General features: G+C 56.7%; 408 protein-coding genes, 9 tRNA genes, 1 other RNA gene and 3 pseudogenes (2 of these 421 only partly in view). 284 read left to right on the top strand and 137 right to left on the bottom strand.

All coding sequences use genetic code 11. The features are described 5' to 3' along the window. From ccmC to ccmI, 7 genes are all read left to right on the top strand, one after another. Positions 1 to 653, top strand: the 3' portion of a protein-coding gene (ccmC, locus tag ACGK9W_RS09010) for a heme ABC transporter permease CcmC (protein ID WP_008173103.1). It extends 91 nt beyond the left edge of the window; the window shows 653 of its 744 coding nt (coding positions 92-744); its start codon lies off the left edge, out of view; it ends in the stop codon at positions 651 to 653. A gap of 3 nt (positions 654 to 656) precedes the next feature. Continuing rightward, positions 657 to 896, top strand: coding sequence for a heme exporter protein CcmD (gene ccmD / locus ACGK9W_RS09005; RefSeq protein WP_053112452.1), 240 nt, complete (start codon positions 657 to 659; stop codon positions 894 to 896). 14 nt (positions 897 to 910) lie between these two features. Further along, complete coding sequence (gene ccmE, locus ACGK9W_RS09000) at positions 911 to 1,381, top strand: cytochrome c maturation protein CcmE (RefSeq protein WP_104270017.1); 471 nt, start codon at positions 911 to 913, stop codon at positions 1,379 to 1,381. Between the two features lie 37 nt (positions 1,382 to 1,418). After that, positions 1,419 to 3,425 (top strand): heme lyase CcmF/NrfE family subunit, encoded by a 2,007-nt coding sequence (locus ACGK9W_RS08995; RefSeq protein ID WP_008173106.1) that lies wholly within the window; start codon positions 1,419 to 1,421, stop codon positions 3,423 to 3,425. Then, a complete protein-coding gene (locus ACGK9W_RS08990; protein ID WP_008173107.1) occupies positions 3,422 to 3,958 on the top strand; it encodes a DsbE family thiol:disulfide interchange protein in 537 nt (178 codons plus the stop codon). Before ACGK9W_RS08995 ends, ACGK9W_RS08990 begins: the two co-directional genes overlap by 4 nt. Next, positions 3,958 to 4,431: a cytochrome c-type biogenesis protein gene (locus ACGK9W_RS08985; RefSeq protein WP_008173108.1), complete on the top strand. Its 474-nt coding sequence runs from the start codon at positions 3,958 to 3,960 to the stop codon at positions 4,429 to 4,431. Before ACGK9W_RS08990 ends, ACGK9W_RS08985 begins: the two co-directional genes overlap by 1 nt. Before the next feature lie 68 nt (positions 4,432 to 4,499). Next, positions 4,500 to 5,768: a c-type cytochrome biogenesis protein CcmI gene (gene ccmI, locus ACGK9W_RS08980; RefSeq protein ID WP_405420456.1), complete on the top strand. Its 1,269-nt coding sequence runs from the start codon at positions 4,500 to 4,502 to the stop codon at positions 5,766 to 5,768. Positions 5,769 to 5,771: 3 nt separating this feature from the next. Here ccmI and ACGK9W_RS08975 read toward each other — a convergent pair whose 3' ends face one another. Genes ACGK9W_RS08975 through ACGK9W_RS08950 form a run of 6 tightly spaced genes read right to left on the bottom strand, consistent with a single transcriptional unit; the run spans position 5,772 to position 12,742 of the window. Then, on the bottom strand, positions 5,772 to 7,514 hold the full coding sequence (locus tag ACGK9W_RS08975; RefSeq protein ID WP_008173110.1) for a BatD family protein: 1,743 nt from the start codon (positions 7,512 to 7,514) through the stop codon (positions 5,772 to 5,774). Then, positions 7,508 to 9,319: a VWA domain-containing protein gene (locus tag ACGK9W_RS08970; protein ID WP_405420452.1), complete on the bottom strand. Its 1,812-nt coding sequence runs from the start codon at positions 9,317 to 9,319 to the stop codon at positions 7,508 to 7,510. The genes ACGK9W_RS08975 and ACGK9W_RS08970 overlap by 7 nt, the downstream gene beginning before the upstream one ends. Next, on the bottom strand, positions 9,309 to 10,340 hold the full coding sequence (locus ACGK9W_RS08965) for a vWA domain-containing protein (protein WP_405420449.1): 1,032 nt from the start codon (positions 10,338 to 10,340) through the stop codon (positions 9,309 to 9,311). The genes ACGK9W_RS08970 and ACGK9W_RS08965 overlap by 11 nt, the downstream gene beginning before the upstream one ends. After that, positions 10,334 to 10,804: a DUF4381 domain-containing protein gene (locus ACGK9W_RS08960; RefSeq protein WP_008173120.1), complete on the bottom strand. Its 471-nt coding sequence runs from the start codon at positions 10,802 to 10,804 to the stop codon at positions 10,334 to 10,336. Before ACGK9W_RS08960 ends, ACGK9W_RS08965 begins: the two co-directional genes overlap by 7 nt. Further along, a complete protein-coding gene (locus ACGK9W_RS08955; protein ID WP_008173122.1) occupies positions 10,801 to 11,742 on the bottom strand; it encodes a DUF58 domain-containing protein in 942 nt (313 codons plus the stop codon). Before ACGK9W_RS08955 ends, ACGK9W_RS08960 begins: the two co-directional genes overlap by 4 nt. Positions 11,743 to 11,779: 37 nt before the next feature. After that, positions 11,780 to 12,742, bottom strand: coding sequence for a MoxR family ATPase (locus ACGK9W_RS08950; protein ID WP_008173123.1), 963 nt, complete (start codon positions 12,740 to 12,742; stop codon positions 11,780 to 11,782). A 163-nt stretch (positions 12,743 to 12,905) separates the two neighbouring features. Between ACGK9W_RS08950 and ACGK9W_RS08945 the strand changes: the two genes are divergently transcribed. From ACGK9W_RS08945 to ACGK9W_RS08925, 5 genes are all read left to right on the top strand, one after another. Continuing rightward, entirely contained in the window at positions 12,906 to 17,792 is a 4,887-nt protein-coding gene (locus tag ACGK9W_RS08945) for an NAD-glutamate dehydrogenase (RefSeq protein ID WP_405420446.1), read from the top strand. Between the two features lie 65 nt (positions 17,793 to 17,857). Continuing rightward, entirely contained in the window at positions 17,858 to 18,541 is a 684-nt protein-coding gene (gene can / locus ACGK9W_RS08940) for a carbonate dehydratase (protein ID WP_008173125.1), read from the top strand. A gap of 120 nt (positions 18,542 to 18,661) precedes the next feature. After that, a complete protein-coding gene (locus ACGK9W_RS08935; RefSeq protein WP_008173126.1) occupies positions 18,662 to 18,835 on the top strand; it encodes a hypothetical protein in 174 nt (57 codons plus the stop codon). A 124-nt stretch (positions 18,836 to 18,959) separates the two neighbouring features. Beyond that, positions 18,960 to 20,006 carry a class I SAM-dependent methyltransferase gene (locus tag ACGK9W_RS08930; protein ID WP_008173127.1) on the top strand — a complete coding sequence of 349 codons (1,047 nt, stop codon included), beginning with the start codon at positions 18,960 to 18,962 and terminating at the stop codon, positions 20,004 to 20,006. A gap of 165 nt (positions 20,007 to 20,171) precedes the next feature. Then, the gene (locus ACGK9W_RS08925) at positions 20,172 to 21,320 is read left to right on the top strand and encodes a class I SAM-dependent methyltransferase (RefSeq protein WP_273072126.1); all 1,149 of its coding nucleotides are present in this window, start codon (positions 20,172 to 20,174) and stop codon (positions 21,318 to 21,320) included. Between the two features lie 13 nt (positions 21,321 to 21,333). Here the strand turns inward: ACGK9W_RS08925 and ACGK9W_RS08920 are convergent, their stop codons facing one another. Then, positions 21,334 to 21,954 carry a riboflavin synthase gene (locus ACGK9W_RS08920; RefSeq protein ID WP_008173129.1) on the bottom strand — a complete coding sequence of 207 codons (621 nt, stop codon included), beginning with the start codon at positions 21,952 to 21,954 and terminating at the stop codon, positions 21,334 to 21,336. Between the two features lie 174 nt (positions 21,955 to 22,128). On the opposite strand from ACGK9W_RS08920, the gene ACGK9W_RS08915 reads away from it, so the two are divergent. The 5 genes from ACGK9W_RS08915 to ACGK9W_RS08895 all read left to right on the top strand — a co-directional run bounded on the left by ACGK9W_RS08915 (position 22,129) and on the right by ACGK9W_RS08895 (position 26,344). Then, entirely contained in the window at positions 22,129 to 23,022 is an 894-nt protein-coding gene (locus ACGK9W_RS08915; protein ID WP_273017784.1) for a hypothetical protein, read from the top strand. Between the two features lie 60 nt (positions 23,023 to 23,082). After that, positions 23,083 to 23,760 (top strand): TetR/AcrR family transcriptional regulator, encoded by a 678-nt coding sequence (locus ACGK9W_RS08910; RefSeq protein ID WP_273017752.1) that lies wholly within the window; start codon positions 23,083 to 23,085, stop codon positions 23,758 to 23,760. Between the two features lie 86 nt (positions 23,761 to 23,846). After that, entirely contained in the window at positions 23,847 to 24,311 is a 465-nt protein-coding gene (locus tag ACGK9W_RS08905; RefSeq protein WP_405421017.1) for a L,D-transpeptidase family protein, read from the top strand. Between the two features lie 24 nt (positions 24,312 to 24,335). Beyond that, a complete protein-coding gene (locus ACGK9W_RS08900; protein WP_273017754.1) occupies positions 24,336 to 25,559 on the top strand; it encodes a mechanosensitive ion channel family protein in 1,224 nt (407 codons plus the stop codon). Then, positions 25,556 to 26,344 carry an S-methyl-5'-thioinosine phosphorylase gene (locus ACGK9W_RS08895; RefSeq protein ID WP_273017755.1) on the top strand — a complete coding sequence of 263 codons (789 nt, stop codon included), beginning with the start codon at positions 25,556 to 25,558 and terminating at the stop codon, positions 26,342 to 26,344. Before ACGK9W_RS08900 ends, ACGK9W_RS08895 begins: the two co-directional genes overlap by 4 nt. On the opposite strand, the gene ACGK9W_RS08890 is transcribed toward ACGK9W_RS08895, so the two are convergent. Then, entirely contained in the window at positions 26,319 to 27,146 is an 828-nt protein-coding gene (locus ACGK9W_RS08890) for a CsiV family protein (protein ID WP_008175078.1), read from the bottom strand. The genes ACGK9W_RS08895 and ACGK9W_RS08890 overlap by 26 nt on opposite strands. 29 nt (positions 27,147 to 27,175) lie before the next feature. Next, positions 27,176 to 30,709, bottom strand: a complete 3,534-nt coding sequence (gene mfd, locus ACGK9W_RS08885) for a transcription-repair coupling factor (protein ID WP_008175076.1) — start codon at positions 30,707 to 30,709, stop codon at positions 27,176 to 27,178. Between the two features lie 235 nt (positions 30,710 to 30,944). Between mfd and ACGK9W_RS08880 the strand changes: the two genes are divergently transcribed. From ACGK9W_RS08880 to sthA, 10 genes are all read left to right on the top strand, one after another. After that, positions 30,945 to 32,399 carry a glyceraldehyde-3-phosphate dehydrogenase gene (locus ACGK9W_RS08880; RefSeq protein WP_405421015.1) on the top strand — a complete coding sequence of 485 codons (1,455 nt, stop codon included), beginning with the start codon at positions 30,945 to 30,947 and terminating at the stop codon, positions 32,397 to 32,399. A gap of 269 nt (positions 32,400 to 32,668) precedes the next feature. Further along, entirely contained in the window at positions 32,669 to 34,015 is a 1,347-nt protein-coding gene (locus tag ACGK9W_RS08875; protein WP_008175071.1) for a Na(+)-translocating NADH-quinone reductase subunit A, read from the top strand. Between the two features lie 4 nt (positions 34,016 to 34,019). Further along, positions 34,020 to 35,228 carry an NADH:ubiquinone reductase (Na(+)-transporting) subunit B gene (locus tag ACGK9W_RS08870; protein ID WP_008175069.1) on the top strand — a complete coding sequence of 403 codons (1,209 nt, stop codon included), beginning with the start codon at positions 34,020 to 34,022 and terminating at the stop codon, positions 35,226 to 35,228. Then, the gene (locus ACGK9W_RS08865) at positions 35,221 to 36,024 is read left to right on the top strand and encodes a Na(+)-translocating NADH-quinone reductase subunit C (protein WP_053112423.1); all 804 of its coding nucleotides are present in this window, start codon (positions 35,221 to 35,223) and stop codon (positions 36,022 to 36,024) included. Before ACGK9W_RS08870 ends, ACGK9W_RS08865 begins: the two co-directional genes overlap by 8 nt. Positions 36,025 to 36,026: 2 nt before the next feature. After that, the gene (locus ACGK9W_RS08860) at positions 36,027 to 36,692 is read left to right on the top strand and encodes an NADH:ubiquinone reductase (Na(+)-transporting) subunit D (RefSeq protein ID WP_008175066.1); all 666 of its coding nucleotides are present in this window, start codon (positions 36,027 to 36,029) and stop codon (positions 36,690 to 36,692) included. Continuing rightward, positions 36,692 to 37,300, top strand: a complete 609-nt coding sequence (gene nqrE / locus ACGK9W_RS08855) for an NADH:ubiquinone reductase (Na(+)-transporting) subunit E (RefSeq protein WP_008175064.1) — start codon at positions 36,692 to 36,694, stop codon at positions 37,298 to 37,300. Before ACGK9W_RS08860 ends, nqrE begins: the two co-directional genes overlap by 1 nt. 37 nt (positions 37,301 to 37,337) lie before the next feature. Beyond that, complete coding sequence (gene nqrF, locus ACGK9W_RS08850) at positions 37,338 to 38,564, top strand: NADH:ubiquinone reductase (Na(+)-transporting) subunit F (RefSeq protein WP_014577567.1); 1,227 nt, start codon at positions 37,338 to 37,340, stop codon at positions 38,562 to 38,564. Between the two features lie 9 nt (positions 38,565 to 38,573). Beyond that, on the top strand, positions 38,574 to 39,623 hold the full coding sequence (locus tag ACGK9W_RS08845) for an FAD:protein FMN transferase (protein ID WP_008175059.1): 1,050 nt from the start codon (positions 38,574 to 38,576) through the stop codon (positions 39,621 to 39,623). A 12-nt stretch (positions 39,624 to 39,635) separates the two neighbouring features. Beyond that, positions 39,636 to 39,884 (top strand): (Na+)-NQR maturation NqrM, encoded by a 249-nt coding sequence (gene nqrM / locus ACGK9W_RS08840; protein ID WP_008175057.1) that lies wholly within the window; start codon positions 39,636 to 39,638, stop codon positions 39,882 to 39,884. A gap of 58 nt (positions 39,885 to 39,942) precedes the next feature. After that, positions 39,943 to 41,334 (top strand): Si-specific NAD(P)(+) transhydrogenase, encoded by a 1,392-nt coding sequence (sthA, locus tag ACGK9W_RS08835; RefSeq protein WP_405420434.1) that lies wholly within the window; start codon positions 39,943 to 39,945, stop codon positions 41,332 to 41,334. 69 nt (positions 41,335 to 41,403) lie between these two features. Here the strand turns inward: sthA and ACGK9W_RS08830 are convergent, their stop codons facing one another. The 6 genes from ACGK9W_RS08830 to ACGK9W_RS08805 form a co-directional block, all read right to left on the bottom strand. After that, complete coding sequence (locus tag ACGK9W_RS08830; protein WP_405420431.1) at positions 41,404 to 42,198, bottom strand: glycerophosphodiester phosphodiesterase; 795 nt, start codon at positions 42,196 to 42,198, stop codon at positions 41,404 to 41,406. Then, entirely contained in the window at positions 42,195 to 43,322 is a 1,128-nt protein-coding gene (locus tag ACGK9W_RS08825; RefSeq protein ID WP_008175051.1) for a 3-deoxy-7-phosphoheptulonate synthase, read from the bottom strand. The genes ACGK9W_RS08830 and ACGK9W_RS08825 overlap by 4 nt, the downstream gene beginning before the upstream one ends. A gap of 11 nt (positions 43,323 to 43,333) precedes the next feature. Further along, positions 43,334 to 43,783: a TerB family tellurite resistance protein gene (locus ACGK9W_RS08820; protein WP_008175048.1), complete on the bottom strand. Its 450-nt coding sequence runs from the start codon at positions 43,781 to 43,783 to the stop codon at positions 43,334 to 43,336. A gap of 42 nt (positions 43,784 to 43,825) precedes the next feature. After that, positions 43,826 to 44,791, bottom strand: coding sequence for a transaldolase (gene tal, locus ACGK9W_RS08815; protein ID WP_405420427.1), 966 nt, complete (start codon positions 44,789 to 44,791; stop codon positions 43,826 to 43,828). 127 nt (positions 44,792 to 44,918) lie between these two features. Then, positions 44,919 to 45,953, bottom strand: coding sequence for a tRNA dihydrouridine(20/20a) synthase DusA (gene dusA / locus ACGK9W_RS08810; protein ID WP_008175046.1), 1,035 nt, complete (start codon positions 45,951 to 45,953; stop codon positions 44,919 to 44,921). A 122-nt stretch (positions 45,954 to 46,075) separates the two neighbouring features. Next, positions 46,076 to 46,507, bottom strand: a complete 432-nt coding sequence (locus tag ACGK9W_RS08805) for a BLUF domain-containing protein (RefSeq protein WP_008175045.1) — start codon at positions 46,505 to 46,507, stop codon at positions 46,076 to 46,078. A 110-nt stretch (positions 46,508 to 46,617) separates the two neighbouring features. Between ACGK9W_RS08805 and ACGK9W_RS08800 the strand changes: the two genes are divergently transcribed. Continuing rightward, positions 46,618 to 47,532: an AEC family transporter gene (locus tag ACGK9W_RS08800; RefSeq protein WP_405420422.1), complete on the top strand. Its 915-nt coding sequence runs from the start codon at positions 46,618 to 46,620 to the stop codon at positions 47,530 to 47,532. On the opposite strand, the gene ACGK9W_RS08795 is transcribed toward ACGK9W_RS08800, so the two are convergent. Continuing rightward, positions 47,509 to 48,507 carry a zinc ABC transporter substrate-binding protein gene (locus ACGK9W_RS08795; protein ID WP_405420419.1) on the bottom strand — a complete coding sequence of 333 codons (999 nt, stop codon included), beginning with the start codon at positions 48,505 to 48,507 and terminating at the stop codon, positions 47,509 to 47,511. The genes ACGK9W_RS08800 and ACGK9W_RS08795 overlap by 24 nt on opposite strands. A gap of 187 nt (positions 48,508 to 48,694) precedes the next feature. Here ACGK9W_RS08795 and gltX point away from each other — a divergent pair, with 187 nt between their 5' ends. The 3 genes from gltX to ACGK9W_RS08780 all read left to right on the top strand — a co-directional run bounded on the left by gltX (position 48,695) and on the right by ACGK9W_RS08780 (position 50,451). Further along, complete coding sequence (gltX, locus tag ACGK9W_RS08790; RefSeq protein WP_405420417.1) at positions 48,695 to 50,179, top strand: glutamate--tRNA ligase; 1,485 nt, start codon at positions 48,695 to 48,697, stop codon at positions 50,177 to 50,179. Positions 50,180 to 50,292: 113 nt separating this feature from the next. After that, positions 50,293 to 50,368: transfer RNA gene (locus ACGK9W_RS08785), tRNA-Ala, on the top strand. A 7-nt stretch (positions 50,369 to 50,375) separates the two neighbouring features. Further along, positions 50,376 to 50,451, top strand: a tRNA-Glu gene (locus ACGK9W_RS08780). A gap of 129 nt (positions 50,452 to 50,580) precedes the next feature. Here the strand turns inward: ACGK9W_RS08780 and ACGK9W_RS08775 are convergent. Further along, a complete protein-coding gene (locus ACGK9W_RS08775) occupies positions 50,581 to 51,432 on the bottom strand; it encodes a 6-carboxytetrahydropterin synthase (protein ID WP_092029916.1) in 852 nt (283 codons plus the stop codon). Positions 51,433 to 51,505: 73 nt separating this feature from the next. Between ACGK9W_RS08775 and ACGK9W_RS08770 the strand changes: the two genes are divergently transcribed. Beyond that, positions 51,506 to 52,210, top strand: coding sequence for an NTP transferase domain-containing protein (locus ACGK9W_RS08770; protein ID WP_405420413.1), 705 nt, complete (start codon positions 51,506 to 51,508; stop codon positions 52,208 to 52,210). Here ACGK9W_RS08770 and ACGK9W_RS08765 read toward each other — a convergent pair. From ACGK9W_RS08765 to ACGK9W_RS08755, 3 genes are all read right to left on the bottom strand, one after another. Further along, positions 52,170 to 53,264 carry a response regulator gene (locus ACGK9W_RS08765; protein WP_008175032.1) on the bottom strand — a complete coding sequence of 365 codons (1,095 nt, stop codon included), beginning with the start codon at positions 53,262 to 53,264 and terminating at the stop codon, positions 52,170 to 52,172. The genes ACGK9W_RS08770 and ACGK9W_RS08765 overlap by 41 nt on opposite strands. Positions 53,265 to 53,316: 52 nt before the next feature. Beyond that, entirely contained in the window at positions 53,317 to 54,630 is a 1,314-nt protein-coding gene (locus ACGK9W_RS08760; protein ID WP_008175029.1) for an MORN repeat-containing protein, read from the bottom strand. 115 nt (positions 54,631 to 54,745) lie between these two features. After that, positions 54,746 to 55,207 carry a hypothetical protein gene (locus ACGK9W_RS08755; protein ID WP_008175027.1) on the bottom strand — a complete coding sequence of 154 codons (462 nt, stop codon included), beginning with the start codon at positions 55,205 to 55,207 and terminating at the stop codon, positions 54,746 to 54,748. A gap of 99 nt (positions 55,208 to 55,306) precedes the next feature. On the opposite strand from ACGK9W_RS08755, the gene ACGK9W_RS08750 reads away from it, so the two are divergent. Beyond that, positions 55,307 to 58,231: an insulinase family protein gene (locus ACGK9W_RS08750; RefSeq protein ID WP_008175025.1), complete on the top strand. Its 2,925-nt coding sequence runs from the start codon at positions 55,307 to 55,309 to the stop codon at positions 58,229 to 58,231. A 101-nt stretch (positions 58,232 to 58,332) separates the two neighbouring features. Here the strand turns inward: ACGK9W_RS08750 and ACGK9W_RS08745 are convergent, their stop codons facing one another. Continuing rightward, positions 58,333 to 59,148: a pyruvate, water dikinase regulatory protein gene (locus tag ACGK9W_RS08745; protein WP_008174940.1), complete on the bottom strand. Its 816-nt coding sequence runs from the start codon at positions 59,146 to 59,148 to the stop codon at positions 58,333 to 58,335. 215 nt (positions 59,149 to 59,363) lie between these two features. On the opposite strand from ACGK9W_RS08745, the gene ppsA reads away from it, so the two are divergent. Together ppsA and rraA are read left to right on the top strand one after the other, a co-directional pair. After that, the gene (ppsA, locus tag ACGK9W_RS08740) at positions 59,364 to 61,700 is read left to right on the top strand and encodes a phosphoenolpyruvate synthase (protein WP_405421012.1); all 2,337 of its coding nucleotides are present in this window, start codon (positions 59,364 to 59,366) and stop codon (positions 61,698 to 61,700) included. A gap of 30 nt (positions 61,701 to 61,730) precedes the next feature. Next, positions 61,731 to 62,210 (top strand): ribonuclease E activity regulator RraA, encoded by a 480-nt coding sequence (gene rraA, locus ACGK9W_RS08735; protein ID WP_008174943.1) that lies wholly within the window; start codon positions 61,731 to 61,733, stop codon positions 62,208 to 62,210. Positions 62,211 to 62,261: 51 nt separating this feature from the next. Here the strand turns inward: rraA and ACGK9W_RS08730 are convergent, their stop codons facing one another. From ACGK9W_RS08730 to ACGK9W_RS08720, 3 genes are all read right to left on the bottom strand, one after another. Further along, on the bottom strand, positions 62,262 to 62,552 hold the full coding sequence (locus ACGK9W_RS08730; RefSeq protein ID WP_008174945.1) for a PilZ domain-containing protein: 291 nt from the start codon (positions 62,550 to 62,552) through the stop codon (positions 62,262 to 62,264). Positions 62,553 to 62,556: 4 nt separating this feature from the next. Continuing rightward, positions 62,557 to 63,228, bottom strand: a complete 672-nt coding sequence (locus ACGK9W_RS08725) for a TIGR04211 family SH3 domain-containing protein (protein WP_039882073.1) — start codon at positions 63,226 to 63,228, stop codon at positions 62,557 to 62,559. 125 nt (positions 63,229 to 63,353) lie between these two features. Next, positions 63,354 to 63,653, bottom strand: coding sequence for a YciI family protein (locus ACGK9W_RS08720; RefSeq protein WP_008174948.1), 300 nt, complete (start codon positions 63,651 to 63,653; stop codon positions 63,354 to 63,356). 131 nt (positions 63,654 to 63,784) lie between these two features. Between ACGK9W_RS08720 and ACGK9W_RS08715 the strand changes: the two genes are divergently transcribed. Then, positions 63,785 to 64,663 carry a PHP domain-containing protein gene (locus ACGK9W_RS08715; protein ID WP_039882074.1) on the top strand — a complete coding sequence of 293 codons (879 nt, stop codon included), beginning with the start codon at positions 63,785 to 63,787 and terminating at the stop codon, positions 64,661 to 64,663. On the opposite strand, the gene ACGK9W_RS08710 is transcribed toward ACGK9W_RS08715, so the two are convergent. Next, a complete protein-coding gene (locus ACGK9W_RS08710) occupies positions 64,660 to 65,202 on the bottom strand; it encodes a YecA family protein (protein WP_008174953.1) in 543 nt (180 codons plus the stop codon). The two genes, ACGK9W_RS08715 and ACGK9W_RS08710, sit on opposite strands and share 4 nt — an antisense overlap. 3 nt (positions 65,203 to 65,205) lie before the next feature. Further along, entirely contained in the window at positions 65,206 to 68,373 is a 3,168-nt protein-coding gene (rne, locus tag ACGK9W_RS08705) for a ribonuclease E (RefSeq protein ID WP_405420405.1), read from the bottom strand. Positions 68,374 to 68,968: 595 nt separating this feature from the next. Here rne and rluC point away from each other — a divergent pair. From rluC to ACGK9W_RS08690, 3 genes are read left to right on the top strand one after another with little or no spacing between them, the layout of a single operon-like run. Beyond that, positions 68,969 to 70,027: a 23S rRNA pseudouridine(955/2504/2580) synthase RluC gene (rluC, locus tag ACGK9W_RS08700; protein WP_008174956.1), complete on the top strand. Its 1,059-nt coding sequence runs from the start codon at positions 68,969 to 68,971 to the stop codon at positions 70,025 to 70,027. Next, positions 70,024 to 70,671 carry an HAD family hydrolase gene (locus ACGK9W_RS08695; protein ID WP_008174958.1) on the top strand — a complete coding sequence of 216 codons (648 nt, stop codon included), beginning with the start codon at positions 70,024 to 70,026 and terminating at the stop codon, positions 70,669 to 70,671. Before rluC ends, ACGK9W_RS08695 begins: the two co-directional genes overlap by 4 nt. A 39-nt stretch (positions 70,672 to 70,710) precedes the next feature. Next, positions 70,711 to 71,754 (top strand): S49 family peptidase, encoded by a 1,044-nt coding sequence (locus ACGK9W_RS08690; protein ID WP_008174961.1) that lies wholly within the window; start codon positions 70,711 to 70,713, stop codon positions 71,752 to 71,754. A gap of 4 nt (positions 71,755 to 71,758) precedes the next feature. On the opposite strand, the gene ACGK9W_RS08685 is transcribed toward ACGK9W_RS08690, so the two are convergent. Then, positions 71,759 to 72,367 carry a Maf family protein gene (locus ACGK9W_RS08685; protein WP_405420402.1) on the bottom strand — a complete coding sequence of 203 codons (609 nt, stop codon included), beginning with the start codon at positions 72,365 to 72,367 and terminating at the stop codon, positions 71,759 to 71,761. A 138-nt stretch (positions 72,368 to 72,505) separates the two neighbouring features. On the opposite strand from ACGK9W_RS08685, the gene ACGK9W_RS08680 reads away from it, so the two are divergent. The 16 genes from ACGK9W_RS08680 to ACGK9W_RS08605 all read left to right on the top strand — a co-directional run bounded on the left by ACGK9W_RS08680 (position 72,506) and on the right by ACGK9W_RS08605 (position 88,317). Continuing rightward, positions 72,506 to 73,060, top strand: a complete 555-nt coding sequence (locus ACGK9W_RS08680; RefSeq protein ID WP_008174965.1) for a YceD family protein — start codon at positions 72,506 to 72,508, stop codon at positions 73,058 to 73,060. Between the two features lie 100 nt (positions 73,061 to 73,160). Next, entirely contained in the window at positions 73,161 to 73,340 is a 180-nt protein-coding gene (rpmF, locus tag ACGK9W_RS08675; protein WP_008174968.1) for a 50S ribosomal protein L32, read from the top strand. 43 nt (positions 73,341 to 73,383) lie between these two features. Then, a complete protein-coding gene (plsX, locus tag ACGK9W_RS08670; protein WP_405421009.1) occupies positions 73,384 to 74,385 on the top strand; it encodes a phosphate acyltransferase PlsX in 1,002 nt (333 codons plus the stop codon). Positions 74,386 to 74,497: 112 nt separating this feature from the next. Beyond that, entirely contained in the window at positions 74,498 to 75,436 is a 939-nt protein-coding gene (fabD, locus tag ACGK9W_RS08665; protein WP_039882075.1) for an ACP S-malonyltransferase, read from the top strand. An 18-nt stretch (positions 75,437 to 75,454) separates the two neighbouring features. Then, positions 75,455 to 76,198 carry a 3-oxoacyl-ACP reductase FabG gene (fabG, locus tag ACGK9W_RS08660; protein ID WP_008174974.1) on the top strand — a complete coding sequence of 248 codons (744 nt, stop codon included), beginning with the start codon at positions 75,455 to 75,457 and terminating at the stop codon, positions 76,196 to 76,198. 133 nt (positions 76,199 to 76,331) lie between these two features. Further along, entirely contained in the window at positions 76,332 to 76,565 is a 234-nt protein-coding gene (acpP, locus tag ACGK9W_RS08655) for an acyl carrier protein (RefSeq protein WP_008174976.1), read from the top strand. Positions 76,566 to 76,695: 130 nt separating this feature from the next. Then, complete coding sequence (gene fabF, locus ACGK9W_RS08650; RefSeq protein ID WP_008174978.1) at positions 76,696 to 77,943, top strand: beta-ketoacyl-ACP synthase II; 1,248 nt, start codon at positions 76,696 to 76,698, stop codon at positions 77,941 to 77,943. Positions 77,944 to 77,951: 8 nt separating this feature from the next. Then, positions 77,952 to 78,770, top strand: coding sequence for an aminotransferase class IV (locus ACGK9W_RS08645; RefSeq protein WP_008174980.1), 819 nt, complete (start codon positions 77,952 to 77,954; stop codon positions 78,768 to 78,770). Between the two features lie 5 nt (positions 78,771 to 78,775). Further along, entirely contained in the window at positions 78,776 to 79,819 is a 1,044-nt protein-coding gene (gene mltG / locus ACGK9W_RS08640) for an endolytic transglycosylase MltG (protein WP_008174981.1), read from the top strand. Then, positions 79,816 to 80,457: a dTMP kinase gene (gene tmk / locus ACGK9W_RS08635; RefSeq protein WP_039882076.1), complete on the top strand. Its 642-nt coding sequence runs from the start codon at positions 79,816 to 79,818 to the stop codon at positions 80,455 to 80,457. The genes mltG and tmk overlap by 4 nt, the downstream gene beginning before the upstream one ends. 101 nt (positions 80,458 to 80,558) lie before the next feature. After that, positions 80,559 to 81,338 (top strand): AraC family transcriptional regulator, encoded by a 780-nt coding sequence (locus ACGK9W_RS08630; protein ID WP_008174983.1) that lies wholly within the window; start codon positions 80,559 to 80,561, stop codon positions 81,336 to 81,338. 300 nt (positions 81,339 to 81,638) lie between these two features. Next, positions 81,639 to 83,129 (top strand): sodium/proline symporter PutP, encoded by a 1,491-nt coding sequence (putP, locus tag ACGK9W_RS08625; protein WP_008174984.1) that lies wholly within the window; start codon positions 81,639 to 81,641, stop codon positions 83,127 to 83,129. A gap of 251 nt (positions 83,130 to 83,380) precedes the next feature. Beyond that, entirely contained in the window at positions 83,381 to 84,388 is a 1,008-nt protein-coding gene (locus ACGK9W_RS08620) for a TAXI family TRAP transporter solute-binding subunit (protein WP_008174985.1), read from the top strand. A 2-nt stretch (positions 84,389 to 84,390) separates the two neighbouring features. Next, the gene (locus ACGK9W_RS08615; RefSeq protein WP_008174987.1) at positions 84,391 to 86,538 is read left to right on the top strand and encodes a TRAP transporter permease; all 2,148 of its coding nucleotides are present in this window, start codon (positions 84,391 to 84,393) and stop codon (positions 86,536 to 86,538) included. A gap of 13 nt (positions 86,539 to 86,551) precedes the next feature. Then, positions 86,552 to 87,298, top strand: a complete 747-nt coding sequence (locus ACGK9W_RS08610; RefSeq protein WP_008174989.1) for a sulfite exporter TauE/SafE family protein — start codon at positions 86,552 to 86,554, stop codon at positions 87,296 to 87,298. 26 nt (positions 87,299 to 87,324) lie between these two features. After that, the gene (locus tag ACGK9W_RS08605; protein ID WP_008174991.1) at positions 87,325 to 88,317 is read left to right on the top strand and encodes a zinc-dependent alcohol dehydrogenase family protein; all 993 of its coding nucleotides are present in this window, start codon (positions 87,325 to 87,327) and stop codon (positions 88,315 to 88,317) included. 74 nt (positions 88,318 to 88,391) lie between these two features. On the opposite strand, the gene ACGK9W_RS08600 is transcribed toward ACGK9W_RS08605, so the two are convergent. Next, the gene (locus ACGK9W_RS08600) at positions 88,392 to 90,986 is read right to left on the bottom strand and encodes a bifunctional aconitate hydratase 2/2-methylisocitrate dehydratase (RefSeq protein ID WP_008174993.1); all 2,595 of its coding nucleotides are present in this window, start codon (positions 90,984 to 90,986) and stop codon (positions 88,392 to 88,394) included. Positions 90,987 to 91,242: 256 nt separating this feature from the next. On the opposite strand from ACGK9W_RS08600, the gene ACGK9W_RS08595 reads away from it, so the two are divergent. Further along, positions 91,243 to 91,851 (top strand): tRNA-(ms[2]io[6]A)-hydroxylase, encoded by a 609-nt coding sequence (locus tag ACGK9W_RS08595; RefSeq protein WP_008174995.1) that lies wholly within the window; start codon positions 91,243 to 91,245, stop codon positions 91,849 to 91,851. Here the strand turns inward: ACGK9W_RS08595 and ACGK9W_RS08590 are convergent. Continuing rightward, the gene (locus tag ACGK9W_RS08590) at positions 91,843 to 92,727 is read right to left on the bottom strand and encodes a LysR family transcriptional regulator (protein WP_008174997.1); all 885 of its coding nucleotides are present in this window, start codon (positions 92,725 to 92,727) and stop codon (positions 91,843 to 91,845) included. The two genes, ACGK9W_RS08595 and ACGK9W_RS08590, sit on opposite strands and share 9 nt — an antisense overlap. A 145-nt stretch (positions 92,728 to 92,872) precedes the next feature. On the opposite strand from ACGK9W_RS08590, the gene ACGK9W_RS08585 reads away from it, so the two are divergent. From ACGK9W_RS08585 to ACGK9W_RS08550, 8 genes are all read left to right on the top strand, one after another. After that, a complete protein-coding gene (locus ACGK9W_RS08585; protein ID WP_008174999.1) occupies positions 92,873 to 93,643 on the top strand; it encodes a ferredoxin--NADP reductase in 771 nt (256 codons plus the stop codon). A gap of 114 nt (positions 93,644 to 93,757) precedes the next feature. Next, a complete protein-coding gene (locus ACGK9W_RS08580) occupies positions 93,758 to 95,338 on the top strand; it encodes a PQQ-dependent sugar dehydrogenase (RefSeq protein ID WP_008175002.1) in 1,581 nt (526 codons plus the stop codon). A gap of 68 nt (positions 95,339 to 95,406) precedes the next feature. Next, positions 95,407 to 95,799 (top strand): thioesterase family protein, encoded by a 393-nt coding sequence (locus ACGK9W_RS08575; protein ID WP_008175004.1) that lies wholly within the window; start codon positions 95,407 to 95,409, stop codon positions 95,797 to 95,799. A 33-nt stretch (positions 95,800 to 95,832) separates the two neighbouring features. Then, the gene (locus ACGK9W_RS08570) at positions 95,833 to 96,720 is read left to right on the top strand and encodes a hypothetical protein (protein ID WP_008175005.1); all 888 of its coding nucleotides are present in this window, start codon (positions 95,833 to 95,835) and stop codon (positions 96,718 to 96,720) included. A 261-nt stretch (positions 96,721 to 96,981) separates the two neighbouring features. After that, positions 96,982 to 98,007, top strand: a complete 1,026-nt coding sequence (locus ACGK9W_RS08565; protein ID WP_008175006.1) for an amino acid ABC transporter substrate-binding protein — start codon at positions 96,982 to 96,984, stop codon at positions 98,005 to 98,007. A 90-nt stretch (positions 98,008 to 98,097) separates the two neighbouring features. Beyond that, complete coding sequence (locus ACGK9W_RS08560; RefSeq protein WP_008175007.1) at positions 98,098 to 99,285, top strand: amino acid ABC transporter permease; 1,188 nt, start codon at positions 98,098 to 98,100, stop codon at positions 99,283 to 99,285. Further along, complete coding sequence (locus tag ACGK9W_RS08555) at positions 99,285 to 100,370, top strand: amino acid ABC transporter permease (protein ID WP_273070930.1); 1,086 nt, start codon at positions 99,285 to 99,287, stop codon at positions 100,368 to 100,370. The genes ACGK9W_RS08560 and ACGK9W_RS08555 overlap by 1 nt, the downstream gene beginning before the upstream one ends. 38 nt (positions 100,371 to 100,408) lie before the next feature. Next, positions 100,409 to 101,179, top strand: coding sequence for an amino acid ABC transporter ATP-binding protein (locus tag ACGK9W_RS08550; RefSeq protein ID WP_014577526.1), 771 nt, complete (start codon positions 100,409 to 100,411; stop codon positions 101,177 to 101,179). A 38-nt stretch (positions 101,180 to 101,217) separates the two neighbouring features. On the opposite strand, the gene ACGK9W_RS08545 is transcribed toward ACGK9W_RS08550, so the two are convergent. Both ACGK9W_RS08545 and ACGK9W_RS08540 read right to left on the bottom strand, forming a co-directional pair. Next, positions 101,218 to 101,943, bottom strand: a complete 726-nt coding sequence (locus ACGK9W_RS08545) for a UDP-2,3-diacylglucosamine diphosphatase (RefSeq protein ID WP_405420385.1) — start codon at positions 101,941 to 101,943, stop codon at positions 101,218 to 101,220. After that, a complete protein-coding gene (locus ACGK9W_RS08540) occupies positions 101,940 to 102,440 on the bottom strand; it encodes a peptidylprolyl isomerase (protein WP_008175011.1) in 501 nt (166 codons plus the stop codon). Before ACGK9W_RS08540 ends, ACGK9W_RS08545 begins: the two co-directional genes overlap by 4 nt. A 138-nt stretch (positions 102,441 to 102,578) precedes the next feature. On the opposite strand from ACGK9W_RS08540, the gene ACGK9W_RS08535 reads away from it, so the two are divergent. The 3 genes from ACGK9W_RS08535 (at position 102,579) to ACGK9W_RS08525 (ending at position 107,974) form a co-directional block, all read left to right on the top strand. Next, complete coding sequence (locus ACGK9W_RS08535) at positions 102,579 to 104,258, top strand: glutamine--tRNA ligase/YqeY domain fusion protein (RefSeq protein WP_104270042.1); 1,680 nt, start codon at positions 102,579 to 102,581, stop codon at positions 104,256 to 104,258. Beyond that, positions 104,255 to 105,643, top strand: coding sequence for a cysteine--tRNA ligase (cysS, locus tag ACGK9W_RS08530; protein ID WP_008175013.1), 1,389 nt, complete (start codon positions 104,255 to 104,257; stop codon positions 105,641 to 105,643). Before ACGK9W_RS08535 ends, cysS begins: the two co-directional genes overlap by 4 nt. Before the next feature lie 150 nt (positions 105,644 to 105,793). After that, a complete protein-coding gene (locus ACGK9W_RS08525) occupies positions 105,794 to 107,974 on the top strand; it encodes a malate synthase G (protein WP_405420380.1) in 2,181 nt (726 codons plus the stop codon). An 85-nt stretch (positions 107,975 to 108,059) separates the two neighbouring features. On the opposite strand, the gene folD is transcribed toward ACGK9W_RS08525, so the two are convergent. After that, positions 108,060 to 108,917 carry a bifunctional methylenetetrahydrofolate dehydrogenase/methenyltetrahydrofolate cyclohydrolase FolD gene (gene folD, locus ACGK9W_RS08520; RefSeq protein WP_008174575.1) on the bottom strand — a complete coding sequence of 286 codons (858 nt, stop codon included), beginning with the start codon at positions 108,915 to 108,917 and terminating at the stop codon, positions 108,060 to 108,062. Between the two features lie 233 nt (positions 108,918 to 109,150). Here folD and ACGK9W_RS08515 point away from each other — a divergent pair. From ACGK9W_RS08515 to ACGK9W_RS08500, 4 genes are all read left to right on the top strand, one after another. Then, positions 109,151 to 109,227: transfer RNA gene (locus ACGK9W_RS08515), tRNA-Pro, on the top strand. 33 nt (positions 109,228 to 109,260) lie between these two features. Continuing rightward, a tRNA-Arg gene (locus ACGK9W_RS08510) sits at positions 109,261 to 109,337 on the top strand. An 80-nt stretch (positions 109,338 to 109,417) separates the two neighbouring features. Beyond that, positions 109,418 to 109,493 (top strand) — tRNA-His (locus ACGK9W_RS08505). A 120-nt stretch (positions 109,494 to 109,613) separates the two neighbouring features. Then, positions 109,614 to 109,698 (top strand) — tRNA-Leu (locus ACGK9W_RS08500). 107 nt (positions 109,699 to 109,805) lie between these two features. On the opposite strand, the gene ACGK9W_RS08495 is transcribed toward ACGK9W_RS08500, so the two are convergent. The 6 genes from ACGK9W_RS08495 to ACGK9W_RS08470 form a co-directional block, all read right to left on the bottom strand. Then, complete coding sequence (locus ACGK9W_RS08495) at positions 109,806 to 111,392, bottom strand: gamma-glutamyltransferase family protein (protein WP_008174578.1); 1,587 nt, start codon at positions 111,390 to 111,392, stop codon at positions 109,806 to 109,808. A 64-nt stretch (positions 111,393 to 111,456) separates the two neighbouring features. Beyond that, a complete protein-coding gene (locus tag ACGK9W_RS08490) occupies positions 111,457 to 112,293 on the bottom strand; it encodes a sulfite exporter TauE/SafE family protein (protein WP_008174581.1) in 837 nt (278 codons plus the stop codon). A gap of 24 nt (positions 112,294 to 112,317) precedes the next feature. Beyond that, entirely contained in the window at positions 112,318 to 113,643 is a 1,326-nt protein-coding gene (locus ACGK9W_RS08485) for a TRAP transporter large permease subunit (protein ID WP_008174583.1), read from the bottom strand. Continuing rightward, positions 113,643 to 114,182, bottom strand: a complete 540-nt coding sequence (locus tag ACGK9W_RS08480) for a TRAP transporter small permease subunit (RefSeq protein WP_008174585.1) — start codon at positions 114,180 to 114,182, stop codon at positions 113,643 to 113,645. The genes ACGK9W_RS08485 and ACGK9W_RS08480 overlap by 1 nt, the downstream gene beginning before the upstream one ends. Before the next feature lie 14 nt (positions 114,183 to 114,196). Then, complete coding sequence (locus ACGK9W_RS08475) at positions 114,197 to 115,576, bottom strand: TRAP transporter substrate-binding protein (protein WP_227497848.1); 1,380 nt, start codon at positions 115,574 to 115,576, stop codon at positions 114,197 to 114,199. Positions 115,577 to 115,665: 89 nt separating this feature from the next. Continuing rightward, entirely contained in the window at positions 115,666 to 116,112 is a 447-nt protein-coding gene (locus ACGK9W_RS08470; RefSeq protein WP_008174591.1) for an Lrp/AsnC family transcriptional regulator, read from the bottom strand. Between the two features lie 248 nt (positions 116,113 to 116,360). Between ACGK9W_RS08470 and tig the strand changes: the two genes are divergently transcribed. The 6 genes from tig (at position 116,361) to ACGK9W_RS08440 (ending at position 124,927) form a co-directional block, all read left to right on the top strand. Further along, positions 116,361 to 117,665 carry a trigger factor gene (gene tig, locus ACGK9W_RS08465; RefSeq protein WP_008174593.1) on the top strand — a complete coding sequence of 435 codons (1,305 nt, stop codon included), beginning with the start codon at positions 116,361 to 116,363 and terminating at the stop codon, positions 117,663 to 117,665. Between the two features lie 174 nt (positions 117,666 to 117,839). Beyond that, a complete protein-coding gene (gene clpP / locus ACGK9W_RS08460; protein WP_039882061.1) occupies positions 117,840 to 118,475 on the top strand; it encodes an ATP-dependent Clp endopeptidase proteolytic subunit ClpP in 636 nt (211 codons plus the stop codon). Between the two features lie 76 nt (positions 118,476 to 118,551). Then, complete coding sequence (clpX, locus tag ACGK9W_RS08455; protein WP_008174598.1) at positions 118,552 to 119,835, top strand: ATP-dependent Clp protease ATP-binding subunit ClpX; 1,284 nt, start codon at positions 118,552 to 118,554, stop codon at positions 119,833 to 119,835. A 162-nt stretch (positions 119,836 to 119,997) separates the two neighbouring features. Continuing rightward, positions 119,998 to 122,415 carry an endopeptidase La gene (gene lon / locus ACGK9W_RS08450; RefSeq protein WP_008174599.1) on the top strand — a complete coding sequence of 806 codons (2,418 nt, stop codon included), beginning with the start codon at positions 119,998 to 120,000 and terminating at the stop codon, positions 122,413 to 122,415. A gap of 238 nt (positions 122,416 to 122,653) precedes the next feature. Continuing rightward, positions 122,654 to 122,926 (top strand): HU family DNA-binding protein, encoded by a 273-nt coding sequence (locus ACGK9W_RS08445; protein WP_008174603.1) that lies wholly within the window; start codon positions 122,654 to 122,656, stop codon positions 122,924 to 122,926. Positions 122,927 to 123,082: 156 nt separating this feature from the next. Beyond that, entirely contained in the window at positions 123,083 to 124,927 is a 1,845-nt protein-coding gene (locus ACGK9W_RS08440; protein WP_288365372.1) for a SurA N-terminal domain-containing protein, read from the top strand. 112 nt (positions 124,928 to 125,039) lie between these two features. Here the strand turns inward: ACGK9W_RS08440 and ACGK9W_RS08435 are convergent, their stop codons facing one another. Next, on the bottom strand, positions 125,040 to 125,912 hold the full coding sequence (locus tag ACGK9W_RS08435) for a MurR/RpiR family transcriptional regulator (RefSeq protein WP_008174607.1): 873 nt from the start codon (positions 125,910 to 125,912) through the stop codon (positions 125,040 to 125,042). A 211-nt stretch (positions 125,913 to 126,123) separates the two neighbouring features. Between ACGK9W_RS08435 and zwf the strand changes: the two genes are divergently transcribed. Genes zwf through ACGK9W_RS08420 form a run of 3 tightly spaced genes read left to right on the top strand, consistent with a single transcriptional unit; the run spans position 126,124 to position 128,982 of the window. Continuing rightward, complete coding sequence (gene zwf / locus ACGK9W_RS08430) at positions 126,124 to 127,599, top strand: glucose-6-phosphate dehydrogenase (protein ID WP_008174609.1); 1,476 nt, start codon at positions 126,124 to 126,126, stop codon at positions 127,597 to 127,599. Continuing rightward, positions 127,592 to 128,305, top strand: a complete 714-nt coding sequence (gene pgl / locus ACGK9W_RS08425) for a 6-phosphogluconolactonase (RefSeq protein ID WP_405421005.1) — start codon at positions 127,592 to 127,594, stop codon at positions 128,303 to 128,305. The genes zwf and pgl overlap by 8 nt, the downstream gene beginning before the upstream one ends. A gap of 17 nt (positions 128,306 to 128,322) precedes the next feature. Then, positions 128,323 to 128,982 carry a bifunctional 4-hydroxy-2-oxoglutarate aldolase/2-dehydro-3-deoxy-phosphogluconate aldolase gene (locus ACGK9W_RS08420; RefSeq protein WP_008174613.1) on the top strand — a complete coding sequence of 220 codons (660 nt, stop codon included), beginning with the start codon at positions 128,323 to 128,325 and terminating at the stop codon, positions 128,980 to 128,982. A 423-nt stretch (positions 128,983 to 129,405) separates the two neighbouring features. Here the strand turns inward: ACGK9W_RS08420 and pyk are convergent, their stop codons facing one another. Both pyk and gap read right to left on the bottom strand, forming a co-directional pair. Continuing rightward, positions 129,406 to 130,854 (bottom strand): pyruvate kinase, encoded by a 1,449-nt coding sequence (gene pyk, locus ACGK9W_RS08415; protein WP_405420365.1) that lies wholly within the window; start codon positions 130,852 to 130,854, stop codon positions 129,406 to 129,408. Between the two features lie 68 nt (positions 130,855 to 130,922). Continuing rightward, positions 130,923 to 131,927, bottom strand: a complete 1,005-nt coding sequence (gene gap / locus ACGK9W_RS08410) for a type I glyceraldehyde-3-phosphate dehydrogenase (protein ID WP_405420362.1) — start codon at positions 131,925 to 131,927, stop codon at positions 130,923 to 130,925. Between the two features lie 169 nt (positions 131,928 to 132,096). Here gap and edd point away from each other — a divergent pair, with 169 nt between their 5' ends. Both edd and glk read left to right on the top strand, forming a co-directional pair. After that, positions 132,097 to 133,917: a phosphogluconate dehydratase gene (gene edd / locus ACGK9W_RS08405; protein WP_405420359.1), complete on the top strand. Its 1,821-nt coding sequence runs from the start codon at positions 132,097 to 132,099 to the stop codon at positions 133,915 to 133,917. Beyond that, a complete protein-coding gene (glk, locus tag ACGK9W_RS08400) occupies positions 133,914 to 134,879 on the top strand; it encodes a glucokinase (RefSeq protein WP_273045434.1) in 966 nt (321 codons plus the stop codon). Before edd ends, glk begins: the two co-directional genes overlap by 4 nt. A 21-nt stretch (positions 134,880 to 134,900) precedes the next feature. Here the strand turns inward: glk and ACGK9W_RS08395 are convergent, their stop codons facing one another. Then, positions 134,901 to 135,641 carry a nitroreductase family protein gene (locus tag ACGK9W_RS08395; protein WP_338354652.1) on the bottom strand — a complete coding sequence of 247 codons (741 nt, stop codon included), beginning with the start codon at positions 135,639 to 135,641 and terminating at the stop codon, positions 134,901 to 134,903. A gap of 92 nt (positions 135,642 to 135,733) precedes the next feature. On the opposite strand from ACGK9W_RS08395, the gene ACGK9W_RS08390 reads away from it, so the two are divergent. Further along, complete coding sequence (locus ACGK9W_RS08390; RefSeq protein WP_008174627.1) at positions 135,734 to 136,342, top strand: uracil-DNA glycosylase family protein; 609 nt, start codon at positions 135,734 to 135,736, stop codon at positions 136,340 to 136,342. Positions 136,343 to 136,352: 10 nt separating this feature from the next. On the opposite strand, the gene glpD is transcribed toward ACGK9W_RS08390, so the two are convergent. The 3 genes from glpD to ACGK9W_RS08375 form a co-directional block, all read right to left on the bottom strand. After that, positions 136,353 to 137,882 carry a glycerol-3-phosphate dehydrogenase gene (gene glpD / locus ACGK9W_RS08385; RefSeq protein ID WP_008174629.1) on the bottom strand — a complete coding sequence of 510 codons (1,530 nt, stop codon included), beginning with the start codon at positions 137,880 to 137,882 and terminating at the stop codon, positions 136,353 to 136,355. Between the two features lie 181 nt (positions 137,883 to 138,063). Continuing rightward, positions 138,064 to 138,822: a DeoR/GlpR family transcriptional regulator gene (locus ACGK9W_RS08380; RefSeq protein WP_008174631.1), complete on the bottom strand. Its 759-nt coding sequence runs from the start codon at positions 138,820 to 138,822 to the stop codon at positions 138,064 to 138,066. Between the two features lie 232 nt (positions 138,823 to 139,054). Continuing rightward, a complete protein-coding gene (locus ACGK9W_RS08375; RefSeq protein WP_405420352.1) occupies positions 139,055 to 140,356 on the bottom strand; it encodes an IS1380 family transposase in 1,302 nt (433 codons plus the stop codon). Between the two features lie 234 nt (positions 140,357 to 140,590). Between ACGK9W_RS08375 and glpK the strand changes: the two genes are divergently transcribed. After that, positions 140,591 to 142,063: a glycerol kinase GlpK gene (gene glpK, locus ACGK9W_RS08370; RefSeq protein ID WP_008174634.1), complete on the top strand. Its 1,473-nt coding sequence runs from the start codon at positions 140,591 to 140,593 to the stop codon at positions 142,061 to 142,063. Positions 142,064 to 142,088: 25 nt separating this feature from the next. Here glpK and ACGK9W_RS08365 read toward each other — a convergent pair whose 3' ends face one another. Continuing rightward, positions 142,089 to 143,969: a sigma-54-dependent Fis family transcriptional regulator gene (locus tag ACGK9W_RS08365; RefSeq protein WP_405420349.1), complete on the bottom strand. Its 1,881-nt coding sequence runs from the start codon at positions 143,967 to 143,969 to the stop codon at positions 142,089 to 142,091. A gap of 332 nt (positions 143,970 to 144,301) precedes the next feature. Here ACGK9W_RS08365 and ACGK9W_RS08360 point away from each other — a divergent pair, with 332 nt between their 5' ends. The 6 genes from ACGK9W_RS08360 to ACGK9W_RS08335 all read left to right on the top strand — a co-directional run bounded on the left by ACGK9W_RS08360 (position 144,302) and on the right by ACGK9W_RS08335 (position 150,436). Then, a complete protein-coding gene (locus ACGK9W_RS08360) occupies positions 144,302 to 145,396 on the top strand; it encodes an ABC transporter ATP-binding protein (RefSeq protein ID WP_104270050.1) in 1,095 nt (364 codons plus the stop codon). Then, a complete protein-coding gene (locus ACGK9W_RS08355) occupies positions 145,396 to 146,496 on the top strand; it encodes an ABC transporter ATP-binding protein (RefSeq protein ID WP_008174640.1) in 1,101 nt (366 codons plus the stop codon). Before ACGK9W_RS08360 ends, ACGK9W_RS08355 begins: the two co-directional genes overlap by 1 nt. Then, complete coding sequence (locus ACGK9W_RS08350) at positions 146,496 to 147,362, top strand: carbohydrate ABC transporter permease (protein WP_008174642.1); 867 nt, start codon at positions 146,496 to 146,498, stop codon at positions 147,360 to 147,362. The genes ACGK9W_RS08355 and ACGK9W_RS08350 overlap by 1 nt, the downstream gene beginning before the upstream one ends. A gap of 10 nt (positions 147,363 to 147,372) precedes the next feature. Continuing rightward, positions 147,373 to 148,179, top strand: a complete 807-nt coding sequence (locus ACGK9W_RS08345) for a carbohydrate ABC transporter permease (RefSeq protein WP_008174643.1) — start codon at positions 147,373 to 147,375, stop codon at positions 148,177 to 148,179. Between the two features lie 11 nt (positions 148,180 to 148,190). Further along, positions 148,191 to 148,466, top strand: a complete 276-nt coding sequence (locus ACGK9W_RS08340; RefSeq protein WP_008174646.1) for a DUF2160 domain-containing protein — start codon at positions 148,191 to 148,193, stop codon at positions 148,464 to 148,466. Positions 148,467 to 148,693: 227 nt separating this feature from the next. Next, positions 148,694 to 150,436, top strand: coding sequence for an ABC transporter substrate-binding protein (locus tag ACGK9W_RS08335; RefSeq protein ID WP_008174648.1), 1,743 nt, complete (start codon positions 148,694 to 148,696; stop codon positions 150,434 to 150,436). Positions 150,437 to 150,545: 109 nt separating this feature from the next. Here the strand turns inward: ACGK9W_RS08335 and ACGK9W_RS08330 are convergent, their stop codons facing one another. Continuing rightward, entirely contained in the window at positions 150,546 to 151,796 is a 1,251-nt protein-coding gene (locus tag ACGK9W_RS08330) for a substrate-binding protein (RefSeq protein ID WP_405420342.1), read from the bottom strand. A 401-nt stretch (positions 151,797 to 152,197) separates the two neighbouring features. Between ACGK9W_RS08330 and ACGK9W_RS08325 the strand changes: the two genes are divergently transcribed. Then, entirely contained in the window at positions 152,198 to 153,088 is an 891-nt protein-coding gene (locus ACGK9W_RS08325; protein WP_405420339.1) for an FAD:protein FMN transferase, read from the top strand. A 19-nt stretch (positions 153,089 to 153,107) separates the two neighbouring features. On the opposite strand, the gene ACGK9W_RS08320 is transcribed toward ACGK9W_RS08325, so the two are convergent. The 3 genes from ACGK9W_RS08320 to ACGK9W_RS08310 form a co-directional block, all read right to left on the bottom strand. Beyond that, positions 153,108 to 154,487, bottom strand: a complete 1,380-nt coding sequence (locus ACGK9W_RS08320; RefSeq protein ID WP_405420336.1) for a hypothetical protein — start codon at positions 154,485 to 154,487, stop codon at positions 153,108 to 153,110. Positions 154,488 to 154,667: 180 nt separating this feature from the next. Beyond that, positions 154,668 to 157,163, bottom strand: coding sequence for a LamG domain-containing protein (locus ACGK9W_RS08315; RefSeq protein ID WP_405420333.1), 2,496 nt, complete (start codon positions 157,161 to 157,163; stop codon positions 154,668 to 154,670). Positions 157,164 to 157,170: 7 nt separating this feature from the next. Next, positions 157,171 to 158,406 (bottom strand): hypothetical protein, encoded by a 1,236-nt coding sequence (locus tag ACGK9W_RS08310; protein WP_405420330.1) that lies wholly within the window; start codon positions 158,404 to 158,406, stop codon positions 157,171 to 157,173. Positions 158,407 to 158,576: 170 nt separating this feature from the next. Here ACGK9W_RS08310 and ACGK9W_RS08305 point away from each other — a divergent pair, with 170 nt between their 5' ends. The 15 genes from ACGK9W_RS08305 (at position 158,577) to ACGK9W_RS08235 (ending at position 173,761) form a co-directional block, all read left to right on the top strand. Continuing rightward, positions 158,577 to 161,267, top strand: coding sequence for a hypothetical protein (locus ACGK9W_RS08305; protein WP_405420328.1), 2,691 nt, complete (start codon positions 158,577 to 158,579; stop codon positions 161,265 to 161,267). 22 nt (positions 161,268 to 161,289) lie between these two features. Continuing rightward, positions 161,290 to 162,042, top strand: a complete 753-nt coding sequence (locus ACGK9W_RS08300; protein WP_014577485.1) for an SH3 domain-containing protein — start codon at positions 161,290 to 161,292, stop codon at positions 162,040 to 162,042. Further along, positions 162,012 to 162,656, top strand: a complete 645-nt coding sequence (locus tag ACGK9W_RS08295; RefSeq protein WP_008174661.1) for an outer membrane beta-barrel domain-containing protein — start codon at positions 162,012 to 162,014, stop codon at positions 162,654 to 162,656. The genes ACGK9W_RS08300 and ACGK9W_RS08295 overlap by 31 nt, the downstream gene beginning before the upstream one ends. An 11-nt stretch (positions 162,657 to 162,667) precedes the next feature. Beyond that, positions 162,668 to 163,171, top strand: a complete 504-nt coding sequence (locus ACGK9W_RS08290; protein ID WP_014577483.1) for a TlpA disulfide reductase family protein — start codon at positions 162,668 to 162,670, stop codon at positions 163,169 to 163,171. A gap of 18 nt (positions 163,172 to 163,189) precedes the next feature. After that, complete coding sequence (locus ACGK9W_RS08285; RefSeq protein ID WP_039882064.1) at positions 163,190 to 163,426, top strand: DUF4266 domain-containing protein; 237 nt, start codon at positions 163,190 to 163,192, stop codon at positions 163,424 to 163,426. Between the two features lie 43 nt (positions 163,427 to 163,469). Beyond that, complete coding sequence (locus tag ACGK9W_RS08280; RefSeq protein WP_049784481.1) at positions 163,470 to 164,573, top strand: DUF3570 domain-containing protein; 1,104 nt, start codon at positions 163,470 to 163,472, stop codon at positions 164,571 to 164,573. Between the two features lie 19 nt (positions 164,574 to 164,592). Continuing rightward, positions 164,593 to 165,144: an AraC family transcriptional regulator gene (locus ACGK9W_RS08275; protein ID WP_092029852.1), complete on the top strand. Its 552-nt coding sequence runs from the start codon at positions 164,593 to 164,595 to the stop codon at positions 165,142 to 165,144. Positions 165,145 to 165,152: 8 nt separating this feature from the next. Next, a complete protein-coding gene (locus tag ACGK9W_RS08270) occupies positions 165,153 to 167,096 on the top strand; it encodes a hypothetical protein (protein ID WP_405420323.1) in 1,944 nt (647 codons plus the stop codon). Next, entirely contained in the window at positions 167,089 to 169,974 is a 2,886-nt protein-coding gene (locus tag ACGK9W_RS08265) for a tetratricopeptide repeat protein (protein WP_405420320.1), read from the top strand. Before ACGK9W_RS08270 ends, ACGK9W_RS08265 begins: the two co-directional genes overlap by 8 nt. Next, on the top strand, positions 169,961 to 170,530 hold the full coding sequence (locus ACGK9W_RS08260) for a tetratricopeptide repeat protein (protein WP_405420318.1): 570 nt from the start codon (positions 169,961 to 169,963) through the stop codon (positions 170,528 to 170,530). Before ACGK9W_RS08265 ends, ACGK9W_RS08260 begins: the two co-directional genes overlap by 14 nt. A gap of 15 nt (positions 170,531 to 170,545) precedes the next feature. Continuing rightward, entirely contained in the window at positions 170,546 to 170,851 is a 306-nt protein-coding gene (locus ACGK9W_RS08255) for a hypothetical protein (RefSeq protein ID WP_405420316.1), read from the top strand. Between the two features lie 139 nt (positions 170,852 to 170,990). Continuing rightward, positions 170,991 to 171,698: a MotA/TolQ/ExbB proton channel family protein gene (locus ACGK9W_RS08250; RefSeq protein ID WP_405420313.1), complete on the top strand. Its 708-nt coding sequence runs from the start codon at positions 170,991 to 170,993 to the stop codon at positions 171,696 to 171,698. 25 nt (positions 171,699 to 171,723) lie between these two features. Beyond that, positions 171,724 to 172,236, top strand: a complete 513-nt coding sequence (locus tag ACGK9W_RS08245; protein ID WP_405420310.1) for an ExbD/TolR family protein — start codon at positions 171,724 to 171,726, stop codon at positions 172,234 to 172,236. Beyond that, a complete protein-coding gene (locus ACGK9W_RS08240) occupies positions 172,233 to 172,733 on the top strand; it encodes a biopolymer transporter ExbD (protein WP_405420307.1) in 501 nt (166 codons plus the stop codon). Before ACGK9W_RS08245 ends, ACGK9W_RS08240 begins: the two co-directional genes overlap by 4 nt. Before the next feature lie 5 nt (positions 172,734 to 172,738). Then, complete coding sequence (locus tag ACGK9W_RS08235; RefSeq protein ID WP_405420304.1) at positions 172,739 to 173,761, top strand: AgmX/PglI C-terminal domain-containing protein; 1,023 nt, start codon at positions 172,739 to 172,741, stop codon at positions 173,759 to 173,761. A 24-nt stretch (positions 173,762 to 173,785) separates the two neighbouring features. On the opposite strand, the gene ACGK9W_RS08230 is transcribed toward ACGK9W_RS08235, so the two are convergent. The 4 genes from ACGK9W_RS08230 to ACGK9W_RS08215 all read right to left on the bottom strand — a co-directional run bounded on the left by ACGK9W_RS08230 (position 173,786) and on the right by ACGK9W_RS08215 (position 178,349). Next, positions 173,786 to 175,150 (bottom strand): sodium:solute symporter family transporter, encoded by a 1,365-nt coding sequence (locus tag ACGK9W_RS08230; RefSeq protein ID WP_405420302.1) that lies wholly within the window; start codon positions 175,148 to 175,150, stop codon positions 173,786 to 173,788. Between the two features lie 63 nt (positions 175,151 to 175,213). Further along, positions 175,214 to 176,140 carry a diguanylate cyclase domain-containing protein gene (locus ACGK9W_RS08225; protein ID WP_405420299.1) on the bottom strand — a complete coding sequence of 309 codons (927 nt, stop codon included), beginning with the start codon at positions 176,138 to 176,140 and terminating at the stop codon, positions 175,214 to 175,216. 64 nt (positions 176,141 to 176,204) lie between these two features. After that, positions 176,205 to 178,007 (bottom strand): PHA/PHB synthase family protein, encoded by a 1,803-nt coding sequence (locus tag ACGK9W_RS08220; protein WP_405420296.1) that lies wholly within the window; start codon positions 178,005 to 178,007, stop codon positions 176,205 to 176,207. A gap of 9 nt (positions 178,008 to 178,016) precedes the next feature. Beyond that, positions 178,017 to 178,349, bottom strand: a complete 333-nt coding sequence (locus ACGK9W_RS08215) for a phasin family protein (protein ID WP_064228968.1) — start codon at positions 178,347 to 178,349, stop codon at positions 178,017 to 178,019. A 144-nt stretch (positions 178,350 to 178,493) separates the two neighbouring features. Between ACGK9W_RS08215 and ACGK9W_RS08210 the strand changes: the two genes are divergently transcribed. The 11 genes and pseudogenes from ACGK9W_RS08210 (at position 178,494) to ACGK9W_RS08160 (ending at position 191,692) form a co-directional block, all read left to right on the top strand. Beyond that, the gene (locus ACGK9W_RS08210; protein ID WP_273044262.1) at positions 178,494 to 178,814 is read left to right on the top strand and encodes a TraR/DksA family transcriptional regulator; all 321 of its coding nucleotides are present in this window, start codon (positions 178,494 to 178,496) and stop codon (positions 178,812 to 178,814) included. Positions 178,815 to 178,822: 8 nt separating this feature from the next. After that, complete coding sequence (locus tag ACGK9W_RS08205; protein WP_405420291.1) at positions 178,823 to 179,554, top strand: ABC transporter ATP-binding protein; 732 nt, start codon at positions 178,823 to 178,825, stop codon at positions 179,552 to 179,554. 20 nt (positions 179,555 to 179,574) lie between these two features. Next, positions 179,575 to 181,956, top strand: coding sequence for an ABC transporter permease (locus tag ACGK9W_RS08200; RefSeq protein ID WP_405420290.1), 2,382 nt, complete (start codon positions 179,575 to 179,577; stop codon positions 181,954 to 181,956). 32 nt (positions 181,957 to 181,988) lie between these two features. Next, positions 181,989 to 183,194: an efflux RND transporter periplasmic adaptor subunit gene (locus ACGK9W_RS08195; RefSeq protein ID WP_405420287.1), complete on the top strand. Its 1,206-nt coding sequence runs from the start codon at positions 181,989 to 181,991 to the stop codon at positions 183,192 to 183,194. A 98-nt stretch (positions 183,195 to 183,292) separates the two neighbouring features. Next, the gene (locus ACGK9W_RS08190; protein WP_405420284.1) at positions 183,293 to 185,041 is read left to right on the top strand and encodes an amidohydrolase family protein; all 1,749 of its coding nucleotides are present in this window, start codon (positions 183,293 to 183,295) and stop codon (positions 185,039 to 185,041) included. Between the two features lie 20 nt (positions 185,042 to 185,061). Next, positions 185,062 to 185,667: a DUF2238 domain-containing protein gene (locus ACGK9W_RS08185; RefSeq protein ID WP_008174699.1), complete on the top strand. Its 606-nt coding sequence runs from the start codon at positions 185,062 to 185,064 to the stop codon at positions 185,665 to 185,667. Between the two features lie 51 nt (positions 185,668 to 185,718). Then, positions 185,719 to 186,832, top strand: a pseudogene (locus tag ACGK9W_RS08180) (SLC13 family permease). Positions 186,833 to 187,035: 203 nt separating this feature from the next. Beyond that, positions 187,036 to 187,836 (top strand): C39 family peptidase, encoded by an 801-nt coding sequence (locus tag ACGK9W_RS08175; protein ID WP_405420281.1) that lies wholly within the window; start codon positions 187,036 to 187,038, stop codon positions 187,834 to 187,836. 53 nt (positions 187,837 to 187,889) lie between these two features. Further along, the gene (locus ACGK9W_RS08170; protein WP_273017578.1) at positions 187,890 to 188,900 is read left to right on the top strand and encodes a transporter; all 1,011 of its coding nucleotides are present in this window, start codon (positions 187,890 to 187,892) and stop codon (positions 188,898 to 188,900) included. A 38-nt stretch (positions 188,901 to 188,938) separates the two neighbouring features. Further along, positions 188,939 to 190,564, top strand: a complete 1,626-nt coding sequence (locus tag ACGK9W_RS08165; RefSeq protein WP_405420279.1) for an OmpP1/FadL family transporter — start codon at positions 188,939 to 188,941, stop codon at positions 190,562 to 190,564. A 63-nt stretch (positions 190,565 to 190,627) separates the two neighbouring features. Continuing rightward, the gene (locus ACGK9W_RS08160; protein WP_092029834.1) at positions 190,628 to 191,692 is read left to right on the top strand and encodes a MalM family protein; all 1,065 of its coding nucleotides are present in this window, start codon (positions 190,628 to 190,630) and stop codon (positions 191,690 to 191,692) included. Between the two features lie 4 nt (positions 191,693 to 191,696). Here the strand turns inward: ACGK9W_RS08160 and ACGK9W_RS08155 are convergent, their stop codons facing one another. From ACGK9W_RS08155 to ACGK9W_RS08145, 3 genes are read right to left on the bottom strand one after another with little or no spacing between them, the layout of a single operon-like run. Beyond that, positions 191,697 to 192,728, bottom strand: a complete 1,032-nt coding sequence (locus tag ACGK9W_RS08155) for a polysaccharide deacetylase family protein (RefSeq protein ID WP_273017221.1) — start codon at positions 192,726 to 192,728, stop codon at positions 191,697 to 191,699. 45 nt (positions 192,729 to 192,773) lie between these two features. Next, positions 192,774 to 193,439, bottom strand: coding sequence for a DNA-J related domain-containing protein (locus ACGK9W_RS08150; RefSeq protein WP_405421001.1), 666 nt, complete (start codon positions 193,437 to 193,439; stop codon positions 192,774 to 192,776). 28 nt (positions 193,440 to 193,467) lie between these two features. Further along, the gene (locus ACGK9W_RS08145; protein WP_405420275.1) at positions 193,468 to 194,112 is read right to left on the bottom strand and encodes a TetR/AcrR family transcriptional regulator; all 645 of its coding nucleotides are present in this window, start codon (positions 194,110 to 194,112) and stop codon (positions 193,468 to 193,470) included. Positions 194,113 to 194,184: 72 nt separating this feature from the next. Here ACGK9W_RS08145 and ttcA point away from each other — a divergent pair, with 72 nt between their 5' ends. Further along, a complete protein-coding gene (ttcA, locus tag ACGK9W_RS08140) occupies positions 194,185 to 195,099 on the top strand; it encodes a tRNA 2-thiocytidine(32) synthetase TtcA (RefSeq protein WP_092029827.1) in 915 nt (304 codons plus the stop codon). A gap of 4 nt (positions 195,100 to 195,103) precedes the next feature. Here the strand turns inward: ttcA and ACGK9W_RS08135 are convergent, their stop codons facing one another. The 9 genes from ACGK9W_RS08135 to ccoN form a co-directional block, all read right to left on the bottom strand. Next, the gene (locus tag ACGK9W_RS08135) at positions 195,104 to 195,793 is read right to left on the bottom strand and encodes a sulfite exporter TauE/SafE family protein (RefSeq protein WP_092029825.1); all 690 of its coding nucleotides are present in this window, start codon (positions 195,791 to 195,793) and stop codon (positions 195,104 to 195,106) included. Beyond that, positions 195,790 to 196,038, bottom strand: a complete 249-nt coding sequence (gene ccoS, locus ACGK9W_RS08130) for a cbb3-type cytochrome oxidase assembly protein CcoS (RefSeq protein WP_008174722.1) — start codon at positions 196,036 to 196,038, stop codon at positions 195,790 to 195,792. The genes ACGK9W_RS08135 and ccoS overlap by 4 nt, the downstream gene beginning before the upstream one ends. Positions 196,039 to 196,087: 49 nt before the next feature. Continuing rightward, a complete protein-coding gene (locus ACGK9W_RS08125; protein WP_405420270.1) occupies positions 196,088 to 198,535 on the bottom strand; it encodes a heavy metal translocating P-type ATPase in 2,448 nt (815 codons plus the stop codon). Then, entirely contained in the window at positions 198,532 to 199,047 is a 516-nt protein-coding gene (locus ACGK9W_RS08120; RefSeq protein WP_008174725.1) for a FixH family protein, read from the bottom strand. The genes ACGK9W_RS08125 and ACGK9W_RS08120 overlap by 4 nt, the downstream gene beginning before the upstream one ends. 44 nt (positions 199,048 to 199,091) lie before the next feature. Further along, on the bottom strand, positions 199,092 to 200,522 hold the full coding sequence (gene ccoG / locus ACGK9W_RS08115) for a cytochrome c oxidase accessory protein CcoG (RefSeq protein WP_092029823.1): 1,431 nt from the start codon (positions 200,520 to 200,522) through the stop codon (positions 199,092 to 199,094). A 127-nt stretch (positions 200,523 to 200,649) separates the two neighbouring features. Beyond that, the gene (ccoP, locus tag ACGK9W_RS08110; RefSeq protein WP_405420265.1) at positions 200,650 to 201,540 is read right to left on the bottom strand and encodes a cytochrome-c oxidase, cbb3-type subunit III; all 891 of its coding nucleotides are present in this window, start codon (positions 201,538 to 201,540) and stop codon (positions 200,650 to 200,652) included. Then, complete coding sequence (locus tag ACGK9W_RS08105; RefSeq protein ID WP_008174730.1) at positions 201,537 to 201,722, bottom strand: CcoQ/FixQ family Cbb3-type cytochrome c oxidase assembly chaperone; 186 nt, start codon at positions 201,720 to 201,722, stop codon at positions 201,537 to 201,539. Before ACGK9W_RS08105 ends, ccoP begins: the two co-directional genes overlap by 4 nt. Positions 201,723 to 201,725: 3 nt before the next feature. Continuing rightward, the gene (gene ccoO, locus ACGK9W_RS08100) at positions 201,726 to 202,334 is read right to left on the bottom strand and encodes a cytochrome-c oxidase, cbb3-type subunit II (protein ID WP_092029819.1); all 609 of its coding nucleotides are present in this window, start codon (positions 202,332 to 202,334) and stop codon (positions 201,726 to 201,728) included. Between the two features lie 15 nt (positions 202,335 to 202,349). Next, positions 202,350 to 203,780 (bottom strand): cytochrome-c oxidase, cbb3-type subunit I, encoded by a 1,431-nt coding sequence (gene ccoN, locus ACGK9W_RS08095; RefSeq protein WP_008174734.1) that lies wholly within the window; start codon positions 203,778 to 203,780, stop codon positions 202,350 to 202,352. A gap of 220 nt (positions 203,781 to 204,000) precedes the next feature. Here ccoN and ACGK9W_RS08090 point away from each other — a divergent pair, with 220 nt between their 5' ends. Then, complete coding sequence (locus ACGK9W_RS08090) at positions 204,001 to 204,648, top strand: alpha/beta family hydrolase (RefSeq protein WP_008174736.1); 648 nt, start codon at positions 204,001 to 204,003, stop codon at positions 204,646 to 204,648. Between the two features lie 3 nt (positions 204,649 to 204,651). On the opposite strand, the gene ACGK9W_RS08085 is transcribed toward ACGK9W_RS08090, so the two are convergent. Further along, entirely contained in the window at positions 204,652 to 206,493 is a 1,842-nt protein-coding gene (locus tag ACGK9W_RS08085) for a diguanylate cyclase (protein ID WP_288365399.1), read from the bottom strand. 113 nt (positions 206,494 to 206,606) lie between these two features. On the opposite strand from ACGK9W_RS08085, the gene rlmM reads away from it, so the two are divergent. After that, a complete protein-coding gene (rlmM, locus tag ACGK9W_RS08080) occupies positions 206,607 to 207,683 on the top strand; it encodes a 23S rRNA (cytidine(2498)-2'-O)-methyltransferase RlmM (RefSeq protein ID WP_008174740.1) in 1,077 nt (358 codons plus the stop codon). On the opposite strand, the gene ACGK9W_RS08075 is transcribed toward rlmM, so the two are convergent. Then, positions 207,680 to 207,970: an antibiotic biosynthesis monooxygenase gene (locus ACGK9W_RS08075; RefSeq protein WP_008174741.1), complete on the bottom strand. Its 291-nt coding sequence runs from the start codon at positions 207,968 to 207,970 to the stop codon at positions 207,680 to 207,682. The two genes, rlmM and ACGK9W_RS08075, sit on opposite strands and share 4 nt — an antisense overlap. 86 nt (positions 207,971 to 208,056) lie before the next feature. Between ACGK9W_RS08075 and tusA the strand changes: the two genes are divergently transcribed. Further along, a complete protein-coding gene (gene tusA / locus ACGK9W_RS08070; protein WP_008174742.1) occupies positions 208,057 to 208,296 on the top strand; it encodes a sulfurtransferase TusA in 240 nt (79 codons plus the stop codon). 8 nt (positions 208,297 to 208,304) lie between these two features. Here tusA and dsbD read toward each other — a convergent pair whose 3' ends face one another. Beyond that, the gene (gene dsbD, locus ACGK9W_RS08065; RefSeq protein ID WP_405420256.1) at positions 208,305 to 210,173 is read right to left on the bottom strand and encodes a protein-disulfide reductase DsbD; all 1,869 of its coding nucleotides are present in this window, start codon (positions 210,171 to 210,173) and stop codon (positions 208,305 to 208,307) included. A 187-nt stretch (positions 210,174 to 210,360) separates the two neighbouring features. On the opposite strand from dsbD, the gene ACGK9W_RS08060 reads away from it, so the two are divergent. From ACGK9W_RS08060 to pdxB, 3 genes are read left to right on the top strand one after another with little or no spacing between them, the layout of a single operon-like run. After that, a complete protein-coding gene (locus tag ACGK9W_RS08060; RefSeq protein ID WP_405420254.1) occupies positions 210,361 to 210,951 on the top strand; it encodes an elongation factor P hydroxylase in 591 nt (196 codons plus the stop codon). Further along, the gene (locus tag ACGK9W_RS08055) at positions 210,948 to 212,231 is read left to right on the top strand and encodes a DEAD/DEAH box helicase (RefSeq protein ID WP_405420252.1); all 1,284 of its coding nucleotides are present in this window, start codon (positions 210,948 to 210,950) and stop codon (positions 212,229 to 212,231) included. The genes ACGK9W_RS08060 and ACGK9W_RS08055 overlap by 4 nt, the downstream gene beginning before the upstream one ends. Positions 212,232 to 212,248: 17 nt before the next feature. After that, positions 212,249 to 213,400, top strand: a complete 1,152-nt coding sequence (gene pdxB, locus ACGK9W_RS08050) for a 4-phosphoerythronate dehydrogenase PdxB (protein WP_405420250.1) — start codon at positions 212,249 to 212,251, stop codon at positions 213,398 to 213,400. Positions 213,401 to 213,456: 56 nt separating this feature from the next. Here the strand turns inward: pdxB and htpX are convergent, their stop codons facing one another. The 3 genes from htpX to ACGK9W_RS08035 form a co-directional block, all read right to left on the bottom strand. Continuing rightward, positions 213,457 to 214,338, bottom strand: coding sequence for a protease HtpX (gene htpX / locus ACGK9W_RS08045; RefSeq protein WP_008174747.1), 882 nt, complete (start codon positions 214,336 to 214,338; stop codon positions 213,457 to 213,459). Positions 214,339 to 214,433: 95 nt separating this feature from the next. Further along, entirely contained in the window at positions 214,434 to 214,904 is a 471-nt protein-coding gene (locus ACGK9W_RS08040) for a hypothetical protein (RefSeq protein WP_288365402.1), read from the bottom strand. A gap of 11 nt (positions 214,905 to 214,915) precedes the next feature. Continuing rightward, complete coding sequence (locus ACGK9W_RS08035; RefSeq protein ID WP_405420243.1) at positions 214,916 to 216,130, bottom strand: pyridoxal phosphate-dependent aminotransferase; 1,215 nt, start codon at positions 216,128 to 216,130, stop codon at positions 214,916 to 214,918. A gap of 252 nt (positions 216,131 to 216,382) precedes the next feature. Between ACGK9W_RS08035 and ACGK9W_RS08030 the strand changes: the two genes are divergently transcribed. Further along, entirely contained in the window at positions 216,383 to 216,874 is a 492-nt protein-coding gene (locus ACGK9W_RS08030) for a glutathione peroxidase (protein WP_008174750.1), read from the top strand. On the opposite strand, the gene ACGK9W_RS08025 is transcribed toward ACGK9W_RS08030, so the two are convergent. Both ACGK9W_RS08025 and ACGK9W_RS08020 read right to left on the bottom strand, forming a co-directional pair. Continuing rightward, positions 216,863 to 219,211 (bottom strand): response regulator, encoded by a 2,349-nt coding sequence (locus ACGK9W_RS08025; protein ID WP_405420240.1) that lies wholly within the window; start codon positions 219,209 to 219,211, stop codon positions 216,863 to 216,865. The two genes, ACGK9W_RS08030 and ACGK9W_RS08025, sit on opposite strands and share 12 nt — an antisense overlap. 53 nt (positions 219,212 to 219,264) lie before the next feature. Next, on the bottom strand, positions 219,265 to 220,032 hold the full coding sequence (locus ACGK9W_RS08020) for a hypothetical protein (RefSeq protein ID WP_008174752.1): 768 nt from the start codon (positions 220,030 to 220,032) through the stop codon (positions 219,265 to 219,267). A gap of 235 nt (positions 220,033 to 220,267) precedes the next feature. On the opposite strand from ACGK9W_RS08020, the gene ACGK9W_RS08015 reads away from it, so the two are divergent. Next, positions 220,268 to 221,278: a LysR family transcriptional regulator gene (locus ACGK9W_RS08015; protein ID WP_039882066.1), complete on the top strand. Its 1,011-nt coding sequence runs from the start codon at positions 220,268 to 220,270 to the stop codon at positions 221,276 to 221,278. Here the strand turns inward: ACGK9W_RS08015 and ACGK9W_RS08010 are convergent. The 8 genes from ACGK9W_RS08010 to ACGK9W_RS07975 all read right to left on the bottom strand — a co-directional run bounded on the left by ACGK9W_RS08010 (position 221,267) and on the right by ACGK9W_RS07975 (position 228,316). After that, positions 221,267 to 222,232 carry a GNAT family N-acetyltransferase gene (locus ACGK9W_RS08010; protein ID WP_008174754.1) on the bottom strand — a complete coding sequence of 322 codons (966 nt, stop codon included), beginning with the start codon at positions 222,230 to 222,232 and terminating at the stop codon, positions 221,267 to 221,269. The two genes, ACGK9W_RS08015 and ACGK9W_RS08010, sit on opposite strands and share 12 nt — an antisense overlap. Positions 222,233 to 222,237: 5 nt before the next feature. After that, positions 222,238 to 223,389, bottom strand: coding sequence for a cupin domain-containing protein (locus tag ACGK9W_RS08005; protein WP_008174755.1), 1,152 nt, complete (start codon positions 223,387 to 223,389; stop codon positions 222,238 to 222,240). Positions 223,390 to 223,406: 17 nt separating this feature from the next. After that, a complete protein-coding gene (gene purB, locus ACGK9W_RS08000; protein ID WP_008174758.1) occupies positions 223,407 to 224,774 on the bottom strand; it encodes an adenylosuccinate lyase in 1,368 nt (455 codons plus the stop codon). 87 nt (positions 224,775 to 224,861) lie between these two features. After that, complete coding sequence (gene hflD / locus ACGK9W_RS07995) at positions 224,862 to 225,506, bottom strand: high frequency lysogenization protein HflD (RefSeq protein ID WP_008174761.1); 645 nt, start codon at positions 225,504 to 225,506, stop codon at positions 224,862 to 224,864. Beyond that, positions 225,503 to 226,690, bottom strand: a complete 1,188-nt coding sequence (mnmA, locus tag ACGK9W_RS07990) for a tRNA 2-thiouridine(34) synthase MnmA (RefSeq protein ID WP_053112227.1) — start codon at positions 226,688 to 226,690, stop codon at positions 225,503 to 225,505. Before mnmA ends, hflD begins: the two co-directional genes overlap by 4 nt. 36 nt (positions 226,691 to 226,726) lie before the next feature. After that, positions 226,727 to 227,191 (bottom strand): NUDIX hydrolase, encoded by a 465-nt coding sequence (locus tag ACGK9W_RS07985; RefSeq protein ID WP_008169205.1) that lies wholly within the window; start codon positions 227,189 to 227,191, stop codon positions 226,727 to 226,729. Continuing rightward, entirely contained in the window at positions 227,188 to 227,820 is a 633-nt protein-coding gene (locus ACGK9W_RS07980) for a pseudouridine synthase (RefSeq protein ID WP_008169204.1), read from the bottom strand. Before ACGK9W_RS07980 ends, ACGK9W_RS07985 begins: the two co-directional genes overlap by 4 nt. 184 nt (positions 227,821 to 228,004) lie before the next feature. Next, positions 228,005 to 228,316: a cold shock domain-containing protein gene (locus ACGK9W_RS07975; protein ID WP_014577425.1), complete on the bottom strand. Its 312-nt coding sequence runs from the start codon at positions 228,314 to 228,316 to the stop codon at positions 228,005 to 228,007. Positions 228,317 to 228,622: 306 nt separating this feature from the next. Here ACGK9W_RS07975 and clpS point away from each other — a divergent pair, with 306 nt between their 5' ends. Beyond that, positions 228,623 to 228,982, top strand: a complete 360-nt coding sequence (gene clpS, locus ACGK9W_RS07970) for an ATP-dependent Clp protease adapter ClpS (RefSeq protein ID WP_008169202.1) — start codon at positions 228,623 to 228,625, stop codon at positions 228,980 to 228,982. Between the two features lie 18 nt (positions 228,983 to 229,000). Next, entirely contained in the window at positions 229,001 to 231,271 is a 2,271-nt protein-coding gene (gene clpA / locus ACGK9W_RS07965; RefSeq protein WP_053112223.1) for an ATP-dependent Clp protease ATP-binding subunit ClpA, read from the top strand. A gap of 105 nt (positions 231,272 to 231,376) precedes the next feature. Here the strand turns inward: clpA and infA are convergent, their stop codons facing one another. The 9 genes from infA to ACGK9W_RS07920 form a co-directional block, all read right to left on the bottom strand. After that, positions 231,377 to 231,595 (bottom strand): translation initiation factor IF-1, encoded by a 219-nt coding sequence (infA, locus tag ACGK9W_RS07960; RefSeq protein ID WP_008169200.1) that lies wholly within the window; start codon positions 231,593 to 231,595, stop codon positions 231,377 to 231,379. An 80-nt stretch (positions 231,596 to 231,675) separates the two neighbouring features. Continuing rightward, on the bottom strand, positions 231,676 to 232,389 hold the full coding sequence (locus tag ACGK9W_RS07955; RefSeq protein ID WP_008169199.1) for an arginyltransferase: 714 nt from the start codon (positions 232,387 to 232,389) through the stop codon (positions 231,676 to 231,678). After that, complete coding sequence (aat, locus tag ACGK9W_RS07950) at positions 232,390 to 233,103, bottom strand: leucyl/phenylalanyl-tRNA--protein transferase (RefSeq protein WP_008169197.1); 714 nt, start codon at positions 233,101 to 233,103, stop codon at positions 232,390 to 232,392. Positions 233,104 to 233,303: 200 nt separating this feature from the next. Next, positions 233,304 to 234,257 (bottom strand): thioredoxin-disulfide reductase, encoded by a 954-nt coding sequence (trxB, locus tag ACGK9W_RS07945; RefSeq protein WP_008169196.1) that lies wholly within the window; start codon positions 234,255 to 234,257, stop codon positions 233,304 to 233,306. A 142-nt stretch (positions 234,258 to 234,399) separates the two neighbouring features. Next, positions 234,400 to 235,311 carry a MoxR family ATPase gene (locus tag ACGK9W_RS07940; protein ID WP_008169195.1) on the bottom strand — a complete coding sequence of 304 codons (912 nt, stop codon included), beginning with the start codon at positions 235,309 to 235,311 and terminating at the stop codon, positions 234,400 to 234,402. A 7-nt stretch (positions 235,312 to 235,318) separates the two neighbouring features. Then, positions 235,319 to 236,242, bottom strand: a complete 924-nt coding sequence (locus ACGK9W_RS07935; protein WP_405420229.1) for a carbon-nitrogen hydrolase — start codon at positions 236,240 to 236,242, stop codon at positions 235,319 to 235,321. Continuing rightward, complete coding sequence (locus ACGK9W_RS07930) at positions 236,242 to 237,240, bottom strand: agmatine/peptidylarginine deiminase (RefSeq protein WP_405420998.1); 999 nt, start codon at positions 237,238 to 237,240, stop codon at positions 236,242 to 236,244. Before ACGK9W_RS07930 ends, ACGK9W_RS07935 begins: the two co-directional genes overlap by 1 nt. A gap of 152 nt (positions 237,241 to 237,392) precedes the next feature. Next, positions 237,393 to 237,695, bottom strand: a complete 303-nt coding sequence (locus tag ACGK9W_RS07925) for a hypothetical protein (RefSeq protein WP_008169190.1) — start codon at positions 237,693 to 237,695, stop codon at positions 237,393 to 237,395. A 95-nt stretch (positions 237,696 to 237,790) separates the two neighbouring features. Continuing rightward, entirely contained in the window at positions 237,791 to 238,378 is a 588-nt protein-coding gene (locus ACGK9W_RS07920) for a PilZ domain-containing protein (protein ID WP_405420226.1), read from the bottom strand. A gap of 123 nt (positions 238,379 to 238,501) precedes the next feature. Between ACGK9W_RS07920 and ACGK9W_RS07915 the strand changes: the two genes are divergently transcribed. Beyond that, positions 238,502 to 239,743: a lipoprotein-releasing ABC transporter permease subunit gene (locus ACGK9W_RS07915; protein WP_008169188.1), complete on the top strand. Its 1,242-nt coding sequence runs from the start codon at positions 238,502 to 238,504 to the stop codon at positions 239,741 to 239,743. Positions 239,744 to 239,756: 13 nt separating this feature from the next. Then, positions 239,757 to 240,446, top strand: coding sequence for an ABC transporter ATP-binding protein (locus ACGK9W_RS07910; RefSeq protein WP_008169187.1), 690 nt, complete (start codon positions 239,757 to 239,759; stop codon positions 240,444 to 240,446). Here the strand turns inward: ACGK9W_RS07910 and ACGK9W_RS07905 are convergent. Then, positions 240,434 to 240,979, bottom strand: coding sequence for a DUF2062 domain-containing protein (locus ACGK9W_RS07905; RefSeq protein ID WP_008169186.1), 546 nt, complete (start codon positions 240,977 to 240,979; stop codon positions 240,434 to 240,436). The genes ACGK9W_RS07910 and ACGK9W_RS07905 overlap by 13 nt on opposite strands. A 105-nt stretch (positions 240,980 to 241,084) precedes the next feature. Between ACGK9W_RS07905 and ACGK9W_RS07900 the strand changes: the two genes are divergently transcribed. The 9 genes from ACGK9W_RS07900 to murB all read left to right on the top strand — a co-directional run bounded on the left by ACGK9W_RS07900 (position 241,085) and on the right by murB (position 249,985). Further along, on the top strand, positions 241,085 to 243,493 hold the full coding sequence (locus ACGK9W_RS07900) for a DNA internalization-related competence protein ComEC/Rec2 (protein ID WP_405420996.1): 2,409 nt from the start codon (positions 241,085 to 241,087) through the stop codon (positions 243,491 to 243,493). A gap of 72 nt (positions 243,494 to 243,565) precedes the next feature. Next, positions 243,566 to 244,192 carry a MotA/TolQ/ExbB proton channel family protein gene (locus ACGK9W_RS07895; protein ID WP_008169179.1) on the top strand — a complete coding sequence of 209 codons (627 nt, stop codon included), beginning with the start codon at positions 243,566 to 243,568 and terminating at the stop codon, positions 244,190 to 244,192. 5 nt (positions 244,193 to 244,197) lie between these two features. Next, a complete protein-coding gene (locus ACGK9W_RS07890) occupies positions 244,198 to 244,623 on the top strand; it encodes a biopolymer transporter ExbD (protein WP_008169176.1) in 426 nt (141 codons plus the stop codon). Then, positions 244,620 to 246,398: a lipid A export permease/ATP-binding protein MsbA gene (msbA, locus tag ACGK9W_RS07885; RefSeq protein WP_405420219.1), complete on the top strand. Its 1,779-nt coding sequence runs from the start codon at positions 244,620 to 244,622 to the stop codon at positions 246,396 to 246,398. Before ACGK9W_RS07890 ends, msbA begins: the two co-directional genes overlap by 4 nt. Continuing rightward, positions 246,395 to 247,441, top strand: a complete 1,047-nt coding sequence (gene lpxK, locus ACGK9W_RS07880; RefSeq protein ID WP_273083596.1) for a tetraacyldisaccharide 4'-kinase — start codon at positions 246,395 to 246,397, stop codon at positions 247,439 to 247,441. Before msbA ends, lpxK begins: the two co-directional genes overlap by 4 nt. A 19-nt stretch (positions 247,442 to 247,460) precedes the next feature. Further along, positions 247,461 to 247,649, top strand: a complete 189-nt coding sequence (locus ACGK9W_RS07875; RefSeq protein ID WP_008169170.1) for a Trm112 family protein — start codon at positions 247,461 to 247,463, stop codon at positions 247,647 to 247,649. Positions 247,650 to 247,675: 26 nt separating this feature from the next. After that, positions 247,676 to 248,470, top strand: a complete 795-nt coding sequence (gene kdsB / locus ACGK9W_RS07870) for a 3-deoxy-manno-octulosonate cytidylyltransferase (RefSeq protein WP_405420215.1) — start codon at positions 247,676 to 247,678, stop codon at positions 248,468 to 248,470. Continuing rightward, positions 248,463 to 248,942 (top strand): low molecular weight protein-tyrosine-phosphatase, encoded by a 480-nt coding sequence (locus ACGK9W_RS07865; protein ID WP_405420213.1) that lies wholly within the window; start codon positions 248,463 to 248,465, stop codon positions 248,940 to 248,942. Before kdsB ends, ACGK9W_RS07865 begins: the two co-directional genes overlap by 8 nt. Beyond that, the gene (murB, locus tag ACGK9W_RS07860) at positions 248,939 to 249,985 is read left to right on the top strand and encodes a UDP-N-acetylmuramate dehydrogenase (protein ID WP_008169164.1); all 1,047 of its coding nucleotides are present in this window, start codon (positions 248,939 to 248,941) and stop codon (positions 249,983 to 249,985) included. The genes ACGK9W_RS07865 and murB overlap by 4 nt, the downstream gene beginning before the upstream one ends. 55 nt (positions 249,986 to 250,040) lie before the next feature. Here murB and ACGK9W_RS07855 read toward each other — a convergent pair whose 3' ends face one another. Then, entirely contained in the window at positions 250,041 to 251,774 is a 1,734-nt protein-coding gene (locus ACGK9W_RS07855) for a proline--tRNA ligase (protein WP_405420210.1), read from the bottom strand. Between the two features lie 127 nt (positions 251,775 to 251,901). On the opposite strand from ACGK9W_RS07855, the gene ACGK9W_RS07850 reads away from it, so the two are divergent. Then, the gene (locus ACGK9W_RS07850; RefSeq protein WP_041646252.1) at positions 251,902 to 252,516 is read left to right on the top strand and encodes a TetR/AcrR family transcriptional regulator; all 615 of its coding nucleotides are present in this window, start codon (positions 251,902 to 251,904) and stop codon (positions 252,514 to 252,516) included. 1 nt (position 252,517) lies between these two features. Here the strand turns inward: ACGK9W_RS07850 and ACGK9W_RS07845 are convergent, their stop codons facing one another. Next, a complete protein-coding gene (locus ACGK9W_RS07845) occupies positions 252,518 to 253,015 on the bottom strand; it encodes an Lrp/AsnC family transcriptional regulator (protein WP_008169158.1) in 498 nt (165 codons plus the stop codon). A gap of 145 nt (positions 253,016 to 253,160) precedes the next feature. Between ACGK9W_RS07845 and leuA the strand changes: the two genes are divergently transcribed. Next, positions 253,161 to 254,855, top strand: coding sequence for a 2-isopropylmalate synthase (gene leuA, locus ACGK9W_RS07840; protein WP_273073201.1), 1,695 nt, complete (start codon positions 253,161 to 253,163; stop codon positions 254,853 to 254,855). Positions 254,856 to 254,947: 92 nt separating this feature from the next. Here the strand turns inward: leuA and ACGK9W_RS07835 are convergent, their stop codons facing one another. The 3 genes from ACGK9W_RS07835 to xseA form a co-directional block, all read right to left on the bottom strand. Then, a complete protein-coding gene (locus ACGK9W_RS07835) occupies positions 254,948 to 255,157 on the bottom strand; it encodes a cold-shock protein (protein ID WP_008169155.1) in 210 nt (69 codons plus the stop codon). A 316-nt stretch (positions 255,158 to 255,473) separates the two neighbouring features. Continuing rightward, positions 255,474 to 257,348 (bottom strand): propionyl-CoA synthetase, encoded by a 1,875-nt coding sequence (locus ACGK9W_RS07830; protein WP_405420205.1) that lies wholly within the window; start codon positions 257,346 to 257,348, stop codon positions 255,474 to 255,476. A 103-nt stretch (positions 257,349 to 257,451) separates the two neighbouring features. Then, positions 257,452 to 258,840, bottom strand: coding sequence for an exodeoxyribonuclease VII large subunit (gene xseA / locus ACGK9W_RS07825; RefSeq protein WP_405420202.1), 1,389 nt, complete (start codon positions 258,838 to 258,840; stop codon positions 257,452 to 257,454). Between the two features lie 192 nt (positions 258,841 to 259,032). Here xseA and guaB point away from each other — a divergent pair, with 192 nt between their 5' ends. The 6 genes from guaB to ACGK9W_RS07795 all read left to right on the top strand — a co-directional run bounded on the left by guaB (position 259,033) and on the right by ACGK9W_RS07795 (position 265,497). Continuing rightward, positions 259,033 to 260,496 (top strand): IMP dehydrogenase, encoded by a 1,464-nt coding sequence (gene guaB / locus ACGK9W_RS07820; RefSeq protein ID WP_008169151.1) that lies wholly within the window; start codon positions 259,033 to 259,035, stop codon positions 260,494 to 260,496. Between the two features lie 62 nt (positions 260,497 to 260,558). Further along, positions 260,559 to 262,136, top strand: a complete 1,578-nt coding sequence (guaA, locus tag ACGK9W_RS07815) for a glutamine-hydrolyzing GMP synthase (RefSeq protein ID WP_273072746.1) — start codon at positions 260,559 to 260,561, stop codon at positions 262,134 to 262,136. Positions 262,137 to 262,156: 20 nt separating this feature from the next. Continuing rightward, positions 262,157 to 262,660 (top strand): tRNA adenosine(34) deaminase TadA, encoded by a 504-nt coding sequence (tadA, locus tag ACGK9W_RS07810; protein ID WP_014577399.1) that lies wholly within the window; start codon positions 262,157 to 262,159, stop codon positions 262,658 to 262,660. Positions 262,661 to 262,669: 9 nt separating this feature from the next. Beyond that, positions 262,670 to 263,665: a UDP-glucose 4-epimerase GalE gene (gene galE / locus ACGK9W_RS07805; protein WP_092029772.1), complete on the top strand. Its 996-nt coding sequence runs from the start codon at positions 262,670 to 262,672 to the stop codon at positions 263,663 to 263,665. Positions 263,666 to 263,695: 30 nt separating this feature from the next. After that, on the top strand, positions 263,696 to 265,039 hold the full coding sequence (locus tag ACGK9W_RS07800; RefSeq protein ID WP_273083611.1) for a UDP-glucose/GDP-mannose dehydrogenase family protein: 1,344 nt from the start codon (positions 263,696 to 263,698) through the stop codon (positions 265,037 to 265,039). Between the two features lie 23 nt (positions 265,040 to 265,062). Then, positions 265,063 to 265,497 (top strand): HIT domain-containing protein, encoded by a 435-nt coding sequence (locus ACGK9W_RS07795; protein WP_405420196.1) that lies wholly within the window; start codon positions 265,063 to 265,065, stop codon positions 265,495 to 265,497. Between the two features lie 13 nt (positions 265,498 to 265,510). Here ACGK9W_RS07795 and fabR read toward each other — a convergent pair whose 3' ends face one another. Beyond that, entirely contained in the window at positions 265,511 to 266,128 is a 618-nt protein-coding gene (gene fabR, locus ACGK9W_RS07790) for an HTH-type transcriptional repressor FabR (protein ID WP_008169141.1), read from the bottom strand. 208 nt (positions 266,129 to 266,336) lie between these two features. Here fabR and aspS point away from each other — a divergent pair, with 208 nt between their 5' ends. The 15 genes from aspS to nadA all read left to right on the top strand — a co-directional run bounded on the left by aspS (position 266,337) and on the right by nadA (position 278,278). Continuing rightward, positions 266,337 to 268,145: an aspartate--tRNA ligase gene (gene aspS / locus ACGK9W_RS07785; RefSeq protein ID WP_405420193.1), complete on the top strand. Its 1,809-nt coding sequence runs from the start codon at positions 266,337 to 266,339 to the stop codon at positions 268,143 to 268,145. 25 nt (positions 268,146 to 268,170) lie between these two features. Next, the gene (locus tag ACGK9W_RS07780) at positions 268,171 to 268,914 is read left to right on the top strand and encodes a YebC/PmpR family DNA-binding transcriptional regulator (RefSeq protein WP_405420190.1); all 744 of its coding nucleotides are present in this window, start codon (positions 268,171 to 268,173) and stop codon (positions 268,912 to 268,914) included. Positions 268,915 to 268,932: 18 nt separating this feature from the next. Beyond that, positions 268,933 to 269,460: a crossover junction endodeoxyribonuclease RuvC gene (ruvC, locus tag ACGK9W_RS07775; RefSeq protein WP_014577393.1), complete on the top strand. Its 528-nt coding sequence runs from the start codon at positions 268,933 to 268,935 to the stop codon at positions 269,458 to 269,460. Positions 269,461 to 269,490: 30 nt separating this feature from the next. Then, positions 269,491 to 270,120 (top strand): Holliday junction branch migration protein RuvA, encoded by a 630-nt coding sequence (gene ruvA / locus ACGK9W_RS07770; RefSeq protein WP_288367866.1) that lies wholly within the window; start codon positions 269,491 to 269,493, stop codon positions 270,118 to 270,120. A 132-nt stretch (positions 270,121 to 270,252) separates the two neighbouring features. Continuing rightward, entirely contained in the window at positions 270,253 to 271,284 is a 1,032-nt protein-coding gene (ruvB, locus tag ACGK9W_RS07765) for a Holliday junction branch migration DNA helicase RuvB (protein ID WP_288367865.1), read from the top strand. Next, positions 271,277 to 271,738 carry a YbgC/FadM family acyl-CoA thioesterase gene (locus tag ACGK9W_RS07760; RefSeq protein ID WP_008169129.1) on the top strand — a complete coding sequence of 154 codons (462 nt, stop codon included), beginning with the start codon at positions 271,277 to 271,279 and terminating at the stop codon, positions 271,736 to 271,738. Before ruvB ends, ACGK9W_RS07760 begins: the two co-directional genes overlap by 8 nt. A gap of 66 nt (positions 271,739 to 271,804) precedes the next feature. Next, a complete protein-coding gene (tolQ, locus tag ACGK9W_RS07755) occupies positions 271,805 to 272,431 on the top strand; it encodes a protein TolQ (RefSeq protein ID WP_254775350.1) in 627 nt (208 codons plus the stop codon). A 46-nt stretch (positions 272,432 to 272,477) separates the two neighbouring features. Next, a complete protein-coding gene (gene tolR / locus ACGK9W_RS07750; protein WP_014577388.1) occupies positions 272,478 to 272,924 on the top strand; it encodes a protein TolR in 447 nt (148 codons plus the stop codon). A 79-nt stretch (positions 272,925 to 273,003) separates the two neighbouring features. Continuing rightward, positions 273,004 to 273,987 carry a cell envelope integrity protein TolA gene (tolA, locus tag ACGK9W_RS07745; protein WP_405420992.1) on the top strand — a complete coding sequence of 328 codons (984 nt, stop codon included), beginning with the start codon at positions 273,004 to 273,006 and terminating at the stop codon, positions 273,985 to 273,987. Between the two features lie 16 nt (positions 273,988 to 274,003). Next, positions 274,004 to 275,317, top strand: coding sequence for a Tol-Pal system beta propeller repeat protein TolB (tolB, locus tag ACGK9W_RS07740; RefSeq protein ID WP_014577386.1), 1,314 nt, complete (start codon positions 274,004 to 274,006; stop codon positions 275,315 to 275,317). Positions 275,318 to 275,384: 67 nt separating this feature from the next. Next, positions 275,385 to 275,957, top strand: coding sequence for a peptidoglycan-associated lipoprotein Pal (gene pal / locus ACGK9W_RS07735; RefSeq protein WP_008169120.1), 573 nt, complete (start codon positions 275,385 to 275,387; stop codon positions 275,955 to 275,957). A 16-nt stretch (positions 275,958 to 275,973) separates the two neighbouring features. Continuing rightward, positions 275,974 to 276,720 (top strand): tol-pal system protein YbgF, encoded by a 747-nt coding sequence (gene ybgF / locus ACGK9W_RS07730; protein WP_008169119.1) that lies wholly within the window; start codon positions 275,974 to 275,976, stop codon positions 276,718 to 276,720. Between the two features lie 85 nt (positions 276,721 to 276,805). Then, positions 276,806 to 276,881 (top strand) — tRNA-Lys (locus ACGK9W_RS07725). Positions 276,882 to 276,949: 68 nt separating this feature from the next. Next, positions 276,950 to 277,025, top strand: a tRNA-Lys gene (locus tag ACGK9W_RS07720). A 191-nt stretch (positions 277,026 to 277,216) separates the two neighbouring features. Continuing rightward, on the top strand, positions 277,217 to 278,278 hold the full coding sequence (gene nadA / locus ACGK9W_RS07715) for a quinolinate synthase NadA (RefSeq protein WP_014577384.1): 1,062 nt from the start codon (positions 277,217 to 277,219) through the stop codon (positions 278,276 to 278,278). On the opposite strand, the gene ACGK9W_RS07710 is transcribed toward nadA, so the two are convergent. Further along, entirely contained in the window at positions 278,279 to 279,712 is a 1,434-nt protein-coding gene (locus ACGK9W_RS07710; protein WP_338354972.1) for a M48 family metalloprotease, read from the bottom strand. It lies immediately after the preceding gene. Positions 279,713 to 279,915: 203 nt separating this feature from the next. On the opposite strand from ACGK9W_RS07710, the gene ACGK9W_RS07705 reads away from it, so the two are divergent. Together ACGK9W_RS07705 and ACGK9W_RS07700 are read left to right on the top strand one after the other, a co-directional pair. Continuing rightward, complete coding sequence (locus ACGK9W_RS07705) at positions 279,916 to 280,143, top strand: sulfurtransferase TusA family protein (protein WP_008169116.1); 228 nt, start codon at positions 279,916 to 279,918, stop codon at positions 280,141 to 280,143. Between the two features lie 16 nt (positions 280,144 to 280,159). Continuing rightward, positions 280,160 to 281,239, top strand: a complete 1,080-nt coding sequence (locus ACGK9W_RS07700) for an AI-2E family transporter (RefSeq protein ID WP_405420180.1) — start codon at positions 280,160 to 280,162, stop codon at positions 281,237 to 281,239. Between the two features lie 7 nt (positions 281,240 to 281,246). Here the strand turns inward: ACGK9W_RS07700 and ACGK9W_RS07695 are convergent, their stop codons facing one another. After that, positions 281,247 to 281,714: a peroxiredoxin gene (locus ACGK9W_RS07695; protein ID WP_405420177.1), complete on the bottom strand. Its 468-nt coding sequence runs from the start codon at positions 281,712 to 281,714 to the stop codon at positions 281,247 to 281,249. A gap of 74 nt (positions 281,715 to 281,788) precedes the next feature. On the opposite strand from ACGK9W_RS07695, the gene dapA reads away from it, so the two are divergent. From dapA to ACGK9W_RS07670, 5 genes are read left to right on the top strand one after another with little or no spacing between them, the layout of a single operon-like run. Further along, positions 281,789 to 282,667: a 4-hydroxy-tetrahydrodipicolinate synthase gene (gene dapA / locus ACGK9W_RS07690; protein WP_405420174.1), complete on the top strand. Its 879-nt coding sequence runs from the start codon at positions 281,789 to 281,791 to the stop codon at positions 282,665 to 282,667. A gap of 35 nt (positions 282,668 to 282,702) precedes the next feature. Then, positions 282,703 to 283,800 carry an outer membrane protein assembly factor BamC gene (bamC, locus tag ACGK9W_RS07685; RefSeq protein WP_405420171.1) on the top strand — a complete coding sequence of 366 codons (1,098 nt, stop codon included), beginning with the start codon at positions 282,703 to 282,705 and terminating at the stop codon, positions 283,798 to 283,800. Between the two features lie 45 nt (positions 283,801 to 283,845). Then, entirely contained in the window at positions 283,846 to 284,559 is a 714-nt protein-coding gene (purC, locus tag ACGK9W_RS07680) for a phosphoribosylaminoimidazolesuccinocarboxamide synthase (RefSeq protein WP_405420168.1), read from the top strand. Between the two features lie 32 nt (positions 284,560 to 284,591). Then, entirely contained in the window at positions 284,592 to 285,329 is a 738-nt protein-coding gene (locus tag ACGK9W_RS07675) for a TIGR04219 family outer membrane beta-barrel protein (RefSeq protein WP_405420165.1), read from the top strand. 28 nt (positions 285,330 to 285,357) lie between these two features. Further along, entirely contained in the window at positions 285,358 to 286,365 is a 1,008-nt protein-coding gene (locus ACGK9W_RS07670; RefSeq protein ID WP_405420162.1) for an NAD-dependent epimerase, read from the top strand. A gap of 81 nt (positions 286,366 to 286,446) precedes the next feature. On the opposite strand, the gene ACGK9W_RS07665 is transcribed toward ACGK9W_RS07670, so the two are convergent. The 4 genes from ACGK9W_RS07665 to ACGK9W_RS07650 form a co-directional block, all read right to left on the bottom strand. Then, the gene (locus ACGK9W_RS07665; RefSeq protein ID WP_405420159.1) at positions 286,447 to 287,088 is read right to left on the bottom strand and encodes an RES family NAD+ phosphorylase; all 642 of its coding nucleotides are present in this window, start codon (positions 287,086 to 287,088) and stop codon (positions 286,447 to 286,449) included. Positions 287,089 to 287,115: 27 nt separating this feature from the next. Next, entirely contained in the window at positions 287,116 to 287,562 is a 447-nt protein-coding gene (locus tag ACGK9W_RS07660) for an antitoxin Xre-like helix-turn-helix domain-containing protein (protein ID WP_405420157.1), read from the bottom strand. A gap of 253 nt (positions 287,563 to 287,815) precedes the next feature. Further along, a tRNA-Val gene (locus ACGK9W_RS07655) sits at positions 287,816 to 287,892 on the bottom strand. 55 nt (positions 287,893 to 287,947) lie between these two features. Beyond that, on the bottom strand, positions 287,948 to 288,898 hold the full coding sequence (locus ACGK9W_RS07650; protein WP_405420154.1) for a DMT family transporter: 951 nt from the start codon (positions 288,896 to 288,898) through the stop codon (positions 287,948 to 287,950). A gap of 138 nt (positions 288,899 to 289,036) precedes the next feature. On the opposite strand from ACGK9W_RS07650, the gene ACGK9W_RS07645 reads away from it, so the two are divergent. From ACGK9W_RS07645 to ACGK9W_RS07635, 3 genes are read left to right on the top strand one after another with little or no spacing between them, the layout of a single operon-like run. Continuing rightward, complete coding sequence (locus ACGK9W_RS07645; RefSeq protein ID WP_405420152.1) at positions 289,037 to 289,282, top strand: MerR family DNA-binding transcriptional regulator; 246 nt, start codon at positions 289,037 to 289,039, stop codon at positions 289,280 to 289,282. Positions 289,283 to 289,291: 9 nt separating this feature from the next. After that, entirely contained in the window at positions 289,292 to 289,618 is a 327-nt protein-coding gene (locus ACGK9W_RS07640) for a recombinase family protein (protein ID WP_405420989.1), read from the top strand. A 30-nt stretch (positions 289,619 to 289,648) separates the two neighbouring features. Further along, the gene (locus ACGK9W_RS07635) at positions 289,649 to 290,824 is read left to right on the top strand and encodes an RNA-guided endonuclease InsQ/TnpB family protein (RefSeq protein WP_405420149.1); all 1,176 of its coding nucleotides are present in this window, start codon (positions 289,649 to 289,651) and stop codon (positions 290,822 to 290,824) included. A gap of 141 nt (positions 290,825 to 290,965) precedes the next feature. Here ACGK9W_RS07635 and ACGK9W_RS07630 read toward each other — a convergent pair whose 3' ends face one another. From ACGK9W_RS07630 to ACGK9W_RS07615, 4 genes are all read right to left on the bottom strand, one after another. Then, positions 290,966 to 292,054 (bottom strand): hypothetical protein, encoded by a 1,089-nt coding sequence (locus tag ACGK9W_RS07630; protein ID WP_405420146.1) that lies wholly within the window; start codon positions 292,052 to 292,054, stop codon positions 290,966 to 290,968. A gap of 102 nt (positions 292,055 to 292,156) precedes the next feature. Then, positions 292,157 to 293,227 (bottom strand): hypothetical protein, encoded by a 1,071-nt coding sequence (locus ACGK9W_RS07625; protein WP_405420143.1) that lies wholly within the window; start codon positions 293,225 to 293,227, stop codon positions 292,157 to 292,159. Positions 293,228 to 293,371: 144 nt separating this feature from the next. Beyond that, the gene (locus tag ACGK9W_RS07620) at positions 293,372 to 293,989 is read right to left on the bottom strand and encodes a YceI family protein (RefSeq protein WP_405420140.1); all 618 of its coding nucleotides are present in this window, start codon (positions 293,987 to 293,989) and stop codon (positions 293,372 to 293,374) included. Next, a complete protein-coding gene (locus ACGK9W_RS07615; protein WP_405420137.1) occupies positions 293,976 to 294,710 on the bottom strand; it encodes a CDP-alcohol phosphatidyltransferase family protein in 735 nt (244 codons plus the stop codon). The genes ACGK9W_RS07620 and ACGK9W_RS07615 overlap by 14 nt, the downstream gene beginning before the upstream one ends. Positions 294,711 to 294,942: 232 nt before the next feature. On the opposite strand from ACGK9W_RS07615, the gene ACGK9W_RS07610 reads away from it, so the two are divergent. Genes ACGK9W_RS07610 through ACGK9W_RS07595 form a run of 4 tightly spaced genes read left to right on the top strand, consistent with a single transcriptional unit; the run spans position 294,943 to position 299,231 of the window. Continuing rightward, positions 294,943 to 295,950, top strand: coding sequence for a zinc-binding alcohol dehydrogenase (locus tag ACGK9W_RS07610; RefSeq protein WP_405420986.1), 1,008 nt, complete (start codon positions 294,943 to 294,945; stop codon positions 295,948 to 295,950). 29 nt (positions 295,951 to 295,979) lie between these two features. Then, the gene (locus tag ACGK9W_RS07605) at positions 295,980 to 296,378 is read left to right on the top strand and encodes a 6-carboxytetrahydropterin synthase (RefSeq protein WP_053112153.1); all 399 of its coding nucleotides are present in this window, start codon (positions 295,980 to 295,982) and stop codon (positions 296,376 to 296,378) included. Further along, positions 296,365 to 298,305 (top strand): glycosyltransferase, encoded by a 1,941-nt coding sequence (locus tag ACGK9W_RS07600; protein WP_053112151.1) that lies wholly within the window; start codon positions 296,365 to 296,367, stop codon positions 298,303 to 298,305. The genes ACGK9W_RS07605 and ACGK9W_RS07600 overlap by 14 nt, the downstream gene beginning before the upstream one ends. Then, a complete protein-coding gene (locus tag ACGK9W_RS07595; protein ID WP_405420133.1) occupies positions 298,302 to 299,231 on the top strand; it encodes a lysylphosphatidylglycerol synthase transmembrane domain-containing protein in 930 nt (309 codons plus the stop codon). The genes ACGK9W_RS07600 and ACGK9W_RS07595 overlap by 4 nt, the downstream gene beginning before the upstream one ends. Positions 299,232 to 299,292: 61 nt before the next feature. Here the strand turns inward: ACGK9W_RS07595 and ACGK9W_RS07590 are convergent, their stop codons facing one another. After that, entirely contained in the window at positions 299,293 to 300,162 is an 870-nt protein-coding gene (locus ACGK9W_RS07590) for a RibD family protein (RefSeq protein ID WP_405420130.1), read from the bottom strand. A 141-nt stretch (positions 300,163 to 300,303) separates the two neighbouring features. On the opposite strand from ACGK9W_RS07590, the gene ACGK9W_RS07585 reads away from it, so the two are divergent. After that, on the top strand, positions 300,304 to 300,540 hold the full coding sequence (locus ACGK9W_RS07585; RefSeq protein ID WP_053112146.1) for a hypothetical protein: 237 nt from the start codon (positions 300,304 to 300,306) through the stop codon (positions 300,538 to 300,540). A gap of 16 nt (positions 300,541 to 300,556) precedes the next feature. Here ACGK9W_RS07585 and galU read toward each other — a convergent pair whose 3' ends face one another. Then, positions 300,557 to 301,393: a UTP--glucose-1-phosphate uridylyltransferase GalU gene (gene galU, locus ACGK9W_RS07580; protein ID WP_405420127.1), complete on the bottom strand. Its 837-nt coding sequence runs from the start codon at positions 301,391 to 301,393 to the stop codon at positions 300,557 to 300,559. 264 nt (positions 301,394 to 301,657) lie between these two features. Here galU and ACGK9W_RS07575 point away from each other — a divergent pair, with 264 nt between their 5' ends. The 11 genes and pseudogenes from ACGK9W_RS07575 to prpD all read left to right on the top strand — a co-directional run bounded on the left by ACGK9W_RS07575 (position 301,658) and on the right by prpD (position 314,131). Next, complete coding sequence (locus ACGK9W_RS07575) at positions 301,658 to 302,770, top strand: ShlB/FhaC/HecB family hemolysin secretion/activation protein (RefSeq protein ID WP_405420124.1); 1,113 nt, start codon at positions 301,658 to 301,660, stop codon at positions 302,768 to 302,770. A 103-nt stretch (positions 302,771 to 302,873) separates the two neighbouring features. Continuing rightward, complete coding sequence (locus tag ACGK9W_RS07570) at positions 302,874 to 304,460, top strand: glucan biosynthesis protein (protein ID WP_405420121.1); 1,587 nt, start codon at positions 302,874 to 302,876, stop codon at positions 304,458 to 304,460. 111 nt (positions 304,461 to 304,571) lie between these two features. Next, the gene (locus ACGK9W_RS07565) at positions 304,572 to 305,252 is read left to right on the top strand and encodes a GntR family transcriptional regulator (protein ID WP_008171945.1); all 681 of its coding nucleotides are present in this window, start codon (positions 304,572 to 304,574) and stop codon (positions 305,250 to 305,252) included. 17 nt (positions 305,253 to 305,269) lie between these two features. After that, entirely contained in the window at positions 305,270 to 306,157 is an 888-nt protein-coding gene (gene prpB / locus ACGK9W_RS07560) for a methylisocitrate lyase (protein ID WP_405420118.1), read from the top strand. Positions 306,158 to 306,345: 188 nt separating this feature from the next. Then, entirely contained in the window at positions 306,346 to 307,476 is a 1,131-nt protein-coding gene (prpC, locus tag ACGK9W_RS07555; protein WP_273073056.1) for a 2-methylcitrate synthase, read from the top strand. Between the two features lie 144 nt (positions 307,477 to 307,620). Further along, a complete protein-coding gene (gene acnD, locus ACGK9W_RS07550) occupies positions 307,621 to 310,233 on the top strand; it encodes a Fe/S-dependent 2-methylisocitrate dehydratase AcnD (RefSeq protein WP_405420113.1) in 2,613 nt (870 codons plus the stop codon). Beyond that, complete coding sequence (prpF, locus tag ACGK9W_RS07545) at positions 310,230 to 311,408, top strand: 2-methylaconitate cis-trans isomerase PrpF (protein WP_405420110.1); 1,179 nt, start codon at positions 310,230 to 310,232, stop codon at positions 311,406 to 311,408. Before acnD ends, prpF begins: the two co-directional genes overlap by 4 nt. Before the next feature lie 148 nt (positions 311,409 to 311,556). Further along, a complete protein-coding gene (locus ACGK9W_RS07540) occupies positions 311,557 to 311,814 on the top strand; it encodes a type II toxin-antitoxin system RelE/ParE family toxin (protein ID WP_008171934.1) in 258 nt (85 codons plus the stop codon). Beyond that, positions 311,811 to 312,188, top strand: a complete 378-nt coding sequence (locus ACGK9W_RS07535; RefSeq protein ID WP_092029733.1) for a helix-turn-helix domain-containing protein — start codon at positions 311,811 to 311,813, stop codon at positions 312,186 to 312,188. The genes ACGK9W_RS07540 and ACGK9W_RS07535 overlap by 4 nt, the downstream gene beginning before the upstream one ends. Positions 312,189 to 312,193: 5 nt before the next feature. Continuing rightward, positions 312,194 to 312,612 (top strand): annotated as a pseudogene (locus tag ACGK9W_RS07530) (PrpF domain-containing protein); the annotation flags it as partial. Between the two features lie 34 nt (positions 312,613 to 312,646). Then, positions 312,647 to 314,131 carry a 2-methylcitrate dehydratase gene (prpD, locus tag ACGK9W_RS07525; protein ID WP_405420105.1) on the top strand — a complete coding sequence of 495 codons (1,485 nt, stop codon included), beginning with the start codon at positions 312,647 to 312,649 and terminating at the stop codon, positions 314,129 to 314,131. Positions 314,132 to 314,152: 21 nt separating this feature from the next. On the opposite strand, the gene ACGK9W_RS07520 is transcribed toward prpD, so the two are convergent. The 8 genes and pseudogenes from ACGK9W_RS07520 to ACGK9W_RS07485 form a co-directional block, all read right to left on the bottom strand. After that, positions 314,153 to 315,919, bottom strand: a complete 1,767-nt coding sequence (locus tag ACGK9W_RS07520; RefSeq protein WP_405420102.1) for an SLC13 family permease — start codon at positions 315,917 to 315,919, stop codon at positions 314,153 to 314,155. Between the two features lie 4 nt (positions 315,920 to 315,923). After that, entirely contained in the window at positions 315,924 to 316,529 is a 606-nt protein-coding gene (cysC, locus tag ACGK9W_RS07515) for an adenylyl-sulfate kinase (RefSeq protein ID WP_405420101.1), read from the bottom strand. 62 nt (positions 316,530 to 316,591) lie between these two features. After that, positions 316,592 to 317,962, bottom strand: a pseudogene (cysN, locus tag ACGK9W_RS07510) (sulfate adenylyltransferase subunit CysN); the annotation flags it as partial. Positions 317,963 to 317,971: 9 nt separating this feature from the next. Continuing rightward, positions 317,972 to 318,877: a sulfate adenylyltransferase subunit CysD gene (gene cysD, locus ACGK9W_RS07505; protein WP_405420983.1), complete on the bottom strand. Its 906-nt coding sequence runs from the start codon at positions 318,875 to 318,877 to the stop codon at positions 317,972 to 317,974. Positions 318,878 to 318,965: 88 nt separating this feature from the next. Continuing rightward, entirely contained in the window at positions 318,966 to 319,928 is a 963-nt protein-coding gene (locus ACGK9W_RS07500; protein WP_405420098.1) for a DHH family phosphoesterase, read from the bottom strand. 608 nt (positions 319,929 to 320,536) lie between these two features. Continuing rightward, a complete protein-coding gene (locus ACGK9W_RS07495; RefSeq protein WP_405420096.1) occupies positions 320,537 to 322,072 on the bottom strand; it encodes a PA14 domain-containing protein in 1,536 nt (511 codons plus the stop codon). 161 nt (positions 322,073 to 322,233) lie between these two features. Next, positions 322,234 to 323,559: an IS1182 family transposase gene (locus ACGK9W_RS07490; protein WP_053112091.1), complete on the bottom strand. Its 1,326-nt coding sequence runs from the start codon at positions 323,557 to 323,559 to the stop codon at positions 322,234 to 322,236. Continuing rightward, positions 323,483 to 324,097 carry a PA14 domain-containing protein gene (locus ACGK9W_RS07485; protein WP_405420093.1) on the bottom strand — a complete coding sequence of 205 codons (615 nt, stop codon included), beginning with the start codon at positions 324,095 to 324,097 and terminating at the stop codon, positions 323,483 to 323,485. The genes ACGK9W_RS07490 and ACGK9W_RS07485 overlap by 77 nt, the downstream gene beginning before the upstream one ends. A 284-nt stretch (positions 324,098 to 324,381) precedes the next feature. On the opposite strand from ACGK9W_RS07485, the gene ACGK9W_RS07480 reads away from it, so the two are divergent. The 10 genes from ACGK9W_RS07480 (at position 324,382) to ACGK9W_RS07435 (ending at position 336,034) form a co-directional block, all read left to right on the top strand. Beyond that, complete coding sequence (locus ACGK9W_RS07480; protein ID WP_405420091.1) at positions 324,382 to 325,794, top strand: TIGR03013 family XrtA/PEP-CTERM system glycosyltransferase; 1,413 nt, start codon at positions 324,382 to 324,384, stop codon at positions 325,792 to 325,794. Positions 325,795 to 325,826: 32 nt separating this feature from the next. Next, positions 325,827 to 326,477: an XrtA/PEP-CTERM system exopolysaccharide export protein gene (locus tag ACGK9W_RS07475; protein ID WP_405420088.1), complete on the top strand. Its 651-nt coding sequence runs from the start codon at positions 325,827 to 325,829 to the stop codon at positions 326,475 to 326,477. A 23-nt stretch (positions 326,478 to 326,500) separates the two neighbouring features. After that, a complete protein-coding gene (locus tag ACGK9W_RS07470) occupies positions 326,501 to 328,036 on the top strand; it encodes an XrtA system polysaccharide chain length determinant (protein WP_405420086.1) in 1,536 nt (511 codons plus the stop codon). Next, complete coding sequence (locus ACGK9W_RS07465; protein ID WP_405420083.1) at positions 328,023 to 328,928, top strand: polysaccharide biosynthesis protein; 906 nt, start codon at positions 328,023 to 328,025, stop codon at positions 328,926 to 328,928. Before ACGK9W_RS07470 ends, ACGK9W_RS07465 begins: the two co-directional genes overlap by 14 nt. Next, a complete protein-coding gene (locus ACGK9W_RS07460) occupies positions 328,921 to 330,201 on the top strand; it encodes a hypothetical protein (RefSeq protein WP_405420080.1) in 1,281 nt (426 codons plus the stop codon). The genes ACGK9W_RS07465 and ACGK9W_RS07460 overlap by 8 nt, the downstream gene beginning before the upstream one ends. A 14-nt stretch (positions 330,202 to 330,215) precedes the next feature. Continuing rightward, positions 330,216 to 331,094 (top strand): XrtA system polysaccharide deacetylase, encoded by an 879-nt coding sequence (locus tag ACGK9W_RS07455; RefSeq protein WP_405420077.1) that lies wholly within the window; start codon positions 330,216 to 330,218, stop codon positions 331,092 to 331,094. Positions 331,095 to 331,115: 21 nt separating this feature from the next. Further along, positions 331,116 to 332,696, top strand: coding sequence for a hypothetical protein (locus tag ACGK9W_RS07450; RefSeq protein WP_405420074.1), 1,581 nt, complete (start codon positions 331,116 to 331,118; stop codon positions 332,694 to 332,696). Between the two features lie 90 nt (positions 332,697 to 332,786). Beyond that, the gene (locus tag ACGK9W_RS07445; protein WP_405420071.1) at positions 332,787 to 333,944 is read left to right on the top strand and encodes a glycosyltransferase family 2 protein; all 1,158 of its coding nucleotides are present in this window, start codon (positions 332,787 to 332,789) and stop codon (positions 333,942 to 333,944) included. A gap of 6 nt (positions 333,945 to 333,950) precedes the next feature. Continuing rightward, positions 333,951 to 335,048, top strand: a complete 1,098-nt coding sequence (locus ACGK9W_RS07440) for a glycosyltransferase (RefSeq protein WP_405420069.1) — start codon at positions 333,951 to 333,953, stop codon at positions 335,046 to 335,048. Then, positions 335,045 to 336,034: a glycosyltransferase gene (locus ACGK9W_RS07435; RefSeq protein ID WP_405420067.1), complete on the top strand. Its 990-nt coding sequence runs from the start codon at positions 335,045 to 335,047 to the stop codon at positions 336,032 to 336,034. The genes ACGK9W_RS07440 and ACGK9W_RS07435 overlap by 4 nt, the downstream gene beginning before the upstream one ends. 24 nt (positions 336,035 to 336,058) lie before the next feature. Here ACGK9W_RS07435 and ACGK9W_RS07430 read toward each other — a convergent pair whose 3' ends face one another. Beyond that, a complete protein-coding gene (locus ACGK9W_RS07430; RefSeq protein ID WP_405420064.1) occupies positions 336,059 to 337,219 on the bottom strand; it encodes a hypothetical protein in 1,161 nt (386 codons plus the stop codon). Positions 337,220 to 337,499: 280 nt separating this feature from the next. Here ACGK9W_RS07430 and ACGK9W_RS07425 point away from each other — a divergent pair, with 280 nt between their 5' ends. Next, complete coding sequence (locus ACGK9W_RS07425) at positions 337,500 to 338,360, top strand: hypothetical protein (RefSeq protein ID WP_405420062.1); 861 nt, start codon at positions 337,500 to 337,502, stop codon at positions 338,358 to 338,360. A 112-nt stretch (positions 338,361 to 338,472) separates the two neighbouring features. Then, positions 338,473 to 339,315, top strand: a complete 843-nt coding sequence (locus ACGK9W_RS07420) for a Stf0 family sulfotransferase (protein ID WP_405420059.1) — start codon at positions 338,473 to 338,475, stop codon at positions 339,313 to 339,315. A 341-nt stretch (positions 339,316 to 339,656) separates the two neighbouring features. On the opposite strand, the gene ACGK9W_RS07415 is transcribed toward ACGK9W_RS07420, so the two are convergent. Beyond that, positions 339,657 to 340,727: a hypothetical protein gene (locus ACGK9W_RS07415; RefSeq protein ID WP_405420056.1), complete on the bottom strand. Its 1,071-nt coding sequence runs from the start codon at positions 340,725 to 340,727 to the stop codon at positions 339,657 to 339,659. Positions 340,728 to 341,099: 372 nt separating this feature from the next. Between ACGK9W_RS07415 and ACGK9W_RS07410 the strand changes: the two genes are divergently transcribed. After that, positions 341,100 to 342,911 carry an ABC transporter ATP-binding protein gene (locus tag ACGK9W_RS07410; RefSeq protein WP_405420052.1) on the top strand — a complete coding sequence of 604 codons (1,812 nt, stop codon included), beginning with the start codon at positions 341,100 to 341,102 and terminating at the stop codon, positions 342,909 to 342,911. Here the strand turns inward: ACGK9W_RS07410 and ACGK9W_RS07405 are convergent, their stop codons facing one another. Beyond that, a complete protein-coding gene (locus ACGK9W_RS07405) occupies positions 342,912 to 343,862 on the bottom strand; it encodes a glycosyltransferase (protein WP_405420049.1) in 951 nt (316 codons plus the stop codon). Between the two features lie 170 nt (positions 343,863 to 344,032). Between ACGK9W_RS07405 and ACGK9W_RS07400 the strand changes: the two genes are divergently transcribed. From ACGK9W_RS07400 to xrt, 18 genes are all read left to right on the top strand, one after another. After that, positions 344,033 to 344,911, top strand: coding sequence for a glycosyltransferase family 2 protein (locus ACGK9W_RS07400; protein ID WP_405420046.1), 879 nt, complete (start codon positions 344,033 to 344,035; stop codon positions 344,909 to 344,911). Continuing rightward, positions 344,911 to 346,032, top strand: a complete 1,122-nt coding sequence (locus ACGK9W_RS07395) for a glycosyltransferase (protein WP_405420043.1) — start codon at positions 344,911 to 344,913, stop codon at positions 346,030 to 346,032. Before ACGK9W_RS07400 ends, ACGK9W_RS07395 begins: the two co-directional genes overlap by 1 nt. Further along, positions 346,029 to 347,039 (top strand): polysaccharide deacetylase family protein, encoded by a 1,011-nt coding sequence (locus tag ACGK9W_RS07390; protein ID WP_405420041.1) that lies wholly within the window; start codon positions 346,029 to 346,031, stop codon positions 347,037 to 347,039. The genes ACGK9W_RS07395 and ACGK9W_RS07390 overlap by 4 nt, the downstream gene beginning before the upstream one ends. A gap of 113 nt (positions 347,040 to 347,152) precedes the next feature. Next, entirely contained in the window at positions 347,153 to 348,421 is a 1,269-nt protein-coding gene (locus ACGK9W_RS07385; protein WP_405420038.1) for an O-antigen ligase family protein, read from the top strand. Between the two features lie 137 nt (positions 348,422 to 348,558). Then, a complete protein-coding gene (locus ACGK9W_RS07380; RefSeq protein WP_405420035.1) occupies positions 348,559 to 349,629 on the top strand; it encodes a glycosyltransferase family 4 protein in 1,071 nt (356 codons plus the stop codon). Further along, positions 349,626 to 350,522 carry a glycosyltransferase family 2 protein gene (locus ACGK9W_RS07375; protein WP_405420033.1) on the top strand — a complete coding sequence of 299 codons (897 nt, stop codon included), beginning with the start codon at positions 349,626 to 349,628 and terminating at the stop codon, positions 350,520 to 350,522. Before ACGK9W_RS07380 ends, ACGK9W_RS07375 begins: the two co-directional genes overlap by 4 nt. A gap of 87 nt (positions 350,523 to 350,609) precedes the next feature. Then, positions 350,610 to 352,532: an asparagine synthase (glutamine-hydrolyzing) gene (gene asnB / locus ACGK9W_RS07370; protein ID WP_405420030.1), complete on the top strand. Its 1,923-nt coding sequence runs from the start codon at positions 350,610 to 350,612 to the stop codon at positions 352,530 to 352,532. Between the two features lie 30 nt (positions 352,533 to 352,562). Further along, positions 352,563 to 352,958, top strand: coding sequence for a GtrA family protein (locus ACGK9W_RS07365; RefSeq protein WP_405420027.1), 396 nt, complete (start codon positions 352,563 to 352,565; stop codon positions 352,956 to 352,958). An 18-nt stretch (positions 352,959 to 352,976) separates the two neighbouring features. Further along, the gene (locus ACGK9W_RS07360) at positions 352,977 to 353,978 is read left to right on the top strand and encodes a glycosyltransferase family 2 protein (RefSeq protein WP_405420024.1); all 1,002 of its coding nucleotides are present in this window, start codon (positions 352,977 to 352,979) and stop codon (positions 353,976 to 353,978) included. Beyond that, positions 353,971 to 355,464: a hypothetical protein gene (locus ACGK9W_RS07355; RefSeq protein WP_405420021.1), complete on the top strand. Its 1,494-nt coding sequence runs from the start codon at positions 353,971 to 353,973 to the stop codon at positions 355,462 to 355,464. Before ACGK9W_RS07360 ends, ACGK9W_RS07355 begins: the two co-directional genes overlap by 8 nt. Before the next feature lie 29 nt (positions 355,465 to 355,493). After that, on the top strand, positions 355,494 to 356,549 hold the full coding sequence (locus ACGK9W_RS07350) for a polysaccharide deacetylase family protein (protein WP_405420018.1): 1,056 nt from the start codon (positions 355,494 to 355,496) through the stop codon (positions 356,547 to 356,549). Positions 356,550 to 356,584: 35 nt separating this feature from the next. After that, entirely contained in the window at positions 356,585 to 357,703 is a 1,119-nt protein-coding gene (locus ACGK9W_RS07345; protein ID WP_405420015.1) for a hypothetical protein, read from the top strand. 211 nt (positions 357,704 to 357,914) lie between these two features. After that, on the top strand, positions 357,915 to 358,835 hold the full coding sequence (locus tag ACGK9W_RS07340) for a hypothetical protein (protein ID WP_405420012.1): 921 nt from the start codon (positions 357,915 to 357,917) through the stop codon (positions 358,833 to 358,835). A gap of 38 nt (positions 358,836 to 358,873) precedes the next feature. After that, positions 358,874 to 359,755, top strand: coding sequence for a glycosyltransferase family 2 protein (locus tag ACGK9W_RS07335; protein ID WP_405420009.1), 882 nt, complete (start codon positions 358,874 to 358,876; stop codon positions 359,753 to 359,755). After that, on the top strand, positions 359,719 to 360,630 hold the full coding sequence (locus tag ACGK9W_RS07330; protein ID WP_405420007.1) for a glycosyltransferase: 912 nt from the start codon (positions 359,719 to 359,721) through the stop codon (positions 360,628 to 360,630). Before ACGK9W_RS07335 ends, ACGK9W_RS07330 begins: the two co-directional genes overlap by 37 nt. Then, positions 360,627 to 361,691, top strand: a complete 1,065-nt coding sequence (locus ACGK9W_RS07325) for a hypothetical protein (RefSeq protein WP_405420004.1) — start codon at positions 360,627 to 360,629, stop codon at positions 361,689 to 361,691. Before ACGK9W_RS07330 ends, ACGK9W_RS07325 begins: the two co-directional genes overlap by 4 nt. Next, complete coding sequence (locus ACGK9W_RS07320) at positions 361,688 to 362,821, top strand: GNAT family N-acetyltransferase (RefSeq protein WP_405420001.1); 1,134 nt, start codon at positions 361,688 to 361,690, stop codon at positions 362,819 to 362,821. The genes ACGK9W_RS07325 and ACGK9W_RS07320 overlap by 4 nt, the downstream gene beginning before the upstream one ends. 143 nt (positions 362,822 to 362,964) lie before the next feature. Further along, a complete protein-coding gene (gene xrt, locus ACGK9W_RS07315; RefSeq protein ID WP_405419998.1) occupies positions 362,965 to 364,512 on the top strand; it encodes an exosortase in 1,548 nt (515 codons plus the stop codon). Here the strand turns inward: xrt and ACGK9W_RS07310 are convergent. From ACGK9W_RS07310 to prsK, 5 genes are all read right to left on the bottom strand, one after another. Next, a complete protein-coding gene (locus ACGK9W_RS07310) occupies positions 364,498 to 365,211 on the bottom strand; it encodes a glycosyltransferase (protein WP_405419995.1) in 714 nt (237 codons plus the stop codon). The two genes, xrt and ACGK9W_RS07310, sit on opposite strands and share 15 nt — an antisense overlap. 441 nt (positions 365,212 to 365,652) lie before the next feature. Beyond that, positions 365,653 to 366,273, bottom strand: coding sequence for a PEP-CTERM sorting domain-containing protein (locus ACGK9W_RS07305; protein WP_405419992.1), 621 nt, complete (start codon positions 366,271 to 366,273; stop codon positions 365,653 to 365,655). Positions 366,274 to 366,601: 328 nt separating this feature from the next. Beyond that, a complete protein-coding gene (locus ACGK9W_RS07300; RefSeq protein WP_405419989.1) occupies positions 366,602 to 369,289 on the bottom strand; it encodes a tetratricopeptide repeat protein in 2,688 nt (895 codons plus the stop codon). Positions 369,290 to 369,356: 67 nt separating this feature from the next. Beyond that, the gene (prsR, locus tag ACGK9W_RS07295) at positions 369,357 to 370,664 is read right to left on the bottom strand and encodes a PEP-CTERM-box response regulator transcription factor (protein WP_405420982.1); all 1,308 of its coding nucleotides are present in this window, start codon (positions 370,662 to 370,664) and stop codon (positions 369,357 to 369,359) included. A 153-nt stretch (positions 370,665 to 370,817) separates the two neighbouring features. Beyond that, a complete protein-coding gene (gene prsK, locus ACGK9W_RS07290) occupies positions 370,818 to 372,953 on the bottom strand; it encodes an XrtA/PEP-CTERM system histidine kinase PrsK (RefSeq protein WP_405419986.1) in 2,136 nt (711 codons plus the stop codon). Between the two features lie 264 nt (positions 372,954 to 373,217). Between prsK and ACGK9W_RS07285 the strand changes: the two genes are divergently transcribed. Continuing rightward, the gene (locus ACGK9W_RS07285) at positions 373,218 to 373,982 is read left to right on the top strand and encodes a PEP-CTERM sorting domain-containing protein (RefSeq protein ID WP_405419984.1); all 765 of its coding nucleotides are present in this window, start codon (positions 373,218 to 373,220) and stop codon (positions 373,980 to 373,982) included. A 70-nt stretch (positions 373,983 to 374,052) separates the two neighbouring features. On the opposite strand, the gene ACGK9W_RS07280 is transcribed toward ACGK9W_RS07285, so the two are convergent. Genes ACGK9W_RS07280 through ACGK9W_RS07270 form a run of 3 tightly spaced genes read right to left on the bottom strand, consistent with a single transcriptional unit; the run spans position 374,053 to position 376,735 of the window. Continuing rightward, complete coding sequence (locus ACGK9W_RS07280) at positions 374,053 to 375,000, bottom strand: SDR family oxidoreductase (protein ID WP_405419981.1); 948 nt, start codon at positions 374,998 to 375,000, stop codon at positions 374,053 to 374,055. Next, positions 375,000 to 375,815 (bottom strand): lysophospholipid acyltransferase family protein, encoded by an 816-nt coding sequence (locus ACGK9W_RS07275; RefSeq protein ID WP_405419978.1) that lies wholly within the window; start codon positions 375,813 to 375,815, stop codon positions 375,000 to 375,002. Before ACGK9W_RS07275 ends, ACGK9W_RS07280 begins: the two co-directional genes overlap by 1 nt. Next, positions 375,812 to 376,735, bottom strand: coding sequence for a D-hexose-6-phosphate mutarotase (locus tag ACGK9W_RS07270; RefSeq protein WP_092032385.1), 924 nt, complete (start codon positions 376,733 to 376,735; stop codon positions 375,812 to 375,814). Before ACGK9W_RS07270 ends, ACGK9W_RS07275 begins: the two co-directional genes overlap by 4 nt. 132 nt (positions 376,736 to 376,867) lie before the next feature. Here ACGK9W_RS07270 and ACGK9W_RS07265 point away from each other — a divergent pair, with 132 nt between their 5' ends. The 21 genes from ACGK9W_RS07265 (at position 376,868) to ACGK9W_RS07165 (ending at position 395,870) form a co-directional block, all read left to right on the top strand. Next, entirely contained in the window at positions 376,868 to 377,623 is a 756-nt protein-coding gene (locus ACGK9W_RS07265; protein ID WP_405419975.1) for a 2OG-Fe(II) oxygenase, read from the top strand. A 101-nt stretch (positions 377,624 to 377,724) separates the two neighbouring features. Beyond that, positions 377,725 to 377,821, top strand: an RNA gene (ffs, locus tag ACGK9W_RS07260) — signal recognition particle sRNA small type. Between the two features lie 151 nt (positions 377,822 to 377,972). Then, positions 377,973 to 379,835 carry a DNA polymerase III subunit gamma/tau gene (gene dnaX, locus ACGK9W_RS07255; protein WP_405419973.1) on the top strand — a complete coding sequence of 621 codons (1,863 nt, stop codon included), beginning with the start codon at positions 377,973 to 377,975 and terminating at the stop codon, positions 379,833 to 379,835. A 3-nt stretch (positions 379,836 to 379,838) separates the two neighbouring features. Then, the gene (locus tag ACGK9W_RS07250) at positions 379,839 to 380,162 is read left to right on the top strand and encodes a YbaB/EbfC family nucleoid-associated protein (RefSeq protein ID WP_288365443.1); all 324 of its coding nucleotides are present in this window, start codon (positions 379,839 to 379,841) and stop codon (positions 380,160 to 380,162) included. A 31-nt stretch (positions 380,163 to 380,193) separates the two neighbouring features. Beyond that, positions 380,194 to 380,796 carry a recombination mediator RecR gene (recR, locus tag ACGK9W_RS07245; protein WP_008171846.1) on the top strand — a complete coding sequence of 201 codons (603 nt, stop codon included), beginning with the start codon at positions 380,194 to 380,196 and terminating at the stop codon, positions 380,794 to 380,796. Positions 380,797 to 380,827: 31 nt separating this feature from the next. Continuing rightward, positions 380,828 to 381,985: a ribonuclease D gene (locus tag ACGK9W_RS07240; RefSeq protein ID WP_405419969.1), complete on the top strand. Its 1,158-nt coding sequence runs from the start codon at positions 380,828 to 380,830 to the stop codon at positions 381,983 to 381,985. Beyond that, positions 381,982 to 382,275, top strand: coding sequence for a YcgL domain-containing protein (locus tag ACGK9W_RS07235; protein WP_405419967.1), 294 nt, complete (start codon positions 381,982 to 381,984; stop codon positions 382,273 to 382,275). The genes ACGK9W_RS07240 and ACGK9W_RS07235 overlap by 4 nt, the downstream gene beginning before the upstream one ends. Beyond that, the gene (locus ACGK9W_RS07230; protein WP_405419964.1) at positions 382,272 to 382,718 is read left to right on the top strand and encodes a YcgN family cysteine cluster protein; all 447 of its coding nucleotides are present in this window, start codon (positions 382,272 to 382,274) and stop codon (positions 382,716 to 382,718) included. Before ACGK9W_RS07235 ends, ACGK9W_RS07230 begins: the two co-directional genes overlap by 4 nt. After that, on the top strand, positions 382,718 to 383,062 hold the full coding sequence (locus ACGK9W_RS07225; RefSeq protein WP_405419961.1) for a hypothetical protein: 345 nt from the start codon (positions 382,718 to 382,720) through the stop codon (positions 383,060 to 383,062). The genes ACGK9W_RS07230 and ACGK9W_RS07225 overlap by 1 nt, the downstream gene beginning before the upstream one ends. 43 nt (positions 383,063 to 383,105) lie before the next feature. Then, positions 383,106 to 385,211, top strand: coding sequence for a VWA domain-containing protein (locus ACGK9W_RS07220; RefSeq protein ID WP_405419958.1), 2,106 nt, complete (start codon positions 383,106 to 383,108; stop codon positions 385,209 to 385,211). A 17-nt stretch (positions 385,212 to 385,228) separates the two neighbouring features. Continuing rightward, on the top strand, positions 385,229 to 386,071 hold the full coding sequence (locus ACGK9W_RS07215; RefSeq protein WP_088557155.1) for a MoxR family ATPase: 843 nt from the start codon (positions 385,229 to 385,231) through the stop codon (positions 386,069 to 386,071). 34 nt (positions 386,072 to 386,105) lie between these two features. After that, the gene (locus tag ACGK9W_RS07210; RefSeq protein WP_405419953.1) at positions 386,106 to 387,284 is read left to right on the top strand and encodes a vWA domain-containing protein; all 1,179 of its coding nucleotides are present in this window, start codon (positions 386,106 to 386,108) and stop codon (positions 387,282 to 387,284) included. A 345-nt stretch (positions 387,285 to 387,629) separates the two neighbouring features. After that, a complete protein-coding gene (locus ACGK9W_RS07205; protein WP_338354904.1) occupies positions 387,630 to 388,178 on the top strand; it encodes an AraC family transcriptional regulator in 549 nt (182 codons plus the stop codon). Positions 388,179 to 388,184: 6 nt separating this feature from the next. Next, entirely contained in the window at positions 388,185 to 389,591 is a 1,407-nt protein-coding gene (locus ACGK9W_RS07200) for a hypothetical protein (RefSeq protein WP_405419950.1), read from the top strand. After that, complete coding sequence (locus ACGK9W_RS07195; RefSeq protein WP_405419947.1) at positions 389,588 to 392,395, top strand: tetratricopeptide repeat protein; 2,808 nt, start codon at positions 389,588 to 389,590, stop codon at positions 392,393 to 392,395. Before ACGK9W_RS07200 ends, ACGK9W_RS07195 begins: the two co-directional genes overlap by 4 nt. After that, positions 392,385 to 392,870: a tetratricopeptide repeat protein gene (locus ACGK9W_RS07190; RefSeq protein ID WP_405419944.1), complete on the top strand. Its 486-nt coding sequence runs from the start codon at positions 392,385 to 392,387 to the stop codon at positions 392,868 to 392,870. Before ACGK9W_RS07195 ends, ACGK9W_RS07190 begins: the two co-directional genes overlap by 11 nt. Continuing rightward, positions 392,871 to 393,218, top strand: a complete 348-nt coding sequence (locus ACGK9W_RS07185) for a hypothetical protein (protein ID WP_405419941.1) — start codon at positions 392,871 to 392,873, stop codon at positions 393,216 to 393,218. 16 nt (positions 393,219 to 393,234) lie between these two features. Next, a complete protein-coding gene (locus ACGK9W_RS07180) occupies positions 393,235 to 393,861 on the top strand; it encodes a MotA/TolQ/ExbB proton channel family protein (RefSeq protein ID WP_053115389.1) in 627 nt (208 codons plus the stop codon). Further along, on the top strand, positions 393,858 to 394,388 hold the full coding sequence (locus ACGK9W_RS07175; protein ID WP_405419937.1) for an ExbD/TolR family protein: 531 nt from the start codon (positions 393,858 to 393,860) through the stop codon (positions 394,386 to 394,388). Before ACGK9W_RS07180 ends, ACGK9W_RS07175 begins: the two co-directional genes overlap by 4 nt. After that, positions 394,385 to 394,873, top strand: a complete 489-nt coding sequence (locus tag ACGK9W_RS07170) for a biopolymer transporter ExbD (RefSeq protein WP_405419934.1) — start codon at positions 394,385 to 394,387, stop codon at positions 394,871 to 394,873. Before ACGK9W_RS07175 ends, ACGK9W_RS07170 begins: the two co-directional genes overlap by 4 nt. Further along, positions 394,866 to 395,870, top strand: a complete 1,005-nt coding sequence (locus ACGK9W_RS07165) for an AgmX/PglI C-terminal domain-containing protein (RefSeq protein ID WP_405419931.1) — start codon at positions 394,866 to 394,868, stop codon at positions 395,868 to 395,870. Before ACGK9W_RS07170 ends, ACGK9W_RS07165 begins: the two co-directional genes overlap by 8 nt. Positions 395,871 to 395,915: 45 nt before the next feature. On the opposite strand, the gene ACGK9W_RS07160 is transcribed toward ACGK9W_RS07165, so the two are convergent. After that, positions 395,916 to 396,401, bottom strand: coding sequence for a MaoC/PaaZ C-terminal domain-containing protein (locus tag ACGK9W_RS07160; RefSeq protein ID WP_008171821.1), 486 nt, complete (start codon positions 396,399 to 396,401; stop codon positions 395,916 to 395,918). A gap of 188 nt (positions 396,402 to 396,589) precedes the next feature. Here ACGK9W_RS07160 and ACGK9W_RS07155 point away from each other — a divergent pair, with 188 nt between their 5' ends. The 3 genes from ACGK9W_RS07155 (at position 396,590) to ACGK9W_RS07145 (ending at position 403,455) form a co-directional block, all read left to right on the top strand. Continuing rightward, complete coding sequence (locus ACGK9W_RS07155; protein ID WP_088557165.1) at positions 396,590 to 398,266, top strand: long-chain fatty acid--CoA ligase; 1,677 nt, start codon at positions 396,590 to 396,592, stop codon at positions 398,264 to 398,266. A 54-nt stretch (positions 398,267 to 398,320) separates the two neighbouring features. Further along, entirely contained in the window at positions 398,321 to 402,184 is a 3,864-nt protein-coding gene (gene hrpA, locus ACGK9W_RS07150; protein WP_008171817.1) for an ATP-dependent RNA helicase HrpA, read from the top strand. Between the two features lie 149 nt (positions 402,185 to 402,333). Beyond that, a complete protein-coding gene (locus ACGK9W_RS07145; protein ID WP_008171815.1) occupies positions 402,334 to 403,455 on the top strand; it encodes a beta-ketoacyl-ACP synthase III in 1,122 nt (373 codons plus the stop codon). Positions 403,456 to 403,467: 12 nt separating this feature from the next. On the opposite strand, the gene ACGK9W_RS07140 is transcribed toward ACGK9W_RS07145, so the two are convergent. Continuing rightward, the gene (locus ACGK9W_RS07140) at positions 403,468 to 403,875 is read right to left on the bottom strand and encodes a thioesterase family protein (RefSeq protein ID WP_008171813.1); all 408 of its coding nucleotides are present in this window, start codon (positions 403,873 to 403,875) and stop codon (positions 403,468 to 403,470) included. A gap of 91 nt (positions 403,876 to 403,966) precedes the next feature. On the opposite strand from ACGK9W_RS07140, the gene ACGK9W_RS07135 reads away from it, so the two are divergent. From ACGK9W_RS07135 to dinG, 5 genes are read left to right on the top strand one after another with little or no spacing between them, the layout of a single operon-like run. Then, positions 403,967 to 404,755, top strand: coding sequence for a VacJ family lipoprotein (locus tag ACGK9W_RS07135; RefSeq protein WP_008171811.1), 789 nt, complete (start codon positions 403,967 to 403,969; stop codon positions 404,753 to 404,755). Positions 404,756 to 404,782: 27 nt separating this feature from the next. Continuing rightward, positions 404,783 to 406,270 (top strand): DUF3336 domain-containing protein, encoded by a 1,488-nt coding sequence (locus ACGK9W_RS07130; protein ID WP_008171809.1) that lies wholly within the window; start codon positions 404,783 to 404,785, stop codon positions 406,268 to 406,270. A 1-nt stretch (position 406,271) separates the two neighbouring features. After that, complete coding sequence (locus tag ACGK9W_RS07125; RefSeq protein ID WP_008171807.1) at positions 406,272 to 407,990, top strand: ExeA family protein; 1,719 nt, start codon at positions 406,272 to 406,274, stop codon at positions 407,988 to 407,990. 2 nt (positions 407,991 to 407,992) lie between these two features. After that, positions 407,993 to 408,727 (top strand): general secretion pathway protein GspB, encoded by a 735-nt coding sequence (locus ACGK9W_RS07120; RefSeq protein ID WP_008171805.1) that lies wholly within the window; start codon positions 407,993 to 407,995, stop codon positions 408,725 to 408,727. Beyond that, positions 408,727 to 410,931 carry an ATP-dependent DNA helicase DinG gene (dinG, locus tag ACGK9W_RS07115; RefSeq protein ID WP_008171804.1) on the top strand — a complete coding sequence of 735 codons (2,205 nt, stop codon included), beginning with the start codon at positions 408,727 to 408,729 and terminating at the stop codon, positions 410,929 to 410,931. The genes ACGK9W_RS07120 and dinG overlap by 1 nt, the downstream gene beginning before the upstream one ends. Before the next feature lie 265 nt (positions 410,932 to 411,196). Here dinG and ACGK9W_RS07110 read toward each other — a convergent pair whose 3' ends face one another. Further along, on the bottom strand, positions 411,197 to 413,917 hold the full coding sequence (locus tag ACGK9W_RS07110; RefSeq protein ID WP_405419922.1) for a LuxR C-terminal-related transcriptional regulator: 2,721 nt from the start codon (positions 413,915 to 413,917) through the stop codon (positions 411,197 to 411,199). 246 nt (positions 413,918 to 414,163) lie between these two features. Here ACGK9W_RS07110 and cysB point away from each other — a divergent pair, with 246 nt between their 5' ends. Continuing rightward, on the top strand, positions 414,164 to 415,141 hold the full coding sequence (gene cysB, locus ACGK9W_RS07105) for an HTH-type transcriptional regulator CysB (RefSeq protein ID WP_008171800.1): 978 nt from the start codon (positions 414,164 to 414,166) through the stop codon (positions 415,139 to 415,141). 27 nt (positions 415,142 to 415,168) lie between these two features. Here cysB and ACGK9W_RS07100 read toward each other — a convergent pair whose 3' ends face one another. Beyond that, positions 415,169 to 415,891 (bottom strand): phosphoadenylyl-sulfate reductase, encoded by a 723-nt coding sequence (locus tag ACGK9W_RS07100; RefSeq protein ID WP_405419918.1) that lies wholly within the window; start codon positions 415,889 to 415,891, stop codon positions 415,169 to 415,171. 232 nt (positions 415,892 to 416,123) lie between these two features. Here ACGK9W_RS07100 and thrH point away from each other — a divergent pair, with 232 nt between their 5' ends. Beyond that, the gene (gene thrH, locus ACGK9W_RS07095) at positions 416,124 to 416,738 is read left to right on the top strand and encodes a bifunctional phosphoserine phosphatase/homoserine phosphotransferase ThrH (RefSeq protein ID WP_008171796.1); all 615 of its coding nucleotides are present in this window, start codon (positions 416,124 to 416,126) and stop codon (positions 416,736 to 416,738) included. Between the two features lie 65 nt (positions 416,739 to 416,803). Here the strand turns inward: thrH and pabB are convergent, their stop codons facing one another. Then, entirely contained in the window at positions 416,804 to 418,144 is a 1,341-nt protein-coding gene (gene pabB / locus ACGK9W_RS07090) for an aminodeoxychorismate synthase component I (RefSeq protein ID WP_008171793.1), read from the bottom strand. A gap of 234 nt (positions 418,145 to 418,378) precedes the next feature. On the opposite strand from pabB, the gene ACGK9W_RS07085 reads away from it, so the two are divergent. Together ACGK9W_RS07085 and ACGK9W_RS07080 are read left to right on the top strand one after the other, a co-directional pair. Beyond that, a complete protein-coding gene (locus ACGK9W_RS07085; protein ID WP_008171791.1) occupies positions 418,379 to 418,969 on the top strand; it encodes a hypothetical protein in 591 nt (196 codons plus the stop codon). Positions 418,970 to 419,125: 156 nt separating this feature from the next. Further along, entirely contained in the window at positions 419,126 to 420,094 is a 969-nt protein-coding gene (locus ACGK9W_RS07080; protein ID WP_008171789.1) for a DUF6160 family protein, read from the top strand. Between the two features lie 137 nt (positions 420,095 to 420,231). Here the strand turns inward: ACGK9W_RS07080 and ACGK9W_RS07075 are convergent, their stop codons facing one another. Beyond that, on the bottom strand, positions 420,232 to 420,849 hold the full coding sequence (locus ACGK9W_RS07075) for a hypothetical protein (protein WP_008171787.1): 618 nt from the start codon (positions 420,847 to 420,849) through the stop codon (positions 420,232 to 420,234). A gap of 189 nt (positions 420,850 to 421,038) precedes the next feature. Here ACGK9W_RS07075 and ACGK9W_RS07070 point away from each other — a divergent pair, with 189 nt between their 5' ends. The 10 genes from ACGK9W_RS07070 (at position 421,039) to ACGK9W_RS07025 (ending at position 432,173) form a co-directional block, all read left to right on the top strand. Next, positions 421,039 to 422,073 (top strand): DUF58 domain-containing protein, encoded by a 1,035-nt coding sequence (locus ACGK9W_RS07070; RefSeq protein WP_008171785.1) that lies wholly within the window; start codon positions 421,039 to 421,041, stop codon positions 422,071 to 422,073. A 5-nt stretch (positions 422,074 to 422,078) separates the two neighbouring features. Next, entirely contained in the window at positions 422,079 to 424,160 is a 2,082-nt protein-coding gene (locus tag ACGK9W_RS07065; protein WP_053115590.1) for a DUF3488 and transglutaminase-like domain-containing protein, read from the top strand. Then, positions 424,153 to 425,184, top strand: coding sequence for a DNA polymerase III subunit delta' (locus ACGK9W_RS07060; protein WP_405419913.1), 1,032 nt, complete (start codon positions 424,153 to 424,155; stop codon positions 425,182 to 425,184). Before ACGK9W_RS07065 ends, ACGK9W_RS07060 begins: the two co-directional genes overlap by 8 nt. 117 nt (positions 425,185 to 425,301) lie before the next feature. Beyond that, positions 425,302 to 425,652 carry a PilZ domain-containing protein gene (locus ACGK9W_RS07055; RefSeq protein ID WP_008171779.1) on the top strand — a complete coding sequence of 117 codons (351 nt, stop codon included), beginning with the start codon at positions 425,302 to 425,304 and terminating at the stop codon, positions 425,650 to 425,652. Positions 425,653 to 425,680: 28 nt separating this feature from the next. After that, a complete protein-coding gene (locus ACGK9W_RS07050) occupies positions 425,681 to 426,616 on the top strand; it encodes an alpha/beta fold hydrolase (RefSeq protein ID WP_288365679.1) in 936 nt (311 codons plus the stop codon). Beyond that, the gene (locus ACGK9W_RS07045; RefSeq protein ID WP_104271217.1) at positions 426,609 to 427,523 is read left to right on the top strand and encodes a DUF4892 domain-containing protein; all 915 of its coding nucleotides are present in this window, start codon (positions 426,609 to 426,611) and stop codon (positions 427,521 to 427,523) included. Before ACGK9W_RS07050 ends, ACGK9W_RS07045 begins: the two co-directional genes overlap by 8 nt. A 5-nt stretch (positions 427,524 to 427,528) precedes the next feature. Next, positions 427,529 to 428,743 carry a patatin-like phospholipase family protein gene (locus tag ACGK9W_RS07040; protein ID WP_053115589.1) on the top strand — a complete coding sequence of 405 codons (1,215 nt, stop codon included), beginning with the start codon at positions 427,529 to 427,531 and terminating at the stop codon, positions 428,741 to 428,743. A gap of 88 nt (positions 428,744 to 428,831) precedes the next feature. Further along, positions 428,832 to 429,734: a 50S ribosomal protein L3 N(5)-glutamine methyltransferase gene (prmB, locus tag ACGK9W_RS07035; RefSeq protein WP_053115374.1), complete on the top strand. Its 903-nt coding sequence runs from the start codon at positions 428,832 to 428,834 to the stop codon at positions 429,732 to 429,734. A 37-nt stretch (positions 429,735 to 429,771) separates the two neighbouring features. Beyond that, positions 429,772 to 430,866: a chorismate synthase gene (gene aroC, locus ACGK9W_RS07030; protein WP_008171766.1), complete on the top strand. Its 1,095-nt coding sequence runs from the start codon at positions 429,772 to 429,774 to the stop codon at positions 430,864 to 430,866. 143 nt (positions 430,867 to 431,009) lie between these two features. After that, positions 431,010 to 432,173, top strand: coding sequence for an MFS transporter (locus ACGK9W_RS07025; RefSeq protein ID WP_008171764.1), 1,164 nt, complete (start codon positions 431,010 to 431,012; stop codon positions 432,171 to 432,173). A gap of 3 nt (positions 432,174 to 432,176) precedes the next feature. Here the strand turns inward: ACGK9W_RS07025 and ACGK9W_RS07020 are convergent, their stop codons facing one another. Beyond that, positions 432,177 to 433,049 (bottom strand): LysR family transcriptional regulator, encoded by an 873-nt coding sequence (locus ACGK9W_RS07020; RefSeq protein ID WP_008171762.1) that lies wholly within the window; start codon positions 433,047 to 433,049, stop codon positions 432,177 to 432,179. Positions 433,050 to 433,473: 424 nt separating this feature from the next. Here ACGK9W_RS07020 and leuC point away from each other — a divergent pair, with 424 nt between their 5' ends. The 20 genes from leuC to cobA all read left to right on the top strand — a co-directional run bounded on the left by leuC (position 433,474) and on the right by cobA (position 458,542). Further along, positions 433,474 to 434,892 (top strand): 3-isopropylmalate dehydratase large subunit, encoded by a 1,419-nt coding sequence (gene leuC, locus ACGK9W_RS07015; protein WP_053115373.1) that lies wholly within the window; start codon positions 433,474 to 433,476, stop codon positions 434,890 to 434,892. A 16-nt stretch (positions 434,893 to 434,908) separates the two neighbouring features. Continuing rightward, the gene (leuD, locus tag ACGK9W_RS07010) at positions 434,909 to 435,556 is read left to right on the top strand and encodes a 3-isopropylmalate dehydratase small subunit (RefSeq protein ID WP_014577190.1); all 648 of its coding nucleotides are present in this window, start codon (positions 434,909 to 434,911) and stop codon (positions 435,554 to 435,556) included. 60 nt (positions 435,557 to 435,616) lie between these two features. Next, on the top strand, positions 435,617 to 436,690 hold the full coding sequence (leuB, locus tag ACGK9W_RS07005) for a 3-isopropylmalate dehydrogenase (RefSeq protein ID WP_405419903.1): 1,074 nt from the start codon (positions 435,617 to 435,619) through the stop codon (positions 436,688 to 436,690). 131 nt (positions 436,691 to 436,821) lie between these two features. Next, positions 436,822 to 437,937 carry an aspartate-semialdehyde dehydrogenase gene (gene asd / locus ACGK9W_RS07000; protein WP_041645233.1) on the top strand — a complete coding sequence of 372 codons (1,116 nt, stop codon included), beginning with the start codon at positions 436,822 to 436,824 and terminating at the stop codon, positions 437,935 to 437,937. Between the two features lie 314 nt (positions 437,938 to 438,251). After that, on the top strand, positions 438,252 to 441,500 hold the full coding sequence (locus tag ACGK9W_RS06995; protein WP_405419900.1) for a FimV/HubP family polar landmark protein: 3,249 nt from the start codon (positions 438,252 to 438,254) through the stop codon (positions 441,498 to 441,500). 107 nt (positions 441,501 to 441,607) lie between these two features. After that, positions 441,608 to 442,516, top strand: coding sequence for a tRNA pseudouridine(38-40) synthase TruA (gene truA / locus ACGK9W_RS06990; RefSeq protein ID WP_405419897.1), 909 nt, complete (start codon positions 441,608 to 441,610; stop codon positions 442,514 to 442,516). Further along, on the top strand, positions 442,513 to 443,142 hold the full coding sequence (locus tag ACGK9W_RS06985; RefSeq protein ID WP_405419894.1) for a phosphoribosylanthranilate isomerase: 630 nt from the start codon (positions 442,513 to 442,515) through the stop codon (positions 443,140 to 443,142). The genes truA and ACGK9W_RS06985 overlap by 4 nt, the downstream gene beginning before the upstream one ends. Further along, the gene (gene trpB / locus ACGK9W_RS06980; RefSeq protein ID WP_373274847.1) at positions 443,135 to 444,343 is read left to right on the top strand and encodes a tryptophan synthase subunit beta; all 1,209 of its coding nucleotides are present in this window, start codon (positions 443,135 to 443,137) and stop codon (positions 444,341 to 444,343) included. The genes ACGK9W_RS06985 and trpB overlap by 8 nt, the downstream gene beginning before the upstream one ends. Before the next feature lie 19 nt (positions 444,344 to 444,362). Beyond that, positions 444,363 to 445,175 carry a tryptophan synthase subunit alpha gene (trpA, locus tag ACGK9W_RS06975; RefSeq protein ID WP_008171746.1) on the top strand — a complete coding sequence of 271 codons (813 nt, stop codon included), beginning with the start codon at positions 444,363 to 444,365 and terminating at the stop codon, positions 445,173 to 445,175. Between the two features lie 46 nt (positions 445,176 to 445,221). Next, positions 445,222 to 446,148, top strand: coding sequence for an acetyl-CoA carboxylase, carboxyltransferase subunit beta (gene accD, locus ACGK9W_RS06970; RefSeq protein WP_008171745.1), 927 nt, complete (start codon positions 445,222 to 445,224; stop codon positions 446,146 to 446,148). After that, complete coding sequence (gene folC / locus ACGK9W_RS06965) at positions 446,132 to 447,454, top strand: bifunctional tetrahydrofolate synthase/dihydrofolate synthase (protein ID WP_405419890.1); 1,323 nt, start codon at positions 446,132 to 446,134, stop codon at positions 447,452 to 447,454. Before accD ends, folC begins: the two co-directional genes overlap by 17 nt. Positions 447,455 to 447,577: 123 nt before the next feature. After that, complete coding sequence (locus ACGK9W_RS06960; RefSeq protein ID WP_008171743.1) at positions 447,578 to 448,249, top strand: SPOR domain-containing protein; 672 nt, start codon at positions 447,578 to 447,580, stop codon at positions 448,247 to 448,249. 91 nt (positions 448,250 to 448,340) lie between these two features. Next, positions 448,341 to 448,910, top strand: a complete 570-nt coding sequence (locus tag ACGK9W_RS06955) for a CvpA family protein (protein ID WP_008171742.1) — start codon at positions 448,341 to 448,343, stop codon at positions 448,908 to 448,910. 34 nt (positions 448,911 to 448,944) lie between these two features. After that, a complete protein-coding gene (purF, locus tag ACGK9W_RS06950) occupies positions 448,945 to 450,471 on the top strand; it encodes an amidophosphoribosyltransferase (protein WP_092032484.1) in 1,527 nt (508 codons plus the stop codon). A gap of 26 nt (positions 450,472 to 450,497) precedes the next feature. After that, the gene (locus ACGK9W_RS06945; protein ID WP_008171739.1) at positions 450,498 to 451,739 is read left to right on the top strand and encodes an O-succinylhomoserine sulfhydrylase; all 1,242 of its coding nucleotides are present in this window, start codon (positions 450,498 to 450,500) and stop codon (positions 451,737 to 451,739) included. 6 nt (positions 451,740 to 451,745) lie between these two features. Beyond that, the gene (locus ACGK9W_RS06940) at positions 451,746 to 454,328 is read left to right on the top strand and encodes a DNA translocase FtsK (RefSeq protein WP_008171737.1); all 2,583 of its coding nucleotides are present in this window, start codon (positions 451,746 to 451,748) and stop codon (positions 454,326 to 454,328) included. A gap of 12 nt (positions 454,329 to 454,340) precedes the next feature. Further along, on the top strand, positions 454,341 to 454,988 hold the full coding sequence (gene lolA, locus ACGK9W_RS06935; RefSeq protein WP_008171735.1) for an outer membrane lipoprotein chaperone LolA: 648 nt from the start codon (positions 454,341 to 454,343) through the stop codon (positions 454,986 to 454,988). Continuing rightward, positions 454,988 to 456,325, top strand: a complete 1,338-nt coding sequence (locus ACGK9W_RS06930) for a replication-associated recombination protein A (protein WP_008171733.1) — start codon at positions 454,988 to 454,990, stop codon at positions 456,323 to 456,325. Before lolA ends, ACGK9W_RS06930 begins: the two co-directional genes overlap by 1 nt. 88 nt (positions 456,326 to 456,413) lie before the next feature. After that, positions 456,414 to 457,688, top strand: coding sequence for a serine--tRNA ligase (gene serS, locus ACGK9W_RS06925; RefSeq protein ID WP_008171730.1), 1,275 nt, complete (start codon positions 456,414 to 456,416; stop codon positions 457,686 to 457,688). Further along, a complete protein-coding gene (gene cobA, locus ACGK9W_RS06920; protein ID WP_008171728.1) occupies positions 457,685 to 458,542 on the top strand; it encodes a uroporphyrinogen-III C-methyltransferase in 858 nt (285 codons plus the stop codon). The genes serS and cobA overlap by 4 nt, the downstream gene beginning before the upstream one ends. Before the next feature lie 27 nt (positions 458,543 to 458,569). Here cobA and ACGK9W_RS06915 read toward each other — a convergent pair whose 3' ends face one another. Then, positions 458,570 to 459,646 (bottom strand): 3-deoxy-7-phosphoheptulonate synthase, encoded by a 1,077-nt coding sequence (locus tag ACGK9W_RS06915; RefSeq protein ID WP_405419883.1) that lies wholly within the window; start codon positions 459,644 to 459,646, stop codon positions 458,570 to 458,572. Positions 459,647 to 459,821: 175 nt separating this feature from the next. Here ACGK9W_RS06915 and ACGK9W_RS06910 point away from each other — a divergent pair, with 175 nt between their 5' ends. Next, positions 459,822 to 461,373: the 5' portion of a DUF1631 family protein gene (locus tag ACGK9W_RS06910; RefSeq protein ID WP_405419880.1), read on the top strand. It continues 272 nt past the right edge of the window; 1,552 of the gene's 1,824 nt are visible here — the first part of the coding sequence; it begins with the start codon at positions 459,822 to 459,824; its stop codon lies off the right edge, out of view.

Here is a 461,373-nt window from a genome sequence, read left to right as displayed (position 1 = left end):
TGCTGTTGATGGCAGGCATTGTCTGGGGGCTGGCCTATGCTCCCAAGGATTACCTGCAAGGCAACAGCTACCGCATTATTTTCATCCACGTCCCTACGGCCTTTCTCGCCCAGTCGGTCTACGTGATGATGGCGGTGGCGGCTGTCGTCACTCTGGTCTGGCGCATGAAGCTGGCGGATGTATTCGTCAAGTCGGTCGCACCGGTGGGGCTGGTACTGACCTTTCTTTCCCTGTTTACCGGAGCGGTCTGGGGTAAGCCCACCTGGGGTACCTGGTGGGTCTGGGATGCCCGGCTGACCTCGATGCTGATTCTTCTGTTCCTGTACGGTGGTGTCATTGCCCTGGACAGGGCAATCAACGACGAAAAATCCGCGGCGCGGGCTGTATCGGTGCTGGTTCTGGTCGGGGTGGTGAATATACCGATTATCCAGTACTCCGTTGAATGGTGGAATACGTTACATCAGCCGTCGACGTTCAAACTGACTGAAAAGCCGTCCATGCCGGCGGAAATGTGGGTACCGCTGCTCCTTTCGGTACTCGGGCTGTACCTGCTGTTCGGCTGGCTGGCCTGTTTGCGTATGCAGACCGAGATTCTTCTGCGCGAGCAGAGAACGCGCTGGGTTAAAGATTATGTGTTGGCCGGGAGGGGCTGAAGCATGGCATTTGAATCCTTTTCGGCATTTATGGTGATGGAAGGTCACGGGCCCTATGTCTGGGCCTGTTACGCCGTATTTTTCCTGCTGATGATCGGCCTTATGGTATGGTCTCTGCGTCGCCGCAACGCCGCTATTGAGGCCTGCCGTCGCGGTTATGAGTTTCAGGCAGGCCGGCAGGACCCGCAGGCTGCGTCAGCTTCGGCAGCGTCCTTCACCCGCGTCAAGGTTTCCCAAGACTGAAAGGCAGATATCTGATGCATCCAATCCGAAAAAAGCGACTGACTATTGTCCTGTTCCTGCTGGTGGGGCTGGCCATCGCTGTGGGTCTGACCACCTATGCGCTGCGACAGAACATCAATCTGTTCTACGACCCCACCCAGATTTCCGCCGGCGAAGCGCCGGTGGATGTCAGAATCCGGGCCGGTGGTATGGTCGAGGAGGGCTCGGTTCTGCGTGATCCGGACAGCCTGATGGTTGAGTTCAAGGTGACCGACTTCAACGCGTCTGTGCCGGTTCAGTACACCGGTATCCTTCCGGATCTGTTTGCCGAGGGGCAGGGTGTGGTTGCCATGGGCAGGCTGAATGAAAGTGGCCGCTTTGTGGCCGATCAAGTGCTGGCCAAGCACGATGAAAACTATATGCCGCCGGAAGTCGCGGATGCGCTGGAGAAGGCCTCGAAGGGTCGGCATGCAGCCAGTGGCAGTGCGGAAACCGTGTCCTACTAACCGATTTATCTAACAGCCTGGTTTCTGGAGGCCTTTAATGTATCCCGAACTCGGACAGCTTGCACTGATTCTCGCACTGTTGTTGGCAGTGCTTCTATCTGTAGTCCCTTTGGCCGGTTCTTTGACCGGCAGAAACAATCTTCAGGCGTTCGCCAGGCCGCTGGCGTCCGGCGTGTTTGTCTTCGTGGGGCTTGCTTTTGCCGTCTTGACCCATGCCTTCGTGACTGACGACTTTTCGGTGGCCTATGTGGCCAATAACAGTAACAGCCTGTTGCCCTGGTATTACAAGTTCAGCGCTGTTTGGGGCGGTCACGAGGGCTCGCTGCTACTCTGGATACTGATGCTGGCGGGCTGGACGTTGGCGGTCGCTATTTTCAGCCGTCGCCTGCCGGCGGTGATGATCTCCCAGGTGCTCTCGGTGCTGGGCATGGTCTGCGTCGGCTTCCTACTGTTTATCGTGATTACCTCCAATCCGTTCGACCGTTTGTTGCCCAATGTGCCCGCCGATGGCGCAGATCTGAACCCCTTGCTCCAGGATTTCGGGCTGATCGTGCATCCGCCGATGCTCTACATGGGCTATGTCGGCTTTGCCGTTGCTTTCGCTTTTGCCATTGCTGCGCTGATCAATGGCCGCCTCGATGCCGCCTGGGCCCGTTGGTCGCGCCCCTGGACCACGGTTGCCTGGGCCTTTCTCTCTCTGGGTATCGCCCTCGGGAGCTGGTGGGCCTACTACGAGCTGGGCTGGGGCGGCTGGTGGTTCTGGGATCCGGTCGAAAATGCATCGTTGCTGCCCTGGTTGTCGGGGACTGCACTCATGCACTCGCTGGCCGTTACCGAGAAGCGCGGCGTGTTCAAGAGCTGGACCGTACTGCTTGCCATTGTCACCTTTTCACTAAGTCTGCTGGGCGCTTTCCTGGTCCGTTCCGGCGTGCTCACCTCTGTGCATTCTTTTGCGGCGGACCCGGAGCGGGGCACCTTCCTGCTGGGCCTGCTGGCAGTAACGGTGATCGCAAGCCTGGCGCTCTATGCGTTCCGGGCGCCGGTGGTTCACGTCCGGTCGCGCTACGGCTCGTTTTCCCGAGAGGTTTTCCTGCTTCTTAACAACGTACTGTTGGTTTCCGCCACGATTCTGGTGGCGGTCGGCACACTGTATCCGCTGGTTCTTGATTATCTGGAACTGGGCAAACTGTCGATCGGTGAACCGTTCTTCAATCTGACGTTCAGCCCACTGGCCGTCGCAACGGGCCTGTTGCTGGGCGCTGGTATCTTCTCCCGCTGGAAGAAAACCGATGGTGGCTGGCTGGCGCGCAAACTGCTGTGGCCCTTGGCAATCAGCATCGTTGCCACCACGGCGGTCCTGATCGGCTATGGTGGGTTCAAGCCCTGGGCTTTCCTCGGCGTGTTTTCTGCCATGTGGGTAACCGTTGCTACTTTCTGGGATCTCTGGGAAAAATCATCGTCCCGAAAAGGCCGTCTGCACGGCCTCAAGCGGCAGTCCCGCAGCTATTACGGCATGGTGCTCGGGCATCTGGGCCTGGCCATTACCATGGCGGGGGCTACGGTGGTTTCCAACTACGGCATTGAGCGTGATGTTCGCATGGTGCCGGGCGATGTCGCGACCGTCGGCGATTATCATTTTGTATTCAGGGATATCGGCGCGCGCCAGGGCGCTAACTTTACGGCTCAATATGGCACCTTCGATGTCATGTTGGATGGCGAGCGTGTTTCCGTGCTTCATCCCGAGAAGCGCCAATACTCCGTGGGGATGAGCGTCATGACCGAGGCCGATATCGACGCCGGTCTGTTCCGGGACATCTACGTGGCCACTGGTGAGCGCATCACCGACGAGGCTTGGGCCATCCGGCTGCAATACAAGCCGCTTGTTCGCTGGCTCTGGCTGGGCTCGCTGTTTATGGCAGCCGGCGGCTTCCTGGCTATCGCTGATCGCCGCTACCGCATCCGGGAGGGAGCTGACACGAAGGTGCAGACCGATACTGTCGCGCCTGAGCCAGGTTCTGCGACGTCCGCTGGAGTTACCTCATGAAGCGGTTCCTGCTCTTTCTGCCACTGCTGATTGCCCTTGTTGTTGGTGTCGTGCTGTTCGCGGGTATCGGCAAGGATCCGACCAAACTGGAATCGGCTCTGGTTGGCAAACCGGTGCCAGAGTTCAGTCTGAAAGATTTGCACAACGCTGATGTCGTGCTCGATCAGAGCCTGTTTCGTGGCCAGGTCACTCTGCTGAATGTCTGGGGCACTTGGTGCCCCGCCTGCAAGGACGAGCACGACGACCTGATGTGGCTGGCCGAAGAGAAAGGCGTCAACATCATTGGTCTCAACTACAAGGACAACCGCGAGGATGCGCTGTTGTGGCTTGACCGTTTGGGCGACCCTTACCGGAAAATCATCTATGACCCCCGGGGCACACTCGGGTTTGATCTGGGGGTATACGGCGCGCCGGAAACCTTCGTGATTGATGCCGAAGGCGTGGTTCGCTATCGCCATGTGGGTGTGGTCAATAAGGCGGTCTGGGAACAAACGCTGCTGCCTGTGTTCAATGACGCTCAGGGGAATGGCTGATGGTCCGGATCGTTTATTTGATGTTGGTGCTTCTGCTTTCCGGTGCCGCTGCAGCCGAGGTGGCCGACGTATACGATTTTTCGGATCGGGCTCAGGAGCAGCGTTACCAAAACCTGATCGCGGAATTACGCTGCCCGAAATGCCAGAACCAGAACATCGCCGATTCCAACGCGCCTATCTCCAAGGATATGCGCGATGCGGTCTACCGGATGATGAAAGACGGCGCCAGCAACGAGGAGATCGTTGAGTCCTTGGTAGGCCGATTCGGTGAGTTTGTCCGCTACAAGCCGGAATTCGATAGCCGGACCTTTTTACTCTGGGCGACCCCGGCCATTACTGTGCTGGGTGGGCTTCTCGTGGTGGCCGGTGTGGTCATCCGCTCCCGGCGGGCCGGGCCGGAAAGCCCAGCGCTGAGTGCCGAAGAAAAAGCCCGGGTCGACAAAATGCTGGCAGACCGGGACAGATGGTCCTGACGCTGGCTTTACCCGGAATGCCCTGGTCGCCACCTCATTCTTAATTCTGAACCTGTGATTGAAACTCCATGACTGACACTTTCTGGATTGCTGCAACGGTACTGATCATTCTTGCCCTTATGTTTGTGATGTACCCGGTCTTTTTCCATCAGCTGGGTGCGAGAAAACAGACGGATCTGAAAAACCAGAACCTGATGGCCTACCGCTCCCGGATGAAGGAACTCGATAGCGAATACGAGGCCGGTATTCTGGATGACGAGAATTACCGCCAGCTCAAGGGAGAGCTCGCCGGCAGCATGCTGGACGATGTGCCGGAACAGGAACAGGCGCGGCCTGTAATCCGTGGCCGAAAAAGTGCCATGGCAGTGGCGCTGGTGGCGATTCTTCTGATCCCGGCGGCTACCGTTTACCTATATGAGCGTTGGGGGGCGATGGACCGGGTTGAGCAGTTCATCACCATGGAGGAGATGGGCGCCACCGACGGATTCAGACAGGCCCAGATGATTGAACTGTCAGGACAGCTCCGGGACCGGCTGGAAGCCAGCCCGGATAATCCGGATGGCTGGGCAATGCTGGGGCGCACCTACATGCGACTGGAGCGCTATGATGATGCGGCCTGGGCGTTCAGGCAACTGGCCAACAATGTCAGTGACGATGAGCGGGCAGAAGCCGTCGCTTATGGTCTTTCTGCCCAGGCGCTGTTCTTCGGTAGCCAGGGTGCCATGACGGAAGAGGTCACCGCGGCCATTGAACAGGCTCGTGACCTGAACCCGGATGAAGTCAATGCCCTGGGATTGCTGGGTATCAATGCCTTCAGCCAGGAGAATTACCGGGAAGCCATCGAGTTCTGGGAGCGAATACAAACCGTTGCACCGGACCACCCGCAGATCGCGTCCATACAGGAAGGGATTCGTGAAGCCTACACCCGTCTGGGTGAGGAACCGCCGGCGCGGGTGGCCGAACCTGAAGCATCCGGTGTCGGGGTTACTGTTCGAGTGACGCTCGCCGAGGACTTGCAGGACCAGGTGCCGGCGGATACCACGCTGTTTCTTTTTGCGCGTCAGGCCAATGTCCGGCAGGGGCCTCCGCTGGCCGTTGCGCGGCTGACAGCAGACCAGTTGCCGGTGGAAATTCGCCTGGACGACCGGTATGCGATGTCACCCCAGGCCACCATTTCCAGTGTTGACCAGGTCGTCGTGACGGCCCATCTCAGTCGTTCCGGCAGTGTCAACGCACAGGCGGGTGACTGGCAGGGCAGCACCGACACGCCCGTGGCGGTAAACGAAAGCCAGGACGCGCCGGTAGCGGTTGTGATCGATCAGCAACTGATCGATTAATCTTCAGGACAGGCCTTTTGGGTAGAGCGGAGGCAGGTCCGCGCTGGTTTGCGACCGCCTGTGCTTCCGGAGCTGCTCAAGAGCCCTTGCCAATGGCCGACCATCCCAGGTGTCGTTCTCGTGGCCGGGCGCAAAGAGCCTGGCCTGGAGCCGTCTGAGTTCCGTTGCCAGTGTCTCGTCGCCAAAATGATCGACAACGTCGGCCGCCGAACGGAAGCCGTGGCCGGGGGCGTGCAGGTTTGCCCATTCCACCAGAAGTTCCGGTGTTACTGCTCTGCCATCCCTCACGGCCTTGATCAGACGGTCGAAGGCAGCATCTTCATGCCTGTCGTCGGTCGAGATCGGCGTGACTGTCTGGCTTTTGCGTGACCACCACCATGCCAACAGGGTGCCGGCCCAGAGAAGCCCCAACACCAGGCTGAGCCACTGCCAGAGCCCGGTTTCGGCCGAGGCGGTTTCAACCGATGCTTCAGTGGCGGCAACGTCCGGTTCCGGGGCCGACTCTACATCAGCGTCTTGCGGCGGTTCGCCGGCGGCAACGGCATTCGGGTCTTTTACGGTCAGTGTTTTCTCCGGTATCACGGCAACACGTTCGCGGTCCGCTTCCGTGTCCCACCAGTGAATGCGAATGGCAGGCAGGGTCATCTGCCCAGCCTCAACAGGCACCAGAGCTACGGACTGGTTCAGTGAGGATGTGAGGCCAGCGGGTGTGGTTTCGGTCTGACGTTCCGGCTCTTCGGGATAACTTCTCAACCCGTCTGGTACGGCATCAGGCAAGGGCGGCAGGGCCTCCGCGGGCAGTCCCGCTGCCGTCAGCCGGATTTCGCGGGTAATGTTTTCGCCGGTGGCGACTTCCAGAGACGGCGGAAGCCCGGACTCTTCAAGCGCTACGCCGGTTGCCGGTAACCACGTTTTACCACTGAATTGTGGTGGTACATCCTTGACCGGCACCTCAAACAGCTCCTCGCTGTCCCGCAGAAAACGGAGGCTACCGGAAGCGTCTCTGGCCTGGCCCTCGAAACGTACTGGAGGAAGGTTGAGGGTCCCCGCTCGCTGGGGGAATAGCGCATACCGGCGTTCCACAACACGGTATCTCACACCGTTGCGATAGCGGGAGAATTCCTGCTGCCGGCCCAGGGATTCAATGATGACATGGGGATGGGTCGGCTCGGACAGCTCTCCACGAATAAGGTTGCCCCGGAAGAAAAGCCGAACGGTCAGAATCAACTGCTCCTGCACATACACTTCATCTTTGTCGGCAGACAGCTCGATAAAGCTGTCGCGGCCGGGTGCGGCCTGATCCGGGGGTGAGCCATCCACCACTTCCACCGTTACCGGCTCTGACACTGCCCCTTTAAAAGTGAGCGCCGGGATGGTCAGCTTGCCGGTGGTTTTGGGTGCGAGCTGGTAGGTCCAGGTAATCTCGCCCACCATCTGGTTGTTCACGGTGCGGATACTGTATTGCTGGTTCTGGGCCAGAATCTCGAAATCCGGTTCCACTTTCTCGATATCCGGCTTGGGCAGGTTGGACATGTCGAAGTCAAACAGGTTGCCCAGGTTGATATCGATCTCCATGCTGCCCTTCACGGTCAGTGTGAGGACCTCACCCTCGTAAAGGCGGGTCCGGTCGGGCTCGACCGTCAGTTGCTGTGACTGTGTCTGTGCCTGGGCCGGCAGCCAGATTACTGTTAAGAGTGCCGTCAGCAGAAAAAGACAGACGGCGGGTGTAATCAGCCGTTTTACCATGGTGTATCGCCCTCATCGGATGGAGTCTGGCGTTGTTCATACTGCTGCAGGAACTTGCGCTGCAGTAAGCCGCCCGGATTGTCCGGCACCCGTCTGAGCCATTGTTCCTGGCTCTGGGTCAGCGGCGTTTCAGAAATAGGGGCGGGTGCCTGCGCCTGGCCTGACGGTGATTCCCCGTCGCCGGAGGCCTGCTCGGGATTGCCTTCCTCACCGGGCTCCTGCTGATTCTGCTCATCGGCCTGATTGTTTGGCTGATCCTGGTCGCCGGGCGAGGACTGGCTGTTTTCAGGGTTTTGCTGTTGATTACTCCCTGAGCGGCCGGAATTCTCGCTCTCACTGTTTCCGTCCTGATTCTGACGGTTTTGTTGCTGGTCGCCTTCGTTTCCCTCGTTGCCGGAGGAGTCCGAGGAATCCTGCGGGCTGCCGTCCTGGCTCTGGTTCTGCTGATTCAGAAGTTCCTCGACAATCCTCCGGTTGTGTCGGGCATCCGCCATGTCCGGCGCTTTTTCCAGGGCCGCATCGTAGGCGGCCAGAGCCTCCTCCAGTTTGCCGGCACGGGCCAGTGCGTTGCCCCGGTTATAACTGGCACGCGGGCCCTGTGACCGGGCAAACGCCTGGGCAGCGCTATCGAACTGGCCGGAACGATACAGTGCGGAACCCCGCCATTCCGGGTCGTCCAGCCGTCGGGCGGCTGTTTCCGGGCTCTTCTCAATCAGCTCAGGGGCTCTCTGATCCTCCCGTTGCCAGAGTTCATCCCAGCTTATGGCGGCAGCCGGCTGTGGCCAGACCGGCAACAGGATCAGGGCGAGGGCACTGAAGGCACCGCGGCGCCAGCCAAGCAAAACCATGGGAAGGGCGAGCCAGAGCAGCCAATAGCCGTCATCCTGCCAGCGACTGACCGTGAGGCCGTCTTCTGATGCCTGCCAGTCGTCACTGTCCTTCGGGCTCAGGTTCAGGGATTGAACATCGGTATCATCCAGGGTCAGTTCATGGCTCTGGCCACCGGTGCTGCGAGCGAGGTCCGACAGCGCTTCCGGGTTGGCCCGACTGATAACAATGTCGCCGTTTTCACGGATAAATCCGCGCCGGGCCAGGGGTATGGGGCCACCCTCCTCGGTTCCGACAACGAGAGTATTGAGCACGTAACCGGTACCAGACAGGGTGTCCCGGATCGTCCCGGTGTAACGATCGTTGATGTCGTCAGTGATCATCAGGATCCGGCCCTCGCCTGGGGCGCCCTGCTGGAGTAATTCCTTTGCCCGGGCAACTGCGAGGTCTGCCCGATTGCCTGTGGCTGGCATGATGACCGGGTCCAGCACATTGAGCATCCCCTCGATTGTGCGACCGTCATCCGTTAATGGTGTGACCACGTGGGCGTCGCCGGAAAACACGAGCAGGCCGGTCAGGCTGCCTTCCCGGAGCTCGAGAATATCCCGGATTTTCCGTTTGGCCCGGGTCAGGCGATCAGGCTCCACGTCCGTGGCCAGCATGGACAGGGAGAGGTCCAGTGCAATCACAAGACTGTCGCCGGGTTGTTTCAGTGGAGTAGGTGCCTCCCGCCAGGCGGGCCCTGCCAGCGCCAGGGACAGAATGACCAGGGCAGCGGTGGCCGGAGCCAGAGGCGATTTTGCCGCTTTTCCCGAGCTGCCATCATGGCGAATCAGCGGCGATAGCAAGCGGGCCGGAATCAGTCGTGACCAGCCGCTGTCGCCCAGACGCAACTGTCGAAAGGCCAGGTACATGAACGGAACCAGCAGCATCAGCAAGAGCCAGAACGGGCGCAGGAAATGAAAGTCAGCCCACATGCGTATCATCCTCCTTCGCGTTCCGGCGGGAGTCAGCAACAAGCTCCCGGCCATAGCGAACCAGGAACAGGGCCAGCCACAGGAGAATGGCGAGCCCGGCGGGCCAGACATAGAGTTCGGTCACCGGCCGATAGAACTTGCCCTCCAGCTCGATAGGTTCCAATTGATCGATGCTCTCGTAGATGAGTTCCAGCTCCGGCAGGCTCCGTGCCCGGAAATACTCCCCGCCGGTCTGCTGGGCCATGCGGGTTAGCAGGTTTTCGTCCAGATCCCTGGATGGGTTGACCCGGCGCGAACCCAGCAGCCCACGCTGGACCATGGACTCGGCGCCAATACCAATGGTGTACAGGCGAATGCTGGCGGCCGCGGCGATTTCGGTAGCTTTGTCTGGGGTGATTTCGCCCGCAGTATTGGCGCCATCAGTCAGCAGGACCACAACGCGCTGATCCTGGGGCCGGTTTCTCAGGCGTTTCGTTGCCAGGCCCACGGCGTCGCCAATGGCCGTGGCGCGCCCGGCCATGCCAAGGCCCGCCTCACGCATCAGGGTTCTGACCGTCTCCAGATCGAAGGTGAGCGGCGCCTGTACGTAGGGCTCGGTGCCGAACAGGATCAGACCTAACCGGTCACCCTGGCGGCGGGAGATAAAGTCATCAAGCACGCGCTTGACCGCCTGCAATCGATTAATACTCCGGCCCTGAAGGACCATATCCTGTTCATCCATGCTGGGGGAGATGTCGACGACCAGCATGAGATCCCGGCCGGAAACGGGCATCTGGACCTGCTCGCCCACATGCTGCGGCCGTGCCAGAGCAACCACCAGAAGCGTCCACATCAGGAACAGCAACAGTTGCTGCCAGAGCGGTACGGCATTGCCACGACGACTGACACCGGGCAGGTCCGACAGCCAGTGGCCAACCGGCAACACGGGCGCGTCGACCGATTGCGCTCCGGGCTTGCGCCATTTGAGAATCAGGGGCAAGAGCACCAGAACCAGAGCCCAGGGCCAGGCGAGATTCAGCATTTCTGACCTCCCAGCCACAAACGGGCGAACGCCAGGGCGTCGGCCGGCTTGGTTGAAACCTCAGGTCGCCAGGCACTGTGAACCAGCGCTTCGGCGACCGGTCTGGACGCAACCCGGTCCTTCGGGGCGGTCTTTAACAGGAATTCCACCCAGGCATCGCCGGTCAGCGCTTCCGGGTGCTGTTCCGGGTAGCGCTCGCGGGCGGCCTGCTTCAGCAGGGTGTTCAGTTGTGTGAACCACGCGGGGGTCGTGGCTGCTGATCGTTCCAGTCTGGCGAGTTCGGCCCGAGCGGAGCGGAACCACCGGTTTCTTTGTCTCCGCCGGATAAACAGCCAGACCAGGGCAGCAAGCACAGCAATGAGCAAAATGGCCAATACCCACCAACCTGGCGCCGGAGGCCAGAGGCCCCCTGTTTCAGGCAGGTGAATGTCCCGAAGCTGGCTGAGTGGATCCTGCGGGTTCATCCTATGCGGCCTCCGGGTCCCAGCAGCAATTTGAGGGTCGCTGCGGGGTCATTCGCCGTGGACACTTCTGCCATGGTAACGCCGGAGGTACGGAAACACTCTGCCAGCCGGTGTTCATGGTTGGTGACTTTCTCGTGCCAGGCCTTCTGGAACCGGAGGTTTCCGGCATCGAACCACACCGGTCCGTCCGGGCCGGCCACCGCAAAGCGTCCGCTTTTCGGCAACTCTTTTTCCAATGGATCCACGATCCTCAGGGCGCTAACGCCGTTATGGCGGGCGAGCGCGCCGAGCAGGGTGCCCGTCTCCTCTGAGATATCCAGGAAATCGCTGATCACGAAAATCCGGCTACCGGTATGGGCCACCCTGCGAGCCTCGGTCAGTGCCATGTCCAGGCGGCTCTGGCCGGACGGCTCGTTTTGTTCCGGCCCTCGATTATCCCTTCTTTGCAGTTCATCGAGAGTATCCAGCAGTCGCAGCACTGATTTCTTCCGCCGCGCCGGGCGAAGCACTCTCAGGGCCTCGTCGTTAAAGACAATGCCACCTACCTGATCGCCCGACCAGAGTGCCAGCCAGGCCAGAATGGAGGCGATCTGTGCGCAACGAACCTGCTTGAAGGCGCCGGTACTGGCAAAAAACAGGCTTGGGCCGAGATCGCAAAGAAGAAGAACGGGCCGTTCCCGTTCCTCCTCATAAAGCTTGGTATGGGGCTCCTGACGCCGCGCCGTTACCCGCCAGTCGATGCTACGGATGTCGTCCCCGGGCTGGTACAACCGTACCTCGGCAAACGCCATGCCCCGGCCGCGTTGCGGCGAGCGCTGCAAGCCGGCCTGACGCGTCCGAACCGGGCGGGCAGAGGGCAGTTTCAGTGCCCGTGCGTCTGCCTGCAGGCGGATCAGATCCGGTAGGCCGATGTGCGTTATTGCGTCGGTGTTGCCCATGCCTGACGGCTCCCGTGTCTTGCTTCCGTCGATGGCTTCAGGCGCTCACCGGAACACGTTCGATCAGCCGTTCGATAACCGTGTCAGCGGTCATGCCTTCGGCCTCTGCTTCGAACGTGAGGAGGATGCGGTGTCGTAGCACATCGAAGGCCATGGCTCGGACATCGTCGGGTGTTACGTAATCCCGGCCGTCTAGCCAGGCCAACGCCCGGGCGCAGCGGTCCAGGGCGATGGTGCCACGGGGGCTGGCGCCGAAGGCTGTCCACCGGGCCAGTTCCGGGTCCAGTGCCGCCGGGTCGCGGGTTGCCAGCACCAGGGCCAACAAATATTGCTCTACGGGTTCCGCCATGTAGATGTTCGCGACTTCCGCGCGGGCATCAAACACCTGGTCTGGCGTCAGGCGAAGGTCCGTTTTCGGAAGGCCGTGACGATAATCGTTACGGGCCAGTTGCAGGATGGCCTTCTCCGCTTCCGCCGACGGGTAGTGGATAACCACGTGCATCAGAAAGCGGTCCAGCTGGGCTTCGGGCAGCGGGTAGGTACCTTCCTGCTCAATGGGATTCTGGGTGGCCATCACCAGGAACAGCCGGTCCAGCGGAAACGTGCGCATCCCGACGCTGATCTGGCGTTCACCCATGGCCTCGAGAAGGGCAGACTGCACCTTGGCAGGCGCACGGTTGATTTCATCCGCAAGCACCAGGTTGTGGAAGATGGGGCCGCGCTGGAATTCGAACTGCCCGGTTTCCGGGCGGTAGATTTCACTGCCCATAACGTCTGAGGGCAGCAGGTCTGGCGTAAACTGGATTCTGTGAAAGTCGCCTTCCAGATGGTCGGCAAGCGCCTTGATCGCCGTGGTTTTTGCCAGCCCCGGGGCGCCTTCTACAAGCAGGTGGCCGTCGGCAAGAAGCGCGATCAGCAGACGATCCACCAGTTTTTCCTGCCCGATTATCCGTTTGGCTAACTGTTCCCGTAACTCACCGAACGTATGCTGTAGCGACATTGGAAATGACTGCTCTCTGTATCTGAGGATTTTCCGGAGAAACCCGTATCGTGCGTAGGTAGTTGCCGAAGTTTTGGCGTCTGGCCGGCAAAAATCAAGGGTTTGACTATGCTTATGTGACGATACGCCGATTACGTTTATTTCACACTAACTGAGGTCGACCATGAATGCGCTGACAGTGGCCAGCAAGGATCAATTCTTTGAACAGTTGGCTGACGCTTTCGCTAAGAAGATTTCCAAAACCGAAGCCAAGAAAATCAGCGAATTTGCCAAGCAGCATTATGCTCATATTCCCCTTGAAGAGTTGGTCAGTCGACGATTTGCGGATACCTACGGCGCCGTTCTGGCCGCCTGGCAGTTTCTGCAGAAGCGGTCTGCCGAGGAAACTCCGGTTGCTGTTTTCAACCCCGACCTGGAGAGTGACGGTTGGCAATCGACCCACACCGTTGTTTTTATCCTGCATCCGAACATTCCGTTTCTGATCGATTCCCTGCGCATTGCGATCAACCACCGGGAGATCGGTACCCATTCTATCCAGCACTCGATCCTGCAGGTGAACCGCGACCAGAATGGCAAACTCGAGAAGCTGCACACGTCTAAAAAGAAAGCCTCCGGTTCGGACTACGAGGCGTTCATTGTCCTCGAGATTGATCGGCACAGTAATCCCGAGGATCTCCGTGATCTGGAAGATACCCTGCAGAACGTGCTTCATGAGGTGCGGATCGCTGTCAGCGACTTCCCGGTAGTTACCGAGAAAGTGAACGAGATTCTCGGTGAGCTGGACAACACCACGGCGGGCATTAACGAGGAGCAGAAAGAAGAGGCCAGGGCGTTTCTGGAATGGCTCGCCCGGGACCATTTTACGTTCCTTGGCTACGATGAGTACGACTTTGCCAAGGACAAGAGTGGCATGGTGGTGCGTCGGGTAGAGAATTCCGAACTGGGTATCCTCCGGGTCAATAACGAGCGCCCGGACCGGGTTCGCCTGAACGAACTGCCGCAGCGCACGCGCCACGAGATGACCCGAAGCGATGATATTTTCATCTTCGCCAAATCGGCCCAGCGCTCGCGGGTGCATCGGCCCGCCTACCCGGACTACATCGCAGTCAAGAAATTCAACAGCAAAGGCGAGGTGGTCGGTGAACGGCGGTTCCTGGGCCTTTACACCGCCCGTGTCTATAACGAACGGCCGGACGAGATTCCCCTGCTGCGCCGTAAATTTCAGAGCGTGATGAAACGGTCCGGTTTTCTGCGTGACGACTACGCCGGTAAAGAACTCGAGCAGATCCTGACAGTGTATCCCCGGGACGAACTGTTCCAGATCGAGCAGGACGAGCTGCTCAAGGTGGCCAAAAGTATCCTGTACATCCAGGAGCGTCGCCGGATCGAATTGTTCCTGAGGGAAGACGTTTATGGCCAGTTCGTGACCTGCCTGGCGTTTTTTCCGAGGGACATCTACAACACCGAACTACGGCTGAAAGTCGAGCAGGTGCTGGTTGACCGGTTGGGAGCGGAAGACGTCGAGTTTGTCACCCACTTTTCCGAGTCGGTCCTTGCGCGGGTCCAGTTCACCATCCGGGTACCCCAGGTCGAGAACCGCCAACTGCCCACGGAGGAGATCCGGGAAAAGGTTATCGAGCTTGCCCAGTCCTGGCGTGATGGGTTGTCTGAAGCCCTGAGTGAGGCCTGGGGCGAAGAGCAGGGCAATGAGCTCTATCGCTTGTGGGCGGGCGGTTTTCCGGCCAGCTACACCGATATGTTCTCGCCAAGGCGAGCGGCGATCGATCTGGAGCATATCGCTTCATCGGCGAACAATCATGACCTTGCCATGAGCTTCTACCGGGCTCTGGAAGAAGACGAGAGCACGCTGCATTTCAAGCTTTTCTACCCGGACGAACCGTTGCCGCTTTCCGATGTGATGCCGATCTTCGACAACCTCGGCTTCCGGGTTATCGGCGAACACCCCTTCGAGGTCATCGACCGGCACAACAAAACGGTGTGGATTCACGACTTCACGCTCCAGGCTCACCAGGGGACTGTTGTCGATATTCATCGTATCCGTCCGATCTTTGAGGAGCTGTTCCGCCGGGTGTGGTACGGAGAAGCGGAAAACGACGCCTTCAACCGGATGCTGCTCTCTTCCTACATGAGCTGGCGGGAAATCGCGCTGTTGCGGACCTACGCCCGGTATATGCGCCAGATACGCTTTTCCAACAGTCAGACCTTTATCTCCAACACGCTGGTGAACCACGTTGAACTGACCCGCCTGCTGCTGGAATTTTTCGAAATACGTTTCAATCCGGAGCGTTACCAGAGCCCCGGGAAGAGTGAGGCAGCCCAGCAGAAGCTGGAGATCGAATTCAATGCCGGCCTCGAAGACGTTGAGAATCTGAGTGAAGACCGGGTGCTTCGACTCTACCTGGAGCTCATGCAGGCGACCCTGCGTACCAACTACTATCAAACAGACGAGGCTGGCGGCCCCAAGCCCTACATCAGCGTGAAGTTCGATCCTGCCCGGATCCCGGACATGCCCCTTCCGATGCCGATGTTCGAGATTTTCGTGTACTCGCCGCGCGTCGAAGGCGTACACCTGCGGGGTGGCAAGGTCGCCCGCGGCGGCTTGCGCTGGTCAGACCGGTTTGAGGATTACCGCACCGAGATTCTGGGGCTGGTCAAGGCCCAGCAGGTCAAGAATGCGGTTATCGTGCCGGTCGGCGCCAAAGGTGGCTTTGTGGCCAAGCGCCTGCCGGATCCGTCGGACAGGGAGGCTTTCCAGGCCGAGGGCATCGAAGCCTATAAGACATTTATCCGGGGGTTGCTGGATATCACCGACAATCTGGTGGATGCCGGCATTGCGCCGCCGGAACGGGTGATCCGTCATGACGACGACGACCATTACCTGGTTGTGGCGGCTGACAAGGGTACGGCAACCTTCTCGGACATCGCCAATGGTCTGGCCTCGGAATACGGTTTCTGGATGGGCGATGCCTTCGCCTCCGGCGGAAGCAATGGTTACGACCACAAGAAAATGGGCATCACGGCCCGGGGTGCCTGGGTCTCTGTAGAGCGGCATTTCCGGGAAATGGGCATCAACCCCGGGCTGGACGAGTTCACCGCCATCGGCATTGGCGACATGGGTGGTGATGTCTTCGGCAATGGCATGTTGTGCTCAGAGAAGACCAAGCTGGTCGCTGCTTTCAACCACGTGCATATCTTTGTCGACCCTTCACCGGATCCGGAGAAGAGCTACAAGGAACGGATGCGTCTGTTCGGACTTCCGCGATCCGCCTGGACCGATTACGACAGCAAGCTGATTTCCAAGGGAGGCGGGGTTTTCAGCCGGAATTCAAAATCTATCCCGGTCAGCCCGGAAATGAAGAAACTGCTGGGTATCAAATCGGATCGGGTGCCACCAAACATGCTGATCTCGCACATCCTCAAGGCCCAGGTCGACCTGCTCTGGGTCGGTGGCATTGGCACCTATGTGAAGGCCGCCAGTGAATCCCACAGTGATGTGGGCGACAAGGCCAACGACGGTCTGCGGATCAACGGTTCGGATCTTCGCTGCAAGGTGGTCGGTGAGGGCGGCAACCTTGGGCTTACCCAGCTCGGTCGCATTGAATTTGCGCTCAAGGGCGGACGCCTGAACACGGACTTTATCGACAACTCCGGCGGTGTGGATTGTTCTGACCACGAGGTCAACATGAAGATCCTGCTCAACCGGGCCGTTGCCATGGGTGATCTCACTAACAAGCAGCGCAACATCATGCTTGAGGAGATGACCGATGACGTCGCGGAGTTGGTGCTCAAGAACAACTACCGGCAGACCCAGGCCATCAGTATTGCCAGCGAGGATGCAGCGACCCGGCTGGAAGAGTATCGCCGGCTGATGAATACCTTTGAGAGCGAGGGCAAGCTCAACCGTGCCCTGGAGTTCCTGCCCGATGACGAGACCCTGTCCGAGCGCAAGCTGGACAAGAAAGGGCTGACCCGGCCGGAACTGTCGGTTCTCATTTCCTATGTGAAGGGCGACCTGAAGCAGACCTTGATCGACAGCACCCTGCCTGACGATCCCCTGCTGGCCGGTGAAATGTACAAGGTGTTTCCCAGGGATCTGACCCAGAAATTCTCGAAGGAGCTGGGAGAGCATCAGCTGCGGCGTGAAATCATCGCGACACAGATTGCCAATGACATGGTCAACCACATGGGGATTACCTTTGTGGAGCGTTTGAACCAGTCTACTGGGGCCGATGCCGCCTCTATTGCTCTGGCCTGGATTATCGCCCGTGACGTGTTCCGCATTGATAACTGGTGGGACAGGATTGAAGCCCTGGATTTCCATGTCTCAGCCCAGCTACAGATGGAGCTGATGCAGGACCTGATGCGCCTGATGCGCCGTTCGGTGCGCTGGCTGTTACGCAACCGTCGGGCGGAGCTGAGCATTCAGCACCACATGGAGCGCTTTGCCGACAGCGTCTGGGCGATTACAGCGGGGCTGCCCGAGTATCTTGGTGATCAGGCGAAAACCACCTGGGAGAAACGGCATCAGGCTCTGGTGGATGCCGGGCTGCCATCAGAGCTGGCGTCCGTGGTTTCGGGTACCGGCCACCTGTACTCGTCTCTGGGTATCATCGAGGCCCACGAAGCCTCTGGCATGCCACTGAAGACGGTGGCCAATCTCTACTATGAGCTGGGTGACCGCCTGGATCTGAACTGGTTCGCGAGCGCCATTGCATCGCTGCAGCCCGGCTCACACTGGCAGGCCCTGGCCCGGGAAAGTTTCCGGGAAGATCTCGACTGGCAGCAGCGGGCGCTAACCACCGGTGTCTTGAAGCTGGCAGACAAGCCGGAAGACGTGCCGGCCTGCGTGGAGGCGTGGCTGTCCCGCCATCAGCAGATGATCGACCGCTGGAAATCCATGCTTTCCGAGCTCAAGGGTGTGCGGGAGCCGGAGTACGCCATGTTCTCTGTGGCCCTGCGTGAGTTGCTGGATCTGGCCCAGAGCACCATGCATCAGCCTCATGCGGAGGTGGAAGTGCAGACCAACTGAGTATTGCTTTGGGATGCGTATTCCCGTTCAATCGCCGGACGGGAATCATCAAACGGAGTGGGATAATGGGTCAGCTTGACCATCTTCTGGAAAAAAACCGGGCCTGGGCAGACGGTATCAAGGCCCAGGATCCGCAGTTTTTTACCCGCCTGTCGAATCAGCAGGCACCGGAATACCTGTGGATTGGTTGCGCAGACAGCCGCGTGCCCGCCAACCAGATCGTCGATCTTCTGCCGGGGGAGCTTTTTGTTCACCGGAACGTGGCCAACGTGGTTGTCCACACGGATTTTAACTGTCTGTCGGTACTGCAGTTCGCCATCGAAGTATTGAAGGTCAAACATGTCCTGGTGGTTGGCCACTATGGCTGTGGCGGCGTCAGGGCGGCATTGCTCAATGAAGGATTTGGACTGATCAGCAACTGGCTTCGACACGTTCAGGATGTCCGTGACCGGCATCAGCAAGTACTCGATGCCCTGCCGGGCGTTCAGGATCGGGTCGACCGTCTGTGCGAACTCAACGTGGTTGAGCAGGTGGGGCATGTTTGCCAGAACAGCATTGTTCAGGAAGCCTGGCGGCGGGGTCAGCCGCTCACGGTTCATGGCTTTGTCTACGATGTCTCGGATGGGGTTCTGCGGGATATGGGGTTGTCGGTAGCCTGCGAGGAAGATCGTGAGCGGGTACGGCAGAACAGCATCGATGAGCTGGTTCAGAGGCCGGTACGCTCTGGACGCCAGAAAATCATGCAGTGAAGAATGTAAAATTGCGTCAAAAATTCGTGAAGGGCGTCACTTCCTGACCCTCGGCGTCATCACAGTTGGTCACCTCCTGCTTTGCTAGAGTAGATACTGCAGTAAGCGAGGAGTGTGACCATGAAAGAATTGATGCAAAAAGCCCTGACAGTTCTGAACCAGAGGAAAGATGCCACGGCCAGCGCGGAGTCACGGGGTCGGGGGCGGAAATCGTCTGATGCCGGTCAGGCTGAGGACTGGGGTATGTCACCGGAGGACGCCCTGAGGGTTGGAACGGTTGCCCGTTACAAGTGATTGAAGATTTGATGGTATTTCCTCTCTGAAGGCCCTCCGGTCTCCGTCTTTCAAGGGAGACGCGAGGGCTCATTCCGGTTAGCATATCCCGTCTTTGAACTACCCACTCGGGATAAGCCCATCAATGTCATTGCCCAATTCCCATGAAGTCCTGTTGCGAAACCGCCACCTTGTGCAGGGGAGGCTGGCCCTTTTGGGCGTATCCGCTGGTGAGCTGCTGACGGATTTGCCCGCTGGCGGTATGGCAATGAGTGAGCATGCCGGTGTGTGTGCCTCACTCAGCGGGCGCGACGGCTGGCAGATCTGTTTTGGCTACGACGATCCTGCTCTGGCTGCCGATACCTTTGACACACTCGTGGTTTTTCTTCCCAAGGCCCGGGCGGAGCTTGACCTGCGTCTTGCCCTGGCACGCTGGCTGGCAGCACCCCGCGCTCGACTGGTGCTGGTAGGTGAGAAGAAAGAAGGCATTGCCGGGGCCGTGAAACAACTCAAGGCCGTGGCGCCGCAGGCTACCAAGACCGATAGCGCCCGGCATTGCCAGGTCTGGTGTGCTGAGAATATCGAACCTCTTCCAGAATTCTCGCTTCGGGAGTGGATGACCTGGACCGGGATTGACTGCCAGTCGGTTCACCTGGATGTTGCCGGACTGCCCGGTATTTTCAGTCTTGGTGAGCTGGACGACGGTACCCGCTTGCTGATGGAAACGCTGGACAGGGCGCCTCTGCGGTCTGGCCCGGTTCTGGATTTTGCCTGTGGTGCGGGTGTCCTCGGTGCCTGGCTCCATCGCTGGCAAGAGCGGCAGGACCTTCCCCGGCTGACGATCGACGGGATTGATGTTCAGTCCCAGGCCGTTATCTGTGCAAGGGCCACCTATGAGCGCAATGGCGTTTCCGGGCGGATCATGGCTTCGGACGGCCTTCCGGGCATCGAGGGTTCATGGCCCGTTATTCTCAGTAATCCACCCTTTCACTCTGGTGTCAGAACAGACCTGTCGATGACTGAGCGTTTTCTTCGGGAGGTAGTGCGCCATCTGGCGCCGGGTGGTGAGGTGCGCCTGGTGGCGAACAGTTTTCTGCCCTACGAGCCATTGATGAAGCGCTGTATCGGCCCGGTTGAACGATTGCGGGAGAATCAGCGTTTTACCGTTTATCGCGCTTTTCGACGTTCCTGAACGAAAAAAGCCCCTGGGGTGAGGGGCAAGAGGTTCGCGTCCAGAACAACGGAGCCAACCGGAAAAGGGATGTTCAGCGTGAACACCTTCCACGTTAGGGTTAATTTCTAGAATAAACAGCCTAGAATGGCGCTTTTGTGACAAAAGGCCTCCAGCATGCCCGAAATGACAACCGCCCAACTTGATTTCTCCGGAGGCTCACTGATTCTTGCCCGGCCAGGCACTGGTGATCCGACGCTGAGGGCATGGGATGCGGCGGACGAGCTTCTGCTTGAGGAAGCCATTTGCGCGGCGGCAGCCCTGGGTGAGCCCCGTGTTCTGGTGGTGGATGATCAGTTCGGGGCTCTTTCACTGGGGCTGGCAGCGCTCTCTCCGACCGTGGTGGCCGACAGTGCTGTGTTGCCCGCTGCCCTGGCACATAATGCTTCTTTGAATCCGGAAGTCACGCCACCTGAATCTGTTTTCAGCTGGATTAATGCGCCCGAGGGCCCGTTTGACCTGGTGGTATTGAGAATACCCCGCCAGGCCGACTATCTGGCCTGGTTGCTGCGCTGGCTCAATCGCGTGATGGCGGATTCCGGCGTGTTGCTGGCAGGCGGCATGATCAAGCATCTACCGGCAAGAAGCGTTGATGTGTTCGCCGAAGCTGTACGGACAGAGCAGGTGCTGCCGGCGCGAAAGAAAGCGCGGGTGATTCGATGTAACAGGGGCGCTGCGACTCTCGCGGATTGGTCAGCGACCTGGAAAGGTTACCGATTGGGCGACCGAAAAGGTGATGTGGGCATAGAGGCATTGCCGGCGGTGTTTGCCCGGGAAAAGCTGGATATCGGCACCCGCCTGATGTTGCCACATGTGGTCAACGAGGTGTCGACGGCCAGGGCTGGCGATTCGGTGCTTGATCTGGCCTGCGGTAACGGCGTATTGGGCCTGGCGGCGCTGTCGGAGCGACGGGATCTGCAGTTGGTTTTCAGCGATGTTTCAAGCCAGGCCGTGCTCAGTGCCCGTCGTAATGTTGAAAAAGCCTTTCCGGATGCCAAAGCCGCTTTCTCCCATCGCGATGGTATTGAGTCCGATCCGGGAGCCTTTGATCTGATACTACTGAACCCGCCGTTCCACGAGGGTGGTGTGGTCGGTGATCACATCGCACTTCGGTTATTCGAGCAGGCGTCGCAACACCTGAGGCCGGGCGGTCGCCTGCTCCTGGTAGGAAATCGACACCTTGGCTATCACCGAAGCCTGCGCCGGTACTTTTCGTCAGTGGAGCAGCTGGACGCCAGCCCCAAGTTCGTGGTGTTTCGGGCTGGCAACCGCTGAATAACCTGTCAGATTACAATGTTGGCGCCGGGCGGTCATACCCGAGCCGGGCCAGGGTATCCACGATGGTCTGGGTCTGGCTGTCTATTTCAATATTCACCCGCTGGCCCTCTTCACAGGACCCAAAGGTTGTGGCCCGCAGCGTCTCCGGGATCAGATGGATGTTGAACCGGTTGCCCCGTACCTCGCCAATAGTCAGGCTGGCGCCATTGATGGCGATGTAGCCTTTGGGGAAGATGTAGCGGGCCCATTCCTCGGGCACCTCAAACCATAGCGTGACGTTGTTTTCCGTACGCCGTATTTCGACAATGTTGGCCGCCGTATGTATATGGCCAGAAAGCAGGTGGCCACCAATTTCATCCCCAATGCGGGCGGCGCGCTCGAAATTCACCTGGTCCCCGGTAGTCAGCTCACCCAGCGTGGTAAGTCTCAGGGTTTCCTGCATGGCATCGAAATAGAGCACGCTGTCTTCCTGGCGTGTGACGGTCAGGCAGGTTCCGTTGATTGCCACCGAGGCGCCGATGGAAACGCCATCTGCCTTTTCTGCGGGGAGGCGAATGGCAAAAGTGCTGAGCCCGGGCTCTGCGGTGACGTCTTCAATGGTTGCAATGCCCTGGACAATGCCTGTGAACATAAGCCTGACCTCATTCAATGTGGTATGGGGCGCCTTTCCGGCAGGTGCGCCAAGGATAGCGAGCGGGCTGACTGATGCCAAGGCCCGACTGATGTCGGTATACCGGGGTAAACATTCAAGTATCCTGCATCATGGTCGATACCCTTCATAACCCCTGAATTCGGACAATCTGCCATGGCTGAAAATCAGAGTAAGGCCGCCACCCGGGCAAACAGTCCGGCGCAGGCCCCCGTGCTGCGCCCTGGTCGGGCGGCCGATCCTGTGCCCGTCCCCGTGGCCCCTGGCGACCAGACTCCGGCGACGGTTCCAGCCAATCCGGCGGCGGAATCGGCACCGACCGGTCAGGCGCCAGAGACCAGTTCCGAATCCGAACCATCGGCTGATAGGGGAGAGTCCCGGGACACCGACAGTGGCAAGCCGGAAAGGGTGCTGGCGGAATCCCGCCAGCGCAAGCTCAGGCTGATGCTGCGCCAGTGCGACCGGGTCCTGTTAATGGATTTCGACTTGCTGGCGATGAACGGCTGGCCGGACAACTACACGATGGCCGAGGCGCGCCGGAGTCGGGACCTGTGGCTGTTCAGTGCGTTGATTGCGGCGGCTGTCTTTCTGAGCGGATTAACCGGGTTTGTGCCAGCCTGGATAGCTGGTGGTGGCTTCGGCGCCTTTGTCATCATTCTGTTGTTGGGAGTGCCTGCCGTACGCAGAATCTACACCACCAAACCCTCCTACCTTGATCTGATAATAACTCGCCAGCGGATGCTCCGTGAGGCAAGGCAACACGTCGCCCACCTGGAGGGGTCGGATGGCCTTATCTGGCAATGTGCGCGGATGGCGGATTTTAACCCGGCGCTGAAAAATACCCGGTTCAGTCACCTTCTGAGGTTGTCAGAGAGTCGCAGTCTGTCCCGGCAATTGACCCGCCGAGAGCACGTGCGTCTTTATCTGATTTGTCTGCTGGAAGCAGAGAAGGCGTACAGCCGCGTCCAGAAAGCATTTTTCGAGGGTAACCAGGAAGCCCTTGACCGGGGCTGGGAGGAAGTAGCGGCAGAGCCTGAGCCCAGAACTTGACACAAGTGCACTTCAAACGTATGTTTCAAACAGACGTTTGCTAGAGGCATTGATAACAAAATGGCGCAGTCTGATACCGTTGACCGGATTCTCGATGCAGCCGAAGAGCTGTTCGCCGACCGGGGTTTCTCGGAAACCTCGCTCAGGATGATTACCAGTAAGGCTAAAGTAAATCTGGCCGCTGTCAATTACCACTTTGGCTCAAAGAACGCCCTGATCCATGCCGTATTTGCGCGCTTTCTGACGCCGTTTTCCGCGACACTGGAAAACGCCTTCGACGAGCTCGAAGAGCGGTGTGACGGCAAACCGCCAACGCTGAATCAAACGCTATGGGCACTTACGGAAAGCGCGGTGCGCATGCCCCAGCGTAACGAGAAGGGTATCTCCATCTTCATGCGCCTGCTCGGGCTTGCCTACACCCAGTCCCAGGGGCATTTGCGCAAGTTCCTGGAACAGGAATACAGCGAGCCTTTCAGCCGTTTCATGCGGCTGCTCAAGGAGGCGACCCCGCAGCTATCCTCTGTTGACCGTTACTGGCGCATCCAGTTCATGCTCGGGGCAACGGCGTTCACCATGTCCAGCAGCGATGCCCTGAGGGACATCCTGCAGAACAAGCTGGGTGTGGAAACCACGATCCAAGAAATTGCTGCCCGCCTGGTTCCCTTCCTGGCTGCCGGGATGCAGGCGGAAGACGCCATGCTGATTCCGCCGGTCGGCAGCAAGGTCTCGGTTGCCTGAGTTCCTCTCTCTCGGTTAGGCTTCCCCTCTGAACCTCCGAGGGAGCCTGGCCGGTTTTGACGCATCCCGCATCCGTCCGCATCGACATTGATCTGCCCCTTCAGCGCCTCCGGCTTGAAACCGGAGGCGGTGAGCTTATTGCATCCTATCCGGTTTCCACTGCGCTGAATGGCGCGGGTGAGAGCGATGGCAGTGGCTGTACGCCCCGGGGAGAGCATTATATCCGGGCCTGTATTGGCGCCGGACTTCCGGCCGGAACTGTCTTCCGGGCCCGGCGCCCCACCGGCGAAATCTACAGCGCCGAACTTGCCCGGCGGCACCCTGACCGCGACTGGATCCTGAGTCGGATTCTCTGGTTGTGTGGCCGCGAATGGGGCAAAAACAGGGGGCCGGGTGTCGATACTTTCCGCCGCTTCATATACATTCACGGCACGCCGGACAGCGAGCCTATGGGAATACCGCTGTCCCACGGCTGTGTGCGGATGCGCAATGAAGACATTGTTGATCTTTTTGATCGCGTTGTGCCGGGAACGGTCGTTTCCATTCGATAAACCTTTCGAGACCAGAGGGATCCGATGATCGGGGATGTTATGGCCATGGTGAGTGGCTGGATCGAGAATTTCGGGCTGCTGTCTGAAGCCTGGCGTGTCGGGATTGTCGTATTTGCGCTGGTGTTCGCAACGGCCGCGGTGGCGTACATCGCAAGCCACATTATCGTTGCTATCGAGCGCAAGTTCAGCCAGACCAAAAACCTGTGGGACGATGCCTTGTTGCACGCCGCCCGCAAACCGGTCGTGGCCTTTGTCTGGTTGCAAGGCGTCTACTGGGCTGCAGAAGTGGCTCATCGCTACTCGGAAGCGGAGATCTTCAAGGTCAACGATTCGCTTCTGCAGCTCGGGTTTGTCTTCGTTCTGGTATGGGCGGTCCTGAGGCTGATCAAGGAAGCCGAGGGGATTCTGGTATCGCCGCTGAAAATGAAACAGCCCATGGACTACACCACCGTCAACGCGGTGAGCAAGTTGTCCCGGGCGGTGGTTATCATTACCGCGGTGCTGATTGCGATGCAGTCCATGGGCTACAGCATTTCCGGGGTCCTGGCCTTCGGCGGCGTGGGTGGTATTGCAGTCGGCTTCGCCGCGAAGGACCTGTTGGCCAACTTTTTCGGCGGTTTTATTATCCATCTCGACCGACCGTTCAAGGTTGGGGACTGGGTGCGGTCCCCGGACCGAAACATTGAGGGTACGGTTGAGCACATCGGCTGGCGTCTGACCACCATCCGTACCTTCGACAAACGTCCGCTTTATGTGCCCAATGCTGCGTTTACCACCATCGCAGTGGAAAACCCCTCACGCATGACCAACCGCAGGATCTACGAGACGATTGGCATCCGGTATGCCGATGTCGGGCAGATGGCAACCATCGTCGACGACATCAAGGCCATGCTGCAGCAGCATGAGGACATCGACAGCGATCAGACCCTGATTGTGAACTTCCTGGCGTTCAACGCGTCGTCTCTGGATATCATGGTGTACACCTTCACCAAGACCACCCAGTGGGTGCAGTTCCACGAGGTGAAGCAGGATGTATTGCTGAAAATCAGCGACATTATCGAGGGTTACGGTGCCGAAGTGGCCTTCCCGACCCGAACTCTGCATCTTCCGGACGGCGTCCGGCTATCCGGATCGCAGTCCGCGGGAGCCTCGGACAAGAGCGAGGCGGATTCTTCCGGCAAGAGCGCCGAGACATTGCAGAACCGTCAGACAACCGGAGATTTGGAAGACTCAGGAGATTCAGAATGACGTCACCGGAGAAAATGCACCCTGTTGGCATCATTGGCGGCACCGGCCTCACCACTCTGTCAGGCCTTGAGATTACCGGTGAGAAGCCGGTCAGGACATCCTGGGGCGTTCCATCCGCGCCCCTCGTTGAGGGCCACTTGGGGGATCAGCCGGTCATCTTCCTGTCGCGCCATGGTAACCCCCATCGTATTCCACCCCACCAGGTGAACTATCGGGCCAATTTGCGGGCCCTCTACGAAGCCGGGGTCCGAACGGTGATCGGGGTTAACGCTGTGGGTGGGATTCACCCGGATATGGGGCCTGCCCATGTGGTTATTCCCGACCAGATTATTGACTACACCTGGGGGCGTGCCAGCACCTTTTACGAGGGCGATCTGGACTCGGTAACCCACATTGATTTCACCTGGCCCTACGACGAGAGCGCGCGGCAGATCCTGATTGATGCCGCCGGAGCAGAAAACGTCCCGTTTTCCGGTTTCGGAGTGTATGGCGCAACCCAGGGCCCGAGGCTGGAAACCGCGGCTGAAATCATCCGGATGGAGCGGGACGGCTGCGACCTGGTAGGAATGACCGGTATGCCGGAAGCCGCGCTGGCGGCGGAACTTGGAATGCGTTACGTCTGTCTGGGTTTGGTGGTGAACTGGGCGGCTGGAAAATCCGACCATATCATCACCATGGAAGAAATTGAGGCGGCCATCGAGCAGGGAATGTCCGGGGTCAAGCGGATCCTCGAAGTCTCGATGGCTGGCCTTGGGGTGCTTACTCCGTTGCCTCAATCTTCTTGAAAAACACCAGCACGCCGATCGTGGGGGAATCGAGGAAGTGGATTTCCTCACTGCGCATCCGGCGGGTTTCCCGAATCCAGGTCAACAATTCCAGGGGCGCGGGTTCAGCCAGAACAGGTAGTTGCTGACCGGCTGTTTCTCCGGTTGCTGCTGACATTGGGGCGGAGTCACTTGCTCCGGATGCGTCCGGAGCGGGGGGTGTTTCTTCAGAGAGCTCGGTCGCAGCCTCTACAGGCGGCTCCGATGTCTCTTCTGCCAGTTGCCAGTGGTTCAGATGCACATTGACGTGCAAATAGCGTTGCCGGTCGATGGTGATGTGTCCCTCAACCTCCCGGGTGCGAGCCTCATTCAGCCAGTCACCTGCTTCAACCCGCAAGGGTGTCCCCTCGTAATCTGGTGGAAACGCCTCGTACCAACCGGCAGCCACAAGCACACGGTAACGGCCACTGCGTTCGAGTCTGGCGGCGGCACTGGCAAGATGGAGATCCTTTCGGGGCGCCAATTCCAGTGTGGTTTCCGTGGTGCCATTCTCCAGCGATGACCAGAGAACCTCTTCGGTCTCAAGGGGCGGCTCTACCGAGCGATCAGACATCCGTTCGTTCACAGCTTCCGGCTCTACGATCCGCTCAAGAATGACAAACTCCGCCCGGTAGTAGTCATCCGGAACCGGCGTGCCGGGCTCAAGAGGCAAGGTTGCCCTGTCAAGCTGCTGTGCGGCGCCTGTTAGAGAAAAGCTCAGAAGCAGAGCTGCCAGGATGGCCCGGGTCGGGTATCGGCACCAGCGAATTCCATCAATTTGCAAGGGTCGTACTCCACTTGTTGGTCGGCCGTTCATGAGCCGGACGCGTCATTTTTTGCTGGCTCCAGCTCGCCAAGCATCCGGGAAATGCCGTCGAGTTTACCACCGGTTGTGGCATCCTTCAGCCGAAAACGGAAGCTGTTGGCGCCTTCGAGCCGGTACTGGTCAGGTGCGGATTGCACTTTTTTAACCAGAACCAGCGGATCCACCGGTGTCGAGCTGCCAAACTCGATCCGCGCCCACTCCTTGCCGGCATCGACTTTCACGATGCCCAGGGCTTCTGCACGCAATCGAAGCTCGGTCTGGCGGATCAGGTTTTTGGCCGGATCCGGTAATAATCCGAACCGATCGATCATTTCAACCTGAAGTTCTTTTAATGCTTCCGGGCTGTCCACGCTGGCAATCCGTTTGTAGAGCATCAGGCGGTTATGGACATCCGGCAGATAATCCTCGGGGATCAGAGCCGGGATTCTCAGGTTCATTTCGGTGCCGTGGCTAAGTGGCAGGTCGGCATTCGGGGTTCGGCCCTCGCGAATGGCCTTGACGGCCTCGTCCAGCAGCTGCATGTAAAGGGTGAAGCCGATGCTTTCGATCTGCCCGCTCTGTTCTTCCCCCAATAACTCCCCGGCACCGCGGATTTCCAGGTCGTGAGTGGCCAGCATGAAGCCGGCACCCAGGTCCTGCGCCTCCGAAATCGCATCCAGACGCTTTTTGGCGTCCGCCGTGATGGATTTCGGCGGTGGCGTGAGCAGGTAGGCATAGGCCTGGTGGTGCGAACGGCCGACCCGGCCCCGAAGCTGATGCAGTTGCGCCAGGCCGAACTTGTCTGCCCGCTCGATAATAATGGTGTTGGCGCTGGGAACGTCGATGCCGGTCTCAATGATGGTTGTGCACACCAGCACGTTGAAGCGTTTGTGGTAGAAGTCGGACATGATCTTTTCCAGATCACGCTCTCTCATCTGCCCGTGGGCGACGCCCACCCGCGCTTCCGGAATCAGCGAACGTAGATCCTCTGCCGTCTTCTCGATGGTGGCCACGTCGTTGTGGAGGAAGTAGACCTGACCGCCCCGGAGAATCTCCCGCAGTATGGCTTCCTTGACCATGGCGTTGTCTTTCTGGCGCACAAAAGTTTTCACCGAGAGCCGCCGGGCCGGAGGAGTGGCGATAATCGAGAGATCCCGCAGATGCCCCATGGCCATGTTCAGCGTCCGCGGAATCGGGGTGGCGGTCAGGTTGAGCATGTCCACTTCGGCCCGCAGTGCTTTTAGTCTTTCCTTCTGCTGAACGCCAAAGCGATGCTCTTCGTCGATGATAACCAGGCCAAGATTCTTGAATTTGATGTCGCCCTGTAGCAGTTTGTGGGTGCCGATGACGATGTCGGCCCGGCCGTTCTCCACCGCCTCCAACGCCTTGCTGGTCTGGCCAGCCGTGCGGAACCGGCTGAGCAGCTCGACCTGCACAGGGGTATCCGAGAAACGGTCCCGGAAGGATTCATAATGCTGCTGGGCGAGCAGGGTAGTGGGGACCAGAACCGCCACCTGCTTGCCCGACCAAGTAGCCAGGAACGCCGCGCGCATGGCAACCTCGGTTTTCCCGAAACCGACATCGCCACACACCAGGCGATCCATGGGCTGCTCGCTGGTCATGTCCTCGAACACCGACTGGATAGCAACCTGCTGGTCTGGTGTCTCCTCGAACGGAAAGCCGGCAGCAAAGGCACGATAGGCTTCCTTGGGATCCTCGAAGCTGAAGCCTTTGCGCGCCTCCCGGCGGGCGTACACATCCAGCAGCTCGGCGGCAGTGTCCCGGATCTTCTCAAGGGCTTTCTGTTTCGCTGTGCTCCAGCGGTCCGTCCCGAGTTTGTGCAGCGGCGCGTGTTCGGTGTCATTGCCGGCATAGCGGGAAATCAGGTGCAGGCTGGAGACCGGAACATACAGCTTTGAGCCCCCGGCGTACTCAAGCATCAGGAATTCGCTCGCTTCGCCCTCTACGGTGATGGTCTCCAGGCCCAGGTAACGGCCAACACCGTGGTCGATATGAACCACCGGCGCACCAATCCGCAATTCGGACAGATCCCGGAAGCCGGCATCGTCCGTTTCCGTAGGCTTCTCGCGGCGCCGCCGCTGTAGTACCCGCTCGCCGAACAGGGCGGTCTCGGTGATCAGGGCAACGGAATGCTCGGGCAGAACCAGGCCTTGCTCCATCGGGGCAATGGTGATGGCGACCGAGCTTTCCTTATCGTCGAGAAAAGCCTGCCAGCCGGACAGGGTTTTCAATTCAACACCCTGTTCGCCAAGATTCTCCATCAGCGCCTCGCGCCGACCGGACGATTCGGCGCATATCAGCACGTGGCCGTCGAACTCTCCCAGAAACCGCTTGAGGCGACCGGCAGGGTCTGCGGCCCGACCGTCCATGGCGATATCCGGCAAGGTTGTCGTGGGGCAGTTAACTGATCCCGCGGCATCCTTTGTCTCCGCGGAGACGGTTACCCTCGGGAAGGCCTTCAGTTGTCCGAACAGCTCTTCCTGCTGCAGGAAGAGGAGCTTGGGCGGCAGAATCGGCCGCAGGCGATCGTGACGACGATCTTCGTACCGGTTGCGGGTTTCACTGTCAAAGTGGCTGACCGCATCGTTCAGTCCGTCCGCAGTAAAAACGTGAGTGGCGCCTGGCAGATAGTCAAACAGGGTTGCCGTCTCGTCGAAGAACAGCGGCAGGTAGTACTCAATGCCCGGCGGGGTAATGCCGTGAGTCACGTCCTGGTAGATGGGGGTGTCTTTGTCGGCATCCGGGAACTGCTCGAACCAGCGGCTGCGGAATCCGGAGCGCGCCTCTTTGTGCCAGGGGAATTCAAAGGCGGGCAGCAGTTCGATGCGTTCGATCCGGTCGATTGAGCGCTGAGTCTCGGGGTCGAAAGTCCGGAGCGTTTCGATCTCATCATCGAATAGGTCAATCCGATAGGGCTGGCTGGCGCCCATGGGGAAAATGTCCAGTATGGCGCCCCGGACCGCGTATTCGCCGTGCTCGTAGACGTTCTCGGCATGCCGGTAGCCTGCCGCCTCAAGCTGCATTCGCCAGCTCTTGATATCCAGGGACTGTCCCACTTCCAGAAGCAGGGTGTTGCCCTGGAGGTAATTTACTGGCGGCAGCCTGTGCATCAGCGTGCGTGCAGGAACCACGAGAACCCCATGGCTGGTTGCGGGCAGGCGGTGCAGGGTCCGGATTCGCCGGGAAATAATGTCCTGGTGGGGCGAAAACAGATCGTAGGGCAGGGTTTCCCAGTCGGGCAGCGACAGCAGTTCCAGCCCGTCGTCGCTGACCGCCGGGCCGTCTTCTTCCGGGGGTAGCCCCAGGAAGAAGCGCATGGCCTGCTCAAGCCGGATGGCATCGGCGGTGCTGCGGGTAATGACCAGGGTCAGACCCTTGTGCGCGCGCGCACTTTCGCAGATGGCCAGCGCCTCACTGCTGCCGTGCAGTTGACCCCATGTTCGGTGATCGGCCGGCCGAGACGGAAATTCGGGGGCAATCAGGGGGAGGGGTGACGGGCGTGTGCTGGCACCTTGGCTCATGGGCGGTCAGGTTCTCCTGCTGTGGATGTCCGGGAGCGGTGAGGCGCGTATTCTAACGCTCGCGCCCCTCACTGTCATGGCGCCGGCGCCATGGTCGGCGTTTGCGTTATTAGCCGGCGCGACCTATACGAAGGTCATGGCCCGCCGTATTTGCGGTCGACCGGATTAAATTGGATAATGTGCGCCCCAATTTCCAAGTGCCAATTGCAGAGGTCCAAGCGTGAGTCACGAACAGATCAATCAGCACCTGTCCAACTGGACAGAAAGAGAATCCACCGCGGAAGCCATGATTCCGCTGATCGGCCGCCTCTACCGCAAAAACAATGTGGTTACTTCTGTATACGGCCGCGCCATCATCAACCAGTCGGTTATCGATATCATCCGTGCCCACCGATTTGTGCGCCAGGTTGAAGACAGCGAGCTTTCTGTTCACGACACCCTGCCGATCCTCCAGGCCATGGACAAACTTGAACTCGGTCGTGCCCACGTGGATATCGGCAAGCTGGCGGTCAAGTTCAAAGAGGAAGGCGGCGACCTGACCGAATTCCTGAAGCGTGAAATCGGCCCGGTTGTGGGGCAGTACGCTGCCCAGTCCGAGGAAGATGCCAACAATGACACCAAAGACGTCGTTCTGTACGGTTTTGGCCGGATTGGTCGTCTGCTGGCTCGTATCCTGATCGAGAAGGCCGGGGGTGGCAACAACCTGCGTCTGCGTGCGATTGTGGTTCGCCAGGGCGGTGCGGAAAATGATCTCGAGAAGCGCGCCAGTCTGCTTCGCCGTGATTCCGTGCACGGTCCGTTCGATGGCACCATTGCCGTTGATGAGAAGGAATCCGCCCTGATTGCCAACGGCAACTATATCAAGGTTATCTACTCTGATGGGCCGGACAAGGTGGATTACACGGATTACGGCATCAACAACGCCATCGTGATCGACAACACCGGTAAGTGGCGTGATGAAGCCGGTCTTGGCCTGCACCTGAAATCAAAAGGCGTCAGCCGCGTTATCCTGACGGCGCCGGGTAAGGGCGATATCAAGAACATCGTTTATGGTATCAACAACGACTGGATTACTGACGAAGACAGGATCCTGTCAGCCGCCTCCTGTACCACCAATGCCATCACACCGGTATTGAAGGCGATTGAAGACGAATACGGCATCGAAGATGGTCACGTGGAGACGGTGCACTCCTACACCAACGACCAGAACCTGATCGATAACTACCACAAGGGCAGCCGCCGCGGGCGCAGCGCCGCCCTGAACATGGTAATTACCGAGACGGGGGCCGCCAAGGCTGTCTCCAAGGCGCTGCCGGTTCTGAAGGGCAAGCTGACCGGTAATGCGATCCGGGTGCCAACGCCGAACGTGTCCATGGCGATCCTGAATCTCAACCTCAAGAAAGACGTTGATGTGGAAGGTGTTAACGAATACCTGCGGGATATGGCGCTGCACTCGGAGCTGCAGAAGCAGATCGACTTCGTGAACTCTCCGGAAGTGGTTTCCACCGACTTTGTCGGTTCCCGCCATGCCGGCATCGTTGATGCCCAGGCAACCATCACCAGTGGCAAGCGTCTGATCCTGTATGTTTGGTACGACAACGAGTTCGGCTACAGCGCGCAGGTGATTCGTGTGGTCAACCAGATGGCCGGCGTAAATTACCCGATCTTCCCCAAACGTGCGAGAGACTGAGCGAATCGCGCCGATCTGGTGAAGTAATGGTGTTCAGAACCCCGATAGCGATTGCTGTCGGGGTTTTTTGTTTTTACGGTCAGCTAAACGACTGGTTTGGCTGTCGACGCACAACCGGTTCCGGTTTCTGGTGGAAATAGGGTTCCTTAATCTCTATAATTGGCGCGATTTTGGGTACGTCTGGCACTCCGTTTCTCATGGTTTTTCTGGGCCGCAGGTGTCGGGCGTTACGAATCCATTGAAAAGTTTCTGATGATTGGATGAGGCTAATGATCAAGATCAAAAAAGGCCTGGATCTTCCCATCAGCGGCGCTCCCGAACAGACCATTACAGACGGCAAACCCGTTCGCCACGTTGCGTTGATCGGTTTTGACTATATCGGCATGAAGCCGACGATGGCTGTGAAAGAGGGGGACCGTGTCAAGCGCGGTACGCTGCTGTTCACGGACAAGAAGACCGAGGGCGTTCGTTATACTTCACCCGCCGCGGGCGTTGTGAAAGAGATCAACCGTGGTGAGCGTCGGGTATTCCAGTCGATCGTTATCGAAGTCGATGGCGATGAGGCTGAGACCTTTGCGCGCTACAGCGAAGCGGATCTTGCCGGCCTGGAACGCCAGCAGGTAGTCGATAATCTGGTGGAATCCGGGCTCTGGACTGCGTTCAAGACGCGTCCGTACAGCAAGGTTCCGGAGATTGATTCCGCTCCCCACTCAATTTTCGTGTCGGTCATGGATACCAACCCGCTGGCAGCGGACCCGACGGTCATCATTGGCGAAAACAGCCAGGCGTTCGAGAAAGGCCTTGAGATCCTTACCAAACTGACCACCGGCAAGGTGTTTGTCACTGGCAAGCCAGGATCCAACGTCGCTGTTCCCAGGTCCGACGCCGTTGAGGTGCACCAGTTCGATGGCAAGCATCCGGCCGGCAACGTGGGAACCCATATCCATCACCTGGATCCGGTTTCTGGCAGCAAGACGGTCTGGAGTATCAATTATCAGGACGTTATCGACATTGCCAAGCTGTTTGAATCCGGTGAAGTCCCTGTTGAGCGTGTCGTGGCGATCGGTGGCCCCAAGGCCCTGAAACCCCGTCTCGTGCGTACTCGTCTGGGTGCCAGTCTTGAGGAGCTTCTCGACGGTGAAGTTGCCACAGATTGCGAGATCCGGGCGATTTCCGGCTCCGTGTTCGGCGGTCGCCGTGGCGATGGTCCCTGCGCCTATCTTGGCCGGTTTGCCAATCAGGTGTCCGTGCTTGAGGAAGGTAACAAGCGCGAGTTCATGGGCTGGCTGTCGCCGGGTGCGAACAAGTTCTCCGTCATGAATATTTACCTGTCCAAGCTGGTCGGTGGCAAACGGTTCGATATGACCACCACCACCAATGGCAGCGAGCGGGCGATGGTGCCGGTGGGTGTTTACGAAAAGATCATGCCGCTGGACATTCTGCCCACGCAGTTGCTGCGTTCCCTGATTGTCGGCGACACAGAGATGGCACAGAAGCTTGGCGCACTGGAGTTGGATGAAGAAGATCTGGCGCTGTGCACCTTTGTGTGCCCCGGCAAATATGAATATGGTCCGATTCTCCGCGAGAACCTGACCCGAATCGAGATCGAGGGCTAATACGATGGCTATCAGACAGTTTCTCGATGGAATCGAGCATCACTTTGAAAAGGGTGGCAAGTACGAGCGCTGGTATGCGCTTTACGAGGCGGTGGATACTATTTTCTACTCGCCGGCGAGTGTCACCTCCACCACCGCCCATGTGCGTGACGGGATTGACCTCAAGCGCATCATGATCACGGTTTGGTTGTGCACCTTCCCGGCAATGTTCTTCGGAATGTGGAACATCGGCTACCAGGCCAACAGTTTCCTGGCGTCCAACCCGGATGCCATGATTGCTGACGGCGGCCTGCGGACTGCCTTTATCCAGGCACTTGCCATCACCGGTTCCGGTGCGGGCGTATGGGACAACTTCGTTTACGGCATGGCGTACTTCGTGCCCATTTACTTCGTGACCTTCGTGGTCGGTGGTTTCTGGGAAGTGCTGTTTGCCACCGTGCGCCGTCACGAAGTGAACGAGGGTTTCTTTGTCACATCGGTCCTGTTTGCACTGATCTGCCCGCCCACCATTCCTCTCTGGCAGGTGGCCCTGGGCATCACCTTCGGCGTCGTGATCGGCAAGGAAGTGTTCGGCGGTACCGGCAAGAACTTCCTGAACCCGGCCCTGACCGGTCGTGCCTTCCTGTACTTCGCCTATCCGGCGCAGATTTCCGGCGACACCGTCTGGACTGCGGTTGACGGCTTCAGTGGCGCCACGGCGCTGAGCTGGGCCGCCAGTGGTGGTCTGGAAGCTCTGGAAGCTCAAATTGGCTGGATGAGCGCCTTCATGGGCACCATTCAGGGCTCGATGGGTGAGACCTCGACACTGGCCATTCTGATTGGTGGCCTGATCCTGTTGGGGATGAAGATTGCCTCCTATCGCATCGTCGGAGGTGTGTTGATCGGTATGATCGGCATGTCGCTGCTGCTAAACATCATAGGTTCCGAGACCAATCCGATGTTCGCGGTTCCGGCGCATTGGCATCTGGTCATGGGCGGGTTTGCCTTTGGCATGATGTTCATGGCGACGGATCCGGTGTCCGCCGCGATGACTGACACGGGTCGCTGGTGTTTCGGTATTCTGGTAGGCGTGATGACTGTGCTGATCCGCGTGATCAATCCGGCGTTCCCGGAAGGCATCATGCTTGCCATCCTGTTCGCAAACCTGTTCGCGCCATTGATGGACCATTACGTGGTTCAGGCCAACATCAAACGGAGGCTTGCTCGTGGCTAAAGCTAAAGAAACCGTCTCCCGCACGCTGATCGTTGCGCTGGTGCTGAGTATCGTGTTCTCTGTCGTGGTATCCACCGCGGCGGTCATGCTCAGACCTGCCCAGGTCAAGAATCAGCATCTTGATATGACAACGAACATTCTCTCTGCCGCAGGTATGCTGGATCAAGGCGATACTGCAGAGCAGATTTTGCAGAAATTCGAGAGTTTCGATGTTCGCCTGGTGGATTTGGATACTGGTAAATTTGTAAAGCCTTCCGCCGTTGGTGTTGCTGAGCCCATGAAATATGATATGTACAAGGCTGCCTCGGACCCTCAGTTGTCTACGGATATTCCTTCCTCGGAAGACAAGGCTGGCATCAAGCGCCGGCCGAATGTTGCCAGGGTGTATACGCTGAGCGAGAACGGAGAGCTAGTGCGTGTGGTACTGCCAATTCATGGTTATGGCCTCTGGTCTACATTGTATGGCTTCATTTCGCTGGAAGGTGATTTGAACACCATTGAAGGGCTTGGCTTTTACTCCCACGCCGAAACTCCGGGCCTCGGTGGGGAGGTAGACAATCCACGCTGGAAGTCGCAGTGGGTGGGGAAGAAAGTTTATGATGGTGATCGCACTGAACCGCAGATCAAACTGGTTAAAGGTGGCGTAAACGTTGATGCAAAAAAAAGGCAGCATAAAGTGGATGCTCTGTCCGGGGCAACGTTGACCAGTCGCGGCGTTGAGCAACTGGTTAACTACTGGATGGGCGACCGCGGATACGCGCCGTTCCTGCAAAAACTTCGTGAAGGGGAGGTCTGATCATGGCAGATGCATCAGCCAAACAGGTTCTCTTCGAACCGATCTTCAGCAATAACCCGATTGCCCTGCAGATCCTGGGCATCTGTTCAGCGCTGGCGGTTACCACCAGCATGAACGTTACACTTGTTATGTGCGCGGCGGTTATTGCCGTTACCGCATTTTCCAACCTGGCCGTGTCCCTGGTACGCACCCAGATTCCGGGCAGTATCCGGATCATCGTGCAGATGACCATTATCGCCTCCCTGGTAATCGTGGTTGACCAGGTGCTCAAGGCCTATGCCTACGAGATTTCCAAGCAGCTCTCAGTGTTCGTTGGTCTGATTATCACCAACTGCATCGTTATGGGCCGCGCGGAAGGCTTTGCCATGAAGAACGGCCCCTGGCTGAGCTTCCTGGACGGCGTTGGTAACGGTCTGGGCTACTCGGTACTCCTGATCTTCGTTGCCTTCTTCCGTGAATTGCTGGGCGCCGGCTCACTGTTCGGTGTCTCCCTGATGCCGGTGGTGAACGAAGGTGGCTGGTACATTCCTAACGGCTTGTTGCTGCTGCCGCCGAGTGCGTTCTTTATTATCGGCCTGGCGATCTGGGGTCTGCGGACCTGGAAGCCGGAGCAGGTTGAAGAGCCGGACTATAAAATGTCTCGCCATGTCGCCAAGGAGGCCTTCTGATGGAGCATTATATCAGCTTGATTCTGAAGGCTGTTTTTGTTGAAAACATGGCGCTGGCCTTCTTCCTGGGGATGTGTACCTTCCTGGCCATCTCCAAGAAGATCGAGGCCGCAACCGGTCTTGGCATTGCCGTGGTGGTCGTGCTGACGGTCACCGTTCCGGTGAACAACCTTCTGTACAACAGCGTTCTGCGCGAAGGCGCCCTGGATTGGGCTGGCCTGCCGAACGTAGACCTGAGCTTTCTCGGATTGCTGACGTATATCGGGGTAATCGCGGCGATTGTTCAGATCATGGAAATGGTACTGGACAAGTATATCCCGGCGCTCTATGCCGCTCTGGGTGTGTTCCTGCCACTGATTACAGTGAACTGCGCCATTCTGGGTGCCTCGCTGTTCATGGTGGAGCGTGACTACACCTTCGGCGAGAGTGTGGTGTATGGCTTCGGCGCCGGCCTTGGCTGGGCCCTGGCGATCATTGCCCTGGCGGGTATCCGCGAGAAGCTGAAGTACAGTGACGTTCCGGAAGGCCTGCGTGGCCTGGGTATCACCTTCATTACTGTTGGTCTGATGTCCCTGGGCTTCATGTCCTTCTCCGGTATCTCACTGTAATTCACCCGGTGATTCGGTTTAACGAAAAGGCGAGACCATGAATACAGAAATTATTCTCGGCGTGGTCATGTTCACCGTTATCGTTCTGGCCCTGGTCGCAGTGATTCTTGCGGCCCGGTCCAGGCTGGTAAGCACCGGTGATGTGACCATTGAGATCAACGATGATCCAGAACACACGCTGAAGACCGAAGCCGGCGGCAAGCTGCTCGGTACTCTGGCAAACAGTGGTATTTTCCTCTCCTCTGCCTGCGGTGGCGGCGGTACCTGCGCCCAGTGCAAGTGCAAGGTTCTGGAAGGCGGCGGTGCCATGCTGCCAACAGAGAAGACCCACTTCACCAACCGTGAAGAGAAAGAAGGCTGGCGCCTGTCCTGTCAGGTTCCTGTCAAACAGGATATGAAGGTGGAAGTGCCGGAGGAGTTCTTCGGCGTGAAGAAGTGGGAATGTGAGGTTGTCTCCAACCACAACGTGGCTACCTTCATCAAAGAACTCGTACTCAAGCTGCCTGAAGGTGAGGAAGTGGACTTCCGTGCCGGCGGCTATGTTCAGCTTGAGTGCCCTCCCTACGAAATCGACTTCAAGGATTTCGACATCGAGGAAGAGTTCCACGAGGACTGGGACAAGCACAACATCTGGCGCTACAAGGCGGTCAACAAGGAAGAGACCATCCGGGCCTATTCCATGGCGAACTATCCGGAAGAAAAGGGTGTTCTCAAGTTCAATATTCGTATCGCTACGCCGCCTCCGGGCACGGACCATAACCCGGGCATCATGTCGAGCTATGTGTTCAACCTGAAGCCAGGAGACAAGGTGACAGTGATGGGACCGTTCGGTGAGTTCTTCGCCAAGAAGACTGACGCGGAAATGGTCTTCATCGGTGGCGGTGCCGGCATGGCGCCCATGCGTTCCCATATCTTCGATCAGCTCAAGCGCCTGAACTCCAAGCGCAAGATCAGCTTCTGGTATGGTGCGCGTAGTGTTCGCGAGATGTTCTACGTGGAGGATTTCGACGGGCTGCAGGAAGAGAACGACAACTTCGAGTGGCACGTAGCTCTTTCCGATGCACTGCCGGAAGATAACTGGGAAGGCCCCACAGGGTTTATCCACAACGTATTGTACGAGAACTATCTGAAGGACCATCCGGCTCCGGAAGACTGTGAGTACTACATGTGTGGGCCCCCAATCATGAACGCGTCCTGCATCAAGATGCTGAAAGATCTGGGTGTAGAGGATGAAAACATCATGCTGGATGACTTTGGAGGCTAAGCAGTTCTGATGACATTCAGCATTGTACGACCCGCCAGGGTGGCCCTGGCCAGCGCTTTTACAGCGCTGGCCTTTGCCGTTCTGGCGGGTTGTTCGTTTGAGCCAGAGGAAAAAATCTGGGAAATCTCCGGACCTGTCTTCGGCACCAGCTACCACATCAATGTCGTATTGACCGAGGATCAGGAGAGGCTTGAAACTCTGGCCAGCGGTATCGATGAGGTGCTCGAAGGGGTTGATGCGTCAATGTCGACCTGGCGCGAGGATTCGGAGCTGTCCCGTTTCAATCAACGATCCGATCAATCCGAGTGGGTTCCGGTGTCAGCGGACTTGCTCCGTGTTCTTCAGAAGGCTGAAGAGATCTCAACGATGACCGCTGGTGCCTTTGATGTGACCATCGGCCCGGTGGTAAATCTTTGGGGGTTCGGCCCCGAGGCGCGCCCGGAGCAGATTCCGTCAGAAGAATCTCTCTCCAGGGCTCTTGCCGCCACTGGCTTCGAGAAGCTCGAGCTGCGGGTCGATCCGCCCGCCGTGCGTGCGACACCACCGCAATATGTGGATCTGTCGGCTATCGCCAAGGGATACGGTGTAGATGCGGTTGCCCGTTTTCTTGAGAGCGAAGGCGTGGAGGCGTACCTGGTGGAGATTGGCGGAGAGGTTAGCGTCAATGGCCGTAAACCTGATGGCAGCACCTGGCGACTGGCCATAGAACAGCCGATGGCGGAAGGGCGCGCGGTAAACCGCGTGGTGGCGCTGGAATCACGTGCTATGGCAACATCAGGTGATTATCGTAATTATTACGAATCGGAAGGGCGTCGGTATTCCCATACAATAGATCCTGAAACGGGTGAGCCAATTGCTCACAAGCTGGCATCAGTAACCGTTATCGCGGACGATTGTATGACGGCAGATGCTCTGGCAACCGGTTTTAATGTGATGGGCTACGAGCGGGCAAATGAGCTCGCGGTAAGGGAAAATATCCCGGCCTATTTTATTGTCAGGACGGATGAAGGCTTCGAGACGCACCAGACGCCGGCCTTTTCGTCCTACGTGACTCAATGAGGGGAGGGCAACATGGGTACCTTTCTTTTGGTTCTTTTCATCGTGGTTTTGCTGGTTGCAGCCATGTCTATTGGCGTGATCCTCGGGCGCAAGCCCATCAGCGGAACCTGCGGCGGTATTGGCGCGCTTGGTATCAGCCAGTCCTGTGATATCTGCGGTGGTAATACCCAGAAGTGCGAAGAAGAAAACGAACGGTTGGCCAACGAGGGTAAAGAGCCCGAGGCTCTGGCTTACGACGCCAGCAAGGCCAGCAAGCACTGATCTGTTTTTGACAATTACAACCATCTTTTCACGACGTAGATAAGGAGTCACTGCGCGCATGGCAGAACATCATTACGACGTCGTCGTTATCGGCGCCGGTCCGTCCGGCGAAGGCGCGGCGATGAATGCGACGAAACACGGCAAACGTGTCGCGATCATCGAAGACAAGCCTACCGTTGGCGGGAACTGCACCCACTGGGGCACCATTCCTTCCAAGGCGCTGCGCCACTCCGTCAAACAGATCATTACGTTCAACACCAACCAGATGTTCCGGGATATCGGGGAGCCTCGCTGGTTCTCTTTCCCGCGAGTGCTTCAGAATGCCCAGAAGGTCATCGGCAAGCAGGTCAAGCTCCGGACGCAGTTCTACTCTCGCAATCGCGTGGATTTGATAAACGGCCGGGCCTTTTTTGTCGACCAGAACCGCATAGAAGTCCGGGGTAGCAAGTCCTCCGAGACGCTGCACTTCAAGCAGGCGATCATCGCCACCGGTTCCAGGCCCTACCTGCCACCCGATGTGGACTTCCGTCATCACCGTATCTATAACTCCGACACCATCCTGAATCTGTCTCATACCCCCAGAACCCTGATTATCTATGGCGCTGGCGTTATCGGTTCTGAATATGCCTCGATTTTTGCAGGGTTGGGCGTGAAAGTGGATTTGATCAACCCGGGTAGCCGTCTGTTGTCCTTCCTGGATGACGAGATCTCCGACGCCCTGAGTTACCACCTGCGGAATAATGGCGTTCTGGTTCGCCACAACGAGCAGTACGAGTCGGTTGTGGGCGACGACCACGGTGTGGTGTTGTCGCTTCAATCGGGCAAGAAAATCCGTGCGGATGCATTCCTGTGGTGCAATGGTCGCAGCGGGAACACCGAGAAGCTGGGCCTCGAAAATATCGGTCTGGAACCCAATGGCCGTGGGCAACTGGCCGTTGACGAGCACTATCGCACCGAAGTGGACAACATCTACGCGGCGGGCGACGTGATCGGCTGGCCAAGTCTGGCAAGCGCCGCTTATGACCAGGGCCGCTCTGCATCCTCGGATATTGTGGATGACGCATACTTCCGCTTTGTGTCGGATGTGCCGACCGGGATTTACACCATTCCGGAAATCAGTTCCGTCGGCAAAACCGAGCGTGAATTGACCGAAGCCAAGGTGCCCTACGAGGTTGGGCAGGCGTTCTTCAAGGATCTGGCCCGTGCGCAGATCACCGGAGAAGCGGTCGGCATGCTGAAAATCCTGTTTCACCGGGAGACCCGCGAGATTCTGGGTATCCACTGTTTCGGTGACCAGGCAGCAGAAATCGTCCACATCGGCCAGGCGATCATGAACCAGAAAGGAGAGGCCAACTCTCTGAACTACTTCATTAATACCACGTTCAACTACCCGACCATGGCGGAAGCCTACCGGGTTGCGGCATTGAATGGCCTGAACAGAATTTTCTAGGCTGCCTACGAAAAAGGGGCCAGATGAAATCGCTCATCTGACCCCTTTTCGTTTTTCAATCTCCTGGTTTCAGCCTGCTGACACGGCCTCCTGGTTGGCCGACACGCCCTCGTGACTCTGTGGTAACGACAGCGCCGATCTGGCCCGGTTATCGAAAAACATACGGGTGCTTGTCGGGTAATCGGTAATGATGCTGTCCACTCCCATCTCTTCCAGTTGCAACATGTCGTGAATCCGGTTCACCGTCCAGGTGGACACGTGCATGCCCTTTCGATGGGCTTTTTCAACCAGCGCTTTCGAGCAAAGCTTCCAGTTGATGCAGAGATACTCACAGCCGAGTTGGCCCGCAATGCTCAAGGGGCGCGGGAATTTGCGCTCTGCGACCAGGCCGATGCGGATGTTCTTGTTCCGCCGCCGGATCTGTTTCAGAAACCAGGTGTCGGAAGAGGTTATGGCCACCGTCTGATACAGATTGCGTCGCTGTATAACCTCTGTCAGGCGATTGCTGAGAATGTTCAGGCGCTGACGCGTGTCTTTTTTGACTTCCAGTTGCAGGTGTTCGAGGTCGTCGAACCGGTCCAGAAGGTCTTCCAGCGCGGGAATTCCCGTGGGTGTGGGCCAGGAGCTGGTGTTTCTTCGCGCATCCATGGCAGCCAGTTCGGCGGCCGTGTACTGACTGATACTGCCTTTCTGGCTGGTCGTGCGGTCAACCGAAAGATCGTGCACCAATACCGGCTTGCCGTCCTTTGACAATACGAGATCCAGTTCAAAATGCCGGATACCGTGCCGGTAAGCATGCGTAAATCCCGGAAGGGTGTTTTCGGGAGCTTCTCCCTTGGCGCCTCTGTGTCCGTAGACAATCATTCCGCTGCATCATCCTTCAGGCGTTGGTAAATGGCCTGGCGCTTCTTCCAGGTGTCGTGGCAAAGGCGTATGTCTTCGAGGTACGCCGGCAGCTCGTTCATCAGCAGGGCCTGGGGGCCGTCCACCAGGGCTCTTTCCGGCTTGGGGTGGAAATCCACGAGCACCATGTTGGCACCGGCGACGACGCCCTGGGCGGTCGCGTGCATGACATCAAGGATGCCGTCCGGAGACTGCTCGCGGCTGCCCACCGAATGGGAAGGATCCACACAGACTGGCATACGGGTAAGGCGCTTGACCGCCGGCACATGGGCGAAATCCACCATGTTCCGATGGGGCTGGCCGGCTTCGGTTTTCATGCCCCTCAGGCAGAAGATGACATTAGCGTTGCCTTCGCTGGCCAGATACTCGGCAGCGTTGAGGGATTCATTCAGGGTAATCCCGAACCCGCGTTTGAGCAGTACCGGATAGGTACTCTGGCGGCCAATGGCCTTGAGCAGCTCGAAGTTCTGGGTATTGCGGGTGCCCACCTGCAGCATTACACCGGTGGGACGGCCGAGCTTTTCGAGGCAGTTGTCGATTTCCTCAATGTGGCTCTCATGAGTGATCTCCATGGCGATCACCTTGATGCCGTGCTTACCCGCCTTTTCAAACACCCAGGGGAGGCAGCCCTTGCCGTGGCCCTGGAATGAATAGGGGTTGGTGCGCGGCTTGTAGGCGCCCATTCGTGTGCAGACTTCCCCATGGTCTTCCAGGGCCTGCATCATCATGTCGACGTGTTCGGGCACATCAACCGCGCATAGCCCGGCAAAGATGTTCAGATTGGATTGACTGAACTCGACGCCGTTGTAGTTGAAGCCGCTTTGCCGTCGATCGTCCCGGTGGCGTCCAAGAATACGGTAGTCGTCCGAAATGCGTATGGCCCGTTCGACCGCAGGCAGGGCTTCGATCTCTTCCTTGTTCAGGGGCTTGGTGTCCCCGAGAAGATAGATTTCGGTCAGCCTCTGGGTGGCGCCCTGAACCTCATGAACCCGAACCGACACGTTCGGGAGATTCTCGAGGTAGTGCATGGTCTGTCGGTATTCTTCGCTGTCCAGAGCGGTATTCGGATGAAGAATCGCTAGCATGCTGTCTCCTTTTAAGAACCGGCGTCTTGCGCCCGGTGCCGCGCCTGCATGAACTCCCGATGATTAAGATGCAGCAGGTCTGCCATGCGGCGAATAAGGTGTTCTTCGTACTTGTCGATGCGGCCATCCGCAAAGGCCACGCGCCAGATGCTTTCGAGCAGGGCCTGTTTTCCTTCCTGGTCCAGGTACTCGTTGATCTGGCCGGTAAATTCATAGAGCGACGTGGCATCGTCTGCGTGGCTAAGGGCGTCTTCCAGAATTTCCTCGGCTTCGGCCTGGGTTACCTGATGTGCTTTTACTGCGCCATCAACAATGGCCTGCAGTTCGCGCTCGTCTTCATCCTGGTCGACACGGGAAAGCTGAACCATCAATGCCGTGGCAGCCACTGCGAGCTGATGGTTATCGGGCTTCTCGCGTTCAGCTTCCGGTGCCGCAAACAATTTTTTCAGGCGCTCGATCATGATCGGACAGTCCCACTTCTGTGTTTGGTTTGAGGCGCCGCGTCAGGCCGCCCTGGCCAGCTGCCGGACCCGGTTCTCCAGTTCAATCTGGTCGGCTGTGAACCGGCGGATACCATCGGCCAGCTTCTCGGTAGCCATAGCGTCCTCGTTGGATTCCCAGCGGAACAGTTTCTCGTCGATGGTGCCAAACTGATCCGGTGAGCTGGCGGTGTCGGCGACCAGTCGACGCGGCAGATCGCCCAGGTCGTCCTGCAACTCCTGCAGCAGGGTAGGGCTTATGGTCAGGCGGTCACAGCCAGCCAGCATTTCAATTTCGCCGGTGTTCCGGAAACTGGCGCCCATCACCACCGTTTTAAAGCCGTTGGCCTTGTAGTAATTGTAGATACGGGATACCGAAAGCACCCCCGGATCCTCTGCAGCCGGGTAGCTGTCCCGGCCAGTGCTGGCCAGGTGCCAGTCCAGAATTCGACCAACAAAGGGCGAGATCAGGAATGCACCGGCCTGGGCACAGGCGGCGGCCTGAATGAAAGAAAACAGCAACGTCAGGTTGCAGTGAATGCCTTCTTTCTCCAGTTGCTCGGCCGCCCGGATGCCTTCCCAGGTAGAAGCAATCTTGATCAGTACGCGACTGGTGTCGACGCCCTGCTTGTCGTACAGCTCAACCAGGCGGCGGGCGCGCTCAAGCGTACCGGCGGTATCAAAGGACAAACGGGCATCCACCTCCGTCGAAACCACACCGGGAATCAGGTTCAGGATTTCTCGGCCGGCGAGTACGGCCAGCATATCAGTGGCCATGGTCAGCTGCTCGGCGTCTGAGCCGCCATGCCGCCGGGCTTCTGTCACAGCCTTGTCCAGCATCGGCCGGTAAGCGTCAGAAGCGGCAGCTTTGAGTAGCAGGGATGGATTAGTGGTGGCATCTTCCGGCCGCCACTTCGCAATGGCTTCGATATCGCCGGTATCCGCTACCACCGTGGTCATGGTCTTCAGTTGGTCGAGCTTGCTGGTCATTCGTCCTGTCGTCCCGGTTGATCTGTTATTGGTGCGCCCGAATCCCGGGCGCTGGCTATATGCCTACAATAACGGGCCGCTCTGACAGGAACAAGACAACAAAAGGTATGGTGGCAATTGCCTGCGATTAAGCTTCGGCAATCTCCGGCGCCGCCGGTTCACGAACCTTTTCCAGAGCGGTTTCGATCACTTCCAGGCCAGCACCGGATTTATGGGCGTTCTCGCTGATATAGCGACGGAACTGCCGACCGCCAGGTTGGCCGTGGAACAGGCCGAGAAGGTGCCTGGACATGTGAGTCAGGAATACGCCGCGCTCAAGTTCGCTCCCTATGAACGGAAGCATGGCCCGAAGTGCCTGATGCCGGGTTTCTACCGGCGCTGCCTCCCCGAAGAACTCCGGATCGACGCCTGCCAGCAGCCAGGGATTGTGGTACGCCTCCCGACCCAGCATCACGCCGTCGGTATGCCGGAGATGCTCGTGGCACTCATCGAAGGTCTTGATGCCGCCGTTGATGATGATTTCCAGGTGCGGGTATTTCGCTTTCAGCCGGTAGACCCAGTCGTATTTAAGCGGAGGGACTTCCCGGTTTTCCTTGGGGCTCAGGCCTTCAAGAATCGCGATCCGGGCGTGTACGATAAAGGTCCGGCAGCCAGCTTCCGACACTTTTTCCACGAATTCGCAGAGATCGTCCCAGGACTCCCGCCCATCAATACCGATTCGATGCTTCACGGTGACTGGCAGCTCGGTTGCTTCAATCATGGCGCGCACGCCCTCTGCCACCTTGTCCGGATGGCCCATCAGGCAGGCACCGATCATGTTGTTCTGAACACGATCGCTGGGGCAACCGACGTTCAGGTTAACCTCATCGAAGCCGTATTGCTGTGCCAGCCTGGCACAGTGGGCAAGTTCGCCGGCATCGCTGCCACCCAGCTGAAGGGCCAGTGGGTACTCGGCCTCATCGTGGCGCAGAAAGCGCGCGGTGTCGCCATGAATCAGTGCGCCGGTGGTGACCATCTCGGTGTAGAGCAGGGTATGCCGGCTAAGCTGGCGCGCCAGATAACGGTAGTGACTGGTGGTCCAGTCCATCATCGGGGCCACGCAGAAGCGGCGGGAGGGGCCGGAGTTGTGCAGCAGGGTGTCCTCAGATGGTATTCCAGACATTGCGATACCTGTTGTCGACGAAAAACGGGTGACGAAAAGAACTACGTTGAAACCAAGAGTCGTAGTTTAACAGGCATTGGTTTCCGATTTCCGTAAGGCTTTGGCGAAATCCATAACAGGCTTCAGGCTGCTCGTTTCAAATAGTTGCGGAGAAAATTGAAGTAGATTAGAGCGTCTCGAGTGGAGAACAGCTGGGGCTTGAATCCACCATAGAGTTTGTTGATGTAATTGCCCGGAACCTCGGGAAGCTTCGCCAGAGCCATTGCCCAATCGTCAAACTGGCGATGATCGATTTGCTCGTACTGAATCAGGCGAACATCCTGGTGGCGAGGATCGGCAGTGATGCCAAGGTAAAGTCTGTTGACAGCCTCTTCCTCACCTTCCAAAACCTGCATGAAATTGAACTGATCATAAGCCAGCAGGCCGGTGATGCCGTCCCGCTCGTTTCTTTTGATGGATTCCGCGAGGATGTCGTCTAAATCGGATTCCTGCAGATGCGAAGAAACGCTGCTGAAATAGATAAGCCTGCAAAGTCTGGGCTTCGATGCGTCCATAGCAAAAAACCTCCCTGAAGGAGAAGCACTCCTTCTGCTATGATCTCATGCTTGTTTAACTGTACTCCCATAAAACCCAAGTAAACAACCTTGCCCTGGAGTTTGAACGTATGCCCCTGATGGTGCAGGCTCTGCTGCCGGTATTTATCCTGATCATGCTTGGGCATGTGTTCCGCCGCATTGACTTTCCGGGCGGCGATTTCTGGCCCCAGGCGGAGCGGTTTACCTACTACGTGCTGTTTCCGGCCATGTTGGTCTTCAAGCTGGGGCAGGCCAGGTTGCCGGCTTCCGCTTATGGTGACATTGCATTGCTCATTGGCGCCATGCTGATCGCGATGACGCTGATCCTGGCGATTGCCCAATGGTTCTGGCGCTGGTCCGGCCCGGTTTTTTCTTCGGTTTACCAGGGGGCTATCCGGTTCAATTCCTACGTGGGCCTGGCGGCTGGCGGCATGCTGCTCGGCGATCAGGGCCTGTCCCTCTCGGCGATCGCAGTTGCCATCATGGTGCCGTTGCTGAATCTGCTGTGCATACTGATGTTTTCACTGGTGGCCACGGAAGGGCCGGTGAGGCTGGTGCCAGTATTCAAGGCGATTGTGACCAATCCTCTTATAGTGGGCTCGGTGATTGGCGTGGTCTGGAGTTTCTTCGAAATCGGATTTCATCCGCTGATCGGCGGCATTCTCGAGCCGCTAAGCAATCTGGCGTTGCCGATGGGTTTGATGACGGTTGGCGCCGGGCTTCAGCTCAAGGCCCTCAGAGGCGCTTCACTGCCGTTTATTGTGTCATCGGCGCTGAAGTTGGTCGGATTTCCGCTGATGACTGCGGGGCTGGCCTCGTTGCTGGGTCTTGAGGGAATGATGGTTCAGGTGGTCGTGCTGTTGTCGGCGCTCCCCACGGCCACCTCTGCCTACATTCTGGCTCGACAGCTTGGTGGCGATGCCCCCCTGATGGCGGGCATCATCAGTGGTCAGACCTTGCTGGCCATCGTCACCATACCTTTAATGCTCAGTATTCTCTGGTAGGCACTTGAGCACCGCGTCGACAATGCTGTGCTGGAAGTTGTTGTAACCTTCTGGCGTTGCCGCGATGTCAGTGGCCAGAGGGTCCCAGGTGCTGAAGGTCACGTCCAGGCTCTCGGTGATCGAGCGCCACCACTGCCGGTTGAACTGCGGTTCGGTCAGGAGGCAGGGATGGTTTGCGTTGCGCAGTTTTTCCTGCACTTCCGCGATATGCCGGGCCCCTGGCGACAGCTCCGGGTTCAGTGTCAGAACGCCCTCGAGTTTCAGTTCATAGTGTTCGGCAAATCGGGTAAAGGCGTCGTGATAGGCGAACAGGCTGATTTCGTGCGCCGGTGCAAGGCGGTCCCGGATAGTGGCATCGGTTTCTCGAACGCTGGCTTTGAACTGCTCGAAATTCTCGTTTAACGCGCCAGCGTCAACACCTTTCAGTCCTGAGAGAGCATCCCGGATCGTCCCGGCCATTTCGATGGCCAGTTCGGGATCCAGCCAGATGTGCGGGTCTTCGCCGTCTCCGTGATCATGGCCGTGTCCGTGCCCCTCGTTGTGGTGTTCTTCCTCCTTGGCCTCCTCTTCGTGGGCATGGCCATGGTGATCGTCCGCGTGGTCGTCGTGCGCGTGTTCATCGTGGTTAACTTCCCCGGGTTCGTGCTCGGCATCCATGAGCGCGACCGTTCGACCGCTGAATTCCTGCCCTGCCAGAAGGCGATTAAGGAAGGTTTCCATGTCGGGTCCGACCCAGAAAATCACGTCGGCGTTTTCCAGGGCCCGGCGCTGGGATGGCTTCATGGTGTAATTGTGGGGGCTGGAGCCGGGCGGGACGAGACTCGTTGTCTGCATGTCTTCCGTGGCGATCGAACTGACGATCAGCTCAACCGGTTTGATGGAAGTAACAATACGGGTCTCGGCCTGCAGGGCGCTGTGAAACAAAAGGGTGCCGGCTCCGAGTGCAATAGACAGTGCTTTTCCGGTAACGCGCATGATAAGTGAGATCCTGCGATGCTAATGTGTAATGTTATAATATAACAAACTCGGCCGGGGCCGGCAAAAGAAACTTCTTACTTAGTATTTCTGGTGTGCCCGTTAACTTCCTGATCATGCGAAACCTGACGATGGCCGGTATAATGCCCGCTTTATCAAACGGCCACCGATTTTTCAGGAAGGTTTCATGACTGTACGTACCCGAATTGCTCCGTCACCCACCGGTGACCCACACGTTGGTACCGCCTACGTGGCCCTGTTCAACCTGTGCTTTGCCCGTCAGCACGGCGGCCAGTTCATCCTGCGTATCGAGGATACCGACCAGGCCCGCAGTACCGCGGAATCCGAGCAGGACATTCTCAAGGCGTTGCGCTGGCTCGGTCTGAACTGGGATGAAGGCCCCGATGTAGGTGGCCCCCACGGCCCCTATCGCCAGTCCGAGCGCAAGCACTCCTACCGTCAGTACGCCGAGGATCTGGTGACGGCCGGCCACGCATTTTATTGCTTCCGCACACCGGATGAGCTGGAAGCCATTCGGGAAGAACGCAAGGCCCAGGGTCTGAACCCGGGTATCAAGGGCGATCTGGAGCTGCCTGAGGACGAAGTGAAGCGCCGCCTCGATGCAGGTGAACCATACGTGATTCGTATGAAAGTGCCCGATGAGGGCGTCTGCGAGATTGACGACATGCTTCGGGGCACCATTGAGATCGACTGGGCTCAGGTGGACTGCCAGATTCTGCTCAAGTCCGATGGCATGCCCACTTATCACCTGGCGAATGTGGTTGATGATCACCTGATGGAAATCACACACGTTCTGCGTGGTGAGGAGTGGATCAACTCTGCGCCCAAGCACAAGCTGCTGTATCAGTATTTTGGCTGGGATATGCCGGTACTGTGTCACCTTCCGCTGCTGCGCAACCCGGACAAGAGCAAACTGTCCAAACGCAAGAACCCGACCAGCATCAATTTCTATGAGCGCATGGGCTTTCTGCCGGAGGCCGTCACCAACTACCTGGGGCGCATGGGCTGGTCCATGCCCGACGAGCGGGAAAAGTTCACCCTGGATGAGATGATCGAGAACTTCGACATCCAGCGTGTCTCTCTCGGTGGCCCGGTATTCGATGTGGAGAAGCTTCGCTGGCTGAATGGCCAGTGGTTGCGCGAAGAGCTGACTGAAGAGCAGTTCATGGAGCGCATGCGCCAGTGGTGGTTTAACGAGGACGCCCTGCGTGCTCTGGTGCCTCACATAAAGGGCAGGGCAGAGGTATTCTCGGATGTGGCGCCCATGGCCCAGTTCATGTTCTCCGGCATGCTCAACCTGAAGCCGGAGGACTTTGCCCTTAACAAACTTGAAGAAGCCCAGCTCAAGCGGGTTCTGCAGTTTACGCTCTGGAAGCTTGAAGCCCAGCGCCACTGGAGCAAGGAGACCATCTTCGCGGACATCAAGGCCCTGGCCAAAGCCATGGACCTGAAGATGGGAGATTTCATGTTCTCTATTTTTGTGGCGGTTGCCGGTACACCGAATTCCTGGTCTGTGATGGACTCCATGGCGCTGCTGGGCCCGGACATGACCCGTTCAAGGCTTCGGCATGCCCTGGAAGTGATGGGTGGATTCTCCAAGAAGGAAACCAAGAAGGTGGAAAAAGAATACGCGGCTCTGGGTATTCATTAACCGCTTTGGTGAATTAATAAACGGCTTGAACAGGGATGTTCAGAAAACTGAAAAAAAGTGTGTTTCAGAGGTTGACGCCCATAGGGCGGATCCTTAATATACGCAGCCGTTGAGGGGCCATAGCTCAGCTGGGAGAGCGCAACACTGGCAGTGTTGAGGTCGGCGGTTCGATCCCGCCTGGCTCCACCAATTTCTAGTCCCCTTCGTCTAGTGGCCTAGGACTCCGCCCTTTCACGGCGGCAACAGGGGTTCGAACCCCCTAGGGGACGCCAATACGGCTTGACGGTTTAGTCCACCGGGAAGCCATCAAAAAAACCGCCTTCTGGCGGTTTTTTTGTGTCTGAATGTCGGGTCAGACAACAATGGGGTCAAATGAAATTTCCATCTGACCCCGGATTTATTCAGCGCTCGGCAATGGCACCCTTCCCAACACCCTCATAAGCCTTCACCCGGATGGTGTCTGTCGCGAACTCCACCTTGAGCTTGTCGGCCATGTGGGCGGCAATCAGCTCCACCGTGGTGTCGGTATCCAGCATGTACACGCGATCCTCTGGCAGGGTCAGTGCAAACTCGCCCTGGTTGGCCTCGTATTCGAAGGTCACATAGCGAACGCCGTCTTCGCCAACATGGCGACGCACCACATCCTCCTCGGACCCCACGTAGATATCCCGCCAGAGCTTGGCCCAGCGGCGCTCCAGATCGTAATCGCGGTGGCCGTTCCGGTCGATACGAATCGGTGATCGATGGCCGTGGGCGATGCGCTGGCAGTTGCCCAGGTGTTTCTTAAGGCCGTGGACATAGTGGTAGTAAGCACCATCGATTTCCTCTTCCCGGAGATTGATCTCCACGGAAATCACGTTGGCCGGAAGCACGGCCTTTATTTCCTGTTCCAGCAAAGAGGCCACGGCCGAGGGCACAACCCGGTCGGCGGACAACCAGACAATGGCCTCGTCCGGTGAGCGGTGAATGATCTGGCTGCCGTCCGTGAGAGCCCAGGTAAAAGTGTCTGGCTGCTCCTCACTCCAGGACAGCCCCTGGTAGCCGCGGGGAATCACCAGACGATGGTCAACACGCTCATCGATCACCCGCTTGATGGTGCGTTTTACGTTACTGAAGTCGAACACCATGCCCTGTTCGTCCAGCTCCCCGCCAAGCACCACATCCGCAATCCAGCTTTCACCCACCAGCCCACGGGTCGGGTCCAGGTAGGCAAAATCGATAACGGTCAGGTTGTCTACAAACAGATGGTTCATCAAATTTCCAGGCGGGTGTGGTTGATTGATGGCCGAATTCTAGCAAAAATCACCGAATACAGCAGTCTGGCGGTTGGCCACTGCTTCATTTCTTTTTGCTATCGGACTCATCATTTTAAACCTCGACTCGCACATTGATCAGCAATTTCCGGTACTGATACTGGCGGCCGGTGCCTCGAGCCGCCTCGGTCGGCCGAAAGCCCTCCTGCCGCTGGCTTCTGGTGACGGGACAGACACGGACTGCCGTAACCGCACATTGTTGGACGCCGCCATTGCCCAAGGCCGAATCCTCAGCCCGGAAGTTCGAGTGGTGTGTGGGGCCTGGTACCCGCTCATACGGTTTCGTTGTCGGAGGCAACCTTCTTCCTGGTTGCGGGCGCCGGATTGGCAGGAGGGCATCTCGGCATCTCTGTCAGCGGGACTTCGCAGCCTGGGGCCAGCGGTAAAGGGCGTATTTGTTCTGGTGGCGGACCAGCCGTTACTGGATCTGAACGCCCTCGAGGCCTTTGGCAAGGCGGCCCGCTGTATACCGGAACAGCCCATCGCTGCAGATTACGGTGGCCGGCCGGGTGTGCCCGCCTATTTACCCAGATGGCTCTGGCCGCTGGTGTTGGATCTGGAGGGGGATAGGGGCGCCGGGCGACTGCTCGCAGAGGTGCGTGCAACCCGGGTAGATATTCCGGGGATCCACGATGATGTGGACACCCCGGCAGACTGGCACAGGATCAGGACCCTGCTCAACCGAACAGGCCAGACAGCCAGGCAATCCCGACGCTGAAGATGCCGAGACTTATGGCAAGACCAATGGTGTAGACCCGGGACGATGCCGAGCGCTGCTGCGCAACAAAAAGGTCGATTGTGCGCTGGGCTATGTCTTCAGCGGTTTCCCTCGAGATCTCGTGGGCTTGCTGAATAGCCTCGGACTGAAGGGTTTGCCAGAACTCGGTATCAATCGTCTGCACACTCGTGATGTGATCTTTCAGCTCGGCCATATGCTCGCTCGTGAAGCCGGAATTCTTTTTCAGCTCCTTCTTGAGCACGGCAAGTTCGCTGCCAAGGTTCAGGTTGACCTCCGCGGCAACTTCGTCCCGCAGATTTTTGGTCCGTTCGTCGACCATTTCGGTGACGGCGTTCAGGCGTTCCTCAATCACCGCGTCCTGTTTGCTTCGGGATTCATCCAGAGCCCGCTTCAGGTGATCGAACTGCTCGTCAAAGAGGGAACTGAGCAGTTCGTGGAGGCGGTTGTTGATGTGAGTTTTGACTGCGGAACGGGCGATCTGCTCAATCAACTCGCTGGTCAAGGGCACCACATTGGCTTGCGGGTTGCTCCGGCTGGCTGAATCGCCCGTCTTGGGCGACAGTTCCACCGACGCATCTGCAGGTACGTTCAGCAGTTCGTCCTCTTCCGCGGCAGCCGGCTCAGATTGCAGCGGTGGCTCCGGCAAGTTTCCGCCTGTGACGTCACTGGCCAGCTGGTCCAAAACCTCTTTGAGGCCCTCCGTTTGCGGCGGTTTAGTGAGGATGTTGTAAACACCGAAGTTCCTGGCCTCCTCCATGAATGATGACGATTTTTTGGATGTGCACATGATGATGGGGATGCCGGCGGTCTCCGGGTTGCCCTTGATGGCTTTGGTCGCCTCTACGCCATTCATCCCCGGCATTAGATGGTCCATGAAGATGACATCCGGACGCCCCTGGCTGTTCAGGAAATCGAGGGCCTCCTCGGCCGAGCCAGCCATATTGACTTCCATATCGCGACTTTCCAGCAGTTTGCTCAGGGCAAATCGGGCCACCTTGGAGTCATCTACCAGCAGAGCGTTCTTGATCGCCATGTCACTACCTCAATCGTTTACTGCAAACGCGTTTGTTATCGGGCCGTTATGATTACCAGCCTTCCAGTTTCGGGCACTCTGTGGCCCGGTAGCTCTTGTCCCGATAACAGACACCGGGTTCAGTGGTTCGGGCAGTGAAAATTTCCCCTGCCGCTGTGGTCAGGCGTACCTGTCCGTAGGGCTCGCCATGACGGAATGTCGCTTCGATCGAGCTGCCGTTGGGATTCTTCAGCAAGCCCTTACCGTGGAACTTTCCTTCAATGTATTCGCCCTCGTATTTCTTGCCGCTGGCGAAGACCTCTGCCCCGGTGCCATGGAAGGCGCCGTTGGAAAATTCGCCTTCGTAATGGCGACCGTCGGGGTAGGTGAGTGTGCCGGTGCCATGAAATTCGTCGTTCCGGAAGCCGCCGACGTAGAGCATGCCATCCGCGGTGGTCAGGGAACCGTGGCCATTAAGCTGTCCGTCCTTCCAGTGGCCGGTCAGTATGTCGCCGTTTGCCAGTGTAAGCGTGCCTTTGCCGTTAAACTGGTTGTCCCGGAATTCGCCGGAATAGCGCGAGCCGTCGGCACTGCGCCATTCACCGTCGCCCTCGCGGTTGCCTGCAGACCAGCCTCCCTCGTAACGGCCACCGTCGGGATACCACGCGGTGCCCTGGCCGTGGAATTCACCATCCACGAAATGCCCCTCGTAGCGCAGTCCATCGTTGTCCTGGTAGGTGCCATCACCGGTCTTCACGCCACCGATCCAGATCCCGTCACGGAAATTCACCGTGGTCAGAGCCTCCAGTTCGCCCACCAGAGTCACCTCATTGCCGGCTTTCAGGGCAATGGAGCGGTTCCAGGGTTTGAAACCTGGCTTGGTGATGGTGACCTCGTAGCGGCCCGGGTCCAGCTCAAGATCCAGGCGGGTCGCGCCATATTCCTTGCCGTTGATGGTGACCTGATCGCCGACAACGTTTGAGCGTAGTACCAGCAGCGCCTGCGTCGGTGGCTGGGGTTCCTGCTGTTTTTCCGGTTGTTGCGGATTTGCCGGGGCGGTGTCTGTTCTCGTTGCCAATACCGATGGCGGTTCAGCTACCGCCAGAACCTCCGGGTTCTCCGGCATGGATGGCACGGTAAACGGAGTGGCTTCCACCACGGGTGGGCGCGACTCCCGGGCAGCCTGTTTGGTTCTGGCGGATGCCTCCGGAACAGGCTCTGGGGCCGGCTCGGGCTCGGTAGTAATAGAGGCAACAGCTTGATCCGTCGAGGGTGGTTCGAAGGCTTCTGTTATCTGAAGGTCATCCCGAACCGAGGCAAACCCGGCGGTTACCAGCAGCATGAGCGCCAGGGCATTGACGAACAGAAGCGGTCTGAAATCGACCATGACGGAACCTCTTGATCCTGCATTCTTGGAATTCTGTCTACCGGTTCATCTTACCCAGTGAGTGCAACGCTATGTAACAGAAAGTGACGGGGAGTTACCGAGAATGCAGGCCAAATCACACTTTATCCGGAAGCTGATCATGGTTGAGCTGCTCCCATGATCTCATGTACACGTCGGCTTCGTATTGATAAGGCGATTTGAAAGGGGTTAGCACGAAATCGAAGACGAGAAAGAAAAACCCGATAGAAGCCCACGCGATGGCCAGGGTGCTAATGGTCGTTGCCTGTACCTCCGGGTTCGAGTCGACGAAATTCTGTAACACCGGAATCAGATCCGATGCCATCGCAACCGGGTTGAAGCTGGCCATCACCAGTGGCACCCAGAAGGCGATGAAGATCGGGAAGAATCCGAATGACCAGAGCAATCGGCGGAGCAGATAAAGGGCAACTTCCCGCCAGAAGCGCTGTCTGACTTCCGGTACTTTCCGGATCCGCTCGAGGTACCGCCGACGTTCTGCCCAGTAGGCGGCTACTTCCGGGGCCTCAACGGCCTTTGATTGAGGTGCAGGTGTTGTCATGTACGGCGCGGTACCCTATAGCTTCTGGAGTGATGCATGATAAGCGATACTACGTGTTACCCTACAATTCTCCAATTGTTTAAAGACAGGATAGTTTGAATGGCTGCAGTGATCGACAACGCAACTCATCCGGCCTTTGAGAAACTTCGCAGTCACCGGATCGATACACTCAATCTCGAGGTCGAGGAGTATCGTCACAAGAAGACTGGCGCCCGCCATCTGCATCTGGCAGCCGACAACGACGAAAACGTGTTTTTCGTTGCCCTGCGTACCTTCCCGATGGATTCCACCGGGGTGGCGCATATTCTGGAACACACGGCATTGTGTGGCAGCGAGCGTTTCCCGGTTCGTGATCCGTTCTTCATGATGATTCGGCGGTCACTGAACACGTTCATGAACGCTTTCACCAGCAGCGACTGGACGGCCTATCCCTTCGCCAGCATAAACCGAAAGGATTTCGACAACCTTCTGTCGGTTTACCTGGATTGTGTATTTTTCTCCAAGCTCGATCCGCTGGATTTTGCGCAGGAAGGTCATCGCCTTGAGTTCGATAAGCCGGAAGATCCGTCCACCGACCTGGTTTATCGGGGTGTTGTCTACAACGAGATGAAAGGCGCCATGAGTTCGCCCACGTCCCAGCTGTGGCAGAACCTCAGCAGCCACCTTTTCCCGACCACGACCTATCACTACAACAGCGGTGGCGAGCCCGACCACATCGTGGATCTGAGCTACGACGACCTGCTGCAGTTCTACCGCCACCACTATCACCCCAGCAACGCGATATTTGCCACCTACGGCGATATCCCGGCTCATGAGCATCATGAGAAGTTTGAAGAGCTGGCGCTGAAACGGTTCGACCGGCTGGACATCGATCTTCCGGTTCGCGACGAGAAGCGCATGTTCGCCCCGGTCAGGGTAGAGCAGGGCTATGCGGTCAACGAAGGTGAGGGGACCGACAACAAGACTCACATCGTTGTGGGCTGGTTGCTGGGCCACAGTTTTGATTTGCAGGAGAACCTGGAGGGTCAACTGCTCTCTGCGGTACTGCTGGAAAACAGTGCCTCACCACTGATGCGAGCCCTGGAAACCACGGATCTTGGTCATGCACCTTCGCCCATGTGTGGTCTGGAAGACTCCAACCGTGAAATGACCTTTGTTTGCGGCATCGAAGGCAGCGAGCCGGACAAGCACAAGGATCTGGAAGCCCTGCTCGAGTCCACGCTGCTCAAGGTCGTGGAGGAGGGCGTCAGCCAGGAACGTCTGGAAGCCATCCTGCATCAGCTCGAACTGCACCAGCGGGAAATTGCTGGTGACCAGTTCCCGTACGGCCTGCAGCTGATCATGAGTGCCATTGCACCCATGGTGCACGGCGGTGATCCGGTTGAATTGCTGGATCTGGAGCCGGTCCTGGCAACGCTCCGGGAGAAAATCCGGGACCCGCAATACGTGCCGGATCTGATCCGCCGCAAGCTTCTTGAGAACCCGCACCGGGTCACCCTGACCCTGCGGCCGGATGAAAAGCTCGAGTCCCGCCGGCAGGAAGCCATCCGTGAAGCGCTGGCCCGTCGCAAGGCCGAGCTTACCGATGACGAGGTCCGGATGATTGTCGACCGGGCCAGGGCGCTGGAAGAACGCCAGATGCAGAAGGACGATGACTCCATTCTGCCAAAGGTGGATCTGTCAGACGTGCCTCTGCAGATGCCAGAGCCGGAAGGGCGTTATGACGGCGACATTTCGGCAACCGTTTATGCCCGTGGTACCAACGGTCTGGTTTACGAGCAGATTGTTGTCCCGGTGCCGGCGCTGACCGAAGAGGAGCTGCTTCTGGTGCCTTACTACACCACGCTGATTTCCGAAGTGGGTTGTGGTGATCTGGACTACCTGCAAATGCAGGATCGTATCTCTGCGGAGTCTGGTGGTATCGGCGCAGCGTTCAGCGCCAAAGGCCGGATTGATGACGTTCAGGCGCTGTCCGGTTACATCATCTTCAACGGCAAGGCTCTGGCCCGTAATCGCAGTGAGTTGACCCGTCTTCTACGGGATGTCTACACCAGTGCCCGCTTCGATGAGAAAGAGCGAATCCGGGAGATCATTGCGCAGATCCGGGCCCGTCGCGAGCAGGCCGTAACCGGCAGTGGCCATGCACTGGCCATGGGCGCGGCTTCACAGGGTATGAGTCCGGGTGCCTGGCTTTCTTTCCGGCTGGGTGGTCTTGCCGGTATTCGCGGCACCAAGCAGCTCGATCAGGCCCTGAAGGATCCAGAGGAATTGACGGCGCTCTGTGACAAGCTTTCTGCATTGCACGAGAAGATCGGCAAGCAGGGTCGGGAGTTCCTGGTGATTGGTGAAGAGGATCAGCTCCCGGCGATGGTTGATGATCTGAAATCCTGCTGGCGTGATGCCTCTGGAGCGGGCATTGCAGGCTGGAAAATGGAACCGGTCAATTACACTACCCGTGAGGCGTGGCTGACTTCTACCCAGGTTAACTTCTGCTCCAAGGCCTACAGCACTGTCGCTGTGGATCATCCCGATGCGGCGGCACTGACCGTGCTGGGTGGTTTCTTGCGTAACGGTTATCTGCACCGAGCCATTCGGGAGAAGGGTGGCGCTTACGGTGGCGGCGCCGGGCAGGACAGCGTGAATGGCACGTTCCGGTTCTTCTCCTACCGTGATCCGCGCCTGGAGGAAACGCTGGACGATTTCGACGCGGCCCTTGCGTGGCTTCAGGACAATGACCACGACTATCAGGAGCTTGAAGAGTCGATTCTTGGTGTAATTGGTCAACTCGACAGGCCCAGATCGCCTGCGGGCGCTGCTCGCCATGCTTTTCACAACAAGCTGTTTGGGCGAAGTCCGGAGCAGCGTGCCAGGTTCCGGGAGCGGGTGCTGTCCGTCACCCTGGATGACCTGAAGCGTGTGGCCAGAACCTGGCTGGTGCCGGAGAAAGCCAGTACGGCCGTGGTAACCAGTCCGGAAAACCGGGCCAGGGCCGAGAAGCTTGGCCTGAACATTCAGGAACTGTAAAGCCAAAACAAAAGAGGCCAGATGAAGTGTTCATCTGGCCTCTTTTTGGTCTGGCCCCTTTCTTATTCTGCCCCGATGACGCCCTCCAGCCGTCTGTACCCCTAGCGTTGGCGCTTCAGACCGGTTGTCACCATGATTCGGGTGGAGATCTCCTCAACCGAATAGGCGGTGGTATTCAGGTACGGAATCCGCTCACGCCGATACATCAACTCGATTTCCTCGATCTCGTGCATGCACTGCTTGATGGATGAGTAGCGAGAGTTTGGCTTGCGTTCGTTGCGGATGGTTGCCAGCCGCTCCGGCTCGATAGTCAGCCCGAAAATTTTCTCTTTATAGGGTTTCAGGGCTTTCGGGATCTGCTGGTCTGCCAGGTCTTCTTCGGTAATCGGATAGTTTGCCGCTTTCACGCCATACTGCAGTGCCAGATAGAGACAGGTGGGGGTTTTCCCGCTTCGGGAGGCGCCAACGAGGATCAGGTCTGCTTCGTCGTAATGCCGGGTGCGTGCGCCATCGTCATTATCCAGCGCGAAATTGACGGCATTGATCCGGCGTTCATAGCTGCCTTCATTATTGATGGCATGGGATTTACCGACGGTATAGGAAGAGGAAGACTGGAGTTCCTGTTCCAGGGGGCTGAGAAACGTACCGAAGATGTCCACCATAAAACCCTCGGCGGTGGCGATGATTTCCCGGATATCGCTGTTTACAATGGTGTCGAACACCAGCGGCCGTGCGCCGTCTGTCTCGGCCGCCTTGTTGATCCGTTTGACCATTTCCCGGGCTTTTTCTTCGTCCGCAATGTAGGGAACAGTAACCCGTTCAAACTCGATCTTTTCGAACTGGGCCAGAAGGCTGTGCCCGAGAGCCTCGGCTGTCAGGCCGGTGCCATCAGAAATGAAAAAAGCAGTGCGTTTCATGCTGTATTGTCCGGTTCCTTGGTTCTTGATTCCTGGCTCGGTGGCCTAGGTAATTTCCGCAGGTTACAGTATCATACACGCCAAGTTCGAGACTCCGCAGTGGATATTGTCTGCTTTTACCGCTTGATACCGCTGGCCCGATTTTGCTCTTAGCTTCACAGACTCAAGGGAGACATGCTTTGGAAGATTACATTATCTGGTTTGATCACCTGGGAATGTCCGATGTCGATCGGGTAGGCGGCAAGAACGCCTCACTCGGCGAAATGATCAGTAATCTCGCCAACGCAGGTGTTACCGTTCCAGGTGGCTTTGCCACAACAGCGCACGCCTATCGCGAATTCCTCGCCACTGACGGACTGAAAGAGCGGATCGACAACGCTCTCGATGCCCTGGACATCAACGACGTCAACGAACTGGCCCGGGTTGGTGCCCAGATCCGTCAATGGATCATTGAAACGCCATTTCCGGATGTCCTGGAGAACGCCTTGAAGGAATCGTTCGCCACCCTGCAGGATGGCAACGAACACATGGCGGTTGCGGTACGTTCCTCTGCAACGGCGGAAGATCTCCCGGATGCCTCCTTTGCAGGCCAGCAGGAAACCTTCCTGAACGTGGTGGGGCTGCAACAGGTGCGCACCTCGGTCAAGGAAGTGTTTGCGTCGCTGTTCAATGACCGCGCTATTTCCTACCGCGTCCACCACGGCTTTGACCACAAGATGGTCGCGCTCTCAGCTGGTATCCAGAAAATGGTGCGCAGTGAGACGGCGGCCAGTGGCGTTATGTTCACCCTCGACACAGAATCTGGCTTCCGTGACGTGGTATTTGTAACTGCCTCTTACGGTCTGGGTGAGACCGTCGTTCAGGGTGCTGTAAACCCTGATGAATTCTACGTACACAAGCCTACTCTCGAAGCCAGTCGGCCGGCCGTCCTGCGTCGCAATCTGGGCAGCAAGGCCATCAAGATGGTCTACCACACCAAGCCCGGTGAAGGTGAATTCGTTGAAACAGTGAAGGTGGAGCAGGAAGACCGCAACCGCTTCTGCATCACTGACGCCGAGGTGGAAGACCTGGCACGTCAGGCGATGATTATCGAGAAGCACTACCAGCGACCGATGGACATCGAGTGGGCGAAGGACGGCGACGACGGCAAGATCTACATCGTTCAGGCGCGCCCTGAGACGGTGAAAAGCCGTGCGTCTGCCAATGTGATGGAGCGCTACCTGCTTAAAGAAACCGGCAAGGTGCTGGTGGAAGGCCGGAGCATCGGCCACAAGATCGGCAGTGGCCCGGTGAAGATCATCACCAGCATCAAGGAAATGGACCGGGTGCAGGCCGGCGATGTGTTGGTTACCGACATGACCGACCCGGATTGGGAGCCGGTGATGAAAAGGGCTTCCGCCATTGTTACCGACCGCGGTGGTCGTACCTGCCACGCGGCCATTATTGCCCGCGAGCTGGGCATTCCGGCCGTGGTCGGATGCGGCGATGCCACGGAGTTGCTGACCGACGCACAGGAAGTGACCGTCTCCTGCGCCGAGGGCGATACCGGCATGATCTACGAGGGCTCCCTGGATTTCGAGCTGCGGGAAAATACCGTGGACTCCATGCCGAACATCCCGTTCAAGATCATGATGAACGTCGGCAACCCAGACCGGGCTTTTGATTTCCAGGCGTTGCCGAATGAAGGTGTTGGTTTGGCACGGCTTGAGTTCATTATTAACCGGATGATCGGTGTTCATCCCAAGGCACTGCTGAACTTTGATGGACTGCCCCGGGATATCAAGCAGACCGTTGAGAAACGCATCTCCGGTTACAGCTCGCCGGTGGATTTCTATGTCGACAAGCTGGTTGAGGGCATCTCTACCCTGGCAGCGGCGTTCGCGCCCAAGAAAGTGATCGTGCGGTTGTCGGACTTCAAATCCAACGAATACGCCAACCTGATCGGCGGCACTCTGTACGAGCCGGATGAAGAAAACCCGATGCTCGGTTTCCGGGGTGCATCGCGCTATATCTCCGATACCTTCCGGGACTGCTTCGAGCTGGAATGCCGTGCCCTGAAAAAGGTGCGTAACGAGATGGGGCTGACCAATGTGGAAGTGATGGTTCCGTTCGTGCGTACCGTGGGTGAAGCGGAACAGGTAGTGAGCCTGCTGGCGGAGAACGGACTCAAGCGTGGTGACAACGGTCTTCGGGTCATCATGATGTGTGAGCTGCCGGCCAATGCGCTGCTGGCGGATCAGTTCCTGGAGCACTTTGACGGCTTCTCCATCGGCTCCAACGATCTGACTCAGCTGACCCTGGGTCTGGACCGGGATTCGGGCATCATCGCGCACCTCTTCGATGAGCGGAACGATGCGGTCAAGGCGCTGCTTTCCAACGCCATTCAGGCGTGCAAGAAGGCCGGCAAATACATCGGTATCTGCGGGCAGGGGCCATCGGATCATCCGGATCTCGCCAAGTGGCTGATGGATCAGGGCATTGATACGGTGTCACTGAACCCCGATTCGGTACTGGACACCTGGTTCTTCCTGGCCGACGAAAAAATCGACTGAGTTTATTTCCAGGATAAGGAGAGCGACAACGTGACGACGATAATTACCCCGGACCTGTGTGACGAATTTCCGGAAGTGCTGGTTGTAGAGCCCGGCTTCAATAACTACGGTGGCAACAAGGCATTTGGCGGTGAGATTGTGACCGTGAAGTGTTTTGAAGATAACTCCGTGGTGAAAGAGCAGGTTGGCCAGCCAGGGAACGGTCGTGTGATGGTCGTGGATGGTGGCGCTTCAAAGCGCCATGCGCTATTGGGCGACATGCTCGCGGAGAAGGCTGCTAGCAACGGCTGGGCGGGCCTGATCATCTATGGTTGCGTGCGCGACGTGGATGAGATTGGCAACACCGCCCTGGGTGTGCAGGCCCTTGGCACCCATCCGAGAAAGAGTGAAAAGCGTGGCCTGGGCGACCTGAATGTGCCGGTCACCTTCCATGGCGTTACATTCCATCCCGGACACTACGTCTACGCCGACAACAACGGCATCATTGTTTCTGAGAAGCCTCTGGTTTGAGGCTTTTCGAGGCAGAGACAAAAACGGCGGCCAATGGCCGCCGTTTTTCGTTCAGCGAGTGACTTCGCTGATGTTCGTTCCAAGGAGGAACCCGTCTCCTTCCGGTTCGCAGCGAATGACTTCGCAGACAGTCTCCAGCGGCGGAAACTGATCACTGCTGGAGTGAAGCACCGTGTGAAGTTCCTCGCCAACGTTCACGGCCTGCTCAACGTAGAGTTGCATGCCGGTCGCGCTCAGATCACGGCAGATCCCTTTGAAGCGGTTGCCCTGGCTGTCGCTGATCTCAATCTCCGAGTTCACCTGCATACGGTGGAAATCGCGTTTCTCCGAATAATCCTTCATGGCATCAGGCCCAGTTGTCGGTTTTTCTTGTTGGTTTGAGCATTGGAATGATCAGTGCCAGCAAAACGCCACCGAGAACGAGGCCCGCGCCCAGCAACATGAAATCGTATTCCTTGCTGGCTTCCAGACGTTCGTTTTCAGCCGTGAGCACTTCAAGGTCGTTGCGAATCTTCTGGTTCTCTTCCCGCAGCTCGCGGTTTCGACGTTCCAGATTGATGGAATCGGCGGCGATACTCTTGATCCGCTGAAGCTCTTCCTGGAGCTCCTGTGAACGGTCAGAAAGCGAGGCTTCGGAGCTTTCCAGCGCGTTGCGCTCAGTGACGACGTTAGATAGCTGCTCTTTTACCTGGGCGAGTTCAGCGCGCGTTTCTTCCAACTGACGGTTGGCCGTACGCAGGCGATCTGCAGCAATGGGTGTCTCGCTCAGGTATTGACTGGAAACCCAGCCCTCGGTGCCCTTGGGAGTGCGAACGAGGGTGTATCCGGAATCGGAGGCCTCGATGACTTCCAGCGGCGTGCCACTGGGAACCGCGTTTTCAATGATGCGGAACTGGGAACCTGCGCCTGACCTCACTGGCAGGTACAACTGGTCGTCAACCCAGACAGTCTTTGCCTGGGCAACAGCAATGGAGGACACTGCGAACAACACACTGATTGCTAGACGAAAAAGCGTCACTGGTTACGTTCCCTGAAATTCTGCGGTTGAAATCTGAGTCTGATTAAAAGCGCAATTTTGTCACAGATGCCCCGCCGTGCAAGCGTGCCATCATTACAATAAACTCATGGGCCCCCAAGGCCCGCTCACGGGAGGACGGCTTTGAAAGGCTTTACCACAACCTTGTCATAAACGCCTGCCTCCACATAAGGGTCGGCATCCGCCCAGGCCTGGGCCGCTTCCAGAGAGTCAAATTCCGCGATTACCAGACTACCGGTAAAGCCGGCATCGCCGGGCTCTGGAGTATCCAGCGCCGGATGAGGGCCAGCGACAAGTAATCGGCCCTCGGCTTTCAGGGCCTGAAGCCGGTCGATGTGAGCCGGACGCGCAGACTGGCGCAACGGCAGGCTGTTCTCGACATCTTCACTGATAATGGCGTAGTACATTCAGCTCTCCGAACAGGTTTTCAAAGACAGGATAGTTGATCAGACAATCAGCGGTCGTGTCGTGCAAGGGTTGGCTGGTACACTGTTAAACCCTGGCAAGCCGCCAGTTATCTGAAGATTCAGGATATTTTGTGACTATACCGCAAGACCCGCATTTGTGCATTGATCTGCATTGCCACAGCACGGCTTCCGATGGCGCGCTATCACCGGCGGCACTGGTCGAGCGCGCTGCCGGTCGGGGGGTTACCCACCTGGCCCTTACTGACCACGACACGATCGCTGGCCTTGCCGAAGCCGAGGCGGCTGCGCAGGCGCAGGGTATCATCCTGATTCCCGGGGTTGAGCTTTCCTGCCTCTGGAAAAGCCGGACCATCCACATCGTCGGTCTGGATTTTGATCCCGGGCAGGCCGGTTTCAGGCAGGCGCTGGAGCAGCAGAACGAGAATCGCTGGGCTCGTGCCCGCATGATCGCGGACCGCCTGGGTAAGCTTGGTGTTGATGGCCTTCTCGATAAGGCCTCCGAGGCTGCCGGTGGCGACGTGCCTGGACGGCCACATTTTGCACAGGTTCTGACAGAGGCTGGCGTTGTTCGCAATGCTGCCCAGGCATTCAAGCGATATCTGGGTAACGGTAAGCCCGGTGATGTAAAAGCTTTCTGGCCGGAGCTTCCAGAAGTCGTGCGCTGGATCACCGAGGCAGGTGGCGTTGCGGTTCTTGCCCATCCCCGAAAATACCAGCTTACGGCAACCAAACTCAGGGAGCTGACCGCGGATTTCCGAAGGGCAGGGGGGCAGGCAATTGAAGTGTCCACTTCAGGTCAATCCAGTGGTGATCTGGGGTTTCTTGCAGAGCTTTGTCGGAAAGAGAAATTGCTGGCATCCCAGGGCAGTGATTTTCACTTTCCCGGCGCTCCCTGGTGTGAGCTTGGCCGCATCATGAAAATGCCAGACGGGCTTGAGCCGGTCTGGCATTCGTTCAGACAACCTGTTCCGGGTGCGGCGCCGCCTTAATCCGGCGCATGGAACAGCAGGTACAGATCCGTCAGTGAGTCCGGGATGGCGTCGGCCATCTGCCGGGATAGCTTTTCACTGTTGCGAACCTTCTGGAAGTCCTCGTCATCGAACAGTCCTGAGAGTGTCAGCATAGGCACCATCAGGTCCGCCGCTTCTTCTTCGCTGGCTGCTTCGAGCCACTCTTCTTCGTGTTCCAGAAAGGTGTCCACGAACCCGGCGCACCAGTTTTCCAGCGCGTTCATGGGGTCGCCATCCTCCGGCTCCGGCAGTTCCAGAGACTGCCCCATGTCCAGGGAGTGGGCCATGTCATTGGCCAGCTGGGTCGAGCAGCGCCTGAACACCTCGGGAATCCCGGTGTCGGGCACCTGATCGGTGCCCGTGGCGAGGCGGAAGATTTCTTCCGCGCTCAGTTCAGCCGGGCCGACGACGCTGGCGCAGACCACCCCATGGAAACCGAAGAAATCCAGGGCTTCATCGCCCCAGGGCTCGGCAAAGAGGATGTCTTCCAGCGCTTCTATGTCGGAGTTCGATAGCATCAGTTAGTTACTCCCGGCCTTTTTGGCCTCTTCCGCGGCCTTCTGGCGCTTGCGGACTTCTCTTGGATCATTGTAAGCGCGGCCCGGTGTTACAGGAACGTCGACTGCCGGGGCATCGGCAGGCGTGTCCTTGGCTGTTGCCTCCGGAGCGGAAGGCGTCTCTTCCTTCACTGGCTCTGCGGTTTTGGGCTCAACTTTTTCGGGCTCGGCTTTCTTGGGCTCGGCCTTTTCGGGGCTGGCCTGCGCTGCTTCAGGCTGCTTTGGCTCCGGTTGAGCCTCGGGAGCCTTACGCTCTGGTGCTACCTTCTCCTCCGCTGGCTTTTCAGCCTTCTCGGGTTGTGGTGCCTCCTCCGGTTCTGCCTTGGCGGCTGGCGCTTCCTTGGGCTTCGCCGGCTGCTTCTTCGCCCGCGGCGCTTGTTCGCCGTCGGCTGTGGCCCTGGACTCCGGCTTTGGCCTCGGAGCTGCCTCTTTTTTCTCGGGAGCCTGGTCAGTCACCGGCGTTGGCTCATCAGTGGCCGCGGTGCTCTTGGCAGGCTCTTTGTCTGTGGCTGCGCCTTGCGCCTGCCCGGTAACGTTTTCGCTCTTTTCCTCAGGCTTCTCAAGGGGTTCGGAGCTTTGTTCAGCCTTGGCGGGCTCGGCTTTTTCAGGTTTCGCTTCCGGCTTGCTCTCCGACGGCGCTTTGTCTGAGGATGCCTTCTCGGGCTTCTGCTCTTTCACTGGCTCTTTCTGAGCAGCTTCCGGTTTCGGTGTTTCGCTGGCCGCCGGCGCAGTCTCGGCCCTTGTTTCAGGCTTGTCAGACGCTTTGTTGACGGTTTCCTTTACCTGCTCGGTTTTCACCTCGGGCTTGGCATCGTCACGACCGTTTTCGGGCTGCGTGTCCTTCTGATGCTTCTCGCTACGAGCGGCTTTTCGATCAGCCGGAGCAGAGGCCGGTGCTTCAGACGGAGAGCCGTCGCGGTTGCGCTGGCGACGTGGCTTTCTGCGTTTCTCTTCTGAACCGGTCTTGTCCGCTGGACCGGACTTGGCTGCATTATCCTGCTGGCCCTGATCCTTCTGGTCCTTCTGCTCGCGATTATCCTTCGGGTCGCGCTGGGGCCTGTTGCGGCCGCGGCCCTGGTTGTCGCGACGGTTGTCACGACGATTTTCAGAGCCTTTGTTGTCGGCGCTCTTGTTGTCGCCTCCGCGATTATCCTGGCCTTTGTTTTCGGATGCCTGGCGATTCTGGTTGCCACGGTTCTGGTCGTCGTTGCGGTTGCGGCCGCGGCCACGGTTGTCGTCACCACGGCCCTGCTGGCCCCCCTGGCGACGTTCGTTGCCACTGCGGTTGCCACCTGCACGCTGGTCATCGCTGCGGGCCACCCGGGATTTGCGACGGTCCTGACGGCCCTGGTTGCGACGATCTTCGCGCTGGCTCTGGCTCTGCTCGCGATTCTCGACTTTCTGTTCTTCCTCGCCACTAAAGAAGCCAGCGATCTTGCGTCCCAGCCGGCGGAAGAGGCCTTCTTCCTGTTCAGTGGTTTCATCAGCCTTCGGTGCGGCCGGGGCAGGCGCGGGTGCGGGTGCGCTCGGCCGGATCGCTTTTACCGCAGCCTGCTCGCGTACCGGCTTCTCAGGGGTGGGCGCCTCGAAGATTTCTTCTTCACGCTCGCTGTACTCCTGGGCCACCTGATGGCTGGAAATGTGCTCGGGCGTTGTTTCATCCTGACGCATCCGGATGATTTCGAAATGCGGTGTCTCCATATGCGGAACCGGCACCACGACAACGCTCACTTCCTGGCGGGCTTCAATGTCGGCCAGCTGCTTGCGCTTCTCGTTGAGCAGGAAAGTGGCGACGGAAACCGGCACAACGGCTCGTACTTCGCCGGTCTTGTCCTTTGACGATTCCTCGTAGATCAGGCGCATGATGCTCAGGGCGAGGGACTCGATGCCACGAATAGTGCCCTGACCTTCACATCGGGGGCACACTTCGCTGCGTGTCTCTCCCAGGGAGGGGCGCAGGCGCTGACGGGACATTTCCAGCAGGCCGAAGCGGGAGATCTTGCCCACCTGAACCCGGGCCCGGTCGATTTCCAGGGCCTCACGCATCTTCTGTTCAACTTCCCGCTGATGCTTCGCAGGCGTCATGTCGATAAAGTCGATGACAATCAGACCGCCCATGTCACGCAGGCGCAACTGGCGGGCGATTTCCTCTGCCGCTTCCAGGTTGGTCTGGAGCGCGGTTTCCTCGATATCCTGGCCTTTCGTGGCGCGGGAAGAGTTGATGTCGATGGAAACCAGGGCCTCGGTCGGATCAATCACGATGGAGCCGCCGGAGGGCAGTTTCACTTCCCGCTGGAAGGCGGTCTCGATCTGGCCTTCGATCTGGTACCGGCTGAACAGCGGGATTTCATCCTTGTACAGCTTGATCTTGTTTTCGAAGGTGGGCATGACCGCACGAACGAAATTCAGGACGTCCTCATAGACGCCATTGGCGTCAATCAGAACCTCGCCGATGTCCTGGCGAAGGTAGTCACGAACCGCACGGATGATAACGTTGCTTTCCTGGTGAATCAGGAAGGGGGCCTTGCGCTCGCCGGCGGCCTGAGTGATGGCCTCCCAGAATTGCACCAGATAGTCCAGATCCCACTGGAGTTCTTCAGTGGTACGGCCGATGCCGGCGGTACGAACGATGATGCCCATGGATTTCGGCACCTGAACATCGTTCATCGCTTCTTTGAGCTGCGCCCGCTCATCGCCCTCTATGCGACGGGAGATGCCGCCGGCACGGGGGTTGTTGGGCATGAGTACCAGATAGCGACCTGCCAGGGAGATAAACGTGGTCAGGGCTGCGCCCTTATTGCCACGCTCTTCCTTGTCGACCTGCACGATGACTTCCTGGCCTTCGGAAACAACGTCCTTGATGTTGATTTTGCCTTCGATCTGGCCGGGCGACTTCTTGAAGTATTCCTTGGAAATTTCCTTCAACGGCAGAAAGCCGTGGCGCTCGGCGCCGAAATCCACAAACGCGGCCTCGAGACTGGGCTCGACCCGGGTAATGCGGCCCTTGTAGATATTGGCTTTCTTCTGCTCGCGGGAGCTGGATTCGATATCAAGGTCGAATAGACGCTGGCCGTCAACCAGGGCGACGCGCAACTCTTCGGGATGAGTTGCATTGATAAGCATTCTTTTCATGGAAAGAAAGAGTTCCTGTCGTTTAATTTGACAGAAAACCGGAGGGGATCGCATCAGCGAAGCAGGATGTGCGTGCCGCGGGCCCTGTTACATCAAGGGCGGACCGGCGGCCAGACGAATCAGACCCTTCTGGGGTTTGATCCTTTCGGTCTGAGACCAACGCCGACGATCCGGCTGCCTGTGGGCAGGGAGAGGTCGTGTAAGGTTCGTGTCTGTTGACGCATGTTATCCGTTTTCAGGTTCACTCAGGTGCCTGGGTCTCACGTCGTATTCGTATGCTGGACGGCCCGGCCCTGGGTGGCAGTGATTCTTCGCGATGTCGCCCGCGGTTTTCCGCGCGGTTTTTCTCTCTCCCGGGTACAGGATGCAGCCTTTCGAAGATCTGTCCTGGTCCTCCGGGAGCATTTCTCTCGCCGTTCCCGGTAGTGATTGGGTGCACGGCGTTCAAACTCTCGAATAGTGTCGGTATACTTCTGCCGCTCCGGCTTCTGACTTGAGTTGGTCAGGCCGTAGACAAACGGCAAAGCACGCCGGAATATAACAGTATTCATGCAGCCGTTCAATCCTGCAGTCACTCCAGTAGCCAAGGAACTTCATGTCTCGAAAGTCTGCGAGCAGAAAGCCAGCCCAACCGCGGCCCGAGAGGGCAAAAAAAACCAGCAGGGCCGGCAGTGAGAGTCAGGCTGTTCGTGGAGAAGTCCGTCAGGGCGTCCAGTGGGTTACCGTGGACGAAGACAACGATGGTCAGAGGGTGGACAACTTCCTTCTTGCCCAGCTTCGCGGTGTGCCCAAGAGCATTATTTATCGTGTCATCCGCAAGGGCGAGGTTCGGGTCAATAAAGGGCGGGTCAAGCCGGATTCCCGGGTGAGAACCGGTGATCAGGTGCGTATCCCACCGATCACCCGAAAGGAAAAGCCTGATCAGGTGGCGCCCGGCTCCCGGGTGCAGGGCGTGATGGAATCCGCGGTTGTTTTCGAGAACGAGCAGATGCTGGTGGTCAACAAACCGTCCGGTATCGCCGTACACGGCGGCAGCGGCCTGAGTTTCGGGTTGATCGAGGTGCTTCGTTCCGCACGCCCGGCGGCAAAGTTTCTGGAGCTCGTTCACCGTCTGGATCGGGATACGTCCGGACTGATCATGGTGGCCAAGAAGCGGTCGGCGCTTCGGTACCTGCAGGATGAGCTGCGCCAGAAACGAATCCGCAAGCATTACCATGCGCTGGTCGCCGGCGACTGGCCGGCCAGCGTTGACCGGGTGGATGTGCCTCTGCTGCGCTACGAGATGCCCAATGGCGAGCGTCGGGTGAAGGTTGACGCTGCCGGCAAGGCCTCGCTGACGACATTCCGCTGCCTCGAGCATTACGCGGGCTACAGCCTTGTCGAGGCGTCGCCAATTACCGGTCGTACGCACCAGATCCGCGTGCACAGCGCCTGGGCCGGTCATCCGATTGCGGGTGACGACAAGTATATGGATGATGTCAGCCTCAAGGCGTTCCGGTCCATTGGCGGGCAACGGCTGATGCTGCATGCGCGGGCCCTGGAGTTTACCTTGCCGGTCTCGGGTGAGGCTATGCGCCTTGAGGCGCCTTACGACGATGCATTCAATGACGTGCTCAGGAAACTTTCCGGGCGTCTTAAAGGAAACGATCAATGAACGTCAGAGTAGTAATTTTTGACTGGGACGGGACCCTGGTGGACTCGGTTGAGCATATTGCTGACAGCCTGCATCAGGCGGCAACCGAGCTGGGCTTTCCGGCCCTGGAGCGTGAGGCGTACCGGGATATTATCGGGCTTGGCATGGTCGAGGCGTTGGAGAAGCTTTATCCCGGTATCAGTCGGGAAGAAATGAACAGGATTCGCGACGGGTACGGGCGCTATTTCTTCAGCAAGGTGACAACGCCGCAAAACGTGTTTGACGGTATGGCCGATGTGGTCGCAGATCTGCGAGGATCCGGTCGCAGTTGTTCTGTGGCAACCGGCAAGAGCCGGCGCGGCCTGGACTTTGCGCTGGCTTCCAGCGGTCTTGGCGACCACTTCGAGATCACCCGTTGTGCCGATGAGACGCGCTCCAAGCCTGACCCTGCCATGCTTGAGGAGATTCTTCGTTTCTATCGCATTGAGCCCGAAGAGGCGGTGATGATTGGCGATACCCGATACGATCTTGATATGGCCCGGCGTATCGGCATGCCCTCCATCGGCGTTGAATGGGGTGTGCACAAGCGGGATGTGTTGGGTGATTATTCGCCCCATGCCATTGTTGAATCCGTGCCAGACCTCCGGCGGGTGCTGGGGCTGTAAACAGACCGAATTCATTGACGTTGCTGACAGGATGCGCACATGAGTGACTGGGAATCTGACAAGTCTGCCGATTGGGGTGACCAACCGGTGGAGCCTGAAAAAGAAAGTAAGCCGTTTTTCGGGCGAAAGTCGCCGAAGCTTCCGCCCGAGTCCGGACGTGACTGGAAGCTCATCGAAAAACTCGTCATGTCACTGCAGTCTGAGCAGCGCAAGAGCCGGCGCTGGGGTATCTTTTTCAAGTTCCTGACGTTTGGTTACCTGATTGCCTTGCTGTTTTTGATCAAGTTTCCCCTGGGCGATTCACTGGAGGGTGTAACCGGCAAGCACACGGCTCTGGTAGAAATAAACGGTCCGATCGCTGCCGACGAACTGGCCAGTGCAGACAATATTGTAGGTTCTCTGCGAACAGCCTTCGAAGAGCCAAACTCGGTAGCAGTGATTCTGCGCATCAACAGCCCGGGTGGCAGCCCGGTGCAGTCCGGGTATGTCTACGATGAGATCAAGCGCCTGCGGGAGGAATATCCCGAGAAAAAGGTCTACGCCGTGATCTCGGACATCGGCGCTTCCGGAGCCTATTACATTGCTGCGGCCGCTGATGAGATCTATGCCAACCGGGCCAGCCTTGTCGGCTCGATTGGGGTGGTGGCTGGCGGTTTCGGCTTTACCGAGGTTATGGAGAAGATCGGCGTGGATCGCCGTCTCTACACGGCCGGTGAGAACAAGGCGTTCCTTGATCCGTTTTCGCCGGAGCAGGAAGAGGAAGTCACTTTCTGGCAGAGTGTCCTGGAAAACACCCACCAACAGTTTATCGAAGCGGTCAAGCAAGGGCGTGGTGATCGCCTGGCGGATGATGAGCGCCTGTTCAGCGGGCTGGTATGGAGTGGCGAGCAGGCCGTTGAGCTTGGCCTGGCTGATGGGCTCGGCAGCGCATCACACGTTGCTCGGCAGATCATAGGTCAGGAGGAACTGGTGGACTACAGCCGTCGCAAATCACCGTTCCAGGATATTGTTGATCAGCTTGGTGTCGCCTTTGGCGAGGGTTTCGCCAGTCAACTGGTCGAGTCCCGGCTCGAGCTTCGGTAATGCCTTATGAGGCAGGCCGGTTTTCCAGCAGGGGATTCCGGCCCCATTGCCTCAGCAGAGCGTTCAGGGCAATAAGGGGGAGGCCCACCAGGCTGTTCGGGTCCCGGCCCTCAAGGGCCTCGAACAGAGTAATGCCGAGGCCTTCCATCTTGAAGCTGCCGGCGCAGTCGTAAGGTTTCTCCCGCAATAGGTAGGCCTCTATCTCCTCATCAGCCAGTTCCCGGAACCTGACGTTAAACGGCTCGCAAAGGCTGTCGATTTTGCCGGAATCGGAGTCGAGCAGCGCCAGGCCTGTAAGAAATAGTACCCTGTGACCACTGCTCTGGCGTAACTGCTCTGTCGCCATTTCGTGGTTGCCGGGCTTGCTCAGTACCGAGCCGTCGGGCAGGCAGGCGACCTGGTCCGAGCCGATGATCCAGTGGCCGGGGAACCGGTCCGCCAATTCGCGGGCCTTGCTCTCGGCCAGACGTGTCGCCAGGGCCTCGCCGGTCTCGCCTTGATAGGGTGATTCGTCGATATCCGGGCTTGCGCAGGTGAACGGCAAGCCAAGCCGCTCCAGGAGCGCTCTCCGGTACGGTGATGAAGACGCCAGTAAAAGCGGTTTTGGGGGCATTGATCGAGTCCTTTAAGTACCTGGCCAGTGCATCTGTTGTGCGATTATCGTAAATTACACCTATCTGCACTGGAACCCCCGTGAAAAAGCAACGAAGTCTTTGACAGCGGCCGGCTGCGCCCCTAAAATTGCGCGCCTATGTCAAACGCGTCCAACGCCGAGTTGCCCAAATCTGTTGATCCTTACCGGTTAGCGGAACATAACAGCACACTGGAGGGAGTGATTCCCATCAGCGGGCTTGGCCGTTTTCGGGAATCCGTTCTCGGGTTTTCGGAAGGCGCTGCGTGCCGGGTCAAACTGTCTTTTTTTATGGATGGTGAGCGTCGTCGCGTTGTTTCGGGCGAGCTGGCGGCCCCGGTTGATCTGGAGTGTCAGCGGTGCATGGGCGCCATGAGCGTGACTCTGGTCTCCGAGTTCAAGCTGGGTCTTGTTACCAGTGACGAGCAGGCGCAACAGCTGCCGAAAGAACTCGAGCCGTTTTTGACCGATGATTTTACGGCGGACCTCTGGTCGATGGTGGAAGACGAGCTGTTGCTGGTTTTGCCACCGTTTCCGCTTCACGAACGGGACCAGTGTCCTGCCCGGGAAGATTTGGAAGCCTACGAGCCTGACAGCTCCGGGGCAGAGCCGGTGAGAAAGTCGGGTGAGAATCCGTTCAGTGTCCTGGCGGATCTCAAGAAGACAAAGCATTAACCGGGCGTGGGTCGTCCCTCGGGAGACCGGCGCACATTTAACGAACAGACGTTACTTATTCAGCAATACAAGTTTACGTTAACAGGTCAGGAGCATAATCATGGCTGTACAGCAAAACCGTAAGACCCGTTCCAAGCGTGGCATGCGCCGTTCACACGACGCCCTGAGCGCCGCTGCTCTGAGCACCGATGCGACTACTGGTGAAGTTCATCGTCGTCACCACGTGTCTCCGGACGGCTTCTACCGCGGCAAGCAGGTAATCGAAGCACGCGACGAGTAATCTCGTTGCCGCTATGCACCGTCCCGAATCGGATGGCAGAACGGTGAAGCCGGTCACCATCACGATTGATGCAATGAGTGGCGACCGCGGGGCTGCCGTCGTGGTTGCCGCATCGCTGCGGGCGGTGCGTGAAAACGAAGCCTTGAGCATCGTTCTGGTGGGAATCCGGAGCGAGCTCGAGGCTTTGTTGCGTGAGGGGCACGCCCGAATCCGCATTGTTGAAGCGGCGGATGTGGTGCGCATGAACGAGCGCCCGTCGCACGCTCTTCGCCACAAGAAGAATTCGTCCATGGCCATTGCGCTGAGTCTCGTCCGGGACAACGAAGCCCAGGGTTGTGTCAGCGCCGGGAACACAGGTGCGCTGATGGCGTTCGGCCGCACCATTATCCGCATGTATCCGGGCATAGAACGCCCCGCCATTGCCAAGCTGATTCCCTCGCTGAGAGGTCGTTGCCACGTCCTGGACCTGGGTGCCAATGTCGATTCCACCGCCGAGAACCTCTATCAGTATGCCCTGATGGGCTCACTGATGGCGTCGGCTATCTGCAGCCAGGCAGAGCCGCGGGTTGCTTTGCTGAACGTGGGCGAGGAAGAGATCAAGGGAAATGAGCAGGTGCGCCTGGCCTCTCACATGCTGGCCCAGTGCGACACCATCAATTATATCGGTTATGTGGAAGGCAGCGATCTGTTCCGCGACGTGGCTGATGTGGTTGTCTGCGACGGCTTTGTCGGAAACATTGCCCTGAAAACCGGCGAGGGGGTTGCCGGGCTGTTAATAGAGCTGATGGAACAGGCCTTCACACGAAATCTCTACGGCCGACTGGTCGGCCTGCTGGCCCGTCCGATTATCGGTCGGCTTCTGCAATTGATGGATCCTTCCCGACACAACGGTGCCAGTTTGCTCGGTCTCCAGGGCGTGGTGATCAAAAGTCATGGCAACGCCAATGAGCGGGCCATGTTGTCGGCCATTCGACAGGCCGTTCGGGAAGTTGAGCTGGAAGTACCCCGCCGTATCAACGAGCGTCTCGACGATCTCATGCTTTGAGTGCCTGAGACTAAAGTCTGTCCCGGTTTGGCCACGCATTCGCGGATAATTGGCCTAACTTGTACTATTGGCTAATCTCACGTAACCACCCAATGACGATAAGATCCCGCTTATGAAATCAGCCTTTATTTTTCCAGGACAAGGGTCGCAATCGGTGGGCATGCTTTCGGCTGCCGCTGAAGCCTGGCCCATCATCGACAGAACCTTTTCCGAAGCCTCCAATGTTCTCGGCTATGACCTCTGGGATCTCTGCCAGAAGGGGCCGGCGGAGGAATTGAATAAAACCATGGTGACGCAGCCTGCGCTCCTGACGGCCAGTATTGCCCTCTGGCGGCAGTGGTTTGTTGCCGGCGGTTCTTCTCCCGATTTTCTCGCCGGTCACAGTCTGGGAGAGTACAGCGCCCTGGTGGCGGCAGAGAGCCTCGATTTTGTTGAAGCGGTCAAGCTGGTTCGCCTGCGTGGTGAGCTCATGCAGGACGCTGTGCCGGCTGGAGAAGGGAAGATGGCAGCCATCCTTGGTCTTGAGGATGATGCCGTTGTGGCAGCCTGTCAGGATGCGGCACAGGGCGATGTGGTATCTGCGGTAAACTTCAATGCCCCTGGTCAGGTGGTTATTGCTGGCTCGGCAGCCGCAGTTGAACGGGCTATTGAAGCCTGCAAGGAAAAAGGCGCGAAGAAGGCCATGCCATTGCCTGTAAGCGTGCCATCGCATTGCGCACTTATGAAAGGCGCCGCGGAGGAGCTGGCGAAAGCGTTGGAGGATGTTCGCTTTAATGATGCTGTCATCCCGGTTATACAAAATGTTAACGCTGCCGCCGAGACCGAATCCGCTACACTGAAGGCCAACCTTCTCAAGCAGCTTTATTCTCCGGTGCTCTGGACGGACTCTGTGCGTGCCCTCGTTTCCAATGATGTCGAAGTTGCAGTCGAGTGCGGCACTGGAAAAGTGTTGGCAGGGCTGGCCAAACGTATCGACCGGGCTTTGGCCGTTCACAGTATCGAAGACCCGGATTCGCTGGCGAAGGCGCTGGACGCTTTCGGTCAGTCCTGAAACGAAAGGGAGTTATTCATGTCTCTGGAAGGTAAAACCGCACTGGTCACCGGTGCTACCCGCGGTATTGGTCAGGCCATTGCCCGTGCGCTGGCCGCGCAGGGTGCCGAAGTTGTCGGAACAGCAACCAGTGAAGCCGGTGCAGAATCCATCACCAACGATCTCCAGTCGGCCGGTTACAAGGGTTACGGCATGGTCATGAACGTTGCAGACCCTGCCAGCATTGAAGCCGGTTTGAAGGAGCTGACGGAGAAATCGGGGGCTCCCCTGATTCTGGTCAACAATGCCGGCATTACCCGTGATAACCTCCTGATGCGGTTGAAAGATGATGACTGGGCCTCGGTTCTGGAAACCAATCTGTCCAGCGTCTATCGGACCAGCAAGGCCGTGCTTCGTGGCATGGCCAAGGCCAAATGGGGCCGGATTATCAATATCAGCTCCGTGGTTGCCGGTATGGGCAATGCGGGGCAGGGCAATTACTGCGCCGCCAAGGCCGGGGTTGAAGGGTTTACCCGAAGCCTGGCCAAGGAAATGTCGAACCGCGGTATCACTGCAAATTGCGTGGCTCCCGGATTTATTGACACGGATATGACAAAAAAACTGGACGACAAGCAGCGTGGGGCTATGCTGGAAATCATACCCGCGGGTCGTCTGGGTGAGCCGGAAGAAGTGGCAGCCGTGGTTGCCTTCCTGGCATCAGATGCAGCCGGATACGTGACGGGTGAAACCATCAACGTGAACGGCGGAATGTACATGGGATAAGCCCCTTTCGGGGTCTGTGCGCAACCCCTTGTCGCACAACATGTTTATCAGAATCCCTGCTTGTTTGCAGGTAGGGTTTAAACTAAACTGGCAGCACTAGAGTTGCTTGGTTGACACACAAAGTGAGGACATTATGAGTACAGTTGAAGAGCGCGTGAAGAAGATCGTTTGTGAACAGTTGGGCGTTAAAGAGTCCGAAGTTCAGAACTCATCTTCTTTTGTAGAGGATCTTGGCGCTGACTCACTGGACACCGTTGAGCTGGTTATGGCACTTGAAGAGGAGTTTGAAACCGAGATTCCTGACGAGGAAGCCGAGAAGCTGACAAGTGTTCAGGACGCGATCGACTACATCGTCGCGCACACCTGATACTCTGCATTTAAGAAAGCCAGGCAAAAAGCCGTCCTTGTGAAATAGCGAGGGACGGCTTTTTTATTGGCCGAAAATCAGGTTCAATCGGCGTTCAGATTCATTCGGACAAGATCAGGTGCAACAGGTTATGACTAAACGGCGAGTTGTCATCACAGGTATGGGCATGCTGTCGCCAGTCGGCAATAGCGTGGAGTCGTCCTGGGAAGCGATTCAGGCCGGGCGCAGCGGGATCGGTATGATCGACCGCTTTGACGCGTCTGCCTATAACACCAGAATTGGTGGGGCCATTCGGGATCTGGACATGGAGTCCTACCTGTCCCCGAAGGATGCCAGAAAGCTTGATGCCTTTATCCATTATGGCCTGATTGCTGCGCAGCAGGCAGTTGACAGCAGTGGGCTGGAGTCGTTTGAGAAGCTTGATCGGGAGCGAGTAGGTATTGCAATCGGCTCCGGGATTGGCGGCCTTGAGTACATAGAGAAGAGCGTCCTGACCATGGACAAGTCGGGGCCCCGAAAGGTTTCCCCGTTTTTCGTGCCTGCTTCTGTCATCAACATGATCTCCGGCAATGCCGCGATCCGTTTCGGATACCGTGGCCCCAACATTGCGATCGTGACAGCCTGCACTACCGGCACCCACAACATTGGTTACGCGGCCCGCACGATTGCCTATGGCGACGCCGATGTCATGCTGGCAGGTGGCTCGGAAATGGCGACGACGCGTACCGGTATGGCTGCGTTTTCGGCTGCGCGGGCTCTGTCTACCCGTAACGATGAACCGGAAAAGGCCAGCCGCCCCTGGGATAAAGACCGGGACGGCTTTGTGCTCAGCGATGGCGCCGGTGTCGTTGTGCTTGAAGAGCTTGAACACGCAAAGGAGCGGGGCGCCACCATATACGGTGAAGTTGTCGGTTTTGGTATGAGCGACGACGCCCACCACATTACAGCGCCGCCCGAAGATGGCGAGGGCGCCGCCCGATCCATGGCGAACGCAGTTCGTGATGCTGGCCTTGATCTGGAAGAAATCGACTACATCAACGCCCATGGAACCTCCACCCAGGTTGGTGACGTGGCCGAAGTGGCTGCAGTTCGTCGGGTGTTCGGCGCGCATGCCGAAAAGCTGGCCATGAGCAGCACCAAGTCCATGACAGGTCACCTGCTTGGAGCTGCTGGTGCTGTGGAAGCGATCTTCTCGGTTCTGGCCATTCGGGATGGGGTCCTGCCGCCCACCATCAATCTGGACAATCCGGATGAGGGTTGCGATCTGGACCTTGTGGCACACACGAGCCGTAAGGCGGATGTGCGGGTAGCCCTATCCAACTCCTTCGGGTTCGGTGGTACCAACGGCACCCTGATTTTCCGTCGCTACGAAGGCTGACCCCCGCCGTGTTTCGTCTTTTCTGGGCTGACGACGGTGGCTTGCCCGCCAATGACCGCGGTTTGGCCTACGGCGACGGGCTGTTTGAAACGATCCGCATGGTTGAGCAGAAAGGAGTCCTGCTTTCGCGACACCTTGAGCGCATGGTTCGTGATGCCGGTCGGTTGGGCATCGAGGTTTCGCGAAGGGATCTGGCGAACGTTTGTGTCCAGGCGGCGCAGCGCTTTGCCGGTCGATTCAGGGGGGAAGGCTGGATTCTCAAACTGACCCTGACCAGGGGCAGCGGTGGGCGGGGTTACCGGCCTGCTCCCGGGATGGAGCCAAACCTGCTGGTGTCGGCTTCACCGTTGCCTCCGATGCCGGATATTGCCGGAGAGGCCGTTGACTTCTCGAAAGTCCCCCTGTCTGTTAATCCTGTCTTGGCAGGTATCAAGTCTCTGAACCGGATCGAGCAGGTATTGGCCGCCGCTGAACTGGGGCCATCCCTTTTCGAGGTCATCATGGCTGATCACGGCGGCAATCTGGTGGAGGGTACCCGCACCAATCTTCTGCTCCGGCAAAGCGATGGCTGGGTGACACCGCCGGCATCCAGCCTTGCGGTTGCCGGCGTTCTCAGGCAATGGGTGCTTGAACGGCTGAGGCAACAGGGGGAAAGGGTGTCGGAGCGTCCGGTTGCTGTAGACGATGTCCTCGGTCCGGATTGCCATGGGCTATTTCTTCTGAATAGCGTTCTTGGGTTTGTTCCGGTTCGCACTATTGCCGGTCATGATTTGCCTGTCGATGGTGGACTTGCGACAATCTTCAATCCTCTCGAAACACTGGAATAAATCGTTTGTTCAAGAAGTTATTGCTTGCGTGTGTTTGTGCTGCTGTCCTGATCTCAGCGGGAACCGGTCTGTGGGTGTGGCAAGGCTTGAAAGGCCTTGAAAAGCCAGTCGAGTTCGAAGAGCCGCTGCTTTTTCAGGTTCCCCAGGGTGCGTCTTTCACGGAAGTGGCGGGTCGCCTTGAAGATGAAGGATTGGTCTCGGACCGGCTGTGGCTCAGGCTATATGGTCGCCTTGACCCTGGGCAGACCCGGATCAAGGCTGGCGAGTATGAATTCCTTGATGGCATGAGTCCCGTCGACATGATTGGCATCATGGTCTCCGGCGATACCAAGCACTGGTATGTGCAATTTATCGAGGGATGGACTTTTCAGGATATGAGGGCAGCACTGGCAAACGCCGAGCGATTGCAAAAGCTCACAGGCGAGTGGTCCAGTGAAAAGATCATGGCGGCTGTCGGTGCGGAAGGGGAGCATCCTGAGGGGCGGTTTTTCCCGGATACCTACGCCTTTACCAGCACCGAGTCCGATCTGGATCTTCTGAGGCGTGCCTTCAGCCGTATGGAATCAGTGCTGGCTGAGGAGTGGGCAGCACGGGAAGATGGGTTGCCCTATGAAAACCCCTATGAAGCTCTGATCATGGCCTCTATTGTGGAGCGCGAAACTGGCGCCCCGGAAGAGCGCGACCAGGTTGCAGGGGTATTTGTTCGCCGCCTCCAGAAGGGAATGCGCCTGCAAACCGATCCCACGGTTATTTATGGTATGGGCGATAGTTATCAGGGCCGTATCGGCCGTAAGGATCTGCGCACCTACACGCCCTACAACACATACAGAATCAATGGACTGCCCCCAACGCCCATCGCCCTGCCTGGCCGTGAATCCATTCACGCGACCCTGCATCCGGATGATGGAGATGCGCTCTATTTCGTTGCCCGTGGCGATGGTACCCACAAATTTTCACGCACACTGGCGGAACACCAGAAGGCTGTGCGTGAGTTTCAGCTTAACCGACGTGAGGATTACCGCTCCTCGGTTAAGCAGGGTGGAGAATGAGCATGAGAGGGCAATTCATTACGTTTGAAGGTACAGAAGGCGTTGGCAAGTCCACTCAGTTGGCGAATGCCGCCAGTACCCTCGAGAACCTCGGTGTGGATGTGTTGGTAACCCGTGAGCCTGGCGGCACCCCCATGGCCGAGCACATTCGCGAGCTGCTGCTGGCAACCCGGGATGAGGTGGTTCACGAAACCACGGAACTGCTGTTGATGTTTGCAGCCCGCGCCCAGCACTTACATACGAGAATCCTGCCGGCACTCGACGCTGGTCAGTGGGTGCTGTGCGACCGGTTCACCGATGCCACATTTGCCTATCAGGGAGGTGGGCGCGGTGTGTCGCAGGAGCGGATTGCATTGCTGGAAAACCTGGTTCAGGGTAACGTCCGTCCTGATCACGTGATATTGTTCGATGCGCCAGTGGAAACCGGAATGGCCAGAGCAAGGCGTCGGGGTGAACTGGACCGGTTTGAGCAGGAAGATCTGGAGTTTTTTCAGCGAATCAGAAATACCTACCTCGACCGTGCCAATGAGGCCCCGGATAGATATCATATTATCAACGCGGCGCGCCCACTGAATCAGGTTTCCGAGGAGGTTGTCCAGCTGCTTACCGGTTTATTGAGCCCGACTGGTCATGGCTGAGGCCAGCTTGGTAGTTTTGGAGGTTTAGCCTTCATTCGTGCACTTTTTGTAAGGTTCTGCTTTAATTGATGTACATTCTCAATTAAAGACTGGCAGTCTTGATGGTCGACGCAAAACTTCTAAAACTCCCCAGCGCAGCGCATCAGCACCGCCACGAACATCATCAGATCGTGATCGGTGTCAGAGGGGAAGCCGAACTGAGTGTCGACGGGACAGGGGCTCGTCTGGATACCTGGAGAGCCTGTTTCGTGCCCACGGAAGCCCAGCACGATTTTTGTGGCAGTCACTCCAACCATGTTCTGGTCATTAATCTTGATCCACTGACTCCCGCGTTTAACACTCCGGCCCATGCGGATTACGAGCGGATGATGCGAGTCTTTGAGAAGCCGCGCACCCTGCAAATGGACAGTCGTTTGCAGGGCTTTGTCCAGTTCACCGCTACCGAATTTGATCGCGCGCCAGAGAACGCAACGCTCCAGCAGCACCTGGCTACCAGTATTCTCTACTGCATGGCCGACAGGATAGCCGGCGGGCAGACGCAATCTCCCGATCGGAACCCCGTAAGCCCGGAAGTCGTTCGATCGTACATCCTCAATAACCTGCACCGAAAAATCACCGTTGAGGAAATGGCGGGGAAGGCCTGTCTCAGTGTCAGCCGCTTTCACGAGGTATTCAGGGATGCCGCTGGTATAACGCCCCATCAATTCCTTCTTCAGACGCGTCTGGAGCAGGCCTCTGAACTTCTTGTCTCAACGTCACTCTCGGTATCTGAAATCAGTTACAGAACCGGCTTCTCATCTCAGAGCGCTTTGACCAACGCGTTACGAAAATACAAGGGAACCACGCCGTCCAGGCTACAGGCGGGTGCTTACGCTGCCTGATTCCGTGTTCTGAGCCCTACAACCGTAGGATTGTGCAAAAGAATCGTAGGATTTCGTAAGCCTGGCGTCCGTAGTAATACTAACTTATAGCGGTTGGGAGCCTGGCTTGAATGGCTGACTGCATTGGCGTCAAGAACCCGAGATGAGGATCACGCCGCGCAGGTGAGTCACTGAACAATCCCGTTCCGATAAGGAACAATTTTCGTGTGAACAAGAAGAACAGTGCAGCGCGTTGTCGGCAGGTCAGTTCTGTGCTTCGCGAGCGAACCTGATTCCGACTCATTAAACCGGAGGAGCCCTATGGCTATTGGTGTTTGGATAAGTCTCTTTGCATATTTTGCGCTCATGATTGCCATTGGCATATTCGCGATGCGCAGATCTACCTCATCATCTGAGGATTACATGCTAGGCGGACGGGCGCTCAGTCCGAAAGTGGCCGCCCTTTCGGCGGGTGCCTCGGATATGAGTGGTTGGCTGCTTCTGGGTCTTCCCGGAGCTTTGTATGTATCTGGCCTGGGTTCCGCGTGGATCGGTATTGGCCTCTTTGTCGGTGCGTTTTTCAACTGGACGCTGGTTGCACCGCGCCTTCGGGAACAGACGGTTCACTATGGGAATGCCATTACCATTCCGTCTTTCCTTGCTAACCGCTTCCCGACTCAGGCGTTATCGCTGAGAACGGTATCCGCTATCGTTATCGTCATCTTTTTTGCGGTTTACACTGCGTCCGGTCTGGTTGCTGGCGGCAAACTGTTTGAAAGTGCGTTTTCCGGTATTTTCAACTTTGGTGGCTTGAGTGATTACGCGGTGGGTATTGTCATTACGCTGGGCGTGGTGCTGGCCTACACCGTTGTGGGTGGTTTCCTGGCAGTAAGCATGACGGACTTCGTGCAGGGCTGCATCATGATGCTGGCACTGGTGATCATGCCCGCGGTTGTGCTATTCGGAGAAGGCGGTGGCGGTTTTGGCCAGGCTGCTGAAACTCTGAACTCGGTCGATCCCACGCTTCTGTCATGGACGGAAGGCCTGACCTTCATCGGTTGGTTGTCTGCGGTTACCTGGGGCCTGGGGTATTTCGGTCAGCCTCACATTATCGTGCGCTTTATGGCCATCCGTACCCTGAAGGATGTTCCGATTGCCCGTAATATTGGCATGGGCTGGATGGGTATCTCCCTGATTGGTGCGATCTCGCTGGGTGTTTTCGGCCGGGCGTATGCCGTTCGTAACGGTATGGATATTGCGGATCCGGAAACGATCTTCATCATTCTGTCCGATCTGCTGTTCCATCCGCTGATCACCGGTTTCCTGTATGCAGCTCTGCTTGCGGCAGTTATGAGCACCATCTCGAGTCAGTTGCTGGTGTCTTCATCTTCTTTGACTGAAGATTTCTATCGACTGTTCCTGCGCAAGGAAGCAACCGATAAGGAGTGCGTCAATATTGGCCGGGTGTGTGTGGTGCTGGTTGGCCTGGTTGCCGCGGTCATTGCATCCGATCCGAATTCACAGGTTCTGGCCCTTGTCAGTAATGCCTGGGCCGGCTTCGGTGCAGCTTTTGGTCCGCTGATTATCCTGTCGCTGATGTGGCCGCGCACGAATGGTGCCGGTGCCATTGCTGGCATGGTAGTGGGTGCAGCTACGGTTATGATCTGGATTTCTCTGGGTTGGAACGGTGAGTTTATGGGTGGTCCTGGTGTTTATGAGATCATTCCTGGCTTTATTGCTGCTTTCATCGCCATTGTTGCGGTGAGTATGGCTACCGAAGACGCAAACGAGTATCAGCACATTACACGCTAGGGCGCTAGCAGCTGGGCGCCGGAACTTCAGGTTTGGCGCTTATGCGAGTCGTGCTGATGTCAACAAACCCTCGCCTCAAGGGCGGGGGTTTGTTGTATCTGACGCCGGAGGCCTGTTGGTGGAAGCTGGAATGACTTAGACCATAGGCGATGGTTCATGATTTGAGCTGGTAGATCTCTGTCCGAGCCGCTACATTAATTAAGGTCAGATTCCAGCTTGAGAAAACAATAATCGCGAAAGGACAAAGGGTTATGAGAAACAATCGATATCTGAAATCAACACTGAGCCTGCTTGCGGCGGCTATGGTTTCTTTTTCCTCGGGGGTGCACGCCGAGGGTAATTATGTAATGGGCACTGCGACTACGGGTGGCACCTACTATCCGGTTGGCGTCGCTATTTCCACGTTGGTTAAGGTAAAACTGGAACCAACGACCAATATTTCCGTGTCCGCCATCAGTTCAGCCGGATCAGGCGAAAATCTGAAGTTGATGGACGAGGGGCAGATCCAGTTCGGTATTTTGCAGGGGCTATACGGCGCCTACGCCTGGAACGGCACAGGGCCAGTACCACAGGCCTATAAAAATCTGCGCTCGGTTTCCATGCTTTGGCAGAACGTTGAGCATTTTGTGGTCCGTAACAACGTGGTTGAGACCGGTACTATTTCGGATATGACCAACCTTTACGATGAGAGCTTCTCTATTGGAGCCCGGAATTCCGGTACTGAAGGTTCCGGTCGTTTTATCCTGGGCAAGGTCGGAATTGATCTGGAGCAGGTGGACATCGCCTATCTCGGCTATGGTCCCAGCGCTGACGCCATGCAGAATGGAAACATCGATGGTATGAACATTCCGGCCGGTGTCCCCGCATCTGCGGTTACCCGTGCCTACGCCAACCTCGGTGGCGAAATAACAACACTGGACTTTACCGAGGCGCAGCTGGCCGAGGTGAACAGTGATTTTGAGCTCTGGACGCCCTACCTGATCCCGGCTGGTACCTATCCGAACCAGGACAAGGACATCAATACTATCGCCCAGCCGAACATCATGGCGGCCCGAGCGGATGTCCCGGAAGAGGACGTGTATCAAATCACCAAGACAATTTATGCCAACCTGGCGTTTCTGAATAACATTCATCCGGCAACCAAGGCCATGGCGCTGGAGAAAGCGATTGCCGGTCTGCCGATGCCGCTGCATCCCGGGGCTGCGCGTTTTTACCGTGAGCAGGGAATTGAGATTCCAGAACGGCTGATTGCGGAGTAGTTGTGGCAGACCAATCAACAGGCGGGCCTCTCAGCGAGGTCCGTGATGAAAGTGCCAGCGAAGCTGGCGAACGCCTTGATCACCGGCTCTTCGGGCCGGTGATTTTTGGCCTCGCGATTCTCACCTCACTGATACACCTCTATTTCAACACGGTTTCTACGCTGTCAGAGCTCTGGACCTCAGCTTTGCACTTTGGTCTTTTCGGACTGATCTGTGCGTTGACCACCCCCATGTTCAAGGCTCGCTCAGTGGCTGGTAAGCGGGCTGTGCTTGGCATCGATGTTTTTCTTGGTCTGGCGGCGATGGCCTGTGCCGCTTACCTGATTCTGTTCGAGAACGCGCTCTATGAGCGAGGCGTTAATTTCAGTACCGGTGACTGGATCGTCTCGATTGCAGCGGTATTGCTGATCCTTGAATTTGGCCGCAGAACAGTGGGTTGGTTTATCCCGGTACTGTGCATTCTGGCGTTATCCTATGTCGCCTGGTGGGGCCAGTATGTTGACGGCATTTTTAATTTCCCGGGGCTCACCTGGGAGACTGTGCTGTTTCGCTCCTACATTGGCGGGCAGGGTATGCTTGGGTCGATTGCCCGGATCTCCTGGACCTATGTCTTCATGTTTATTCTGTTTGGGGCCTTCCTGGTAAAGTCCGGTGCCGGAGACTTTATCATTGAGCTTGCTCGCTGCGCTGCGGGGCGCTTCGTTGGCGGCCCGGGATTCGTTGCCGTATTTTCTTCAGGACTGATGGGTTCGGTGTCTGGCTCAAGTGTCGCTAATACTGTATCTACCGGTGTGATCACGATTCCGCTGATGCGTAAGGCCGGTTTCCCTGCCCGTTTTGCTGCAGGGGTTGAGGCAGCGGCCTCGACGGGTGGTCAGCTGATGCCACCGGTGATGGGCGCGGGGGCCTTTATTATGGCCTCTTATACGCAGGTGTCCTATCTCACGATCATTTCTGTCGCCGCATTGCCGGCGCTGCTCTACTTCCTTTCGGTGGCCATGTTTGTCCGTATTGAAGCCAAACGCAGCCACGCCACCCGGCTGGAGGATGCTGAAGCGCCTACGTTGAAAGAGGTGCTGAAAGATGGCTGGCATTTTCTGATGCCCTTGGTGGTGTTGGTTGCAGCGCTGGTTTATGGATTCACGCCTACCTACGCGGCCGGAATAGCCATCCTCTCCGTGATCGTCGCCTCGTGGCTGTCGAAGCATCCCATGGGGCCTCGGGACATTCTGGACGCCCTGGTGATGGGTGCCCGCAATATCACCACAACAGCGATTCTGCTGATCACTGTGGGGCTGATAGTGATGGTGGTGTCCACTACCGGGATCGGCAATACTTTTTCAATCATGATTACTGACTGGGCCGGTGGCAGCCTGTTGATCACCATCCTGCTGGTCGCCCTGGCGTCGCTCATCCTTGGTATGGGCCTGCCGGTAACGGCAGCTTATATCGTGCTCGCCACACTCTCCGCGCCGGCTATCTACAACCTGATTGCACAGAGTCAGCTGCTGGACCTGCTTGTGAGTGGCAACCTCCCGGAGCAGGCCAAGTCCATCTTCATGCTGGTAGCACCCGATAAAATGGAGTTGCTGAATGCGCCCATGGACACGGCTACGGCGCAGCAACTGCTGGCCTCCGTTCCGGACACCTTCAGCAGTCAGCTGCTTGAGCAGGCACTGTCACCGGCAACCCTGTCGATAACCCTGGTGGCGGCGCATATGGTGATCTTCTGGTTATCCCAGGACTCCAACGTGACACCGCCGGTCTGTCTCACGGCCTTCGCCGCGGCGGCGATTGCCGGCACACCACAGATGCGGACCGGCTTTACCGCCTGGAAGTTGGCCAAGGGCCTTTACATAGTGCCGCTACTGTTCGCCTACTCACCGTTGATTACCGGGAACTTCACCGAAATGATTCAGGTGTTCTGCTTCGCGTTATTCGGCGTTTACGCCATCGTAGCGGGGCTTGAAGGATACCTTGAGCATCCGCTGAATCCAGTGGTGCGTCTGCTGATGTTCCCCATCGGTTTGTTGATGCTCTGGCCCCATGGCCAGGTGCTGCTGGATGGCGCTGGCCTGGTGATCTTTGTCTTTGCGTTCGTGTGGAGTAGCCGCCAGGGCCGCCGGATGGCCACGCCAGCAGCTGCATGACAGGACCCTGACGATGACACTGTTTGAGATCCTGGCTCTGTTAGCGCTGGGTGGCATTGCCGGCTTCATTAACGTGTTGTCCGCGGGAGGGTCCATGCTGACCCTCCCGTTGCTTATGTTCCTGGGGTTGCCGCCGCAGGTGGCCAACGGTACCAATCGGGTGGCCATTACGTTGCAGAGCATCACTGCGGTGGGCAGTTTCTACCGCATGGGGCATGGCAACCTGATGGTCAGTCTGCACCTTGCTGTGCCGGCAATTCTCGGTTCGCTCCTGGGCGCCTGGGTTGCGACCTGGGTGTCAGACGCGGTGTTCGAGGTCGTCCTGGTGTCGGCCATGATCGGTGCCTCGGTATTCATGCTGTTACCTCAGCCCTCACTGAATACCCGCCCCCTGACCACAGACCGGCTGAGTCCGGGCATCTACCTGGCGATGTTTGTGGTTGGCATGTACGGCGGGTTTATACAGGTCGGCGTTGGTGTGCTGTTCATCGTGGTGCTTTACCACATGCTGAAAATCGACCTGAGGCAGGTGAACGTGCTCAAGGTTTCCATCGTGCTGCCCTTTACCTTTGCCGCGCTGGTGGTATTCGCTATCAACGATCAGGTGCGCTGGAGTGTCGGGCTGACCCTGGCTCTTGGCAATGTCACCGGTGCCTTTATAGCAACCCGGGTAAACATGAGCAAGCAGGGCGCGCGCTGGGTCAAGGGAATAACCCTGATAATGGTGGCGGCTATTCTGGTTCGACTGATCCTGTACTGATCATGATTTGAGGAGGTATAGAAAAAATGAAAGCAATGGTCATTGAAGAGTTTGGCGGGCCGGATGTGTTCGTTGAGCGGGAAGTGGACACACCAGAGCCTGATGAAGGTCAGGTTCGCATCAGGGTGGTGGCTTCCAGTGTGAACCCGCTCGAAACCAAAATTCGTTCAGGGCTGGTGAAAACCGGCCCGGCAATGCCCGCGATCCTGAATGGTGACGTCTCGGGAGTGGTGGATAAGGTTGGCCCCGGTGTGGCCGGCTTTGCCGAAGGCGATGAAGTGTTTGGATGCGCCGGTGGCGTCGGGGGCTGGCAGGGCGCGCTGGCAGATTTCATGATCGCCGATGTTCGATTGCTGGGTAAGCGTACTCCGGCCATGGAATTGCCTCTGGCTGATTGTGCGGCATTGCCGCTGGTGTTCCTGACTGCCTGGAGCGCCCTGGTCGATCGGGCGGGGATTCAGCCCGGTGAGCATGTGCTGATTCATGCCGGCACCGGTGGCGTCGGCCACGTTGCCATCCAGATTGCCAAATACCTGGGTGCCCGGGTCGCCACCACCGTCTCAAACGAAGCGAAAGCGGAGCAGGCGCGGGCACTGGGTGCCGACGACATTATCTTTTACCGGGATGAGTCGGTAGAGGACTACAAGCAGCGCCTGACAAACGGCAAGGGCTTCAGCCTGGTGTTCGATACCGTCGGTGGTGGAAACGTGGACAAGTCCATTGAGGCCGCGGCAGTGAATGGTCGCCTGTGCTCAATCAATACCCGGTCAACCCATGATCTCAGTCAGATGCACGCCAAGAGTCTGACCCTGCACGTGATCTTCCGTTCGATTTCGCTATTACACGGGATCGGCATGGACGATCAGCCACGATTGGTGAAGGCATTGTGTGACATGCTGGAGCAGGGCAAGGTCAAACCGTTGCTGGATACTCAACGCTACAAGTTCACCCAGATCAGTGACGCGCATCGTCGTATTGAGTCGGGTGAGGCTGTCGGCAAAATCCTGCTTGAGCGATAAGCTTTTCGGGGCATAAAAAAACGCCAGCCCGAGGGCTGGCGTTTTTCGTGGAGATTACCGTAAAGGCTTGATGCTCAGGCGACATTCGCCTCAGCAGCCTTCTTGGTGTAGTTCTCCATCTGGTCGAAGTTGAGATACTTGTAGATCTCTTTCGACATGCTGTTCAGGTCCTTCGCGTACTCCATGTACTCCGCAGGGGAGGGGAGTTTGCCCAGAACCGCACCCACAGCCGCCAGTTCCGCAGACGTCAGGTACACGTTGGCACCATCGCCGAGGCGGTTCGGGAAGTTACGGGTGGAAGTGGACAGTACCGTCGACTTCGGAGCTACGCGTGCCTGGTTACCCATGCACAGGGAGCAGCCCGGCATCTCGGTGCGAACACCGGCGGTGCCGTAGGTGTTGAAGTAACCTTCTTCCATCAGCTGCGCCTGATCCATCTTGGTCGGCGGCGACATCCACAGACGCGTGCTCAGCGGGCCTTTGTGCTGCTCAAGCAGTTTGCCGGCGGCGCGGAAGTGACCGATGTTGGTCATGCAGGAGCCAATGAATACTTCGTCAACCTTGTCGCCAGCCACTTCGGACAGGAACTTGGCATCGTCCGGATCATTCGGGCAGCATACGATCGGCTCTTTGATGTCAGCCAGATCGATTTCGATGACGTGTGCATACTCGGCATCTTTGTCGGCACGCATGAGCTTCGGATCAGCCAGCCACTCTTCCATCTGCTGGGCACGACGCTCCAGGGTACGCGGATCGCCGTAACCCTCGGCAATCATCCAGCGCAACATGGTGATGTTGGAACGCAGGTACTCGGCCACGGAGTCTTCAGACAGGTTGATGGTACAACCCGCGGCGGAACGCTCGGCGGAAGCGTCAGACAACTCGAACGCCTGCTCAACGGTCAGGTGCTCAAGGCCTTCAATTTCCAGGATGCGGCCGGAGAATTCGTTGATCTTGCCTTTCTTCTCAACGGTCAGCATGCCTTGCTTGATGCCGTACAGCGGGATGGCGTGTACCAGATCGCGCAGGGTGATGCCGGGCTGCATTTCGCCCTTGAAGCGAACCAGAACGGATTCCGGCATGTCCAGAGGCATAACGCCGGTCGCCGCGGCAAACGCTACCAGACCGGAACCGGCCGGGAAGGAGATGCCCATCGGGAAACGGGTGTGGGAGTCACCACCGGTGCCCACGGTGTCCGGCAGCAGCATGCGGTTCAGCCAGGAGTGGATGATGCCGTCGCCCGGGCGCAGTGAAACACCGCCGCGGGTACGGATAAAGTCCGGCATGGTGTGCTGCATTTCCACGTCAACCGGCTTCGGGTAGGCAGCGGTGTGGCAGAAAGACTGCATAACCAGGTCAGCCTGGAAGCCAAGACACGCCAAGTCTTTGAGTTCGTCCCGGGTCATCGGACCGGTGGTGTCCTGGGAGCCTACGGTGGTCATGTGCGGCTCGCAGTAGGTGTTCGGACGAACGCCTTTGCCTTCTTCCAGGCCACAGGCCTTGCCAACCATCTTCTGGGCCAGGGTGAAGCCTTTGGTGCCGGCTTCGGGATCTTTTGGCAAGCGGAACAGGTCGGTCGCGCCCATGCCCAGTGCTGTGCGGGCCTTGGCAGTCAGGCCACGGCCGATGATCAGCGGGATACGGCCGCCGGCCTGAACTTCGTCCAGGATCACATCAGACTTGAACTTGAACTCGGAGATAGTCTCGCCGGCCTCGTTCAGGATCTTGCCGTCATACGGGCGGATCTCGATAACATCGCCCATGTTCATGTCGTCGACGGGGGCTTCGAACACCAGGGCACCGGCATCTTCCATGGTGTTGAAGAAGATGGGAGCGACCTTGTTACCGATGCAGACACCGCCGGCACGCTTGTTCGGCACGCCCGGAATGTCGTCACCGAAGAACCACAGAACGGAGTTGGTGGCCGACTTACGGGAGGAACCGGTACCGACAACATCACCTACGAAGGCTACAGGCAGGCCTTTGGACTTGATCTCGTCGATCTGGCTCATGGGACCGGTAACGCCGGGCTCTTCCGGCTTCAGGCCGTCGCGTTCCATTTTGTAGGCAGCGCGGGCATGCAGCGGGATGTCCGGACGGGACCAGGCATCCGGAGCCGGAGACAGGTCGTCGGTGTTGGTTTCGCCAGTGACCTTGAACACCACCATCTTGGTGCTCTCTGGTACCTTCTTCTTATTGGTGAACCACTCGCCGTTGGCCCAGGATTCGATAACTGCCTTGGCAACCGGATTGCCAGCGTCCATCTTTTCCTTCACGTCGTTGAAGGCGTCGAACATCAGCAGGGTGCGCTTCAGCTGCTCACCGGCCAGCTCAGCCAGCTCGGAGTCGTCCAGAAGATCAACCAGGGTCGCAATGTTATAGCCACCCTGCATCATGCCCAGCAGCTTGACTGCTGTCGGCTTGTCCAGCAGCGGAGAGGAGGCTTCGCCTTTTACGATAGCAGTCAGGAACGCGGCCTTTACGTAGGCGGCTTCGTCGACACCCGGCGGTACGCGGTTTTCCAGGAGATACACCAGGGTGTCTTCCTCGCCGGCCGGCGGGTTTTTCAGCAGATCGACCAGAGCAGCAGTCTGCTCGGCGTTCAGGGGCTTGGGAGGAATACCCAGGGCTTCACGTTCGGCAACGTGTTCACGATAGGCTTCTAACACGATATGGACCCTCATCAGTTGGAATGTCCCGCGCCGTTGGCTTCATGCCTTGGCGGGAGGTTTTGGCGGAAAGGCCGCAGGAGCCTCTGAATAATGCCTCAAATCACCGATGGGGTTTCAGGGTTTATTCAGAGACTCCTTTATCTGGCGCTGCATTCTATAGGAAACCCCTTATAAAGTTAAGTTGGACAGAGGTCGGAGGAATCTGTTAAGTGCGCTATACTCGCCGCCCGCAAATCAACAACTGTATTCAACCATGAACGACGCCCTGCAAGAGATTCACAACTTCCTGCCGTGCCGGACCCCTCAGCAATGGATCGACAATGCCCTGGCGAACCAGGACCTGATGCTGATCGATCACGCCCATTGCGAAAAGAAGGCCGCCTCCACCGCGCTCAGCCTGATGTACCGGTACGTTGACAACACCGACCTGCTGAACAAGATGTCCCGGCTGGCCCGTGAGGAGCTCCGGCATTTCGAGCAGGTGCTCGCGATTATGAAAAAGCGCGGCGTGGACTATTGCCATCTTACCCCGGCCCGATACGCGGCAGGATTAAGACAGGAAGTCCGGTCAGAAGATCCTGGCCGCCTGGTGGATGTGTTGATTGTGGGCGCCATTATCGAGGCGCGCTCCTGTGAACGGTTTGCCGCGCTCGCTCCGTTCCTGGATGAGAAGCTGGCGGATTTCTACACCAGTTTGCTGAAGTCCGAAGCCCGGCATTACCAGGACTACTTGACTCTGGCCGAGCAGGCCGCTGGTGAACCGATCGCGGCCCGTGCGGAGGATTTTCTGGCCCTGGAGCGGGCGTTGATTGAAGATCCGGATCAGGAGTTTCGCTTTCACAGCGGGCCCATCTCAGCGTAACTGCCGACAAAGCTCTATCCAGGCATCAATTCCGGCGCTACGGTATTTCTGCTTGTGCAGGATGAAATAGAACTGCCGATCAAACTGACGGTGTTCCGGTACCGTCAGTGGCACCAGACTTCCGCGCTTGAACGCGTCGGCCAGCACCACTTCCGAAAGGCAGCCAATGCCCAGGTCGGCTTCCACTGCCCGTTTTATGGCCTCGGTGTGTTCCAGCTCCAGCAGCACATTCAGATCCGGCAACAGGCCGTGCATGCCCCGCTCAAAACTCTGGCGGGTTCCTGACCCCTGCTCACGCATGATCCAGGTGGCGGTGCGCAGGTCTTCATCCGTCAGTGATGTTTTTTGGGCCAGTGGATGGGTGGGTGAACAGAACACCACCAACTCATCTCCCCGCCAGGGCAATACATCCAGTTCTGAAGACTGCAATTCCCCCTCGATCAAACCAATATCCAGCTCGAAGTCCCTCACTCGTCTTGCGATGGTGCTGGTATTGGCGACTTCGAGGGAGACTCTGGGATGGGTAGGGGTATTCATGTATTGGGCCATGACCCCCACGGCCAAATAGTTCCCGATAGTCAGGGTGGCCCCGACTTTCAGGGCGCCCACCTCCGTGTGTTTGCTGAAGGCCTGTTCCAGCTCATTGGCCTGGGCAAGGACGGCCTCCACCTTGGGGCGGTAAAGCCGCCCCAGCTCGTTTAACTGGAGCCGTTTGCCAACGCGGTCGAACAGCTGGATGTCGAACTGGTTTTCCAGTTCTTTCAGCGCACTGCTGGCTGCCGATTGCGACATGGCCAGCGATTCGGCAGCACGGGTAATGTTCTGGAAATGGGCGGCTGCCAGGAAAACTTCCAGCTGTCGAAAACTGTACTTCATAACTTTTCGCTCTTAATCGGCTCACTCGAATAAGGTTATGAGAATATCCCATTTTCCCGATAGGTTAGTGTCGGGTTAGACTTAGCGCAATCCAAAATTGAATCATTCGCCGTAAGAAAGCGTAACGAACAGGCAAGAGGTTTACATGAGCAACCTGATTAAAGAGAAAGTTACCAGCGTCCATCACTGGAACGATACCCTGTTCAGCTTTACCACAAGCCGTGATCCGGGCTTCCGTTTCAAGAACGGGCACTTTGTCATGATCGGCCTGGAGACCGAGGGTAAGCCTTTGATGCGCGCTTACAGTATCGCCAGTGCCAATTACGAGGAAGAGCTTGAGTTCTTCTCGATCAAGGTCCAGGACGGCCCACTGACCTCCCGCCTTCAGAAAATCCAGGTAGGTGACGAAATTCTGGTGAGCCGCAAGCCGACAGGGACGCTGATTCTGGACAACCTTCTGCCCGGAAAGAATCTGTGGCTGATCAGCACCGGCACCGGTTTGGCGCCCTTCATGAGCATCATCAAGGATCCGGAAGTTTACGAAGCGTTCGACAAGGTTATTCTGACCCATGGCGTGCGTTACGTCTCCGAGCTGGCTTATCAGAAGGAGATCGAAGAGCTGCCGGAGAACGAATACTTCGGCGAAATGGTCCAGGGCAAGCTGGTTTACTATCCGACTGTGACGCGGGAAGACTTCCGCAACCAGGGGAGGCTGACCGATGCCATGGAGACCGGCAAAATCACCCGTGATCTGGACCTGCCGGATTTTGACCCGGAGAATGACCGGTTCATGATCTGCGGCAGCCCAAGCATGCTGAAGGACACCTGCGCCATCCTGAACAACATGGGCTTCAAGGAAGCCCGGGGCGGCGATATGGGTCATTACGTGATTGAGCGGGCGTTCGTGGAGCAGTGAGCTCGCGGGCTGAATCCGCCTCGAAAAAAGCCGGAGCGTGATGCTCCGGCTTTTTTGTGTTTGTATCTGACAGAATGGGTCGTATAAACGGCAAAGGGCTTTGGAGGCGGAGCAATGGCAGGACGGCAGTTAACGAAGAGAAACGTCATCAGCTTTTTGGTGGCACTGGCGGTCGGGGTAATTCTTGGCACCGTAGTTCAGACCCAGCTAAATCTGTGGGCCCTTCAGGCTATGGGTGTAGCGGTTGGGCTTGAAGCTCGCATTTCTGCCACCGGGCATGATCTGGTCTCTTTTGCGCCGCTCTACCTGCTCCTCTTTGGACTCAGTTTCCTTATTTCCCAGGGCGCTGCGGCCGTCGTTTCCCGTTTCGTGGGGCGCGGACTTCGGGTGCCACTGTTCGCCCTGGCCGGGGCATCCGGGCTGTGGGTTGCACTAGTGTTGGTTAATGCCCTGGCTCCCATGCCAACCCTGATTGCGGCGACCCGAACCGGGGGAGGTCTGCTTGCCATGCTGTTAACCGCCGCATTTGCCGGAGCCCTGTTCGCCAGACTTACTGCCAGGCCTGCCACCGGGGTCAGTAGCCACGCCTCAGGAACCCTGCTGGCCATTTGCCTGGCGGTTGGCCTCGGGGCGCTGCCAGGTCCGACACAGGCCCAGTCCTTGAGCGACTACACCGTCGAGACGTTGACTTCCGGGCTGGAGCATCCCTGGTCCCTGGCGTTTCTTCCCGGTGGTGGCGCCCTTGTGACGGAGCGGGCAGGGCGGTTGCGGATGATTTCAGAGGAGTGGGAGCTCGGCCAGGCGCCGATTACCGGAGTTCCGCCGGTTTTCAATGATGCTCAGGCAGGTCTGTTCGGTGTGCTGTTGTCGCCGGACTTTGAGAATAACCAACTGGTCTTTCTCGCCTACGCTTGCGGGACGGCCTCTGCGAATCACCTGTGCGTGGCCCGTGGTCAGTTGCAGGCGGAGGCCTTGACGGAGGTTGTCGAGATATTCCGTGCCAAGCCGGCCAAGGAAGGCAGCGCCCACTACGGTGGCCGAATGGCCTGGCTTCCGGATGGTACGCTGATCGTGACGCTGGGAGACGGATTTGACTATCGGGAGCAGGCGCAGAACCTGTCCAGTCATCTGGGCAAGATCGTGAGGCTGAACCCGGATGGCAGTGTTCCCGCCGACAACCCCTTCGTTGGCAGGGAAGGCGCTCTGCCGGAAATATACAGTTACGGGCACCGGAACGTTCAGGGGCTGGTGTTTGATTCCGTCGAAAACGTCTTGATTGCTCATGAACATGGCCCCCGCGGCGGTGATGAGATAAATATTATCGAGCCGGGACACAACTATGGCTGGCCCGTGATCACGCACGGCATCGATTACACCGGCGCCATGATCACGCCCTTTGTTGAGCGGGAAGGTATGGAGCAACCGTTGTTGCACTGGACCCCTTCAATTGCCCCTTCAGGCATGACCCGCTATCGGGGTGAGCTGTTTCCGGACTGGCAGGGAAACCTCCTGGTCGGCGCCCTTGCTGATAAAAGCGTTCACCGCGTCACGCTGGAAGCTGGCCATGCAAGCGACGTAGAGAGTCTGTTCGAAGCAATGGGCGAACGGATCCGGGACGTGGCTACCGGGCCTGATGGGGCGGTGTATCTGCTCACTGACAGTGCGGATGGACGGATTCTGCGTATCCTGCCTTAGTCTCGGCTCTGGGGTCTTTAGGCCCGGCCGGTGTATAGTAGGCGGTTTTCAGAAAGAGGGAAGCCGCTATGTTTTATCTGGAACTGGAACCACGTTTCAGCGATACCGATGCCCTCGGGCATATCAGCAATACCACTCTACCGGTCTGGTTCGAGCAGGCCAGGACGCCGGTTTTCCGTATTTTTCACCCGACCCTTGAAGCCGAGACCTGGCCGCTGATCATTGCACGACTTGAGATTGATCTGATGGCACAGAGCTACTGGCATATTCCGGTCAAGATCAAAACAGGCATCGGTAAGATCGGCAATTCCTCGTTTCATGTGATTCAGGAAGCCTGGCAGGGCGACAAGCAGATTGCCCGGGGTGTTGCAGTGTTAATTCACTTTGATTACGAAATCGAGAAGGCACTGCCGATTCCGGATGACATAAAAGCCAGGCTGGCAGAACATGCGGTAGCGTGATCGCGCACAATTCTGACTTTCCCGGAGGCGCTGGTGTTTGGTAAATACCTTGTATTGATCTCTCTGATGAGTGTTTTGGTGGTAACTGGTTGTGATTCCACTAATGTGGATAACGCGCCCGAATCCGATGGCCAACAACTTACTTCACCGACTGGCCCGGATGTCGATGTCTCGCTGGCACTGACCTCCGCTCAGCTGGACTGGGTAGGCCAACAGATTTTCCGGAACGAGTGCGCAGGGCGTTTTCAGTGTCTGGTCCACTGGAACGACGGCGAGGCGTTTCCGTCATTGGGTATCGGTCACTTCATCTGGTATCCGGAGGGCGTTGAAGGGCGATTCGTGGAAAGTTTTCCGGCCCTTATGGAATACATGGAACAGCGTCAGGTCAATATTCCCGAATGGTTGAGAGCGCTCGAGCCTTTTGACGCTCCCTGGCGCGAAAAAGCAGACTTTCTGGCTGTAGACGATTCACCACGAGTAGCAGAGCTGCGAGAGTTTCTGGCGGGTACCCAGGGGATCCAGGCTGAATTCATATTCCGTCGCGCCAGGAAATCGCTTGGAAAGATTATTGAGGCAGCCCCGGATGATCAAAAGCCAGAGATCGCTGCCAGGCTGGAGTCCTTGAGCCAGACGCCCGGTGGCGTTTACGCCATCATCGACTATGTGAATTTCAAGGGCGAGGGGCTTTCGCCTACGGAGCGCTATGAGGGCCAGGGCTGGGGGCTGCTGCAGGTGCTTTTGGAAATGTCTGAATCACCAGATCAGAGCGCCCTTGTTAAATTCAGGGAAGCAGCTGACACCGTTCTGACGCGACGGGCAGCAAACGCGGAGAATCCCATCGAGCGGGAGCGCTGGCTGCCGGGGTGGCGGAAGCGCCTCGAGACCTACGCAGAGCCCCCAGTCTTCAAAATTTCGAAATAATTTTGCATAAAAACTAGTTCATTTCCCGAACCTTGTTCTACTTTTAATAGGCGCGGCCCTTGGTCTGCCTTTTTTTGGCGCATGGGGTTGGAGCGAAAGCGCCGAACTGGTGCATGAAATGGTATTACTTCGTTCCAGATTCGCCTGAAACGCACCGGTGATTGATAAAAATAATATAAATCATCGGCTTACGCCGAGTGGCTTGCAAATTGCTGATTACACTCGTCGCGATAAAACCAACTGATGTTCGGAGAAAAGACAATGAGAAAGACGAAATCGATTGCCCTGGGGATTGCTCTGGCCGTAGGTACGTTCTCGGCCACTGGTGCCATGGCAGCTACAACTCTGGAGAACGTCAAGGAGAAAGGTCACCTCCAGTGCGGCGTGACCAGCGGTTTGCCTGGCTTCTCGCAGCCTGATGAAAAAGGTAACTGGACCGGTATCGACGTGGATACCTGCCGCGCGGTTGCTGCAGCCATCTTCGGTGACGCAAACGCGGTTGAGTTTACTCCACTGACTGCAAAGGAGCGTTTCACCGCCCTGCAGTCGGGTGAAATCGACATGCTCTCCCGTAACACCACCTGGACACTGACCCGCGATGCGTCCCTGGGCCTGAACTTTGCCGGCGTGAATTATTACGATGGTCAGGGCTTTTTGATCAACAAGGGTATCGGTGTGGACGATGCCACCCAGCTGGACGGTGCCACCATCTGTATCCAGGCCGGTACTACCACCGAGCTGAACCTGTCGGATTACTTCCGCGCCAAGGGCATGGAATTCAAGCCGATCGTGTTCGACACCTCTGAGCAAACCGTTCAGGGCTTTGCGGCGGGTCGTTGCGACGTTCTGACCTCCGACCGTTCGCAGCTGGCGGCGCTCCGCTCGAAGCTGTCCGATCCGAGTTCAGCCAAGATCCTGCCGAACACCATTTCCAAGGAGCCCCTGGGCCCGGTTGTTCGCCAGGGTGACGATCAGTGGTTCAACATCGTCAAGTGGGTGCTCTCCGTGCAGATCAACGCCGAAGAGTTGGGCGTGACCAGCGCCAATGCCGACGACATGCTGAAGTCCGACAACCCGAATATCCAGCGCCTGCTGGGTACCGATGGCGACATGGGTGCCAAGCTTGGACTGCCGGATGACTTCGGTTATCAGGCCGTGAAACTGGTTGGCAACTACGGTGAAATGTATGACCGCAACGTAGGACCGGATACCCCGCTGGGACTGGATCGCGGAATCAACGCGCTCTGGACTGAAGGCGGTATCATGTATGCGCCGCCGGTCCGTTAAGACCTGAAGGCATACGGCGAAGTCTCCTGTGGGAGGCTTCGCCGTTATCTCTGATGCTGTAAACCACAGGGAAGCTCTTCAGGACAATCCATGAAAAAACAAACAATCGATACCCGACCTGCAGGGCCCAAGCCCTGGTACGACCCCCGGGTCCGCTCACTCTTCTTTCAGGCGATAGCCATTGCCCTCGTGTTCTGGGGCGGATGGATTCTCGTCGATAACACGCTTTCCAACATGGAAAGCCGTGGCATCAGCACCGGTTTCGGTTTTCTCGGTGAAACCGCCGGGTTCGGCATCATCATGAATCTGGTGCCTTATGATGCAACCATGTCTTATGGCCGAACCTTCTGGGTTGGTCTAACCAATACATTGCTTGTTTCCGCGATGGGTGTCGTTGCCGCCACCATTCTCGGTTTCATCATTGGTGTTGCGCGACTCTCGAGTAACTGGCTTGTGGCCAAAATGGCGCTGGTTTACATCGAAGTGATCCGCAACATACCGCTGCTTCTGCAGATTTTCTTCTGGTACTTTGCCGTACTCAGCAATCTTCCGTCACCACGCCAGAGTGTTGATGTCGGTGGAGCGCTGTTCCTGAACAACCGGGGCCTTTACCTGCCAGATCCAGTGACCCAGGAGGGTTTCGGAATTGTCTGGGGCGGTATTCTGCTTGCCATCGCTGCCGTCGTCGGGATTCGGATATGGGCGAAAAAACGCCAGTTGGCGACCGGACAGATCTTCCCGACCTTCAAGGTCGGCGTGGCAATTCTGGTGCTGGTACCGATAATCTCTTATCTCGTGGCCGGTCGGCCTCTTGAGTGGGATTTGCCAGCGCTCAGGGGCTTCAACTTTGGCGGGGGAATTACCATCATTCCGGAGTTGGCGGCTCTGTGGATTGCACTGTCGCTGTACACCGCCAGCTTCATCGCTGAAATCGTGCGCTCCGGTATTCTGTCGGTCAGCAAGGGACAAACCGAGGCCTCCAAGGCTTTGGGGCTGCCCAATGGTCTTACCCTCAGGTTGGTGGTGATACCGCAGGCCATGCGGGTCATCATTCCGCCGCTCACCAGTCAGTATCTGAATCTGGTGAAAAACTCCTCCCTGGCAACGGCCATCGGTTACCCGGACCTCGTGGCGGTCTTCATGGGCACCACGCTGAATCAGACGGGGCAGGCCGTCGAGGTTGTCGCCATTACCATGGCGGTATATCTGACCATCAGTCTGCTGATCTCGTTGTTCATGAATATTTACAACCGGGCTGTGGCCATTAAGGAGCGATGATGACCGAGTCAACCATGAAAGCACCCAAGAAGGCGCTCCGTCCGGTCAAGTGGATGCGGGAGAACCTGTTCTCCGGCTGGTTCAACACGGTATTGACGCTGGGTGTGGCCTATCTGCTGATGACCAGTGTAGGGCCTTTGCTCAACTGGTTTTTCCTCGACGCCAACTTTGTTGGCAGTGATCCGAGCGCCTGTACGGGAGCGGGTGCCTGCTGGCTGTTTATCAGCCAGCGTCTGAATTTCTTTATCTACGGATTCTACCCGGATGAACTGCAGTGGCGGGTCGACGTGATGTTCCTGCTGCTGGCGGTTTCCTTTGTACCCCAGTTCATCGAGCGGTTCCCCGGCCGCAAGTGGCTCGGGCTGTTCGGTATCTTTGGTTTGCCCATTGTTGGCTACTTCCTGATTCCCGGAGGCAGTTTCGGCCTGGAAGAAGTGCAGAGCTCGAAATGGGGCGGCCTGATGCTGACCCTGATCCTGGCTTACATCGGGATTATTGCGTCGTTGCCCATTGGCATATTGCTGGCGCTGGGTCGTCGCTCCGAGATGCCGATCATCCGCGGGATCTGTGTGGTCTTTATCGAGGTATGGCGGGCGGTTCCGTTGATCACGGTTCTGTTCATGGCTTCGGTGATGCTGCCGCTGTTTCTCCCGGAAGGTGTGAACTTCGAGAAACTGGCCCGGGCGCTGATTGGTATAACCCTGTGGCAGTCCGCTTACATGGCGGAAGTGATTCGCGGTGGCCTGCAGGCCATTCCCCGGGGCCAGTATGAGGCTGCCGATGCTCTGGGGCTGGGATACTGGCGCAAAATGGGGCTGGTCATCCTGCCGCAGGCTCTGAAGATGGTTATTCCGGGTATCGTGAACACCTTCATTTCCCTGTTCAAGGACACCACGCTGGTGTTGATTATCGGCCTCTTCGATATCCTCGGCACAGTCCAGTCCACGGTTACCGATCCGGCCTGGCAGAATGTTGCCATTGAGGGCTATGTATTTGTGGCGTTCTGTTTCTGGGTCTTCTGCTTCGGCATCTCCAGATACAGCCAGAACCTTGAACGAAAACTAGACACTGGTCATAAGACCTGACGGGTAATCCTATGACAGAACAAACACAAACCTCAGAAATGCAGACCCCGCCGAAGGACCAGCCGGGAAAAAAACCGGGGATTATCCGGGTTGAGGGCATGCACAAGTGGTACGGGGACTTCCATGTTCTCAAAGATCTCAACCTGACCGTTGATCAGGGCGAGAGAATTGTCATCTGTGGGCCATCCGGCTCGGGAAAATCCACCTTCATCCGTTGCATCAACCGGCTGGAGGAGCATCAGCAGGGCAAAATCATTGTTGATGGTATCGAGCTGACCGATGATGTCCGCCACATTGATACGGTTCGGCGGGAAGTCGGCATGGTGTTTCAGCACTTCAACCTCTTCCCGCACCTGACCGTCCTGGAAAACTGCTGCCTGTCGCCGATCTGGGTGCGAAAAACGCCCCGAAAGGAAGCGGAGGCATCTGCGATGGAGTACCTTGAGCGGGTCAAGATCCCGGATCAGGCTAACAAATTCCCGGGGCAGCTTTCGGGCGGCCAGCAACAGCGTGTGGCGATTGCCAGGGCCCTGTGCATGAAGCCCAAGATCATGCTGTTCGACGAGCCAACCTCGGCCTTGGATCCGGAGATGATCAAGGAAGTGCTGGACGTAATGATTGAATTGGCGGGAAGCGGTATGACCATGCTCTGCGTAACCCATGAGATGGGTTTTGCCAAGACGGTGGCGGACCGTGTGATTTTCATGGACGGTGGCGAGATTGTGGAGCAGGCACCTCCCCACGAGTTCTTTACCAACCCACAGGAAGCCAGAACTCAGAAGTTCCTCCAGCAGATACTCGCGCACTGAAACCAAGACTAAAAAAGCCGGGCATTTGCCCGGCTTTTTTACAACGGCTCCTTGAATAGCTCGGGCTCCTTGCCTGGCTCTGCCTCAAGCCACCAAACGTTCTTGTCCCAGTCTCCCAGTGCAATACGCTTTGCCGGCGACCCGTTGGCCGTCAGTTCATGAACCGCGGGGCGATGGGTGTGGCCATGGATCATTCGCTGGACACCGTGCGTTTCCAAGTCCTTGACCACTTCCTCGGGCGTTACGTCCATGATGAACTCCTCCTTGCCCTGATTTTTCGCCATGCTGATTTCCCGTAGCTGGCGGGCCATTTGCTGGCGGTCTTTCAGGGGGCGCTGGAGTATCATCTGCTGCCACTGCGGGTTACGCATGTTGGCCCGGAACTTCTGGTATTCCACATCGGCGGTGCACAGGCTGTCGCCATGCATCAGCAGGGTAGGGGTACCGTACAGATCAATCACCGTCGGATCGTCCAGCAGCGTTGCGCCGGCCCGGTCGCAGAAGTCCTGGCCGATCAGAAAGTCCCGGTTGCCGTGCATCAGGAAAATCCTGGTGCCGCTGTCCCGCAGTTTTCGAAGGGCAGTCGCAATCTGCTCCTGGAGCGGCGTGCGTTCGTCATCTCCTATCCACGCCTCAAAGAAATCACCGAGAATATACAGCTGATCAACACCACTGGCTTTCCCGTCGAGAAAGCCCAGAAATGCCTCAGTAATATCCGGGCGGGATTCCTCGAGGTGAAGATCTGAAATAAACAGCGTGGTCACGCGTCCTCCAGAACCTCGGCTTTTTCGATTACCACGTCATCGGCAGGCACATCCTGGTGGCCTGCACGCATGGTGGTGCGCACTGCTCGAATCGCGTTTACCGTGTCCATGCCGTCGGCCACTTTGCCGAACACGCAGTAGCCCCAGCCTTCCGCGTTTTTGGCGGTGTGGTCCAGGAAGCCGTTATTCTCAACGTTAATAAAGAACTGGGCTGTGGCAGAGTGCGGGTCCATGGTGCGTGCCATGGCAATGGTTCCCTGCATGTTGCTCAGTCCGTTATCGGCTTCGTTCTGAATCGAATCGCGGGTTTTACGTGGGGTCATGCCCGGCTCGAAGCCGCCGCCCTGAATCATGAAATTGCTGATCACACGGTGAAAAATCAGGCCATCGTAAAAACCGTCGCGAACGTACTGTTCAAAGTTTTTGGCGGTTTCCGGTGCCTTGTCGTAGTCCAGTTCCAGCTTGATGTCACCGTAGTTGGTTTTCAGCAGAATCATCAGGTTTTCCTGTTCAGAAAGGTTAGGTACGTTAACGGCCCCATTGTACTCAAGACTTTCCCGCTATGCATGAGTCCGGAAAGGATTTGTGAGTATAATACGCGGTTTAAGATTCACTCCCCTTTTAACAGAGATTGTATGAGCGCCGAGTCGAAGAAAGCCCACAACTTTATCCAGAGCCTGATCGAAGACGCCATCGCCAGCGGAGAGCACACCGGCAAGGTGGTCACCCGATTCCCGCCGGAGCCCAATGGCTACCTGCATATTGGTCACGCCAAATCGATCTGCCTGAACTTTGGCATCGCCGAGACCTTTTCCGGCGACTGTAACCTTCGGTTTGACGACACCAACCCGGAAAAGGAAAACCAGGAATACATCGACGCCATCAAGCAGGATGTGGAATGGCTTGGTTACGAGTGGGCCGGGGACGTGCTTTATGCCTCGGATTACTTTGATGCGCTTTATGAATTTGCCGAGGAACTGATTACCCGGGACAAGGCCTACGTGTGCGCCCTGACGGCCGATGAAATGGCCGAGTACCGGGGCAGCCTGAAAGAGCCGGGCAGAAACAGCCCCTACCGGGATCGCCCCGTGGAGGAGAGCTTGCAGATGTTCCGCGACATGCGGGACGGCAAGTATCAGAACGGCGAACTGGTGCTGCGGGCCAAGATCGATATGTCTTCTCCGAACATCAACATGCGGGATCCGATTCTTTATCGCATCCGCTACGCCGAACATCACCAGACCGGGAACAAGTGGTGCATCTACCCGATGTATGACTTCACCCATCCCATTTCGGATGCCTTGGAGGGGATTACCCACTCCCTGTGCACGCTGGAATTCGAGGACCACCGGCCGCTGTATGACTGGGTTCTGGATAACATCTCCGGCCCCTGCCACCCGCGCCAGATCGAGTTTGCGCGGCTGAATCTGAACTACACCATCACCTCCAAGCGGAAGCTCAAGCGTCTGGTGGATGAGAATGTAGTTGATGGCTGGAACGATCCGCGTATGCCAACCATTTCCGGTATGCGCCGGCGTGGCTACACGCCGGAGTCCATCCGCACCTTCTGCGACATGATCGGGGTGAACAAGGCCGGCGGCACTGTGGATGTGGGCATGCTTGAGCACGCCATTCGCGAAGACCTCAACACCCGGGCCCCGAGAGCCATGTGTGTGATGCGCCCGTTGAAAGTCACGCTGACCAATTACCCGGCGGATCAAAGCGAAACGCTCACCTTGCCAGTGCACCCGCAAAATCCGGATATGGGCGAGCGGGAAGTGCCCTGGACCCAGACTCTGTATATCGACCGGGAAGATTTCGAAATGGAGCCGCCGCGTAAATGGAAGCGGCTGGCCCCGGACCAGGCAGTACGCCTCCGTGGCGGCTATGTGATGACCTGCCGGGAAGTGATTCGTGACGACAGTGGCCAGATTGTCGAGCTCAAGTGTGAGTACGATCCCAACACCCTGGGCGTCAATCCCGAGGGCTACAAACCGAACGGCGTGATTCACTGGGTTTCGGCGAGTGACAGTGTAGAGGCAGACATCAATCTGTATGACCGCCTGTTTAACCACGAGTCGCCGGACAGTGACAAGGAAGGCGATCTGATGGATCACCTGAATCCGGAATCGCTGGTGGTTCTCAAAGGCGCGCGCGTCGAAAAGAGTCTTGTCGCGCCCCGTATGGATCTTCCATACCAGTTCGAGCGGGAAGGCTACTTCTTCTGTGATCAGGCCCATACCGAGGCTGCCGGTCGGCCGGTATTCAACCGCACTGTTACGCTCAGGGATTCCTGGGGCAAGGGGGGCAAGTGATCCGCATCTACAATACTCTGACCCAACAGAAGGAAGAGTTTCGGCCAATTGAGCCTGGCAAGGTCCGGATGTACGTCTGCGGTATGACAGTCTATGACTACTGCCACCTGGGGCATGCCCGGGTGCTGGTAGCCTTTGATGTGATTACCCGTTACCTGCGTCATCGCGGTTACGACGTGAACTATGTTCGCAATATCACCGATATTGACGACAAGATCCTGCGCCGTGCGGATGAAAACGGTGAGCCCTATGACGAACTCACGGACCGGATGATCAAAGCCATGCACGAAGACGAAGCCCGTCTCGGCGTGCTGTCACCGGATGAAGAGCCCCGAGCTACCGCGTATATCGACGAAATTATCGCGATGATCCACAAACTGATTGCCGGCGGCCACGCCTACGCAGCGGACAATGGTGACGTCTACTTTTCGGTCGATTCCTTCGATGACTACGGCAAGCTCAGCAAGAAAAAGCTGGAGGATCTTCTGGCGGGCGCGCGGGTGGATGTTCAGGAAGCCAAGCGAAGCCCTGCAGATTTCGCGTTGTGGAAAGCGGCAAAGGCAGGGGAGGTCAGCTGGCCGTCGCCCTGGGGCGATGGTCGTCCTGGCTGGCACATCGAGTGCTCTGCGATGTCCACCTGCTGTCTCGGCGACACATTCGATATTCACGGCGGTGGCCCGGATCTGTTGTTCCCGCACCATGAGAACGAGATTGCCCAGTCAGAATGTGCCACTGGCCACACTTTTGTGAACACCTGGATGCACGCGGGTGCCATCCGGGTGAACAAAGAAAAGATGTCCAAGTCCCTGGGTAACTTCTTCACCATCCGCGAGATCATGGAGAAGTACCCGGCAGAAGTGGTCCGTTACTTCCTGGTTTCCAGCCACTATCGTAGCCAGGTGGATTACTCTGAGGAAAATCTGGCTGAGGCCGGCCGAACTCTGACCCGTTTGTACCATGCGCTCAGAGGCATCGTGCCCGCCAAGGCCGCCGATGTGCCGGAATCCGAGCACGACGAGCGGTTTGCCGAGGCGATGGACGATGACTTCAACACCGCGGGTGCAATTGCCGTCCTGCACGCTGTTGCCAACGAGATCAATCAGCATCGTCGCGATGGTCGTGAAGACGATGCCAAGCAAAGTGCGGCGATTCTGGTAAGGCTTGGTGGTGTTCTGGGGCTGCTGCAGCAGGATCCCGAGGCCTTCTTCCAGGCAGACACGGGTGGTGAGCTTAGCGCCGAAGACATTGAAGCAATGATCCAGGCCAGGGCTGATGCCCGCAAGGCAAAGAATTTTGCCGAGGCCGACCGGATCCGCGACGAGCTCCTCGAGAAAGGTATTATTCTGGACGATTCCCGAGAGGGGACGACCTGGCGTAAAGCCTGAATTTCCGGGAGCTGCCGGTTGGTCAGACCAGTTTTGCGCCTGCAGGAATGATCTTGTAAGGATTTTCCCTTACAATGCGGCGCTCAAATTAGAATGCCCCCTCAAGATGAAGGGGGAGTCGGGAAACGTAACCCACTGAGGCAGACAACGATGACAGAACGCGTACAAGTCGGCGGCATTCAGGTCGCAAAGAATCTGTATGATTTCGTGAACAACGAAGCGATCCCGGGCACCGGAATCGATGCCGATAAATTCTGGGCAGAATTTGACAAGATCGTGAACGAGCTGGCGCCACGCAACCGTGAATTGCTGGCCAAGCGTGATGCTATCCAGGAAAAAATGGACAGCTGGAACCGGGATCACAAGGGCCAGAAGCTCGACATGGGCGAATACAAGTCTTTCCTGAAAGACATTGGTTACCTGGTTGACGAGCCTTCCGAGTTCAAGATCTCCACCTCCAATGTCGACCCGGAAGTGGCAACCATGGCCGGCCCTCAGCTGGTGGTGCCGATCATGAACGCCCGTTTTGCTCTGAACGCTGCGAACGCGCGTTGGGGTAGCCTGTACGATGCGCTGTACGGTACCGACGCGATTTCCGAGGAAGACGGCGCTGAAAAAGGCCGTGGCTACAATCCGGTTCGCGGTGCCAAAGTTATCGAGTGGGCCCGCAACCTGCTCGACAGCTCGGCACCGCTGGCCTCTGGCAGTCACAAAGATGCTGCCAAGTATGTAGTTGAAGGTGGCAAACTGGTCGTCAAGCTGCAGAACGGTGACTCCACGGGCCTGAAAGACGAAGCCGGCTTTGTTGGCTACACCGGTGCTGCTGATGCGCCCACCGGCGTGCTGCTGGTCAAGAACGGCATGCACTTCGAGATCCAGATTGACGCCAGCCACCCGATTGGCAAAGACGACGGTGCCCACGTCAAAGACGTGCTGATGGAGTCTGCACTGACCACCATCATGGATTGCGAAGACTCGGTAGCTGCCGTAGACGCCGACGACAAGGCACTTGCGTACCGCAACTGGCTGGGCCTGATGAAGGGCGATCTGCAGGAAACCTTCGAGAAAGGTGGCGAGCAGTTGACCCGCAAGATGAATGCGGATCGCACCTACACCGCGGCAGATGGCAGCGAGCTGAGCCTGAAAGGCCGCAGCCTGATGTTTATCCGTAACGTCGGCCACCTGATGACCAACCCGGCCATCCTGCTGAAAGACGGTAACGAAGTGCCGGAAGGTCTGATGGACGGTCTGATCACCTCACTGATCGCCATTCACGACATGAAGGGCAATGGCAAGTTCCAGAACAGCACCAAAGGCTCCATGTATATCGTGAAGCCTAAGATGCACGGGCCGGAAGAGGTTGCATTCACCAACGAATTTTTCGGTCGTGTCGAGGATGCATTGAGCCTGCCGCGCTTCAGCCTGAAGGTCGGCATCATGGACGAGGAGCGTCGCACCACAGTTAACCTGAAAGCCTGTATCCACGCCGCGAAAGAGCGGGCTGTGTTTATTAACACCGGTTTCCTGGATCGCACCGGGGATGAGATCCATACCTCCATGGAGCTGGGTCCGTTTATCCGCAAGGGTGCGATGAAGCAGGCGACCTGGATCAATGCCTACGAGCAGTGGAACGTGGACATCGGCCTGGAAACCGGTTTCCGTGGCGTTGCCCAGATTGGTAAGGGCATGTGGGCCATGCCTGACCTGATGGCCGGCATGCTGGAAGCGAAAATCGGGCATCCGAAGGCCGGTGCGAACACTGCCTGGGTTCCATCTCCCACGGCGGCCACACTGCACGCCACTCACTACCATCAGGTAAGTGTGGCTGATGTCCAGAAGCAGCTGGAAAGCCGCACCCGCGCCGCGCTGGACGATATCCTGACAGTACCGGTGATGGATGATCCCGCTTCTTTGAGCGCCGAAGACATCCAGCAGGAGCTGGACAACAACGCCCAGGGTATCCTCGGTTACGTTGTGCGCTGGATCGATCAGGGCGTTGGCTGCTCCAAGGTGCCGGACATCAACGATGTCGGCCTGATGGAAGACCGTGCGACTCTGCGTATCGCCTCCCAGCTGCTGGCCAACTGGCTGCACCATGGTATCTGCTCTGAAGATCAGATCATGGAGACCATGAAGCGTATGGCAGCGGTAGTCGACAAGCAGAACGCCGGTGATTCGGCGTACCGCCCGATGGCCGGCAACTTCGATGACAGTGTCGCCTTCCAGGCAGCGCTGGATCTGGTTCTCAAGGGCCGCGAGCAGCCTAATGGCTACACTGAGCCGCTACTGCACGCTTACCGTCTGAAGGCCAAGGCGAAATACGGACAGTAAGTCCTGTACACAAAAAACCCCGCTTCGGCGGGGTTTTTTGTGGCTGGAGGGAGCAGGGCAGCACCGTAATTCAGCGTGCCATTCCTCAGTCCTTGTGCAGCACGTTAGCCGCGTACAGGGTGTTCTGAAGCAGGGTGGCGATCGTCATGGGCCCGACACCGCCGGGAACCGGCGTGATGTAGGCGGCACGTTCAGAAGCGGCCTGGAAGTCCACGTCGCCATGCAGTTTTCCGTCTTCCATCCTGTTGATGCCCACATCAATCACCGTGGCTCCCGGTTTTACCCAATCACCCTTTATGAGTCCAGGTTTGCCAACAGCGGCCACCAGAATGTCAGCCTCGCCTACAAACTTCTGCAGATCCGGTGTGAATCGGTGGCATACGGTGGTAGTGGCTCCTTTCAGGAGCAATTCCATGCTCATGGGGCGTCCTACGATGTTCGAGGCACCCACGATCACGGCGTGCTGGCCCTTGTAGGGAGTTTTGATGCTGTCTAGCAGGGTAATGATGCCTGCAGGTGTGCATGGGCGCAGAGTGGGTTTGCGCTGCATTAAACGGCCGATGTTGTAAGGGTGGAATCCGTCGACGTCTTTGTCCGGACGAATCTTGACCAGTATCGGATCTGCATCCAGGTGGTCGGGAAGCGGAAGCTGGACCAGGATGCCGTCGACTGCCGGGTTTTCGTTCAGCTCGTCAATCAAGGACTCCAGGGCTTCCTGAGAGGTGTCTTCCGGAAGGTCATAGGACAGGGAGAGAATTCCTGCCTGGTCGCAGGCTTTCCGCTTGTTGCCTACATATACATGCGATGCGGGATCGTCCCCGACCAGCACTACGGCCAGTCCTGGAGCGCGAAGTCCTTGCTGCCTGCGGGTTTCAACGCCGGCGGCGACCTGCTGTCTTACTTCGGCGGCAATTTCTTTTCCATTGATCAGTTTGGCGGTCATGTCTCGTCTTGTCGGTTGGGCATCGGTAAATTGGAGGCCCGACATTGTCTCATGCTTCGGTCGGAACTCCAATCAGGCGCTTGGTTAGCGGGGTTCAAGGGAACTTTTCAGTCGGCCTTCTGTCATTGAATCGACGATTGTTTCAGGGAATTTGGAAATGCGTGTTGACGGAGTCGTCCGGCGCCGGTAATATGCGCGCCAACTTTGCTGAAGCACTTGTTGTTCAGTTCAAACGGGGTATAGCGCAGTCTGGTAGCGCGCCTGCTTTGGGAGCAGGATGTCGGGAGTTCGAATCTCTCTACCCCGACCATTTTTCTGGATATTCAGGTGGGCGAACGGTCCAGCGCCCGTAGCTCAGCTGGATAGAGCATCCGCCTTCTAAGCGGATGGTCGCAGGTTCGAGTCCTGCCGGGCGCGCCAATCTATTGCCGGTTTGGTTCGTGCCGGTACCGCTGGCACAGTGAAGTTAAGTTTTATGCCTGAGGGCATGTCCTGATGTGGTGGACGTAGCTCAGTTGGTAGAGCTCAGGATTGTGACTCCTGCGGTCGAGGGTTCGAACCCCTTCGTCCACCCCACTTTTTCCCTGTCATTCATTCGAAGCTCGGGAGCGGATTTCGCACTCGAACCAGACGTGTGAATGGCTGCAGTCGAGCCGCCTTTGGTGGTAGCTGCGTTGACGTTTTGGTTGGTTTTTCGCGGATGTGGCGGAACTGGTAGACGCGCCAGATTTAGGTTCTGGTACCGAGAGGTGTGGGGGTTCGATTCCCTCCATCCGCACCATTTATAAAGCCTCTCAGGCATTCCTGAGAGGCTTTTTTTTGGTCGCCGATTCTGTGGCAGCCTTTCGAGCAAATCCAAGCGCCCGAAGGCGCTTGTATATCGGAGGATCAATAGGCAGCCACGGAACCATCGCTACGTGGGTCGGCGGCACCTTCGATAATACCGTCGGTCTTGAGTACCAGGGCACCTGCATGGCCCATGGTATCGCTGAACGCCTCTCCAATCTCTTCCACGTCGTGCCCGGCTGCTTTCAGTCGCTTGATGAGTTCGGGGTCAAAGCGGTTCTCAAACTTCAGGGTTGTTGTAGTGTCTCCCCAGGTGCGGCCAAGTAGCCAGCGAGGCGCTGTTACCGCCTGCTGCAGTGGCTGATTGAACATGCCATACCGGCTGAATACCATGGCCTGGGTTTGTGGCTGTCCCTCTCCCCCCATCGTTCCGTAGCTCATAATGCGGCCATCATCGAAATGCGCCAGCGCAGGGTTCAAGGTGTGAAAGGGCTTGCGGCCGGGTTCCAGAGCCTGGAGCGCGGTTGGATCCAGTGAAAAACTGATGCCACGGTTTTGCCAGTTTACACCGGTATCCTTGAGTACCACGCCTGATCCAAACTCCCAGAAAATGCTCTGGATGAAGCTGACAGCTCGTCCTTCGGAATCAATACAGCCCATCCAGATGGTATCGCCGGGTTTGGCAGGATCAGGCCAGGGTAGTGCCTTTTGATGATCAATGTTGGCAGCCAGTGCAGCAAGTCTCTCAGGTGTCAGGTAGTCGCTGGGTGTTTCCGGCAGCCGATCAGGGTCCGTTACAACGCGATCCCTTACCCGGAATGCCTGCTTGGTGGATTCGACAAGGCCATGAATATAGTCGAATCCTTCCGCCTCACTGACGCCCAATTGGTCGAAAACCCCGAGAATCATCAGTGACGCCAGGCCCTGGGTAGGTGGTGGCAGGTTAAAAATCCGGGCGCCACGGAGTTTGGTTTGCAGCGGTTCAACCTGTAAAGCCCGGTAGGCGGCCAGATCCTCTGCCGTTATCGGGCTCCCAAGCTTTGAGAGTTCATCCCCCATAGCCTTGCCAAGCTCGCCGCGGTAAAAGTCGTCGAGGCCAACTCTGGCGAGCTGTTCCAGCGTTGAGGCTAGTGCAAGTTGCTTCATTCGGGTGCCAGCCGCTGGCACCTTGCCGCCCGGGGCGAATGCATCGAAGAAGCCCGGTGCGTCTTTCATCTGGTGGGCTTTTTCTGCAGTCAGCCTGGCCTGGCTTTCGGTGACTACAATCCCTGTTTTGGCCTGTTCAATGGCCGGGGCCAGCAATCGTGAAACCGGTAGCGCCTTGCCCCAGGACGCTGAAACTGCCAGTGCCTTCTGCCATCCGGCGATGGTGCCGGCACTGGTCAACGCTGCGAGGGGGCCGCGGGAAGGAATCTGATCATGGCCTTGATAAAAGTCGAGAGTAGCGGCTTTCGCGGCCTGCCCGCAGGCATCGATGGCGACCGGTGGTTTCCCCGGTTCGTGAATGAGCCAGAAACCATCACCACCGATAGAGTTCATATGGGGATAGACCGTGGCAATGGAAGCCGCAGCAGCCACCATCGCTTCCACGGCGTTACCGCCTTCTTTGAGGACGTCCCGACCGGCGAGAGCGGCCTGGTGGTGGGGTGCGACAAACATTCCGTTTGTTGAGTAGACGGTTTTAAGCATCTTTTATTGTCTCCGGGTGTAAGTGGCGGTCACACGCTGATTGGTTAACGACAGAGTAACGGCCTTAGCCGATGATGCCGTAGAACATTCGCAGTGACGTGATAAACAGAAATAGTGCGAAGAGCTGTTTCAGTAACTTGCCATTGATAGCGTGGGCAATTCTGGCGCCCACAGGTGCCATCAGCATGGTTGCCGGTACGATCAACGCGAGCCCGATCAGGTTCACATAGCCGAGAGTCAGCGGTGGCCGTGCCTCCACACCCATACCGTTGAAGAGAAATGCCAGTGCACCAGGTACGCTGATCACAAACCCCAGCGCGGCGCCCGTACCAACGGCATTGATCATGGGAACACGCAAGGCACTCAGGATCGGCACGCTCAAGGTGCCGCCACCGATACCCATTAGAGTGGAAATGCCCCCGATAAATACGCCGAGAGCTCCGGAGCCTGCCGGGCCGGGCAGTCCGTTGCCGATGCTGAAACCTTCTTTTTTGAACGCCATATTGAGCGCCACCAGAAGCGCCATAACGGCAAAGATGGCGGTCAGTACCTGCCCATTCAAAATGCCACTGAGAATCGCACCGATACCGACACCGATGACCACGCCGGGAATCAGTTTTTTCAGAATGCTCGGATCCAGGCTCCCCCGGTTATAGTGGGATCGGGACGATATGATGGATGTCGGAATGATCGTAGCCAGTGAGGTTCCTACCGCAACATGCATGCGCACCGCCTCGTCGATACCGAGGAAAGTGAACAGGTGATAAAGCACAGGGACAATGACGATGCCGCCACCGACGCCGAGCAATCCGGCCATCAGGCCGGCAATGATCCCGGTGACCATGAGAGAAAGAGCCAGGCCGATCAGCCAGCCGGCAGAGTAATCAGCAAAAAAATCCATGAGTATGATCCTGATTGAATGGTGCTACCAGCCGATGGCTTCCGGGAGCCAGGTGACCAGCGACGGGAATTGGAAGAGTACTACGAGTGCCAGAAGTTGCAATGCCACAAAGGGTAGCGCGCCAACATAGATATCCCGGGTCGTGATGCCCTTGGGCGCGACTCCCTTAAGGAAAAACAGGGCCCAGCCAAAGGGTGGTGTCAGGAAGGACATCTGCAGGTTCATGGCGACCATGATCGCCAGCCAGACCATGTCAGTGCCATAATTCATGAACACGGGCAGGAACATGGGCAAGGCGATGTAGGATATTTCAATCCATTCCAGGAAAAAGCCCAACACGAACAGCAATGCCATCAGGAACAGGATTGCTCCGAATTCCCCGCCTGGCAGCATTTCAAACAGCGCATGTACCATGTTTTCTCCACCAAGGCCACGGAAGGCCAGGGCAAAGGGCTGCGCGCAGAGCAGGATGAAGAACACCATTGCGGAGATCACCAGTGTTCCATGCAGGGTTTCTTTCAGGAGTGCTGGAGTCATTCGTTTGGTGGCGATGGCGATCAGCAAGGCCCCCAATGCCCCCATTGACGCCGCCTCTGTCGGCGCAGCAATACCACCTACGATCGATCCAAGCACGGCGATGACCAGGAGCAGTGGTGGCATCACATGGGCCATCAGGTCTTTGGCAAGTTGGCGCCCACTGGTCTGTGCCCGCTCTTCCTGAGGAATGGCCGGAACCATGTCTTTCTTGAAGACCCCGAGCAACAGCAGGTATGCGATGTAGATCGCCGCCAGGATGAGCCCGGGAATAAAGGCTGCAGCGAAGAGGGCGCCGACGGATTCGCCGACGATGTCTGAAAGCAGAATCAGCACGAGGCTCGGCGGAATTATCTGCCCCAGGGTTCCTGAAGCGCAGATGGTGCCACAGGAGACGCTTGGCGAGTAGCCTCTGCGCATCAGGACCGGCAGGGTCAACAGTCCGACCGTCACGACGGTAGCACCGACGATGCCGGTGGACGCGCCCATCAGTACTCCAACCAGGATAATCGCCAGGCCCATGCCGCCGTTAACACCACCCATCGCCTTCCCGATGGTTTCCAGCATGTTTTCAGCAACCTTGGACTTCTCCAGCATTACCCCCATAAATACAAACAATGGGATAGCCAGCAGGGTGTAGTTGGTTACCACGCCATAGAGGCGCGCGGGCATGAGGCTGAAAAGAGTGCTACCGAATCCCAGATAGCCGGCCACGAATCCAGAGACTGCTAGCGAAATAGCGACAGGAATACCAATAATCATCAGCCCCAGGAAGCCGACGATCATTCCGATGACTAGCCATTCGTTACCCACCATCACGCAGTCTCCGTGTTGAGTGACTCAGGAAGCTCGACTGGATCTTCCGGCTCGAAAAACTGCACCAGGCCGCGCAGCATGTCGGCAACACCCTGAATGACCAGTAAAAAGAAACCGAGGGGAATAAACGCTTTTAACAGATACCGCATGCCTAAACCGCCGGGATCCGGCGAGCCTTCGCCAAGTTGATAGGAGTGACTGACGTAGTTGAGAGCAAGCCAGGCAATGATTGCACCGATAGCTACGGTCAGCAGGGACGCCACAACGTCAACGACAGCCTGGCCTCGAACTGAAAAGCGTTCGTAGAGGAAATCGATCCTGACGTCCGCTCGATGTTTCATCGAGTAAGCCAGCCCCAGCAGGGCAATGGGGGATACCAGGTGCCATTCCAGTTCCTGCAGCGACACCGGGCCTATAGAAAACAGGTACCGCAAGATCACATTGGTCGCTACCAGCAGAACGAGGACCAGCACGCAAAACCGTGCCAGCCCTCCCATTTGTTCCACCAGCCATTCGAGACCCTTGATTGCCGTTCTCATGGCTGAACTCCAGGTTACATATTCAACAGGGGTTTTTCGCTCAGAGCTGCCCAGGATGCATGCTTATCCTTGAAGGCCATGTAGGCGTCGTATACTTTCTTGGTCTGCGCGTCTGCATTTGCCATGGTGAGCAGGGTGTCGGCAGTGACTTCCTTGAGACGGCTGACAATCGGGGCGGGCAGTGGCTTGGCGATGACACCCTCGTTCTGGACGAGATCTGTCAGCGCATCGGCATTGTTGGCTTCTGACCAGGACAGGCTTTCAAGTACGGAGGCCTGGGCCGCCATCTGAATGATCATCTGAAGGTCCTTGGGCATGCTGTCCCATACCTTTTTGTTGATCAGCAGTTCAGTGACGTTTGTGGGTTCATGCCAGCCGGTCGTGTAGTAATTCTTGGCAGCTTTGTGCAGACCCAGGCGACGATCCTGATAAGGGCCGACAAACTCGGCAGCGTCAATGACACCCCGTTCCAGAGCGGGGAAAATTTCGCCGCCCGGCAGCAAACGTACGGTAACGCCCAGTTCGCTATAGACCTTTCCAGCGAGACCCGGAATACGCATCTTCAGGCCTTCCAGGTCAGACACCGTTTCAATCGGATCGCGGAACCAGCCGGTCATCTGGACACCGGTGTTGCCCATCGGGAAAGCGACAAGTCCGTACGGCTCATAAAGCTCGTGCCACAGTTTGAGTCCGCCTCCCTGATACAGCCAGGCCATCATGCCCTGTGTATTCAGGCCGAAGGGCACGGTGGTGAAAAATTGGGCGGCAGGAATTTTGCCGGCCCAGAAATAGGCGTTTGCGGCATTCATTTCCACGGTGCCCTGCGACACGGCGTCAAAGCCTTCGAGCGCGGGGATCAGTTCGCCTGCGGCAAAGTGGGAAATATTCAGTCGCCCACCCGACATCTCTCCGACCTTCTTGCAAAAATCCATCGGACTTCCCGGACCCTGCACATAAAAGGGGGAGCCAGGCGGGTAGGCGTTGGTCATTTTCAGATTGAACGACTCTTTCGAAGCTGCTGCGTTAGCCAAAGCAGGTGCCGCAACAGCGATTCCCGCGGTGGTTGAAGCCAGGGCAGCGCCAAGGAATTTTCTCCGGTTAATGGTCATTGCAGATTCTCCGTTTTTCGGTTGCCGGTTTTGCAAGGCACGTTCATTTTTGGTTCGCTGTAACTGTCTGCAGATAGCGTACCAATTTCGGATAATCCGCAAATAATTGAAAAATAGAAGAAAAAAATGGGTTCTGGTCTGATCCGCCTTGGTGCGACGTTGGTCCAAAGTTGGGCGGTGGAGCTGCAGGAGTTGCAGGTTTAATTCTCCAAATAGCAGCGCTTCAAGTGTTTTTAAGTGCAAATGCCACCTAGTTACGCGTTCCGCCTGACATTCGTCAGCCAATCAGAACGAAACGCGTCCGTTGTCAGCTCCGCACACTTTTGGCACTTCAGCCCGAATTTAAGGCATGAATTGTCTTGCCGGCAGTGGAATCAGAGTCGTGCGCCACCACGGCGGTGTTTCACACGTTTCAAAAGGGAGCTGGAGGCCACGGACAGGATCTGGGGATTGGAGAAAAGATGGGTGGATACAAAGGCGTGGAAGGTTTCAGTGCTGTCGGTAAGGGTATGGATGTGAAGACTTTGCAAGTCGGTCATTATGTACAGGCTCACCACTTCAGGTTTCGATGCCAGGTCCTCTGCAATATCTTCTATCGCATTGGGAGCGACTTTCAGGTCAATAAAGCTTGATACCGTCTTACCGAGCTTCTCTGGATTTATGACCGCAGTGAACTGTTCGATCAGGCCAGACTCAATCATCGCCTGCACCCGATCACGGGCATGAGTCCGGGAGATATTGAGCTGGCGGGCAATATCGGCAAAGGAGGCTCTTCCGTCTTTTATAAGCAGGTTGAGCAAGGCGGTATCCAGATTGTTCAAAGTCGTTTTAATCCGCAAATAAAATTGAAATTAGTCCGTTCTTCGCAAGAATACCATTTTTCGTTTCGTGCTGTGATCTTGCTGAATCGAGAGAATGCTATGGCCTTGGCAGTTGCGATTCTCTCCGCGGGCCAAACCATGATAAACTGTCGGCCTTTAATTTTCGGTCCCTTTGCGGGATTTTCCCGGGAACGGACTTTTAGGTTTAATTTCATTCACATACCGAACCTGTAATTTGAGGATCTTCCATGCAAGTGTCTGTTGAAACGACCTCCAACATCGAGCGTCGAATGACGATTGGTGTGCCCGCCCAGGAAATCGACCAGGCGGTCCAGAAACGCCTGCAGGAAACAGCGCGTACCGTGCGCCTGAACGGTTTCCGTCCGGGTAAGGTGCCCATGAGCGTCGTCAAGCGTCGTTTCGGTGACAGCGTCCGCCAGGAAATCGTTGGCGAGGTTATGCGCGACAACTACATCAAGGCACTGCAGGAACAGGATATTAACCCGGCAGGTTGGCCGAAGTTCGAGCCAAAGACCATGGAAGAGGGCAAAGACCTTGAATTTGTCGCCATCTTCGAAGTGCTGCCGGAAATCGAGCTGGGCGATCTCAGCAAGATTTCAGTCGAGAAGCTGACTTCCGAGATCACCGACAAAGATGTCGACAACATGATCGACAACCTGCGTCGTCAGCAGGCCACCATGAAAGAAGTCAAGCGCAAGTCCAAAAACAAGGACGTGCTGACCATTGACTTCAAAGGTTTTATCGACGGTGAAGAATTCGAAGGCGGAGCCGCTGAAGGCCATCGTCTGACTCTGGGCTCCGGCCAGATGATTCCGGGCTTTGAGAAGGCCATCGTTGGTGGTAAGGCCGGCGAAGACATGGAAATTGAGGTTACCTTCCCGGAGGATTACCACAACGAAGATCTGGCGGGTAAGCCGGCCAAGTTCGAGATCAAGATTCACAAGGTTGAAGAGCCGCAGTTGCCGGAACTCGACACCGAATTCTTCAAGAAGTTCGGTATTGATGCCGAAGACGAAGCGACTTTCCGCGAAGAAGTCAAAAAGAACATGGAGCGCGAGCTCAAGCAGGCGGTTTCCAACAAGGTCAAGAACGACGTTGTTGACGGTCTGCTGGAAACCACTGAGCTGGATATTCCGGCTGCCCTGGTTGATCAGGAAATCGATCGTCTCCGTCAGGACGCCGTCCAGCGTTTCGGCGGCCAGATTGATCCGCAGCAGCTGCCCAAGGAAATTTTCCAGGAGCAGGCTGAGCGCCGCGTGAAGACTGGCCTGCTGTTCCAGGAAGTGGTCAAGAAAAACGACCTGAAAGCAGACCCGGCCAAGGTAGACGAAAAGATCCAGGAGATCGCGTCTACGTATGAACAGCCAGAAGAAGTGGTTGCACACTTCAACAGCAACCCGGAGCAGAAGTCTCAGATTGAGTCTTCAGTCCTGGAAGATGCAGTTGTTGACCACGTGCTGGAGCAGGCCCAGGTCAAAGAAAAGAAAGTCAAATATGAAGAGGCCGTTCAGGCCGGTCAGCCCCAGCGCTGATTTTGCCCGGGATCGGAGTAGAAAGCCGGTCCCGAAGGCCGACCCCTGAGAACAGCCGGCATGCCCGGCTGTTTTCATCTGGGGCCGCTGCTGGCAAAGTATGGGGTGCAACTTTATTGAAACTGCCGTGGCGCGAGTCCACGACCCATTGTCCATAAGGAGTTCAGGCGCATCATGACGCAGAAACCAATTGATGGTCCCGCAATGGTTACCAATTCCGGACTGGTACCGATTGTTATCGAGCAGACAGCTCGCGGCGAGCGGTCGTTCGACATTTATTCCCGTCTGCTCAAGGAGCGGGTGATCTTCATGGTGGGTCCGGTTGAGGACCACATGGCGAATCTGATTGTGGCCCAGCTCCTGTTCCTCGAGTCTGAAAACCCGGACAAGGATATTCACCTCTATATCAACAGCCCCGGCGGCTCGGTAACTGCAGGTATGTCTATCTACGACACCATGCAGTTTATCAAGCCGGATGTAGCCACACTTTGTGTTGGCCAGGCGGCCAGCATGGGTGCCTTCCTTTTGGCGGGCGGTGCTGCCGGGAAGCGGGCGTGTCTGCCGAACTCCCGAGTGATGATCCACCAGCCGCTGGGTGGCTATCAGGGTCAGGCAACGGATATCGAGATTCACACCCGTGAAATCCTGAAGATTCGTCATACCCTGAATTCGATCCTGGCCCATCACACCGGTCAGGATCTGGAGACTATCGCCAAGGATACGGACCGTGACAACTTCATGGATCCGGCTCAGGCGAAAGAGTATGGGCTGATCGATTCAATACTTGATAAGCGCGTACCGAATAAATAATACTGGAAGTAATCGCATCATACTTGGCCGGCGTATCAGGCAGTGACGCCGGCAAAACGAGATCAGAGGTATTTCAATGGCAGATGAAAGAAACGGCAGGGGCGACGATAACGGCAAGTTGCTCTACTGCTCGTTTTGTGGAAAGAGCCAGCATGAAGTCCGAAAGCTCATTGCAGGGCCCTCGGTGTTCATCTGCGACGAGTGTGTCGACCTGTGCAATGACATTATCCGGGAGGAAATCCAGGAGAATGCACAGGAAGAGCCGAGCGATCGCCTTCCTACACCGGCCGAGATCCGCAATACCCTTGATGAATACGTGATTGGTCAGGATCGGGCCAAGGTCGTCTTGTCGGTGGCGGTCTACAACCACTACAAGCGTTTGCGTTATGGCGAAGGCAAGGGTGATGTCGAGCTAGGCAAGAGTAACATTCTGCTGATTGGCCCAACCGGTAGTGGTAAAACTCTGCTGGCCGAGACTCTGGCGCGGATGCTGAACGTGCCCTTCACGATCGCCGACGCCACCACGCTGACTGAAGCCGGCTACGTTGGTGAGGATGTCGAGAACATCATCCAGAAGCTGCTGCAGAAATGCGATTACGATGTCGACAAGGCTCAGCGGGGCATAGTCTACATTGACGAGATCGACAAGATTTCCCGCAAGTCTGACAACCCTTCCATTACCCGGGATGTTTCCGGTGAGGGTGTTCAGCAGGCACTGTTGAAGCTGATCGAGGGTACCGTTGCATCGGTCCCGCCGCAGGGAGGTCGCAAGCATCCGCAGCAGGAATTCCTGCAGGTTGATACCGGCAATATGCTGTTTATCTGCGGTGGCGCCTTTGCCGGATTGGACAAGGTAATTCGCGAGCGTACCGAGAAGAACAGCATCGGTTTCTCTGCTTCGGTTGCCAGTCAGGACGATGCCAAGAACACCGGCGACGTTATCAAGGATGTGGAGACCGAGGACCTCGTGAAGTACGGCCTGATTCCGGAGTTTGTGGGTCGTTTGCCGGTAGTGGCAACCCTAAACGAACTTGATGAAGAAGCGCTGGTGCAGATTCTGACCGAGCCCAAGAACTCCCTGACCAAGCAGTACCAGAAGCTGTTTGATATGGAAGGGGTCGAGCTTGATTTTCGTGAAGATGCGCTTCGGGCTGTTGCCCGCAAGGCCATGGAGAGAAAGACAGGCGCCCGTGGTCTGCGTTCCATTATGGAAGCGACGCTTCTGGACACCATGTACCAGATTCCCTCTGAGCATGACGTGACCAAAGTGGTGATCGATGAGAGCGTGATCAGCGGGGACTCCGAGCCCTTCAAGATTTACGCCAGCAGTGATCACGCCAAGGCTGTGCCCGAGGATTGAGTCTAGGTTAGCGGTTGAAATGAAGAGGGGCGGCAACGCCCCTTTTCGCGTTTTTGTATCGCGATATTCCTGCCCTCTTTCGTTTAGTAAAAAGATTGCAATTTTTGCGGGCGCCCCAATGAAGGGTGATATGCTGAAAGAAATACCGTCAGAGGATTCCCAATGACCCGTATACCCGAAGATGCCGTGCAAGAGTACCCGCTGCTTCCGCTGCGTGACGTAGTGGTGTTTCCGCACATGGTGGTCCCACTGTTTGTGGGCCGAGAAAAATCCATTCAGGCTCTCGAAGCCGCGATGGAAGGAAGCAAGGAAATCCTCCTGGTAGCCCAGAAAGACGCCTCTACTGATGAGCCGGGTCCGAAGGATGTGTTCGAGATGGGCACGCTGGCAACGGTTCTGCAGATGCTTCGCCTGCCCGATGGCACCGTCAAGGTGTTGGTAGAGGGCAACGCCCGAGCCACCATCAGCGATATCTCCGAGGGTGAGTACCTGTCCGGTGGCGCTGTCCTGATGGATGAAGAAGGGCTGCCCGAGCGCGAGCAGGAGGTCCTGATAAAGACCCTGATGGACGAGTTCGAGAAGTACGTGAAACTCTCCAAAAAGGTCCCTTCCGAGGTCTCCAATGCTCTCACCGGTATTGAGGAGCTTGAACGCCTGGCCGACACCATGGCTGCTCACCTGGAAATGCGTATTCCGGAAAAGCAGGAACTGCTGGAAGCGCTGGATATCCGCAAGCGGGTGGACTTGCTGCTCGGTAAGCTGGATGGCGAAATCGACCTGATCGAGGTTGAGAAGCGCATCCGTGGCCGCGTGAAAAAGCAGATGGAGCGCAGCCAGCGCGAGTACTACCTGAACGAACAGATGAAGGCTATCCAGAAAGAGATGGGTAACCTGGGCGAAGGCAACAACGACTTCGAAGAGCTTGAGCAGAAGCTGGAAGAAGCCGGATTGCCGGAAGAGGCCCGCAAAAAGACTGAAACGGAGCTGAACAAGCTCAAGATGATGTCTCCGATGTCTGCGGAAGCGACCGTCGTCCGTGGTTATATTGACTGGATGCTGGCGATTCCCTGGAAGAAGCGCAGCCGTGTCCGTCACGACATCGAAAAAGCCCGTGAAATTCTCGATCGGGACCACTATGGCCTCGATGAAGTCAAAAAGCGTATTCTCGAATACCTTGCGGTTCAGAGCCGTGTGAAGAAGGTCAAGGGTCCTGTGCTCTGCCTGGTTGGTCCTCCCGGTGTGGGCAAGACTTCGCTCGGTCAGTCCATTGCCCGTGCGACCAACCGGAAGTACACCCGGATGGCCCTGGGCGGCGTGCGTGATGAAGCTGAAATCCGCGGCCACCGGAAGACCTACATTGGTGCGTTGCCCGGCAAGCTTCTTCAGAAGCTGTCCAAGGTGGGCGTGAAGAATCCGCTGTTCCTGTTCGATGAAATTGACAAGATGGGCATGGATCATCGTGGTGATCCGGCCTCAGCGCTGCTGGAGGTCCTCGACCCGGAACAGAATCACACCTTCAACGATCACTACCTCGAAGTGGATTACGATCTCTCCGATGTGATGTTCGTGTGTACCTCCAACTCCATGGACATTCCTCCCGCCCTGCTGGACCGGATGGAAATCATCCGTATCCCGGGTTACACGGAGGACGAGAAGGTCAATATTGCGCTGCGTTATCTGTTGCCGAAGCAGATCAAGGCCAACGGCCTGCGCAAGGATGAGCTCAAGTTGCCAGAGGACACCCTTCGCGACCTGATCCGCTACTACACCCGTGAAGCCGGTGTACGTGGCCTGGAGCGCGAGATTGCCAAGATCTGCCGCAAGGTGGTGCGTGACCATGTGGAGAGCGGAGAGAAGGTCTCTGTCACTCTCACGCAGGACATGCTCGAAGATTACTCGGGGGTCAAAAAATTCAAGTACGGCCTCGCCGAGGAAAAGAACGAGATTGGTCAGGTGACCGGTCTGGCTTGGACCCAGGTGGGTGGCGAACTGCTGCATATTGAGTGCGCCCTCACGCCTGGCAAGGGCCGGGTCGTGAAGACGGGTTCCCTGGGTGATGTCATGCAGGAGTCCATCCAGACGGCATTGACGGTGGTACGTAGCCGGGCACCCGGTCTTGGAATTGCCGATGATTTCCACGAGAAGCACGATCTGCACGTGCATGTACCGGAGGGTGCGACACCGAAAGATGGTCCCAGTGCCGGTATCGGTATGTGCACAGCGCTGGTTTCTTCTCTGACCAAGATTCCGGTTCGCGCCGACGTTGCAATGACCGGTGAAATCACTCTGCGTGGACGTGTTCTTGCCATCGGTGGGTTGAAAGAAAAGCTTCTGGCAGCGCATCGGGGTGGCATCAAGACGGTGATCATTCCGGATGAGAATGTCAGGGATCTCAAGGAGATACCTGAAAACATCAAGGAGTCGCTGGAGATTCGTCCTGTGAAGTGGATCGACGAAGTGCTGGATATTGCACTGGCCTATCCACCCGAGCCCAGGGCTGAAGATTCATCTCCGGAAACGGGTTCTGGCAAGCCGCGTGACGAAGAAGGCGACGCGTCAGAGCGCATAAATACACATTAAAGCCTTGATGAGTTGTTGACATGCCTGAGAGCCCATTGGTATAACTGTTTCGCCGTGAAGCAGCCAATACCAAGGGCTCCCGCGCAGTCAGTCCCTATTCCGAATGCCGGTATAAAGCCGAAAGGAATAAGAAAAGTGAAGAATGGAATTCTCCGACCGCTTATGCGATAGTCGAGAACGTCCGAGAAAAAACAAACCAACCTATAACATCTTCAACCTGAAATCGAAGGGGTTTAGTGTGAACAAGTCCGAACTTATCGATGCAATTGCAGAGTCCGCAGATATCTCCAAAGCCGCCGCTGGCCGTGCTCTGGACGCAATGACCAACTCAATCACCGGTGCCCTGAAAAAAGGCGATCAGGTAACTCTGATCGGTTTTGGTACCTTTTCCGTAAAAGAGCGTGCTGCTCGTACCGGTCGTAACCCGCAGACTGGTGCCGAGATCAAGATTCCGGCCTCCAAAGTGCCTGGGTTCAAAGCAGGCAAGGCCCTGAAAGACGCCGTTAAGTAACGGTTCTTTCTCCGGTGGCTTCTGTCGCAGGAAGCCACCCAAGAAGAATTCAAGGCGCATTCCACACCGGGTGCGCCTTTTTACGTTAGGTCCGCCCTTCGCCGCGCGCTGAAACGAATAAAACTGCACTACCTTGAACAGGGATCCGGGAGAAACATGCTTCAAGATATTCGGAACAATGCCCAGGGCACGATCGCCAAGGTCATCATTGGTCTTCTTATTGTGTCGCTATCCATCTGGGGGATGGACGCCATTGTCGGCGGCTTCTCCGGCGAGCCTGAGGTGGCAACCGTCAACGGCGAGGATATTACCGAGCGGGAGTTTCTCCGCGTGGTCCAGATGGAGAGCCAGCGCCGGCTATCCAGAATGGAAAACCCGGATCCCTCGATGCTTGACGAAGACCAGATTCGCACAGACGTTCTGGATTCCCTGATCCAGGAGCAGGTCCTGATCCAGGATGCCAACGCTCAGGGACTGGAGCTCAATGATGCTGATATCGATGCGTTGATTACCCAGATGCCGCAGTTCCAGGTGGATGGCCAGTTCAATCGCGACCGCTTTGTGGCCACAGTCCGTAATATGGGCATGGGCGTGGGCGAGTTTCGGGAAGCCATGCGCAAGCAATATGTGGTGAACCAGATCCGTGCGGGTATCGTTCAGAGTGGCCTGGTGGCGGATGAGAATGCCGAGCAGCTGCTCCAGATTCAGAACCAGACACGCAGTTTCCGGGTACTGGATATTCCTGCCAGCTCAGTGGCGGACGCGGTATCGGTTTCTGATGCTGACGTTGAAGCCTTTTATGAAGAAAACTCGGGTGCGTTTCAGCAGCCGGAGCGTGTAGACGCTGCCTACATCACGCTTTCGCTGGGTGCCCTTGCTGAGGGCATTGAAGTTGACGATGCGGAGCTTCAGGCCTATTACGAGCAGCAGGCTGCCGATCTGGCCAGTGAGGAGCGTCGGGCGTCCCACATCCTGATCGAAGAGGGCAGTGACGCAGACGAAACCATGGCAACGATCCAGGAGCGCCTGGCGGCCGGGGAGTCATTTGCTGACCTGGCGCGGGAGTATTCCATTGATACCGTTTCGGCCGAAGACGGCGGCGACCTGGGCTATGCCGGTCGTGGCATTTACGCCGAGCCCTTCGAGGAAGCCCTGTTTGCCCTTGAGGAAGGCGAAGTTTCCGAGCCGGTTCGGACATCGTTCGGGGTTCATCTTATTCGCCTCGAGGATGTCAGGGAGTCCGAGGTGCCGTCTCTGGATGAGATGGAAGACCAGCTCCGTCGTGAGCTGGCCCGTGAAAAGGCTCGTGAGCAGTTTGCTGAAGTCCGGGCAGAGCTTGCCGACTCCGCGTATGCCGCCGATGATCTGGCCGGCCCTGCCGAAGAGCTCGGGCTTGAGGTGCGGGAGGCCAGCGGCGTTACCCGTGACGGTGGTCAGGCGCCGTTTGACCACGCCGGTCTGGTACGGCAGTTGTTTTCCGAAGATGTCCTGGACGCGGGTTACAACACCGAGTTGATCGATGTGGGTGACAACGTGTCTGTCGTTGCCCGGGTGAATAAGTATCATGAAGCCGAGCAGCTGCCCCTGGACCAGGTTCGCGATCAGATCCGGACGACGCTGGAGCAGCGCAAGACGCGGGAAGCTCTTTCTGAAAGGGCTGACGCGATTATCGCTGACCTGGAGTCAGGTCAGAGCCCCGAGGGTATTGGTGAGTGGTCCAGCTATGAAGGGCTGGCACGGAACGCCTCCGAGGCAGGTCCCGCCATTCTCCAGCAGGTGTTTTCTTTGGCGCGCCCAGCGGATGGCGCCCGGTTTGGCAAGGCTGTGATGGCCAATTCTGCCGCGGTGATCGCGCTGGACGAGGTCACGGACGGGCAGGTCTCGGAAGATGGTACCGAACTGAACCAGCTTCGGGAATTCCTGGCATCTCTCGAAGGCCAGAGGGAATACGCCGCGTACCAGCAGTTCCTTCGAAACCGGGCGGAGGTCGAGAGACCCTGATATCCGCCTCATGAAAAAGGCGCCGAATGGCGCCCCGCGATCAACGAAAAGCCCGGTGCGAATGCCCGGGCTTTCTTGTATCTGCTGACCTCTTCTATTGTGGCACTGAGGCTCAGGTCGGTGGGAAGCGGGTGGGCTTGAGGCTTTCCTTGATCTTCTTGAGGTGCCCGAGGAAATCCGCGCCGCGTTTGAGGGTTACGCCGGTTGCAAGAATGTCGATAACGCTCAGATGAATGATCCGAGAGGACATTGGCATATAGACCTCAGTGTCCTCCGGCGCGGTGACGCCCAGCACCACCGTGCAGCTTTCCGCCAGGGGGGAATCGGGGTTGGTGATACCGATCACCGTAGCACCGTTGGCCCGCGCAAGTTGTGCGATATCCACGGTTTCCCGGGTGCGGCCCGTGTAGGAAATGAGCACGATAACATCGCCCACGTTTGCTCCGGCCGCCACCATGCGCTGCATCAGGGCGTCGTCGTAGGACATGACCGGGATATTGAAGCGGAAAAACTTGTGCTGGGCATCCATAGCCACAGCAGCAGATCCGCCCATGCCAAAGAAATTGATCTGTTTGGCCTGGATCAGGTAATCAATGGCCGTTGCCAGGGCTTTCGGGTCGAGCGCTTGCCGAGCCTTGTCCAGGCTGGCAATGGTACTGAGCATGATCTTGTCTGCGAATTCGGCAACGGTGTCGTCGGGCTCCACGTTCTGGCCGATATAGGGGGTGCCGGTAGCGATACTCTGGGCGAGGCGAATCTTGAAATCCGGGAAACCTGTTGCCGAGAAACCCCGGCAGAAACGGTTAACGGTGGGTTCGCTGACGTCGGCGGCTCTCGCCAGGGCAGCTATGCTGTAACGGGTGGCCGCGCTTGGGTCACGGAGAATGGCCTCGGCCACTTTCCGCTCGGATTTGTTAAGGGTCTCCAGCCTGGACTGGATGTCCTCAAGCAGATTGTCGTCACGGTGCGCCTGGTTCGCGGCCATCAATGGTACTCCCTGAATCATGGGCGGTCGTTGTCTTGAAAACGCGGTGATTATACCGCTTTTTTACCGGTTTTGGGGTAGTAAAAGTATCACGAAACGCAGTTTTTTCTTGGAAAAACGATTTTTGGATGTCATTATTTGGTTAAAATTACTACATTGAGTTCTGTCGTCGAGTTTTTGCGACGGACTGCCCACCAGAGAGAAGGAACCAATGGTCAACAAGATCAATACCCGTTGTGACCTGATGCTCTTCGGAGCCTTGGGTGACCTTGCCCAGCGAAAACTGTTTCCGGCGCTGTACCAGCTTGAGCGCGCCAACCTCTTGGCGGAGGGGAGCCGGGTCCTGGCCATTGCCCGCTCAGATGCCGATACCGAGACCGTGCGCCAGCAGTTGTTTGACAAGCTGAAGCAGTACGTAAAGCCGGAAGAGTTCGATGCTGGACTGGCCGAATCCTTTCTGAAGCGGGTCGATTACCAGATTCTGGATTTTAACGAACCCGATGCATTTGCTGTGCTCAACGAGTGGCGTGATGACGCCAATAATGAGCTTATTGTTTATATGGCCACCCCGCCGTCCATGTATGGCGTCATAGCCCGAAACCTGCGGGCCGCCAGTTGCTGCACCGAGAAGACGCGGGTGGTGGTCGAGAAGCCGATCGGTCACGACCTGGAGTCGTCGAAGGTGATCAACGACGAGCTTGGCGAGGTCTACAACGAGAACCAGCTGTTCCGGATTGATCATTACCTGGGTAAGGAAACGGTCCAGAACCTGATCGCTCTGCGTTTTGCCAATAACCTGTTTGCCTCCCAGTGGGACCAGAACCACATTTCCCACGTGGAGATCACGGTGGCCGAGAGCGTTGGCATCGAGGGGCGGTGGGGCTATTTCGACAAAGCTGGCCAGATTCGCGATATGATCCAGAATCACCTACTTCAGCTGCTGTGTCTGATCGCCATGGACCCGCCCTCGGACCTGTCTGCCGACAGCATCCGGGATGAGAAAGTCAAGGTTCTCAAGGCCTTGAAGCGCATTACGCCCGATATGATGGACAGTTACGTGGTGCGTGGCCAGTACACCGCCGGCACCAGTAACGGCAGGCCGGTGCCCGGCTATCTGGAGGAGGAGGGGGCAAACAAGGGCAGCGCTACTGAAACTTTCGTTGCCCTGAAAGCAGAGATCGACAACTGGCGCTGGTCGGGTGTCCCGTTTTACATTCGCACTGGTAAACGCCTACCCGAAAAGCTGTCCCAGATCATCATCCACTTCAAGCCTGCGCCGCATTACATTTTTGATCCGGACCAGAAGCACCTCGCCAACAACAAGCTGATTATCCGTCTTCAGCCTGACGAAGGCATGGCCCTGAAGATCCTCACCAAGGACCAGGGCCTGGATAAGGGCATGCGACTTCGTCAAGGCCCTCTGGAGCTCACCTTTTCTGAGACCTTTGTTACCGATCGGATTCCCGATGCCTACGAGCGTTTGCTTTGGGAGGTAATGAAGGGTAACCAGTACCTGTTCGTGCGCCGTGACGAGGTGGAGTATGCCTGGCGCTGGGTCGATCAGGTTATTCGGAACTGGAAGGATGGCGGCGAGCCGCCAAAACGTTACGCGGCGGGAACCTGGGGCCCCGTTGCTTCCATCGCCATGATTACCCGGGATGGCAGGAGCTGGTATGAAGATGTCTGATCTGCGTTTGCCCGGGGGTGTCAGCGACCGTTCAGGTGACACGGCTGATGGCGTGGCCCTGGATCTTGCCGATGCCGTGGCGGGATTTCTGGCGGCCCGCCTGAGAGAGGCGCCCAGGGCGAGCCTGGTGGTATCCGGCGGTTCCACGCCGCTGCCATTTTTCAGAGCGCTGTCCGGCAAGGATCTGGATTGGGGCAGGGTAGACGTTCTGCTGGCGGATGAGCGTTGGGTGGAAGAAAACGACGATGCCAGCAATACCCGCCTGGTTCGGGAGAACCTGCTGCAGAACAAGGCAGCCTCGGCCCGGTTCCTGTCGCTCAAACAGCCTGGTGCGACACCCTCAGAGGGGCTTGAGCGGGTGAAGGCCGAGCTGGCGGACCTTGCCCTGCCCATCGACGTGCTGATTCTTGGTATGGGCAACGACGGCCATACTGCCTCACTGTTTCCCGACGCACCCGAATTGGAAAGTGCGATGAATCCTGAATGCCAGGAAATCGTTGCGCCCGCCACGCCCGCGTCGCAGCCGCAGAAACGCATCACCTTGACCTGGCCACCCCTTAGAGATGCCCGATTCACCGCGTTGCATCTGAAGGGCGAGGACAAATTGCAGACGCTGGACCGTGCTATGTCTGAACCGGACAAGGTGCTCGAGATGCCAATCAGAGCTTTCCTGAAACCAGGCCTCCAGGTGTTCTGGAGTCCCTGAAACGCCCGACATTTGTTATGGAGAAAACCGTGAGCCAACTTTCCGATTACCATCGCGAGCGCGTCAGGGCAGTACTGCAATCCTCACCCCTGGTGCCGGTCATCGCCATTCAGGACCTCGACGACGCCGTGCCCCTTTGCCAGGCTCTCGTTGATGGCGGCATCAACGTCCTCGAAATTACCCTGCGCACTGAACACGGCCTAAAAGCCATCGAAGAAGTCCGCAAAGCCATCCCGGACGCCTGGGTAGGCGCGGGCACCGTTACCAGCATTGCCCAATACCGCCAGGTAGAGGCCGCTGGCGCCCAGTTCGTAATCACCCCGGGCGTAACCGAAGCCATCCTGGAATTCGGCCTGACCTCCGAAGCCCCGCTGTTGCCGGGCATTGCCACCATCTCGGAAATGATGATTGGCTATAACCTCGGCTACCGCGAATTCAAATTCTTCCCCGCCGAAGTCGCCGGCGGCATCCCGGCCCTCAAAGCCTTCAGCGGGCCGTTCCCGGACGTCACCTTCTGTCCCACAGGCGGCATCCGCCGAAACACCGCAGCCGACTACCTGGCCCTCGGCAACGTCCAGGCCGTTGGTGGCACCTGGTTGACCCCTGCAGATGTGGTGGCGGCCAAAGACTGGGCGCAGATTACGGAGATTGCGCGGGGGAGTCTGGCTGATCTCTGACTTCCGACTTGGTTTCCCAGACTGGAAGTTTTGGAGTGGACGCGCTTTGGGGCAGGGCTCCCGGGAAACGCTACGAGCACATCCATGTGCGCTTGGCGCTGGCCATCCTTGGCCAGCGACATTCCCGGAAACCCTGCCCCAAAGTGCTTGTCATACCTTCCGATAACGCCTGCGGTTAATCCGATCTACATCCTGCTTTCTTAATATTCGAGAAGCTGTCAGACCGAGATAACTGGAAAATTCTGAAGGAGGGAGTGGGGTTCCCCTTTCCAAAAATGTCTGTGGCCAAGGATGGCCACAGCCAAGCGCACATGGATGTGCTCGTAGCGGTTTTTGGAAAGGGGAACCCCACTGCCGCCGGCACAGACCCTCAGGCTACAAGGTCAAGCGCCAAGCGACAGAGGGCTGGAAAGAAAAAGAGAATCAGCGAATATCAGAACCAACCCGAACAATCTTCATAGTATTGGTCCCACCCTGGGCATTCACATAGTCACCCTTGGTAATCACCACCAGATCACCATCCTTGACTGCCCCGCGATTCACCAGCTCCGACACCGCCAACGCATTGGTCCGCTCGTTCGGAATCTTGGCTGAATCGAAAGGCACCGTCTGAACGCCACGGAACATAACGACCCGATGCTGGGTGGAGTGATGGCGCGAAAACGCAAAGATTGGCAGGCTCGACTTGATGCGAGACATCAACCTCGGCGTGGCACCCGTCTCGGTCATGCAGATAATGGCCGAGACACCCTCAAGGTGGTTCGCTGCGTACATGGCGGAAAGAGCGATAGCTTCATCAACTTCCTCCATGCTCTCGTGAATCCGGTGTTTGGACTGATGCATCGACGGATGCTTCTCTGCGCCCAGGCAAATGCGCACCATGGCTTCGACTGCTTCCTTGGGATAATCACCCACGGCCGTTTCCGCAGACAGCATCACTGCATCGGTATAGTCCATCACCGCGTTGGCAACGTCTGAGACTTCGGCTCGCGTTGGCATGGGGCTGGTGATCATCGACTCCATCATCTGCGTGGCCGTGATCACCGCGCGGTTGAGAACGCGGGCGCGGGAGATGATGTGCTTCTGTACGCCCACCAACTGGGCGTCGCCGATTTCAACGGCCAGATCGCCACGGGCAACCATCACGGCATCGGATGCTTCGATTACCGCGTCCAGGGCTTCGACATCGTCGGCAAGCTCTGCCCGTTCGATTTTGGCGACTAGGCCGGCGTCAGAGCCTGCTTCCTTAAGCAGGCGCCGGGCGATGTGCATATCCTCGGCGGTGCGAACAAACGAAACCGCCACGTAATCCGCGCCCAGTTTGGCGGCTGTGACGATGTCCTGCTTGTCCTTTTCCGTCAGTGCCTCAGCGGACAGGCCGCCGCCGCGCTTGTTCAGGCCCTTGTTATTCGAGAGCGGGCCTCCGATAAGCACGGTGGAAGTGATGCTGTGGTCGCTGACCGACTGCACTTCCATCTCAATGCGGCCATCGTCCAGAACCAGAATGTCTCCCGGTTCCACATCTTCGATCAGTTGCTCGTAATCGATACCGACTGTTTCTTCAGTGCCCGCTTCCTTGTCCATGGCGGCATCCAGGATAAACGTCTGGCCTGCCTTGAGGGTGACCTTGTTCTCCGAGAACCGTGCGATGCGCAACTTGGGGCCCTGCAAATCGGCCAGCAAAGCGACAAACCGGCCTTGGGCCGCTGCTGCTTCGCGAACCCGGCGAGCGCGGCCGATGTGCTCTTCGGCGCTGCCGTGGGAAAAGTTGAGTCGGGTGACATCCACACCGGCGGCGATAATGGCCGCGAGGGATTCCGGTGAATCGGTGGCCGGGCCGAGAGTGGCGACAATCTTGGTACGCCTGAGCATGGTTGGTGTCCTTTGGTTCTTCAAAATGGTCTCGAAAAGAGTAGCGGAATCAGCTGAAACGGCCAGATTTACTGGCCGGCCTCGAAGAGGGCGAGGGCATTATCCAGCATACGATTCGAGAAGCCCCATTCATTATCGTACCAGGCCATGACTTTTACGTGACGACCCAGAACGCGGGTGTGGTTGGCATCATAGATGCTGGAAAGTGCGTTGTGATTGAAGTCGATGCTAACCAGTTTCTCGATATTATAGCCAAGAACTGGATTTTGCTCGGCGGCTGCTTTGACCGCTTCGTTCACTTCGTCTGCAGTTGTTTCCCGGCTGGCAATGAAGCCGAAATCCACCAGTGATACGTTAATGGTGGGTACCCGAACCGCCAGGCCATCGAGTTTGCCCTCAAGCTCCGGAATAACCTTGCCAATGGCGGCGGCGGCGCCGGTCTTGGTTGGAATCATCGACTGGGTGGCAGAGCGTGCCCGGTAGAGATCGGAATGGTAAACGTCGCTCAGCTTCTGATCGTTGGTGTAGGAGTGGATGGTGGTCATCAGGCCACTCTCGATGCCAATGGTCTTTTGCAGGGCTTCAACAACCGGTGCCAGGCAGTTCGTGGTGCAGGACGCGTTGGAAATGATGTCGTGGTCGGCGGTCAATGTTTCGTGGTTCACACCGTAAACGATCATTGCATCCGCATCGGGGCTGGGCGCCGAGATGATGACCTTGCGGGCGCCGGCCTTCAGGTGTGCCGCTGCCTTGTCGCGTTTGGTAAAAAGGCCGGTACACTCGAAAACAACATCAACACGATGATCTTTCCAGGGCAGTTCTTCGGGATTGCGGAGAGCGGTAATGGCAATCCTGTCCCCGTTGACGGTCAGGGATTCGGCGTCGTGGCTGACGTCGGCATTAAATCGGCCATGGACGCTGTCATACTTGAGCAGATGGGCGTTGGTTTCGGCGTCGCCAAGGTCGTTAATGGCAACAACCTGTAGCTGGCTTCGGTAGTTATTTTCATACAATGCTCTGAGAACATTGCGACCGATGCGGCCAAAACCGTTAATTGCGATACGGATTGTCATTGTCTGACTCCTTGGGTGGTCGTTTTTTGTTCGTTAAACCTCAGAAATGTAGTAAATATAACAACAAAAAAAGGAGAAATGAACGATGAAACGGTGGAAATGCCAAAAAAAGGAAGTAAAATTACGTCTAAAAACGACCACTCTAATAAATTACGCAATGGAGCCCACCATGCACCCGACCGTAGATAAGGTTACCCAGAGAATCATCGAGCGCAGTCGCCCAACGCGGCAGGATTACCTGAACCGCATGAATGCCCTCAAAGCCCAGTCTCCACACCGGAGCTCTCTGTCCTGCGGCAATCTGGCCCACGGTTTCGCGGCCTGTAATCAGGGCGACAAAGACACCCTGAAATTCATGAACAAGGCCAACGTGGCCATGGTAACGGCCTATAACGATATGCTTTCGGCCCACCAACCCTACGAAAAGTTCCCGGATATTATTCGGGAGGCGGCCCGTGGAATGGGGTCGGTGGCTCAGGTGGCCGGGGGCACGCCGGCCATGTGTGACGGCGTAACCCAGGGCCAGCCGGGTATGGAGCTGAGCCTGTTCTCCCGGGACACCATTGCCATGAGTACGGCCGTGGCCCTCAGTCACAACATGTTCGATGCCACGCTGCTTTTGGGGATCTGCGACAAGATTGTGCCTGGCCTTCTGATCGGCTCGCTGAGCTTCGGCTATCTCCCTACCATTCTGGTCCCCGCAGGGCCGATGCCTTCAGGGCTCCCGAACAAGGAAAAGCAGCGGATTCGCCAGCTTTACGCCGAGGGCAAGGTTGGCAAGGAAGAATTGCTGGAGGCCGAGAGCAAGTCCTATCACAGCCCCGGCACCTGTACGTTTTACGGCACCGCCAACAGCAACCAGCTGTTGGTGGAAGTCATGGGCCTGCACATGCCGGGGTCGGCGTTTGTAAATCCCAATACGCCGCTGCGCGATCAGCTCACCCGGGCCGCGACCGAGCAGGTGATCAAACTGTCGAAGCCTCACGGCGGCGAGCTCGGCCTGGGCGACATGGTGGATGAAAAGAGCATCGTCAATGCCCTGGTGGCATTGCTGGTTACCGGTGGCTCCACCAATCACACCATCCACTGGATAGCGATTGCCCGTGCGGCGGGGATCATCATCGACTGGAACGATTATGCCGAGCTTTCCTCGGTGGTTCCGTCCATGACCCGGATCTACCCCAACGGGCAGGAAGACGTTAATGCCTTCCACGAGGCAGGCGGTACCCCGTTCCTGATCAGGGAGCTGCTGAGCGGTGGCTTCCTGCACAATGACGTGAACACCGTGGTGGGCTTTGGCCTGGAGCGATACACCGAAATGCCGGAACTGCTGGGTGAGAAGCTGGTTTGGAAGCCAGCGCCGGAAAAAAGCCTTCGCCCGGATGTGCTCAGCCCGGTTGCCGAGCCGTTTGCACCCGATGGTGGGCTGAGGGTGCTTGATGGCAACCTTGGTCGGGGCGTTATCAAGGTCTCTGCCGTTGCCCCGGAGCACCGGAAAGTTGAAGCGCCGGCCGTTGTGTTCAACGACCAGAACGAACTCAAGGCAGCCTTTGAGGCAGGAGATCTGGACAGGGATTGTATTGTGATCGTGCGTTTCCAGGGTCCCAAGAGCAATGGCATGCCAGAGCTGCACAAGCTTACCCCCTACCTTGGCGTGTTGCAGGATCGCGGATTCAAGGTTGGTCTGGTGACGGATGGCCGTATGTCCGGTGCGTCGGGCAAGGTACCTGCGGCGATCCATGTCTACCCGGAGGCGCTGGACGGTGGCCCGCTGGCCAAGGTCAAGAATGGCGACATGGTTTGTCTGGATGCCGAGAGTGGTGTTCTTGCCATCCGCGTGGATGATCAGGAGTTCGCCAGCCGGGAATCTGAAAAAGCGGACCTGAGCGGATATCATCACGGCTATGGTCGGGAGTTGTTCGGCTGGATGCGACGCGCTGCCAGCAATCCCGAGGAAGGGGCCAGCTTTTTCTGGAATCACGAGGCATGACAGCAACACACTATTCACTGGTCGGTGATATTGGTGGCACCAATGCGCGTTTTGCCCTGGTAGAGCAGGGTACCGTGCAGCCTTGTGCCATCAAGATTTTGCCCTGCGGGGAATACGCGAACCTCGATGACGCAGTGCGGGATTACCTGGCTAGGGTTGGGGTTTCGGAGGTCGATGGGGCCTGTCTGGCTGTTGCCTCACCGGTTCGCGGGACCCAGGTGCGGATGACCAACAACCACTGGCTTTTTGATACCGAAGAAGTTCGGGCACAGTTTGGCTGGGCCAGGTTCAAGGTGATCAATGATTTTACCGCCATGGCCCTCGGCGTTCCTCACGTTGCGAACGACCATCTGGTGCATGTTTGCGGCGGCCCCGGTGACAGCCGGCGCCCCCGGCTGGTGATGGGTCCGGGAACCGGGCTCGGTGTTTCAGGGCTAGTGCCCATCGAGCATGGCTGGGTGCCGTTGATGACCGAGGGTGGCCACGTGGATTTCGCGCCCACGGACGATGCCGAAATGGCTGTGCTGCGGATTCTCAAGGGCCGGTTTGGCCGGGTTTCCGTGGAACGGATCCTGTGCGGTCAGGGCCTGTTGAACCTGTATCAGGCCCATGCAGAGATTCAGGGCGTTGCGGCGCCACTGGATGCGCCGGAGAAAATCACCGCGGCTGCGGTAGAAAACACTGACAGGCTGGCCCGCCACACGCTCAGCCATTTCTGTGAAATTCTCGGTCGGGTAGCCGGCAATGGCGTTCTGACCCTGGGTGGCACAGGCGGTGTCTTCCTGTGTGGCGGAATCCTGCCCCGTTTCCTCGAGTTCTTTCTCGAAAGCCCGTTCCGAAATGGCTTTGAGGATAAAGGAAGAATGCGCCCGCTGCTGGAGTTTACACCTGTCTATGTAGTCACCGAGCCCTACACCGGCCTGCTGGGAGCTGCCGAGGCACTGGGCAATCCGGAAGTATGAGGCCGGATTGCCGTTACTGGATCAGAGGTAGTGCACCATCTGGCGCTGATCAAAACGGTACTGGCGATTATAGACGCCGTTTTCAGCCCGTCGGCCGGCTGCCAGTACCATGGTTACCAATCCTTTTCCGGGCAGATTAATAAGCTTCTTCACGCGATGCTCGTCAAAACCCTCCATGGGGCAGGAATCATACCCGTGGGCGCGGAGCGCAAGCATGAGATTCTGGGCAGCCAGGGCTGTGGATTTGGTAGCCCAGATTTTCATCTCGCAATTGGAGTAGGGCCCCCGGGGCACCGGCCTGGTAATTCCCACCGCAAGGCCTGCCGCTTTTTTGGCTAAACCCAGAATACCAAGCGGCCCCTGGTTGTAATGAATCGGGGCAACTTTGCGGTAGTATTTTTCGACGATGGGCGGCAGTTTTTCTTCTGGCCAATCCTCAAGAGCTTGCCGTGCATGAGCCCGCCAGCTATCCGGTCGGGCAACCACTACGATCAGCGCAGCGGCGGTTTTCGCTGCATTCTGGCCAAGACAGGCGTGGGCGAGTTCTGCCTTGAGCTCCGGCGTGCGGACAACGAAAAATTCCCAGGGCTGAAGGTTACTGGAATTCGGAGCCAGGGTTGCCAGATCCAGGCAATCTTCAAGCACGGCCTCAGGAATCGGCTCATCGGTGAAGCGCCTGATGGAGCGGCGCGTGCGAACAACTTTCCGGAACTCTTCGATATCGATTTCCGGCAGCGGGAGAGAGCCTGCTTTCGCATTCATGATGTGTCCTTCGAGACTTGTTGTGTCGTGATTGTGCCTCTATCGTTACGGGAAATGACGGTATATGCAATCACCCTGATAACGGAACGCTCATGACAGAGGACCTTTCCCGGCTTCCCTTCGATGACCTGGTTCGGCGCGTGCGGGCGTGTACGCTTTGCGCCGACGTTCTTCCACGCGGGCCGAGGCCTGTCATACAGATATCTGAAAGCGCCAGAATTCTCGTAGTCGGGCAGGCTCCGGGCAGGCGCGTGCATGAAACCGGGCTGCCCTTCAACGATCCCAGCGGCGATAGGCTTCGGCAATGGATGGGGGTTACCCGGGATACCTTCTATGACGAGCAGAAGCTCGCGATCCTGCCGATGGGGTTTTGCTATCCGGGTACCGGAAAATCCGGGGATCTTCCGCCGCGGCCGGAGTGCGCGCCAGCCTGGCGCAATTTACTGTTGGATCATCTGCCAGACATAGGTCTGACTCTTGTTATCGGGCAGTATGCGCACACCTGGCATCTGCCGGACTGTCGTCAGTCCGTAACGGCCAATGTTGAGCATTGGCAGAAGTATTGGCCAGAGATAGTCCCAATGCCTCACCCCAGCCCAAGAAATAACCTCTGGCTGCGTCGGAATCCATGGTTCGAAGACGAGGTTGTGCCCCAGCTGCAACAAAGAGTTGCCCTGCTTCTTGGGCCGGAGCAACAGTGACCGGAGGGGTTCAGGCGCTGTGATGGAGCGAAGTCTTGCGAGTGTCGGCACAAGCGCTTTTCATCAGGTAGCGGTCCAGTGCTTCCACATCCGCGTCGCTCGAATAAAGTCCCTGTTTAGTACGACGCCAGAGAATATCCTCCGAGGTCATCGCCCATTCGTTCTTTATCAGGTGCTCGACTTCCCGTTGATAGAGGGTTCCTGCGAAGTGTTCGCCCAGATCGTCCATTGAGTGGCAATTATGGAGAATGTCGTAACTGGTTGTGCCGTAGGTACGCACATAGCGACTGATCACCTTCTCGGAGAGCCAGGGAAAATCACGTCTGAGGGTTTCTTCCAGTGCTTCATGATTGGCAAAGTCTCCGCCCGGCAAAACACCAGTCTTGGTCCAGCGACCGCCGGCTTCCGGGAAGAACTGGCACAGCTTGTCCGTGGCGGCTTCGGCCAGTTTGCGATAGGTGGTGATCTTGCCTCCGAATACCGAAATCAGCGGCGCCTTACCTTTTTCACTATTGACCTCAAAGGAGTAGTCCCGTGACGCTTTCTGGGCATTCTCCTGTTCATCGTCCATCAGGGGCCGCACGCCAGAGTAGGACCAAATCACATCCGAAGGCTCCAGTTGCCGCTTGAAATGGGAGTTTACGATGTTCAGGAGATAGTCGGTTTCTTCAGGTGAGATCTTTGCTTTTTTCGGGTCGCCTTCATAATCGACGTCGGTGGTGCCCACCAGTGAGAATTCGTCCTCGTAGGGAATGACGAAAACGATCCGCTCGTCCTCGTTCTGAAGGATATAGGCCTCGGTGCCCTTGTTCATGCGCGGTACCACAATATGACTGCCTTTCACCATGCGAATCATCTTGGGCGCCGGCATTGAAAGAGTCTCACCGAACAGTTTGCTTACCCAGGGGCCAGAGGCATTCACAATAGCCTTCGCCGATACCGTTTTTTCGGTTTCGTTGGTCATATCACGAAGTGTGACCTCCCATTCCTTTGAGCCCTGTTCTGCCTTGACGCATTTGGTGCGGGTCAGTATCTGTGCGCCAAACTGCTGTGCTTTCTTTGCGGTCAGCACCACGAGACGGGCATCGTCTACCCAGCCGTCCGAGTATTCAAAGCCTTTGGTGATATCGGGCTTCAGAGGGTCCTTCTCATCAAATTTGATCGAGCGGGAGCCCGGAAGGATTTCCCGTTTTGCCAGATGGTCATAGAGAAACAGGCCGGTGCGAATCATCCAGGCTGGCCGCAGGTGAGGGCGGTGAGGCAGCCGGAAACGCATGGGCCACATGATGTGTGGTGAGTTGCGAAGCAGAGACTCGCGCTCGGCTAGGGCTTCCCGGACCAGGCGAAATTCATAATGTTCCAGGTACCGCAGCCCACCATGTATCAGCTTGCTGCTGCTTGATGAGGTGGCTGAGGCCAGGTCATTCATTTCGCAAAGCAGAACTTTCAGTCCCCGTCCCGCCGCATCCATGGCAATGCCCGTGCCGTTGACTCCGCCACCAACGACGATAACGTCAAACTGCTCATGCTCCATAGCCATTGTTGGTCATCTCCTGACGACTCTGAAAAGGCGCTTTGTTGCGATGCGCACTTTTCAGTGTTCAATATGCGGTATATCGCTATTATGCGAAAGGCATATATATTCGTAAAGGAAAAAATAGAAAAAAAACGAAAAACGTAGCGCGATCACCTTTTCGCAGAGGGGAACAAGCGAAAAACTATTAAACGATATGGAGCTGAGCGTTGTGTTCGTTCAGCAACTGACGGATTTCTACGGGAGGTTGCTGATCCGTAAACACATGATCGGCCTGGGAAATGTTACCGAGACGGACCATGGCATTTCGTCCGAACTTGGAGTGGTCGGCAGCAAGAAGGACCTGGTTGGAGTTGGCGATGATTGCCTGAGCGACTCGGACTTCGCGGTAATCGAAGTCGAGGAGGGAACCATCATTGTGAATACCGCTGATTCCAATGATGCCGAAGTCCATCTTGAACTGATTGATGAAGTCCATGGTAGCTTCACCGACAATTCCGCCATCACGGTTGCGCACCTCTCCGCCAGCGATGATTACATGGAAATCTTCTTTGGCCGAAAGAATGGACGCAACGTGCAGGTTGTTGGTAACTATCTGTAGGTTGTTCTTCTCAAGCAGAGCCTTAGCGATGGTCTCGGTGGTGGTGCCGATATTGATGAACATGGAGGAGTTGTCAGGGATGAGCTCCACCAACGCTTGTGCAATTCGTTCCTTGGCTTCCAGATCCATTATCTTTCGAGCCTGGTAGGCGGTGTTGACTGTGCTGGAGTCAATGCCTGCTCCGCCATGGTGTCTGCGGAGCTTTTTCTCCTTGGCGAGTTCATTCAGGTCCCGGCGGATCGTCTGGGGCGTTACCTTGAATTGGTCCACCAGCTGTTCGGTCGTGACAAAACCGTTCTGCTGGATCAGCTCCATAATAAGATCCTGTCGGCGACGCTGTGCCATGAAAGCCTCCTCCGCTTTATCATTTTTCTCATGCGAAATACTGTGCGTCCGAAAACAGTTTTAAAGCTTAGCCCGGATTTCTCATAGGTCCCCGGCAAGTCTCGCAGACTGAGCAGGTTACCGCCATTACCGCTCATTTGCGGTCGCGATTGATTAATAACTGATCAATTTCTGTTGTCCGGACACACGGCCCCCTTTCCCCCATTGAGTCGGGCCGGGGGAGCCCGGGCTTCTATCCCGGAACCAGTTGACGCACCAGGTCAGAGAGTTCGTCTTTGTAAGGATAGGCATCGCTCATCAACACCCGTATGCGCCGAGTGTTGCGAATGATGACCGCGCCCACCTTGATCAGCTTCAGCCGCAGGTTACTGGCGCTCATTCTCTCGAAGGGCGTCTTCTTCAAGTGGGCCCGTAATCGCTCGAACAACGTGTAGGCAAAGCCCGATAAGAGCAACCGCCACTGATTGGTCCACCACCGCGTGCTGGAGGTGCGATCTGCGAACAGACACAACTGCTGATCCTTGATCCGGTTTTCCATGTCACCCCGGGCACAGTATTGCTCGTAGTAGAGTTTAACGCCGTCGTCGTAACGGGAGCTGATAATGAACCTGGGGTTGGCACCCAGTTCGCCCTCCTCCAGACGCGCGATCACCCAGCGAGGGTGTTTCCAGGTTCGGGCCTGGTACTGGAACCGGTAGGTGGCGGAGACTTTTTCACCCAGTTCGTTGTGAGCCTTGCGAACCAGCATCGAGGGTACGTCTACCTCCTTGAGCAGCCGGCTGTTCTTGCTGAGGCCCACCAGATAGTCCACGTTGTTCCGGTCGCACCAGCTCAGCAATCGGGGACGGTAAAAGCCGCTGTCACCCCGGAACACGATGCGGGTATTCGTCCAGTACTGCCGGATGAACTTCACCAGCAGGGCCAGAATGGCCCAGCTGTGGCGGCTGTCGCTTCGGTTGCTGGTGCGCAGGTAGCTCACCAGCAGATGGCGACCGCAGAACACGTACAGCGGGAAGTAACAATGGTGATCGTAGTAGGCGTTAAAGAACTTGCCGGGCTGGTCGCCATGCACCGGAACGTCGGTGCCATCGAAGTCCAGCACGATTTCCTTGGGTGGGGCGTCGTGCTGCTCAATGAAGTGATGCCACATCAGTTCGTGGGCCTTGACCACGGCCTGCCGGTCCACGCGCTGCTCCATTCGGCACAGTGTTGATTTGCCCGCCAGAATGGCCTCTTCGCCAGTCGCGGTCTGAAGTGCCTGGTCAGCGCGTAACGTTTCGTGATCGTTCAGATCTTCGTACCCGGCAGCCACGCCAAAGACCCGTTGCCGGATCATGGTTTGAAGCTTGTGGCGAACCAGCACCGGATTACGGGTATCGTCCAGCACCGTAGCCAGGCGCTGAGTGAGCTGGTGTTGATTGTCGACTTCGCGAAGCAGGAGCAGGCCGGCATCGGAGGTGATATGGCCACCGGAGAAATCGGCTTCAATTTGACGGCGAGACAGTGGCGAGAAGGTCAGTTTTTCAGGTACCATTTTGGATAGCGGCTGTTGGTGCTTGGTGAACGGTGTAAGGTCCTGAAACTATAGCACTTTCAGCCGCTTTCTTTTATCCCGTCATGAGAAATCCGGGTTAGTAGTTTTCAGCGGGTTATGCAGCTTCTTTAAAAGGTTCGGCGAGTTGGACGCGCGCTTTAAGTGAAAACTACTTGGAATTTATGTTCAAAAAAGCAAAAATGCGAAAAAATAAGAAACCCAGGTCGAAATACCATGAGTCAGTACATACTTTCCATCGATCAAGGTACAACCAGTTCCCGTGCCATACTCTTTGACCTACTGGGCAACATACACGCTATCCGCCAACAAGAGTTTCCCCAACATTTCCCGGCAAGCGGCTGGGTTGAGCACAATCCGGAGGATCTCTGGTCATCGGTTCAGCAGACCTGTGACGCGGTAATGGCCGAAGAGTGTGGTGATTGCGGTAAAGTGGTTGCCGTAGGCATTACCAACCAACGCGAGACCACGGTAGTCTGGGATCGGAATACCGGAGAGCCCGTATACAACGCTATCGTCTGGCAGGACCGGCGAACCGCCTCCTACTGCGAGTCCCTGAAACGTGAAGGGCTCGAACCCTGGGTCAACAGCAAGACCGGTTTGCTGATTGATCCTTATTTCTCGGCCACCAAGATCCGTTGGATTCTGGAAAATGTCGACGGAGTGCGGGAACGAGCGGAGCGCGGTGAGCTCGCATTCGGTACCGTCGATAGCTTTTTGTTGTGGCGACTAACCGGTGGCCGAGAGCATCGCACTGATGCGACCAATGCCAGCCGTACGATGCTGTTCAACATTCACAACCAGAAATGGGATCCGGAGCTCCTGGAGCTTTTCGGCATTCCCGAATCGCTGTTGCCGGAGGTGATGGACTCTGCCGATCAGTTCGGAGAGATCACAGAGGGTGGAGCCCTTAACGGAACCTCGGTGCTCGGTATTGCTGGAGATCAACAGGCCGCTCTATTTGGTCAGACCTGCTTCGGCATTGGCATGGCGAAGAGCACCTACGGAACCGGTTGTTTCCTGATGCTCAACACTGGGGACAAAGCTTTGCAGTCGAAACACCGCTTGCTCACAACGGTGGCCTATCGGCTGAACGGTAAGCCTACCTACGCCCTGGAAGGCAGTATTTTTATCGCGGGCGCAACCATTCAATGGCTGCGAGACGGACTTCAGCTAATCCGGAATGCTTGTGAAACAGAGCCGCTCGCAGAGGGTACGCCCATGGACCACGGAGTATATCTGGTGCCAGCATTTACCGGACTCGGCGCGCCCTATTGGGATCCCAATGCAAGAGGCGCCATTTTCGGTCTTACCCGCGATACCGGTATAAAAGAGATTGTCACGGCGGGCCTGCAGTCTGTTTGCTATCAGACCAAGGATCTGCAGAAAGCCATGGAAAAAGACGGCATTCGCCCGGTCAACCTCAGAGTTGACGGTGGCATGGTGGCCAACAACTGGGTGCTCCAGTTTCTGGCTGACATTCTCGGTGCGAGGGTGGATCGCCCGTCGTTGGTTGAAACTACTGCGCTGGGCGCTGCCTACCTAGCCGGCCTGAAAGCCGGAGTCTATGGCTCTCTTGAGGAACTCTCGGATCTGTGGTGCTGTGACCGGAATTTTGAACCAGTCATGACGAAGCAGAACCGGGACAAGCTTTACGATGGCTGGATCCAGGCAGTTCAGAAGCTTTGACGATACGATGTTGCGGAAACGCGGTTTAGCGAACCCCTAATTCCCGAAGACGCTTGTATAGTGTGTTTCGGCTGATGGCCAGCTCTCTCGCTGCCTGTGACACGTTGCCAGTGCACTTGCGGTACACCTTGAGAGTTGTGGCGAGTGGATCCTCCTGTTCAACCTCAACGCCCGGGGCTCGTGGTTCCGCTATCCGTGGATCGGATTCCTCGCCTGCGGCGGTCTCGAATTCTGCAAGAAAGTCTTCCGGTAAATGCCATACCTGCACATCTTCCCCGTCAGCAATGGCGATCGCCACCCGCAACACGTTCACCAATTGGCGGATATTACCCGGCCAAGGGTGGTTCTCAAAGGCCGAAAGCACTTTAGGAGACAGCTGTTCCGATTGACCAGGGTCACGGTGTCGGGAATAGAGGTTCTGTATCAGCAGCGACCTGTCGGATCGGTTTCGGAGCGCAGGGAGTTCCACGCATAGCCCGTTGATCCGGTAGTAAAGGTCCGCCCGGAAATGGCCGCTTTCGATACGTGTGCCCAGTGGTTGGTTGGTTGCGGTAACCAGCAGAATATCAACGGGAACGCTGTCGGTAGAACCCACTGGCGTAACCAGCCGTTCCTGGAGTACCCGTAGCAGCCTGGATTGGGCCGACAGGGGCATTTCGCCAATCTCATCAAGAAACAGGATGCCTTTGTGGGCCTTTCGAATAAAGCCCAGCGAACCCTGCGCCCGGGCGCCGGTGAAGGCGCCGGCTTCGTAACCGAACAGCTCCGACTCAACCAGTTCCGGCGGAATGGCCGCGCAGTTAACCGCGACCAGTGGTTGATCCTTTCGGTGGGATGCCCGGTGAAGGGCCTTGACCAGCACTTCCTTGCCGACCCCTGTCTCGCCGGTGATAAGAACCGGGACACCCCGCTGAAGTACTTTGAGACTTTGTGTAGCGCAACGCTTTACTGCCGAATCACCGAACTCCAGGTTGTCGATACCCAGCAGCTCATCTGAATAGCAGCCCTCGTTCGACTGAGATAACCGATCGATCCGATTCGGGTTTTCGTTAACCCTTGTAGGGCGTTTGATCCTGGCGCTCAGTCGCACCTTGCTGCGAGTGGTCAGTTGCAAGGTTTCAGTTTCTGGATGCTCAAGAATTTGATGCCGGCGGCTCGTAAATAACTCATCCAGGCGGGCCTCGACGGTATTCATTCCCAGTAACTGGTCCGCTCGCTGGTTGCTTGCAATGATCTTTCCGAAATCATCGCAAACCAGGATGCCCGACCAGGGGCTGTCAAAGTTATCCGCCGTGGTGTTCAGGGTAATCTGAAAATGATCGGGGCCAAACTGACGTTTGATGAGACGATTTTCGACAGATTGTGAAAGTAGCCGAACCATGCCGAGGGTGTGGGCCTGTGGCAGGTAAGCGTCGCTGAATACGCTGAGAACCCCTGCAATCTGCCTGTGAGCATCGAAAATAGGTGCCGCAGAACCAATGATGCTCCGGTTCGTTTTCAGAAAATGTTCGTTTCGCTGAATCTGGACGGGCGCACTAACAGCAATAGAGGTGCCAATGGCGTTCGTACCGCAATTCTGTTCTTGCCAGTTCGCACCCGCCTGGAACCAGGGTTTCAGGCGGGTCTCGGTGATACGTTCATCACCCCAGCTGTTCAGTACCGTGGCATGCTGATCGGCAAGCAGAATGAGGCATCGGCTGCTGGAAAGTACGTTCCGGTAGTAGGGGAGAACCTCAGCCTCGGTCACCGAGAGCAATTCGCTGTACTGGCGGTTTATTTCCTCCAGTCGGGCAGATTCCGGCATAAGCGGTGTTGGCTCATGGTCGTGTTCAAGGCCCCAGGCAATACAACGGTTCCAAGAATCGGCAATAACGCTCCGGTAATCCGCATATTCGTTTTTTCTCATCAGTCGTCACTCAAGCATTCGTTCGTTGTTTTGGTCGACATTCGAGCAGCTTACGCGGGCAATTATGCTAAAGCTGATGCTCAATAATCTGTGCAAATGCTGTTCAGGTCAATGTTCAGTTTGAACACAATATTGCTAAACGAACATTTTGGTTTTCGAATGAGAAATTTGCATGTAGAGAAAAAGCTTTTTAAAACAACGTTATAAGCGAATCAATTTCTTTGCTTGCGCAATGTGGTATGTCCTTTGCGTAGAGAGTTCGAAATCGAATTTGCGCGGCTGATTTACGTCGGTCTCAAAGCGCGTTTCCACAAGAACAAAAAGGAAAGCCTATGTCCTTAACACTGGAGAATCTCTCCCGTGAGGTCGACGGCGTCGACTACATACGGGATGCCAACCTCACCTTCGAGGCAGGCTCTTTTAATGTTCTGCTCGGCCGGACACTGGCCGGAAAAACCTCGCTGATGCGATTGATGGCTGGGCTGGATAAGCCCGATACCGGCCGTCTGATCTACAACGGTGAGGACGTTACAGGGCTGAGCGTGCAGAGCCGCAACATATCGATGATCTATCAGCAGTTCATCAATTACCCCAATCTGACCGTCTACGAAAACATCGCCTCGCCACTTCGGCTGGCGAGGATGACTGATTCTGAAATTGACCGCCGGGTGAAAGAAACGGCGTCGATGCTTCGGATTGATCCTTTGCTGAAGCGTTACCCGTTGGAACTGTCAGGTGGTCAGCAGCAGCGAACCGCCATGGCCCGGGCCCTGGTGAAGGATGCCACCCTGGTGCTATTCGACGAGCCCCTGGTAAACCTCGATTACAAGCTACGGGAAGAGCTTCGGGCGGAACTGCGAGACCTGTTCCGCGAGCGCCAGTGCATTGCGGTGTACGCCACTACGGAGGCCAATGAAGCCCTGGCACTCGGTGGCACAACCACACTGTTACACCAGGGCCAGGTGGTTCAGAACGGGCCAGTGATGGATGTCTATCGCGCACCTGTGAACACCCTTGCTGCACAGTTGTTCAGTGAACCCCCGATGAACATGATTCGAGGCCGGGTGTCTGAAACCGAGGTGACGTTCGACGAGTACTCCCACCATGCACTTACGCAGGAGCTGTCGAAGCTGGAACCTGGCGATTACTGGTTCGGAATTCGTCCCAGCCATATTGGTCTGGTCCCCACCAGCGACGATGATCTGGAAATGTCCATGGAGGTAGAACTCAGCGAAATCAGTGGTTCTGAAACCTTCATGCATGTGGAGAACAGTCACTTTGAAATGGTGATGCAACTGATGGGAGTGCATCAGTACCACACAGGCGCACCGATCAAGGTATATCTGCCGATCAATAAATTGTTCGTCTTCGACAATAACGAACAACTGGTGCACACCCCGTCTCAGGTTTCAGGAGGGTCTGTCTGATGGCTGAAATTCAATTGAAATCACTCGCCCACAGTTATAGTGACATGCCCGAGGGACCAGACGATTACGCAATCCGTCAGCTCGACCATGTCTGGCACAAGGGTGGGGCTTACGCGCTGTTGGGCCCTTCGGGTTGCGGAAAAAGCACCATGCTGAACATTATTTCCGGTCTGGTTCAGCCTTCCGAGGGCGAGGTACTTTTCGACGGAAAGCGTGTTAATGAGTTGTCTCCGAGGGACAGGAATATCGCCCAGGTCTTCCAGTTTCCTGTCATCTACGACTCAATGACGGTCTACGACAACCTGGCGTTTCCGCTGAAGAACAACAAGGTTCCAGCCTCCAAGATCAAGGCCCGCGTTCATGAGATTGCCGAAGTCCTGGAGATCCAGGACAAGCTCTACAAAAAGGCAAAGAACCTGACCGCGGATGAAAAACAGAAGGTATCCATGGGCCGCGGCCTAGTGCGGGAAGACGTGTCGGCGATTCTGTTCGACGAGCCGCTGACGGTGATCGACCCGCAGCTCAAGTGGAAGTTGCGCCGCAAGCTCAAGCAGATTCACGAGCAGTTCGACATCACCATGGTGTATGTCACCCACGATCAGCTCGAAGCCTCCACCTTTGCCGACAAGATTGCCGTGATGTATGGCGGACAGATCGTCCAGTTTGGTACCCCAACCGAACTCTTTGAACAGCCCAACCATACCTTCGTGGGTTTTTTTATCGGAAGCCCCGGCATGAATCTTATCGAGGTGCAGCGCTGTGCCCGGGGCGTGTGCTTTGGGAACACGAATGTGTCGCTTGAGCCCTGGCAGGTTGATGTCCTGCAGCGGACCAGGTCTACCAACATCAAGATCGGAATTCGTCCGGAGTTTGTGGAAGTGTCCTCCGTCGCTTCAGACGACACCTTTGAGGCTGAGGTGATGGATGTCGAGGATCTGGGTACCTACAAGATCGTTACCGTTCAGCTTGACCACGAAAAAATGAAGGTTCGGGAGAGCGAGGACTTCGCCGCATCAATTGGCAGTCGAGTTTATCTCTCGTTCCCGAAGCAGTGGTTGAAGCTGTATATGGATGAATTCCTGGTACAGGAGCAAGACTGATGCAAAAGGTACAAAACAATAAAGCCTGGTGGCTGGTGCTGCCTGTATTTCTGCTCGTTGCCTTCTCGGCTCTCATTCCACTGATGACGGTCGTGAATTATTCGGTCCAGGATATTTTTGGTCCGGGCCAGGCGTTCTTCGTGGGTACTGAATGGTTCAAGGAAGTGCTCACCAACGAGCGCCTTCAGGATTCCCTTATTCGGCAATTTATTTTTTCCGGCGCGGTATTGCTAATCCAGATTCCGCTCGGAATCGGGGTCGCACTGATGATGCCAAAATCTGGCATAAAGGGGTCGCTCTGCCTGATTCTGCTGGCGATTCCGTTGCTGATTCCCTGGAACGTGGTTGGCACCATTTGGCAGATCTTTGCCCGTGGCGACATCGGTCTTTTCGGCTGGGGGATCAATCAGCTGGGGTTTGACTACAACTATACCGGAGACACCCTTGATGCGTGGTTGACGGTTCTGTTGATGGATGTCTGGCACTGGACTCCGCTGGTCGCCTTGCTCTGCTACTCCGGGCTGAGGGCGATTCCGGAGGCCTTCTATCAGGCGGCGGAAATTGACCGTGCCTCGAAATGGGCGGTGTTCCGGTATATCCAGCTGCCCAGGCTCAAGAGTGTTCTGATCATCGCAGTGCTGTTGCGGTTCATGGACAGCTTCATGATCTACATTGAGCCGTTTGTGCTTACCGGTGGCGGCCCGGGCAGCTCCACAACCTTCTTGAGCCAGACACTGACAACCATGGCAATCGGGCAGTTTGATCTGGGTCGCGCGGCTGCGTTCTCGCTGATCTACTTCCTCATTGTATTGCTGATTTCATGGCTCTTCTTTACCGCCATTACGCACGCCGACAAAGAAAAATAAGGAGAGTGTGATGAGACAGACACGTTCAAAAAACGTCGGGATTACGCTGTTTATTCTGCTGCTCCTGACTCCGATATACTGGTTGTTGAACATGTCGTTCAAGACCAATCAGGAAATTCTGGGCGGGCTTACCCTTTGGCCCCAGAACTTCACCCTGGATAACTATGCCGTGATCTTTACGGATCCCAGCTGGTACAACGGCTACATCAATTCGATGATCTACGTGTCCATCAACGTGGTCATCACGTTACTTGTGGCCCTGCCTGCCGCCTATGCGTTTAGTCGCTACAAGTTCCTGGGTGACAAGCATCTGTTTTTCTGGCTGCTGAGCAACCGGATGGCGCCGCCGGCGGTCTTCCTGCTGCCTTTCTTCCAGCTTTATTCATCTATCGGCCTGTTCGACACCCATATTGCGGTGGCGCTTGCTCACTGCCTGTTCAACGTGCCCCTGGCTGTCTGGATTCTGGAAGGGTTCATGTCCGGTGTCCCCCGTGAGTATGACGAGATGGCCTATATTGATGGCTACAGCTTTCCGAAATTTTTCGTGAAGGTGTTCCTGCCGATGATTCGTTCCGGGATCGGGGTGACGGCTTTCTTTGCCTTCATGTTCTCCTGGGTGGAGCTGCTGCTGGCCCGGACGCTAACGTCCGTGGATGCCCAGCCGATCGGGGCGATCATGACCCGAACGATAGGGGCGAGCGGTATCGACTGGGGTGTTCTGGCTGCCGCCGGTTCGCTAACCATCATTCCCGGCCTGCTGGTGATCTGGTTCGTTCGTAACCATGTTGCCAAAGGCTTCGCCCTCGGACGCGTGTAAGGAGACGTTTTATGATTGCCTGGATGAACTGGACTCCGACCGTCGCCATCTTCTTTGCCGTGATTGCGGGAATTCTGGCGGTAATGACGGTTTACGAAATTGTCTCCCCGTGCACCGAGAGGAAGGGGTTTCTGCCGATAGCCACCACCCGCGGGGATCGGTTGTTTATTGGATTGCTTTCGGCAGCATATATACATCTGAGCTTCCTGGCGGTCAGCGATATCACCCTTTGGGTGGCGCTCGCTGTCTCTGTGGTTTGGCTCCTGGTTTTGCTGCGTTGGGGGTGAGTATCGACAAGGGATGTTCGTATGGTGTTTTTTCGAAAATCCTGGTCCTAAAAAAGATTCAGGACTTCTTGTAATGATTTCGAAAACGAACTAATTTTGTTTGAATGATCGGAATCGATCACGATAGATTCCGGCAAAAAAGAATAGCGACCAGAAAGAGCGCTATAACTGCGGACACGAAACACGGCTGTTTCGTTCCATTCATTAAATGTCGAACGAGGTTGGATATGTTCAACAACAACAAATATCCGAGGACCCTGTTGCTCAGCGCCGCCGTTGGTGTCGCCTGCATGGGTTTGAGCCTGCATGCCAGCGCCGATCAGTACAGTGAAGCGGCTGAGAAGTGGGTCAATGAAGCGTTCAAAAACTCTACCTTGAGCAGGGAAGAGCAGCTCAAGGAAATGGAGTGGTTCATCAAAGCCGCTGAGCAGTTCCGTGGCATGGATATCAACGTGGTTTCCGAAACCATAGCGACTCACGAATATGAGTCCAATGTCCTTGCCAAGGCATTCTCCGAAATCACCGGGATCAACCTGACTCACACGCTGATTCAGGAAGGGGATGTCATCGAGAAGCTCCAGACCCAGATGCAGTCTGGAAGAAATATCTATGATGGCTACGTGAATGATTCAGATCTGATTGGTACCCATTTTCGCTATGGAAAGGTGGTGGCCGTTGAGGACATCATGAACGGTTCCGGTAAAGATCTTACCCTGCCTACCCTGGATCTTGATGATTTCATTGGGCTCGACTTTACGACTGGGCCGGATGGCAAACTCTATCAGTTGCCTTCGCAACAGTTTGCGAACCTTTATTGGTTTCGTGCCGACTGGTTTGAACGTGAAGATCTGCAAGAGCAATTCAAGGAAATTTACGGCTACGACCTGGGTGTGCCGGTTAACTGGTCTGCCTACGAGGATATTGCCGAGTTCTTCTCGGTTCACGTGAAGGAAATTGATGGTGAGCGAGTATACGGCCACATGGATTACGGCAAGAAAGATCCGTCTCTGGGCTGGCGTTTCACTGATGCCTGGTTCTCCATGGCGGGTGCTGGCGACAAGGGCCTGCCCAACGGCTTGCCGGTGGACGAATGGGGGATTCGGGTTGAAGAGTGTCACCCGGTCGGCTCCAGCGTTAGCCGTGGTGGTGCAACGAACGGGCCTGCGGCTGTCTATGCCACTACGAAATACGTGGATTGGCTGCGTGAGTACGCGCCCCCCGAAGCTCAGGGCATGACCTTTTCAGAGGCCGGTCCCGTTCCCGCACAGGGCAACGTTGCCCAGCAGATCTTCTGGTATACCGCCTTTACCGCGAGCATGATCAAGGACGGCCTGCCCGTTGTAAATGAGGATGGCACCCCCAAATGGCGGATGGCACCGTCTCCCCGTGGGCCCTACTGGGAAGAAGGTATGAAGCTGGGCTATCAGGACGTAGGTTCCTGGACTTTCCTGGACTCCACGCCTGAGAAACGTCGCCTTGCAGCTTGGCTGTACGCCCAGTTCACCGTATCCAAGACCGTCTCTCTGGAGAAAACGATTGCCGGCCTGACGCCGATTCGCGAGTCCGACATTGAATCTGAGGCGATGACTGAAATGGCGCCGAAGCTCGGCGGCTTGGTGGAGTTTTATAGGAGCCCGGCTCGTGTGCAGTGGTCACCGACCGGTACCAATGTGCCAGACTATCCGAAACTCGCCCAGCTTTGGTGGCAGTACATTGCCCAGGCGGCCAGTGGTGAAGCCACTCCTCAGGAAGCCCTCGACGGCCTCGCTCAGGCTCAGGATCGGGTCATGGAGCGCCTTGAGCGTGCCAATGTTCAACCGACCTGTGGTCCGAAGCTGAACGAACCGCGCGACCCGCAATACTGGCTGGATCAGCCCGGCGCACCCAAGCCGAAGCTGGCTAACGAGAAGCCACAGGGCAAAACCGTTGCCTACGACGAGCTGTTGAAGACCTGGGAAGAGGCGCGCTAAGGCAAGTCGCTTTTCGGAATCACAATGCCTGCCGCAATGCGATCCTCAAGTTGCGGCAGGCGGAGTCATGTTTTTCCAGACATTTTTCTCCAGTTCCCTAAGGGACTGTTTAGAGCCTGAGCGGTTTTCCAGCCTCCCGGCGCCGCTCTTCCCATTCTTCCCGGGTCTGCGCCGCCTGGTCACCCGGCATTGAATCGATGATGCTGAAATAATCGGAACTGTATTCGTCAGCAATGATTGTGTTGCGCGGTTTTACCTTAACCACATACACCGTCTGGACATTCTGGTGATCGAATTCGCGCCAGTACTGTTCGTCTTTTAGGAAAGTGTACCTGTGTCCCTCCAGGGCCCGGATCAGGCTGGCGGTATTGGTGGTACCGGCACGTTCCACCGCATCCTTGTATTGATAAATAATGCTGTAGGCCGAGGCCGCAGCGGTGGATGGTCGCATTTCATATCGGTTTGAGAAGGCTTCTACAAACTCCTTTCCTCTCGGGTAGTTCAGCTCAAAGGGTACGTTCCATACCCAGGGCGAGCCGCCGATAACGCCCTCCATAATGGTGGGACCTACCTGCCGAGCCATGCCCAGGGTCAGGTTGGGCACAACAATCTGCATTTTCTTGGTAAGGCCCATTTCGTAGGCAACATTCAGTGCTCTCACCATGTCGTCGCCGAACAGGACCATCATCAGAACCTTGGCGTTACTGGCCTCTGCCTGCTTCAGCGCCTCCCTGAAATCGGTAATCAGTGCCCGGGGGAAAGGGGTTTTCACGCCCTGATGGCGGTCAGTGTCTTCGGTTCCCGAGAACTTGCGAACAGACTCCTCCACAGACCAGCCCCAGGTGTAGTCGGCGGTAATGTAGAAGTAATCGTCTTCCGCATGATTGGTGGTCAGATACTGACTGAGCGCCTTTGCAGTCATCCAGGCGTTGTAGGGCTCACGGAACATGTATGAATGCCCTTCGGCGCCGGTGGTGGCGTTCGAGTAGGTCAGCGTGCCGAAGTAGATCCGGTTGCGATCGCGAGCAGCTTTGCCTGAGGCAATGGCAACGGCGCTGGACACACCGCCGAACACCATCTGGACGCCTTCACGGTCGATGAGTTCTGCGGTGTTCTTTGCACCTTGTGCAGGGTCACCGCGGGTATTTCTGATTACCAGCTCCAGCTGACGCCCCATCACGCCACCGGCTTTATTGATTTCATCAACCGCCAGAAAGGCGCCCAGACGTTGTTGCAGACCCTGATCCTTGTAACGACCGGTCTGCGGGTAGTTCAGGCCGATTTTAAGGGTTTCGGCATACACAGTAGTGCTCGCCAGCAACAGCAGACAAGCAGAAAAGAGTACTTTTCTGACGTTCATTCAGGTTGGCCTCCGGAATTGCAGCGCCAATGGGGAAAAGGGCTGCCAATCATTGTTTTGATTATTTGTTAAGCAACGCTAGTGTCTCTGCTGATTATGAGGCCAACAATGGGACAAAAGTGGAATTTTGGGTAACAAATTGTAGGTTAGTGATCTGCATCGTGTCTGACCTATGCTGTTCCCACGAATCGGTTCGGCTGCAGTCGAAGAAATGGATATACTTTCCGGACTTGCCTGGTGTGGGCTTTGCGGCAGCTAATGGAGTTTTGTGGGTCTTGGTAACTATAAAGCGCAGGAAATTCGGACTTGGATCGACTCTCTCGTTTCTTTTGGCGGCAATGGGGCTTGTCATCGTCCCGATGTCGGCCAGCGCCGAGTGGTATCGGTTTTCGGATACTGCAATGACCACGCCTATCGAACTGGAGTTCTGGGCGGAGGATAAAGAGCTGGCGAACCGGGTTGGCAAAGAGGTGCTGGCGGTTTTTCATCAGGTTGATGAACAGATGAGTCGCTATCGGGAAGAGTCGGAGGTCTCCAGGCTCAACCTCAATGCACCCGACGGGCCAGTAGAAGTCAGTGACGGGTTGTTCGAGGTGATTGAAAAAGCACGGGAGGTTTCTCTACTCAGCCAGGGCGCCTTCGACATCACCTTTGGCTCAGTGGGTTACCTGTATGACTTCAGGGCCGGCAAAAAGCCCACGGACGAGGAGCTTCGATCCGGCTTGCCGCGGGTGAATTTTCGGGATGTGATTCTTGATGAGGATGATCAGACGGTCGAATACCGGCAGGCAGGGATTCTGGTAGACCTCGGTGGCATCGCCAAAGGGTACGCAGTGGATCTGGGAATCGAGCGTCTGGTCAGTTTTGGCATTCGCCATGCCCGGCTGAGTGCTGGCGGCGACATGCGACTGTTAGGGGACAAGCGGGGCCGGCCCTGGTACGTGGGCATTCGGGACCCCCGTTCAGAAGGGCGCAACGCGGTGGTTTTGCCGCTCGAGGATGTGGCCGTGTCCACCTCCGGCGACTACGAGCGGTTCTTCGTGGATGAGGCGGGAGAAAGGGTTCATCACATCCTGTCGCCTGAGACCGGCAAATCGGTCCAGGGTGTCCAAAGCGTGACCATTATCGGCGAGGATGCGTTGACAACCGACGGCCTCTCCACGGCGGTTTTCGTGCTCGGGCCCAAAAAGGGACTGGAGATGATTGAGCGTTTGAAGGGTATCGATGTTGTGGTTATCGATGATCAGCGCATGATGCACGTTTCAGAGGGATTGGTTCCACCCCAGCCTTGATAGGATGGAACCAGCCAGATCAACTACCGATAGTGCCGTTAACCAAGTTTTCGAATGCGATCAGCCTATCTTGCGAATCGGAGTTGCCAAGTCCATGGCCCATGAAGCGGGAACTGAAAGCGCCTTGTTCCCCGTGCAGCGCCATGTAGTTAAGCAGCACAGTCTGGACCAGTTGATTGACGTTATTGGCGGCAGGGCTTGAGGCAGTTTCCACGGACGCGTCTGCGCGCATGTAGCCTATCTGGTTGCGAATTGCTGTTGGTCGGCCAGCTGGGTTGTACACCAGAAAAAAGGAGGCGGCGGTCTGCTGATTGTCACCGGTCCATTCGCCTTTGCCGCGGCCGTCTGCAGAATCGTCTATGCGACCGTTGCTGGAAACGGATCCATCACTGAACACGTAGAGCATCAGCGGGATTTTCTTTCTGGCGGCATACTCAAGGCAGGCGCCCATGCAACGCCCCGCCTGTTCGTCTCGTCGTTCCCCGGTGCCGCGTTCGCCGGTGTGGTAGTCGTAACCGCCCATGGTTATGGTACCAGCGCCGGCGTACCCCTCCAGAACAAGCTTCATTACCGACGCAGTCTTTTGATATTCCCGGTTGCCGTTAAATTCGGAACTGGAAAAAATCCCGGCCGGACCAACGATATCAGGGTCAGCCATAGGGTTCAGGGAGGCAGGATTTCCGAACTGGTCGGCCAGGTCTGCGCTCTTTACATACCCGCATTGCACCAGGTCCTTCACGACATCTGATGTAGTGATCTGGTCCATTTTGGCATCGCTGATACGTTGGATAGACTCCATTACAGCGACCGCATCCTGTTGATCGAGAATGCCGATAAGATCACCCACATCAACCAAACCAGTGACATCAGACGGCCGATCAATTTTGGTGGGGCGGGCTTTGGGGTCAATGAGGTTCATTGGAGCTAGCGAGTTGCCTCCAGATTCCGAACTCTGTGACCCTACAAGGGAGAGTAGAAGGCCATCAGCGCCTGCGCGATGAATTCCGTACATTGGGTTGTGGGGATTGTTGCCGGTATCATTCTCTGAGCGGGCGGCAATGATAGCGCCATTGGTCGCTGCAAGAGTGCCGGCACTGGCGCTTTGACCTATGCCTCGAAGAAAACCACTGTCTGAATGAAATGCCAGACCGAGATCTGTATTCAGGAAGGCGGGATCGTCCGGTAGCATGTCACCAGGCAGGCCAAGCTTGTTATAGCCCGCGGTGCTCAGGAAGTCCATCTGCCCGCCGTCTTGTCCCATCAGCACGTTGGAGCCGGCGATGTTCGCGCCACCGGCCAGGTCAAAGCAGATAAACGGAATCTTACCTGCACCTTTAACGGCAATGCCGCATTCTTCCTTGAGGGTTTGCAGTTCCGGTGAGAGTTCAGCCGCAGCCATTCTCGGATTACCGAAAAGACTGAAAACTGACGCGCCAAAAACAGTGGCGGAGCCGGCCATTAAACCTTGCGCTATGAATTCGCGACGCGTCTTCGGTTTGCCGTGATCATCGTGGAGGAGCGGACTGCCGTTCGCCAAGGGCTTTTTACGTGTTTTGCGTATGAACATGATCGACTTCCTCTACTGAACCAGGGTGGTGGCGCTGCCAAGCACGGCGGCGCAACTTGCCTTGACAATGGTTTCCGTGCGGTCGGGCTCACATTCGCTACCACCACAGAGGGTCAGTTTGTCTATGAGTCTTCCCAATTCTGCCTGAATCTCGAGGTCACTTGGCTGCGAATTCAGGTTGCTGCCAACGAAGCGTGATAGCAGTGCCCCGGTGATAAGACTTTCGCCGCCGTGCTCGAATGCGCTACTGGGCGGAGCGGAAAAATCAAATCCGGGAAACATATTGTTTCTGAGCTGGAAGTCTGACACGAGTGCATCGCAATACTGGATCGCCATCTGGGTAATTGCCATCTGGTGAGACGACAGGAAGCCCTGGATATTTTCAACAGTAGGTAGTTGCTGTTTCACAGTGTTGTAAGTTGCGGATACTTCCGAGTTGGTTGTGGGTACGCCTGTCATCCGGGACATGGATTCGTTAATCTCGTCAAACGTTTTGAGGCCAATCTCTGACGGTGTTTCATCAGGATAATCTGGTGTAGGCTGGGGCAGCTCTTCAGGTTCTGTCCGGGCAAAAGTATTGCTACCGAGCTTGTCGAATGTGAGGAAGAACTCATCATTTTCTGCCCCATTTTCCTGGGCAATAATCGTGGCCAGGCGGGACAGTGGCTGGCCAGTGCCGGGCTCATAAGCCTCGCTATCAAGAACGATGTTGAGATTTGCCCAGGCCTGTCCCACCCTTGCCTCCTTGCCATTGATGCCCAACCTCATGCCCTGCAGCGTTATATCTGAAGGCTCAACTGAGTCATCCAGGCTGATAAAGAACGGGCTGGCAAATCGATAGGCATGGTTGTCGAACTCACTGACTTCGAAGACGATAAAGCTTTGCGGCAAACCTATGAGGTCTGACACACCGAAAAGTAAGTAAAATTTCTGCCCGACACCCACCTCAAAGTTAGCCTGAATCTGTTCGGGTGTCAGAGCACGATTATGGATGGCAGCCATTCTTATTGTCCCTTGCCACGGAGACTGACCATCTGTCTCATTGCCAAGTACCAGCGCGAAGCTGTCATCCCATTCGGTTAACAGTCCACCGTTGTCTGGGTCGACATCGTCGGTCGGAACGCCATTAACAAATATCTGACGTCCGGTCGCTGGAGTGTAGTTCACTACAACGTGCTGAAGGGTTGCCTGCAGGAGCATGTCGGCGTCCTGGGTGGAGAACGGCGTATTTTCATCACTGGTGGTGCTGCGATGCAGTACTTCGTATCGCTGGAGCGACTGACTGAGGGTGACATTGCGAGTGGTGGATGAGCCCGAGTAGGTGATGATGCGGGCATCTTCCTGGCTTATGTTCGCCGGTGCTACCCAGGCTTCGATGCTGTATTCGCCGGAGGCGGTCAACAGTGTATGGAGTTTCTGGCTGGCCCCTGTACTGCCTTGGGCTTTGCCTGCCGGAACCGTAAAGCCTTCGCTGTTCTGTGCCATGGGGCCAAGGTCGATTCCCCAGGCGTTAACCCATTCAAAGTTTCCGCTGATGGTGAGGTTAATTTCAGGGGACACGCCGCTGGTATCGAAGGCCGTCTGGCCTTCACCGGCCTTAAATTCGTAAAGAGCAATGATGTTGTCTTCATAACGGCCGCCGGAGTTAGCTTCTAGCCCGTCCGCGCTCAGTTTCAGAGCTTTGCTGGTAACAAGTGACTCATCAACGTCCTGAAATTGAAGGTCTTGAACAAGTTCCAGTATTTTGGTCTCCATCAAGGCGGCAGATGCCGAACAATTGTCGTTCCAACAATTGTGATAGTCGAACTCAAGTCGTTCAACGAGTCTTGATGATTTCGGGTTCATGGGGTCGATGCGACTCTTCGCCTGATCATAGGCTGTTTCTATATTCGCACTGGCGATGTAGGGGGTCTGTCCACCGTCGGCATGACACTCGCTGCAATAGTCTTCCAACAGCGGGTATACCGTGGTGGAAAACAGGCCAGTGTCGCTTGGTAGGGAAACCGTGGCGCCCGGTTCTTTGAGCGCTGGGGCGCGAAGTTCCACTGTTTTGGCAGAGCCTTCTGAGCCGTCTGCCCAGTTGGAAATATAGGTGGTTAGAATGTCGACACAGGCAGAATTGCTGGTAAGCCAGCAATTATGACCACCGGCTACCTTAGTTACCATCGCTGACTGGGACGGATCCGAAAGATTGACAATGGTATTTGCCTGGGCATAAGCAAGGTTGACATCTTGCTCGTTGACGAACTTCGGTGTCTGACCATCTGAACCGTGACACGCGCCACACTTGGCCTGGGTTGCCAGATTGTCCCAGACATTGCGCTTGAAGTTGGCCACATCATCGGTTGAAGGGGGGGGGCCGTTGTAAGTAACCGTGCCGGAGTTCGGATTGGTATTCGGTAGTTGTTCAGTGGATTCCCCGCCGCAGGCCGCAAGTAGCAAGGCGATGGCGATAAGTGCGAAGGCCGATCTGAGAGAGTTCACTGGTATTCCTTTGAATGTGTTCATAGCGTCCTCACTCCCCCATGCAATACACGGCAGATTCTGCGAACACCTGCTTCAGGTTACCCTGACTGGCGAAGCCGGCTGTCATACTGCTTATTTTAGAGCTGTCTTCGCTGCTCGAGGGAGGTCGCAAGCAGACATTCTCGAACACTTTCTTGACCTGACACTCGGCAAAGGCGTCCGAATAGGCGAACTCCTTACCCAGGCTTTTGGCACCGCTGCCAGACCCCGGCAGTGACTCATCCCAACCGAGGCGTCGGTTTGCGCCCTGACGCCAGTAGTTGACCCAGCTATCATCCGGCGTCACATAGCCCTGCTCGAAAGTTGCGGAGTTTATGTGATATTTGGCTTTTACCCTGGTTCCCGTCTCAGGATCTGTTTCACCAACAGCGTTGTAGACGAGCCTGCCCCTCTCTCCGTCAGGATCGGTGTTCTGGTTGTATTCGTAGTCGTAGTAGGCAAACGCCTGGGTCATGGGATCCATGCCGGTGTGGCAGCCTACACAGTTGTTCAGGAAGACTCGGCTGTCACCCCCCGGGCTGCGGGACACGTCCTGCCGAATGCGGTCTGGCGGTAGAGTAACGTCGGCAACCTGCTCCAGGTCGTTACACATATGATTGATCAGCGTGAATCGGAACATGGCCCGGTTGGTACCTGCACTGAAGAACGCCCGCGCTGAAGCCCGCGATGTAATCACGCCGGCGGTAGCAGAGGAGGGCAAGCCGTTGTAATTTGATTGGGGCTGCCGGATTAGAAGATCTTCGTTGCTGAGGTCGATAGCTTGTGTCTCGAGCCACTCATAATGGTCGTTATCGCTTGTGGAGTAATTCGGGGCGTTCAAGGATGGGGCGCCGACGTAGAGAACGTCCTCGTGAAGAATGGTTCGGAAGTCCGCTTCGTCTCTGACGACACCGATTACTGTCGCAATGTAATCGTTCAGAGGTACGAACTTTGACATCGCCTCGTTGGTCCAGGGAGCCGCAAAGTTCTTGAGAGTCACGTTGTAAAAAGCGGGGTCATCCATTGCAATGAACGCAGCCCCTTCGGGATCGGACGGTATCAGGCTCGTCATAGAATCCAGGACGCTCTCGGAGGGTGGAACACCGGCAATGCGGTCGTGAATTCGCTTGGCCTGCTCCCTGGAACCGGCCTGAGAAAGGCCTGCCTGTCCAGACATCAGTGCGACGAGAACTGCGGTACTGCAAGCCTTGCAAAGCAGGCTTCTGATCCTGTTCCGGGCGGTCATGTCCTTTCCCTCGGTGATCGATAGCATGTGCACATTAATGCTTTTTGACAATTGTTAAAAGTTTACGGCTTGCTATATCCTTCGTTTTGAGCCGTAGGCCACGTTATTACATTGCGTTACGTAAAACCCTTGGAGCCTGCCAGCGGAACCGACTTAATTTATGTCATGGAATGTCATCCGAAACAGGGTTTCTCACGTTGGAAATTAAGTCGCCCACTCTAAACATCTCCCGCAGTACTCGCCTGGCTGTCGCACTCGGCTCGCTTGCAGCTCTGTCTGGCTGTCTTTCGAGCAGCGACAGTCAGCAGGCGGATCCGGTTGTCGTCGAGAACCCTGTGGCTTATGTCGAACGGGCTCTACTTTTTGACGAAAACACCGGGGCCCTGGTCGAGGACAACCTGGCCGACCCGAGCGCTTTCCGCCCCGGAGCGCGGCTGTTTCTGAAGGCCAGTGCCACTGCGGACGCCGAGACGCAGGATATTGCCTCCAGAGCATTCGCGGGGCCGCAATTCCTTGATGACAATGGTCAGTTGCGTTACGACGTGAAAGATCTCCACGTTTCCCACGACGGCTCCAGACTGCTGTTTGCCATGCGTGCGCCGGAAATCGAGGACGCAGACGACGAGGATCAGCCAACCTGGAATATCTGGGAATACGACGTTAGTACCGACATCCTGCGCCGGATCATCGATTCGGACGTTACCGCCGGGGCCGGGCAGGACGTTGCGCCAGCCTATCTGCCTGATGGCCGAATCGTTTTCTCGTCAACCCGTCAGCGGATTTCCAAGGCGGTGCTGCTTGATGAAGGCAAACCCCAGTATTCCGGTCTGGACGAGGAGGGTGATAGCCCCGGGTTTGTTCTGCATGTGATGGACGACGATGGTCAGAACATTGAACAGATCACCTTCAATCAGAGCCACGACCTCGACCCCATGGTGGCGGATGATGGCACCATTGTGTTCAGCCGCTGGGATAATGCCGGCCAAACCCGGAACAACGGTGTGAACCTCTACCGCGTCAACCCTGACGGCACTGGCCTGAGTTATCTTTTCGGTCGTCACTCCCACGATTCGGTTCCAGAAGCGAACGACATACAGTACCTGCAGCCACGCAAATCAGACAGCGGCAATCTGCTCGTGCAGCTAAGGCCGTTTGAATCAGATGACTACGCGTCTGTGTTGGCGGAAGTCGATGTTGACCAATTTGTTGAGGCCAATCTTCGTCTCGATGGCACCGAAGGTTTGGGCCAGCGCTCGCTTGTGCCCGGCGTGGGCCTGGATGGCCAACTATCGCTGAAAGGCAGTTATGCATCGGTTTCACCGCTGCTTGATGGTACCAACCGCTACCTGGTCAGTTGGACACCTTGCCGGCTGCGTGAAACAGCGACCGACCGGATTGTGAACTGCACGGAAGATCGCCTGCAATCCGAAGACTATCAACCCGCAGAGCCCGTCTACGGTTTGTGGCTTCTGGATATCAACAGCGAAACCCAGCGGCCGGTGGTCCCGCCGGTAGAGGGCGTTCAGTTTGATGAGGCGGTCCTGATGAAGGAACGGCCTCTGGAAGGGTTCATCCCGGAATCCCAGTTCACGGGTGATGAGGGGGCCCTCGGCGATGCCGGCTACGGCGTCCTGCACATTCGAAGCGTCTATGATATCGATGGGGTGGACACCACGCCGACTGGTATTGCTGCAATGGCTGATCCGCTGCAAACGCCGCCGGAAGATCGCCCGGCCAGATTCCTTCGACTGGAAAAGCCCGTGGCCATCCCCGATGAGAACGTCCGGGATTTCGACAACAGCGCCTTTGGCCGCAGCCGGGCTCAGCTAATGCGGGAGATACTGGGCTACGTGCCGATAGAGCCGGACGGCTCAGTGAAGGTGGCGGTGCCGGCCAATGTCGCATTCGCCATCAGCGTGCTGGATGAGCGGGGTCAGCGGATCGGTGCCAGGCATCAGAACTGGCTGACGGTGCGCCCCGGCGAGACCCTTGAATGTTCAGGGTGCCACAACCCGAACAGTCCGACACCCCATGGCAGACCGGATGCCGGTCCATCGTCCGTGTGGGGTGGGGCCGCAACCACCAGCCTTCCGTTCCCGAATACCGACCCGGCTCTGTTTGCCGACATGGGTGAAACCATGGCTCAGGTGTTTGCCCGCATCAACGAGATTCGCCGGCCGACGCCGGATGTGATCTATACCGATGAATGGTCCGGAGATGCCGTGGATCCCAAGCCTGACAGCTTTGCCTACGCCTATGCCGATCTGCAGACACCGCCGCCGATATCCGGCGTTTGTGCCACCGACTGGGCGCCGAATTGCCGGATTGTGATCAACTACGAGCAGCATATTCATCCGCTGTGGAGCGTCAATCGGGAGGTATTGGACCCGGACACCATGGCGGTCGTGGATGACTACACCTGTACCAGTTGCCATACGGACACCGATGCGGCGGACGCTCAGCAAGTGCCGGCTGGACAGCTGGATCTGGGCGATGGCCCGTCACCCGATGAACCGCTACACTTCAACGCCTACAGAGAACTGCTCTTCCCGGACAGTGAGCAGGAACTGGTGAACGGCGCCCTGATTGATGTGCTCGTGGACTCCGGGGAGGTTTTGAGGGACGAAGAAGGCAATCCCATTCTGGACGCCAACGGAGATGAACAACCCATCCTGGTAACAGTGCCGGTGCAGGCTTCAATGTCCGTCAACGGTGCCCGTGCCAGTCGTTTCTTCGACGTATTCGCCGACGACGGTTCACACAGGGATTTCCTCTCGCCCGCCGAACTGCGACTGATTGCAGAGTGGTTGGATATTGGCGGCCAGTATTTCAACAATCCGTTCGACGCTCCGGAAGACTGATCCAAGGACTGAAACTCGCACCATGCCCATCGCCATTCTTATGTTTCTTTTGTTGTTGCCGGCCCAGAGCTGGGCTGGCTGGCTGTGGGGGCAGGCTGAAGACGATGCATTGAAAGTGCAGGTGGCGGAGCCCTATGTGTCCTGGCGAACCGGACCGGCAACGGGCTATCCGGTTTTTCATACCAGCGAAAAAGGGGAATGGCTGACCATTCTCCAGCGCAAGACAAGTTGGATCAAAGTGACGGATACCCGTGGCCGGGAGGGTTGGATAGCGGTTGCGGATATTGCGCAGACGGTGGATGCCACGGGTAATCGTGTGGATCTTCAGGTGCCGGATTTTGAGGCTTTTGAAAGCCGGCGGGTGGAAGCCGGATTGATGATGGGGGAGTTTGATGGTGCCGCTGTCACGGCAGGCTACGGCGGCTTCTGGATGACCAGAAACCTGTCCGCCGAGCTTTGGGCTTCTCAGATTCTGGGCAGCGCCTCGGAGATTAGAATGGTTAATGCGAATCTGGTGCATCAGCCATTTCCTGACTGGCGGGTATCACCCTTTTTTACCCTGGGGGTCGGGCATATCTGGGTTGATCCCAAGGCCACTCTGGCTCAGCCCGAAGAACGGGATAACAGCATTGGCCATGCAGGGCTTGGCATCCGCGCCTACATCACCGATCGATATTTCATCCGTGCCGAAGTGAAGGACTACAAAGTGTTCACTACCCGGTCCACCAACGAAGAAGCGACAGAATGGAAAATCGGACTAAGCATCTTTTTCTGAAAACGCTGTGTCTCGGGGCAGGGCTATGCATAGCCACAGCAACCCAGGCCCAGGATGATCGGCCGCTGATCGAGCCGGATGTTACCCCGGTGCCGGTCACCGAGGCGCTGATTGACACCGAGAACTTTGAAATTGGCGCTTTTGTGGGCGTGCTCAATATCGAGGACTTCGAGTCGTCGCTGCTTTATGGCGGCAAGCTCACCTACCACCTCAGCGAGTCCTTCTTTTTCGAGGCCGGAGTCGGCTTCGCGGAGGGTGGAGAAACCAGTTTCGAGAAGCTGGCCGGTAACGTGGAGGTGCTTACCGACAGCGAGCGGGATTACAGCTATTACAACATCAACCTGGGTTACAACGTGCTTCCGGGCGAGGCCTTCCTCACCGAGAACTACGCATTCAACACCAATTTCTATCTGATTGCGGGTGCCGGCGCTACCGATTTTGCGGGTGACACCCGGTTTACCCTGAATGCCGGCGCGGGCTATCAGGTTCTGTTGACGGACAGCGTTGCAGTTCAGATTGGCGTAAGACAGCACTACTACCGAATAGATGTTCTTGGGGCCGAGAAAACCTCCATGAACACAGAGGTCAGCACTGGCCTGTCGGTCTTTTTCTGATTACAGGAGCAATGGTTATGAAAGCATCCATAAAATCACTGGCGGTGGCGGGCGTCCTGGCCTGTCTTAGCCCCATGGCGGGCGCCGAGGCCATCAATGTGCCAGCTCCGGATTTCACCCTGGAAAGCCGTTCCGGCGAAAACCTGAGGCTGGAGGACCATCGTGGTGAAGTGGTGATGCTGAACTTCTGGGCATCATGGTGTGGTCCCTGCCGCCAGGAAATGCCGCTGATGGATGAGCTTTACAGCCAATACAAGGATCTCGGCTTCACGATTCTGGCGGTCAATGTGGATGAGAATCGGGAAGAGGCCCATCGCTTCCTGGACAAGGTACCCGTGAATTACCCGATCCTCTACGATCCGGAGAGTTCGGTGAGCGAGCTTTATGAAGTCCAGGCTATGCCAACGACCGTGATGATCGATCGCGATGGTAATGCCCGGTATCTCCACTACGGCTATCAGCCGGGTTACGAAGACGAGTACGAACAGCAGATTCGCGAGCTGGTGCGCGAATAATTTTCGGACGGAACGTTTATGCGTAATTTGTCGATCTTCACTGCCTCTGCTCTTTTGGTCGCGACCTTCACGATCTCTGGATGCAGCTCAATCAAGCCGTGGGTAAAACCCTATGAACGGGATAATCTGGCGGATCCGGTCATGAGTCTCAGCCGCCATGGCAAGGCGGATTCCTACATGCATCACGTCTATCAGGTCCGGGAGTCTGCGCGGGGAGCAGAAGGCGGTTCTGGGGGTGGCTGTGGCTGTAACTGACGGCAAAAGGTTAGTACGCTCCGTCTGCGCTCTGTTCGTGCTGATGTTGGCCGGGCAACAGGCGATTGCGGCGACCTTGCCAGTGGATAACGTGGATGTTCTCTACCACCGCTATGACGGTGGTGGCATGGTCATCGATGGCCCCTCAGTTTTGGTGCGCAAGGGTATTGGCTCGTCGGTTTCGTTTTCCGGCCAGTACTATGTTGACTCCGTTTCGGCTGCCTCTGTGGACGTTCTGGCCACGGCGAGCCCCTACGAGGAAGAACGCAACGAGTACACCTTTGGTGTCGATTACCTGCACGATAAGTCCATTTTGAGTCTGGGTTTCACCAACAGTTCCGAAAACGATTACGAAGCCAACACCGTTTACTTCTCGCTCAGCCAGGAGTTTTTCGGGGGCATGTCCACAGTAACCATGGGCTATGCCAGCGGCTGGGATGAAGTGGGCCGGGTTGGCAACGATTCCTTCAGCGAGGAAGCTGATCGTCGGAACTATCAGCTCGGACTGAGTCAGGTCGTCACCCGCAACAGCCTGGTAGGCCTGGATCTTGAGGTGGTTACGGATGAGGGCTTCCTGCAGAACCCTTACCGACAGAACCGCTACATCGACCCGAACGATTCCACAGCGTTCCTGTACCAACCGGAGCGTTATCCGGAAACCCGAACAAGTACCTCCGTGGCCATGCGAGCGCTTTACTATCTGCCATATCGCGCCTCAATTCGCGGTGAATACCGTTATTTTTCCGATACCTGGGGCATCAACGCCCACACGGTCGAACTGGGATACGTGCACGGATTGAACCAGCACTGGACCCTTGAAGGTTCCATTCGTTACTACAGCCAGAGCGAGGCGGACTTTTACAGCGATCTTTTCCCATTCGAGAACTCCCAGACACACCTGGCCCGTGACAAGGAGCTCAGCTCCCTATCCGGGACAACCCTGGCGGTGGGCGCGGTCTACGAATGGAAGCAGACTTCGCTTCCCGGCATTGATCGCCTGCAGTTCAGCTTACTGGTGGACTGGCTGAATTTTGAATATGACAACTTCCGGGATGTCACCGCAGCAGGTGACTTTCTCCCCGGCGAAGAACCCCTATATTCCTTCGATGCCTACGTAACCCGGGCGTCGTTGATTCTTGAATACTGAGCATGCAGGAAGAACGACCATGGCCACTTGCTTGAACTCCCGATTTCCGGTGCTTTTAGCGGCATTGACCCTCGCCCTGACAGCCCCCGCATTTGCCCAGACCAATCCCGGGGCGGAGAAAGATGATACAGCCGTCGCCGAGCAGGTGGAGGCGCTCAAGAAGAAAGTGATACGCCTGAATCGTGACCTGTTTATCCTTGAGGAAGATCTGCTTTTTCCAGCCAATACCCAGGTTGCCGTGTTTCTCAGCGTTGATGCCGGGAAGTTTCTGAAGCTGGATGCGGTCAAACTGAAAGTCGACGACGAGATTGTTGCTTCCCACCTGTATACGGAGCGACAGGTGACTGCCCTTGAACGCGGCGGCATGCAGCGGCTATACGTCGGCAACCTGAAAACCGGCGTCCATGAGATGACGGCGTTTGTTGAGGGAATCGGCCCGGATAAGCGGCCTTACAAGCAGGCGGCCTCCCTGGAGTTTGAGAAGGGCACTGGAACGGCCGCTCTGGAAATCCGCGTTGAAGATCGCTCCTCCAACTACCAACCCTCCGTATCCATTGTGGAGTGGGAGTAAGCCGCGTCGTGGGATTGAAAGCAAGCCAGTCCTCAGGTCGACGCCCGTTCATTTACGCGGGTGCCCTACTGTGGCTGATGATGACCCCGGTCCATGCCGATGAGGCGCAACCCGAGCGGGCGAAGGACCTTCGTTATGGTTGGGCGCTGTACGAATACCATCAGGGTAACGCCTTCGAGGCTTTGACCCAGCTGGCCGTGGCACGCGAACGGGGCGGCATCAAGGGACACGGAGATCATCCGGCTCTCGTCGAGGGCGGGCTCATGCTGTCCTGGGGGATGACCCGAGAGGCGAGCAGGTTGTTTACGCAGCTACTCGGGGCCGATGGCGCCGGCAGCAATCTGTCGCCTGATGTTCGCAACCAGGCCTGGTTCTATCTCGGTAAGGTGTTTTACCTCGAGGGGAATCAGGCGCTCGCACGTGAGAACCTCAATCGTGTGGATGGCGAGATACTGGCCGAGGCCGACCACGATCTTTTCCGCGAATGGATTTATCTGCGCTCCCGGCTGGTCATGATGTCTGCCCGCCCTGATGATGAACCCGAACTGGCTTCGCTTCGGGAGCAGCTGGACGAAACGGACATCTGGTCCCTTTACCTCCGGTACAATTCCGCGGTCTCCGCTCTCGATGCGGCAGACGTAGCTGCCGCCGAAGAGGAACTGAAAAAGCTCATCGCCATCCTCGACCAGTCCATTGACTCCGTCGAGCCAGATGCCGAACGGGAGGGCCTGCTGGGCCGCGCTCGCCTCTCGCTTGCGGGCCTGTACCTGCGTGATAACCAGTTTGAGGCAGCTCTGGAGGTCCTGGGAGCCATGCCACTGACCGGCGTGTTCGCCGATCAGGCTCTCTTTGACTACGCCGTTGCCGCGGCGGGCCAGGGCAGGCCGGAGCGGGCACTCGATGCCCTCGATACCCTCTCGAACCGGGATCTGTTTTTGCCGTGGCGGCAGCAGGTTCCGTTTGCCCGGGCCTATGTACTTGAGCAGATGAACAGAGCGCAGCAAGCCTTACCCGCGTTCAAACAGGCAGCCGACCATTACCAGGCCCGAATCGAGGAGCTCGATGACATCCGGAATCGGCTCACTGAAGAGACTCTGATGGCCCAGCTCGATTCCAGCCGAGATAGCGACGGGATTCTCACAGATTCCTACGGACGACTGCGGGTTCAGCCGGTCGATTTCGGCTTGGCCGAAGTGCTGGCTTCGGAAACCTTCCAGCAGGCCCTTGCGGAACTGAACGAACTTTACCGGATGCAGTCCTTCGTCGCCGAGCGACAGTCACGGTTCGAGTCCTTCCGGGTCATGCTGGAAACCCGCGAACAGCAGCGTCAGGTTCGTATCGCCCAAACCCGTCGGGCGCTGGAAAACCAGCAGGCGGACCAGTGGCAGCAGTTGCACCAGGAATTCAGCGAGAAGATTTCTGAGGCACTGACGGAGGAAGATGCCGGGTTCTTCATGACCTCCGAACAGAAGGCACTGAGAGACAAGCTCGATGAGGTTGAGGAAACTCTGGCAAGCTTGCCTGACGACGCGACCACGGCCAGCCAGCGTGCGACCTATCAGAGGATGCGTGCCTACTTCGACTGGTGGATTGCGAATGACTATGGCGTGAATCGCTGGGCGGCGCAAAAACAGTTGCGGGAGCTGAATCGCGAAATGGATCGCTTTCAGGCCCAGCGGCAGCGGGTTGAAACCCTGATGGCCGACGACGCCCGCCATGCTGAACTGGCTCGACGCATCGCTGCCAGTGAACGGGAACTCGCGACCCTTGGGGAAGAGATTGCCGATGCATTGGGCAATGCCCGGCAAGCCCTCTTGAGCCAGGTAGACAGCATGCTTGTAGCCCAGCAGGAGGAGCTGAACGGGTATCTGTTGGCTTCCCGTCATGCCCAGGCGAGGCTGGCGGACCAGCTGTTCCGTGCATCACAAAATGCAGGTGCCGGGGATGAGTAACCGGATGCTTGGAAAGACCGTGAGGGGACTTGTCATCGCCGTAGCCCTTGTCATGGTCAGTGGCTGCCAGATGTTGCAGTCGATGATGCCCGCCGGCGACGAGGAAATGCCCCGGGTCCGTGAGGGCACCCTGGCAGCGCTTCCGGCAAACGAAACCCGGCAAGCCAGTGGAAGTTTAGAAGCTGGCAGCGACCCGGCGGGCGATGTTTCAATCGAGACGGTAATGGACGGCTACAAGGCACTTTTGCCACTCGTGGACGATCCCCGGAAGCAGGTCACCATCCGGCATCGGCTGGCCGATCTGGAGTTCCAGCGGGCGGAGCGGAAAATGGCCGATACCGCCGTCGATGAGCTCTCCGGTGCTATTGAAGCCTACCAGCGCCTGCTGTCGGAATATCCAGAACGCGAAGGCAATGACCAGATCTACTATCAGCTTGCCAGGGCCTGGGAGCTTCGGGGGGCGACACCTCAACAGCTGGAGGCCCTGACTACCCTGGTCCAACGTTACCCCGATTCAGAATACTGGATTGAAGCCCAGTTCCGTCGGGGAGATCTGCTGTTCATCGATGGCCGGTACCCGGAAGCCGAGCAGGCGTTCGACGAGGTGACCCTGGCCAGCCAGGAACGCATGGCCGACGCCTCGTTTCTGGTGAACGCGCATTACATGAAAGGCTGGAGCCTGTTCAAGCAGGCGCAATACCAGGAGGCCCTGTTCAGCTACGTAGAGGTGCTCGATCTGGTGATGCCTGAGGGCAAGCCGGTGGCGGATGTGGATCAGCGGAGCCAGACCCTGATCGAGGATCTGTTCAGGGTAGTGGGGCTTTCACTGTCTTACCTTGACGGCGCGGAGACCCTCCAGGCGCTGTTCCGCCAGACTGGTGGGCGTCCCTATGAAATCCTGGTCTACGACCGCTACAGCGAGCTCTTGCTCGAGAGGGAACAATACAGTGACGCCATCGATGTCTTTGAAGCCTATATAGAAGACCATCCATCCAGCCCCTGGGCGCCGCGCTACCACATCCGGATCATTGATACCCTGGAGCTGGCCGGTTTCACCCGTACCATCCCTGAACGAAAGGCCGGCTTTGTCAGCCTTTACGGACTCTACAGCGATTACTGGCAGTCAGCGGGCCCTTCGGCGATCAGCTTTATCGAACAGCAGCTGGAACAGCTGTTGCCGGAACTGGCAGACCGTCAGTACCTGTTGGCAGGGGAGGCCCCGGATAATCAGCAGGCGGACGATCACTACCGCAAGGCCGCCAGTTATTATGCCGAATTTGCGGCTACTTTCCCGGACCATCCCCGCACACCCGAGCGTCTCTTCCTCCTGGGTGAGACCTATCTGGAACTGGAAGACTGGCCGGAGGCCATTGTTGCTTTTGAGCGGGTGGCCTATGACTATCCCGGCGACCGGGTACCCGAGCGAGCAGCGGAGGCAGGCTATGCCTCGGTACTGGCCTTCCGGGAGTACGCAAAGACGTGGGGCGACGATCCCGTATCGGAGCAGATGGCGTATCAGGAGCTACAGCAGTTGAACCGACTCAGGTTTGCAAATGCCTTTCCAGGTGATTCCCGTGCACCGGCGGTGTATTACATTGCACTGCAGCGGGAGTTTGACCAGAACAACTGGGAAGAGTCGGTCAACATGGCGGCTCGTCTTGTTACCTGGCAACCGGTGCCTCTGGCCGAATTAACGACGGAAGCCCTGCTGTTGTCTGGCCACAGCCTGTCCGAACTGGGTCGACACGGGGAGGCGGAACTGGCCTACCGTGATGCCCTGGCGACAATGGCTGAAGACGATGAACGCAGAAGCGGCGTTCGTGAAAATCTGGCCGCAGCGGTCTATCGGCAGGCAGAGCAGTTAGCTGACGCCGGCAATGTGGAGGCGGCCGTCAGCGAATTCCTGCGAGTCGGCAAAGCCGTTCCCGAATCCGTTCTGCGGGCAAATGCGGAATACGATGCGGCCTCACTTCTTATCACCGCCAGTCTTTGGGATCAGGCTATCAGTGTGCTGAACGGATTCCGGAGGGCTTTCCCGACCCACGAACTGATTGATACGGTCCCGGCAAAACTTGCGTTGGCCTACCGTGAAACGGAGCAGTGGGAGCGAGCAGCCGACGAACTTCAGCAAATGGTGGCTCTGGCGACGACGCCGGAAGAGCGAAGGGAAAATCTGTTGATTGCAGCCGAGTTGTACGATCAGGCCGGCAACCGGGAAAAGGCGATCGACACCTGGCGCAGTTACGCCAACAGCCACCCCGAGCCGGCGGATGTCTACATGGAGGCGGCCAATCGGCTGTCCGAGCTCTACCAGGAAGCGGGGGATACCGAAAAACGGGATTACTGGCTGCGCAAGCAGATGGAAACGGTGGATCGAAACCCGGACGAGGCGGATGATCGCATGCGCTACCTTGCCGCGTCAGCCTCTGCAATGCTCGCCCGCGATGCCCTTGCCCGGTATGACAGCATTCGCCTGACTCTACCGCTGAACCAGAGCATGACAGCAAAGACCAATGCACTCGAAAGGGCAGTCAACGCCTACAGGAAAACCGCCAGCTACGGTCTCTCGTCGTTCGCCACCGAGGCCGGTTACCAGATCGCCCATATCTATGGACGCCTCGGTGCCGACCTGATGGATTCCGAACGGCCCACCGGATTGAGCGAGCTTGAACTGGCCCAGTACGAGCTGCTGCTGGAAGAACAGGCCTACCCGTTTGAGGACAACGCCATCGATATCCACGAGCAGAACATCCGGCGGGCTCGGGAGGGCATTTTCGATGAGTGGGTCAAGCGCAGCTATGAGGCCTTGAAAGTCCTTTTGCCGGGGCGCTACCGGAAAGAAGAAGTGACCTCGGGGGTTGTCTATGAAATCGATTAAGGCCTGTGGACTCTGTCTTTCGGTGATCGTCGCGTTGTCTGGATGCGTGACGACCCCGACGCCGCAAGAGTCTGATGTGCAAGCCGAGCAGGCTGTCCTTGAAGCCTCATTCAGCGAAGCGGTCCAGGCCATGGAGCAGGGCGACCTTGCCGAAGCCCGGACCCGTTTTGAGCAATTGGCCCGCGACTATCCGGACAAGGCCGGCCCCATGGCCAACCTCGGCATCATTGCTTTCCAGGAAGGGGATACCGATACCGCGAAACAATGGTTTGAGAGCGCGCTGGCGGTGAATCCCGAACATGTCCAGGCGTTGAATCATCTGGGCGTGATTGCCAGGAACGCCGGGGAATTTGATGAAGCAGAGCGCTATTACCGGGCTGCCCTGGCCGTGGATCCGAATTACGCACCAGCAATCCTTAATCTGGCCTTCCTGCTTGATATCTATCTGGGTAATCCTGCGGATGCGGTTGACCTCTATGAGCGTTATCAATCGGCTGCCAGTGAGCCGCACCCGAGATTGGAAGACTGGATCTTCGATGCGAAAAACAGAATCTGATGTGGAAAAGATGATATGAAACATTCCGCGCTGATCGCTCTCGCAGTTTGTGCGCTGTTGCCCACGGCGCCCATGCTTTACGCCCAGGATGCCCCGGGGGTGGTAACCATTGAAGGCACACGAATCCGTGGCGATCAGGAAGTGCCCACGGTGATGTATCTGGTGCCCTGGCAGCCACCGGAAGTGGACGAGTTGCGTGCGCCAGAAGAACGCCTGATGGTTGATCAGGGCCTTCGGCCCCTGGAGCGCTACGAGTTCCAGCGGTTTATCAGGTACCACGAAGCCTTCATCAGGCAGACCCAGGCAGCAGCCGAGGACTAGAGTGTGATGCCTGTCGCATCCTGAGTGTGTCCCTGCGCAAGATTAAACAAACCCTCACACAGACTTTCGCGAACTTACCCGCACAAGGTCAGGCCGCGCATAGACTGATCTGAAAACCGGACCATGGAGTGCCCAGAAAATGATCGATACCGCCGTTCGCTTCTTCCAGGAAGGTGGCTTTTTTATGTTTCCGATCGCCGTTGTGCTGATCATCGGACTCATTGTTGCCATCGAACGTTACGTCTACCTTTCTGCCCAGAAACTGACCAACCGTCGGGACTTCAATCGCCTGCACCAGATGATTGCCAAGCGCGATCTGAAAGGCGCCCTGAATTACACCCAGGAATCCGGTAGTGCCATGTCGACCATGATCGGCTTCGGCCTTCAGCGTCTGGCCCGCCGCCAGGGTCGCGAAGAGATCGAATACGCCATGGAAGAGGGGCTGCTGGATGTGATGCCCCGGCTGGAAAAGCGCACACAGTACCTGGCAACGCTGGCTAACATCGCCACGCTGCTGGGTCTGCTCGGTACCATTATCGGTCTGATTGCCGCGTTTACCGCAGTAGCCGCAGCGGATCCGGCCCAGAAGGCGAGCCTGTTGTCCCAGAGTATCTCGGTCGCCATGAACACCACCGCCTTCGGCCTTATGTCGGCCATTCCTATGCTGTTGATCCACTCGCTGCTGCAGACCAAAACCAATGAGATCATAGATAGCTTCGAGATGGCGGGCATCAAGGTCCTGAACATTCTCAGCGACGGTTCTGGTAACAAACCGGTCGCCCAACCACAGGCCCAGAACGCCGCTGCATCGGCACAGGTAGCGACTCCGGCCGGTAGCCCGGCCTGATAATCAGCCAGAAGGATGTCAGGCCATGAGACGGAAACATCGTCGCCTTCAAAGTGAGGCCGATCTCGACATCACGCCCTTCATGAATCTCATGATTGTGCTGGTGCCGGTACTGCTGCTGAATATGGTGTTTGCCCACACCAGCGTTCTGGAACTGAACTTCCCGACCGGTGAAAGCCTGTCCGCGGAGCAGGCCGAAGAACTACAGATCCAGGTGGTGATCTATGAAGATCGCCTGGTCGTTGCGGATAACCAGGGCGGGGTTATCAAGAATATCCCTCAGCGTGAGGGCGAGTATGATTTCGCGCTGCTCAAGGATGTCATGAAGGAAATCAAGAGTCGGGTGCCGGATAAAAAGGATGTGATTATCATGCCGTCCCGGCAGACGTCCTACCAGGCCCTGGTTTCCGTGATGGACACGGTGCGCTCCTACGAAGCCGTTGTGGCTGGCAGTGTTGTAGAGGCAGAGCTGTTCCCGGAAATCTCGCTCGGTGATGCTCCTGCCCAGGCTTCGGGATCCGCGGAGGTGAGTTCATGAAAGAATCCGCCAAAGCCCGTCGTTTGAAGCGCCATTACCGGCGTAACAAGAGCCAGGGAAAGATGAACCTGGTGTCGTTGATGGATATCTTCACCATCCTCGTGTTCTTCCTGATGGTGAACTCCTCGTCCGACGTACAGGTACTGAACCAGAACAGCACCATTAAATTGCCGGATTCCACTGCCCAGCAACCCCCGGGCGATGTGCTGGCGCTGACCGTGACGGACAGGGACATCCTGGTTAACGGTCGACTGGTGGTTAAACGCGACGCTTTTCAGACCTTTGACGGGCAGATCGAACCCTCTCTGAAACAGGAGCTTGACTACCAGGCCAGCCGTTCGTCGGCGCCTGCACCGGATGCGGGCCGCCCAATTACCATTCTTGCGGACCGGGAACTGCCTTACGAGCTGCTCAAGAAAATCATGTCCACCTGTGTGGACGCCGGTTACGCCAGCATTTCCCTGGCGGTTAACCAGCGTACGGAACAGGGAGCCTGACCATTATGGATTACCGGTACGGATTGCCCTGGAATCAGGAGCGCGGCGAGCGGAAGCGGCTGCTGGCTGCGGCCGTTGTGGTGGTACCGCTGTTCCTCGCGTTCGCAGGCTATGTCAGCTGGATAGAATTGCCTGAGCGGGACAGGCAGGAACAGGAAGCGTTGCCGCCCCAGCTGGCAAAACTGATCATCGAGAAGAAAGAACCGCCAAAACCGGTACTGCCTGAACCTGAGCCCGAGCCTCCAAAGCCTGAGGAAAAGCCGGTGGAGCAGGCGAAGCCGGAACCCGAACCGGAGCCGGTCCCCGAACCGGTGGTTGCGGAACCGGAGCCTGAACCTGAACCTGAACCTGAACCAGAACCAGAAGTAGCGGAAAAACCAGAGCCAAAGCCGGAACCCAAGCCCGAGGAAGTCGCCAAGGCGCGGGAAAAGGCAAAGAACACCGGTATTCTGGCAATGGGGAACGAACTTAAAAAGCTCAGCTCGCTGGCGGAGTCGGTCAAGCTCGATGGCCCGGTTGCCAATACAGCTGAGCCTATTGCTCGCGAAACCGGTGATACGCTGGCCTCCCGCGCTACCGCGAGTGCCAAGAGCAGTGGCGTGAACGAGGAGGTGCTCAATCGGGAGGCCGGTCAGGTCGCCCTGGCTGAGCGCCAGCGCGCGGAAGTTGCGGAAGCCGAACGGGTTGCTGCAGTCAAAGAGGCGGCCCGCAAGAAGCAACAGGAAACCGCTGCCAGAACCCGGAGCAAGGAGGAGTTGCGTCGGACCATGGACGCCAACAAATCGGCGATCTACAGCATCTACAACCGGGAGCTGCGACGGAAGCCTTCGCTTCAGGGGAGTATCACGCCGGAGCTGGTCATTGAGCCCAACGGTGCGGTCTCCAGTTGTTCAGTCGTGGAGTCCACCCTCAATGAGCCGGCACTGGAGAACAAGATCTGTAATCGTCTGAGACTGGTGGATTTCGGGGCACGGCCGGGGGTCGACCAGACCAAAATCAGATATCCGATCGAATTGCTGTCCAGTTAAACAACTGGACAGCAAAGCGTCTTCCTAGCGCTTCGGGGTCGCAACTGCGATTGCGAGACTCACCAAACCAGAGCCTGCAAGGGCACCCACGAATGGCATCAGGGTTGGAATGCTGCCGGGGAAACTCGCAGCTTCCAGGCCGGCCATCAAGCTGCCTCCGGATATCCAGCCGGGCAGAATCGCGCCGAAAAGCCCGGCTAGGCACCCCAGAATGGCCGCCCGCGTGGTCATTTTCCCCCAGAGTCCCATCAGCACCGGCAGAACCGCCGTGGCGCACAGCAGGTCGGCGATCAGAAACAGCCGGAGCACGGAAATGCCCTGAAGCGCTACCAGCACCACCGGAATCATCAGGAGCACTGTGAACCATCGGGCACTGACTATGGAAAGCCCCTGTTTTTCGGTAACCGCCAGGGAAGCGAGCGCATTCTGCAGGGTATCCACTGACGAAGCGACCAGCGTGATGGCCAGAATAAGGGCCGGCAAAGCCAGCCAGGCCGGGGCATCGGACAGCAAGGCAAAGAATGGAATCGGAGGATTGCCAAGGTCGGCGCCACTGAGCGCCGCCAGGATTCCAAGCCCGCCCACTACCGCGACAACGCCGATGGTGACGACGCCGCCGAGCAGTGCTCCACGGCTGAGGGCATCGGTGTCGCGCGCTGACCACAACCGCTGCCAGTATCCCTGGTGGAACAGGTTGGCGGCGGTTACGGCGATCACCAGAGTCAGCGCCACGCTGAGGGCCGCAGAGGTCGGTATGTCGGGCAAGGCTGCGGGAGCTGCGTCCGGGAGTTTGCCAAGCGCGACAAAACTGACAATCGCCAGCAGGCCGATCAGCAATAAGGCCTGCCATTGATCGGTAACGATGCTGGCCCGCAGGCCACCGACAGCCGTGTATACCAGTGTGGTAACCGCCACGCCAATGACCACGACGCCACCGTCAATACCGGAAAGCAGCGAGGTAATGGCGCCGATGGCGGTGAGCTCGGCGGTCAGGAAGCAGAGCATGTACAGCACCGAGATCATCGAGACATAGCGGCGCACGCCATTGCCATAACAGGCGTTGGCGAACTCGCCGATGCTGCGTCCCTGGGGCAGGAAACGGCGGATGGCGGGGCCACAGAAGGCAAACACGATGAACGGCAGAGCAGCGCCGAGGGCATAGCCTGCCAGTGCCAGCGGGCCGACCAGCGCGCCTACCTCGGGCGGGGCAAACAGGATCCAGCCGCCCATGCCGGAGGCGAGGAAAGAGAGTCCCAGGGCTCTCGCGCCCTGGCTGTTTCGGGCCGTTACGTAATCATCCAGGCCACCGTCTGCGAGACGTGCCCTGAGCCCCAGCCAGGCGAACAGGATCATGGCGACTGCAATCGCCGCTAAGGTGGTATAAAACATCGAGTGGTTCTCCGCCGGTCATCCAGCGGGTCATAGTGCCACAACGGCGATTCAGGGGCGAGATCAGGCGCCTTCAGCAACGGCCGGACTGAACAACCGGAACAGGTTCCGGCCGTCCTGCTTGGCCCGGTACATGGCGATATCGGCCCCTTGCAGAAGCTCAGATGCAGTGGTGCCATCCTGGGGGTAAAGGCTGATGCCAATGCTTGAGCCCACCGTCAGGTCTTCGCCATCAATGCGGTAGGGTTCCTGGTTTCCGGCTATCAGGCGTTCCGCAACCCGATAGGCATCTTCAACCTGCTCCAGGTCGGGCAGCAGAACAATGAATTCGTCCCCGCCCAGCCGGGCCAGGGTATCGTCTTCACGCAGACAGCTCTGGACACGACTTGTGAACTGGAGCAGTAATTCATCGCCTGCAGCGTGCCCGAGCCGGTCGTTCACGTCTTTGAAGTGATCCAGGTCCATGAACATGACGGCCAGAAGAGAGGATCGCCGGTGGGCATGGCGGATCGCGTGCTCCAGGCGATCCTCCAGCAGACGGCGGTTCGGAATGCCGGTGAGGGCGTCGTAGTAAGCAAGTTGCCGGATCTGCTCTTCGTTTTTCCGGTTCTGGGTGATGTCGGTGAACAGGCCGGCGTAGTGGGTGGTGTTACCCTCGTTGTCAGTAATGGCGGTGATGGTCAGAAGCTCGAGGTAGAGCTCTCCGGTCTTGCGACGGTTCCAGATCTCCCCCCGCCAATAGCCGTGGGTAGCCAGGGAGTTCCACATCCGTTGGTAGAACTCGCTGTCGTGCCGCCCGGAAGAGAGAATCTGCGGCGTTTTGCCGATAACCTCGTCCTGGCTGTAGCCGGTCAGGTGCGTGAATGCCGGGTTAACGAACTCAATGTTCACGTTCTTGTCCGTTACCATGATGCCCTCGAAAGAGGACTCGATCACGCGCTCTGCCAGCTGCAAGGCTTTAATTCGGGATAACGGTAGCGTGCCTCCCATGGGCTCTCCTGGTATTTGTTTCTTCGCGTTATCGGAGGAACCTTCGATTAACAGAGCCTTGATCCTATTGTTTCGCTGCTTCTGAAGCCTTGACCTTCACGTAGCTACCCGGAGCATTTTCAATCGCGGGCAATTTCCCTTCGCCGGGTACACGAGCCGGCACGTCACCATCGGAAAAGCGCGCAATCCATTCAAGCCAGTGGGGCCACCAGGATCCCGGGTGGTGTTCGGATGTTTCGAACCAGGCCTCTGCATCCGGCCCCAGTGTGTCGTTGGTCCAGTAGCCGTACTTTTCCTTGTAGGGCGGGTTGATTACGCCGGCGATGTGACCCGAGCCGGAGAGCACAAAACGGACATCACCGCCGTGGGCCAGGGCGCCTTTATAAGTGGTTTTCCATTTGGCGATATGATCCTGTCGGGCGGACAGGAAAAAAGAGGGCACCTCGATCTCGGACAGATTGATGGACTCACCGAGCAGGCTCAGGGAGTCGGGCTGCACCAGCCGGTTATTCAGATACATCTGGCGCAGGTAAAAGCTGTGCATCCGGGCCGGCAGGTTGGTGCCATCGGTGTTCCAGTACAGCAGGTCAAAAGCCGCCGGCTTCTGGCCTTTCAGGTAGTTATTGGTCCAGAACGACCAGAACAGCTCGTTTTCCCGCAGAAGGTTGAAAGTGAACGCCATGGCGCGGCCGTCCAGATAGCCCTTGCGCTCAAGCATTCTCTCGATGCCCCGGATCGAATGATCGTTGATAAATACCCCGATTCCGCCTGGGTCCGAGAAATCCAGCAGGGTGGTCAGATACGTGGCGCTGGTCACCGGATTACGGCCTTTTTTCTTCAGCCAGGCCAGCGTTGAACCCAGCAGAGTGCCACCGATGCAATAACCGATCACATTCATCTGTTCTTCGCCGGTGGCCTCGGTAACGGCATCCATGGCCGCCAGTGGTCCGAGCTCCATGTAGTCTTCCCAGCCTTTGTCACGCATGGAAGGGCCAGGATTGCGCCAGGAAATAATGAATACGGTCTGCCCCTGGTCCACCAGCCACTGGATAAAGGAGTTCCTGGCGGTCAGGTCCAGGATGTAATATTTGTTGATCCAGGGCGGAACAATCAGCAAGGGGCGCTTGTTGACGGTTTCCGTTGTCGGCGAGTACTGGATCAACTGCATCAGTTCGTTCTGGAACACCACCTTGCCCGGAGTAGTGGCCAGGTTACGTCCTACCTCGAAGGCGGAGCGATCGGTCATTCCAACATTGAACAGCGACGGGTTCTGGCGCAGATCTTCGATCAGCTGCCGACCACCGTCGACCAGGTTCATCCCTTTACGTTCCCAGGTAATCCTGAGCACTTCCGGATTCGTGGCCGGAAAATTCGAGGGTGACAGTGCGCTGGTCAGGTGCCGGGCGTAGAACAGCATCTGGTCCCGGCCTGCCGGTGGAATTCCTTCCATGCCGGCTGCCCAGTTCAGAAAGGCTCGTGAGTTGATCAGATAGGCCTGGTGGAGAACATCGAAAGTCAGATGCTTGTGCCAGTCTTCGGCCTGAAAACGCCGGTCGTCGGGCTCCGGTTCGACAACAGGCTGTTTGTCCTTGCCCACCAGCCGGTCGAGGGTGTAATACCCCAGCGCAGCATGCTTGCGAGCCAGATCCAGCTCCGCACCGGCGAACCGGAGCGGATGGAGTAGCAGGTCCTCTGCCATCGTACGGTAGGCATCGGACATTTCTGTCATCGTGGAGAGGGTTGCATCATCCAGGACGCCAGCACCCCCAAGCAATTTCTCCAGTTGCTGCTGCCCCTGACGGACATTGGTTTCGAAGCCGTTGACGAGCTGACTTGCAGCTTTTCCGAGCGTATCCAGACCGAACATGGCTATCCCTTATTTGGCAGCTTTCGGGCTGGCTTTGGTGGTTTCTTCCGGGGTTTTCTCGAACACCTTCTGAATCTGCTCCCGGCTTTCGTTGAAATAATCCTGCCAGGCTTTCCAGTCTGCCGTGAACTGCTCGCTCAGGGATTTCAGGGTTTCTGCCTGATCACCGGTCAGGCTTTTCAGGCCCTCCAGATCACGGACTTCTGACACTTTTTTGGCCTGCTCCATGGTGACATCGGCATAACGGCGGAAGGCGTTCATCTGCATTTCCGCGGCCTTGCCCACCTGCTCAAACAGGGTTTCGTTCAGGCGCGTCGCTTTCTCGAAAAGCTCAGTGTTCATAGTCACAACTCCTTTGCATACAGGTTTGATGGATCTCTATTCTGCCTCACCCTCCATGACGCAATTTTGACAAGCATCAATCCCGGGTTCAGCTTATGCTTTACTGTATGAATATGTATTTCCCGGCAAGCCAGGAGGCGCCAAATGACTAACCGGAAATCCGAACTGGAAACATTGAGGGCAGACCTGACGGCCAGACTTTCCCGGTATGAAGCGCACCAGCACCGGGAGGATGGCGCGCTGGACAAGGATTTCGAGGAGCAGGCTACCCAGACCCAGAATGACGAGGTGGTCGACTCGCTGGAAACGGAAACCCGCTCCGAACTCGCTCAGATCGAACACGCCCTGGCACGCATTGACAATGGTGTGGGCGACGAATGCGAATCCTGCGGCGAGGCCATCGACCCCCGCCGTTTGCAGGTGCTGCCTTACACCACGGTTTGCGTGGACTGTGCCGAAGACTGACTGACACCATGGAGCCAGGAACGGAAGCCGGGGCCGGCTCTGCGGTATTCCAGACCCGGGGCCTCACGAAAACCTATGATCAGGGAGAGGTTCAGGTTCATGCGCTCCGTGGGGTGGATCTGGATCTCTATGGCGGCGAACTGGTCGTCATGCTGGGCGCTTCGGGTTCAGGCAAATCCACACTTCTGAACATTCTTGGCGGGCTGGATGTGCCATCGTCCGGTGAGGTGCGGTATCGGGATATTGATCTCAGTGCAGCCGGAGACCGCGAACTGACCCGTTACCGCCGTGAGCATGTTGGTTTCGTATTCCAGTTCTACAATCTCATTCCAAGCCTGACCGCGCGGGAAAATGTTGCGGCCGTCACCGAGATTGCGTCCCATCCGATGTCTCCCGAAGAAGCTCTTGAGCTGGTTGGATTGAAGAGCCGCATCGACCACTTTCCCGCGCAGCTTTCCGGTGGTGAACAGCAGAGGGTTGCCATCGCCAGGGCCATTGCCAAACGACCGGAAGTACTTCTTTGCGATGAGCCGACCGGAGCTCTGGATTCGGCCACGGGTGTGCTGGTTCTTGAAGCTCTGGAAAAAGCCAACCGGGAGACGGGCACGACCACCGTTATTATCACCCACAATGCCTCTATTGGTGGCATGGGGGATCGCGTGATCACGCTCTCCGACGGCAACATCAGTGGTGAGCGCCGTAACGAACGTCGCCAGGATCCCCGGACACTGTCCTGGTAACGGGGCCAAATGGTAGAAAAATGGCCGCGAAAGGTCTTAACACGGTTCTGAATACCAAACTACGGCGCGAGCTCTGGCAGATGCGGGGCCAGGTACTGGCCATCGCGCTGGTGATCGCAGGAGGCGTAGGTGTCTGTGTGATGTCGCTGGTGAACTATTCATCGTTACTGGCGACCAGAGCCCAGTACTACGATCAGCACCAGTTTGCCGATGTGTTTGCCCCCGTCAAACGGGCGCCCCGCCATGCCCTCAAGGAACTAGGTTCATTACCTGCCATAGCAAGGTACGAGGGGAGAGTCGAGGGAGCCGCAAAATTGGAGATGCCTGGCTTCGCGGATCCCGTGTCGGCCCGGTTGGTATCCATTCCTCCGGAGGGGCAGCCTGAGGTCAATCGCTTGTTTATCCGTCAGGGGCGGCTTCCGGGGGCAGGTCGCAGCCAGGAAGTCGCGGTCATCGGAAGCTTTGCCGAAGCGCATGAGTTGGTACTGGGTGATCAGTTTGAGGCGATTATCAACGGCCGGCGACAGGAACTTACGATAACTGGCATCGTCGAGTCACCGGAGTTCATATACGTCATTCCCCCTGGCGGCATGCTGCCTGATTATCGGCGTTATGGTGTGCTGTGGATGAACAGGGAAGCCCTGGAATCCGCCATGGACATGCGGGGCGCATTCAACAGCCTGGTGGTAACGCTCAGACCGGGCCACTCCGTTGCCTCTGTGGTCGATGCCCTGGACCGACTCCTGGCCCGTTACGGGGCGACAGGAGCCTTTGGCCGGGATGATCAGTTTTCTCATCGCTTCCTGAGTGACGAGCTGAACCAGCTGAAAACCATGGCGACGGTATTTCCTCTCATTTTCATGAGTGTGGCCATGTTTCTGCTGAACGTGGTGATCGGCCGTCTGATCAGCACCCAGCGGGACATTGTTGCCGTGCTCAAGGCCTTCGGCTACAGCAATCGCCAGATCGCCTGGCACTACAGCAAACTGGTCATCGTGATTGCGGTTATCGGTTTGTTGGCCGGCCTTGCGCTGGGGCTTTGGCTGGGACGGTCACTGGGGGAACTCTATATGGATTACTACCGGTTCCCCGGGTTGTTGTTCCGTATCGACCCTCTATGGCTTTTGTTGCTGGGCATACTGACCATCGAGGTGGCCTGGCTCGGTGCCTGGCGGGCCATCAGGCAGGCGGCCTCCCTGCCACCTGCAGAAGCCATGAGGCCGGAAGGACCCGCCAGATACCGGGTGACCGTAATGGAAAAGCTCCTCTCAGGCATCCGTTTCTCCCAGCCCTCCCGAATGATTGTGCGCCAGCTCTCTCGTCGTCCGGTTCGGACCCTGTTGTCCATGAGTGGGGTCGCCATGGCAACCGCCATCGTGATGGTGGGTAACTTCCAGTTTGATTCGGTATCCCTGATGGTGCACACGCAGTTTGCAAGAGTTCAGCAACAGGATCTCGCCGCGACCTTCATTGATCCGGTGAATAGCACGGCGTTGTACGGCTTGCAGAGGCAAGCCGGGATCCGGTACGTGGAGGGTCGCCGCTCAGTGCCGGCCCGTCTGGTTGCCGGTCATCGGGAGTGGCGAAGTGCGGTCACCGGAATACCTTCCGATGCGAGACTGCAATTTGTCATCGACAGCGATCTGAAACCGGTAACGCTCCCCAGGGAAGGGCTGTTGTTGACCGATTATCTGGCGGATGAGCTGGGTGTCGGCCCAGGGGATGTTTTGCAGCTGGAGCTCCTCGAAGGTGACCGGCGAACGGTAATGGTTCCAGTCGCCGGTATCACCAGCGAGTTTCTTGGGGTCGGTGCCTACATGGACCTGGATGCCCTTAACCGGGCGCTGGGTGATGGGCCCCTGATCAATCAGGCCATGATAAACCTGGAGCCCGACAAGGCTTCGGAAGTCTATAACAGCCTTCGTGAAGCACCAGGGGTGCTTGGCTTGAACATCCGCCAGGCCATGCTGGATAGTTTCTATGACACCCTGGCGAGAACCTTCCTGACGTTCACCTTTTTCAACAGCCTGATGGGTGGAATCATCGCCTTCGGGGTGGTCTACAACACCATCCGGATTTCCCTGGCTGAGAAAGGTCGGGAGTTGGCGAGTCTGAGAGTCCTGGGGTACACCCATAATGAAGTTGCGCATATATTGTTGGGAGAGGTTGCGCTCTTGCTGTTACTGGGCATTCCGCTCGGTTGGCTGATTGGCCAGGGGCTGGCACTGATGATTGTTACTGCCATGCAAACGGAGCTGTATCGGGTGCCCCTGACCATAACCACCCAGACGCTTGGCATGTCCGCGCTGGTCGTGGTGGTTTCGGCAATCGCTTCCGGGGTGATTGCCTGGTGGCGCCTGAAAGCGCTGGATCTGGTAGCCGTGTTGAAAACAAGGGAATAGGTGCGGAAGCAACCAGGGAGTGAACTGAGGTTATGACGAAAAAAGGGTTTGCGGGGAAATGGTTGTTCTGGGGCGTGTTTGTTTTGCTCGCCATTGCTGCAGTCGTGGTCACGATCCGGCCCGATCCGGTTTGGGTGGACCTGGCGCCGGTAACCCGTGGACCCATGGAAATCACCATCAAGGAAGAAGGAAAAACCCGGGTGCGGGACCGTTACGTGGTGTCTTCCCCGGTTGCCGGCTACTTACACAGGGTCTTGCTGGAGGTGGGGGATCCGGTTATTCCAGGAGAGCTGCTGACAGAGGTGGACCCCATGCCTGCCAGCACCCTGGATGCCCGCAGCCGGGCAGAAGCGGAGGCCAAAGCACAGTCGGCCCGATCGGCGCTCAATTCCACTCGTCAAAAAGTCGCAGCCGCTGAGGCGGAAGCAGATCTGGCCGTTCGGGAACTGGCCCGCCTGCAGGCTCTGAGTGATGACCATTTTGTTTCCGACGAGCGTTTGCAGCAGGCGAAGGCCGCTGCGGACAGGGCAAAGGCCATTCTGCGTTCCGCCCGCTTTGACGAGGAAGTAATGGCCCATGAACTGGCAGCGGCCAGAACCCGCCTTGAAGTATCTGCTGCACGGGCAAACGGTAATGGAGCGGTTGAACGTGTGCCAGTAAGGTCTCCGGTGAATGGTTCGGTCCTCGGAATAGTCCGGAAAAGTGAGGGCGTCATCCAGGCCGGTGAAGCCATTCTGGAACTGGGAGACCCCGGGGCGCTTGAGGTGGTTGTCGATGTGTTGAGTTTTGACGCTGTGAACCTTCAACCCGGTATAGCGACGCGCCTCACTGGATGGGGTGGCGGCACTCTTGATGCTGTCGTCCGTCGGGTTGAGCCGGTCGGATTCGAGGACATGTCGGCCCTGGGTGTTGAAGAGAGGCGGGTACAGGTCGTTGCGGACATTACCAGCCCTACGGACGCGTGGCAGAGCCTTGGAGACGGGTACCGGGTGGACGCCGAGTTTCTGCTCTGGCGATCAGACAATGTTCTTCAGGTTCCGGAATCTGCCATCTTTGTCAGTGACGGCCAGCACCAGGTATTCCGCGCTGTTGACGACAGAGCGGTGCTTACCAACGTGTCGGTGGGGCGTACAAACGGATTCCATACGGTGATTCAGGATGGTCTTGGCGAGGCAGACCGTGTGGTCCGGCACCCGGATCGTCAGCTGGAAGACGGCAGCCAGATCAGGGTTCGTTAATGGCCCGTATTGCCGGCCTTGTCCGCTGAAATGAGAGGACATATCACGTTTTGCTGGCTAGACTGACGGCATAAAACAACAAAAAGGAGCCTGGCACTGTGAACAAGTTCGACACTCTCATTATTGGTGGTCGTTACTTTGACGGTACCGGCGGACCTTCACGCATAGCCCATGTTGGCGTCAAAGATGGGCGAGTTGCCGGGGTATTTGATGAGCAGCCCGGCACCGGCCTGGCGACACGCACGATTGACGCCAGCGGATGCTGGGTGACACCGGGCTTTCTGGATACCCATACCCACTACGATGCCGAGCTGCTGGTAGCGCCGTCCCTGTCTGAATCTGTGCGTCACGGTGTCACTACCGTGCTGATCGGCAGCTGCTCCCTGAGTATGGTCTGTTCCGATCCGGAGGACGCCTCGGATATTTTTACCCGGGTGGAAACGGTTCCCAGGGAAAAAGTGCTGCCCATTCTGAAACAGTACAAGTCCTGGCAGACACCCAAAGACTGGGTGGCGTTCATGGACCAGCACCCATTGGGGCCCAATGTCATCAGCTTTCTCGGCCACAGTGATCTGAGAACTGCCGTTATGGGGCTGCATCGCGCCACCGACCGGGGCGTGACTCCGACATCAGAAGAGCAAAGACAAATGGAAGCCCTCCTTGAGGAGGCTCTGCAGGAGGGCTTTCTCGGTCTTTCCACCATGTGCCTGAAATGGGACAAGGTGGATGGTGACCGGGAGTGGTCCAAGAGCCTGCCGAGCACCTACGCCCGATGGCGTGAGGTCAGCCGTCTGAATGCCCTTTTGCGCCGGTACGGACGGGTGCATCAGGGTGCGCCCAATGCGGCCAATCCTCTGCAGGTAACCCAGTACCTGAAAGAGACCCTGGGCTGGTTGAGAAAGCCCCTGAAAACAACCCTGATTGCCATGATCGATCTGAAAGGCAATCCCACGGTCAAACCCATGGCCAGCCTGGTGGGGTGGCTGGCCAACAGCTTTGGCGGCAACTTCCGCTGGCAGCTCCTGCCAACGCCGTTCACGGTCTATGCTGACGGCATGGATATCGTGCTGTTTGAAGAGTTCGGCGCCGGTGAAATGGCCCTCGATATACGGGATCAGCTTGAGCGCAATGAACTTCTTAAAGACGAACAGTACCGGCGGAAATTCAGGAAATTCTACAAAGAAAAGCTCTCGCCCCGGGTATGGCAGAGGGATTTCGGCGATGCCGTTATTCTCGACTGCCCGGATAAAAGCGTGGTTGGCCGCAACTTTGCTGAGCTGGCGGCCGACCGTGGCATCCATGTGGTCGATTTCTTTCTCGACATGGTGGTTGCCCATGGCCGTTCACTGCGCTGGTTCACCACGGTAGGCAACCACAGAAAGGATCGGCTCCGGAAAATGGTCACCAATCCCGGTGCCCTGATCACCTTTTCCGATGCCGGCGCCCACATCCGTAATATGGCCTTCTACAATCTGCCTCTGCGGTTTCTCAAGCTGGTTTACGAAAGCCATGTGGAGAGTGAGCCGGTCATGTCGCTGGAACGTGCCGTACATCGACTGACCGGCGAACAGGCAGACTGGCTTGGTGTTGATGCCGGTCATATCAGGAAAGGTGACCGGGCGGATATAACGGTACTGGACCCCCGTGGCCTTGATCAGGATCTGGAACAGGTTGAGTGGGCCGAGATGGAAAACTTCGGACTGGAGAGAATGGTCAACCGGGTGCCTGGTTGTATCAGAGAGGTGCTGATCAACGGCCGACCCGCGGTAACGGATGGTGAGGTTGAAGCTGCCCTGGGCCGGGAGCCTGGCTATGGCCACTTCCTGCGCGCCGGTGCGTCTGGATAACCACGTACAAAAGGAAACCTATGAACCTGCGATTTGCGCCCGCCGTCTGGGTGGTGGTCTTTCTTGCAGTCTTTGTCTGGTCTGCCATCGGACCCAGGGATCGGGCCACCTGGGCGCTGGAAGTCCTGCCCGCTGTCATTGGTTTTGTGCTGGTTGTCTGGTGTTTCTTCCGTTATCCCCTGACGCCTCTTGTCTATTTCCTGATTCTGGTCCACGCCGTCATCCTGATGGTTGGAGGGCACTATACCTACGCGGAAGTACCTTTGTTCGACTGGTTTCGGGACTGGTTTGACTGGGAGCGCAATAACTACGACAAGCTTGGCCACCTGGCACAGGGGTTTATACCGGCAATCATTGCCAGGGAAGTGGTCATTCGCTTCGACGTGTTCTCCAGTCGCCGCTGGGCGGCGTTTTTCATCGTCTGTTTCTGTCTGGCGCTAAGCGCCTTTTACGAGCTGATTGAATGGTGGGTGGCCTTGCTCAGTGACGAAGCGGCCGAGGCCTTTCTGGGCACACAGGGCTACGTCTGGGATACCCAGTCGGATATGGCCTGGGCCTTGTCCGGCGCCATTCTGGCTCTTATCCTGCTCGGGCGTTTTCATGATCGCCAGCTTCAGGCGCTCTGACGTTTCGCCCGCCTGCTGATGTTGAATGTCTGAATGATGGAATAGAACTGTATGTCCGAAGAGCTCAACGCTGACAAACAGGCCGAGGGGCTGCCCCGCAGCCAGGTCATTGGACTGATCCTCGGGGCTGCCTTTCTGCTGGCAACCATCATACTCCCACCTCCGGAAACCATGGCCGCGGAAGCCTGGGCGGCGCTGGGGTTGATGCTGCTGATGGCTACCTGGTGGTCTACCGAAGCCATTCCGATTCCCGCCACTGCCTTGCTGCCAATCGTGCTGGTTCCCGCGCTCGGGCTCGGGACGGTTGGTGAAGCCACCGAGCCCTATGCCAATCCGATCATTTTCCTGTTCCTGGGGGGGGCTTCACACTCGGGCTTGCGATGCAGCGATGGAACCTGCATCGCCGGATCGCCCTGATGACGCTGAAGGCCGTTGGCAGTAAACCCCGGCGGCAGATTGCCGGGTTCATGTTGGCAACCGCGTTTTTGAGCATGTGGGTCAGCAATACTGCAACAGCCATCATGATGCTGCCGATTGGTCTGTCGGTGGTGGCGATGATGAACAGCAATGACAATCCCGAGGGCATTCGGCGTTACGCCACGGCCCTCCTTTTGGCTATCGCCTATTCCGCCAGTATCGGTGGTATTGCCACACTTATCGGCACACCGCCAAATGCCTTGCTGGCGGCCTACCTGAGCGAAAACCAGGGTATTTCTGTGGGCTTTGCCCAATGGATGTTGCTGGGGGTTCCAGTGACGGTTGTCATGCTGGCCCTGGCCTGGTGGTGGCTGACCCGGCGCGACTTCGGGCTGGGCATGGCCGGCGCCCTGCCAACCCTTGTCATGATTGTTCTGGTGGCGGGTATCATCATCTTTCTGACCGAAGTTACCAGCAATACCGCAACCGCGGCGGCGTTTCTGCCGTTGCTGGGGCGCTGGCCCTGAGTCAGGGCGTGTCACCGTTACTACTCACTGTGCCTGCCGCCATCGCGGCCAGCTGTGCCTTCATGATGCCGGTGGCCACGCCACCCAATGCCATCGTGTTCTCCAGTGGTCACATGCAGATCAGCGACATGATCAGAGCCGGGTTTGCTCTCAATCTGATGGGCATTGTCGTGGTAACTGCCCTGAGCTACCTGTTACTCGGCGTGGTCTTTACCTTTTGAACGGCAGGCCCGGCAACCGGGCCTGCTTCCCGATTCCCATCCATGTCATGAAACAGTTCTCAAATCCCCTTCCTAAGGCCCCTCCTGCAGCGACAGATTTGAGGCACAGTTATCTTTAAGGGCGCAGGCTTTTCGGTATCTTACCGTAACAACATGTAACCCGCTTAATAACGTGGCCAATAAAAACAGGGACTTCGTCTGACATGCTGCTGGTGCTCGCTGGATCCATTCTTACATTCACCATGGTGCAGGAAGCGACCGTGGTGGAGCCTTTTGAGAAGGGCCAGATCGTCATTGAGCAGGATGTGGATTCCAGTCCTGTTGAATTGCGCTCCGACGTCAGGGTGGAGCCTCTGGTTGAACAGAAGTTCCGGAATATCGTGCGTCAGGCCTATGACTACAGCTGTGGAAGCGCGGCGCTGACCACGGTGCTGAACTTCTATCTCGGACGGACCTTGTCAGAACGACAGGTCATGGAGGGGCTGCTCCACTACGGCGAAAGTGAGCGCATCGTTGAGCGGCGCGCGTTCTCCATGCTCGATATGAAGCGGCTGGTGACGGCACTCGGTTACCCGTCAGGCGGCTTCCGGGCCACCATCGATGACCTCAGGGACCTCGATCACCCGGCGATCGTGCCCATCCACCACGCGGGCTTCAAGCATTTCGTGGTGTTACGGACGATCCGCGACGGGCGCGCCTACCTGGCAGATCCTTCAGTCGGCAATATCTCCTTTACTCTGGCCCAGTTCGAGGAGAAATGGGACGACAACGTGTTGTTCATAGTATTTCCGGGAGGTGACAAGCCCCTGGACAACCTGGAGCTGAAAGAGGAAGACCTTCGCTTTGTGGACGACCAGACCATGACGTTGCTGGCGCTGGAGAGGATACCGGAATTTCACGAATCCACCGAGAGGCGCATCCAGAATCTGCTGGAGCGCCAGAAAAACAATCCCGATGGCAGCGTCGAGAATACCCGGAAGCAGTTGTTTTACCGTCGTAACTAACTTGCCGGGGTTCACCGGCGTCAGGAAAATTACTAATAAGAAAGGGAGTCAGGATGAATCGTTGGTTTGCGCGAGGCGTTATCCTTGTTTCCATGGCAGGTCCGCTTTCGGGCATGACCCTGGCGGATGAAGGCAGTGTGGATCAGGCGCGGGAGGCGCTGGCCAAACAGGAGGGAGACCAGGATGCGTCACAGCAGCTGGAAGAGGTCTTCCAGGCTGCGGAGAACAATTATTCCCTTCAGAAGAAGGGGTCTCACTATCTGAACTTTTCATTCGACTATTCCTATACCGCCGATCAGCGGCTGGACCTTGCCATTACCAACGGCTCGGTCAGGAACCTTGATGTGGTGCCGTCGGCTACCCACATTTTCACCAATTCCTTTACCTACGACTACGGCCTGCTTGATAACCTGACGGTGGGCACCCGTATTCCGCTGGTGGTCAAGTACGACACCCAGGATGAACTGAACGTTTACGATTTTGGTGACATCTCCTTCACTGGCCGCTGGCAGCCCTTTGCCTATGTGCCCGGCAAGATGTCGACCACCCTGTTCGGAACCCTGACGAGCAAGACCGGCGTCAGCCCCTACGAGATCGATATCAACGAACAACTCTCCACTGGCAGCGGCTATTATTCAATCGGTGGCGGCGCGAGCCTGTCCAAGGTTCTGGATCCGGTAGTGATCTTCGGTTCGGTGAGTGCCACCTATAACCTGCCTGTGGAAGGCCTTCAGCAAGTCCGGGGAGCGCGGCTGCTGACCAACCTCGATCCCGGGTTCGGGGTGTCGGGTTCCGGTGGCTTCGCCTATTCGCTGTCCTACGACATCTCCCTCAGTATTTCGGCTCAGCTCAGCTACACCGACGAGACTGTGCTGAGCTTCTCCAATGGCGACCAGGCGGTGGCGCAGGACCAGATGACCGGTTTTCTGAGCCTGTCCCTGGGCACTCGCGTCAGCGATACCACAATCGTCAACACCAGCCTTGGCATTGGTCTCACCGAGGATGCACCGGACTTTTCCCTGGGGGTATCCCTGCCCATTAACTTCTCCGGCCTCAAAGAGTGATTGGTGTCGTTGACGACTTAAGGGAAGGGAAGGATTTCATGGCACAGCAAAGCCACAACCGTCGGATTCTCGCGGCCCTGATTGCCACGACCATCTCGTGTGGTGCCCAGGCCCAGCTTGCGCAGAACCTGACCATACATCCCAAGGCGCTGGCGCTGGGCAATGCCGTTACCGCCGACCCACCGGGTATCATGGCGATTCACTACAATCCGGCGGGGCTGACCAAGCTGGACGGTCGTCAACTGGAAGTGAATCTGATGAGCATCTACCTGGATATCGATGCGGGTTTCACGGCGCCTGAGGGCTACGAGATTTTCGGCATAGACGGGCTGGAGATTGATCCCCGGACGGGCAAGCAAAGGGACCCGGTTGCCAATACCCGCAGCCATACCAACAATGTGGCGCTGTACCTTCCGGGCTACGGCATTCTGAGGGCGCCGCCGGGGCCGGCTGTTGCGCCATCGGCGGGTATCAGCATCAATCCGCCCGGGTCCAAACTCACCTTCGGGAATGCGTTTTACCTGCCGCTGGCGGCGGGTTTTTATCGGGACAAGGACGATCCGGGCCGGTATCAGCCCCAGGCCACCGCCTTGCAGAGAACGACCTATCTGTCACCAACGGTTGGTTACGAGATCAACGACCAGTGGTCGGTTGGCGCCGGTATTCACCTGTCGCAGATGGGGATCGCCGCGGATCAGTACATGCGGGCGCCCAACATGTTGCTGGGCGTGGCGGAAGTCCTTCAGGATGCCTTTAATTGTGAAAGCGGTGACGAACCGCTGCAGCCATGGCTGGCGCTGTGTGGTGGTAATGTCGGTCCCTGGGACGATATCGGTGCTCTGAGTATCAACGTTCAGGAAACCCTGTCACCCACCTATGCACTAGGGGTGATGTGGGAGCCAACTGATTGGTTCAGCTGGGGGGCGAGCTATACCTCTGAAGCTGAAATGAACATGAAGGGCACCTTCGAAATCCAGTACACCGATGACTGGTCCGGCTTCTGGCAGAGAGTTAACGGATCGGTGCTGGGTGCGATTACCTCGGCGATCCTGAGTCTTCCGTCCGGTGCGCCCAAGGAATCCGGCAACGTCAGTATGGATCTGGTGTATCCCCAGCACTTCCAGACTGGTATCAGTGTTGACGTGCATCCGAAACTGACCCTCAACGCCGACATTGGCTGGACCGATTACAAACAGTGGGACGCCTTTGTTTTCCGGTTTGATCGTAATCTGGAGTTTCTCAATGCGGCCCGGATCCTGTCGCCGGACAATGCCACGCCGAATACCCTGAGGTTGCCCCTGGGTTTCAAGAGCCAGTGGAACTGGGCGTTTGGCATGGAGTTTCATGCGTCTTCCCGTCTGGACCTGCGTGCTGGCGTGGAAATACGGGATTCGGTTATCCCGGATGATCAGCGACAGGTTATGGCGCCATTCGGTGGGGCAAACCTCTACAGCATCGGTATGGGGTACCAGTGGGATAAGGACACCGAAATCGACATGAATCTCAGTTATCTTCATTCGGTGGAGTCGATTCCCGCGGACACCAGCTGTAATCTGAACTGCGACAACATCACCAACATTATCTACAACCCCTATGCAGGCCTGGATGTCAAAACCTCGCTACGGGTTGTGATGGCGGGCCTCAGTTTCCGGACCAAGTTCTGAGTGGTGCCATTGACCAGAGGGTAGTCATTCGCAGTGATTAACGGCTCTTTACGGAAATCAGCCTTGTGCCTTTCTCTGGCAGCAGTTCTCGGAGGCTGCCAGATTGGCGGGTCTACGGTGTCGGAACGGGAAGGTTATTTCACGTGGGTAGACGAGCAGGGCAGGGTTCGATACTCACCGATAACCGGAGCCGAGCAGAAAGACTTGAATCGTGAGTCTGCAGAGGTAGTTGAAGAGGTAGTTGAAGAGGTAGCTGAAGAGCAGCGCGATCCGGAATCCGAGAAACACCCGGTGCAGTCAGATAGTGGGGCGAGCCCGGAGTCAGGACCGCAGGAAAACACCGAGTACACACTCGAAAACTACCCGGATGCCGGCGAGCTTGAAAAAGATGGCTACGTTCGGCCGGGGGAGCGGCAACCCTATTTCACCTGGCGAGACGCCGAGGGCAATGTCCGGGTCAGCTATTACCGGCCGGACATCCGCTCTGATCTTGAGAAAGGGCTGGTGGAGCCACCCGTTCAGATCACCGAAGCCAGCGTTTACCGTGCAGGTCCCGATGGCGCAGGCCACGCTCCGGTAGAGGGCTATGATCCGGACGCCTTTGCCATCCTGGGCATTGAGGCTTCAACAGACGATTTCTTTGCCCGGTTTTCAGCGACCTGTTGCGATTCCATGGATGCCGCCAGTCGACAAGGGTGGCAATCGGGACGGGAGTTTGGCGTTACCCTCTCGGATCGTTCAGCTACATATCCGTTTCTTACCGGAACCAGCCCCTATCAACTGATTGCACTTCCGGACGCGGATAAGCACGGCAGTCTTGTCATACGCCTGCGCTCCTATGCCAAAGACGGGGTGGTGGTGCCCTCCCTGGTGTTTCTCGATGAGAAGATGGCGCCGTTAAGGCTGGTAACAGACCTGGTTATGGATTTTACCCCCGAGAACTGGCACCGGCGCGGCTATCTGGAAGCATGGGTTCCTGCTTTTCCGGGCCAGGGAGAGCGTTGGCTTGTCCTGTTTACCCGAGAGCAGGACCTGGAGGGCCAGACCGTTATAGAGACCCGTGCCGGCCCCGAGAAAATTTCCCACATCAGGCACGGTGAAATTGGCCTGATGCAGGTGGAGGAGTGAGGGTTCAGTCTTCAGGTTTGCTCAGGTCCAGCCACTGCTGGGATAGCCAGTAGTAACTGCCATCGCCCGCAGGGTGGGTGCAGTTGTAGCGGAATCGCCGGCTATTGAAGGCCTCAGGGGCCTTTACTTCCACATTGCCATCAGTCACGTCAAAGTCGATACGTCCCTGACCGGAGGCAAAGCAGGTCAACCGGTTGGCATCAATGGGTTCAACCAGCGGGAAAACCAGGGTGGGCGGATTCTCCGAGATCACCCCGTCCGGCAGCTCGCCGGTATCAACAGGGAAGGCTTTGCTGCGAAGTTTGTTCTCAAGGCTCCCCAACTGTCCGTAGGCGTTTGCCATCGGAAAACGCGGCAATCGGGTTTTCTCGGTTTGTTGGCCGATGGCGCCGGATTGCTGGCCAAAACCGTACCAGCCCCGCTCGGCCACTTTGCGCTCCAGTGCTTCGTCAAACTCGCCGTAAGGGTACGCAAACATGGGTGCAGGCGCCTTCAATTCCCTGGAGAGGGTCCCCTGGGCTGAGTCGAGACTGCTGGTAACCCTGGCTTGCCAGTCACTCTGACTTTCGTTCGGTTTCCGGGCGAGATGCCCATGGTCAGCGCTGTGGTTGGCAATCGTTACGCCCGAACGTTCGGCCAACTCCCGAATCTGATCCCAGGTCATGTAGCCGTTTCGGCCAACGGCTTCTGTATTTACAAAAATCGTGTAGGGATAGGCCTTGTCGGCCAGCAGCGGCGCCGCCGTATGGTAGACGGAGTCGTAGGCGTCATCGAAGGTAATGGCGATGTGATTACCTTGCCCATCGGTACCGGCCAGCGTTGTTTCGGTGCCTTGCTGTAGATCCACAACGTCCAGCTCCAGATCCAAGATCATGTTCAGTTGGCCCTCGAAAAGAGACACAGACGTGCTGGTAGCGGGCGGCGTTGAATCACTGACATGATGATACTGCAGGACAACGAGGTCAGCGCGGGCTGAGATGGCGGTCGCCGTAATCGCGACGAGAAGGGAAAGTTTCAGGAATGCTGTGAGCGGCATATCGTCTCCTGTATTTATCGGCCCTGGCCAGATCGAAAAGGCCGGTCAGATGCTGTGACGGAAGTGGGCTTTCAGTACCGCAAAGGCCTGATTGAGATGCTGAATGGTTTCGGTCTTGCCGCCGCGGTCCGGGTGAGCGTGCATGACCGCCCGGCGGAATCGCTGTTTGACCGTTGGAAAGTCTGTAGGGACAGCCTGAAATCCCAGTACTTCGGCGGCTTCCCTGGCTTCGGATTGCGCCGGTGCCTGGCCTGGAGCACCTGCCCAGAAATCATTCATCATCTGTTGAATGGCTTCCTCCGGCAGACGGTACTGGGAAAGATCCAGATAGAATTGACGAAGTGTGTCGACACTGTCCGGAACCCCTTCGCCACCGACCACCGACTGTGACTCGATCCGGATGCTCAAGGGCGAAATTTTCAGGCTCTCGCCGGTTTCGGATAACTGGTCACGAAGACGGTAGAGCACGTGAAACAACAGAAAATGCACCGGATAGAGTTTTTCCGGTTCGCTGAAAACAACCTGTCCAAGCAGTTCCCAGGGCGGTCTCTGAAGCGCCTTGATCAGCGATAATTCATTCAAGCCCGCCGGTGCCGATCTGAGTTCGTGCTCAACGGCCACCAGCAGGTGCTGAATCTGCTGCTCCAGGCAGTCATCATCATCCACAGTCCTGGGATGAGAAGCATTGATGGGAGAATGGCTGTCTGTCATAGGACTCATGTTAGGGCACTGCGGCCCATCAGGGAAGTGCGGCCACCTGCGGAAGTCCACCCATGAACAGGGCGGTGGAGAACCGGGTCGCCGTTAACGCTTCCGCATCCGCCGACTCCGGGTTGCTGTGGGCGCGCCTTGCCAGCGTCAGGCTGGTCTCGTAGGCGACGCCGAAAAAAGCGGCGCACAGGTACTCGTACTCAATCCGGGGAAGAAGCCCGCGTTCCATCGCCTCGCGAACATCTTCTTCCAGAGATAACATGGCCAGGCCGAGAATATCCGAACCGAACAGTTCCCGAAGTGCCCGGTCATTGCGGTGAGCGAGTTCATACACCAGCGGATCCCGGGCGGTCGCGGTATAGAGGGCCAGGTAGGCGTAGTGGATGAAATCCTCAGGATTGTCGGCTGCCCGCCGCTGTTGGCTGAGATTGTTGTTCAGATTGGTCAGGAAGTCGGTAAGCAAGGCCGCGAAAATATCCTGCTTGCTTGAGAAATAATTGTAGAAGGTGCCGGCTGCAAGACCCGTTCGCCGAACGATGTCGCGGATGGTTGAGTTTTCGTACCCCCGCTCGCGAAAACACTCCCGGGCGGCATGCAGGATTGCCCTGCGGTTCCGGATACGGTTCTGTTCCCGTTTGCCTGTGATCTCTTCACCCGATTGCAACATATCCATGTCGGTATCCTGTCCCTGAATCCATGTGACGCGTATAATCCCACGTCCACTTGCCTTATGAACGTAGTTGGTATGTCCGAAGCAATGATCGCCAGTTCCGAACAGTCTATCAACCCAGAGCGGGAGCGCCGCCAGAAACTGGAATTGAACAAGCTGCAGAAACGTCTGCGCCGCGAAGTCGGGCAGGCGATTGCCGATTTCTCGATGATTGAAGCCGGCGACAAAGTCATGTGCTGCCTCAGCGGCGGCAAAGACTCTTACGCACTGCTCGATATTCTGCTCAACCTGCAGAAGAGCGCCCCGGTTTCGTTTGAGCTGATTGCCGTCAACCTTGATCAGAAACAGCCCGGCTTTCCGGAAGAGGTGTTGCCCGAATATCTGTCCTCCATGGGTATCGAGTATCACATCATCGAGAAGGACACCTACAGCATTGTTAAGGAAAAAGTGCCGGAAGGGAAGACGACCTGCGGCCTGTGTAGCCGTCTACGCCGGGGAATTCTCTATAATTTCGCGGAAGAGCATGGGGTTACCAAGATTGCCCTGGGCCACCACCGGGACGATCTGTTGGAAACCCTGTTCCTGAACATGTTTTACGGCGGCAAGCTGAAGTCCATGCCTCCGGTGCTGCACAGTGACGATGGCCGCAACACGGTTATCCGGCCGCTGGCCTACAGCCGGGAAAAAGACATCGCCCGCTACGCGGGTCTCCGCGAATTCCCCATCATCCCCTGCAACCTGTGTGGTTCCCAGGAGAATCTCCAGCGCCAGGTGATCAAGGATATGTTCCAGAGCTGGGACAAGCAGCATCCCGGACGGTTGGAAACCATGTTCCGGGCCATGTGCAATGTGGAACCCTCGCACCTGGCGGATACCAATCTCTACGATTTCAAGGAAGGCAAGCGCCTCGGTGGCAAGCGCCAGGCCGTACAGACGGCTGAACCCGAGACCGCAACTGACTTCGGTCGCCTGGATGTCCTGAATATCTAGCCGGCTAGTGTCCGGCCAGATGCAGGAAAGGCAGTGTCCAGAGTCCGAACAGGATAAGCAGGCCGCCGGTCACCTTCCGGAACAGTTGATGGCTCTGTAAACCCCGGATCCAGTTGGCCGCGAAACCCGTGGCCAACATGGAGGGAAGCGTGCCGAGCCCGAAAAACAGCATGGTCAGCGCGGCCGAGCCCACTGTCGGTTGCAATGCTGCCCAACCGAGCGTGCTGTATACCAGTCCGCAGGGCAGCCAGCCCCAGAGCGCTCCAAGAGCAAGTGCCTGTCCGCCGTGATTCACGGGCAGGAAGCGGCGGGTCAGCGGGGAGAGGCGCGCCCAGATTGGAGCACCCACCCGCTCAACGTAGCGAATTCCCTGCCACCACTGGCCCATGGACAAACCCATGAAGATCAACAGCAGCCCTGCCAGGGTCCGAAGCACCAGGCCGGCAGAGGCCCACTGGCTGGCGGCCGAGGTACTGGCCAGCGCAACCAGTGTTGCGATCAGGACATAGCTGCCGATGCGCCCGAAGTTGAAGGCCAGAAGCATTACCGTTTGCCGGAACCGGAACCCCCGGCCCACAGGCAGGGCCATGGAGAGGGAAGCGCTGATGCCGCCGCACATGCCGAGGCAGTGCGTGCTGCCTAGCAATCCGATCAGGAAGGCGCTCGGGTAACTGAGGTAGAGTTCCGGATTCATCCTTTTTGGGACTTATCCTCACCCGTATCAGCGGTATCGCTGACTTCAGCTGTTTGCTCCGGGGTTGGCTCCCCGGCAGCCGGTTTGTCGGTGCGAGCGTCGTCCGGGATCATATCCTTGTCGTCATCGTAAAGTATCCGATGCGCCGGGCCTTCGAGATCATCGTACTGACCGTTCTTGACCGACCATGTGAACAGGGCGACGCCTACCGCCACCAGTATGAGCATCACCGGGACCAGAAACATGACGATTTGCACGGTGCAACCTCGCAGAAAAGATTAGAAGTTCACGGTATCAGGACAACGCCTGGGCGCCAACCGCGAGATTGTCCTGACTCTTCCGACTCGGTGCCTTGCCAAGCCGCAGCGCATTCAGAACGACCACCAGAGAGCTGAGAGACATGCCAATTGCTGCCAGCCAGGGTGGGACCATTCCGGCCGCGGCCAGGGGAAGCGCCAGCACATTGTATATGAGAGCCCACCATAGATTCTGGCGGATGATGCGCTGGGTCTGGCGACTGGTTTTAAGGGCTTCGACCAATTGCAGCAATTGACCATTCAGCAGTACTGCATCAGCTTTCAGTTGGGTCAGGTCGGCAGCCGTGCCCATGGCCACCGAAATTCCGGCGCCAGCCATAGAGGGCAGATCGTTCAGACCGTCGCCCACCATCATAATTTGCCGGCCCTCGGCTTGCAGCTTCTCCAGCACAGCCAGTTTATCTTCTGGGGAGGCTTGTCCGATAGCCTCGTCAATGCCCAGTATGTCTGCCACCTGGTTTACATGCCCGGAACGGTCGCCACTGAGGAGCAGGGTGCGAATGCCGGAATCCTGAAGAGCTTTGATGGCTGCCCGGGCATCGTCACGGGGCTGGTCGTCGAGCCTGAAACAGGCCAGCCACTCGTGGTCAGAGGCCAGCCAGATTTCCATACCCTGATGCGGATCCTTTTGTGGCGCTGGCGCGGTGGTATGTTGTTCGACAAACCCCCTGTGGCCGATGAACAGCTGCAGGTCTCCCAGCCGGCCTGAAAGCCCACCGCCAATGTGATTTTTCACATGTTCGACCGCAGCAGTGGTTCGACGGTGAAATACTTTGGCTATGGGGTGCTCGGAGTATTTCTCCAGGCCCGCGGCAAGCTTGAGGCAAGTCTGCTCATCCATGCTGCCAACGATTGTGGTGCCGGCCAGGCTGAGCTCGCCCCGTGTGAGTGTCCCGGTTTTATCGAAGACCACGGTGTCAATCGTGTTCATTGATTCAAGGGTATGCCCCCGAGTCGGGAGAAAACCAAGCCGCCGGAGCCTGACTGTTGCCGAGGTAATGGCAGTCGGTGTCGCCAGGGAGAGCGCGCAGGGACACGTCACCACCAGAACAGAAAGTGTGATGTCGAAGGCGTTGTCGGCACCGGCCAGCCACCAGCCTATCCAGACAACTGGTGCCAGAATCAGAACCCGCCCGACGAATTTTCCGGCCATCCTGTCGGCCATCATTGCAACGCGCGGTTTTTCCGACTGCACGCGGTCCAGCACTCGCAGAATGCCTGAGAGCCGTGTCTGGGTGCCGGCCTTGACCACCCTGACATCGAGCGGATTTTCCCCGTTTACGCTCCCGGCGTGGACAGTATCCCCGGGATGGCGGGTTTCAGGGAGGTATTCCCCGGTTAAGGCTGCTTCGTTCAGGGTTGATTCTCCCCGCACAATCTCGCCATCGACGGGCAGGGTTTCGCCGGGGCGCACACGAACGATATCGCCTGGCCGGATCTTATGGGCAGGGATAATGTCGGTAGTATCGCCCTGGACCAGTGTGGCGACGGTCGGCTGAAACCCTGCAAGCGCATTGCCTGTCAGGCCTGCCCGGTAGCGGGCCTGAACTTCAATGTAGCGCCCGAGCAGGAGGAAAAAGGTGAACATGCAAACGGACTCAAAGTACACTTCCTCGCCGCCAAAGACGGTTACCCACGCGCTGGCGAGGTAGGCGAGTCCGATGGCAATGGCAACCGGCACATCCATGGTCAGATGCCGGCTGCGGATATCCCGTTGGGCATTGCGGAAAAAAGGTGCAGCGCTGAAGAGCACCACGGGGGTAGCGACCAGAAGGCTGAACCAGCGAAAGAAGCTGACGAACTCGGGCGACAGCTCGCTGACCAGTTCGAAATAAAGGGGAAACGCCAGCATCATGCTCTGGAACGAACCGATTCCGGCAATGGCGAGGCGGATGAGCATGGACCGATGCTCGGCCTTGAGCGCCTGTTCCGCCTCGTCTGCCTGGTAGGGGCGGGCGGTGTAGCCGAGCTCGTGGATCGCGATCAGCAGGTCACTCAGCCGAACCTGATCCGGGGACCACACCAAGCGCGCACGTTGGGTGGTATGGTTTACCGAGAAGGAGTCGACACCGGGCTGCTGCTTCATATGGTTTTCAAGCAGCCAGATACAGGCGGCACAGGTGATGCCACCAATCAGCAGTTGCGCTTCCTGTGCGCCTTTTACCGGTGCAACAAACGACTCCTGAACCAGAGGGTGATCAAGCTCTCTGATTCGGTTCAGTTCCGCCGGGGTCAGCTGCTTTGGGGTAACGGCCGGTTTGGTCCGGAAATCATAGAACCCGGCGAGACCCTCGCTGCGAATGGTCTGGCACACCGCTTTGCAGCCCTGGCAGCAGAAGTGACGGGTAGAACCTTCGAGCTCGAGGGTGATGGGCGGCTCACCGTCCGCTGGCTCACCGCAGTGAAAGCAATCCAGCCTGGTCAACCTTGGGCAGACCCCCCGGCCTTGACTGTAATTCCGTCTTCAGCTGGCAGCCAGGCTTCGCCTTTTAATCGCCACTCGTTAGCTGGACCCCGTAGATCGTAGTACCAGCGGCCGTCTATGTCATTGAGGAGCTTACCGGCAAAGCGCCCTGGAGCGATTTGCTGGAATTGAACAGTGCGATCCTTGTCGGAAAGCGTTGGATGGAACAGGTTCAGGATCAGATACGGGAAATCCGCCGGACCCTCAACGGTGTTCAGGTTGACGGTGATATTTTTGCTCTGGAAATCAATCTGGGCCTCCATACCGAGATCTTCCGCCTTCTGGTCTCTTGCTATGGACATGTTAATTCCGCGCCCTTCTTTGGACCAGTCGTCGGTGACCATCGCATTTTCTGTGCTGACAGCGATAGTGATGGCAACGGCGCAGTAAATGATGGACGCCCCCGGAAAAATCAGCAGGAACCAGAACCAGGGTTGGCGGTACCAGGGTGCTACGGGTGTTTCAGTAGTCATAAATCAATGTCTCATTCAAACGGTCAGTGCTGCACGATCGACGATCAGCGCGTTGGACCGACAAATCGGCTTTCAGTTTCAAGGCTCAGCGAAGAATCGGTCTCGGATTGTGCCCTGAACAGGATATCGTTATTGGATTCGGTGATGGATTCCGGCGGCACGTCGACTACGGTCGGCAGTGAGCGGTTTTCACCACTTTCAACGGTTACCGAAGTGTCCGTCAGGATCCGGATCCCCTCCAGGCCAGTCACTGACAGAGTGAAGGTTTGGGGAACTTCGGTCATGTTGGCGATTTTTAGGGTGTAGGAGTTCTCAATCCGCCCCTCGCCATTGAAACTGTAAAGAGCACCGCGATCCCGAAGAGCATCCATCTGGGCTGGCACACGGGTGGCGATGGTGAAGATAATCGCGGCAATCATCAGTGACAGCACCGCGCCATAACCGAAGGTTCTTGGTCGCAGGAGTTTGGAGGTCTTGCCTTCAAGTTCATTCTCCGTGGTGTAACGGATCAGCCCCCTCGGGTAATTCATCTTGTCCATGATCTCGTCACAGGCATCAATGCACAGCGCACAGCCGATACATTCGTACTGAAGGCCGTCCCGGATATCAATGCCCGTAGGACATACCTGAACACACTGGCCGCAGTCGATACAGTCGCCCAGACCGGCCTCGGCCGGATCCACGCCTTTTTTGCGGCCGCCCCTGGGCTCGCCACGATTCGGATCGTAGGAAACCACGCGAGTGTCGGGGTCAAACATCACCGACTGGAAGCGGGCATATGGGCACATGTAGAGGCAGACCTGCTCCCGCATCCAGCCCGCATTCAGGTAAGTGGCAACGGTGAAAAAACCAACCCAGAAGTAGGCCCAGCCATTTGCCTGTAATGTGAAAAGGTCGCCCAGCAGCTCGCGAATAGGGTAGAAGTAGCCAACAAAGGTCAGGCCGGTGGCAAGGGCAATCAACAGCCAGACGGCGTGTTTGGCGGACTTTTTGACCAGTTTCCCGGCTGATCGGGGAGATTTGTCCAGCTTCATGCGCTTGTTACGGCTGCCCTCGATCCGTTCCTCGACCCACATGAAGATAAAGGTCCAGACGGTTTGCGGGCAGGTATAGCCGCACCAGACCCGGCCGAACAGAGTTGTGACGAAGAACAGACCGAAGGCGGCGATAATCAGCGTGCCCGAAAGCAGAATAAAGTCCTTGGGAAAGAAGGTAACGCCGAAGAGGTGAAATTCGCGGGCTGGCAGATTGAAATAAATCAGTGGTTGCCCGTCAAGCGTAATCCAGACAAACAGGAAATACATGCCCATCAACATGGTCAGGCTGACATTCCGGATTCGCTGAAAGGAGCCTTTAACTTCCTTTACGTAAATTTTCTTGCGGCTGGCGTAGAGTTCGACGGTTCCGGATTTATTGTTGTCGCCGGAGGGATCAGAGGATGGGTCAACCTGTTTGACCGGGATCTCACTGCTCATCGTTACCTCCAGAAAAACTGTAATGCGGGACAACAGGCCCTGGGACTGCTGATCTTTTCAAGCCTGTGCCCGCAGGGCAGACACAGGGTTGAAAAGACCGGTCCGGGGCAACCCCCGGCCGGGTGACTCAGTTAGACAGGCTGTATACGTAAGCTGCCAGAATCTGAATCTGATCCTCTGAGAGGCGACCCTGCTGAGCGGGCATCTGATTCTGACGGCCATTCATCACGGTTTCCTTGATCCACTCGTAGTTGGATCCGTACAGCCAGGTGTTGTCCGTCAGGTTGGGGGCGCCCATGGCCTCCATGCCTTTGCCCTCGGGGCCATGACAGGCCACACAGGCCTGAGCGAAAACTTGTTCGCCTGCTTTGGCAGCTTCGGCGTCTTTTTCCCGACCGCTGAAGCTCAGAACATAGTTCACAACCTGATCCACCTGCTCGTTGGTCATGCCGGGCATGGTGCCCTTGGCCGGCATATTACCCATACGGCCATTGTGCAAGGTTTCCAGGATTGCTTCCGGTGTTCCGCCCCACAGCCAATCGTCGTCGGTCAGGTTGGGGAAGCCAACCTGGCCACGAGCGGCAGAGCCGTGGCAAACCGCACAGTTGTTGGCGAACAGACGCTGGCCTATTTTCATGGCATCGCTGTTCTCGGCCAGTTCGGGAACCGGAGTCTCACCGTACTGGGCGTATATCGGGCCGTATTTTTCCTCGGCCTCGGCGACCTCTGCTTCCCACTGATTAGTGGAAGTCCAGCCAAGCAGACCCTTATAGTTGCCCAGTCCCGGGTAGAGGGCCAGGTAACCGAGGGCGAAAACACAAGTGGCCAGGAACAGGTAAAACCACCACTTTGGCAGTGGGTTATCGTATTCCTCAATGCCATCAAAGGAATGGCCCATGGTGCGGTCGGTTTCGGTATCGGTTGTCTGGCTCTTGCGGGTTGCCCAAAGCAGCCACCAGCAGCCGAACACGGTACCGAGCACGATCACACTGATCCAGATGCTCCAAAAGGTACTCATTCTTTTTTCTCCGTTTTTTCCTGTTCGAGCGTACGCTTTTCCACGTCGTCATCGTCGAAGGGCAGGTGAGCTGCCTCGTCGTTGGCCTTCCTGCGGTGGGCGCTGTAGGCCCACCAGACGATTCCCAGGAAAACCGCCATTACCAGAAGTGTGTGAATGCCGCGTAACTCATTAATATCCATGGTTCACCGTCTGTCTGAAATCACAGTACCCAGCTGTTGCAGGTACGCGACCAGCGCTTCGATTTCGAATTTACCTTCCACCTGAGCGGCTGCTTCGGCAATCTGCTCGTCGGTGTAGGGCACGCCCAGAGTCTGAAGTGTCTCCAGCTTGGCAGCGGTCTTGCTGTGGTCGACCTTGTCTTCAAACAGCCAAGGGAATGCCGGCATGTTGGATTCAGGCACTACGCTGCGCGGGTCGTACAGATGCTGGCGCTGCCAGGCATCGGAGTAGCGTCCGCCAACACGGGCCAGATCCGGACCGGTGCGCTTGGAGCCCCACAGGAACGGGCGGTCATAAACAAACTCGCCCGCAACGGAGTAGTGGCCATACCGCTCGGTTTCCGCCCGGAACGGGCGGATCTGTTGGGTATGGCACACATGGCAGCCTTCGCGGATGTAGATGTCCCGGCCTTCCAGTTCGAGCGCTGACAGGGGCTCAAGCCCCTCTACCGGCTCGTTAACGTCTTTCTGGAAAAACAGAGGCACTACTTCGGCCAGAAAGCCGCCACTGATGGTCAGGATGATCAGTACGATCATCAGACCAATATTTTTTTCGACAATTTCGTGTTTCATCTGATCTCTCTCCCGTTACGCCGGCTGAGTTGCCGCGTTATCTTGCGCAACCGCATCTTTCTGACGCACGGTCATGTACACGTTGTAAGCCATGATCAGCATGCCTGACAGGAAGATGACGCCGCCGAGGAACCGGACGAAGTAGCCAGCGTAGGATGCCTCAAGAGATTCAACGAAGCTGTAGGTCAGCGTGCCGTCTTCGTTAACCGCACGCCACATCAGGCCCTGCATGATGCCGTTAACCCACATTGCAACGATGTACAGTACGGTGCCCACAGTGGCGAGCCAGAAGTGCACGTTGATCATCGCTGTGCTGTACATGCCCTGGAGTCCCCAAAGCTTCGGTACCAGGTGATAAACCGCGCCGATACTGATCATGGCTACCCAGCCCAGAGCACCGGAGTGAACGTGGCCGATGGTCCAGTCAGTGTTGTGGGAGAGTGCGTTCACGGTCTTGATGGACATCATCGGACCTTCGAAGGTGGACATGCCGTAGAACGACAGGGAAACCACCAGGAAGCGCAGAATCGGGTCAGTGCGCAGTTTGTGCCATGCGCCTGACAGAGTCATCATGCCGTTGATCATGCCACCCCAAGAAGGTGCGAGCAGAATCAGGGACATCACCATGCCGGCTGTCTGTGCCCAGTCCGGCAGGGCGGAGTAGTGCAGGTGGTGGCCGCCGGCCCATACATAGGTTGCGATCAGGGCCCAGAAGTGAACGATCGACAGGCGATAGGAGTAGACCGGACGATTGGCCTGCTTGGGAACGAAGTAGTACATCATGCCCAGGAAACCTGCGGTCAGGAAGAAGCCTACTGCGTTATGTCCATACCACCACTGCATCATGGCGTCGGTAACGCCCGCATAGGCAGAGTAGGACTTGAACGCACCGGCTGGCAGCGCCATGTTATTCCCGATATGAAGCACTGCAACGGTCAGGATAAAGGCGCCATAGAACCAGTTAGCCACATAGATATGCGGTGTGGCCCGTTTCATGATGGTTCCGAAGAACACCAGAGCGTACGTCACCCAGACGACCGCAATGGCGATATCGATCGGCCACTCCAGTTCGGCGTATTCCTTTGAAGTGGTAAGGCCCAATGGCAGGGTAATGGCTGCCGCGACAATGATCGCCGTCCAGCCCCAGAAAGTGAACGCAGCCAGGCTATCCGAAATCAGTCGAGCCTGGCACGTGCGCTGAACGACATAATAGGAGGTAGCAAACAGGGCACTTCCACCAAAGCCGAAAATAACGGCGTTGGTATGCAGCGGCCGGAGACGGCCGAAGTGGGTAAAGGGCAGGTCGAGGTTGAGGGACGGCCAGACCAGCTGTGCTGCGATCAGCACACCCAGCGCCATACCTACAATACCCCATACCACTGTCATGATGGCGAATTGTCTCACCACCTTGTAGTTGTATGTCAGGTTTGCATTTACTGTGCTCATAGCCTTACCAATGGGTTTAAAGTGGGGAAATATGCGGGCGCAAGTATGGAGAAACGATTAGCTGTTTGCAATGACTCAGGTCAACTCCTGACATCCGTCAAATGCGCCGAAATCAGCAACATGGCTTCCTTTTCAGTGCCGTTTTTGGAGTTGTTTCAGCGCAGGGAATGTGTGTTGCCTGAGTGCAATGATAGTCGCTTAATTGGATGAGGTGAATTCTGTGAAGTTGATTAAGACCAAAGGCTATGAAAGTAATCCGGAAGTTGTACTGATTCTGGCTCACGGCGCCGGGGCGCCGGCTGATTCTGCCTTTATGGAGGAGCTTTCTCTGGCCCTCAGCCGGGAAGGCATCGTAACCGTCCGTTTCGAATTCCCCTACATGCAGAAGCGACGAGCCGACGGCCGAAAGCGCCCGCCGGATCGGGAGCCGGCATTGCTTGAGCATTTCTCCAGTGTGGTTGATGCGGTTCGCGCCGAGCTTGGGGCGGAGTGCAAGGTTCTGGTGGGCGGCAAGTCCATGGGTGGGCGCATGGCAAGCATCCTGGCCAGCCAGCGCAATGGGATCGATGGCGTTACGTGCTTTGGCTACCCTTTCCACCCACCGGGTAAGCTGGACCGGTGGCGCACCGGCCACTTTCAGGAATTGAAATCGCCCATGCTGGTCCTGCAGGGAACAAGGGATCCATTTGGCAAGCCCGCCGAAATGGTCGGCCATGAAAAGGAGCTCGAAGCGATCCGGCTACACTGGCTGGAGGGTGGCAATCATGATTTCCAGCCGCTGAAAAGCCAACCTCATACCCAAAGCGAACTGGTCGCCGAAGCTGCCCGAGAAACCCGGGCCTTTATAAATCAGGAGCTGGTGACCTGACGGTTACTCCACTTCACTGGTCTCAGAGAGCAGGGCACGGTTGCGGCCCTCACTCTTTGCCCGGTACAGGGCTTCATCCGCTCGCTCAAATAGCTGGCTCTGATCTTCGCCGGGGCCAAGAGAGGCGATCCCGGCGCTCAGGGTCATTCTCACCTCGGTGCCGTCCGGCGCCAGTACCGGCGTGTTCGCAATGTCCGCAAGCAGTGCCGAGCAGACCTTTCGGGCTCCAGTGGCGCTGGTGCCTGGTAGCAAAAGCGCGAACTCCTCCCCGCCAAACCGGATCGCGACATCCCTGGGGCGTTTTACGTGGCGGGTCAGTATTTCGGCAATAAATTGAAGGCAGGTGTCCCCAAAACCGTGGCCCCAGGTATCGTTGATGTTCTTGAAATGGTCAGCGTCTACCAGGGCCAGTGTCAGTGGGTGTCCCGTGCGGCGGGCTTCCGCGCACAGCTCCGGGAAAATGTTGTCCAGATGCCTCCGGTTATGCAAGCCGGTGAGTGCGTCGTTGAGGCTCATGGTTGACAGTTTTCGATTTGCCTTCTCCAGTTCTCGCATGGTGTTTCGCAACTGGGCAGTGCGCTCGTGCACCTTGAATTCCAGCTCCGTCCTTGCACTGTGCTCCACGTCCAGCAGCTTCTGGCTGAGCAGGCGCCACCGCTGCACCATGGCATAGTTCAGCAGAATGACCTGTCCACCCACCGCCGATTGCATCAGGGCTTCCCGCGCCAGGAAGTCGGTCAGATAGCCGAAGGCCGCCAGGGCGTATATCAGGCCACCAACCAGCATGATCAACCAGGCCAGCAAATACCACATGGCAGGCTGATACCCTTGCTGCCATCGAATTGCTGCAATCATGAACAGGCTTGAAATGACAGTCAGCGCCAGGACGGTGTTAAGCAGAATCGTCTTGTTGTAAGGCAGGATCAGGGCCAGGGCCAGAAATCCGATGCAAAACCAGGCCTGACCCTTGAGGACGGTCTCAGGGATTGTTCCTTTATCAATTTCCAGGAACGAGCGGCCAAAAAGTATCATGGCCAGGGCGCAAAGTGACAACGACAGGGGGATGGAGGTATTGGCAAAGCTGGCGTTGTCCGGCCAGAAATACTGGTTGGCGAAGCCGCCCATGGCGAACAGGAAAAGCCCGAGCGCTGCCAGGTAAAAGGCGTTGTAGAAGTAATAGCCGGTTCCGGAGCTGAAGAAGAGCAGCAGGTTGAAGACGGCAAAGACCAGAAGCGCCCCGTAGAAGAGTCCGTGGGTAAGGGTCAGGTGATTGCTGCCTGAAATGACTTCGGCAGCCGTCTCGAAACTGAGTGGCACGTTCAGGGCGCCATTGCTGTGAACACGGAGGGTTAAAGAGCGGGTCTCACCGCCGTCCAGCGTGACGGGAAGCAGGAAATACCGGTAATCCACCGCCCGTGATGCAAAAGGTCGTTGATCTCCGGTAGCAATCGTCTCTGTAGTATCATTCGCCGTTTGCCAGAAAGTGACCTCGTCAAGCAGGGGGTAATTGAGCTTCAGATACCAGACAGCGCGCTCGGTCCCGGAATTCCTGACGTCCAGATGGACCCAGTACACGGAGCTGGTGTGACTGAAAACCAGGTCCCGCCCGTGTGCCGGTTTCCATTCAATATCGACGGGTAGCTGGTCCGGCGCCGTTGCGTCATGGCCGGGTGCGCCGGGAGGGGCGCTGTAATAACAGACGTATTGCATAAGGGATGCGCGGGCTGCACTATCGGTTGCCTCCAGGGTCGGGCATCCCGCCAGGACGGATCCGGTATCTGGCAGTGCCAAGGCCGGGATCAGCGATAGGCTGATAATGGCAATCAAGCGCAAAACGGACGACATTCAAGACTTCCCGCGGTTATCAGAGCGGGAAGTGTAGCCAGAGAAGACAATCTACGCTGTTAAACAGATTCAACTTTTACGGGTTGGTCTCCAGACCTTATTTCGGATAGTGCATGGAACAGATTCTCGTGTTTTGTCGGCCCGGCTTTGAAACCGAAGCCGGCCGTGAAATAACCGACTCCGCCGCGGAACGGGGTATCTTCGGCTATTTCGAGCCTGTTAAAGATCAGGGGCTGGTGCGTTTCTACCCGGCTGCGCCTGAAACTCCGGATGATCTGATGGCGCGCGTCGCCCTCGATGATCTGGTTTTCGTCCGTGACTGGATGGTGGTGCTGGGGGAATTCAGTCTCCCGGAAGCGGACCGTGTTGGTGCCGTAATAGAAGGGCTCAGGGGCCTCGGGCGCGGTTACCCCGGTTGCGCGCGGCTGGAAGTCCGGTTGCCGGAAAATAACGCGGATGGTGATCTTGGTAACTTTGCCCGAAAGTGGGTATCGCCTCTCTCCCGTGGCTTGCGAGGAGCTGGCCTGCTCAAGGCCGACCAGAATGCTTCGGCCCCGGCCCGCCTCGAGGTGTTCCTGCCGGATTTCGCCTCGGTGGTTGTCGGTTTCAGTCTGGCGGATAACCGCGCCCGGTATGTCGGTGGTATACCGCGACTTCGGTTGCCAGCTTCAGCGCCCAGCCGGTCCGCCCTGAAACTTGAGGAAGCCTGGAAGGTCTTTCTACCACCTGATCAGGAACTGGACTACCTTGGTGGCGGCAAAAAAGCCGCTGATCTGGGAGCCGCCCCCGGAGGCTGGACCTGGCAGCTGGTGCACCAGGGCATGATGGTAACCGCTGTCGACAACGGCCCCATGAACCCTGAGCTGATGGCGTCGGGGCAGGTGGAGCATGTGGAAGCGGATGGCTACGGCTGGCGCCCCAAAAGGGGTATCGACTGGATGGTCTGCGATATTGTGGATCAGCCCCGGAAAACGGCGAAGCTGGCTGTAACCTGGCTCGGTGAGGGGCTTTGTCGTTACACGGTCTTCAATCTCAAGTTGCCGATGAAGAAACGGTACGATGAGTGGTTGATCTGTCGGGATATACTCGTGAATGGCCTGAGTGCGGCGGGCATCGGCTTTCGTCTTAAGGCCCGCCACTTGTATCATGACAGAGAGGAGATCACCTGCTTCATTGAGCGGACTGGCTAGAAGGCGCTTTGCTCGAGCACGGTGATGTGTTCTTCTTCGTCCATCATGGGGATGAGCTCCAGCATGAGCTCGCGGCGTTCATCGGAGTGAAACCAGCGGTCCCAATCCGCTTCGGATCGCCAATTGGCCAGGGTAAACCGGTGATTGGGGTCATGGCTGTCTGCCAGGGTTTCTCCGGAAATAAAGCCGGGCGCACTCACAGCCTGCTGCAGAACCTTACGGGAACGTTCTTCGTAAGCTGCTTCCAGGGTTTCAGCAATATGACGTTCAATCAGAACCCGGATCATGACAAACCTCCAAGTGTTTTAACTGTTATAAACAATAATTTAGCAGGTTTTTACGAAAAATCAGGTTCAATGACAGGAGATGTAGTGTGAGTGCAATCGAATACGATGCAGAGCTGGATGCCCGGGGCCTGTTCTGCCCGGAACCAGTCATGATGCTGCATAACCGTATTAACGATGTTCAACCCGGTGGCGTGTTGCGGGTTGTGGCCACCGACCCCTCTACCACCCGGGATATCCCGCGTTTCTGCCAGTTTCTCGGCCACGAACTCGTCCATCAGGCCGAATCCGACGATCTGTTCATCTACCTGATACGCAGGGGGGAGTAGCCCCTCTGCTATACCTCCGAGTCCAGTTTCTGGAGGTGGCCGAGGAATTCCTCCCGATCCATTTCTCCGAGCACCCTGTGCTGGGGCAGCTCCTGGCCGTTACCGCGATAGAACAGAATAGCCGGGGGGCCGAAGAGGCCGAGTTCGTCCAGCATTGCCTGCTGTTCAGGGGTGTTGTCGGTCATATCGATCTGCAGCAGGGTGTAGGGGCTAAGCGCCTGGATTACATCCGGCTTGCTGAAAACATTGCGTTCCATAACCTTGCAGGAGATGCACCAGTCGGCGTAGAAGTCCAGCAGAACGGGCCGTCCCTGTTCGCGGGCCTGTTGGAGCATCGCCTCGATTTCACCGGGCTGTTTCACGCGCACAAAATCCGCGTGCTGGACACCGGCATTGCCGGCCCCGCCGAATGACGCGGAGGCGACTGTAAAGGGCGCTAGAGGTTTCAGCGGGTCATTGGCCCCGGCCACAGCACCGGCAAGCAGAGCCAGGCCATAGGCGAAAAGAACCAGCCCCAGCCCCTTCCGGGTCCGTTCCCAGCCGGCCCTGGCAGTATCAAAGGCGCCAAGCTGCACGCCGGTTATGGCGATAAGAAGGCCCCAGAGCGTCAGTGCCAGCCAGCCAGGTACCAGTCGCTCCACCAGCCAGATCGCCACGGCCAGCAGCATCACACCATAGAAGTGCTTCACTGCGGTCATCCAGTGGCCGGTAGTCGGCAGCAATTTTCGCCCCCCGACCGCCACAAGAATCAGCGGAATGCCCATGCCAAGGCCGAGCGCAAACAGCGCCACCCCGCCGATCACGGCGTCCTGGGTTGTGGAGATATACAGCAGGCTGCCGGCCAGAGGCGCCGAGACACAGGGCGAGACGATCAGGGCCGACAGGGCGCCGATGCCGAATATGCTGAATACCCGGCTGCCGGTGAGCCGGTGACTGGCATCATTGAGGGGCTCACGAATGAAGCGTGGCAGCTGGATCTCGAAGAGATCGAACATGGACAGGGCAAAGACGACGAACAGCAGGGCAAAGACGCTCAAAACCCAGGGAGATTGCAGTTGTGCCTGCAAATTAAAGCTGGCTCCGAGCAGACCCGTCAGCACGCCGGCCGCTGCATAGGTCAGTGCCATGCCCAGAACATAGCTACCCGACAGGAGCAGGGCATGGCTGGTTGTCCGGGTGTTCCTGCCAGAAACCAGCGATGAAATAATCGGAACCATCGGCAGTACGCAGGGGGTGAAGGTTAACCCCAGCCCCAGCAGCAGAAACACGCCTGCAATGACGAGCGTCGATTGCTGTGCAAGAAAGCCTGCAAGTCCGGTGGCGGTTTCAGTGTCCACGGGTGCGCTGCCGCCCCCCGAAAAACCCGCTGCTGAAGCTGTTGGCGAGCCGGAGCCACCGCTACCCTGATAGAAAAGTACATCCCGGGTCTGGGGCGGGTAGCACAGCCCCGCCTTTGCGCAGCCCTGATAGGTTACCTGCAGTTCTGCCTCCCGGACGCCGGCTGGAAGCGAGATCGGAACACGGGCTTCAATCGGATCAAAAAAGACCGTGGTCTTGCCGAAGAATTCGTCTTCGGTCACCGTTCCCGGCGCCGAAAACGCGGGTTCCCCAAGTCCGACATCGGGATTGGTGGCGGTAATGCTGACACGTTCGCGATAAAGATAGTGTCCGGGTGTGATATCCCAGGTGAGAACCACCGTGTCTGCGTCGGTGGTGAAACTGAAGGGCAGAGCTTCGTCGACCGGGAGGAAATCATTACCCTGGCCGCCAAACAGGGAACTCCCGTTGCCGCCGAGGGCCCAGGCAGAAGGGGAGGCCAAAAGCATCAGGGCGAGTGCCAGGAACAGGTTCAACGGATTCACCCATTGGCATTTCATCTTCTTTACTGCAGCGAAAGCCATCATTGATTGTAAGATTTCCCGGTTAGTGTCTGTTTGATCAGAGTCTCTAAAAGTCGGATTGTTACAGCATTACAGCCGCCGGTTCACGCCAGCAGTGGACACGAGGGGATGGGCAAAGTTCCCTCTGGTATTGGGGGCGGTAAAGTCGCACAATAGCCACCCAATGAATCACAGTCCAAATGATCTTATCATGCTGTTTAATGACCAGTTCCGGGAAGCATACCGGACAGTTCTGGTCAAAGGCAGCGATGAACCTGAATACTTGCCTGCGAGCGGGCCGGAAGGTCTCGCACAGGTCGTCTTTGCTCATGGTTATTATGCCAGCGCTTTGCATGAAATAAGCCACTGGTGTATTGCTGGTGAGTACCGGCGCACACTTCACGACTATGCTTACTGGTACTGTCCGGATGGCCGTACACTGCAGCAGCAACAGGCTTTCGAGCAGGTTGAGGTCAAGCCCCAGGCCATTGAATGGTTGTTTGCGGTGGCTGCAGGTTTCCGTTTTCACATCAGCGTGGATAACCTCTCGGGAGCTGGCGCCGCCAATGAAGAGCGGTTCCGTCACAATGTGCGGATCCAGGCGGGCGAGTATCTGGACCGGGGGTTGCCGCCCCGGGCACAGGCGTTTTTCGATACGCTGGCAACATTTTACGGTACCGGAGAAATCCTTGAAGAGCGCTGGCAAGAAGATGCCCGGCGCATCGCTCCGTTATATTCTGAATCAGGACATTCCAGGAAAACTGAGACTCTATGACATCTGACCCAAAACACACCGGCGACCTGAGATTCAGCGATCTGAACCTCGACAAGCGCTTGCTGGATGCCATCACGGCTATCGGTTTTGAATATTGCACACCCATCCAGGCGGAAACACTGCCCTGGACGCTGGCCTGTGAGGATCTGATTGGCCAGGCCCAGACCGGCACCGGAAAAACCGCAGCGTTTCTGATTACGGCGATTCAAAGCCTTCTGGAGACGCCGATTCCCGAAACAGACCGGTTTGCGTCAGAGCCGCGGGTGCTGGCCCTGGCACCGACACGTGAGTTGGCCATGCAGATCGCCAAGGACGCAGAGCAGTTGTGCCAGCATACCGGCCATAATGTGGTGACGGTTGTGGGCGGCATGAACTATGACAAGCAGCGGGACCAGTTGCAGAACGAGATCGTCGATATTCTCGTGGCGACTCCGGGGCGCCTGATCGATTTTCTCGGCTCCCAGGACGTATTTCTGGACCAGCTCGACATCCTGATTCTTGATGAAGCTGATCGTATGCTGGACATGGGCTTCATTCCGGACGTGAAGCGCATTATCCGCAAGTGCACACCCAAGGATGAGCGCCAGACACTCCTGTTCAGCGCCACCTTCAACCAGGACGTGCTGAATCTTGCCTCCATGTGGACGAGTAATGCAGAGTTCGTGGAGATAGAACCGGAACAGAAAACGGCGGAACGGGTTGAGCAGACGGTGTACCTGGTGGGCGACGATGAAAAACTTCCGGTGCTGGTCAATTTTCTCAAGCGTCCGGAAGTGGAAAAGGCGCTGGTGTTTGCCAACCGCCGGGATCAGTGCCGTGACCTGGAAGAGGATCTGAGGAACCAGGGGGTCAAAGTTGCCCTGATGTCAGGCGAAATAGCCCAGAACAAGCGCCTCAAAACCCTGGACCAGTTCAAAAAAGGCAGCATCCAGGTCCTGGTGGCCACCGATGTGGCTGGCCGTGGTATTCACGTCAACGGCGTCACCCACGTTTTCAACTACAATCTGCCTGATAATGCCGAAGATTATGTGCACCGGATTGGCCGCACAGGCAGGGCTGGCAAACACGGGGTTTCCATCAGTTTTGCCGGTGAGGATGACTCGTTCGCGCTTCCCGCCATCGAAACCTACATCAGCCAGAAGCTGAAGACTGCCGTGCCCGATGAGGCGCTCATGGCGCCGATGGACAACCCGCCGATTACCCGCAAGCGCGGCCGACGCCCACAGGGTTCCGGCGGCCGTGGCCAGGGCGGACGTAATCAGCGCCAGCGCAGGAACTGACAGGGCCGGACATCATTATGTTGATCGTAGCAGATGAAAACATTCCCCTATTGGACTCCTTTTTTGGTGACATGGGGGAGATTCGCAGGGTTTCCGGCCGTTCCATGTCGGGCGAGGATGTCCGGGACGCCGACATACTGCTGGCTCGTTCGGTCACCAGGGTAAACCGTGAGCTTCTGGAGGGCAGTCGGGTCAGGTTCGTGGGAACAACTACCATCGGTACCGATCACGTCGATCTCGACTGGCTCGAACAGGCGGGGATTCGCTTCTCTGCGGCGCCGGGCTGCAACGCCAACAGTGTGGCCGAATACGTGCTATCTGTGCTGTCACTGCATGCTGAAAGGCGCGGGCTTTCAGACTGGTCCCAGCTCAGCGTTGGCATCGTGGGTGTCGGCAATGTTGGCGGTGAGCTGGCCCGCAAGCTTGACCGCCTCGGATTCGATGTGCGTCTTTGCGATCCGCCAAGAGCGGACCGGGAAGAGGACAATGAGGAGTTTGTAGCGCTGGAAGAGGCCATGAAGTGTGATGTGGTGTCCCTGCATACACCCCTGACCCGCGAGGGAGATCACCCCACTTTGCATATGATCGGCAACGCCGAACTTGAGACCCTGGGTGCGAACCAACTCCTGATCAATGCTGGTCGGGGCGAGGTCATCGACTCGTCAGCGTTGCTGGCCCGCCTTGAACAGGGCAATGCGCCCGTCGTCGTGCTGGACGTTTGGGAGCAGGAGCCGAGGATTCATCCTGAGCTGGTTGACCGGGTCTGGCTGGCAACACCGCATATTGCCGGGTACAGTCTGGAAGGCAAGGTTCAGGGAACGGAAATGATCTATCAGGCTCTGAGCCAGTTCCTGGGCCTGCCGGTTCGCAAAAAAGCGGGCCAGTTTCTGCCGGAGCCAGCACTCAGCAAGATTTCCTTTACCAGCTCTGCCGAGGAGGAGGATGCAATTCGAATTGCACTGAGGGCCTGTTACGACCCTCGCCGGGACGATGCGAAACTTCGTAACACCATGGCAGGGTCTCCAGAAGAGCGGGGAGCGGCGTTTGACAGACTGCGCCGGGACTATCCGGTTCGTCGGGAGTGCTCAAGCCTCAAGATTCAGCTCAAGGGCACCAGCAAGTCCCTGCAGGACAGTTTCCGGGCTATCGGATTCAAACTGAAAATCTGATCTTAGCCAGTTCCTGATAAAGAAAGCCGGAGTCCATGGGGCCCCGGCTTTTTTGTTTACAGCCTGGCGCTCTGCAACGCCTGTATGCGGTCTTCCAGTGGCGGATGGGTCATGAACAGGGCACTCAGGCCGCCCCGGGCCCCGCGGTTAATGCCAAATGCCTGGAGGCTGTCGGGCATCTGGTCCGGCACCTCGCTTTCCTGCTTCAGCCTCGCCAGCGCGCTGATCATGGCTGAGCGGCCTGCCAGCTGGGCACCGGCGATATCCGCCCGGAATTCCCGGCGACGGGAGAACCAGAACACGATCGTACTGGCAAGTATACCCAGGACGATCTCGGCAACGATGCTGACCGCGAAAAAGCCGAGGCCATGTCCGCTTTCATTCTTGAAAATCACCCGGTCGACAAAGGAGCCGATCACCCGGGACGCGAAGATGACGAAGGTATTCACCACACCCTGAATCAACGCCAGTGTCACCATGTCACCATTGGCAACATGGCCGATTTCGTGGCCCAGGACCGCCCGAATCTCATCCTTGTTAAAGCGGTGCAAAAGCCCTTCACTGACCGCGACTAGTGCGTCGTTCTTGTTCCAGCCCGTTGCAAAGGCATTGGACTGGGACGCAGGAAAAATCGCGACTTCCGGCATGCCGATACCGGCGTTTTTGGCCAGCTGCGCCACAGTATCCACGAGCCAGCGTTCGGCAGGAGTGCGCGGGGAATCAATGACCCGGGCCTTGGTGCTCCACTTGGCCATTCGCTTGGAGATCAGCAGCGACACGATGGCGCCGGCGAATCCGAAGACCGCAGCGAAAGCCAGCAAAGAGCCATACTGAATACCATTCTGGGCGAGGTAGCTGTCCACGCCCAGCAGTCGCAGTGTGAAACTGGCGACAAGGATTACAGCAAGGTTGGTTGCCAGAAACAGCAGAATACGCATGTGGGTTCCCTGATCAGTTCGTCACAGAAAATAAAGCCGTCATTCAGACCGTTATATGCGGTCGCGGTTCAATCAATCAACGAGCTTACGGTGATTTAATAAATGCCGCGGTCCGCGAAGAAGGTTGTCTGCATGATCTGGCTGATTCGGCCGGAATTGCCGCTGCGCAGCGCCGTTCTGATCAGATGAATGTGAGTGGAGAGATCTTCTTTGACTGAAGGAGGCAGGGCGCTGGCCGGGCCTTCTTCGGGGGCTCCGAAGTCCCTGGCCAGAGCCTGCGGCGCCGGGGCACTCAGGCGAATAAAGGCGTCTCGGGTCAGTACAGCCTGATCCAGTGCTTCCTGGCGAATGGTGTCTATGTACCTGAGCAGGCCTTCCTCCGAAAGCCAGAGGAGGGCGCCAAAACAGGCCATGTGCCGTTTGCTGTGGAGACCAAACTCGTCCGGCTCATCCGGGCCAGCGATGTCCTCGACAAACAGGTTTATACGCCGCGGGAAGGCGCCATACAACTGCACCAGGGCAATGGCCGCATCCTTGTAGAATTCCTCGACGTGAATATCCGCCATGGTTTTCCCCGTTATTGCTGGTATTGACCAAGGAAATTTCCGAGTCGGCCCATGGCATCCTCCAGGGTGTCTTCCCGTGGCAGGAACACCACTCTCAGGTGTTGTTTGTCATCAATATTGAACGCAGACCCCTGTACCAGAAGAATTTTTTCCTGAATAAGCAGGTCCAGAACCAGCTTCTCATCATTGACGATGGGGAAGTGCTTCGGATCCAGTTTCGGGAACAGATACAACGCGCCCTGAGGCTTGACACAGCTTACCCCCGGAATGTCGTTGAGCATCCGCCAGGCGGTTTCCCGCTGCTCATACAGCCGCCCGTCTGGCGCCACCAGATCGTTAATGGACTGGTAGCCCCCCAGGGCAGTCTGAATGGCCAACTGGGCCGGAACATTGGCACAGAGCCGCATGTTGGAGAGCATGTCGATGCCCTCAATCAGATCCTTCGCCCGGTGCTTGGCACCACTGACAATCATCCAGCCCGAACGGTAACCCGCTGCCCGGTAGTTCTTGGACAGGCCGTTATAGGTGAAGAAAAGCACATCGTCGGCCAGTGAGGCGGTGGAAATATGCTGGGTACCGTCATAGAGAATCTTGTCGTAGATCTCATCGGACAGGATGATCAGGTTGTGCTTCCGGGCCAGTTCGATGACCTGTTCGAGAAGCTCTTTCGAGTACACAGCGCCGGTCGGGTTGTTCGGGTTGATCAGAACAATGGCGCGGGTTCGCCGGGTGATTTTCTTGCGGATATCGTCAATATCCGGAAACCAGTCCTGCTGTTCGTCGCATCGGTAGTGCACGGGCTTGCCGCTGGAAAGCGTAACGGCAGCGGTCCACAGGGGGTAGTCCGGGGCCGGGATCAGCACTTCGTCACCGGTGTTCAACATGGCCTGCATGGTCATGACGATCAGCTCGCTGACGCCATTACCCAGGAAAATATCGTCGATATCGACTTTGTCGATGCCCCGTTGCTGGCAGTAGTGCATGACCGCCTTACGGGCAGAGAACAGCCCCTTCGATTCCACATAGCCCTGGGCAAGGTGCATGTTGTAGATGACGTCTTGCTGGATTTCCTCAGGGACATCCAGTTCGAAGGCGGCAGGGTTGCCGATGTTGAGCTTGAGTACCCGATGCCCCTCTTCTTCGAGTCGACGCGCTTCCCGCAGAACTACGCCACGGATTTCATAACACACGTTATCCAGCTTGGCGGATTTGTAGTAGTTCTGCATAAGACCCGGACGTCCTTCTTTTGAGATCGAAAAATGGCACCTGCCAACACGACAGGCCTTTATTCTAGCGGAGCGAGGGCCGGCGGCAACAGGGGAATTATGATGAATTGTGTCGTGTTAAGGCAGATTTAGCTCACAAACCTGAACCGGTTTTTGAAAATGGTCCCCGTAGCGTCTGCATTGCCATGGTTTTTTGGTCTGTGTTGTGAACAATGGTTCAAGCAGAACGCAAAACATCACAGGGAGAATTTTATGGCAGGCGAAACGGTCTACGATTTCACGGTACGGGATATCAAGGGTAACGAGAAAAGCATGGCGGAGTACCAGGGCAAAGTTCTCCTGATCGTGAACACCGCCAGCAAATGCGGTTTTACGCCCCAGTTCGAGGGCTTGCAGTCCCTTCACAACGAGTTGGGTGACAAGGGCTTTGAGGTTCTGGGCTTTCCGTGCAACCAGTTCCTGAATCAGGACCCGGGTGACGAGGATGCGATCAGTCAGTTCTGCAGTCTGAACTATGGTGTCGATTTTCCCATGTTTTCCAAGATTGAAGTGAATGGCGATGGCGCCCACCCCCTGTTTCGCTTTCTCAAGCGCGAAGCCAAGGGCCTGATGGGATCTGAAAAAGTGAAGTGGAATTTTACCAAATTTCTGGTCGCGCCAGATGGCAAGGTTGTTCGTCGTTACCCGCCCACCGCAAAACCGGAAGATATCCGGGCCGATATCGAAAAACTGTTACCGGCCTGAACTCTCTGAGGATGGAGAAGGGCGCCAACGGTTGATGACCTCCCGGAGCTCGTCACGCTTGTAGGGCTTGGTAATGTAGTCGTTCATGCCTGAGGCGAGGCAGTCCTCGCGGTCTCCCTGCATGACATTGGCGGTAACGGCAATGATGGGCAGGTCTTTCCATTGCGGGTTCTGCCGAATCCTCTGTGTTGCCTCATAACCGTCCATGACCGGCATCTGGCAGTCCATCAGCACCAGGTCGTAATGGCTCTGTTCCAGCGCCTGTATGGCCTTCAGGCCGTTCTCTGCGTGGTCTGCGCGATGCCCCAGTTTTTTCAGCAGGTTGCTCGCCACCAGTTGATTCACCTGATTGTCCTCCACCAGAAGGACCGCCAGGGACTGTTCGGTGCCGGTTTGTTCTTCCGGGGCGGCGTCAGGAGTGGCGCGATCGTCACTGGCCATCACGCCCGCGGCCCGAGCAAGGCAACGGAAAAGCTCATTCCGCCGCAATGGCAGCGACAGAAGCTGGTAACGTCCCCTGGCCGGAGGCAGGGTGCCGGTAGCGTCAGCAAGGATCACGCCGGCGCCTTGCCAGTCGGCCGCGAAGGCCAGGGTTTCCTCATCGTCGGCGCTGGCCAGCGCCAGCAGAATGCCCTCCGGATGCCGGCTTGCACCCCGGACAGGAATGCCCCGCTTCCGAAGCTCAGCCTCAATGGCTGAACGGTGCGGGTTTTCCGGGGGGATGGCCATGGCAATGCCGATGTCCCTGACTCGGGCGTCCACCCGGGGAAGATCCTGGTCTTCGCCGGCCTCATGGACCGGCAGAGGCAGGGTTACGGTGAAGTGAGTGCCGTTGCCTTGCCGGGAATCCACCAGAATCTGGCCATGCATGCGTTCCACAAGCTGGCGGCAAAGTGTCAGGCCCAGACCGGTGCCACCATACAGGCGGGTAGTTTCCGCGTCAGCCTGGGAAAAGGGCGAGAAGATACGGTGCAGGCCTTCACTGGACATGCCGATCCCGGTGTCCACCAAGTCGATTCTCATGCTGCCGCCGGAATAGGCCGCCCGGATCTTTACGCCGCCTTCGTCGGTAAACTTGATGGCGTTGCTCAAAAGATTGTTGAGCACCTGGCGGACCCGTGTCGGGTCACCCAGGAAGTTCTCCGGCAGGTCAGGATCAATTTCGGTAACCAGGTAAATGTGTTTCCGGCGGGCCTGCTGGGCGTGGAGTGTGGCGCATTCCTCAATCAGGTGCCGGACGCTGAACGGGATGTTTTCCAGGCTGAGTTTACCTGCCTCTACCTTTGAAATATCCAGGATGTCATTCAGCAGCCCCAGCAGATTCTCGCCGGCGTTCAGGGCGATTTCCATCCGGTTGCGTTGTGCAGGGTCCAGTTCGCCCTCAAGCGCCAGGCCCAGCATGCCCAGAACGCCATTGAGGGGCGTGCGGATCTCGTGGCTCATGCTGGCCAGGAAATTGGCCCTTGCCCTTGCCCGGCGAACCGCATCTTCCTTGGCTTTCACCAGGGCGCGGTTACCCCGTTGCAGGGCTTCGTTCTTCTCGGAGATTTCCCGGGTACGGTCCTCCACTTCCTGCTCAAGCTGGGTGGAGTAGTTCTTCATGGCACTTTCTGCGTGCCGGAGCTGGGCAAGGCTGGAGTCGATGGTTTCGAGATGCTGGTTGATGATCCCCACCATGGTCCCGATCTCGTCTTCCCGGTGGTTTGCCGGGATCGGCAGCCTGACTTTTTCGGGAGAGCTGGCCCGCACCTGGCTCAGTGCGCTGATGACGTTGAGCATGGGGCGGGTAAGCACGAAATAGAAGATGGCCAGCAAGGCTGCGGACAGGATGAGGCTCTTGAGAAGCCCGCTGATGAGCGTGTAGCCGGCCCGCTGGAGAAACAGCGCGCCATAGTGATAAGTGTCGATGGTGACGATCAGGTGGCCGAGTGACAGATCCTCAAGTTGTGGAACCTGCAACTCCTGTCGGAATACCCGGTCAGAGCCAAATAGCAGGTCACTGACCCAGCGATAGGGCGACTCCGGGCTGCTTTTGCTCGACGCAGCCATGGTCTCGTCGTCGTTGTCTGTGATCCGTGCATCGATGGTGGCGGGATGGCGAAGCAGGCCATCGAGTAATTCCTCCGCCAGCCGCACATCAATATTGTAGGCAATCTGGGACGCGGGGCTGTTGCTGATATCGATCAGCGCGTGGATCTCATTCTCCATCGATTCCTTTGCGCTGAAGTAGTCCAGGGTAATCTGGACAACATTCAGCACCAGCCCGAGGACCATGGCAACCAGTACCGTGTCCCGGGTCAGTCGATAGGAAAGTCGTTGTTTGAAGCCCTTGCTCACGGGTTTGCACTGTCCCTGTTGGCGGGCCTGCAATGGCGACCCGTTCTGTGCCTTCAGTCGTCGTAATCGGCCTTTTTCTTCCACTCGTCATCGTGGAGGAAGGTATCCCACTCACGGTCCAGTTTGGACTCTCCCTGCGGGCTCTCCTTACCCTCTGCACTCATGGCCTCAAGTTCCTGAATGCGCGTCCGGAAGCTCTTCACTGCTTTCATGGCAAGTGGGTTGTCGCGGGATTTCCCCATTTCGGTGCTGGCCAGGTGATAGGCATGAATGGCCTTCCGGATCTCGTTCTGGCGAACATAGTCCCGGGCCTGAAACACATGCAGATCCGCGTGGGTCTTGTGGACCAGGAAGAGCACATACTTGAGGTTTTTCTTTGCGGTGGCTGAGTCAATCCGCCCGCTCTTGTGCATGCCTTCAATCATCTTGAACAGATTCTGAAGCAATTCCTTGACGTAATTCGACTTTTCCGCGGAATCAATCTTGACTGGCGTGGTGGTGTCGCGCTTTTCAACGATCTGTGTTTTCAGTTCTGCAGCGGACTTCTGCCATTCCTTGACCGGCAGGTTCGACTTCAGGCCGGCCAACTCCGTGCAAGCTTCTTCTATGCGTTTAATCAGGAGCAGTTTCAGATCGGCTGTCAGGTATTGGCCTGGAATTTCGGTCAGCAGGCGATTGGCCCTTTTATAGGCGTCTTCCTGAGCGGTAATCTTGCGCACCCGTTCAATGCGGGCGCGTTCCCGCATTTGGCTGAGAACAATAATGACAATCGAGACGGTCACGATGGCCGCCAGCAAAAGGACGATCGTAGTGGTATCCATTTTGTCAGTAACGACTCCGGCTTCAGGATCAAATGATGGCGGGTGTACAAACCGGCCTCAAAACACCGATATTATTCAGCAAGTATCCGAAAGACTAGCAGAAATACCGCTCCAGATCCGTTTTCAAATGTGAAAGATCGTGTTGCTGATTGATTACGTGAATCCTCGCTATCATGTATATTGCTCTCGTGAATCAGCCTCGCTTTTCCTGTTGTTCTGGCGTTCCGGAGTTTTTGTGGATATTTCCCGTGTTGATCTTAACTTGCTCGTGTACCTGGATGTGTTGCTGCGCGAGCGGAATGTGACCAAGGCAGCGAACCATCTGGGTATTACCCAGCCTGCCATGAGCAATGGTTTGAAGCGGTTGCGGGATCTGTTCAGTGATCCGCTCCTGGTGCGAACCAGTGAGGGTATGACGGCCACGGAGCGCGCGCGTGAACTACAACCGCTGGTGCGGGGAATCCTGTCGGATATTGAACAGGCCGTGCAAGATAAGACACCCTTTTCAGCTCTTGAAAGCCAGCGCGTGTTCCGGATCATGGCCAGTGATTATGCCGAATCCTGCCTGATGCCCCGGGTTCTGAGGCGGATCCGTCAGGAAGCGCCGCACGTCACCCTGGATGTGCTCACGCCCAGTGACGTCAGCTTTCTGGATGTCGAGCAGGGGCGGTTGGATATGGCGATCAACCGGTTCGACAAGATCCCCCAGTCTTTCCATCAGAAGACCCTCTGGACCGAGTATTTTGCCTGCCTGATGAACGCCCGTAACCCGGTATTGAAGGAGCCCTTCACCCTGGACACCTATCTGGACGCCAGCCATATCTGGGTCAGCAAGACCGGGTTTGGTGTTGGTGTTGGTGTAAACCCAAAGGATGTCCAGCGACTGGGCTGGGTTGATGAGGCGCTGTCGAGAATGGGGCGCAAGCGACAGATTTCCGTTTTCACCCGTCACTATCAGGTTGCGATGCTGCTGGCCGAGCAGCATGACCTGATTGCCACGCTGCCATCCCGGGCAGCCTGGCTGCAGAAAGACAACCCGAATCTTGTGGTCAAGGTGCCTCCGTTCGAGATTCCACCGTTCGAGCTGAAAATGGCCTGGAGCCCTCTGTTGCAGCACAACGCGGATCATCAATGGCTGCGCAAACTGATTGCTGAGGTGGCTACGGAGGTGGATACCGAGTTTGCTCCGTTCGGGGCCAGGTTCGAAGCGCCGGACGCGCCCCAGGCTCATCACTCAGAGCGGTAATTCCCGAAGCTCCAGGGAAGGCCGGGCCGCATCCCACATGCGCTGGAAGTTTTCCGACAAGAGCTTTACGCGGCCACCGTCCGAGAACTTGGCGAAACCCTCTGGCTTGTAGAAATCATGTCGGTACACCACGCCTTCACGGTCCGCAATAATGAAGGGCTGGTCCTCAACCGGGTAGTCCTCGTTGACCAGTCGAAGTTCCATGCGGCTCGGCAGCCGGCGCATCAGTTCGACCAGTGTGTGTCGACGTTTCACCAGCGGCTTGTCGTCATGGATCAGCAACCTGACTTCGCTGAGCCGGTGCCGACGGGCCAGGGCGGAGATCAGCTCCCGGAAACGATGCCGGTCATACAGATCGTGTTCGAGCAGGCGGTCATACAGCCAGATGCGCTGGCCGGCCTGGCCAACCACCGAATCCATCAGCCCCAGTAGCCTGGCCTCGGTATCAAACAGCCAGGAGTCCGTGTCGCTGCCCAGAATCATCGGCCGGTCCAGGGAGCCAAGGCCCTCGGCGGCGAGTCCCGGTGCCAGGCTACGCATGTCAAAGTGGGGAATGCCGGCGTCGTCGTAAACGCCCGAACAGACGTGGAAGCCTGACCGTTGATAAAAAGGAATGGCGTGCTCCTGGGCAGACAACCTGAGCTCGGCAAAACGGTCAGCCGATTCTGCGATCAGGTGCCGGAGCATTGCTTCCCCGATACCCTGTCCGCGGTACTGGGGCAGGATCGCCATGCGACCGATGTGGCCGGTCTCTTCAAGGGTTGAAAACAGTCGTGCCACGCCTGCCGGGGTATTGTCTGGCAGCACTGCCAGATAGTGATCGGCAATTTCGTCGGTTTCATCCCACTCCAGCTCCGGCGGAACTTTCTGTTCCTCAATAAACACCTGCTGGCGGATATCCCGGACGGATGCCGGGGCCAGTTGCCAGCTGTATTTGCGAAACCGGATGCTCATAAAGCTTATTCGAAGTAAATCGAGCCTTGATTGTAGAGGGTGGTCAGAAGCCCAAGCAATGCTTCGTCTTCGGAGAGCCGGGCGAGGGTCGGCATATCGACGCGGGCCCCCGAGCAAAGAAGCGGAGCAAACGGCTGGGCATCGCCCTTGAGCAGGAACTGCTCGCCGTCCACAAACAGGGCGGTTTCGCTGGCAAACTCGTAGTAGGCGAAACGGGAGCCTTCGTTCCACCGCAGCTGCTCGCCCGCGTGTATTGCTTCGGCGACGTCTCCGGTGGACGCTGGCTCCTCCGCGGGCACGACAATATCCATGCTCTTGGGCGCCGTTGAGAACTGGCCAAACCAGAGGGCCAGTTGCCGGCGGTCCTCAAGCTTTTCCCGGATAACGGTCTCGAGGCGGTCAACCACGTCCGGCTGAATCGTGCCCGGATTGTCCTGTATTTTCAGATCCGGATCGTTCAGGTGATCTGAGGCGTCGGACTGGCTGCAGAGGAAATCGGTAAATCCGGTCAGAATGTCATCCACGGTGGGTGCACGGAAGCCAACCGACAGCGTGATACAGTCATCCTCGGCCACTCCATGGTGGCCAATACCCGGCGGCAGATACAGCATGTCACCGGGTGCCAGGGTAACGGTTTCTTCGCCATCCCAGCTGCTCAGAATGCGCAGCGGAGTGCCCTCCACGCGGGGAGAGGTATGATCACAATGGCCTCCAAACGTCCACCGGCGGTGGCCCTGGGCCTGGAGGAGGAATACATCATACTGGTCGTAATGGGGACCAACGCTGCCGCCTTTCGGGGCAAAACTGGCCATAATGTCATCCAGGCGCCAATTGGGGATGAAGCGGAAGTGTTCCAGCAAATCTGCAATATCGGGCACCCAGTGGTCCAGCCCCTGCACCAGGAGCGTCCAGTCCTGTTCGGGCAGGCTGCTGAACCGGTCCGGCGAAAAGGGGCCGTTGTGGAGCTGCCAGGGCTTGCCATCGTCATTTTCGATCACAATCCGGGACTCCACGCCCTCCTCACAGGCCAGGCCGGCCAGTTCATCAGCGCTGACCGGGCACTGGAAATCGGGAAACGCCTGACGGATAACCAGCGGCTTTTTCTGCCAATAGTCCCGCAGAAATTCAGAGGGTGTGAGTCCGCCAAGCATGTCCATGGGTGTTACTCCCGGTTTCAGATGTTTTGTGCCTGATCGACTGCGTTACCGATGTAACGGCCCGGCGTCAAAGCCATCAGTTCGGCCTTGGCCTGCTCCGGAATGTCGAGGCTCTCAACGAAATTCTTGATCACTTCCGGCGTCATTGCCTTGCCACGGGTCAATGCCTTGAGTTTTTCATAGGGCTTTTCGATATTGTAACGGCGCATCACCGTCTGGATCGGCTCGGCAAGCACTTCCCAGGCATGGTCCAGGTCTTCATCCAGTCGGGCCGGATTGATTTCCAGTTTGCCCAGGCCTTTGAGGGTGGCTTCGTAGGCAATCAAACTGTGCGCAAAGCCAACACCCAGGTTACGCAGTACGGTGGAGTCGGTCAGATCCCGCTGCCAGCGTGATATCGGCAGTTTGGCAGAAAGGTGGCTGAACAGCGCATTGGCGATGCCAAGGTTGCCCTCGGAGTTCTCGAAATCGATGGGATTGACCTTGTGGGGCATGGTCGAGGAGCCCACTTCGCCTTCTACCGTTTTCTGCTTGAAGTAGCCGAGGGAAATATAGCCCCAGACGTCACGGTCCAGGTCGATCAGGATGGTGTTGAAGCGAGCGACGGAGTCATACAGCTCGGCAATGTAATCGTGCGGTTCGATCTGGGTGGTGTAAGGGTTCCAGTCGAGCCCGAGGCTCTCGATGAACTCCCGTGCGTTCTGGGCCCAGTCGATTTCCGGATAGGCGGAGAGATGGGCGTTGTAATTACCCACGGCACCGTTGATCTTGCCCAACAGCTCGGTTTCCCGGATCTGTTTTACCTGGCGACGCAGACGGTGAACGACGTTTGCCAGCTCTTTGCCCACGGTCGTGGGCGAGGCGGTCTGGCCGTGAGTGCGCGACAGCATCGGCTGCTCGGCGTGGTCATGAGACAGCTGCGCCAACTTGTCGACAACACGGTCCATGGCCGGTAGCAGGCCGTGGTCAAGGCCTTCCCGCAGCATCAGCGCATGGGAGAGGTTATTGATGTCTTCAGAAGTGCAGGCGAAGTGAACAAATTCCGTGACAGCGTGCAGCTCAGGAACGCTGGCGATCTTTTCCTTGATGAAGTACTCCACCGCTTTCACATCGTGATTGGTGGTGCGTTCGATGTCCTTGATACGCTCTGCGTCTTCCAGGCTGAATTCGCTCACCAGACGGTCCAGGAAGCCGTTGGCGTCGGCGGAAAACGCAGGAACCTCGGCCACGCCAGGGTGAGCGGCCAGTTTCTGTAGCCAGCGGATCTCGACGGTCACCCGGTTCCGGATCAGGCCATACTCACTGAAAATTTCACGGAAGACGCTGACCTTGTTGCCATAGCGTCCATCGACCGGGGAAATGGCGGTCAGGGCGGTGAGTTCCATCGAAAACCTCTCAAGTCATCAAAGAATCGGATCAAAAGAAGATAGGGGTGCATATCATACACCACCGCCGGCTCTGAATCAGCGCCGTCAGTGGTAGAGGGAGCGATTGGCTTCTTCGGCAAGCTCTTTGGCAAGCCCGATCACTTTCTTGCGGGCAAAGATCAGTTGCCAGCGTCGGCCGCCGGTCTGGCGCCAGAGCACGGCGGAACGGATACCCGCCAGCAGCAGTGCCCGCACTTTCGCGGCATTCTCCTCGCGTTGGAGCACAGAGGGGTTACCGCTCACCTGGATACGCTGGCGAAAGGTGCTGATGGTATCGGCGTAGACGGAAGCCAGATTGCTGATCAGGTTCGGGTGTGTGTACCCGAAGTGGCTGGCGGTGTGCCTGGCCTGATCAATGCGACTGCCAATCACGTCCAGCATGTCAGAGCGGCGATTCAGTTTGGATTCGAGCTGGATCAGGTTGAGGGCGTAGCGCAGAACTTCGATGTCCTGCTGCCGTGACTGCTGGCTGAGCACCGAGGACAGGGTGACGAGGCCTTCGCGGATATCGCGAAGCTCGCCTCCGTAGACGTCCAGTGTGTTCTCGGGGTTGGTGGCAAACAGGGAACGGATAGATGTTTCCAGGCTGGCCTCGTTGCACTGGCCATTGTGGGCAATCTGCTGGACCAGGTTGGCGGCCTGGAATACCCCGGCCAACGCCAGGGTCTGATCCTTGAGTGAGCGGCTCATGCGGTCTGTTCCTCGGAACGTGTGCCGGTCAGACGGTCTGGAAGTGGTTCGTCGTCACGCCAGGTCTGCTCAATAACGCCGCCACCAAGGCACACCTCGCCGTCGTAGAAAACCACGGACTGCCCGGGCGTGACAGCCCGCTGGGCGTCGTCAAAATCGACGCGGACACCGCCGTCGATCAACAGAACCTGGCAATCCTGATCCGGCTGGCGATAACGGGTCTTGGCCTTGCAGCGGAAACGTCCAGCTGGTGCCTCTCCGGCAACCCAGTCGATCGGGCCGGATACTAGGCCACGGGAAAAGAGCAGGGGATGGTGTTTGCCCTGAACCGCAACAAGCACATTGCGGCTGAGGTCTTTCTCCGCCACATACCAGGGCTCGTCCCCGAATTCACTGAGACCGCCAATGCCCAGGCCCTGTCTCTGGCCGATGGTGTGATACATAAGGCCCTGGTGCCGGCCAATTTTCTGGCCGTCCGGTGTTTCAATGTCGCCGGGCTGGGCCGGAAGGTATTGCTTCAGGAAGTCTTTGAACTTGCGTTCGCCGATAAAGCAGATACCGGTGGAGTCTTTTTTATCATGGGTAACGAAACCCTGTTGCTCGGCAATACGGCGGACTTCCGGTTTTTCCAGCTCGCCGACCGGGAAAAGGGTCCGCGCAATGCGGTCGCCGGAGACGGCATGCAGGAAATAGCTCTGGTCCTTGTTCGGATCCAGTCCCTTCAGGAGTTGGGCCTTGCCCGTTGAACCAGCAATCGGCCGTTGCCGGGCGTAGTGGCCCGTTGCAATATAGTCGGCACCAAGGGTGATGGCATAGTCCAGAAAAGCCCGGAATTTCACTTCTTTGTTACAAAGAATATCCGGATTGGGTGTTCGTCCGGCCTGATATTCAGAGAGGAAGTGCTCAAAAACCCGGTCCCAGTACTCGGCCGCAAAACTGGCGGTGTGCAGTTTGATGCCGATGGCATCGGCAACGGCCTGGGCGTCGGCCAGATCTGTCATGGCTGTGCAGTACTCGGTGCCGTCATCCTCGTCCCAATTTTTCATGAACAGGCCTTCAACCTGGTAGCCCTGGTCTTTCAGAAGCCAGGCGGCCACTGAAGAATCCACGCCGCCGGACATGCCGACGATCACACGCGTGTTGGCGTTACTGTTTGGAGAGGAGGCTTCGGGTGCGTTGGTCATGACAGCTTCGTTACCGGCTAAAAAACCGCGAGTTTATCATCTTTCCGAGGGTGTCGTCTGCGCGTCCACCACCACGTCCAGCGGGTATCGCCGGCCGTTTCGGTAATCTTCTATGCACTGGATGACCAGCGGACTGCGCAGTTTGTCCCCCAGCGCGCGGATTTCATCCAGGGTGAGCCAGTGGGCGGCGATGATGCCATCGTCCAGCTGTTCAGTAACCCGGTCGCCAGCACGCGCAGCGTAGCAGAAACGATAGTAGGTAACGCCGTTGGCCGGAGCCTTGTAGGTGTAAATGCCAAGGAAGTGTATGGGCTCTATGTTCCAGCCCGTCTCTTCAAGGGTTTCCCGTCGGACGGCATCCAGAATGGCTTCATCTTCTTCGATATGGCCAGCCGGCTGGTTGAAAACAACCTTGCCGCCGCTGATCTCTTCAACCATCAGGTAACGGCCGGCTTCATCCTCGACTATAACGGCCACGGTAGCATGGGGTGTCCAGGTCATGATTTCCGGTTTCTCCTGGTTCGGGCGCCAGCGGCGTTGCCGCGGCGGGTTGGTTTTGGTGAAGCGGGTAGATTGACGGTGACCGTTCGATGGGCTCCCGATTCGAGGCCGTCAAGGGTCCAGTCACCAATCCGGTACCGGATCAGGCGAAGGGTCGGAAACCCGACGGCAGCGGTCATTCGACGTACCTGCCGGTTTTTGCCCTCGGTTATCGTCAGTTCAACCCAGCTCGTCGGAATGTTATCCCGATGTCGCACCGGAGGCACTCTCGGCCAGACCGCCGGGGCAGGCATTCTGTCGGCTTTTGCCGGCCGGGTCAGACCATCCTTGAGTTGCACGCCGGTAGCCAGGTGTCTCAGTGCTTCTTCAGAAATGTTTCCTTCTACCTGCACCCAATAGGTCTTTGGCATCTTCAGTGATGGTGACGCTATGCGGTGTTGGAGGGAGCCTTCCGCGGTCAGAAGGAGCAGGCCCTCGGAATCGTAGTCCAGACGTCCCGCCGGATAAATGCCCGGGATGCGTACGTAATCTGCCAGGGTAGCGCGAGGTGGTTTACTTCCGGAAGCGCCATCGTCTGTGAATTGGCTCAGAACATGAAAGGGTTTATTGAAAAGCACGAGTTCTGCCATGCGAAGGACTTTCCCGGATATCCGCTGTCTTTGAGCAGTGCAGCGTACTGCAAACAGGAAGGCTGGCAAAGTAGGGCGGGCGCCACCGCCCAGGGGGACCTGTCACCCGACGTTTTGAAGGACAAAAAAAGAGACCCCCACCAGCAGACGACCGGTGGGTGTGATTTTGCGTTACCAGAACAGGTCAGGCGTTGACTGCACGGGGCGGATAGCCGTCCCTGCCTGATTCCTGCTGGCCGGATTGTCCGGCAGAGTCGCTGCTGGCGTCAGTTTGCGCCTTGCTGGCAGGCAGCTCGTCGGGAACGATGTTGACTGCGTGAATGCCCTTGTCGCTGGGCTTTTTGTCGAAGGTTACGGCCTGGCCGGCTTTTAAGGTCTTGTAACCGTCCATTTGCACCGAAGAGAAGTGCGCAAACAGGTCGTCACTGCAGCCATCCTCGATGATGAATCCGTACCCTTTGGCATTGTTGAACCACTTGACCTTGCCTCTTGGCATGATGAACTCCCCTGTTCTTTTGCTGTCTCTATTCTTGTTAATTCTCTGTGTGCCTATCGGCGCCGTCGCACAGTCGGTCCGAATCCTGTTACACAAACCTTGCATGGATTTACATTATTTTACATTGCAACTTAACTTTCGGCCAATCATTGCGGTGAGTCAATAGTTTCTATGCCGGGAATGTGTGGTTGAACGCAGTCTGGAAGCGGTATCATGTTCGTATTGATAAATATCTCATGCCCCGCTTGAAAACCCCGGGGCGGACATCCACATTTAACAAGGGCACCGATAAACCGGTAAGGAATGATGCGGACTATCGAAAATTCTCTACTAGTATTCAATCAGGGGGAGGACGAACAACCGGGGCGACAGGATGACCTCAGCGTTGCTCCCGAGAAGCCCGCTCTCAAGCGCCCGGCGCGATACAGGGTGGTGCTTCTGAACGATGATTACACGCCCATGGATTTTGTGGTCGATGTGTTGATGAAGTTCTTCGGAATGAATGAAGAAAAGGCGACGCAGGTGATGCTGCTCGTCCATACACAGGGAAAAGCTGTATGCGGGGTATATACCCGGGACATCGCGGAAACAAAGGCGGCACAGGTGAACCAGTATTCTTCGGAATGCGAACATCCGCTCCTTTGCGAGATTGAACGTGCGGACTGATAGACGTTGGGGTGGCCCATGCTGAGCAAAGATCTAGAAATTACGCTGAATACGGCCTTCAAGAATGCCCGGGACAAGCGTCATGAGTTCATGACTGTGGAGCATTTGTTGCTGGCCCTACTGGATAATGAATCGGCAGTGGGCGTCCTGAAAGCCTGTGGTGCAGACCTCAAGCGGCTTCAGGAAGAGCTTGTCGAATTCGTGGACTCCACCACACCTTTGATTCCGAGCAGCGACAGTGAGCGCGAGACCCAGCCAACACTGGGGTTCCAGCGAGTCCTGCAAAGGGCTGTGTTCCATGTGCAGTCCTCGGGCAAGAAAGAGGTAACCGGTGCCAATGTGCTGGTGGCCATCTTCAGTGAACAGGAAAGCCAGGCGGTGTATGTGCTCAAGAAACAGAGCATCGCCCGCATTGATGTGGTCAACTTTGTTTCCCACGGCATTTCCAGGGTTCAGGGCGCAGAAGATCAGGAAAGTCACGATCAGGCGTCCCACGAGGAGGCTGGCGAGGAAGGCGGACAATCCAAGCCGCTTGAAAGCTACGCCACCAACCTGAACGAGCAGGCCCGTCAGGGCCGCATTGATCCGCTGATCGGCCGTGAACACGAAGTCGAGCGGGTGGTGCAGATCCTTGTACGCCGCCGGAAGAACAATCCGCTGCTGGTCGGCGAGGCCGGGGTTGGCAAAACCGCCATCGCAGAGGGGCTCGCCAAGCGTATCGTCGACGGACAGGTCCCCGATATTATTTCCGATGCGGTGGTCTACTCGCTGGATCTGGGTGCCCTGTTGGCAGGAACCAAGTATCGCGGCGATTTCGAAAAGCGTCTGAAAGGTCTGCTTGCCGAACTCAAGAAAGAAAACCACGCGATCCTGTTCATCGATGAGATCCACACCATTATCGGAGCGGGCTCTGCCTCCGGCGGCGTGATGGATGCGTCGAATCTGTTGAAGCCCATGCTCAGTTCGGGTGAAATCCGGTGCATTGGCTCTACAACGTTCCAGGAGTTCCGGGGTATTTTCGAGAAAGACAGTGCCCTGGCGCGCCGTTTCCAGAAAATCGATGTGAACGAGCCCAGTGTTGAGGACACCTACCAGATCCTGAAGGGCCTCAAGCCGAATTTTGAAAAGCACCACGATCTCAAATACACCGACAAGGCGCTTCGGGTGGCTGCAGAGCTGTCCGACCGTTACATTACTGATCGTCACCTACCGGACAAGGCGATTGACGTCATTGACGAGGCGGGCGCGCGCCAGCGGCTGCAGCCGGAAGGCAAGCGTAAGAAGACCGTTGATGTCACCGAGATCGAGGATGTGGTTGCAAATATTGCCCGTATCCCACCGAAGAACGTGTCTACCAGCGACAAGGATCTGCTGCGGAATCTGGAGCGGGATCTGAAGATGACGGTCTTTGGTCAGGATCCGGCCATCGAATCGCTGTCCACTGCTATCAAGCTGGCTCGCGCCGGGCTCAAGGCCCCTGAGAAGCCAGAGGGTGCCTTCCTGTTCGCAGGGCCGACCGGTGTCGGTAAAACCGAGGTTACCAAGCAGTTGGCCAAGGTTCTGGGTATCGAACTGGTACGCTTTGACATGTCGGAGTATATGGAGCGGCACACCGTATCACGGCTGATCGGTGCGCCTCCGGGCTACGTTGGGTACGATCAGGGTGGCCTGTTGACCGAGTCGGTGAACAAGCATCCGCACTGTGTCCTGCTGCTGGACGAGATCGAGAAGGCCCATCCGGAAGTGTTCAACCTCCTGTTGCAGGTCATGGATCACGGTACGCTGACCGATAACAACGGCCGCAAGGCAGATTTCCGCCACGTGATTCTGGTAATGACCACCAACGCTGGTGCCGAGAGCATGGCTCGTCGCTCTATTGGCTTCAGCGAGCAGGATCACAGCACCGACGGCATGGAAATTATCAGCAAGACCTTCACGCCGGAATTCCGCAATCGCCTGGACGGTATCATCCAGTTCGGCGACCTGCAGATCGATACCATCACCCACGTGGTTGACAAGTTCCTCACCGAGCTGCAGGCGCAGCTGGATGAGAAGCATGTGGTTCTGCATGTGGATGACGAGGCGAAGGCCTGGCTGGCCGAGAAGGGCTATGACGTCACCATGGGCGCCCGCCCCATGTCCCGCCTGATCCAGGACAAGATCAAGCGGCCGCTGGCCGAGCAGATCCTGTTCGGGCGCCTTTCAGAGAAAGGCGGGGATGTCTTCATCCACCTGCGGGATGACGAGCTGGTATTCGAGTACGAGGACGAGCCTGCAGAGGCGGTCTGAGACAGGCTCGATTAAAGAAAAACCGCTGGCCGGGTAACCGGCAGCGGTTTTTTTGTGCCCTGACGAAAAAAGCCCCCGAAGGGGCTTTCAGATGTCATGGGAGCATCAACGGGCGCGATATACGATCCGGCCCTTGCTCAGGTCATAGGGAGTCAGCTCAACCTTGACCTTGTCACCTGTCAGGATGCGGATGTAGTTCTTGCGCATCTTTCCGGAGATATGGGCTGTCACAACATGACCGTTGCTCAGCTCAACGCGGAACATGGTGTTTGGAAGGGTATCGATAATAACGCCTTCCATTTCAATGGCATCTGATTTCGGCATTCAGTAGAAACCTCGTTTGAATATGCTTCTGGTGATTCTAAATTGCGCAATTCTGCCTGATTTATCGGCGTTTGGCAAAGTTAGCCTGCGTCCAGTTCACGCCAGTGCCCGTCTCTCAGTGCTTCGATGGGTCGGAAGCGTGTTTTGTAATTCATTTTTCGGCACTGCTTGATCCAGTAACCAAGGTACAGGTGGGGAAGCCCCCTGCGGCGGGCTTCCTCAATTTGCCAGAGGATTGCGAAGGTGCCCAGGCTGCGGTCCTCCAGATCAGGATCGAAAACTGTATAGATGGCCGAAAGGCCATCGTCCAGAAGATCGACGGCTGCCAGTCCTACCAGCCGTTCGCCCTGGTGGATTTCCAGAAACCAGGAATCGGTTGCGCCTTCTACCAGAAACGAGGTGAACTGTTCCCTGGTCGGCGGGTACATGTCTCCGTCCTTGTGCCTTTGTTCGATGTAATTGGCGTAGAGCTGGTAATACCTCTCCGCAAAGGTGGCGGGCACCATGGTGCACTGCAAATCCTTGTTTTTGCGGAGAACCCGCCGCTGGCTTCTGTCCGGCTTGAAATCATCAACTTTCAACCGAACTGGTATGCAGGCATTGCACTGCTCACAGTGAGGGCGGTAGTAGTGGGATCCGCTGCGGCGAAAGCCGAGAGCCGTGAGTTGGCTGTAAAGCTTTTTGTCGATATGAGCCCGCGGATCCACAAACATGGTGGTGGCCTCGCGGTCTGGCAGGTAGCTGCAATCGTGCGGTGGTGTCGCGAAGAACACCAGGGTTCTGAGATTGCTCATTCACTCCTCCGGCCCGGGCCAACGCCATAGGAAGGTCCAGTCGGTCTGATCCGGTTTCTGATCGATGGTCATCCTGAGTATAGATAAAAACTCTTCCCGTGGAATAGTCCGTGCGCCCATGGTAAGCAGGTGCCGGCTCTCTACCTGGCAATCCATGATCCGGTAGCCCCAGAGCTGTAACTGGTGCGCCAGGTGAACCATGAGAACTTTGGACGCGTTGGTTTCCAGAGAAAACATGGATTCACCGAAGAAACACCTGCCAATGGCCAGTCCGTACATGCCACCGGCCAATTCACCACGCTGGTTCCAGATTTCGATGGAGTGGGCGACGCCCATGCGATGCAGCTCTGAGTAGCTGGCAATCATTTCCTCGGTAATCCAGGTACCTTCGGCACGGGTTGAGGCGCAAAGGCGGATGATTCGTCCGAAGTGTCTGTCTGCGGTTACCTGGAAGCGTTGTTGGTTCAGGGTCCGGCGCAGGCTCCGTGAAACGTGGATTTCGTTCGGAAAAAGGACACACCGCGGATTCGGTGACCACCACAAAATGGGCTGGTCGTCGCTGTACCAGGGGAAGATGCCGTTCCGGTAGGCCAGTATGAGTCGCTCGGTGGAAAGGTCGCCGCCGAGGGCAAGAAGGCCGTCCGGGTCGTCCAGGGCTTCGTTGGCGGGGGGGAACCAGAGTTGGTCCGGGTCTAGCCAGGGTAGTGAGGTCATCCTTCTCCGGCAATTACTGCAATGTTTCGGTTCTATTTTACAGAGTACCGGCCGGTGGGAGCCGCCTTCTGAAACACGCTGTGAATACGTCCTTGTACGCTTGGCTCCGCCATCCATGGCTCCGCACAGTTTCAGAAGGCGGCTCCCACCGACCTTCGCAAACTTTTGAGTTCGCGTTCCTTTTCTTTACTCAAGCACAATCAGTCTTGCTGATCCAGAAACTTTTCCGCATCCAGGGCGGCCATGCAGCCGAAGCCGGCGGAGGTGACGGCCTGGCGGTAGACGTGGTCGGCTACGTCGCCGGCGGCGAATACGCCGGGAATGCTGCTCTGGGTGGCCATGCCTTCGAGGCCGGAGCGGATGCGGATATAGCCGTTCTCCATGTCCAACTGGCCCTGGAACAGGTCGGTGTTGGGTTTGTGGCCGATGGCGATGAATACGCCGGCCAGGTCCATTTCCTGGGTGGAGTCGTCTTTGGTGCTTTTGATGCGCATACCGGTGACGCCGGTGCCGTCGCCCAGGACTTCGTCGAGGGTGTGGTCCCAGACGATCTTGACGTTGCCGTTTTCGGCTTTTTCAAACAGTTTGTCCTGGAGGATCTTCTCGGCACGGAGGCTGTCGCGGCGGTGCACCAGGGTCACTTCGTCGGCAATGTTGGAGAGGTACAGAGCCTCTTCGACCGCGGTGTTACCGCCGCCAATAACGGCAACTTTTTGCTTCTTGTAGAAGAAACCGTCGCAGGTGGCGCAGGCGGAGACGCCCTGGCCTTTGAATTTCTCTTCAGACTCGAGTCCGAGATACATGGCGGAGGCGCCGGTAGCAATGATCAGGGCGTCGCAGGTGTACTCGCCGCCATCGCCCTTGAGGCGGAATGGGCGGTTACGGAGGTCGGCTTCGTTGATGGTGTCGTAGACGATGCTGGTTTCGAAGCGTTCGGCGTGCTTGAGCATGCGCTGCATGAGCTCCGGGCCCTGAACGCCGTCGTTGTCGCCGGGCCAGTTGTCGACGTCGGTGGTGGTGGTGAGCTGGCCGCCGACTTCAATACCGGTAATCAGGGTCGGGTTCAGGTTGGCGCGCGCTGCGTAAACGGCAGCGGTGTAACCTGCGGGGCCGGAACCGAGGATGATCAGTCGGGAATGTTTGGTGTCGCTCATTGGGAATTCTCTCACTGAAAAAGCCGTACGTTGCCGGGCCCCGGTTTCAGGGCCAGACGCTTCGGGGAAAGGGGCAAAGGCTAACATGAAAGGCGCGGTCTGCCATTCGTTTTGGCCAATTCCGCTTATAAAACCTTGCTATTTACTCAAGCACAGAGACAGTTGCCAACAGCTGACGAACCCTTTCCGCACTTTTTCCGGACTCGCCCTGTTCGAGACGGTGGGCCGCCACTGCAGGGAACACGGCCTGGATGTCGTCAGGCAGCACGTGATTACGCCCCTCCATCAGGGCCCAGGCTTTGGCGGCCCGCACCAGTCCCAATCCCGCCCGGGGCGAAAGCCCGTACAGAAGGCCGGGCATTCTCCGGCTCTGTTCCAGCAACCGCTGCACGTAATCCAGAAGAGCCGGGCTGGCGGTTATCCGGGTAACGCCTTCCTGCAGGGTTTTCAGGTCGGCCTGGGAGAGCAGGGTCGGCAGCTTTTCAGTCATGGCACGACGGTCTTCGCCCTCCAGCAGCTCCCGCTCGGCCCGCGGGTCCGGATAGCCGAGGCGAAGACGCATAAGGAACCGGTCCAGTTGGGACTCGGGCAGGGGATAGGTGCCGCCCTGCTCGATGGGATTCTGGGTGGCAATCACGAAGAACGGATGGGGCAGTGGCCGGGTCTCGCCCTCGATGGACACTTGCCGTTCTTCCATGGCTTCGAGCAGAGCGCTCTGCGTTCGCGGTGATGCCCGGTTGATTTCATCAGCCAACACCACCTGGGCAAAGATCGGGCCGGGGTGGAATACGAGGCTGCCGGCCTGTTTGTCGTACATGGAGTAACCCAGCACATCCGCCGGAAGCAGGTCGTTGGTGAACTGGATGCGCTGGTACGTCAGCCCCATCACCTTGGCCAGGGCATGAGAAAGAGTGGTTTTGCCCATGCCGGGGATATCTTCGATCAGCAGGTGCCCCCGGGCCAGAAGCCCGCAGAGGGCAAGGCGTACCTGTTGGTCTTTGCCCAGGAGTATCTGGTTCAGTTCGCTGACTACGGTATCGACCAGTTTTTTCATTCGGGGCTCAGTCCCTTACGCGTTTGAGGATGTCGCCGTAGGCGTCTATTCGGCGATCTCTCAAATACGGCCAGATACGGCGAACCGATTCACTGCGGTTGCGATCCAGGGTGACGGCAAGGATACATTCGGAGCTGTCATCGCCCCGGGCTAGCAACTCACCCTGCGGGCCACAGATAAAACTGTTGCCCCAGAAACGGATGCCGTCGCTGTGCCCGGAGGGGTCGGGTTCGGTGCCTACCCGGTTCGGAGCCACGACTGGCAGGTTGTTGGCAACGGCATGGCCCCTTTGCACGGTGACCCAGGCGTCCAGTTGACGCGCCTGTTCATCGGGGTCATCCGTTACATCCCAGCCGATCGCAGTTGGGTAGATCAGGATCTCGGCGCCAGCCAGGGCCATCAGCCTTGCGGCCTCGGGGTACCACTGGTCCCAGCACACCAGCACGCCGAGCCTGCCGACAGACGTATCGATAGGCGTGAAACCGCTGCGGCCATCGTTGAACTGGGCGTCACCGGGCGTGAAGTAGAATTTTTCATAGAACCCCGGGTCGTCCGGAATGTGCATTTTCCGGTACAGCCCTGCCAGGGAGCCGTCTTTCTCAAATACGACCGCCGTGTTGTGGTACACGCCGTTCATACGACGTTCGAAAATGGATCCAACCAGCACAATACCCAGTTCCCGGGCCAGGTCAGACAGGCGCTTGCTGGTAGGACCGGGAATCGGCTCTGCCAGCTCGAAAACAGACGTTTCCTCGGTCTGGCAGAAATATAAGGTGGCGTGAAGTTCCTGGAGGATCACCAGGTTGGCGCCACTGGCTACGGCCTCACGAACCAGTTTTTCGGTAGTGGCGAGGCTGGCGGCCTTGTCGCTGCTACAGGCCTGCTGGATGGCGGCAACATTGATTTGGCTTTTGCGCAAGTCACTGCTCATCAACTGACTACTCCGGCCGGAATTTGCATGGTTACACAGTGAAGGCTGCCATGCTGACGAATCAAGGGCCGGCAATTGATCAGCACTATTGCTCTTGTCGGAAAGATCTCTTTCATGACAGCAATGGCGTCCTGATCCTGATCAACGCCGTAAACGGGAAGCAAAACCGCTTCGTTGATGATCAGGAAGTTGGCATAGGTGGCCGGAAGACGCTCACCGTCCTCATCATGAATGGCATCAGGCCAGGGCAGAGGCGTCAGCTTGTAGGGGGCGCCGTCGGCCTGGCGGAACTCCTGAAGTTCCTCCTCCATGGCCGCCAACGCGCTGTAGTGTTCATCCGCCACATCTGGGCAACTCACGTAGCAGATGTGATCCGGGGCGCAAAATCGGGCGAGGGTATCGATGTGGCTGTCGGTGTCATCCCCGGCAAGATAGCCGTGGTTGAGCCAGAGAATCCGCCGGATTCCCAGCACCTCGGAAAGCAGCTGTTCAATCGCCGTGCGATCCATGGCCGGATTTCGGGTGGGCGTCAGCAGGCACTCGGATGTGGTCAGCAGGGTGCCTTCACCATCCGATTCAAATGAACCCCCTTCCAGCACAAAACCGACCTGCTGCATCCCGGTTGTGCCGAAGACGCCAGCATTGAAAAGGTGATTATTTAACGCATCGTCCTTTTCCCAGGGGAACTTTCCGCCCCAGGCGTTGAACCTGAAATCCAGCAGTGTCGGCCCTTCGTCGGTGAGAATGGTGATGGGGCCATGGTCGCGGGTCCAGGTGTCATTCGCCGGTGCCGGAACCGATCTCACGCGTCCCGGAAAGCCATTGTCCTCGGCGTACCGATTGAGGTCCCGTTCTAGCTCCTGAAGGCGGACAACGTGTTCGCAACTGATGACAAGGTGTTCGTGTGGGAGTACGGCTTTCGCGATGTCGAGGAACACCGGTTCAACTTCGTCGATCAGGCCTGCCCAGTCGGTTCCCGGGTGGGGCCAGGTCAGCATGACGGCACTCTGGGGCGCCCACTCTGCGGGCAACACTCGTTTGGTTGTCACTACGTCACCTTGAATCATAAAAGACGCCATTCTAACCAACGATTGGTTGAACGTCAGGACATGGGAAGGGAATTTCCAGCCTGGAAAGGCCCCTCGGGCCTTCAGCGATTCGGCTTGAGAACGGTATGGATAACCCGGTCGCCTTCGAAATACACGATAAAGCCCTGATAGTGCCACTGGGTAATCGGTGGCTGGCCCACGGGACCTTCAATTTCCACGGGTGCACCCCAGGAAGCGCGCACTGATGACTGGCTCATGCCAGAGCCGGGGAAGCTGGCCTGGTCGCGATCGGCCTGGGTGCCAACTGGCACGCGGACTTCTTCAGCTACCGCGGACATCATCGGGAAAAGGGCCAGTGTGGCAGTCACTGCCAGTGCGCCGAACAGGGTAGTTTGCTTTCTCATTGATGGGTCTCCATGAAAACTGATGTCCTCGGGAGGACATGGATAAAGCGTAATATCCGAAAAAGATTAGCAAAAGTCACTCGTTTTTCCCCAGTCTACTCCTTTTGACGCTGTCGAATCTGCCACCGCATCACATGTCGTGCGATTTGCTGGCGATCGCTGTCCTCAATCCGGGCGAATTCGGTGTGGACCCTTGCTCCGCCTGACGAATCGGGGTGTACCTCAATAACTCGGGCAACTGCGCGGGGCTGGAAAAGTTCGGGTGGGAGGGTCATTCGAACAGCGAGCCGGTCTCCCGGCTGCCAGGCAGGGGTGCTGCTAAAGAACGACAGCCCACCCTCGCTCAGGGTTACTTCCTGCCAGTCCTCAGGTTGCAACGGATTTTGCTCAAAGGCCATAATGCGCGCAAGCGTGTCCAGCTTGCCGTTCAGGGATTTGATCAGTCCGGTAAGCAGCCGGTCTTTGTCGGCAAGGCTGGCAAGCTGGGATTTAACGTCCTGATCCAGCCGCCTGAATTCAGCTTTCAGGCTCTCAAGATGGTCGCCGTCGAAGGCATCTTCTTCCATTGCGGTGCCAGGCGCCAGCTTGCGGATCTCCAGGCCGATCCGGTCTTCAATGCGGAAAAAGTCCCGCCGTTCGGGTGAATAGTCCACCGGTTGGTTGGGGATGTCGGACGACTGCATCGCGGCTCCGGAAGGCTGATTTTTTATTTGGTACAGAACAGTTTAGCAGTTTCCCGTCGTGCTGGAAGGTACCCGGGAAAACCAGACCACGACAGACCGGAAGGTAGCAATAGGCACCTCTCAATGTTCAGACCCTTATCATTCTATATTGGCTTGCGTTACACGGCCGCCAAACGCCGCAATCACTTCATTTCCTTTATTTCCCTGACCTCCATAATCGGGCTGATGCTGGGAGTTGCGGTTCTGATCATCGTGCTCTCGGTCATGAACGGTTTCGATCGGGAGCTTAAGCAGAGAATTCTCGGGATGGTGCCCCACGCTACCATTCAGGGCGCCGGGCCGCTCGACGACTGGCAATCAATCGACGCGAAGATGCAGCAGCACCCCCGCGTGCTGGCTGCTGCGCCTTTCATACAGGGGCAGGGTATGGTTACCGGCGGTGGAAATGTTCGCGGGGTCGTGCTTAACGGCATTCTCCCGGAGGAGGAACGAACGGTCTCCATCATTGAAAACCACATGGTCGAAGGCAGTCTCAACGATCTGGTTTCTGGTGAATTCGGCATCATCATCGGTCGGTTGATGGCGGCCAGCCTGCGTCTTCAGATCGGTGACAAGGTAACCGTGGTCCTGCCGGAAGCCTCGGTTACGCCGGCCGGGGTCCTGCCCAGGCTCAAAAGGTTCACGGTCAAAGGCATCTTCAGTGTCGGGGCAGAACTGGATGGCAATTACACCCTGATTCACATGGATGATGCCGCCAAGCTCATGCGGACCGGGGGCAAAGCCGAGGGTATTCGCCTGCTGGTGGATGACCTTTTTGCCGCTCCCAGGGTGTCGCAGCAGGCTGCTGAGTCGCTGGGCGGCCGGTATTACGTATCCGACTGGACCCGAACCCACGGCAACCTGTTCCAGGCCATCCGCATGGAGAAAACCATGATCGGCCTTCTGCTGATGTTTATCGTGGCTGTCGCTGCATTCAATATCGTGTCCACGTTGGTGATGGTGGTTACCGATAAAACCGGTGACATCGCCATCCTCAGGACCATGGGGGCAACACCGGGACGCATCATGCGGATCTTCATTGTTCAGGGGGCGGTCATCGGTATCTTCGGAACCATTGTTGGCACGGCGCTGGGCGTTTTCGGAGCGCTCAACATCAGTGCCTTTATTTCCTGGCTGGAGGGAGCGCTCGGCCACCAGTTCCTGAGCGCGGACGTTTACTTCATCAGCTATCTGCCTTCCCAGCTGCAATGGCAGGACGTGTTTATCATCAGTGGCGCCGGCCTCGCCATGAGTCTGTTGGCAACGATTTATCCGGCCTGGCGGGCCTCCAGGGTGGATCCGGCGGAGGCGCTTCGTTATGAGTAAGGAACAATCCGCAATGGCACACTCTGCACTGGTAATAGACTGCCGTCAGGTGACCCGGACCTATAACGAGGGTCTCGGCAAGCTCACCATTTTTTCGGATATCTCGCTCGAAGTCGCACAGGGGGAGACGGTTGCCATAGTGGGCAGCAGTGGTGCCGGAAAAACCACGTTGCTCAACTTATTGGGGGGGCTCGACAAGCCATCTTCCGGCCAGATTTCCATTTGTGGCGAAGACATTCACCGGCTTTCCGAGGGACGGCGCGCCCGGTTCCGGAATGCCCATCTCGGGTTTGTCTATCAGTTCCATCACCTGTTGCCGGAGTTCACCGCTCTGGAAAACGTGATGATGCCGTGTGCGTTGGGCGGTATGGCGGTATCAAGGTCGAGGGAAAAGGCAGCCAGCCTGCTGCAGCGGGTTGGGCTTGCCGAGCGGCTGGATCACAAACCCGGTGAGCTGTCCGGTGGCGAACGCCAGAGGGTGGCCATTGCCCGGGCACTGGTCAACGAACCGGACTGTGTTCTGATGGACGAACCGACGGGCAACCTGGATGAACATACTGGAGAAGGGGTGCAGGCGCTGATCGAGTCATTGAGGGATCAGCTGGGTATTGCCTTTGTCATGGTCACCCATGACATGAAAATGGCCAGAAGCCTGGGGCGTGTTATGCGGCTTGAGCAGGGTCGCCTGATTCAGGAAGCCTGATCAGCCTCACGACGGCGTCTGAGTCGTGCGGTGCGTCGCACCTGCCAGTCAGAGCGAATTTTCCGGCGCCACAGATACTGGATAATCAGGTAGGCCACGCAAGCGGAGACCGTTGCGACCACCAGGGACCCGAGATAGAGGGGAATGCCGATATCCAGCAGCCGCTCGCTGATCCAGGACCACGAGAGCTCAAAATCAAAACTGAGTACAGGCCGATCCAGAGCCCAGGCGCCAATCTTGTAGTTGAAATAGAACATCGGCGGCATGGTTACAGGGTTGCTGATCCATACCAGGACTACTGAAAGCGGCAGGTTGGCATTGAACCAGATGGCAAAAAAGGCCGCCGCGAGCATCTGGAAGGGCATGGGAATAAAGCAGAACCAGATGCCGACGAGAAAGGCCCGCGCAACACTATGACGGTTGATGTGCCACAGGTTCGGTTCATGAAGGATATCGCCCAGAAAGCTCAGCGACTGCATCGCTTGCACCTTCTCTGGTGAGGGCAGATAGCGTTTCATGAACTTCTTTGGCATTGGAAGTTCTGCCTTTAGACGGAGTTAGTAGACCGGCTCATCGGATGTTGCCGGTGTTTGTGACATACAGGAGGACAAGGATTGTCCGGAAGTATCAACAGACCGGTGGGCCCTTCGGGCGACTCCGGTTCCGCAGCGCTGGGCGTTATCGCCTTCTCTTGTGGCGTTATCTTACTGTATTGGTTGTCGATACTGCCACCTCCCACGTGGTTGATAGCCGCGATACCACTGCTGGCCTTAGGCCGGATCTGCGTTTCCCCGACCTTTGCCAGCTCCGCATTCGTATCTGCTCTTGGCCTCATCGTCGGACTCTCCTGGGCCTCGTGGCATGCCAGTGACCGGCTTTCAACGGTTCTGCCGGCAAGCCTGGAACGACAGCGTCTCTCTGTCTCGGGATACGTATGTGATATTCCTTCGCCCGGTAGCTTCAATAGTTTACGTTTCAGTTTCTGTGTCACCCAGTGGCACAACCTTCCCATCCCGACCCGAGAGGAAGCAAGGATGCCGGACCTGCTCAGGTTGTCCTGGTACGGTCACGGAATGGAGCGGCTCCCGGGCCAACGTTTGCGGCTGGAAGTTGTGCTCAAGCGCCCCCACGGCTCCCTGAACCTCGCGGGCTTTCGCTACGAGGACTGGCTGTTTCGCAAGGGCTACCGGGCCACGGGCAGCATTCGTAGCGTGAAGGTTGACCGGGATGTCGGGTGTTTCGTCCATTGCCAGTACCGGAAGCTGCATCGTTTGCTTCACCAATGGACCATCGAGCAATTTGGCGGTGCCCGTCATTTTCCGCTGGTTTCTTCGTTGCTCATAGGTCATCGCGGCCACATGGAACAGAAGCACTGGGATGTGCTCAAGGCGACCGGCACCATTCACCTGGTTGCCATATCGGGCCTGCACCTGGGTCTGATCGCCCTGGGGGCAGGGTTTCTGTGCCGGCGACTGTTGCTGACTTTTCCGGCACAGATAGTCAGCGATAGCTCAAGGCGTTGGTTTGCCTTCCTGGCCGTTATCCTCTGCTGTCTGGTTTATGCCCTGGCGGCGGGATTTACCGTTCCAACCCAGAGGGCTCTGGTGATGGTTGTGGCCGGTGGGTGGCTGGTACTGATGAGTCGTCAGGCCCCGGTCTGGCACGTTTTCCTGGCCGCGTTGGCTGCCGTTCTTGTGCTGGACCCTTTCGCGCCCCTGGACCAGGGATTCTGGCTTTCGTTCGCTGCGGTTGCCACCCTGATCACTGTATTCTCGTCGCGACTGGCTGGAACCGGGTGGCTGAGAGGACTCGTCCTGGCCCAGCTCGCGGTTTTTGGCGGATTATGGCCAATCCTCGAAATACTGGGGCAGGGCCAGCCCCTGGTAGGTTTGTTGGCCAACCTGGTCGCGATTCCCTGGGTATCCCTTGTAGTTATGCCAGTGCTTGTCGCGGGTGGGTTGCTTGCCGCCGTAGTTCCAGGCGCCGCCCAGCTGTTCCTGCCAATATTCGATCTAACCCTCGGTGTTCTGTGGCAATTGCTCATGTGGCTTGCGCAGTGGCAGGCGCCGGACATCCGGGCTGGTGTCCCGGAGCTGTTTGGCTGGGCGTTGCTGAGCGTCGCGGTATTGTGTATGCCTTTCGCCATGTTCCGGCTTGTGGCGGTCCTTTCTGCGGTGTTTTGGCTGGTGTATCCGGCTCCTTCTTCCGAAAGGAATTCGTACGTGGCAGTGCCAGTTGTAAGGGTATGGGATGTTGGGCAGGGCCTTTCAGTTCTGGTCCGACACGGGCGCGAGGTTCTTGTCTACGATACCGGTCCTGCCGTGCCCGACGTGTTTTCGGCCGTCGAATCCACGCTTTTGCCCAATCTGGCGGCTGAAGGAATCAAGCGAATTGACACCCTCGTGATCAGCCACGCCGACAGCGATCATGCCGGTGGCATCTCGGAGCTTTCCCGGAACGTCAGTGTCGGCCGTGTCATTGCTGGTGAGCCTGCGGCGGTCAGACAGCAGGTTGGCGAACTGCCTGTGCAAGCCTGCAAACAGGCTGAAGAAAGGCTGGGAGGATTGGTCCTCGAGTTCTGGCAGAGTGAGGGCGCACAAGAGGGTAACGACGCTTCCTGTGTGTTGCGTATCTACCACCCTGACTCCGGAACTGAGTGGCTCTTGCCGGGAGATATTACCGAACCCGTGGAGGCAGAGTATCTGGCTTATATGGCTGGCCGAGAGGATGTTCAGGTTCCTTCGACTCGCGTGCTCGTTGCGCCCCACCACGGGAGCAAAACCTCATCTTCCGAACCCTGGGTGCGCGTGCTGAGACCAGATCGGGTCATCTATACCGCTGGCTATCGCCACCGGTACGGTCATCCCCACCCGACGGTAACCGCACGTTACGCGGGGGTCGGAGCGGTGCCGCTGAACACAGCATGTTCAGGCAGCGTCGAGATGACCGTTGTCGATAAAAAGCTGGTATTAAAGGAAATGCGGCATGGCTCGTCGTTCTGGATCGGTGGTTCGGGGCTTGCCCGTGACCAATGTAAAATACCGTGACATTGCAGGTGTGGCCTCCACGGGTAGCTATGCTAAAGTAGCGCGGCTTGCAAACAATCAGGGAGACCAAGCGTGTTCGAGCTGTTGAAAGCCGGTGGCATTCTGATGGTGCCAATTGTTGCCTGCTCCATTCTGGCGCTGGCCATCATTCTGGAGCGTTTCTGGACCCTTCGCGCCTCCAGGGTCGCGCCCCCCCAGACCATCAATGAGTTATGGCGCTGGATCAAGAAGAAAGAACTCAATGGCCGGAAACTGAAAGCCCTGCAGGGGTCATCACCCCTGGGCCGGATTCTTGCCGGTGGCCTGCTTAACGCCAAGCATGGCCGCGAAATCATGAAAGAGAGCATCGAGCACGAGGCAAGCCAGGTCATCCATGATCTGGAGCGTTTCCTTAACCCGCTGGGTACCGTTGCGACGATCACCCCTCTGCTGGGACTGCTTGGTACCGTCATTGGCATGATCAAGGTATTTGCCGAGATCCAATTGGCCGGGGTTGGCAACGCCGGCAACCTCGCCGGTGGTATTTCTGAAGCGCTTATTACTACGGCCGCTGGCCTGAGCGTCGCCATCCCGGCACTTATCTGCCACCGCTACTTTATCCGGAGAGTGGATGAGCTGGTCGTCGGCATGGAGCAGGAAGCGATCAAGCTGGTTGAGGTAGTGCACGGAGACCGCGAAATCGACGTGGAAGGAGCCTGAACGCCGTGAAGTTCAAGCGCCAGAGGAGCCAGGAAGTCGGGGTAGACCTGACGCCACTGATCGACGTGGTGTTTCTGTTGCTGATTTTCTTTATGGTTTCCACGACCTTTACCCGCGAGAGCCATCTGCAGGTTGAATTGCCTGAGGCCAGTGGCGAGCCTGCGCCGGCATCCGAAGTGCAGCAGATCGACGTGGTGATCAATGCCGAGGGGCAGTACATCCTGAACGACCGCACATTGGTCAATAATCGGCGGGAAACCCTTGAGCGGGGTGTCCGTGAACTGGCTGAAGGCAATAACTCGCTTCCGTTCATCATTACCGCTGACGCCCGCACACCCCATGAATTTGTGGTGCGTGCCATGGACGTTGCCGGCCGTCTCGGATTTGCCAAGCTCAGCATTACTACCGAGCGGGAGGCTGATAGCCAGTGAAGGTGTCCGAGCCTATACCAGACCCTGCGGCCGGCCTGCCGGCGGGCAGTTGGGATACCTACAAGCGCCTTCTCGCTTATGTAAAGCCGTTCCTGCTGGCCTTCTCCCTTGCAGTACTCGGCAACATTATCTATGCCGCTGCATCGACTGGTATGGCGGCAGCCATGGAATACGTCATTGCGGCGATCGAGAATCCGACCGAGCAGAATCGTCTGATGCTGACGCTGGTTATCGTTGGCGTCTTCGCATTCCGTGGGCTGGGCACCTTCCTGAGCCAGTACTTCATCAGCTATGTCGGGCGTCAGGTCATCAATGCGCTTCGTAACGATGTGTTTGATCGACTGATGACACTGCCTTCCCGCTATTTCGATGACAACGCGGCGGGACGGCTGGTGTCCAAGCTTACCTTTAACGTCGAGCAGGTGGCGGAGGCGACGACCAACGCCGTGACCATCACGCTCCGTGAAGGTCTGACCATCGTCGGTCTGCTGGGTTACATGTTCTACACCAACTGGAAACTCACGCTGATTTTCCTGGCGGTGGGGCCGCTCATTGCCGCGGTTGTAAGCTATGCCAGCAAACGCTTCCGCAAGATCAGTCAGCGGATCCAGGGCTCGATGGGCGATATAACCCATGTGGCCTCTGAATCGATTACCGGCTATCGCGTTGTTCGCACCTTTGGTGGTGAGGATTATGAACGTGGTCGTTTTCAAGAGGTTAACAATAGAAACCTCAAGCAAAGTTTGAAGATGGCATCCACTCAGGCGATCAGTGTTCCGGTGATTCAGGTACTGGTGGCCATCGCCATTGCCGGATTGGTCTGGATGATGCTGGCGCCTGAAATTCGCGGTGAGATGACCACGGGTCAGCTGGTAGCATTCATTACGGCAGCGACGACCATGGCCAAGCCCATCCGTCAGGTTACCTCTGTTCACGCCAAGATCCAGAAGGGCGTTGCAGCCGCTTACGATGTGTTCGAAACAATCGACGAATCGCCGGAACAGGATCCGGGTACGTATTCGCCGGATCGCGTTGAGGGCGACATCGAGTTTGATGAGGTGGCCTTTCGGTACCGGGATCAGCTCGATAATGTTCTGGAAGGTATCTCCTTTAGCATTCCTGCCGGTCAGAGTGTGGCACTTGTCGGTCGTTCAGGGAGCGGAAAGTCCACCCTGGTGAGTCTCATTCCAAGATTCTATGAATACACCGGCGGTGACATTCGTATCGATGGGCATTCGCTAAAGGAGTTTTCCCTGAAAGGGCTTCGGTCCCAGATTGCACTCGTGAACCAGAATGTAGTGCTTTTTAACGATAGTATCGCGGCCAACATAGCTTATGGCTCTCTCCGGAACTGCACGCGCGAAGAAATCCGCGAGGCTGCCGCCAAGGCTCATGCGCTGGAATTTATTGATCGTATGCCCGAAGGCCTGGACACCATGATCGGTGACAATGGAGTCATGCTTTCCGGTGGGCAGCGACAGCGGCTCGCCATCGCCCGGGCGCTGCTCAAGAACGCCCCGATTCTGATCCTTGATGAAGCCACATCGGCGCTGGATACGGAATCTGAGCGTCACATCCAGGAAGCGCTGGAAACGGTTATGCAGGGCCGTACCACTCTGGTCATTGCGCATCGCCTGTCCACCATCGAGAAAGCAGACCGAATTCTGGTGATGGACAACGGCCGGATCGCCGAATCCGGTCGACATGACGAACTCCTTGCCGCTGGCGGCGCTTACGCTCAATTGCACCAGATGCAGTTCAGCGAGCAGTCATGAGCGCGGTGCAATCTGCCATGAGTTCGCTGGTTGAGCGTCTCTGGTATGGAAGGAAGCGCCCTCTGGCTTTTCTGGCACCGCTGTCTTGGCTGTACCGGAGCATCGCGGAAGCCCGCCGTCGGGCCGCCTGGGATGCGAGAGATGCGTCGCTCCCGGTTCCGGTCATTGTGGTTGGCAACATCACTGCCGGTGGAACCGGCAAATCGCCGCTCACCGCCTGGCTGGTTTCCGCACTGGCATCCGATGGCTGGCGGCCGGTTATTCTCAGCAGGGGTTATGGTGGCGATGCTGTCCAGTACCCGCTGGAAGTTGCGGCGGAGACCAGTCCTTCCGAAGCCGGTGACGAGCCTGTCATGCTGGCGCTGAGCACCGGTTGCCCGGTTGTTGTTGATCCGCGTCGCCGACGGGGCGCCGATTACGCTCTTGAGAAAAATCTGGGTGATGTGCTGATTTGTGACGACGGCCTTCAACACTACAAGTTGCCCAGGGACCTGGAGCTGTCGGTATTTGATGGACAAAGGGGCATCGGTAACGGCGCCTTGATCCCCGTTGGCCCGCTTCGGGAGCCGGTTTCGCGACTGGCTTCTGTAGACTTTGTTATTGTAAATGGCAAAGAGCTTTCAGAGCAGGCTATGGAAAGCTTTGTTGGCATTGACCACCCTGCGATATTTTCCATGATTCTTGAGCCTGCAACCCTCGTTCACCTGAAAACAGGGGAGTCGAGAGCGGTTGGCGATCTCAGGGGCAAGGCCGTGAGGGCTGTGGCCGGGATCGGAAACCCGGCCCGGTTTTTCGATACACTGAGAACCCTTGGCGCCGATGTTACCGAAGCGGCCTTTCCGGATCACCATCGTTTCCGTCCTGAGGATCTGAACAGTGATACCGATGAGTTGATAGTCATGACCGCAAAAGACGCGGTGAAATGCCGGGAATTTGCACCCGATAATGCCTGGAGCCTCAACGTTGAGGCCAGATTGCCGGGGCCGTTCCGGGACGCGTTTCTGGCCCGGGTTCGCCAATGTTCCGAGCCGTTAACTTCCTGATATCAAGTGAGTAAGCAACATGGATAAAAAACTGTTGGCGCTGTTGGCCTGTCCGGTGTGTAAGGGCGATCTGAAACTCAACGAGGACAGAACCGAGCTGGTCTGTTACCAGGACGCCATGGCGTTCCCGATCCGCGAGGGGATTCCTGTGATGTTGGCTACCGAAGCCCGGACGCTCTCTACTGATGAGCGTCTGCACAAGCGTTAAACCCAAGTCAGCCAGGTGGTTACTACATGTCTTTTACCGTTGTGATTCCGGCCCGCTATGCGTCCAGCCGCCTTCCGGGCAAGCCTCTGGCAGACATTGCCGGCAAGCCGATGATCCAGCATGTCTGTGAGCGTGCCGCGGAAAGCCGCGCAGACAGGGTCGTTGTCGCCACGGACGATGATCGGATCCGGACCGCATGCGAAGGCTTCGGTGCAGAAGTGGTCATGACATCACCCAATCACGCCAGCGGCACAGACCGTCTTGAGGAGGTTGCACGGGTGCTGGGTTTCGGGCCGGATCATCGGGTCGTTAACGTGCAGGGTGACGAGCCCCTGATCCCGCCCGAACTGATCAACCAGGTGGCCGACAATCTGGAGTTTTATCCTGAAGTCGCCATTGCCACACTGTGTGAGCGGATCCACGATCCGGAGCACGTGTTCAATCCCAATGTGGTCAAGGTGGTGTTCGATCACAGGGGGATCGCCCATTATTTCAGCCGTGCGCCGATCCCGTGGGCCAGGGATCAGTGGCTGGAGGGCACACCTCTGACGGGGCTGGACACCTCCTTGCCGGATAATGTCGGATATTTCCGGCATATCGGCATCTATGGTTACCGTGCTTCCGTCCTGGCCGAGTTTGTCAGCTGGGCGCCTGCGCCGACCGAGGTAACCGAATCTCTGGAACAGTTGAGGGCGCTCTATAACGGTGTCCGTATTCACGTGGATGTGGCCGCGGTCAACCCGCCGGGCGGCGTTGATACCGATGCCGATTTGCATAGGGTCCGAGGCTGGCTGGAGAAGAGGAATAGCGAGAATGGCTGAACCGGTAAACGTTCTTTTCGTGTGCCTGGGCAACATCTGTCGATCGCCCAGTGCTGAAGGTGTGTTTCGCTCACTGGTGGAGCAGGCGGGCCTTGCAGAGCAGGTCCACATCGATTCCTGCGGCACCGGAGACTGGCACATTGGCAAGAGTCCTGACGCCCGCGCCCAGGAGGCTGCCCGGCGCCGGGGTATCGACATCAGTGGATTGCGCGCCCGCCAGTTCAGTCCGGAGGATCTGGACACCTTTGACTACGTGCTGGTGATGGATCGCCAGAACCTGGCGGACATCAAGGACGTATGGTATCAGAATGGCGGCACCCGGCCAGCCCTGTTTCTGGAGTTCGGTCAGTCGGCCCATCAGGAAGTGCCAGATCCCTATTACGGTGGTGACGCAGGTTTTGAAACCGTGCTTGACCTGATCCAGGAAGCCGGCGAGGGCCTGCTGGCGGACATCCGGGGGCGCCTGGCTTGAGTCAGCAGCCGGAAATTCGGGAAAACATAGAGCTGGAGGCGCTGAATACCCTGCACGTGCCGGCCAAAGCCCGTTTTTATGTCGAAGTTCACACCTCAGATGAGTTGGTCAGGTCTCTGGACTGGGCCTCATCAGAGGATCAGGAAGTCCTGATTCTGGGGGGCGGCAGTAACCTGGTGTTCGCGGGTGACTTCGCGGGGCTGGTGGTGCGTCTGGCGATTCGTGGCCGCCGTTGGGAGCACATTGAGGACCACAGGGCGACCCTGGTGCTTGGTGCGGGTGAAAACTGGCATGAGGCGGTCCTGTATGCTGCCCGGGCCGGTTATCGCGGTATCGAGAATCTGGCGCTTATCCCGGGCACGGCCGGAGCGGCGCCCGTCCAGAATATTGGTGCCTATGGTGTTGAGCTCGGCGATTGCCTGGAATCCGTCACCGCACTGGATCGCAATTCGGGTGAGCTGGTTGTTCTCAATAACGCCCAGTGCCGTTTTTCCTACCGCGACAGCCTCTTCAAACAGACGCCGGGTCGCTATGTGATCACCGAAATCCGTTTGGGCCTGTCCCGCTCACGTGCTCTGGTGCTCGGATATCGGGATCTCCGGGAGTACCTCGGTGATACAGCGGAAACCGCCCTCGACCCTTTGCATGTGGCAGAGGCCATAATGGCCATTCGCCGACGAAAGTTGCCGGACCCGGATATGATTCCGAACGCCGGAAGTTTCTTCAAGAACCCGGTGGTTGACGGAGTAACGTTCGAGGCACTCAGCGAGCGGCACCCGGATATTGTGGCTTATCCTCAGGAGCAGGGGGTAAAACTGGCAGCGGCGTGGCTGATCGATCAAAGTGGCTGGAAAGGCTTCCGGAATGCCCGGGTGGGCGTGCATAACCGACAGGCGCTGGTGCTGATTAACCACTCGGGCGGCACAGGTGCCGACATACTGGAGCTTGCCAGAGAAGTTCGTCAGTCAGTCGTTGACCGGTTTGGTGTCACCCTGGAAATGGAGCCAGGGATTGTGGGTGGTTCGGGAAGGGAAAATCCCTGACGGCACTGCTTTATACAAGTGCCGTCAGAGGCTTGTCCGCGTATGCGGACAGCGATCAGAGCCCTTTTCGGGGCGATGCGTTGACCAGGAATGGCAGCGCTTCAGCCACCGGGACATCCTGTTTTTCCGCGTCCTTTCTGCCTTTGTATTCCAGGGTTCCGGCTGCCAGACCACGCTCGGAAACCACGAACCGGTGCGGGATACCAATCAATTCCATATCGGCAAACTTCACGCCAGGGCGCTCTTTTCGGTCGTCCAGAAGCACATCGTAACCGGCTTGGCGTAGCTGTTCATAAAGCTTTTCTCCGGCCTCGGCAACGGTTGGTGACTTATGGGCGTTCAGGGTAACAATGGCCACCTGGAAAGGCGCAATGGCATCGGGCCAGATGATGCCGTTTTCATCGTGGTTCTGTTCAATGGCTGCGGCAACAACCCGGGAAACACCCAGGCCGTAACAGCCCATGTCCATAATCACGGTTTTCCCGTTCTCATCGAGAACCGTGGCGTTCATGGCAGTGCTGTACTTGTTGCCAAGTTTGAAGATGTGGCCCACTTCAATGCCGCGCCGGATCTCCAGAGTGCCCTTGCCATCCGGGCTGGGGTCGCCCTCAACCACGTTGCGCAGGTCTTCCACCCGTTCAAGCGCAGCGTCTCTCTCCCAGTTCACGCCGGTAAGGTGGAAGCCTTCCCGGTTGGCGCCGCAAACAAAGTCCGCCAGATGCGCGGCACTGCGGTCCACAATGACGGGCACGTTGAGGTTTACCGGTCCGATAGATCCGGGCTTGCAGCCGACAGCCTGTTCGATTTCCTCATCGGTGGCCATTGTCAGAGGCTCGGCAACGCCGGCCAGGTTTTCGGCCTTGATCTCGTTCAGGGTGTGATCGCCCCGCAGAACCAGTGCAACCAGCCCGGAGCTGCCGTCTTCGTCGGCTTCCGCCTTCACCAGCAGGGTTTTGACCGTGCGGGTGGCGTCAATGCCCAGCAACTGCGATACCGCCTCGATGGTTTTCTCATCCGGTGTGGCGACTTCCTTGAGTTCCTCGGCCGGGGCAGGGCGGGTGCCGCTCGGGGCTACTGCCTCTGCTTTCTCGATGTTGGCTGCGTAATCGCTCCCGGTGCTGAACACGATGTCATCTTCACCCGAAGATGCGAGCACATGGAACTCGTGGGATGCGCTGCCACCAATGGCGCCGGAGTCCGCCTGTACCGCACGGTAATCCAGGCCGAAACGGTCGAAAATGGCGCAGTAGGTGCGGTGCATCAATTCGTAGGTTTCGTTCAGGGACTCGGCGTTCAGATGGAAGGAATAAGCGTCCTTCATCAGGAATTCCCGGGCGCGCATCACGCCAAACCGGGGGCGACGCTCGTCCCGGAATTTGGTCTGAACCTGGTAGAAGTTGGCTGGCAACTCCTTGTAGCTGCTGATCTCATTCCGGATCAGGTCGGTAATGACCTCTTCGTGGGTCGGTCCGAAACAGAAATCACGGCCATGACGGTCTTTCATTCGCAGCAGTTCGCCGCCGTACTGGGTCCAGCGTCCGGATTCCTCCCAGAGTTCGGCCGGCTGGACCGCAGGCATCAACACTTCCTGAGCGCCACTCTTGTCCATTTCTTCGCGAACGATTCGCTCGACCTTGCGCAGGGTACGCAGGCCCATTGGCAACCAGGTGTATAGCCCGGCGGCCAGTTTGCGAATCATGCCGGCACGCAACATCAACTGATGACTGATGATCTCGGCGTCGGCGGGGGTCTCTTTCTGGGTGGCAATCAGGTAGCGGCTTGCTCGCATCGTGTCTTCCGTTTGTAATAAATCTGAAGTGTTAGACTAATGGACAGGCGGCGGTTGGCCCGCCGGAGCCTTTATTTGTCGTAAAGTGGCCATTATTGTACGGAGCCTGTTGCACAAGGTACAGATGATGACCGACGAATCTATTGATGTCGCCCCGCGGCGCCGGCCGGTTCAGGCCCGCAGCCGGGAGCGCGTCAACACCATCCTTCGCCATGCCGCCGCCATTTTTCATGAGACCGGTGTCGATGCTGCGAGCATGTCAGCCATTGCCCGACAATCGGGCATGTCGCTGGCTTCTCTCTACCGCTACTTTCCCAACAAGGCAGCCATCGTCCATGCCATTGCCGAACAGCACGTGGAGAAGATGGAGCGGGCTCTGCGGGAACGGTTGCAGGAACTGAACCTCAGCGATGCGGTAGACGTTCTCATCGATCAGTTTTATGAGTTCTATCGCCACGAGCCCGCCTACTCGGCGATCTGGAGTGGTGTAGAGGCAATGCCTGAGCTGAGGGAGCTGGATCTGAGAGAGCTGTACACCAACGCCCGCGATCTGGATCGGAAACTCAAAGAGGAGTGTCCCCGGATTCCTGATGATCGGCGCTGGACCGCAAGCCTTTTGTTGCCAAGGTCCGCCGGCACTGTCCTCCGGTTGGCGGTAACTCTGCCCGACGCCCAGGGTCGACAACTGGTGGAGGAGCTCAAATGTATGGCAAGGGCTTACGTCCGCGAGCTCGTCGCCTGAGTCAGGAAAGGTACCCCAATGGCAGGGCAGTACTGTCGATCACTCGCCGGAGCACGAAGCTGGAGTGCACGCCGCTGACGCCCTGAATGCGGGTAATGCGGTTCAGCAGGAAATGGTGGTAATGGTCCATGTCCGGTACCACCACCTTCAGCATGTAATCGGCGTCCTGGCCGGTAATAAGGTAGCACTCCTGCACCTCCGGGTACTCGGCAACCTGCTCTTCAAACGCCGCGAAACGCTCGGGTGTATGCCGATCCATGCCAATCAGGATGATCGCCGTCAGAGAAAGGCCAAGTTTCTTGTGGTCCAGAATGGTGACGGTTCTGACGATGATACCGGCATCCTCCAGTGCCCGCACACGACGGAGACAGGGCGAAGGGGATAGCCCGACTTTCTCTGCCAGTTCCTGGTTGGTCAGGGAGCCATCCTGCTGGATCTGTTCGAGAATTCGGCGGTCCATCTTGTCAATTTTGGCGAGGGTTTTCTTGTTTTCGGTCATAAAATTCCAAGAATGGCGTTTATCAAGCAATTTATAGGTTAGAAAATACGCTTCCCCGCTCAAGTTCGCAATCAAATACCAGCTTTTTCGCGTTAACCTGTACCCATCAAAGAATTCACTTCTGAAACCGCAAGGAATTACACGCATGGCTTTCGATCATCGCAAATACGTTGCGTTCAAACCTGTTGCCAAAACCGACCGTCGCTGGCCGGACAAGGTCATCGAGAAGGCGCCCACCTGGTGTGCCGTGGATCTTCGGGATGGCAACCAGGCACTGGTGAAGCCCATGTCTGTTGCCCAGAAAACGCGGATGTTCGAGTTGCTGGTCAAGCTGGGCTTCAAGGAAATCGAGATTGGCTTTCCTGCTGCCAGCCAGCCGGATTTCGATTTCTGTCGCAAGCTGATTGAAGAAAACCGCATTCCCGAGGATGTGAAGATCCAGGTGCTGACCCAGGCCCGTCCTGAGCTGATCGAGCGTACCTATGAAGCATTGGCCGGCGCCCGAAAGGCAATCGTGCATGTCTACAATTCTACTTCCACGGTTCAGCGGGAGCAGGTGTTTGGTCTGGATCGTGACGGTATCAGGGACATTGCCGTCAACGGAGCCAAACTGGTTCGCGACATCGCCGCGCGCCACCCGGAGACCGAGTGGACGTTCCAGTATTCACCGGAGAGCTTTACCGGTACCGAGCTGGATTTCGCCGCGGAAGTGATTGATGCCGTGAGTGAGGTCTGGCGTCCGGAAGAGGGCCAGCCGATGATTATCAACCTGCCTGCCACCGTTGAAATGGCGACACCGAACGTGTTTGCGGACCAGATCGAGTGGATCTGCGACAACATCCAGCGCCGTGAACACATCAGCATCAGTGTGCATACCCACAATGATCGCGGCTGTGCCGTGGCCGCCGCCGAACTGGCCGTAATGGCAGGGGCCGATCGGGTCGAGGGCACATTGATGGGCAACGGTGAGCGCACCGGCAACATGGATCTGGTGACCATGGCCATGAACCTTTACTCCCAGGGCATTGATCCCACGCTGGATCTGTCGGGCATGGCGGAGATCACCGAAGTGGTTGAGGCCTGTACGGAGATTTCCACTCATCCACGCCATCCCTACGCCGGCGAACTGGTGTTCACCGCCTTCTCAGGCAGCCATCAGGATGCCATTCGCAAGTGTCTGGCGCGCCGAAAGGATGGCGAAACCTGGAACGTCGCGTATCTGCCCATCGACCCGTTCGATGTTGGTCGCCGCTATGAGGAAGTGGTTCGCATCAACAGTCAGTCTGGCAAGGGCGGTGTCGCCTATGTACTGGAGCGGGATTATAACATCAGTCTGCCACGCTGGTTGCAGATCGAGTTCAGCAAGGTGGTCCAGAGAGAGGCGGAAACCAACGGTGGCGAGATTGACTCACTGACCATTCATCGCCTGTTCGAGGATCGCTATCTGAAAGTCCACGCCGATTGGGCACTGCGCTCCTACGATCTGCACCGGGACGAAGAGGGTGTGCATGCCGAGGTGTCGGTGGGTCGCGATGCATCGCCGGTTCGTCTGGATGGCCATGGGCTGGGCGCAGTGGAGGCTGTATCTGAGGCGCTGGAGATGCGCTTTGATATCTCCATTGCTGTCGAGGCTTACGACGAGTTTGCGCTGGGTGAGGGCACCAATGCCAACGCACTGGCCTGTATTCGCTTGACCGCAAACGGTATGCATTGCAGCGCTGCGGCACTGGCCGAAGACACGACATCTGCCACCCTGCAGGCCTTGTTTTCGGCAGTCGCCCAGGCAGTGGGTATCGAAATGCCTGAGACGGAAGCCGAACCTGAATCGGCGGGTGCCTGAAAAACCTGCCGTCCTGACGACACAAGCCGGCACGAGTGCCGGCTTGTTGGTTTTCCGATGCCCGTGAGGGGCAAAGGACGGAGCGTAAACCCTCAGACCGGGGTAACGTTTTCCGCCTGCGGGCCTTTCGGACCCTGTGTCACGGTGAACTGTACCTGCTGACCTTCGGTCAGGGTACGGAAACCGCTTGCGTTGATTGCGCTGTAGTGAACAAACACGTCGCTGCCACCGTCCTGAGCGATGAAGCCAAAGCCTTTGGACTCGTTAAACCACTTAACGTGGCCGGTTTTAGTATCGGACATTGATCTTTCCTGTCTTTCTGTAATTTGCCCTCACGGGACCTTCAAAATTCCACATGGAATCGTTGCTGAGAAATCCAGAGAGTACTGAGGAAGGGGCAACGAAGAGCACTTCGGCAGGACGTTGAAACGCATTCACCAAATACCGCTGTATTTTCACAGCTATTTCAGTATAGACCGACTTTGGGGGGCGTCAACGAAATTTTTGCAGCTTTCGTGAAGGTTTTATTGCGGGCAAAAACAACAGGTTGGGATTTGATTGGGCAAAAATTGCCCGCCCCCGGTTCGGGCGGGGCGGGCAGCTTTCACGGTGGCTCTGTCAGCGGCGGAACTGCTCGCTGATTTCTTCCAGAATGGCAGGGTCATCAATGGTGCTGGGCACCGCGTATTCCTCGCCATCGGCAATCTGGCGGATGACCCGTCTGAGGATCTTGCCGGAACGGGTCTTGGGCAGGCGATCAACCACCAGGGCGCGGCGGAAACAGGCGATGGCGCCAATCTTGTCTCGAACCATCTCCACCAGCTCGTCTTCCAGTTCGTCATGGTCGATGGTTGCGCCGTCCTTGATCAGAACCAGCCCTATGGGGATCTGCCCTTTCATATCATCGTGCGCACCCACGACGCAGCACTCGGCTATGGCCGGGTGGGAAGCGACGACTTCCTCCATCTCACCGGTAGAGAGCCGGTGGCCAGCGACATTGATAACGTCATCGGTACGGCCCATAACGAACACGTACCCGTCATCGTCAATAAAGCCGCCGTCGCCGGAGCTGTAGAATCCCGATATCGGTTCCAGGTAGGTTTTGCGGAAACGCTCATCGTCGCCCCAGACTGTCATCATACAGCCGGGTGGCAGTGGCAGTTTTACAGCAATCTGACCCTGCTCGCCGGCGGGCATCTGGCTGCCTTTCATGTCCACTACCTGCACGTTGTAGCCAGGGGAGGGCACGGTTGCCGAACCTGGTTTGGTCGCCATTAACTCGATTCCCACCGGATTGCAGCAAATGGCCCAACCGGTTTCGGTCTGCCACCAGTGGTCGAGAACCGGCAGGCCAGTGTGCTCTTTCAGCCACTCATAGGTGGCGGGATCGAGTCGCTCGCCGGCCAGGAACAGTCTTTTCAGTGAACTGATGTCGTAGTGTGAAAGCTGGTCTGCTTCCGGATCTTCCTTGCGGACGGCCCGGAATGCGGTCGGGGCAGTGAACAGCATGTTCACTTTGTGATCCTGAACCACTCGCCAGAAGGCGCCGGCATCCGGTGTTTTCACCGGCTTGCCCTCGTACATGATGGTCGTGCAACCCGCAAACAATGGCGCGTAGACGATGTAGCTGTGGCCAACAACCCAGCCAACGTCAGAGGCAGCCCAGTAAACATCGCCGGGTTTGGCGTCGTAGACCAGCTTCATGCTGTAGTTCAGCGCAACCGCATGACCACCGTTGTCGCGCACCACACCTTTGGGTTTACCGGTGGTGCCTGAAGTGTAAAGAATATAGAGCGGGTCTGTTGATTTGACGGGCACCGGGTCGGCCGGTGCAGCCGTCTTCATCAACTCGTTCCAGTCATGGTCACGGCCAGCCTGAAGGTCGGCCTTCACCTGGGGGCGCTGGTAAACAATGCAGGTTTCCGGTTTGTGGCTGGCCTGGTCGATGGCTTTGTTGACCAGAGGCTTGTACTCAATCAGCTTGGTGACTTCGATGCCGCAAGAGGCGGTAATCACGGCCTTGGGTTTGGCGTCATCAATACGCACGGCCAGTTCGTGGGCAGCAAAGCCGCCAAAGACCACAGAGTGAATAGCGCCGATCCGCGCGCAGCCCAGCATCGCAATGACCGCTTCCGGGATCATGGGCATGTAGATGATGACCCGGTCGCCCTTGGTGATGCCACGGTCTTTGAGGGCTCCAGCGAACCGGGCCACTTCATCGGTCAGCTCGTTGTAGGTGTAGGAGCGCTGGGTATCGGTAACCGGAGAATCGTAGATCAGGGCTTCCTGGTCGCCACGCCCTGCACGGATGTTGGCATCCAGTGCCACATCGCAAGTGTTCAGAGTGCCGTCGGGGAACCACTGCCCGTGCCCATTGTCGGTTGGCTGCCAGATGGTTTTCGGCGGTTCGATCCAGTCAATTTTTTCCGCCTGTTCACGCCAGAATTCGTCCGGTTTGTCTATCGACCGCCGGAACTCTGAGTGGTAGTCCATACATTCCACCTCATCGTGCCTGTTGTTGTTTTAATACGTTTCCTGACAACTTTAGGCCGTTTGAAATCATGGACTAGTAGACCATTGGCTTAGTCTCGGGGGTCTAGGGGCCAGTTTCTTCTGTAGATTTGACCGAAGTCACCTTCGCAGTCATTTCACCCCGTGCAACGCGGGCTGAGATGGTGTCGCCGGGGTTAACGTTTGAAGCATCCCGAAGAATGTTTCCGTTGTTGTCGCGCACGATGGAATAACCCCGTCCAAGGGTCGCAAGGGGGCTGACCACATTCAGAGTCTGCGCCGCATGTTCCAGGTTGTCGCGACGCTGTTTCAGGTCCTGCTGCATTACCGAAACCAATCGCTCGCTCACGCGCCGCAGCGCGTCCTGGCTATCCGAGAGCTGGCGGTGCGGCGACTGCATGACCAGTCTCTGGCGCAGGTGATCATTGCGCACGCCAACGGTTGTCAGGCGCTGTCGAATAGCTTTACGGAGGCGCAGTTCGAGCTCATCCATTCGCTGGGCTTTCTCCAGAAGCTCCCTTCTTGGGTCGCGCAACCGGGCGCTCAGATGTCCGAGCTGGGTGCCCAGGCGCTTCAGGGCCAGGCCCATGGCGTTGGACAGGCGGAATTCCCGGTCTCTTAGCTGTTTAAGCCAGTCTGACTGGTCCGGCGAAATCTTTTCGGCGGCCGCGGAGGGCGTCGGGGCCCGAAGATCAGCCACGAAATCGGCAATGGTTACATCGACCTCGTGACCAACCGCACTGACCGTGGGGATCCGGCAAGCGGCAATCGCGCGGGCGACCGCTTCTTCATTGAAGCACCAGAGATCCTCCAGAGAGCCACCGCCACGGCCAATAATCAGGACATCGGCAACGCCGTGGTTCTGGGCGGCTTCGATGGCTCGTACGATGTCAGCGGTAGCCGCCTTGCCCTGAACGGCAGTGGGGTAGAGCGTTACGGGTATAGCGGGGCACCGCCGGGCGAGAACGGTGAGTATGTCGTGGATCGCGGCGCCGGTGGGTGAGGTGACGACACCGATGTGCCTGGGCAATGAGGGCAGTGGTTTCTTGCTGGCCTGTTCAAACAGTCCTTCGGCCAGCAATTTCCGCTTGAGCTCCTCGAAGGCCTGTTGGAGGGCGCCGAGCCCCGCAGGTTCGACGTGTTCAACGATAATCTGGAAGTCGCCGCGGTTCTCGTAAAGAGTGACCTTGCCGCGGATCCGGACCTGATCGCCCTCTTTCGGTGGTGTGCGGATGCGCTGGTTCATGCCCCGGAACATGGCGCATCGCACCTGGCATTTCCGGTCTTTCAGGGAAAAATACCAGTGGCCGGACGAGGGGCGAGAAAATCCGGAGAGTTCACCTTCCACCCACACCTGCATAAAGCTCGATTCCAGAAGATGTCTGGCCTGGTGGTTGAGCTCGCTGACGCTGAGTGCCCGGGGGCGGGTGTCCTGAAGATGCGGCGTCGCCGGTCCTGATCCGTCGTTATACATACGCAATAGCCGAAAAGAGGGAGGGTAAAAATAGCGAAATTTCAAAAAGATGCAATCGAACCTTAAAAAAGGGCCGGTTTACTGTCTTCGAGAGCCCCATTATAATAGATCGATTAAGGATTTTGCTTTGTCGTACCGCCGCGGGTACGGCACGGAAATTCCCAACTTAGCACGATCAAAAGGCGGATCCCAATGCTGCGAATTGCCGAAGAAGCCCTCACATTTGATGACGTTCTGCTGGTTCCCGGATATTCAGAAGTGCTGCCTCACGAGGTTAGCCTGCAAACCCAGCTGACCAAGGGTATTACCCTCAACATTCCTCTTCTGTCTTCCGCCATGGATACCGTTACCGAGGCAGAATTGGCCATCGCCATGGCTCAGGAAGGCGGTATCGGCATCATGCACAAGAACATGACCGTTGAGCAACAGGCGGCAGCCGTCCGCAAGGTCAAGAAGTTCGAGAGTGGCGTGGTGAAGGATCCGATTACAGTTTCGCCCGAGACAACGGTTCGCGAACTGGTAGATATCACCATGGCGAACAGCATCTCCGGTCTTCCGGTGGTGGACGGCCACGACCTGATCGGTATCGTCACTGGCCGCGACATCCGTTTTGAAAGCCGGATGGACACGCTGGTTCGGGATATCATGACGCCCAAGGAAAAGCTGGTTACGGTCAAGGAAGGCGCCTGTCTCGAGGAAGTGAAAGAGCTGCTGCATCGCCATCGGATCGAGAAGGTTCTGGTTGTTAACGATAACTTCGAGCTGCGCGGCCTGATCACGGTCAAGGATATCCAGAAGGCGAAAGATTACCCGCTGGCGTGTAAAGACGATCAGGGTCGTTTGAGAGTTGGCGCGGCCGTGAGCACCGGTGGCGACACCGAAGCCCGCATTACCGCACTGGCCGAAGCCGGGGTCGACGTGATCGTGGTGGATACCGCTCACGGTCATTCCCGTGGTGTGATGGAGCGCGTGCGCTTCATCAAGAAGAATTTCCCCGACGTGCAGGTGATTGGCGGCAACATCGCCACGTCACACGCGGCGCTCGCCCTGGCGGAAGCCGGCGCGGATGCAGTAAAGGTAGGCATTGGCCCCGGTTCCATCTGCACCACCCGTATTGTGGCGGGTATTGGTGTGCCCCAGATTTCTGCGGTTTCCAACGTGGCCGCAGCGCTGAAAGAGCATGGAGTCCCGGTAATCGCTGATGGCGGTATCCGTTTCTCCGGTGATATTGCCAAAGCCATTGCCGCAGGCGCCCATAGCGTCATGATCGGTAGCCTTTTGGCAGGTACCGATGAGGCACCTGGCGAAGTGGAGCTGTTCCAGGGCCGCAGTTACAAGGCCTATCGTGGCATGGGTTCCATCGGCGCCATGGGGCAGGGCTCCAGCGATCGTTACTTCCAGGACGCCAGTAAGGGTATCGAGAAACTGGTTCCTGAAGGTATCGAAGGCCGCGTTGCCTGCAAAGGTCCGATGCGTAACATCGTTCACCAGCTGGTTGGTGGCTTGCGGGCTGCCATGGGCTACACCGGTAGTGCCACCATGGAAGAAATGCGCACCAAGCCTGAATTCGTGCGCATCACCAACGCGGGTATGCGTGAGAGCCATGTGCACGATGTGACCATCACCAAAGAATCGCCCAACTACCGTATCGGTTAACCATTGCCCTACCAGACGCGGCCCCCAGAGGGCCGCGTTGTTTATTCAGCTCCGAGGACTCCATGGCCCAGAACATCCACGACCACCGCATCCTGATTCTCGATTTCGGTTCCCAGTACACCCAGCTGATTGCCCGCCGTGTTCGCGAGATCGGCGTTTACTGTGAGATCAAAGCGTTCGATATCACCGATGACGAGCTTAATGAGTTCAATCCGAAGGGGATTATTCTTGCAGGCGGTCCGGAGTCGGTAACTCAGCTGGGCGGTCCTCGGGCGCCGGAAGGGCTGTTTGACCGTGGTATCCCGATTCTCGGCATCTGCTACGGCATGCAGACTATGGCAGAGCAGCTTGGAGGCCGCGTTGCCAGTTCCGAGAAACGCGAGTTCGGTTATGCCCAGGTGAAGGTTCGCGCCAAGGGTCCGCTGCTGGCGGATATCACGGATCATCTGACGCCGGCTGGTGAGTCGCTGCTGGACGTGTGGATGAGCCACGGTGACAAGGTGGTGGCGATGCCTGAAGGCTTCGAGCTGCTGGCCTCCACCGAGAGCGCGCCAATTTCCGCGATGCAGGATCTCAGCCGGAACCTGTACGGCGTCCAGTTCCACCCGGAAGTAACCCACACCCTGCAGGGCAAGCGGATTCTCGAGCATTTCATCCTGACTATCTGCAAATGCGAAGCCCTCTGGACACCGGCCAAGATCGTCGATGATGCGGTTCAGCAAATTCGCGAGCAGGTTGGCAACGACAAGGTATTGCTGGGTTTGTCCGGTGGCGTCGATTCCTCGGTGACGGCAGCATTGCTGCACCGGGCAATCGGTGATCAACTGACCTGTGTGTTTGTGGACAACGGTCTCCTGCGTCTTCATGAAGGCGACCAGGTGATGGACATGTTCGCCAGCAACATGGGCGTAAAGGTCATTCGGGTCGATGCGGAAGATCTGTTCCTGTCGAAGCTGAAAGGTGTCAGTGACCCGGAGCAAAAGCGCAAAATAATTGGCAACACCTTTATTGATGTGTTTGACGACGAGGCGGCCAACATCAAGGACGTGAACTGGCTGGCTCAGGGCACGATCTATCCGGACGTCATTGAGTCCGCTGCTTCCAAGACCGGCAAGGCGCATGTGATCAAGTCCCACCACAACGTAGGTGGCTTGCCGGAAACCATGAAAATGAAGCTGGTGGAGCCGCTGCGGGAGCTGTTCAAGGATGAGGTGCGCCGGATCGGCCTTGAGCTTGGTTTGCCCTACGACATGGTGTACCGCCACCCGTTCCCGGGGCCGGGCCTGGGCGTGCGTATTCTCGGTGAAGTGAAAAAGGAATATGCCGATATCCTGCGCCGCGCGGACGCCATTTTCCTGGAAGAGCTTCACCGTGCGGATTTCTACCACAAGACCAGTCAGGCCTTTGCGGTCTTCCTGCCGGTCAAGTCGGTAGGCGTGGTCGGGGACGCCCGCCGCTACGAATACGTGGTGGCTCTTCGTGCTGTTGAAACCATCGATTTCATGACCGCCCGCTGGGCGCATCTGCCTTACGATCTCCTTGAGACCGTTTCCAACCGGATCATCAATGAGATCACCGGTGTATCCCGGGTGACCTACGATGTTTCGTCCAAGCCGCCGGCAACTATTGAGTGGGAATAATCGACGGGTGAGCCGGTCCGATGTCTGAGGCGACGCCGGAAGACGAGCGCTGGATGAATCGCGCGCTCCAGCTGGCTGGTGAGGCTGCAGCAAAGGGCGAAGTGCCTGTCGGTGCCGTGGTGGTTCTGGATGGCAAGGAAATCGGCGCGGGTTTTAACGCGCCGATTTCCGGTTGCGATCCCACGGCCCATGCCGAAATCAGGGCGCTGCGCGATGCCGCCGCCCGGGTGGGCAATTATCGGCTGCCGGATGCCACGCTTTACGTTACTCTGGAGCCCTGTACCATGTGCGTGGGTGCGATCGTCCACGGCAGAATCAGTCGGCTTGTCTATGGGGCACGTGAGCCCAAGGCCGGTGCAATAGAGTCTGCACGCCGGACACTCGAAGAGCCCCATCTGAACTGGGACGTGACCGCAGTTGGCGGCGTCTTGTCAGATCAGTGCAGTCAGGTGATCAGTGAGTTTTTCAGTCGGCGACGGGCAGAGATCCGGCGTCTGCGCAAACAGAATTCAGGGAAGGAGTAGTTTTCGCCTATGAAAGTCCTCGTTACCGGCGGAGCCGGATATATTGGCAGTCACGTGGTCCGTCAGCTGGGCCAGGCCGGTCACGATATCGTTGTTTTCGATAACCTCTCCACTGGCTACCGCTGGGCGGTCACCGCCGGCGAACTGGTGGTCGGGGATCTGGCCGATGAAGCGGCAATCGAAGATCTGTTCTCCCGTCACCGATTTGAGGCGGTTCTGCATTTCGCTGCCAATATTGTGGTGCCGGAGTCTGTCGCCAACCCCCTGAAGTACTACAGCAACAATACCCGCAATACCCTGAACCTCCTGAAAGCGGTCGAAAAGCACGAAGTGCCGTACATGGTGTTTTCCTCCACCGCGGCTGTCTATGGTATGCCTGAGCAGACGGTGCTCACTGAGGATCTGCCGCTGGCCCCGATCAACCCCTACGGCGCGTCCAAGATGATGAGCGAGCGGATGATCATGGATCTGGCCGCAGCCTCCAGCCTCAATTATGTGATTCTCCGTTACTTCAATGTAGCAGGCGCGAATCCGGAAGGGCTGTTGGGGCAGGCCACACCTGAAGCCACGCATCTGATCAAGGTGGCCTGTGAGTGCGTGACGGGACAGCGGGAAGGCATGAGTGTCTTCGGCACCGATTACGATACCCGGGACGGCACCTGCATTCGCGACTACATCCACGTGGAGGACCTGGCCAAGGCCCACGTGATGGCGCTGGACTACATGGCAGATGGTGGTCATTCGAAGGTCATGAACTGCGGTTATGGTCGCGGCTTTACGGTCCGGGAAGTGATTGATGTGGTCAAGGCGCAATCCGGCGTTGATTTTCCGGTCACCGAAACCGGCCGCCGCGCCGGCGACCCGGCAGCATTGATGGCAGACAACACACTTATCCGCCAGACCCTGGGCTGGCAGCCGGACTACGACAATCTGGATACCATTGTCGGCACAGCCCTGGCCTGGGAAGCGATCTGGCAGAAGAAAAAAGCTGACGACACCCAATAACTTTTCTGTATTTGTATCGGGATTTAAAGGATGAAAATAACGATTTTTGGAACCGGTTATGTTGGCCTGGTTACTGGTGCTTGCCTGGCGGATGTTGGCCACGACGTTCTCTGTATGGACGTGGACCAGGGCAAAATTGAAAAGCTCAAGAATGGCCAGATTCCCATCTATGAGCCGGGCCTCGACAATATCGTAAAGCACACCGTTGAGGCAGGCCGCCTTTCCTTTACAACCGATACCGAAGATGCCGTTCGTCACGGCACACTCCAATTTATTGCCGTGGGTACGCCCCCGGACGAAGACGGTTCTGCCGACCTCCAGTATGTAACCGCGGTAGCCCGTTCCATCGGCGAATACATGGAGGACTACAAGGTAGTCGTTGACAAGTCCACGGTGCCGGTCGGCACCGGCGACAAGGTCCGGACTGCGGTTCGTGCCCAGCTCGACCGTCGTGGCCTGGAACTGGATTTCGACGTGGTGTCCAACCCCGAGTTTCTCAAGGAAGGGGCGGCTATCAACGATTTCATGAAGCCTGACCGCATTGTTGTCGGTACCGACAGCGAGCGGGCTGCGGAACTGCTGCGGGAGGTCTACTACCCGTTCAACCGGAATCATGACCGCATGATCTTTATGGACCTGCGGTCTGCCGAGCTCACCAAGTACGCGGCCAACTCCATGCTGGCCACCAAAATCAGCTTTATGAACGAAATCGCCAACCTGGCAGAGCGACTGGGCGCTGATATCGAAGCCGTGCGCCGGGGCATTGGTTCCGACCCGCGGATTGGCTATCACTTCATCTACCCTGGTTGCGGTTACGGCGGTTCCTGCTTCCCGAAAGATGTTCAGGCCCTGGCCCGAACCGCCAGCGACTGCGGTTACGAAGCACGCTTGCTGAATGCGGTTGAATCGGTCAACTACGCCCAGAAACACGTGTTGTTCGACAAGATCAGCCACTATTTTGGTGGTGATCTCAATGGCAAGGTCGTTGCGCTTTGGGGGCTGGCGTTCAAGCCGAATACCGACGATATGCGCGAAGCTTCTTCCCGCACATTGATGGAAGATCTCTGGAAAGCCGGCGCCAGGGTACAGGCTTTCGACCCGGAGGCCATGGAGGAAACCCAGCGAATCTACGGTGATCAGGAAGGCCTGACCCTGTGCGGCACGAAAGAGCAGGCGCTTAAAGGGGCAGATGTTCTCGCTATCTGCACCGAGTGGAAAGAGTTTCGGTCGCCAGACTTCGAATCCATTGCTGCGACCATTCGTGAACCTGTGGTCTTTGATGGCCGCAATCTCTACGAGCCGGAAATGCTGGATCGCTACGGCCTCATTTATTACGCCATTGGCCGTGGCCGCACCCAGTTCCACTCCGAGTAAACCCAGATAATCGGAGGATGAATATGAGCGAACCGGAAGTTTTCCGGTTACACGAGCGACTGAAGGCCGACACGATTGGCCTTGGAAGCACCTCGCTTTGTGAAATCCGACTGATGAATGACAGCACCTGGCCTTGGGTGCTGTTGGTGCCGGCGGTCGCCGGCATCCGTGAGATCTACCAGTTGTCGGCGGACCAGCAGCACCAGCTGGTCCGCGAGTCCTCCGCGCTCAGCGAAGCCATGATGGATGTCTTCGGCGGCGACAAGATGAACGTCGCAGCCCTTGGTAACATGGTGCCCCAGCTTCATCTTCATCATATCTTGCGGTTCGAAGGCGACCCGGCCTGGCCGGGCCCGGTGTGGGGCAAGCAGGCGCCGGTTGCTTATTCCGATGAGGAACTGGAGCAGGTTCGCTCAAGACTGGCCCCGGTTCTTGCTGAGCTTGAGGCCGGTGCCTAGTTCGAAGGTGAGGTCAGTTGCGTTTCGCCAGAGTCTGGGAGCCGACCAGGATCATTCTGAGCTCGGTTTTCAGCTTGGCCTTAAGCTCATCACGTTCGGAAGCGGTTGCATCCAGCGCTTCTGCCCCCTGGTTGAAAACCAGCGTTACCATGGCCTCGGCCACCAGCCTGGCTTCTGAGAGGGGCTTGTTCTGCTCGTCGGCGATCCGCCGCAGGTCATCTGCCAGTTCGGTCACAAAGTGGTCAATCTCGGCCTTAACGGCTGTCCGAAAAGGCTTGGAGACCCCGGTCCTTTCCCGAAGCATCAGCCGGAACAGGTTGGCATTGTTGCCCAGGTACTCCATGAAGGTTTCTACAGAAGTGGAAATGGCGCTGCCACCATCACGGGCAATCCGCTTGCGGGCCTGACGCATCAGCTGCCTTAATGCAACGCCGCCTTCGTCCACCAGAGCCAGGCCCAGTTCATCAAGCTCGGCAAAGTGCCGGTAGAAAGACGTGGGGGCGATGCCCGCCTCCCGGGCAACTTCCCGTAAACTCAGGCTCCCAAAGCCCCGGTCCGCACTCAGTTGCGAGAGCGCCGCATCCATCAGTGCCCGCCGGGTTTTCTGTTTTTGCTCCGCTCTGGTGGCCAAGTTCAGACTCCATCTGCTGGTAAAAAAGAAGCATTCTAGCCGGCTGCCAACCTGCAGTCATCCGACCGCTTGATTTGCGTGCCCGCACGCCTGATTTTCACCGCCATTGTGTTTATAATGGGAGGCTTTTCCGCTATGGTCGCACCATTTTTCAAGCGATCCAGAACACGCACCATATTTGAACACATTAAACGTAACGGGAACCGGTATGCGCAGTCATTATTGCGGTGGGATCAACGAATCCCACATCGATCAGGAAGTCACACTTTGCGGATGGGTACACCGCCGTCGTGACCACGGTGGGGTTATCTTCCTGGATCTGCGGGATCGGGATGGTATGTCTCAGGTTGTTGTGGATCCTGATACCCCTGAGAGCTTTGCGCTTGCGGAAAAAGTCCGTAGCGAGTTCGTGATCAAGGTCACCGGCCGGGTGCGTCGTCGTCCTGCCGGAACCGAGAACAACAACATGCCGACCGGGCAGGTTGAGCTTCTGGGTAAGGAGCTGACTATCCTGAACGCTGCGGCAACGCCGCCGTTCCCGCTGGATGAGCATGTCGACGTTGGCGAGGACGTGCGTCTGCGCTACCGGTTTGTGGACCTGCGTCGTCCGGAGATGATCAACCGCCTGCGTTTCCGTTCCCGGGTGACCAGTTATATCCGTAACTACCTCGACAGCAACGGCTTCATGGATGTGGAAACTCCTATCCTGACCCGTGCCACGCCGGAAGGCGCGCGGGATTACCTGGTGCCGAGCCGTACCCACGAAGGCTCCTTCTTCGCGCTTCCCCAGTCTCCCCAGCTGTTCAAGCAGCTGCTGATGGTGTCTGGTGTTGACCGCTACTACCAGATCGCCAAGTGTTTCCGGGATGAAGACCTGCGTGCAGATCGTCAGCCGGAGTTCACCCAGGTAGACATCGAGGCCTCTTTCATTGATGAAGAGACCCTGATGAAGCTGAACGAGGACATGATCCGGGCGCTGTTCAAGGACGTGCTGGAGGTTGAACTGCCGTCCTTCCCGCAAATGCCGTATGCCGAGGCAATGCAACGTTACGGCAGCGACAAGCCGGATCTGCGAATCCCGCTGGAGCTGCTGGATGTAAATGATCTGGTTGAAGGCGTGGACTTCAAGGTCTTCGCCGGTCCTGCCAAGGATCCGAAAGGTCGTGTGGCGGCTCTGCGTGTGCCGAAAGGCGGCGAGCTGACGCGCAAGCAGATTGACGACTACACCAAGTTTGTTGGTATCTACGGTGCCAAAGGTCTTGCCTATATCAAGGTCAATGACCTGTCCAAGGGCGTTGAAGGTCTGCAGTCTCCGATCATCAAGTTCCTGGGTGATGATGTTGCTCTGGCTATCATGGAGCGTGTGGGTGCCGAAGACGGCGACATCGTGTTCTTCGGCGCGGACAAAACCAACGTGGTCAATGAAGCCCTCGGCGCACTGCGGATCAAGATCGGTCACGATCTCGACATGCTGACTTCCGAGTGGGCGCCGCTTTGGGTTGTCGATTTCCCGATGTTCGAGGAAACTCCGGACGGCGGCCTGACCGCGATTCACCACCCGTTCACAGCGCCGTCCTGTAGTCCGGAAGATCTGGCCCAAGACCCCGCCAACGCGTTGTCCCGCGCCTACGATATGGTGTTGAACGGCACTGAATTGGGCGGCGGTTCCATCCGTATTCACGATGAGAAAATGCAGGAAGCGGTGTTCCGTATTCTGGGTATCGGTGAAGAGGAAGCCCGCGCCAAGTTCGGCTTCCTGCTGGATGCCCTGAAGTTTGGTTGCCCGCCCCATGGTGGTCTGGCATTCGGCCTGGATCGCCTGGTCATGCTGATGACCGGCGCTTCGTCCATCCGTGACGTTATCGCATTCCCGAAAACCCAGAGTGCCACCTGTCTGATGACCCAGGCCCCGGGCGAAGTGGATGAGAAGCAGCTGCGTGAGTTGCATATCCGTCTGCGCAAGCCGTCAAAGCCGGTTGAAGGCAACAAGGCGGAAGCCGGTGAGGGCAACGAGTAAGTCAGTGATTTAAGGGAGGAGCTGTATGGCGGGTCACAGTAAGTGGGCCAACATCAAGCACCGCAAGGCGGCACAAGATGCCAAGCGGGGCAAGATCTTCACCAAAATCATTCGTGAGCTGACCGTGGCCGCGCGCCAGAGCGGGGGGAATCCCGATGATAATCCCCGCCTGCGCGCCGTCATCGACAAGGCGCTCACCGCCAATATGAAAAAAGACACCATCGAGCGCGCGGTTGAACGTGGCGCCGGTGGTGGCGATGATGACAACTACGAAGAGCTGACCTACGAAGGCTATGGCCCCGGTGGTGTGGCGATATTCGTGGAAGTCATGACCGACAACAAAAACCGGTCTGTGGCTGAAATCCGCCACGCGTTCAACAAGATGGGTGGCAATCTCGGTACCGACGGATCGGTCGCCTACCTTTTCAGCAAGCAGGGCATCATCAGCTACGGTCCGGAGTGGGAAGAGGACAGGCTGGTGGAAGCCGTACTCAGCGCCGGTGCCGAAGACCTTGCGGTCCAGGAAGACGGTTCCTTGGAAATCGTAACCACACCCGAGCAGTTTCTGGACGTCAAGGAATCGCTGGTCAATGCGGGACTGGTGCCGGACAATGCTGAAGTAACCATGGTTCCATCCACGCGGGTTGAGCTGGATCGGGACGGCGCGGAAACCATCCTCAAGCTTATTGATATGCTCGAAGATCTGGACGATGTTCAGAATGTCTACCATAACGCGGATATCTCCGGCGACATCATGGAATCGCTTTGACCAGTCAGGAGCATTGATGTGGCGATAATTCTGGGCGTTGATCCGGGGTCACGAATTACCGGTTACGGCGTCATTCGGGCAGATGGTCGACACATCGAGTACATCGACAGTGGTTGTATCCGGGTGGGCGAGAAGCCCATGGCCGAACGCCTTCAGACCATATTCCAGAGCCTTGCCACCCTGATCGGAGAGTATCGGCCGGAAGAATTTGCCATCGAGCAGGTGTTCATGGCCCGCAATCCTGACTCGGCTTTGAAGCTCGGTCAGGCCCGCGGCGCGGCCATCGTCAGTGCCGCCAACAGTGGCTTGGCGGTTCATGAATACTCGGCGAGGCAGGTAAAGCAGGCGGTGGTCGGCAAGGGCGGCGCTGACAAATCCCAGGTTCAGCACATGGTTCAGGTGTTGCTCTCGCTCTCACGCAAACCCCAGGCGGATGCGGCCGATGCCCTCGCCATTGCCATGTGCCACGCCCACATGAGCCAGAGTATTCTGCGGGTGGCCAGTGGCGCGGGAAAAGTCCGAAGCGGTCGCGTGCGACAACAATAAACCGCTCCCAGGAGCGACAGGAGATTCAGCTTGATTGGTCGTATCCGAGGTATTTTGGTTGAAAAGGCTCCGGGCCAGGCGCTGGTTGAGTGCGCGGGCCTGGGCTATGAAGTCGACATCCCCTATACCACCTTCTTTCATCTGCCGGAGACCGGCGATGAAGTCACCCTGCACACCCATTTTGCCGTCCGAGAAGACGCCCAGAGCCTCTACGGCTTTGCTTCCAGCCTGGACCGGGACCTCTTCCGCCTGCTGATCAAGGTCAATGGGGTTGGCCCTAAGCTGGCCGTTGGCATTCTTTCCGGATTGGACGCACAGCAGTTCATTCGCTGTGTCGAGAATCGTGACTCCGCCTCACTGGTCAAGCTCCCCGGCGTTGGCAAGAAGACAGCAGAACGGCTTCTTATTGAAATGGCGGACCGGATAGGGCAACTTGAAGGGCAATTTGTGCCAACGTCGCCCGAGACGACAGGCGTGGGGCAGCCGGGCGGACAAGGCCCCGCTGACGGGCCGGCGGCCACTGAAGAGGCGGAAGCCGCACTGATCGCTCTGGGTTACAAGCCCCAGGAGGCTGCCAAGGCCATCAGCAAAGTGGCCGAGGAGGGGATGAGTAGTGAAACGCTCATCCGTCTGGCCCTGCGAAACATGATTCCGGCCTGATCGTCAGAACCTGTCGCGAACCTGTAGAGAGCGTAACGTGACACCTGCTAACCCCTTTGTACAATTGGGGCTGCGCTGGAATGGCGGGCAAACGTGAGGCACGATGTTGATTCCCACACTATGGGTGATGCCATGATCGAATCCGACCGGTTGATCTCGGCCCGGGCCGGTGAATATGAGGAAGTACAGGACAGGGCCATTCGCCCGACCCTGCTGGCCGAGTATGTTGGCCAGCCCACGGTCCGTGAGCAGATGGATATTTTCATATCCGCGGCCCGGGGTCGTCAGGAAGCGCTGGACCACGTTCTGATCTTTGGCCCGCCCGGTCTGGGCAAAACAACCCTTGCCAATATCATCGCCAATGAGATGGGCGTATCCATCAAGACAACGTCTGGTCCTGTGCTTGAAAAAGCCGGCGACCTGGCCGCGATGCTGACCAATCTCGAAGAAGGAGACGTTCTCTTCATTGACGAGATCCACCGTCTCAGCGCGGCAGTGGAAGAAGTGCTGTATCCGGCGATGGAAGATTACCAGCTCGACATCATGATCGGTGAGGGCCCGGCCGCCCGCTCCATCAAACTTGACCTTCCGCCGTTCACCCTCGTCGGGGCGACCACCCGGGCAGGCTTGCTGACTTCGCCGCTGCGTGACCGCTTCGGCATCGTGCAACGGCTGGAGTTCTATAACACCGAAGATCTTACCAGCATCATTCTGCGCTCCGCGCGATTGTCTTCTGTAGCCGTCGATGAGGCAGGCGCGTTCGAAATTGCCCGCCGGTCCCGGGGTACCCCGCGTATCGCCAATCGCCTGTTGCGCCGTGTCCGCGATTTTGCGGAAGTCCGCTCAGACGGTCGTATCACCTCTGATATCGCCGATCAGGCACTGAACATGCTGAAAGTGGATAACCAGGGTTTCGATCACATGGATCGGCGTCTGCTGCTGGCCATGATCGAGAAATTCGACGGCGGCCCTGTGGGGGTCGAGAGCCTTGCTGCCGCGATCAGTGAAGAGCGCGGCACCATTGAGGATGTGCTTGAGCCCTTCCTGATCCAGCAGGGTTATATAGTCCGGACTCCCAGAGGGCGGATGGTGACCTCCAACGCCTATCAGCATTTCGGCGTTATTCCGCCGAAGTCGGGCAGGGAGGACGATCTTTTTGGTTGAACAGGCGCCAGAGGGAAGGTTCGAACTGCCGATTCGGGTCTATATCGAGGACACCGACGCCGGTGGCATCGTATTTCATGCCAAATATCTCCATTACATGGAGCGGGCCCGAACCGAATGGGTGCGCAGTTGCGGCGTTGGCCTCAGGGCGGGTCTGGCAGACAATATCAGTTATGTGGTGCAACGGCTGACCATTCATTATGCGGTGCCGGCCAAGCTTGATGACGAACTGCTGGTTACTGCGGAACCCATGGCTTTTGGTAGAGTCTGGATGGATTTCCGTCAGCGTGTGATGCGGGCCGAAGACCGAAAGTTGCTGAGTGACAGTGATGTGCGGGTAGCCTGCATCGCGCTTGATTCCGGTCGTCCCCGCCGGTTACCGACGAATATGCAGGAATTGCTGGCCAGGAATGTCCAGCCCACCGAAACGATAAACAGAACGAGCCAGGAGTAAGAAGTGGATTCAGAACTTTCAGTCTGGTACCTCATTGCCAATGCCGGTGTCTTGGTTCAGCTGGTCATGCTTTTGCTGGCCCTGGCGTCAATCATGTCCTGGGCCCTGATTTTCCAGCGCCTGCAGGTGTTCCGGAAGGCCAGGAAGGCGCAATTGGCGTTCGAGGAGCGTTTCTGGTCAGGCATGGATCTGGGGCAGTTGTACCGGGAGGTGAACGCCGATCCAACACCGTTTTCCGGCATGGAATCCCTGTTCCGGGCCGGATTCAAGGAGTTTTCCCGGTTGCGCCAGCAAAGCCGGGATGCCGATGCGGTCATGGAAGGTACCCAGCGGGCAATGCGGGTGGCCTTTTCCCGGGAGCATGAGCGGCTGGAGGCCAGCCTGCCTTTTCTGGCGACGGTCGGCTCCACCAGCCCTTATGTGGGTCTGTTTGGTACCGTCTGGGGCATCATGAACTCGTTCCGGGGGCTGGCACAGGTTCAGCAGGCGACACTGGCGACGGTGGCGCCCGGCATCTCAGAGGCCCTCATCGCAACCGCCATGGGTCTGTTCGCCGCAATACCGGCGGTTATTGCCTATAACCGTTTTTCCGCCATGTCCGATGCCCTGTTGAAGAACTACGAAACCTTTGCGGATGAGTTTTCCAGCATCCTCCATCGCCGCGTCCACCAGAGCGAGAAGGGCGCCGCATGATGCGGTTGGTAATTAGAGGCAGGAATCAGCCCGGGAGCAGAGTTCTATGAAAGGCATGGGAATGATGCCGGAAAACCGGCGCAAGCCAATGTCGGAGATCAACGTGGTTCCGTACATTGACGTAATGCTGGTGCTGCTGATCATCTTCATGGTCACCGCCCCGATGCTGACGCAAGGGGTGAAGGTTGATCTGCCCCAGACCACTTCCGATCCTATTCAGTCTGACAAGGATGTTGAGTCCATCATTGTTTCGGTTGATGCAAACGGAGCGTACTACGTCGAGATCGGAGACGAGGGCAGTGACCCCATGACGCTGTCCGACCTGCGTGCCCAGGTTTCCAAGATCCTCTCGCAACGGGCCTCCAGTGAGATTCTGGTTCGCGGCGATGAGAATGTTACTTACGGCACAGTGGTTCGGTTGATGGCCGAGTTGCAGGGTGCCGGGGCGAGCAGTATCGGCCTGATCACCGAATCACCCCGGGACGACAATTGATAGTGTTGCGGGCAGGAGTGTTGTGAGAGATCACCAGCGCGAAGTAACCACAACAGGCGTGCCACCATGGAAATCACCGGTGGCGCTCTCGGTCACGTTGCACCTGTTGATTCTGGGCATTGCGCTTGCGGGTTGGTCTTGGACCAGCACCGATCATGAGCCGCCACCCAGGAGCATATCGGCCCGGCTGATTACCCAGCAGGAGCCGGAACCGAGCCCGGTGGTAGAGCCGGTCGATCAGCAAAAGCGGGACGAAGAACGCCGGGCCGAAGAGCAGCGTCGCAAGGAAGAAGCTGAACGACAAAGGCAGGAGGAAGAAGCCCGTCGTATTGCAGAGCAGAAGCGGCAGCAAGAACAAATGAGGCTTCAGCAGCAGAAAGAGCAGGAGCGTCAGGAAGCAGAGGCGAAAGAACTCGAAGCCCGGAAAGCCCGTGAAGCGGAGGCTGCCCGTCAAAAGGCGGAAGCGGAAGCCAAGGAGCGGGCCAGGCAGAAAGCTGAGGAAGAAAAACGCCGTCAGGAAGAGGCAGAACGAAAAGCCGAAGAAGAGAAGCGGCGCCAGGAAGAGCAGCGGAAGCGGGAAGAGGCCGAACGAAAGCGCCAGGAGGAACTGGCTCGCCAGGAAGCTGAGCGCAAGCGCCTCGAGGCAGAGCGCAAGCTCCGGGAACAGCAGTTGGAGGCCCAGGCGGAGGCAGCCCAGAGAGCTCGGGAGGAAGAAGCGCGTCGCCAGCGTGAAGCGGCTGCTGCCAAAGCCCGGGAAGCTCAGATGCTGTCGGAGAGTGAGAAGTATCAGGCTCTCATCAGAGAACAGCTCAGCAATGCTTGGTACCCGCCATCTTCTGCCACTGAAGATATGTCGGCGCGGGTTCAGATTATGTTGCTGCCGACCGGGGAGCTTGCGAGGGCCGAATTAGTAAGTAGCAGCGGAAACAGGGCCTTTGACAATTCGGCTCTACAGGCCGTGCGCTCGTTACAAAGGTATCCAATTCCCAACGATCGGAGCACTTTTGACCGGTATTTTCGACAGTTTACGATTGAGTTCAATCCACGCCGGATGAATAGATAATGATATGGATAACATTATGACACATCGGATTTGGCACAAACCGTCCAGAACGCTTCTTGCCGCCACGGCGCTGATCTTTTTCGCGGTTTCGGCAGCCCGGGCGGAGCTGTTGATCCGGATTACTGAAGGCGCGGATTCGGCCATTCCTGTTGCAGTGGTGCCTTTCGCCGAGTCTGGACAGATGCCCGCTGGCGACAAGGTCAGCAGCATTGTTCAGGCGGATCTGACCATGACGGGCGAATTCCGGACTCTGCCTCCCGAGAAGATGCTGAGCCTGCCATCCAGGCGGGAGGAAGTGTATTTCCGGGACTGGCGCCTGCTGGGCCAGCGCTATGTCCTTGTGGGGGCCCTCAGCCGAAGTGGTGACCGTGTTCAGGCCCGGTATGAGTTGTTCGATGTAAACCGCGAGGAACGGATTCTCGGTGAAACTGCGGCGGCACCTGCCTCCAATATGCGCTCGCTCGCTCACCACATCAGCGACAAGGTATATGAGGCCATCACAGGCGTGCCGGGTGCCTTCTCAACAAAGCTTGCCTATATCACGCTTGATACCGCCAACGGCAAACCCCGTTACCGACTGCAGGTCAGTGACGTGGACGGCAAGCGCGCCAGAATCCGTCTTGAAAGCCAGGAACCCATCCTGTCACCGGCATGGTCGCCAGACGGGGAAAAGCTGGCCTATGTGTCGTTCGAAACAGGGAAACCGGTGATTTTTGTTCATGAGCTTGCAACCGGCAATCGCACCAAAGTGGCCGACTTTCCGGGGCTCAACTCGGCGCCGGCCTGGTCCGACGATGGCCGATCGTTGTTGATGACCCTCTCGAAAGACGGAAATGCCGAGATCTACCGGATGAACCTGGATACCCGGCAGTTGACCAAGCTTACGAACCACTGGGCTATTGATACCGAGCCGAGCTATGACGCCACTGGCAAGGGCATTTTCTTTACGTCGGACCGGTCCGGAGGTCCGCAGATTTACCACATGGATACACCGGGTGCGGAGCCTCGTCGTATCACCTTCGGCAGCCGTTACAACGCTCGGCCAAGGCCCGACAATGACGGTAACTATGTGTATTACGTTCACCAGCGCGATCGGGCATTTCACATTGCCCGTACCGAACTGAAAACCGGGGAGGAAACGATCCTAACCCGCACCGAGTCTGATGAGTCTCCCAGTGTTGCGCCCAATGGCCGGATGCTGATCTACGCTACCCGGCAGAATGGCAGCAACGTGCTCACGGTTATTTCCGCGGATGGTGGAGCAGCGTACAGCTTGCCGGCATCCGAAGGCGATGTCCGTGAGCCCGCCTGGGGACCTTTGGTTCGCTGACTCCCGGAGCTTTCCGGTGTTGGCCATTGTTCAAGCAATAACGTCACTCAACTGAAAGGAAGAAAACATGAATTTTTCAGCTCAATCAAAAGCGTTCGCACTGTTGTTGTCCGTCGGTCTGGTAGCGGGCTGTAGCTCTACCGGTGGTACCTCCGAAGAAGGCGGCGAGTATGGTTCCGATGTGGCTGCTGTAGACCAGGAAGGTGGATCCACTGTTTACGGAGGTGACGACCAGGGCGGTGTTTCTTCTTCAGCCATGACCGAAGAAGAGCGTATGGAAGCTCGCAAGCAGGCCGAACAACAGGCCCTGCGTGAAATCACCACCTTCTACTTTGATTTCGATACGGCTGAAATCAAGCAGGAAGCCCGCGATGTGCTGGTGGCACATGCCCGTTTCCTCGCCAACAACCCGGGTCAGAACGTCCGCATTGAGGGTCACGCCGACGAGCGCGGTACCAAGGAATACAACCTGGCCCTTGGCGAGCGTCGTGCTAACGCCGTTCAGCGTTTCCTGATCGTAAACGGTGCTTCACGTGGCCAGCTCGAGACCGTAAGCTATGGCGAAGAGAAGCCGGCCGTGATGGGTTCCAGCGAGAGCGCCTGGGCCCAGAATCGTCGTGTAGAACTCGTATTTGAGTAATCACACAGGAACGACCATGAGAAAAATCCTCATGGCGACAGTGGTGCTTCCGCTTGCCCTCGGGCAGGCGGGAGTGGCCCTGGCGCAATCAGCCCAGGACAGTCAGCGTAACGCCAACAGCAGTCAGGCGACGTCGGAACTGTTCTACATGATCCAGCAGCTTCAGGGTGAAGTCAGACGGCTCCAGGGCGAAGTGGAGGAGCAGCGGCACCTGATTAACCGCCTGCAGCAGCAAGGGCGCGACCGTTATATCGATCTGGATCAGCGTATTCTGGATCTCTCGGAAAAGGTCGCATCACAGCCGGCTCCCGAAGCCAGCGAAGGTGGTGGCTCTGCTGCCTCAGGCCAGGCCCGGGAGGCCAGGGAATACCGCCAGCCCGATGCGGAAGAACGAAAGGCCTACGAGCAGATCCAGGACCTGATTCGTAATCAGAAAAAATACGATGAGGCCATTAGTCGGATATACGAATTTATCGATGAATATCCGGAAGGTGATCTGACGGTCAACGCCTATTACTGGCTCGGCGAGGTCTATCTGGTCAAGCCGCAGCTCGAACAGGCAAAACAGGCGTTCACGATTGTCGCTACCCGTTTTGCCGACCATCGCAAGGCTCCGGATGCGGTCTATAAGCTGGGCGTAACTCATGATCGCCTGGGCGAAAAGGAACAGGCTCGGCGCAGCATGCAAACTGTGATTGATGATTACCCGTCCAGCAGTGCTGCTGACCTCGCACGGAAGTTTCTGGAGTCCCAGAACGGCTGATTGTCTGGCGCGGCAAAAATGTTGAGAAACCTGAGAAAAAGGGGTTGATCAACGGCCAAAAATCATTACTATATGCGCCTCGTTTGGGTCGTTAGCTCAGTTGGTAGAGCAGTTGGCTTTTAACCAATTGGTCGAAGGTTCGAATCCTTCACGACCCACCAAACACGAAATACCGGGTGGGCTGAGTCATTCGGTATAGATTGAAGTCAAGGCTTCGGTCGCCAGTTACGGGTCGTTAGCTCAGTTGGTAGAGCAGTTGGCTTTTAACCAATTGGTCGAAGGTTCGAATCCTTCACGACCCACCAAATAACAGAAGCCTGCGGGTTTTTGTGAAAAAAGAGCCTCCGGGCTCTTTTTTTTTGCGTATACGTTCCTACCTAGGTAAACAGGGAACAGGCAAAGCGATTACAAGTGTATGATCGCACTGTTTCAGAAACATTAAGCCTGGGGCATGAATGTTATAATATCCGGGTTCACGCAATACAGAGACGCAGTAATGACATACGCTGAAGACCGTATCCTTGTACAAGAGCACCTGGCGCATGCTGCCGAGCCGAAGCCGCTCAGCGCGGACGAAAAGTCCGACCTGGAGGCTCGTATAAAATCGGCTCTGAAGGAGCAGGATGCGGTGCTTGTGGCTCACTATTACACCGATCCCGATATCCAGCGGCTTGCCGAGGAAACCGGTGGCTGTGTTGCGGACTCCCTCGAGATGGCCCGTTTTGGCAACCAACATTCGGCCTCCACAATCGTTGTTGCCGGCGTGAGGTTCATGGGCGAAACCGCCAAGATCCTGAATCCTGAAAAGCGCGTTCTGATGCCAACGCTTGAGGCGACCTGTTCCCTGGATGTGGGCTGTCCTGCCGATGAGTTCGCCGAGTTTTGTGACCAGCACCCGGATCGCACGGTCGTGGTCTACGCCAATACGTCTGCGGCTGTGAAGGCGAGGGCGGACTGGGTGGTTACCTCAAGCTGTGCCCAGGCTATTGTTGAAGATCTGGATGCCCGCGGCGAAAAAATCCTCTGGGCGCCGGATAAGCACCTGGGGCACTACGTCCAGAAAACGACGGGTGCTGATATGCTGCTCTGGGACGGTTCCTGCATCGTTCATGAGGAATTCAAATCCCGCGGTCTGGAGGATCTGAAGGCCCTTTATCCGGACGCGGCGGTACTGGTCCACCCGGAATCGCCCGATGCCGTTGTTGAGATGGCGGATGTTGTGGGTTCAACCTCGCAGCTGATTCATGCTGTCCAGACCATGCCTAACGAAAAGTTCATCGTTGCCACTGACAACGGCATTTTTTACAAGATGCAGCAACTGGCTCCGAACAAAACGCTGATTGAAGCGCCCACCGCAGGCAATGGAGCTACCTGCCGTAGCTGCGCCCATTGCCCCTGGATGGCGATGAACGGCCTTCAGAATCTGCTACAGGTACTGGAGCGGGGCGATCAGGAAGTGTTCGTGGATCCGGAACTGAGAGAGAAAGCGCTGCAGCCTCTGCAGCGCATGTTGGATTTTACCGCCAACATGAATCTCAAGGCTGCTGGCAACGCCTGATCAGCTGTTGGCCCTGGCGTGCAGGCGGCTGGTGATTTCTGCCAGCCGCTCGGTCACAATCTGCCTCTGTGGCGCCCCGGCCGGCAACTTCTCCTGAGCCTGCCTTAGCTGACGCTCGGCAGACTCCAGATCGCCCATCAGAACATCGTACTCTGCCCGGGCACGATGCACGCCCACAATATTCCTTGCCATGCCCTCCGCCTCGGCCAGTTTCAGCCAGAGATGCTCCTGTCCCGGTAGCTGACGGGTCAGCTGTTTGAGATGCTCCGCCGCAGCGGCGCCATTACCATCGGCTATTTCCGTGAGGGCGAGGGTGTGGGTGATTGGATAGTTCCCCGGATTCCTCGCCAGTGCGTCTTTCAGAGTGGATCGAGCCTCGTCCACACGATCTTGTGCAAGCCTGACCTCTGCGAGGGTTACCTGGAAGGTGATTCGGCCCGGATTCGTGGCCAGCAGATCGTTCAGTATATCCACTGCCTTCTCGTATTGCCGGTCCTCGAGGTAGGCCACGGACAAGCCATACCGGATGGCATCGTTTCTCTGGGCATCCGGCCGATCGAGGTAGGCTTCAAAGGTTTCGACGGCTACGTCGGGGGAGGGCGCGTAATGCACTTGCAGCCGGCTGCGCATCAGATGGTATTCCTGGCCGTCCCGGATGTTTTCATCTGGATACTGTTCGGCACGATTCCGGGTGTCGGCCACGCGGCTCTGGGTTAACGGGTGCGTAGACAGATACTCTGGCAGTCGATTTCCCTGCATGCGGTTCTGACGCATCATGATTTCAAACATTTCCGGCATGCCGCGAGGGTCCATCCCGGCGCTGGCCAGAATGTCCAGCCCGACCCGGTCCGCTTCCTGTTCATGGGAGCGGCTGTAGGCAAGCATGTTCTGGGCGGCCAGGGCCTGGGTCCCGGCAATGGCGGCAAAACCGATGTCAGACTGGGTGACCGCCGACAGAACAATGCCCGCAATCATACCGGCGAGTGTGAGCGGAGCGCTGGTTTCCTGCTGCTCCATGCGCCGTGCAAAATGCCGCTGGCTGAGGTGAGCAAGTTCGTGAGCGAGAACGGACGCAAATTGTTGCTCGGTCGCAGCATTGAGAAACAGACCGCCATTAACGCCTACAATGCCACCGGGCACCGCAAATGCGTTGATAGCAGGACTGTCGATCAATGCCAGGGTCAGGTCCCGATTCTGGAGTGGGGCCGAGGGCACCAGGCGATAGGTAATGGCGCTGAGGTAGTCATACACCAGGGGGTCGCTGATCCTCGGCGCGGATCGGCGGATAGATACCATTACCTGCTGGCCAATATCCGATTCCTGCTGGCCCGCGATCAGGCCCCCACCGGAACCGCCAATGCTCGGAAGCCTGCTCTCCTGAGCGTGGCCCGGCATTGAAAAAAGCAGCAGGGCCAGCAGGGCGGTGATGGCCATGGCCGGTAGCGTTCGGGATCTGGGTTGAATAGCAATCATGTAAAGCCGGGTGCCTGTGGTCTGAATCGCCGGTTTGACAGCGGTTTGCGATAAAAAGTTCTGATCCTCTGGTTAACGAGGATTGTGATGCAATACATTATCACTGTCGGCATAATGCCTGCTTGTTAAATGCGCTTATTATTTTGTGATGGTGTATCGCTAGTATGGTTGATCGAACGCTTGATGCCTCAGGGTTGCGCTGCCCGATGCCGCTGCTGAAGACAAAGCTGGAACTGAACAGCATGGCGCCCGGTGAAGAACTCGAGGTGATTGCTACGGACGCAGGTTCCGCCAGGGATATTCCGGCCTTTCTGCAGATGTCCGATCACAAGTTGATGAGCAGTTCTGAAACCGCCGGGCAGTACCGGTTTGTGATAAAGTGCGGCGGTTAAGATTTCGGAGCTGTAAATGATCAGGACATTACGCGGTCTCGCGCACAAATACTTCTCGGATGAAGAAGCGGTCATCCTGTTCCTGATACTGGTGACAGGAACCATTTTTGTTATCTGGTTCGGTGCCATGCTTGCGCCGGCCATTGCCTCGCTGATTGTGGCCTTTATTCTGCAGGGTCTGGTCACCAAGCTCAACAAACTGGGCGTTCCAGAGACGGTTTCCATTATTGGGGTTTTCCTGGTTTTCCTCGGCGTGCTTGTTGGCTTCCTGTTTGGCCTGCTTCCGCTGATCTGGACGCAGTTGAGCAACCTGGCCGGCGAGGCGCCACGCATTATCCGGGAGCTGCAATCCTATCTTGAGCTGCTGCCACAGCAGTATCCCCACCTGATTTCCGGAGAAGCTGTCAGCACCGTTTACAGCCAGGTGAGTACGGAAGTGGGGCACATGACCCAATGGCTGGTGTCGTTCTCGCTGTCCAGTATTCCAGATCTCGTGGCGTTGCTGATCTACATGGTGCTGGTGCCTATCCTGGTGTTCTTTTTCCTGAAGGACAGGGAGGTGCTGCTCAACTCCATCGCCCGGCTGCTGCCACCCCAGCGCCCGATGATGCTGCAGATCTGGCACGAGGTGAACCTCCAATGCGCCAACTACGTGCGCGGCAAAGCCGTCGAGATCCTGATTGTGGGCGGCGCCACCTACATTGCCTTCAAGCTGCTGGGGATGCCTTACGCTGCGCTGCTCTCGCTGTTGGTGGGGCTGAGTGTGGTGATTCCTTATATCGGCGCGGCCGTCGTCACCATCCCTGTTGCGGTGATTGCCCTGTTCGCCTTCGGCTGGGGCAGCCAGTTCATCTGGGTGATGGTGGTGTACGGTGTTATCCAGGCACTGGATGGCAACGTCCTGGTCCCGATCCTCTTCTCGGAGGTGAACAACCTTCACCCGGTCGCGATTATCGTCGCGGTGCTGTTCTTCGGGGGCATCTGGGGCTTGTGGGGTGTTTTCTTTGCCATTCCGCTGGCGACCATGCTCAAGGCTGTGTTTGCCGCCTGGCCGGTGAAGGAGTCTGCGCCGCTGACCGAAACCGGCGACGCCTGAAAGGCGCTTAAAGCGCCTTTACAGCCTCTAGCACCTCGTCCGCGTGGCCTTTGACTTTCACACCACGCCATTCCGCTCTCAGCACCCCGTCCTTGTCGATCAGGAAGGTGCTGCGATCGACGCCCATGTATTCCTTGCCGTAGAGCTTTTTCAGCTTGATCACGTCAAAGAGGTTACAAAGGGCTTCGTCCTTGTCTGAAATAAGGTGGAAGGGAAATTCATGCTTGGCCCGGAAATTCTCATGGGCTTTCAGGCCATCCCTGGATACCCCGAGTATGACCGTATCCAGCTCTTCAAACTGCTTCATCCGGTCGCGGAAGTCCTGGCCTTCGGTGGTACAGCCGGGCGTGTTGTCTTTTGGATAGAAGTAAATCACAACATTCTGACCCTTCAGGTCATCCAGCCGGACGGTCTGGTCTCCGGTGGCGGCGGCTTCAAAATCCGGAACGGGTTTGTTTAACTCGACGGATGGCATGACATCTCCTTTAATTCCCTTGTGTCAGTTCGTGCCCAACATTACCATATCGGTTTTATTCGGACGGAGCTTTTATGATTACGGGTAGCCTTGTCGCACTGGTCACGCCCATGCATCCAAACGGTGACATTCACTGGGAGGATCTGGACAAGCTGGTAGACTTTCATCTTGAAAACGGCACGCACGGCATTGTTGCTGTGGGCACCACCGGCGAATCCGCAACGCTCGACCCGAAAGAGCATTGCCAGACGATTGGCCATATCATTAAACGCGTTGATGGTCGCATCCCGGTTATTGCGGGCACGGGCGGTAACAGTACCCGTGAGGCCATTGAACTGACTGCGGAAGCCCACAAGCTTGGTGCCGATGCCTGCCTGCTCGTTGTCCCCTACTACAACAAGCCGACCCAGGAAGGCCTGTACCAGCATTTCAAGGCCATCGCCGAAGCCGTCCCCGGCATGAGCCAGATGCTTTACAACGTGCCCGGTCGAACCGCCTGCGACATGCTGAACGAGACCGTGCTCCGGCTCGCCGATATCCCGAACATCGTGGGTATCAAGGACGCCACCGGTAATATTCCCCGGGGCGCCGAACTGATCGAAGCATTGAATGGCCGTCTGGCTGTGTACTCCGGTGATGACGCCACGGCGGCAGAGCTGATGCTGGCCGGTGCCAAGGGTAACGTCTCGGTCACAGCCAATGTTGCTCCCAGGGGAATGTCGCAGCTGTGCGAAGCGGCCGTTGCCGGCAACCGCGAGGAGACCGAGCGTCTTAACGAGCTGCTGATGCCGCTGAACCGGAAGCTGTTCCTTGAGGCGAACCCGATTCCGGTTAAGTGGGCGCTCCATCGCATGGGTATGATTGGAGAAGGCATCCGCTTGCCGCTGACACCGCTCAGCGAAAAGTTCCATAGCGAAGTGGAAGATGCCCTCAAGTCCTCAGGTGTACTCTGAGTTTGCTTAAATCATCCCATCCCCGGAGTAACCTGATGCAGGTTCTAAAAGGAACCGGTAGTACCTTGATGTTGAAGCCTATTGTTGTTGTGTCCGGGCTGCTGCTTCTGGCAGCAGCTTCGGGATGCGGTCTGATTGATGACCGTTCCGAGCATTATGTGAATGCCACGGAAGGGCAGCCACTGGAACTGCCGGCCACTGCCGACGATTCCCGTTTCAGCCAGACCATGCCCATCCGCGATGTCCAGCCGGCCGATGCCAGCAAGATGTATCCGTCCGATATACCGCGTCCGCCGGACATGACCTCGGACATCCTGGATGAAAACTATGTGATCGAAGAGCTGGATGGCCGGCTCTGGCTGCTGGTCAACGACGTGCCGGGAAGAATCTGGCCGGCCGTGAACAGCTATCTGTCCGAGCGGGGTCTGGGTGTCGGTTTCGATAGCCCCCAACTGGGTATCCTTCAGACAGAGCTTGCCAACTTCAGCAAGCGTGCACGGGATCTCGTGGAGCTTTCCGATAATCCGTCTGCCGGCGAGCAGAAAGTGGTTCTTCAGGTGCGTATGGCGCCAGGCGTTCGCCGCAAGACCACCGAAGTTCAGGTGCGCAGGCTGGAAGTTCCGGAGCAGCCAGAGGAACTGATTCCCTGGGCGGAAGTGACCGATCCCTCGGAGCAGGCGCTGGAGCTGCAGAGGCGCCTGTTGTCTGACCTGAGCGATTTTCTCAGGGCCCGCGAGGAAACCAAGTCCTTTTCCCGCGCCGCATCCGGAATGGTCAGCGAACCGCTTGTTCGCCTGATTTCGGAAAATGATGAGGCGGTCGCGATCCGCATGGAGCTTGATTACGGGCGTTCCTGGGCGGAAGTGAGCCGGGCGCTGACAGACTCGGGTATTCCTGTTGTTGATCTCAACCGCAGCGAAGGCTGGTTCCATGTCGACTTCCGCACCGAAGACGAGCGGGATCCGGGCTGGTTCAGCTGGTTCAGCGACAAGGAAGCACCCCAGCATACTCACACGGTTAACCTTAGCCAGCAGAGCGATGCAATCGTCATCTCTGCCGAAGACGTTCCGGGTTACACGGGCAGCCGCACGACGCCGGATCTGCTCGCGCAACTGTTCGATTACCTATACTGATTCAGGAAGAGGCCGCCCAGGGCGGCCGCTTTTCGGAGACCCCCAATGGAAAAACGCGAAGAACTATATGCCGGCAAGGCAAAATCCGTCTACCGGACAGACAACCCCGATCGCTTTGTGCTGGAGTTCCGTGACGACACATCCGCCTTTGACGGCGAGAAGAAGGAACAGCTCAACCGCAAGGGCATGGTGAACAACAAGTTCAATGCGTTCATTATGGAGAAGCTGGAAGCGGCGGGTGTACCGACCCATTTTGAAGGGTTGCTGTCTTCCACTGAGTCGCTGGTTAAAAAACTGGACATGATTCCGGTCGAGTGCGTGGTTCGCAACGTTTCTGCCGGCAGCCTCTGCCGCCGTCTTGGGGTGGAAGAAGGACAGGAGCTGAATCCGCCAACCTACGAACTGTTCCTGAAGAACGACGCTCTCCACGATCCCATGGTCAACGAATCCCTGGCCGTGAGCTTCGGCTGGGCGGCAGCCGAAGAGCTGGACCAGATGAAAGCGCTGACCTACCGGGTGAACGACGTACTCAAGGCCCTGTTTGACCAGGCAGGCATGCTGTTGGTGGACTACAAGCTGGAGTTCGGCCGCAGTGAAGGCAAGATTGTGCTGGGTGACGAGTTCAGTCCGGACGGTTGCCGGATCTGGGACAAGGAAACCCGCAAGAAAATGGATAAGGATCGTTTCCGCCAGGGGCTGGGCGAGGTTATCGAAACGTACGAGGAAGTCGGACGCCGTTTGGGAATCCAGTTCGACTGATTGAAATTTATAACAAATTCGAAAGGTGTGTCATGCGTAAACTGATGCTTGCTGTAGGTGGTTCATTGATTCTGGTGGCGCCTTTGTCCCAGGCGGACGTCGTTGGTCTGCGTGCCAGCGTGAGTTACTGGGATTCTGACCTCTCCGGTCAGGCTGCCAACAGTGGTGATGTGGTCGACGTCGAAAATGATCTGAATCTCGATAGTGACTCCGATGCCAATGCGTCGCTGTATCTGGAGCATCCGGTGCCTTTATTGCCCAATGTTCGCCTGAACTACACCGTAATCGAGCAAAGTGGTCGTGGCCGTCTGGGTACTTCCGAATTCGTCGGAATTCCGGGCAGCGTTGAGGTTCAATCTGACTTCGATCTCGACCAGCTGGACCTGACCCTTTATTACGAGGTTTTGGATAACTGGGTGAATTTGGATCTCGGCATTACCGCCCGCGATTTGTCCGGCGAATTGGTTGTTCAGGACACAAACGGCCGCTTTAGCCCGAGTGAAACCAAGGTGGACGGAGTAATTCCCATGGGCTATCTGGCGGCACGTTTTGATCTGCCGTTAACCGGCGTGTCGGTTGGCGCAGAAGGCAACTTCATCAGCTTCGATGGCGACTCGCTGCACGATTTCAACGCCTACGGCCAGTATGAGATCTCGCTGATTCAGTTGCGCGCGGGCTACCGTCAGATGGCCATTGATTACGAAGACGGCAATGACCGCCTGGATGTTGAGATTGGCGGCCCGTTCGTGAGTGCGGGCGTTTCGTTCTAAGGCTGGTATACGTTTCAAGGAGAGACACTTGAAGATTCTTGTAACCGGCACGGCCGGGTTTATCGGTTCACACCTGGCACATCGCCTGCTCGATCGGGGCGATGAAGTCATTGGCGTGGATAACGTCAACGATTACTACGATGTGAACCTGAAGGAAGCGCGACTGGAGCGCCTCACTGGCAAGGCTGGCTTTACCGAGGTCCGCGAGGATGTGGCTGACCGGGCCGCCATGGAAGCGCTTTTCGCCGAGCACAAGCCTGAACGGGTCGTGCATCTGGCGGCCCAGGCGGGTGTGCGGTATTCCATCGAGAATCCCCACGCCTATGTGGATGCCAACCTTGTCGGATTCATGAATATCCTCGAAGGCTGCCGGCACAACAAGGTGAAGCACCTGGTGTACGCATCCAGCAGCTCGGTCTACGGGGCCAACGAGTCCATGCCGTTCTCGGTACACGACAACGTGGATCATCCGCTGAGTCTCTATGCGGCCTCCAAGAAGGCCAACGAGCTCATGGCCCACACGTACAGTCATCTCTATAACCTGCCGACCACTGGTCTGCGGTTTTTTACTGTCTATGGTCCCTGGGGCCGACCGGATATGGCGTTGTTTATCTTCACCAAGAAGATACTTGCCGGTGACCCCATCGACGTTTTCAATCACGGCCACCATCGTCGGGATTTCACCTACATCGACGACATTGTGGAAGGCGTGATTCGCACCCTGGATCATGTGGCCGAGCCCAACGATCAGTGGAGCGGTGCAACTCCGGACCCCGGCACCAGCAAGGCGCCATACCGGTTGTATAACATCGGAAGTAACAACCCGGTTGAGCTGTCCCGGTTCATCGAGATTATTGAGGAACGGGTAGGCAAGAAAGCGGAGAAAAACCTGCTTCCGTTGCAGCCCGGCGATGTTCCCGCCACCTACGCCAATGTCGATGATCTGATCGACGACGTAGGCTACAAGCCGGCCACTCCCGTAGAGGAGGGGATTGCCCGATTTGTAGACTGGTATCGGGACTTTTACAACGTATGAATCAAGGGCCAGCAACTGCTGGCCCTTTTACGCTCCTTAGGTCGCGTTTGAGCTTGATCGGGGAGTCCCAGGGTTACCCGCCTAAAGTGGCCTGAACTCCTCAAGCCGGGCGTACTTGGTAAACCGTTGGCCATCCCAGTAGAGCGTATAGTGGCCAGCCTGAACAACGGGTGTCGTTGCCGGTGGTCGGAACAGGGCAATGGCTTCTGCCCCCGGGTTGCGGACCGAGTTAAACAGAACCCCGAATTCATCAGCATTCAGAAGATCCGCGGCGACCTTCTGCCCGGGTTCATAGTTGGTTGCATGCATGTATTGGTGCTGGTTCCGAAGGTCCACCAGTGGTTTAGCCACGTGGCCACTGTAGCAACGGACCACTGCTGAAAAATCGTTCTCAACACCAAAGCCCCGCCATACATTGCCGGCATGGTAGACCCATTCCCGGAGTGCAGTTTCAACGGAATCGCCCGCATAGTAAGCCCCGCGGTTTCTGGTATTGAAACGCCCCTCAGCGGGGTAGCAGAAGGACGCCATGACTGGACTCCAGCCGGGGCCGGCCCGGAAGTCTGCTTTGTCGACGTAACGGGGCCAATGCGCAATGCGGTCGCTGGTGGCGGCCTCCAGCTCCGCAAGAAGCATGGAATCAGGGCTTTCAAAGCAGTCGATCGGAGGGTGCTTGCTATGGATGACCCGGTGATGCTTCCATTCAGGCTTTACACGATTCAACTCAGACTCCCTGTCGTTTCGATATTCTCATCCGCGCATCGCGTCGAGGTTCCGGCGAACGTAATAGAGCGCATCCATGGAACCTTGCTCAAGCAGGTAGTCGCGGATCGATGTTCCCTGCAGGCCCATTAGCTCGATTGGTGTCTGGAACCACTCATAGGCCAGTTGCTCATGTCCGGCCGGCGTAAGCAATGTCAGGGCCTTGTGAATGCCCAGGAGCAGGCTGATTCGATCCATGGTATCCCGTGAGACTTCCACTTCATTTCCACGATTGGCCCGCTGCCGCCAATCTGTAAGCGTCCTGCGGCGAATGCCACCAAGAAGGATTCCCAGTTGATCCATCGTCAGCCCCCAGTGCTCCCGGTGTTCGAATAACCAGCGAAGTCCGGCTGTGCTATGGGTAGCCGTCAGTCCACGCCCGGCATTTGTGGGCGGGGTAATGTCCAATGGCTGATGGTGCTTCAAGCCAAGCATGGCTGCCTCTCCTGGGCCCTCAATATCTATAGGCCCATCACAGAATGTGTCAGTAAAAGTATAGGCTCTTCCCTGGCGATGCGCAATATTGCCTATTTCGAACCACGGTGAGCGCAAACGCTCACAAGCGTACAGATGTATTTCTGGCTGTGCCGGATGACGATCACAGGTAACGGAGGCAGAAGGGAAATTGCGGGCACAAAAAAAGCCAGTTCTTACAGTGGATGTAAGTAACTGACTTTCTTCGCAGGAGTGGTAGGACCACCCAGATTCGAACTGGGGACCTCTACCATGTCAAGGTAGCGCTCTAACCAACTGAGCTATGGTCCTGTGTCCTGCAACGGGGACGAAATATACTGATTCGGCCGAGGCTGGTCAACCTCTTTTATGCGGTTTTCCGCTTGCGGAGTTTTTCCTTGATGACTTTGCTCAGAACCGCCCAGCGGTTGACGATCAACGCTGCGAAGATGAGGCCGCAGCCGGCCAGCTGAATGCTGGTCATTGTCTCGCCAAACCAGCCTGCAGCGAACAGGGCGACCCACACCGGCTCCAGTACCAGAATCACGACGCCATGGCTGTTTGCAGACAGGCTCTGGGCCAGGGTCTGAAGCAGGAAGCGGCCTGCCGTGCCAATGACGGCACTGGCAATCACCCACCAGACCAGAATTGGCGAAGGGTTATTCAGGGTAGGTAGCCAGGGCTCCATAATCATGGACTCGATCAGAGTCAGCATGCCGACCGTGAGCAGAGCAATGGCTGTCAGGGGCAGGGCGGGTACCCGATGCTTTTCCACGGTCTTGCCCAGCCGGTTAATCACCGTTCTCTGGTTAGCTGCACGGGTATTGAGATTGAAATACAGGGCGAAGATCGTCGCTGCCATAACAAAGAAAATCTGGCCTGCTTCAGGGCGAAATCCGTTTTCAAGGGATAGCAGAGCGAGCCCGGCAACGGCAATCGGAATGGCCAGCCATGTGCTCGCCGGTTGGGCCTCCTTGAATACCAACCGTGCAATAATGGGAACAATCACAACGCCCAGGCTGGTCAGGAAGGCTCCCTCGCCGAGGCTCGTTATATGAACCAGCCCCATCACCCAGCAGGTCATGGCCGTGCCGAACACCAGGCCGACACCCACACTTCGACGAAGCTGATCCACGCTCAGCTTCATCAGCGAGCGGCGGGCGAAAAAGGCGAGCACCGTGCCGGCAATCAGAAACCGGGCAGCCATGAACATCAGCGGAGGCATCAGCAGCACCGCTTCTTTGGAGAACATCCAGCTGATGGCCGCAAACAGGGTGACAACAACCAGTAAAAGATCGGATTTGTGGGTGTCAGACATCGGATATCGCTTGCCGGCAGTGGGTGAATCAAACGGGAAGGCGAACCAATGTATAGTTTGCGAACTAAAAAGAAAAGATGGGTTTCTAGCTAGCTGGGGAAAACTTGACTAAACCTGATCATTTGGAGGTTTTGTACAATGAAGAAGGTCAGCCATGCACCACTCTCCATCGGCCAGTTCGCTTCAGGTTCAGGCGTCTCAGTGGTCACAATCCGGCGTTGGTGTCGGGCCGGGAAAATGAGTGAGGCTTTCAGATCGGCTGGCGGACATCGCCGATTCTCAACAGGACAATTACGGGAACTGCTGAATTTGATCGAACAGCAGAACAGTGTCCAATATGCTTGGGTGTCTTCGCACGATCAAAAGAGCGATCTGGTCACATAGGCTAATCGACTGGCAGGCGTTTCAGATCGAGTCATTGAGGATCTGGGCTCGGGGTCGAGCTGCAAGAAGCCTGGGCTGCGAAACCTTATAACTGCGGTGCTGAACCACGAAGTCTCGACGTTGTATATGACGCACACCGACCGATTGGTTCGATTCGGCCATGAGCTGAGCTTCCAGGTTTGCGGGTGGGCCGGGACGGATATGGTTGTGCTGGACGACGAAAAGGAGATCGCGTTCGAGCAGGAGCTCTGCCAGGATGTGCTGACACTCATGGCCGTGTTTTCGGCTCGACTGTATGGCAAGCGATCTCACAAGAATCGGAAACTTGCTGCTTGATACTGTAAGGATAAACAGTATTATTAGGATATGGATGTTGCCTTCAAAACCCAACTGCTGCCCAATAACAAGCAGCGCACCTACTTCGCCAAAGCCAGCGGGATCTCACGATTCACTTGGAACTGGGCGCTGGCGGAATGGGATCGGCAATACACCATGCACAAAAACGGAAACGGGGATCGCCCTTCGGGTATGGCGCTCAAGCGCCAGTTCAATGCTCTGAAGAAGTCGGAGTTTCCGTGGGTGTACGAAGTGACCAAGTACGCCAGCCAACAGCCATTCATTGCTCTCCAACGCGCCTTCTCCGACTGGATGAAGGATCTCAAATCCTCTAAACCGCAACATCTGAAGAAGCGCCGCCCGCGCTTCAAGAAGAAAGGAAAGGCAACGGATACGTTCTACGTTGGCGGAGATCAGGTGAAAGTGGATGGTCGCCGGGTCAAGTTGCCGAACCAGGGCTGGGTTCGCCTGGCTGAACCCATCAAGTACGGCGGTCACATCAACAACATGACGATCAGCCGCCAGGCTGATAAATGGTTTGTTTCCTTCTCGATGAAAGTAGAGGTTTGCTCGCTCCCAAGCAAAAGCCAAGCGCGGTGTGGTGTGGATCTCGGCATTAAATCACTGGCAACGATCTCTCAGGGAGACATCCGGGAATGGAAGTCTCCTAAGCCCCTGCAGGAAGCGCTTAGAAAATTGGCCCGGTACCAACGACGACTGATGAAAAAGGTCAAAGGCAGTGCCGGGTATCGCAAACTGAAAACCCGCATTGCCCGGCTTCACAAGCGAATCGCTGACATTCGGGCAAACACGTTGCATCAGCTTTCCTGCTACCTATCCACACACTTCTCTGAAGTGGTGATTGAAGATCTCAACGTCAGAGGCATGATGGCGAACGGGAAGCTGGCCCGGCATATCGCCGATGTCGGCCTCTATGAGTTCCGCCGCCAGATGACCTACAAAATGGATTGGCGAGGTGGTGTTCTGACGGTAGCAGATCGTTGGTATCCATCGAGCAAGCTCTGCTCGGGGTGCGGAAGTCGCAAACCGGATCTGACGCTGGCGGATCGCACCTATCATTGCGAAGCCTGTGGCCACAAAGAGTGCCGCGACTTCAATGCCAGCAAGAATCTGGAAAAGTTTAGTACGGCTCGTTCAGCCGGAATCTACGCTGCCGGAGATGACGGCTCTGCCTTGGCTGCATAGCACCAGGCAACCAGCATCGTTGAACGCAGAAGTGAGCTTCAGGCCTGATGATCGGGTTTGAATAGGTCTCTCAGAACGGTAGAACTACCGAGGTGAGAAGTGGCTCTTCCCTGAGCCTTTCGTTTGCCTCCTCAGATGCGGTTAATTATTCAGGGTGGTGTAAACCAGATTGGACATATCCGTCTGGTCCGAACCGGGCACTTCAATGTACCGGTCACCGGAACCCCACCACTGCCACCATGCGCGCTTGTTATAGGTGCGGCTGGCGAAATCCACCTGCAAACCGTTGAGGGTGGTGTTGTTGACTACCGGTACGGAGATGTTGCCCGTCTCGGAGCCCAGCACACCGCTGTGGGTGACGCCCTCATTCATCAGCACCGGGTAGTGGTTGTAGTACAGAGCGCCCGGTCCATTCTGGCTCGTTACCTTGCCCGCCAGGCTGATGCTGGAGGAACAGGAATCAATCCCGGTGGCGGAGGTTGCACCGCAAGCCGAATGGGTGGGTACCACGCCATCGTCGGTGCCGGCGATGAACGGTTTGGTGATACCGCCATAGGAGGAGCCGCCGGCCACGAAGCGTAGCCTGGGGATTGAATTCGGGCTTACCGCCAGGTTGCGCGCTGCGTTGGTCTGCAGGTCATTTACCACGCCCAGCTTGCCGGGCTCCGGCTCTATGCCGGTGAAGGCTTCGACGGCCGCCCTGAGTGGCCAGTTGTACCAGCTGTCGTTGTAGGCAAGACTCAAGGCCAGGTTGGCCAGTTCCGTGCCGCCCCCGGCGCCGGAGTAATCCAGGGCTACCAGGATCTTCAGCGGTTGAAGGCCCTCAGACTGTAGCCACCGAGCCTGGTTTTCCAGCAGATAGCGGGTAACCAGATCACCGGTGGAGTGGGAGACGACGATGCAGTAGTCATTGCACAGCCCTTGCTGACTGATCTGCCGCATCTGTTCATAGGCCTGCTGGGCAATGCCACCTTCAACGCGTCCGTCACTGCCCCAGTCGATACGGGCTTCGGCACGGGAGAGCCAGAAGGTGCGCCAGTAGTCCTCACCGGCACTCTTCACTTCCTGAAGGTTGGCGGGAGGGTTGGCCAGGTCTTCCTGCTGGAAACCGTGTACCAGGATCACATTGTGCCCGGCCAGCTGGGCCTGGGCGGTGCCGGCAAAGAGGCTGCCGGTGATAGCGACCGCCAGAGCGGTCTTACAGGCACTTCCGATCTTTGTTGTTTTCATAGTTGCTCCGTCTTTGCTGAATTATTGTTGTCACAAGACGTTTCTCCGCCATCTGTGGCGGTACAGCCCGGCGTCAGCCGGCGCAGAGCTTACACTCTGCCATCAGAACTTGTCGGCAAGCTGCCGGAGCAGCGCCGCCCGTTGTTCCGATTCGGGGTTCACCGCCGGCGTATCGGTAAGACTGTCGAGGTCCGGCGGTGTAAATGCGTAGCCCTCGTCGGGGCCGAACGCGTAGTTGGTTCTGTCGCCTGGCCTGGCGGGAAGCTGGCGAATCTGCAGGTTCTTCAGCTGAAGTTGACCGTCCACATTCTGGTTCGCCAATACCGTGCCGTGAGCCTTCAGGTTGATGGTGTCCGAAGTGCTGTCCAGCCGTTTCTCCATCCGCAGCTGGGCAACCGGACGCTGTCCGACGTAGAGCTGAGCCGAGAGCGCGTAAAAGCCGGGATCTTCCGGTGAGAACCGAACGGGGATGATCAGATTGTTGTTGCTGATGCGGGCATCGCCCAGTCCTTCAAAGTCCCCCAAATAGGGTTCAATGGTCAGCGTTGACGCATGGCGAACCGGTTTGCCGTCAAGCCGGGCTTCGACGATCAGGCGGTATTCCCCCGGTGATTCGTCGGCGGACAGAACGCCCTCGAAATAACCCGGCGAACCGGCTTCCTCAAGTGTGGTGCTGGCGACTGCATCTCGACTTTCAGGTCTTTCGAGGGTTGCAGAAAGAGAGCGGTCAACCACCTGAGGTCCCTGGATGGCCGAAGCAACAAGGATCTGTTCGCCCTCTGTAAACCGGTACTTTTCAAGCGTGACCGTGAATTGCCCGTTTCCCTCCAGCGGCAGGCTGACCGGCTCGTAGTGATTGCCACGATAGGCGCTGGCCTGTTCCGGGCTGAGAGGCACCGACCAGGCAGGATACCGGGTGGATTCGGCGTACTGGTCGGCAACGCTGGCCAGCATGAAGCCAAGGGCGTTGTCCGATGGCGGCTCGGGTCGCTGTGTGGGGGCGTCGGGCGGTTGGTTTTCCGGCGGTGTGTTCTGAACGAAAGCAGATTGATCTTTGCCGGCCAGCTCGGTGAGCCAACTGAATTGGGTGTGGTTGTCGGCGGAAAGCAGATAGCCGGTGCCAACCACACCGGCGGTTACCATTGTGAGCAGTAAAGCTGCCTTACCGGGCATGCGGCAGGTCCCTTGTTTATTGTTGTAGCTCTAAACATAACGGGATTTACGCCGCAGCCCAAAAAACCGGCCTGTTTATGTAACAGAATGTGTCCGTGTTGTGCGCCGGGTCACATTCCAGTTGCCCGACACACCCGTCAGAAATCAGAGCCAGCCGGACTCCCGAATGGCTTCGAACCCGAAGTGCAGTTTCACTTCATCGCCGACCATCGCCTGATCAAGGCCGTAGGTCATACCCCATTCACTGCGTTTCAGTGTGGTGGAAGCGCTGATGCCAAGGGTGTATTCCTCGTGACCGAAGGGATAAACATCAGCCTTGTTGAGGGTCACGTCCAGTACCACGGGCTTGGTCTGGCCAAGCAGCTCCAGATCCCCTGTTACCTTGCCGGTGTTCTCGCCGGTGGTTTCAAAGTCGGTAATGGTAAAGGTGATCTCCGGATGCTCTTCGCTGTCGAGGAAGTCTTCATTGCGAACGTGTTCGTCGCGCTTTTTGTGGTTGGTAAACACGCTGTCACTCTGGAACACCAGTTTGCCGGATTTGAGTTCCCTGGCTTCCTCGTCGTAAACGAACTCACCCTCGACTTCCCGAAACATACCCATCACCGGTGCATACCCGATGTGCATGATCTCGAAGAACATCGAGAAGTGTTCGTCGTCGACGACAAAGTTTCGGGGCTCGGCCATGGCTGCCGGGCTCAAGGCGAGGGCCGCAGGCAGGGCAATGGCGGAGCGGGTAAGGGATTTCCGGTTAATGAACATCATGGTGATGTCTCCTCTGATAAAGCCAGTGAATATCCACGAAAAACGACCACACAAGCAACGCAAGGGCGGTTGCAAGGGTGGTGCTGGCAAACAGCGTATTGATTGGCGGCAGCACCGCCACAAGCAGGGTAACAATCTGCCACACGCAAACCGTCTTACGTCTGAAGCTGTCCGGCAGTGGCCCATTCAGCCAATCGGCGAAGTGGCTGGCAGCAACAAAGGCGTAGCGAATAAGGCCAAGGGCCAGCACCCAAATGCCCGCCTTGCCCAGTGCCAGAACGGCGATACTGAGCCCGAGGATGAATAGGGCATCCAGCTCCATGTCGAACCGGGCGCCAAAGTCACTCTCCGATGCTGTCGCTCTGGCAACCTTGCCGTCAACTCCATCCAGGATCAGCGCCAGCAATGCCATCCAGCCGTACAACCAGAGGCTGTCAGTCAGGTGCCCGGCGAATGGGGCCAGGGCCACCAGGACAATTACCAGGCAGCCCCTCAGAAGGGTTGCCCGGTTGGCCCAGCCGAAGTCCCGGGTTTCGGGCGAAGACCAGACAACCAGGCCACAAACGCCCAGGTACAGTGCGGCTGCCAGCAAATAGAAAAGATCGGGCGGAGTGGTGAGCCAGCCTGTGGCCAGGCATAGCAAGACAACAAGACCAAAACCCCAGGCGAGGTCCAGCGGGAGGGGAACCCTGTGTGAGGCTGAATGGCCGTTAGAATCCATCACTGAACTCCAGCGTATAGGTTTGCAGGCATCAAACATCCCGGATGCGCTGTACACTGACTATAATTGATATGTCTGAGTGTGCTTACGAGCATTGACCGCGTTCAGACCTGAAGGTTCAGCCCTGGAAGGGCGACGACAAAAGCCGCTGAGAACACTGCCAAGAAAGGAGCTCCCATTGCAACGCGATCCTGAAGTGCAACGCGATCCTGAAGTGCAACCCGATCCTGAAGTGCAACGTGCCCCTGACACTCCCAGCACCGAGACAATGGCCCGGGCCTGGTGGGTAACCGGCGCCGGCAAGGGCGAGATTCAGGAAACGCCGTTGGCGGATCCCGGGGTTGAAAAGCAAGTAGAGCTGGTCACTGTCCAGGCCCTTTATTCAGGCATCAGCCGGGGTACCGAATCACTGGTTTTCCATGGCCGGGTCCCGGGAACTGAATACACCGCAATGCGGGCACCCTTCCAGGCGGGGGATTTTCCCTGGCCGGTGAAGTACGGCTATGCCAACGTCGGCAAGGTGACTGAAGGGCCTGAAGACCTGCTGGGGCAAACGGTGTTTTGCCTTTACCCGCACCAGAATCGCTATCGGGTGCCGGCGTCGGCGGTAACGCCTTTGCCGAAAGGCCTTCCCGCTAAGCGAGCAATTCTTGCCGCCAATATGGAAACCGCAGTCAACGGCCTCTGGGATGGCGCACCAGCGGTCGGTGACCGCATTGCCGTGGTTGGTCTCGGTGTGGTCGGCCTGCTGGTCGCCTGGCTCGCCAGTCGCATCCCGGGAACCCGCGTCACCGCGATCGACACGAATCCAGAGAGGCAGGCCGTTGCCGAACAACTGGGGCTAACCTTTAGCAGCGGATCCGGCGCCGATGATCACGATATGGTGATTCATGCCAGTGGCCACCCATCGGGCCTGGAAACGGCTCTGGGGCTGGCTGGCCAGGAGGCTACCATTGTTGAAATGAGCTGGTACGGGGATCAGCTGGTACCTGCACCACTGGGTGCCGCATTCCATCCGCGGCGTATGACCCTGAAATCCAGCCAGGTGGGCCAGATTGTGCCCTCCCGCGTCCCACGTTGGGACTATCGCAAACGCCTGGCGCTGGCGTTGGAACTGCTCCAGGACGATACGCTGGATGCGCTGATTACCGGCGAGTGCCGGTTCGATGACCTGCCAAAATCCATGGCACGAATTCTCATTGATGGCCGGGACACTCTCTGCCATCGAGTTGTTTTCTGATAATCCAAACTACCCGCTAAGGAGAAACTATGTTCGGCTTGACGGTCCGGGACCATATGATGATTGCCCACAGCTTCAACGGAGAGATCTTTGGTCCGGCCCAAAAGGTCCATGGTGCCACCTACGTGGTGGATGTGACCTTTGAGCGTCACCAGCTGGATAAGGACGACCTGATCGTGGATATTGGTCTGGCCTCCGAGCTTCTAAATAACGTCCTCTCCGAATTCAACATGCAGAACCTGGACGAGCTGCCGGAACTGCGAGGCCGCAATACCACCACTGAATTCATGGCCAAAATGGTGTTCGACCGGATGGCGGCGGCCATTCACGGGGGCCGCTTGGGCGAGACGGGTAAAGGTATTGTCAGCCTGAAAGTCACCCTCTCTGAATCCCATATTGCCTGGGCCAGCTACCATGCCGGAATCTGACGCGCCGGAATCCGTCGAGTTTCTGGTGCCGGGCGATCCTCAGCAGAACACTGGCGGTTACCGGTATGTCCGCAAGTTGGTGGAGGCACTTTGCGAGGATGGTTGTATGGCCCGGGTAAGCGGTTTGCCCGGGCAGTTCCCGCGACCGGACAAGGTCGCCCGCAATGCGATGGATGAGAGGCTTGCGAGCTTCCCCGATGGCACTTCTGTAGTACTCGATGGTCTGGCCATGGGCGGCCTGCCGGAGATCGTCGAAAAACATTCCCGGCGTCTGAATCTGCTTGCCCTTGTGCATCACCCCCTTGCTGACGAGACGGGCATCAGCGAAGCCGACAGGCAGTGGTTTTTGGAGTCCGAGAAACGGGCCCTGGTTTTCGTGAAGGGTGTGATTACCACCAGCCAGCACACCGCCACCCGTCTGGCGGATTATGATGTGCCGGCCGAGGCCATTCGCGTAGCTGAGCCGGGCGTGGCCAGAGCCAATAACCCGAAAGCCCGCGTTGAGTCACCTGAAAAAAATGGACCCCGCATTCTGTGCGTCGCCCATCTGTCACCAAGAAAGGCCCAACACCAACTGGTGGAAGCGTTGGAACACATGAAGGCCCTCCCATGGCATTGCACGCTGGCGGGGTCTGACAGTCGTGATCCGGAATACAGCCAACAGGTGCGTCGGGCGATTACCGATGCCGGTCTTGAAGACAGGATTGAACTGGTCGGGGAAGTGGAAGAGTCCGGGCTTGCTGATCTCTACTGCCAGGCCGATTTCTTTGTACTGCCGTCGCTCTACGAGGGCTATGGCATGGTGATCGACGAGGCGCTGGCCGAGGGGCTGCCAGTCATTTCCTCTGATGGCGGCGCCCTTGCCAAAACCTCTGCGAGGCCGGGAGTGGCTCAGTATTGTGCCGGCGATGTTCGGGCCCTTGAGGCCCGGATCAGGAACTGGCTGGAACATCCGGATCAGTTAGAGCATTCCCGCAAACTGGCTGCCCGGGAATCCAGGCGGATTCGCTCATGGGCCGATACCGCCAGAGACGTGAGCGAAGCGTTGCGATACTTTCAGGGTTTGCCGTCCCACCTGCACCAGCATTCCGAATTTGCGAGCGACTGGCTGGCAGCCCGGGAGGCTGCAGATCACCGTGCACGCTCCAGGGAACTGACCGATGAGTTAAACCAGTGGCTGCTCAGCCAATACGAGAACCTGCCGCCCGAAAGCCATTGCCCGATGCAGATTGTCGACATTGGCACTGGCCGTGGTTCCAACGCTCTGTTCCTGGTGCCCCCCTTGCAGGTGCCGCAAACCTGGCTGGCCCTGGATCAGGACGCTGCGCTACTGCGCGAGGCCAAGCAGCGGGTCGATTTACTGGACGTTCCCTTTGAAACGCGCACCGTTCAGTTGTCCCCGGAAAACCTGGAGCAACATCTGCCTGCCGGCGTTGCCCTGATCACGGCATCAGCACTGATTGATCTTGTTTCAGAGCCCTGGCTGAAAGCGCTCAGCAAGGCGGCGGTGCGCCAAAAATCAGCGATGCTCATCGTACTTAGCTATGCGGGGCATTTTAAATTGTCCCCAGCTCATCCGGACGATGAGCTGCTTCGGAATCTGGTGAACCAGCACCAGCACGGCGACAAGGGCACCGGTGCGGCCCTCGGGCCTGAAGCCCCCATGGTTCTTAGAGACCTGCTCGCCCGGGAAGGGTACCGGGTCAAGTTGGCGGAATCCCCCTGGACGTTGAACCGTGGGGACCAGGTATTGGCCCGGATGCTGATGCAGGGATGGACCGACGCCGCCATCGAACAGTCGCCAACGGACCGTGATTGCCTTAACCGATGGCTGGAAACACGGGACCGTCAGTTGGTCGAGGGCAAACTGACGGTTGTCGTCCGGCATCTGGATTTGCTGGCCCTGCCACCCGGGGAGTTGCCTTGACGGAACTGCGCCAAAGACGGTTGCGACTGGCGGCCCGTTGGCTGTTCACAGTTCTGATCATCGGATTTGTTATCCGCTCCGTGGATGCCCGCGCGCTCTTCGAAGAGCTTGCCCGTGTTTCCCTCTACGTGCTGGTGCCCGCCTTGGCACTTACGGTTTTCCAGGTGGCGCTTTCTGCCTGGCGCTGGCGCTATACCGTGGAACGGCTTGGTCTGCCTCTGGCGTACCCTGTTGCGGTTCGTGAATATTATCTGGCCACGTTCCTGAATCAGGTCCTGCCGGGTGGCGTCCTCGGTGACGTAAACCGCGCCTGGCGCCATGGCAGCGGCGCTGGTGAACGTTTGTCTGCGGTTCACGGGGTGGCCATTGAGCGACTCTCCGGCCAGTTGGTACTGGGTCTGGTTGTCGCCCTCTCCGTTGGCTGGCTGGTCGGTTCCGGGCACCTCACTTTCGGCCCCTGGGATGGCGGGCAATGGCTGGTTATTGTCGCTGTCGTCGTTATTCTGGGCGCCTGGCTGGCAGTGAAAGCCGCAATCGCGAGTTACCTGCAGCGCCTTCGGCATGATCTGTATCTGTCGTTGCTGAATCGCACCGTATTGCCAGTCCAGCTTGGCTCTTCGCTACTGGTGTTGGCGAGCTATCTTGGGGTGTTTCTCTGCCTGGCCTGGGGAGCCGGTTATCTTGATAGCGTGGAATCTGTGGCCGTGATTGCCGGGTTGGGCAGTATTCTGCTGCTGAGCATGGTTATTCCATTGACCGTGGCCGGCTGGGGCATTCGCGAAGGTGCTGCGGCCGTGCTGTGGCCCATGGTTGGGCTACCGGCAGAGCAGGGGGTGGCGCTCAGCGTGGGATATGGGGCGCTGGTGCTGGTTTCGAGTTTGCCCGGTGTGGTTTTTTTGTTTGCCAGCAGGCTGGCAGCAAGGTGAACCCCGTTCTTCATTTTTCTCCCCCTCTCCCCCCGCGGGAGAGGGGCCAGGGGAGAGGGGGCTACTGCCTGGAAAAATCCAGATCAAACAACATATCGCTCCCAAGATTCACCAGTTGCGCCCGTGGCCGGAGGGCATCATCCAGAAAATCGATCTCCGGAAGGGAGAAGGCCGGCCGGCCGCTGCCGATGATCATGGGGGCGACCATTACGTGAAGCCGGTCCAGCAAGCCGGCGTTGAGGAACGAGGAAACGGTGACGCCGCCCCCTTCCACGAACACCTTTTTCAAACCCAAATCCGCCAGAACCTGAAGGATGAACTTTGGATCGACGGGGTCCTCGGCGTTCGCATCTCCAAGACAGGCGATCTCGCTAACACCGGAACCGATAGACGGATTCCTGCTTTTGTCATAGTGGCCCGCCACCAATCGCAGGGTAGGGGCTTCACCGTCGGTAAACAGGTGATGACTGTCCGGAACGCGATGATGACGGTCAATGACCACTCGTACCGGATTGCGCCCGCTGGTGCGACGCACGGTCAGGCGGGGATTGTCGGTGGAGGCAGTGCCGGCACCGACGATAACCGCATCGGATACCGCACGAATCCGATGGAGATGGGTAATGCCGTCGTCGCCATTGATGAAACGGGACCGGCCGGTCACTGTTGCAATCCGTCCGTCGAGGCTCTGGCCCAGTTGGCCGATGACTTTGGGGCTGCCATCTTCTGGAACTGGCCGACACAGGGGAAGGAACACCGAGAGCAGATCCTTCGCCTCGCCCGTGGCCGGCTGCATCAGGTGCCAGGCGCCGTGGCCATTGAGTTTTACTGCTTCTTTATCGGTTCCCGGCAACGGTAGTGTCACATTGCTGCGGTTAACTGCGCTAAGCACCAACTCCCATGCCGAGTCGATATCCAGGGTTCTTGCCGCCATAAATAGCCTGTTTGGTTGTTGCCATCTTCAGTATAGGCAGATTGTGTGCAAAGCTATATGTACGTTACATTTCCGGATTGATTCACTTCGCAGGGCATTATCGGGACAAGACTCCCGATTTGAATGACGAGGTAAATGGCCATGCAACATGCGCAACCCATTCAGCACTGGGAACCAGAGAAGCCTGAGGACCACGGGCAACTGGAACTTCCCGGTATTGCCCTGGACAAGAGTGATGAGCTGCTGGAGTCCCTGGCTGAGCTGGAGGAAGCGCTTGAGGAGGTCCAGCTGACCGGAGAAGAGATGGAACTGCTTCGCCGGTTCCGCAGGACGAGCGCGGAAAACCGGCGAATGATTCTTCAGATCCTGGGCAGCTGAACCCGCCCCGGATCCCTTACTTGCCTTTTCTGTAGATATTCTCGTAGACGTAGTTGGTGGCTTCCACAAAGCCATCAATGCTGCCGCAATCGAATCGACGCCCCTTGAACTGGTAAGCGAGTACGCAACCGTTCTTCGCCTGTTCGAGAAGGGCATCGGTAATCTGGACTTCACCGTTCTTGCCCGCCGGGGTCTTTTCAATAATGTCGAAAATATCTGGCGTAAGAATGTACCGCCCGATAATCGCCAGATTGCTCGGGGCATCTTCCGGGGCTGGCTTTTCCACCATATCGGTGATCCGGTAGAGACCATCTTTCATGGATTCACCGGCAATCACCCCGTACTTGTGGGTTTCGTCGGCCGGCACTTCTTCAATGGCAACAATGGAGCAGCGGAACTGGTTATAGAGCTTGACCATCTGCGCCAGTACGCCGTCTTCACCTTCGGGGCCAATGCAGAAGTCATCAGCCAGCACCACCGCAAAGGGACTGTCCCCCACAAGGTTGCGACCGGTCAGGATGGCGTGGCCGAGGCCTTTCATTTCATTCTGTCGGGTAAAGGCAAAGCTGTTGTGGTCGATCAGATCACGGATGGAGGTCAGCAGGTCTTCCTTGCCGGAACCGGCAATCTGGTGCTCAAGCTCGTAGCTGATGTCGAAATGGTCCTCAATGGCCCGCTTGCCCCGACCAGTCACAAAGCCGAATTCATGAATACCGGCTTCCGCGGCTTCTTCAACGCCGTATTGAACCAGGGGTTTGTTCACCACCGGCAGGATTTCCTTGGGCATCGCCTTGGTTGCCGGAAGAAAACGGGTGCCGTAGCCGGCGACGGGGAACAGGCATTTTCTGATCATATCATTCGTCCTTTGATGGTCGTTTTCATGCCCTGTGGGCTGCTCAACGCCTCTGCGTTGGCCTGTGCATAGTTGTTCTTTCACAAAGTGTGCCGAGTTTACCCAACTTATATGTCGAAATGCAGGGGGATGTGGAAAATTGTAAGTTTTAGCAAAGGGGTATGGCTTGAGGATTAACAATTTTTTAAAGTTCCGGGTGACGAATATTCATCTTCCGAGGCATCCGGTTTGCGACCTCTGTGTCTTTTAGCACTATTCTGGTGCGTGCCCGTTGGCGCTGCCTCGCTGCCAGAAGTGGTGTCGAGGCCTTTAACAACCATAGATCAGTATTCGGACAGAATCCTGCGATCTGTTTCCAGCTATTTTGCGCCGCGCCTTCAATTCTCCGGCAGTTCCAATCATGACACGGAACGGGCAAAGGGCCGGCTCAGTGTGTCCGGTAGCGATATCTTATGGTCTAGCCACGATCTGGCGCTGGATTTTCGGGATTCCGTGGCCCGGCGAGACGGGGGAGAGTCACAGTCGCTACGCTTTCGATATTCGCTCCCGCTTGCGGGCAGCAAAGTGAACATAATGGTCAACAATTCGGAGCATGCCGGGGTGGCAAACAATGCCGGTCTGCGACAGGATTCGCGCAGTGAATACCAGGGCCTGAAACTTTCTGCCAGCCGGAAGTTCTGGTCCTGGCGGGGAATCAAAGTAGACAGTGTTTTCAGTCATTCAACGGGCACGAAGCGCTCCTTTGAGGATTCGGAATGGGTTTCAGACTCATCCCACAGATTGTCCAGTTTCGGGTTGCGGTGCGCAGGCAAGCAGGAGCTGCCCGGCGGGTTTGTGGCGGGAACGGGTTTGACCGCGCTTGGTGGAACTGAGCACCACGAATCGGTGAGCCAAACAGCCCACTCCACTGAAAAAAGCCGGTTTCACAAACTTGCTGTGTCTGCCTCACTGTACCGCGAGTTTTATCGGTGGGACATGGAGGTGAATGGTCGTTACCAGTTCGCCCCCGAGGATCTTGCTTCGTCTGAGTACCTGCAGATTGCGGGTCCGTCCATGATGCGCGGATTCAATTGCCAATCGCTGTCGGTCTCCGAGGGCGGTTGGGTTCGCCTCGACGCGCGCAGCCCGGGGTATGTCATTCCTTTTATGGACGCAACCGTCTCCAACGTTATGGTCTCCGTTTTTCGGGGGTGGTCGCCGTCATCAGGAACCAACGAAGAAGATTTCGAAGCGAGCACAGGAGAAATCGTGTTGCAACTTCAGACGCCCGGTTTCGAAGCACGTATGAGTGTTGGTCGGATTCTGGATGTGTCCGGCCCAGGGATGGACAAACCATCCAGACCGGATGTCTCGCTCTCGATGTCTATGGCGATTTGATTCCCGACCCTGCCAATTTGCGCTAATTGCCTTTCCTCGTTCGTACATAGTCCACACGTTTTCTATATGGCACTCTTGAACTGGCAGAGGAGAGGCAAAGACGATGGACAGGCGGTCGCTAATCAAGGCTCTGGCTGCGCTCATGGGCACGAGTGGGCTGCCTTTGGCAGCCATAGTGAATGCAGCCGGGATTCAGCCGGTATCCAACGGCAGTTCTCGAGCATTCAACTATGCATGGCTCAAGGGGCGAGCCCGGAAACTGGCAACCGAGGCCTACGTTTCCCACAAAGGCGAGTTGCCCCAATCCCTGAAAAACCTCTCCTGGGATGATTACCAGGCCATTGCTTTTCGCGAAGACCAGGCGCTTTGGCGAAACGACAATAGCGCTTTCCAGATTCAGCTCTTCCACCTTGGGCTGTATTTTCAGCAACCCGTCAAAATCCACGAAGTCATTGATGGCCAGGCCAATGAACTGGCCTATCGACAGGATCTGTTCCGGTACAGCGGAGAGCAGCCTCTGGGCGATCTGCCGGAAGACCTTGGCTACGCTGGCTTTCGGGTTCACTACCACAACAACTTTGCCCTGGATCTGGCCGCCTTTCTCGGCGCCAGCTATTTCCGGGCGGTGGGCTCCGAAATGCAGTACGGCCTGTCAGCCAGGGGGCTGGCGATTGATACCGGCATGAATCGGGAGGAAGAGTTCCCTCGTTTCTCGGAGTTCTGGCTGGAGAAGCCGGCACCAGGCAGCCAGCTCCTCCGGGTATGGGCTCTGCTGGATTCTCCCAGCACCACCGGCGCCTACGCATTTGTGCTCGACCCGGGGCGCAATATGGTCATGGATGTCGATGTCGCGTTGTACCCCAGAACCGAGATCACCCGGGCAGGGATTGCGCCGCTGACCAGCATGTACCAGGTGGGTGAAAATGACGATCGCATGGGCTACGACTGGCGGCCGGAAATACACGATTCTGACGGCCTGGCCATACGCAACGGCAACGGCGAGTGGTTGTGGCGGCCATTGGTGAATCCCGCCAATCTCCGGTTCAACAGTTTCCAGGATAACAACCCGATCGGCTTTGGCCTGCTGCAGCGGGACAGGAATTTCGACCACTACCAGGACGACGGCGTGTTTTACGATCGCCGTCCCAGCCTCTGGGTGGAGCCCCGGGGAGACTGGGGGCGGGGCAGTGTTGATCTGGTGGAAATCCCCACCGTGGATGAAACCTTCGATAACATCGTCGCTTTCTGGCACCCGGAAGAACTCCTGCTGCCAGGCCGGGAGTACCTCTACAGCTACCGCCTGCACTGGGGTGAGCAAGCGCCGTTAAGGCCCTATGAGTTGGCCACAGTACAGGCAACCCGGACGGGGCTGGGCGGTGTCGTGGGCCAGAAGCGGACCTATTTTTCACGGCGCTTTGCCGTTGATTTCGCCGGGGGCGCGCTGGAGATGCTCGGCAAGGATGCGGATGTGGAGCCAGTTATCAGTGTGAGCAGGGGAGAGGTGGAAACCACGTCCGCCAGACCATTGTCTGCAATCGATGGCTACCGGGCCATGTTTGACCTGGTGCCGGACGACTCGGTTGAACCCATCAATATCCGCCTGTACCTCAGGCTGGGCGGCCAGGCGCTAACGGAAACCTGGCTTTATCAGTACACCCCGCCACCGGTTGCTAAACGACAGCTCTATTGATTGACTGCATCTATTGTAAACAATCTAAGGGTCAATTTAGCCAATATTGTTGACAATATGACCGCTCAGGCGTAACTTTGCTCAAAATAACCTGGGTTTTGTTGACAAACTATGTCTGAGTTACTGTCTCCTACCTACACCCGCGCCGACGAGGCTTTCGATTGTCTGCAAACGGCGATCGTGAAAGGCGAACTGGCCCCGGGCGAAAAAATCGGCGAACTGGAGCTGTGTTCCCGGTTCGATCTCACCCGCGGCCCGCTTCGGGAAGCACTGGGCCGCCTTGAGTCTCGCGGCCTTCTGGTGCGCCGACCCCATGCCGGCGTCAAGGTGGTTTCAGTCAGCGCCTCCGAGCTGATGGAGCTCTACCGCATACGCGAAGTCATGGAAGGGCTGGCCGCCCGCCAGGCAGCCGAGCGCATGACCGATCAGGAAATTGCCGATCTTCAGGCGACCCTCGATACCCACGAACGCATGATCGACGAAGCCCAGGGCCAGGCCTATTACCAGGCCGAAGGGGATTACGACTTTCACCACAGAATCGCCACCGGCAGCCGCAACACCAAACTTGCCCAGATGCTGTTGGGTGATCTTTATTACATGGTACGGATGTACCGTTACCGTCTCAGCACCTCCACCGGTCGCCCCCAGCGGGCTCTCGGTGAACACCGTCGTATCGTCGAAGCCATCGCCCAGCGCGACGGCGAACTCGCCGAATTTCTGATGAAACGCCATATCAACGCAGCAAGACAGAACATCGAGAAAAAGATCCAGGAAGGCGACATCTCCATTTAACGAAAGAGGCCAACACCATGTCCAACAAACTCAGCCCCGGCGCCCGTTTCCGCAAGGCGCTCAAAGAAAACCAGCCCCTGCAGATTGTCGGCACCATCAACGCCTATGCCGCTATGATGGCCGATAAAGTCGGCCACCAGGCCATCTACCTGTCCGGTGGCGGCGTCGCCAACGCCTCCTACGGCCTGCCGGATCTGGGCATGACCACCATGAACGACGTGGTCGAGGACGTTCGCCGTATTACCGCAGCTACCGACGTACCGCTGCTGGTCGACATTGACACCGGCTGGGGTGGTGCCTTCAACATCGCCCGCACCATCCGCGAGATGGAACGTGCCGGTGCTGCAGCTGTCCACATTGAGGACCAGGTTGCCCAGAAGCGCTGTGGTCATCGCCCGAACAAGGAAATCGTGTCCCAGGAGGAGATGGTCGACCGCATCAAGGCCGCCGTCGATGCCCGCGAAGACGAAGACTTCTTCATCATGGCCCGCACCGACGCCTTCCAGAAAGAAGGTCTCGAAGCCGCCATCGAGCGCGCCAAGGCCTGCATCGAAGCCGGCGCAGACGGCATCTTCGCTGAAGCGGTCACGGAGCTTGAGCACTACAAGGCCTTCTCGGAAGCCCTGGACGTGCCCATCCTGGCCAACATCACCGAGTTTGGTGCCACACCCTTGTACAACCGCAAGGAACTGGCCGAAGCCGGCGCCGACATGGTTCTGTACCCACTCAGCGCCTTCCGCGCCATGAACAAGGCCGCCCTGACTGTTTACCAGAACATTCTGGAGAAGGGCGACCAGAAAGACGTGGTTGATCTGATGCAGACCCGGATGGAACTTTACGATTTCCTGAACTATCACGATTTCGAGCAGAAGCTGGACCAGCTGTTCCAGCAGAGCAAAGGCTAACAGCATTTATCCCCTCTCCCCTAGCGGGAGAGGGCCAGGGAGAGGGGGTAGAGAAGCACTCCGCAGAATCGGAAGCTTCCCCTCTCCCCCGGCCCCTCTCCCGCACGGGGAGAGGGGAGTCACAAATATTCAGGATTGGCCCAAGGGGTAATCCGACACCCCAAACAAGATAACGATGGGAGACAACAATGGCTGAAGCAAAAAAACTAGGTGGCGCAGGCCTCCGTGGCCAGGTAGCTGGCGAAACCGCCCTGTGTACAGTGGGCAAAAGCGGCGCCGGCCTGACCTACCGCGGCTACGACATTGCCGATCTGGCTGAAAAAGCCCAGTTCGAAGAAATCGCTTACCTGCTGCTGCGCGGCAAACTGCCGAACCGTCAGGAGCTGGATGCCTACACCAAAAAACTCCAGAGCCTCCGTGGCCTGCCGGCTGCCCTGAAGACCGTGCTTGAGCAGATACCCAAAGACGCGCACCCGATGGATGTAATGCGTACCGGCTGCTCCATGCTGGGTAACCTTGAAACCGAAGAAGATTTCAGCGAGCAGGACGACAAGATCGACCGCATGCTGGCGGTGTTCCCGTCCATCATCACCTACTGGTACCGCTTCGCCCACGAAGGCGTTCGTATCGAAACCGAGAGCGACGTGGACTCCATCGGCGGCCATTTTCTGGAGCTGCTGCACGGCAAGAAACCCAGCGAACTGCACGAGCGCGTCATGAACGTGTCGCTGATCCTGTACGCAGAGCACGAATTCAACGCCTCCACCTTCACCGCCCGCGTGTGTGCCTCCACTTTGTCTGATATTCACAGCTGTGTGACCGGTGCCATCGGTTCGCTGCGCGGCCCTCTGCACGGCGGGGCCAACGAGGCGGCCATGGCCCTGATCCAGAAATTCAAGACGCCGGAAGAGGCCGAAGAGGGCCTGATGGGCATGCTGGAGCGCAAGGAAAAGATCATGGGCTTCGGCCACGCGATCTACAAAGAGTCCGACCCGCGCAACGCCATCATCAAGCAGTGGTCCAAGAAGCTGGCTGAGGAAGTGGGTGATACCGTGCTGTACCCGGTATCCGAGCGCTGCGAGGAAGTCATGTGGCGCGAGAAGAAGCTGTTCTGTAACGCCGACTTCTTCCACGCCTCGGCCTATCACTTCATGGGCATTCCGACCGAACTGTTCACCCCAATCTTCGTGATGTCCCGGGTATCCGGCTGGACTGCCCACGTGAAAGAACAGCGTGAGAACAACCGCATCATCCGCCCAAGCGCCGATTACACCGGCCCGGCGGATTCGAATTGGGTGCCGATCGACGAGCGGCCGTGATTTTTCACTCTCCTCTCCCCCCCGCGGGAGAGGGGCTGGGGGAGAGGGGGAGCGTGAACATCACACCACGCGGTCTCCCCCTCTCCCTAACCCTCTCCCACAAGGGGAGAGGGAACCAATAAACCAAGATTCCGAGTACTGCTCATGAACACTGAATACCGTAAACCGCTCCCAGGCACCGACCTGGACTATTTCGATACCCGCCAGGCCGTGGAAGACATCCAGGCCGGCGCGTATGACAAACTCCCGTACACCTCCAAGATCCTTGCGGAACAACTCGTTCGCCGCTGTGATCCCGAGGTGCTGACGGATTCCCTCAAACAGCTGATCGAGCGCAAGCGCGACCTGGATTTCCCCTGGTACCCGGCCCGCGTGGTATGCCACGACATCCTGGGCCAGACTGCCCTGGTGGATCTGGCGGGTCTGCGTGACGCCATCGCCGAGAAGGGCGGTGATCCCGCCAAGGTCAACCCGGTGGTTCCGACCCAGCTGATCGTGGATCACTCCCTGGCCGTTGAGCACGCGGGTTTTGAGAAAGACGCGTTCGAGAAGAACCGTCAAATCGAAGATCGCCGCAACGACGACCGTTTCCACTTCATCAACTGGACCAAGACTGCGTTCAAGAACGTGGACGTGATTCCCCCCGGCAACGGCATCATGCACCAGATCAACCTGGAGAAGATGTCTCCGGTGATTCAGAATCGGCCGGATGGGGAAGGAAAGCGCGTAGCTTTCCCGGATACCTGTGTTGGCACTGACAGCCACACGCCAATGGTTGATGCCCTGGGCGTTATTTCCGTGGGTGTAGGTGGCCTGGAAGCGGAGAGCGTTATGCTCGGCCGTGCCTCCATGATGCGCCTGCCGGACATCGTTGGCGTGGAGCTGACTGGCAAGCTGCAGCCGGGTATCACCAGCACTGATATGGTCCTGGCCATCACCGAGTTCCTGCGCAAGGAGAAAGTGGTAGGCGCATACCTGGAGTTCTATGGTGAGGGCGCCGACAGCCTTAGCGTGGGCGACCGTGCCACCATCTCCAACATGACTCCGGAGTATGGCGCCACCGCAGCGATGTTCTACATCGACGGCCAAACCATCGACTACCTGAAACTGACCGGTCGTGAAGACGACCAGGTCGCCCTGGTGGAGAAATACGCCAAGGAAACCGGTCTCTGGGCCGACAGCATGAAGAACGCGGAATACGAGCGCGTGCTGAAGTTCGACCTGTCCAAAGTGACCCGTACCCTGGCTGGCCCCTCCAACCCCCACGCGCATTTGCCGACATCCGAGCTGGCAGAACGCGGCATTGCCGGCGAGTGGGAACAGGAAGAGGGCAAGATGCCGGATGGCGCCTGCATCATCGCCGCCATCACCAGCTGCACCAACACCAGTAACCCCCGCAACATGGTGGCTGCCGGCCTGATCGCCCGTAACGCCAACAAGCTGGGCCTGACCCGCAAGCCATGGGTGAAAACCTCCCTGGCGCCGGGTTCCAAGACCGTAAAGATGTACCTGGAAGAAGCCAAGCTCCTACCGGAGCTGGAGCAACTGGGCTTTGGCGTGGTGGCCTTCGCCTGCACCACCTGCAACGGCATGAGTGGCGCCCTGGATCCGAAGATCGCGCAGGAAATCATGGATCGCGATCTGTTCTCCACCGCCGTGCTTTCGGGCAACCGGAACTTCGACGGCCGGATTCACCCCTATGCCAAGCAGGCATTCCTGGCCTCGCCGCCGCTGGTGGTTGCCTATGCGATCGCCGGCACCATCCGTTTCGACATCGAAAAAGATGCCCTCGGCTACGACCAAGACGGCAACCCTGTCACCCTCAAGGATATCTGGCCGGACGATGCGGAAATCGATGCCATCGTGAAATCCAGCGTGAAGCCGGAGCAGTTCCGCAGCACCTACATCCCGATGTTCGACATCACCCGGGATGCCCAGGCCAACACCAACCCGCTGTACGAATGGCGCCCGCAGAGCACTTATATCCGTCGCCCGCCATATTGGGAAGGTGGCATGGTTGGAGAGAAAACCCTCAAGGGTATGCGCCCGCTGGCGGTGTTGCCGGACAACATCACCACTGATCATCTGTCGCCCTCCAACGCGATCATGATGAACAGCGCAGCCGGTGAATACCTGCATAAGATGGGCGTGCCGGAGGAAGACTTCAATTCCTACGCCACCCACCGTGGCGACCATCTGACGGCCCAGCGTGCCACTTTCGCCAACCCGAAACTGTTCAACGAAATGGTCCGGGACGAAAACGGCAACGTGAAGCAGGGCTCCCTGGCCCGCATCGAGCCGGAAGGCAAGGTCGTCCGCATGTGGGAAGCCATCGAAACCTACATGGATCGCAAGCAGCCGCTGATCATCATCGCCGGTGCCGACTACGGGCAGGGTTCCTCCCGCGACTGGGCCGCCAAGGGCGTTGCCCTTGCCGGTGTCGAAGCGATCGTGGCCGAAGGTTTCGAGCGGATTCACCGCACCAACCTGATCGGTATGGGCGTGATGCCCCTGCAGTTCGAGGAAGGCACCACCCGCAAGACCCTGGGCATCGACGGCACCGAAACCTACGACGTGGAAGGCACCCCGGCGCCCCGCGCCGAGCTCACGCTGGTCATCCATCGGAAGAACGGCAGCACCGAGCGTGTGCCGGTTATCTGCCGCCTGGATACCGCGGAAGAAGTGTCTATTTATAGCGCTGGTGGTGTGTTGCAGCGGTTTGCGGAAGATTTCCTGCAATCGGAAGGTGCGGCATGACACACAAGCCACAAATAAAAATCCCCGCCACCTACATGCGTGGCGGCACTAGCAAAGGCGTGTTCTTCCGGCTGAAGGATTTGCCGGAAGCCTGCCAGACCCCAGGCGAAGCCCGGGACAAACTCCTGCTGCGAGTCATCGGCAGCCCGGACCCCTACCAGAAGCAAATCGACGGAATGGGCGGCGCCACCTCCAGCACCAGCAAAACCGTGATCCTGGCAGAACCCACCCAGCCGGATCACGATGTGGATTACCTGTTCGGCCAGGTCTCCATCGACAAGCCCTTTGTGGACTGGAGCGGTAACTGCGGCAACCTCACCGCCGCCGTCGGTGCTTTCGCCATCAACAGCGGCTTTGTGGCCAAAGACCGGGTTCCGGAGAACGGCACCTGCACCGTCCGCATCTGGCAGGCCAACATCAAGAAAACCATCATCGCCCACGTGCCCATTACCAACGGCGAGGTTCAGGAAACCGGCGATTTCGAGCTCGATGGCGTGACCTTCCCGGCTGCAGAAGTGCAGGTGGAGTTCATGGACCCGGCCGACGGCGAGGGTTCCATGTTCCCGACCGGCAACCTGGTGGACGACCTGGAAGTGCCTGGCGAAGGCACCCTGAAAGCCACCATGATCAACGCCGGCATCCCGACCATCTTCGTCAACGCCGAAGACATCGGATACAAAGGCACCGAGCTGCAGGACGACATCAACTCCGATCCCAAAGCCCTGGCAAGGTTCGAAACCATTCGGGCCCACGGCGCGGTAAAAATGGGGCTGATCCAGAACATCGAAGAAGCCGCCAATCGCCAGCACACCCCGAAAGTGGCCTTCGTCGCAAAGCCCTCTGATTACGTATCCTCAAGCGGCAAAAACATCCGGGCAGGGGACGTGGATGTCCTGGTTCGCGCTCTGTCCATGGGTAGGCTCCATCACGCCATGATGGGCACGGCGGCGGTGGCTATTGCCACGGCATCGGCCGTTCCCGGAACTCTGGTGAATCTGGCTGCAGGGGGCGGCGACCGCACCCATGTGACCTTCGGGCATCCCTCCGGCACGTTGCGTGTGGGGGCTGAGGCGAAGGCAGTGGATGGTCAGTGGACTGCAACCAAAGCCATTATGAGCCGCAGTGCGCGGGTTTTGATGGAAGGTTGGGTGAGGGTGCCTGGCGACTCGTTTTAACAATGATTGTGTAAGATTCCCAAGTATAGGCCGGGGTATTCCCGGCTTTGTCTTGGCGGGTAGATGTTCAGAGTTCGTCTCTCCTCAAGAATAGCGCGGCCTACCTCTAAGGTTTACTAACAGAAAACTAATTAGTAAACTCCCCCCCATGTATTCCATAAAATTCAAAAAATCTGCGCTTAAGGCGCTTCGAAAGATTCCGAGGCCCATAGCCCAAAAGATCATGTCGGAACTTGAATCGATCGCCCGGGATCCTGAAAGCTACAACGGAGACTGGAAGCCCCTTAAGGGAAGGCCTTATTGGCGACTCCGTCAGGGCGGTTACAGGGCAATTTGCAGTATTGATGATGGCCAGCTGGTTTTATTGGTTTTGAAAGTTGGTGCGAGAGGAGATGTTTACAAATGAGCGTTCAGATTATTGAAAAATCAGGCAAACCTGAATATGCGGTGATTCCTTACGCAGAGTATCAGGAATTGCTGGAGATGGCTCAGGATGCGCGTGACATTCAAGACGCCGATGCAGCTCTCGCGGCCCTTTCAACCGGAGAGGATGAGGCGATTCCTGGATCGGTCGCGACGCGCCTCCTGTCAGGTGATGAGCATCCGCTTAAAATTTGGAGAGAGTATCGAGGCTTCACTCAGGAATCACTGGGCAACGAAGCTGGGATAGGAAAATCGTACGTGTCTCAAATTGAAGCCGGAGCCAAAATGGGTTCTACACAGGTACTTGGAGCGCTTGCGAAGGCTCTTAAGGTCGATATCGACGATCTATTGCGGTGATTTCCGCTGTAAAAATGGGACTGATCCAGAACATCGAAGAAGCCGCCAATCGCCAGCACACCCCGAAAGTGGCCTTCGTGGCGAAACCGTTTGATTAAGTATCGTCAAGCGGCAAAAGCATTGGGGCAGGGGACGTGGATGTACTGGTTCGCGCGCTGTCCATGGGCAAGCTCCACCACGCCATGATGGGCACGGCGGCGGTGGCCATTGCCACAGCATCGGCAGTTCCCGGAACCCTGGTGAATCTGGCTGCAGGGGCGGCGACCGCACCCATGTGACCTTTGGTCACCCCTCCGGCACGTTGCGTGTTGGAGCAGAAGCGAAGGAAGTGAATGGTCAGTGGACCGCAACCAAAGCCATTATGAGCCGCAGTGCGCGGGTTTTGATGGAAGGTTGGGTTAGGGGGCCTGGCGATAGCTTCTGACGGAATCTATAGTGGGGGCAAGGAGGTTCCCACTATGTCAGCAACATTCGATCTCAACGAACGCCCAGACTATGACGAAATCCTGCAAAAGATCGCGGATTACGTTCTGACCTATGAAATAACGAGCGAAGAAGCCTGGAAAACCGCTCGCTTCTGCCTGATGGACACCCTTGGTTGTGGTCTTCTGGCTTTGCGCTTTCCCGAATGCACAAAACATCTCGGCCCAATCGTTGAGGGCACGATGGTTCCCCATGGTGCCCGTGTGCCCGGAACTTCCTTCCGGCTTGATCCAGTCAAGGCCGCCTGGGATATTGGTTGCATTGTTCGCTGGCTGGACTACAACGACACCTGGCTAGCGGCAGAGTGGGGCCATCCATCTGACAACCTTGGCGCCATACTGGCCGTTGCAGACCACCTCTCGCAAAAACAGGTTGCCGAAGGCAAAGAGCCTCTAACCATGCATAGTGTTCTGGAAGCCATGATCATGGCCCACGAAATCCAGGGCGTTTTGGCACTCGAGAACTCCTTCAACCGGGTAGGGCTTGATCACGTGGTACTGGTAAAAGTCGCGTCTACGGCGGTTTCGGCAAAATTGATGGGTGCCAATCGCGAGCAGATGCTCTCTGCATTGTCCCACGCCTGGGTAGATGGCCAGTCGCTCAGAACCTACCGCCACGCGCCCAATGCAGGCTCCAGAAAATCCTGGGCCGCAGGCGATGCCACATCGCGAGCCGTGAGGCTTGCCGATATCGCCATGCGCGGCGAGATGGGCATCCCCAGCGCCTTAACTGCGCCGCAGTGGGGCTTCTACGACGTATTGTTCAGCAAAACCAACAAAGACCAAAAACTGAAGCCTGAAGACAAGCGTCAGTTTTCTTTACCACAGGAATTTGGCTCCTACGTGATGGAGAACATCTTGTTTAAAATTTCGTTTCCGGCGGAATTCCATGCTCAAACGGCGGCGGAAGCCGCGGTTAAACTTCACCCAGAAGTGAAAGACCGGCTTGATGAGGTCGACAAGATCGTTATTACCACTCACGAATCGGCGATCCGTATCATCTCCAAGGTCGGAAAACTGGCAAACGCGGCTGACCGGGATCATTGCCTCCAGTACATGACCGCCGTGCCGCTGATTTTTGGCAATCTCACTGCCGAGCACTACGAGGATGACTTTCACGAGGCGCACCCCATTATTGATAGCCTCAGGGACAAAATGGAAGTCGTTGAAGATGAGCGCTATACCCGAGAATACCTCGAAGACGATAAACGTTCGATTGCAAACGCTGTTCAGGTGTTTTTCAAAGATGGCAGTAACACCGACAAGGTGGCGGTTGAGTATCCGATAGGCCATCGTCGCCGCAGAAAAGAAGGCATGCCGTTGCTTGAAGAAAAATTTCGGAACAATTTGGCGACTCGCTTCCCGGGCCAGCGGTGTGATCAGATAGATAGGGTGTGCAAAGATCAGCAGAGCCTGGAGAAAATTCCGGTACAGCAATTTGTTGGTCTGTTTTCCATCTAGCGAGTCGGGCTCTGGTGCCTGTTAGAACGACCATACCTGGGGGATGAGCATGATTGCCGTTAAGCCAACCAAAGCGCTGAGCGGCAAGCCAATACGCACATAGTCCCCAAACCGGTACCGGCCTGGCCCGTACACCATGAGGTTGGTCTGATAACCGAGAGGGGTTACGAAAGAGGCCGACGCCGCGAACATCACGGCAATGGCAAAGGGAAGAAACTGAACGCCCAGTTGCTCTGAAACTGCCAATGCGATGGGAAACATCAATACTGCGGCGGCATTATTGGTAATGACTTCGGTAAATGCCGCCGTTAAAACGTAGATGATTGCCAGCGTGACCCATGGGGTAAGGTCACCGAAGCCAAGCAGCCCGCCAGCAATCCATTCCGCTGCTCCGGTATTTGTCATGGCATTGCCCAGAGCAAAGGAGGCAGCAATCACCACCAAAACCGGCAAATCCAGACTTCGTCTTGCCCGGCTGGCGGTAAGACAACCGGAGACAATCATCGCCCCTGCAGCCAGGAAGGCCGCTTCCATGATCTGCAACATTCCGGAAGCGCTAACGAGAACCATCAAAAGCAGTATTATCAGTGCCCTGGGCGCCTTGTGGAAATCCGGTGGCGTAGAATCATTTAGTGCGCTGACCAAAAGAAAATCCCGCCGGAACCGGTACTGCTCCACAAACTGATGACTGGCCTCCAAGAGCAAAGTGTCACCCATGCGAAAGGTGATATCCCCAAGTTTACCCGGCACACGCTTTCCCCCTCGGGACAGTGACAGAATAACTGCGCTGAAACGTGTCCTGAATCGGCTATCGCGAATCGTCTTGTTCAGGGCCGGAAATTCGGGCCCAAGGACAACTTCAACCAGGCATCGCTGGTGGTTGGCCACATCCAGCTTATGGACACTACCATTGGCCGGCTTCAGTCCTTGAATGCGACGAAGCTCACTGGCGCATTCCGGGGCCCCCACAAAATACAGCCGGTCGCCACCTTGAAGGGTTCGGTCTGGTTCGACGGCGGTGATCAATCGACCGTCACGGTCAATTTCAGCGAGGTAGCCATAGTTGAGAGCCCGCAAACCAGCCTCAGCAATGGTTTTACCCACCAACGGCCCAGGAGCGATGACCTCAACCTCAACCCCATACTCCCGTACCTGGTCAAGCTCTTCAGTAACACCACCGCGGTCTGGCAATATTCGGGAGGCAAACAGAACCAGGAAGGTACCGCCCACGATAAGCAACGGAATACCTACCCAGGCCAGCTCAAACAATCCGAGATTGATATCAAGCCGGCTCTGGAGCATGCCGTCTACCACCAGGTTGGTGCTGGTACCGATCAGAGTGCAGGTGCCACCGAGAATCGCGGCATAGCTGAGAGGTAACAAAAGCTTTGAGGCAGGAACGCCTAGACGCTGGGCCCAATCCTGAATAGCAGGAATGAACATGGCCACAACGGCCGTATTGTTCATGAAAGCACTAAGAATGCCGGTAGGGGCAATCATCCGCAGCTGCGCCCCTTTCTCAGTTTTTGGATGCCCCAGCAGACGACGAGCAATCCACTGGACAGCCCCCGTTTCTTTGAGCCCGGCAGCCACCACATAGAGAGTTGCAATTGTGATGACTCCCGGGTTACCAAAACCCGCCAAAGCTTCAGCTGGCCCAAGGATTCCTGCTATCAGCAGGAACGCTAGAGCCGCCATCAAAATCAGATCTGCCGAAACACGGGTAAGTGCGAGCGCTGACAACACAGAAAACAGTGTGATCAGCGTAACGATGCCTTGCCACTCCATGGAATCAGTCCCTGCGGATAATCATTTCCCGCTCAAGCAGATAGGCAATGAGAGTATCAACACACTCCTCAACCGACTTGGTTGAGGTATCCAGCCGAAGCTCGGGGTGGGAGGGAATCTCATAGGGCGAATCGATGCCGGTGAAGTGCTTGATCTGGCCGGAGCGAGCCTTCTGGTATAGACCCTTGGGGTCGCGCTCTTCACAGGTGGCCAGAGGCGTGTCCATAAACACTTCAATGAACTCGCCGGCCGGGAACAGCTTGCGAACCATACGGCGGTCGCTGGTGAACGGCGAAATGAAGGCACTCATCACGATCAGGCCCGCATCCGCAAACAGCTTGCAGACCTCTCCTACACGGCGAATGTTCTCCTCGCGGTCGTCATCCGAGAAGCCGAGATCGCTACACAGCCCGTGGCGAACGTTGTCGCCATCAAGAAGGAACGTGTGATAGCCGCGCTTATGCAGCGCGACATCAAGGGCATTCGCAATGGTGGATTTGCCGGAGCCACTCAGGCCAGTGAACCACAGCAGGCAAGGTTTCTGGTTTTTGTTAACCGAACGCTCGGCCCGGGTGATTTTGTGGTCGTGCCAGACAATGTGATCAGCCAAAGTTACTCTCCCTCTTAAACTTAAACCGGCTTACAGCCCCACTCGGGGTAATTTTCCCGGATAAAGCGGTTCAAATTGCGCTCAGCGACTGTGTATTCTCGCTCCGTCATGGCGCCAGCACTATCCAACGCCTTGTTCACCATACCCGCCGCCACAGTCACATTGGTCAGTTTGTCGATCAGGATAAAGCTACCGGTTCCCGGGTGCCGCTGATAATCCTCAACCACCACAGGCTCGGAAAGCTCCACATCACAAAGACCTATAGAATTCAGCTCAAGGCCGCTCTTCGCCTCCGGGTAACGCTCCAGCGTGTTCACATCAATCTCTTCAAGCACTTCGTTAACGTAGCAGTTGGTCACCCGTGTGCCGATCTTGATGCCGTATTCACGACCGGGTTTCAGCGCCTGCTCATTCATCCAGACAATGTGGGCGGCAAAGCGGTTGCCCAATGCAGGCTTGCTGCTGGCGTGAACCAACAGATCACCCCGGGAAATATCCACTTCGTCTTCCAGGGTCAGAGTAATGGCGTCCCCGGGCCAGGCCCGCTCAATCTCACCTTCGTAACTGTGGATGCCTTTTACCCGAGAGGTATTGCCCGAAGGCAGTACCGCGATTTCATCGCCCTTGTGCACCACACCACTGGCCAGCGTGCCGCAATAGCCACGGAAATCCAGATTGGGGCGGTTCACATACTGCACCGGGAATCGCAGGTCGGTCACGTTCAGATCTTCCAGAACTTCCACCTGCTCAAGAATGTTCATTAGCGTCTCGCCATGGTACCAAGGCATCTGCTCACTGCGGTTCACCACGTTATCGCCGTTCAGGGCCGAAATAGGCACGTAGTAGACATCTTCCAGCCCGAGTTGGGCCACCAACTTCTGGTACTCCTCGCGGATGTTGTTGAACACCTCCTCCGAGAAATCCACCAGATCCATCTTGTTGATCGCCACCACCACATGCTTCAGGCCGAGAAGACTGACAATAAAGCTGTGCCGGCGGGACTGAGTGAGCACACCCTTGCGGGCATCAATCATCACCACAGCCAGTTCACAAGTAGAGGCACCGGTGGCCATATTGCGGGTGTACTGCTCGTGGCCGGGGCAGTCGGCAATAATGAACTTGCGCTTGTCGGTGGAGAAGTAGCGGTACGCCACATCAATGGTAATGCCCTGTTCGCGTTCGGAAGCCAGGCCATCCACCAGCAACGCCAGATCCAGTGCTTCACCGGCATTGCCCTGGCGCTCGCTGTCTTTATGCAAGCTCGCCAGATGGTCTTCAAAAATCAACTTGGAGTCGAACAAAAGGCGACCAATCAGGGTGGATTTGCCGTCGTCCACGCTGCCACAAGTCAGAAAGCGCAGCAGGTCCTTGTTCTCGTGCTGGTCCAGGTACGCGAGGATATCGGATTCAATTAATTCAGATGCGTGAGACATAACAACTCCTTAGAAATACCCTTCGCGTTTTTTCTGTTCCATGGAAGCCGCAGCATCATGGTCGATCACCCGGCCTTGGCGCTCTGATGTCTTGGTCAGCAGCATCTCCTGAATAATCTCAGGCAACGTCGCCGCCTCGGACTCCACGGCACCAGTCAACGGATAACACCCGAGGGTACGGAACCGCACCATCTTCATTTCCGGCTTTTCACCAGGCTCCAGAGGCATCCGATCGTCATCCACCATAATCAGCGTGCCATCGCGCTCAACCACCGGGCGTTCTGCGGCGTAATACAGCGGCACGATGTCGATGTTTTCCAGGTAGATGTACTGCCATATGTCCAGCTCGGTCCAGTTGGACAGCGGAAATACCCGAATACTCTCGCCCTTGTTCACCTTGCCGTTATACAGGTTCCAAAGTTCCGGGCGCTGGTTTTTCGGGTCCCAGCGGTGAAACTTGTCCCGGAAAGAATACACCCGCTCCTTGGCGCGAGACTTTTCTTCATCCCTGCGGGCGCCACCGAAGGCGGCATCAAAGCCGTACTGATCCAGCGCCTGCTTCAGAGCCTGAGTTTTCATCACATCGGTATGCTTGGCACTGCCGTCGGTAAACGGGCCAATGCCCTGGGCCACGCCCTCCTGATTGGTGTGCACAATCAGCTTCAGACCAAGGCGATCTGTCAATTCATCCCTGAACTTGATCATCTCCCTAAATTTCCAGGTTGTATCAATATGCATGAGCGGAAACGGCGGTTTCCCGGGCGCGAAAGCCTTCATCGCCAGATGCAGCATGACTGCCGAATCCTTGCCAATGGAATACAGCATCACAGGATTATCAAACTCTGCGGCCACTTCGCGAATGATATGAATAGACTCGGCCTCAAGCTGTTTGAGGTGGGTTTTCTTGGGGGGAATTAAAGTCATTGCAGATCCTTTGAATCGACTTGTGTTCTGATCCTAAGACGGGGTTGGATGAAAGCTCTCATCTGGCCCCGTGTTCATCTCACGCCCAAAATCGCGCCATGCTCTCAAGAAAAGCTTCAAGTCGCTCGGCAGGGAGTGCATTAATCCCAGCTGCTGCCTTTCTGCCACCACCAGTCGGGAACTGGCGTGCCAATTCATCAGCGCCATTGCGATTTATTAAAGGCGCACGAATACTCACCTGATAGTCAGTATCTGCTCTCTCTGTGACAATCGCACAGGCTTTGTCCGGGTTGCGGTTGGCAAGCTCATTGCCCAGAACGCCACTTACTCGGCGTGCCCAGGCCTCATCGGGTAATTTAACTACCAGCGAGGAAGTGGACTCCGTGAGTATAGGCGCCGCCAGCCCCAGCAACATATCCGCCTCGTAACCATCCCTCAGCCGTTGCCATGGGACGGGATTCGAAGCAATCAGCTCAAGAGGATCTGCAAATTTCACAAATTCCCGGTACAAATCCGCCGGATGAAAGTGCAGGTCCTCAACTGTCGAGCCGTACCCGTTGTAGTTGATGCAAACGCCAAGTGTTTTAAGTGCTTCTGTCTGCTCAACTGATAATCCGGCTTTGGTTGCGAGTTCCTCACCCACCGCATTCAGGTTGTCACCGAACGTTGCTGCGATCGCCCAGTGATGGAACTGACCTTTCAGATATTGATCGACCAACAGGCTGGTGCAGGTAGTTGGCTGGGTATCAATGAGCGCCGTAAAGTTTGGGATGTCTGGCAGCTCTTCGCCTGCGAAGTGGTGGTCCACGTAGAACACCGAACAACCTTTGCTTAGCAGTGAATCCACCGCCTCCCGATTCTTATCCAGGCTGATATCGAGAATGGTCACGCGGGCGGATTCTTCGGTAGGTACTCTACCGGCCAATGCTATGTCCCTTTTTACGCCAGTTATCAGGTGGGTGTTGCGTGGTTCAGCCAAGCGAAGCTGGATCAGTGCACAAATGCCGTCAGCATCACCGTTAAAAACATCGTAGAAATTCATTTTGACAGCCAGTAGAAGTTTAAAGCCTGGCATTAACTATACAATGTCCGAGAGATTATGCATCAGAACCGGAGCATAGTCTGGTCGTTGAAAAGAGGTCATCCCCTGAGAACAATAAACCGTTGATAACCGCGGGAGATGCCGAGGGTCTTGTCGCGGTGTCCGCTGACGGCGGAGGGGCGTGGGGAGGATGCTTGCGGAATACAGCATATACTGTCACCAGCTTCGTCTTCGCTGTTCAGAACACAGCCCTAGGCCTTAACGATGCTGAAGGCGACGATTCCGAGAACGGCGGCAGGGAGTTCTACCTTCGCGAGCTCAAAGCCAAGGCGGTTCCCGAGCAGGGGACCATCGCGTTACTCGGTATCGGACTATTAGGGTTGGCCGGCCTCCGCCGCCTTCAGTGTCCGAGCGCAGCTTGAGCGCCCCCTGCCAAGGGCTGAAGGCTTTTAGGTGCCCCAAACGTGTCGCCCCCCCTTGATAGGGCGACACGTTTTTTTACTTCTCAGGAGCGTCCATCAACGGGTGCGTTATCGTCTTTTGCCGTAACCTGGAAGAACTTGAGACCATTCCGGTCTACGAGCGCCTCGATTTGTTTCGTATATGAATCACGGAACGCTCTTGCTGATTACCTCTGAGTTTTCGCTTGTAAGACCATTGGTGTCGGTTACTCTGATGGCGAAGTACCATGTGCCAGCTTCCAGTCCTGTTACGTCGGCGCTTGTCTGGCTGCCGTCAACGGTCATCGTATTGGTCAGACTGTCGGAAGCGTTGCCGTACAAAATCTCGTAACTCTGAATTTCACTCAGTGCTATGGAGCGGCCGTCGATCCGGGTCAGAGGCGCGGTCCAGCTGAGGGTTACCGAATAACCCGCCGGCTCTGTGGTACTCGGCGAGGTAGTCTGGTCATCATCAACCGCAGGGCTCTCGGGTGAGGCCACGGGTTCAAGTGTCCAGGGATGAAGTGATGAATTAAAGGCTTCGAGGTTGCTGATGCCACCGCTGTTATTTATTTCGGCGGCACTATCAACCCAGGGCGACAGCCCGTATCTTAGCTCCCATGTGTCAGGTATGCCGTCACTATCGGTATCTATGGCTGAATGATTGGCAAGGTTGGGAGCACGGACCACGTCACCTATGATGAGTTCGGCTCCAGTAATGTCGTCGGTAATAAACAGCTGGGCGACAGCCGTGTATGCCTTCTCGTAATGCTCCAGCAGGAAAGGAACTGTTTCGCCTGCGTCAAAAGAAACTGTGGCCGTATAATTTGTTGGGCCTTGATCACGCCACGCTGTTATTATCTCTGTGTTGTCGATTGAAAGTCTGGCGCCGTCATCAGTTCGAATCCTGAACGTGTAGCTACGGCTTCCGGAATCGTGTGGCGCAGAGAACTCTCCGTACCACCGAGAACTGAAATAATTGCTAGGCTGGTCTGGCACGAAGCCACTGTTGCCGGCCTCAAACTGAATAGTTTCGTCATTTTGCGCGACTAAGAAGTCTTGATAATCGACTCCGTCGAAGTATTGCCCAACAAAACCTCTCGCATAAGTGATTGGTACCGAAGTGCTATCTCCCGGGTCAGTTCCAGCGAAAAACTCCTCAAGATTGCTTGCGCCGTCACCATCTAGGTCCATCTGGGCATCGGAAGGATCCAGAGGATCGAGTGATAGCGCAAATTCAACACCGTCGGGAATGCCATCTTCATCGGAATCGGGGTTATTTTCGGATGTACCAAGCAGGAATTCATCTGCTGCTATCAAAAGGTCATCGTCAGGGTCGGAGTTTGCGTCTGTGGGATCGTTAGGGTTCAGCCCGTTCAGAGTTTCCCAGTTGTCATAAATGCCATCCTGATCCTCATCGAGAGGCGGGTATTGCGGCATAAAACCTAGCCCCTCAGAGCCATCCAGAAAACCTACCGTGTAACCTGACCTATATGCTTCTTCCGTACTTTGCGCGTCATCGGCTATGGTTGGTTCACCGGCATAGCTGGCGATGGCTTGTCCGGTAATAATCTGCTGGCTGAATCCTGGCCCCTCCCAGGCGATGCTGAAATGATCGCCTCCAAGAGCTTCTTTATGTAGAAGTTCGAAATAGTAGCGCTCACCCGAGGCTAGGGGTCTGCGCGGCAGAAGTATTTTGAGCAAGTGACCCCGCCGCGTCGAATCACAGTTCGGCCCGAGAACGTATCCACAATATCCAGCCGAATAGAGTCTCGATTCTCTCTATTCAGTCAGTCAAGACGGTTATCAGCGAATGCGTTATCGTAGTCCGATCACTCAGTACGCCCAAGGATCCCTCGGACCCTCTATTTCAGCCTCATCAGTGAACTCATCCGCCTGAGATTAAGCGACAGACAGACCAGATCCCATTCACCCTGCACGGCGTGAAGGCCCCGCAGACTGAACTGTCGGAAGCCCAGAACATGCTTGATCCAGCCGTTGACCGCCTCAACCAGATGCTTGCGCTGAGCGTAAACCGATCGCCCGGTTGCCGTGGCCAGCTTCCCGGCCATCCGGGCGCTGGCCGGATAACGGCTCGCGTCTATCTCTGAACTCTTCTTGCCCTCCCGGCGCAGCGAGACATAGCCGTCGATGCTTTTGTCTTCCAGGGTCTGTAGATCTTCTTCTTTACGGTAACCCGCGTCAGCCAGACACTGATCCGGATAGGTTTCCAGAGTGTCTTTTGCCTGATCCAGCAGTGGTATCAGACAGCCATTGTCACTGGGATTATTGCCCAGGTGGTTGGCGACAATCAGCTGGAATTCACCATCCACGGCCAACTGGCCGTTGTAGCATTGCTGGAACCCGTCCGCCGTTTTCATAATCCGGCTTTGCGGATCGGTAAAATTGCTCTGATCCTTGTCATCCGGAACCCCATAATCCCGCTTGAAGTTCGGGCCCCCGCGAGGTGAGCGCCGATCATCGTCCGGGGACCGACCCCGGGCCTTGTCCCGCTCTTTCTGGTCTGCTTCCAATTTCTCTTTGGCGGCACGAATCTTGTCCAGCCGCGCCTGCCGGTACTGAAGCTCTTCAGGCAGTTCATCACCCCGGTTATCCGGGCCGAACTGTCGGTCTTCCGACTGGTCTGTCTGACGCGCCTGACGACAAAGTGCATCGATCTCTTTCGATAAACGATCGTCTTCCTCGCCCATGCGGCCATAGCTCATGGCCTTGTGCTTGCTGGCATTAGCCCGAACCTTGGTGCCATCAATCGCCAGTGTTCCCAGCGTGATCAGCTCCGCTTCCCGGGCAATCCGGACCACCTGAATAAACACGGCCTTGAAGGCAACCAAATGGTGTTTGCGGAAATCACAGATCGTGCGATGCCTGGGGAAGTTGCCTGCCGCCAGAACCCGGAAGGCCACGTCTTCTTCCAGCTTCCGGGCGATCTTGCGTGAAGAGAAAACGCCGGTGGCGTAGGCGTAGATCAGAACCTTCAGCATCATTCGTGGATCGAAGGGCGAGTTGCGTCGGCCGTTGCCTTCGTAGCGGGCATAAAACGCGCTTAAATCCAGCTCCTCGACGACATCACTGACAAAATAGGCCAGATGCCCCTCAGGCAGCCACTCGTTCAGGCTCGGGGGAAGAAGCAGTTCCTGGCCAGGCGAATACGGGCGGAAAGTGGTTCCCATCAGTCATCCTGTTGCTGAAGAATTTTGATCTATTGTGCCAGAATGTAGCTTCTGCCGCGCAGACTCCTAGCTCTATCGAAGGAGATTGCTGTGAAGCATATTTGTCGTATATGAGCTCCTTCGTCCAGCCGGGAACGGTGGCGATTCTTGTTATTTGATCAGGGTTTGAGGAGCGGCTGAGCCAGAGTTCGGTTTCGTCATCCCCGCTCACATAAAAAGTATAAAAACCGCTGGCAGGTGGATGAATATAGCCTCTGACAAGACTGCCGTAGTTGTCACCTCGTTCAGATAGACCTCGAAGCTCTCCAAGGGTTTCGATGGTGTCGGGCTCTTCGGGGTAGGTTTCCATTGCAGTGAGTGAATCTACCGAAACGCCGCTGATATTATCCCAGTAATAAACCTGAACTTCTCCCCGAACACTCGATTGAGGGAGAGCCGCAGTAGGCGGAAGGTCTTCAACGTCGCCGGGAGGCCAGGTCTGGCAGCCCGCGAGAGTGACTACCGAACAGATAATGAAAAGCAGGACATAGAGCGGCATGATGACACTCCCATCAAATTCGGTTCCAGACACAGAAAGTATTGTTTCGAAAAGAGACTACTGCCACTGCTGGCATGGATGGATTTGGAATGTGTACTCGTTCTTTATATCCCCTTGCTTTACTGTGGATCAATGTGGGTTAAATAAGGTTCAATATCATCCGGCATTCTCATGGGAGTAGTACCTTTTGGTTGGCGGCGGATTGCAGTACACTGCTGTTTACGATCGCTGTATAAAAGGCATTGGATGCGCTTTTATCGTTTTGAACAGCAAAAGGAGTCGACGTGGCCCACGTCAGATTGTTTAAGCATTACCTTCATCTCCCCTTTGTCATTCTTAGCCTGATCGACTTTATTGTTCTGGGTTTTGCCCTGGCGTTTACGGTATTTTTCCGTTTTTTTGGTGACTTAGAATTTTTCCTCGATAGCTTTGTATTTGTCCTACCCTCGGCCGTTGCATTCGCTATGATCAATCTGATCATCATGCTTGCTTTGGGGGTTCACCAGTCCCGCCTTGAAGAGGGTATGTCCGGGATGATGTTGCGGACCATCATGGGACTTATCGTAAGTATTCCTCTGTGTGGGTTTACCTATTTTCTGGTCAGCGACTGGTTCTGGTATCTCGGAACATTCAATGTATTGAGCACGGCTTCAGTTTTCGGATTCTTTCTTCTTGGTATTGCTCGAGTGGTATTTTTCGCCTTGGTTGGGAAGGATACTTTCCGGCGCCGCGTGTTGGTTCTGGGTGCCGGCTATCGAGCCCGGCAATTACTGGAGGATTTGGAAAGTCCCCTAAATCGGAAAGGCTTCGTTTTTGAGGGGTTCGTTCCGTTGGCGGATGAGCCTGTTGAGATAAAGGATCAGTATCTAATCCAGATACCGGGAACAATGCAGCAGTACATCCTGAAGCATCCGGTACGGGAAATCGTGGTTGCCGTGGACGATCGTCGCAAAGGGCTACCGATGGATGACCTGCTGGAATGCAAAATGGAAGGCGTCAAGATTATTGACGGTGCCAGCTTCTACGAACGCGAATCCCGGAAGGTGGCTATGGAAATGATTACCCCGGGCTGGTTGGTGTTTTCCGATGGCTTCACCGTGTCCTCGGTTTTCGGGATTGGCAAGCGTTCGCTGGATCTGATTGCTGCAACTCTCCTGCTGGTGGCGGGCGCCCCCCTGATGATCCTGACCGCCATCGCCATAAAAATTGAAGACGGCCTTAAGTCGCCAGTGTTTTATAACCAGGAGCGGGTGGGGCTCAACGGCAAGGTGTTTAAAGTTCATAAATTCCGCTCCATGATTACCGATGCAGAAAAAAACGGCGCAGTCTGGGCCAGCAAGAACGATGCGCGGGTAACAAAAGTGGGCGAATTTATTCGCAAGGTCCGGATAGACGAGCTGCCCCAGATCTTTAACGTACTGAATGGCACCATGGCCTTCGTCGGCCCGCGCCCGGAGCGCCCAGTATTCGTAGAACAGCTCTCTGAGAAAATTCCCTTCTACAGCGAGCGTCACCGGGTAAAACCGGGCCTCACCGGCTGGGCGCAGTTGTGCTTTGCCTATGCAGATAATGAAGAAGACACCCGGGAAAAGTTAAGATACGACCTTTACTATATCAAGAACCAGAGCCTGCTCCTGGATCTGCTGGTTATAATACAGACAGTGGAAGTGGTACTGTTCAAGAAAGGTTCACGGTAAAAAGATTAAGGCAACTTCAGGTGATCAGAGGAATGACAATGCTATCCAAGGACATATTACGCGGCTCCCTGCTTTTGCTGGTAGCAGCCCTATTTATTTCAGGTTGCGCGGGCAACTCCCCCTCATCCCAGGAAAAGATTCAGCAGGCGCTGGGCCTGGATACCATCAACAGCGTCGATGAGTATATCCTGGGCGCAACGGATGTGATCAGAGTCTCCGTCTGGCGAAATGAAGACCTCAGCATCACCGTACCTGTGCGGCCGGATGGGAAAATCTCCGTACCGCTTGTCGGCGATGTCCAGGCCACCGGCCGTAAACCGGAAGAGCTGGCCGACGACATTGAAAGCCAGCTTTCAACCTATATCCGCGAGCCCCAGGTCAGCATTGTGGTAACCAGCATGGGAAGCCACGAATTCATGGACCGTGTCCGGGTAACCGGCGCTGTGAAAAGCCCGCTCTCAGTTGCTCATAGGGCAGGTATGACCGTTCTGGATATGTACCTGAGCGCTGGTGGCGGTACAACTTTTGCTCAGCCGAACGAAGCGATGCTCTACCGGCCGATGAATGGCGAGGTTGTTGCCATTCCTGTGCGGCTCGATGATATTCTCAAACAGGGCGATATCGAAACCAATTACCCAATGCGGCCCGGCGATATACTCGCTGTTCCCGAAAGAGATTTCTGATAACCCTTAACAGGTGATGGTCAATGGCACTACCGCTCTCAAATCTGCCCATTGAAGTTCTTCGCGAAGTCCGCTCGCGAAAGTGGCTGGTATTCCTGTGCTTTGCGGTGGTCAGCTTTTCGGTTCTGGCCACGGGCTTTGTCTGGCCTTATAAGTACCGGTCAGAAGTTCTGATATTTGTGGACGACCAGAACATTATTGGGCCGCTGATGGAAGGCACTGCTGTAACCACCAAAATCAGCGAGCAGACATCTTCCGCGAAACAGATCCTGTCCAACCGGGACGTACTGACCAGAATAGCCACAGACCCAGGGTTGTACGGTTCTGGCTCAGAAACCCTGGAACCCGATGTGCTCGAATCCCGGATAGCACAGCTGCGAAGTGACATGGATGTGCGGCCTCGCGGTGGACAATATTTCGGAATTACCTACCGTTCTGAATCCCCGGTCAAGGCGTTCAGGGTGGCCCAGCGCCTTGGCCAGTTGTTCATCTCCGAGAGTTCTGCCCGCAAGCGGGCTGAAAGCCGTAACGCCTATGATTTCATCGATAAACAGGTGAAGAGTTACGAGGGCCAGTTAGAGGAAGTCGAGGCCCGGCTGCAGGCATTCCTGTCTGAGAACCGTGAAGGCACGGAAGGCGAAGCCAGCCAGCGCATGAACAGTCTCAAGGGGCAACTGGAGCTCGCAGAACTTGAAAGGTCGGAAGTCCAGGCGCGGATACGCTCCCTTGAAAACCAGCTTGAGACCATCGACCCGACGGTGCGACAGGGCCAGTCCGCGGATGTGTTCCAGACCAGAATCAGCAGAATGGAAGCACAGCTGGACGAGCTACGGCTGAGATACCTGGACAGCTATCCGGATATCGTCATCCTGAAAGAACAGATTGCCGAACTCAAGAAACAGAGAGAGCAGGCGCTGGAACAGGGTTATGAATCGGAAACCGCAGGTGGAGAGCGGATCGTAAACCCGCTTTACCAGGAAATCCGGGCGTCTATCTCCAAAGCCCAGGCCAATCTCGGCACCATTGATACGCGGATAAATTCGATCAAGCAGCTTATCGCCGAGCAGGAAGAGCGAATGAAGCGTATTCAGGAGAATAAAACCCAGTACGCAGACATCACCCGTGACCTGGGCGTGAACACCCAGATCTACAACGATCTGCTCAAACGCCGTGAAAAAGCCCGTGTATCCATGCACCTTGATGTAGAGGGGCAGGGCCTGAACTATGAAATCTATGAGTCTGCGCAGTTCCCGAATGCCCCTTACGACATGCAGTTTTCAACCTTTGCCTTCGCAGGGCTGTTCCTGGGTGTACTTGCGCCCTTTGGTGCCATTGCTGGCATTCTTCAGATAGACCCAAGGGTAAGGGCCAGAGCGCAACTGGAACAGAGTGTCGGGCTGCCGGTGCTGGCCGAAATTCCGGAAGTAAGAACACCCTATGAAAAACGCCGCGACCGGTTAGTAACCATAACCGTAATCATTTTCGCGGCACTGACCGTTGCTGCCTACGCCGGCATCAGTGGTGCAACGTTGATGGGAGTCATCGATGGCGGATCGTAACAACGGTGGTCGGTCGGAATCGGAAGAAAACCGGGAAGAGAATCAGGAGATGGCGGTTCAGGACGAAGAGCGGGCTACTGAATCTGATAAGCAGCAACAAGGCCGCGACGGTTCCGAGGGTCGCCGCGGGCTTCAGACAGAACGGGAAGATTCCCGCCTGCTTGTCCCCAGTTCGCTTGAACTTGGCGCAGGCGCTGTAGACAGATTCGTTATCAGCAAACAGATCGTCAAAATGCAGGAGCCCAGAAGGCTCACCAAAGACGACTTGGACGAGCGGCGAATTATCTATCCGGAATCCGCCAACAGGAACCTCGTAAACCGGTTCCGGCACCTGCGCACAAAACTGCTTGAAGTGTCTGGTGGCAACAATTTTACGCTGGTGGTCACGGGCGCCAGCGAGGGGGCGGGGGCATCTTTTATGGCCCTCAATCTGGCCGCCGCCTTCGCCTTTGATCAGGCAAAAACAGCGCTGATTATCGACTGCAACCTGCGCAATCCATCCCTGCACTCACAACTGGACCTGGCAGCGGAAACTGGGCTGACCGATTTTCTGGAGGACTCAGATTATGATATCGGCCGCATCATCTACCCCACAGGCATTCCACGACTTCGTCTTGTACCAGCAGGCAGCCGAAGGGAAAACGGGGCGGAATTCTTCACCTCGTTCCGCATGAAACAGTTTCTGCAGGCAATTCGCAGAAGGTACCCGGATCGCTTTATCGTTCTGGACACCGCACCCATCAATGAATCCCCCGACGCACGGATACTCGGGGAGCTGTGTGACTTCACCATGCTGGTGGTGCCACACGGTAAAATAACCGCTTCCGCAGCCGATACGGCTGCCCAGGCATTTGATCCAAAGAAATTTGTCGGGGCGGTAATCAATGGCTAGCTCACTGCGATCAGGGAAGATCCTTGCAACGGCCGTGATGATGCTTCCAGCATATCTGGCACCGGGCACAGCCGCGGCGGCGCCTGCGGCAATCAGCATCGGCCTTGATAACCGGTTTTCAGATAACGTTTCCAAAACCCGCAGCGACACTGAAAGCGACATTGAAAGCCGCATTACCCTTAACATCGACAAATCCGGCGAACCGGGGTGGTGTAACTATTCGCTGGGTGGTGGCATTGGCTATGCGGTGTGGCACGAAGATACTTTCGACCCGGAAATTTTCACAGATGGCCGGTTATCCGGGCAATGTGAAATAACCCCGAACCTTATCTGGCAAACTTCTGACCGTATCAAGCAGGTAACCCAGGACAACCGGAACCCGGACACCCCCGATAACCTCACCAGAAAAAACACCTTCAGGACAGGCCCTGTGTATTCACTCCGGCTGACGCAAGTGGATATTGTCCAGCTGTCAGCCTCTTACGAAAACACAGAATTTGAAGAACCAGAGGAAGCAGACAGTAACAGGGTTCTGGGCGCGGTTTCCTACACCCATCTGTTCAGCCCCACCTTCCGGGCGGGCTTGTCTGTCAGCGCGGAAAGAACCGAGCTTGATACAGAGGAAGAGCTGGACAGAGAAGCCGTAAGCCTGACGTTCGGAAAACAGTGGGCAAATACAAGCCTTAGTGGCGCCCTGGGTGTCAACCAGCTCGAAAACAGTCAGGGCAACAGTGAAGTGTCTTCCGAAGGCATTTCCGGCAATTTACGACTGAACCGCCAGATAACTGAGTCCAGCAACCTGTCACTGGCCATTGACCGGCAATTAACGGACCAGAGTTCGACAGTTGGCCTCGATTTCGACAACTTCAGTTTCGACCTGGAAAACACTTCGGCGGTGGAAGTCACCACCCTGTCTTTGGGTTACCGCAATTCGCTCAGCAGCGGAGGCTCCCTGTCGTCCGAACTGGAAGCTAGCCAGACCGAATATTTGGAATCCGGTGAAACAGAGAACCGTGAAAGGCTCTCCGTGAACTATTCCCGCCCGATTAGTGGTGTGTCCTCGTTTTCAGCCAGAGCTAGCTATCAATTATCCTCGTTCACCGACGGTACGGATGACCGGGTAGGGGAGGTCTCCCTTGGGTATACCCATAATATCTCCGGAGGCCTGAGCCTTCAGTCCCGCATAGGCCGGGAGCTCAAAAGAAGCGATGTGCGCCAGCGTGAATACGATGAAAACTGGGTTTTGATAGCCATAAATTACGCATTCCAGTAATGGGCGGAAAAGCGATGGAAACCGATCATAAGGCCCGGCGGATTGAAAACGCACTGACCATCGACGTGGAAGACTACTTCCAGGTAGCCGCCTTGGCCGAAGCCGTGCGCCGGGAAGACTGGCACTCCATGGAATACCGGGTGGAAGCCAACACCCAGCGCATACTCAGCCTGCTGGACCGGCACAAGGCCAAAGCCACCTTCTTTACCCTGGGCTGGGTGGCGGAAAAATCCCCGGAACTGGTCCGCACCATCCAGAAAGAAGGCCATGAAATTGCCAGCCATGGCTACAGCCATCAGCTTATCTACAACCAGACACCAGACGTATTCCGGGAAGAAACGCGTCGCTCTAAGGCCATACTGGAAGACATCACCGGCCAGCCCATCACCGGTTACCGGGCCGCCAGCTATTCCATCATCAACGAAAGCCGCTGGGCCCTGGATATCCTTGCCGAAGAAGGTTTTACCTGGGATTCCTCCATATTCCCCGTACATCACGACCGCTACGGCATGCCCGGTACACCGCGCTGGCCCCACAAGCTGACCACCGATAAAGGCCACACCCTGGCCGAATTTCCCCTAAGCACCATGAAACTGCCCGGCTACACACTGCCCATAGCGGGCGGTGGCTATTTCCGGCTGTTTCCCTACTGGTTCAGCCGCTGGGGCCTGGGCAGCATCAACCGCCAGGGCCAGCCGTTCGTGTTCTACCTGCATCCCTGGGAAGTCGACCCCGGCCAGCCAAGGCTGGACGTAAAATGGTTCTCCCGCTTCCGCCACTACAACAACCTGGATGTCTGCGAAGCCCGGCTGGACAGTCTTTTGAGGCATTTTCGGTTTAACACGATGAGTAATATTCTGATAAAAACTCGCACGTTGGAAGCTGGCGCATAACCAGTCTAATAAGGATATTGGATGTTATCTCTGCCCAAAAGATCAACTCTAGCTTTCGCGGCTCTGGTCCTCTACTGGTTTACCGGTTCAGTTTTCGTGATTGAGACGCGGGATATCTGGCTGGATGAAGGATTTACGTTTTTATTCGTCAAATCAGATGCGGAAGTTTTCCGCACTCTGGTTCTGGGAAACGAGATGAATATGGCGCCTTACTATGCTCTGGTGCGTCCATTTGCTATGAACGGGTTGGAGACTATTGAGTTAAGATACCTTTCAATGGTGCCGGCTTTTGCAACAATCGTTGCGTTATTCTGGTTTTGTCGTCGACACTTTTCTGAGGGCGTTGCGCTGCTTGCGTCCTTCATACTCGTTGCCAACCCGCTGTTTATAAGGTACTCGGGCGAGTTGAGAGCATACAGTATGGTGATGCTGCTTTGCTTGCTGGGCCTGATCTTCCTCTACTACTTTCTGCAATCCAGAAGATCTGTTTATCTCTATGCACTCGCCGGGATCGCGGCGATCTCTTTTTATTCCGGCTTTCTCTCTTTGATCTTCTTCGCCATCATTGGCGCGATCCTGTTGGTTGACTGTATTTTGAATAAAGGTGCCCAGTTGGGATCTCTGGTAGTTGCCCTGTTAACCTGTGTTTCAGCTCTGGTCCCCGGCCTGTATGTGATTCTGACAAGTGGCGGCGAAAACCTCGACTGGATAGATCCAGTAAGCATTGAGAGCATGTACCGGATGGTGTACCAGTTGCTTGGCAGTACACACATCGGCAACGTCCGGGTCGAATTATCAGTCGTGATTGGTTTTATTCTGCTGTGCTTGTGGATTTTATTTTACTGGTTGCGCCATGTCGGAACTGAAAAATACGCAGTAAAAACCTTGTTTTTTAATGATCACATGCCCCTGTCCTCAAAGGCGATACCAGCATTAATTGTTGCTGGAGGAACCCTGGCTATAGGCTTTGCTGTTTCAGTCTTTCAATCCATCATGGTACTTCGATACTTCACAATGATCGTTCCAGTGCTCGCGCTGATTATTGCCATTGGCCTGTGGGGTATTCCAAATCGACCGGTACGAAATGGAATTGCCGCTGCTTCCCTGCTTTTATTTTCGTATCAGGCCATCGCGCTCTACGACAATGCGGTACTGAAGAATCAATCGGATGACTGGCCGGCTGTTACAGAAAGATTTCTTGGGGGGCCCTGTCACGAAGACATTGGCGTTGTTGTGTTGTCGCCATTTGAGCAAGTCCGCTTCAATGCGCATATTCCTCATGCAGAAAGAAGATCTGACAAGCTTGCATGTTTGAGGAATCTTGTACCGGCGTGGTTTGTGGTTGGGAGCGGTGGGCTGGTGGCAGGCGTGGATGTTCATCAGGATATACGGCGTATAAAAACAGTTGACTGGCGATCAATTGTAGATCAGTACAAAACTCTGTGGGTTATCACAGTCGATCGTGTTGCTTCTGAAGAGGATTTCTCGGTTGGCCGAATCGATACAGCGCTTAATCAATTTCAGCAAGCCGGCCGTTATAATCTGGAGAAGGAACTGATGCTACCAAATACAAAAATGTTACTTTGGAAGCACAGTAATTGAGGTCAAAGACAGAAAGGTACGGCCGACCATCTCAAACCTATTGATCATCCTGAAATTTCTTACTTTGACTGATTTCTCTGAGGGTTACGGGTGTTGAAACTTATATTCTGGTTATCGTTACTGCTGCTGATATACGTCTACGCCGGCTATCCCATGCTTGTATGGCTTATTTCCAGGCTGAAACACCGGCCCGTCAATAAGAGTTCACATCATCAGCCTGCGGTTTCGATTCTCATTGCCGCCTACAACGAAGCCAAAGACATCGAAGCCACCCTGCGCAACAAACTGGCGCTGGATTACCCCGGCGACCGAATGGAAATCCTGGTGATTTCAGACGAATCAGAAGACGCCACCGACGACATTGTAGAACGCATTGCCAAAGACGCCCCGGTGCCCATCCGCCTGTTCAGACAAGTGCCCAGGCAGGGCAAAACCACCGGCCTGAACACCCTGCACCAGCACGCCACCGGCGAAATCCTGCTGTTTTCAGATGCAAACTCCCAGTGGGATACCCAGGCACTGCGCAAACTGGCCCGCAACTTCAACGACCCTGCCGTGGGTTACGTCACCGGCAAAATGGTCTACGTGCACCAGGATGGCTCCCTGATCGGCGACGGCTGCAGCGCCTACATGAAATACGAAAACTGGCTGCGCCTGCAGGAAACACGGATTGGCTCCGTAGTCGGCGTGGATGGCGGAATAGACGCCATGCGCAAACAGCTATACCAGCCCCTGCGCGCAGACCAGCTACCGGACTTTGTCCAGCCCCTGAAAGTGGTCGAGCAAGGCTACCGTGTGGTTTATGAACCAGACGCACTGCTGAAAGAAGAAGCCCTGACAGACGGCACCAGCGAGTTCAGCATGCGGGTACGGGTAAGCCTGCGGGCGCTGTGGGCCCTGAAAGACATGAAACAACTGATGAACCCGGCAAACAATGCCATCTTCGCCTGGCAGATGATCTCCCACAAACTGCTGCGATACGGCGCCTTCGTGCCAATGGCCACACTGGCACTGACCACACTGTACCTGGCACCGAAAGCTGGCATATATACCCTTGCGGCCCTTGGCTATATCGGCTTTGCGCTGCTTGCCTGGCAGGGTCACAAAAAAGAGAAGGGGGGCGAAGCCCTGCCGGCCCTCTATTCGATACCTTATTATTTCATGCTTCTGAACCTCGCCTCTTACAAGGCCTGTGTTGCCTTTCTGAAAGGTGAGAAGAAGGTAATCTGGAACCCAAGGAAGGGATAGACCGGCATGGCGCTAAAGGTACTGCACCTGATTGATAGCGGCGGCCTTTACGGTGCTGAACGAATGCTTCTGGCACTGGTCCGTAAACAGCGTGCCCACGGAATCGATGCCATGGTTCTGAGCGCTGGGTTTCCGGGGGAAGGTGAGAAGGCAATCGAACAGGCCTGTGTCGAACAGGGATTGCCATGCACCCCCTGGCGTATGAAGCCTGGTCTGAACCTTAGCGGTGGTGCTGAAGTCGCTGCCTGGGCAAAGGAAAATGGTTTTTCGGTGCTCCATTCCCACGGCTATAAATTCAATATTCTGATAGGCCTGCTTTCCAGAAAACAGCGGGCACCGGCCTTTGTCTCAACCATTCACGGCTATACCGCCAGCAGGGTGTTTTCAAAACTCTTCGTATACAAAGCACTGGATTTCCTGCTCAGTTACCGGCCAGATCGGGTAGTGGTGGTGACGGACGGATTAAGAAAGAGCCTGTTGTCCAAAAATAATGTTCGGTTTATTCCCAACGGAATCGATATTGATGAAGGCACCAGCAAGGCCGCGCCAGTGCGCCTTCACGGAGGGCGTTACATTGTAGTGGTAGGCAGGCTCTCAGCCGAGAAAGCCATCCATACAGCCATTGGCGCCTTCTCGCGTGTTGCGGATGAGTACCCGGACTATAGCCTGGTCATCATTGGCGACGGCCCTGAAAAAAAGGAATTGCAGGCCCTTGCCGCGAAATCGGGCCTGGCCGACAAGGTAGTTTTCACCGGCTACAGCGATCATGCCGGGGCCTATATCGGCAACGCTGAAGCGCTGTTGATTTCCTCAGAAACCGAGGGGCTTCCGTTAACCCTGCTCGAGGCCGTGCGGGTGCAGACCCCGGTCGTCAGTACACCCGTCGGGGAGATTCCTAACGTACTGGGGCATGGAAAGTTTGGCTACCTGTCATCAGATATCAGCGAGGCATCTGTTTTCCGGGCGCTGGCTGAGGTGCTGGCCAACCCTGCGCTGGCATCTGAAAAGGCCAGACTGGCTTACGACCGGTTTTTGTCTGAGTACACATCTGATCAAATGAATGAACGGTACCGCACCCTTTACCAGGAAGTGTTAGCACCATGAATGGAAAATCGGTCATCTGGGTGACCTGGGAATACCAGACCCGTAACAGGAGCTTGTCCGGGCTATTGGGCATACCACTTTATGAAATTGTGTCCGAGAAGCATGGGATCAGAAGGTATGCAGAGTCCCTGCTGCAAACACTCCGGCTCATTCGCTCAGAAAAACCTGACGTGGTGTTCTGCCAGAATCCCTCCATTGTTCTGAGCTTTTTCTGCGTACTTTTGAGAAAGCTGTTTGCCTACACAGTAGTTGTTGATGAACACAACGCCGGACTGTTTCCGTTGGATGGAAAAAGCAGGCTTTTGAACGGGATTGCCCGGTATGTTGTGCGGAAGGCGGACGCCGTTATCGTGACCAACACATCCCTCGCGCGGCAATGCACCCGGTGGGGTGGAAGCCCGATCATACTGGAAGACCCCTTGCCGGATTTTGTCGGGCAATATTCAATCGAGCCTCCGGTTTCCAGAAGCGAGAAACGCGGACCCTTTGAGCTTTTGTTTATCTGCACCTGGGCATCGGATGAGCCATACACGAATGTTCTCCAGGCCGCCGAAGCTTTTCCTGAAGAGACACTCAGAATAACAATTACCGGGAATCCGAAAGGAAAAGCAGATGCCGCTCAAGTGCCGACCAGCGTTCATCTTGCCGGGTTCCTAAGCAAGCCGGATTATGTAAAGCAACTGGCTAGTGCACACGGGGTACTGGTGCTGACCACACGCCAGGACTGCCTTAACTGCGGCGCCTACGAGGCCGTGTCGCTGCTTAAACCGGGAATCCTGAGCGATACAGCCGCACTACGGCGTTATTTCACAGGTGGATTCCTGTTTACAGACAACAGCGTTGAAAGCCTGAAGCACAATATCCGGGCACTGATAGACGAACACCACATTCTTCAGGAAAGTGTACGGGCGCTTAAAACCAGGTGTGAAGAGAACGACCTTGCCAACCGCCAGAAGGTGGAGAACTTTCTGGCGGAGTTGGCGTGAGGTTTACTGACAGGCTGGTGGCCGTTATTGAACCGGGAAAACCTGCGGCGGCTTTGGGCAGCTTCGGCAAAGGTTGTGCCCCTCAGAAGCCGCGTTATCGGCATCCAGAACATGAAGGTAATAAGTGTTGCTGTTCGGCAGATAATCAGGGAACCGGGCCACAATCTCTGAATCAGTCCAACTCTCCGGCGACAGGTGGAAAACACGAGTAGAGTTTTCGAGTGATTCCCCGTCTGTTAACAGGACCCGTGCGTTGGCGTTTTCGCCGATAGCGACGTAGATTTCGTCCACCACACGGTTTACATCTGCATCACCAGGGTTCATCCACGCGAAGAACTTAATCCGATCCCAGAATGGGTAGGGAACTCCTTCACTGCTCTGGTCATGCATAAAATTGCCGTCACGAATATTGACATGGTAAGCATTCTTATTGAGGAAAGAGAAGAAACCCTCTGCCTTACCGTACGGGTCTGACGGATTCAGTTCCGCATGGAACATTTTCGTATGCCACCCGCCAAAATCCCAGTTTTGACCTAGCTCAGGTGGCCACCATACTGGTCGCATTTTGGTGTTGTTGCCATTGATGTTGAACCCGCCTCCGGTCCATGCAGGGATATACAGGTCGTGACCTCCAGGCTCGCCAATTTCAACGGAGTATGCAGTCTTATCACCACGGCTCCCAAGCATCAACCAGGCATCCTTGGTGGAAGATTGAGTCGAGAACTCGGTCGCCGTTCCGTTGTTCCCCGGAAACTCCCCGAGATCCCTTATTGTGTAGCTCAGGTAGACTTCCTGAAAGGTTTTCAATCCGTGCAGGCCTCCAGGATCCGGAACACCAACGAAAAGCTTAGTAAATGCATCCCCCCTTACCGAAAGGCTGGTGGTGCCATGCGTTTTGTCTATGAAAGGATCCGTCGCGCTACTTTTTGAGAACTCTAAATAAGTGCCGATCTGAGGCTTCAGAACAAGCGCGTCACCGGATACTTCGATATCAGAGAAATCGTCATGCAGTGCAACCGTGGGACCTTCACCAAAATCCGAACCCTCGATAACGATTTCACCTGAAGCATTCAGGGTAGCCTCCTGGATGCTGGGTGCGGCAGACAGGCTGGTTGGCAAGATGGCGATAAGCGCAGTCGATATACCAACTCTTAATGTTTGTTTGCAGCGTGTGTTTGAGCGCATGTGCACGACTCCTCGACAATGAAAAGGGCAAGCTGTGTGGTCAATATGGGGATAGTCTACAGGAAATGCGCTCCCGCAATGTGACCGGGTTCCGCGGGTTACAGGGCGTTTCAGGATGTTTCAAATCAACGCGCAAGCCATTTTAACTCTGACAGGGCGATGCTTTCAATTTTGCACCAGAGCCCGTCTGCAGGCACTGTCGGCCGATTAGCACAGTTGCTTGCAGAAACAGGTGTGGGCCTTCATGATATAACATCAGCGGGCATGGAGGCGATGCGGATTGGATGGCCTGCAGGAAGAGCCTTGTCTGGAAGTCTTAGGGGTATGGCGTAATCAGGCCAATTCTTCGCAGGGACACGAGATGCTGAATTCGAGAAAACTGAGAAAGCTGGCCCCAGTGCTGTTAAAGCCCAGCATTATTACCGGCCGGTCAGAGTATCTTTTTATCATCAGTCATATGAGAAGCCGGTCAACCGTTTTGTCTCACGTTCTGGGGAGTAACCCCGGTGTATGTGGGTACAGTGAACTGCACCGGTCTTACAGAAACAAGACTGACTTTCTGAAAATGCGAGTGAATCTCTATCACGATTTAAAATGCGACTTCAGCAATAAATATATTCTTGACAAGATTCTTCATAACAGGCTTGAAATTTCACCGGAAATGCTTGAGGCAATGAAGCCCAGGGTTATCTTTTTATTACGGGAGCCCGAAAGCACCATAAAAAGCATTATCAGGATGCGCGACAGGGTTGGACAGAAAAATAAGCAGAGTGATGCTGGCTGGCATGACAAAGCCAGATCCGCCGCGGAGTATTACTGTTCCAGGTTGGTTGAACTATCCAGATATGCCGATGCCCTGAATGGCAACTATTTTTTCCTTGAATCAGATGACCTGGTCGATAAGACGGATCAGATCCTGAATGAGCTGACAGACTGGTTAAAACTAAAACAGCCTTTGGCCAATAACTACGAGATGTTCGAAAATACAGGGAAGCCTGATTATGGGGATCCTTCAGAAGCAATAAAAACTGGAGCCATCACACGAACTGAGAGCAACTCGAAAATTGAAATACCGGGCGACATTCGTCATGAGGTAAATTTGGCTTACGAAAAGTGCAGGTTGGGCTTGGCGAATAACTAAATCGAGACTGGTAAAAAATAATTTCAGAAAAGGTAGGCCGACCTTCTCTGATAAAGGTTAATCAGATCCCTATATTAAAAAACTTCATTATATCGCTAGAGTGCAATCTAAAATGAAATTACAGAAGGACCAATTACGAAGGGCCTTTGACAAGGTTCCAGATCAAGATTTCGTGAACTCAAGCTATGATGTTGAGGGTTTGCGCAAGACTCAGAAAGTGCTGGTTATTTTTAGTACACCAAGAAGTGGAAGTACTTTATTTTGTGATTATGTAAGGCAGGCAGGGCTTTGTGTGCCACATGAATATTTTCAACCCACTGACTATATGCCAATTCTAGGTAGCCGGTGGGACTGTATTCAGGGTGAGGAGTTGAATATTAATCAGTATTTCGAGTCTCTTTTAAGATTTAGAACAAGTCAGACCGGTTGGCTAGGTATAAACGTTCATGGTTCACATTTAAATATATTTTTAAAATTCTTCAGTAACTATAAAAATTTAGAATATCACTTCATTCACTTGGCTCGAAAAGATACGATTGCGCAGGCAGTTTCTTATGAAAAAGCATTACAGACAAGTGGTTGGAGCATGCATTTTCAGAAAATAAAATCGCCTCTCTACAGCTTTGAATCGATAGTGGATAGGCTTGACAGAATTGAGGATCAGAATGCTGTAATTCGATGTTTTCTGAACGGGAAAAAATTTTCTAGTCTTTGGTATGAAGATTTTATATCCAATCCCGGTCATGAAATTTCGAGAATTGGTTTGATGGATGAGTCCCAAGTTCCCTCGTTCGAGCCATCTTTAAAAAAGCAGAAGGATGAGCTGACGGCGCAATGGATTAGACGATTTTGTGTTGATTTTCAAGAGGCTTTTGTCAAGAAAAGCTTGCCTAATAAAATTAGACCCAAAAAAGGCGTTGGGTATTATTGGTACAAGTTAGTTCGAAAACTTTAGCGTTTTTGCGAAAAGACCAAATTCTCTGACTGGAGTTTGAAGAGACTCTGAATAAGTCTCAAGATTAGCGATAATGCGCCATCGCCGACTGCATAGGATTCGTTGTCACCGTAGATGAAGTCAAATTTTCCGGAGCCAAATACCAGATCCAGAAGAGCAAGATCCGCCGTGAGATTCGATCGAAACGGATGTACAAGTTAATCCTCTGTGTAATTCTGCCAAAATTCCGTTAGTTGCTAATGAATAAACAGTAGGCTTTGAAAGCGCCGTTTAAAGAATGGAGATTAAAGATTGATGTAAGGCTCTAGACATGTGTTTTGAGCCGCCCGTCCATCTCCGTCTCATAGAGGGTAGTTGCCATTTAGATCATCGAGTAGTTCTTTCCAGGCCGTTATTATTTTAGTATCGCCAAAAAGCATTTTCGATACATCAGATATTTCTGACTGGATATACTGTTTGGTATCGTTTGTGCGAATTGCATCAATCAACTCGCTAAAACTTCCACGGACGATGAGATAAGGAGCAATTGGTGTCTCTTCAAGCCATTTAAAAAAATCGGAATTAACAGCGTAAACTGGCGTTCCACAGGAAAGCGAAAAAAAGAAAGAGCCACTTACCAGCATGCTTGAAGTATCGTTACCAATAATAACGCCTTTGCACCGCCGAATCCGATCTGCAATTATATTCTCATCCTGGAATTTTGGCTCTAGGTCAATGTCTCGATCTTGACAGGCTATGCGAAGCTCATTTAAATATTCTTCATCGGTACATGGCCCCAGTATACTTAGTCTTGATTGAAGGTCCCAAGATTTAGCCAATTCTAGGATTCGTTTATAGCGTTCTATTCGACCGAATATTATGAACTCATCGTTTCGAGTTGGTTCTGGGTTCTTCTGTTCATCGAAAATGAGCGGGTAAAGGGGGTGTGGAATATACCTCAGTTTTGGGTTGAGCTGAAGTGCATGAGGAGGCGCATGAACAACTACTGCACTGGCCAGGTTCTGGGCGATATCAATAATGCGACGAGCTCTATCCCTGTCGATGGTTCTGAGGTTGTGCGGGTGTCGATTATGGCGTACGTAAATTAATTTTTGACAGGCTAGTTTGAAAACTAAAAGTGTGCAGAGGTATTCCAGTATCCCTTTGTAACTGAGTTTGCAGTTTTTATTGCATAGCAGATTTTCACGCCAGTTTAGAATTATTACATCAAATAATCTGGGGCTTTGACCGGTAGACATTCGTTTCAGTACTGCACCAAGCAACAGTCGCGGGCGCGGTACCTCAAAAACCTGACCGACCTGACCTAGTAGATCTTTCTTGCGCTCGATGTAGTCATTGATCTTAAGGCCAAACGGTACTAGGCCGATCGATAGTGGGGGTCTTGGTTGGTTTTGCCGATCTTCTGTAGTCAAAGCGAGTCTCTTCATCTGTATTTGTGCTTGATTAACTGAAGTAAAGTTCCAGGGGAGGCTTTGTTTGGGCAAGGAAAGCCCGTTTAAGGACAGCCTACCTAACCGGAAGAATCTGGGGAGTGTGGCGCAGGAGGGCGGACAGCACTCTGCGCTCCCTCCGGTAGCCGGAATTTCCGCGGCTGAGATGGCTGAGGTTAGGTGTCCAGCATCAAAAATTGTTGAGCGCCATCCGTCGCCCCGAGTCTAACGGGATATTAGACTTTTTTCTACGATGTAAGCACGATAATCATATGTGGAATCGATGCCTATCAAGTGCACCAATCTTCCCGTAAAATTACGGATGTTTAGGCTTTCAAGTGACAGGGATGAATAATGCGCAGTACCTTTAGGAAACTTTTCTATATTTTGTCACCCTCAGAGCGCATAAGCGCAATGTGGGTTTTTCTGCTAATGGTGGTTGTTGGTTTCTTTGAGGCAGCAGGCGTAGCCTCAATTCTGCCGTTCATTTCGGTTCTGTCTGATCCCGAAACGGTCACTACCCAGCCTTTGTTGAATGCGGCTTATGAGTGGTCTGGTTTCGATAACGTCGACCAGTTCACGGTTGCGCTGGGAATTGGGTTTCTCGTGGTCTTTTTTATTTCACTGACCTTGAAGGCCGCCTCTCAGTGGGTTCAGGTGCACTTCACCAAGATGCGTGTGCACTCTGTCGGTTGCCGATTGATGAAGGGATACCTGGATCAGCCCTACGAGTGGTTTCTGGGGCAGCATACGTCAAAGATGACTACGACCATTCTATCTGAAGTCAACCAGGTAATTTCCAAGTCTCTCTTTCGTGCGGTGCAAATGGTGGCGCAATTGATTGTTGTTGCCTCTTTGCTGGTGCTTATTTTCTTGATTGATCCGGTCCTGGCAATGTCGGCTAGTATTTTACTGGGGGCGGCCTATATCGTTGTCTACCTGTTAGTGCGGGGACCCCTTTTCCGTTACGGCAGGCGCAGGTATGAGGCAAACCTGAAGCGTTATCGGGTTACCCAAGAAACTTTTGGAGGTGTCAAGGATATCAAGGTGGGCTGTATGGAGGGTAACATGATTGACCGGTTTACCGGGCCTTCATTTCAGACAGCTCACCAGGAAGTTAAAGCGGCAGTTGTGACACAGATTCCCGGATTCCTCATGCAGGCAATTGTTTTTGGTGGTGTTGTTGGTGTCCTTCTGTACCTGAAGCAGGTTTATGGGTCCATGGCCGGTGCTCTGCCCGTCTTTTCAGCCTTCGCCTTCGCGGGTTATCGATTAATGCCTGCCCTGCAGCAGGTGTATAGGCATATCACGACAATTCGCTCTAACTCCGCGGCATTGGACGGATTGGTTGCAGAACTGGGTTCACTTAGATCCGTTGGAGCTCAAGAGGTTGCTGATAAAGGCGAGCGCTTCGGCGCAGTGGAAAAAGCCATTGAATTGAAGAATATCCACTATAAGTACCCAGCAGCAGATGAAGAAGCCTTGCAAGGCGTTTCCCTCCGAATCGGCGCAAAGCAGCGAATAGGCCTGGTCGGCGCCAGTGGCTCCGGCAAGACCACCACCGTGGATATTATACTGGGCCTGCTGAAACCATCCTCTGGCAGTATGTTGGTGGATGGTACTGTAATCACTGATGACAATGTCCGCTCCTGGCAACGAGCCATTGGATATGTGCCACAGCATATCTTTCTGGCTGATGAGACTATCGCCGCCAATATCGCCTTTGGTATGAAGCCTGGCGATATCGATATGGATGCAGTCATTCGCGCCGCGAAAATAGCAAACCTGCACGAATTCATTCTGTCAGAGCTGCCAAACGGCTATGAAACTGAAGTTGGCGAACGGGGCGTAAGGCTGTCCGGCGGCCAGCGCCAGCGTATCGGCATTGCCAGGGCTCTGTACCACGATCCCGATGTTCTGGTTTTGGACGAGGCCACCAGTGCCCTGGACAATCAGACTGAACATGCCGTGATGCAGGCGGTGGAGAACCTTGGGCATCAGAAAACCATTATTCTGATTGCCCACCGGCTGTCCACCGTCAGAAGCTGCGACACAATCTATATGTTGTCCCACGGCAAGGTTGTGGGCCAAGGGCCGTTCGACGAGCTGATTCGCAACAATGCCGAATTCAGCGCCATGGCCGCCCACGATACCGACCCGGCCTGATCAGCCGTAGCGTACACGCAGCAGAAAGGCCCCGATCCGCCTCCGGATTCCGCCCCGGGCCAGCAGGTTGGACAGGCCCCCCGCAAAGCTCCACACAGGGGTTGGTTTAAGGGTGGGGCACTGCAGCCAGTCTTCGGCGTAGGGGTGGTCGGTGCGGTCCCGGTTCAGCAGTTCATCTACTTTGTGGCCCGGCATGATGTCAAAGGGATAGAAGCCGCAGCCGCCCACCGCTTCCACAATCTGAAGGGGAATGTTTCTCTTTTTCCCGCGATGGGAAATCGGGTAGGGAAGCCACATCATGAAGGGCCGGGCAGAAATGCCCATTTGTATTCCCTGCTTCTGGGCAAACTCGTTATTGGCATACTCGCCCTGCTGAAGATCGCCAAACAACTGCGAGAAGCGCTCCACATCAAAAAGCCCCACCGCAGAATAACCTGAAAAACCCGGGTAGTCAGATGGCCGAAGGTAGGCCTCACCGCTGGCATCCAGCCGGGCAAGCTGCTGGTCGCGGTCCCTGAAGAAACGCTTCATAAAGCAGGTGTGCAGTTCTGCGGCATTCGGGTTGGCTTTAAAGAAAGCGCTGGCGGCGGCAAGGTCCGCATCCATAACAGGGCGGACCAGTTGCATGTCGTCCTGCAGAAACAGGGCGTATTGCTTGCCCTTTGCCACCGCATCCTGGAATGCAAAGCGCATGTTATTGTAGAGGCCACCAGTTTTGTGTTCAGAGATGCTGGCCTTGCCCGCAGTGACAATCCTGAAGTCTTTTTTGAACCTTTCCAGAACCTCTTGGGTGTGCGGGTCGTCGCTCTGGTCGTCTATTACGGTGACCGGTGCCTGAATATCGCAGGCAAGAAGGGAATTCAGGCAGTTCTCAAGAAACACTCCCCGGTTAAAAGAGAAAACATAAACCGTGAGATCGCCGGTGGTTCCGGCCGGTGAAATTTTATCCATTTTCAGAGCCTGTTTAGCCTTTTATCCTGTTGTATCATTGCCGGGCTTTATGATGTTCGTGTTCATACCTGAATGCGGTGAGAATAACACACTATTTTGATAGACTTCGCCAAATGGATTGGTGCCGCCTGACGACTCTAAAGGGCATAAACAGGATCCAGGGAACGATCATGCAACCAAGGGTTTCGGTAATCACACCTGCTTACAACCGAAGGGATCTGATGCCCGCCACGCTCGATTCAGTGCTGGGCCAGACTTTTCCGGATTTTGAGTACCTGATTGTTGACGATGGCTCAACAGATGGCACCTTTGAATGGCTGAAAGCCATTTCAGACCCAAGGGTGACGGTGCTGAACCATGAAAACAGGGCTAACCATGGCCAGGCTGCCTCCATCAACCTGGGGTTGTCCCGGGCGAGGGGGGATTACCTGGTAATTCTGGACAGCGACGACCTGCTGGCCCCCGAAGCTTTGGAAATGCACCTGGCCTGTCTGGATAGGCATGATTCCCTGGGAATGGTTTACGGCCAGGGATATGCCATTGATGTCCACGGTAATCGGCTTTACCCCCTGTTCAGTGACGATCACCAGGAAGAGGGTGTGCCAGACAACCTGCTGCTGGACTGTTATGTGGTGTCCCCCGGGCTTTGCATGTTCCGCCGAAGCATAGTGGGTGCTGCCGGCCCGCTGGAGGTCAGTTTCCGGGCGGCGCAGGATCACGATTTCCTTCTCCGTGTGGTGGAAAAGGCCCCATTCGCCTATTCCGGCGCACTTTGCTTCTATTATCGCAAGCACGATGGCAGCATCAGCACCAACGGCCAGTTGGCCAGGTGGCAGAACGGCTTTGAAATACTCCGGCGGGCCGCAAGCCGTTACCCCTACCGCAATGCCACACTCAGAAAGCGCAAGGCGGTATTGTGCTTCCGCCTGGGGGCAACCCTGTTCGGCCAGGGCCACCGGCTGCGGGCGCTGGGTTATCTGGCAAAGTCTGGCCTGCTTGATCCGGCCCGGGCTGTGGCAGTGGTTTTTGGCAGAGAGGCCATCCGCTGATGCCTGAAGCTGTTACCAGGGTTCTGTTTGTCATCGATTATTACCGGGACCCACACGCCGGTACCGAAGGGCAGTTGTTCCGCCTTGTTCAGGGGCTGGACCGGAATAAATTCGAGCCTCACCTTCTGGTATTTGAAGAATCCCCCTGGCTGAAAGACAACGGTTTTCCCTGTGACTGGTCGGTTCTGGGGCACCGTTCCCTGCGTTCACCCGCTACGTGGGCCGCGCTTTTCGGTAAAGCTCGCCGCTTCAGAAAACAGGGGTTCAGACTGGCCCACGTATTTTTCAATGACCCGTCCGTGATCTGCCCGCCTGTATTCCGGTTGTGCGGCATAAAAACCCTGCTGTCCCGGCGGGATATGGGTTACTGGTACACGCCGGGCCTGAAAAGGGTGCTGCGGGTAACTGGCTGGTTTGCGGCCGGTGTTGTCGCCAACAGCCAGGCTGTCCGGGATATTACGGTTCAGGCGGAAGGTTTTTCAGTCGACGAGGTGCATGTTATCTATAACGGGTATGAGGAAACAGGTGGGGGGCTGCCAGCGACTGACAAGGCGGAGCTGGTTGGTGAGGAGTCCCGGAACGATTTGAAAATTATGGTTCTGGTGGCAAACCTTCGCCCTATCAAGCGCATTGAAGATGCTATTGAAGGCCTTGCCATGCTCAGCACCAGCCACCCGGCACTGAACCTTGTAGTGATTGGCTCCGGCGACCCGGCATCGCTGACGGCGCTGGCCAGCCAGAAAGGGGTAGCATCCAAGGTGCATTTCCCCGGTGCCCGGAACGATGTGAACCAGTGTCTGGCCAGCGCTGATGTGGGTATACTGTGCTCGGAGTCGGAGGGTTTCTCCAATGCACTGGTTGAATATATGAAAGCAGGCCTTGCGGTTGTATGCAGCGCCGTCGGGGGCAACCCCGAGGCGGTCAGCCATGGTGTTAATGGCCTGCTGTATCACGTGGGTGATGTAAACGCATTTGCCACCTGCGTTCAAAGCCTGCTGGACGATCCCGGCTATGCCAGGGCAATGGCCGAACAGGCCCAGCAGGACGCCCGGGAACGCTTCAGCCTTCAGGCCATGGTTCAGAGCCATCAGTCACTTTACAGCCAGGTGAACGGTTTATGAGTCTGGCATCGAAACTTGTTCGCAAAGCCGGGGATCTGGGCCTGTATCAGTTTGCCCGGCTGCTGACGGCCAACACGCCCAGGATTCTGATGTATCACCGGTTCGCTGCGGAAGCTGAGCCTGGCTATGTATCCCGTGAACGCTTCCGGGAACAGGTGGCCTACATCAAAAAGTATTACCACCCGATGACACTTCAGGACCTGTCCACCTGCCTGTTCGACACCGGCAAGGTGCCACGGTATGCCATAGTGATTACCGTTGATGATGGTTACCGGGACTTCCACGACGTTGCCTGGCCAGTACTTAAAGAATTGGATGTGCCCGCGACCCTGTTTGTGACCACGGGCTTTGTGGACGGCAGGCTCTGGCTTTGGCCGGACCAGATTAGCTGGTTGTTTGCGCAGCTTGAAGGGCCCAACACGGCATTCAAGTACAGAGATTTTGAGTTGGCAGAAGGGGAAGTGGGCCGGAACCCAGGGAAAACCTGGCAACGGGTGATTGACCGCCTGTTGTCGGTTCCGGATGCGGAAAAGCATGAATTCATAGCGGCCCTTGCCAGCACCTGGCAAACGCCAGTTCCTGCGACGCCCCCCCCGGCTTATGCGCCCTGTTCCTGGGACCAGCTTGTGGATATGCAGAATCAGGGCATTGAAATTGGCGGGCACACCGTAACCCATCCGACCCTGGGGCAGGTCAGCCGCGAGCAGGCAGTTGCCGAAGTGGCCGGGTGTAAAGCGATGCTCGCTGACAACCTGCCCCAAAACCCCAGAACCTTCTGTTACCCCAATGGTATGCCCTCTGATTTTTCAACGGAGCTGATGAAAGTGGTTGAGGAAACGGGGTTTGACTGTGCCGTTGCTGCTTTCGCGGACAATGCTGCAATGAAACACCGTTATGCCTTGCGCAGGCACTCTGGCGCACAGGACTGGTTTCAGTTTCACAAGGCGGTGTCCGGTGTGGAATACCTGGGGCAGGTGTTTCGTGGAAATGCGGCGGAGCATCGGTGATGAATTCCGTAAGCAAGCAGGCTGCCGACTCCGTGCAACGCCTTGGTAACGGAGCCCTGTCGCGCTCACCTGGGGTAACGGACGGGGTTTTCTGGGTATACCTGTATTTTCTGGTGGATTTTTTCCTGCATCTGTCCCAGCGGATACCAGGATATGGTGTTTTGCGGCCCACGCTACTTCTGGTGGCGCTGATCAGTGGCCTGCTCTTCCTTCAGAAAGACCGCATAAAAGACCGCACCAATGACCCGATATTCAAGGCGATTCTGGTGCTTCTTGGTTACATGATTGTTTCCTGGCCTCTTGTGGAATACCAGGGGAGTGTAATCAGACATAACCTGCCGGAATTTGTGAAAGCTATAGTGTTTGTGTTCTTCACAGCACTGATTGTTGACACGAAACATCGGTTGAAGCTCTTTCTGCTGGTTTTTGTGAGTTGCCAGGTGATTCGCGTACTTGAACCCCTGTACATGAACCTGACGCAGGATTACTGGGGGAGTGCAACTCACCTGGGGGGAGGCGAGTTCGCAAATCGTCTTTCGGGTGCGCCTTCGGATGTCATAAATCCAAATGAACTCGGCTTTGTCATTGCTACGGCGGCGCCATTTCTGCATTACCTGCTTTTCACCGGGCGCTGGAAAGCCAAGCTTCTATACCTTGCCCTTGCTCCCTGCCTCTTGTATGCCATGATACTGACCATGTCCCGGGGCGGCATTCTGGCTCTCGCCGTGGTGGGCTGGTTTATTTTTAAGGAATCCAGGCACAAGCTGGTTTTGATTCTGGTCGCCATAGGAATTGGTATGGGCGGCTGGAGTATAATGAACCCCGTGCAGAAAGACAGGTATCTGTCGATTTTTGTTGACGATGCAAAAGGATCGTCCTCAGCATCCGGGCGGATAGGCGGTATTATCGGGGAGTTCAAGTTGGGCTTAAATCGCCCTGTCGTGGGCCATGGTGTTGGTACTACCCCGGAGGTAAAGGCAAATAATGGGTGGGGTCCCCAGGCTAGCCACAATATGTACGGTGAGCTACTTATAGAGATAGGCATTGTCGGTTTTGCGCTTTTCATAAGGTATATCATTCAGATTTACCGACGATTTATGAAAAACCGGGAGATTATAAAAGATCTGGAAAATAATCCGGACAATGCCTTCTACCACAACCTGAACAAGGCGCTGATTGCCGTTTTCTGGATGTATGCCGTGTATAGCCTGAACTATTGGGGGCTATCCCAGTACTACTGGTACCTGTTCGGCGGCATGGCCATCGCCTTTGGCCATGTACTTAGCCATGAGATCTCAGAAGTAAAGACAGACCCGGCTGATAAAGAAAAGGCGGAACCCAAGTACAGCCTTGCCTGGAGTGTTCGCAACCGAGCCGGTTAGTTTTAGCTGATGGCTAGAAATACAAAGTCAGAAGGACAGTTGTTTAGATGAAGGATCTTAAACAGGTACTGGTTTTTGCCCGGCACCCCTCTGGGGGTATAAGAACATACTTCAGATATGTTTACGGCAACACTGCCATGCAGGGGGCTCAACTGACTTTTATCGCCCCGGCAAGCGAACAGCTTGATGAGGTGCTTTCCGGCTTGCCTAACATTTCCAGTTGTATAAACACGGAAGAATCAACATCCTCCCTCGCCAGATCACTGCTGAAGGCGCTTTTCACCCATAAGTTTGACCTTATTCACTCCCACGGCTTTACCGCAGGCATGCTTGCAGCGTTGCCAGCCCTCCTGTTTCGTATTCCGCATATCATAACCACACATGATGTGCTGCTGGAACCACAATTCAGCGGCCTGAAAGGTCGCCTGCGGAAATGGGTGGTTGGCAGTCTTTTGCGCCTGGCTACTGTCATTAACCCCGTAGGCAGGGATGCAGGGCAGAATCTTGTGGAAACCTATCCGTTCCTTGATAGGCCCGGCAAGGTTGAGGAAATCCAGAATGGCATTGATATCGACCACTTTCACGTAGACCGGGCTCGTAACCTGCGGCAGGAAGCAGAACTGCCCGACGGTAGTTTTCTTCTGGGCTTTTTCGGTCGCTTCATGGCACAGAAAGGCTTCAGGACCCTGGTTGATTCGGTGGAGCTATGGAATCGGCAGCACCCTGAAGATACCGTTACTGTAGCCTGTTTTGGCTGGGGCGGTTTTATACGGGAAGAGCAGGCTGATTTGAAAGAACGTGGGCTGGCGCAGTTTTTCAGGTTTTTTCCGAATACCAACGATATGCCGGCGGCACTGAGGGGGGTGGACGCCGTTGTAATGCCATCCCGCTGGGAGGCCTGCCCGCTGCTGCCCATGGAGGCCTTTGTTGCCGGCGTGCCTGTGATTGCCACCCGATGCATCGGGCTTGCGGAGGTTACCGAAAGTACACCCGCTGTCAGTTTTGAGGTTGGCAGCGCGGAAAGCCTGGTTGGGGCACTGGCTTATTTTCGGGAGCAGCAACCAGAGATCAACAGGGCAGTGCAGGGATACAGGGTGGAGGCAGCCCGGCGTTTTGATGTTCAGTCAACCGCCGAGAAGCTACAGGCTCTGATGGACTCGATCATCCCGCCGAACCGGCGGCAGCGGCAGGGTGCTGAAACAGAATGACAGCTTCAACCCGGCTCTCAATCATTATTCCCCACAAGGATTCCTGGAATTCGCTCTCAGCGCTGCTCGATACCATTCCCCCGGCAGATGACCAGGAGATTATTCTGGTTGATGACCGAAGCGCAACACCAGCAAAAGGCGATGGGCTGAACCACCCGAACCTTGTGTTCGTGAATAACGACCGGCAGGCTATAGGCGCGGGTTCGGCGCGTAACTATGGCTTGCAGCATGCGACCGGTGATTGGCTTCTGTTCGCGGATTCTGATGATACATTTGTACCTGGCGCATTTGACGCTGTGCGCAAACAGATGAATTCTGATTGCGATATCGTTTTTTTCAGGCCTACCAGTGTCAATGAAGATAACGGACAGCCGTCCAACCGGCATACCGCATACGCTGCACTGGTTGAGGATTTCTGCAGCCAGCCTTCCCAGTGGATACGTTTCCGTTTTCATCCGCCCTGGAGCAAGCTGATTCGCCGCAAGCTTGTCACTGACAACGGAATTCAGTTTGATGAAACTCTAGTGGCGAATGATCTGATTTTTTCGCTGAAAACCGGCATACACGCCAAAAATATCAAGGCAGTCCCGGAAACGATTTATTGTGTGACCAATAACGCAAGTGGGGGTTTGAGCAACCAGAAAAACCGGGAATTTTTTGATATACGCTTCAATAACCATATTCGGTATAACCGGATTTTGAAAGATAACGGTTTCCGGAAATATCAGATGTCCATGCTATCCATGCATAGAAAGGCACTGAATCTGGGCGTTTCAAAATTTATTTCAAGCATCATGAAGGCGATTGTTTACCGACAGCCTTTTCTTAATTCGGGTGATTTTGCCAAGTGGGATAGAAACCAGCGAGTGAAGCGCCGGCGGATTTGCGAGTAAATCGCGCGGTAAGATTCTGAGGACATGAGCTCTGCCCTGTTAAGGCGGCTTAAAAAATGGAAATAATACCCATCGCGGAGATTGAAAGTGTGTGGTTTTAGTGGGTTTGCTAACTGGGCTTTTTCCGGAGCCACTGCTGATCCGGTTTGTAGGGCTATGTCCGATTCGCTTGAACACCGAGGCCCGGACGCAGATGGTTTTTGGCAGGATTCTGAAGCAGGCATTGCTCTCGTCCATCGCCGCCTGGCCATTCAGGACCTCTCTCCGTTGGGTGCCCAGCCTATGGTTTCTGCTTCTGGCCGGCTCGTAATTGCCTTCAACGGTGAAATCTACAATTTTGAAACAATTCAAAGCGAACTGATAAGCCTGGGCCATAGCTTCCGGGGCCACTCCGATACGGAAGTGATGCTGGCGGCGTTTGAACAGTGGGGTCTTCAGGTGTCTCTGGAAAAATTCGCCGGAATGTTTGCGTTCGCACTTGTGGATCGTGAAGAAGGCGTTCTCCATCTGGCGCGGGACCGGATGGGTGAAAAACCCCTCTACTATGGCTGGCAACAGGGCACCCTGTTGTTCGGGTCTGAGCTTAAGGCGCTGCGGCAGCACCCGGACTGGGTCGGGGAGATTGACAGGTCGGTTCTGCCATTGTTGCTTCGCCACAACCTTATTCCGGCCCCGCATTCCATCTATCAGGGTATCTGCAAACTGGTGCCTGCTTCCTATGTGTCTTTCAGGCTGGAAAGTCTGCAGCCGGGCGTGATGCCAGAGCCACAGCGCTACTGGCAGCTTGAAGCACAGTTTGCCGAGGGCCCCGGCCAGACGCTGGAAGGCGCGGCCAATGAACTTGAAAAGCTTCTGACAGAAGTGATTTCTGAGCAGATGATTTCCGATGTTCCCCTGGGGGCTTTCCTGTCTGGGGGAATTGATTCATCAACCATTGTGGCCCTGATGCAGAAACAGGCCAATACGCCGGTGAAATCTTTCAGCATCGGGTTCAAAGAGGCGGGCTTTAATGAAGCCGAGCATGCCGCTGCCGTGGCCAGACACCTTGGAACCGAGCATACCGAACTGTATGTGAGCGAGCAGGATGCGCTGGATGTGATCCCCAAGTTGCCACAGATGTACTGCGAGCCTTTTGCTGATTCTTCCCAGATCCCTACTTATCTGGTGAGTAAAATGACAAAGCAGAAGGTGACGGTAGCCCTTTCCGGCGATGGCGGCGACGAGCTTTTTTGCGGATATACCCGTTATCCGGCCATGGTGTCTGCTTGGCATGGCCGGAAAGCCCCGAAGGCCCGCCTGAAAAGCGCGCTTTCCCGCTTGCCGGAAGCACCCATGGCGGCGCTGATCAAGGCGGCTGTGCCATCCCAGCGCGGGCGATCCATAGCGGCCATAAAACAGCGACTGGCGTTTACCCGTGCGGTATCCGGTGCAGATTCATTATCGGAATATTATCGCCAGAGGGTGTCTTACTGGCCGTTTCCGGAGCAGTTACTGGGTTCGGTACAGGAGGCGCCCTACGGACTGACTGCGCCGTTGCCGGATCGCATTGCGCCGGAATCCCTGAAAACGCTTATGTGGCGTGACCTGAACTGGTATCTGCCGGATGATATTCTGGTAAAAGTAGACAGGGCCGCCATGGCCTGCAGCCTGGAAACCAGGGTACCGTTATTGGACCACCGAGTTGTTTCCTTTGCGTTGGGGCTGCCGGCATCCTTGAATATTCAGGATGGCGTTGGCAAGCAGGTGCTGCGGTCGGTGTTGTATCGCCATGTACCCCGGGAGCTGATTGACCGGCCCAAGCAGGGTTTTGCGGTGCCCATTGCCCAGTGGCTGCGGGGAGCCTTGCGGGACTGGGCAGAGGGACTGCTGGATTATAAAAGCCTTACCGAGCAGGGGTACTGGAATTCCGACGCTGTGCGGTGGTTCTGGAATGAGCACCTGTCCGGGCGTGAGGACTACAGCTTTGAGCTCTGGGGGATTCTTATGTTTCAGGCGTGGCTTGATTCATGAGGCACTTTTGGGCGTCAGGAATTCATGGGAATGACTGAACAACATAAGGTGCTCGTACGCCAGGTTCTGTTTTATGGGGCAGTTGGTGGCATAGGAACGCTGGGGCACTACGCATTGTTGGCGGCACTTGTGGAGTTTTTTGACGTAAGGCCTGTGCTTGCGTCTAGTCTTGGCTTTATTTTGGGTGCCATTATCAACCATGAACTTAACCGGTTGCTGGTCTTTCCGGCGACAACCAATAATCGTTGGATAACGCTTTGGCGATTCATGATCATTGCAGCGCTGGGCTTCGTGGTTAACCTGGGGGTTATGACCTGGCTGACGGTTTATGGTGAGCTTCACTATTTTGTAGCTCAGATCATGGCCACTGGCATGGTTTTTGTAAGTACGTTCATTCTTAATAAGATCTGGACTTTTAACGCCTAGAACGAAAAGGAACGAAATGTGAGGGGAATTGACCAGCTAGCCGTAATAGTGCCCGTCTACAATGAAGATAGTGTTCTAGACGTTTTTTATGAGCGTACCTCTGCGATTCTGGACGGGTTAGCAGATCTGGATACCAGGATCGTATTTGTAAATGACGGTAGTGCGGATCAGTCACTTGAGATTCTGAAAAGGCTGGCCGGGGAAGATGACCGCGTTGGCTACATAAACCTGTCCCGTAATTTTGGGAAGGAAGCGGCGATGTCTGCGGCGCTCGATGCGGTAGATGCGGATGCTGTAATTATTATCGACGCTGATTTACAGGACCCCCCGGAGCTGATTCCGGATATGGTGAAGTTATGGCGGGAGGGCGGTTACGACAATATCTATGGGCAACGAACCGAGCGCCATGGCGAAAGCCTGATGAAGAGGGTGACTGCCCATTATTTCTATCGTTTTATGGGTGGGCTTGGACGGGTTACGATCCCCAGGGATACGGGGGATTTCAGGCTTCTGAGCAGAAGAGCCGTGCTGGCTTTGCGCAAACTGCCCGAACATAACCGCTTCATGAAAGGCCTGTTTGCCTGGATTGGGTATCGCCAGAAAGCCATGCCTTACTCGAGGGATTCACGCTTCGCGGGTGACACCAAGTTTAATTACTGGAAGCTATGGAACTTCGCCCTGGACGGCATAACCTCATTTACCACACTGCCATTGAAATTAGCGACCTATCTGGGTGCGATGGTCGCAGTTTTCGCGTTCATCTATGGCTTCTTCATTGTAATCCGCACGCTTCTTTACGGTGACCCGGTGGCGGGTTTTCCAACGTTGATGACCGTTATTCTCTTTCTGGGCGGTGTTCAGCTTCTGTTCCTGGGGATACTGGGTGAATACCTGGGCCGGATGTTTGATGAAACCAAGGGGCGCCCTCTTTATCTGATTGATGAAGAGTATCAGGTGCGTTCGCCAAAGGCTCAGAGTATGGAGATTCTGACCGCAGAAAAGGAAGGCTCTCATGTATGAGCTTAATACCGGGCCCCGGCACCAATACATCGGTTGGGCGCTGGTACTCTTTGCGCTGGCATCTGCTTATTATAATGGCTGGCTTGTCAGCCTTGAACGTGGAGTCTGGTTCGACGAGGCGCTGACGGCCTTTTTTGTCGAGCAGTCCTGGGACGGCCTTTTCAAGCTTATCAGCGAGTTTGAGGCCAATATGTCTTTTTATTATATCTCGTTAAAATTGTGGGCTGGGCTATTCCCATCTGAGATTGGCCTCAGGTTTTTCTCGTTTCTAGCATACCTCGGCACAGGCGCGATTTTTGTGCTTGCGATAAGGCGTATTGTTGGCCTTTGGACAGGCATTGTTTTTCTCGCCCTTTTTTTGGGGCATTTCTTTCTGATCCGATATGGCGTGGAAGTTCGCGGTTATGCTTTCGCTGGTCTGTTCCTAGCCGGTTTATGGTATTGCCTGCTTCGCGCTGCAACGGATGGCGGCGGGCGCTGGTGGGTTGCGTATGCACTAATCGGGCTATTTGCCGTACACTCCCATTTTTTCGTGAGCCTCGGCATTTTCGGCATGGGGATCATAGCGTTACTGCTTCGCACGCCTGCTTTCTCAATTCGTTACTGGTTTTTCTCACATGCGGCGATCGCGCTATCGTTTGTACCGATTCTTTTATTTGTCGTGTTCAAGGAGAGCGGTCAGCTCGCTTGGCAGGAGCCGCCAGATCTTCGCGCGCTGCTTGATACGGCATTTATGTATGCGGGTGCCGCGCCTCCAGCCCCTGACTGGGTGCGACGCTCATTACTTCTCTTTTTTGCAGTCTTGTGTGGGGTGGGTTTGTTGGCCGGGACTCGTTTTTATGCCAGTGACTTCCGGCGCATGAGTACTGAGTTAACATTGGCTAAAGCCTCGTTAATTGCTGTTGCCGCCCTGCCAGTAATACTCGCCTTTGTAATGTCCCAAGTGGAGCCGGCTTTTTCCTGGCGCTTTTTTATTCCATTTGTGCCCTTCTTTCTGGTTCTGGTTGCTTTAGGTATTGGCAGTCTGGGTCGCACCCGCTCTTTGTTGGTTTTCACAGTACTGCTGGGTTTGATGACCACCTCGGCTGTTTCATATTCTGATCGTTCGGACTTTTCATGGTCAGCGCAGGTTGGAAACATGTTTGACGACTGCAATGGCGCTGAGGGTGTTCTGTTCATGACTCCAAATGCCCAGTCGGTTTTCCGTTTTTATGAAACACGATCACGAGAGGCCGACTCATGTAACTGGACCATTTACCCCTATCAAATGACACCGGATAACTACACGAGCAGCCCTGAGATATACCCTGAAGAGCTCACAGGTTTGAGAGATCTTGAGGCACTCTGGATTTATGAAAGCCATTTAGGTGAAGATGAAGCTGGAATCTACCAGAGCTATATGAATGAGATTGAGACGGAATTCCGGGCCTGTTCATTGGTTATAAGGAACGAAGGGCTTACCCTCTTGCGTTGCGTAAGATCTTGAAGTTCGGGATAAATAAAGGGACTTGATTAATGCGGGAGATGATCTTCACATGGCTGGACAGGCTCGGAGTATTCCGGCTGTCACGGCACTTTTTCAGAAATCAGTTGCTGATCCTCTGCTACCACGGGATTTCTGTTCAGGATGAGCATGAGTGGTGGCCCGGAGTATTTATGACCGAGAGTCGCTTCAAGCGGCGGTTATCCTTGCTCAGGTCCAGAGGCTATAACGTGCTTGGTTTGGCTGAGGCTTTAGACAGGCTCTACAACGGCAGTCTGCCAGCCAGAGCTGTTGTGATAACGGCTGACGATGGCTACCTTAACTCGCCTCAGACGCTGGTAAAAGCCTGCGCGGATTTTGACTTTCCTTTAACCATCTACGTCACATCCTATTATTCTGAAAAACAGGCGCCGATTTTTAATGTGATGGTTCAGTATCTGTTCTGGAAGACTGATAAACAGGAGCTTCATGGAGACTTTCAGGCAATCGGTATGCCTGACTCCGAAAGTCTTGACCTATCCACTGTAGAAAAACGCCACGCTCTGGCGAGAAGTGTGGTCAGTTACGGGCGTGAGTGTAATGAGGATCGACAAAGACAGGATATTCTCAAGAGCCTGTGTGAATTACTGGGGCTTGACTATCACGCCATGGTGTCATCCGGCATGTTCAGAATAATGGATGCTGAGACAATCAAAGAGTTGGCAGACAGAGGGGTCGATATTCAGCTACATACCCATCGACACAGGTTTCCAGCCGAAAAGGTATCTGTATATCGTGAGATTGAGCAGAACAGGCAATATCTGGAACCTCTGACAGGCAAGGTTTTGTCGCATTTCTGCTATCCGAGCGGTTTGTGGGATTCGACCCATCTACCCTGGCTGCAGGAGTTGAATATAGAGTCCGCTACTACCTGTCAGTTGGGCTTTGTCTCAGCTCAATCGAATAAGCTGTGCCTGAACCGATACCTCGACAAGCAGGATATTACTGATGGTGAATTTCTGGCCGAGATTTCCGGTTTTTTGAGTATCGCAAGAAGAGTGCGAAAAAGGATTCGATCCTTAGGGGTTGAACAAGGAACAGCTCAGTAAATACGCCTTAAATGCTGCAGAGAAGGACTCCCGTCATGGCAAAGAACTCTCCTCCGGTCCAGGTAACAGTATACGCGGATTCCAATGGAACCCATCTGCACCAGATTTTTACCGGCCTCGATCTACTGGAGAGAAGTGGCGAAATAAATTTGAAATTGCGACCGGTTAGCAGATATACGCAGGGACGGCCAAATCGCCAGTTTCTGGCATTGAAAGCGCAGGTTGGCCCGAGTGGTAGAGTTGCTATATTTGACATGCAGGACGCAGGTGATATTGGTTTGCCTGAATCTCTGGATAAGTGTGACTTATATTATAAGAGAAGTTATAACGAAAACTTTCATGAAAATCTTAATGACGATCAGCGTTCTAAAATTCGCCCTTTTGGATTTAACTATCAGGTTGCTCGAAAAAACAGGTGGCTTTTAATTAATAGATTATTAATGGAATTTGTGGCAAGACCTTTTAATCCATTTAAATCAAAAAATAATTTCCATCTTCATAATGTAAAGGAACTTATAGATCTTAATTTTAGTCAAAGAAAAAAAATAATGCCGGACCACAAAGAGCTACGGCCCGAGGTTTCAGATAAAAAGTATTCCGTTTTATTTATTTGTAGACTGTGGGATCCTGAAGGCCTCTCTGAGGAAAACAGGGAAGATGCAAGAAAAGTTAATGAGTCAAGAATAGAAATAATAAGGGATCTTGGGGCACGGCTTGGGGATCGCTTTCTGGGTGGTATCCAGAGAACCCAGTATGCGGAAAAGCAGGTGCCTGACTTGATAATAAAAGATAAAAAGTTTACGTCTCGGGATAACTATCTGAAACTGGTTCGTCAATCAGAAATTGTCATTTCGTCCAGCGGTCTTCTTGGTTCAACAGGTTGGAAGTTCGGAGAGTATGTGGCTCTTGGGAAAGCGATAATATCAGAACCTCTCCAAAGTGAAGTTCCAGGTGGCTTTAATGTCGGTACGCACTATCTGGAATTCCATACTCCGAGCCAGTGCGTTAAGATTGTTGATCAGTTGCTTGGGGATGGGGAATTACGTCAGAAGCTGGAAGATAACGTATCAAAGTATTTTTGGGAGTATCTTGAGCCGGAAAATCTCATGAGAGATATTATCAACGAACTGATTGGGCCTGTAAAAGTCAAATGAGCGCTGCGGTTCCGTGAAAAAAGAGTGTGAGCAATGAAGGATGCGATCTCTACTTAGCTGTAGCAATTTAGCATGCTCTGTTTTGCCCTGTCTTGTCCCGGAAAGCTGAGAATAATAGGCAGTATCTGGACAAGCAGGCGATCAGTGATTCTCAGTGCATGGCTGAAATATCCGGGGTTCTGAGTTTCATTAAGCGTTTGGGGGCAAGGGTTTGGGCTTTAAGGCGATAAGTGACGAAGAGTTTTATTTGCTTAAGGAGGTGCTCGGGGTTGATCCGCCATCACATGAAGTTGAGGCAGAGATTGCTCGCGCCTTTGATATTGCAACTGGCCTTCACTCACGCTGCGGTTATAGTAAGGTTGGCAAACTTAAGCCATTTTTTCTTGAGCTGGTCGCTGAAAAAGGTGAGCTCCACAGTGAGTTTGTTGCGCGTAGCCTGCTAGCGGTTTTTTTAAGGGACTCGAACTGGAAACCTGTCTGCCAAGTTCCTGACATTGTAAAGCAGGAGTTTGCCCGTGAGAAAATCCGCATCCGCACTGAATTGTTCTCAGTTTCTGCTGGACACTACCGTCCGCTATCGGACGCTTTTTATAAGGATTTTGCGCTATTGAGAGGCGCTGCCATGCCCGGATTCACCGGAATTGTTGATACCCATACGATACTGTGGCGTCGGCCCCTGATTTTCGGGCCCTTTATACAGAGGGTAAAATTTCTGGATATTCTTCTTACCTGGCCCTTCGGTACTCGTTATTTTTTTCAACACCATGTTCATTCAAGCCTGCTAGAGCGCTTTAATGAATCCGGCAGGCTGAGGATGTATCGTCTGGTGGTAGCGCTGCTGGAAGCAAACGAGAATCACAAAGGGTTTTGTGGCACAAGCTGGTTTTATGATCCGCAGCTGAAAAAAATAAGCCCGAGGTTATCCTACCTTGCGGACTATCCATTGGCTTACGGTGCCCGGAGATTTCATCTCGGGCAGGATCTGACTGGAAGCGCAGTTGCCAGGTCAGCCACGCGGGCCAGGCTGCATGAGCAGGGGAGATACGTGCCCCAGTCATACATGCTGGTCTGGCCCAAAAAGCCGATGGTCAGGCATGTAGAATCTTATTTATCCAATGATGGTGCCCCTTAGATGATGATTTCAGGGTTGAGTTAAGGGAAATAATTTGAATGCAGAAAAATCCTTTGGTTTCTATTGTCACGCCGACCTATAACCGGTCGGATTTTTTACCTGAGGCTATAGAAAGCGTTTTGAGCCAGACCTATGAGAATCTTGAGCTCATAATTGTCGATGATGGCTCAACGGATGATACGCAGGCGCTGGTGGAGTCCTACCAGAAAGATCCGCGTATTCGATATTTTTACCAGTCAAATCAGGGCCAGAGTGCAGCGAGGAACAGGGGAATTGCGGAGTCCAGGGGGGATTTTATCTGCTTTCTGGATTCGGATAACGCCTGGGTACCCCACAAGCTGGAAAGATCTCTTTTGGCGTTTGAGCGCTTCCCTGAAGCCCAGGTAGTTTACGGTGACAACATACTGATTGATGAAAACAGCGTCGAGATTGGCAGAAACAATATGAGACGCCATTCCGGGAAAATTACAGATCGTCTTCTGAATGACAATTTCGTCAGCATGAATACGACCATGACCCGCAGGCAGTGCTTTGACGAGATGGGCGGCTTTAATGAGGCTGACCGGATAGCAGAAGATTATGAACTATGGCTCAGGTTTTCCACGAAATTTGAGTTCCGTTATATCCCGGAATTGCTGGGTTTTTATCGTGAGATGGAGAATCAGATTTCGTCCGACAAACAACAGCGTTTTGAGGGCAATGAGCGGTTGTTGCTGAAATTTTTGGAGCAGTATCCTGATGCTGTCGCGGCAAAACGGCGTCGGAGGGGCCTGAGCCACTTCTACACCAGAAAAGCCCGTTATGAGATTTCGGTTAAGGCATTCGGTGCTGCTTTGTCGGATATCGCCAAAGCAATGAAATACGACCCGTGGTGGCAGGGTCCATGGCGCGCACTGGCAAAAATGGTCTTGAGAAGGTAATGGCCGTCGTCAGCGTAATTACGCCCACCTATAACAGGGCTGAATTTCTGCCTGCGGCAATCTCAAGTGTGTTGGCCCAGACTTACGAGGATTTTGAGCTGATTGTGGTGGATGATGGCTCGGTGGACCATACCCTTAAAGTGATTAAACCTTTTCTTGAGGATAGGCGCGTAAGGTATTTTTTTCAGGAAAACCAGGGGCAGAGCTTTGCCCGCAATTATGCGCTTGCACAGAGCAGCGGAGAGTTTATCGGGTTTCTTGATTCAGATGACCTCTGGTGCCCGGACAAGCTTGAAAAACAGCTCAAGTCATTCAATGCCCACCCAGGCGCAGATATCGTTCACGGTGATGAAGCGCTGATCAATGAACAGGGTAAGGTGATCAGCCGCAAAAACATGAGGCGTTATTCGGGGTGTATTACACGGCAACTACTGGCCGATAATAGCGTCAGCATTACTACGGCGCTGGTCAAGCGCCGGTGCTTTGATGAGATGGGCGGGTTCGATACCTCGGTGGGTGTTGCCGATGATTATGATCTATGGTTGCGCTTTTCCGCACGGTACCGGTTTCATTATGAACCGGGTATTGTCGCTTCCTATCGTGTTATGGAAGCTCAGATTTCATCGGATAAACGCAGGCGTTTTGCGGCTAATGAGATGATCATCAGGAACTTTCTGATGCACTATGGTGACGGGCTTTCGCGGCAGGATAGGCGTTGGGGGCTTTCCCGTTTTTACTGTCGCTCTGCCCGGTATTTCGCCAGCATTGGCGTAAGAGGCAAAGCGGCACGGGCTATTGTTATGGCCTTTGCCAATACGCCTTTGAGTTCTGTTGTCTGGCGGTCCCTCTTCCGGGTATTGGTGCCGCGAAAATGAAGCATTTAGACCATAGCCCTGGCCATACAAACGAGTACCTGCCGCGCTGTGTTCCCTGGCAAAGCCGATATCGCGAAGGTGTGCTTCAGCTTTTCTCGGATGTTACTCATAAAAGGCAGCTGTGGGACTGGCAGTTCCAGTCCAATCCATTTGGCTTTCGTTTCGATTCGGTAGTTCTGGTTGACCGCAAAGACCAGGTAGTTGGTTTCAACGGTGTGATGCCTGTAATGGCTAGCGACAGAGGCGCGGAGCTGCCGGTTCTTTGGAGTTGCGATTTTTTTCTTGCCCCGGCCTGGCGCGGGAAAGGTTTGGGGAGCGAAATCAAACACGAACTGCACAAGAAAGCTCCTGTCATTATGGCCTTTGGTATCAGTGACAGGGCCAGTGAAGTCCTCAAGCATCTTGGCTGGGTGCAGGATATCTCTGTGGAAAGCTACCGGATGATTAGAAAGGTTGGAGGTTGGCGCAGTTGGGCGTTTATGGCGCTGCAATTGGCGAACCGAGTTGCGCGGGGCATACTGTCTTTACGCTGGCTGGCGACTGTGCCAAAGGACCTGCACCTTTCGGTGCGATCCTCGCTCCCTGCCAGGGATACGGTTGATTCCCTTTGGAGGGCATGCGCAGAGAGCTATGAGCGGGTTGTTGTCAGGGATTATCGGTACCTTGACTGGCGTTATCAGAAACATCCACTAGCGCGCTATGCCTTTGTTCGTGCGGAAAGAGCAGGAGAGCTTGAAGGAATTCTTGTGGTAAGGACCCATGGCGAGCAGTTGAGGATTGTGGACTATGTCGGGCCGGGCGACAACCGACAGGTAAAACAGGAATTGATCAACTATGCCGTCAAGTGTTTCCGCCATCAGACCCAGATTTCAGCGGTTACGTCTGATAGTCAGTTTGGCGACTGCCTTCAGGCTTCGGGATTTATCCGGTTACGGAGAAAGCCAGGTTTTTTCCGGTATGAGAAAGAGCCGTCTGACGCAAGATGGTTCATTATGGCCGGTGACTCGGATGGCGAGTTCCTCCAGGCCAGTTCCGATTTTTGTTACCGTGGCGCTTTATGAGTCTGCATTTAAAGCGCTTGTCCGAGGCTGACTTCAGTTCTATGGCCTACGAATGGCATGTTTGCGTGGAAAACTCCACTGCCAATCCCGTGTTTCTTGGCTGGCCCTGGTTGTATAGCTGGTGGGAAGTGTGGTCGCAGGTCCTTGGGCTTGAGCTTGTGCTGATCGCTGTCTACGACGAAGAGGGTGCATTGATTGGACTGGGCCCTTTTTATCGACGGGCGATGCTGACCTCTGCCGGGGTTCGTGTCTATCGGCTGTACCTGATTGGTAGTGCATGGCGCCTGGCATCAACGGTGAGGACGGAATATTGCGGGCTTGTTCTGCCTGAGGGTCGTGAAGATGAGGTCAATGATGCAATTCTGAGCGCAGTTGCAAAACTGGAGTGGGACGAGCTCATCTGCAGCGACGTAGTCGGGCGGGATATTGCCCGACTGTCTCCCGCCCTTTGGCCTACCGCTAATAAACCAAGCTTTATAAACAGAATGAATGACAGAGGCGTTCGGGTAAAGACGCAGGGGGCATTCGATGACTGGCTGACGGGCCTGGGTAAAAATACCCGCCTCAAGGCATACAACCGCAGGACTTATCTGCGAGAGCTAGGCGAACTGACTTTTGGTGCTCACGATTCTGAGAACCATGGCGATTTTCTTAAGCGCCTGAACGACTTTCATGTCGTGCGCTGGGGCAAACCAGTATTTGACGAAGATGCCCTGCGGTTCCATCAGCTTTTTATTGATCGGCTTCCCCTTGGTGGCGGCAGGGCAGAACTGACGACATTGAATTTTAATGGGGACTGTGTGTCGGTTCTTTATGATGTGGTAGTCGGGCGTTGGCGAATGAACCTTCAGGCTGGCTTCATCGAAGATTTTGACAGCAAGGTGGCCTTAGGCTTGCTACATCTGGGGTTTGCCGTAGAGTCGGCTTTTAAGGAGGACAGTGTTGATTTTTACGATCTTCTCGCTGGCGGTGGTAAAAAGCACTTCTATAAATCGCACTTCCAGGGTGAACCTGTAGAGTTCTCGACTTTTCAGCTTGTGAGGAACCCGATTATCGGTTTCCTTTACTGGTTACAGGGTATAGCACCTGGGCCGGCTTCAAGATTATTCAACCGAAAGATAGGGCTTTAGTGTTGATGCTTTTTGACTGACTATGGCAAAAACACCTTTTACCGGGCAAAATTCACACTGATACCAAAGAGGGATTTACATTCCTTGGGTTTGGATTTTCACTCGCGTCGAAGCCGCACCCAGTAACAAAAGGAAGTTGAAACATGGCACCCGGCTTAAACCTCTCACGTCTGCCTGTCAGGGCATTGCTGCCTTTTCTGGTTGCTTTGTCGTCGCTGATTCTTCTCATCTTCCCCACACTTGTTGATATTTTTAACCGCTGGCTCAAGTTTGACGAGTCCTATTCCCATGGGCTTTTGTTGCTTGCGGTATCGGTATGGCTGATTTTCAGGACTATCATGCGGAACACGCTTCTAGCGGGTTTCTATCCCTTATGGCTGTTGCCTTTTGTGCTGGCGTTGATTGCCTATGGTCTTGGCGACATATTGCGTCTGGAGGCGCTAAGCCAACTGACTGTCGTTCCGCTTTTACTGGGTCTGCTGGCGATTTTTCTGGGTTGGAGTCAGGTCAGGCTGTTCATTGTTCCTGTTGGGGTTCTGATATTCACGATTCCTTTCTGGGATTACCTTTCCTGGTCGCTCCAGTTAATCACGGTTGAGATCAACCGCCTGTTGTTGGGTCTGTTTGATATCGATTTTGAGGTGCAGGGGGTTTATGTTTACCTTCTTGGGATAGGCGCTTTCGAGGTAGCTAACGGTTGTTCGGGGCTGAGATACCTGCTGGTGGGACAGTCTCTGGCGCTGTTGTACGGCGAGCTGAATTTTCGGCGCCTTAAGTCGCGGGTGATTTTCTTTCTGACGGCTGTGTTTTTCGCTCTGCTTGCCAACTGGATACGGGTTTTTGTGATCATCTACATGGGGCACGAGACCAACATGCAGTCCAGCCTGATTGATGACCACGAGGCTTTTGGATGGTGGGTTTTTGCGGGGACTCTGGTGCCGCTTTTTTATATTGGTTACCGGATGGAAATCGGCCAAGAGGCGGCGGAAGAGGCAGCAGCTCTACCTTTCAAAGGCGGCAGGGCGGCAGTAGCTCGCAATCCCTGGTATGCGGGTGTTGCCGCAGCCGCCTTTCCTCTGCTTGTGCTCTTCTTGCTTCCGTCTGGATCCGGCGAGGTAAGGGCCCAGCCTGATACTCTGAGGATCGATCTGGGTGGTGATCGCTACGCGCCACTGTTTGATGCGCGCCTGAATGGCTGGCGGCCGCAGATTCGCAATCCGGATTTTGTCTATCAACAGACACTGGCGGACAAACACGCCATTGGTGAACAGGGCGGCCTACAGGAACAGCTCTTCGTTGGTGTTTATGGTTACGAATATCAGCGGCATAGGGCGGAGCTGATTCAGTACGTGAACAGGGTCTACCGCAAAGACCAATGGATTGCGAAGGAATTTTTCAGGGTACCTTCCCCGGTGGGCGATAGCCTACAGGGCATGACCTTGCGCAGCTCAACGAGCGAGGCTGAGATACACCTGGCCTACACCTATTATGTTGGGTCCTTATGGGAAACTGATGAGTTGAGGGCCAAGCTATTACAGATTGTCAATCTTCTTGGGCCGAGAACGGATGCATCACTGATCGTGTTTGGCGTTAGTTGCGATGACTGCGATGGTGAAGCTGCGCTGGAGTCGATGGTGGGTGACCTGATGCCGGTGGTGGTTGAGCAGGTGGACAGTTTATTTGTCGAGTGATTCCTGTTGGCGCTGTTGAATTTCCTCCAGAAGCTGCCGAACCCTTTGAACAAACTGCTCGTGGTTGGTTGCTACCCATCGCGCAGCGTTGGCAGTTTTGGTATTCCACTCATCCTGCCCGACTGTTAAAATCCGCTCGATGGTGTCTTCAAGTGCACGGTCAGAGACCAGGTAGCGCTTGCCCAGCCGGCAACGTTTCTCGCTGGAATAGGGCACAAGATATCCCCGCTCTGGTCTGATCAACTCGTTCATGGGCGGTGCATCGGTTGTAATGGCGACGGCACCATTGACCATGGCTTCGATCAGGATTTGTCCAAAACCTTCTGCTTCTGAAGGCATGACCGCAAAGGTGGCTGTTCGCCAGAGTTCTTGCATCTCCTGATTGGTGACCCGACTGAGAGGACGGATATTCCCCGGTATGGGATTGGGTAGCTCAACCTGATCGGCAACGAGGGTCAGGATTGGCCATTCCGGGTGCCTGAGCCAGGACTGGAGCACTGGTGTTGTGCCTTTGAGGGGGCTGGTTCCGGCTACATGAAGAAAGCTTATGTCAACGCCACGGTCCGTGGAAAGATTCGTGTGTTCCGCCTGCTGGGTTGAAAACCCCAGGTAACGGACATCCGGGTGGCGGCCTTCGAAGCTTTTCTCTGCGGTGTGGGTTTTACAGAGCACCTGGTCAATATCCTGCAGGTAGTGCATTCTTTTAAGTTGAAACCACTCTTGGTTTGGGATCAGCAGGTTTGTGCGGTTTGGCCTGATACAGGACGGATGTATGTTTTCCAGGTGGATAATCAGGTCAGCCTTGATGAAGTGGAACCCGAGCCACCGACGGAGTTTTCTTTGAAGGGCATCCAGAGCTTGTACGACCGGCTTGGGAAATGCCCGCGTTTTCAGACGGTGCCATTTCGCTGAAAGCTTCGATATCAGGGGAGATGCGGGTTTCAGGGGCGTGGCAGAGGCCTGGTGGTGAAGTTGCTGAATGACCGATACGAGCAAGTCGGCGTCTTTAGTGAGCCCCCGCCCCGAACGAGTGTAAAAGATTTCAACGCGCACTGTTAATTATGCCTACCACCAAAAAAGAAGACCCCGCCGGGGCAGGGTCTTACTCTAACACATTGGCTGTGTTCCGTTATCAGGCAATTACTTCTTTGCCTTGAAACGCAGGGCCAGGCCGGCGAGGCCGAGGCCGAGCAGAGCCAGGGTACCTGGCTCCGGAACCTTGCTGGCCGTGACCTTGAGAATCAGATCATCATGGTTGTCATCCGGTCCTGCACCGCTATCGTCCAGTAACAGGTAGAATGAATCCATTCCGGCTGAAGCCATGAAGAAGTTGGCGTTGGCCGTACCGTCATTGCCTGCGTTGGTCACGTTACCGGACCCACTGTTTACGGTAAATTTGAAGTCAAGCAGGCCGGCTCCGCCATTCCAGATAGTGCTGTAGGTATCGCCGGCTCCTGAAGACGAGGTATTGAACACTTCCGTGCCGCCAAAGTTGAAAGTATTAATGTAGCCTGCCTCTTTAAACAGATACTCGAAGGTCAGCTTGATCGGATCGGTTCCAACAGCCTCCAGCGAGCCGCCCAAGGTACCTACCGTTCCAACCAGCGGAGCATAGTCGTTGTTGGTAGGAATTACATAGTTATTAACCTCGGCAGAACCAGCCACTTCCTGAATCAGAGCAGCATTAGCAGCAGAAACGGAAAACCCGCCAATGGCAACCGTCGCGACAGCGCTGCAGAGCAGTTTCTTGCGAACATTCATCGTCATTCTCCTTGACTATCTTTCGTGTTGCATCTGGTGATGCAGCGTTTGTCTTCACTGCTTAGACTGCAGTGCTATGGTTAATAAAAGCAATCTTCGGGCCAATTCATAAGTCGCTGAAAACAATAGATATTTAGGCGGAGTCAGAAAAAAGTGTAAAAGATGGTGACGTTTAAGGTCCGTCGGGGCGGGGCGGATGCGTCTACAAGCCCTGTGGGGCATCCTCTAGCCGGATTTTTCGGATGCAGAGGCCCGCAAATACAGGCCCAGCGATGAAACGGAACGGCTTTCGGTCCCCGCCAAAGGCTGTAAAGTAACGTGACACCACTCATAACTTTTCCAGTATTTTCCGTGCCTTATCGGGCTGGTTGTTAGTCTTGTACGCCTCCGCCAGATGCCTTGCGATTTCTTCCGAATCCGGCGCCAGACTGTGTGCTTTTTCAAGCACGGGGATGCTTTCTTCCTGTTGCCCATTATTGAACAGAATCCAGCCGTAGGTGTCCGCAACGGCCGCGTTATCCGGGCTTAGTTCATAGGCTCTGCTGGCCAGGTCGATAGCCCTCTCATCGTTTTTCTCGTGGTACATCCAGGCCAAGTTGTTAAGTGCGATGACGTTATTGGGTGCAATTTCAATAAGCCGGGCATAGGATTCTGACGCTTCGTCGATGTTGCCGCGCTCCTGTTGCAGAATGGCCAGATTGGTCAGCAGTGGCTCGGAGTCGGGGAAGCGCTTCTGGGCCGCTGTCAGGCTTTCCAAGGCTTTTGACTGTTGTCCATCACGGCTCAGTGCCCGGGCGTAGGACATTTCAAGTTCCGGTGTCCTGCGTTTGTCCAGTGCCAGCTGGTACAGATCCGCCGCCTGGGCATGTTCTTCCTCCTGTTCGAAGTGTCGCGCTTCCACGATGAAGGGCGCGGCGGATTCGGGATGGCGCTGTTTGACGTCCCGCAGGATGTCTCTGGCGATTTTGCTGTTGCCTGCTGCAAATTCCAGTGCTGCGGCTTGAAGGCCTATCTGTTCATTGTCTGGAAACAGGACCCGGCCGCGACGGAGAATTTGCATGGCCTCTTCGGTTCGGTTCCGCTGGGTAAGCTGGGTGGCGATACCATGGTAGACGGTGGCGACCAGGCCGGCAGTCGGGGCAGGGGTATTTTCGTCTTCCCGTTCGAGCAGGCCGGCGGTAATTTCGCCGGCTTCCTGTTCGTTTCCGGCGATCAGTGCGGACTCCAGCATGACTAGTCTTGGAGCGATGGCCTCAGGCTGTTCCTTGTGGATGTCCTGCATCAGGGCGGTGAGTTCATCCCGGTCCATGACTGCTGTCAGGCCACGCAGTGCCTGCAGGCTGTTTGGCTGAAGTCTGATTGCTTTGGTGAAATGCGATGCCGCTTGTGCACGGTTTTCCTGGGACAGCGCTAGGTTACCCAGCGCGATCAGGGGTGCCGGGTTTTCAGGCTCCGCTTTTGCGGCTTTTTCAAAGGCACTACGGGCGGTGCCCGGGTTTCCGGACCTTGCCGCAATGTTGCCCAGGGATACCATGGCAGTGATGTTGTCTGGCTGCTCTTTTACCCACTGTTCCGCCACCTGGCGCGCGGCCGCCAAGTCGTTGGCCGATGCGTGGGCCTGGATGGCCATCATGCGGGCGGGGGCCAGGTCCGGGTCGTTTTTAATGGCCGCTTTGGCCTGTTCCAGGGCTTTGCCGGTTTTGCCCTCCTGGATCAGATACCCTGCATATCTGAGGCGAACACTGTTATTGCCGGGGGAAAGCTCAATGGCCCGTTCGATCATCTGTTCGCCGCTTTGCTTATCGCCGCTGGCCAGTGAGGCATATCCGACCAGTGCGAGGGTCTGGGGATCCGAGTCCTGATCTTCGATGCGAGCAAGTACTTCTTTTGCGCCATCGGGGTTGCGCAATTGCAGTCGGGTTGCAGCCAGCAGTTTTTGGGCTTCTTCGGATTCGTTCAGGGCGGCGATGGGCTCCAGCAAGGCTTCGGCTTCTTCGGGTCTGCCCTGGCGGAAGCGGATGATGCCGAGCATCAGTGCCGACTGTTCATGGTTGGGAGCCTGGGCAAGGGTTTCTTCCAGGTATCTGGCGGCTGCGCTCAGGTCGCCTTCGTTGAAGGCTTCCTGGGCGGCAATCAGGTTGCTGCGGATGGTACCAGGGGCGGATTTAGCAAGGATTTCCTCATACACGAAGGCTTCCGACGCCTTGCCCTGCTGGCGTAGTACGTCGATCAGCGCGGACATGGTTTCAAATTTCCGGTACGTCATGATGTCGTACTGGCCGATGGTTTCGAGGGCGTTGATGTAGGCCTGTTCGGCTTCGGTCCAGCGGCCATCGGAATGGGCCAGGCGGGCTTTCCATAGCCAGAGTTCAACATGCTCGGGGTCAATCTCGGTGGCCTGGCGGACAAATTCGGCGCTTTCTTCTTCCTTGCCTTCGCTGATGGCGACTCTGGACAGGCCGATCAGTGGTTCCACAGAACCGGTATTCATGTCCCTGGCCGACTGGTAAGACTGACGGGCTGCGTCTGTTTCGCCCGAGGCGAGAAGGATGTGGCCTTTTAGCAGCGCGGCTTCGGACTGCTGGTTGCGGTCGGCATCCTTAATGGCTTTCAGGGCCTGCAGTGCGTCTTCGTATTCCTGTTGCATCAGGTTGGCTTCGGCCCGGATAAGAACCGCTTCGTTCCGGGTTTTCTGGCCCATGTTGGCGGGGTCGACACTTTCCATCAGGCCGTCGAGCTGTCGTTCTGCATTACGGGCATCCCCCGCAGTCAGCAGGTTGTTGATGATGACCAGGTAGGGTTCGACACGTTCCGGCTGCATTTCAATGGCGCTGCGGGCTTCCAGGGTGCTGGCTTTGAGTTCACCCTGGCGTTGGAAAAAGCGCGATTGGTCGAGGTGACTGATGTACTTGATCTCTTCCGGGGTCATTTCAGGGGCACTCTCGCCGCAGCCAACGACCGCCAGCAAAGTGGCAACTGAAAGAAGGGTGGCACGTACTGCTGACACTAGTTTCATGGCCCTGTTCCTTTTCCCTTTTGGGTCTTGTCTTGGATTCCTTGCCTGTCATTCAGGCACGTTATGATCAAGGGGACGTTTTTATCCGGTACTTGTCTGTGAGGTTATATAGAGTTGGCCGGGTAACGCCAAGCAGGCGAGAAGCCCGCGCCATATTGAATGCGCAGGACTGGAGCGCCTGTAAAATTGCAGCCCGTTCTGCATCTTCCCGCACTTGCCGCAGGTTGAGCTGTTTTTCCGGGCATGTTTCACCGGTTGACAGTTCCAGATCTTCAGCCGTTACCCGTTTACCCTCGGCCATAATTGTGGCTCGCTTGACCTTATTGATCATTTCTCGGACGTTGCCGGGCCACGAGTAATTGCTGATGGCGTTAACGGCATCTTCGCTGAAGGACAGATTCGGTCGGTCCATCTGTTTGCCAAGCGATTTGAGCAACGATTGGGCAATAACGAGGGCATCACCTTCGCGGTCCCTCACGGCGGGTACATCCAGCGTGATTTCGCTGATTCGATAGTAAAGGTCTTCCCGGAATTCACCGCCATCAATCAACTGCCTGACATCACGATGGGTCGCGCATACAACGCGGACGTCCACTGGTACAGGGTTGACCGAGCCAACGCGATCAACGACCCGTTCCTGGAGAAATCGTAGAAGCTTCGCTTGCAGCGCCATGGGCATGTCGCCAATTTCGTCCAGGAAGAGTGTGCCGCCGTTAGCGCTTTCAATTTTTCCTTTTTTGGATTGAGTTGCCCCTGTGAAAGACCCTTTCTCGAACCCGAAAAGCTCACTTTCAAGCAGGTTTTCAGGAATGGCCGCGCAGTTAATGGCGGCGAAGGGTTTTTCACGGCGGTGGCTAAGATCGTGAAGAGCACGTGCAAGCAGTTCTTTGCCGGTGCCCGTTTCACCTGTGATTAAGGTAGTCACGTCGGTAGGTGCAACTTTTTCCAGCGTGCGGCAGATCGACAGCATTTGGGGGCTGGAGGCAACAATACCCTTGATATTGGCGCCATTACCTTGCATCCCGAGCTCTCTGTTCTCTTTCTCAAGCTCGGCAAGCCGGAAGGCCCGGTTAACTACAAAGGTGAGTATATCGGCGTCCAGCGGTTTCTGGTAAAAATCCGAAGCGCCCATGCCGACCGCTTTCACTGCGTTTTCTTTGTCTTCACGGCCGGTGACTACGATAACCTTTGTCATGGGCGCCAGCTGAAGAATGTCTTCAAGGAGACGGAATCCTTCAGTGGCTCCACCTGGATCCGGAGGGAGGCCTAGATCAAGTGTTACCACCTCCGGCTCTTCTCGTCGTAGGCACGTCAGGGCAGACTCTCGATCCGACGCTACGGATACATCGAGGTCTTCACTGAAACACCACCGCATCTGGCTCTGCAGGCCTGGGTCATCTTCTATTATCAAGAGTCGTCTGGTCACAACAGCAACAAGTCCTTTGTAGTGATACTTCCACCCACCTGATTCTCAACCGAACATTGACACTTTGCAATGTCGATTTGCAGGGAAGCTCCACGCCGACATTTAATTGGCGCTTTGTAGCGGATCGTCCGGAACAGAAAGCGGACGCAGCTCTTCAAGACCTTCAACCTTGAGCTTTGCTGCCGCCAAAGGAATTCTTACGGAAAAGCAGGAGCCGATACCAGGTTCACTGGTTACATCAATATTGCCGCCGATTTTTCGGATATATTCCCGTGCCTGATAGGCGCCAATGCCCATTCCGGTAAGGCCTTTTGTGCTTTCAAAGGGTTTGAATAGCTGGCTGGAAATAAATTCTTTGGTCATTCCTGTTCCCGTGTCCTGAATGAAGAGCACCACATTGCCTTTGGCGATTTTCAACGTGATCGATATTTCGCCATCGCTCGATGTGGCGTCCTGTGCATTCTGGACCAGGTGGCCGAGTACGCTTCGAAGCTGTTCTGCATCCGCTTTAATCATGGCATCGCGGACATTGCCTTCCAGGTGGGGGGAAGGCCTTTGATGTCGGTGATGCTCAACGAGGTCCTGCACGAGGGTAGTCAGGTTGAGCAATTGACGCTGATCTTCCTCATCCTTGCCGGGTCTCCGTATATGGTCGACCAGACTGGACATTTTGCGAACAGCATGGTCTGTGGTGTTGATCATGTCGTCGATGAAAGCCGGATTATTTCTGTGCTTCGGGGCATTTTTCACAAGAAGCGAGAGCTGCGCAATCACGGTTTTTAGGTCGTGCACCATAAAGGCAGAGGCTTTGCTTACGGCTTCAAATTGCATTGCACGCGATAGCCGGTTTTGGGCGTCAGCCTGGGCGAGAAGGTTACAGGTTTGCCGGGCAACGACTTTGATGAGGTCGAAGTTTTCCCAGTTAAGCTCAACTCTGGCGTATGGGTTGCCTACTACTGCCATGCCGTACAAATCGTTGCCCAGGTAAAGCGGGATAATGAGCCAGGCGTCCGGGGTTTTTGTAATGGCATCTGGTATTTCAAGCAGATTGTAGCTGACCGGGTCCACTCCGTACTCATGCAGGTCAACAATCCACTCCCGGTCTGAGAAGAAACGCACCAGCTCTGCATCATGGTCGATAATCGTGTGCTTTGGTGTGGACAGGTTGACGGCAGCCTTTAGGACATAGGCATCCCTCTCGCCTTTCAGCCACATCGCGCCGCCGTTGCTTTCAACCAGTCCCGCAAGAATTCGGATTACCCGCTCCGGGAGCGGAGGGTCGTTGCTCAGATTGGCCAGCTCCCGGGTCATCTTCAGCCATTCTTCCCGGTAGTCGTACTTGTAATCAAAAAAGTTCTGGCTGATCAGAACCATGAGTCTCGCTCTGATTCGCCTTGAGAGCAGCAATGTGGCGAGGAAGACAAGCGATATGGTCAGGAAGAGAACTTGAAGCGCTTCGCCCCAGTTGCCACCCAGTGCCCGAACGTAATAACCGCCCATTGCGAGGAAAAGCAGATAACCGCCAGCAAAGACAAGGGTGCTGGCATGAAATACTGCCGTTCGGGAAAGCTGGAACTCGATTGGCTGTTTGCGGGTGTTGATAACGTTTACGGCAAACAGGGGCACCATGGCAGCATTTATAAAGCCACGGGCGTTCCAGAATGAGTCCGAAATATGGCCAAAGAGCAGCGCATCGGTGTACATGAAAAAATCGAACGCAAAGATGGTGATTACGCCGATGCACAAGTACTTCATGCTGGAGCGGCCCAGGCCGGTGGAGTTTCGCCAGATCTGCTCAACAACAGAGAGCCCAAGTAGCGCGAGACCGATCTGGCCAAGAACCTTTGCTTTGCCGCTGAGCAGTTCCAGCGCGAGAAAATACTCCAGTACGCCAACCACTATCAAACCGGCAATCAGAACGCCACCACCCAGCGCCATCATGGTGCGTACGCGGGCATTGAGACCCGATGATTTAAAGGAATCTCTGAGGATTGCGAAGAGCAGCAGTAACCAGGAAGCATCCCTGAGAAGCTCAAGGAGGTAACGGATCAGAAAGTCTGGCTGACCAAAAAGGCTTTGTGTGACAAGCGCCGAGGCCCATAGGAAAGAAATAATGGCCGCAAGAAGGAGCGCGCGGTCGACGTTTCGCCGCAAATAGCGAGTGCCAACTATAATTGCCAGCAGCAGAAAGCAGATTGCTGCTGCTCCGTGGCTTATAACGCCCAAATCCTTGAACATCGTGTGTTTCCCTTGGTTAACCCGCTTCCATATTGGTCGGATTATTGAGGGTGATCAAGCAAACAGACTGTAACGAAAATTGAACACTTATTTCCAGTAGTGTCGGTATCTTTTACATATGCGGCGCCTGGACGTGTGCTCTCTTGTAGTTCCTCTTTCTAACTAATTGAATAACCAATCTTTCTATTGTCCTGGTCCGTTCTCTGCTAGGTGGGAGGTGGTCGGATTAGTTGTTTATAGTCGTATCCAGAAAGGGAAGCAGTTATGAACTACGGGAAAACAGTAAAAGCTTGGTCTGCGGGTCTGATTTTTTCGGTTGCGGCCTCTTTCGCGAGCGCGGGTCCTATTGCAACGATGGACCTTAAGTTTGGTGCCGATGGCAACAAATTTCCTGAAGGCTACAGGACGGGAACTATCACCAAGGAAACAAGCGACGGTACCAATCAGAGTCGGGTTGCTGCTGGTATGTTTCGTTTCTCTGTAAACAATATTCAGGGTGACACACCGTTCCCTCTTTCTTCGAATGACGTGCTCGATGCGTTCTGTGTCGACATTGATACCCCTTTGGATCAATACAATACCGTAAGTTATTCATTGCTAAGTGCGACCGATTACTTCCAGAATTCCCGTAAGGTTAATCTTATGAGTAGCCTCTACACGGGGTTTGGTGGCGACGAAGTTAAGGATTCCCGAACTTCTGCAGCGTTTCAATTGGCGCTTTGGGAAATAATCAATGAGAACACCGAACAATTAAGCTTGAGCGATGGTTCCTTTACATCAACTGATTTCACTGACGCAAAGGAAGCTGCTAACGGATGGTTTACTGGGCTGGGCGATATTGTAAGTGGATTTAATTTGTTTGTCTTAGAATCGGATTCAGATGCCGACGGGAACAAGCTCTCTCAGGATTTGCTCGTGTTCTCGCCCGCGCCTCCGGTAAAAGTTCCTGAGCCGGGTACTCTGGCGCTTTTGGCCCTTGGCATCTGCGGCCTTGTTTTGAGAAAGGCATCCAAGCGCTCAAAGGACTGATAGTGTCAGCTTCTTAAACCTTGTATCAGAAGCCCCGCACTCCAATAGCGGGGCTTCTTGCTATCCGGGGCTAAACCGGCCTCTTATTCTCCCGATAAAACCGGAAAATCTCCTTTAGCGGCCGCTTCGGCTCAAATCCGAACTCGTTAACAAACGCCCGCCCATCAATCACCACCGGATACTTGAAGAACGCCATCAGATAGGACGGAAAGCTCTTCAGTTTCAAGGTGCCGAGTATCATCTTCGGAACCATCGGCGGAATGGAAGGCACCTGGATTCGCTTGCAGCCACAGAGCTTGAGCGCGTGTTGATAGGCCACCCAGTCCTGCGGAGCGACGTTGTACACGCCACGTGTCGGTTTTTTATACGCCAGCACAATGGCGTCGGCCATGTCGTCGATATGGATGAACTGCATCATCGGTGAAAAGCCTGCCAGGACCGGTGCCCGTTCGCTGCCAAGCAGGGTGCTGATGGTATTGCGCACGCCCGGGCCCACGATATTGCAGGGCCGCAGGATGGTGATGTTCAGCTCCGGATAGCGCCACAGGTAGATGTTGGCCAGGTTCTCCAGCTCCACGGAATCAATCAGGTCGGCGCTCAGCCCGGCGCTTTTGAGCGGTGCTGCCTCATCAATGAGTGCGGGATTGTATGCCACGGCTCCGTAAACGTGGAACGTGGAGAGTACCACTACTCGTTTGATGCCGTATTTGTGGCTGAGGTCCAGCAGTTTCTGGGTGCCCTGTACATTGGCGTTGTAGCGCCGCATTCGGGTTAGCTGGCTGGACATGATCCGGCCCATGTGGATTACGCCATCAAACTGGTAGCGCCGGAACAGATCTTCGAACACCCGCTTGTTGAAATCAATGCAGTAGCTGGGGATGTCGTCGCCCAGGTAGACCTGTTCGCGGAAATCCACGGCGACCAAGTCGCAGGTATCCCGAAGCTGTTCGATAACTTTCTGGGCGAGGGCGCCGGCGGCACCGGTGATCAGAATGTGCGGTCTGCGTTGTTCGCTCATCAGAAAAGCTTTTTCCTTTCGCTCAGTCCCTTGTCGATCAGCCGGCTGATTTCCGCCTTGACCTTCTCTACGCGTTCTGTGACCTGTTCTTCGGGAATTTCAAGGTCGTCGAAGTACATCGGGGCTCCGAAGTTCAGGTGAACTTTTGCCGGCAGCACCACGGGCATGGCGACCGGGGCATAGGGAATGCCCAGGGCTTTTGCCAGGGGCTTTATGTTGGCGATGGCCGGGATGGTTTCCTCGCAACCCACCACGCCAACGGGCACGATCGGCGCCTTGTACTTCATGGCCAGGTGCATGAAGCCGTTCCCAAACCGTTTGAGCTGGTAGCGGTCGTGGTAAAGCTTGCCCGAACCTCGAATGCCCTCGGGGAAAACAATCACGGCTTCATCATTGGCGAGCATCTTGGCGCAGTTGACCGGGTCTCCAAGTACAGCGCCAACTTCATTCAGCAAATTGCCCAGCCAGGGCACGGTTGGAAAAAAGCGTTCAATCATGGCCCTTGGAATGCGGGCATCTTTTTCCCGCGAGGCAAGGGCATAGCCAATCAGCAGGCCGTCGATAGGAAGTTGGCCACTGTGATTGGCAATAATGAGCACCGGCCCCTCGGCGGGAATGTTTTCCACCCCGTGCGCTTGTACCCGGAAGTACTTTTCGTAAATCTGTTTGGTGAGCGAAAGCCCGTATTTCATGGCTTCGTTGTTATAGCCCCAGGGGTCGTAGCCCAGGCTCCCGATGGGTTTGCGGATGCGGTTGATGTGTTGATCCAGTTCCGCGGGAACGAGTCGGGATTTCAGAAACGATGCCAGGCTCATGATTTCCTTCCAATGAATACGCCTAATGTGTGGCTTTGCCCGTTATTAAGCACCCGATAATCGCTGGCTGCATTGGCGGTTTCGACGCACAGCATGGACTGCCAGGCCGACTCGGGAAAATCCGATAGCTTGGCCGCCTTGGCCGGACCGGGGTTCCAGACCACAGTTGAGTCACTGCCTACGGCCGAGAGCTTGCGGCCAGTTCGGGGTGTCACGATCGTCAGGGTTTCGCCGCTCTCGTAGATGCGGTCCGTTTCGCCGTCGAAATACACAGGGCCTTCCTGGTTGCGGTATTCCCAGTTATCCAGGGTGTCGATGTACTGGCTGTTTCCGAGACCCAGCACACGAGTCCGGGTTATGTCGCTGGTCGGCAAATAAGTATGGAGCGCCTGGGTAAAGGCCAGCGGATCGTTCCCCAGGTTCGTGGTCGTCAAAGCCAGTTGGCATCCGCGGATGGAGAAGCTGAAGGTGAGCAGGGCGAGCGCATGCCCGATCCAGACATCACTGAAATCTTCATTGGCATCCAGGGACAGGCTGATTTCCACTTCGTGGGCGTTCTCCCGGACATCTTCCAGTTTCCAGAGCGCGGTACGGGCAAACCCGTGGGCTTGGTCGGTCTGGATGCGTTTCCGCACTTCCGGCGCGTTGCGGGCCGGATCGCCAAACCAGGGCCAGCACACGGGGATGCCGCCGCGGATGGCTCGACCGGGTTCGTACCGGGCCGCTGGGCTCATCCAGAGCCAGTCAGATTCATCCTGAGGTTTGAAGCTTGCCAGGTGAGCGCCCTGAATAAACACGGTGGCCTGGAATAAAGGATGGTGGACCTCGAGAGCTTCCAGTTGCCCGATCGTTTTCCAGCGCGTGAAGGACCATTGGCCCGGAGACAGTGAGAGCGGTGGCCTGTTACTGCTTTCTGACATGATTATCTGCTAATGGGTATCTACTGAGTGAAACCGGTTAAGTGTATTTGCCTACACAGAGAGTAAATTAAAACTGCCGCTCCGGCGAGAATTGCGCCTAAAATACGCTCAAATTTCGCACGAGGCCCGCCGATGGAAACGCCGGTTATCATCCCGATCCACGATCCCCTTATCACCCCTTTGCATAGCGCCGAGGATGCGGTGGCAGGTAGTGATGTCCAGCTGATGGGCCTTGCGCCGGATCAACGAGAGGCCTTGTCTGAGGACTGGCTGGATGAGCTGGCTTCGGGATTGAGCGAGCACGGCTGGATGTCGGTTGACGCGCGGTCATGGCTGGGAACTAACCTGTTGGCAGCATTGAAGCAGGAAGTGCAGATTCTGGATCGTACCGATGCCATGAAAAAAGCCGGCATTGGCCGCGGCAATGATCTGGTGCGAGACCGGTCGGTGCGGCGCGACAAGATTGTCTGGCTGCAAGGCATTACAGCTCCTCAGGCCGCGCTGTTCGAGTTTTTCGAGTCCATTCGCCAGGGTCTGAATCAAAGGCTGTTTCTCGGGCTGAAGCGATTCGAGACTCATTATGCTACGTACCATTCAGGTGATTTCTATAAACAGCATCTGGACAGCTTTAAGGGCAGGGCATCCCGGGTGGTGAGTCTGGTGCTTTATCTGAATGAAGATTGGCAGGCAGCCGACGGTGGCGCGCTTCAGGTTTTCAACCGGGACAACGATCAGGAAGTGTGCGGAACCGTGTTGCCCGAGGCAGGACGAATGGCCTTGTTCATGAGCGAGGAAATTCCTCACGAGGTGTTACCGGCAAACCGCACTCGCTACAGTCTGGCCTGCTGGTTCCGCCAGGATGAAGTGCCGCTGCCTTTACAAGGATGATGCTGACGGGCGTGCTGATTTGTCATTGTAGTGTGCAAACCCTTTTGCTAATATGCGCGCCGCTTTCGGGGAATTGTCCCGGAACGCCGTTATGGTGGCTCCATTGGTGCCTCCGCAACATGAAACCGTGAACCCGGTCAGGCCCGGAAGGGAGCAGCCGCAGCGGTGGAATTGTGTGCCGGGGTGTCGCTGATGGAGTCACCCCCAGTTTTCTCTCCTCTCCTGTTTTTTCTTCTGATTATCCTTGATAGCCATGAACTTGTGAGCGCGCTTCCGGAATCAAGTCTGCTTCTTCTGGATCTTTGTCCGTGCTAAGGTTAAAGCCGTTTTTCACTGCAGTTGGCGGAACATGAGCTACCAGGTACTTGCCCGTAAATGGCGCCCACGCACTTTCGAGGATATGGTGGGCCAGGAACACGTGCTCCAGGCGTTAATTCACGCCCTGGAAAGCCAGCGTCTTCATCATGCTTATCTATTCACGGGGACCCGTGGGGTAGGCAAGACCACCATTGGGCGCCTGCTTGCACGCTGCCTCAACTGCGAAACCGGCGTAACCCCGAACCCCTGTGGTGAATGCTCGAGCTGCCAGGAGATCCAGGAAGGCCGGTTTGTGGATCTGATTGAAATAGACGCCGCGTCCCGGACCGGCGTTGATGATATGCGTGAGCTGACGGATAACGTCCAGTATGCGCCCACGCGTGGGCGCTACAAGGTGTACCTCATTGACGAGGTGCACATGCTGACGAACCAATCGTTCAACGCTTTCCTTAAGACCCTTGAAGAACCGCCGGAACACGTCAAGTTCCTGCTGGCAACGACCGATCCCCAGAAACTACCGGTCACAGTGCTGTCCCGGTGCCTGCAGTTTAATCTCAAACGCATGACGCCGGAGCACATCGCAGGCCATCTGCGTCATGTACTGGGTGCCGAGGAAATTCCATTTGAGGAACCGGCCCTGTGGCTCCTGGCCCGGGCTGCGGACGGCAGTATGCGCGATGCCTTGAGCCTCACCGATCAGGCTATCGCCTTTGGCAACCAGAAGCTGTCCGCCAGTGATGTCAGTAATATGCTGGGGACCATTGATCAGCGCGATATTGAGCGCATTGTGAATGCACTCGTTGAAGGCGATGGCCCGGCCTTGCTGGCGGAAATCAGCCGGATTTCGGACTTTGCACCGGATTACAGTGTGATCCTCGCCGATCTGCTATCGCTCTTTCACCGGGTGACCATGGAACAGGTGGTTCCGGGCAGTGCCGATAACGCCCTCGGCGATGCCGAGCAGGTCCAGGCGCTGGCTCGCAAGCTCAGTGCCGAGGATGCCCAGCTTTTTTACCAGTCTGCGCTGATTGGGAGGAAAGACCTTACCATTACGCCGGATGCCCGGATGGGGTTCGAAATGACCCTGCTCCGGATGCTTGCCTTCCGCCCCGGGGCTGACCGGCGAGAGCCGCCGGCCATAAGCTCCGGTGGTCAGTCTGATGCCTCCGAGCCACGGGATGAGCCCGACCCGGCGCCGACCCCACAGGTAGAGCAAAAACAGCCAGAACCGGAACCCGAATCCACGCCTGAGCCTGAACCCGAGATGCCGGCCGCTCCACCCGTTGCGGATGAGGATGCATCCTGGCTGGCCAGTCTGGATGCCCAGGCCGAGGCCGCTGGAGAGTATGAAGAGAGCTATCCTTTAAGCGACGAAGCTCCTGTTACCGAAGAGCCAGCAGCTGAAGTTGCCGCGGAGCCAGTTGAACAGCCGGCTCCGGAACCCGCGTTTGTGGAGCCCGATCCAGCGATGGAACCTGCAGTTGAGCAGGCGCCTGAGCCTGAGGGTGAATTCGTCTGGCACCGTGATTTCCGGAGTCTTGGCATTGTGGGCATGCCCGGTAATCTTGCCAGTCACGGCGCCATGTCCCGCGATGGCGATGTGATAACCCTCACCATTGATGAGGGGCACGCCCGGCTGTTGAACAGCAGGCACGAGGAAAAGATTCTGGCTGCCTTGAGAAATCGCTTTGGCGACTCCATTCAGTTACGTACAGAGCAGGGCAATCCCGGGCCAGACACCCCTGCGGCTTATGAGGAACGCCAGAGAAAGGCGCGCCAGGAAGCCGCAGAGGCGTCCATTCGCAGGGATCCGGTCGTAAAGTCTATTGTTGAACGATTCGAGGCGCGGATAGTGGAAGACAGCATCCGGCCGGTAGAGACAAGCAGGAGATAAGCTATGATGAATAATATGGGCGACATGATGAAAAAAGCCCAGAAGATGCAGGAAGAGATGCAGAAGGCCCAAGAAGAAATCGCCAAGGCCGAAGTGACTGGCGAGGCCGGAGCCGGCCTGGTCAAAGTCACCATGAACGGCCGTCACGACGTTCGTAAGGTGGACATAGACCCCTCCCTGATGACTGAGGAAAAAGATATTCTGGAAGACCTTCTGGCCGCTGCGGTGAACGATGCCGTGCGGCGCGTCGAGGAAAACCAGAAAGAGAAAATGTCCGGTATGATGTCCGGCATGGGCCTGCCGCCCGGTTTCAAGATGCCGTTCTGAATTCCATCCTGCAGCCGTTCGAGGACCTTTCATGGCATTCAGCCCGCTGGTTGATGAGCTTGTAGAATCCCTTCGTTGTCTTCCCGGAGTCGGCCAGAAAACGGCCCAGCGCATGGCTTTCCATCTGCTGGAGCGTGGTCGTTCCGGCGGCACCCGACTTTCTGAGGCGCTGAGCCAGGCCATGAGCGGTGTCCGGCGGTGTGAAAGCTGCCAGAACTTTGCTGACACCGAGATCTGCGGGATCTGTGAAAATCCCCAGCGGCGCACAGGCACCCTGTGCGTAGTGGAAAGCCCTTCAGATCTTCTGGCCATTGAGCAGGCGGGTGACTATCGCGGCGGCTATTTCGTCCTGATGGGGCATCTCTCACCGATTGATGGCGTTGGACCGGAGGAAATCGGCATTGAACGTCTGCTGAAGCGGATCCGCGACGAAGGCGTGACTGAGCTGATTCTGGCGACCAACCCGACGGTGGAAGGTGAGGCTACGGCTCACTACATCGCCGATCGCCTTGATGGCCAGGGCATCCTGATAACCCGTCTGGCCCATGGCATACCGGTGGGTGGAGAGCTCGGTTACGTCGATGGCTTTACCCTGACTCACGCATTCCGCGGTCGCAAACCACTGTCCGATTGAATCTGACCGAATAAACCTACCAGGCACGTTTATGGATATTTCCGCCCAGGCCGCTGTGGCAGTTGACGTACCCCCGGCTCCGACCAGTATTGACTGGATCCGGGAACCGCAAGCACTGGACAAATGGCTGGATCGGGCACCGGGCAAGCCTCTGGCGCTGGACACCGAATTTGAGCGGGTAAACACCTTTTACCCGATACCGGGGTTGGTTCAGTTGGGCCTCGACGGCGAGTTTTGCCTGGTGGACCCTTCCGTTGCCGAGCAGTCCGGACGATTTCGGGAAGTCCTGGCGGACCCGGACACTCCAAAGCTTCTTTACGCCATGAGCGAAGATCTGGAACTTTTTCGCCAGTGGCTGAATCTTCAACCTGCCGGTGTCATTGATCTTCAAATCGGGGCCGCAATGGCCGGAGCAGGGTTCTCCCTGGGTTACGCGAGGCTGGTGGAAACCCTGTTCGGTGAGACTCTGGACAAGTCCGCCACCCGCTCTGACTGGCTGGCGAGACCGCTGAGCGATGCTCAGCAACGCTACGCGATTGACGATATCCGTTTTCTGGAGCCGATGTACCAGTGGGTCAGTGCATTACTTCGCGATCGCGGTCTGGAAGCGGCTCTGGTTGAGGAATCGGCGCGCTTTGCCATTGAACTGGCAGGGCAGGAGGATCCCGACAACCATTACCTGAAACTGCGGGCCGGATGGACCCTCTCGGCTCAGCAACAGGGTGTTCTCAAGGAACTGGTGCGCTGGCGTGAGGGGGAGTGCCAGCGGCGGGACCGGCCAAGGAACCGTGTGCTGGCAGATGCACTGTTGATTGCGATCGCGGAAAGGCTGCCAGCGTCCCTGAAGGAACTTTCCAACATTCAGGGAGTGCCATCCGGCGCAGTCCGTCGGTACGGCGATACCCTGATTGAACTTGTTAGCCGGGGATCGACCGCGGATAATTCGTCCCTTGAGAGGATTGCGCCACCGTTGTCCCGGGATCAGCAGGGATTCTTTAAACAGTTAAAGCGTCTTTTCAGGAGTGCGGCAGAAGATGCTGATATTCCAATGGAATTGTTGGCGCCGAGAAAGCGTTTGGAAAAGGTTGTACAGCAACCGGACCTCGCGCAACACGATTTTTTCCAGGGCTGGCGGGCGCAGATTCTTGCTCCGGTTCGCGCTGATATCGAGGAATTACTGAAGTCATGAAAGAGCGGGAATTTGTCTCTGTTTTCCGGAGCAGCAAAAAGAAGGATACCTACCTTTTTGTTCGGCGCGGACAGAAGTGGGAGGAGCTTCCCGAGAGCCTTCGGGGTATCTTCGGGCAGCCGGTCCATTCCATGGATCTGGTGCTGACACCGGACCGCAAGCTGGCAAGAACCACCGGCAAGCAGGTTCTGGAAGCGATCGGCGAGAAGGACTTCTTTCTCCAGATGCCGGAAGAGCAGGATGGCTACGTGGTGGACTTCAAACGCAAGCTGGATCAGCGCAATCCATGATTGCCCAGGTGCCGTTCTGGCAGCGTAAACGCCTGCACGAGATGACGCCTGAGGAATGGGAGTCCCTCTGCGACGGTTGCGGTAAGTGTTGCCTGAACAAACTGGAAGACGAAGACACTAATGAGGTTTACCACACCGACCTGGTGTGTCGTTACATGGACGAGGACACCTGCCAATGCACCGTTTATGAAGAACGGCTGCAGAAAGTGCCGGGCTGCACAGTGCTGACACCGGATACCGTCAGCGACTACCATTGGTTGCCGTATACCTGCGCCTACCGGACGTTGGCTGAAGACCGGCCACTGGCCGACTGGCATCCTCTTCGAAGTGGGGATCCGGATTCGGTGCACGAGGCGGGCGTTTCGATCCGTCACAAGGTGATGTCAGAGGACCGCGTGCCGGAAGAAGACTGGGAAGAACACATCATTCACTGGATCCTGTAATGATTGATACCGATGCACAAATGGCCTACGGGATTTTCTGGGCCGCCTACGCTATAGCCTTTGTCGTGTTCTTTTACATGATGAAGAGCCTGATCCGTTTTCTACCTTTTTATGGAGTGCGGACCCTGATTCTCGCCGCCCTGGTGGCCTTGCTGCTCACGCCGGTTGAATCGCCGGATCTGGCCGGTTGGTGGATTCCGGCCTGGCTGTTTGGCGGTTACGAAATGATTCTTGGTGACGCGGATGCTTCAGGCCGGGCCCTGTTCAATCTTGGTCTGGCCGGAATGGTGATGCTGCTGGTCTGGGTACTGGATCTGGTTCGCTACCGTCTTGTTCGCAAGTAACGCAGCAAAACAAAAGAAGAAAAGGATGGATGCCTTGAGAGAGATGACATCGAGATGGCTTGGTCTGTTCGCATTTTGCCTGGCGCTCAGCCTGCCTGCCGGGCTGAACGCCCAGGAAAGTGATGACGTCCAACTGCCAGAACAGTCGGACGTGCGGATCATTGTCGATATCTCGGGGTCCATGAAAGACACCGATCCGGAAAATCTGCGCCAGCCTGCCGTTCGACTGCTCGCCCGGCTGTTGCCGGAGGGTGCCACTGCCGGTGTCTGGACCTTTGGGCAGTACGTCAACATGCTGGTGCCGCATCGTGAAGTGACCGACGGGTGGCGTGAAACGGCCATTCAGCGTTCAGGGGAAATCAATTCGGTCGCCCTCAGGACCAACCTTGGTGCGGCTATTGAGACGGCCAGCGATGACTACTTCACCGATGGCGATCTGAGTCGCACTCATTTTATTCTGCTGACAGACGGCAAGGTGGATATCTCCGACGATCCTGCAAAGAATACCGCAGAGGAAACTCGTATTCTGGATACGATTGTCGCTGATCTCATCGAAAGGGGCGCTACCTTTCACCCCGTAGCTCTCTCTGAGGCCGCTGATACCGAATTTCTGAAAGCGTTGGCGACAGACTCCGGCGGTCGTTTCCAGGTGGCGGATACAGCAGATGCGCTGAACCTGGCATTTCTTCAGGCATTGAATACCGCGGTTCCGCAGGAGCAGATTCCCATTGAGGGCAATGGCTTTACCGTGGACGAGGGCGTTCGTGAGTTTACCGCCCTGATTTTCTGGGGCGAGTCTGAAACCTCTGCCACCCGGGACCTTGCCCTCGTGCGCCCGGACGATCGGGTCGTTAATCTTTCGGAGTTTCCCGACAACGTCCGCTGGGCCAGGGAAGCCGGCTACGACCTTATTACGGTCAATGAGCCATTGGCAGGACAGTGGCGCATTAATGGCGAGCTCGGAGAGGGCAGCCGGGTTACGGTCGTTAGCGACCTGAGGATGGTGGTCAATCCTCTACCTCCATCATTCACATTGCAGGAGCCCCTCAAGCTCCGGGTCGGCTTTTTCGAAGAAGGGGAGAAAATCACTAATCCCGATTTTCTGGGTGTGATTGAGGTCAGCCTCAGTATCACCTCCGAGGATGGCAGAAGTGGAACCAAGGTATTGTCGGGAGAGCAGCCGCCGGAAGACGGCACCTACCGGGATACGGTAAGTCGTTTGCCAGCCGCGGGCCTCTACACCTTTGACGTGGTGGCCGATGGCCAGACCTTCAGCCGCAAGTTCAGCGCCACCGTCGGGTTTACGATGCCTGAAGGGGCTGAGCCGGCTGAATCGCCGGAGCCGCAGGTGACAGAACCGGCGCTCGCCCCTGAGCAGTCTGAACCAGAGCCGCCGGTGTCTGAGCCGGAGCAATCCGGGCCGGAACCGGCGATTACATCGCCCATCGACGTAAGCGAGGTGGAGGAGCCAGAGGCGCCAGCGGTCCAGGAGCCTGAATCGGCCCCTGAGGAGCCGGAAGCAGCGGAACCTGCTTTTGCCGTGCCTTTGTGGATGGTCGGCGCAGCCGGCGGCGGGCTGCTCATTCTTGGCGGCTTGGTCTGGTTTGCCATCCGTAAGCGTAAACAGGATCAGCAGGCGCAAGAGAAAGCAGCATCAGAGCGCGAAACACTTGAGGATCTGCAGGAAGAGACCGAACCCGAACCAGAACCCGAGCCGGAGGCAGTCTCAGAGCCGGAAGAGGATGTCGAAGCCGAGGAAATCCCTGAGGTAACCGAGGAAGCATTTGAGGACGATATGTCTGAGCTGGAGGCCGTCATTGATGAACATGAGGCCGCTCTGAAGTCGGAAGATGAAGCGCTTACGGAACCAGAGATTGAACCGACCGACAAACTGCAAGAGGACATCCCGGTAGCGGATACCCCGGTGGAGGAAGAGCCTGGCGAGTTGGATGAGGATATCCCGGAGCTGGAGGATATTGCCGATCCGTCCGACGCTGATGGGCCGGAAGATGATGAAGAGGAGGAGTTCGGGCTTGAAGATTTCGATCTGTCCGAATTCGACGATTTACCCGATTATGATCAGGACGAGTCCGGATTGCCCGAAGACGACTCGAAGAAAAAACCTGATCAGAAAGACCAGAAAAAGTAACCAACAGGAACCAGACCATGAAGTTTACCGGTACCGAGAAGTACGTAGCCACCGATGACCTGCAAATGGCCGTCAACGCAGCGATTGCGCTTCAGCGCCCGCTGTTGATCAAGGGCGAGCCGGGCACCGGGAAAACCCTGCTGGCCGAGGAAATGGCCGCCGCCCTCGGGATGAGACTGATTCCCTGGCACATCAAGTCCACCACCAAGGCCCAGCAGGGCCTATACGAGTACGATGCGGTTTCCCGTCTGCGGGACTCCCAGTTGGGTGATGAAAAGGTCAAGGACATCAGCAACTACATCGTAAAGGGCAAGCTTTGGGAGGCCTTTGAGGCTGATGAGCAGGTTGTGTTGTTGATTGATGAAATCGACAAAGCGGATATCGAATTCCCTAACGACCTCTTGCTGGAACTCGACCGTATGGAGTTCTTTGTCTATGAGACTCAGAAGTTGGTTAAGGCAAAGAAACGCCCGATCGTGGTGATCACCAGTAACAACGAAAAAGAACTGCCGGATGCCTTCCTGCGCCGGTGCTTCTTCCACTACATCAGCTTCCCGGACCACGACACCATGCAGAATATCGTGGACGTGCATTTCCCGGGCTTGCAGCAGGAAATCGTTCGCGATGCTCTGGAAGTTTTCTTCGATGTGCGCAAGGTCCCGGGCCTCAAGAAGAAGCCGTCCACCTCGGAGCTGATTGACTGGCTGAAACTGCTGATGGCTGATGAGCTGTCGGCGAAAATGTTGCAGGAGAAGGATTCCAGTTCGGCGCTGCCGCCTCTTTATGGTGCTCTGGTGAAGAACGAGCAGGATGTTCACCTGTTGCAGAAGCTCGCGTTTATGGCCCGTCGTCGCAGCTGATTCTCGGCAAGAACACTGGCAAGAGTCACGTTTTATGTTGATTGATTTTTTTCTTGAAGTTCGGCGCGCGAAGGTGCCTGCCAGTTTGAGGGAATTCCTGGATCTTCTGGAAGCCCTGCAGAAGAGGCTCGCCTTTGCGGATATGGAAGAGTTCTACTACCTCGCTCGCCTCTGCCTGGTTAAGGACGAGCGCCACTTCGACAAGTTTGACCGCGCCTTTCAGGCTTACTTTGAAGGTATCGAGAACCTCGACGACCTCCTGGAAGCCCTGATTCCGGACGACTGGTTGAGGGCCGAGTTCGAGAAGCACTTGTCTGAGGAAGAGAAGGCCAAAATTGATTCTCTGGGAGGTCTTGAGGAGCTTATCGAAACCTTCAAGAAGCGAATGGAAGAGCAGGAAGAGCGCCACGCCGGTGGCAACAAATGGATCGGAACCGGCGGCACTTCACCATTCGGGGCGAACGGCTATAACCCCGAAGGCTTCCGTATTGGCCAGAAGAATGGCCGCCACGGCAGGGCCGTTAAAGTCTGGGAAAAACGCGAGTTCAAGGATCTGGACGACAGCGTGACTCTGGGCATACGGAACATCAAGGTGGCGCTGCGTCGGTTACGTAAGTTCGCCCGCCAGGGTGCGGCAGACCAGCTGGATATGGACGACACGATTCGTTCCACTGCCCGCAATGCCGGTTATCTGGATCTGAAGATGGTGCCTGAACGGCATAACGCTGTGAAAGTGCTGATCTTCTTCGATGTGGGCGGCTCCATGGACCCCCACGTTCGTGTCTGTGAGGAGCTGTTTTCGGCCGCACGGCTCGAATTCAAGCACATGGAATATTTCTATTTCCACAATTTCGTCTATGAAAGTGTCTGGAAAAACAATATCCGGCGGATGAATGAAACCACCAGCACCTGGGACATTCTTCACAAGTACACGCCCGACTACAAAGTGATCTTTGTCGGCGATGCGACCATGGCGCCTTATGAGATTTCCCATCCCGGTGGTTCGATTGAGCACTGGAATGAGGAAGCGGGCGCTACCTGGTTTCAACGTATCAATGAGCACTTTCGCAAGGTTGTCTGGATCAACCCGCTCCCGCAGAGTTACTGGGGTAACGGAGGTTCGTTGGGCATGACCAAGCAGCTGGTCAACGACCACATGTATCCGCTGACCGTTGAGGGCCTTGAGTCGGCCATGAGGCAGCTGAGTAAATAAAAAAAGCCGATGCGGTTGAGGGCATCGGCAAAGCTCGGCATATCAAGCGGGGTTGCCCGAAGGCACTCCCGCCGCTTTCCAGTGAGCAAATACGGGGCCAGTTGAATTAAAAGCTGCTAAAACAGTCGTTTAAAATTCAGCTTATCCGCTTAGGTTTTAACTTGCTCCGATAACTCTCTTCACCCTGTCAAATAAGTCGACACTCTTCTCAATTTTTAACTGCCGGACTCGCGTTTTTCATTTGGTGATCTGGATACCGTTCTTGGCGGTTACCAAGTGTTACGCTTTCTGCCGATCTGTTACAGAAGTTTGCATGAGTTACAGAGGCTGCAGGGCAGGAGGCTTATGTTCGGCACACGAAAATCACAGAGGCGACGGATAGCACGCCAAAGGTTAGTCCGCTTCGGTGCAGTGGTTCTGTCATTGCTGGCTGTCTCGGCTGTAGCCGCCAACGGGCTTGACGAGGAACTCGAACGCTTGAGTGCCGAGGTCGCCAGTCATTCGGAGCGCGTCTTCGCCCTTGAGCAGAAGGTCCTGCATCCAGCGAATACCAGACTGGCAGTTTTTCTGACACTTCAAAGCCGGGATGCGCTCGATCTTGATTCCGTCGAGCTCTTCGTGAATGGCCAACCTGTCGCTTCCCACCTTTATTCCGATAGAGAGCGGACATCGCTTGAACGCGGCGGAATCCAGCAGTTGTTTACCGGGAACCTGGAAAACGGCGAGCATGAGTTGAAAACGGTGATTACCGCTCGCTCCGCCGATGATGATTTCGTGCGGCGGGAATCCACCCATAAGTTCAGAAAACGCCCCGGCGTACTCCGTTTGCAGATGAGTCTGGAAGCCCGGGCGCCCGATTACGAACCTCGGGTTTCTTTCGTGGAGTGGGAGTAGGGCGCCATGATGCTCCGGGTCCTCCTGTTTGTGTTACCTCTGACTGTTTCCGGCTTTTCCGGGGCGGCCACGCCGGTAATGCCGGATGATGTCCTTTCTGGTCTCAAGCAATTCCGGCAGGCGGGAGAAGTCGGCGTCGATCTTGGGGACAGACGACAGCAAGCGCTCTATGAAGATGCTGAGAAGGCACGAGCCGAAGGCCGCACCGATGAGGCCGGGCGCATCCTGGCCGGTATGAAAGAGGGCTACTGGGCGGCTCTGGGATACCTCAATCTTGCCAGTGATTACGCGAAATCCGATCTTAACCCGGCCAGAGCGCTGGTTGCTCTGCGGGTTGCGTTAGCCATGTCCGATGGTGACGCCGATTCCGAGCGTAGCCAGCATCTGGAGAATAATCTGTTGGTACGTGCGGGCTACCTTGCCTACCAGCACGGCGAATTCGATAAAGCGATCGGCTTTCTGGAGGAGGTCGATCTCGACAGTTTCAACACGCCGCGGGCCCTTTACCTTCACGGCTTGGCGCTGACAGAAAAAGGCAATCACCGGGCCGCTATGCAGAGCTGGCATCGAGCCAGGAAATATCCTTTAGCCTACCCGGGAGTTGCCGACGCATGGATAGGGATGGGGCGCGGCTACGATCTCTCCGGCTATCTCGGGCAGGCCGGGGAAGCCTACCTCGCCGCCAACGCTGCCTTCGAGAGTGAACGGGTGACTCTTCGCAAACTGGCCGGAAAGATTCGGGAACAGGGGGCCTATAAAACCCTGGTGGAAGATGCCCGGGAAACCGGAGTCGACTGGTTTCTGGCCGACAGCCGCACACTGACCCAGCCCCGCATGGCCTATCTTCTTGGCTTCATGGAGGACGCTGACGTCCAGAGGGCCGCAGGGCGAGTGGCCGCTCTTCGTTCGATGGCGGTAAAACTTGAACGCCATGGTTACGATCTTGAGGTGTTTCAGGGGGCTCTGAGAGAACAGCTGGTCGGCATCCATCAGCAGGAATCCAGGCAAAGCACCGCTGATCTTAATGCGCGGGGGGCGGAGCTCGGTGCACGGCTGCTGCGCCTCGCGGATAGCGCCGGTCCCGGCCAGCAAGCCCGTATCGAGGCTCTCCAGAAAACCCTGACGGATGCCCAGACCCGTTTGAGCCAGGTCCGGAGCAAGGCATCGGGGCAACCGGAAATCCTGGAACGGTTACGTCACTCTGCCGCTGCGCTGACAGAGCGCAACGAAGCGCTGTTAGTGTCTGCTCGTCAGTTGCTTGAAGCATCTGAGACGGCGTTGGACGATTTGGCTCTCGACTATGTCGAAGCCAGTGACCAGCAGATGGCCTTCGCACTGGACAAAACCGAACAGCAGATAGCTCACCTGTATGAATATCTCGCCCTTCAGAACCTGGAGGAGACCCAACCATGATCCGGCCGTTTCAGAGCTTCTGCCTTTCCTTACTGCTGGCAGCGCCGGCTGTGGCGCAGGAATCTTTTCGTGTGGAACTGGGCCGGGACGGCGAGACCATCGGGGATATGCGCCCGGTGTTCCTGACCTTTGAAAGCCGGCCGATGCCGGCCATCTCGCCTTCGGAAGTTGCTCGTCGTTACCATCGCCTGTTCCGGACATCCGACGAGCCAGAGGTCCGGATTGATGCCCTTAACCGCCTGAGTAATATCCGGGATCGTTCAGGTGAAGACATAGGGTTTTCTCCGGCTGAAGAGGAAAGGGTCTACAGTGAGGCGATCAGCAGTTACGAATCCATCCTTGCGCGCGGCTCCTATGGTGGGCGGCTGGATGAACTGCTTTACCAGATGGCCAAGGCCCATGCCCTGACAGGACAGCAGGATGCGTCTATCCAGAGGCTGAAACAGCTGGTGGGGCTCTACCCTGATTCCCCTTTGGTACCGGAGGCCCGGTTCCGGTTGGCGGAATCCGCCTTTGCTGCTGGCCAGTACGCTGAGGCAGAAAGCGGCTACCGGCAATTGATTGAATCCGGCGACAGCGAAGAGTTCAGCACCAAGGCCCGATACATGCTTGGCTGGAGCCAGTTCAAACAGGGCCCGTCTGCATGGAACAGGGCCGCAGGCACGTTTGTCGAGGTTCTGGACGAGTTTCTGCCGCAGGAACAGAGCCTTGCGTCGGTCAGTGAATCCAGTGTTGATACCATCGACGATACCTTCCGGGTGCTGGCATTGATGGCGGCCCGAAAGGGTGGGCCGGACACCCTCATTGCGTGGCTGGATAAGGCCCAGCCGCGCCCCTGGGAACACCTGTTGTTCGACCGGCTCGCGGATTATTACGCCATCCAGGGCGAGACCAGGGCCAGTGTTGCCGCTAACCGGGCCTTCATCGAGTCTTCCCCGAATCACCATTCCGTTCCCGCCTTTCGGTTGCAGGTGGTGGATGTCTGGCAAGGGGCGGGTGACGCGGAGCGGGTTCGTACGGCCCGGGCCCGATTCGTCCACAGCTATAGCCTGGATTCCGCCTTTGCCGGGCTGAATGGGAGCCAGCAGGACAAGTGGCGGAGCTTCAGCAGACGGCTGGCGGACTATCACTATGATTTGGGCGCCCGCTCGGCGGAACAGGGGCAGGTTGCAAACTCTGAGTCTGCCTTTGCACAGGCTGCCACTTACTATGAAGGATTGGCGCCCCGGGTTGCCCAGAGCGGTGAGGTCTTGCGCCTTGCCGGGGATGCCCGATTGCAGGCGGGCCACTTTCCGAAGGCGCTGGCGAACTTTCGCAAGGCTGCCTATGAGGCGCCCGGTTACAGTGAGGCAGCAGATGCTGCCTGGGCCGCCGTCACTCTGTTGCGAGACGGCATCGACCAGCAGTACGGGGCTGCAGCGTTCAGGCCTGGTCTGGAGGATCTTTCAGACGAAGCCGATCGTTTTAACGAGCGATACGCGGGTGATAACAGGGTTTCCGGCCTGATGGCGGATCTGGCTGCCCGTTGGCTTGCTGCCGGCGAGCATGAGCGGGGGTTGCACTATGCTTCGCAGGTTCTTACCGCCCCCGGGGCATCGCCGGCAGAGCAATACGCTGCTTGGCAGGTAACGGCCCGGATCCGCCAGAAAGAGGGCGATTATGGACTGGCGGAACGTGCCTGGAATCAGGCGCTGGATCTTGCCGAGAGCGATCAGCTCAAGGATGTGACTGGCGACCAGCTGGCGGCGATTCGCAGGCAACTGGCGACAGCTGTCTATCGCCAGGGGGAAGTGGCAGCATTCCAGGGCAGGCTCGGAGAGGCTGTGGGTCATTTCCGGCGGGTTGATTCAGTGTTACCCGGCTCGGAAATCGCCATCCGGGCCCGTTACGATGCCGCCAATACCTTGCTCAAGGCATCGGACTGGACAGCCGCTGTTGTCGACCTGCAAGAGTTCCGCACCGACCACCCGCAACATGATCTGACTGCGGGTATCAGTGAAAAGCTGGTACACGCCTGGATTCAGTCCGATAAACCCACCCAGGCAGCATCCGAATTGCTGCAGGCCGCTGAAAATCATGCCAACCCCTGGCAATTGCGGCTGCGGGCTTCGGAATTGCTGAATGAGGCCGGCAATGTAGCGGAGCGGAATGCCCTGTACAGGGACTATCTTGCTACCGGCCCGAAGGCTGGCGACGGATCTGAACATGAGCGGCTCCAGACCTTCCGTTATCGCCTGATAGAAAGCGGCGACGATCCGGATCACTGGCGGGAAGCACTGGTCCAGTCAGAGCTGGACAGCGCCTGGCACAGTGCCGACACCCTTGAGTGGGCATCCCGGTCTTCTCTGGTGCTTGGCGCCCGTGCGGCTGCCGCGTTCACCAGCATCAGCCTGAGTCAGCCTCTGGAACAATCTCTGGGGCGCAAGCAGAAGGCTCTGGAAACCGCTCGACAGCGATTCCTGGATGCCGAAGCTCTCGGTGGCGAGCGCGTTCTGTCTGAATCTTTGTTCCGCCGGGCAGAGCTCTACCGGGGCCTGGCCAAAGACCTGATGACATCCGCCGTACCTTCGGACCTGAATGAGCTTGAGGCCATGCAGTACCAGATGCTGCTTGAAGAAGAGGCGTATCCCTTCGAAGAGAAAGCCATTCAACTGCACACGGAAAACCACCGCCGGATTACATCGGAGGGCTATGACGCCTGGATAGGTCGAAGCCTTGGCGTTCTTGCGGAACTGCACCCGGGACGCTACGAGCGGAGTGTCAAATGGCTCAGCTGGAACATGGAGTCTAACGATGGGGTGTAATCCGTTACTTAAAGAAGGGCTGCGTTGGGCATTCCTGCTGCTGGTGTTTCTCGCCGGTTGTGCCGGCCAGGAAGTGCGGCAGCCAGAGGAGCCGGCCAGAACCGATCCAGAGCTGGCGGCAAGCTTTGAAAAGGAAGGGCGCAAGGCCTTCGAAGAAGGTAGGAAAGGTGCGGCGGTGGACGCCTGGCAGAAAGCCGTGGAGTTGGACCCCACCAATGCCGTGACCGTGAACAATCTGGCGCTGGTCCTGAAGGATCAGTACCGGTTCGCCGAAGCCGTTAAATTGCTGGAAACAGGCATTGCCCATTCGCCGGATGTGGCGGAGCTGCATTTCAATCTGGCGGTGATTGCTGAGCTCTATCTGCTCGATCTGGAAACGGCCCTCACGCACTACAACCGTTACCGGGAACTGACCAAAGCAGACGACCAGGAGGTGGCCGGGTGGATTGCGGACCTGGAAAGGAGGCTGGAATAAATGATTGGTAGCCGGAAAACCTCTAGAAACCTCTTTACTGCGCTGCTGCTGGCAGGCCTTCAGGTGCTGTTCCTCAACCAGGCGAAGGCGGACCAGGATGACACTGTCCGGCTCAGTGTTGAGGGCCTGTCTGCAAGTCTTGGCGAAGACGAGCCCCGGGTACTTTACATATTGCCCTGGCAGGCGCCGAGCCTGCCAAGAAGACCAAGGGCAGACCTGAATAACGAGGCGCCCGAACTGGTCCGTCCGGCTGATCCGGTCGCCCTGGAGCGGCACCGCCTCTTTCGCGAAAACCTTAACCCTCTGATCCTGAGTCCCCTCGGAGACTCAGCAGTGACTGCGCAGTAATAACGGGAGAACAACCATGCTGGACACCATCGTACGTTTTTTCCAGGAAGGCGGGCCCTTCATGTACCCCATTGCCATCGTACTGGCGTTGGGGCTGGCCATCACTCTGGAACGGTTCTTTTATCTCTCGGCGGTGCGGCGTCGTAACCGGGTTGCTTTTGAGCGAGGCATCCTGCCGCTCCTCAGGAAAAGGGACTATCAGCGGGCCATGAAAGCTGCCACCAACTCCGACAGCGCTATTGCCTCAATCATGGGCGCCGGCATTGGCCGGTTGCTCAGCAACAGCCGGCGAGAGGACATCGAGTACGCCATGGAAGAAGGCCTGATGGAAGTGCTGCCGCGCCTCGAAAAACGCACCCAGTACCTGGCGACCCTGGCCAATATCGCCACGCTGCTCGGCCTTTTGGGAACCATTATTGGTCTTATTGCGGCGTTTACCGCCGTGGCGGCGGCAGATCCTTCCCAGAAGGCAACCCTGCTGTCGGAAAGTATTTCCGTGGCCATGAACACGACGGCCTTCGGCCTGATGTCGGCGATACCGTTGCTCATGTTCCATGCGGTACTGCAGACCCGCACCAACGAGATTGTGGACAGTTTCGAAATGGCCGGGGTGAAGTTGCTGAACATTGTGTCTGAACCATGAGACGCCGTCACCGCAGGTTAAACGCTTCGCCGGAGCTGGATATCACCGCCTTTCTCAATCTCATGATTGTTCTGGTGCCCGTCCTGTTGCTTGGCATGGTGTTCAGCCAGGTCCGGATGATCGAGCTGAACTTTCCGGGTATGGACGCCGGGCAGGCGCCTGAGCCTGAGGAATTCCGGCTCGTGGTTACTCTGATTCCGGAAGGTATCGAGATCGCCGACAGCGACCGCGGTCTGATCCAGGCGCTGCCCGTGGGCGAGGAAGGGCAGGATTTCGAGAACCTTCGTCAGGTACTTCGGCAGATAAAAACCCGTGTGCCGGATAAAACCGACGTGGTGCTGGAAGTCGGACCGGACATCGATTACCAGACACTGGTTACTGCCATGGATACCGTCCGCTCTTATCCGGCGGTAGTTGCGGCCAGCGTGGTTGAGGGGGAGCTGTTTCCCGATGTTTCGCTGATGGATGCACCTGAAGACCGGAAGCTTGCCGCAAACGCCAGGGCCGAATCAGGGGAGGGCGCATGAGAACGTCCCGAAAGGCGAAAAGAATTCGTCGGCATTACGGCCGGATGCACAAGCCCGGGGGCCTGAACCTGGTGTCGCTGATGGACATCTTTACCATCCTGGTCTTTTTCCTGATGGTGAATTCCTCGGATGTGAAAGTGATGCAGAACACCGCAGACGTGCCTTTGCCAAAGTCCACGGCTCAACAGGAGGCGGTTGAGAGCCTGACAGTCCAGGTAACGGCCAATGCCATTCTGGTCCAGGGCAGCGAAGTGGCAAGACTGGATGGCATCGAGACCAGTGACACCTATATCGCCGGTCTGTCGGAAGAGCTTTCCTGGCGCCGCAACCGCTGGTCTGAAGTTCCCGAGGAGGGGCTTGAAGTAACCATTATGGCCGGCCGGGATACCGATTACCGATTGCTTCGCAAGGTCATGCAGACCTGTGTTGATGAACAATATCGACAGGTGCGCCTCGCAGTGGAAGGGGAGGTCCGTAATGGCTGATAACGGATATTCCCCTGCGACGGGTTCGGGGCTGCCATGGAGTCGTGATCTCGGCGAGAGTCGAAGATTTACGGGTATTGTATTGTTGATGCTGGCGCTGTTTTTGCCACCGGCGTTCCTGATCCCAATGCTGGATGTACCGGAGGTTGAGCGCAGCGAGGCCGAGAAGGTTCCTCCCCGGCTGGCGCGGCTGGTGGAGAAGCCTAAACCGATTGTGCCACCGGAGCCAGTTCAGCCCGAGCCAGAACCTGAGCCAGAACCGGAAGTGAAGGAAGCGAAGAAAGAAAAACCAAAGCAGCCGGAACCGAAAGTTGCCAGGGTTGAACCCGACCCTGTGCCTGCCCCAAAACCAGAATCCGAACCTCAGGCCGTATCCGAGCCGAAGCCCAAGCAGACCACCGAGCAAGCCAGGGAAAAAGCGTCCCGCTCCGGGCTGCTGGCCATGAGAGACAAGCTGGCTTCACTCAGGTCGCCTGAACCCACACCAGCCCGTGAGTTTGCGGTCAACACACAGTCGGAGGCGGCCGAAGCAACGAAATCGCGCGAGGATTCTCAGCAAGTCCTCAGTGGAAGCGGTGGTGTGGAGGACGCTCCGGCGCCGGAAACCACTGTCGCTGTGGCTGAGCATGAGGTCAAAACGGTTGATGCGCCCGAGGAAGAATCCCGAAAAGTGGCCGCCAGGCCGGCAAAGGTCGAGCCATCGGTTGGCGAGCGGGCAATGAGTAATATCCGGCAAGTATTCGATGCCCAGAAAACGGCACTCTATTCCATGTACCGGCGGGAGCTTCGGCAGGATCCGACCCTCAAGGGCAAGGTGTTGTTGGAGCTGGTAATCGAACCGGATGGCTCGGTGTCTGCCTGTGAGGTGGTCAGCTCAGAGCTCGGGCACCCCACGCTGGAACAGCGGATTGCCATGCGCGTGCGGCTGTTCAATTTCGGGGCTGACAATGTTGAGGCCCGGAAGGTCAGATTTCCGATTGATTTCCTGCCCGGCTGATAACTTGATCGGGCAGCCAGCGAGGGACTGCCCGACACGGCGAGCTTAGTTTTCGATGGTGATTTTCGGCAACCGGGGTTTGTGCAGACACACTTTCTCTGATGGCGCGATGACCTTCGCTTCCCCGATGACCACCTTCTGATCGTTCTGATTACGTACGTCGCACTCGACCACGACCCGGCCTTTCGGTTCCTTGCGGAGGATTTTCAACTGAACGGTGAGGGTGTCGTCCAGTTTCACCGGCCGCTTGAAAGACAGGCTCTGGTCCAGGTAGATGGTACCGGGGCCCGGCATGACCGTTGCCAACGCCGCCGAGATCAGGGAGCCGCTCCACATACCATGGGCAATCCGATCCTTGAACATGGAGCCGGCTGCAAATTCGGAGTCCAGGTGTACCGGGTTTACATCACCGGAGACCGCCGCAAACAGCACCAGTTCGTCCTCGGTGAGGGTGCGCGTAAAGGTGGCGGTGTCGCCCTCGTTCAGCTCGTCGTAGGTGATATTTTCCAGGGTATCAAGGGTATCGCTCATCGCGTGCTCCGCACTGTTGTCATTTGAGTACAGGTGTTCGGGTAAGAGTCTCGAAAACTACCTCATCGGTTACAAAACTGCTATTCTCTCCCCACTTTTTTGAGGCTGATACCTTTGTAGGGTTGATTTTCTGATCAACCTGACATCGGTAAATCATTACAATCAAAAGCGCCAAACAGGAGATGGTGATGGATTTTGAGCAGTTCTATCAGGATAAATACCCCGCCGGCGTGCCCCGTGAGGTGGACCTGAACAAGTACAAAAGCATGGTGGATGTATTCGAGCAGTCGGTCAAAAAGTTTGCCGACCGTCCCGCATTCAGTGCTGTTGGTGCAACTCTCACTTACCGTGACCTCGACACCCAGAGCCGCAACTTTGCAGCCTGGCTGCAAAACAAGACAGACCTGAAACCTGGCGACCGCATCGCGGTGCAGATGCCGAACGTCAGCCAGTACCCGGTCGTTGTGTTTGGCGCAATGCGAGCTGGCCTGATTGTAGTGAATACCAACCCGCTTTATACCACGCGGGAAATGGAACATCAGTTCAACGATTCCGGAGCCAAGGCGCTGGTGGTTCTCGCGAACATGGCCGAGAACGCCGAGAAGGTGTTGCCACACACTGGCATCGAGCACGTGATTGTTACCGAAATCGCGGATATGCACTCGCCAATCAAGCGCACGCTGATGAATGCCGTGGTCAAGCATGTCAAAAAGATGGTGCCGCCGTTCAATCTGCCCCAGGCCCACAAGCTGCCTGCCGTTCTGAGTGCCGGCGCCCGTGAAAAATTCACCCCGGTAGAGTGCAAGCAGGATGACATTGCCGTGCTTCAGTACACCGGCGGGACGACCGGTGTGGCGAAAGGCGCGATGCTGACCCACGGCAACCTGGTAGCCAACCTGCTGCAGACCCGGCCTATGATGGAAGACATGGTGGTTGAAGGTCAGGAGGTTGTTATCGCGCCGCTGCCGCTCTACCACATTTATTCCTTTACCCTGAACTGCGGCATCATGCTTGAGGCCGGCGCGCACAACGTGCTGATTCCGAACCCGCGTGATATCCCGGGCTTTGTGAAAGAGCTGAAGAACCACAAGTTCACCGCGTTCCTGGGACTGAACACGCTCTTTGTCGCGCTTTGCAACAACGAAGACTTCCAGGATCTGGACTTCAGCAGCCTGAAGCTGACGTCCTCGGGCGGCATGGCGCTGACAAGCGACACTGCCAAGATGTGGGAGCGGGTTACCGGCTGCGAGATCTGCGAAGGCTTCGGGATGACCGAAACCTCCCCGGTTGTGACCTTTAACCCCCATAGCGCCATTCAGATCGGCACCATCGGCCTGCCAATTCCGTCCACCCAGGTCATAACCCTCGATGAAGAAGGCAATGAGACGCCCCTGGGCGAGCCGGGCGAACTCTGCGTAAAAGGACCGCAGGTTATGCGCGGTTACTGGCAGCGCCCTGAGGACACCCAGAAATCTTTCACCGACGATGGCTACCTGCGCACCGGCGATATCGCCCTGATCCAGGAAGACGGCTATATCCGCATTGTTGATCGCAAGAAAGACATGATCATTGTCTCTGGCTTCAACGTGTTCCCGAATGAGATCGAAGACGTGGTCAGCAGCCATCCGAAAGTAGTCGAGTGCGCCGCGGTTGGCGTTCCCGATGCCAAGAGCGGTGAGGCGGTCAAGGTTTACCTGGTGCCGACGGCTGAAGGCGTGACGGAAAACGAGCTGAAGGAGTTTTGTCGCGAGCGGCTAACCGCCTACAAGGTTCCCAAGAAATTCGAGTTCCGGGACGAGCTGCCCAAGACCAATGTGGGCAAGATCCTGCGCCGTGAACTGCGGGACGAGGCGAACAACAAGTAAGTGGCTTCGAGCACACCGACTCCAAAACCTGATGCCGAGGCGGCCGTCAAAGCGATGATGGAGCAGCTGGACGCCTGTAATCAGCAGGAAGCGGCCCGAATCGTTAAAACGGTTGCCCGAACCAAGGGAAAACCTGGCCAGAAAGACCTGGAGAAAATGGCCAAGTGGCTGGATCGTGGGCTTGAAAAGGTTCAGCAGCGCCATGCCCTGCACAAACCGGCCAGTTTCCCCGAAGGCTTGCCGGTTTCCGAGCGCGTGGATGATATCCGTGAGGCCATCGAAAACCATCAGGTGGTGATCATTGCCGGGGAAACCGGTTCCGGTAAAACCACCCAGATTCCCAAAATCTGCATGAACAGTGGTCGGGGTATCCGGGGCCTGATAGGTCATACCCAGCCCCGTCGGATTGCCGCTCGCAGTGTTGCCGCTCGCATTGCCGAGGAAATCGGTGAACAGACTGGCCAGCAGATCGGCTATCAGGTTCGTTTCACCGACAACACCTCCGAGCAGTCACGGGTGAAGGTGATGACCGACGGCATCCTGCTGGCGGAGGTTCAGCACGACCGCTTTCTGGATCGCTACGATACGATCATCATCGACGAAGCCCACGAGCGTAGTCTCAACATCGACTTCCTGCTCGGGTATCTGCGTCAGCTCCTGCCCAAGCGACCGGATCTGAAGATCATCATTACGTCGGCCACCATTGAGGTTGAACGGTTCAGCGAATTTTTCGACAAGGCGCCGGTGATTGAGGTGAGCGGTCGAACCTATCCGGTGGACGTGCGTTACCGCCCGTTGACTGGAGATGAGGACGACCGGGATCAGGGTTGGACCGATGGGGTGCTGGGCGCCCTTGATGAAATCGAACAACATGAGCGCAGCCAGAAGCAGCCACCCGGTGACGTCCTGGTGTTCCTGCCAGGAGAGCGGGAGATCCGCAATCTCAGCAAGGTACTGCGTCATGTTGATCTGCGGCACACCGAAGTGCTGCCGTTGTATTCCCGGTTGAGCAATGCCGAGCAGAACCGGGTGTTCCAGTCCCACAAGGGTCGACGGATCGTGCTCTCGACGAACGTGGCGGAAACCTCGTTGACGGTGCCGGGCATTCGTTACGTGATCGATACCGGGGTTGCCCGGATCAGCCGCTACAGTGTGCGCTCGAAGATCCAGCGCTTGCCGGTGGAACCGATTTCCCAGGCCAGCGCCAATCAGCGGGCAGGACGTTGTGGCCGGGTGGCCCCGGGTATCTGTTTCCGGCTTTACGACGAGACGGATTTTATCAACCGCCCGGAATACACCGATCCGGAAATACTGCGCACCAACCTGGCGTCGGTCATTCTGCAAATGGCGACGTCGGGCCTTGGGGAAATTCGGCAGTTCCCGTTCCTGGAGGCGCCGGATAAGCGTCAGGTCAACGATGGCTATAAGCTCCTTGAAGAATTGGGTGCGGTGGATGACAAGCGCCGCGTCACCCGGCTTGGTCGAACCATGTCTCGGCTGCCCCTCGATCCTCGCCTGGCCAGGATGCTGGTCACCGCGGCGGAGCTTGGCAGTCTGGCGGAAACCTTGGTCATCATTGCCGGGTTGAGTATTCAGGACCCCCGGGAGCGGCCCCAGGACAAACAGCAGGCGGCGGATCAGGCCCACGCACCGTTCAATGACAAGGAATCGGATTTCGTCACCCTGCTGAACGTGTGGAATTTCTATGAAGAGCAACGCCAGGAGCTTTCCCAGAATCAGCTCAAGAAGGTTTGCCAGAAGAACTTCCTGAGCTGGATGCGAATGCGGGAATGGCGGGATATCCATCGCCAGCTGACGTTGATCTGTCGTGAACAGAAGCTGGCGGTCAACAAGGATGCCGCCAGTTACGAATCGCTGCACAAGGCGATACTGGCCGGTCTTCTGGGTCAGGTCGCCGTAAAGGTAGAAAAGAAGGAATACCTGGCGACAAGGAACCGGAAGGTGCTGATCTTTCCCGGCTCCAAGGTAGCCAAGGCCGGTCCGAAATGGATCGTTGCCACCGAGATTGTGGAGACCAGTCGGGTATTTGCCCGGGTGGTGGCGTCCATTCAACCGGAATGGATTGAGCCCCTGGCCGGCCATATCGTCAAACATCATTATTTTGAGCCCCATTGGGAGCAGAAGCGGGCCCAGGTGATGGGTTACGAAAAGGTCACCCTTTACGGCCTGGATATTGTCGCCAAGCGCCGCATTCCTTACGCCAAGGTGGATCCGGCGGAATGCCGGAATCTGTTTATCCGGCGAGCGCTGGTGGAGGGGGATTACCGGTCAAAGGCGCCCTTTATCGCCCGTAACCGGGAGATGCTCGACACGGTTGAGAATCTTGAGAAGAAGACCCGGCGGCGTGATCTGCTCGTTGACGATGAAGTGCTGGTGGCCTTCTACGATGAACGCCTGCCTGCAGACATCATCAGTGGCCGGCATTTCGAGACCTGGTGGAAGGGGCTCTCGGCGGAGCAACTGAAGGAACTGGAGCTCACCGAGGCCGACATTCTTCAGCGACCGGTGGATGCCCAGGCCGCTGACCTGTATCCCGATTTTCTGGAGTGGCAGGGCGTTCGCTACCCGCTGAGCTACGAGTTCGAGCCCACCAGTGAAAAAGATGGCGTCACGCTGCAGGTTCCCCTGATGGCCCTCAAACAGATTCCGTCTCGTCGTCTGGAATGGTTGGTGCCGGGTCTGCTGAGGGAGAAATGCATTGCCCTGGTAAAGTCCCTGCCCAAGGCGTTGCGCCGTAACTTTGTTCCTGTGCCTGATTTTGTAGACGCGGCCCTCGAGAACCTGCAGCCCTCCAACGAACCGTTAACGCTTCAACTGGGCGAGCAGTTGCGACGGATGACCGGTGTACAGATTGATCCGGAGGCCTGGTCGGAATCGGAATTGCCAAAGCACCTCAGGATGAACCTGCGTGTCATGGGTGACGGCGGTCGAACCATTGCCGAGAGTCGCGAGACGACCGATTTGCAGCATCAACTTGAGGGTCAGGCGGAGCAGGCGCTGGAGTCGGCGACAAAAGATGATTCGCGGGCGGAACCGGTTGGCGAGTACACCGACTGGCGGTTCGGAGCGTTGCCCGAACAGGTCCAGACCGAAAAGGGCGGCATGCAGGTGACCGTCTATCCCGCGCTGGAGGATCTGGGTAAGCAGGTGCGCCAGATACGTTGTCTTGATCGGCTGACTGCTGAAGATACCACCCGGAAGGCTATCGCCCGCCTGATTCTGAACCGGTTCGGCAGGACGCTCGATGACCTGGAGCGGAAGCTTCCCCGGTTTAAACAGTCTGCGCTGATGTTTGCTCCTGTAGGCCAGTCGAAAGTGTTGCTGGATGACCTGTTGCTGGCAACGGCCATGCAGCACTTTCTCCCGGAGGGTGTTCCGAGGACAGCAGAGGACTTCGACCGTGTGTTTGACGCTCACCGGGGCGACTTCATCCCGGCTCTGGAGCAGGCAGACGAGCGGTTGTATCAGGCCATGTCCGGTTACCAGAAAGTGGCGAAGCAGTTGAAAGGCAAAATCAATCTGGCCCTCGCCAACAGCATGGCCGATCTGAAATTTCAGCTACAGAACCTTGTCTATCCCGGATTTCTGATGGAAACACCGCCTGAGTGGCTGGCGGAATTCGGGCGTTACTTCGAGGCGGCTCTGATTCGGCTGGAGAAAATGTCCCGGGAAATGGGCCGGGAGCGGGAGTTTCTTCACACCATTGAGCCGCTCTGGTCCCGCTACGCGGTGAAGCGGGACGAACAACAGCGGCAGGGGACCCGGGATCCTGAATTGGTGTTGTACCGCTGGATGCTGGAGGAGTTCCGGGTGTCGTTCTTTGCCCAGCAACTGGGCACGGTGATGACCGTGTCGGTGAAACGTCTGGACCGGCAGTGGGAAAAAACCAGAGTCTGAGAAAGGCAGACTGCACCAATCCGGTGCTACTGACTGATAGCCGACGGGCAAAACCCCGATACTGTGTTAGTATTTCTGGCAGTAGGTCAATGAACGAATCAGACGGGACGCCAGTCATCCCGTTTTCACAATCATGACGTGGGGTTAGCGTGATTAAAGCCGTTATTAGCGGGACCGGTCTCTACACACCGCCAGCAACCATTGATAATGACGAACTGGTCGAAGCCTTCAACCAGTACGTTGAACTGTTCAACGCGGAGAACGCAGACGCCATCGCCAATGGCGATGTGACGCCGCTGCAGCCATCGTCCTCCTCGTTTATCGAGAAAGCGTCCGGCATCAAGCGCCGACATGTGATCGACAAGGATGGCATTCTCGATCCCAAACGCATGAAGCCCTATATTCCCGATCGCAGCAACGAGGAGCCCTCGGTGCAATGCGAAATGGCTGTGACTGCTTGCCGTGAGGCCCTTGAGCAGGCGGGTAAGTCGGCACAGGATGTCGATGCCGTGATCGTTGCCTGTTCCAACCTGCAACGGGCCTATCCGGCAGTTTCTATCGAAGTTCAGGAAGCGCTGGGTATCGACGGGTTTGCCTACGATATGAACGTGGCGTGCAGCTCCGCTACGTTCGGCCTTCAGGCGGCCGTCAATTCCGTCGAGAATGGCAGTGCCCGTTCCGTTCTGGTGGTCAGCCCGGAAATCTGTTCGGGCCACCTGAATTTCCGGGACCGGGACAGTCACTTTATTTTTGGTGACGCCTGCACAGCCATTCTGGTTGAGCGCGAAGAAGATACCCGTGAGGGGCAGGGGTTCGAGATTCTTGGTACCAGCCTGAAAACCAAGTTTTCCAACAACATCCGGAACAATTTCGGTTTTCTGAACCGCGCCGATGATTCCGGTGTTGGTAAACCCGACAAGCTCTTCGTTCAGCAGGGTCGCAAGGTGTTCAAGGAGGTGTCGCCGCTGGTTGCCGAGACCATCCAGAAACAGCTGCAAAGCCTGTCCCTCTCGCCGGATGATCTCCGTCGCATGTGGCTGCACCAGGCCAACCTGAATATGAATCAGCTGATTGCCCGCAAGGTGCTGGGTCGCGATGCCACTGAGGAAGAGGCACCGGTGATTCTGGATGAATACGCCAACACCAGCTCCGCCGGTTCGATCATCGCCTTTCACAAGCACAAGGATGACTTTGTCAGTGGCGATCTCGGGGTAATCTGTTCGTTCGGGGCAGGTTATTCCATCGGCAGCGTGGTGGTACGCCGCCGGTAGGAGTCTTCCGGTTCAAGTCGTTGCCAGAGCCCGAAGGGTATCTGGCAGCGGGGCCGAGGCGCGCGTTTCCCGGTCGAACCACACGATTTTCGCATAGCCTTCCGCATAAACCGCGCCAGTATCGACATCTGTCAGCAAATGATAGGTGTCGAGGCTGGTGTTACCTGCTTTGTCAGCGTATGTTTTCACCTCAACCGTTGCCGGGTGGTTCAATTCCTTTAGAAAGGTGGCACTGGTCTTTATAATGACCGGGCCGGTTGGCTCTTCGGGACCGCCGAGCTCCAGTGAGGCCAGCCAGACAATGCGCGCTTCCTCAAAGAATCGGAAGTAGACTGTATTATTGGCGTGGCCGTATGCATCCATGTCGCCCCAGCGGAGCGGCATGGTAATCGTGTTTACAAGATTTCCCGGTACTGACATCGGTTTCTCCGGAACAATGGTTTAATAATAAAAAGAATAGCGCCGGTATTTTCGACGAATTGAAACGAATTAAACAACCCAAGAGCAGATAATGAAACACATTTTTATCCGGCGCCGGCTGATTACGCTCATCATGTTGTTATTCCTGGCTGTATTCCTGCCAGTGGGCCAGGCCACCGCACAGACTATGCAGGAACCTGCGCCAGAAGGCTCTGTTCCGGTTGACCCGAAAGACCCCTGGGAGAACTGGAACCGCAAGGTGTACACCTTCAACGAGACCATTGATCGCTGGTTCCTGAAGCCGGTGGCACAGGCCTACAGAGACTTCACCCCGCAGATTGTTGACCGTGGCATTACCAATTTCTTCAATAACCTGACCGAACTCCGAAACTTCACCAACAGCGTACTGCAGCTGAAAGGGGAGTCGGCCGTGGTTGCGGTAGGGCGCTTTACCTACAACACGACCTTCGGTCTGGGTGGTCTGATTGACGTGGCAACCGCCTTTGACCTCCCGGAGCGGCCGGAAGATTTTGGTCAGACACTGGGTTACTGGGGCGTGGGTTCAGGACCCTACCTCATGCTGCCTTTTCTGGGGCCTTCAACCCCCCGGCATTTTACCGGGTTCATGACCGACGGCTTTGCGCTACCGTCGGCCTGGGATGAAGTTGACAGCCCTGAAGTTTACTATGCCCGTGCGCTGCAGATAGTGGACCGTCGGGCAGATCTCATTCCCGCTGAAAGCTTTATCTCGGGCGACAGCTACACGTTTGTTCGAAACGCTTTTCTGCAACGTCGGGAATTCCTGATTAACGACGGGAAAGTGGTCAACGATCCGTTTGCCAGTGGCGACGATGAAGATCTGATGCTCGAGGATTTCTGAGCGTTCTGGTTTGAAAGGAGGTCAGCGGTGCTCAAGGATCCAAGAATAGCCAAATTCCGGAAAATGTTGGCCGAGGCGCCAAACTACGAAGTGTGGAAGGCCGCGGCCCTGGAGTTGGACTTCCTGGAGGGCAATGCCGAGTGGAAAGAGGATTTTGCCTCCGATCTCTACCACTACGAAGTCATCTACGACCGGCTGAGCAATCTCAAACAGTATCGTCAGCAGAATGATGTAGAGCGGCTCAAGCGGGCCCTTCGGGAGGGGCTCCACCATGATCTGGGGAATATGGGCAACCCGGCGCTTTATACCCGATCCCGGGTTGGCACCAAACATCTGATCGAGGAATACATTACCCAGGTCTGTGAATCGCTGGATTACCTCTGTGATGAACCGGTGCCCGGTTTTCCCGTTGCCGACAAACTTCAGTTCTTCCGCGACACGCTTACAAGCTTTGGCCGCCCGGCGCTTTTGCTCAGTGGCGGCGCTACCCTGGGCGTTTTCCACTTTGGCGTCATCAAGGCTCTCTGGGAAAAGGGGCTTCTGCCCCAGGTCATCGCTGGTTCAAGTATCGGCGCGGTTATCGCGGGCATTCTTGGAGTACACACAGACGCGGAAATCCCGGAAATGCTGGTGCCCGAGAACCATAACCTGAAAGCCTGGAAATGGCGGGGGCTGCTCAGTGCGGTGCGTGGGGACGGACTCATGGATCAGGAAGAGCTGCGCAATTGCCTGCGTGGCAATATCGGTGAATATACTTTTGAAGAGGCTTACCAGCGTACCGGCCGTTCGATCAATGTGAGTGTTTCACCAGTGCAGGCCCACCAGAAGGCTCGCTTGCTGTGTGGATACACCTCGCCTTATCTGATGGTCTGGAGTGCGGTTTTGGCCAGCGCCGCGGTTCCCGGTATTTTCCCGCCGGTTACCCTGATGAAAAAGGACATTCAGGGCAACACGCTACCCTATATGCCGCGCCTGAAGTTTGTGGATGGCTCGGTTGTGAGCGACCTGCCTATTGAGCGGTTGATGCATCTGTACGATGTGAACTACACCATCGTGAGCCAGACCAATCCCCATGTGGTGCCGTTCCTGAGCCAGCGCGGCCGGGATGAAAAGCTGTCCCTTGGCAATCTGCCGATGCACCTGCTGAAATCTGAAATTCAGTTCCATGGCCAGGGGGTGTTTGATTACTTGCGGAAAAGGCTTCGGCCGGAACTTATGCGGCAGATGTCCGGTCAGTTGTACACCATTATGGCCCAGCGCTACTCGGGAGACGTTACCATTGCGCCCTCATATTCGTTCAAGGATTACAGCAGGATGCTGGCAAACCCCGATCCGGCCTTCATACGGCAGATGATTCTGGCCGGCGAACGGGCCACCTGGCCAAAAATCTCCATGATCCGCTCCCACGCCCGCATCTCGAAAACCCTGGAGCGGTGCGTACGGAGACTCAAGCACCAGAATCGGCGCACCGCCGAGCTCAGACTGATCAGCAACGCGGATTCCGGTACGTCCTGATATGTATTACGACTTTTTCGGCTTTCGGGAACCGCCGTTTTCCATTGCGCCAGACCCTCGTTACCTGTATCTGAGCGATCGCCACAAGGAGGCGCTGGCGCACCTGATGTATGGGGTTCAGGGGCAGGGCGGCTTCATCGTAATTACCGGTGAAGTGGGAACCGGGAAAACAACGGTTTCCCGCTGCTTTATCGAGAATGTTCCGGATAATGTGGATATCGCGCTGATCCTGAATCCAAGGCTCTCTGCCCGGGAATTGCTCTCCTCCATTTGTGATGAGCTGGAAATCCCCCACGAGATAAGTGCCACCATCAAGGAACTGGTGGACCTGATTAACCAGGACCTGCTGAAGGCCCATGCGGCCGGGCGACACAAGGTTCTGATGATCGATGAGGCCCAGAATCTGTCTGCCGAGGTATTGGAGCAGCTCCGCCTTCTGACCAACCTGGAGACGGCGGAGAAGAAGCTGCTTCAGATTGTCCTGCTCGGGCAGCCCGAACTGCAGGAAATGCTGGCACTTCCGGAGTTGCGCCAGCTGAACCAGCGCGTTACCGCGCGCTACCATCTGGATGCCATTGGTCGGGAAGAGCTGCCGGCCTACCTTCGCTACCGCCTCAGCGTGGCAGGAATGCGGGGCGATATTTTCTCGCAGCGGGCGATGAACCGTCTTTACCGAGAAAGCCAGGGTATTCCCCGCCTGATCAACCTGATCAGTGACCGGGCCCTGTTGGGAGCGTACGCGGAAGGCGAGCATGAAATCACGGCTGATCATATCCGCCATGCGGCAAAGGAAGTGCGCGGACATTCGATTGGTCCCGCACCTTCACGATCATCCCGGTCGCCGGACAGGTCCCAGTACCTGATTGTTGCCGCTTCGATTCTGGTGGCTATCATCGGCACCGCCTGGCTGTTCGAGCGGTGGTCCCCTGACGGTGAGGTTCTTACCGGGCAGCCGTCGGCAGAACCGCTCAAGGGTGAGGTTGAGCGGATGGAGGCACCGGAACCGGAGCAGGTGGAGGGGGCTCAGGTGGAGAGCGCTCGGGTGGAGAGCGCTAAGGAAACCGGGCCTGAAAAGCCGCCTGGACCAGATGACCTGGCCATTCCGGACCAACTTTTGGATTCGGTCTCGGCGTTCCAGGTGTTGTTCGGGATCTGGGGGCGGGACTATCAACCCGCAGAAGCACCCGTGGCCTGTGATTGGGCGAGAGAGAACGGACTGGGGTGCCTGAATCGACAGGGTAGTCGCCGAAGCCTGGAGTTTCTCGATCGCCCGGCAATGCTTCAGCTCCAGGATGAGGCAGGTAACACCGGATTTGTCGTTCTCCGCCATCTGGACGGCAATACAGCAGAGGTTGCCATGCCGTCTGGTACTCAGAGCGTTTCCTTTACCAGCATAGAGCGCCACTGGTTCGGTGAATACCGGGTTTTATGGCGCCTTCCGGAATACATGACGGGCGATGGCTTCTACAGCAATGGTGGTGGCGAACAACTCTGGATTGGTGCGCGAATGATGGATCTTGCGGACCGGCACAGCGGCTCCCGGTCAGAGAGTGATCGGGTGAAGCGCATGGAAGCCGAAGAACAGATTCGCTGGTACCAGGCATTGCGGGGGCTCACCGTGGACGGAATTGCCGGTGCCATGACCATCATCCAGATTAACAACGATCTGGAGGCTTCAATCCCTCGCCTCAACCCCCTTCAGTCGGAGGGTCGAGAATAATCATGTCTTATATTCTGGACGCCTTGCGAAAATCCGAAACCGAGCGCCGCCAGGGTCGCGTTCCGGACCTCGGCCAACAGGTGCAGTTGATTCACCGGCCGAAGAAAAAACGGGTGTCACCGGCCGTGTGGGTAGCCCTCGCGCTGATCCTCAACGCGGGCGTTCTGGCCTTTCTATTCTGGCCCGGCACGCCCTTGCCGTGGGCTCCGGCGGGTCAAACTGAGTTGCCAACGGTTGCCGATACAACGGAGAACACGTCTGAGCCGGCACCGTTACCGGTGACACCGGCGAGCGAACCAGGCGCAACACCGGAAGACCCGGTCGCGGAGACAGGCGAAATCCCTGAGCCCGACAACGCCGATTCAACGCCTGCGCCCGTAGCAGCGGAACCTGCCGCGACTGAGAACCGGGAGCGGGCCACGGTTATTGTGCCCTCATCCGCAATATCCGAAACGGCAGTGCCACAGGCGGAACAGGAGCAGGCGGGCCGTGTGCCTCATCTGGTAGAGTTGCCGCTTTCATTCCAGAAGAGCGTTCCCGATTTGACCTTTAACAGTCATATATACTCTTCCTCTCCTGCATCGAGTCGGGTGATGATCAACAACACCTACCTGAGAGTGGGCGATACCTTTGAGGGCCTGCGGGTGGACGACATCACCGAAGAGGGTGTGGTGCTGAGTCGTGACGGTCGCCGCTTCCGGGTTGGCGTTGTCAGGGACTGGGTGAGCCCTCGCTGATGGCGCTGACCGACGAAATCAAGCAATCGATCCAGCAGGGATATCGGGATGTGCTGGCAGGGAAGGATATTCGGGCGCGCTATGGGCAGCGCCTGATGATTGCGGAAATCGCCAGATACATGGGCGATATCACCGAGAACGATGGCCAACGAACGTCCCCGGCCTCTGCCTGTGTGGTCGAAGCCGGGACCGGGACAGGCAAAACCCTGGCCTATCTGATCGCTGCCATCCCCGTGGCCAAAGCCCTCGGCAAAACCCTGGTTATCTCCACCGCAACCGTGGCCCTTCAGGACCAGATTGTGCTCAAAGATCTCCCGGACCTGAAAAAGCACAGCAAGATGGATTTCAACTGGACTCTGGCCAAAGGGCGGGGGCGCTACCTCTGCATGTCCCGGTTGGAAGCCCGCCTGCACGATGAAGGCAATACCGACAGCGACACCATGCCCCTGTTCCTTTTGGATGGGCCGAAAAATGAAGAACCGGGCACCCGGGCCTTTTTCGAGGAAATGCTCGCCAGTTATGGCTCCCGCGAGTGGGACGGTGACCGCGACCACTGGCCGGAACAGATACCGGACGACGTCTGGCGACAGGTAACAACCGACCACCGGCAGTGCACAAACCGCCACTGCAGCTATTTCGACAGTTGCGCGTTTTTTGATGCCCGTAAAGACCTTGATGATGCCGATATCGTGGTGGCTAACCATGATCTGGTTCTGGCCGACCTTGCCCTGGGCGGCGGTGCCATTCTGCCGGAGCCGGAGAACGCCCTCTATATTTTCGACGAGGCTCATCACCTTCCGGACAAGGCCCTGAATCACTTTGCCGCGTCGCTGCCACTCAATGCTACCCGGCAATGGCTGAAGCAGCTTTCCCAGGCGCTTGTGAAAATGCAGCCTTATCTGGCAGCCGGCACCCAGGCCGCCAAGTCCCTGGATCGCATCAGTTCTGCGTCGAGAGAGGTAGACCTGGTCCTCAACCGGGTTTACGAAGAAGCCGAGCAGAATACCGGCTGGGAGTTCAATGAGGAGCGACGGACGGCGCAGTGGCGTTATCCGGAAGGTGAATTGCCGGAGGCGATGGCCGAGCTTGCAGCCGAAAGCCGGATTGCTACCGCTAACATGGTCCGGCAACTGGGCGTTCTGGCGGACGAGTTGCAGGGCGCCTTTGACGAGCGCAAGGAGCATGAAATCGACCGGGAAACCGCCGAAGCCTGGTATCCGGTGATAGGCTCCTTTCACGCCCGGGCAGAGGACCAGTTGCGGCTCTGGACAGCCTGGTGCGACCCGGGCAATGCCAGTCCCCCCGTGGAAGCTGATACCAACAGCGAGACAGGTGATGAGCCTGAAGCCAGGCCGAAAACGCAGAAAAGCCCGCCCCCAGCCCGATGGGCAGTACGCCAGCGCTGGGACCACGCCGAGGACATCACTCTTTACAGTTCACCGGTACTGGCAGACAACCTGTTGTACTCGAGGCTTTGGTCTCGCGCATACGGCGCCGTGCTCACCAGTGCCACCCTGACCGCACTTGGTCGATTCGATCGCCTGAACGCGCGGGCTGGATTGCCCCAGGGCAGCCGCTTCCTCGTGGTTCCCAGCTCTTTCCATTACGGCGAAATGGCAACGGTAGAGGTGCCTGCGATGTCCGCCATGCCGACGGATGACGGCTTCGCCGATGAGCTTGTAAAACGACTACCGGACCTCTGGGCAGGCGAGAAGGCGACACTGGTACTGTTTACGTCCCGTCGTCAAATGCAGCAAGTGCGAGACGCGTTGGCCCCGGATTACCCGGACCTGATTATTACGCAGGACGATATGGCCAAGGGCGAAGTGCTGAGGCAGCATTGCAGCAGGGTGGATGAAGGCCGGCCGAGTGTCCTGTTCGGCGTTGCCAGTTTTGCAGAGGGTATCGACCTTCCAGGCAAGTACTTGCACCACGTCGTGATTACCCGTTTGCCATTTTCGGTGCCGGATGATCCCATTGAGGCGAGCCTGGCCGAGTGGGTGACGCAGCGGGGCGGCAATCCGTTTATGGAAATCACCGTTCCGGACGCGTCCATCAAACTCGTCCAGGCGGTTGGTCGGCTGCTGCGGACCGAGCAGGATACTGGAAGAGTGACGATTCTGGATCGCCGCATTATTGCCCGCCGGTATGGTCAGCTGTTGCTGGATGCGTTGCCACCCTTCCGCCGGATCATCGAACACTGAATCCCACCAGAACCGTTCAGCCATAAAAAAAGAGCCAGCCCCTTTGGGGGTTGGCTCTCATCAAGGGGTTCTTTCGAACCCGGGCGTCGAAACAACGCGGAACAAGAAATATGAAGGCCTGAAGTTTCAGAATTCCTGGTGAGGTTTCCCTCACCGTTGAAAATATAATAGGGGATTAGAGGGCGTAGCCGGATCGTCCAAAGGGCGTAGCGGGTTCAAGTTGTTGGTGCAAAGTGTGAGCTGCGTCACGTTTTTTGGCCCGAAATCAGCCTTGCAGCAACCCCAGTTCCCGGGCCCTGGCCAGAGCCTCGGTTCTGCGGCCCACGCCGAGCTTTCCATAAAGGTTGCGAATGTGGGCCTTCACCGTAGCCGGGGCAACGTCCATTTTTGCGGCAATTTCCTTGTTGGCATGGCCCGCATGAATGAGCGCAAGCACTTCAAGTTCTCGCTGGCTGAGAGGTTCAGGCAGTGTTTCGGCGTTGAGTGTCGTACGACCGCGCTCACCAGAAATGGCACCGGGTTTTGTTTCAGAATGGCCCTCGCCAGACTGGCGTTGATCGAGAAGCATTTTCCTGACGCTGGCGTTCCAGCTTCCCGGCTCATCCAGTGCTGGCAAACCAAGGAGCAGGGCACGCAGATCCGGGCTTTCCTCTGCAAAGAGCCTCAAGAATCCGGCTTCGCTGGCCAGTTCTATCGCGCGGGTCAGCATTTGCTCCGATTCACCGGTCCGTTCCTGCTTCGCCAGGGCCTCGCCATAGACCAACAGAATTTCCACCAGGTGTCTGTTGTGGGCGTTGCGTTCAGCCGGTTGCAAAAGAGCGCTGAGTATTTCCTGGGCCCGCTCGGGCTGATCCAGTGCAACCAGCACTCGCGCCTCGCTAATACGGCTTTGTTCAAGATGAAGCGGATTGGTGAACTCGGTATCGGCTCGGGAATCCAGGCAGGCCCGGGCTTTTTCCGGGTGACCGGCGGCAAGGTAGCACCGGGCCAGAAGGGCTGTGCTTGCGGGTGGCTCGAACACGATTTGCTCTCGCCGCTTGCGGGCGGTCTGGGATGCGTCTTCGAGCGCGTCAATCGCGTCCTGGAGCCTGCCTTCGCTGAAAGCCAGGTGACCACGCACGTACTGAATGATCACGTGCTGGCCCGGTTCGGTGCCCCGCTCAACATGTTCGAGCAACGGTTTCAGGTGCGTGGCTGCTAGCTGGGGGTGATTTCGTTCGCGATGAATCTCGCAGAGTGTACTGTTCTGCCAGCATGAGATGAGTCTTGGCTGGGTTGGGTCCGCATAGTGTTTGTCCACCCATTGCCTTATCTCGGTGCAGGTTTCCAAAGCCAGATCGATATCGCCGCGATTGTACTGAATCCACGCCAGCAGGCCGCCACTGGAAAGAACCGTACTGGGTTTATGTTCGACCTGTCCGTAGCGGACTGCCGATTGGAGCGCGTCTTCGGCTTCGGTGAGTTCACCCTTGCCGTAGTAATCCAGGCCCAGGCCGTAATAGGTCACCGACTTTAGCGGTATGCGAGTGTGATCAATCTCCCTGAGCACCTGTCTTGTGAGATCTGCGGCGCTCTTGTCGTCACTCCGGGTGCGAGCCAGATAGGAGCGCATCAGCGAGATCTCACTTTGCAGCCCGAGGGCCCCTTCGGCATCCGGATGGGAGTCCGCCACCTGCCGGTCCAGAAGATCCTCCAGGCCGGACAGCAGCGGCTCCAGACTATCCATTCGGTTGGCAAAGAACAGCCCCCAGATCCGGAGCATCTGGAGTTGCGGATTGTCGATGACAAGGTCCTGTGGCAGGGCATCAATCCAGTCCAGCACGGGGAGGTGATATCCGCCATGGATCAGGTTGTTGCCGTGCTCGGCGAGCACCCGGGCAAGCCGGGACCAGTCCTCCTGTCGGACGATCTGGGCAATGGCTTCCTGCACGTGGCCATGGGCCAATAACCAGTCCACCGTCCGGTGCCAGAGTCGCGCGGCCGAGTCAGGATCTTGGTGACTTACCCTGAGTTGCAGCGCATCCCGAAACAGGTCGTGATAGCGGAACCACTCGTTCCGGGTATCCAGCGGGATCAGGAAAAGATTCTGGCTGAGAAGTTTTTCAAGCAGCTCCTGGCTGTTATCGGACCCACGGATCGAATCACAGAGGGACGCACAGAGCCGGGGGCAACAGGCCGTTTCAAGCAGAAAGTCCGACAGCTCCCGGGGTTGCTGCTCAAGTACTTCGCTCAGCACATAATCGCTGATGTGGCGCTCATCCAGATTTATCTGGTTTCCACTCGTGCTGGCGTCCTTTCCGGACAATGCGGAAAGCTGCATGGCAGCGACCCAGCCTTCGGTTTTGCGGTAAATCGCGTGGACATCCTCGTCGGCGATATCAAGGCCCATGGTGTCGTGAAAGAACTGACGGCATTCGTCTTCAGAAAAGGCCAACAGGCCAGGGTGGATGTCCTGGATCCACCGACGGACGCGCCAGCGGGCCAGGGGCAGTGGCGGTTCGGTTCTGGACGCCAGGGTTATCAGAACACCCGGCGGAAGATAATCAATGAAATAGGCGAACTGCCTGTGAATGGCAGGGTTGCCAATGAAGTGGAAATCGTCCAGCACCAGCGACCACGGGCTGTCATCATGAGCCAGTGTGTTGATCAGGCCGGTAATGGCCTCGGTAAACGTGTCATCTGAGTGGTGAGCCAGTTGTTTGCGCAAATCGGACGCGCCGGTCAGCCCGGCTTGCTCAAAAGCTCCTATCAGGTACTGCCAGAATCGCCGGGGCTCATCGTCGTGTTCATCCAGAGAGAGCCAGGCGCTAGGGGAGGAAACTCTAGAACACCATTGCGAAACCAGAGTGGTCTTGCCAAACCCGGCCGGCGCAATCACCAGATTCAGTCTTTTCGGAGCCCGGGACTCAAGCAAGGCACTCAGCCGCTCACGTTTAACCGCGCGCGAGTCTGACGTTGGCCGAAGAAACTTTGTGGTGAGCAGCATGGGTTCCCTGAGAACTGGAGTGTTGATGTGCCCAGACAAGGCATTACGGATTGTGTCCTTTGTATTGGCCAAGTCAAGGGTTGGAGGGGCTTTTCATAGCCTCAGGGTTTTATCAGGGGCTGCGCAAATGCGATTTTGGTCTAAACTGTGTAAAAGCAGTTGCCTATATTAAAAAAGAATGAAAATCTGTATTTTTATGCGTATTCTTCAACAAGGTCCTTCGATCTCCAGGGAGCAGCAGATTCAATGAAACTACAACAGTTGCGCTATATCTGGGAAGTTGCGCATCACGACCTGAATGTCTCAGCAACCGCCCAGAGTCTGTTCACGTCCCAGCCGGGTATCTCCAAACAGATCCGCCTGCTGGAGGATGAGCTGGGGCTTGAAGTATTTGCCCGCAGCGGCAAGCATCTCACCAGAATCACACCGGGCGGCGAGATTATTATTCGCGAGGCCGGCGAAATCCTGCGGCGGGTTGAGGGCATCAAGAAGATTGCCCAGGAATTCAGTAACCAGCGAAAGGGTGATCTCAGCATCGCCACCACTCATACCCAGGCCCGTTATGCACTGCCCCCGATTATCAGTGGCTTTATAGAGGAGTACCCGGACGTCTCCCTGCATATGCATCAGGGGACGCCAATGCAGATCTCCGAAATGGCAGCCAGCGGGGCGGTCGATTTTGCCATTGCTACCGAGGGCATGGAGCTGTTTAACGACCTGATCATGATGCCATGCTATAAATGGAACCGGAGCGTCATCGTGCCGAAGGATCATCCACTGGCGAAACTGCCGGAACTGACACTACCGGAGCTTGCGGAATACCCGCTCGTGACTTACGTGTTCGGCTTTACGGGGCGCTCGAAGCTGGATGAGGCGTTCCAGTCCCAGGGACTGACACCGAAAGTGGTATTTACGGCAGCGGATGCAGACGTGATCAAGACCTACGTCAGGTTGGGGCTCGGTGTCGGTATTGTCGCGAGCATGGCATTCGATCCAAAAACGGACACCGACCTGGTTGCGCTCGACGCCCGCAAGCTTTTCCGTCCCAGCGTCACACGACTCGGGTTCCGAAAGGGGACTTTCCTACGGGGCTATATGTATGACTTCATTCACCGTTTCGCGCCCCATCTCACCAAAGAAAAGGTGGACGAGGCGGTTTCCCATCAGGGCAGCCGGTCTGAAATCGAAGAACTGTTCAAGGATGTCGAGCTGCCCACTCACTAAAAGGTGAATGGGCAAGAGGCGCCCGGGTTATTCCCGGGCGATCAGGTTGCCAGCATGGAGGCCGCATTCTTTCTGGGTGGCTTCTTCCCACCACCAGCGGCCTTCACGTTCATGTTGACCAGGCAGGACAGGACGGGTGCAGGGCTGGCAGCCGATGCTGACAAAGCCTTTCTCATGCAGTTTGTTGTACGGCGCCTCGGACATACGGATGTAATCCCACAACTCTTTTGATGTCCAGTTTGCAAGTGGGTTGAACTTTACCAGTGTCTTTTCATTGGTCGAGAAGGCGGTATCTTCCTGGATAACCGGGACGTCATTGCGAGTTCCGGGGCTCTGGTCTTTCCGCTGTCCAGTGATCCAGGCGTCCACGGTCGCCAGCTTGCGGCGAAGGGGGTTGACCTTGCGAATGCCGCAACACTCACTGTGCCCATCTTCATAGAAGCTGAACAGGCCCTTTTTGTTCACCAGATCCTGAACTTCGTGAGCATCCGGAAACAGAACTTCGATCTCGATGCCGTAATGCTTGCGAACCCGCTCTACAAAATCGTAGGTTTCCGGATGCAGACGGCCTGTATCCAGAGTGAAAACCTTCAGGTTGTCGGTCAGCTTGTGTGCCATTTCAATCAACACGACATCTTCTGCGCCACTGAAAGAGATGGCGATGTTATCGTATTGTTGCAGCGCAGCTTTGAGAATCGAACGGGGGCTCTGGCCTTCGAGCTCTTCCCGCAGGGTTTGAATATCGGTCATGGCCCGGCATTGCCTTCTATGGATGTGCAAGGGTATCTAACTGACCGAAAAGGCTACCATTAAATGCCTCATACCCTGAAGGAATGACGATCTATATGGTTATTCCGCGTTCAAAAGCGCGGGTTTACACTTCCACGATGCAATCCTGGCCGGTTTTTCTTATCATACGCACCGAATACAGGCAGGCGGATTGACCGTACTGGCCCTTTACCAATCAAAGCAGGAGATCGTTGTGGAACTGGCATGCCTTGACCTTGAAGGAGTATTGATCCCGGAGATCTGGATCGCGTTCGCCGAAAAGACCGGCATTGAAGAGCTCAAGGCGACCACCCGCGATATTCCGGATTATGACGTGTTGATGAAGCAGCGCCTCAAGCTGCTGGACCAGCACGGCTATGGCCTTCCGCAAATCCAGGAAGTGATTGGCGAGCTGGACCCGCTGCCCGGCGCCCGGGAGTTTCTGGATTGGCTGCGCGAGCGTTTTCAGGTTGTGATTCTGTCCGACACCTTCTACGAATTCGCGATGCCCCTGATGAAGAAGCTGGGTTATCCGGCACTGCTTTGTCACAAGCTGGAAGTTGCAGACGACGGCCAGATCACCAACTACCTGCTGCGCCAGCGCGACCCTAAGCGACAGTCCGTGAGGGCATTCCAGTTGCTGAATTACCGCGTGATTGCTGCCGGTGATTCCTACAATGACACTACCATGCTGGGCCAGGCCGAAGCCGGTATCCTGTTCCATGCGCCGCAAAACGTAATCGACGAGTTCCCGCAGTTCCCTGCAGTGCATAACTTCGAGGATCTGAGGCAGGAGTTTCTCAAGGCCAGCGAGATCCATAACCCCTGATTGGAGGACTGAAATTGGGGTCAGAAGAACGCTCTCTTCTGCCCCCATGTTCACCCGAACTCACTTCAGTCGATCACCAACTCTTCCAGAAACCGCATTAAAGAGCCGACTTTTGCGAGCGTCTCCTGATATTCAGCCTCGGGATCTGAGTCCGCAACAATACCGCCACCACCCCAGCACCGAATGGTGCCCTCGCCATCACACAGCATGGTTCGAATCGCAATATTGCTGTCCAGAGTGCCATCCAGTCCGCGATAGAAAATCGAGCCGCAGTAGGGACCACGCCAGTGGGGCTCAAGCTCCCGGATGATTTCCATGGCTCGTATCTTCGGTGCGCCAGTGATTGATCCACCCGGGAAGGCGTCAAAAAGGGCCTTCATGGGTGTTACAGCCTCGGCAAGCTCGGCGCGGATGTGGCTGACCAGATGATGAACATTCCGGTAGGACTCCAGTGCAAACAATTTGTCGACTTTCACACTGCCCGGCTTTGCGTTCAGGCTCAGATCGTTGCGAAGTAAGTCGACGATCATCAGGTTTTCGGCAAGATCCTTTTCAGAGCCCTCCAGTTCTGTGGCGTAGGCTGAATCGCTCTCCGGAGTGCCGCCCCTCGGCCGCGTACCCTTGATGGGGCTGGTGGTGACGGTGCGATCGTGAATTTCAAGAAAACGCTCGGGGGAAACTGACAGAATGGATGCCTCGCCGGCGCGGATGAAGCCGCTGTAGGGCGTAGGGTTAGCATCCGAAAGCGCCTGGAATGCTTGCCAGGGATCCCCCGTGAAATGGCCGGAAAATTCCTGGGAGAGATTCGCCTGATAACAATCTCCGGCCTCAATGTATTGGCGAACCCTTTCTACGCTGGCCCTGAAGGCACTCGGTGTTTGCCTGGGCTGAAATCGGGAAAACATAGACCATCCGGTGGTGGCTGCGGGTTCGTCCGAGCCCAGCCACTGCTCCAGCAGATCCCGTGTCTCACCAGGGCACTTCGGATGAATCCAGAGCCAATATTGATCTGTCTTGCGATTGTGACTTGCCGTCCAAAGATAAAATCCTGCAGACATAAGGGGAGCATCCACAGATGGACAGAGCTGCCTGAGACGGCTTTCCCTGACATACCCGAGCTCATAACCGAGGAATCCAATCCACCCGCCGGACAGACATTCCGGGTTGGGTTCCTGTTCGATCTGGAACTGACGGACGAGGCTTTCCATGCTCTGGGCAAGCTGATCGGAGCAGAAATCCGGAGGCACAGGGTATTGGAGCACTTCGGTGGCGCGAGCTCTGGCAGAAAAACCGCTGAAGACTCCTCGGGCGGGGCCGTGACCGACACTCCCAATATAGGCGAAATCCGCTTCCCGGCAGGCATAGCTTAGCAGGCGATGGTAGCCCTCCTGATTGAGTTCACGCATGGTTGCCGGGTTCAAGGTTCCTCCGGAATGTTCAAAAAATGATAAACAGCACACAAAATCGGCGTTGTGACTTTTATGGATGCGCTGATCTAATTAACTAACGCTTTATTCAACTGCTGATTATACGGTTGATCGGCATTCTATCCGAGTTGGTAGGGCGTCCCCAGTATAAAAAAACTAAATGGAAGCGCTTGTCCCGAGAGGCAAGGGCAGTCCTTTGCACATGGAGTTTCTATGAATACCTTGCGATTTGGTTATTTAAAGGTCCTTTTTTTGATTCTTTCACTTGTCTGCTTCTCCGCGACAGCGACCTCTCAGGAACACCAGAGTGAAGGTTCCAGTGTTTTATCTGACGGCAAGCTCACAAAAAAGGAGCTGGCTGCAGCCATGTTAACGGCGGAAAAAGATCTCACTTCAATGCTGAAAGCCTCAATGTCCGTTGTAGAGGAAGAAGTAGAGAATTCGGGGATTTTCGGGCCGGGTGCATGGATGGTTTTAAAAGATCGGAAACTCAAAAAAGTGAGGCTCGATGAGGCAGCGGAGAGTGCACCTCCTTCAGCGAAGCTGCAAGTTTTCAGGGCTAGCCTGCGGTCTTTAGCCCGGCACAATAAAATTGATGCCGCGTTAATTGTTTATCCAGGCACCATAACCAAAGAAGGTGAGAAGCAGAGGGTTGTAGTAGTAGAGCATGAACATCGACTGGGCATCTCAGGCTTGAAATTGATTCCTCTTGAGTTAGACGAAGGGGATGTCTCATTTGGAGCTGCTATGTCGCAGGAAAAGTCATTTCAGATCTTTTATGACCAGAAGAAAAAGGGTGCCTGAGTGTCAGGCGCAAGCTGTAGCTTAGTGTTCCGGAACTGTGCGTTCATTCACGGACTCCGACTGTAAAACAATCTTAAATGGAGGTGTGAGGTTACAGAACTTCACAAAAATAAAACTCGGAAAACAATCAAAAAGAGTTTACTCAAGGAGATAATAATGAAAGGCCTGAAGAAACTTGCTCTTGCTACAGCAGTCGCTGCTGCCCCTTTCGCAGCAAATGCAGACCTCAAGGCGTTGGATGATAGCGCAATGGGGAACGTAACTGGTCAGGCAGGTGTAACTATCGAATTGGAAACCCGCGTTTCCATCGGAGAGTTCACCTACACCGATGAAGGTACATTCGCGGTCTCTGACATCGAAATCGGCGGTGCGAACGCTAGTGGTCTGATTGCTACAGACCCAAACACTGGTGACCCCGTTGCTGTGCCGGGTTTGGCAACTCAAAGCAATCTGCTGGATGACCTGAAGATCGATATTGATGTTGCCGCAGATGGCGACGCAGTTATTCATGTTGGCTCAAACACTGGTGCGCCCATCGACTGGGGTATGCAGGTTGGTGAGATGAGCTTACGTGACAATGTGGATGCTTCTTCTGCGACGGAAAACACCACACTGATTTCAGGAATGAAAGCGTGGGGTTTGTTAGGCGCTCTGGATATTCGGGTTGATACCACCGATGTTGCAGCTGGCCCTAACACGGGCACCTTGAATCTGGATGCAGCATTTACTGTCGAGCAGATGGACTTCGAAGTGGATTTCCTGGCAGTGGGTATTACCGGCCTGAGCATTAAAGGTGCGAACGCTGGTGGTCAAACCTACACTGACGCCGAAATTTCAGCCCTTCTGAACGATCCGAACGGCGAAGATCCGGTACTTGAGGGCACCCTTGCGGCGCTAGCTTCTGGCAATAACGGCGCCAACAAATCGTTCGCGGTTGCCCGCCTTGATATATACAAAGGTGACAATCTCGATGGAACCCGTTCAGATGTCTTGCGGGTAGACGTCGACGATGTTCTGATGGACGTAAACATCCAAGAGACTCGTATCGGTGGAACTAATATCGGTACCATTGGTATTGATAACCTGCATATCTCTGACACCACGCTTGCTGTTTACGGTAAGTAATCTTACCTGACGCCAAGAGATTGGTGATACGCCCCGCTCTGCGGGGCGTTTTTATTGGCTAGAAGAAAACTCGGGCCAATAAAAAAACGGCAGCCAATCCTGGCTGCCGTTTTCAAATCGAACCAACGAATTCTTCGTTACTGATCCGGCACCGCAATAGAAAGATCAAACCCACCACCAGGCCTTGGCGTCAAGGTAACCGGCCCTTCATTAATTGCTTGTGGAACCTGGATCTGGTCAATCCCCGGCGGGTTACCAATGCTGAAATTCACATTCTGCCCATCGAACCCAATCCCCAGTTGATCGTTAAGAAACGTCTGCGTAAACGGCTCTTCCGGGATCTGTGCCTGCTGTCCGAAGATTATCGGTGGAATCGTTGGCGTAAACTCGGCCGGCGGCTGTGCCCGGGCGATTTCTTCCTGGGGCAGGAGCAGGGCGCGCCGTAGAAATTCCTCTTCGGCGTTTTCCAGCGCATCGGTCTTGCCTTCATCAACGTATCGTTGCAGGGCGTCCCGGTAGGCTTCTTCTTCCGCTTCGGTCAGCACCGGTTCGCCGGGGGAAATGGTGAGGGAGCGCAGGATGCGTTGCCGGTCGGCGTCGGATTTCTTCCGCTCTTTGGGTACAACAATAACGGCGGAATCCTTCACATAGGTTTCCACCATTTCGTCTGAGGTCATAGTCTGAACGCCAGCATAGGCAGGTAAAGCAACAACCAGACTGCTGATGGCGCTGGTGAGCAGGTGTCGGCGTTTCATAATCTGGACCCTTGTTGTTTAAAAAATACGCTCCCTGAGTCGAGTATTCGGTTTGTAGGACAGGAATTCAAGCTTGAAGATCCGGGATTGTGATCAGAATCTTTGATTTTTCGGTACTGTTACTAATCACAGCAAAATCATGGTCGAATACCATGAACTTTTTTGGCGTTGCAGGGCCTCAGTGACACTATGAAAAATCCGTTCAGAAACCGATTTCGTCGCTGGATTAACCGACGGATTCCGCGGTCCGATCTCCAGACCTTCAGTCAGAAAAACATCTTCATTCTGCCCACCGGCGCAGGGGTCGTGTTTGGCCTCTTGTTGGTCATCATGCTGTTAACCGGCATCAATTATCAGAACAGCCTGATTTATCTGGGCACGTTCCTCCTGGGTGCCGTTTTTGTCGGCGCCATGCACCAGACCCATCGGAATCTGTCTGGTGTTGAACTCACCCTGATCCAGCCGGGAGAGGGCTTTGCCGGCGATGATATTCCCTTCCGGTTCCGGCTCAGGGCGGGCCGGGACGATGCCATTGCCATCCTGCTTTCCTGTGAGGAATCGGGCCATGCCCCGGTGCATGTCCATTGCGGGCAGGCGCAGGACGTCAGCCTGCCAGTTCATTCCGCTCACCGGGGATACCTGCGCCCGGACAGGATCCGTATAGAAACCCGGTTTCCGTTTGGCTTGCTGAAGGCCTGGTCCTGGATCCGGCCGGTGTCCGCCGGTGTTGTCTTCCCCAGGCAGGTGCCCGCGCCGGAGGCGTTCAGCACCGTTGAGGACGGCGAGGAGTCTGCAGAGGTACGGTCCGTTGAAGGGAACGATCATGCCGATATCCGGCCCTGGCGGGAAGGTGATCTGAGCCAGCGGGTGCTTTGGAAGCGGTTTGCCCGAACCGGGCAGATGGTGGTTGCCGACTGGGAGGGTGAGCAGGGTAGTCCCTACTGGCTGGATTTTAATGCCTATCCGGGCGCGGATTATGAATTGCGGCTGAGTTACCTGGCGTATCTGGTAAACGAACGAGGCCGCAGTGGTGTGCGGTTTGGATTGAATCTTCCGGGGCAGATCATCGAGCCTGATTCCGGACCGGCCCATGCGGCCCGGTGCCTCCGGGTATTGGCAACCTGGGGTGAGGAGCGGCCGCGGGATGCGATGGCTGAGCCCCATGGAACGCGAAAGAAACAAAGAGAGACAACCTCCCAGTGGGTTACGGAGGGGCAGGCTTGAGTTTGATGGACCGCCTTAGAGGCAATGAGTCGGATGAAGGGACAACGACTAATCTGCCTTCCCGGGCTTTGCTCTGGCTGATTGCCAGTTTTGCCCTGTTACTGTCGCCCCAGTGGGACCGTCTGCCCCTGTGGCTGATCGCCGCCTGTGCCGTGTTGGCCGCGTGGCGATGGCTGGCGCAGTACGGGCGGGTAAGGCTTCCCGGCCGCTTGTTACGCACCGGGATCATGCTGGTGCTGATTGGTGTTTATGTCGCAACGGTTCAGGGGCGGTTTACGGTGGACACTGCCGCCTCGTTTTTTGTTCTCGCGGTGGGTCTCAAATGGCTGGAGACCCGGTCAGTCAGGGACTTCTATGTTCTGTTTTTTATCCTTGTCTATCTGGCAACGGTCAATTTTCTGTTCCATCAGGAGATTCTCTGGGCCCTGGTGAATTTCGCCGGCATAGCGCTATTGCTGGTGGGGTTACAGGTGCTGAATGCGCCGGAATTACCCGGGGGAATGACCTCTGGCTGGCGCAGGCTGGGTGGGATGTTTCTGAAGACACTGCCGATTGTGGTTCTGTTGTTTGTGTTTTTCCCGCGGATGTCGCCTTTGTGGAGCGTGCCGCTGGTATCGGGTGAGGCTCGTACGGGCATCAGCGACACCATGCGACCCGGCGATATTTCCAATCTTGCCCAGAGCAGTGAGCGAGCCTTCCGGGTAACGTTCGGAGGCGAGATGCCTGCCTACCGCGACCGGTACTGGCGGGGTCTGATTCTCGATTATCTGGATGGGGAGACCTGGCGCCAGGGCCAGCGCGAGGGTTTTCGCCCTCTTGGTCGGGTTGCGATTGATGGGGGCATAGGAGAGCTGGAATCGAACCAGTATGACGTTCTTCTGGAGCCAACCGATCAGCGCTGGGCGTTCGCACTTGAGAACTCCAGGGCGGTCTCGGACAACGTATTTGAAGACAGTGCCGATCTTTTCAGATTTCGACGTCCTGCCGACAGCCCGGTCCGTTACCGGCTGGCCCTGGAGGGAGAGGCTTCGACGGCTGAGACACAAAGCCCCGCCGAGTTGCGGCGTTACCTTCAGTTGCCCCGGGAAGGCAATCCGAGAGCCCGGGAGTTGGCCCGGGAGCTTCGTCGAAGTATGGGCGACGAGCAGGTGATTCGTGCTCTGTTGCAACGATTCCGTGAGCAGGAATACTTCTACACCCTGCGGCCACCGGCCATGCCCGATGATGGCATTGATTCCCTGTTGTTTGATGCAAAACGCGGTTTCTGCGCCCACTACGCGGGTGCAACCACCTTCGTTTTACGGGCTGCCGGTATTCCCTCGCGGGTTGTGGTCGGCTACCAGGGTGGCGAAACCGGAGCGGGGGGCGATTACCTGATTGTGCGCCAGTATGATGCCCATGCGTGGGTAGAAGCCTATGTCGATGGGCGAGGGTGGGTAAGGATCGATCCTACGGCGGCCATTGCGCCGGACAGGATCGAGTCCGGTCTTCGGGACGCCGTTGCCGAAGAGGGATCCTTTCTGGAGGATAACTGGGCCTCGCCTCAGCGTTACGCCGATGTCGCCCTGGTGCAGTGGGCAAGCCTTCAGCTTGATCGTATCAACTACCAGTGGCAGCGCTGGGTAGTGGGTTACCAGGGGCAGAGCCAGATGGATCTGATGTCCAGGCTGCCAGGTGGTTTCGGCATGCGCGAGCTGGGGTATATGACAGCCGGTATCGTTGGCGCCGGCTTGCTGATCGCCGGGCTGATTTCCGCTTTCCAGATGCGGCGCGGAGAACGACGTGACGCGTTTCGGAGAGTGGTGGATACCTGGCATCGGCTGTGTGCCAGTGCCGGGGTGCCTGTGCGCCATGGTGAAACGCCATCGGTGCTCGCGTCACGACTGGCGAAAGCGGAACCGGCGGCTGCGGATTCGGCGAGGCTTTTTGCCCGCCTGGTCAACAGCCATTACTATAGCGCTGATAAAGACGACGAGGGCGGTGAACAGCTGAAGCGAATGCGCCGCCTGCTCGCCACTATGAAGCGTCAACTACGGAAGCGCCAATTGCGCAGATCAAGGACCCGGACAGGAAGACCTCGTGACTGATATTGCCCAAGACATGCCCTGGCTCAGCCGCGCCTGGCAAACCGTCCAGAGCCGGGTAGCAGAAGACAGGCTCCCGCACGCCCTTATCCTTGCGGGGGAGCGTGGTGTGGGTAAGCGTGCCTGGGCCGGGGCGGTCGGCGGATTGTTGCTGTGTGATAACCGTCTGAACCGGGATTCTGGCCAGCCAATCGCCTGTGGCCATTGTAAGCAGTGCGAGCTCCTGGCCGCTGCCAGCCACCCCGATATCCGGGTTTATACGCCGGAAAAATCCCGCATGGTGAAGGTAGACCAGGTGAGGGCGCTGTCGTCGTTTGCGGTGGCGTCTCCCCAGGTGGCACACCACAAAGTGGCGATCATTGATCGTGCGGATCAATTGAATATCAATGCGGCGAATGCGTTACTCAAAACGCTGGAAGAGCCGCTGCCGGACGTGACCCTGATCCTGTTGCAGGAAAGCGGGCGTCCGGTCCTGCCCACCATTCGGTCCCGATGCCAGACATTGACTGTGCCGGTGCCCGCTAACAGCGAAGCGAACCAGTGGCTCGCGAGCCGTGTTCGGGAACTGCCCGAGGATGCGCAACCGTCTTCGGAGGTTCTGGCCAAAGCCCTGATGCTGGCGGGGAATGCGCCGAGGCTGGCTCTCGACTATGCCACCGGCGATTTCATTGGTCTGCGGGATACGGCGCTGGAACGGTTCAAGGAATTCATGAAATCCCGGATTCCGGTGGGTGAAGCCGCCAAGGCGTTCAAGGCGATGGGCCTGGAGGACACCCTGTGGTTGTTCGAAACCTGGGCAGCGGATCTGGCCCGCCTGATTGTTGGCGGCAATGCGCGGGACACCGATGCGGCCGATATGCTCGGCTTCCTTGCCAGGACCACTTCCGCCTGGCGGGCCCATGAACTGCTTGATATGGTAAAGGACTCTAGGGCGGCAAGTGTTTATAACGCCAGCCCGGAGCTGGAAGCGAGCCGGCTTCTGATTGCCTGGCAAAAGCTGATGCCGGTCAAACGGCCGGCAGCTTAGTTGCCCGGCCTCCGCCGGATTGCGCCTTTGGTGCCAACAGCTGCTATGATTCCGGAATGAAAGGGATTTTCAGATCCCGAAAATTATTCAAAACGATCTATTAGAAAGGTGTCAGTTATGGGGCCAGGATTTGGCGCGCGCAGTGGCATTCTTACCCTGACGATTAAAGACAAAGCGGTACTTTACGCTGCGTACATGCCTTATATCCGTCAGGGTGGTCTGTTCATCCCCACCCAGAAACAGTACCAACTGGGCGACGAGGTTTTCCTGCTTCTCAATCTGATGGATGAGCCGGAAAAGATACCGGTCGCCGGCAAAGTAATATGGATAACACCCAAGGGTGCCCAGGGTAATCGGGCGGCGGGGATCGGCGTCCAGTTCAACGGGGATGACGAAACCGCCCGTACCAAGATTGAATCCTACCTGGCAGGCTCGCTGAGTTCGGATCGACCAACCCACACGATGTAAGGGTGAAGCCTGCATGAATGATATGGCGATGCTCACGGAAGCTTCGGAAGGCCAGGCAGGGAGAGAACTCACTGGGAAAACCTCTCAGGCCTTCAGGGAGTCTGAGTGGAAACTCAGGCACATTACCCTGGCGGGCCTTAGCTGGCCGTCGGCGCCTGAAGCTCACGACAATACTCCGATCATCATGCTGCACGGTTGGCTCGACAACAGCCTTACTTTTGTAAAGCTGGCGCCGGAACTGAAGCACCTTGGGCCCGTCTACGCGCTGGACTTCGCCGGGCATGGCCATTCCGGGCACCGCCCAGAGGGGCAGAGTTACCTCTTGATGGACTATGTGGCAGATCTGGCTGAACTGGTTGAGCGCTATTTCCAGGAAACACCGGACGGCAGGGTCAACCTTGTTGGTCACTCACTTGGTGGCATTGTCGGCGCCCTCTACGCGGCAGCTTTTCCAGAACGGGTTCGGAGCCTGGCGATGATCGACAGCCTGGGTGCGCTCAGTCGTCCGGTCAAAGAGACCATTCCCCAGCTCCGGAAAGCTGTGAAAAAACGCATTGCCGGCTCTGGCCGCCAGGTTGTCTATCCGGATATCGCCACGGCCGCCAAAGCACGGGAGGGCGGGCTGAGCCCGCTCAGCCCCGAGGCCGCGCTGACACTCATTCCGCGCAATATGAAACCCGAGGGAGAGGGCTACGTCTGGCAGACCGATCCCAGGTTACGGCACCCGTCTCCATTGATGATGACCGAAGAGCAGGTGCTGGCTTCGCTGTCTGCTATCGAAACCCGTGTGCTTTTTGTCAGAGCCGATGCAGGACTTCTTTCGTACAGAAAGGATCTGGATAAACGCGCTGACGCTATCGCCAACCTCCAGATCGTTAACGTGCCGGGAGGTCACCATTGCCATCTGGATGGCGAGACCGGGCCGGCTGCAACAGCCATCAGACAATTCCTGGAAAATGAGTAATCGCTTGCTGAAATTACTGTTCACACGTTTCTTGGTTCCGATCCTCGGATTATTGGCTCTGTCTTCCGGTGTGCAGTCTGCTCCGGAGGATATGCCCGAGGCCTATCAACAGTCGACGCTTGAAGATACGGTCTCGATTCAGTCGTCGGGACACCTGGTATTGTTCAGCCCCGTGCGGGAAGTCAATAACGAGATTCGCTCCGAAACCCTGGCCCGCTTGCCCGTGACTGGGGAAGGGCGCCTGTACCGGATTGCCCGAGACTCAAGTCGCGAGGAAGCGCGGGACCACTACCTCGCTCTATTGCGCGAGAGAAACGCCCAGATTCTGTTCGAGTGCTCCAGTATCCGTTGTGGAAGAAGCAACGTATGGGCGAACCAGATCTTTAATCAGGCGGTTCTCTATGGCCGTGATGCAACCCAGGATTATCTGGTGGCGGGCACCGTTGCCGAGGACGGCGCCCGTTGGCTGACCCTCATTTACACGGTGACTCGCGGCAACCTTCGGGAGTATGTGTGGGTGGAGCACCTGCGGGTCGAATCCGGCGCGACCATTCCCGGCTTTGGCACCATGGCCAACCGCGTTGAAGGGCCGATTATTGTTCCCTGGCAAGGCGGTGTAACCTACCGGTTCGACTGGCAGGCAACGGATCGTAGGCGGGTGAATGATCTGGCCCGTGAAGAGGGTACGGTGGTTGCACTGGTGGGCTATTCTGTATTGGAGACTGATGAGTCCTTCAGTGATGCGATGGAGCGTGCCCGCCTGGCTACCGAATCGTTGTCGGAGGTCCTGTCCAAAACGGGTGTCTCCCGGGCTCAACAGGAGATAATCGTTGTGGGGCCGGCAGGTGTCTTCAGTGATCCAGACAGGCAGGGCGACCGGGTAGAAGTGGTGGTGATCTCGAGGTAATGATTATGGGCACATCAAAGGATGACGATCAGGATCCAAAGGACAAGCCCTCAGAGAAAGATCCGCAGGACAACGTCTCGAAGGTCCTGAGCAGCTCGGATGTCTCCGCTACCCGTGCTCCGGCAAATCCGGAAAAAGGCAAAGACCGGAACAAACCGCGCAAGACCGTGGCTCTGACGCTGGGAAGTGGTGGGGCCAGAGGGTATGCCCACATCGGCGCCATCGAAGTTCTGGTGGAGCGTGGCTACGACATCGTTGCTATCTCCGGCTGTTCCATGGGGGCCCTCATCGGCGGTATGTTCGGAGCGGGCAAGATGCAGGACTACAAGGACTGGGTTACCGGTCTGGGCCAGTTCGATGTCCTCAAGCTCCTGGATGTAACGTTCAATTCCGTGGGCGCTATTCGTGGCGAGAAGATTTTTTCGGTTGTAAGGGAAATGCTGGGGGATACCAGGATCGAAAACCTGCCCATTGCCTTTACGGCCGTGGCGACAGATCTGCTCGCCCACAAGGAAATCTGGTTTCAGGAAGGGCCTCTGGATCAGGCTATCCGCGCTTCGGTGGCGATTCCAAGTGTTGTCACACCTCTCGTTCTCAATGGCAGAGTCCTCGTGGACGGTGCCTTGCTCAATCCTTTGCCGATCATCCCGACCATTTCCTCCCACGCTGACATCATCGTTGCGGTCAATCTCAGTGGCGAGGATGACCGCCGCCGACGGATTCCGGACGCTGCGTTTACTCCGGGCGAGGCTGAAAACACGGATATGGACGAGTGGGTGGATACCATCCGTGAGAAGGCCTCGCGCTGGTTTGATTGGGATGCCCTGAAATCCCTGACTGCCCGGAAGCCGGACAACGGTGACAGCCCGGAAGAAAAGATCAGCCGGGCAGTGCACAAGAAAGAGCATCAAAAGCAGACGGATAAGAAGCCGGCTGACAAGAAGAGCCAGGAGGAGCACGAAACCATCGACTGGGACAAGCTCGGGATCGGCAAATTCGATGTGATGAACCTCACCATCGAGACCATGCAGAGTGCGCTTGTGCAGTACAAGATCGCGGGCTACCCGCCGGATTTGCTGGTGAATATCCCGAAGAATGCCTGTCGGAGCTACGATTATCACAAGGCCCCGGAATTGATTCAGCTGGGCCGTGAGCGGATGGCTGCTGCGCTGGATCGCTTTGAAGAAAGCCGGAACAGCTCCGGGCCTCTGGCTATCTGAACAATTTGTTGGCGGGGGCGGGCTGCAGTCGAGCGGGTAAACAGCGTATAATCCCGCGCTAACACGCTCTTGGACAGGATGTACGTTAGTGACCAGCCCTATTGACGACCTTCACAGCGTTCGGGATTACCTCCGCTACGCCTCCTCTCGGTTTGCTGCTTCGCCGCTGTTTTTCGGGCATGGCACGGACAATGTCTGGGATGAAGCCGTTCAGCTGGTTATGCGTAGCCTGCACCTTCCCCTTGAAAACAACACTCTGTTCCTGGATGCCCGTCTAACGCGGGAAGAGCGGGAGCTGGTACTGGAAAGAATCGCCCGGCGCGTGGAAGAGCGCGTACCTCTGGCGTATCTGCTCGGTGAAGCCTGGTTTATGGGCATGCCCTTTCATGTTGACGAACGGGTGTTGGTGCCGCGTTCCCCCATTGGTGAACTGATCGAGAATGGCTTTCAGCCGTGGCTCGGAGACAAGCCGGTGGAACGCATCCTTGATCTTTGCACCGGGAGCGGGTGCATTGGCATTGGTGCGGCATCTGTTTTCGGCGAGGCGGAAGTCGATCTGTCGGACATTTCTCCGGATGCACTTGAAGTGGCTGAATCCAATATCGACCTGCACGGAGTCCGCGAGCGGGTCCGTACCGTACAATCCGATGTCTTTGACAATATTGAAGGTCGCTACGACGTCATCGTTAGCAACCCGCCCTATGTGGATGCAGACGATCTCTCCAGCATGCCGGATGAGTACCGCCACGAACCTGAGCTGGGCCTTGCCGCCGGTAAAGACGGGCTCGACATCGCTCACAGAATCATTGCCAAAGCGGCCGAACATCTTACTCCTGGTGGACTACTGGTCGTGGAAGTCGGTAACAGCTGGGTTGCAATGGATGAGGCGTATCCGGATCTGCCACTAACCTGGCTGGAGTTCGAGAATGGGGGCGATGGCGTCTTTCTGATCACCGAGCCGGACCTGCGTCAGTGGCAGGCTTCCAGTTAAACTGAATTCTCATAAAAGCTGAACAAGATACTGAATTATGTCGGGAAACTCTTTCGGAAAACTGTTTACGGTTACCTCATTCGGCGAGAGCCACGGGCCTGCGCTGGGGTGCATCATTGATGGCTGCCCTCCGGGACTTGAGCTTTCGGAAGCGGACATGCAGCGGGACCTGGATCGCCGAAAGCCAGGCACATCCCGGCACACAACCCAGCGTCGTGAAGCCGACGAGGTGAGAATCCTCTCAGGCGTTTTCGAGGGTAAGACCACCGGAACGCCGATTGGCCTGCTGATTGAAAACACCGATCAGCGGTCCAAGGATTACTCAAAGATCTCCGAACAGTTTCGGCCGGCTCACGCTGATTACACCTACATGCACAAGTATGGTGTTCGCGACTATCGCGGCGGTGGTCGTTCGTCTGCCCGTGAGACCGCCATGCGGGTTGCTGCGGGTGCTGTTGCGAGAAAGTTCCTAGAACAGCGCCTGGGTATCAGGATTCGCGGCTATCTGTCGCAACTGGGGCCCATCAAGGCCGAGAAACTGGATTGGGATCAGGTTCACCAGAACCCGTTCTTCTGCCCGGATGCGGACAAGGTTCCCGAAATGGAAGCTTATATGGATGCCCTGCGCAAGGAGGGTGATTCTATCGGTGCCCGGATCAACGTGGTTGCCGAAGGCGTGCCACCGGGTCTCGGCGAGCCGATCTTTGACCGCCTGGATGCGGATCTGGCTCATGCACTGATGAGCATCAATGCGGTGAAGGGCGTCGAGATTGGCGCCGGTTTTGACTGCGTCGACCAGAAGGGCACCGAGCATCGTGACGAGATGACGCCGGAAGGGTTCCTTTCGAATAATGCCGGTGGTGTGCTTGGAGGTATTTCCTCAGGGCAACCGATCGTGGCCAGTATCGCATTGAAGCCCACGTCGAGTTTGCGCTTGTCGGGTCGCAGTATTGATGTGAACGGCGATCCCTGTGAAGTTATTACCACCGGGCGGCACGATCCATGTGTCGGTATCCGGGCGACGCCGATTGCGGAGGCGATGATGGCCATTGTGTTGATGGACCATTACCTGCGGCATCGTGGGCAGAATGCGGATGTTTCTGTTTCTACGCCGGTGATTGGGCAGCTCTGATTTTGTTTGTCAGGCTTGGTGAAGCTGCTTCGGCGGCACTCACTGCCCAAAAAAAGCCCGTGAATACTTCCCTGTAGGGCTTGGTCGCGCCATCCTTGGCGCTCCACATTTTTGGGCAGTGAGTCCCGCCAAAACAGCCGGACTTGCGGGGTATTTCTATCTACTGGCGCCTCTCTAACCTCTATTTCTGGTTCTTCGCCCTCCTTGGCGGGCTCTTGCCGTATTGGTCCCTCTACCTTGAGGGCCAGGGCTTTTCCTACCTCCAGATCGCCACGCTCATGGCGACCATTCAGCTCACCAAAATCGTTGCTCCCAGCGTCTGGGGCTGGCTAGGGGACAGAACCGGCCAGCGTGTGCGTTTGGTGCGGTTCGGTGCCATTACCGGTTCGCTGTTTTTTGCCGGTGTGTTCATGGAGCCGGGGTTCTATGGCCTGCTGCTGGTCATGCTGGCGTTCACGTTTTTCTGGAATGCGATCTTGCCGCTGTATGAGGTGATCACGCTTCGAACCCTGGGCGAGCAGAAAGAGAAATACGGGCGGGTTCGGCTCTGGGGTTCGGTGGGGTTCATCGGAGCGGTTGCGCTGGTCGGCGGTTTGCTGGAACTGGTGCCGATTCAGAATCTCCCGTGGTTGTTGCTTCCGGTGTTTGCGGGCATTGCCGTATCCGCATTTCTGGTGCCTGCGGAGCGGGGTGAGCGAAAGGCGCCGGCTCCGAAAGGCAGTTTAAAGGCCATCGTCACGCACCCGGCAGTGGTGACGTTTTTTCTGATGAATTTCCTGCTGCAGGTTTCGCACGGAGCTTACTACACGTTCTTCAGTATCCATCTGGAGCAGCACGGGTACGGCAAGCTGTCGATTGGTTTGCTGTGGTCGCTGGGTGTTTTTGCGGAGATCGCACTGTTTCTGGTGATGCACCGGTTAACGCGCAATTTCACGGTTCGCCAGATTGCGATCGGCGCGCTTACGCTCACCATGATTCGATGGGTACTGATCGCGGAGCTGACGGATGTTGTCCTCGTCCTGCTGTTCGCCCAGCTGCTGCATGCAGCATCTTACGGTGCGCTGCATGCAATCTCTGTCCAGTACATCCAGGGCTTTTTTGGCAAGCACCATCACGGGCAGGGGCAGGCCCTCTACAGCGGCCTCACCTTCGGTGCTGGCGGTGCGCTTGGGGCCTGGTTGTCGGGGTTCCTGGTGGATGGGTTCAGTACCTCGGCGGCTTTCTGGGGTGGTGCGGCCGCCATGGCCGTCGCAATCGTGATCACCTGGCGAGGCCTTCGGCCGCCGCCAGCCCATGGCGAGGGTTAAACCTCAGGCGCTTTCCTCTTCCTGCACGATGGTGAGTAACGCTTTGGCCGCGTTGCTGAGCTGCCGCCCGGATAACCCGATCCCCCCGAGGACACGAGAAACTGGCTTGCCCACATCCAGTACCCTAAGGCTGTCGTCAATCATGCGCAGGGGCAGCACACTCCAGCCCAGGCCCACACTGGTCATCATCTTGATGGTTTCCAGGTAGTTGGTTGGCATTTGCGGGTTCAGGTGCAGATTCGCCTCCAGAAACAACCGGCTCACAACCCGATAGGTTGCGGTGCTGGTGTCGGGCAATAGTGCCGGGTGGTCTGCTAGGTCTGTAAGCCTCGGATTTTCGAGTGACGCCAGGGGGTGCTCGGCGCCCACCACAAACACCATCTGGTCCGGCCATTGGGCAAACACATGAAAGCTCGGTTCCATGCTGTCACTCAGCGTCACGAATGCCAGCTCCGCATTACGTTTACGCATCTGCTCGTAGGCGGCATCGGATTCCATGAACTGCAGGTTGATGGACACCTGAGGGTATTCCCGTTTGAACCGTCGTAGCCAATTTGGCAAATGATGCAGACCGATGTGATGGCTGGCGATGATTTGCAGCTCGCCCTGGACTTGTCCAGAGTCCGGCGACAACGCCACCCGGGCGTTGTGAATTTCATCGAGGATCCGACGTGCATGGGGAAGCAAACGACTGCCGGCATCGGTCAGACGAATCTGGCGGTGGCTACGATCGATCAGGCTGGTGCCAAGCTGGTTTTCCAAGGCGGCCAGGCGTTTCGAGATGGCCGGCTGTGTCAGGTGCAGGATTTCCGCGGCTTCTGAGAAGGAGCCCTGATCGACAATGGTCAGAAAAGCTTTTAATGCGTTTGAATCCATGCATTCGTTCCTGATTTTCAATTTGGCCGAAGGTCCCGAGTTGGAACAGCGTTTTCAAAACACGCCGACAAGCACGTCCATGTGGGCTCGAATCGGGCCATCCCTGGCCCTCTACGGTTTTGAAAACGCTGCTCCAACCCGCTCCCCAGAGTGTGGCCAATATCCGCAGCGCATGGGGAGTATGGAGGGATGAGCCTCCCAAAACCGTGGAGCGCCAGGGATGGCGCGACCGAGCCCTACATGGATGTATTTACGGGCGTGTTTTGGGAGGCTTATCCCTTCATGCGACCTTCTCAGAATCTTAAAGTATTACCATAAGGCATGCGATAGATAAAAAACATGAATTGAGGTTATCCGGTCGCAGGCGGTAAGATACCGTTATCAAACGTCAGAACCAAAAACCCCCAGAGAGTGAGAGAGAACCATGGCGGGCAAAACCTTATACGACAAATTGTGGGACGATCATCTCGTCAAACAGCGCGACGACGGCTCCGCGTTGATTTATATCGATCGTCAGTTACTGCACGAAGTGACATCACCCCAGGCATTTGAAGGCCTGCGTCTGGCGGGGCGGAAGCCGTGGCGGATTGATGCCAACATTGCGACGCCGGACCACAACGTGCCTACCACGGATCGTGATCGTGGTGTCGAAGGTATTGTTGACCCGGTTTCCCGGATCCAGGTGGAAACACTGGACAAGAACTGCGACGAGTTCGGGATTCTAGAGTTCAAGATCAAGGATCAACGCCAGGGCATCGTGCACGTTATCGGGCCCGAGCAGGGCGCAACGTTGCCGGGCATGAGTATTGTTTGTGGGGATTCCCATACATCTACCCACGGTGCTTTCGGTTGCCTGGCTCATGGTATTGGCACCAGTGAAGTTGAGCATGTGCTGGCTACCCAGTGCCTGGTGCAGCAGAAAATGAAAAACATGCTGGTGAAGGTCAATGGCAAGCTGGGGCCGGGCGTTACCGGCAAGGATGTTGTGCTGGCCATCATTGGCAAGATCGGGACTGCCGGTGGTACCGGGCACGCCATTGAGTTTGGGGGCGAAGCCATCCAGGGCCTGAGCATGGAAGGGCGGATGACCATCTGCAACATGTCCATCGAAGCCGGTGCGCGGGTTGGTATGGTAGCGGTTGATGACACCACCATCGAATACGTTCGCAATCGTCCGTTTGGGCCCAAGGGCGAGCAGTGGGATGCTGCAGTTGAATACTGGCGCACCTTGCATAGCGATAGCGATGCAGTCTTCGACAAGGTTGTTGAGCTCGAAGGCTCGGAAATCCAGCCGCAGGTGAGCTGGGGTACGTCGCCTGAAATGGTGGCCGGAATTGATGGCAAGGTGCCCGATCCGGAACAGGAAGCCGATCCGATCAAGCGTGAAGGCATTGTTCGCGCTCTCAAGTACATGGGTTTGCAGCCCAATATGGCGATTACCGATATCAAGCTGGATCGTGTGTTCATTGGCTCCTGTACCAACAGCCGGATTGAGGATCTGCGCGAGGCCGCGGCCGTGGTGAAAGGGCGGAAGGTGTCGCCGATTCTGAAGCAGGCCATGGTGGTTCCCGGTTCCGGTCTGGTGAAAGCCCAGGCGGAGCAGGAAGGTCTGGACAAGATCTTTATCGAAGCCGGTCTTGAGTGGCGCGACCCGGGCTGTTCGATGTGTCTGGCCATGAACGCCGACAAGCTGGGGCAGGGGGAGCATTGTGCTTCCACGTCAAACCGGAACTTCGAAGGCCGTCAGGGCTTTGGCGGGCGTACCCATCTGGTGAGCCCGGCCATGGCTGCTGCTGCCGCCGTAACCGGTCATTTCGTTGATGTCCGCGAGCTGATGAACTGATCCACAGGAGAGAACCATGCGCGCATTGAAGCAACACCAGGGCGTTGTCGCCCCCATGGACCGTTCCAACGTGGATACGGACATGATCATTCCCAAGCAGTTTCTGAAGTCCATCAAGCGCACGGGTTTCGGCCCAAACCTGTTTGATGAGTTGCGGTATATGGATGAAGGCAAACCGGATCAGGATTGTTCCACCCGTCCGATTAATCCGGATTTTGTCCTGAATCAGGACCGCTACAAGAACGCCAGTGTATTGTTGGCGCGACGTAACTTTGGCTGTGGTTCAAGCCGTGAGCACGCACCCTGGGCTCTGGAGGATTTCGGATTCCGGGTGATTATTGCTCCGAGCTTTGCCGACATTTTCTACAATAACTGCTTTAAGAATGGGCTTTTACCTATTGTTCTTCCTGAGGAAATTGTCGATCGTTTATTCCGGGAAGTGGAGCAGAGTGAAGGCTATCAGTTGGCAGTCGACCTGGAAGCCAGGACTGTAACTACCCCATCCGGCGAAACCTTTACCTTTGAGGTAGATGATTTCCGTCGTCATTGCCTGCTGAACGGGCTCGATGATATTGGCGTGACGCTGGAAGACGCTGAGCTGATCCGGTCTTACGAAGAAAGCCGCCGTAAAACTGCGCCCTGGCTGTTTGGTGCCGGGGGTTGAATAGGCTGTCGGATTACGCTGGCGCTAATTCGACCTAAAGGAATGGAACAAGGAAAAAACATGCCCAGAACTATCCTGATGCTTCCCGGCGACGGTATCGGTCCGGAAATTGTCGCTGAAGCGGAAAAAGTGCTCAACAAGATCAATGATCAGTTCAATCTTGGCCTGAATTTCGAGTCCGGCCTCGTGGGCGGTGCGGCGATTGATGAAATCGACACACCGCTGCCGGATGAAACCCTCGAAAAGGCCACCAGAGCCGACGCGATCCTTCTGGGTGCCGTGGGCGGTCCTCAGTGGGACAGTCTGCCGATGGCCAAGCGCCCGGAGAAGGGGCTGCTGGGTTTGCGCTCTAACCTGGAGCTGTTCGCCAACCTGCGCCCGGCAATCCTTTATCCTCAACTGGCCTCCGCCTCTTCTCTGAAGCCGGAAGTTGTTTCCGGGCTGGATATCATGATTGTCCGTGAACTGACTGGTGGCATCTATTTTGGTCAGCCGCGCGGTGTGCGCGAACTGGAGAGCGGAGAGCGCCAGGGTTACAACACCTACGCCTACACAGAATCGGAAATTCGTCGTATCGGGCGGGTGGCTTTTGAGGCCGCGCAGCAGCGGGGCAAAAAGCTGTGCTCCGTGGACAAGGCCAACGTGCTGGAAGTGACTGTTCTATGGCGGGAAATCATGAACGATCTCCGCCGGGAATATCCGGACGTGGAGCTGTCTCATATGTACGTGGACAATGCCGCCATGCAGCTGGTCCGTGCACCCAAGCAGTTTGACGTGATTGTGACTGGCAACATGTTTGGTGATATTCTTTCGGACGAAGCGGCTATGCTCACCGGCTCGATCGGCATGTTGCCATCGGCGTCGCTGAACTCCGAAAAGCAGGGCATGTATGAGCCCTGCCACGGGTCTGCGCCGGATATTGCCGGGCAGGGCATTGCCAATCCGCTGGCCACCATCCTCAGTGCTGCCATGATGCTGCGGTACAGTCTGAATGAGGAAAAAGCTGCTGAAGCCATTGAAGCGGCGGTCAGCAAGGTCCTGGATCAGGGTCTGCGAACAGCGGACATCATGTCTGAGGGCGCAAAGAAAGTGTCCACCCGGGAAATGGGGGAGGCGGTTCTGGCTGCGCTGTAAAGAGGCCAGGCCCTGACAGGCGTATTTGAGACCCGACGGCAACGCGATGCAGTTGCCGCGGGATCACCCATCCTGTCCCTGCCAGCGATAAAGGCATGGGGCGGGCATAAAACGAGGTCTGAAGATCGCACATGAAGCGAGTTGGACTTGTAGGTTGGCGTGGCATGGTGGGCTCGGTCCTCATGCAACGCATGCGTGAAGAAAACGATTTCGCCGATATCGAACCGGTGTTTTTCACCACATCCCAGGCTGGCAAGCCTGCGCCGGACGTGGGAAAAGACGACGTTCCTCCTCTGCAGGACGCGTTTGACGTCGAGATTCTGAAAACCATGGATGTCATCGTGACCTGTCAGGGTGGCGACTACACCGGCGCGGTTTATCAGAAGCTCCGTGACGCGGGCTGGGAAGGTTACTGGATTGATGCAGCCTCCACCCTGCGGATGGTCGACCACTCGGTGATTGTTCTGGATCCGGTCAACCGAAACGTGATTGATGCTGCGCTTGAGAAAGGCGTCAAGGACTACATCGGTGGTAACTGCACCGTGAGCCTTATGATGCTGGCTTTGGGTGGCCTGCTTGAACAGGATCTGATCGAGTGGGTGTCGCCCATGACTTATCAGGCGGCTTCCGGTTCTGGCGCTCAGAACATGCGCGAGCTGTTGAACCAGATGGGCGAGCTCAACAAGAGCGTCAAGTCTGAGCTGGATGATCCTTCCTCCGCGATTCTGGAGATTGACCGCAAGGTAACCGAAACCATGCGTTCGGACGGCTTCCCGACCGAGCACTTCCAGGTGCCCCTGGCCGGCAGTCTTATCCCGTTCATCGACAAGCAGCTCGACAACGGCATGAGCAAGGAAGAGTGGAAGGCGGGGGTCGAGACCAACAAAATTCTCGGGCGCTCCGATAACCCGATTCCCATCGACGGTATCTGTGTGCGGATTGGCGCAATGCGCTCCCACAGTCAGGCGCTGACTATCAAGCTGAAGAAGGATCTCCCGGTTTCTGAAATCGAGTCGATCCTTGCGAAAGCGAATGACTGGGTGAAAGTGATTCCCAATGATCGTGATGCAACCATTGAGGAACTTACTCCAGCGAAGGTGACCGGTACCTTGAGCGTTCCTGTCGGCCGTATCCGCAAGCTGACCATGGGGCCGGAATACATTTCCGCGTTTACGGTGGGTGATCAGCTCCTGTGGGGTGCCGCTGAGCCGCTGCGCCGTATGCTCCGGATCCTTCAGGAGCGTTAAAAATTGTTACACAGAGGCAATAAATGCCAACTGTGTCCGGTTTCGATAAACCGGTGAGGGGGCGGAGGCTGATTTCAGCCTCCGCCCCTGTTATTTTCAAGAGCGCTAGGTAGTTCCGCGTGATTGATAAAAAAATGGTACAAGGATTGCGGCTGATTGATTGATAAAAGAGGTTTTATCAACAATACTTGCCGGACTGAAAATTAAAAAGAACACATAATAACGAGAATTATCAAGACGAAAGTCATCCAACCTCGTCCGATTCTGTTTGAAAAAGAGCAGTAACGAATAACGGAGACTGGAAAGGAAAAAGCATGAAGGTACGCAAGCTTGCGGTTGCCCTGGCTCTGGCGGGAGGGCTCGGATCCGGCGTCGCACAGGCCCTGGGGCTGGGTGAAATAGAACTTCAGTCCTATCTGAACGAGCCACTGGACGCAGAGATTGTTCTGCCCCAAAGCCGTGGCGTCAATCCAGCGGACGTGTTCGTCAATATTGCCTCGGAACAGGCATATGAGCGGGTGGGGCTGGATCGCAACCAGTTTCTCAGTAAGCTCAGGTTCCAGGTGGTCACCGGCAATGATGGCAGTCTCATTGTCAATGTGTCCTCCCGTGAACCTCTGAGGGAACCGTACCTCAACTTCCTGCTTGAGTTGACCTGGCCAAACGGCCGGTTAATGCGGGAATACGCCGTTCTGGTGGATCCACCTGTATACGCGGAAGAGTCCGGCGTGCAGGAACAGGTCAGCACTCCAACAGTCTCCACGTCCCAGACAACCAGCCAGCCGACGACCACTCGCAGTGCCGAATCAGTTCGTCGCCAGGCTCAGGCCGAGCGGTCGCTGGGTTCCGGATATCAGGCTGATACATTCGGGCCCACCGGAGCTTCTGACACATTGTGGACCATCGCGTCTCAAGTGCGTCCAGACAACAGTGTCTCTATGCAGCAGGTCATGCTAGCAATCCAGGACCTGAACCCGAACGCATTCATTGGCAATAACATCAATCGACTGAAGCGCGGTGAAGTGCTGCGTGTCCCGTCTTTGGACCAGATCCAGAGTCGAACTCGCGCTGAAGCTACTCGCGTGGTTGCCCAGCAGAATCAGGAATTCCAGACTCCCCAGCGCACAGTCGATGCAACCGCCGAGCAGCAGGCAGCGTCCGCGCCCCAACAGCAGGCTGGCGCCGGAGGTGATGAACTCAAACTCGTGGTGTCCGAGGACGCCGGCAGTGAGGCCGGCGAAAGTGGCTCCGCGGGCGGTGACAGCGAACTGCCGGGCGGCGTTGATGCCGGCACAGCGGTCGCGATGGAAGAGCTCGAAAGCGCTCGCCGGGAGAACGATGAGCTGAACAGTCGTGTTGAGGACCTTCAGGACCAGGTGCAGACTCTGCAGCGCCTGCTTGAGCTCAAGAATACCCAGCTTGCTGAAATGCAGCAGACTGCTGGTGATGAAACGGCAGACCAGACCGCTCCCGTTGAAAGTCCGGCTGCCGATGACGGAGCAGCGGAATCTGTCGCCATGGACGAAGCCGTTGAAGGTGATACGGCACCCGTCGATTCGGACATGATGGACGGTGAAACTGGGGATGCGGAAGCTGCGGGTGAATCAGGCGACATGGCCGAGTCCGAGGCTATGGTCGGTGAAACTGACGAAATGGCCGGTTCCGATCAGGCAACCGATGATCAGATGGGTGCCGATGCCGGTGACGCATCAGAACAGGCTGAAATGTCTGGAGCGGATGAGCCCGCGGTTGCGGCTACCGATGATGCGGTTGAAGCAACTGAGGCGGCGGAGCCAGCCCCGACACAAACAGAGCAATCTGCAGAGCCTGCGCCCAAGCCTGCTCAACAGGCTCCGGCTGCCGATAAAGGTTTCCCCGGTAACGTTATTGATGCCATAACTGGTAATCCGATGTATCAGATTGCCCTTGGTGGCGGTCTGATCGTTCTGCTGTTGCTTCTCCTGCTGCTTGCCCGCCGCAATGCAAACCGGGAAAAGGCGTTTTACGAACAACTGAACAATGAAACCGACGAAGAAACGGATTCCTTCGATCTGAGCCTGGATGAAGAGGATCAGCAATCTGCGGCTGGCGACGCCCTGGCCGAGGCTGACTCTTACATTGCCTATGGCCAGCATGATCGGGCTGCCCAAGCTCTGGAAACCGCAATTTCCCGTGAGCCCAGTCGCACCGATCTGCGCTTGAAGCTGCTCGGTGTCTACGCAGATACCCAGGATCGCGACTCTTTCGAAAAACAATTCGGAGAGGTCGAGGCTCTGGACGATGAAGAAGCGCTGACCACCGCGAACCAGCTGCGCGCACGGCTGGAAGAGGCGGAGTCGATGCCCAGCATCGATGACCTTGAGTCTCAGTTACGTTCCGATTCGTTTGCCACATCCTATGATTCTGACGAAACCGGTGATGAGTCCATTGAGAAGCAGGACAAGCCTGAATCTGAAGAACTTCTCGCCGATCAGTTCGATGCTGAGAAAGAAGAGCCGGCCGAGAACGAGTTTGGCGACTTTGATTCGGACCTTTCAGAGACTGACCTGTCTGATTTCGAGCTTGATGAGCTTGACGAATCCGAGGCCAGCAAGGAAGACGCGTCTGAAGAGAGCAAAGAGGAAAGCCGGGACGACATGATCGAATACGATCTCTCGGGTCTGGAGATGGAATCGGATGAACAAAAGCCTTCGACCGAAGACACCTCCGAGCTTGAGGAGTCCACAGACTGGGATCTGTCTTCGGAATTCGAAGCGGACTCTGACAAGCCAACCGGTACAGAGCAGACGCTCGACGATTCTGATGACGACCTGAGCCTTGATCTGGAAGAGGGTGACCTGGACGAAGGAGACCTGACGGAGGAGCTGTCAGACGAAAGGCCTAAAACCACAGCCGAGGAAGGCACTGAGCAGAGTGCTGATACTGACGGCGAATCGGATATTGATTCGCTGGACGAGTCATTCCTGGATGAGCTCGATGCTGAACTGGACAAGGTAGCCGGTGAAGAAGACGAGCTTGGTGGCAGTGAGATGGAAGAATCTTCGCTGGATGACCTGGAACTGGACGTCTCCGATGAAGACCTGGCCCTGATGGAAGAGTTTTCCGATTCTGCCGATTCAGCCAACCCCGAGGAGAGCGAAGAGGCGTCATTCGATGAAGAGCTTGGTCTTGAGGACACACTCGGTGAGGGCGATGCAGAGGAGGCGGATCCTGAACAGACGGTTGAAGATGCCGAGGATCTCGAGCAACTGGGTGTAACCGATGAGCTCGAAGACTCGGAGACACCTGAAAGTGATCTTGATCTCCCGGTCGCGTCTGATGAGGTTTCCGATGAGTCGCGCAAATCGCAGGTTGCGGACATCGATGAAAGCGAACTCGGTGACGAGGACGATTTCGACTTCCTGGCCGGAACCGATGAGGCCGCTACCAAACTGGATCTGGCGCGGGCCTACATCGAGATGGGTGACACCGACGGAGCTCGCGACATCCTGGAAGAAGTCTCCCTTGAAGGAAACGAAGACCAGAAAGCAGAGGCGCAAGACCTCCTTAAAAATCTGTCCTGATCCGTTATAATCGGGTCTGACAGGTAGCAAGCGCCGGCCGCCGGGTATCCTCCCGGCAATAAGGTCGGCGCTTTGTCTTTATAGAACCACTCTCTTCGGATTCGCACTTGTTTCTCGAGACTCAGCAGCTCACCACCGATAACGCCGTAGGCGCGGGCCGCGTCGCACTTGCCTTCGAATATGATGGGCGTGGGTTTCATGGCTGGCAGTTCCAGAAATCCGGTGTCCGATCGGTAGAAGCGGAACTGACGGCAGCGGTGGCAAAGGTTGCGAACCATCCAGTTGATCTGGTGTGTGCGGGCCGTACCGATGCCGGGGTGCACGCCAGCTATCAAATCGCGCATTTTGACACTCCGTCTGTCCGTAACCTGCGCTCCTGGGTTATGGGTATAAATACGGCGCTGCCCGATGACATTTCCGTGCACTGGGCCGGAAATGGAGTCGGTGATTTCCACGCTCGATTTTCCGCGACCTATCGGCGTTACCGTTACATCATCTATAACGATCCAGTGCGTCCGGGTATACAGCGGGGTCAGGTGAGCTGGACCTTCCGCCCACTGGACGCAGATCGCATGCACAAAGCCGCCCAGGCATTGGCCGGAGAACATGACTTTTCCTCTTTCCGTGCGGCCGGGTGCCAGTCCCGAACACCGATTCGGTTTCTGGAACGTATTTCGGTAACCCGGAAACGGGATTTTGTCGTAATAGACGTGCAGGCCAACGCGTTTTTGCACCATATGGTCCGGAATATCGCAGGTGCCCTGATGGCGGTTGGTTCGGGAAAGCAGCGATCGGAGTGGATTCATGAGATACTGGTCGCCAGAGATCGGACAGCTGCAGGTGTAACAGCGCCCCCCCATGGTCTGTATCTGGTCGATGTGGGGTACCCGGACGAATTCGGGATTCCCGCTGTCGAGTGCGGCCCGGCCTTTCTGCGGCCCTGGTTCACTCGGGAAGAGAACAGTCCGTTCACCCCAACACACATCCATGTCAAACAGCGGGTTCCGAGCCAATGAGCGCAAGGGTCAAAATTTGCGGCCTTACCCGCCCCGAGGATATCGACGGGGCTGTTCAATTCGGCGCCGACGCCCTGGGTCTGGTTTTTTATGAGTCGAGTCCCCGATCAGTGTCGTTGGATCAGGCCGCCGAGTTGGCAAAGCGTGTTCCGGCGTTCATGTCGGTGGTCGGATTATTTGTTAATCCATCCAGGCAGGAAGTCGAGGCGGTTCTCGAGCGGGTTCCACTGGATTTGCTGCAGTTTCATGGCGACGAATCGGCGGATTTCTGTGCCAGTTTTGGTCGACGCTGGATCAAGGCCATCAGGGTCCGAGAGGCAGGGCAGATTGAAGCCGCCTTCGAGGAGTTTCACAACGCTTCCGGCCTGCTGGTCGATGCCTGGGATCCAGACCGATACGGAGGCACAGGAAAATCGTTTAACTGGGATCTGATCCCTGACTACCGGCCGCTTCCGATCATATTGGCCGGGGGTTTGTCATCTGATAACGTATTTGCCGCTGTGAAACAGGTGAAACCCTGGGCTGTAGATGTCAGTGGCGGTGTTGAACAGGACAAAGGCATCAAGGATATCCAGAAAATTTCTCATTTTATTAAAGAGGTTCACCGTGTCTGTAAAACTGACTGAAGAAATGCTGAGCGCACTGCCGGACGCGCGGGGTCACTTCGGGGCCTTTGGTGGGCGATTTGTTTCCGAGACTCTGATGGATTCCCTGATGACGCTCGAGAAAGAATACGCCCGCCTGAAGAAGGATCCGGAATTCCAGGCGCGGTTCGACAAGGAACTGGCGGATTATGTTGGCCGGCCAACCCCGCTGTATTTCGCCGAGCGTCTCAGCCGTGAAACCGGCGGCGCCCAGATCTGGCTCAAGCGTGAAGATCTTTGTCACACTGGTGCCCACAAGGTGAACAACACGATCGGCCAGGCGCTGCTTGCCAGTTTCCTCGGTAAAAAGCGGATCATTGCCGAAACCGGTGCGGGTCAGCACGGTGTTGCCACTGCCACTGTTTGCGCGCGTCTGGGTCTTGAATGCCATGTGTTCATGGGCGCGGAGGATGTCCAGCGACAGTCTCTGAACGTGTTCCGGATGAAGCTTCTGGGCGCGACGGTACATGCCGTTCAGGGTGGCACCAAAACCCTAAAGGATGCCATGAACGATGCGATGCGTGACTGGGTGGCTCACGTGGACGACACTTTCTATATCATTGGTACCGTTGCGGGGCCGCATCCATATCCGCTGCTGGTCCGGGATTTCCAGTCGGTAATCGGTCGTGAAACCCGTCGTCAGGCGCTGGAGAAAACCGGCAAATTGCCGGATGCCCTGGTCGCTTGTGTGGGTGGTGGTTCCAACGCCATTGGCATGTTCTATCCGTTCCTTTCTGACGAATCGGTACAGCTTTACGGTGTCGAGGCTGGCGGCCTGGGCATTGATACTGGCAAACACGCGGCACCACTCTGTGCCGGTCGTCCTGGCGTGCTTCACGGTAACCGCACCTACCTGATGGAGGACGAAAATGGCCAGATCGCGGGTACGCATTCGGTGAGTGCCGGCCTGGACTATCCAGGGGTGGGTCCAGAGCACAGCTGGTTGAAGGACATTGGCCGTGCCAATTATGTGTCCGTTACCGATGACGAAGCGATGGAAGGGTTCCGGAAATTGACCCGCGTCGAGGGCATTATGCCCGCGCTGGAAACGGCTCACGCTGTTGCTTATGCCATCAAACTGGCGGCGACCATGGACAAGGACCAGACCGTTGTCATTAACGTTTCCGGGCGTGGCGACAAGGACATTAACACGGTTGCCAAGCTTGAAGGCATCGAGATCTGAAGAATTAACAGGAGCAGGCATGAGCCGAATTGAAGGGGTCCTCAAGGCCCTGAAAGGACAAGGTCGTAAGGCACTTATTCCCTATATTACTGCCGGTGACCCGCATCCCGATGTCACGGTAGATCTGATGCACACGCTGGTTGAGGCGGGGGCAGATATTATCGAGCTGGGGGTGCCGTTCTCTGACCCCATGGCAGACGGCCCGGTAATCCAGCTTGCCTGTGAGCGGGCCCTGGTGCACGGTACCTCGCTGAGGCAGGTGATTGCCATGGTCAAGGAGTTCCGGAAGTCAGACGATGCAACTCCGGTGGTTTTGATGGGCTACCTGAACCCGATGGAAGCCATGGGCTACGAGCGTTTTGCGGATGCTGCCAAGGATGCTGGCGTCGACGGCATTCTGACCGTTGACTTGCCACCAGAAGAGGCCGACGAGGTTGCTCCGCTGTTCACCCAGCGAAATCTCGACGCCATCTTCCTGCTTTCACCAACCACGACCGATGACCGGATCCGGGCAATCAGTGAGCACTCCTCCGGTTATGTGTACTATGTTTCTATCAAGGGTGTGACGGGATCGGCCACCATCAACGTGGAAGAGGTAGCTGCCAAGGTGAATCATATTCACGAACTGACAGCTCTCCCGGTGGGTGTTGGTTTCGGTATTCGTGATGCGGAAACTGCCGCGGCGGTCGGTCGGGTATCCGATGGTGTAATTGTTGGCAGCGTCCTGGTCGATACAATAGCCAGAAATCAGGCAGATACCGACCAGCTCAAGCGGGCATTGACGGATCTGCTCCACCCGATGCGTGAAGCACTGGACAGTCTCGCCTCCTGAATGAAGGGGAGGAGGGCAAACAGGCGTCAAAGGACAGGATGAGACCATGAGTAACTGGCTGGACAAGATAATGCCGAGCAAGATTCGCTCGGAGTCGAAACAGAGAACGGGCGTTCCGGAGGGGTTGTGGAAGAAATGCCCCAAATGCGGTGCCTTTCTCTACAAGCCGGAACTTGAGAAAAACCTGGATGTTTGCCCCAAATGCAACCACCACCTGAGGGTGACTGCGCGTCGGCGCCTCGAAATTTTTCTTGATCCAGAGGGTCGTGAAGAAGTTGCCGCTGAGCTTGAGCCTTGGGACCGATTGAAGTTCAAGGATAGTAAGCGGTACAAAGATCGTTTGTCCCAGGCGCAGAAAGCCACTGGGGAAAAGGATGCCCTCGTAGCAATGAAAGGCACGACGCTCGGGGTTCCTTTAGTTGCCTGCGCGTTCGAATTTGGATTCCTTGGTGGCTCTATGGGGCAAGTGGTCGGGGAGAAGTTTGTCCAGGCCGCAAATGTTGCTCTCAAGGAGCGTATCCCGTTGGTCTGCTTCTCAGCCAGCGGCGGCGCCCGCATGCAGGAAGCGATCCTGTCATTGATGCAGATGTCGAAGACAGCCGCTGTGCTTGAGAGGATGAAAGTTGAGGGTATTCCCTATATCTCTGTGATGACGGACCCTGTCTTCGGTGGCGTGTCCGCCAGTCTGGCCATGCTGGGGGATCTCAACATTGCAGAGCCAAACGCATTGATCGGCTTCGCCGGCCCCCGGGTTATAGAACAGACGGTTCGTGAAAAACTGCCGGAAGGTTTCCAGCGTAGTGAGTTCCTGCTTGAGCACGGCGCGATTGACATGATTCTCCATCGCCACCAGATGCGCGAACGCATTGCTCATGTGCTGGCCAAGTTTACCGGCCAGGAGCGCCCGGGAACCGAAGACCCGATCGAGTTTGAAGTCTCGGAGAAGCCCGAAACCGATGCCCCTGCCGAGTAACCCTGCAGACCAGCCCCCGGCATCGCCGGGGGCTGGTGCCACCGTCGATCAGTGGCTTACCTACCTGGAAGCGATACACCCTACAGAGATTGATCTTGGCCTGGACCGGGTCCTCGTGGTCCTGCGGCGGTTGTTCCGACAAAAGCCGTCCGCCCGGATCATCACTGTGGCTGGCACTAACGGCAAAGGCAGCGCGGTTGCTACTGTTGAGGCGCTTTTGCGCGCGGCTGGCCGCCGGACTGGCGCCTACACCTCGCCCCATCTACAACGCTATAACGAACGTGTGCGTCTTAATGGTGAGGATATCTCCGACGACGCGCTTGTCAGCGCATTCGAAGCCGTCGAAGAAGCACGCGGCAATGTCTCTCTTACCTATTTCGAATTCGGAACCCTTGCCGCTTTCGTGGCCTTTGCCGGTGCGGGCCTCGACGACTGGGTGCTGGAGGTTGGCCTGGGTGGGCGGCTGGATGCTGTCAATGTCCTGGACGCGGATTTTGCCATCCTGACATCGGTGGACATCGATCATGTTGCCTTCCTTGGCGACAATCGCGAAGTCATCGGGTTTGAAAAGGCCGGTGTCCTTAGGCCGGGCATCCCCTCGGTCTATGCCGATTCCGATCCGCCACGTTCGGTGCTCCAGCAGGCCACTGCGCAGAAAGTCGAACTGGCTCTGCTGGGGCGTGATTATGAGCTGGTGACTGAGCAGCAAGCAGGCGATGATGCTCCGGCGGTAGAGCTTCGCCATAAAGGCCGGGCGATTCGTCTGCCCGCCGGTCCATTGCCGATCAAAAGCGTGGCAGCCGCCGTGGTTGCCATACGCGAGCTTGAACCGAACCTGCCGGTACCAGTCATTGAGCAGGTGCTTTCAGGTCTGAGTGTACCCGGGCGTTTCGAGCGTGTTGGTTCCGCACCGGATATCTTCCTGGATGTTGGCCATAACCCTCATGCTGCCGGTTGGTTGTCTGGTCAGCTGAGTCAACTAAAATCCCCGGGCAGACGGGTGCATGGTGTTTATGGCGCCCTGGCGGACAAAGACGTGGCAGGTGTGGGCAGAGCCATGGTTGATGTGGTCGATGCCTGGTATCTGGCCGGTCTCAAGGTACCAAGAGGCCTGTCCGGTCAAGACCTGCAAGCAAGACTGTCCGATTCAGGGATCCAGGCGACGGCTTTTGAATCCGTGCGGGAGGGCTTGGTTTCAGCATTGGCCGTGGCTGACCCGAACGATCTTGTGGTTGTGTTCGGTTCTTTCTTCACGGTCGCTGAAGCACGCGAGATTCTGCTCGCTGGCAAGGTAGCCGGAAGCTAGGCAGGCCGCCTTAAACTTTGTCCATGGCCGTGCCTGACACTTTGAGTTCCGCTTGCCGGCCAGTTAGTATCTGCGCATGGGTGCCCGTCGGGGCGCAGTCATAACAGTTGGGAGCCTAGCAACGTGGATGGACTGAAACAGAGAATAATCGGGGCGCTGGTACTTGTTTCCCTGGCGGTTATCTTTGTTCCCATGCTTTTTGATGAGCCTCATTCCGAGCGCACGTCCACAACCATCAAGATTCCGGAAGAGCCGCCTTTCCCTGAAGTGGAAGCGCCCGAATCGGAATTGGCGCCGGCGCCGTCTTACGGTCTTGAGTCCAGCGATAGCGGCCTGGCAGCACCCTCAAGCGCGCAAGAAGCAGGGGATTCCCCGGGTTATCGTATCCTCGAAGAGGCGCCTGGCCAGGATGAGATGCAGGACGTAACCGATTCGTCCGATGCTGCCCAGCCCGAGAGCGGCAACGCTCAGGAATCCACCAATGAGCCGGCTCAGACATCTGAACAGACCTCGGAGAATGCTGCCACAGAAGCTGCAGAGTATGAGCGGTCGCTGGATGGCGCCTGGGTGGTGCAGTTGGGCAGCTTTGGCAATGCCGACAACGCCCGACGCTTGAGAGATCAGGTCCGGGAAAAGGGCTATGGCTCGCATCTTCAGGAGGTTGTCCGCGGCGACACAACGCTGACAAGGGTCTTCAGCGGGCCCTTTGCGTCAAAAACCGAGGCCGAATCCGCCAAAAGGGCTCTGGACGATGCCTTTGGTCTTAACAGCCTGGTGACCTCCGGCGAAAAATAACGCCCGGGGTCCGGTTTATGTGTGTCTTGCGGTTTGGCGAACCGGGGTTTCCTGATAGAATTCGCGCTTCCTTTTCTCCACCGGGTTTTCAATGGAAGCGCTGATCTGGATTGACTGGGTCATTATCGCCCTGATTACAGTTTCCACCCTCATCAGTCTGAAACGGGGTTTTGTACGGGAAGCCCTCTCGCTGGTGACCTGGGTGGGCGCGTTTATCCTGGCCAGAACCTTCCACCCCCAGATGCAGTCCCTGCTGGAGAGCACGGTTGAAACACCGCTTGTCCGGCTGATTGCTGCTTTTGCCATACTTTTCTTTGGAACGCTCATCGTCGGTGCCATCATCAACAACATGATCGGTCATCTGATTCGAGCTACCGGCTTGTCGGCCACCGATCGGGTGCTTGGAATGGGTTTTGGCCTTTTGCGGGGCGTGGTGGTGGTGATCGTTGCGATTGCATTTACCCGTTACACACCGCTGGCCCAGGATACCTGGTGGCGAACCTCGATCATTATCGATCGCCTGGCGGTGGTTGAAGACTGGTCCAGACGGACCCTGGGCGATGAATTTGCGCGCTTTCTTGGGCCTGCGCCTGAAAACGCGCCGGAACCGGATTCCGTTACAGAGCAGGAAGGCGTGGAACCCGCGTCCGTGTCCCGCTAACATTCAGTTTTAACACTCGGAGATACACTTATCCATGTGTGGCATTGTCGGCATCGTCAGTACTTCCAACGTCAATCAGTCGCTCTATGATGCGCTGACTGTACTTCAGCACCGGGGCCAGGACGCGGCGGGCATTGTGACATTTCAGGATGAACGGTTTTTCCTCCGCAAGGACAATGGCCTGGTACGGGATGTTTTCCATACCCGTCATATGCGTCGTCTGGTGGGCAACGTGGGTATAGGCCACGTGCGCTATCCGACTGCCGGGAGTTCCAGCTCCGCCGAAGCCCAGCCCTTCTATGTAAACAGCCCGTATGGCATTACCCTGGCTCACAACGGCAACCTGACCAATGCTGATGATCTCAGCAAGGACCTGTTCCGGACCGATCTGCGCCACATCAACACGAACTCCGACTCGGAAGTGCTGTTGAACGTGTTCGCCCATGAATTGCAGAAGCTTGGCAAGCTGGACCCGACCAAGGATGAGATTTTTTCTGCGGTGAGCGCGGTTCACAAGCGCTGCCGGGGTGCCTACGCCGTCATTGCGATGATTACCGGCTATGGCATTGTTGGCTTCCGGGACCCGAATGGTATCCGGCCTGCCTGCTACGGTGAACGCACCGACGAGAATGGCCGCAAGGAATACATGATTGCCTCTGAAAGCGTTGCCCTGAACGCAGCGGGCTACACCCTCGTGCGCGATATTGCCCCGGGCGAGGCGGTCTATATCGAAACTGACGGTACCCTCTACACCCGCCAGTGCGCCGAGCAGCCGCATCTGTACCCGTGCATTTTCGAACATGTGTATTTCGCCCGGCCTGACTCCATCATAGACAAGGTGTCCGTTTACAAGGCTCGCCTGCGCATGGGCGAAACCCTCGCGGAGAAAGTGCTCCGCGAGACACCGGATCACGATATCGACGTTGTCATGCCGATTCCGGACACCAGCCGAACGTCGGCCATGCAGATGGCGCATCGTCTGGGGGTGAAATTCCGGGAAGGCTTTATCAAAAACCGCTACATCGGCCGGACATTTATCATGCCGGGCCAGAAAATGCGCAAGAAATCGGTCCGACAGAAGCTTAACCCGATCGATCTGGAGTTTCGTGGCAAAAACGTGATGCTGGTGGATGATTCCATCGTTCGCGGTACAACCTGCAAGGAAATCGTCCAGATGGCTCGGGATGCCGGTGCCTGTAAGGTCTATTTTGCGTCTGCGGCGCCTCCAGTTCGCTACCCGAACGTGTATGGTATCGACATGCCCTCCGCCAGTGAGCTGATTGCCCACGGGCGCACCGTAGAGCAAATCCGGGAACTGATTGGTGCCGACTGGCTGCTCTATCAGGATCTGGAGGACCTTATAACCTGCGTCAGTGAAGTGAACGATGACATTGAGGGATGGGAGTGCTCGGTATTCACTGGCGATTATGTGACCGGTGATGTCGATGAAGCGTATCTGAGCCGCATTGACGGCTTGCGCAATGACGAAAAGCGATCCGAAAGTGCCGGTGGTGCTGACGGGGACAATGGCATTATCGACTTGCATAACGACGAAGACTGAACGCCGCTTTCAGGCAGGAGATGTAGATGACTTTTCGCCGCGAAGAAACTGTCTGGATCCCGGAGTCCGACCTGGACGGGATGTCCGTGGACACCCTGGCCGTGAGGGCAGGGCAGATCCGCACCGGGCAGCTTGAGCACAGCGACGCGATATTCCCCACGTCCAGCTTCGTTTATGGCAGCGCGGCCCAGGCGGCGGCGCGATTTGGCGGCGAAGAGCCCGGAAACATCTACTCCAGGTTTACCAACCCTACGGTCCAGGCGTTTGAAGGTCGGATCGCGGCCATGGAAGGCGGTGAACGTGCCGTCGCCACCGCATCCGGTATGTCTGCGATCCTGAGCACCTGCATGGCGCTACTGAAGAGCGGCGATCATGTGATCTGCTCCCGGGGTGTGTTCGGCACCACCAACGTGTTGTTCCAGAAATACATGGCACGTTTCGGGGTGGAAACCACGTTTGTCAGTCTGACGGATATGGAAGAGTGGCAGGCTTCGATCCGTCCCGAAACCCGGATGCTGTTTATTGAAACGCCGTCCAATCCGCTGTGCGAAGTGGCCGATATGGAGATCCTGGGGCAGCTGGCAAGAGACAACGACGCCCTGTTCGTAGTCGATAACTGCTTCTGCACGCCGGTGCTCCAGCGCCCGCTGGAGCAGGGCGCAGACATCGTGATTCACTCGGCGACAAAATATCTGGATGGTCAGGGTCGCTGCGTGGGAGGCGTCGTGGTCGGATCAGAGAAGATGATGGAAGAGGTCTATGGCTTCCTTCGTTCGGCCGGCCCCACCATGAGCCCCTTCAACGCCTGGGTGTTTCAGAAGGGCCTGGAAACCTTACCAATTCGTATGCGCGCCCACTGTGACAATGCGTTAGAGTTGGCCCTGTGGCTGGAGCAACAGCCGGCAGTTGAACGTGTTTTCTATGCCGGGCTCCAGAGTCATCCGCAACATGAGCTGGCGAAAAAGCAGCAGACCGGATTTGGTGGTGTGCTGTCGTTCCAGCTCAAGGGTGCGCGGGAGGAGGCATGGCGCTTCATCGATGGCACCCGGATGATCTCCATCACCGCAAACCTCGGTGACGTCAAGACCACGATCACCCACCCGGCCACAACCACTCACGGGCGACTATCCCCGGAGGATAAGGCGCGGGCCGGGATCACGGAGAATCTGGTACGGATTTCCGTGGGGATCGAAGCCGTAGAAGACCTGAAAACCGATCTTGAACGCGGCTTTCAGGCGCTTCGGAACGAAAGCACCGATAACGTCTGAGCATTCATGGCCGAATCTGCAAAAGCGAAGAAAGCACCACAGGAACTGACAGAGAAGCAGCAGCGCTTTCGCCGGCTGGCCGCCCAGGGCGCTCGCGAAGGCGCCGTCATCGCGCTTATTGCCCTTTGCATCTACCTTTCCATGGCACTGGTTACCTTTAGCCCGTCAGATCCGGGCTGGGCCAGTATCGGTCATGACACCAGCGTGCAGAATTATGCGGGCCGCACTGGTGCCTGGCTCGCCAGCCTTTTCATGGATTTCTTCGGCCACGTTGCCTATCTGTTCCCGGTCATGATTGCGGGATACGCGTTGATGCTCATCCGTCGGCGTAACGATTCCCTGGATCTGCACTGGCCACTCTTCATGATGCGCTTCGGTGGCTTCTTGCTGATTCTTCTCTCGGCAACCAGTCTGTTGTCACTGTATTCCGTGTTTGGTCTGGGGGCGTCCTCGGGCGGAGTCCTTGGAACGGCTGTTGCCGACGCTATGGTGCGGTTTTTCAACCTGCCGGCAACAACCCTGCTGCTGATTGCCATTTTCCTGTTCGCGTTAACGGTTACTACCGGTCTCTCCTGGTTCTGGCTGATGGATCAGGTGGGCGGTTTGACTCTCAGAACGGGCCTTGCCATCAAAGGCCTTTTCAAAGGCAAGCCCAAGTCGGAAAAGCCAGAGCCCAAAGCAGAACCGAAAGCTGAGCCACCTGTGGTCAAGGACCGTGTGCCGGCCATGGACAGCAAACGGCAAAAAGCAGATGCCGACAAACCATGCTGGTGGCAACGGATTCCAGGCTTTGGGCCGAAGAAGCCAAAAGCCCCGAAGCCCGAGTCGAAGCCAGAAACCGGTCGAAAAGAGCCCGCGTTGGATGGTCTCTCTGCCGAAGTTGACCCGGAACCTGCAAGGCTCGAAAGCTTCAGTTCACGGGATGAGGCTCCTGTCGCTAACGGGAAACCCGCCAAACCCGAGGCATCTCCTCAGTCTGCCGGACGGTCGCTGAAGATTTCGCCCTTCAAGAAGGACGAACAGCCGACCCAGTCCAAAGACAAGGGCAACAAGCAGCCTTCATTGCTGGAAGATATTGAAAGCCCGATTCCACCGATTTCTCTTCTGGACCCGCCGGAGGAGCATAAGGAAAGAGGCTACTCCGAAGAATCCCTGGAACATATGTCACGGCTGCTAGAGGAAAAGCTGGGGGATTTCGGGGTATCCGTTGAAGTAGTCGAGGTCAATCCCGGCCCGGTCATTACCCGGTTTGAGATCAAGCCGGCTCCAGGTGTGAAGGTCAGCAAGATTTCCAACCTCGCAAAGGACCTGGCCCGCTCACTGGCGGTACTGAGCGTTCGGGTAGTCGAGGTGATTCCTGGCAAGTCTGTGGTCGGTATCGAGATTCCCAACGAAGAACGGGAAATGGTCCGGCTCAGTGAAGTGCTTGGCGCGCGGGTGTTTCAGGAGTCGAACTCACCGCTGACCCTGGCACTGGGTAACGACATTGGCGGCAACCCGATGGTTGCCAATCTCTCCAAAATGCCGCACCTGCTGGTGGCGGGCACCACTGGTTCCGGTAAATCGGTTGGCGTCAACGCCATGCTGCTCAGCATGCTGCTGAAGGCAGGCCCGGAAGAGGTCCGCTTTATCATGGTGGACCCCAAGATGCTTGAACTGAGCATCTACGACGGCATTCCGCACCTGCTGGCGCCGGTGGTCACCGACATGAAGGAGGCGGCCAACGCACTACGCTGGTGTGTCGCTGAAATGGAGCGCCGGTACAAGCTCATGGCCAGCCTCGGGGTCCGTAACCTGGCGGGCTACAACCGCAAGATCAAGGATGCCAGGGCCGCCGGTGAACCATTACTGGACCCGTTCTGGAAGCCGGACGAATACCTTGCCAACGACGAGCAGGAGCGCCCCGAGCTGGACACTCTTCCCTTCATCGTCGTGGTGATTGATGAATTCGCCGACATGATGATGATCGTCGGCAAGAAAGTTGAGGAACTGATTGCCCGGATCGCGCAAAAGGCGCGGGCGGCCGGTATTCACTTGATCCTTGCCACCCAGCGGCCATCGGTGGATGTAATCACCGGCCTGATCAAGGCCAACATTCCGACCCGGATGTCGTTCCAGGTCTCGTCCAAGATCGATTCGCGTACGGTGCTGGATCAGGGTGGTGCCGAGCAGCTCCTGGGGCATGGTGACATGCTTTACCTGCCACCGGGTTCGGGTCTGCCAGTACGAGTGCATGGTGCGTTTGTGGATGACGATGAGGTCCATCGCGTGGTGAGTGCCTGGAAAGCTCGGGGTGAGCCCGTATACGTGGACGATGTTCTCAATGGTGCTGAAGGCGAGAGCCTGCCGGGCGTTCCCAACCTCTCGGAAGGAGGCGGGGATAGTGAAGGGGATGCCCTTTACGACGAGGCCGTTGCGTTCGTTACCGAAGGGCGGCGCGTTTCGATTTCTTCGGTACAGCGAAAATTCAAGATCGGGTACAACCGGGCAGCGAACCTGGTTGATGCCATGGAAGCATCCGGCGTGGTAAGCGCCGCAGGCCACAACGGGGCACGTGAAGTTCTGGCTCCGCCGCCACCCAGAGATTAGGAGTAACAAGCAATGGGACGATCTTTTGTGAAATGCCTGGCCACCCTGGTCATGGCGGTGTTTATTGCCGGCCCTCTGAGTGCGAGTGAGGGCAGCGATAGCGCGAACGAGTTGGCCTCGTTGCTGAAGGGCTACGAGTCCTACCAGGCGGATTTTATCCAGATTGTTGTTAACGAGAATGGCAACAAGGTTCAGGAAACCCGTGGCTCCCTGAAGGCCAAGCGCCCCGGGCTGTTCTACTGGGAGACCAGTGCGCCTTTGTCGCAGTTTATTGTCAGTAATGGCGAAACCGTGGAGGTTTACGATCCGGACCTGGAACAGGTCACGATCCACAATCTCGACGATCGAGTGCAATCCACACCCGCGCTTTTACTGAGCGGTGAGGTGGATAATCTGGAGGATACCTACAGGGTGTCCGGTCGCCAGATAGGCGACAACACCCGTGAATTTACTCTGGAGCCAAGAAGCCCGGACTCCCTCTTTACGTCCCTCAGGCTGACGTTCTTCAAGGGTGAGCTCCAGGAGATGCGTATGCAGGATTCTCTGGCACAGCTCAGCGTACTGAGTTTCGACCGGATCAGGCTGAACGAACCGGTTGAAGCGGGTGCGTTCACCCTCGACTATCCGGAGGGTGTGGATATTATCCGGGACGGGGCCTGATGCAGGACAGTCTGTTCGCGGAATCCGCGGGCTTTCGGCCGCTGGCCGCGAGAATGCGGCCGGCAAGCCTGAATGACTATGTGGGCCAGGCTCATCTGGTCGGGCCCGGCAAACCGCTGCGGCGCGCTGTTGAGCAGGGCCAGCTTCACTCGATGATCCTCTGGGGCCCTCCCGGAGTCGGTAAAACCACCTTCGCCCAACTACTGGCCAATGTCAGCGATCTCAGTTTCGAGACGGTTTCGGCCGTACTGAGCGGTGTGAAAGAGATCCGGGCCGTTGTTGAGCGGGCACGTAATCGCAAGCAGTCACAAGGTCGGGACACTCTGTTGTTCGTGGATGAAGTTCACCGCTTCAACAAAAGCCAGCAGGACGCGTTTCTTCCCCACATTGAAGACGGTACCTTCATCTTCGTTGGTGCGACCACTGAGAATCCCTCTTTTGAGCTGAACAGTGCGTTGCTTTCCAGAACACGTGTCTACGTGCTCAAGAACCTTGAGGAAGAGGACATCCTTCAGTTGCTACGCCGCGCGCTGACAGTTGATGAAGGATTTGGTGGACGCCTGCGAGTTGATGAAGACGTGCTGACCCTGATGGCGGCCGCGTCTGGTGGCGATGCCCGCCGTGCTCTCAATATCCTGGAAGTGGCGGCTGACCTGGCAGAGCCGGATGAGGCCGGCACGGATCGGGTAACGGCGGATCAGCTTGAGCAGGTCATGCAGACCAGCCTCCGCCGGTTCGACAAGGGCGGTGACGTATTCTACGACCAGATCTCAGCGTTGCATAAATCCGTTCGCGGATCAGATCCGGACGGCTCGCTGTATTGGCTGTGCCGGATGCTCGATGGCGGCTGTGATCCGCTCTACGTTGCCCGCCGTCTGGTACGGATAGCCAGTGAGGACATCGGTAATGCCGATCCGCGGGCCCTGCAGCTAAGCATGGAAGCCTGGGACGCTCAGGAACGCCTGGGGTCTCCAGAAGGGGAGCTGGCGCTGGCCCAGGCGGTGACCTACCTGGCCCTGGCGCCCAAGAGCAACGCTGTTTATAACGCCTTCAATCGGTGTATGGCCGACATCCGCCAGGACCCGGACTATGAAGTGCCGGTACACCTGCGTAATGCACCCACCAAGCTGATGAAAAGCATGGGCCATGGGGATACTTATCGGTACGCTCATGATGAACCCGAAGCCTTCGCCGCCGGGGAGTCCTACCTGCCCGAGGCCATTCATGAGCGCCGCTACTACGAGCCCGTAAACCGCGGTCTCGAGATAAAACTGGCTGAAAAACGCCAGCGTCTGGATTCCCGCAACGCCGAAAGCCCCCGCAAACGCTACACCTGAGCCTTTTTTCGGCGGTAGCCACGAGCGCCAGTGCAGGTATAATGGCCAGTCATTCAAAACATCGCTAACCGGAAGATTCAGGATAATCATGCTCGATCCCAAACGTGTCCGCACCCAGACAGAAGAGATCGCCCGTCGGCTGACCATCAAGAATTTCGAATTCGATACCGCCACCTTCGAGCAGCTTGAGGAACGCCGCCGTGCCCTTCAGGTGAGCACGGAAAACCTGCAGAGCGAGCAGAACAAGCGGTCGAAGTCGATCGGCAAGGCCAAGGCTGCCGGCGAGGACATCCAGCCGCTGTTGGACGAGGTGGAAGACCTGAAGAAACAGAAGTCTGAAGCCGAAGACGAGCTCCGCACTCTCCAGGAGGAGCTCAACGCCTTCCTGGCCGGTATCCCGAATCTCCCGGATGAAGATGTACCAGCCGGCGAGAGTGAAGACGACAACGTTCAGATTCGCACCTGGGGCACGCCCAGGAGCTTTGATTTCGAGCCCAGGGACCACGTTGCCCTGGGTGAGAGTCTGAAAGGCCTGGACTTCGAGACCGCGACCCGCCTGGCCCATTCGCGCTTTGCCGTCATGCGTGGCCCGGTGGCACGGCTGCACAGGGCTCTGGCCCAGTTCATGCTGGATCTGCACACACAGGAACATGGCTACCTGGAGACCTACGTACCATATCTGGTTAATGCCGATAGCCTTTACGGAACAGGCCAACTGCCGAAGTTTGAGGAAGACCTGTTCAAAACGGAAGGCGAGCATCCGCTGTACCTGATTCCCACTGCGGAAGTGCCTGCCACCAACCTGGTATCGGATTCTATTCTTGATGCCGCTGAGCTGCCGCTGCAGATGGTTTGCCACACGCCATGCTTCCGCAGTGAAGCGGGTTCTTACGGCCGGGATACTCGCGGCATGATCCGTCAGCACCAGTTCGACAAAGTGGAGCTGGTACAGGTGGTTCGTCCGGAGGATTCAGATGCCGCGCTGGAAGCCCTGACTGGCCATGCCGAAAAGGTGCTGCAGTTGCTGGAGCTGCCTTACCGCGTGGTTGCACTCTGTGGAGGCGACATGGGCTTTTCGGCGGCCAAGACCTATGACCTGGAAGTCTGGCTGCCGGGGCAGGACAAGTTCCGTGAAATCTCTTCCTGCTCCAATACCCGTGATTTCCAGGCACGCCGCATGCATGCCCGTTGGCGTAACCCGGAAACCGGAAAGCCCGAACCCGTCCACACCCTGAACGGTTCGGGGCTTGCCGTTGGTCGTGCACTGATTGCGGTCATGGAGAATTACCAGCAGGCTGACGGCAGCATTGTGGTTCCGGAGGTTCTCAAGCCGTATATGGGAGGCGTCGACAGAATCCAATGAGTGATCAGCCAGATAACGCACCAGGGAAGGGCGTTGGTGCAACCCCTGCACCAGTAAGGTACAGGGTTAATCCGGTAACTTCGAACCCGAACACATCCGCGGGTGAGGTTGCCCTGGTCGGGGCCGGGCCAGGAGACCCTGAACTGCTGACACTCAAGGCCTGGAGGTTGATTACTTCTGCCGAGGTCGTGCTCTACGATCGTCTGGTTTCCCCGGAAATACTGGCCATGATCCCGGACACCGCCGAGATGGTTCACGTTGGCAAGCAGCGGGCCAACCACACCTTGCCCCAGGATCAGATCAATCAGCGACTGGTGGATCTGGCCAGACAGGGGCGAAAAGTGGTTCGTCTCAAGGGTGGTGATCCGTTTATCTTCGGTCGCGGTGGCGAAGAGATTGAAACCCTCGCCGATGCCGGCGTCCGATTTCAGGTTGTGCCGGGTATAACCGCCGCGTCCGGCTGCGCGGCCTACGCCGGAATCCCACTCACCCATCGGGATTATGCCCAGTCAGTCCGGTTCGTGACCGGCCATCTGAAGAATGATACCTGCGATCTACCCTGGAAGGACTTTGTCCAGAACAACCAGACCCTGGTGTTCTACATGGGGCTGGTTGGCCTGCCGATTATCTGCCGGCAGTTGGTCGCCCACGGTATGTCCCAGGAAATGCCCGTGGCGTTGGTCTCGAAGGGGACAACGAGGGATCAGCGCGTGGTTACAGGGAATCTCTGCAACATCGTTGAAAGAGTAGAGGCGGAAGCGGTCCAGCCGCCAACACTGGTTATTATCGGCCAAGTAGTCGCGCTGAGAGAAAGGCTGGACTGGATAGGTGGGGTTATGACAACGGGGAGCTGAGGCTCCCCGTTTTATATCATGCTTTGATCAGCCGATCTTGCGCTTGGGCAAGACATCCTTCAACTTATCGCGCATATCCCGAATGGCCTTTTCGGTGGTTGGCCAGTCGATACAGGCATCGGTCACCGATACGCCGTACTTGAGATCTGCCAGATTCTCGGGAATGGACTGGTTACCCCAGTTGATGTTGCTCTCCACCATCAGGCTCTGGATCGAGGTATTGCCTTCCAGGATCTGGTGGGTCACATCCTGCATGACCAGCGGCTGAATGGCCGGGTCCTTGCTGGAGTTGGCATGGCTGCAGTCAATCATCATCGACTTGCGCAGGCCTGCTTTATCCAGCGCCTGTTCGCACAGGGCGACGCTCACGGAATCGTAGTTGGGTTTGCCACCGCCGCCACGAAGAACAACGTGGCCGTAGTTATTGCCTTTGGTGCGGATAATCGCCACCTGTCCCTGCTGGTCGATGCCCAGGAAGCTGTGGGGGTGAGACACGGATTTCATGGCGTTCACCGCAACGTCCAGGCTGCCGTCGGTTCCGTTCTTGAAACCGATCGCCATGGACAGGCCGCTGCTCATCTCGCGGTGAGTCTGCGACTCGGTAGTACGGGCGCCGATGGCGGACCAGGCAATGGTGTCCTGCAGGTACTGCGGGGAGATCGGATCCAGCGCTTCGGTGGCTGCGGGCAGGCCAAGCTCGTTGATATCCAGCAGCAGACGACGACCGATGTGAAGGCCCTGCTCAATATCAAAGGTGTCGTTCAGGTGCGGATCGTTGATGAGGCCTTTCCAGCCAACTGTTGTGCGAGGCTTCTCGAAATAGACACGCATAACGATCAGCAGCGTGTCGCTGACTTCATCGGCAAGCTTCTTCAGGCGCGCGGCGTAATCTCTCGCAGCTTCAACATCGTGAATGGAGCAGGGGCCCACCACGACGAATAGCCGGTGGTCCTTGCCATCCATGATGTCATAGATCGCCTGGCGGCCCTTTGAGACGGTTTCTGCGGCCTTGTCGGAGAGCGGCATCTCCTTCTTCAGCGCTTCAGGAGTGATCAGTGCTTCCTGGCTCGCCACATTCAGATTCTCTAGTTTGTTGCCCGTCATGTTGTTCTGCTTCCCCGATTCTGATCGTTGCAGCCCTGGTGGACGATAGAATATGCCAACAGGGTTGCAGATTAACGCGAATAGCGCCGGTGCACGGTTGCGGTAAACCCCGGCGAGTTGGTTATACTGCGTTATTTACAGGGCCTTTTCAACGCTTCTTAAGTACGGGGAACGGATGTCGCAAAACAGGCAGAGACCGAAGGATGTGCCTTCCGTTGCAGCGGTTTCAGGCAAGATTGACGATGTCCTGGCCGGCATTCGTGTTCCTGACCTTCCATACCCGGCTGGCAAGCTCGAACCAGACGCCGTCAGCGACTGGCGCCCACTGCTGGTTTCCTGCTGGTCCGAACAGCGTGACGAACGGGTTACCCATGTTATCCGATCTGTTCATCTGGAGTGGTCAGCCCGACAGGTGAACGCCGCCTATGTGGCTGACCGCATCATGGACGTGTTCCTGAAGACGAGCGGCCTGCATCCGAGCCTCGCCCGCCGGGTGGCAAGGCTGCGCTTCTATCTTGCCTGGCGCATGAATCTGGAGGGCAAGAAAGCCTTCAGCAAGGCGCTACTGGAGTGGCTGGACAGCCTTCAGGAGTGGCGCGGCTGGAGTGATTCCGGAGGCCGTTCCGCCAAGGTTCTGATGGATCAGCTGGATTCGCTGGTTATCGCCGTTTCCGCGAGTTTTGAATCCGGCAAGACGGAGCCGGTTAACGAATTCTGTCATCGCTGGCAGGAAGACGCCGGGAAGAGGAATGCCCAGGTTGGAAAGCTCCGCCAACGGCTGCTGGAAACCGAGCAGGGCGCTGCAAAGCAGCGCAAGGCAGAGCAGTCTTCCCGGGCATTAATCGGTCGGGCTCTCCAGGGGCGCAAGCTGCCGCTTCCGATCGTCCGCTTTATACTTGATCACTGGCAGGGTCTGCTGAAACAGTCGATCTGGGATTCCGGTCTCGACGGAGAGAACCTGCGACATGGCAGCAAGTTGCTGGAATGGCTGGTCTGGATTGGTGATCCGTCGCTTTCCGACAAGGACCGTAATCGGCTCTATCACGTGGGCGAACAGATCGGTGATCGGATCCTTGATGTCTGGAAACGGGTTTTTAATGAATCACTGCCTGCGGAGTCCCTGTCCGGGATCGAATCCGCTATGGTTTCCAGGCTGAGAGGGGAGGCGCCGGATCTTGTGGAGGCTCTGCCGGCGGCGGGGAGCTTCCACTGGGACAGCACCTGGCTCAGCTTCGAAGTGCCCGCGGCAGAAGCTTTTGAACCGTATGAGGGGCAATGGTTTGTCGAGGGCGAGGGTGTCGCAGAGCAGCGCCGTTACTTCTATGCGTTCTTGCCGGAATCGGCAGAAATCCTCTGGACCAACGGCGCCGGCGTGAAACTGGGGCTGCAGACCTGGGGCGAGTTTCAGAGGGCCCTTGAGCAGGAGCAGATCCGGCCATTGCCGCAGCTCACGCCGTTCGGAACGGTGCTGGCAGAAACCGTGGAACTGCTTGCCCGTGTCTGCGAGAAGCAGCGTCGGCAGAGGGAGCAGGCGGCGGAAGCTGCCAGGCTGCGCGCAGAGGAATTGAGGCGGGAAAAAGAAGTCGCGGAAGAACGGCGAAGGGCGGAGGAAGCGGAACGTGAAGCCGAGCTTGAGCGCCAGCGGCAAGCCGATGAAGAGCAACGACTCGCCGATGAACAGGCTGAAAAGGAACGGATCCGGAAGGAAAGGACGCTGCTGGCCGAGA

Source organism: Marinobacter flavimaris (assembly GCF_045057155.1).
Classification (GTDB): domain Bacteria; phylum Pseudomonadota; class Gammaproteobacteria; order Pseudomonadales; family Oleiphilaceae; genus Marinobacter; species Marinobacter manganoxydans.
The sequence above is the reverse complement of the archived record's forward strand: the minus strand, read 5'-3'. Positions and strand labels throughout refer to the sequence as shown.

Coding starts and splice junctions, on each gene's coding strand:
- ccmD (WP_053112452.1), top strand. CDS start 657: ATGGCATTTGAATCCTTTTCGGCATTTATGGTGATGGAAGGTCACGGG.
- ccmE (WP_104270017.1), top strand. CDS start 911: ATGCATCCAATCCGAAAAAAGCGACTGACTATTGTCCTGTTCCTGCTG.
- ACGK9W_RS08995 (WP_008173106.1), top strand. CDS start 1,419: ATGTATCCCGAACTCGGACAGCTTGCACTGATTCTCGCACTGTTGTTG.
- ACGK9W_RS08990 (WP_008173107.1), top strand. CDS start 3,422: ATGAAGCGGTTCCTGCTCTTTCTGCCACTGCTGATTGCCCTTGTTGTT.
- ACGK9W_RS08985 (WP_008173108.1), top strand. CDS start 3,958: ATGGTCCGGATCGTTTATTTGATGTTGGTGCTTCTGCTTTCCGGTGCC.
- ccmI (WP_405420456.1), top strand. CDS start 4,500: ATGACTGACACTTTCTGGATTGCTGCAACGGTACTGATCATTCTTGCC.
- ACGK9W_RS08975 (WP_008173110.1), bottom strand. CDS start 7,514: ATGGTAAAACGGCTGATTACACCCGCCGTCTGTCTTTTTCTGCTGACG.
- ACGK9W_RS08970 (WP_405420452.1), bottom strand. CDS start 9,319: ATGTGGGCTGACTTTCATTTCCTGCGCCCGTTCTGGCTCTTGCTGATG.
- ACGK9W_RS08965 (WP_405420449.1), bottom strand. CDS start 10,340: ATGCTGAATCTCGCCTGGCCCTGGGCTCTGGTTCTGGTGCTCTTGCCC.
- ACGK9W_RS08960 (WP_008173120.1), bottom strand. CDS start 10,804: ATGAACCCGCAGGATCCACTCAGCCAGCTTCGGGACATTCACCTGCCT.
- ACGK9W_RS08955 (WP_008173122.1), bottom strand. CDS start 11,742: ATGGGCAACACCGACGCAATAACGCACATCGGCCTACCGGATCTGATC.
- ACGK9W_RS08950 (WP_008173123.1), bottom strand. CDS start 12,742: ATGTCGCTACAGCATACGTTCGGTGAGTTACGGGAACAGTTAGCCAAA.
- ACGK9W_RS08945 (WP_405420446.1), top strand. CDS start 12,906: ATGAATGCGCTGACAGTGGCCAGCAAGGATCAATTCTTTGAACAGTTG.
- can (WP_008173125.1), top strand. CDS start 17,858: ATGGGTCAGCTTGACCATCTTCTGGAAAAAAACCGGGCCTGGGCAGAC.
- ACGK9W_RS08935 (WP_008173126.1), top strand. CDS start 18,662: ATGAAAGAATTGATGCAAAAAGCCCTGACAGTTCTGAACCAGAGGAAA.
- ACGK9W_RS08930 (WP_008173127.1), top strand. CDS start 18,960: ATGTCATTGCCCAATTCCCATGAAGTCCTGTTGCGAAACCGCCACCTT.
- ACGK9W_RS08925 (WP_273072126.1), top strand. CDS start 20,172: ATGACAACCGCCCAACTTGATTTCTCCGGAGGCTCACTGATTCTTGCC.
- ACGK9W_RS08920 (WP_008173129.1), bottom strand. CDS start 21,954: ATGTTCACAGGCATTGTCCAGGGCATTGCAACCATTGAAGACGTCACC.
- ACGK9W_RS08915 (WP_273017784.1), top strand. CDS start 22,129: ATGGCTGAAAATCAGAGTAAGGCCGCCACCCGGGCAAACAGTCCGGCG.
- ACGK9W_RS08910 (WP_273017752.1), top strand. CDS start 23,083: ATGGCGCAGTCTGATACCGTTGACCGGATTCTCGATGCAGCCGAAGAG.
- ACGK9W_RS08900 (WP_273017754.1), top strand. CDS start 24,336: ATGATCGGGGATGTTATGGCCATGGTGAGTGGCTGGATCGAGAATTTC.
- ACGK9W_RS08895 (WP_273017755.1), top strand. CDS start 25,556: ATGACGTCACCGGAGAAAATGCACCCTGTTGGCATCATTGGCGGCACC.
- mfd (WP_008175076.1), bottom strand. CDS start 30,709: ATGAGCCAAGGTGCCAGCACACGCCCGTCACCCCTCCCCCTGATTGCC.
- ACGK9W_RS08875 (WP_008175071.1), top strand. CDS start 32,669: ATGATCAAGATCAAAAAAGGCCTGGATCTTCCCATCAGCGGCGCTCCC.
- ACGK9W_RS08870 (WP_008175069.1), top strand. CDS start 34,020: ATGGCTATCAGACAGTTTCTCGATGGAATCGAGCATCACTTTGAAAAG.
- ACGK9W_RS08860 (WP_008175066.1), top strand. CDS start 36,027: ATGGCAGATGCATCAGCCAAACAGGTTCTCTTCGAACCGATCTTCAGC.
- nqrE (WP_008175064.1), top strand. CDS start 36,692: ATGGAGCATTATATCAGCTTGATTCTGAAGGCTGTTTTTGTTGAAAAC.
- nqrF (WP_014577567.1), top strand. CDS start 37,338: ATGAATACAGAAATTATTCTCGGCGTGGTCATGTTCACCGTTATCGTT.
- ACGK9W_RS08845 (WP_008175059.1), top strand. CDS start 38,574: ATGACATTCAGCATTGTACGACCCGCCAGGGTGGCCCTGGCCAGCGCT.
- nqrM (WP_008175057.1), top strand. CDS start 39,636: ATGGGTACCTTTCTTTTGGTTCTTTTCATCGTGGTTTTGCTGGTTGCA.
- sthA (WP_405420434.1), top strand. CDS start 39,943: ATGGCAGAACATCATTACGACGTCGTCGTTATCGGCGCCGGTCCGTCC.
- ACGK9W_RS08830 (WP_405420431.1), bottom strand. CDS start 42,198: ATGATTGTCTACGGACACAGAGGCGCCAAGGGAGAAGCTCCCGAAAAC.
- ACGK9W_RS08825 (WP_008175051.1), bottom strand. CDS start 43,322: ATGCTAGCGATTCTTCATCCGAATACCGCTCTGGACAGCGAAGAATAC.
- ACGK9W_RS08820 (WP_008175048.1), bottom strand. CDS start 43,783: ATGATCGAGCGCCTGAAAAAATTGTTTGCGGCACCGGAAGCTGAACGC.
- tal (WP_405420427.1), bottom strand. CDS start 44,791: ATGACCAGCAAGCTCGACCAACTGAAGACCATGACCACGGTGGTAGCG.
- dusA (WP_008175046.1), bottom strand. CDS start 45,953: ATGTCTGGAATACCATCTGAGGACACCCTGCTGCACAACTCCGGCCCC.
- ACGK9W_RS08805 (WP_008175045.1), bottom strand. CDS start 46,507: ATGGACGCATCGAAGCCCAGACTTTGCAGGCTTATCTATTTCAGCAGC.
- ACGK9W_RS08800 (WP_405420422.1), top strand. CDS start 46,618: ATGCCCCTGATGGTGCAGGCTCTGCTGCCGGTATTTATCCTGATCATG.
- ACGK9W_RS08795 (WP_405420419.1), bottom strand. CDS start 48,507: ATGCGCGTTACCGGAAAAGCACTGTCTATTGCACTCGGAGCCGGCACC.
- gltX (WP_405420417.1), top strand. CDS start 48,695: ATGACTGTACGTACCCGAATTGCTCCGTCACCCACCGGTGACCCACAC.
- ACGK9W_RS08775 (WP_092029916.1), bottom strand. CDS start 51,432: ATGAACCATCTGTTTGTAGACAACCTGACCGTTATCGATTTTGCCTAC.
- ACGK9W_RS08765 (WP_008175032.1), bottom strand. CDS start 53,264: ATGGCGATCAAGAACGCTCTGCTGGTAGATGACTCCAAGGTGGCCCGA.
- ACGK9W_RS08760 (WP_008175029.1), bottom strand. CDS start 54,630: ATGGTCGATTTCAGACCGCTTCTGTTCGTCAATGCCCTGGCGCTCATG.
- ACGK9W_RS08755 (WP_008175027.1), bottom strand. CDS start 55,207: ATGACAACACCTGCACCTCAATCAAAGGCCGTTGAGGCCCCGGAAGTA.
- ACGK9W_RS08750 (WP_008175025.1), top strand. CDS start 55,307: ATGGCTGCAGTGATCGACAACGCAACTCATCCGGCCTTTGAGAAACTT.
- ACGK9W_RS08745 (WP_008174940.1), bottom strand. CDS start 59,148: ATGAAACGCACTGCTTTTTTCATTTCTGATGGCACCGGCCTGACAGCC.
- ppsA (WP_405421012.1), top strand. CDS start 59,364: ATGTCCGATGTCGATCGGGTAGGCGGCAAGAACGCCTCACTCGGCGAA.
- ACGK9W_RS08730 (WP_008174945.1), bottom strand. CDS start 62,552: ATGAAGGATTATTCGGAGAAACGCGATTTCCACCGTATGCAGGTGAAC.
- ACGK9W_RS08720 (WP_008174948.1), bottom strand. CDS start 63,653: ATGTACTACGCCATTATCAGTGAAGATGTCGAGAACAGCCTGCCGTTG.
- ACGK9W_RS08710 (WP_008174953.1), bottom strand. CDS start 65,202: ATGCTATCGAACTCCGACATAGAAGCGCTGGAAGACATCCTCTTTGCC.
- rne (WP_405420405.1), bottom strand. CDS start 68,373: ATGAAAAGAATGCTTATCAATGCAACTCATCCCGAAGAGTTGCGCGTC.
- rluC (WP_008174956.1), top strand. CDS start 68,969: ATGTCTCGAAAGTCTGCGAGCAGAAAGCCAGCCCAACCGCGGCCCGAG.
- ACGK9W_RS08695 (WP_008174958.1), top strand. CDS start 70,024: ATGAACGTCAGAGTAGTAATTTTTGACTGGGACGGGACCCTGGTGGAC.
- ACGK9W_RS08690 (WP_008174961.1), top strand. CDS start 70,711: ATGAGTGACTGGGAATCTGACAAGTCTGCCGATTGGGGTGACCAACCG.
- ACGK9W_RS08685 (WP_405420402.1), bottom strand. CDS start 72,367: ATGCCCCCAAAACCGCTTTTACTGGCGTCTTCATCACCGTACCGGAGA.
- ACGK9W_RS08680 (WP_008174965.1), top strand. CDS start 72,506: ATGTCAAACGCGTCCAACGCCGAGTTGCCCAAATCTGTTGATCCTTAC.
- rpmF (WP_008174968.1), top strand. CDS start 73,161: ATGGCTGTACAGCAAAACCGTAAGACCCGTTCCAAGCGTGGCATGCGC.
- fabD (WP_039882075.1), top strand. CDS start 74,498: ATGAAATCAGCCTTTATTTTTCCAGGACAAGGGTCGCAATCGGTGGGC.
- fabG (WP_008174974.1), top strand. CDS start 75,455: ATGTCTCTGGAAGGTAAAACCGCACTGGTCACCGGTGCTACCCGCGGT.
- acpP (WP_008174976.1), top strand. CDS start 76,332: ATGAGTACAGTTGAAGAGCGCGTGAAGAAGATCGTTTGTGAACAGTTG.
- fabF (WP_008174978.1), top strand. CDS start 76,696: ATGACTAAACGGCGAGTTGTCATCACAGGTATGGGCATGCTGTCGCCA.
- tmk (WP_039882076.1), top strand. CDS start 79,816: ATGAGCATGAGAGGGCAATTCATTACGTTTGAAGGTACAGAAGGCGTT.
- ACGK9W_RS08630 (WP_008174983.1), top strand. CDS start 80,559: ATGGTCGACGCAAAACTTCTAAAACTCCCCAGCGCAGCGCATCAGCAC.
- putP (WP_008174984.1), top strand. CDS start 81,639: ATGGCTATTGGTGTTTGGATAAGTCTCTTTGCATATTTTGCGCTCATG.
- ACGK9W_RS08620 (WP_008174985.1), top strand. CDS start 83,381: ATGAGAAACAATCGATATCTGAAATCAACACTGAGCCTGCTTGCGGCG.
- ACGK9W_RS08610 (WP_008174989.1), top strand. CDS start 86,552: ATGACACTGTTTGAGATCCTGGCTCTGTTAGCGCTGGGTGGCATTGCC.
- ACGK9W_RS08605 (WP_008174991.1), top strand. CDS start 87,325: ATGAAAGCAATGGTCATTGAAGAGTTTGGCGGGCCGGATGTGTTCGTT.
- ACGK9W_RS08595 (WP_008174995.1), top strand. CDS start 91,243: ATGAACGACGCCCTGCAAGAGATTCACAACTTCCTGCCGTGCCGGACC.
- ACGK9W_RS08590 (WP_008174997.1), bottom strand. CDS start 92,727: ATGAAGTACAGTTTTCGACAGCTGGAAGTTTTCCTGGCAGCCGCCCAT.
- ACGK9W_RS08585 (WP_008174999.1), top strand. CDS start 92,873: ATGAGCAACCTGATTAAAGAGAAAGTTACCAGCGTCCATCACTGGAAC.
- ACGK9W_RS08580 (WP_008175002.1), top strand. CDS start 93,758: ATGGCAGGACGGCAGTTAACGAAGAGAAACGTCATCAGCTTTTTGGTG.
- ACGK9W_RS08575 (WP_008175004.1), top strand. CDS start 95,407: ATGTTTTATCTGGAACTGGAACCACGTTTCAGCGATACCGATGCCCTC.
- ACGK9W_RS08565 (WP_008175006.1), top strand. CDS start 96,982: ATGAGAAAGACGAAATCGATTGCCCTGGGGATTGCTCTGGCCGTAGGT.
- ACGK9W_RS08560 (WP_008175007.1), top strand. CDS start 98,098: ATGAAAAAACAAACAATCGATACCCGACCTGCAGGGCCCAAGCCCTGG.
- ACGK9W_RS08555 (WP_273070930.1), top strand. CDS start 99,285: ATGACCGAGTCAACCATGAAAGCACCCAAGAAGGCGCTCCGTCCGGTC.
- ACGK9W_RS08550 (WP_014577526.1), top strand. CDS start 100,409: ATGCAGACCCCGCCGAAGGACCAGCCGGGAAAAAAACCGGGGATTATC.
- ACGK9W_RS08540 (WP_008175011.1), bottom strand. CDS start 102,440: ATGATTCTGCTGAAAACCAACTACGGTGACATCAAGCTGGAACTGGAC.
- ACGK9W_RS08535 (WP_104270042.1), top strand. CDS start 102,579: ATGAGCGCCGAGTCGAAGAAAGCCCACAACTTTATCCAGAGCCTGATC.
- ACGK9W_RS08525 (WP_405420380.1), top strand. CDS start 105,794: ATGACAGAACGCGTACAAGTCGGCGGCATTCAGGTCGCAAAGAATCTG.
- folD (WP_008174575.1), bottom strand. CDS start 108,917: ATGACCGCCAAACTGATCAATGGAAAAGAAATTGCCGCCGAAGTAAGA.
- ACGK9W_RS08495 (WP_008174578.1), bottom strand. CDS start 111,392: ATGCTTAAAACCGTCTACTCAACAAACGGAATGTTTGTCGCACCCCAC.
- ACGK9W_RS08490 (WP_008174581.1), bottom strand. CDS start 112,293: ATGGATTTTTTTGCTGATTACTCTGCCGGCTGGCTGATCGGCCTGGCT.
- ACGK9W_RS08485 (WP_008174583.1), bottom strand. CDS start 113,643: ATGGTGGGTAACGAATGGCTAGTCATCGGAATGATCGTCGGCTTCCTG.
- ACGK9W_RS08480 (WP_008174585.1), bottom strand. CDS start 114,182: ATGAGAACGGCAATCAAGGGTCTCGAATGGCTGGTGGAACAAATGGGA.
- tig (WP_008174593.1), top strand. CDS start 116,361: ATGCAAGTGTCTGTTGAAACGACCTCCAACATCGAGCGTCGAATGACG.
- clpP (WP_039882061.1), top strand. CDS start 117,840: ATGACGCAGAAACCAATTGATGGTCCCGCAATGGTTACCAATTCCGGA.
- clpX (WP_008174598.1), top strand. CDS start 118,552: ATGGCAGATGAAAGAAACGGCAGGGGCGACGATAACGGCAAGTTGCTC.
- lon (WP_008174599.1), top strand. CDS start 119,998: ATGACCCGTATACCCGAAGATGCCGTGCAAGAGTACCCGCTGCTTCCG.
- ACGK9W_RS08440 (WP_288365372.1), top strand. CDS start 123,083: ATGCTTCAAGATATTCGGAACAATGCCCAGGGCACGATCGCCAAGGTC.
- ACGK9W_RS08435 (WP_008174607.1), bottom strand. CDS start 125,912: ATGGCCGCGAACCAGGCGCACCGTGACGACAATCTGCTTGAGGACATC.
- zwf (WP_008174609.1), top strand. CDS start 126,124: ATGGTCAACAAGATCAATACCCGTTGTGACCTGATGCTCTTCGGAGCC.
- pgl (WP_405421005.1), top strand. CDS start 127,592: ATGTCTGATCTGCGTTTGCCCGGGGGTGTCAGCGACCGTTCAGGTGAC.
- ACGK9W_RS08420 (WP_008174613.1), top strand. CDS start 128,323: ATGGAGAAAACCGTGAGCCAACTTTCCGATTACCATCGCGAGCGCGTC.
- pyk (WP_405420365.1), bottom strand. CDS start 130,854: ATGCTCAGGCGTACCAAGATTGTCGCCACTCTCGGCCCGGCCACCGAT.
- gap (WP_405420362.1), bottom strand. CDS start 131,927: ATGACAATCCGTATCGCAATTAACGGTTTTGGCCGCATCGGTCGCAAT.
- edd (WP_405420359.1), top strand. CDS start 132,097: ATGCACCCGACCGTAGATAAGGTTACCCAGAGAATCATCGAGCGCAGT.
- glk (WP_273045434.1), top strand. CDS start 133,914: ATGACAGCAACACACTATTCACTGGTCGGTGATATTGGTGGCACCAAT.
- ACGK9W_RS08395 (WP_338354652.1), bottom strand. CDS start 135,641: ATGAATGCGAAAGCAGGCTCTCTCCCGCTGCCGGAAATCGATATCGAA.
- ACGK9W_RS08390 (WP_008174627.1), top strand. CDS start 135,734: ATGACAGAGGACCTTTCCCGGCTTCCCTTCGATGACCTGGTTCGGCGC.
- glpD (WP_008174629.1), bottom strand. CDS start 137,882: ATGGCTATGGAGCATGAGCAGTTTGACGTTATCGTCGTTGGTGGCGGA.
- ACGK9W_RS08380 (WP_008174631.1), bottom strand. CDS start 138,822: ATGGCACAGCGTCGCCGACAGGATCTTATTATGGAGCTGATCCAGCAG.
- ACGK9W_RS08375 (WP_405420352.1), bottom strand. CDS start 140,356: ATGGTACCTGAAAAACTGACCTTCTCGCCACTGTCTCGCCGTCAAATT.
- glpK (WP_008174634.1), top strand. CDS start 140,591: ATGAGTCAGTACATACTTTCCATCGATCAAGGTACAACCAGTTCCCGT.
- ACGK9W_RS08365 (WP_405420349.1), bottom strand. CDS start 143,969: ATGAGAAAAAACGAATATGCGGATTACCGGAGCGTTATTGCCGATTCT.
- ACGK9W_RS08360 (WP_104270050.1), top strand. CDS start 144,302: ATGTCCTTAACACTGGAGAATCTCTCCCGTGAGGTCGACGGCGTCGAC.
- ACGK9W_RS08355 (WP_008174640.1), top strand. CDS start 145,396: ATGGCTGAAATTCAATTGAAATCACTCGCCCACAGTTATAGTGACATG.
- ACGK9W_RS08350 (WP_008174642.1), top strand. CDS start 146,496: ATGCAAAAGGTACAAAACAATAAAGCCTGGTGGCTGGTGCTGCCTGTA.
- ACGK9W_RS08345 (WP_008174643.1), top strand. CDS start 147,373: ATGAGACAGACACGTTCAAAAAACGTCGGGATTACGCTGTTTATTCTG.
- ACGK9W_RS08340 (WP_008174646.1), top strand. CDS start 148,191: ATGATTGCCTGGATGAACTGGACTCCGACCGTCGCCATCTTCTTTGCC.
- ACGK9W_RS08335 (WP_008174648.1), top strand. CDS start 148,694: ATGTTCAACAACAACAAATATCCGAGGACCCTGTTGCTCAGCGCCGCC.
- ACGK9W_RS08330 (WP_405420342.1), bottom strand. CDS start 151,796: ATGAACGTCAGAAAAGTACTCTTTTCTGCTTGTCTGCTGTTGCTGGCG.
- ACGK9W_RS08325 (WP_405420339.1), top strand. CDS start 152,198: ATGACCACGCCTATCGAACTGGAGTTCTGGGCGGAGGATAAAGAGCTG.
- ACGK9W_RS08320 (WP_405420336.1), bottom strand. CDS start 154,487: ATGGCTGCGGCTGAACTCTCACCGGAACTGCAAACCCTCAAGGAAGAA.
- ACGK9W_RS08315 (WP_405420333.1), bottom strand. CDS start 157,163: ATGAACACATTCAAAGGAATACCAGTGAACTCTCTCAGATCGGCCTTC.
- ACGK9W_RS08310 (WP_405420330.1), bottom strand. CDS start 158,406: ATGACCGCCCGGAACAGGATCAGAAGCCTGCTTTGCAAGGCTTGCAGT.
- ACGK9W_RS08305 (WP_405420328.1), top strand. CDS start 158,577: ATGTCATCCGAAACAGGGTTTCTCACGTTGGAAATTAAGTCGCCCACT.
- ACGK9W_RS08300 (WP_014577485.1), top strand. CDS start 161,290: ATGCCCATCGCCATTCTTATGTTTCTTTTGTTGTTGCCGGCCCAGAGC.
- ACGK9W_RS08295 (WP_008174661.1), top strand. CDS start 162,012: ATGGAAAATCGGACTAAGCATCTTTTTCTGAAAACGCTGTGTCTCGGG.
- ACGK9W_RS08290 (WP_014577483.1), top strand. CDS start 162,668: ATGGTTATGAAAGCATCCATAAAATCACTGGCGGTGGCGGGCGTCCTG.
- ACGK9W_RS08285 (WP_039882064.1), top strand. CDS start 163,190: ATGCGTAATTTGTCGATCTTCACTGCCTCTGCTCTTTTGGTCGCGACC.
- ACGK9W_RS08280 (WP_049784481.1), top strand. CDS start 163,470: ATGTTGGCCGGGCAACAGGCGATTGCGGCGACCTTGCCAGTGGATAAC.
- ACGK9W_RS08275 (WP_092029852.1), top strand. CDS start 164,593: ATGGCCACTTGCTTGAACTCCCGATTTCCGGTGCTTTTAGCGGCATTG.
- ACGK9W_RS08265 (WP_405420320.1), top strand. CDS start 167,089: ATGAGTAACCGGATGCTTGGAAAGACCGTGAGGGGACTTGTCATCGCC.
- ACGK9W_RS08260 (WP_405420318.1), top strand. CDS start 169,961: ATGAAATCGATTAAGGCCTGTGGACTCTGTCTTTCGGTGATCGTCGCG.
- ACGK9W_RS08255 (WP_405420316.1), top strand. CDS start 170,546: ATGAAACATTCCGCGCTGATCGCTCTCGCAGTTTGTGCGCTGTTGCCC.
- ACGK9W_RS08250 (WP_405420313.1), top strand. CDS start 170,991: ATGATCGATACCGCCGTTCGCTTCTTCCAGGAAGGTGGCTTTTTTATG.
- ACGK9W_RS08245 (WP_405420310.1), top strand. CDS start 171,724: ATGAGACGGAAACATCGTCGCCTTCAAAGTGAGGCCGATCTCGACATC.
- ACGK9W_RS08240 (WP_405420307.1), top strand. CDS start 172,233: ATGAAAGAATCCGCCAAAGCCCGTCGTTTGAAGCGCCATTACCGGCGT.
- ACGK9W_RS08235 (WP_405420304.1), top strand. CDS start 172,739: ATGGATTACCGGTACGGATTGCCCTGGAATCAGGAGCGCGGCGAGCGG.
- ACGK9W_RS08230 (WP_405420302.1), bottom strand. CDS start 175,150: ATGTTTTATACCACCTTAGCGGCGATTGCAGTCGCCATGATCCTGTTC.
- ACGK9W_RS08225 (WP_405420299.1), bottom strand. CDS start 176,140: ATGGGAGGCACGCTACCGTTATCCCGAATTAAAGCCTTGCAGCTGGCA.
- ACGK9W_RS08220 (WP_405420296.1), bottom strand. CDS start 178,007: ATGTTCGGTCTGGATACGCTCGGAAAAGCTGCAAGTCAGCTCGTCAAC.
- ACGK9W_RS08215 (WP_064228968.1), bottom strand. CDS start 178,349: ATGAACACTGAGCTTTTCGAGAAAGCGACGCGCCTGAACGAAACCCTG.
- ACGK9W_RS08210 (WP_273044262.1), top strand. CDS start 178,494: ATGACTAACCGGAAATCCGAACTGGAAACATTGAGGGCAGACCTGACG.
- ACGK9W_RS08205 (WP_405420291.1), top strand. CDS start 178,823: ATGGAGCCAGGAACGGAAGCCGGGGCCGGCTCTGCGGTATTCCAGACC.
- ACGK9W_RS08200 (WP_405420290.1), top strand. CDS start 179,575: ATGGCCGCGAAAGGTCTTAACACGGTTCTGAATACCAAACTACGGCGC.
- ACGK9W_RS08195 (WP_405420287.1), top strand. CDS start 181,989: ATGACGAAAAAAGGGTTTGCGGGGAAATGGTTGTTCTGGGGCGTGTTT.
- ACGK9W_RS08185 (WP_008174699.1), top strand. CDS start 185,062: ATGAACCTGCGATTTGCGCCCGCCGTCTGGGTGGTGGTCTTTCTTGCA.
- ACGK9W_RS08175 (WP_405420281.1), top strand. CDS start 187,036: ATGCTGCTGGTGCTCGCTGGATCCATTCTTACATTCACCATGGTGCAG.
- ACGK9W_RS08170 (WP_273017578.1), top strand. CDS start 187,890: ATGAATCGTTGGTTTGCGCGAGGCGTTATCCTTGTTTCCATGGCAGGT.
- ACGK9W_RS08165 (WP_405420279.1), top strand. CDS start 188,939: ATGGCACAGCAAAGCCACAACCGTCGGATTCTCGCGGCCCTGATTGCC.
- ACGK9W_RS08155 (WP_273017221.1), bottom strand. CDS start 192,728: ATGCCGCTCACAGCATTCCTGAAACTTTCCCTTCTCGTCGCGATTACG.
- ACGK9W_RS08150 (WP_405421001.1), bottom strand. CDS start 193,439: ATGACAGACAGCCATTCTCCCATCAATGCTTCTCATCCCAGGACTGTG.
- ACGK9W_RS08145 (WP_405420275.1), bottom strand. CDS start 194,112: ATGGATATGTTGCAATCGGGTGAAGAGATCACAGGCAAACGGGAACAG.
- ttcA (WP_092029827.1), top strand. CDS start 194,185: ATGTCCGAAGCAATGATCGCCAGTTCCGAACAGTCTATCAACCCAGAG.
- ACGK9W_RS08135 (WP_092029825.1), bottom strand. CDS start 195,793: ATGAATCCGGAACTCTACCTCAGTTACCCGAGCGCCTTCCTGATCGGA.
- ccoS (WP_008174722.1), bottom strand. CDS start 196,038: ATGTTTCTGGTCCCGGTGATGCTCATACTGGTGGCGGTAGGCGTCGCC.
- ACGK9W_RS08120 (WP_008174725.1), bottom strand. CDS start 199,047: ATGACTACTGAAACACCCGTAGCACCCTGGTACCGCCAACCCTGGTTC.
- ccoG (WP_092029823.1), bottom strand. CDS start 200,522: ATGAGCAGTGAGATCCCGGTCAAACAGGTTGACCCATCCTCTGATCCC.
- ccoP (WP_405420265.1), bottom strand. CDS start 201,540: ATGAGTACCTTTTGGAGCATCTGGATCAGTGTGATCGTGCTCGGTACC.
- ACGK9W_RS08105 (WP_008174730.1), bottom strand. CDS start 201,722: ATGGATATTAATGAGTTACGCGGCATTCACACACTTCTGGTAATGGCG.
- ccoO (WP_092029819.1), bottom strand. CDS start 202,334: ATGAAACACGAAATTGTCGAAAAAAATATTGGTCTGATGATCGTACTG.
- ccoN (WP_008174734.1), bottom strand. CDS start 203,780: ATGAGCACAGTAAATGCAAACCTGACATACAACTACAAGGTGGTGAGA.
- ACGK9W_RS08085 (WP_288365399.1), bottom strand. CDS start 206,493: ATGTCGTCCGTTTTGCGCTTGATTGCCATTATCAGCCTATCGCTGATC.
- rlmM (WP_008174740.1), top strand. CDS start 206,607: ATGGAACAGATTCTCGTGTTTTGTCGGCCCGGCTTTGAAACCGAAGCC.
- ACGK9W_RS08075 (WP_008174741.1), bottom strand. CDS start 207,970: ATGATCCGGGTTCTGATTGAACGTCATATTGCTGAAACCCTGGAAGCA.
- dsbD (WP_405420256.1), bottom strand. CDS start 210,173: ATGAAATGCCAATGGGTGAATCCGTTGAACCTGTTCCTGGCACTCGCC.
- ACGK9W_RS08060 (WP_405420254.1), top strand. CDS start 210,361: ATGAATCACAGTCCAAATGATCTTATCATGCTGTTTAATGACCAGTTC.
- ACGK9W_RS08055 (WP_405420252.1), top strand. CDS start 210,948: ATGACATCTGACCCAAAACACACCGGCGACCTGAGATTCAGCGATCTG.
- pdxB (WP_405420250.1), top strand. CDS start 212,249: ATGTTGATCGTAGCAGATGAAAACATTCCCCTATTGGACTCCTTTTTT.
- htpX (WP_008174747.1), bottom strand. CDS start 214,338: ATGCGTATTCTGCTGTTTCTGGCAACCAACCTTGCTGTAATCCTTGTC.
- ACGK9W_RS08040 (WP_288365402.1), bottom strand. CDS start 214,904: ATGGCGGATATTCACGTCGAGGAATTCTACAAGGATGCGGCCATTGCC.
- ACGK9W_RS08035 (WP_405420243.1), bottom strand. CDS start 216,130: ATGCAGAACTACTACAAATCCGCCAAGCTGGATAACGTGTGTTATGAA.
- ACGK9W_RS08030 (WP_008174750.1), top strand. CDS start 216,383: ATGGCAGGCGAAACGGTCTACGATTTCACGGTACGGGATATCAAGGGT.
- ACGK9W_RS08020 (WP_008174752.1), bottom strand. CDS start 220,032: ATGGATACCACTACGATCGTCCTTTTGCTGGCGGCCATCGTGACCGTC.
- ACGK9W_RS08010 (WP_008174754.1), bottom strand. CDS start 222,232: ATGAGCATCCGGTTTCGCAAATACAGCTGGCAACTGGCCCCGGCATCC.
- ACGK9W_RS08005 (WP_008174755.1), bottom strand. CDS start 223,389: ATGGACATGCTTGGCGGACTCACACCCTCTGAATTTCTGCGGGACTAT.
- purB (WP_008174758.1), bottom strand. CDS start 224,774: ATGGAACTCACCGCCCTGACCGCCATTTCCCCGGTCGATGGACGCTAT.
- hflD (WP_008174761.1), bottom strand. CDS start 225,506: ATGAGCCGCTCACTCAAGGATCAGACCCTGGCGTTGGCCGGGGTATTC.
- mnmA (WP_053112227.1), bottom strand. CDS start 226,690: ATGACCAACGCACCCGAAGCCTCCTCTCCAAACAGTAACGCCAACACG.
- ACGK9W_RS07985 (WP_008169205.1), bottom strand. CDS start 227,191: ATGACCTGGACACCCCATGCTACCGTGGCCGTTATAGTCGAGGATGAA.
- ACGK9W_RS07980 (WP_008169204.1), bottom strand. CDS start 227,820: ATGGCAGAACTCGTGCTTTTCAATAAACCCTTTCATGTTCTGAGCCAA.
- ACGK9W_RS07975 (WP_014577425.1), bottom strand. CDS start 228,316: ATGCCAAGAGGCAAGGTCAAGTGGTTCAACAATGCCAAAGGGTACGGA.
- clpS (WP_008169202.1), top strand. CDS start 228,623: ATGCGGACTATCGAAAATTCTCTACTAGTATTCAATCAGGGGGAGGAC.
- clpA (WP_053112223.1), top strand. CDS start 229,001: ATGCTGAGCAAAGATCTAGAAATTACGCTGAATACGGCCTTCAAGAAT.
- infA (WP_008169200.1), bottom strand. CDS start 231,595: ATGCCGAAATCAGATGCCATTGAAATGGAAGGCGTTATTATCGATACC.
- ACGK9W_RS07955 (WP_008169199.1), bottom strand. CDS start 232,389: ATGAGCAATCTCAGAACCCTGGTGTTCTTCGCGACACCACCGCACGAT.
- aat (WP_008169197.1), bottom strand. CDS start 233,103: ATGACCTCACTACCCTGGCTAGACCCGGACCAACTCTGGTTCCCCCCC.
- trxB (WP_008169196.1), bottom strand. CDS start 234,257: ATGAGCGACACCAAACATTCCCGACTGATCATCCTCGGTTCCGGCCCC.
- ACGK9W_RS07940 (WP_008169195.1), bottom strand. CDS start 235,311: ATGAAAAAACTGGTCGATACCGTAGTCAGCGAACTGAACCAGATACTC.
- ACGK9W_RS07935 (WP_405420229.1), bottom strand. CDS start 236,242: ATGAGCAGTGACTTGCGCAAAAGCCAAATCAATGTTGCCGCCATCCAG.
- ACGK9W_RS07930 (WP_405420998.1), bottom strand. CDS start 237,240: ATGCTGACCTGGCCCCACCCGGGAACCGACTGGGCAGGCCTGATCGAC.
- ACGK9W_RS07925 (WP_008169190.1), bottom strand. CDS start 237,695: ATGAGAAAGCAAACTACCCTGTTCGGCGCACTGGCAGTGACTGCCACA.
- ACGK9W_RS07920 (WP_405420226.1), bottom strand. CDS start 238,378: ATGCAGTCGTCCGACATCCCCAACCAACCGGTGGACTATTCACCCGAA.
- ACGK9W_RS07915 (WP_008169188.1), top strand. CDS start 238,502: ATGTTCAGACCCTTATCATTCTATATTGGCTTGCGTTACACGGCCGCC.
- ACGK9W_RS07910 (WP_008169187.1), top strand. CDS start 239,757: ATGGCACACTCTGCACTGGTAATAGACTGCCGTCAGGTGACCCGGACC.
- ACGK9W_RS07905 (WP_008169186.1), bottom strand. CDS start 240,979: ATGCCAAAGAAGTTCATGAAACGCTATCTGCCCTCACCAGAGAAGGTG.
- lpxK (WP_273083596.1), top strand. CDS start 246,395: ATGAGCGCGGTGCAATCTGCCATGAGTTCGCTGGTTGAGCGTCTCTGG.
- ACGK9W_RS07875 (WP_008169170.1), top strand. CDS start 247,461: ATGGATAAAAAACTGTTGGCGCTGTTGGCCTGTCCGGTGTGTAAGGGC.
- kdsB (WP_405420215.1), top strand. CDS start 247,676: ATGTCTTTTACCGTTGTGATTCCGGCCCGCTATGCGTCCAGCCGCCTT.
- ACGK9W_RS07865 (WP_405420213.1), top strand. CDS start 248,463: ATGGCTGAACCGGTAAACGTTCTTTTCGTGTGCCTGGGCAACATCTGT.
- ACGK9W_RS07855 (WP_405420210.1), bottom strand. CDS start 251,774: ATGCGAGCAAGCCGCTACCTGATTGCCACCCAGAAAGAGACCCCCGCC.
- ACGK9W_RS07850 (WP_041646252.1), top strand. CDS start 251,902: ATGACCGACGAATCTATTGATGTCGCCCCGCGGCGCCGGCCGGTTCAG.
- ACGK9W_RS07845 (WP_008169158.1), bottom strand. CDS start 253,015: ATGACCGAAAACAAGAAAACCCTCGCCAAAATTGACAAGATGGACCGC.
- leuA (WP_273073201.1), top strand. CDS start 253,161: ATGGCTTTCGATCATCGCAAATACGTTGCGTTCAAACCTGTTGCCAAA.
- ACGK9W_RS07835 (WP_008169155.1), bottom strand. CDS start 255,157: ATGTCCGATACTAAAACCGGCCACGTTAAGTGGTTTAACGAGTCCAAA.
- ACGK9W_RS07830 (WP_405420205.1), bottom strand. CDS start 257,348: ATGGACTACCACTCAGAGTTCCGGCGGTCGATAGACAAACCGGACGAA.
- xseA (WP_405420202.1), bottom strand. CDS start 258,840: ATGTATAACGACGGATCAGGACCGGCGACGCCGCATCTTCAGGACACC.
- guaB (WP_008169151.1), top strand. CDS start 259,033: ATGCTGCGAATTGCCGAAGAAGCCCTCACATTTGATGACGTTCTGCTG.
- guaA (WP_273072746.1), top strand. CDS start 260,559: ATGGCCCAGAACATCCACGACCACCGCATCCTGATTCTCGATTTCGGT.
- tadA (WP_014577399.1), top strand. CDS start 262,157: ATGTCTGAGGCGACGCCGGAAGACGAGCGCTGGATGAATCGCGCGCTC.
- galE (WP_092029772.1), top strand. CDS start 262,670: ATGAAAGTCCTCGTTACCGGCGGAGCCGGATATATTGGCAGTCACGTG.
- ACGK9W_RS07800 (WP_273083611.1), top strand. CDS start 263,696: ATGAAAATAACGATTTTTGGAACCGGTTATGTTGGCCTGGTTACTGGT.
- ACGK9W_RS07795 (WP_405420196.1), top strand. CDS start 265,063: ATGAGCGAACCGGAAGTTTTCCGGTTACACGAGCGACTGAAGGCCGAC.
- aspS (WP_405420193.1), top strand. CDS start 266,337: ATGCGCAGTCATTATTGCGGTGGGATCAACGAATCCCACATCGATCAG.
- ACGK9W_RS07780 (WP_405420190.1), top strand. CDS start 268,171: ATGGCGGGTCACAGTAAGTGGGCCAACATCAAGCACCGCAAGGCGGCA.
- ruvB (WP_288367865.1), top strand. CDS start 270,253: ATGATCGAATCCGACCGGTTGATCTCGGCCCGGGCCGGTGAATATGAG.
- tolQ (WP_254775350.1), top strand. CDS start 271,805: ATGCTTTTGCTGGCCCTGGCGTCAATCATGTCCTGGGCCCTGATTTTC.
- tolR (WP_014577388.1), top strand. CDS start 272,478: ATGAAAGGCATGGGAATGATGCCGGAAAACCGGCGCAAGCCAATGTCG.
- tolB (WP_014577386.1), top strand. CDS start 274,004: ATGACACATCGGATTTGGCACAAACCGTCCAGAACGCTTCTTGCCGCC.
- pal (WP_008169120.1), top strand. CDS start 275,385: ATGAATTTTTCAGCTCAATCAAAAGCGTTCGCACTGTTGTTGTCCGTC.
- ybgF (WP_008169119.1), top strand. CDS start 275,974: ATGAGAAAAATCCTCATGGCGACAGTGGTGCTTCCGCTTGCCCTCGGG.
- nadA (WP_014577384.1), top strand. CDS start 277,217: ATGACATACGCTGAAGACCGTATCCTTGTACAAGAGCACCTGGCGCAT.
- ACGK9W_RS07710 (WP_338354972.1), bottom strand. CDS start 279,712: ATGGCCATCACCGCCCTGCTGGCCCTGCTGCTTTTTTCAATGCCGGGC.
- ACGK9W_RS07705 (WP_008169116.1), top strand. CDS start 279,916: ATGGTTGATCGAACGCTTGATGCCTCAGGGTTGCGCTGCCCGATGCCG.
- ACGK9W_RS07700 (WP_405420180.1), top strand. CDS start 280,160: ATGATCAGGACATTACGCGGTCTCGCGCACAAATACTTCTCGGATGAA.
- ACGK9W_RS07695 (WP_405420177.1), bottom strand. CDS start 281,714: ATGCCATCCGTCGAGTTAAACAAACCCGTTCCGGATTTTGAAGCCGCC.
- dapA (WP_405420174.1), top strand. CDS start 281,789: ATGATTACGGGTAGCCTTGTCGCACTGGTCACGCCCATGCATCCAAAC.
- bamC (WP_405420171.1), top strand. CDS start 282,703: ATGCAGGTTCTAAAAGGAACCGGTAGTACCTTGATGTTGAAGCCTATT.
- purC (WP_405420168.1), top strand. CDS start 283,846: ATGGAAAAACGCGAAGAACTATATGCCGGCAAGGCAAAATCCGTCTAC.
- ACGK9W_RS07675 (WP_405420165.1), top strand. CDS start 284,592: ATGCGTAAACTGATGCTTGCTGTAGGTGGTTCATTGATTCTGGTGGCG.
- ACGK9W_RS07660 (WP_405420157.1), bottom strand. CDS start 287,562: ATGCTTGGCTTGAAGCACCATCAGCCATTGGACATTACCCCGCCCACA.
- ACGK9W_RS07650 (WP_405420154.1), bottom strand. CDS start 288,898: ATGTCTGACACCCACAAATCCGATCTTTTACTGGTTGTTGTCACCCTG.
- ACGK9W_RS07645 (WP_405420152.1), top strand. CDS start 289,037: ATGAAGAAGGTCAGCCATGCACCACTCTCCATCGGCCAGTTCGCTTCA.
- ACGK9W_RS07635 (WP_405420149.1), top strand. CDS start 289,649: ATGGATGTTGCCTTCAAAACCCAACTGCTGCCCAATAACAAGCAGCGC.
- ACGK9W_RS07630 (WP_405420146.1), bottom strand. CDS start 292,054: ATGAAAACAACAAAGATCGGAAGTGCCTGTAAGACCGCTCTGGCGGTC.
- ACGK9W_RS07625 (WP_405420143.1), bottom strand. CDS start 293,227: ATGCCCGGTAAGGCAGCTTTACTGCTCACAATGGTAACCGCCGGTGTG.
- ACGK9W_RS07620 (WP_405420140.1), bottom strand. CDS start 293,989: ATGATGTTCATTAACCGGAAATCCCTTACCCGCTCCGCCATTGCCCTG.
- ACGK9W_RS07615 (WP_405420137.1), bottom strand. CDS start 294,710: ATGGATTCTAACGGCCATTCAGCCTCACACAGGGTTCCCCTCCCGCTG.
- ACGK9W_RS07605 (WP_053112153.1), top strand. CDS start 295,980: ATGTTCGGCTTGACGGTCCGGGACCATATGATGATTGCCCACAGCTTC.
- ACGK9W_RS07600 (WP_053112151.1), top strand. CDS start 296,365: ATGCCGGAATCTGACGCGCCGGAATCCGTCGAGTTTCTGGTGCCGGGC.
- ACGK9W_RS07590 (WP_405420130.1), bottom strand. CDS start 300,162: ATGGCGGCAAGAACCCTGGATATCGACTCGGCATGGGAGTTGGTGCTT.
- ACGK9W_RS07585 (WP_053112146.1), top strand. CDS start 300,304: ATGCAACATGCGCAACCCATTCAGCACTGGGAACCAGAGAAGCCTGAG.
- galU (WP_405420127.1), bottom strand. CDS start 301,393: ATGATCAGAAAATGCCTGTTCCCCGTCGCCGGCTACGGCACCCGTTTT.
- ACGK9W_RS07570 (WP_405420121.1), top strand. CDS start 302,874: ATGGACAGGCGGTCGCTAATCAAGGCTCTGGCTGCGCTCATGGGCACG.
- ACGK9W_RS07565 (WP_008171945.1), top strand. CDS start 304,572: ATGTCTGAGTTACTGTCTCCTACCTACACCCGCGCCGACGAGGCTTTC.
- prpB (WP_405420118.1), top strand. CDS start 305,270: ATGTCCAACAAACTCAGCCCCGGCGCCCGTTTCCGCAAGGCGCTCAAA.
- prpC (WP_273073056.1), top strand. CDS start 306,346: ATGGCTGAAGCAAAAAAACTAGGTGGCGCAGGCCTCCGTGGCCAGGTA.
- acnD (WP_405420113.1), top strand. CDS start 307,621: ATGAACACTGAATACCGTAAACCGCTCCCAGGCACCGACCTGGACTAT.
- prpF (WP_405420110.1), top strand. CDS start 310,230: ATGACACACAAGCCACAAATAAAAATCCCCGCCACCTACATGCGTGGC.
- ACGK9W_RS07540 (WP_008171934.1), top strand. CDS start 311,557: ATGTATTCCATAAAATTCAAAAAATCTGCGCTTAAGGCGCTTCGAAAG.
- ACGK9W_RS07535 (WP_092029733.1), top strand. CDS start 311,811: ATGAGCGTTCAGATTATTGAAAAATCAGGCAAACCTGAATATGCGGTG.
- prpD (WP_405420105.1), top strand. CDS start 312,647: ATGTCAGCAACATTCGATCTCAACGAACGCCCAGACTATGACGAAATC.
- ACGK9W_RS07520 (WP_405420102.1), bottom strand. CDS start 315,919: ATGGAGTGGCAAGGCATCGTTACGCTGATCACACTGTTTTCTGTGTTG.
- ACGK9W_RS07500 (WP_405420098.1), bottom strand. CDS start 319,928: ATGAATTTCTACGATGTTTTTAACGGTGATGCTGACGGCATTTGTGCA.
- ACGK9W_RS07490 (WP_053112091.1), bottom strand. CDS start 323,559: ATGGGAACCACTTTCCGCCCGTATTCGCCTGGCCAGGAACTGCTTCTT.
- ACGK9W_RS07485 (WP_405420093.1), bottom strand. CDS start 324,097: ATGCCGCTCTATGTCCTGCTTTTCATTATCTGTTCGGTAGTCACTCTC.
- ACGK9W_RS07475 (WP_405420088.1), top strand. CDS start 325,827: ATGACAATGCTATCCAAGGACATATTACGCGGCTCCCTGCTTTTGCTG.
- ACGK9W_RS07470 (WP_405420086.1), top strand. CDS start 326,501: ATGGCACTACCGCTCTCAAATCTGCCCATTGAAGTTCTTCGCGAAGTC.
- ACGK9W_RS07465 (WP_405420083.1), top strand. CDS start 328,023: ATGGCGGATCGTAACAACGGTGGTCGGTCGGAATCGGAAGAAAACCGG.
- ACGK9W_RS07460 (WP_405420080.1), top strand. CDS start 328,921: ATGGCTAGCTCACTGCGATCAGGGAAGATCCTTGCAACGGCCGTGATG.
- ACGK9W_RS07455 (WP_405420077.1), top strand. CDS start 330,216: ATGGAAACCGATCATAAGGCCCGGCGGATTGAAAACGCACTGACCATC.
- ACGK9W_RS07450 (WP_405420074.1), top strand. CDS start 331,116: ATGTTATCTCTGCCCAAAAGATCAACTCTAGCTTTCGCGGCTCTGGTC.
- ACGK9W_RS07440 (WP_405420069.1), top strand. CDS start 333,951: ATGGCGCTAAAGGTACTGCACCTGATTGATAGCGGCGGCCTTTACGGT.
- ACGK9W_RS07435 (WP_405420067.1), top strand. CDS start 335,045: ATGAATGGAAAATCGGTCATCTGGGTGACCTGGGAATACCAGACCCGT.
- ACGK9W_RS07430 (WP_405420064.1), bottom strand. CDS start 337,219: ATGCGCTCAAACACACGCTGCAAACAAACATTAAGAGTTGGTATATCG.
- ACGK9W_RS07420 (WP_405420059.1), top strand. CDS start 338,473: ATGAAATTACAGAAGGACCAATTACGAAGGGCCTTTGACAAGGTTCCA.
- ACGK9W_RS07410 (WP_405420052.1), top strand. CDS start 341,100: ATGCGCAGTACCTTTAGGAAACTTTTCTATATTTTGTCACCCTCAGAG.
- ACGK9W_RS07405 (WP_405420049.1), bottom strand. CDS start 343,862: ATGGATAAAATTTCACCGGCCGGAACCACCGGCGATCTCACGGTTTAT.
- ACGK9W_RS07400 (WP_405420046.1), top strand. CDS start 344,033: ATGCAACCAAGGGTTTCGGTAATCACACCTGCTTACAACCGAAGGGAT.
- ACGK9W_RS07395 (WP_405420043.1), top strand. CDS start 344,911: ATGCCTGAAGCTGTTACCAGGGTTCTGTTTGTCATCGATTATTACCGG.
- ACGK9W_RS07390 (WP_405420041.1), top strand. CDS start 346,029: ATGAGTCTGGCATCGAAACTTGTTCGCAAAGCCGGGGATCTGGGCCTG.
- ACGK9W_RS07380 (WP_405420035.1), top strand. CDS start 348,559: ATGCAGGGGGCTCAACTGACTTTTATCGCCCCGGCAAGCGAACAGCTT.
- ACGK9W_RS07375 (WP_405420033.1), top strand. CDS start 349,626: ATGACAGCTTCAACCCGGCTCTCAATCATTATTCCCCACAAGGATTCC.
- ACGK9W_RS07365 (WP_405420027.1), top strand. CDS start 352,563: ATGACTGAACAACATAAGGTGCTCGTACGCCAGGTTCTGTTTTATGGG.
- ACGK9W_RS07355 (WP_405420021.1), top strand. CDS start 353,971: ATGTATGAGCTTAATACCGGGCCCCGGCACCAATACATCGGTTGGGCG.
- ACGK9W_RS07350 (WP_405420018.1), top strand. CDS start 355,494: ATGCGGGAGATGATCTTCACATGGCTGGACAGGCTCGGAGTATTCCGG.
- ACGK9W_RS07345 (WP_405420015.1), top strand. CDS start 356,585: ATGGCAAAGAACTCTCCTCCGGTCCAGGTAACAGTATACGCGGATTCC.
- ACGK9W_RS07335 (WP_405420009.1), top strand. CDS start 358,874: ATGCAGAAAAATCCTTTGGTTTCTATTGTCACGCCGACCTATAACCGG.
- ACGK9W_RS07330 (WP_405420007.1), top strand. CDS start 359,719: ATGGCGCGCACTGGCAAAAATGGTCTTGAGAAGGTAATGGCCGTCGTC.
- ACGK9W_RS07325 (WP_405420004.1), top strand. CDS start 360,627: ATGAAGCATTTAGACCATAGCCCTGGCCATACAAACGAGTACCTGCCG.
- ACGK9W_RS07320 (WP_405420001.1), top strand. CDS start 361,688: ATGAGTCTGCATTTAAAGCGCTTGTCCGAGGCTGACTTCAGTTCTATG.
- xrt (WP_405419998.1), top strand. CDS start 362,965: ATGGCACCCGGCTTAAACCTCTCACGTCTGCCTGTCAGGGCATTGCTG.
- ACGK9W_RS07310 (WP_405419995.1), bottom strand. CDS start 365,211: ATGCACTACCTGCAGGATATTGACCAGGTGCTCTGTAAAACCCACACC.
- ACGK9W_RS07305 (WP_405419992.1), bottom strand. CDS start 366,273: ATGAATGTTCGCAAGAAACTGCTCTGCAGCGCTGTCGCGACGGTTGCC.
- ACGK9W_RS07300 (WP_405419989.1), bottom strand. CDS start 369,289: ATGAAACTAGTGTCAGCAGTACGTGCCACCCTTCTTTCAGTTGCCACT.
- prsR (WP_405420982.1), bottom strand. CDS start 370,664: ATGCGGTGGTGTTTCAGTGAAGACCTCGATGTATCCGTAGCGTCGGAT.
- prsK (WP_405419986.1), bottom strand. CDS start 372,953: ATGTTCAAGGATTTGGGCGTTATAAGCCACGGAGCAGCAGCAATCTGC.
- ACGK9W_RS07285 (WP_405419984.1), top strand. CDS start 373,218: ATGAACTACGGGAAAACAGTAAAAGCTTGGTCTGCGGGTCTGATTTTT.
- ACGK9W_RS07280 (WP_405419981.1), bottom strand. CDS start 375,000: ATGAGCGAACAACGCAGACCGCACATTCTGATCACCGGTGCCGCCGGC.
- ACGK9W_RS07275 (WP_405419978.1), bottom strand. CDS start 375,815: ATGAGCCTGGCATCGTTTCTGAAATCCCGACTCGTTCCCGCGGAACTG.
- ACGK9W_RS07270 (WP_092032385.1), bottom strand. CDS start 376,735: ATGTCAGAAAGCAGTAACAGGCCACCGCTCTCACTGTCTCCGGGCCAA.
- ACGK9W_RS07265 (WP_405419975.1), top strand. CDS start 376,868: ATGGAAACGCCGGTTATCATCCCGATCCACGATCCCCTTATCACCCCT.
- dnaX (WP_405419973.1), top strand. CDS start 377,973: ATGAGCTACCAGGTACTTGCCCGTAAATGGCGCCCACGCACTTTCGAG.
- ACGK9W_RS07250 (WP_288365443.1), top strand. CDS start 379,839: ATGATGAATAATATGGGCGACATGATGAAAAAAGCCCAGAAGATGCAG.
- recR (WP_008171846.1), top strand. CDS start 380,194: ATGGCATTCAGCCCGCTGGTTGATGAGCTTGTAGAATCCCTTCGTTGT.
- ACGK9W_RS07240 (WP_405419969.1), top strand. CDS start 380,828: ATGGATATTTCCGCCCAGGCCGCTGTGGCAGTTGACGTACCCCCGGCT.
- ACGK9W_RS07235 (WP_405419967.1), top strand. CDS start 381,982: ATGAAAGAGCGGGAATTTGTCTCTGTTTTCCGGAGCAGCAAAAAGAAG.
- ACGK9W_RS07230 (WP_405419964.1), top strand. CDS start 382,272: ATGATTGCCCAGGTGCCGTTCTGGCAGCGTAAACGCCTGCACGAGATG.
- ACGK9W_RS07225 (WP_405419961.1), top strand. CDS start 382,718: ATGATTGATACCGATGCACAAATGGCCTACGGGATTTTCTGGGCCGCC.
- ACGK9W_RS07220 (WP_405419958.1), top strand. CDS start 383,106: ATGACATCGAGATGGCTTGGTCTGTTCGCATTTTGCCTGGCGCTCAGC.
- ACGK9W_RS07215 (WP_088557155.1), top strand. CDS start 385,229: ATGAAGTTTACCGGTACCGAGAAGTACGTAGCCACCGATGACCTGCAA.
- ACGK9W_RS07210 (WP_405419953.1), top strand. CDS start 386,106: ATGTTGATTGATTTTTTTCTTGAAGTTCGGCGCGCGAAGGTGCCTGCC.
- ACGK9W_RS07205 (WP_338354904.1), top strand. CDS start 387,630: ATGTTCGGCACACGAAAATCACAGAGGCGACGGATAGCACGCCAAAGG.
- ACGK9W_RS07200 (WP_405419950.1), top strand. CDS start 388,185: ATGATGCTCCGGGTCCTCCTGTTTGTGTTACCTCTGACTGTTTCCGGC.
- ACGK9W_RS07195 (WP_405419947.1), top strand. CDS start 389,588: ATGATCCGGCCGTTTCAGAGCTTCTGCCTTTCCTTACTGCTGGCAGCG.
- ACGK9W_RS07190 (WP_405419944.1), top strand. CDS start 392,385: ATGGGGTGTAATCCGTTACTTAAAGAAGGGCTGCGTTGGGCATTCCTG.
- ACGK9W_RS07185 (WP_405419941.1), top strand. CDS start 392,871: ATGATTGGTAGCCGGAAAACCTCTAGAAACCTCTTTACTGCGCTGCTG.
- ACGK9W_RS07180 (WP_053115389.1), top strand. CDS start 393,235: ATGCTGGACACCATCGTACGTTTTTTCCAGGAAGGCGGGCCCTTCATG.
- ACGK9W_RS07175 (WP_405419937.1), top strand. CDS start 393,858: ATGAGACGCCGTCACCGCAGGTTAAACGCTTCGCCGGAGCTGGATATC.
- ACGK9W_RS07170 (WP_405419934.1), top strand. CDS start 394,385: ATGAGAACGTCCCGAAAGGCGAAAAGAATTCGTCGGCATTACGGCCGG.
- ACGK9W_RS07165 (WP_405419931.1), top strand. CDS start 394,866: ATGGCTGATAACGGATATTCCCCTGCGACGGGTTCGGGGCTGCCATGG.
- ACGK9W_RS07160 (WP_008171821.1), bottom strand. CDS start 396,401: ATGAGCGATACCCTTGATACCCTGGAAAATATCACCTACGACGAGCTG.
- ACGK9W_RS07155 (WP_088557165.1), top strand. CDS start 396,590: ATGGATTTTGAGCAGTTCTATCAGGATAAATACCCCGCCGGCGTGCCC.
- hrpA (WP_008171817.1), top strand. CDS start 398,321: ATGATGGAGCAGCTGGACGCCTGTAATCAGCAGGAAGCGGCCCGAATC.
- ACGK9W_RS07140 (WP_008171813.1), bottom strand. CDS start 403,875: ATGTCAGTACCGGGAAATCTTGTAAACACGATTACCATGCCGCTCCGC.
- ACGK9W_RS07135 (WP_008171811.1), top strand. CDS start 403,967: ATGAAACACATTTTTATCCGGCGCCGGCTGATTACGCTCATCATGTTG.
- ACGK9W_RS07125 (WP_008171807.1), top strand. CDS start 406,272: ATGTATTACGACTTTTTCGGCTTTCGGGAACCGCCGTTTTCCATTGCG.
- ACGK9W_RS07120 (WP_008171805.1), top strand. CDS start 407,993: ATGTCTTATATTCTGGACGCCTTGCGAAAATCCGAAACCGAGCGCCGC.
- dinG (WP_008171804.1), top strand. CDS start 408,727: ATGGCGCTGACCGACGAAATCAAGCAATCGATCCAGCAGGGATATCGG.
- ACGK9W_RS07110 (WP_405419922.1), bottom strand. CDS start 413,917: ATGCTGCTCACCACAAAGTTTCTTCGGCCAACGTCAGACTCGCGCGCG.
- cysB (WP_008171800.1), top strand. CDS start 414,164: ATGAAACTACAACAGTTGCGCTATATCTGGGAAGTTGCGCATCACGAC.
- ACGK9W_RS07100 (WP_405419918.1), bottom strand. CDS start 415,891: ATGACCGATATTCAAACCCTGCGGGAAGAGCTCGAAGGCCAGAGCCCC.
- pabB (WP_008171793.1), bottom strand. CDS start 418,144: ATGCGTGAACTCAATCAGGAGGGCTACCATCGCCTGCTAAGCTATGCC.
- ACGK9W_RS07085 (WP_008171791.1), top strand. CDS start 418,379: ATGAATACCTTGCGATTTGGTTATTTAAAGGTCCTTTTTTTGATTCTT.
- ACGK9W_RS07080 (WP_008171789.1), top strand. CDS start 419,126: ATGAAAGGCCTGAAGAAACTTGCTCTTGCTACAGCAGTCGCTGCTGCC.
- ACGK9W_RS07075 (WP_008171787.1), bottom strand. CDS start 420,849: ATGAAACGCCGACACCTGCTCACCAGCGCCATCAGCAGTCTGGTTGTT.
- ACGK9W_RS07070 (WP_008171785.1), top strand. CDS start 421,039: ATGAAAAATCCGTTCAGAAACCGATTTCGTCGCTGGATTAACCGACGG.
- ACGK9W_RS07065 (WP_053115590.1), top strand. CDS start 422,079: ATGGACCGCCTTAGAGGCAATGAGTCGGATGAAGGGACAACGACTAAT.
- ACGK9W_RS07055 (WP_008171779.1), top strand. CDS start 425,302: ATGGGGCCAGGATTTGGCGCGCGCAGTGGCATTCTTACCCTGACGATT.
- ACGK9W_RS07050 (WP_288365679.1), top strand. CDS start 425,681: ATGCTCACGGAAGCTTCGGAAGGCCAGGCAGGGAGAGAACTCACTGGG.
- ACGK9W_RS07045 (WP_104271217.1), top strand. CDS start 426,609: ATGAGTAATCGCTTGCTGAAATTACTGTTCACACGTTTCTTGGTTCCG.
- ACGK9W_RS07040 (WP_053115589.1), top strand. CDS start 427,529: ATGGGCACATCAAAGGATGACGATCAGGATCCAAAGGACAAGCCCTCA.
- aroC (WP_008171766.1), top strand. CDS start 429,772: ATGTCGGGAAACTCTTTCGGAAAACTGTTTACGGTTACCTCATTCGGC.
- ACGK9W_RS07020 (WP_008171762.1), bottom strand. CDS start 433,049: ATGGATTCAAACGCATTAAAAGCTTTTCTGACCATTGTCGATCAGGGC.
- leuC (WP_053115373.1), top strand. CDS start 433,474: ATGGCGGGCAAAACCTTATACGACAAATTGTGGGACGATCATCTCGTC.
- leuD (WP_014577190.1), top strand. CDS start 434,909: ATGCGCGCATTGAAGCAACACCAGGGCGTTGTCGCCCCCATGGACCGT.
- leuB (WP_405419903.1), top strand. CDS start 435,617: ATGCCCAGAACTATCCTGATGCTTCCCGGCGACGGTATCGGTCCGGAA.
- asd (WP_041645233.1), top strand. CDS start 436,822: ATGAAGCGAGTTGGACTTGTAGGTTGGCGTGGCATGGTGGGCTCGGTC.
- ACGK9W_RS06995 (WP_405419900.1), top strand. CDS start 438,252: ATGAAGGTACGCAAGCTTGCGGTTGCCCTGGCTCTGGCGGGAGGGCTC.
- ACGK9W_RS06985 (WP_405419894.1), top strand. CDS start 442,513: ATGAGCGCAAGGGTCAAAATTTGCGGCCTTACCCGCCCCGAGGATATC.
- trpA (WP_008171746.1), top strand. CDS start 444,363: ATGAGCCGAATTGAAGGGGTCCTCAAGGCCCTGAAAGGACAAGGTCGT.
- accD (WP_008171745.1), top strand. CDS start 445,222: ATGAGTAACTGGCTGGACAAGATAATGCCGAGCAAGATTCGCTCGGAG.
- folC (WP_405419890.1), top strand. CDS start 446,132: ATGCCCCTGCCGAGTAACCCTGCAGACCAGCCCCCGGCATCGCCGGGG.
- ACGK9W_RS06955 (WP_008171742.1), top strand. CDS start 448,341: ATGGAAGCGCTGATCTGGATTGACTGGGTCATTATCGCCCTGATTACA.
- purF (WP_092032484.1), top strand. CDS start 448,945: ATGTGTGGCATTGTCGGCATCGTCAGTACTTCCAACGTCAATCAGTCG.
- ACGK9W_RS06945 (WP_008171739.1), top strand. CDS start 450,498: ATGACTTTTCGCCGCGAAGAAACTGTCTGGATCCCGGAGTCCGACCTG.
- ACGK9W_RS06940 (WP_008171737.1), top strand. CDS start 451,746: ATGGCCGAATCTGCAAAAGCGAAGAAAGCACCACAGGAACTGACAGAG.
- lolA (WP_008171735.1), top strand. CDS start 454,341: ATGGGACGATCTTTTGTGAAATGCCTGGCCACCCTGGTCATGGCGGTG.
- ACGK9W_RS06930 (WP_008171733.1), top strand. CDS start 454,988: ATGCAGGACAGTCTGTTCGCGGAATCCGCGGGCTTTCGGCCGCTGGCC.
- serS (WP_008171730.1), top strand. CDS start 456,414: ATGCTCGATCCCAAACGTGTCCGCACCCAGACAGAAGAGATCGCCCGT.
- cobA (WP_008171728.1), top strand. CDS start 457,685: ATGAGTGATCAGCCAGATAACGCACCAGGGAAGGGCGTTGGTGCAACC.
- ACGK9W_RS06915 (WP_405419883.1), bottom strand. CDS start 459,646: ATGACGGGCAACAAACTAGAGAATCTGAATGTGGCGAGCCAGGAAGCA.